Source organism: Hymenobacter cellulosilyticus (assembly GCF_022919215.1).
Taxonomy (GTDB): domain Bacteria; phylum Bacteroidota; class Bacteroidia; order Cytophagales; family Hymenobacteraceae; genus Hymenobacter; species Hymenobacter cellulosilyticus.
In genome coordinates this window covers 3,765,158-4,218,635 of sequence record NZ_CP095046.1, presented here as the reverse complement: position 1 = coordinate 4,218,635, position 453,478 = coordinate 3,765,158, and the positions used below count along the sequence as shown (strand labels likewise).

Here is a 453,478-nt window from a genome sequence, read left to right as displayed (position 1 = left end):
TCAACCCCGAAACGCTCGAAATTGAGCTGGGAGAAGGGGCTGAAGTGCTGGGCGTGGGCACGAGTGACGAGGAGCCTGCTGGCCCGGTGGCCCTGAATAAGTCGGCCGTGGACAGCCTGGCCCGGACCAATGAGGAGTTGCGCCGGATTGAGGCGGAACTGAAAGGACTGGAGCAGGAAAAGGCGTTTTTGCTGGCCAACCAGACCCTATCAGCGGGCACCCAGGCCAACTGGAGTGCTGAAGTGATGCGCGGGGCCACGCTGATGCGCACCCGCCTGGTGGCTATGCAGCTGGAAACAACCCGCCTGCAAACCCGGCAAACCGAGCTTCAGGCCCAGGCCAACGTGCTGCGGCCCCGGGCCGCCGCTACCGGCGCCGACAACCGGATGGTGGTGCTGGTGCGGGCCACCCGCGCCCTGACCGTACCGCTGACGGTGCGCTACTACGTGTCGAGCCGCGGCCCGTGGTGGCCCAAGCTGGATATCCGCGCCGACGCGGCCGGGCGGGAGCTACAGTTTATTACCCACGGGCTGCTGCGCAACCAGTCGGGCCTGCCCTGGGAGCGGGTGCGGGTGGTGCTGATGCGCCACAACCTGGGCGAGGACGTGTCGCGCCCGGACCTGGCGCCCTGGGAGCTGGACTTTCGGGGCGGTGACCATATTGGGGAGGGGCGCATCGACCAGTTTGTGGTGAAAGGCACGGCCAAGGGCAAGCCGGTGGAAGTAACCCAGGGCACCCGCTACGAGGTACCCGAGGTGATGAGCCTGGCCGTGGGTGGCCGGCGGGAGCTGACGCTGCCGCCCGTGCGCCTGGGGGCCCGGCCCGAGTACCTGGCCATTCCGCGGCTGTCGGAGCACGTGTTTTTGCAGGCCAAGGTAGCCGGCTGGCAGGGGCTACAGCTGCCCGAAGAAGCCCAGGTATACCACCAGGGCGCGTACGTGGGCGACACCGAACTCAATGAGCGGGCCTATAACGACTCGCTGGAGGTGGCCCTGGGCCATGATGAGCAGCTGGTGGTAGGCCGGGCCAAGCTGGAGGATTTCAGCGGTGACGTGCCCCTGAGCGACAAGCGCCGGGTGCGCCTGAGCTACGAGCTGAACGTGCGCAACAACCACCCGACCACCGTGCGTCTGCGCCTGCTGGATCAGATCCCGATTTCGGAGGAAAAGGAAATTGTGGTGAAGGTGATTGACACCAGCGGGGCCCAGCTGGAGGAACGCAGCGGCAAGCTCACCTGGGTGCTGACTCTGGCCCCGGGCGCCAGTCAGCGGCTGCGCTTCAGCTTCCAGGTTGACTATCCCAAAGACAAAAAGGTGGAAATCATCAAGCACGAAACCCGGGTTTCCTCGCCTAAATTCCGGTAGCGGGGCGGGGGCATGAGGCGGGGCAGGGTACTTTGCGGAGGTCGGGTGGTGTTTTTGGATAGTTCTGCTTAATAGAGTGTGCCAAATGGTACTGTAGCGCTTATATTGCCGACTTCTGACGTTCTGTGCTACTTCTAATTTGTCTTTAATGAAGCTCTACTCTACCTTGACCGGCCTGCTGCTGCTGACGGCCGGGCCCCTATTGGCCCAGCAGGCCCCCGCCAGCCTTCAGGCCCTGGACGACACCTATGGGTACCGGGGTGCCCGTTTTGAGAGTGACACCAGCGCCTTCCGCGACCTGGCCCTAGCCGAAAAAGCAGGACAGACGCGCTACTACCGCCGCAAAACCGAGCCCAAAACCCTTGGCGAGGGGGAAGTGTTCGACGTGACCTACGGCTTTTATCAGGGCAAGCTGAGCGTGATTCTGCTCAAAACCCAGGGGCTGGCCAATAGCCGGGCCATGCTGGCCGCCCTGCAGCAAAAGGCGGGCCCCGGCACCCGCAGCAGTGCCTTTGCCCAGCGCTTTGCCTGGAGCGGCAAGAAGGTGCACATGAGCTACGAGGAAAATGCCATGAGCAACGACGCCGTAGTGGTGCTGACGTGCAAAAAGCTGAAGGAAAAGGAGATGAAGCAGGTCCTGAAGTCCCAGCCGACTACCCGGACGGCCCCCATCGGAAGCTAATGTATGCTGCGTATGATGCCAAAAAGCCCGGCTGGCCGGGCTTTTTGCGTATCTGAAGCGTAGTTGCTTGCTGCGGGGCTGGCTATACCAGACCTTCCAGTGGATTTTTGCCGTCCAGGGTTCCTTGGCCGCCCAGCACCTGAAAGCGGGCAAACAGCTCCTCGCCGTACCACTTTTCCTGGCGGGTACGCTGAATTACGCCCTTGTGTGCTGCCCCGCGGTAAGCATATTGCTGCATGCTGACCGCCGATTCCCACACGCTGAAAGTGGCCTGGCGCACAATCGGGATTTCACCCAGGCCAATGGCGGCCCGCACCCCTTGCGCCTGGGCAAAGGCGGCGCTGGTAGCGGGCACGGCCCGCCAGAATTGCGGAGCTTTCCAGAGCTTGATGGAAGCCCGGGTAAGCACGGCAACCGGCCCGTCGGCCGGGGCAGGAGTAGTGTGATAGTCGAAAGGGTTCTGGCCGTCCCAGAGGCCGTGGGCTTTCAGCGGGGCGAGCTGCACGGTCCAGGTTTCGGTGCTATGCTGCTGGTAGCTGAGCCACAGCGGGTGCGTGGCAAAGAATGTTTCGGCGGCAGCCATGGTTTCCCAGACAGCCATCAGGGCGTAGCGCTGAAAGTTGGGCTTCAAGCCAAAATCGTAGCCGCTGCCTAGCATCTTAAAGAAGCGCAGACCAGCTACGCGCTGCAGCTGCCGGGGCGCGGTGCCCATTTGAGCCAGGCCCCAGCGGGTGGTGCCGGGTTGCAGCGTGAAAATGGTGAGGGTGGTAAGCAAGGGCAGTAGCAGAGAAGCGGCCGAAAAAAGTCTTGCCGGGGGAGGGCTGACAAAACAACAAAAAAGGGCCGGAATTGCTTCCGGCCCTTTGCTTTGGTGGCGCAGGCGCCTAGAGGTTTACCTTGGTATGCTCGTCGCCGGTGGGCTGGTACCGCTCACCGGTAGCCACGGCTTTGGCGTAGCCAAAGGCGCGTACCAGCACGTTGCTGGGCTGGTCCCAGTATTCGCCGCGGCTGATATCCACGCGCAGCAGGGAGATATTCGGGTCGTCGGAGCCCTTGGGGAACCAGGCGCGCAGGCCTTCGCTCCACAGATCCTTGATTTTCTGCCGGTCGTTGACCACGGTGGCCGTGCCGGAAATGGACACGTACAGGTTCTGGTCGGGCTTGGAGTAGCCCAGGTTTACGTGGCGCTCCTGCTGTACTTCGTCAATCTTGGCGGAATCTCCTTCGGTGAAAAACCACAGGGTGCCGTCGGCCTCGGGCTCGTGGGTGTACATCGGGCGGCTGTGCAGCTCCCCGCTGGGTTCCACGGTGGTCATCATGGCTATTTTAATGTCTTTGATGCGCTCCACGAGCTTCGTGACATCGTGGCTAACGGCTACTTGCTCGGCCATAGTATCTAGGGTTTTGGTAGTGTAAGGGTGTGCAAGGAAGTACGGCCGGGGCGGGGGAAGGTTCTACGGTCGGGCTTTGCAAAAGCTCTTGCCGCAGTTTTCCAGTACTTTGCCCTCCATGAATTTTCTTGCTCACCTGCTGCTTTCCGGCTCACCCGCCACTACACGCGACTACGAAGACCTGGTCATCGGCAACTTTGCCGCCGAGGCCGTGCGGGGCCGGGCGCAGGTGCAGGCTTATCCTGCCACGGTGCAGCGTGGCATTCACCTGCACCGCTTCATCGACTCCTTTACCGATACGCACCCCGTGGTGCGGCGCACCACCGCCCGCCTGCGTGAAGCCGGCCTAGGCAAGTGGGCCGGCGTCGTGGCCGACGTTGGCTACGACCACCTGCTGGCCCGCGACTTTTCTGACTTTCATCCTGCCGAGCCCTTGCCCGCCTTTGCCCAGCGCCTCTACGCCTTGCTGCAGGCTCGCCGGGCGGAGCTGCCTGAACGTTTGCAGCACATGTTCCAGTATATGCGCCGCGACGATTGGCTGACGGGATATGCCCAGCCGGAAGGGCTAGAGCGGGCCTTATACGGACTGAGCCGCCGGGTGCCCAGCGGGGCGGTGCTGGCTACGGGGCGGCAGCGTTTCTGCAGGAAGAGGAGGCCTATGAGGCAGACTTTCGGGAGTTCTGGCCCGAGTTGCGGGCCGGAGTGGAGGCGACCAGGTAAACTGAGGTGTATATTCGATGCTCTTGTTTACATTTACCCCTCAGTATTCAACCCTAGCTATTCATGAAACATACACTACTGCTGGCGCCATTAGTAGCGCTGAGCTTTACGGCGTGCACAAAAGAATCAGAGAAGGTGGAGGTCACAGCGGAGCAGCAAATCCTGGGCTCCTGGGAAAATTCCCTGGTTAAGAGAAGCTTTTACAAGCCGGATAACACCCAGATCTGCACGAGTGAAATTCCAACCAAGGACATCTTTGTGGTCACGAAGGATTCGGTAAAGATTCTCTACGAAGGAGGCGGTACGTATAGTCGGCCTTACACCATTAAGCGGGCCCAGGGGAAAACCTATATTCAGCTCCTATACCCCGGGAATGTAGTGGACGAGCACGAGCTAATTTCTGTCAATTCCACAACCATGGAGTGGGCAAAGGCTGGCACAGGAGCCGGGTCGTACTATTGCGGCCCCGCCGATGTTTATCCAAGCAGAAATGTCCTTTCCCTACACTTTACCAAGAAGTAAAACCACTATTAGCGTTTGGCAAGCCGTATTCCATTAGGCAGCTACCAAAAAAACGGGGCCCGAAGGCCCCGTTTTCAGTATCAGTAGTAGCGGCAAGAGCCTAGTGGTGGTGACCACCTTCGCCATGCACGTGGCCGTGGGCCAGCTCTTCCTGAGTGGCGTCGCGCACGGCGGCTACTTTACCATCGAAGTGCATGACCATGCCGGCCAGGGGTGGTTGAAGTCCATCTTCACGGTGTCGGCACCGATTTCGACGATTTTGCCCTGCATGTGGTTGCCCTGGTTGTCGGACATTGGCAGGAAGTTGCCTTCCTGGAGCATTTCCTCGTCAATCTTGCCGTCGATTTCAAAAACATTCTTGGGGATGTCCACTACGGCCTGCTGGTCGTAGTCGCCGTAGGCCTGCTCGGGAGTCAGGGAGAAGTTGAAGGAGTCGCCGGCGCTTTTGCCGCTGAGCTGGCTTTCAAACTCCTCGGGCAGGCCGCTCTGGCCAAATAGGAACACCATCGGGGCCTCGGCCTCAGCCGATTCTACCAGTACTTTCTCTTGGTTTTCGTCGGTTACGCTCAGGTCGTAGGTGATGGTAACGACTTTATTAGGGCTGATCTGGGCCATAATCGGGGTGGATTCGATATCCGGGTTGGGTGAAAAAACAGTTTAGGGCGGCTAGTTACGGAAATGGCCGGTAAAAAGCGGCTCAGAATTCTATAGATACTGTAACCCCCAGACCAGGGTTATACGCCAAACGGGTTTGATGGTCTGTTTCGGCGGGGGCCCTGCCTACCGCCTTCGCCGAAACCCGTTTGGTGGCGCAGCTCCGAATTACCCTTGGGGACGCACCCGCTGGGCGTAGAAATTAGCCGCCGAGCTTACAGATAGTACTCGAGGTTTTCCCGGGTGATGATGTCGAGCGGCAGGTACCGGAGCCGCAGCACCTCTTTCTTGAAGATCAGCAGGTCGGCCAGTGCATAAATGCCCCGGTAGCCCTGCTTCTTGGGATTTTGATTGATCAGAAAGTCAATGACGCCCTCGTTGAGAAAGTGAATGTTTTTCTCCAGCAGATCATAACCTACCAGGCGAATGTCCTCCCGGCGGTAAGCCTGCAGGTAGGGCGCAATTTCGTACGCCTTGGAGGTACTCACAAAAATTCCCTTGAGCTGGGTTTGCTCCTCGTCTAGCAGCCGGTTGAGCAGGCGGGCAAACGACGGATCGGCAGGGTGGGGCAGATCCACACTGAGTACGGTGTGCTGGCTCTTGGGCTGGTCCGGGGCGGCCAGTTCAGGAGTGGTAGCCAGCTGGGCGAAGTAGTCGCGGAAGCCGCGCTCCTTCTGGGTAATGTGGGCCGAGTTGGCAATATCCTCGGCAATGTGGGCAATAAGGAACGTGCCGGGCTGGGTTTGCCCAATGTGCACCAGCTTGCCCGCCAGGAAGCCGCTCTGGTAGGAATCCTGCCCCACGTAGCTCAGTGGCTGCAACTCGGCGATATACGTGTTAAATAACACGTAAGGAATGCCCTGCTGCTGCCATTGCTCGAAGAAAGCCAGCGACTCCCGGTAGAACAGCGGGGCAATCAGAATACCGTCAGGGGTAGCCCTAGTGGCCGCTTCAGCCTGTTCCCGAAACGACTCTACCTCGGTCAGATTATACGGATACACCACAATGCTCAACCCGTACTGCTTGAGTTCCCGGGCTGCTTTCTCAATGCCGTTCCACGGGGCTTGCCAGTAGGGGTCCAGCGTATGATCGGGCTGCAGGACAGCTAGTTGGTAGGTGCGGTTGGAGCCGAGGGTACGCGCAATCATGTTGGGCTCGTACTCCATTTCCTTCATCATCGACAGTACCTTCTGCCGCACATCCTCTGCCACTCGGCCCCGGTTATGTAACACCCGGTCGACCGTGCCAACCGAGACATTGGCCTTGGCCGCTATATCCTTAATGCGCACCGCGTTTTTCTTCATGGGGTACCCTGCGCTTACTGGTAAAACATGCCAAAGATATCACGAAGGTAACACGTGGGCGACAAGCAGCCGAGGACTCCAATGCTACAGTTGTGAGAAGGAAGAGAGGTATAGGTGCTCGTATTAATGAGCTACGGCAAGATTGGCTTCAGGAACAGCTTTTAGTCAGCTACACAGCTTTACCGGATTTCAGAAGTTGTATAAGGTATCTGTCTTTCTTCCTACTTAAAGCGTGATGCCTGATAAATATAGTATGAATTATATAAAAAGCTGCGTGTGCGCCCACTCATCGGAATAATTATTTGCGTGTGCGCACACATTTATTTGTTAGTTCCCTTGCATTAGTTCATTAGCTTTCTTACGTTTGGCTTAGATGCTACTCTAAGTGCCAGGAAAATCCTATTCGATTTCTGGGCTAAAGGCTATACAGCTTATATTTCCTAGTTAGTCATTACCCGCTCGGCTTACCGACCTGCCGCCTGCTACAGGATGGTTTCATCATGGGATGAGCCACCGGTATCGGCCACCTCTTGCTTCGTCTTAAAATCCCCACTTTTTAAATACGAAAGGCCGCAATGGAAGTCCTCAACTATCCCGAAACCACCTTTGAAAAGCTCCCGGTCACTATTTTTGACAACGTCCAGGAGGGAGCCGTCACCCTGGCCTACGAAATTGCCGAGCTGATTCGCAGCAAGCAACGGAAAGGCGAAATGGTGGTGCTGGGCCTGGCTACCGGCTCGTCGCCCATCAGCGTGTATCGAGAGTTGGTTCGCCTGCATCACGAGGAAGGGCTGAGCTTCCGCAACGTCATCACCTTTAACCTCGACGAGTATTACCCGATGCAGCCCGACGAGCTTCAGAGCTACGTCTACTTCATGCACGAGCACCTGTTTAACCACATCGATATTCTGCCCGAGAATATTCACATCCCGGACGGTACGCTCCCCATCGACAAGGTAAAAGAGTACTGTCAGGCTTACGAGAAGCTCATTGAGGACTGTGGCGGGCTTGATCTGCAGCTATTGGGCATTGGTCGCACCGGCCACATCGGCTTCAACGAGCCCGGTTCGGCCATCACCTCAACGACCCGCCTAGTAAAGCTCGACCCGCTGACTATTACGGACGCGGCCAAAGACTTTATCAAGGAAGAATACGTGCCGCTCCGGGCCCTGACAATGGGCGTGGGCACCATTATGAAGGCTCGCAAAATCATGCTCATGGCCTGGGGCGAGGGCAAAGCTAAAATCCTGCATAAAACGGTAGAGGGCCGGGTTTCGGACGAGGTGCCGGCTTCCTTTCTGCAGCTGCACCCGCGCGTGGCCGTCGTTGTCGACCAGTGGGCTGCCGCCGAGCTGACCCGGGTGAAAACGCCCTGGCTGGTGGGCATGTGCGCCTGGGACGACAACTTAATTCGCCGGGCCGTAATCTGGCTGAGCTTGAAAACCCAGAAACCCATTCTCAAGCTGACCGACGAAGACTATAAAGACGGCAGCCTGAGCGACCTGCTGGTGGAGGCTGGCAATGCTTATAATCTTAACCTGAAGGTGTTTAACGCTATTCAGCGCACCATTACGGGCTGGCCCGGCGGCAAACCGAACTCCAACGACACCCACCGCCCCGAGCGGGCCGAGCCGGCCATCAAACGGTCGTTGATTTTCAGTCCCCATCCCGACGACGACGTTATTTCCATGGGCGGCACCCTGCTGCGCCTCGTCGACCAGGGCCACGATGTGCACGTAGCCTACCAAACCAGCGGCAACATTGCCGTATTTGATGACGACGCCCGCCGCTACGCGGATTTTGCCCTGGATTTCGCCCAAAAAATGAACGTGGGCGCGGCCGATATGCAGCAGAAGCACCACGAAGTAGTTGAATTCTTACGGTATAAAAAGCTGGGCGAGGAAGACAGTCCGCTGGTGCAGGACATCAAGGCGCTGATCCGTAAGGGCGAAGCCGCCGCCGCCTGCCGCTTCTGCGGCGTCAAGGAGCAGAACGTGCACTTCATGAACATGCCGTTCTATGAAACCGGGCAGGTAAAGAAAAAGCCCCTGGGCGAGGCCGACATTCAGGCCGTTGTCGACATTCTGCAGGACATTCAGCCCCACCAGATTTTCGCGGCCGGGGACCTGCGCGACCCGCACGGCACGCACCGGGTATGCTTGGACGCCATTTTTGCCGCCCTGGCCCGCCTCAAAGGCAAGGAGGCCTGGGTGGAGGACTGCAACCTGTGGCTGTACCGGGGCGCCTGGCAGGAGTGGGACGTGGAAGAAATCGAAATGGCCGTGCCCATCAGCCCGGAAGAGCTGTTGCGCAAGCGCAAGGCCATTTTCAAGCACCAGTCGCAGAAAGACAGCGCCGTGTTCCCCGGCAACGACAAGCGCGAGTTCTGGCAACGCTCCGAAGACCGCAACCACACCACGGCCAAGCTTTACGACAAGCTGGGGCTGGCCGAGTACGAAGCTATGGAAGCTTTCGTCCGCCACCGGTTCTAGGGCCGGTTCAGAGAAGTTCCGAAATTCCCACCAAAGGCTGGTAATCAACTTGTTTTGGGCAGCTGCCGCTTTTTTCAGCGGCAGCTGCTGCCACCGCTGTGGTCTTGCTGGTTGCCTGCCCCAAGCCCTTTTCTGCCCTATGAAACAAGCTTCCCGAAGTGTCGTACCGCCGCTGGCTATTATTGGCGCTCTGTTTTTTATTTTCGGGTTTATAACCTGGCTCAACGGAACGCTGATTCCATTTTTAAAGCTGGCCTGTGAACTGACCTATTCGCAGGCGCTGCTGGTGACGTTTGCTTTCTACATTGCCTACGTTTTTCTGGCCATTCCCTCGGCACTTATCCTGCAGAAAACTGGCTTTAAAAACGGAATGGCGCTGGGACTACTGGTTATGGCGGCTGGGGCGCTGCTGTTTGTGCCAGCGGCCCACGCCCGCTCATTTGGGCTGTTTCTGCTCGGGCTGTTTGTGCAGGGCGCGGGCCTGGCTTTGCTCCAAACCGCTTCCAATCCCTACGCTACTATTCTGGGGCCCCTGGAAAGTGCGGCCCAGCGCATCAGCATCATGGGCATCTGCAGTAAAATAGCGGGTGCCCTGAGTCCGGTGCTTATCGGGGCGGTGGTGCTGGAGGGAGCCACGGCGCTGGAAGCCCAGCTGGCTACTAGTTCAGCGGCCGCGAAGGCTACGCTTCTTCAGCAGTTGGCCGACCGGGTTATAAGCCCTTACGTGATTATGGCAGTGGTTTTGGTAGTGTTGGCCGTCCTGATTCGGCTTTCCAGCCTACCCGAAATCGGCCCGCTGCCGGAAGATGCTGCGGAAGCCAGCGAGGAGCCAACCCGCAGCATTTTTCAATTTCCGCACCTGCTGCTGGGCGTGCTGGCCATTTTCTGCTGCGTAGGAGTAGAGGTAATTGCCGGCGACACCATTATCCAGTACGGCCGGGAGCAAGGCATCAGTCTTGATGTGGCTCGTAACTTCACTTCCCTGACTCTGGTAGCCATGCTGGTGGGCTACGTTATTGGTGTGTTGGCCATTCCCCGCTACGTTAATCAGCAGACGGCCTTGAGCATCTGCGCCCTGGTAGGCGTAGGCTGTACCTTAGGAATTGTGTGCACCCACGGCTACGTATCGGTATTGCTGGTAGCCCTGCTGGGGCTGGCCAACTCGCTGCTCTGGCCGGCTATATTTCCGCTTAGCATTCAGCGCCTTGGCGCACTGACCGAGCGGGGCTCCGCATTGTTGATAATGGGTATTGGGGGCGGGGCCATTTTGCCCTACGTCTATGGGTTGCTTAGCGAAAGCATCGGCTTGCAGTATGCGTATGTGTTGCTGATTCCGTGCTACCTCTACATACTGTTTTTTGGCTGGAAGGGCCACGCCTACCAAGTGAGAAGCCAGGCAAAGTACACTGTGCCTGCCGCTGCCAGCGCCCCGGCCAGTTTGGTGCCCGCGCCGCTTGAGAACGGTATCTAGGTTGAGTGGATACAAGAAAAATTATATCAATAATAATCGAATACTTAAATGGAGTAGGGCATAACAACTGCTCTATTATTCGCAGACTTTTTTGGATTTTTGAGAATAGCTTTTCCTGCGTGTGCGGGCACTTTGAATCGAAATTTCTGCGTGTGCGCACACATATTTTCTTAATAGTGCTTGTTTCGTCGCCCAAGGAAATCTAAGTTTGGAGCATAGCCAGTAATACCTATTCAATTAGTCTTGGTTTGTTCTCGGAATCAGGCTATTTGGAATACTGGTGAGAATAAGGTGTCTGGGCTTAGCCTAAAGGTCTGTATCCTACCCCTGCGAATACGGCCGGCTCTTATTGTCTTTCCATTAGGTGGCCGCTTATGCACACGCCCGAGTACCCTGCTCCACGCTCTATTACCTGACTATGAAGTTGTTTGCAGCTTCAGAAGTCGTCGATAATACCGTAGTTCCGGCTGGATAATCCCTGATTAACTCAGCCGCTTTGCCCGTCAGAGCCTGCTCCCGGTACTGCCCCGCAGTACGCCCACCTAGTTGCGCATTCAATACGAATTCTTCTTTCCTGCCTGATTTTCGGGTGGTTTCTAGGCCTGTGTAGCCTGAGAATCCGCTGCGGTCGGGCTTGTGAAGCTGGTTGCCGCGTTTTCTCTCACCAACCCCCACTGAAGGCTATGCGAAAATTTACTTGGCTTACTGTATTGCTGCTCCTGAGCCTGCCGGGCTTAGGATTGGCTCAAACCCTGACGGTGACTGGTAAGGTCACCGACGCGAAAGGCGGCTCCCTGCCGGGCGTCACCGTCATTGTCCGCGGTACCCAGCAGGGCACCAGCACCGATGCCAGCGGGGCGTATTCCATTGCGGCCCCCGATACGGCCGCCCTGGTGTTTTCTTCAATTGGCTTTACTCCGCAAACCATTGCGGTGCGGTCCAGAAGGGTTGTCGATGTGACGCTGAGCGAGAATGCCCAGCAGCTGGGCGAAGTGGTGGTAACGGCCCTGAACGTAGCGCGGGAGCGGAAAACCCTGGGCTATTCCGTCACGGAGGTGAAGGGCGAAACCCTGACTCAGGCACGGGAAACCAACGTGACTAACTCCCTGGTGGGGAAAGTAGCCGGCCTGAACGTAAACTCTACCGCCGGCGGGGCGGGCTCCTCCAGCAACGTTATTATCCGGGGCGTGTCGAGCCTGAACCAAACCAACCAGCCGCTCTACGTCATCAACGGGATACCGGTGGAAAGTCAGCCCAGCGTTGCCAACACCGGCGGGCAGTACGACAACTCCCCCGATCTGGGCGACGCCATTTCCAACATCAACCCCGACGACATTGAAAGCATTTCGGTGCTGAAAGGCGCCGCCGCCGCCGCCCTGTACGGCTACCGCGCCAAGGCCGGCGTAATTCTGATTAACACGAAAAGCGCCAAGAACAACGAGGGAATCGAGTTCAACAGCAACTACGTAACCGAGCGAATTTTCAGCCTCACCGACTGGCAGTACGAGTACGGGCAGGGCGCCAATAACATCAAACCCACTACGGCCGTTGGGGCCGCGCAGGTCGGCAACTCCAGCTGGGGTGGCCGACTCGACGGCTCGCAGGTCATTCAGTTCGACGGTACCGTGCGGCCCTACGTAGCGCAGAAAGACAACCTGCAGAATTTCTACCGCGCAGGCCACAGCTGGACCAACACCCTGGCCTTCAACAAGGCATTCACCGGCGGCTCGGTGCGGCTTTCGGCCAGCAACTTGACCAACAAGGCCGTAGTGCCCAACTCGGGGCTGGGCCGGCAGACTTTCAACTTTGTCGGCACCTTCGACCCGTTTAAGCGCCTGACCATCGACGCGCGGGCCAACTACATTCTGGAGCAGGCCGATAACCGCCCCATTCTTTCCGACGGCGCCGGCAATGCCAACTTCAACGTGACCTTCCTGCCCACCAGCCTGGACGTGCGCACCCTGGAGCCTACGGTAAATGCGGACCGCACCGAGCTGCAGTACAACACCGGCAACCCCTACAACACCAACCCTTACTTTGCCGCCTACAGATTCGTTAACAACACCCGCCGGGAACGACTGCTCTCGTCGGTGAGTGCGCGCTATGCCTTCGAAAATGGACTTTTCCTGCAGGGCCGGGTAGGACGCGACGGCTACACCGACCGGTTTACGAGCGTGACGCCCTCGGGCACGGCCTACCTGCCCACGGGCCGCATTACGGAGCTGACCACCCAGTTTACGGACCTGAACGCGGACGGGCTAATCGGGAAAACGTTTGAAGTAGGCGACGACTTCGCCTTCACGCCCAACCTGGGGGTTAGTTACCGGCGGACCAAGTCGGAGGCTTTCCAGAACATCGGCTCCGACCTGGCCGTGTTTGGGGTGAACACTCTGGGTAACGCTAAGAACAAGTCGGCCCAAAGCTTCTTCAGCGACCAGGAAGTGCAGTCGGCCTACGGCTCGCTGGAGTTTGCCTACCGGGAGCTGCTGTTTTTGACGACCACGCTGCGCCGTGACTGGTTTTCGACCCTGGCCACGCCGGGCAAAGACAACAAGCTTTTCAATACGACTCCCGGTATCAGCGCCTCTTTTGTATTCTCGGAGCTGGTGAAGCCGGACTTCCTGTCGTTCGGCAAGATCCGGGCGGGCTACTCAGAAGTCAGCCAGGCCACGCTGCCGTTCCAGACCCAACTGAGCTACGCCTTCCTGCCCACGTCGCTTAACGGCCTGCCGCTGGGCACCATCAGCCCCGACAACGTGAACATTCCCAACACGGGGCTGCGGCCTTCCCGGGCTCAGGAAATAGAAATCGGCACGGAGCTGGCGTTTGTCAAGAACCGCGTGCGGCTGGACCTGACTTTCTACAAGAAGAATTCGAAGGACGAAATTGTCTTTGCCCCGGCCTCCATCAGCTCGGGCTACCAGGGCGCCGTGCTCAACTCGGGAGAAATGGAAAACAAGGGCGTGGAAATGCTGCTGACCGTGCAGCCCATTCGCACCACGGACTTCATCTGGACTTCCTCCTACAACGCGGCCTACAACAAAAACACGGTGTTGTCGCTGGCCGCCGGGCAGCAGCAGTCGGTGTACGCTACCTCGCGCTCGGGTGTAGGCTTCGTAGGTCAGATTGTGGGTCAACCCTACGGGCAGGTGCTGGCTTACGACTACAAGTACAACGCCGACGGCAGCATTGCCACCACGCCCAACGGGGTGCCGGCCCGCGGCGAGCTGAAGTCCTTTGGTACGGCCTTTCACCCCTGGACCCAGGGCTGGAGCAACGACTTCGTGTATAAGCGCCTGAATCTGGGCGTGCTGATTGATGGCAAGTTTGGGGCAAGATCTTCTCGGCCACCGACTACTACGGCACCCTCTTCGGGTTGCACAAGCGGACCCTGGTGAATCGGGAAGGCACCTTTGGCACCGACAACATTGACGCGGCTACCTACTACAGCACGCTGGCTAATAACGTGTCGAAAGACTTTGTGCAAGATGCCGACTTCATTAAGTTGCGGCAGGTAACGCTGGGGTATTCTTTTCCCAACGGGTTGTTTAACAATCATATCCAGCGCCTGACGGTGAGCCTGGTGGCCCGCAACCTGGCTTTCCTGAAGCGCAACACCGACAACATCGACCCCGAGGGCAACTATAATGCCTTTGCCCAGGGTCTGGAACTCGGGGGGTGCCTCCGGTCCGCACGTTCGGCCTGAACCTGAACGCCAAATTCTAGTGCCTGCCTCCGCAGTTCCTCTCAACGCCCTTCGCCATGAAAAATATTTTTCCTAAGTACCCCGCCGCTCTGCTGGCTGCCCTGCTGCTGGCCAGCGGCTGCACCGATGATTTCGAGGACATCAACACCAACCCGTCGACTTATACCCAATCGACGTTCGATGCCAACTACCTGCTGACTACCTCCCAACTGGCCTACACCGGGAGCTCCGACTTTGCCTACGACACCTGGCGGGCCAACCTGATTTACAGCGCTACCGTCATCCAGGGCCTCTCGACCGTGGTAAGCTACTGGGCCGGCGACAAGTACCTGCTCAATGAGGCCTACACCGCCGCCTACTGGGGCGGCAATACTGTGGGTGCCTACGCCGAGCAGGTGAAGCCCGTAACCGACATGGTGGAATTCACAAGAGGCAAGGCCCAGTACAAAAACCTGCATCAGGTGGGCCGCATCATGCGGGCCCTGATTATGGAGCGCCTCACCGACCTCTACGGCGACGTGCCCTACAACGAAGCGGGCAAGGGCTACTACACGGGCACAATCCGGCCTAAATATGACAAGCAGCAGGACATCTACAACGACCTGCTTAAGGAAGTGGAAGAAGCTACTGCTGCCCTCGACCCCAACGCTGACGTGCCGAGCGGGGACGTATTCTACAAGGGCAACATCGCCCAGTGGCAGCGGCTGGGCAACACCCTGCTGCTGCGTCTGGCCATGCGCCTGACCAAGGTAGACCCGGCCAAGGCGCAGGCCTACGCCACCAAGGTGGTGGGCAAAACCATGCAGAGCAACGCCGACAACGCCTACGTGGTGCACGACGTGGCCGGGGCCCGGGTAACCCAGAACCGCAACAGCCAGGTGCTGCTCGGCGACGGAGGCCAGGAGAATTACTACGTGAAATGGTCCCAAACCTTCATTGATTACCTTAAAGGCAACAACGACCCGCGCCTCTCGAAAATAGCCGTCACCCAGCTCTATCTCACCGACGTGAGCAAAACCCAGAATCCGGGCGCTATTTCGACTCCGGCGGTACAGAAGGGCATGCCCAACGGCAAGGACCTGAGCGGCCGGGCAGCCTTCGATATCTCGGGCGCGGCCAACTACACGACGTTTCCAGCCTATTCCTCGCCCAGCCCCGGGATGATCAAGCGCAACGGACCCACGTTTGTGCTGACCTACGGCGAGTCGGAGCTGCTACTGGCCGAGGCAGCCCAGCGTTGGGGTATCGGCGGCAGCGCCGCCCAGCACTACAACGCCGGCGTGACGGCCGCCATGACCTACCTGAGCCAGTACGACCCAACTATGGCTGTGGCTGAGGCAGAGGCCACTACCTATTTGGCGGCTCACCCCTATAATGCAGCCAACGGGCTGGAGCAAATCAACACCCAATATTGGGCCTTGACCAACACCATGCTGGATTTCTACGAGTCGTGGGCGAACTATCGTCGCAGCGGCTTTCCGGCCCTCACCCCGGTGGTGTATCCCAACAATGCCACCAACGGCCAGATTCCGCGCCGCTTCCCGTACCCCACCTCCGAAATTACCAGCAACCCCGACAATTACCGGGACGCCAGCGCGGCCGTGACTGGCGGCGACAACCTGATTGGTCGGGTATGGTGGGATAAATAAACAGGAGGGGAGAGCCTGCACAAGGCCAGCCGGCAGCTTCTCCGCGGCAACGCGGCAGCTGCCGGTTTGGCCGCCGGGCGACTCGCTATATCCTGCAAATATTCCCTGAGTCCTTACATTGGCGGCGCTAGTCGTTTCACCAACCCATTTTCTTGCGCTCAACCCACCGTTTATGCCCTTTTCTTTCTCTTTTGCTACCCGGCTGGGTGGAATTCTGGCGGTAAGCCTGTTGGCTGCACCGTCAGCCTCGGCTCAATTGACCGAAATTCCGGCGCAGCGTCTGGGGTTGGTGCCGCTGCCGCGCGAGGTGAAAGCCTACACCGCCACGTATGCCCTGCCCCAGAAAGTGAGCATCTACGCCGTGGGCAAAGACGGGGGAATGTGGCCGGTCTGCTGAAAGAAATGCTAACCGGGCTGGGCAAAACCGTCACGCTGACCTCGACCCGGGCGGGCGCCAATATTGCCCTGGTTACGGCTGCCACGCCCAACGCCGAAGGCTACCAGCTCACGGTTGACCAGCAGGGCATCCGGATTACGGCGGCCGGTGGGCCGGGACTGTTTTACGGAGCTCAGACCTTGGTGCAGCTGCTGCCGGCTAAGTCGGCGGCTACGGCTGCGGTGCCCTACGTACGTATCAATGACCAGCCGGCCTTCCGCTGGCGCGGGGCCATGCTCGACGTGAGCCGCCACTTCTTCTCGGTGGACTTCGTCAAGCGCTACATCGATTTGCTGGCCGCCTACAAGCTCAACACCTTCCACTGGCACCTGACCGACGACCAGGGCTGGCGCATCGAAATCAAGAAATACCCCAAGCTCACCCAGGTCAGCGCCTTCCGCAAGGAAACCCTGATTGGGGCCCAGCAGCTGTTCAAAACGCCCGCCGAGTTCAAGTACGACGCTACGCCCTACGGTGGCTTCTACACCCAGGACCAGATTCGCGACGTGGTGGCCTACGCCCAGAAGCGCTACGTGACCATCGTGCCCGAAATCGAAATGCCGGGCCACTCGGTGGCCATTTTGGCTGCGTACCCGGAGCTGGCCTGCAAGCCCGGCACCTACGAAACCTGGACCATGTGGGGCGTAAACGAGGACATCGTGTGCCCCACCGAACCCACGTTCCGCTTTTTCGAGGACGTACTGAGTGAAGTAACGGCCCTATTTCCCGGGCCCTACGTGCACATTGGCGGCGACGAAGCGCCCAAAACCCGGTGGAAGGAAAGCGCCGCCGTGCAGGAAATCATGAAGAAGGAGGGCTACACTGACGTGGAGAAGGTGCAGGGCTGGTTTAACCGCCGGATCGAGAAGTTCCTGGAAAGCAAGGGCAAAAAGCTCATCGGCTGGGACGAAATCCTGGAGGGCGGTATTGCGCCCAGCGCCACGGTGATGAGCTGGCGGGGCGAGAAAGGCGGTATTGAGGCCGCCAAGATGGGCCACGACGTGGTTATGTCGCCCACTACCCACCTGTACATCAACTACGGGCAGAGCAAGAAGCCCCACAGCCCCTTCGAGCCGCTGATGATTGGGGGCTACATTCCGCTCGACGTCATCTACAACTACAACCCGCTGCCGGCCGAACTGACCCCGGAGCAGCAAAAGCACGTGCTCGGGCCCCAGGCCAACATGTGGACTGAGTATATCACCACACCCGCCGCGGCCGAGTACATGCTGTTTCCGCGGCTGCTGGCCGTGTCGGAAGTAGCTTGGCGGCCGGCAGCCGGCAAGACATACACCGAGTTTCTGCCCCGCATGGGCCAGCAGTTTGCCCGCCTCGACGCCAAGAAAGTGTACTACCGGGTGCCCGAGCCCCTGGGCCTCGACAGCGCCAGCGTAGTCCGTCAGAATGGCAAGGCCGTGTTTACGCTTCGATCCCTGGTGCCCGGTGCCCAGATTCGCTACACCCTCGACGGCCACCTGCCCGACGAAACCACCGAACTCTACACCAAACCCCTGGCCGTACCCCTGAACAAGGGCCTCACCGTGCGGGCCGTTACGATTACGCCCAGCGGCCGTAAAAGCCCGCCGGCCGAGCTGCTGGTTAATTAACATTTCCGCTTTTCCCGTCCTTCTTGTTTCCGCAAGAGCACACCACGGCGGTTGCGCCGTTCTTGCCCACAATCTGAGTTCCCGGGCCTTACCCCGCGGCCTACGTTTGCCTAAGCAACTCATTTGGTAGCCATTCTGGTCCCGCCGCGACGGGGTCCCGGCCGGTTGTTGCCCCTCGCCCAACCGGCACTACCCGCCCCGCACTCTTGCGGGGCCGCAAGAACCTAGCGCAACTTCCGCGGCATTCATTGCTGCTGGATTTTTGGATTCCCCATCTAACCCCATTCACAGCTATGAAAACTCTTACGATGCTTCGGCTAGCCGAAGCCCGGCCCCGCCTTGCCCAAAAGGCTGCCCCGGCCAAGCGCCTGCTAGGTCTGCTCGCCCTGCTGCTTTGTCTGTTACCCGGCGTGCTGCAGGCCCAGGTTAGCCCTACTGTGCCCAAGAAGCGTACCGACCACAACAAGCAGATTATCGGCTACCTGACCCAGTGGGGGCCCTGGAAGGACATTCCGGGCCTGATTCCCAAGGGCAGCCTCAACCAGCTGAACGTGGACTACTCCCAGTACACGATTCTGAACTTCTCCTTTTTTGGGGTGGCCGTCGACGGCTCCATTCACAGCGGCGACTACCGCAACCCCAACATTGCCCAGCCCGGCTCGGTGCAGCAGCCGGCCCCGCTCGTCAACTCCGACACCTACAGCAGCTGGGATTTGTATTTGCTGCAGGGCGAGCTGGAGCTGGTGCAGTACATTTCCGACGGCAGCTACGCCTACTCGTTGGGCTACCGCAACGCGGCGGGCGGCTGGACGAACGTGAATACTGGGGCTACGGGCACGTTTCCGCTGGCTATTCGCAAGCAGAATGGCCGGCTCGGCCTCATCGACCTGGCCCATCAGCAGGGCGTGAAGGTCATGGCCTCCATTGGGGCTGGAGCATGAGTAAGCACTTCGGCGACATGGCTGCCGACCCCACTAAGCGGGCCCGCTTCGTGAGCGACTGTCAGAAGCTCATTGCCCTGGGCTTCGACGGCATTGATTTGGACTGGGAATACCCCGGGCAGGAAGGCATGAACTTCGTCGGCCAGGCCCAGGACTACCCCAATTTTGCCGTGCTGGTAGAAGCCATCCGGGCGGCCGTGGGGCCCAATAAGCTGATTACGGCCGCCTTTACGGCCGTGCCGTCGCGCTTCAGCCAGTTCGACTGGGTTCGGCTGAGCCGGTCGATGGACTACTTCAACTTCATGACCTACGACTACAACGGGGGCTGGTCGACCAAGGCCGGGCACAACTCCCCGCTGTTTGACTACCCCGGCGCCGAGGCCGCCAATTTCTCCTTGGATGCCACCACCAAGGGCATCAAGGCGGCCGGCATTCCGCTGAACAAGGTGAATCTGGGCGTGGCTTTCTACGGCCGGGGCGTGGTAACCAGCGGCCCGGCGGCCCTGAACGCGCCCACCGTGAAACGGCCCGAAACCGTGACGCCCGACGGTCAGGTCTCGACCAGCGCCGACTTTACCAACTGGCCCAAGGACGTGTGGGACGGTACGCCCAACTACCAGGCCATTGTGGCCCAGACGGCCAACTGGACCGAATTCTGGGACGATAACGCCAAGGTGCCCTACAAAACCAACGGCACCTACTTCCTGAGCTACGACAACGAACGGTCGGTGGGCCTGAAGGCGCAGTACGTGAAAGACCAGCAGCTGGCCGGCGTCATCGTCTGGTCGGCCAGCGGCGACTGGCTGGATCTGGCCAGTAATACCACGACCTACGGCGGCAAGCTGGTGTTCAGTCCCAATACCAAGGCCCCGCTGGTCAACAAGCTCAACGAAGTATTCGCCTCAGGCACGGCAACCAATACACCGCCGACGGTGAGCCTGACCGGGCCAGCCAACAACGCCAGCTTCGCAGCTCCAGCCAGCATTACCCTAACGGCCACTGCGGCAGATGCCAACGGCACGGTCAGCAAGGTGGAGTTCTACAATGGCTCAACGTTGCTTGGGACAGATACTTCTAGCCCCTATAGCTACAGCTGGACCGGTGTAGCAGCGGGCACCTATTCGCTCACGGCCAGAGCCACGGACAACGCTGGCGCTGTGACGACCTCAGCGGCCGTAACGGTGACCGTCACCGGCAGCACTACTACCAACACGCCGCCCACGGTCAGCCTGACAGGCCCAGCTAGTGGTACTGCCTACACGGCCCCGGCTAGCATTACTATTACGGCTAATGCGGCCGATGCCAATGGCACGGTGAGCAAAGTCGAGTTCTTCCAGGGTACCACCAAGCTGGGCGAAGACCTGACGGCACCCTACAGTTTCAGCTGGACGGGTGTGGCTGCGGGTACCTACTCGATTACGGCCCGGGCTACTGATAATGCCGGAGCTGTGACAACCTCGGCAGCAGTGAGCGTGACGGTGACCGGCAGCTCGACGGGAGGCTGCACGGTAGCGGCGTGGTCGCCGACGGCCGTGTACACGAAGGACATGCAGGCCAGCCGCAACGGCAATGTGTATGTGGCCAAGTGGTGGACGCAGAACGAGGACCCGCTCACGGCCAGCTGCCAGTACTGCCCCTGGCAGCTCGTGGGCCCCTGCGCCAGTGCCCGCACGGCCGCTCCCGCCAGCCTGGCTTCCGAGGCGCTGACGGTTTACCCCAACCCGGTGCTGACTGGCAACAAACTTACCCTGGACCTGGGCCGGCACTACGAACAAGTGGAGCTGGAGCTGACCGGCATCAGCGGGGGCAAGCCCTACAAGGTAGCCGCCAAAAACACGCGTACCGTCGAGCTGGTCTTGCCGGCCCTGCCCAAGGGCGTGCTGGTGCTGCAGGTGCGGGCCGACGGCCAGACTTTCACCAAGCGCCTGCTCAATGAATAGTTCTATGGGGAAGCTCTGCGCGGGCTTCCCTTTTTTTCTTTTCCCAACCAACTCTTTCCTACCACTATGAAAACACGCAAACTATTACCGCCGCACCAGTCTGCCCCGCTGGGGCGTAAAAAGTCGTTGCTGCGGCTGCTGGCCTTCTTTTTCGTGCTGCTGACCTGCGGCTTTGACGCCGCGGCCCAGAGCCGGGTAATCGTGGGCTACTTCCACAACTGGAACAACGCCAGCGCGCCCTACATCCGCCTCCGCGACGTGGATTCGCGCTACAACGTCATTGACATTGCCTTTGCCACGCCCGTGGCCTATGGCGACATGACCATGACCTTCACCCCGACCCAGCAGTCTAAAGCGGAGTTTATTGCCGACATCCGCACCCTGCAAAGCCAGGGGCGCAAGGTGCTGATTTCGATAGGCGGGGCCGATGCCCCCGTGGAGCTCAACACCACCGCCGATAAGGATAAGTTCGTCACCTCGATGAAAGCCATTATCACCGAGTACGGCTTCGACGGGTTCGATATTGACCTGGAAGGCACCTCGGTTATCCTGAACTCCGGCGACACCAACTTCAAAAACTCTACCACGCCCAAGATCAACAACCTGGTGACGGCCGCCCGGGAACTCACCACGTTTTTTCGGGGGCAAGGCAAAGATTTCTGGCTGACTTCGGCCCCGGAGGTGCAGTACGTGCAGGGCGGCTACGGTAACTACGGCACGGCCTTCGGCGGCTACCTGCCCATTCTTTACGGCCTGCGCGACTTGCTCACCTTCGTGCACGTGCAGTACTACAACACTGGTTCTCAGAACGCGCTGGACGATAAAATCTACGGGCAGGGCACGGCCGACTTTATCGTGGCCATGACTGACATGCTGCTCAAGGGCTTTCCGGTAGCCCGCAACGCGGCTAATTTCTTTCCCGCCCTGCGCCAGGATCAGGTAGCCTTCGGCCTGCCCGCCACTGGCAACGGCGCGGCCCCCGCCGGCGGCTATGTAACCCCCGCCGACGTGACCAAGGCCCTGAACTACCTGGTCAAAGGCATAAGCTACGGCGGACAGTACGTGCTCAACACCACTTACCCCAACCTGCGGGGCATCATGACGTGGTCGATAAACTGGGACAAAACCCAGAATTACTCCTTCGTTACCAATGCCTACAACTTCTTCAGTACCCTGAACACCGGCAACAACACGCCGCCGACTGTGAGTTTGACGGGCCCAGCCAACAATGCCACGTTTGCCGCTCCGGCCAGCATTACCCTAACGGCCACTGCGGCAGATGCCAACGGCACGGTCAGCAAGGTGGAGTTCTACAATGGCTCAACGTTGCTCGGGACGGATACTTCCAGCCCTTACAGCTACAGCTGGACGGGCGTAGCCGCGGGTACCTATTCGCTCACGGCCAGAGCCACGGACAATGCCGGGTCAGCCACAACTTCGGCCGTCGTAACGGTGACCGTCACCGGCAGCACCACTACCAATACGCCGCCCACGGTCAGCCTGACAGGCCCAGCTAGTGGTGCTGCCTACACAGCCCCGGCCAGCATTACCATTACGGCTAATGCGGCCGATGCCAATGGCACGGTGAGCAAAGTCGAGTTCTTCCAGGGTACCACCAAGCTGGGCGAAGACCTGACGGCACCCTACAGTTTCAGCTGGACGGGTGTGGCTGCGGGTACCTACTCGATTACGGCCCGGGCTACCGATAATGCCGGGGCTGTGACGACCTCGGCGGCAGTGAGCGTGACGGTGACAGGCGGCTCGACGGGGGGCTGCACGGTAGCGGCCTGGTCAGCGACGGCCGTGTACACGAAGGACATGCAGGCCAGTCGCAACGGCAATGTGTACGTGGCCAAGTGGTGGACCCAGAACGAGGATCCGCTCACGGCCAGCTGCCAGTACTGCCCCTGGCAGCTCGTGGGCCCCTGCGCCAGTGCCCGTACTGCCGCTCCCGCCGATGTAGTATCCGCCCAAACCGCTGAGCTGCGGGTGTATCCAAACCCGGCTCAGGGTTCGGCACTGACGGTGGAGTTGGGCCGTAGCTACGAGCAGGTAACGGTTGTTGTCGTCAGTGACCGGGGCCGCGAGGTCAGCCGGGCTACGTACCAGAACGTGACGAGCCTGCAGTTGCCCGCCACGAAGCTACCCAAAGGCCTGCTCGTGCTACGGATAACGGCCGACGGCAAGACGCTGACCAAGCGGATTATGAATCAGTAAGGCTTTGGATTATCAGTTAATGAAAAGGGCACCCACTGTGGGTGCCCTTTTTAGTTGGGTATTAGTGAAGAGGGAAGGCAACATAACTACGGGTCATTGCGAGGCGCAGCCGTGGCAATCCGTCCTCTGAAATGTGCTGAGCGACCTTAAGTGAAAAGCCCTAACTCCTGAGCAGGTATTAGGGCTTTCTGGTAAAAGGTCATTTCGTACTGCGCAGAGGAAGGATTGCTTCGCTCTGCTCGCAAGGACACGTGGTTTATTACTGCAATTCCCAAGCCGTGCGGTAGGCCCCGATGCTTTCCACGTAGTCCAGGAAGGCTTTGTAGAAGGGGTGGGAGCCGAGCGTCGAGGAGTCGCCGACGATGAGCAGCTTGCGGCGGGCTCGGGTCATGCCCACGTTCATGCGGCGAATGTCCGAGAGAAAGCCGATTTCGCTCTGGGCGTTGCTGCGGGTGAGGCTGATGGCAATAATGTCGCGCTCCTGGCCCTGAAACGAGTCGACGGTGCCGATGCTGAGCATGCGGTGCTCCATGAGGCCCACCAGCTCGTCGTTGTCTTCCACCGCGTCCTTGAGGTAGTTGATCTGGGCGCGGTAGGGGGCAATAACACCGATGGTGAGCAGGTCGTTTTCGTGGTCGGCCGCGTCGTACACCTCTAGCAGTTGGGAAAGGCGCTTGAGCAGTAGGTCGGCCTCTTCGGGGTTGGCAATAGAGCGGCTTTCCTCGATACCCAACTCCTGGAAGCCAAAGCCGGCAGTGTCGAGAAACTCCACCGGCAGGTCGGGGGCAAAGCGCAGGTCGTAGTCGGGCAAGTCGGCGTGGGCCACGCTGGGTGCGGCTTTCAGGCGGCCTTCGTAGAATTGCTCGGAGCTAAACTCCATGATCTGCTCGTGCATGCGGTACTGCACTTCCAGCATGCGGGCCGAGTCGGGCTGGCGCTTGATGCACTTTTCGAACAAGGTTTCCCGCAAGCCTTCCCGGGCGGCCTGCTCACTTTTCACCGTGGGCGGCAGCTGCTGATGGTCGCCGGCCAGCACCACACGGTTGCCCTTGGTTATCGGAATCCAGCAGCCGGGCTCCAGGGCCTGGGCCGCCTCATCGATAAACACGGTTTCGTAGGTCAGGTGGCGAATAGCGCGGTTCGAGGCGCCCACGAGGGTACAGGTAATGACCTGCACTTTGTCGAGCAAGTCCTCGGTGATGTAGCGCTCCAGGTTGTCGGAGTCCTGCAACATCTGGTGGGCCATTTCCTTAAGCAGGCGGCGCTGCTCGCGCTCCTCCCAGCCGAAGTGACGCTTAAACTTGCCGGCCTGCTCGCGGTACTGCTCGGCGGTCTGGCGCATGCTTTTCAGCTCCCCGTAGCTCTTGTGCTCCATAATCTGGGCGTCGAGCGTGTGGTGCAAAAGCAGGTCCGACACGCGCGAGGGGTTGCCCATGCGAATCACGTTGACGCCCCGCTCAGCCAGCTTTTCGGTCAGCAGGTCCACGGCCGTATTCGAGGGCGCGCATACCAGCACCCGCCGCTCGCGCCGGATGGTTTCCAGAATGGCCTGCACCAGCGTGGTAGTTTTGCCGGTGCCGGGCGGGCCGTGAATAATGGCCACGTCCTTGGCCGCCAGCACGTGGCGCACGGCCGCCAGCTGCGACTCATTCAGGGGCGAAGGGTAGTAGAGTGTAGCTTCCGATTCGTCGCGGTAGCGGGCGGGCTTGGCACCCAGCAGCACGTCGCGCAGCTCGGCCAGGCGGCTTTCGTAGGCGCCCATCACCTTGCCCAGGGCGTGCTCCATTTCCCGGTAGCTTACCTCATCAAAGGTCAGGTCCACGCCCAGCTTGCCGTCGTCGACCCAGTCGGGCAGGTCTTCCTTGTTGGTGGCCAGCAGAATTTTATTGCGCTTCACGCTGGTAATCACGCCCGAGAGCGTGGGGCGGTCGGAAGCGGCGCGGCCGGGGATGTTGCCAAACAAAGCCGCGTTTTTGCCGACCTGAAACAGGTGCAGGCCGCCCTGGCCCGCGGGCCGCTCGATTTCCAGCACCAGCTTGCCGCCAAAGCCAATTTCTTCCTGGGTGATTTTAACCGGGTACCAGGTCAGGCCGCGCTTCTGACGCTCGGCAATGGTGGCCTGGGCACTCTTGATTTTAAACTGTTCGAGGTCCTCTTTCTGCTCGAGCTTCATGAGGGCCTGCACCTTACGCAGCTCTTTCTCGATGGCGTAAGGGTCGGTATACGTGGGTTGTTCAGACAAAAGGGTAGTCGTTATGAAGTCCGCTATAACAACGGAAACGGCAAAATGGTGGCCGAAGGTCGGGGAGTTTTTTGAATACCAGCAGTTGAGCCCCTCATCAGTTATAATCGCTATGCTGGTTGTAGACCCGCGCTATTTTGCCATCCGGGCTGAAGACAAATAAATATTTATCCGATTGGTCGAAGGTGGTAAGCACATTCCGGTAGGTTAGCGGCCCCTCATCCAAGTCGCTTATTTCAGCTTGGAGCATGTTGTTATGCAGCCGAGAAAACATAATAATTAGGCAGCCCCTGGTTGCCTGGGAGCCGGGGGTAAGTGTGGCAGCTAGAGATGAGTAAATGGGTTTATGCCAGGCTGCCCTTGATAAAGAGTCAATGAGGCGACTCTCCTGCCGGGTCCGGGCATAGTGCTGAGCGGGGTCCAAGGCCTCAAAAAAAGCTGCTTGATCTGGCGCTACAAGGCTGTCAAACACTATTACGCAGGAGCGTTGCCACTTTTTCAGATCTGGGCTGTCAAGAATGTGGCGGTAGGCTGTCTGGTAAAGTTTGGCTGGTACAGCAGAAGGAGCCTGCGCAAAGCTGGGAGCGGATAGTAGCAAAAGGCAAATAGCTATTCCAAAAGCCTTGTTCACGGCGGTAGACTTTAAAGTTGGGCTCCTGTCGCCCGCAGTAGCTGCGTCAATAAAGCCGCTTCTCTTTGTTCCTGCAGCATCTTAGACTGCCGCAGCTGCTGAAGAAAAGCGGATAGTTAAGGCTGGAGCAACGGCTGAGCAGTGCTTCTCCTAAAACCAGCTCAATCAGTTAGCAGTGTTACTTACACTCTGGCCCCATTCCTGACGCACCGCTTTATTCGTAGTTCAGCACCTTGGTATAATACCGCTTCACCTTGCCGTCGGGGCTAAACAGGAGCAGATAGCGCACGGTTTTAGTTGTCGAGGACAGAACATCCCGCACCCGGGCGCCCCCTTCCGCATTGGTGCTGACCTCCGCCAGTAGCATGTTTTTGCTTAGCCGGGAGAAAAGCACCACGCTGCAGCCTTTGCCGGCACCGGAAGCGGTGGTCAGCTTCGCGGCCAGGGGCGAATACAAGGGCTTGTGCGAGGTGCGCTCATCCACGCGAAACAGGGAATCCAGCAGCTGTACCTGGGGAAAGGTCTGGGGAAAATTCCATTCAGTCCGCAGCGCTTCGTTGAAGGTGACAAGGTCCTGAAAAACCAGGCTGTCGAACACGGCCACGCAGGGCTGGCGAAATTCCTCAAACTCCGGGCTGCGCAGAATATGCTGGTAGGCCGTCTGGTAGAGCTGGGCCGGGGTGGCCGCGGCGGCTGGGGCCGCGGTACGGGTTCGGGCCCGGGGGCGTTTCCGAGCTTGGGCCTCACTTTGAAAAGGTAGGGCCAGCAGTAAGCTAACCCCGAGAATCCAGGCAAAAACTTTCATTGATTTTCGGTGGGCAGCCGGTTGTATTGAGGTGGACTGCCCGGAGCCAAGATAGAGGCTTTCCGCTAAGCATTGCTGCCTTCAAGCACTATTCCATGCCCGAAGAGCTCAGCTTTTGAGGGCCGCGCCGAACCCGGGTCCGTTTGCCAAGTGCCCCGCCGCAGAGCGTACTGACGAAAAACTCGCGGGCAATGACGTGGCTGCGGCCAATGAGCAGGAGCCGATCAGGGGGCGTTGCTGAAATCCGGATCGGCGGCTCGTGCCCGTAAGTTTCTACCCCGTAGTGGGCGCAGATGTCGGCCACGGCCTGGGCCACCGGAATGGGCACACCGCTCAGAATAAGGCCGCCGGTGCGCGGCAGGTCGGTCCGTATGTTGTGAGCGTGCAGCCGCTTCCACCACATGGTGTGGGCCGCCGCGGGGAAGTCGTACCACTCGCCGGCCTGGGTTTGGAGTTCCTGACGGATGGCGGCCAGCAGGGCAGCGGGAGCCGTCAGGTAGTGCCGGGTAGCTCGGGCCAGCAGGGTGGTAAGGGGCCCTTGGGCATTGCCCAGCAGCGGGTGCTCCTGATGGAAAGACACCGCGCCGCAACTCCCGCGTTGCAGCCGGAAGCTGCGTTTGCCACGAAAGTTAATGCGGTGCACTTCGGTATCGGTGACCAGTTCCGGAAAAGTGCTTTGGGAATACCGAAGCCGTCCGAAAGGATACAGCTGGGTGAAGTGCTCCATCATGCCGGGAAGCTAGCAAGTTTCCGGGGCTACTAATTCTTTGCATATTTTTTTATCCGCCGGTTCTGCTGATGGGCGTTGCCAACCCCCGGTTCACAGCGGCGTATGGGTAGGTATTCCCTTCGGGTTCTGCGTTGCGCGGGAGCCGGAGCGGAAACCTTGCTAACCCGTTATTCCTGACCTCACCCAGTCGCAGCCCGCTTGCATAACCGGCTTGGCGGCCACTCATACCTGTTGCTATGGCATTGCACTACAGTCGGCGCGGCACCGGCCGGGCCCTTCTTTTGGTTCACGGTATCGGCGGCAGCTGGCGCTCCTGGAATCCGATTATCGACGCGCTGGTTGCCGAGCACGACGTTATTGCCGTGGACCTGCCCGGGCACGGGGCCTCGGCACCGCTGGCCGGGCCCCACACCATTAGCACCCTGGCCGACGCACTGACCGACTTTCTGACCGAGCACAACCTGCTGGGCATCGACGCGGTAGGTAGCTCCATGGGCGCCCGACTGGTGCTGGAGCTGGCCCGCCGCGGTGGGGTGGTAGGCGCCGTGGTGTCCCTGGACCCCGGCGGGTTTTGGGAAGGCTGGGAGGTGCCGTTTTTCTACCAGTCCGTGGCCGTGTCGCAGAAGCTGGTGGAGGCTCTGCAGCCCGTGATGCCCGCCCTAATGAGCACGGCTGTGGGGCGCACGGCCCTTCTGCCGCAGTTTTCGGCCCGGCCCTGGGCGCTGGATGCCGACCAGGCCCAGGATGAAATGTACACCATGGGCCACACCCCCGTGTTTGGGGAGTTGCTCGAGGCCCTGGCCCACGGCGAGAAGCAAAAGCCCGCTCCGGCGGGCAGCATTACCGCCCCGCTCGTCATTGGCTGGGGGCGGCAGGATCGGGTGTGCGTGCCCCGGCAGGCCCCACGGGCTTTGGCCAAATTTCCCGACGCCGACCTGTACTGGTTCGACAACTGCGGCCACTTTCCGCAGTGGGACCAGCCCGCCGAAACGGCCCGGTTGATTCTGGCGGTGCTGCGGCGGCAGTCGTTCCGCAAAGAAGATATTGCCCGCCGTCCGGCAGAAATTGCTCTGGCTCCCGCTGTATCCAAGACGGCTGTAGCGGTGGCGGGACTGGCCGCAGTGGCCGCCGGCGTGTGGCTGCTGCGCCGTTTGACACTACCTCGTCGCTAGCTTCCTGTCGTGTAGCCAAGGCTGCACAGAGACAATAGTTAACTGTTTGTAGGTGTGTCGATGCTATAGCCGCTTGGTCTGGCTTGACGCTGAGTAGGTTTCGGGTCCGGGCGTGCCTTCACCGCCGAGCTAGGCTGCCTTGCTTGAAAGTGCGCCTTTGGTGCCCTACGTGTTGGTAAGCAACGGGTGGATGCTGCTAACTTAAAAATGTTCCGTTTTCTTCACTGCGCCAACAGCAACAGGGGCGTATTCACCGTTGTTGCACAGGAATTCGAAGCGTAGGTTTCGATCCTGCTTTTTTAGAAAAAAGTAAGGCTGGCCAGCTTGCTTTTCCAGCGTATCACCGACATGTAGGTACGCTCCTATGAAGTAGGGGCATTCTCCCTTGTGGTAAGTAACAGCCTGTTGATTACTTGGGTCAATACCCTTGAGGGCTAAGGTTCGGCCTGCTGAGGTTTTTTCCCGAATAATTATTCTGAGTTGCTTTTGCCGAAGTTCCGCCACGGTTTCCTCGCAGGACAAGGTTGTTCCACAGGAGGCAAGCAGCAGCGTAGCCAAAGAAAAAAAGTTGAAATTTTTACGCGGGAAGGAGTGCCAGGCCATCATTTCACGCGAAAAAGTCGCTGGAGTCGGTTTGGCTGAAGTACTTGTTCAGGCTGCCCAGGTCGACGAAGATGGGTTGAATAACGCGCATAAAGGCCCGTACGGTCTGCTCCGAATCGGCGTAGAGCAGCAGGCGGGCGTCGGTGGAGTAGCCCTCGATGTGCTCCAGCAGCTCGGGGGCTTCTTCCTCCAGAATGGTCAGGATGTGCTCTTCCCAGGACGGGCCGCCGCCGCCGAAACCGTACTTTTCGAACAGGTAGAAATACCCTTCCAGCGCCGGATCCGCTTCCACGTCGGCCATGATGCCGAATTGAGCATCATCCACGCGCATTTCCGGGGGTAGAGCGAATATTGTGAAGGGGAAGGTGGTTTGCATAAGAACGGTGCAGTGGGCGGGGGCAAAGCTACGCTCAAATGCCGGCCTGGGCTTTAAGCCTGTCCCAGCAGCTGCAGGGTTTTAGTGTCGGCGGCGCCCCCGAAAAACTTGTCGAGCACCTGCTGAAAAACGGGGTCGGCACCGGACAGGGCCCCAAACAGCGTCATCGAGGACTTGAGCTTTATGTCGTCGGGACTGCCCATAATGCGGTTGGCATCAGCGCCGGGCAAGCCGAGTAGGGCCTGGCTGATTTCCACCAACCGGGCCCCCAGCACGGGGTGCTGCCGGTAAGCTTCGGCTTCCTGCTGGTCCCGGATGGCGTAAAATTTAGCAGTTTCGCTAAAGCCCAGGCCCTGAATTTGGGGGAAAATGTACCACATCCAGTGGCTGCGCTTACGCCCGGCTTTGATTTCGGCCAGGGCTGTGGCGTAGTCAGACGATTGGGCGGTGATGAAGCGTTGCAGGTCGGAAGATGAAGGCATAGGAAAGCTGGTTAAGAGGCAGGGTTGATACGCAAAACGGGGCGCTTACGCTGCTTACCAGCTCATCACCGTGGCGCCATTTCGCTCGTCGACCTCCCGAATGAAGCGCTGCGGGTGCACCGTGACGGTAATTTCCACCGAGCCCGTGCCCACTTCCAGGGCTAGAATATGACCGCCATAGGCCGCGAAGGTATTGTCGGTGACTACGCCGTGCAGGTGCAGAGCGGGCTTGTTATCCTTCCAGGCGATGCTGCCGGTGAGGCTGGCTAGCTCGGTGTCGCGCAGGGATTTAGGGTCGTAAGTTTTGGTTTGCTTGTTCCAGAAGCCGAAGGTGGGGTGCACAAAGCCCAAGCCAGTAAGGCTGGCGCCGGAAATCTTTTCCCGGGTAGCCAGCTGCTCCAGTTCCTGCAGCACGTTGTCGCCCTGCCGCAAAACCAGCAGAAAGCCCGTTGGCGTCTTAACGTATTTCGGGGTTGACGCGGGTTGGGCACTGGCGCCGTGAACGGTCAGGGCGGCGCCCAGTGCCAAGCTGAGCGTAAGGAAGTAGTTCATTCGTAGGCGGTTGGTGAACACAGGAATAGGAGGTTAGCTACAAGCTCGGCAAAGCAAAACCCGGCCCGAAGCACTGCAGTAGTACTCCGTACGGACCGGGTTGGGACTAAGGTTGGCTGACGCCGCTGGTTTAGCTGCCGAAGTTTTCGAGCTCGGCCATGTCTTCGGCCGAAAGCTGGATGTCGGCGGCCTTTACGTTTTCCTCCAGGTGTTTCACTTTCGAGGTGCCCGGAATCAGCAGAATGTTGGGCGAGCGGTGCAAGAGCCAGTTCAGGGCCACTTGCTGCTTGCTGGCGCCGTACTTGTCGCCAATCTGGGCCAGCTTGCTCAGGGCCTGCTCATTGCCGCCGGCCAGCGGGTACCACGGAATGAAGGCCAGACCGTTTTGCTCGCAGAATTCTAGCTCAGCTTCCCACTTGCGGTTGTCGACACTGTACATGTTCTGCACCGATACCACTTTCACGTACTGCTGGGCCTGCTGAATCTGCTCCACCGTTACTTCCGACAGTCCAATATGCTTGATCAGACCGTCTTCCTGGGCCTTTTGCAGGAACTCCAGGGTTTTCTCGAACGGCACGTTCGGGTCGACGCGGTGCAGCTGGTAGAGGTCAATCTGGTCTAGCTTCAGGCGTTGCAAGCTGCCTTCCAGGGCTTCCTTAAGGTGTTCGGGGCTGGAGTCAATGGGCCACTGGTTGGGACCGGTGCGCAGCAGGCCGCCCTTGGTGCCGATAATCAGGCCCTGGGCGTAGGGGTGCAGAGCCTCGGCAATCAGCTCCTCCGACACGTTGGGGCCGTAGCTGTCGGCCGTATCAATAAAGTTGACGCCCAGCTCCACGGCGCGCTGCAGCACCCGGATAGACTCGTCGTGGTCCTGGGGCGGGCCCCAGATTCCGTCGCCGGTGATGCGCATGGCGCCGTAGCCCATGCGGTTAACGGTCAGGTCGCCACCCAGGGCAAAGGTTTTGGCGGGAGCGGGGTTGGTGCTTTGGTTAGTCATTGGATGTGGTTGTAAAAAGTAGATGCACTACGGCAGACGGATAACCCGCCCAAATACCGTGTCTCAACAACTATCCAAAGCATCAAAAGTCTTGGTTTGCTTTCAGTATTTATAAGTATGATGCTATAAATAAGGTAGATAAAATCATCAGGCGGCAAAGTTTCGGTTGCAGCCGGCGCAGCGGTAGAGCGTGGTACCGGCGTAATACAGGCGCTGCCAGAAGCTACGCTGCTCCAGCGGCTGGGTGTCGGTGCTGCCGCAGCGCGGGCAGCGCAGCACTGCCACGGCGGCACGCTGGGCCTCGAAGCGTGCTACCAGCTCCCGGGCCGCTGCCGCATCGGTTTCCTCAATGAGCAGCTGGTACCAGATTCCGTCGCCGAACGGAAAGGAGGGTGGGCCGCAGGTCTTGACCAGCGCGCTTATTTCGGCTTCCAGCAGTTCGTTATACAGCTGCACCGCCTCCGCGTAGGTCAGGTATTGGGCGGCGGGAACGAGCATGGAGTGTGGTATTTACATTATTTGTCGTCTGTCATCCTGAGCACAGCGAAGGACCTGCCTCCATGTTGTGCCGAGGCTAGTTCAATGCCCGAAACCCTTGTGCTTATGCAGGTACCAAAGGCTTCAGCGCAATGAATGAAGTTTATCACCCAACTGAGGTAGGTCCTTCGCTGTGCTCAGGATGACAGACGAGGATAAAAACGAGTTATTCGGCAAAGTTCCGGCTACCGGCGCGCACCGCGGCGGGCGGGCCGCACCTGCCCGCGCAGCTTGTAGATGTACCACAGCAGCAGGATGCTCAGGGCGGCCAGACCGGCGGCAATCAGCTCCCGGCTTACGCGGGCATCGGCTGCTTCCTGAGCGGCCGCCTGGGCTTCCTGCAGCTTCTTTTCGCGCTGCTTGTCCCGGATCTGCAGGTTCTGAATCTGGTTTTCCAGGTCGTAGAACCGCTCCCGGGTCATCGACTGGTCGCCGCGGGCCACCGTCACCTGGCGCTCGGCCTGGGTTTTCTCGGCTACAATGGTGGCCGTGCGCCGAATCGACGACTCCTTCAGCGCCTTTACGATTTCGGTGTCCTTGCGAATAATACCTTTCAATGCATCCACTACTTCCTGCAGGTCCTTTTTGGAGGGCTTGTCGGCCAGAAACGCATTGCGCTGGGCGCTGGCTTCCTCGTACTGCCGGATCAAAGCCTCGCGCTCCTTAATCAGGGGCGTCAGCGGGTCGGGCTGGGTGGTCGTGGGAGCCGGCGTTTGAGCGTGGGCCGGCAGCATTGCCAGCAACAGCAGGAAGGAGAAAAGGCACTTCATCATGGAGCAAAGTAACGAGGAAGCGCCCGGATGGTTTGCAATGGGGTTACTAGGCGAATATTAGAGAGTGCGCCGACGGGTTTACTACCGGTCATTGCGAGGCGGAGCCGAAGCAATCCGTCCTCTGAGATGTGCTGAGCGACCTGAAGTGAAAAGCAAAAGCCCTTTCCTATTCGCTACGGGAAAGGGCTTTCTGGTAAAAGAGCGGGACTACCTGCGCAGAGGACGGATTGCTTCGGCCTTCGGCCTCGCAATGACACGGGTCGTTGAACGACAACTCACCATTTCACCACCTCACTAGTTCACCTTACTCCGTGAGCATCGGTACGGGCTGGCGTATTTCCTTGGGCTTGTGCTTATAGAAGTACAGGATGAGAATGGGCAGCAAAGTCAACTCGGCCACCACACCAAAGAGCAGGGTCAGACCGATGAGCAGGCCCACGTAGAAGGTGCCGTCGAAAGAGGAGAAAATCAGGGTGCTAAAGCCGCCGACCAGAATCAGGGAGGTCACAATGACGGCTTTGCCAGCCATCAGGTAGGTTTTGCGCACGGCCCGGAACAAGCTGGGTTCCTGCAAGAGAGTCAGCTTAAGCTTGCTGATAAAGTGAATCGTGTCGTCGACAGCAATGCCGAAGGCAATGGTGAAGATGATGCTGGTGCTGACCTTCATGCTCACGCCCGCCAGGCCCATCACGCCGGCCACAATCAGAATCGGGACCAGGTTGGGAATCAGCACCACAATGGTCATGCGCAGGCTGCGGAACAAAGCCAGCACGATGAGCGTGACCATCACAATGTCGATGCTCATGCCCGTAATCATGTTGAGCGTGAGGTTTTCGTTGTTTTTGTCAATCAGGTTGGCCGAGCCCGTGAGCCGGGTGGTCAGGATCTTGGGGTCGGTGTTCTGCCGCAGAAACTGGCGCAACTCCGCATTCAGCGCGTCGGCCCGGATACTGCCCACGTCGGGCATGCGGCCGGTGAGGCGGCCCTCGGAGGCATCGGGCAGCACCAGGGCCCGGAACTCGGGCTTCTTGCGAAACAGCTTCACTTTGCGCACCAGCTGGGTCAGCTCGGCCTCGGAATCGGGCAGGCGGTATTCTTCCAGCAGGCCGCCGTTCAGGGCCTTGCGCACCGACTTAATAATGGTCACGGGCGAGGCCACGAAGTTGAGCCCATAGGTTTTTTGTAAATACTGCTCGATTTCCTCTGTTTCGCGCAGCACCTGCAAATCGTAGATGGTGCGGCCGGGCGCCGGGTCCAGGGCCAGCTCGAAGGGCCGCACCCCGGCGAAGTTCTTCTCAAAAAAGGCGAAATCCAGCTTTACCGGGTCGTTTTTCGACAGGTCGTCGAGCAAGGCCGAGTTGATACGGATGCGCGAAGCCGAAGCCACCGACCCAATCAGAATCAGGGCGCTCAGGCCCACTACCAGCCGGCGGTGGGCCAGTACTGTGCGAAACATCCGGCCCAGCACCCCGTCCCAGCTGTGGCCTTCCGCACGGGGCACCCGCAGCTGGGGCTTGCGCAGGAGTATCAGCATGGCCGGAAGTAGCGTAAAGGACAGAATAAAGGTGAGCAGCACCGCAATGCCGGTAAACAACCCGAAGTTGTAAATCGGCCGGATGGTGCTGGTCATCAGCGTGAAAAAGCCGATGCTGGTTGTCAGGGCCGACAAGCCCGAGCCGAAGCCCGACTCCTTCAAGGCAATCAGCAACGAATCCTTTTTGCTGGCCCCGTAGCCCAGCTCCGTGCTGTAGCGGGTAATGATGTGAATGGTGTCGGACATGCCCACCACGAAGAGCATAATGGGCAGCAGGGCCGTCATCAAATCGATGCTGACCCCGCAGGCACTCATCAGGCCCAGGCCCCAGATAATGGCGCCCAGCACCACCACGAGCGGCAAGACCACGCCCCACCAGGTCCGGAACGTAAACCAGAGCAGCACCGTGACCAGCACCACCGACAAGCTCATAAACACCACCAGCTCCCACTGCAGCCGGTCCACGAACACGGACTGGGCCACCATCTTGCCGGCCAGGTGGTACTGGCTTTCGGCAATGCTCTGGCGGCTGAGCTCGGTGCGCACGGCCGCCAAAAGCGAGTCGCCGGGTGGCTTGCTCAGGTTGGGCGTGGTCTGAAACAGAATGGTCACCGAGCGGGCGTCGCGGGCAATCAGGTTGTCGACCAGGCCCGGGGTGCGGTATATCAGCGTCGAATCCTGGGCCCGGCGGGCGGGTTCTGCGGGGTGGAGGTAGGGCACGTTGAACACGCCAAAGCCTTCCACCACGGGGTTGGTAGCGTTGGTGGGCGAAGTGACGTGCACCACGTGCCGGCGCTGCTGGATAAAGCCCGTCAGCGAATCGACCTTGGTCAGGAACCCGGGCTCGAATACCGAATGGCCCTGGGGCGCCTCCAGGCCCAGCAGCACGTAGTCGTTGTCGTTGCCGAAGCGTGCCGAGTACTTCTCGTAGTAGTCCAGGTCCGGGTCGCCAGCGGGGTAGAAGTCGTTGAAATTATAGTTGAAACGCAGCTGGGCCACGAAATAGATGCTCACGGCCGTCACCAAGGACAGCAGGAGCAGGGTAAGGTAACTGAGTTTGCGAAGCGGCATTCGGGGAGCTAGGGCCACGGCTCCGGGCCGCGGCAAACAAACAAAAAAGCAGCCTCGGGCGGCGTCGAACTTTGCCGCCGCTTTTGTACTTTAGAGGCACCAGGGAGCCAACCACGCCCCGCCGCCTTTTGTTTCCTCACGCTTTCAATATCTACCTTATGAAAAACGTCCTGCTCGCCCTGACCCTGCTCGCCTTTGTTGGCACCGCTTCCGCCCACGAGGGCAAAGACGACAAGAAAGGCAAGAAAAGCGCGAAGTCCTGCTCGATGGCCGAGAAAGGCACCGCCAGCTGCTGCATGAAAAAAGGCGGTAAAACGGCCTCCGTAAAGCCCGCCGAGAATACCCCGGCCGCCGTAACGCCGGTTTCCAAGTCGCTGTAAGCAGCATTGCTTCTTATTGCAAAGAGCCGCCACTATGCAGAAGTGGCGGCTCTTTTTCGTTTGAACTACAAGCTTCCTTTTTGCGCCGCAGCTCATGGCAATCATCGAGGTCGAAACCCGCATTCAGGCGTCGCCTAGGCTCTGCTACACGCTGGCGCTTAGCGTTGATTTGCACTCCATTTCGGCCCAGAAAACCCAGGAGTCAATAGTCGGCGGAATCCGCAGCGGCGTTTTGCAGCTTGGGGACGTCGTCACCTTTCGGGCCCGGCACTTTGGCATCTGGCAAACCCTGACCAGCAAGATAACGGAAGCTGAGTTTCCGGTTTATTTCTGTGATGAAATGCAGCAGGGCGCTTTTAAGTCGATGCGTCATGAGCATCATTTCGTCGCGCAAGGTTCTGGTACGCTTATGCGGGACGTATTTACATTTCAGTCACCGTATGGGCTACTAGGCCGGGCAGTTGATTTTCTTTTGCTGGAAAAGTATCTGCGCGCATTTCTGGTTGAGCGGGGCAGTGTCATCAAGCACTATGCCGAAAGCGGCGCCTGGCAGAAGGTAATCAAACTGAAAGATAGCTAGGAACAGTGCCAGGTAGCAGCTTGGGAGCCACTGACAGAAGTAGTGGGTGTATTACTTATTAAAATCGTCATTATAGCTAATGAGCGTATCTTTGTTTGTATGAAAATATATTCAGCCTTACAAATCGGAGAATACCACACGAACCATTGCGAAGATTACGTATTTGTAGGAGATATCGGCCCTGATAAGGTGTTGTGCGCCGTAATGGATGGCTGCACAATGGCAACGGATAGCTACTTCGTGTCAACATTGGTTGGGAAAATTCTGCGCAAGATTGCCAAAGAGAAGGGGTATCAGGAGTTGTATCAGTCCAGTACAGAAATCAATGTTGATGGGTATCTGAAGTCGGTAGTGGCCAGCTTGTTCATGGAACTGAACATCGTAAAAAATCAGCTCATGCTGGAGCGAAATGAATTGCTAACCACTTTAATTATCATGCTGTTTGACAGAAGTAATCAGAAAGGTATTGTCTTAGTAATTGGCGATGGGTTAGTAAGTATTAATGGCTACATTACCGAATTTGACCAGGATAATAAACCGGATTATTTAGGATTTCATTTGCATGAAAACTTCGACAGTTGGTATGAAAGTCAGTGCCAAAAAATAGAGTTTGATACACTCCAGGATGTTAGTATTGCTACAGATGGAATATTTATGTTTGCGCCAATTAAGAAGGTGGATAATACAGATATAATTGACCCCATCAGCTTCTTACTATCTGATAAGACCAATGTTGAAAATGCAGATATGCTGAGCTTAAAATTGAAAACGCTGGAGCATGTTTACGGCCTGAAACCCACCGATGATTTTGCCATGGTCAGACTCATAGCGTAGAGAACAAGAGTACTACCTAGTAGATTGTCCCACGGAATTCCCGCTTTTTTCCTGCCTCATGAGTGCCCAAACCATTATCGACACATTACAGCTGCTGCCCCACCCGGAAGGCGGCTACTACAAGGAAACATACCGGGCCGCTACCAGCATCACGACCGAAACAGGAGCTTCTCGCAACGTCAGCACGGCCATTCATTACCTGCTGGCCGATGCCGACAAGTCCCATTTCCACCGGATTCAGTCGGATGAGCTGTGGTTTTTCCACCAGGGCCAGGCCCTGGAAATCGTTTTTATTCAGGATAAGCAGCTGGTAACCATTACGCTCGGCAATGCCATTGAGCGGGGTGAAGTACCCCAGGCCATGATTCCGGCTAACGTGTGGTTTGGGGCCCGGGTGAAAGGTGAAGCTGGCTTTGCCCTGGTCAGCTGCACGGTAGCGCCCGGCTTCGACTTCCAGGATTTCGAGCTGGGCCGGCGGGAAGCACTACTACAGGAATATCCGCATCTGCGGGCGGCTATCGAGCAGTTTACGCGCAGTAACTAGGGCTGCTCAAGCGAGCCTGGTAGGTGTAAAGCCGTCCATTAGGGCGGCTTTTTCGTTGTTATCAACTCTGTCATCCTGAGCTCCGCGAAGGACCTTATTACGCTGGAACGAGTCGTTGTGGCAACTGTCGTTTAGCTAGCTCCTTCGCGGGCTCACGATGCCAGAAACGGTTTTTGCTCAAGCACTTTGCTTTGTTTCTCATGCGCACCACCCTCTTGCTTCTGTCCAGCTTGCCTGCCCTGCCCGCCACCTTCGCCCAGCGCGGTGCGCCCCGCCCGCCCGACCCTAAAGTAGCCCAGCAGGTGCTGCAGCTGGAGCGGCGTTGGAACGAGGCCATCGTCAGCCGCGACACGGCCTTTATCAGCGGCCTGCTCGCGCCCGACTTTCTTTACACGGCCTCCGACGGCAGCGTCAACGACAAAAAAACGATGCTGCTGGCTGTCAGCAACCCCAATTCCGTGGTCAATCCGTTTCAGAGCCAGGACGTGCGGGTGCGGCAGTACGGTAAAAACACGGTGCTTCTGACCGGCTGGTTTCTGCAAACCGGCACCTGGCTGGGCCAGCCTTTCGCCTTGCGCCTGCGCTTTACCGACGTGTTCGTCAAGCTCAATGGCCGTTGGCAGGCCGTGTCGGCCCAGGCGGCCGTGCTGCCCGCCGCGCGCAAATCCTGACATGAATCCGGCGGGCTTCGTACTTTCGCGCCATGCAGCAGTACCTCGACCTCGTCCGCCACATTCTCGACCACGGCACCCAGAAAACCGACCGCACCGGCACCGGCACACTCAGCATCTTCGGCCACCAGATGCGCTTCGACCTGCAAAAGGGCTTTCCGCTGGTTACGACCAAGAAGGTGCACCTGAAAAGCATTATCCACGAGCTGCTGTGGTTTTTGCAGGGCGATACGAATATTAAGTATCTGACCGACAACGGCGTAAAGATCTGGGATGAGTGGGCCGATGCGAATGGCGACCTAGGTCCGGTGTACGGCAAGCAGTGGCGCAACTGGCCCCGGCCCGACGGCTCCCACATCGACCAGATTTCGGAAGTCGTGCGCCAGCTTACCACCTCGCCCGATTCGCGCCGCATCCTGGTTTCGGCTTGGAACGTGGCTGAGCTGGACCAGATGCACCTGATGCCCTGTCACGCCTTGTTCCAGTTCTACGTGGCCGACGGCAAGCTCAGCTGCCAGCTCTACCAGCGTTCGGCCGACGTATTTCTGGGCGTGCCCTTCAACATTGCCTCCTACGCTCTGCTTACCCTCATGATGGCCCAGGTAACCGGCCTGCAGCCCGGCGAGTTTATCTGGACCGGCGGCGATACTCACCTGTATTCCAACCACCTGGAGCAGGCCCGCCTGCAGCTTACCCGGGAGCCGCGGCCTTTGCCCCAAATGCGCCTGAACCCGGCAGTGAAAGACATCTTCAGCTTCCGCTACGACGACTTTACGTTGGAGAACTACGACCCGCACCCCGCCATCAAGGCCCCTGTAGCAGTCTAAAATTCACCGGTTATCAGCTACTAGGCGCCCCGGCAACTGTTTTATTGCCGGGGCGCTTATGTGTGCATATGTGGGCATCTGCTACAGGGCTCGTTGACGCAGCAACAATTCTTTACTAAAAGGAGGCGTTGTAATGTGATTTGCATTTATTTGGCATAGATTATACTTCTTGATAAGACGGGCTACTACTGTCTACTTGTTTTATAAGTAATTACGGGAGAATTGTAACCTGCATTCAGTTAGTGCGTTGAATTACCCGGTAGGCCTTATTTGGTAAATTTCTAATGCGAAGGGAATTTTACGGCTGGGCTTACGTTTAAAGAGAGTTCAATTGTATTTATAAAATCCAAAAGGGCGTAGCTTGCGTAAGTATCCGCCAACTTGCCCTCCTTTCTTCCGTGTTCAGTACTCCAGTGTCTTCCCTCGAATCACCCGTGCTTTCCCGCAAGCATCGCGCTTGGATTGCCCTTTATGCCCTGGAGGGGTGTGATGAGCAGGATCGAACCGAAATACTGCGCGTAAATAACGTCACGGAAGCCGACCTGGCGGAGTTTGAGGAAAGCTGGCTGCGGCTACGCTGCGGCAACCTGACGTCGAACCGCTAGAGCGGCCTGGCCATCTTTTCCCAGCCCAGTAACTGTTCCACTACCGGATGCTGCAGCGCAAAACACGTCTGCCCCAGTTGTAGGACCGGCCGAATGGCGGCCACGTTAGCGACGAATACCGCTTCCGCTGCTGCTATATCCTGATTCGTAAACAGGCCCTCTACGTAGGGCAAATGGTGCTGCCTGGCCACGTGTAGTAAGTGCTGGCGGCGTACCCCGGCCACGCAGCCAGTGGCAAGGCTCGGGGTAAACAACGTCTTGTTTCGAACCCAGAAAACGGCCGAGGCGCCGGCTTCGGCCACGTGGCCAGCGGCATCACAGAGAATAATATCGTCCAGGCTGCGCTTTTGCCGCTCGCGGGCCGCCCGCACATAGAGCCAGGCCTGGGGGCCTTTGCAAAAGCTTAAGGGCGAATAATTCGTCTGGGTTTCCCGGGCAAAATCGGCTAGCTGCACAGGGGAGGTGTCTGCGACAAAGGCTTCGGCGGTAGCCAGCCATTCTACTGTGTCGGTAAGAGGCGTGTAGCGGCCCCCGCCGCTGCGCCAGAGCTGCAGGCGCAGGCGGGCCGCGGGCAGGTTGTTGGCCTGAACCAGGCGGGCCAGTGTAGCTTCCAGGGCTGCTGCCGAGGCCAGCGCGGCAGGCAGCATCAGATAGAGCTCCGCGGCGGCCTGCTGCATGCGGGCCACGTGTTCGGTGGCGTAGCGCAGGCGGTTTTCCGCGAAAATCAGGGTCTCGAAGAACCCGTCGCCAAAAGCCAGACCCCGGTTGGGCAGGGGTAGAGCGGCAGTTGGGAGCAAAGCATCATTCAACAGTAGCATACCCCGCAAGGTAGAGGTGAAATTCAACCAACCCGCATAAAAAAAGGACGAACCGGCTGGTTCGTCCTTTTCTGGCAAGTGTAAGGGGGCCGTTTATTGCACCTGAACCCGGCGGGTCACGACGCCTTCGGCATAGACGACGCGCAGCAGATACATGCCGGGTGCCACCTTCTCCAGGGCCAGCGTGGTGGACAGCCCACTCCGCAAGGGCTGCTGCTGCACCGTGCGGCCCACCTGATCCACAAGTTCCAGCGTGTGGGCCTGGGCCGTGGCGGCGGGCAGTATGTGCAGGCTGCCACGGGCGGGTACTGGCCACACCTGCGTCTGCGCGGCTACGGTGCCGGGCGCGGCCACCGCTAGTACGTTGGGTGCTACGATGCGGCCCAAAGCTGGACTGGAGGTACTGCCCAGGGCGGAAAAGGACCCGCCTGCCACAATACCGCCGCCAGCTTGCACCACTAGGGCTTGCACGGCATTGTTGGGAACGGCCGTTGAGCCAAACGAGGCGTCGGCCTGTCCATCCGGCTGCAGGCGGGCCAGGTTAGTAGGCAAGGCCGTGCTTTTGAAGTCCCCGCCGACTAGTATCCGGTTGTTGGGTTGCAGCGCCAGGGTGTAGATGGTGCCCGTGGTGGGAGGTGCCATAAAGCCAGGGTCCAGCGTACCGTTGGCTTGCACCCGAAGGAGGTTGGCGACGGTTACCCCGTTATAGCCCAAAAAAGCGCCACCGACCAGCACCTTGCCATCGGGCTGTAGTTCGAGCCGGTTTAAGCGAATATCACTCAGGCCCACACCCTCGAACTCCCCACCGGCAAAGCTGGCATCTTCAGCGCCAGTAGCCTCCAGCCGCTTCAGAACCCGAAGAGCAGTAGGGCTGCTGCTTACCCGATACGAGCCTGCCACCAGAATTTTTCCATCGGGCTGCAGGGCAAATGTCTGCACACCGGAAAACCGGTTGTTGCCGGTACTAGTGGGCGTAAAGGAATTGTCGGAAGCACCGTTGGCCAGCAGCCGCAGAAGGGGAGTAGCAACTGCGGTACCGTTGCTGGTCATGTAGTTACCGCCGACCAGCACGCGGCCATCAGGCTGCAGCATCAGGCGCGTCAGGCCACTGTATGTAAAGTCAGGCCCCAACCAGCTGTTGTCCGGGGCACCGGTGGCTTGAAAGCGGCGCAGAGCCTGCGTGGTAGCGGCCAGGATGCGGCCGTCGGGCTGCACGGCCAAGTCGACGACGATACCCGACAGACCCGAATTGGCCGTGGCAAAGGTGGCATCCAGGCTGCCGTTGGCAGTGAAGCGGGCCAAGCGCCGCAGGGGCTGCCCGTTGACTTCGGAGAAAAAGCCTCCAGCCAGCACTTTCCCATCGGCTTGCTGCAGCAGGGTGGTAATACTGCCCGGTACCTGCAGTTTGGGCAAAAATGACGGTTCCAGCGCGCCGCTGCTCGAAAGCTGGGCCAGGGCCCGGTCGGCGGTGCCGCTGAAATCCTGAAAATCACCGCCCACCAGCAGCTGGCCGCTGGCCAACAGCGTCAGGGTGCGGGGCTGCTTATCGGGGCCGGCTCCCACCTGGAAGGAAGCGTCGAAAGTGCCGTCCGCATTGAGGCGGCCTACGCCGGGGATGGTGGCTCCCGTTGCGTTCGGGTTGCTGATATAAACGATTTTGCCATCGGCCTGAAGCTGGATGGCGTCCCCGGAAAAGGAGCTGATACTGCCCGGTGGTAGCGCGGTGGGCGTGGCAAAGCTGGGGTCCACGGTGCCATTGGGTAAGAGCCGTACCAGCGGGAAACCCTGGGCCCCGACAAACTCGTCACCAGCTATCAGGACCTTGCCGTCGGGCTGCACGGCCATGTTATACGTCGCGCTGGTAGGGTTCAGGGCCTGGGTAAAGGTAGGATCGTAGGTGCCGTTGGCATTCAGGCGGGCTACGCCGGCGCAGGGCTGCCCGTCGTACGACGAAAAAAGGCCGCCGATTAGGATTTTGCCACTGGGCAGCGCCACTGCCGTCAGCACGTCGCCGAATTCGGCCCCGCTGCCCGGCGTGAACGTGGGGTCGATGGCCCCGCTGGCGGTGAGGCGCACGATGCCGTTGGCGGCCGTGCCGTTGAAATTGTCGAAAAAACCGACCACCAGCACGCGGCCGTCGGGTAGGGGTACCACGTCGTTCACAAAGCCCGGCTCACCCGTGGCAGCAGCGCCTGAGCCTACGTCAAAGGTGGCGTCGGCGGTACCGTCGGCATTGAGGCGCAGCGGCTCGTAGCGGGTGATACCGCCCGCAATGACCGGTTCCCCGGAGAAGGCCGAAGTCAGGAAGATTTTACCGTTGTTGGCCTTCCGGACCCGATAAGTATAAGCCGCAGAGCCCAGATTGCGCTGAAAGTTAGCATCAAGGGTGCCATCCGGGTTGAAGCAGCTCAGGCTTACCGCCGGCGCGTTGTTGGCCCGTAGAAAAGCGCCCGACACGATGCGCTTGCCGTCGGGCTGTTCCAAGGTCGAGTAGACCTCGGCCGGGGCGTACACGCTGGCGGGAGCAAAGCCTGCGTCGGCCTGCTGGGCCAGCGCCGCCGGCCAACAACCTCCAAATAAAATGATGCCAGTGAAAAGGAGTCGGAATTTAATCATAGGGAAAGGGTTAGTGGAAGAACTGAGTAGGGTGATGACAGGAAGTTATACCAGCACGAATTTCTTACCCGGTAGGGCCTTCACCACGCCCCGAAACTCTAGGCCCAGCAGCAGCGTGGCCACTTTATTCACCGGCAACTGGGCTTTCCAGCTCAGGTTGTCCATCTGCTCTTCCTTGCTCACCAGCAGCACTTCCAGCAGCCGACACTCTTCGGGCGTGAAGTCGGCCGGGTCGTAGGTGGGCGTGGGCTTGAACTTGCCGCTCTGGTGCAGGGCCGCGTCCCAGTTGAGCAGTTGTTCCAGGTCGGCCGGCTCGCCGTAGAGGGCAGCTTTGTTGGCTTTAATCAGGTCGTTGCAGCCTTCGGAAGCCGCGCTGCCCAGGTTGCCGGGAATAGCCAGCACGTCCTTGTTGTAGCTCAGGGCAATTTCGGCCGTTATTAGCGCCCCACCTTTGCGGGCCGCTTCCACGACCACCGTGCCATCCGACAAGCCGGCTATAATGCGGTTCCGCGCCGGGAAGTTGTAGCGGTCGGGCTGGGTGCCGAAGGCAAACTCGGTGAGCAGGCCGCCCTGGGTCAGCATTTTCTCGGCTGTTTTGCGGTGGGCCGCCGGGTAGAGCACGTCCAGGCCCGTCGCCATAACGCCCACCGTTTCCAGCCCTTCCTGCAAGGCGGCGCGGTGGGCGGCAATGTCGATGCCGTAGGCCAGACCGCTGATGACCAGCGGACGGTGGTTTACAAAGCCTTTTACCAGCCGTTCGGTTTGCTCCCGGCCGTAGTCGGTGGCCTTGCGCGTGCCCACGATGCCGATGGTTTTGGGCTGGTTCAGGTCGGCCGTGCCCTGGTAGTAGAGCAGCACGGGCGCGTCGGGAATGGTTTTGAGCCGGCTCGGATACCGTTTACTGGTGTAGAACAAGAGCTGCACCCCGTCCTTTTCGGCCTTGCGCAATGCGTCTTCAGCTTTTTTCAGGGCGGTAGTTCGTTCCCCGCCGGTCAGCGTGGCCACCGTCGTCGGGCCCACGCCGGGAATCTTGCGCAGCTTGCCCGGGGGCAGCATCAGCACGTTTTTGGCCGAGCCCCGTAGCTCATCAGCTGCCGCGTCAGCTGCGGCCCGATGCCGGGGAATAACGTTAGAGCGACTTCGTGGAAGAGTAATTCGTCGGTAGAAATGGGCATAGAGGTGTTATAAACTTTAAATACAGTACTTATAAATCATCAAACCAGTACCAGTTAGGCTCGGCCAGGACTTTGCGCACGAAATCTGCGCCGGTTAGCAGTGTACCACAGTCATTGTCAACTATCATCTCCACAGAATTTGCTAGGCTGATAATTGCTTGTTTGGCAAACTCTATTCCGCGGTAGCCAAGGCTGTAGACGTGTTGCGCGGTAGGTAAAGCAGACTTGATAAAGGCAACTTCGTCGTCATCCCAATCAGCCAGATTCTGGCCGTAGTACTCAACGAACAGCTGGTGATGCCCCGAAAACTGCACGACAAACTCACCTGGGTTGCCATACTCGGCAATGGTGGCCGTGGAAAACCGGATTTGCAGAATCGTCCGAAACCGGGATAGTAGGTTACTTTGCCCGGTTACTAATATCAGCGCCTGCATCTACCCCTGCTGGGCCTTGCCAATGGCGTCGAGCTCCTTTTTCATGGTCACCAGGAAGCCGCGCACTTTTTCCAGGCTCTGAATCACGTCAATTTTCTCCTTGAGCTGGGGGCCTTTCTGCTTGAGCATGTCCCGCGCGCCGGGAATGGTGTAGCCGCGCTCCTTGACCAGGTGGTAAATCGTGCGGAAAATATCCACGTCCTGGGGCGTGTAGAGGCGGTTGCCTTTCTTGCTTTTGCGCGGGCGCAGCTCCTCAAACTCGGTTTCCCAAAAGCGAATCAGCGACGGGGCCACGTTGAACTGGGCCGCCACCTCGCCGATGGTGAAATACTGCTTCTCGATGTCGCGCTCTTTGTAGGGCATGGTGGAGTGGTGTCAAACTAAATGGGCGTCATGCTGAGCCTGCCGAAGCATCTCTACCGCTTCGTTGCAACAGCATTTGATTAGTCCTGCGGTAGAGATGCTTCGGCAAGCTCAGCATGACTAACGAAAACCAAAGGCTTTGTCGCAGCAGTTTCGCTTTCCGGCTTAGTCGGCTAACTTTGCCGGAACGGCCTTTCCGCTGGAAAGGCGAAAAGTAACCAAATTCCCGGCTGCCGCCAATTCCACGGGGCGCGGCCGGCTTCGTTCACCGCATCACTCGATTCGCAAAGTTCAGCTTCGCGTTACTCCTTATGTCACTTCCCACCGCCAGCCACGTCCGCCAGCAGTTCCTGGATTTCTTTGCTTCCAAAGGCCACCACATCGTGCCCTCGGCGCCCATCGTGGTGAAGGACGACCCTACGCTGCTGTTCATCAACTCGGGCATGGCTCCGTTCAAGGATTATTTCCTGGGCAACAAGCCCGCGCCCTACAAGCGCATTGCCGACACCCAGAAGTGCCTGCGCGTATCGGGCAAGCACAACGATTTGGAAGAGGTAGGCTACGACACCTACCACCACACCATGTTCGAAATGCTGGGCAACTGGTCGTTTGGCGACTATTTCAAGAAGGACGCCATTGCCTGGGCCTGGGAGCTGCTTACCGAGGTCTATAAGCTGGAAAAGGACCGCCTCTACGTCACCTATTTCGAGGGCGACGAGAAGGACGGTACCGCCGCCGACTCCGAAACCCAGGACTTGTGGCGCCAGTACACCACCGACGACCGGATTCTGCCCGGCAATAAGAAGGACAACTTCTGGGAGATGGGCGACACCGGCCCCTGCGGCCCCTGCACCGAAATCCACATCGACCTGCGCTCCGAAGAGGAGCGGGCCCAGAAGCCCGGCCGCGAGCTGGTGAATGCCGACCACCCGCAGGTCGTGGAAATCTGGAACAACGTGTTCATGGAGTTCCAGCGCCTGGCCGACAAGTCCCTCATCAAGCTGCCCGAGCAGAGCGTCGACACGGGTATGGGCTTCGAGCGTTTGATGATGGCCGTGTCGGGCGTGAAGTCGAACTACGACACCGACGTTTTCCAGCCCCTGATTCAGTTTATTGCCGCCGAGGCCGGGGTGAAATACCACGGCACGGCCCCGGCCACCGTGAACGACCAGCCGGCCACGGAAGAAGAGAAAACCGACATTGCCATTCGGGTGCTGGCCGACCACATCCGCACCATCAGCTTCGCCATTGCCGACGGGCAGCTGCCTTCCAACGTGAAGGCCGGCTACGTGATTCGCCGCATTCTGCGCCGGGCCGTGCGCTACGCCTTTTCGTCGCTGGGCCAAAAGCAGCCCTTCCTCTACAAGCTCGTGCCCGTGCTGGCCGACCAGATGGCCGGCATTTTCCCCGAGCTCAAGCAGCAAACAGCCTTCGTACAGCGCGTAGTGGAAGAGGAAGAAGTAGCCTTCCTCAAAACCCTCGAAAACGGCCTACGCCGTCTTGATACCCTGGAAGAAGCCGCCCGGCAGAACGGCAACCGCATCGACGGCAAAACCGCCTTTGAATTGTCGGATACTTTCGGCTTCCCCTGGACCTCACGGCTTTGATTGCCCGCGAAAAGGGTTTAACCGTGGACGAGGAAGGCTTCCAGAAAGAGCTGGCCCAGCAGAAAAACCGCAGCCGCAACGCCCAGGAAACCGAGCAGAGCGACTGGACGGTGGTGCTGGAGTCGGAAGAGCAGCCCGCTTTCGTGGGCTACGACCTGGAAGAGGCCCCGGCTAAAATCCTGCGCTACCGCAAAATCGACAAGAAGGGCAAAACCGAATACCAGGTGGTGCTCGACCAGACCCCGTTCTACGCCGAGTCGGGCGGACAGATCGGCGACACGGGCTACCTGGAGTCGCCCCTGAGCAAGGTGCGCGTGATTGACACCAAGAAGGAAAATGACCTGATTGTGCACACCGTCCTGGATTTGCCCCAGGACCTGGACGCCGACTTCTCAGCCCGCATCGACCACGCCCGGCGGGAGCTGATTCGCAAAAACCATACGGCTACGCACTTGCTGCAGGCCGCTTTGCGCGAAATTATCGGCAGCCACGTGCAGCAGAAAGGCTCTTTGGTCAACGACAAGCTGCTACGCTTCGACTTCTCGCACTTTACCAAGGTGACCGACGAGCAGTTGCGCGAGATTGAGCGCATGGTCAACGAGCGGATTCGCCAGCAGATTCCGCTGGATGAGCGCCGCAACGTGCCTATTGCCGAGGCCAAAAACCTGGGCGCCATGGCCTTGTTCGGCGAAAAGTACGGCGAGTTCGTGCGCGTCATCACCTTCGATAAGGAGTATTCGGTGGAGCTGTGCGGGGGCACCCACGTGCGCGGCACGGGCGAAATCGGCTTCTTCAAAATCACCTCGGAAAGCGCCGTAGGGGCTGGCGTGCGCCGCATCGAAGCCGTAACTGGCGAAACCGCCGAAGCCTACGTCGACCAGCAGATTGACCTGCTCAATCAGGTACGCGAAGCCCTGGGCAACCCCCAGCACCTGCTGCCGAGCCTGCAGAAGCAGACCGAGGAAATTGCCGCCCTGCGCAAGCAGATCGAGCAGTTTGAGCAGCAAAGCATCAACCAGCAGAAAGACCAGCTGGTGGCCCAGGTGAAGCCGCTGAATGGTGTCAACTTCCTGGCCGCCCAGGTGCAGGTGGGCTCGGCCGACGGCCTCAAAACCCTGGCCTACAACCTGCGCCAGACGGTGGAAAACCTGGTATTGGTGCTCGGCGCCGAAATCGACGGCAAGCCCCAGCTCGCCGTTATGCTCGACGACGAAATTGCCAAAGCGGGTAAGCTCAACGCCTCCAACGTGGTGCGCGAGTTGGCCAAGGAAATCCAGGGCGGCGGCGGCGGACAGCCGTTCTTCGCCACGGCCGGCGGCAAGAATGTAGCTGGTCTGGGTGCGGCCATTGCCAAGGCCGAAGACCTGATCAGCAAGACGCTGGCGTAACGCCGCTGGCGACGGCCGGAACGGGCGGGCCATTAACCAGCCGCTAACACGGATGTAGCTACTTATGATGAAAAGGCCCGGCAGTAGCTGGGCCTTTTTGTTGTGGGCCGCCCCGGCGCTGATTTTAGGAGCTTTGCTGGCAAGAGTTGGTTGTTTGGCAGCCTTGCGGCTGCCTATCTTGCCGGTCCTATAGAACCTTCCCATGATTGAAGTTGACCTCGTTACCAAACACGGTAAAAAAGCCCTCGGAATGGAGCACGGGCATCCCCAAACGTGGCGGCAGCGCCTCCCCGAAATTCTGCTGGAAATAGGCATTATCGTCTTTGCTATTACCCTCTCTATCCAGCTCCACAGCTGGCACGAGCACTCCCTGGAGCGCGAAAAGGAACGTAAGTTTCTGCTGGGGCTGCGCCAGGATTTGGGGCACGACATTAAGGAAATGCAGGGGGACTCTGCCTCGTATGTGGTCCAGCAAAAGGCATTCCGTTACTTTCGGACGCTCACGCCCCAGACCCTGCAGGCCGACAGCCTGAATAAGTATAGCTGGACGTTGCGCAACTCCACGGTGCTCGTGCCCAACGCGTCCCGGTTCGAGGGGCTCAAATCGTCGGGCGACCTGGATGTAATTGAGGATGAGGCGCTGCTCAACAATATTCTCGACCATTACCAGGAGTTGATTCCCAGCCTGGTAAATAGCGGCGACCATTTTTCCGACTACAAAGGCCAAACCATTAGCCGCTACCTCGACGACCACCTGGACCCGGATCAGCGCAATATGGTGACCGTGATGGGAACCGGACCGATGCAGAACTACCTCAGCCACGCCAGCATCATTCCCGACATTGTCAAAGAATACCACCGAGTGATGCAGCACAGCCGTCAGCTTATCCACCAGATTGACGAGCGGCTGGGGAAGCACTAAAAGCCCTAACTCACTGATCAGCCAGGCGTAGGCCCGGGCTCCAGAGCCTCTTATATTTTCGTTACCCCACTCGTATGCGCCTCGTTGCTATTTTACTTACTGCCGGTTTGTTCGCCGGTCTGCCCACCCTTACCCTCCGCGCCCAAACCCTTAACCAAACCTTCAAGGCCAAGGGGGCGCCCAATGACATCAGCTTCGGGGAAGGCGTGCTGTTCCGGCGCGACACGCTGCGGACTAACGGCCCGGCCGGCGTGGTGACCAGCTATTATCCCTCGGGCAAAAAATACCAGGAGCTGCCGCTGGCCAACCTTAAAAAAGGCGAGCTGCAGGGCACCCAAACCCGCTGGTACGAAAGCGGGCAGGTGCAGCTCACGGCTGAGTACGCGGCCGGGCAGCGCCAGGGCCTGCTGCTTACCTATTACCCGGATGGCAGCAAGCGGCGGCGGGAGGAGTTTCAGCAGGGTGTTAGCCGCAAAAGTGAGTGTTACACCGCCACCGGCCAGCCCCAGGCCTGTACCGAATACGTCCTATTTCCGGAGTACCCCGGTGGCCTCAAGACCCTGCTGTCCGATATCGGGCGCCGGGTAAAGTATCCGCGCCAGCAAATCCGCAAGGGCGTGGCGGGCAAGGTGCTCATCAACTTTATTATCGACAAAACCGGCGGGGTCAAGGGCGCTTACGTGCTCAAGGGACTGGCTCCCGTGCTCGATGAGGAAGCCCTGCGCGTGGTCAACAGCCTAAAGGGCTGGACGCCCGGCCGCCTGGACGGGGAGCCGGTCGACGCTTTGTTTACGCTGCCGGTCACGTTTGCTATTCAATAAGGCCTGCTTAGCCACGATAGTGGTGAAGCTTCAATATCCGATACTTTTCGTTTTATGCGCTTCTGGCTTGCCGGCCTTTTACTTTCTGCGCTGCCTTTGGCGGTCCACGCCCAGCGAAAGAACACTCCCTCCGACACGATTTTCTACGATGCCACGGCTGAGCGGCTGCCTTCCCGGGCCGGGGCGGTTCGCTTTATCATCACCTCTGCCCAGCCCACGGGCGGCGGGGTAGTCCAGAAAATCTATGCTGCCAACGGCACGCTGCTGGAGCAGATTCCCTACGTCGATGCCCAGGCCAAAAAGCGCGAAGGGGTGGCCCTGAAAGTGTTCAGCTCCGGAGCCATCCGCAGCCGCCGCACCTACCGCAACGGGCAGCTCGACGGCCAGCTGCAGCTGTTTTACCTCAACGGCAACCTCCAGGAGCTGAGCATCTACCAGCAGGGGCAGGAAAAAAGTAAGCAGTGCTTCGACCTCGATGGCCAGCCTATGACTTGCCCCGTCGACAAGGGCGTGGTGCCCCAGGGTACTGTATACGCCGCCTACAAGGCCGGCCGTCCGGCCCTGACGGCCGAAATCAGCCGCAAAACCCGCTACCCATCCTTGCCCAACGGGGCCGTGCCCCAGCGCGGGCAGGTGGTGGTGGCCTGCATGATCGGCGTGGACGGGCAGCTGCGGGAAAGTCGCATCTACAAGAGCGTGGGCCCGGAATACGACCGGGAAGCCTTGCGAGTCGTCAATGAGCTGCACGGCACCTTTTCGCCCCAGCTGCTGAACGGGGAGCCCACCGAGTCCTTCTTTACCCTGGAAGTCAACTTCCTTCCGCCCGTGCAGCCCAAGCTGTAGCAGGTTCTGGCTCTGGTTGGCCGTTTTGCTCGGGTATGACATTTTCTCCGGCTGGGACTTTCGGCAGCCGCCAGAACCAGTATATTTATAACCGTTTTTACCTTTATTCCCTTCGTGAAGCATACTTTTCTGGTCGTGGGCGCTCTTGGTGCCGCCCTTACCACGCAGGCCCAGCAGGCTCCCACCACAACCACTCTTTTTCATAACTACTGGTCGGAGGTAGTGCCCGAGGAGCAGGCCGCCTACCGGGTGCGTCGCACCGAAACGCCCGGTATCAGTCGCCTCGACAGCGTGTACCGGCTGGTTTCCCCGAATCTGTGGACCGTATACCGCACGGTGTGGCAGCCCAACGGTGATACGCTCACGACCACGACTCGCTGGCGGGGCAATGGAAAGCTGTTTTACGTCAGCAACGAGCTAGGCACCAAACGGCACGGCGAGCAGCTGAGCTACGATGCTGAAGGCCTGCCGCGGGGCCGCAGCCACTACGAGCGCGGCCAGGTACTAAGCGCCGAGTCCCTGACCAAGGCCGGCACCGCGCGCGCCTGCGACGAGGCCGAGTATACCGAGCAGATGCCCGAATACCCGGGCGGGATGGAGGCCATGCTGCGCTACCTGGGGCAGTCTATTCGCTACCCGGCCGCCGCCCTGAAAAAACGCCGGCAGGGCAGAGTATTCCTGGAATTCGTCGTGAATGAGGTCGGGGAAATGCGGGACATCCGGGTGCAGAAGGGCGTGTCGGCCGAGCTGGACGCCGAAGCTCTGCGCGTAGTCCGGGCAATGCCCCGTTGGAAGCCGGGCCTGCAGAACGGTGAGCCCGTACCCGTGCGCTACACCGTGCCCATCACCTTTGCCATCCGCTAATTGCCCACTTTTATTTGTTGCCCTATGCGCATTTCTACCTTGTTGCTGGCCGGAGCTTTTCTAACCGGCATTTCTACTACGACCGTCCGGGCCCAGGCCTACACCGACCCGGGCGCTTATAACAACGCCATTGTGGCCGAGCAGCTGATTATGCAGAAAAAATGTCTGCGCTACATCAGCAAATCGGCCCACAGCGAGAATGAGCGCAAAATCGAGGCCCGCCGCCAGGACGTGGTAGCCCAGAACAAGCTCTCGTTGGCCAAAATATCCCATATGCCCGGCTTTCAGGGCAACACCGAGTTTCGGGACCGGGCCAAGGCAGCCCTGCAGCAGACGCTCAACGTGTACTCCATTGACTACCAGAAGGTGAACACCCTGGCCGCCAGCCGCACCAAGAGTCTGGACGCCATGCAGCGCTATTTCGACGCCCTGGAAGCGGCCGAAAACAAGCTAGAAGTCGCCGGCGACAGTGTGCAGGCCGCCCAGCAGCGCTTTGCCACCCGCTTCAAGATGACCATGAGCGAAGACCGGGAAACGCGCAAGATGAACGACGTGATTCGGCAGGTGTCGGAAGTGAACAGCTACCAGCACAAGGTTTTTCTGGCGTATTTCCGCCTTGAGCGGGCCAACGCCAAGCTCACCGACGGCCTCAATGCCCAGGACGCCAAGGCTTTTGAGGCGGCCCGGCAGCAGATGGAAGTGGAAACCGAAAAAGCGCTGGCCGAGCTGGATGCCGTGCCCGCCTTCCGCGGCAAAGACACCCAGTACCGCGACGCGGCCCGGGACTACGCCAAGTTCTACATCATCTGGACCGGCAACCAGTTCAAGAAGATGACTGAGCTGCTCGAGCAGAAGGACCGCCTGACCAAAACCGACGCCGACGCCTTCAATGGCTACATCACCGCCTTCAACAAGCAGAATCACAAGCTGGTAGAGGCCTATAACAACGCGGGCAACACCTTCCAGGCTGCCTATATTCCGGTATTCAACGACTAGCATAGCTCATAGCCACTCTAGGAGCTACTACAAACCGAGCCGGACGCATCTCCGGCTCGGTTTTTTGCTTTTGTAAAACACCATAAACTACCTTAAAGCGCGTTACCAAGCGCCATATCCTTTCCGCTGCCATGCCTGTTTCGCTACGACTATTCCTGCTCTTCTTGCTGCTGGCAGGGTCGGCGGGGGCGCAAACGCTGGGGACTATAACTATGGTGTACTACGACAGTCAGAACCGGAAGCTAACTTCGCCTGCCGGAGCGTCCTGGGCTGTGGAAACTACGTTTCTGGACAGCGTGCGGGCCGTGGAACGGGTGTATTTTGCCCCGAAAAAGGTGCGGGAGCAGGCTTCCTTTTCCAATATCCGGCTCCGGCAGCGCGATGGGGAAACGGTGGTGTATTACGACGATGGCAGGGTCAAGCGGCGCACACAGTACTCGGCCGGCAAGCTGCCGGAGGAAAGCTTTGAATACTACCCTAGCGGCCGGTTGAAGCGGCATACGCAGTTTGCCGACGGCAAGTACATTCTCCGGAACTGCTTCAACGCGGCGGGCCAGGCCATACACTGCGACACGTTGGCCCGGCAAACGATTTGTCCGCCGGCGGTGGAGTCGCCTGCCCAAAGTACCTATGTTCATTTCCCGCCGAAAGCCCTTAAACTAGGCATTGAAGGGGTAGTCAAGGTCGAGTTCCTGGTGAATCGTTTCGGGGACATCACCAACAGCCGGGTTATCGAGTCGCCTTCCCCGGAATTGAATGGCGAAGCCCTGGCCGCTATCCGCCGCCTGAAAAAATGGCATATTAGCTACGTCGACTGCGAGCCAGTGGAGGTGCTTTATGTTTACCCTATCACTTTTCAGATCAGGTAAGCCCAAAATAACGTGGTGCCTCTACCGGTTGGCGCATAAAAACCGCGGCAGCAAGTAACTTAGCGGCTGCATTGGGGCCAAACCCGCTCCAACGGCTCAATTTGATTGATATGGACGAAGCAATAAAAGCCAAATACCAGCCCGTAATCGGGCTGGAAGTACACGCCCAGCTGCTCACCCAGAGCAAGATGTACTCCTCGGATGAGAATGAATACGGCGCCCTTCCCAACAATAACCTGTCGGTCATTACGCTGGGCCACCCCGGCACCCTGCCCAAGGTAAACCGTACGGCCGTGGAGTATGCCATGAAAATGGGCCTGGCTACCAACTGCCACATCACGCGCGACAACCTGTTTGCGCGCAAAAACTACTTCTACCCCGACCTTCCCAAGGGCTACCAGATTACCCAGGACAAAACCCCGATCTGTACTCAGGGTAACGTCCCGATTCGCCTCGCCGACGGCACGACCAAGAACATCGGCGTGACGCGCATTCACATGGAGGAAGACGCGGGCAAGTCGATGCACCTGGCCGGGGAAGTGGAAACGCTCGTGGACCTTAACCGGGCCGGCGTGCCCCTGATTGAAATCGTGTCGGAGCCCGACATCCGCAACGCCGACGAAGCCTACGCCTACCTGAGCGAAATCAAGAAGCTGGTAGTGTACCTGGGCATCTGCGACGGCAACATGGAGGAAGGCTCCCTGCGCTGCGACGCCAACATTTCGGTGATGCTCAAGGGCGCCGAGAAGTTTGGTACCAAGGTGGAGGTCAAGAATATGAACTCCTTCCGCAACGTGCAGCGGGCCATTGAGTACGAAATTGAGCGGCAGATTGCCGTGCTCGAAGCCGGGGGCACGCTCGACAGCGAAACCCGGGGCTTCGACGCCGCTACCGGCACGACCAGCGGGCAGCGCAGCAAGGAAACCCTGAACGACTACCGCTACTTCCCCGAGCCCGACCTGCCGCCGCTCATCATCAACGACGCCTGGCTGCACGAGGTGCAGGCTTCGCTGCCGGCCTTGCCCCAGCAGCTTTACGCCCGCTTTACCGGTGAGCTGGGCCTGTCGGACTACGACGCCTCGGTGCTTACCGACCAGAAGGAAGTCGCCTTGTTCTTTGATGAACTCTCGCGCCTGACTTCCAACGCCAAGGCCGCCGCCAACTGGGTGCAGGGACCCGTAAAGTCCTTCCTCAATGAGCGCGCCCTGACCATGGCCGACTTCCCGCTGCAGCCCCAGCACTTGGCTGACATCATTCAACTCATTGATGAGAACAAGGTTAGTCACTCGGTAGCAGCCAAGCAGTTATTCCCGTACCTGCTCGACAACCCAACGCAAACGGCCGCTGCCGCCGCCGAGGCCCAGGGCCTGTTGCAGCAGTCGGATGCCGGCGCCCTGGAGGCCATAATTCAGCAGGTGCTGGACGCCAATCCGGGCAAAGTGGAAGAATACCGCGGCGGCAAAAAGTCGCTGACCGGCATGTTCATGGGGAACTCATGAAGCTCACCGGCGGCAAGGCCGACCCCAAATTGGCCAACCAGCTGCTGCGCCAGAAGCTCGACGCGTAAAGCCAAAAGTCTCAGGTGCCAGTGGAGCGCGGCCGGCTACGGCAGTGGTTTTGGCAGGTGGCTGAACCAAACGGGCGGTTGCTTGCTTGTTTTCACAAAAAGCGGAAAGCCGGGGGCTCATCCGCTGGTAGCGTAACTAAGAATGATTCAGAAAATGAAAAGCTTACTTCTGGTAACTACCGTGCTGGGCATGGCCAACGCCTGCAGCAAATCGACGACGCCCACCACGGGCGCAGGCGGCGCCGGCTACCAGATCAACGGGCAGCTGACCAATGCCCCGGCCGGCACCAAGGTGTATTTGGCCGAGCTAGGCGAGACCCAGTTTGTGTCGCGCGACACGGCTTCGGTAGATGAGCAGGGGCGCTTTACGCTCAAGGGCTCGGTGCCGGAAGCGGGCTCTACCAGGTGAAGGTGAATGACGCCAACCAGGTGCTGCTGGCCCTCGACAACCAAAGCAACATCCAGCTTTCGGGCGACGCCAAGAAGCTCACCGAAGGCTACGTGGTGAAGGGCTCCAAAGACTCGGAAAGCCTGCAGCAGCTGGGCCGCGCCATGATACGGTCGAAGCACGATATGGCCATGCTGGAAATGCGCTACAACAACAGCGCCCAGGCTGGTCAGTCGGATTCGATGAAGCTGATTGAGGCCAAGTTCTACGCCGCCCAGGCCCAGAACACGGGCGTACTCAAGCAGCTGATTCGCCAAAACCCGAACTCGGTGGTGTCGGCCTTTGCCGTGGGCAACCTGCTGAACCCCGAGGAGCAGTTCGCCTTCATCGACTCCATTGCCACCCAGCTGAAGAAGACGCTGCCCGACTCGCGCTACACCAAGGCCCTGGCCGTCAAGCTCGACCCGCTGCGGGCTACGGCCGTAGGCTCGGCGGCTCCGGAAATCAGCCTGCCCTCGCCGGATGGCAAACCGGTGGCCTTGTCCTCGTTGCGCGGCAAGTATGTGCTCATCGACTTCTGGGCTTCCTGGTGCGGCCCCTGCCGCAAGGAAAACCCTAACGTGGTGCGGGCTTACAACAAGTTCAAAGGCAAGGGCTTCGAGATTTACAGCGTATCGTTTGACCAGGACCGGGAAAAGTGGCTTAAAGCCATTCAAACCGATGGCCTGGTGTGGACTCACGTGTCGGATCTGCGGGGCTGGGAAAGCGCCGCCGGGCAAACCTACGGCGTGAAAGCCATTCCCCAGTCGGTGCTGCTAGACCCCCAGGGCCGGATTGTCGCCAAAAACCTGCGCGGTGATGCCTTGGAAGCCAAGCTGGCCTCCGTGCTGAAATAGTTGCTGGTTACTAGCTTTTGGCTTCGGCCGGACATAAAAAAAGGCCCGTCATTGACGGGCCTTTTTTATTGGTATGATGAGGTAATATTACGGCTCCGTATTAAGCGGCTAGCTTAGAAACATGCGTTGCATGGCCTGCCAGAGTAGCTTCTTGCGGCTGTTGTCTTCCTCCAGCAGCTCAATTTCGGCGGCCGGTAGGTAAGCCGCGTCACCCACCAGCAGAACCGGCTCGTAGAGCTGGGTGGTGCGAATGGCAACGTCGAGCAGGTTTTTGCCGAAGCCGATAATCTGCTTGGCGGCCAGCTTCTGCCGGATGGTTTTGAGCTCCACGGGCAGGTGCGACTCCACGTTGATAAGCACCACGTCTTCCATGACCAGCCGGATGGCCTTGAGCAGATTGTTCAGAAACACGTTTTTGGGCAGACGCTGGAAGCGCACCGGATCCATGCGCACCAGAATTACCAGCCCGTTGGGGTTACTGCCCAAAGTCGAGTACGGTGTATGGCTCAGCGGCGGAGCCGTGCGGGCAGGCGGGGCCTCAGCCGGCGGCGTAGGACGCGGTGGCAGCGGGGCGCTTGCAGACGGTGGCACGGCAGGTGTTGCTGGAGGCATTGGGGCGCGTTCCGCTGGCGTTTGGGGCAAGTGCAGAGCGCCCAGCGAGGGTAGCTTGCCCGGTAAGGCCGCCGGCGCTACCGGGGCCGCGGGGGCTGACCCAACAGGAGCTACGGCCGGCGGCACGGGCCGAACCGGCGCGGCAACGGGAGTAGGGGCGCCGGAGGAGCAGGCCGCGCGGCGGCACTTACGGGCGCAGTAGGTGGGGCAACTGGCGCCGCAGGAGGTACTACCGGAGGCACCACTGCCGCCGGTGCGGCTACGGCTGCCGGGCGTGGGGCTCGGCGGCTACCGGCGTCGCGGCTGCTTCGGGCTCGGGCACCACGTACAGCGAAACATTCGTGTAGAAGCTCTGAAAGAAGGCCAGGGAAGACTGATCCATACGGGGCGGCGGGTTAGGGAAGTAAGGCTGGCAGCAGGGAGCTGATGAATAGTGGGTTGCGAGTTATGAGCTGTACTAAAATTAAAGAATCAACAGCGACCAACAAGCTCGTTACCGCTACGCCCCAGCAGCCAGCCGTCAACCGCTAGTCCATGTCAAACAGGGCCTTCAACTCGCTGGCTTCCTGAGGCTTCATCCGGCCGCCCAGCACAAGGCGCAGCTGTCGGCGGCGCAGGGCCCCATCGTAGAGGCGAACTTCCTCCTCCGTTTCGGCCACGGCCTCGGGCACGTCAATCGGGCGGCCCGACTGGTCGACGGCTACGAAGGTGAAGAAGGCCTCGTTGGTTTTCATCTTCGTGCCGCTGGGAATGTCCTCGGCCCACACATCGATATGCACTTCCATAGAAGAGTTGAACGACCGGGTTACCTGGGCCTGCAGCGTTACCACATTGCCCAGCGCAATACTGTCGCGGAAGGATACATTGTCGACCGAGGCCGTCACAACGATGCGGTTGGAGTGCTTCTGCGCCGAAATGGCCGCGGCAATGTCCATCAGGTGCATCATGCGGCCTCCCATCAGGTTGTGGAGCGTGTTGGTATCGTTGGGCAGTACCAGCTCGGTCATAATCACGAAGGATTCTTTAACGGGCTTTTGTTTGCGCATCAGAAAGGGCGTTGCTGAAAAATATTGGAAGCCCAAAGATAAGGCCGGCCAGCCGGCATTGCCGAATCAAAGCCGACAATACCTACCTGCGCCCCAGTATTTCGCCCAGCAAAAAGTCCCGGTGTCCGTCGCCCGCGGCACTTAGCGCTTGACAGCCAGCTTGCAACCAAGCCGCTACTTCTGCCAGCCGGCTTGGCCCAGCAGGGGCACAAAGCGAAACTCCTCGAATTCCTCGCGCACAAACTCCTCCGCGCTTTCGCGTACCACCCGCATCATGCGCTGGGAGTTTTCGTCGCCCACCGGAATTACCAGCGCGCCGCCCACCCGCAGCTGGCGCAGCAGCGTGCGCGGAATCGTCGGCGAGCCGGCCGTTACCAAAATCTTGTCGAAGGGCGCGTGCTCGGGCAAACCCACCGAGCCGTCGCCGCAGAACAGGTGAGCCGGCAGCCCAAAGGCGCCCAGGCGGCGGCGGGTGCTTTCAAACAGCACCGCGTTGTATTCGATGCTATACACGCGGGGCGTAAGCTGCAGCAGTACCGCACACTGGTAGCCCGAGCCCGTCCCGATTTCCAGCACCCGGTCGGTGGGCTGCAGGCGGAGCAGCTCGGTTTGGTAAGCTACCGTATAGGGTTGCGAAATGGTCTGGCCCTGGCCGATTGGAAAGGCCTTGTCCTGGTAGGCGTGCTGCTGAAAGGCTTGCTCGAAAAACAAGTGGCGCGGCACCGCGGCCAGGGCCGTCAGTACCCGCTCGTCCCGAATTCCCTTGCGGCGCAGTTCTTCAACCAGGGTACGGCGCAGGCCTCGGTGGCGGTAGGTGTCAGCGTGCATGGATTGTGGGTTGGGCCAATGTCGGGGGTATAGGTTAATGCCCTACCTTTGCGCGGCTCAGTTAGCAGATAAAGGCCCTTTTTAGGCCTGATCTGCGGCGAAATTACGGCATCGTGCCCATATAACCCATTTGTTTGCCGGTCCTGGCCGGTCAGCTTTATTTAATCCCTTGACTCGCACCTTTCAAAAGCTGAAGCTTATTGCTGCCGACTTCCTGGCGGCCCTGCTGGCGTGGATGTGTTTTTTCCTGCTGCGCAAGTACCTGCTCAGTGAAATCAATGCTGGCTACCGCTTCACCGGCGGGGAGTTGTTTACCCTGACGGGCTCGGCCCTGATGATTGCCGCCTTCTGGACGGTGCTCTACACGCTTATCGGCGAGTACCGCGACATCTTCCGCAAGTCGCGGCTGTCGGAGATTATCCGCCTGGGCCGCATTTCGGTGCTGGGGGCCCTGGTTATCTTCTTTGCCCTGCTGCTCGACGACCAGGGCGTGAGTTCTTATCGGCTTTACTACAAGACGATTACAGCCTACTTCCTGCTGCACTTCTTTATTACAGCCATTTTGCGCACCTGGGCCATTACCAGCGTGCAGCACCTGGTGCGGGAAGGCGTCATCTCCTTTAATACCCTGCTGGTGGGCTCCAACGTGCTGGCCCGCGAAACCTACCACGAGCTGGCCCGCACCGGCAAGCACCTGGGCCTAAAGCTGGTGGGTTTTGCCCCCGTGGGCGACACCGTGGACCCCGGCCTGGCCGCCGAGCTGCCCGCCCGCGGCTCCTACACCCGCCTGCCCGCCCTGATTCGGGCCCTCAAGATCGAGCAGATCATCATTGCCATCGAGCCCAGTGAGCACCGCATGATTCAGGAGATTTTGTCCTTGCTGGAAGGCACGCCGGCCCGGGTCAGCATCCTGCCCGACTTGTACCAGATGCTGCTGGGCTCGGTGAAGGTAAACCACCTGTTTGGCACCCCGCTCATCGAAATCAAGCACGACCTGCTGCCGCCCTGGCAGGAGTTTACTAAGCGCGGCCTCGATATTGTGGGCTCAGCGCTGTTTATGCTGCTAGCCTGGCCGGTGTACGCCTTCACGGCCGTAATGGTGCGCCTCTCGTCGCCGGGGCCGATTTTCTACGCCCAGGAGCGAATCGGTATCAACGCCCAGCCCTTCCGCATCTACAAGTTTCGCTCGATGTACGTGGATGCCGAGAAGATGGGCCCGGCCTTGTCGTCGGACCGCGACCCGCGCATCACGCCCTGGGGCCGGTTTATGCGCAAGGTGCGCCTGGATGAACTGCCCCAGTTCTGGAACGTGCTCAAGGGCGACATGAGCCTGGTGGGCCCGCGCCCCGAGCGCCGCTTCTACATCGACCAGATCGTGAAAGTAGCGCCCCACTACCGCCATCTGCACCGCGTGCGGCCGGGCATTACCAGCCTGGGCCAGGTGAAGTACGGCTACGCCGAAACGGTAGACCAGATGGTGGAGCGTCTTAAGTTCGACATTCTCTACATCGAGAACATGAGCCTGGCCATGGACTTTCGCGTGATGCTCTATACCCTGAAAATCATTGTGGAGGGCCGAGGTAAATAAGGTGCTGAGGTGCTTATGTGGTTGATTGTGCTAATGCCAACCTCATGTCATTGCGAGCAACGCGAAGCAATCCGACCTCGGCCAGTGACAAACGCCCCTTTATCAGAAGGCCCATTTCGTTGTTATACCCGTAGGCTTTTCACTTCAGCAAGCTCACTACCTTTCAAAGGACGGATTGCTTCGGCTTACGCCTTGCAATGACACACAAAAGTCATTAGCGCCTTGCCCATCTTCCAACCCATTCGCACATCAGACCATCATGTTCACTGGAATTGTAGAAACACTCGGCACGATTACCGACGTGAAAACCGAGGGCTCAAACCGGCACTTTACTGTGGCTGCACCCTTTGCTCACGAGTTGCAGATTGACCAGAGCGTGGCCCACGACGGCGTGTGCCTGACGGTGGTGGCCGTAGACGCCGTCGCCGGCACCCACGTGGTAACGGCCATCGACGAAACTCTGCAGAAAACCAACCTGGGCAGTTGGGCCCCAGGCCGGCAGGTGAACCTGGAACGCTGCCTCTCGGCCAACGGCCGCTTCGACGGCCACATCGTGCAGGGCCACGTGGATCTGACGGCTACTTGTGAGAGTGTAACCGACCAGAATGGCTCCTGGCTGTACCGCTTCCGCCACGAGCCCGGCCCGAGCCGCGTGACGGTGGAAAAAGGCTCCATCTGCATCAACGGCACCAGCCTGACCTGCTTCGACTCGACCGACGACAGTTTCGCCGTGGCCATCATTCCCTACACCTACGAGCACACCACCTTCCGGCACCTGCGCCCCGGCGACCTGGTGAACCTGGAGTTCGACATCGTGGGCAAGTACGTGGCCAAGCTGCTGGGTAAGTAGCGGGTAAGGTGGCTATGCCAGGAAAATGGTATGGCAGAGGCCGGCGCTGGCTAATTAGCTTGGGGCTGATAGCCGCATTGGTGGGCTGCCATAGTGCCCCCAGCAAAGAAGGTCGGTTTGTAAGCTACCAGGTTGACCTGCGCCGGCAAACCCTGCGCCTGTACTGGAGAGATGACGCCGGCCAGCCCTTGCGCAGTCTGCAGCGGCTGGCCGACTGGCTACGAGGCCGGAAGCAGAACCTGGTATTTGGCATGAATGCGGGTATGTATAAGGCCGGCAACGTGCCCTTGGGCCTCTTTATCCAGGATGCCCGGGTTATTACGCCCCTGGATACCACCGCCGGTAGCGGTAATTTTTATCTGTTGCCCAACGGCGTGTTTTACATTACGGCAACAAATAAGGCCGTAGTGTGCCCAACGGCCGCCTTCCGGTATTCCGAAGCCATTGCCTACGCCACGCAGTCGGGCCCAATGCTGGTAGTGGAGGGCCGCATTCACCCCGCCTTCAAGCCCGGCTCCCCAAACTTGAATATCCGCAATGGCGTGGGCGTGCTGCCGGATGGGCGGGTCCTTTTTGCCATGTCGCGGCAGCCCATCAGTCTCTACGATTTTGCCGAGTACTTCCGGCAGCAGGGCTGCCGCAACGCGCTTTACCTCGACGGCCTGGTATCCCGCACTTATGCGCCAAAAGAGCAGTGGGTGCAAACCGATGGTGACTTTGGGGTGATGATTGGCGTGAGTGAGCCTTTGTAGTCGCGGTGGCTTGTAAATAGGACGGCTTGAGCAGGAGGTAGTTAAGCTCAACGAGAAGCGGTAATTAGCCTAACAAGACCGGCGCAGGTGCGTATAGGGAGTATCTCACCTTTGATTTGTCCTACGCCATGTCGAAACGCGAATTGATAGAACCCACGCCCGGCGACAAGCGCTACGTGCGCCGCAACGAGAAAGGCCAGTTTACCAGCGAAGTGGACCTGAACCGTTCCCTGTCCCAGGATGATAAGCACAACTCCCGCGTCACCAGCCGCCCCGGCCAGGGCGACCGGGGCGACGGCCACACCGGCAACCGCAAGCCCGGCAAGAAATAAGTGCTCCGGCAGTAAAGCAAAAGCCCCTATCAGTTTGTCGCTGGTAGGGGCTTTTGCTTTACTGCCGCCGGTTCGTAACTCTGACTAGTGGGCAGTTGGGCCGTTGGCGGTGAAGAACGTTTGCGCTTCCATCAGGGCCTTGCTGTCCAGCAGAATGTCCCCGGGGCGGGAGCCGTTGCCGAACAGCAGGCCGCCCCAGCTCATGTGCATGTAGTTGGCGCTGAGGCGGAGCGTGTCGGCCAGTGGTTGGGCTTCGGCCCGCTCTCCGCTGCTGACAACAATGGCCCAGAAGGTTTTGCCAGCCATTCGGGCCCGGAAATCCAGGTCCGGCACCCGCATCCAGGCGCTCCAGTAGTCGAGGTACTGCTTGGTGGGCACGGGCATCGTATACCAGTACAGCGGCATCGCCAGCACCAGGTCGGTAGCTTGCAGGGTGGCTTCCAGCAGCACTTGGGCATTGCCCTCCGGAGGAGGGTAGGAATCGCCGTGACGGCGGTCCACAAAGTCGGGGAGAGGATAATCGAGCAGATTCAGCCAGCGCTGCTCGGCACCGGTGGGCAGGTGGTCGGCGGCCAGGCGGGCTAGTTGCTCACTGTTGCCCTGCCGGCGGGTGCTGCCGGGCAGAAACAGGAATTGGCGGTTAGAAAGACTCATAGGCGGGAAGACAGGTGGGCTGCTGGCCACCAGCGGGCCGCGCCCAGCTCATAAAGGCGGAAGCTGGCCCAGGCCGCAAGGCTGCCCAGGGCGGCGCCGGCCAGCACATCGGAAGGGTAGTGGGCGCCCAGGTACATGCGGCTGTACGACACAAGGACGGCCCAGATTAGAATCAGGACTTTGGCCAGCCAGTAGCGGCGGGGCAGGGCCAGAAACAGAAATACCACCAGGGCAAAAGCATTGGCCGCGTGCGACGACATAAAGCCGAACTGCCCGCCGCAGCCGCTGGCCAGGTTGAGCGTGGCCGACAGCTGCGGGTCGTGGCAGGGGCGCAGGCGGGCAAAGTAGGGCTTAAAAAACCGGCTGGAAATGCCGTCGGCCAGAGCTACGCTCAGGCCCAGCATGGGCAGCAGCAAGGTGGCACGCTGCCGGAACATATACGCCAGCACGAGCAGAATCACCAGATACGCTGGAAACCACACGAAACGCTCCGAGAAGAAAATCATCCACGCATCCAGGGCGTTGGAATGATGGTTGTTGGCCGCCAGCAACAGCCAGCGGTCCAGGGCTTGCAGTTGGTCAATCAAAGCGCAGTGGGATTTTCGGCCAGCCACTGAACGTCTTTGCGCAGCCAGGCCTGGGTAGCCGCTTCGGGGGAGCCGGGCTCGGGGCGCTGGTCGTAGTGCCACTCGCAGCGCGGGGGTAGGCTCATCAGAATACTTTCGGTGCGGCCACCGGTTTCGAGGCCAAAGCGGGTACCCCGGTCGAAAGCCAGGTTGAACTCGGCGTAGCGGGCCCGGCGCAGCATGTGCCACTGCACCTGCCGCTCGCCGAAGGGCAGGTCGCGGTTCTGGCGCATGAGCTCGGTGTAGGTGGGGCCAAACACGTTGCCTACGGCCTGGATGAAGGCAAAGAGCTCCTCGCGCGTGCCGTCCTTGCCCACGGTTAGGCGGTCAAAGAAAATGCCGCCCACGCCCCGGGTTTCCTGGCGGTGGGGCAGGAAAAAGTAATCGTCGGCCCACTGCTTAAAGCGGGCGTAGTAGGCGGGGTTGTGGGCGTCGCAGACGGCCCGGAGCTGCTCGTGAAACCAGCGGGCCTGGGCTTCGTCCACATAGATGGGCGTCAAATCGATGCCGCCGCCAAACCAGGCCTCCCCGTTGCCGGCCTCGAAGTAGCGCACGTTCATGTGGGCAATGGGCACCATGGGGCTGCGCGGGTGCTGCACGACCGAAACGCCGGTGGCAAAGTAGTTGGGGTTGGGCATGAGCAGCACCCGGGCGGCCTGCTCACTCATTTCGCCCCACACGGCCGAGAAATTTACGCCGCCTTTCTCCAGTACTTTTCCACCCTGAATCACGCGCGACAAGCCGCCGCCGCCGCTGCCGTGCTGCCAGGTATCGGAAAGAAACGTGGCGCCGCCGTCGGCTTCCTCCAGCTGTTGGCAAAGGCGGAGCTGAAAGTCGCGCAGCCAGGTAGCCACGGAGTCGCGGAAGGTGGAAGCAACCGGCGCAAGGGAAGAAGCGGTAGTCAACATGCGGATAAAAAGCCAGTTCTGAACCCTGTAATCAAGGAGCTGCTCGGGTCAGAAACAGAAAAACCGCCGGGCGGCAGGGTAGGTTGTAAGCCGCAAAGGTAGGGGTTTATGCGCGTTTTGAAGTAGTGAAGCTGGATAAGTGAAGCCTACCGGTAAGATGGCAAAGGGCAGGGCAGGCCGCCGGCCGGCAAAATGCAGCAGTAGCCGTAACAAGAAAGCCCGCCTCCCTGGGGAAGCGGGCTTCGATGCTTGCAGGGAAGTACATGGGGCTAGTTCTGCACCACTACGGTGGTGTTGCCGTTGCCTTGCTGCTGAATGTCGCTCTGGTTGCCGGCTGTGCCTTGTTCCGTGCGGGCATTGTTGCCGTCCCCCACCTGAAGCTGCTGGGCGTAGTTGTTCCCGCCGGCGGCCTGCTGGCTGATAGTGGCCTTATTGCCATAAAAGGCGCTGCCGTCTCCCCCGGTGCGCTGGTCCTGAACAGCCGTATCGCCCGAACCGCTTTGGGTAATAGTAGCGCTCTGAAAAGCATCCTGCTGGGTCTGGGTGGCCCGGTTTTCGTTTCCGCTCTGGGTAATGACCGCGCTTAAGTAGACCCCGCTACTTTGGGTCTGAAGGGCGCTGTTGGCGTTGCCCGTCTGGGTGGTGCGCAGCGTGGAGTAGTCGGTTTGCTGCTGAGTTTGCGTGCTGCTGTTGGCATCACCAATCTGGGTTAGCGTCGCGCTCAGCTGCCCAATTTCCACGAACCTAGGGGTTTGCTGCTGGCTGCCGCTGTTGCCGTTGCCGATCTGAGTGATGGTGGCCTGCGCACCGGTGCCGCTCTGTTGCTGCGTGGCCCTATTCAAATTACCTTCCTGGGTAATAATGCCCTCCTGGGAAGTAAAGCTGGACGTACTCCGCCTTGCATCTTGCTGGCGCTGGGTGGCGCTATTTCCGTTGCCGGCCTGGTAAACGGTAGCGCGAATAGACCCTGTGCCCGTGCCAAGATTGTTCGACTGCTCCTGGGTAGAGGTATTGGCAGCGCCCAGCTGCGTAGCCGTTGCCTCGCTAAAAGAGCTTTGCTGCTGCGTGGCGCGGTTGCCGTTGCCCTGGCTTTGTAGAATCGTGGCCGTAGCATTACGCCCCGACTGATCCTGGGTGGCGTAGTTAAGGCCGCTGAGCTGCTGGATATTGGCACCCAAGCTGAAGCCGCCCTGCCGCTGCCCGGCGAAGTTGCCGTTGCTGCCGGCCTGGGAAGAGCCCTGCAGAATGGAAGCCCCTACGCCGCCCCGGTCGGAGCTCTGATATTGCACGGCCTGCTGGTCGTTGCCCAGCTGGTCTACCTGGGCCAGCTGATTTCGCCCAATCTGGGTTTGAGTAACTTGGTTGTTGTTGCCGCTGGCCGAGCCGCCGTTCACGGCTGCATCATTTTGGCGGGCGGTGGCGTTGTTGCCGCGGCCGGTTTGCGTGACGGTCACTTGGTTGCTGTTGCCAAAGCTGGTCGAGGTTTGGCTGTTATCTTGGGCGTGGGCTGCGCTGCTTACCAAGAGAGCCACAAAAACGAATCGGGTTGATTTCATACGGGAGAATAGTTAAAAGTGAATACTGGTTGAAATGAATAATGCCCTGCAAGAGCCCCGCTACCGCGTTGAACTGAATTTATATTAAAATGATTATAATAAAAATTTAATTAATCATAATAAACCAAATTGCGTTTTAGGCTTACCCTCAGTAAATGCCTGATACTTAACGGGCACTGGTAAGTACTTCCTGGCTAGGAGGCTTTAAAGCCTGGGCTAGGTGTAATTCTGAGGCACAGTAAAGAAATTTTCATTGATGAGCTACCATTCCTCGTCGCGAATGGGTTAAAAAGGGGCGAGAAGCGGAATTGCCGACAGGTCTGGCCGCCCGGAGCTAAACCAGGGTGTTGCTGTCGTTCTGATGCTGTACTTTCGCCCCTGTATTCTTAGCCTCCCATGCCGAATTCAACTGCTCCCACCCTGGAACCCGACTTCACCGCCCAACTTAACGCCACCCAGCCCGACCAGGCCACCTTGCGCCGCGTGTATTCGCTCATGCGCACGGGCGACGAGCTGGCCCGCCTCTACGAAGAAAACAAGGCCGTAACGGCCAAATACGTGCACGCCACGGCCCGGGGCCATGAGGCCATTCAACTGGCCGCCGCCTGCTTTCTGGGTCCTCAGGACTACGTGACACCCTATTACCGCGACGACGCCATGCTGCTGGGCCTGGGCCTGGAGCCCTACGAGCTGATGCTGCAGCTGATGGCCAAGCGCGACGACCCCTTCTCCGGCGGCCGCACCTACTACTCGCACCCCTCGCTGCGCCGGCCGGGCTTTCCCACCATCCCGCACAACAGCTCGGCCACGGGTATGCAGGCCATTCCGGCCACGGGCATGGCCCACGGCATCAAGTACCTGGAAAGCCAGGGCCTGAACCCGGTAACTGCCGACCCGCGCGACTGGTACGAAAGCGGTGCTTCGATTCCGGGCCTCTACAGCCTGCTGCCCGTCGGGGCCCAGCAGGGCGCGCCGGTAGTCGTGTGCTCCATCGGCGACGGGGCCATGACCGAGGGCGAAGTGTCCGAGGCCCTGCAAATGGCCGTGCTGCACCAGTTGCCCATTATTTTCCTGGTGCAAGACAACGATTGGGGCATTTCGGCTACCGGCCGCGAAATGCGCGCCATGGATGCCTACGAATTTGCCGCCGGCTTCAAGGGCTTGCAGCGCCTGCGCGTAAACGGGGCCGACTTCCCCGATTCTTACGCCGGCCTGGCCACGGCTTTCGATTACGTGCGGCGCACCCGGGGCCCGATTCTGGTGCACGCCAAGTGCCCGCTGCTGGGCCACCATACCAGCGGCGTGCGGCGTGAGTGGTATCGCGGCGACAACCTGGCCGAACACACCACCAATGACCCGCTGCCCCGCCTGCATCAGCACCTGCTGGCTCTGGGCCTTGCCGAAGCCGAGCTAGAAGAGCTGGGCCAGCAGGCCCGCGCCCGCGTCGAAGCCGACTACCAGCGCGCCCTGGCTGCCCCAACCCCGACCCGGCCACCTTTGCCGACCACGAGTTTGCCGAGCCCGCCGTAACTCAGGAAACCGGGGAGCGCAGCCCGGCCGGCGCCGACAAAGCCCTGATGGTAGATGCGGCCCTGCACACCGTGGACGACATTCTGCGCGAGTTTCCCGAAGCCCTGTTCTACGGCCAGGACGTGGGTGGGGAGCTGGGCGGTGTGTTCCGGGAAGCGGCTTTGCTGGCCAAAAAGTACGGCGACACCCGCGTGTTCAACACCCCAATTCAGGAGGCCTACATCGTGGGCTCCACCGCCGGTATGAGTGCCGTGGGGGCCAAGGCCATTGTCGAGATTCAATTTGCTGACTACATCTGGCCTAGCCTCAACCAGTTGGTGGAGGAGCTCAGCAAGTCGTGCTACCTCTCCAACGGTAAGTTTCCGGTGCAGAGCCTGATCCGGGTGCCCATCGGCGCCTACGGTGGGGGCGGACCTTACCATTCCGGCTCTATCGAAAGCACGCTGCTGACCATCCGCGGCATCAAGGTGGTGTACCCCAGCAATGCGGCCGACATGAAAGGCCTGCTGCGCGCTGCCTTCCTCGACCCCAACCCGGTGGTGATGCTAGAGCACAAGGGCCTGTACTGGAGTAAGGTGCCCGGCACGGAAGACGCCAAAACGGTGGAGCCGGCCACGGGCTACGCTATTCCGCTGGGGCAGGCCGCCATTGCCCAGCCGGCCGACCCGGAGCAGCTGCGCCAGGGGGCTACCTGCGTGGTGATTACCTACGGCATGGGCGTGCATTGGGCCAAAGCCGCCAGCAAGCAGTTTGCTGGCCAGGTTGAAATTCTGGACCTGCGCACGCTCAACCCCCTCGATTTCGACGCCGTGCAGGCCGCCGTGCGCCGCCACGGCAAAGCCCTGGTGCTGACTGAAGAGCCGCTGATGAACTCTTTTGCCGAGTCGCTGGCGGGCCGCATTCAGCGCACCTGCTTCCAGCAGCTCGACGCGCCGGTGTTTACCGTGGGTGCCGCCAACCTGCCCGCCATTGCCCTGAATGTGGAGCTGGAGCGCCAGATGCTGCCCAGTGCCGAGAAAGTAGCCACGGCCCTGGCCGAACTGCTGGAGTATTAGGACTGTTTGGGTTGCCTGGCAGGTTCTTGCGCGGCAAGGCTTTAATTCGTCCTATGCACAGAAAAGCCCTGACGTTAGCATAACGTCAGGGCTTTTCTGTGCATAGGGATTTCTATATTTCAGAGCACGAACTGCTTCGGCTGTGCCTCTTGGCAAGGACACGAGGACTTGCGCATGAACAGGTTAAAAAGGATAGCCAATACCCAGGTTGAACGGGGTTTGGTTTTGAGAAAGCTCAAAGTTGGGCAACACAAACTTTCTGCCCGGGGCCGTGGGGTCGAAAACCTTAGTGGCTATGTCGAGGCGCAGAATCAGGAAGGTAAAGTCGAAGCGGATGCCAATGCCCGAGCCCACCGCAAACTGCCGGTAGAACCGGTTGAAATGAAAGACCGTTTCGTCGCCGCGGGCTTCTTCCTGCATCGTCCAGACGTTGCCAAAATCGGTGAACACAGCCCCGTTGATGAAGTCGTAAATCGGGAAGCGATACTCCAGGTTGCCCTCAATCAGGACCTCGCCGGGTTGCTCCAGGTAGTAGTCGCGCTCGGTCTTTCCCTCGGAATTCACCCGGTAGGTAGTATAGGAGCCGGTGCCCAGGCGGCGCGGGGTCCAGGCCCGCACGCTGGAGCTGCCGCCGGCAAAGAAATACTTGTCGTAGGGAATCGTGTACTGCCCGTCGGTTTTGGTCAGCGCGTGGGCCACGCCGGTATTGATGCGGTACACGAAAAACGACTTGGGCCCCAGCTTGTGGTAACGACGGTAATCAGCGCTGACTTTGGCAAAGTCGTACACCGATAGGCCGATTTTGTCCTGGTACAGGGAGCGGGTCAGGCCGCCCACCTCGGCAAAAAGCCGCAGGTAGCGCGCATCCCGGGTTTGGGTGAAGTCGTTGGAGTTGTAGAGGGAGGTGAAGTTAAAGCTCGGAATGTAAAGGTTGGTAAAGCTGCGGAATAGCGGGAGCCTTGGGTAACGCGCAGTTGTTCAAGCTCTTTATCGAATTCGGGGTCAGTAGTAGGGGTATAGATAATACTTAAATCGAAAGGCGTGAGAACATACTGGTGAAAAGCAGAGCGCTGCCAGATGTAGTCGTAGGTGGCCTCCAGGTTGGTGCGCGTATACTCTGGCCGCTGCACGTAGGTATAGCTGGCGCTGATACGGGTTTTGGGGTTGTAGCGCGTCAGGAAGCGGTTCGTGTTCCAGGGCACCAGAAACTGCGGGATGATCAGGTTCACGTTGCCGCCGAGCTGGGTGGTGAGGACGCTGCCGTAGGGCGCCACCCGGGCCAGCTGGCCTTCGAAGCCGGAGCGCAGGCCAATTTCCAGCACCTCGGCCCCGCCCAGAATGTTGCGCACCTTGAGCCGGAAGTTGATGAAAGGCCCCGGCAGGCCGGCCACGTAGGTACCGCCGAATTCGGTGGTTTCCTGGTACTTCTTGGTGGGTGAGGCGTTTATCGTGGCAATGAGCTGGCCCTTGTTACTAATACTGTCGCCGTTAGTGGGCCGGATCTTGGTGTAGTTCACGTTGTTGAACCGGAACATATCCAGGTCGCTGAGCTGGCGCTGGGTGAGCAGCGTGTTCTGCAGGCTGTACCGCTCACCGGGACGTACCGTGAGCTTGCGGTCCAGAATCTTGGTGCTGAAGCGGTGCTTAAAGGCCAGGTAGTAGATCGAGTCGCGCACCAAGGTGTCGCGCTTCACCCCAAAGCGCACCGTGCCGGCGTCGGTAATAAAGCGCACCCGTCTGACGGTATACACCTGATGCTGCTCCCCGGGGCCGGGGTTGGCAATGATGGTGCGCAGCCGCACGGTAGTGGGGGCAAAGCTGGTGTCGGCTTCCAGGGTGATGTACTGCTGGCGGAAATCGAAGTAGCCCGCGTTTTTGAGCAGGGTTTCCAGCCGGGCCCGCTCCTGCCCGATGACGGACTCCGTGTAGCGGTCATTCACGCGCAGCAGCGAGGCCGGCTGCCCGGCCAGCACCACCCGGGCCACGGCCGAATCGGCAATGTCGTAATCGAGCTGGGTGTAGTGAAACGGCTGGTTTTCGGTTACGCGGTAGGTTACCGTCACGCGGAGGTTGTGTACCGTGTCGGGCCCTTCGAAGAGGTGGCCCAGCGAAAAGCGTCGGTCGACGACAGTGTCGGTGGCCGTAACCCGGCTGCGGAAAAAGCCCTCTGACTTGAGGAACGTCGCAACCTGCTCGACCGTCCGGGCCGTGAGCGAGGAGTCGTAGACCACCGGGCCTCCCCAGGCGCATGATGGCGTTGCCCTTGTCGAGGGCTAGCTGCAGGCGACGGGTGCGCTTTTCGCGGCGCACCAGCAGTTTGCCCACTTTCACCGAGTCGGGGCGGGCAGCCTGCATGCGCTCATCAAACTCGGTGCGGATGCGCTGGAGCTTGGTTTCCAGCCGGGGCTTGTTGTAAAAGCGGTTTCCCAGCTGGTAGATTGTTAGCTTTGGCAGCGGAAAGCGGCTGTTGGGCTTCTGCTGATACAGCGCCGCAATGCGCTCGGCATCGGCTTCCTTAACGCCTTCCAGCCGGATACGACTCAGCAGCTTCTGGTTAGGAGCCAGCAGCCGCAGCGGCGAGCAGCCCGCCAGCAGCAGTACGCTGGCCAGCACCACGCCGGGTATCCATCCTATAATATGCCGCCCTGGGCGGTTAGCAAAAAGCGAATATGGTTTCAAAAGCAGTAGCGAAATACGTGCACGCGCTGCACCTGAAGAAATACCGGCTCCGCCACCAGGCCTTCCTGGTCGAAGGAGGCAAGAGTGTGGTGGAGCTGTTACGTTCCGGGCTCTTAACGGAGCGGGTGTTCCTGACGGCTGAGTTTGCCGCAAAAATCCCGTCCTTACCCGCGAAGGTACCGGTTGAAATCGTCACGGAGGAAGAATTAACCAAACTCGGTACGCTGGCCAACAATACCACGGCCCTGGCCATTGCCCGGCTGCCGGAAGAATTGCCCCTGGAACCCGCCCCAAACAAGCTGCTACTGGCCCTGGACGAAGTGCGCGACCCGGGCAACCTGGGCACCCTGATTCGGCTGGCCGACTGGTACGGACTGCAGGGCGTGGTGTGCTCCGAGTCCTGCGCCGACCCGTGGGCGCCCAAGACTATTGCCGCTACCATGGGCTCCTTTACCCGCGTGCGGGTGTGGCAACGGGAGCTGCCCGAGTGGCTCGACGCCCTGCCCGCCGACTTGCCCCGCTACGGCGCCCACCTCGAAGGCGACAATGTGCACCGCCTGGACCTGCGCCCTGGTGGGGTGCTGATTATGGGCAGCGAGTCGCACGGGCCGCGGCCCGAGGTGCTGGCCCGCCTCACGCAGCGCCTCTTTATTCCCGGCGCCGGCGGGGCCGAAAGCCTGAACGTAGCAGTATCGGCCGCCATTCTGCTCGACAATTTCCACCGGGCGCTGTAGTACGCCCAGGAGGCAAAATAGTAAACGCAACGGGCCCGGCAGAAGCTTCTGCCGGGCCCGTTGCGTGTGCGCAAGGCGCAGGATTAGTCCAGAAAGGAGATGCCAAAGCTGACGGACTGGGCCTGTGGGCCCCGGTTTTCCTTAAACAGCTCGTTTAAGTTGTACTTCACGAACAGATCCAAGCCGCGCACCCCGATTTTGCCCTGCAGGCCGTACTGGAAGTCTTCCAGGTTGAAGCTGCCCCGGTCTTTGTCTTTGCGGGTGTTGCCCTCGTCTTCGTACTTGATTTTGGTGTGGCTGGCCAGGCGGTAGCCGGCAAAGCCCCCGGCTCCAATCCGGAAAGCGTCACGCCCGGATTTGTCCTTGAAGGTGAGCTTGGCCATTACGGGCAGGTTAATAACGGTAGTAGCCAGCTTGCTTTTTTCCAGGCTCAGGGTGGGCTCCCGCAGGATGGTAGTGCGGGTGTCGGTGGCAAACAGGCGGCGGTTGTTGTCAAACATGTAGTTGTTGAAGGCCAGCTCCGGGCCCAGGGTCAGAAACAGCGGGCTGCGGCGGCCACCCACCCGGATATCGTAGTACCAGTTCAGGCTAATGTAGCGCGAGCCGGTGGGCTTGAGGTCAAACTGCTCCTCGCTCAGGCCCGAGCGGTTCGCCAGGGCATTCAAGCCCAGGTCGATGGCGAAGTTGCTATGCACAGCCCGGTTGGCCCGCTCTTCTCTTCTGGCATTCCGCTCAGCATTGCGCAGCGAGTCGGATTTGTGGTCGTCACTGTCGCCGATGCTGATAGAAACCTCATCGTCGCTGTTCTTGCCGTTCTTGCCTTCCTTCACCGTCACGCTGAACACCTGCCCGAACTTGTAGCCCTTCACGGCCACTTTGGTAGTGGGCTCTTCGTTGCGCACCGTCACCCGGATCTGTTCGGGGGCTTGGGTGCCGGGGCGGTCCTTGGCCGGGTAGAACTCCATGGTCACCGAGCTGTTGCCGGCATTCTTGCTGGCCACTTCAGCCTGCTGAATGTAGCGGTCGAGCAGGGCCATGAGCGTATCGAGGCGGTAGGTGCGCAATTCGCGCAGCTGCTCCTTGTTCTTGGTATACAGGGTCATGGTGGCCTGGTTGGGCAGTTTCACCACGATGGTATCGTCGTTGGCAGGCTTATTAGCGGCTTGGGAGCGGGTAGGGCCCGTCAAAACTGTCAGCAGCAGCAGGGCCAACAGAGCGGAAAAACGTTTCATGACTTATGGAGTTGAGAAATCTTAGAGTTGAATGACTTTGGTGGCCGAGTGATTAAACACGTTGACCTGCACCGTTACCGTTTCCGGGAGCTCCACCTTGGGTAGCTTCACCCGGCCGTCCTTGACGGCGGTTTTGGCTTTGTGAAACAAGTTTTTGAGGTGTGAGTCCGACTCATACGGCTGCGGCGCGTCCGCGGCAGCCAGCGCTACTACCGGAGCTTCCGTGCCGCGGTGCACTTCCACTACGATAGGGCCCGTGGGGCCACTGAGGCGGGGGTAGGTTCTGCCACGGCTACTGCCTGAGCCAGCTGGCGCTCCGGTTGCGTCGGGGTGGCGGGCAGAGCAGGGGCCACAGCCGGGGCGGGTACCGACGCCGGGCGGTGGGCTTTCGTGGACTGAAGACTGGTGTGAGCTACGGCAGCCGGCTCAGCCGACCCGACTGCCGCGCTGCTCACCTTGCGAGTTGTGGGCAGCTCTGGTGTGGTTACCGTGGCCGGAGCCTTGCTGAGGGTGGCAACTTCTGTGGCTGTCTGGCCTACTACACCGCTAGATGAAAACCCGCTGAGGGTAGTTGCCTGGGTGGTAGCAGATTTTTTCTCGAAGTCAGCGGCAGCCGTTTTTGCGGCGGAATTAGCTGAAGAGGCGGGTGTAGTCGTCGTGGCCAGGGTGCCCGTAGCCAGGCCGGTGCCCGACTGGGAAGTGCGCAGCATCCAAGACGCACCGGCCACGATGAGCAGCGCAATCATGGCCACGGCGGCGTAGAGCCACATAGCCGGGCGTTTCTTGGCCGGGGCAATTTCTGCTTCCAGCTGGTCCCAGAGGTAGGCCGGCGGCGTGGGGGCGTGGTGCTGAAGCTGGTCGCGAAACAGCTTATCAATATCTTCCGGTTGCATAGTATTCTTTCGGTGAGGAGGTGGAGGCGCTCAGGCTGGCCGAAGCCAACCGGCGCTGGAGCATGGCGCGGGCCTTGCTCAGCTGCGATTTGGAAGTGCCCTCGGAAATGCCCAGCAGCTCGGCAATTTCGGGGTGAGTATACCCTTCCAGGGCATAAAGGTTGAATACGGTGCGGTAGCCAGCCGGCAAGTCGGCCAGCAGGGCCAGCAGGTCGGCCGCATTCAGGTTGCTTTCGGCCTCGGCGGCCGTGGCCGGCACGTCGGTTACCATATCGTCGATGGCCAGGTGTAAGGGTTCCTTGCGGCGCAGCTGGCCCAGGGCCTCGTTTACCATGATGCGGCGAATCCACCCCTCAAAACTGCCTTCATGCCGGTACTGATCCAGGGCCCGGAACACTTTGGCAAACCCGCCCAGCATAGCTTCCTCGGCGTCTTCGCGCCGGCGCAGATACCGGATGCATACGCCCAGCATCATGCCCGCAAACCGCTCGTAGAGCAGTTTCTGGGCACGGCCACTGCCTTGGCGGCAGGCGGCTATGAGGTCGGCGTCAGTCACGGGAAAAGAAGTAGAATCGAACGATAGAGAGGTGTTTGGCGGGGTAGATACAAAAGCCTGCGGCCCGGTTGCCTGGGGAAGGCAGAAATTTAAAAATATTGTTCGGCTGGGATAATGCGGGCAATTTGTCATTGCCTGGAACGAAGCCTTCCATCCTTTAAAATGTACTGAGCGTCGTCCTTAAGTGAAAAGCCCTTTCCCGTTGTGACGAGAAAGGGCTTTTCGGTAAAAGGTCATTTGGTGCTGCGCAGAGGACGGATTGCCACGGCTGCGCCTCGCAATGACACGGCTTTTGCATCGGCGCTTTCGGCCTATTCACACATTAATAATTGCCGATGCTCAACATCACCAGGGTGCAGGCTTCCTCCGTGCGGATGCCGCGCTCCTGGGCCATGCGCTCCAGCTCCTCGTTTTCCGTGCCGGGATTGAAGATGATGCGCTTGGGCTGCAGATCAAGGATGTAGTCGTACCAGGCGGGCTGGTTTTGCGGGCCTACATACAGCGTTACCGTGTCCACGTCGCCGGCAGTGGGCCGGTCGGTGTGAATGTCGAGGCCGGCGACCTGGCCTTTGCGGATACCGACGGGTACTACTTCGTGGCCGTGCTGCTTGAGCTGGTGCACGGCGCGGTAGGAGTAGCGGGCTGGATTGTCGCTGGCGCCGAGAACAAGGGTCTTTTTCATCTTAGTTGATCGTTTATCGTTTTGGGTTACTGGCTGGCATTCAACGCTAAGGAAGCCAAGCCATAGCCCGCCTTGTAAGCAGGGCTATGGCTTAAACGAAAACCAGCCGCAAAAAACCAAAAACAGCCGCTAAAAACGCGTAACCAACGCCGCTACGGCCTCAGCGCAGCGTTCCCCATCCATGGCCGCCGACACAATGCCGCCGGCAAAGCCCGCGCCTTCGCCGCAGGGAAACAGGCCGGTGGTTTCGGGGTGCTGCAGCGTGGCCGGGTCGCGCGGAATGCGCACCGGAGCCGAAGTCCGGCTTTCCACGCCCACAATCTGGGCCGCGTTGGTGGCGTAGCCGGGAATCTTGCGGCCAAAGTTCTCGAAGCCCTGCCGCAGCCGGGCGGCCAGGCCCTTGCCCAGCACCTGCTCCATGTTCACCGGCACCAGGCCGGGCTGATAGGAAGTTTCGAGCAACTCGGATGAGATTTTGCCTTTCAGGAAGTCGCCCAGGCGCTGGGCCGGGGCCAACTGGGTGTTGCCGGCCAACTGGCAGGCCCGCTGCTCGATTTCCTGCTGCAGCTGCAGGCCGGCCAGGGCTCCGTAGCGCTTCAGGTCCATGTCTTCGAGCTCAATGGCCGTCACGATGCCGGAGTTGGCAAAGCGGGAGTCGCGGCGGCTGGGGCTCATCCCGTTTACGACCACCTCGCCCGGGGCCGTGGCGGCGGGCACAATAAACCCACCGGGGCACATGCAGAATGAAAACACGCCCCGCTGCTTGCCCTGCCACTGGGTTTGGTGGACCAAGGAGTACGAAGCCGCCGGCAAGGGGCCCCGGTCGGCGCGGCGGTACTGGGCCTGGTCGATAAGCTCCTGCTGGTGCTCCACGCGCACGCCCAGGGCAAAGGGCTTGGCCTCGATGCGGACCCCGCGCTTGTGCAGCAGCTCGTAAATATCCCGGGCCGAGTGGCCGGTGGCCAGAATCACGGCGTCGGCTTCCAGGGCCTCGCCGCCGGCCGTTACCACGCCGCGCAGGTGGTTGCCATCCAGAATCAAATCGGTGACGCGGGTGTCGAAGCGTACTTCGCCGCCGGCCTGCCGGATAGACTCGCGCAGGGCGGCCACCACGCCCGGCAACTTGTTGGTGCCGATGTGGGGGTGGGCGTCGACCATGATTTCGGGCGTGGCCCCGTGCTGCACCAGCAGCTTAAGGATGCGCTGAATGTCGCCGCGCTTGGTGGAGCGGGTGTAGAGCTTGCCGTCGGAATACGTACCAGCCCCGCCTTCGCCAAAGCAGTAGTTAGAGTCAGGATTCACCACGTGCTCCTTGTTCAGAGCGGCCAGGTCGCGGCGGCGGGTTCGCACGTCCTTGCCGCGCTCCAACACGATGGGCTTCATGCCCAGCTCAATGGCGCGCAAGGCGGCAAACAAGCCGGCCGGCCCGGCCCCCACGATAATAACGGAGCGGCGGGCCCGGCTCACGTCGGGGTACTGAAACCAGGGACCGAATAAGTCGGTGGGCGGGGCGGTGCGCCAGATGTCGGCCCGCAGGCGCACCAGAGGCTGCCGGCCCCGGGCGTCGATGCTGCGTTTGCGCAGGTGCACGAAGTCGGCCTCGCCAGGCTCCAGGCCCGCAGCGGCCAGCAGGGCGCGGTAGCGCGCATACTCGTCGTAGGCCACTTCCGGGGGAAGCAGGGCCTCAATTTCTAGTTTTTCGGACATAACGGGTGAAAGGTGTTTAGCCTTTAGACCTAAGCAAAAGGTGATTTTTGGACTACAAAGATACGCAAGTGGAGCGGTAGCTCAGGAATGCGGTGGTAAATGGAACGTCAGGTCGAGCCACGCGAGACATCTTGCCTGCTGCTGTATGAATCCTCACTCAATTAGGCCAAGCGAGATGTCTCGCGTGGCTCGATATGACGACTATTATAGGCTACACAAACTTACAGCTGTCTATTCGGCCGTGACGGCCTCGGGCAGGATACGGACCGGGCGCTTGTCGTTGTCGATGGCTACGAAGGTAAACGTACCAGTCACAGCTTTAATTCGCTCCTCGGAATACATTTGCTCCACAAACAGGTCCACGCGCACCTGCAGGCTGGTATTGCCCACGCGCACCACGTTGCCGATGAGCTCCACCAGCGTGCCGCCGGGAATGGGGTGGGTGAAATCGACTTTGTCGCTGGACACGGTTACCATCTTGAGGCGCGAAAAGCGGGTGGCCGTAATGAAGGCCACCTCGTCCATCATGTGGAGCGTGGCGCCGCCGAAGAGCGTGTCGTAGTGGTTGGTGGTGTTGGGAAATACCGCTTTGAAAATACGCGTTTCGGCGCGGGCAATTTTCTCATCGAGCGTGAGCATAGGACTGGGAAAAGAAGGAAAAGAAACGTCCTTCGGCCAACTTCGGGCCACCCGCGCACCAGGAAAAGTCGGGAGAAAAGGCCGGTTCCGGCCGGCAGCCTGGACTCCTAAACGCCCCGCCGCAGCCCGAAACAGACCAGCACCCGACAAGGACCCCATAGCGCGAGGGCAGCCTTATCAACTCGGGCGCAAGGCAGGTCTCCTGACTTATACCGGTTTTCACCGCCCTTCTCAGCCTGGCCCGCGGGCCAGTCCAATGGGCTCTGGTAAGGTGAAAACCAACTTGGTACTTACAGTAGCGCGTCTGTCCGGGATTCGCACCCGGTTCCCTATTAATTCCGGTATTACCCGAAAACCTTGCGGCCGTCTGATTGAAATCAAACCAAGAACAACGCCGGCAAAGGTAGGAGTTTGGTTGTAGCCAACTACCTTGGCGGCGGCCACAGCCCGTTTTTGCCCCGTATTTCCGCCTGAATTCCCGCTTTCTATGTCTGCTTCGCTTCCCGCCGTGCCGCCCGTGCGCAGCATGGCTTCCCGCATCAAATCCATTATCAGCGGCTCCATCGGCAACCTGGTGGAGTGGTACGACTGGTACGTGTACTCGGCTTTCTCCCTGTATTTTGCGCCGGCCTTTTTTCCCAAAGGCAACCTGACGGCCCAGCTGCTCAACTCGGCCGCCGTGTTTGCCGTGGGCTTTCTGATGCGGCCCCTGGGCGGCTGGTTGATGGGGGCCTACGCCGACCGGCACGGCCGCAAAGCTGCCCTGGTGGTGTCGGTGCTGCTTATGTGCGGGGGCTCGTTGCTGATTGCCCTCACGCCGGGCTTTGAGCAGATCGGGGTGGCCGCCCCGGTGCTGCTGGTGCTGGCTCGCTTGCTGCAGGGCCTGAGCGTGGGCGGGGAGTACGGCACATCGGCCACCTACCTGAGCGAAATGGCCGACCAGCGGAACCGGGGCTTTTTCTCCAGCTTCCAGTACGTGACCCTGCTGGGCGGGCAGCTGCTGGCCCTCACGGTGCAGCTGGGTTTGCAGCAGTGGCTTAGTGAGGCCGAAATGTATAGCTGGGGCTGGCGGGTGCCGTTTGTAATCGGGGCGGCGGCGGCCTTGGTGGCATTGTATCTGCGGCGGCACATGGAGGAAACCGACTCGTTCGTGGTGCAAAACCAGCAGGAAACCCCAGAAGCTCACGCCAAGGAGCCCGGCAAATTAGAGCTGCTCCTGCGCTACCCCAAGGAAATTCTAACGGTGGTAGGTCTTACGCTGGGCGGTACTATCGTGTTTTACACCTTTACGACCTACGCCCAGAAATTCCTGGTCAATACGGCCGGCTTCAGCAAGGCCCAGGCTTCCTGGATTTCCTTTGTCACGCTGGGCATTGCCCTGGTGCTGCAGCCTTTGTTCGGGGCCTTGTCGGATAGGGTGGGGCGGCGGCCGGTACTGCTGTTTTTCGGGGTGGGCGCCACGCTCGGCACCGTGCCCCTGATGAGCCTGCTGGGCCGGGCCGACAGTCAGTGGGCAGCCCTGGCGCTGCTGGCCGTGGCCATGCTGATTATGAGCGGCTACACTTCCATCAATGCCGTGGTGAAAGCCGAACTGTTTCCTACTGCCATCCGGGCCCTGGGCGTGGGCCTGCCGTATGCGCTGACCGTGGCCATCTTCGGCGGCTCGGCCGAGTACGTGGCCTTGCAGGCCAAGCAGCTGGGCGTCGAAACGTGGTTTTACTGGTACGTGACCTTCTGTGCGGCCGTGTCCCTGCTGGTGTACTGGCGCATGCCCGACACCCAGCAATCCGGGCATATGACCGAGTGAGTTAGGGGGTGGTGACCGTCTGGCCCGTTTTCAGGTAGTGAACTTGCGTGTTGTCAGTCTGAAACAAGGTGGGGACCAACCGCGGATGTGGCTGGGCACTGTATTGTACATTGAACCCTAAGCAGGGTTGTCGCACCCAGCCGGTTTTGCCAGAGAAGCCGAGTACGTCGCCCTGATTGACGCGCTGCCCCTCGTATACCGCCGCTCCATTCTGCCGAAAGTGCGTGTAGACGGCGTAGGTCCCGTCGTCGTGAAACACAACTATCATATTGGTATCGGGCAGGCGGCCCCGGCCCCCGGATTTGTTAGAGCCCTGGCGGATGTCGGTTACAATTCCGGCCCGGGCCGCACATACAGGGGTATTCTCGGGCAGCCCAAAAATAACCCCACGGCTCCAGGGCTTACCCTGGGTGGAATCTGCGGCTGCGGCTTGCAGAACGATGCTGGTAGTTCCGGTTTGAAAAGGCAACCGATAAACGAAGGTTGTGTCCGGCTTCTTCCCGTTGCAGATGCCGAGCTGCGCATCATACCAATACTTGTACGTGCGGGTCAGATACTGCTCCTGCGGGGTAAAGTGAGCAATGACCCGGGGCTTCTGGGAAGGAAATACCACTATTTTAGCGGGCAGGACTATATCGCTAGTCATGTGTAGCAACTCGGCTTCCAGAAAAATAGTACAGGGCGCAAATCCCCGGTTTATGGCCGTCAGCACGGTCCGGCCATCCTTGTACAGTGCTTCCTCCACTATAACCTGAGGCCCGGATGCCTTCTGGGCCATGCTAGAAAACCCCGAAAGCACTAGGAGGATACAGCTCAATAAGCGGGGTATAGTTATACGGGCGAAGGGCATAATTAACCCGAAGAAACACCCCTCGGTCGAAATAACCTATTGCCTAAGGCGGCAGGCCCGAATAACTACGACGCGCTACCCTGTAGCACCTACCCGAATTAGGTTGGGGAAGTAGTACCTGAGCCGACCGTGCCGTTCATGCCAATTTGCCCCAGACTGGCGTGGGCCTTCGTAGCGTTGTCGAATTTCTCGCTCAGAATGGCGCTGATAGCCTGAGCTACTTCCGGCCCGTTGCGGGCTATGCTGCCGGTGAGCACCTCGTAGTAAAAGGCGGCCAGCGTATCGGCGGGCCAAAGCTGCCCGATATTCTGGTGCAGGGTCTGGAGCTGGGCCAGGGAAGTGTCGATGATTTTGCGGTCGGTGGCGTCCATAGTTCGGGGCAGAGGTGAAAGGCCTTGCTGGTGGGCATACGCGCCCCGGCCGGGTTGGGGTTGCCGCCCGGGTTTCTACGGCCGGGCTTAGCGGCAGTGCTCCTTAAGGATACGCTTGAGCTCTTTTTCGCCCACGGCCGCGTCGCCCCAGCGCAGGGCCTGCCGCAGCGATTCGCAGGCGCTGGGGTCTTCGAGCTTGATCTGGGCAATGGCCAGCATGCGGTAGAACTGTCCTTTATCCACGAATTCGGCCATTTCCAGGCATTTGTTGTAATCGGCTACGGCCTGGGTAAGCTGGCCCTGCTGCTCGTAAGCCAGGCCCCGGGCGGCGTAGGCATCGAGGTAATGGCTGTTGAGGCGGATAGCTTGGCTGTAGGCGGCCACGGCCCGGGCGTATTCCTGCCGGCCGTAGGCCAGTTGGCCCAGGCCCAGGTAAGTCACCGAGTCGGCCGGGTTCAGGGCCAGGGCTTTCTGCAGGTGCTGTCGGGCCCGGGCGCTGTCTTGCAGCGTGGCATACGTGGTGCCCAGCACGCGGTAGGCATTAGCATTCTTGGGGTCGAGGCGCAGCACCTGCTGGTAGGAGGCCAGCACGCCGGCGTGGTCGCCCAGCTTTTCCTGCAAATCAGCCAGGCGCACGTAGTAGGTTAGGGCCCCGCGGCGTTGCGGGTCGCGGCGCTGGGCCAGCTCAAAGTACCGCGCCGCCTCGGCCGGAGTGCCCCGCTTGGTGAGGTAGGCGCTCAGCCCATAGTACACGTTGGCACTGGTCGAGTCGAGCAGCCAGGCCCGGTTGTACTGCTGCAGCGCCTGGGGATACTTCTCCTGGTAAAAGGCAGTCCAGCCCTCGTCGACGTAGGTTTCAGAAGCGGCAGCCCGGGTTTTGTACTGCTGCAGGGCCTGGGCTATAAATTCCTGGTCGGCCTGGCGCTGGGCCGCGGTTTGGGCGCGTCCGGCGTAGCGGGGCCGCTCGGCGCCATCAGCCTGAGCCCAACCATCCGGGGCGGCAGCCAGGCAGGCGAATAGAATCAGCAGTAGTATTTTTGGCATAACACGCGCGTCAATAGGAGGGTAGTACCCCGCCTACTACGTTGCCAAGCCCGGCAGGATGCTTGGTACTTGCTTTTAGGCAGTACGGCCAGCTACTCTGCCGGCGTGGCAAGGAGCGGAGTCGCCCGCGCTCCATGCCGCGGGTGCCCAACTAAAGGCCGCCGCTTGCCCGCGCCCAAGGGTGTTTTAGGGAAAGTAACCAGCCCAGCAGCAAGTCGACTGTTGTTTGAACTCAACCCGTATGAAGTGGCGGATAGCTCGGTCCCAAGGCTGCCGGCCGCCCGATTCTAGAACCGGTTATTTGTCACAGCTGCTCTTCATAGCCCGGCGGATTTCTCTTTCTGCGTCGGGTGTGTAGGCCCATTTCAGGGCTTGGCGCCAAGCTTCACAGGCCCCGCGGGGTCATTGATTTTCGTCTTGGCCTGCCCGATAAGAAAGTAGAACTGGGTTCTGTCGCGGGAGGATACCAGGCTCAGGCAGGTTTGCCAATCGGCAATGGCGGCCGGGTAGTTGCCGGCCTCAGAGTAAGCCAGGGCCCGGTTGGCGTAGGCACTCACGTAGCGCGGATTGATGCTAAGGGCCCGGGTAAAGTCGGCTACGGCCGCCGGGTAACGCTTCTGCCCGTAGCGCACCCAGCCCCGGTTCAGGTAAGCTACCGAGTCCTGCGGGTTCAGGGCCACGGCCCGGCTCAGGTACTGCCCGGCGCGGGCCGTATCCTGCTGCTGCATGGCGAAATAGCCAATACGACCGAGGGCGGAGGCATTGGTGGGGTCCAGAGCCAGAATCTGCTCGTTGGCGGCAATGGCTCCGACGTAGTCGCGGCGCAACGACTGGCCGTAGCCCAAGCTGGCGTAGTACCGCAGCCGGGCCGCATTGCCCGAGTCGTGCCGGCCGGCCAGCTGTTCAAACTGCGCAGCCTCGACTAACTGATTGGTTTGACGCAAATAGGCGCTGAAGCCGAAGTAAACGTCGGCCGCTGTGGAGTCGAGCAGCCAAGCCTGGTTGAAGCGCTTGATGGCCGTAGGAGCGTGGCCCGTAGCCAGGTAGTGCCAGCCGAAATTGACGTGGGCCTGCATGGCAGCCTGGGCACTGCCGTACTGCTGCCGGGCTTCGGCCACAAAACGCGCATCCGCTTCCCGCTGGGCGGCCGTCTTAGTCATGCCCCCGTAGCGTGGCCGCTCATTAATGCCGTTGGGCGCGCGCAGGGCGTCGCTTTGCGCATAGCGGGGGGTAGTGCCGGCAGTTTGCGCTGCTGCCGGGCTATAGCTGAGCAGGCCCCCAGCTAGGATAAATAAGCAACCCTTAACAAGAAATTTCAGCATAAAGTAAGGCCAGGATTAATGGAGCGGCACAGCGGAAAGTTGCGGAAAAAGCCGCACACTATCGCATAAGAGTCCGACCTTCGGTGGAGGCCAAGGTGCGCCGCGGCTGAAGTGCTTTTCGCAGCCTGGCGGCTGAAGCCCACGCCCCAAACCCAACCAAACTCCGCCCCGCCGGTTGCTAGCAACTGGGTGCCGCTCAGGAAATGAGTTGTAAGCTGCATATTGCCCCAATGACCGAACGTATTCCCACCTACGAGCTGCCCGCGTTTGCCGGACCTGGCCAGGCCAATGCCGAGGTGTTTTTCCCCGACTATGCCACGGCCAAGCCCCGGATTCCGCTGCAGCAGCCGTACCGGGGCGACTATTATAAAATCAGCTTGTGCCTGCGGGGGCGGGCCGAGCTTAAGGTGAATCTGGCCCCGTACGCCGTAACGGCGGGCTGCCTGGTACTGGCCACCCCAGACGTTATTAAGGAGTGGGTGTCGGTATCCGAGGACTACGAAACGCTGTCCATCTTTTTTACCAAGGACTTCATTACCACCAACAATGGCAGCACGGGCCGGCTCAGCTTTTTGGTCCAGCCCACAACCTATGTATTTCAGCTTACGGCCCCGGAGGCAGACAACGTGGCCCTGTCGTTTCGCTTTCTGCAGCAGAAGTACAACACCCCGCACGCCCACCGCAGCAACATCCTGAAAAACATCCTGAACGGCTTGCTCTACGAGGTGGGCGCCATTCACGACCGGTCATTGGCCGGCGGACCGCCGGCAGCGAAAAGCAGGGGCCAGGCGCTGGTCGTGGCCTTTAAGGAGCTCGTCCAGATGCACAGCTCCCGGGAGCGGAGCGTCCGGTTTTACGCCGATACGCTGTGCGTTACGCCCAAGCACTTGAGTGAGCTGGTAAAGGAAGCAACGGGCAAAACGGCCGGCGAATGGATAGCCGCTGCCGTGGTTCTGGAAGCCAAAGCTTTACTAGAGGATCAGGCCCGGACGGTGTATCAGGTGGCCGAGTGCCTGCACTTTACCGACCAGTTTGCCTTTAGCCGGTTTTTCAAGAAAACCAGCGGACTTTCGCCCTCGGCCTATCGGCAGGCCGGCTAAGCGCAACTGCCGCCATTTCGCCACAGCTTGCCGCCATCCGGCCATTTGATCCGGCTCCGCTAGCGGGGAATTTTGTCGCAGCAACTTTCGGTAAGCTGCCAGAGGGACCTTAAGCACGGTCCTGGGCAGCCCCGGCAACCCCTGCTGTTCACTAACCAGACGATTCCCATGATACTAGTAACCGGAGCAACGGGCCACCTTGGCACCGCCGTACTGCACACGCTCTTGCAAAGAACGGCCCCCAGCCGCTTGGCCGCCCTGGTGCGCGACGAGCACAAAGCCGCCGACCTGAAAGCGCAGGGCGTCACCATTCACCAGGGTAATTACGACGACCTGGCTTCGTTGGAGCGGGCCATGCAGGGCGTGGAAAAAGTACTGCTCATCTCGGGTGGGGGCGAGGACGAGGCCCTGCAGCAGCACTACAACGTGGTGGATGCCGCCAAAAAGGCTGGCGTGCGGTGCCTGGCCTACACCAGCCGGGCCCTGCGCGACCCCCACACGCTGGTCAACCAGTTGATGGAGCGGCATTTCCAGACTGAAGCCTACATTCAGGCCAGCGGACTGCCCTACGTGCTTTTCCGCAATATTCTCTACATGGACGTGCTGCCGCTGTTTACGGGCCCCCGGGTGCTGGAAACCGGCATACAGCTGCCGGCTGGGGCGGGCCGGGTGGCGTATGCCCTGCGCAGCGAAATGGGGGAGGCTATTGCCAACGTGCTCCTAACCGGCCCGTGCGACAACCGAATCTACCATTTCACCGGCGCTGAGTCGTATTCCTTTACCGACGTGGCTGCGGCTCTAACGGCGGCCTCGGGAATGGACGTAACCTACGCACCGGCGGAATCTGCTGTGTTTGCAGCCCAGATGCAGGAGCGCGGGGTGCCGGAACTGGCTGTTCAGCGCACCCTCGGCTTTCTGACCGACATCAAAAACGGGCAAGAAGCCGACGTAAGCCCCGAGCTGGAAGCAATTCTGGGCCGCAAGCCTACGGGGCTGACCGAGGGCGTGAAAATGCTCTACAACCTGTAGCATACCCAGCAGGCAACCCGAAAAAGCCCGGTACCGCAGTCACGTTAGGCTGCAGTACCGGGCTTTGTTGGTTGCGAATAAAACTAGGAGCTGGCTTCCTCCAGGATGCTTTCCACCCAGTTTTTGCCCCAGTCTTCCAGTTCCTGCGAGGTCCAGAGCTGGGGGTAGAAGATGCGCTTCTGAAACTTGGGAGGCAGGTACTTCTTCCAGTTGGTGCCGCCCGTAGCCGCCAGGGCCGTGGGGTCGCGCTCCAGGTAGCGTACCGCCGACTTAAAGTGCATCAGCGGCCAGTTGATGTTCACGTTGGTGTCGAGCAGCTTGAGCTGACGCAGCAGGCGCGGGTGCTGCCGGTCTTCCTCGGGCAGGCGCTGCACGATGGTCCACACGTTGCGGTCCTGGTACTCGGCTGCGTGCTGGCTGAGCTGCTTGGTGTATTTCTCCTCAAACTGAATCAAGGTCAGGGCTTTGGCACCGGTTTCCTCAACAGTGGCCCCGGCCTTCCAGTAGATGCAGCCCATCAGCTCGTCGTGGGCGGCGGCTTCGCCCAGCAGGCGGCGCTTCTCTTTGTTCAGCAGGTTGTCGAGCGAGGTGGAGGCAATTTCAATCATGCGGTACTGCACGCTCTGAAAGCCCGAGGCGGGCATCAGGGCCATGCGAAACTGCAGAAACTGATTCTTATCCATGCCGTCAACCATCACGTCGAACGAGTCAATCAGGTTCTCGAAGTAGCGGTTGATGCGGCCCAGGCGCAGCACCAGCTCACCCACGGTCGGGGCCGTGAGTTGCCCGATTTGCTCGTACTCGCAGAGGCAGAGCTTGAAATAGAGCTCCGTAATCTGGTGGTACATGATAAAGATCCGCTCGTCGGGAATCTGGGTCAGGGGCCGCTGCAGCGAAAGCAGCGTGTCCAGCTCGATGTAGTCCCAGTAGTTGACGTAGTCGGCGTAGTACAGGCCCTCGAGGTAGCCTGCCAGATCCTGACCGTCGGCGGCGTACTTCTGCTGCAAGCGGCGCAGCTGTTCGAGCACGGCGGGCGAGAATTCGTCCTGTGGCAAAGACATTGGTTGGGGTGGTTGGAAGCGGGAGAAAAGAAGCCGTCTGGGTGGCAACGGCGGCACAAGGAACAAAAAAGCCGCCGAAACTGCCAGTTGCAGGCAACCCTTGGCCCGCGGCAGCCATCTACTGGGGCATCAGCGTTTCGCGCGGGCCAACCCCCTACGTACGCCCGACGATTTTGGTTGGTATCCCGGCCAAATCCCCTACTTTTAGCCCACTTATGGCCGAAAAAAGCAGCATTTTTGATATGATCGGGCCCGTGATGATCGGGCCGAGCAGCTCCCATACGGCGGGCGTGGTCCGGATTGCCAGCGCGGCCATCCGCATCCTGGGCTCCTTGCCCACGCATGCCATTATTACCTTCTACAATTCGTTTGCCCGCACCTACGAGGGCCACGGCTCCGACCGCGCCATCGTGGCCGGCCTGCTGGGCATGGCCACCGACGACAAGCGCATCCGCGAGGCTTTCGAGCACGCCGCGCAGGCGGGCCTGCAGTATACCTTTCAGAGCGTGGGCAACGCCTCCACCATGCACCCCAACACCATCCGGCTGCAGCTGCGAGACGAGCGCACGGGCCACAGCGTGGAGGTTATTGGGCAGAGCCGGGGCGGGGGCGTAATCCGCATCGTGGAAGTCGACGGGTTTCCCTCCGATTTCTCGGCTTCCCTGCACACGCTCATCGTGGATGCCGACGACCGGCCCGGTTCTATTGCCTTCATTGCCTCGGTCATTGCCCACGACGACTGCAACATTGCCACCATGTTCGTGAGCCGGAAGGGCAAGAACGACGCGGCCCGGCAGTTCATCGAAATGGACTCGGGTATCAAGGAAATAACCCTCGAATACCTGCGCCAGCTCAGCTGGGTACACCGAGTAACTTATATTCCTAATATTGAATAATTACTTTTGCTACGCCGGTCTTCGCCAGCGCTCTGCCCTATGAAAACACCTCGTACTCCGTTTCTGTACCAGTTAGCCACGGCGGGCGTCGGAGCGCTGCTGCTCAGTGCCGCTGTTCTGCCAGCCGCCGCCCAAACGACCACGCCGACCCAGCCCCCGGCCGGCTCGGTGCCCGCGGCCGCGCCCAGCGGACCCTACACCCTGCAGCGGGCCATCGACGTAGCCCTGCAAAACAACCTGTCGGTGCGGCAGTCGCAGCTCTCGGCCGAGCTCAGTGAGGCCACCCTGCGCCAGAGCCGCCTGAGTCAGCTGCCCACCGCCAACGCCTCGGCCTCCCAGAGCTGGAACTACGGTACCAACGTGGACCCGCTCACCTTTCAGTTTCAGAACCAGACCACCCGGGCCAACAACTTCTCGGCCACGGCGGGTTTGAACCTGTTCTCGGGCTTTCAGGTGCGCAATACGATTAAGCGCAACCAGCTCGACTACCAGGCCGGCCTAAGTGACATCGAGAAGTCGCGCAATGACATTGCCCTGAACGTGGCCTCGTCGTTTTTGCAGCTGGTGCTGGCCCAGGAGCTGGTGCGGGCCAACGAAGCGCGCGTCAACAGCAGCCAGCAGCAGGTAGCCCGCACGCAAAAGCTGTTGAAAGCGGGCAGCGTGGCCGAAAGCAACCTGCTCGACAGCCAGGCCCAGCTGGCCTCCGATGAGCTCAACGTGATTACGGCCCAAAACCAGGTGGCTTTTTACAAGCTGCAGCTGGCCCAGCTGTTGAATCTGCCCTCCGTCGCCGGCTTTGAGATTGAGGTGCCCAGCCTGCCCGACCCGGACGACGAGGCTCCGCTGGCCTCCAATCCGGAAGGCACCTACCAGACGGCTGTAGGCATGATGCCGGAAATTAAGGCCGCCGACCTGCGGGTAGAAAGCTCGCTGCGCGGGACGGAAATAGCCCGCGGCGCTTATTTCCCGCGCCTTTCCTTCGGGGCCAGCATTTTCTCGGGCTACTCCTCAGCCCGCATCGGGCGCAAGCTCACCGGCGACTCGACCATCGTACCCTCGGGCTTTATTTACCAGCTTACACCCACGGGTCCGCAGGCCGTGCCGGGCGTGTTTGCCGGTATTCTGCAGCCCCGCTTCGAAACCCTGCCCGAAGGCTTCAGCTCCCAGGTAAAAAACAACCTGGGTAAGCAGGTCCAGTTCAACCTTTCCATTCCGATTCTCAACGGCTGGCAGGCCCGCACCAACGTGCAGCGCTCCGTTATTGGGGTGAAGCAGAGTGAGTTGCGCGCCGAGCAAACCCGCCTAGAGCTGCGCCAAAGCATTCAGCAGGCCTACGCCGACGCCATTGCCGCCCAGCGTCGCTATGGCTCCGCCAAGCGCCAAACGGAAGCTTTGAGCGCGGCCTACCGCAACGCGGAAATCCGCTTCAACAACGGCCTGCTCAACGGCACCGACTTCAACATTGCCAAAAACAACCTATATGGGGCCGAGTCGAGCATGATTCAGGCCAAATACGAGTTCATCTTCCGGCGTAAAGTGCTGGATTTCTACGAAGGACGTGCCCTTAGCTTGTAAGTCGATTTTCAGTTAAGAGAAGCCAGTAGCCGGGATATTTAGTCCCGACTACTGGCTTCTTGCTTTTTTTGCCCCAACTTTCCACCGTTTCGCTTCCTCTTACCCTCGATTTGCTTTTTATCGAATATGAAAAACAACCGCTTACTCTACGCTTTATTACTCGTCGTCCTGGTGATGATTGTCGGCTTTGTAGTCGCCAAAAAGAAGGGCTGGGTAGGGCAGCCGGCCGGCACGGAGGTTATGACGGCCAAAGCCGCGCCGCAGACCATTGTGGAGAAAGTCAGTGCCTCGGGCAAGATTCAGCCCGAAACCGAAGTGAAAATCTCTCCCGACGTATCCGGCGAAATCATCGAGCTGTACGTGGCCGAGGGCGACTCGGTGAAGAAGGGCCAGCTGCTGCTGCGCATCCGTCCTGATAACTACCAGGCCAACGTGAACATGCAGTCGGCTACGGTGAACACCCAGCGCGCCAACGTGGGCCAGACCCAGGCCCGCCTGCAGCAGCTCATCGCCTCGGCCAAACAAACCGAGTTGACGTACCGCCGCAACGCCTCGCTTTACAAGCAGAAAGTCATTTCGCAGGCCGACTACGAGGCCAGCAAAGCCGCCTATGATGCTTCTCAGGAGGAAATCAACTCGGCCCGCCAGAGCATCCGGGCGGCCCAGAGCAATGTGGCCAGCGCCCAGGCCGGCCTGGAGGAAGCCCGCAAGAACCTGAACAAAACCACGATTTACGCCCCGGTAAGCGGCACGGTGAGCAAGCTTAACGTGGAGAAAGGCGAGCGGGTAGTGGGTACCACTCAGATGGCCGGTACCGAAATCATGCGCATTGCCAACCTCAACTCGATGGAAGTGCGGGTAAACGTGAATGAAAACGACATTATCAACGTGCACCTCGGCGACTCGGCCGACGTGGAAGTGGACAGCTACGCCAGCAAGGACGAGAAGTTCCGCGGCATCGTGACCAGCATTGCCAACACGGCCAAGGACGCGCTGACGGCCGAGGCCGTAACCGAGTTTGAGGTTCGGATTCGCCTCCTGCCCGACTCGTACCGCCACCTGGTGCGCACCGTGCAAGGCCGCACGGTCGTGCCGTTCCGCCCCGGCATGACGGCTTCGGTCGACGTGATTACCGACCGGAAAAGTAACGTCCTGAGCGTGCCGCTGGCTGCCGTCACGACCCGCTCCGACAGCACCCTAACCGCGGGGGCCAAGCCCGAGGAGAAAGGGGCCGCCATTCCGGTGAGTGCCAAGGCCGGGCCTAAAACGGAAATTCAGGAAGTGGTATTCGTCGTCCGCAATGGCAAATCGGTGCTGACGCCCGTTAAGACCGGTATCAGCGACTTTGCCAACATCGAAATCCGCAGCGGCCTGCAGGCCGGCGACGAGGTGGTAAGCGGGCCGTTCCGGGCCGTGGCCAAAACGCTCAAGGACGGTGCTCAGGTCGTGGTGAAAGACGCCAAGACCATCAACAAAGCGGCCCTGAAGGAGGAGCCCGAGGGCGACAAGTAAGCCGCCGCTAGCGCCAAGGCCTAACAGGCGCAGGCCAAATGCTAATAAACGCGTACTAAATGCTAACAGTCGCGTTTTCGGGTAGTTGAGAGGCCGGAGGCAGTTGCTGCTTCCAGCCTCTCATTTTTTTTGCCTAAACTCGGCTCCCTGACCTCTAAAATTCCCAATCCCCGGTGGATAAAATAGCCATGATTGGCGGCGGCTCCTGGGCCACCGCGCTTACCAAGATTCTGTCGGAAAACGGTGCCCGCGTGGGCTGGTGGATGCGCAGCAAAGACGACGTGCAGCACTTGCTGCGCACCCGGCACAACCCGCGCTACCTGTCCTCGGTGGCCTTCGACCTGAACCGGGTGCTGCCCTCCACCGAACTCAAGGAAACCGTGGAAGAAGCCGACTGGCTCGTGCTGGCCGTGCCCGCGGCCTTCGTGCAAAGCTCCCTGGACAAGCTCGACCGGGACCTGCTCAAAAACAAGCGCGTCATTTCGGCCATCAAGGGCATGGTGCCCAGCAAAAACGTGCTGGTAACCGACTACGTGGCCGAGCGGTTCCGGCTTGCCCACGACCGAATCGGGGTGGTGGCCGGGCCCTGCCACGCCGAGGAAGTGGCCCTGGAAAAGCAGAGCTACCTGACCATTGGCTCGCCCAGCCTGACGTTGGCCGAAGACTTCTGCCACCTGCTGCGCAACCGCTACGTGAAGGCCCACCCCATGGAGGACCTCGACGGCATCGAGTACTTCGCCGTGATGAAAAACATCATTGCCCTGACCTGCGGCATTGCCCACGGCCTAGGCTACGGCGACAATTTTCAGGCGGTGCTAGTGAGCAACGCGGTGCAGGAAATGCGGCGCTTCGTGCACGCCATGAACCCCAGCCGCGCGACCTGTCGGCCTCGGCTTACCTGGGTGATTTGCTGGTAACAGCTTATTCGCAGTTTTCGCGCAACCGCACCTTCGGTAACATGATCGGGCGGGGCTACTCGGTGAAGTCGGCGCAGATGGAGATGAATATGGTGGCCGAGGGCTACTACGCCGTCAAGAGCATACACGAGCTCAACAAGAAGCTCGGCGTACACATGCCCATTACCTCGGCGGCCTACCACGTGCTCTACGAGAAGATTTCCCCGGCCGTGGAGTTAGAGATTCTCAAGGAGAAGTTTAAGTAAGGCGCCTAACTGCTTGCAAATGAAGTAGAACCTATTTCAGAGCCAAGCTGATATCGACTAACTCATGCGGGTTTATCGGAGCTTTCATGATAGCTGTATCATGGAAGTAGCCCTGCAGAACCGAGAGTTTATCAGTGAGCACCTGGCTATGAGGTTTGACAACCGCACCTTCGTACGGATGGTGTTTCAAAGTTAGTTTCGGGATGTCCCGGTTATCGAAATCGAGTTTCAGGACGTAGTCAGCTTCAACTGGTTCCAGGATGAGCGAAATGCGGATACCGGCTTTACCGTACTGCTGGAGGCCGTCTGCCGGTGGCAAAATGAAACGCTATACTGGGCTGAAGACCTTGACTGGCGTTTAGACTCAGACGACAAGAACAACTACCGCTGGATTGCCGCTAAGCAAGGGCGTTGGCGCATCGTAAAATCCGCGCTGGGGCCACACTCAATCTTGTTCCCGCCAATCAATTCGTAGCGACTTTACGTTAGCTACTCCTAAAAACCGAAAACCACCTATGGGCACCTGGGGCTACTACAACTTTGACAACGACGCGGCGGCCGACTTCGCCGAGGATTTTCGCGACAACCACAGCGAGGCCGTACTCTATGAGGCTTTAGCCACCGCCGCTGAGGAGGAGGGCACCTTAGAGGCACCCGAAGCCAGTGAAGCCCTGGCCGCGGCCGAAATTGTAGCCGCCATTTTGGGCAAGCCCGCCCAGGATTTTCCCGTCGACCTGATTCCGGTGATTGTAAAGCTGGACGCGGCCGAAAGTGAAGACCTGCGCGAACTGGCCATTGGCGCCGTGGAGGCCGTGGTGCGCAAGTCGCAGCTGCAGGAGCAGTGGGCCGAAAAGGAGGACTACCAGAACTGGCAGCACCGGCAGCAGGAGTTGCTGGAGCGCCTCAAGTAGCATGCCCTGGCTGGCTCTGGCGCTGCTTACGGCTTTCTGCCTGGCGCTCTACAATTTCTTTATCAAGCTGGCTGCCGACCAAATTCCGGCCGCCGTAGGGGCCGTGGTGCTGCAGCTGGTAGCTGCTGCGCTGGGGGCCGTGTGGCTGCTTCGGCTTAAGCTGCTGGGCCAACCGCTGCCCATTACCGGCAAAGGACTGCTGCTGGCTACCATGGCCGGACTGGGCGTGGGGCTAGCCGAAATCCTGACGTTCGTGGTCTTTAGCCGCGGGGTGCCTTCCTCGGTCGGCACGCCGGTAATTGTGGGCGGTTCGGTGCTGCTTACGGCCGTGCTGGGCCTAGTTGTGCTGCGCGAGGCGCTGTCGTGGTCCCAGGCGCTGGGGCTGGTCAGCATTGTGGTAGGCATAGCCCTGCTGGCCCGCGGGCACTAGCCGGGGCTTACTGGGCCAGTTTCAACGGCTGGCGCTGGCTGAGCACCTGCAGGCTGCGGTGCAGAGCGGCGCACAGATGGCTGTGGTGGCAGGCCAGATACGTGCTCAGCAGCGCGTCTTTGTACACAAAAATCTTCGTGTCCGGGTACCAGGGTTGAGCGTCCAGGGGCGGGCAAAAAACGGTAAGCAGCAGCCGGTAGCCACCGGGAAAGGATAGACTAAGCGCGGCACCGTGGTGCTCCTGATCCTGCCAGCCCTCCACTGCCCGCGGCTGGAAAGTCAGCAGTAGCGGCAAACATTCATTCAGCTGCGTAAGCGTAAGCTCCTGGCACGAGTCTGACAAGGTGCCCACCAGCCCCAGCTGCTTGCTCAACTCGGTCCGTATTTTCTGGCTTAGCCGCTCGTGGCGCTGCGAACTTTTGAACAGTAACAATCTTTTCATACACACGCTTAACCCGGCTCTGGACAAACTACCGCCGCCCAGGAGCAGGTGGCCGTACAAAGTCTGCCCAACGGTAATTCGTTCCCGCTGCCAAAAATATTTAGCGCGGTTGTTGATGGGGCCGCGCTGCCGCCCGCTCACCGGGTGGCTTGCCGGGCCCTACAACAACCGCTCCCAACCTGATTTTGGTTGAGCGAAAAGGCCGGTTCCCATGCTTCTTTCTCCTTGCAGAATATTGGCTAGTCAGGTATAGTAGAGCTGCTAGTGAGGGTGGGAAAAATGCTTTAAATCAAATGTTTATGCTTTCATTGCTTTCCCCGGGTCAAGTGTCGGTAAAGGCGCACCGGCTGGCCGTCAGTACACTGTTTTTTCTGCAGGGCCTGTGCTTTGCCAGCTGGGCGTCCCGCATTCCCAGCATTCAGCAGAAGATGGGCCTGACGGAAGCCGAACTGGGCCTGGTGCTTATCACCTTGCCCGTGGGTCTGATGTTATCCTTGCCTTTGGCCGGGTGGTTGGTCGCTACGCAAGGTAGCCGCAGAATGGCGCTGGTGGGCGCTGTGCTCTACAGCAGTACGCTAGTCAGCATTGGCTGGGCCCAGAATCTGTATCAGCTGGTAGCCTGCTTGTTTCTCTACGGGGTAACCAGCAACCTGACCAATATTGCCGTCAACACGCAGGCCGTGGGCGTGGAAGCCTTATATCAGCGCCCGATTATGGCCGCTTTTCATGGTTTGTGGAGTCTGGCCGGGTTTACCGGGGCGGCCATTGGTAATTTCATGAGTGCGCGGGGCATTGATCCGCTCGGGCACTTTGCCGTTATCTGGGGCGCTATTTTGGTAGGGCTGGTCGGGTGTTGGCCCTACACGTTGCGCGAAGACCGGGGTGGGGAAGCGAATCAGCCCATTTTTGCCCGGCCCGACAAAGCCTTGCTAGGCCTGGGCCTGATTGCCTTCTGCTCCATGATTTGTGAGGGAGCCATGTTCGACTGGAGCGGCATTTACTTTCGCAAGGTAGTGCAGGCCGAACCAGCCTGGGTGGGCGTGGGCTACACGGCTTTTATGAGCACCATGGCCGGGGGCGCTTCGTGGCCGACTGGTTTGCCCACCGCTACGGCGTGCGGGCGGTATTACAAGTCAGTGGGTTGCTCACGGCGGCGGGCCTGCTACTGGCCGTGTTGCTGCCGGCTTTGCCCACGGCGGTGCTGGGTTTTTTACTGGTGGGCTTCGGCGTCTCGTCGGTGGTGCCACTAGTGTATAGCGCGGCGGGCAAGGCTTCTACAATGTCGCCGGGCGTGGCGCTGGCCGCCGTGTCCACGGTTGGGTTCCTGGGCTTTCTGATCGGGCCGCCGCTGATTGGACTGGTTGCCGGAGCTGCGAGCCTGCGGATTTCCTTTTCCATTATTGCCGTCATGGGTCTGTGCATTACCCTGGTTGCTAGTCGGGCTAAAGTATAAGATTTGGTTCTGCCAGTGCCGGCTTGCTCCTTCGTTGGGCAGGCAGGGCCTCTGCTCAACTGGTAAGTAATAGGCCTTCAGTGCAAGAGAGTTAAGTCAGAAATATGGTGCTGCAATCCGGCCGAAAGCGTTTTGGCCAAGCGGAAAGCGTGTGGCTCAAGCTAGCCCTGTCCTTGAAAAGGGATAATCGGTCCGGATTCGTTATAAAACATTCTCACTCTTTTTTGGTATTTTACTACTTCCAATCCATCCCAAAATACCAATGGCACAGAACGAAGAACAGAACCAGAACGGCGCGGCTGGCTCCAATGGCCACGATGTATCCGGCGACGGCACGGGCACGGCTGTCACGGGCGCCGGCACCTCCCACGACTCGCGCACGGCTGACGGGGAGAATGCCCAGACCCTGACTACCCGCCAGGGCCACCCGCTCACCAACAACCAGAACATCCGCACCATCGGCAACCGGGGTGCGGCCACGCTGGAGAACTACGCCTTCATCGAAAAAATCAGCCACTTCGACCGGGAGCGGATTCCGGAGCGGGTGGTGCACGCCCGCGGCGCCGGCGCCCACGGCGTATTCGAAGCCTACGGCACGGTAGGCGGGGAGCCTATTGCCAAGTATACCCGCGCCAAGCTGTTCCAGGAAAAAGGGAAGCAGACGCCGGTGTTCGTGCGCTTCAGCACCGTAGGCCACGGCGGCCACTCGCCCGAAACCCTGCGCGACCCCGCGGCTTCGCCGTGAAGTTCTACACCGAGGACGGCAACTGGGATTTGGTGGGCAATAACCTGAAGGTGTTCTTCATCCGCGACGCCATGAAGTTCCCGGATCTGATTCACTCCCAGAAGCCCGACCCGGTAACCAACCGCCAGAGCGGGGAGCGGATTTTCGACTTTATCTGCAACACCCCGGAGGCCATGCACATGGTGTCCTTCCTGTTTTCGCCCTGGGGCATTCCGGCTAACTACCGGCAGATGCAGGGCTCGGGCGTGAACACCTATAAGTGGGTAAATGCGCAAGGCGACGCCGTGCTGGTGAAATACCACTGGGAGCCGCTGCAGGGCATTAAAAACCTGACGGCCCAGGAAGCGGAGGCCATTCAGGCCAAAAACTTCAACCACGCCACCCAAGACCTGTTCGAGCACATTGCCAAGGGCGAATTCCCCGAGTGGGAACTGTGCGTGCAGATTATGAGCGACGACGAGCACCCTGAGCTGGACTTCGACCCGCTCGACGACACCAAGATCTGGCCCGAAGACCAGTTTCCCTTCCTGCCCGTGGGCAAGATGACGCTGAACCGCAACCCCGAAAACTACTTCGCCGAAGTGGAGCAGTCGGCTTTCGGTACCGGCGTGCTGGTCGACGGCCTCGACTTCTCCGACGACAAGATGCTGCAGGGTCGCACGTTCTCGTATTCGGATACTCAGCGCTACCGCGTGGGTACCAACTACTTGCAGCTGCCCATCAACGCGCCTAAAAAGCACGTGGCTACAAACCAGCGCGACGGTCAGATGGCTTATCATGTCGATTCGGCCCCGAACCAGAATCTGCACATCAACTACGAGCCCAGCTCCCTGAACGGCCTGAAGGAAGCGCCCCGCAGCGCCCCCGACCATATGCCCGAGTACAAGGGCCGCCTGATGAAGCAGACCATTGACCGGCAAAACAACTTCAAGCAGGCTGGCGAGCGGTACCGCCTGCACGAGGATTGGGAGCGCGACGACCTGATCAACAATATGGTGGGGGCCCTGGCCGATGCCGACCGCCGCGTGAGCGACAAAATGGTGGAGCTTTGCACTAACTGCGACCCGGACTGGGGCCGGCGCCTGGCCGAAGGCCTGGAGCAAGCCCGCAACGGCAAAACGGCCGAGGGTGGCAACCAGTACAACGAAGCCCGCGGCTCAGAAGCTGTGGCCCAGGCCGAAGCTACGGCCCACGACGCCAAGCCATATTAGTCAAAGCTAAAAACATTATATTAAAAAAGGCCCCAGGAGCATTCCTGGGGCCTTTTTGTTGTGCCAAGACCATTGACTAGTGAACTGCTTAGTCGCCGTCAGGACTGGTATCGTCCAAGTCCGGCTCGGCCATTTCGGGCATTATTTCGGAGGAATCGGTGGATTGGGTAGGCGTTACGGTAGAATCCTGGATAACGGGCTCCTCGCGCTGGAGTAGGAAATCATCGGTAGAATCTACGGCAGCAGCAGCCGGCGCGGGTTGTGCTTTTGGCTGCTGGTTGCGTTGCCGGGGCACCGTTATTTGGGGCTTTGGCGGGGAAATCAGCTTGCCGGCCAGATGAATAGCACCCCACACGCCCCAGCCCAGACCACCCGCCACGGCGGCCACCACGGCTACGCGGTGCCAGCGCACCTGCCAGTCGGCGACCGGGCGGGGTGGAGCCGACACCCGGCGGGGTAGCCTGGCAGTCGCCGGGGTTACAGGCGCAGCTGCGGATAGAGGAGCAGGAGCCGAAGCAGCCGGGGCAGCAGGAGCGGGGCGGGCTTGTAGTTGCTGCAGGGCTTGACCCAATTGCTCAATGCGGGCATCGAGCTGGCGGTTGCGGGCGGCTAGTTCGGCCTGAGCCTGGCGCACGGCTTCGGCCAGCGCCGCTTTTTCCCGGGTTTCGGCCGCCAGGCGGGCCTGCAGCTCCGCCGATTCGGGCGCAACTGCCGATGCCTGGCGAAGCTGGGCCTGGAGCTGGGCAATGGTTTGTTCTCGGGCTGCTTCGCGGGCCGCGGCGGCGCGGTTTTGTTCCTGCAGCTCGGCCCGCACCTGCTGGCGAATCAGTTCCAGCCGGGCTTTTTCGTCCTGGCTGGCAGCTTGGGAATCGGGTGGTGAGAAGCCGTAGGGCTGGTCGTGGGGCACGTCTTCGGCCCCGAGCCAACGCCACAGCTGCCGCGCCCGGTACTCCCAGAAGCCCATGGGTGCTACCAACTCCGATACCTCTTCCAATACGTCATCTTCCCCCGTTGCCGCTTCCCCGGCCAGGTCCTCAAACCAGCGTACCAGGGTTGTTTCCGGCAGGTCAATGCCGACGCGCGTCAGGTTCCACAGGCGGCGGGGCAGGTGGGCTGCCTGCCGCAACAGGCCGAAGGTGTCGGCCTCGGGCAGCTGCCGCAACTGGGTTTCCACCGCAGGGCCAAATTCCACAGCCGCGCTGAACACGGCCAGACCCGTAATGTCGGGGGGCGCCACGGTAGTCGGCCCCAGGTCGGCGCTTAGCCAGGCTGCCAGCACTCTTTGCTGCTGCTGGAAGGTAGCCAATGGATTTTCCAGCTCTTGCCCGCCCAAATGCCAGGATGACAGCGCTGCCGCATCAATATGCAATTCGCCCTGCCCGGGCATCAACTGCAGGGCGGTGACGCTGCGCGGGCGGATAACGACGGCATCGAAGGCGGCATCGGCCACGGTGAAATTGCCCAACAGCACGGTGGGTACGGGTGGGTCCTCGGCGGCTAAAGCGGCCTGCAGGGCGTCGTAGTGCGCTTGACGGTCGGCATCGGCAAAGGGTGCGAATAGCAGGCTGTGGAGCATAGACAAAGAAAGCGGATTACTTCGGGCCGGCATTTAAACCGTGCTGAAGCCCGGCAGTTGGCCCTTACGCAGCCCCACTGGAGCCAGTTTGCTTTTCAAGTAAGGCCACTCCGTTGAATTAGGCTGCCAAAACGTTTTAGGCTTTTGTGCGGGGCCGGATACGCAAGTATGCCCAGACTATCCTTACTTGCGCCCACTCTCCCGAGTTCTTCCTTTCTCCAACCACTAGCCCGTGAAACGTTCCGCTGTATTTGTACCCGCCCTGGCGGCGGTGTTAACCCTGTTTTCTTCTTTTTCGGCCACGGCGCAAAAGCGCAAAATCAACGTGCAGCAGGAATTTGCCCGGGCCGGGGAGCAGCTTACGCAGTTGCTGAAAACCCACCCTGACCGCACCAAGTTTCCGTACTCCACCCGGCCCGACGGTGCGCTGAAGGACACCAAGTCGGAGTGGTGGACCAGCGGCTTTTTTGGGAGTACGCTCTGGTACATGTACGAGTACACCAAGCAGCCCCAGTGGCAGCAGGCGGCCGACCAGTGGACGGTGGCCATGCAGCAGGAACAGCACAACACCGGTACCCACGACCTGGGCTTTATGTTGTATTGCCCCTTCGGCAACGGCTACCGCCTCACCCAAAACCCTGCTTACAAGCCCGTCTTGCTCACCGGCGCCCAGTCGTTGGCCACCCGTTTCAACCCGCAGGTGGGCCTGATCAAGTCCTGGAACGACTTTGCCGGCTATAAATACCCGGTTATCATCGACAACATGATGAACCTGGAGCTGCTCACCTGGGCTGCCCGCACCAGCGGCGACTCCACCCTGCGCCGCCTGAGCATCACGCACGCCGACAATACCCTGAAAAACCACTTCCGGCCCGACGGCAGCACCTTTCACGTGGTGTGCTACGACGATAAAGGCCAAGTGCTGGCCCGCAAAACGGCCCAGGGCGCGGCCGACAACTCGGCCTGGGCGCGGGGGCAGGCCTGGGCTATTTACGGCTATACCATGCTTTACCGCGAAACCAAGCTGGACCGCTACCGGCAGCAGGCCCGCAAAACCGCCGACTTTTTCCTGAACCATCCCAACCTGCCAGCCGACAAGATTCCGTACTGGGATTTCAACGCGCCCGGCATCCCGAAAGAGGAGCGCGACGCCTCCGCGGCAGCCATTGTGGCCTCGGCCCTGCTTGAATTGCAGCAGTATAGCCCCGCCGCCGATGCTAAGCGCTACCGACAGGCCGCCGAGCAGATGCTGGTGAGCCTGAGCAGCCCCGCCTACCACGCCACCCTGGGCGACAATCAGAACTTCCTGATCAAGCACTGCGTGGCCCACAAGCCCGCCAAGACGGAAGTAGACGCCCCGCTGGTGTACGCCGATTACTACTACCTGGAAGCCCTGCTCCGCTACGACCGGCTAAAGTAAATCGGCTTAAGAGGGCAGGCAACGCGGGCTAAGGTCACGTAATACCTGCCTATAGCAAGATGGCTAGGGGACGCATAGTTTCTCTCTACTTCGAAAGTATTTAAATGATGTGGTCAGGCCGGCCGGGAGTCGTCGCCCGGCCGGCCTGACCACATCATTATGCGGTTTTATATAGGACGTATATTATATATTTTTGAATCATTCGGCGCCGAATAGGGGCGGGGCTTTTTCCGCCTCCCTGATAAGTCTGTTGGAAAATAATGCAGTTCGCCCGCTGGCGACCTGTAGGTGTGGTTGTCATTTTTAATTTCTGGCGTTATGAAAAACATTGCTTTGGCTTTGGTGGGAGTACTATGCTTTATTCAGTCGGCTCTGGGGCAGGCTTCCTGGCACTGGACCCGCAGTATGCAGCGGGTAGCCGTGGCTGCCGTGGCCGCCGATGCTGCAGGCAGCACATATGTAGTAGGCAGTTTTTCCAGCCCGGTCAGCTTTAGCTCCCCCAACTTCAGTGGTCCGCTTACCCTTACGCCCGTAGGTGCCTCCGACGTGTTTCTGGCCCGAGTGGATGCCAATGGCAACCTGGTCTGGGTTCGGCAAGTGGGCGGCAGTGGGGCCTCCGCTTACGGAGCGGGCATCGCCCCCGATGGACAAGGGGGCCTTTTCGTGGTTGGTCGGTTTAGCGGTACGCTTACGGCCAACACGGGCACGGGCAGCCTGATGGGCTCGATGGGGTATAGCTCCGTGCTGGTCATGCGCTGCTCGGCCAGCACTGGCAGCACCTACTGGAGCCGCCGCGTGGGCAATAACGATTCGGCTTCGGGTGCTTTGGCCGTGGCCGCCGGGCCCGGAGCCGTGGGCTACGTAACGGGCTTCGTGGGGGAAACGTCACCTTTGGGTTGTTTGCGGTACAGGGCGGCCGATCGGCCGCCTTTGTAGCCGCCTACAGCTCGGCGGGAGCCGTAAATTGGGTTACGGCCGGAGCCACCAATGCCGTTAACGGGGGCATCTCGTCGGCCTCCGGCTCCTTGGCCAGCAAAGTTGCCGTGGACGGGGCTGGCAACTGCTACGTCACGGGCCGCTTTACCACAGGCCTAAAGCTGGGCGGCTTGCAATTAGCCGATAACGCCCAGTTCAATTCTCATTCGTTTGTGGCCCGGCTGAATCCCAGCACGGGAGCCGCGGCCTGGCTTAAGGGCACCACCGGCACGGTATACGCCGATCAGGCAAACGGCTCGGGCCTGGCCATTTATGGTGGCTACTGCTACGTGGGCGGCACGTTTGGCGGTACCGTAAGCTTCGGCGGAATTTACACCCTCACGGCTGCGTATCCTTCTGCCGGCTACGTAGGCCGCTTTGACGCCGCTACCGGAGCCACGGCCTGGGTACGGCCCATCGGCTCCGCGGCTACTGACGTGCGCGTGGCAGCCAGCTATTCCAACGTGTTGGCTACCATCGGCGTTGACGCCGCTCCCGACTATGCCCGCCTCGTGTCGCATGCTCCCAGCGGAGTATACCAGTGGGCCCTGACGGCCAGTGGGCCAGGCAGCAGCCAGGCCACCGACGTGGCTCAGTATGGCGCGGGCGTCGCGTACTGGACGGGCGCTTGGCAGGGTACGTGCAGCTTTGGTCCCACCACTTTAGCTGCGCCGGCCGGCACTACCTACGCGTATTTGGCCAAGATAAACTTCACGAGCCCCGCCGCCCGGGCCACTACCGACCCGCTCAGCGGCCCTTCGGAGCTGTATCCCAATCCGGGGTCGGGGCACATTCAGTTTCATACTGGCTCGGCAGCTCCCCGTAGCATGAGCGTGTACTCTTCCTCTGGTCAACTCATGCTGCAGCAGCAGGTGCAAGCTGCCGACGTGACGCTGGACGTGCGCAATTGGCCCCAGGGCACGTATTGGGTGCACCTGCAAGGCAGCGGCTCCCCGGAGCGCCACCAGATCTGGGTGCGCTAAGCATGAGCGGCGCAAGCTGGTAAAGAGGCAAAAGCCTTTTACTACTTGTTCGTCAACGAGGCCAGCCCCAGCTTTTCCAATTCTTCCCAGACGCGGTGCACGGGCAGGCCCATCACGTTGAAGTAGGAGCCTTCCAGTTTGGTCACGGCTACCATGCCTATCCAGTCCTGAGCGCCATAGGCTCCGGCTTTGTCCAGGGGCTGGTAGTTGCGCACGTAAAACTCGATTTCGGCGGGGGTGAGGGAGCGGAAATATACCCGGGTTTGGTCAGAGAAAACCACGCGCTGGCCCTGGCCCGTGAGCAGGCACACGCCGGTGTACACGTCGTGGGCGCGGCCCTGCAGGCGGGTGAGCATGGCCCGGGCTTCGGCCTCATCGGCGGGCTTGTTGAGCACGTCGTCGTCGAGGCAGACGATGGTATCAGCCGTGAGTACCACTTCGTCGGGGGCCAGGCCCGCACGGTAGGCGTCGGCTTTGTGGGCGGCCAAGAACTCGGCCACTTCGGCCCGCTTGAGGTGGGCGGGGAAGCTTTCATCCACTTCCTGCAGGCGCACTTCGTAGGGCAGACCCAGGTCGGTGAGCAGCTGCCGGCGCCGCGGCGAGTTAGAAGCCAGGACCAGGCGCAAGGAAAGGGGCGTAGAAGGCATTGTCGTGTTCGTCGTCGCGGATAGAGGAAAACAGAAATCCGCCGATGGTTTTGGGGTAAAAAAAAGTGGATTTCGGCGGCATCACGGCGCCCGAGTGGCATACGCGCTCCACTTCCTCCATAGTCACCTCATTGACGATGAGGGCGGCGCGGGCTTCCTGCCGGTCGACGCGGGCCAGGCACTCGGAAAAGGTGCGCACGTAGGCCACGCCCGGCCAGGTGCGCTGGGCATCAGGCCCCACAATTCCCAAGGCTTTTTCCAGCACGAAGTAGTGTAGCACCGTCAAATCCAGGTTTTTGACTTCGGTCGTAGTGTCCCAGCTAAGCTGAGCATGCACTTCAGGGCGCAGGCGCAGCTTGTAAGCCAGTCCGCCCAGGTAGAGGCCAAAGGCCCACTGTTTGCCGGCAATCCGCTCGGGCAAGTCATAGACGTCGTCCATGGGCAGCAGGGTGAAGTATGGCTCCAGCCGGGCCAGGAACTCGGCGTCGGAAATACCGCCGGGCAGCTCCAGCAGCAAGCGGTGCGTGGGCAGGATGCGCAGGTCGTCGGCCGCCGCGTTGGTCAGATACATCAAATGGAAGTGCCAGGGCTCCCGGCCGGTATTGCCGGGCTCGGCGGCCATACGGGCCTGCCGGTACGCCAGGGAGCCTTCGTAGCGGTGGTGCCCGTCGGCTAAGATTACCTCCCGTAGGCTGAGCACCTGCTGAAACCTCCGGATAATGCGGGCATCCTGAATCACGGCCAGCACGTCGCGCGCGCCCTGGTAGTCTTCCTCAGTCTGGTAGAGCGGGTCGAGCATGGCCTCGTCGAGGTAGCGCTCCAGCTCAAAGTCGTCGTCGCGGTAAAGGCCGTGGGTGGCGCTGCTCTGAAACTGGGTGCGGGCCAGCAGCTCGGCCCGGTCGTTGACGGCAGCGGGTAGGGTGTTTTCGTGGCGCAGCACTACGTTTTCGGCCCAGTCGTAGGCCCGGATGTGGCACATAAAGCCCTTGCGGCAGTACTCGCGGGAGCTGCCCGGCAGGCGGAAATACTGGTAGTAGACGTAGATGCCCGGCACTTCATCCTGGCGCAGCACGCCGGAGTTCTGCCACTGGGTCAGGCGCTCCAGGGCCGCGCCGGCCGGGTCCTCGCCCCGGGGCACCGACAAGTGAATGCTGTTAAGCTCATTGCGGTACAGCGCCTCGCGCTGCTTCTGCGACACGACGTCGAATAAAGGCGAAACGTAGTCGTCGATATGGGCACTCAGCTCGGCGTTGTAGCGCCAGCCGCGCACGGGTTGAATTTCAGCCAAGTGATGAACTGGTGAAGTGGTGAAATAGTGAAGTAGTGAAGTAGTGAAGTAGTGGAGTAGTGGTTCAAACCGCGCATAACAGCGCCGGCGGGACGTCAAACTCACTACTTCACTATTTCACCATTTCACCATCAGGGAGCTAGCCGGCTCCGGGTCCAGGCTTCGCCCTGGCGCTCGTACACGATTCGGTCGTGCAGGCGGCTGGGGCGGCCCTGCCAGAACTCTATCCGGTGGGGCCGCACGATGTAGCCGCCCCAGTGCGGAGGGCGGGGCAGTGGGTCTTCGCCCGTAAAGCGCTGCTCAACTTGCTTTTCCTGGGCTTCAAGCTCTTCCCGGCTCCCGATTTTCTGGCTCTGGGGCGAGGCCCAGGCCCCAATCTGGCTGCTGCGCGGCCGGCTCTGGAAATAGGCGTCCGACAAGGCCTCGGGGGCTTTTTCAACCCGGCCTTCGACCCGCACCTGCCGTTCCAGGCCGGGCCAGAAAAACGTGAGAGCGGCCCAGGGCTGCGCCTGCAAATCCTGGCCCTTGCGGCTGTCGTAGTTGGTGTAAAACAGAAAGCCCGCGTCGTCGGGCAGGCCTTTGAGCAGAACCACCCGCGCCGAGGGCTGGCCCTGGCTGTTCACCGTCGAAACAGTCATGGCCGTGGGCTCGTCGAGGTGGGCTGCCAAGGCTTCATCCAGCCACTGCCGAAACTGGCGCACGGCATCGGGCTGCACCTCAGCCTCCGACAGCGTGCGTTGGGAGTAGGTCTGGCGCAGGTCGGCGAGTTGTTGGTCGGTCATAGGCGTAAGGCCGGCGGAAAGGAAAGCTGCCCTGGGCACCGGCCGGGCGAAGGTCGGAAGTTCAACGGAAAAATGAGCGTACTGCCTGCCAGCGGGCCGGTGGGGCGGCGGCCCGGGACAAAGGCAGCAGGGTTTCTGACAAACTATCGGCTTGCAGGATAGCTTTTTACCGGAAAAAAGTTTCCTTTACACCGCTTCGCCTACCGGAAATCTGTCGGGTTTAGAAACCCGGAGGCGCCGGGAAAGTTACTAGCTAGGGTGCCCGGGCTGCCGAAGCGGCCTGTTGCGGCCGCCAGTTCAGGTTTGTACGACTTCTGGCCGCTGCACGGAACTTGCGCGGGAACAGAAGCCTTTCAAAAAAGCGTCTGTACCCTTCCCGCCTTCGTATTTACGTCTTCTCTCATCCCAAGCACTTCTTCCGATGCCTCGTCCCCGTTCCGGCAGTATGCTCATTTCTCAGCCCTTTCTAGGTGATCCTAACTTCGAGCGGACGGTGGTACTGATGTGCCGCTACTCGGAGGAAGAGGGCTCCTACGGCCTGGTACTCAACCGTCCGTCCAACCTGCTGCTCGGCGACGTGCTGGAGCTGCCCGACGGCGACGCCTCCCCGGCGGCCAAGCTTCCGCTGGGCCTGGGCGGCCCCGTGTATCCCGACACGCTCCACTACCTGCACCGCCGCGCCGACGTGCCCAATGCCATCAGCCTGGGGCAGGACGTGTACTGGGGCGGCGATTTTCAGGTGGTGCTGGGCCTGCTGCTGAGCGGGGAGCTGGCCGCCGACGATATCCGTCTCTACGCGGGCTATTCCGGCTGGACAGCGGGCCAATTGGAGGAGGAAGTCAAGGAAAATGTTTGGATTGTCCACCCCAATGCTGCCGGGAAAGTATTTACTTTGGATAATGATGCCTTCTGGCAAGCCATTTTGCGGGAAAAAGGCGGCCGCTACCGGGTCCTGTCCAACTATCCGCTGGACCCCCGCCTAAATTAGCTTTTGCTTTCTTCGCTGCCGGGCTACCTATTCTTTCCTGAGCCGGGCCTTTCCCTTTGACCTATGTTACCTGAAAACGAAAACACCGCCCCAACCACTCCGACGATGCCTCGGAGTCGCCGATGAGCATCTTGGAGCGCCGTCTGGCGGAAATCCAGGCCAAGCAGAATCCGGCCGATGCTGCCGCTACTCCGCCTGCCCAAGCTGCTGCCGCGCCCACTGAGCCGGTTCCCGCTGCCACTGCACCCGTAGCCTCCACCACGACCAACGAAATCACTGAGCGGCCCGCCCAGGGCACGCCGCCCGTAACCGATACGCCCGGGCTGGCACGGCTGAGCCCACTGCGGCCACTACCGAAGCCACCGCCGATACGGCCGCTGCGCTGCGGGCTGGAGAAGCTTCCGAGTCCCTGACCCGCGCCGCAAGCCACTACGGCCAGGATAATCCCGGCGTGCAGTCGGCCGACGCTGCTCCCGAAACCACCTCTGCCGCACCCGCTTCGCCCGAGGCCACTGCTGCAGAAGCCACCACGCTGACCGATACCGCTCCCGTTACTTCGGAAGCCGACGCCGCCGACAGCACCCAGCCCGAAGCCGTGCGCGAGCCGGTTGTAGCTTTGCAAACCGCCGCCGATATTGAAACGGCCGACGCGCCCGTAGCCGCCCTGCCGACTTCCAATAACGACTCGGCCGCGGAGGCCGCTCAGGCCGCGGAAGCTGCCGACACAGCCCACAGTGCTGGCACGGAGGAAGAGGAAGAGTATGTGCCCGAAATTCCGGTGCCCGACTTTACCACGCTCGACCTGCCCGCCCAGGCGGCCCACCTGCTGACCCTGCTGCGCCGCCCCGATGCCCGCCAGAACCGCAAGCAGATCTTCGACCTGTACCGTCAGTACGAAACTACTGTCAACGCTGACCGCACCGCCGCCCGGCAGCGCTTCACCGAGGGCGGGGGCGAGGCGGATGACTTTGCCTACCACGGCCCGGAAGGCCACGCCGAACTGAGCAGCGCCCTGCAGGAATTCCGCGACAGTCGCGCCAAGGATGCTCGTGCCGAGGATGAGCAGCGGGCCAAAAATCTGGCTCACAAGCAGTACCTGCTCACGCAGCTGCGGCAGCTGGTAGAGTCAGCCGAAACCAAGGACAGCTCCGTGCGCATCAAGGCGTTGCAAAACGACTGGAAAGCCACCGGGGCCGTGCCGCAGAAGGACGCCCAGGAAATCTGGAACAGCTACCACGCCCTGCTCGATATTTATTACAACAACCGCGGCCTATTCTTCGAAATGAAGGAACTGGACCGCCGGCGTAACCTCGAAGCCAAGGAAGCCCTGATTCAACGCGCCGAGGCCTTGGCCAACCAGCCCAGCATCAATAAGGCGCTGCAGGAGTTGCGCCAGTTGCACGAGGAGTGGAAACACATTGGCCCCGTTGCCAACGAGCAGCGCGACGCCATCTGGAACCGCTTCCTGCAGGCTTCCGAGAAGGTACACGACCGGAAGAAGGAGTTCCTCAACGTACGCTCGACCCAGGAGAATGCCAACCTGACTCGTAAAACGGCCTTGCTGGAGCAGATCAAGCCTTTTGCCGAGTTCCAGACTGAGCGGGTAAATGAGTGGCGCGCCAAAACCGACGAGCTGCAAAAGCTTAAGGAGGAGTGGGACACCGCCGGCCTTGTGCCCCGCGACAAAGCCGAGCAGCTCAACAAGCAGTTCTGGTCGGCTTACAAAGGCTTCTTCCAGCGCAAAAACCAGTTCTTCAAGTCGCTCGACGAGGAGAAAAATGCCAACCTACAGCGCAAACTGGATTTGTGCAACCAGGCGGAAGCGGCGCTGCAAAACCCGAACTGGGAGGAAGGTCGCGAAATTGTAATCCGCCTGCAGAAGGAGTGGAAGCTTATCGGCCGGGTGCCGGAAAAACAGTCCGATAAAGTCTGGAACCGCTTCCGTACCGCCTGTGATGCGTTCTTCGAGCGCAAAAACGAGGAAGCCAAGCAACGGGTGCAGCAGGCTCAACAAGTATCGCAGGAGCAGGCCACTCACCTCGACCGGGTAGCCGACGCCGTTACGGCCCTGTCGGTAGATGCTCCGGGCACGCTGGAAGGCTTCCGTCAGCATGTAGAAGAGTGGCGTGCCTTCGACGGAGCTACCAACGGGCCCCGCGGCTCAGCTGAGCGGGCCGAGGAGAAATTCCAGTCGTTGATGGGCAAATATCTCGACCACGTACCCGGCCTGTCCTATGCCGAGCGTGCCGATTTACTGTTTCAGCTGCAGGTAGAGCGTCTCAAGTCCAGCCCCGATTCTCAGCAGGCTCTTTACCGGAAGGAGCAGGGATTGCGCCGCGAAATAAACGAGCTGGAAAATGACATTGCCACGTTACAGACTAACCTTGAGTTCTTTGCGCGTTCCAAGAATGCTAATCAGCTGCGTGAGGAATACCAGGGTCGCATTGATGAAGCTAAAGGCCGAATTGATGGGCTGAAAAAACAATTGAAAATTATTCGCGCATAAGTTTGGGAATTTGGTGTGAAGCGCTAGTTTTGCACCACAATTCGCCTCCTTAGCTCAGCTGGTAGAGCAACTGACTTGTAATCAGTAGGTCGCTGGTTCGATCCCGGCAGGAGGCTCATTGCTCCAAAACCCCTTGTAAATCACGTGTTTACAAGGGGTTTTTTGTTGGTGTGCCCGTCAGTGTGCCCGTTTGGAATAAGAAGTGGCTGTTTAGCCAGGCAAATACCCCATTGCTTGCGTAGTTAGAGCAGCATTAAAATAGAGGAAAATAAAAAGCCCCGACGCGAGTTGGGGCTTTTTTGCTGCAATAGGCTTTGCCCAGTACACATCTCTGTGAAACCTGGGCGGGTCAAATATATTAGGTCGGTTCCGGCCAGACAAACCGGCTACCCAGTTTGAGCAGCTTCGGCCCCAGGTAGCCCAGTGCCATGCCGACCAGCAGCCACTTCCACCACGTACTCGGTGCTGCAGGCGTCACGGTGTTACCTTCCCCTGCAGCTACTCCGTCCGACTTCTTTACCTCGGTAGCGCTAGCGCTGGTACCGGTGGCCATGGTGCCGGGCTTGGTGGCGGTGGCTGCCGTGTTACCATCGCCGGTGATGGTCGTTTGATTTCCGTCGACTCCGCCGGCTTCGACAATCTTGCAAGTGGGCAGTCCGATGGTGAGTAGTCCCAGTACTAGGTAGCGCATTAGTTGAGCCAATTCGCGGTAGCGTAAAATTCCCAGGAGGCCCGCAACAGCACATGCACGCCGGCTCCATCTCGTCCGCCGCCCGTCCCGGTGTTGCCTTCATTGCAGTACCAGCCGCGGTTGCCTCGCTTGCGGGTTGGGGCCACCGTGCGGGCGACATACGCAATGCGGCCCAGGTTGGCGTAGTAGAACCCTACCTGGTGCCCGGGCTGAATGAGATCCACCGAGCCCCGCTTCCCTTTTATATAATAAGTGCGCGAGCTACTCGGCAGAAACCAGTTGTAAGAGCCGGCGGCGCCCTGCGGGTAGGGCAACCAACACTCCCGCTGGCCAGCCGCCTGATACACGCCGCACCACGGGCCGCCCCACGGCCTGCTGCCAGGCTTCGATTTCGGGGCCGTCGTTGTGGCCGGTGGCCTCACGCACTCCCAGCTGTGAAGCGGACCACTGCAGGACGCAGGCGGTTCGTTCGACTACGCGACTAGGCTGGCCCCAAGCCAGCAGAGGGCAAAGAAGAAGAGCAAGCCCAGTTAGAAGATGGTGAAGACGGTGATTTTCCATTGGGGAGAGAGCGTGAAAAGCGGTTTTGAAATCAGTCTTGGCCCACGTGTGCAAGCAGGTGTGGAACAGGCGCATGCCGCCCTACATAAAGGCATAGCCCATCGTGGCCACGGCCAGGGTCAGCATAATTTTACTCAGGGGGCCTCAACCCGAAATTCGCCGCAGCGGGCATAGTCCGCTTCGACACGGCGTGGATGCCGGCAGCGGCCAACAATTCCCACATCGACTACGACAAGCTAGCCTTGTCTATAGACAATCAAAGCCTACCCATCGACTACCAGCAACTAGCCCGCAGCGTGACCCAGGAACTAGGCCCCGTCTTCTACCAAGCCACCAAGGCCCTGCCTACCCCAAATCTCAACCTCTCCGAGCTACGGGAACGACAGAACAAACTAACGCTAAACGGGAACCGCGCCGACCTATGACACTTGCCAACTTGATGAACCAACTGGAGGAAGCGGGCCACCTCACCGTACTCTATAAATCTGGGGTTGTTGGTATTTCCGCCTATGCCAACCGCGACATTTACCTCTGCTGGCAGACCCTACGCGCCTCCATTCGCTACTCCGAAGACAACGCGAGTGCCGTACGCCAAGTGGCCGAGAAAATGGAGGTGCCGGTGCCGACCGTGTACCGAGCTGTGGCTGCTATGGGGAAAGCTGTGCTTTAAAGTACATCTGCTAGCAGTAAGATATGTAGCATGTAGAAAGAAAAAGCCCCGGCCAGATGGCTTGTTCTTACCGAAATCTTCCGAGTAGCCAGGAATTCAGGAAACTCATCTCCAATTGAAGTTTCCTGAACTTTGAAAGGTGAACCAGTTTCTTGAACTCGATCTGGGCTGTAGGTTCACTTTGCCATGCCAGTAGACGTGCATCGACAATAGTTCATGAAAAGGAGGGCTATCTTATCCTTGTGGGGCCCACACTGTTAGATGTTCGCGATCATGTGGCTGGTCGCCTGTGGGGCAATCCGCAGCAGCGTGGGTAGCAGCTTCATGGGTCCCGGCAAGGCCAAGGGTTGCCGCCGGGCCAGGGCTTTGAGCGTGACCGCCGCTACCTGCTCGGTCGTCATTTTCTTCCGCGTTTCGTGAGCGGTGCCGGGGGTGTCGGTGGTGGTCGGCAGCAACTCAAGCACATGCGTGCCCTTGGGCGCCAGCTGCCGGCGCAACCCCTCGGCGAAGCCGTGCAGCCCCGCTTTCACCGCCCCGTAGGTCGGCGCGCGTGGGTGACACCAGGGCAAAGCCGGAAGTGACGAACACGAGGGCCGTCAGGGCCGGCCAGCGCACGAGCACTTCGCTGGTCAACTGGATGGGAGCCGTAAGGTTCAGCGCCACCTCTTGCTCCAGGTCGGCGGCCGGGTCCGTCCCGGTTGTGAAATCTCGTTCGACGAAGCGCCCGGCATTGTTGACCAAGACATCGAGGTGCCCAAACCGCTCCGCTACCCGGTCGAGCAGGCGGGTCCGGTCCGCCGCCTGGGTCACATCGGCCTGGACGGCCAGTGCATCTGGGTAGGTGTGCGAAAAGAGGTCGAGGGCTTCGCGTGACCGGCCACAAACGGCGACGGCCGCCCCCTGCGCCAGAAAGGCTTTCGCTAAGCCAAGACCAATACCCATTGTCCCCCCGTTATAAGAACTACCTGTGTCATGGTGTAAGTGAAATGTATGCGTTAGAAAAAACTTGCTGAAAGCGAACCCGTGGAACAGGCCGAACTCAGCGCTTGCGTAGAGGAGGTAGGGAGCACGCTCCTTGGCCTTATGAGCGGCGCGGGCGTTGAGAAATTCCTGGTCCGTGCCGTTGGCGATGGCCTCTGGAGGCCGGCGTAGGAGACGCGTACCGGGAGCAATCGGAACCCGCAACCGCACGCTGGAGGCGTCCAGGGCTCTTGTGCCCGCACCGCGGCCATCCGGGCCGTCAGCTATCGGTGCCTTTACGGAGGCGACTTAAGGACTGAGGCGTAATGCCGAGATAGGAGGCGATGTAGTGTTGCGGCACCTGCAAGACCAGGTCGGGGTAGCGCTTGACGAACTCCTCGTATTTTTGCCGGGCCGTGCTACTTCCGTCAGTAGCTTGCTCAGGATGAAGAGCTTGGGAACTTCTACCAGGAGTTGCTGCCAGATGCGCTTGTCCAGCAGCTCGCACGCCGTCAGGGCCTGGATGCCTACCTGGGTGGGCCGGTGGCTGTGAAGGCTTTCCAGATCCAGGATGAACTGGTGGGGCCGAATGAAGCACCGGGTCGCCTCTTCCTCGGGCATCCGACCCACGAGGTAAAGTCGGCAGACTCCGGCGCTGACGAAGCCCAAACGGTTGGGGTAGTCGCCGGGGGCAAAGAAATGCTCGCCCGCCCGCAGTGACTGTGCCACAAACGGGTCGGTCACCTGGGCAATTTCCTCGGCGTTCAACACGCCGCCGAACTCGAAAGCCTTGCGTAGATTTTCCATGGACCTACTTAGGCGGCTACACAGCCAGTTTTCACGCGGTAGAGGGCGATATGCGCCTCTAGAGAATCGCAGTTGCCAATCAGGAATGCCTTGCCTTTCATCATCGTAGAGTTACGCTGCAAAGATCGAGACGCGCCCGTAGTACCCGCGTTACCAATTGGTAAGAAATACCATGCCTATCGAAAAAAGCCCCTGGTGCTTAGCAGCAACAGCATGGCCTGTGCCAGACTGCTCGGTAACTCGTTTCCCAAAGACCCTGACGCACGACTTTTTGACCAGCGCTGAAGGCCAACGGCGTGGTGCTTGTTCGTCACATGCGACGTGTAACCCACCCTGTAACCCAAGGCTAGAAGTGGCTCTTGTCGTGACGGAGCCCCAAAGTTACGCTCAGCTGGGCGTAAGGACCGCAACGCTGTTTTTAGCGTGTCATTCGCCGCCGACAAAAAGGAATAGCGACCGAAGCAGTTGACGCGATGGTACTAGACAGCGCTACTCTTCGTCCACATCGTAGCCCCTAAGCTGGGTTAACAGTTTTTCCTCGGTTGTTTTACACTTCCCCATTTAGCGGTTCACGTTCACTTATACGCTCGAAATAGCGATTACCGGTATTCTATTTTCTCGATAGCCTTGAGTACCGCTTCTCTGTTTTTAGCCGCTTTGATGAATTGAGGCAACCGCTCCACCATGGTGTTATGGCCAGCGATGTTCCTTTCGCGCAATTGCGAGGCAACGTAGCGCTTGATGTCGTTCAGATGGGACCGGTTATAGGCCCATAACAGCTGGCCTTTGACGGCTGCCCGCAACCACAACGGAAGGTTGAAAATCGGGTCTACCCCCGGGCCGGACCCTTGGTACGTCAGCCGGTAAGCTTCGTTTCGCGGCTGGTAAGTGCGCGTGACGTGGCAGTGGGGGCACGCAACGGCCAGCGTTTCCACCTTCTGCTTCGACCGGGGAATCACCTTAGCGACTTTCTTGCCGCAGGTGTCGCAATTCCTGTGGATGGACACGCGGTACGCCACCGCCTCTGCGGTCCTTTCGGTGTGGGCACAGTGGGAACACGCCAACGTGCTGTTGGCAAGATACCGAAAGTCACTAGCCATTACATCGGCCGTAATCAAGGCGGCGTGTGCACACTTCGGGCACTCGACCAGCATCTCGGCCCAGTACGACTGTTTCCAGGTGGGGGCACCGGTGAAGCGGTGGGCAGTTTCTTCCATAGCTCCAAGGTAAGAGCGTTCACGAAAACGGTGGTTTATATTAACGGCCTATAGCCGCGTCTTGGCAATGTCGGTGGTCAGGCCGCGCTGCTGGGTGCGCACCTTGTCCATTTCCGCCTTCAACTGTTCGCTGGAAAGTCTGACTTCAAATAAGAGCTTTTCGGTAGTATCCTGGGTCATACGGCAACCTACCACATGAAAAAAGCCACGGCAAACGCCGTGGCTCCATTCCGTCGCGCAACAGGGGTAAAACGTCGCGCAGTTTCTTAACAAGCCAATTGGTGGGCCAATTGCACAGCAGGCCTAATCACTTTTCCTCGTTAATGCTTGATCTGGATTCGTTGCGTATGGGTTTTACCCTCAATAACTAGGCGCAACTGATACAGTCCATTCGGGACGTTTTCCACATTGAACTGCTCAGCAGTCAATGAGTGCTGTTCAACAACTACTCTTCCTTGGCTATTGAGGATTCGTACTTGTGTAGTACCGGCTGGTAGCATAAGTATGTCCGTTGTGGGGTTGGGGAAGGCAAGAACCTTCTGTGCATCGTCCCCTTTCGCTTTTGCGGCCCGGGTAGATTCACCCCTGAACCGGGTTCATCTGTCAATGAGAATGTTTTAATCAATGTCGATCTATCGCATCCTACTGCCGTTACAATGACGCGATACCGATTAGGACCAGCATTAGGCATAGGCCCAATCAGATGAAGATGAAACGTGGTGAAACCCTGCAACTCCGAAGGCAGTCCGTAGGTGGTGGGGCCATTATACACGTTATAGGCTAGTGTACCTCCGCCTATGACATTATAAGGAGGATCAGGTTCGGTAATTGTTACCTCAAAGTAATCGGTGCTATATCCGTTAGGGACCCTTACATCATATGTCTGAACTGCACCTGGGTCCCGGGGAAGCGGCAACAGATTAAAGTCTGGAGGAGGCGGAGGTGTACAGGGTACCAGGGTTAGCGAAACATCATCAATGGCATAATAAAATGATCCGCCTGTGCCGCTGAGATTGGGATCATAGGAAGAAAGGCCTGCTTCGCTATACCCAATGGAGATTGAAGCGCTGGACGCTTGGGCAATAAAGGTACCTGTTACCAAGGTCCAGGTTGGCGTGTCGCCAATAGGCTCTGACTCAATAATTACATCGGGAGTTGGAGATATATCCTGTTTTTGAGTAGTGCGGTTATAGACATACCGAAGAGGCTCGGTGGAATAATTGACAGCTAACAGCAGCTTTTCGGCGAGTTGACCACCTGGCTGCCGGTGAGCGTAGAAACTCGCGCGGTACCTTTGATTTACTTGAAGGTTTGTCACCCGCTGTGTAATAAATTGATCAAAGCTATAACTGCCGGGTTCCCGTAAGATGGCCGCGCACCCATTTCCAGTGCGAGGTAAAAACTTGCCATAGGCTGGGCTTCCTTGTGGATTAACGATGGGAGCAGATGCTGGTGAATTATACAAAAAATCAGCTGTAGTGTAAGGTCCCCACGAGGACCATGCTGCTAAGTCATCATAGGCGGCATCATAAGCTCCTGCGACCTTAGTGTTAGGTGCCCTGACAATATTGTGACTTCCTCTTGGAATTTGATTATAGGCTTCAAAGCCGCCGTTCACTATTTGGGCTTGTCCTTGTTGCGGAATACTGACGCAAAAGATTGTAGCGGAGAGCAGAGTGGTAAAATATTTTTTCATTGAAAATGGGCTTAATAAATGAAAAGACAAGGCGCAAATATGTGCACCTCGTTATTATATAGAAAGGACAATATTACTCTATAAGTGACATGAAAGACAGCGGCTTTGCCAGTGATTAGGGTGTTCACCTTAAAACATCAGCCGTAGCAACTCCACGGGCGTCGAGGCTTGGCCTTCTTCTCAGTTGTCGATTCTATTGCAGTAGAAATAGCTGCCTTCCGTTTCCAGCTACACGGGCACGAGCTGGTTAAAGTCCATCACCTGCTGGGCGCTCAGACGCACAGCGGGCTTTAGGATGAGGGGCCTCGCATACACAGCGCGCAGGTGAGCGTAGTAAGCCGGCAACAGGTCCGTGGCGAAGGCGAAGCTCAAGCCGGCAAACGTGCTGACCCGGGGGCTGATGTTAGCCCGAGCGGTACCGTCCGTTACGGTCACGGTACGGACCTGCTCGTGTATCACCAGCCGCGGTACCGGGCTCTGCTTATCGTACTGCGGCTCCACCGAGGCCGCGCCCAGCCGTAGCTTATACACGGGCAGCAACAGCAGCCCGCTAGTGCCGACTGCGGTAGCGGCCCAGGGCAGCGTAAGCGCTTCCTGGCTACGCTCCAGGGTGGTATCGGGGCATAGCAGGAAGTCATCCCCCAGGCCCTGGGCGGAATCCGGGTTGGCGCTGTCCTCTTTGTAGCGGTAATCATTGCGCTGCACCACGCCGGGCAAATGAAACAGCCGGATAGTGGGCTCACTGGCATCGAGGCGAGGCTGCCAGTCGGGCGCCATGGCTAGGCTGGCAGCCAGCGCGGGGCCAGTGGGCGTAAACGACACGACCCGGGTATAGGGGTCGGTCTGCTGCGTCAGACCAAACAGGCCCACCACGCCCTTCACAAAGTCCTTCAGCGGCCAATTCAGAAGCAGGTCCTGCAGTCGTAGGCGGCCGGTGGGCGGTAAGTCAGGCAGGATTTCCACCGAAAAGCTGTCGAGCGGCAGCGTGTTGCCGTCTTTATCGACGAAGATGCGCCCGGTGAAGGCTTCGGAGCCCCATTTTAGGAAGAAGCCCTAGGACTCGCCCGGGCTGAGCTTAATGCGTACTTCCAGCTCTTCGCCCTTCTGGATCAGGTAGCGGCTCAAGTTCACTGAAGGCGAGAGCCGAGTGGGCGTCTGGCTGGTTTTTTTACTCTCCAGCAGCGTGCCACCCGTGAGCTCGCGGGAGCCGATGTAGAAAAACAGCTGGGCCCGGCCCGAGCCGTAGGGAGAATCAATGGTGACTACCGTAGAAGCAGCCGCGTTGATGTAGCACACGAACGGGGCTTTCCAGCGGAAGGTAACCGTGCTGTGAACGCCGGGCAGGGTCGGGGCTAAGTAGCCATAGCGGGCCCCGGTGTAGTCGTAGGGCATCGTCAGTACGCTTTCTTCGCGCCCATCGTAGGCGTTGGCGAATACCTGATGCTTCTCGTCCGTGTTGTCGATGCCGGCCACGAGCTTCGTGGCCGTACGCACTTCCTCCCCATAGCCCGGCGGCGTGGCCGTAGGCATGAGCAGATGATCAAACAGCGTGGGCAGCGGGCCGGCCCAGCGGTAGCCGGACTCGGAGAAGATTTGCTCCCAGATGGAGCGGACGTACACACTGGGCAGCAGCTCGTCATTGTGCAGGTGCACGGTGTTGCCGTCCAGGGGACCGCCCTTGCCCCGGTCGTAGAGGTCGTACACGTAGGTCTGCTCCCAGCTTGTGTGGGCAGCCCCGGCTACAGCATTGGTGTGGGTCCAGTCGTGTTCGGTAGCAGCCGGGAAAGCTAATTCCCGCAACGTCTTGCCCTCAATAGCGGCGTAGAATGATTTGTTGCCGCCCACTACCTGCGCTTCGAAGCCTTCGCCGGCTTGGTGCTGCTCGATGATGGCTACGGCATTGGGCAGCACTTCCAGGCCCTGGGTTTCCAGGGTGCAGGGCAGTTCGGTATAAGGCATGTCCGACAGGCTGATACCTTCCTGGGCCTGCTCCAGCGCCGCCCGCACCTCGGGCGTGTCGGCCAGGGTAAGCGTGCTGGAATAGTCGGCCTGAACTGAGTTGGGCTTAAGCAGGTCGTTGGCCTGCACGGTGAGGCCTACCCGTTGACCATCGACCAGGGGCAGGCGTTGGCCATCCTGTAACACGAGGGAAGTAGCCATCAGATGCGCGTGAGCGGGTTACGGGTAGCCACATCCACCTCCACATCGAAGGTGGTGCGGTTATCGGATGACGTGCGCCCGGGCTGGGCGGCCGTCACCAGCACGGGCGTCAGCCGGCCGTAGAGGTCCTGAATGTAGACCTGTGGGCTGATGAGCAGTGTGGTGAGCGTGGCGTGCTGGGCCGGCGTCAGGTTGCCAGCGCGCAGCAACTGCTTATCCATGGCGCCGCGGCGGAGCAGCTGGGCCGGGCCCTGCTCGGGCCGGAACACGGTACCTGCCGCCACGTCGGTGGTGTCGTCGACATCTCCATCGAAAAGCCAGGCTGGCCAGTCGTTGAGTGGGGAAATCCAGCGCAGGTACACGCCGTGCCCGGGGCAGCAGGGGCGTAGCTGCAGGGTGAAGCTCTGTGTGAGATTATTGGCCATGCACGAAGCTCACCAGGCCAGCCAGCAATACAAAACCCCACCCGCCCGAAACGTCACGCAGGTGGGGTAAAACGTCGCCGGGTTTGCGCAGCCTACCAAAACCCACTGTTTTCTTTGCCTGGCGTTGCAAGTCATAAGCGGGTAGACTCTACTTTTCCTTATTTTTTGGAGTCATTACGCCTGAAAAACATCGATTCTTTGAGGGTTGAGCATCTGCTAAATCCCGAAATTAATGCTAGTATTTACCTAGCCAAAACGCTCTCTGTGACTCTGGAGCAAAAAGCGGGTAAGCTTTCGTACATAGATGCCCTGCGGGGCTGGGCCATTCTGGGGGCAGTGGTGGTGCACGCGCTTGACTATGGGACCGGGGCGCAGCAGCTGAGTCCGCTGGTGGTTTCGTTTTGCCAATCGGGGGCCCGGGGAGTGCAACTCTTCTTTATTATCATCACGTTCACGCTGTTTTTGAGCATGACCAACCGGCAACGGCAGGAGAAACGACCCACGCTCAACTTCTTTATCCGCCGCTTTTTCCGCATTGCCCCTCTCTTTTACCTGGGGATTCTGTTTTATGTGCTTACCTACAGTCGGGCCTGGGCTTCGTTGCCTAAAGTGCTGGTGACCCTGCTCTTCATCAATGGCGCCCATCCCAACACCATTAACAGCTTGGTGCCGGGGGCTAGTCTATCACCATCGAAATGACCTTCTACGCCGTGGCGCCCTGGCTCTTTCGCCGGATTAAAGATCTGGATACGGCGGTCTGGTTTACCCTCCTCAGCCTGTTGGCGAGTATTCTCCTGGGCTATGTATTTCGCCGATACCCGCTCATAAACACCGCGAGCAAAGCGGGGGCGAGGACTTAGGATGATTGGCTCTTTGGCTATTTCCCGAATCAGCTCCCCGTTTTTGCCCTCGGCATGATTTTCTTCTTTATCCCTCAGGCCAAGAGGATTTTACTTCGGCCCGGTACGCTGCTGATTAGTGGCCTCATCTTGCTGGCTGGACTGGCCGGAGTGCTGGCCAGCAGTGGCGATGCCCACCGTCGGCAGTGGCTCATGCTTGGCAATGATATCCATGCGCCGGTACACTGGCTGTTTAGCGTTGGCTTCGTGCTAGTAACGCTGGCGCTCCAGCAGCGTCCGTACGCCTTTTTTGTGAATCCGCTTACGATTTTCCTGGGCCGAATAAGCTTCAGCGTATACCTGGCTCACTTTGCCATCTTCACCTTGCTACATAGGGTGGGGTGCTTACGCTTATTCCGGTAACCGGGCCCGGCTCAGCACTGGCTAGCCTAGTGGCGCGCATATTCGTGGGCTTATTCCTCAGTGCTGAAGTAGCCTATCTATTGTTTTGCTTCATTGAGATGCCCTTTCAGCAAGTGGGCAAAGCGTTAATTGACCGGGTGGAGCAACGCGCCTAATCTAATTGGTTACCCACCCGCCCGAAACGTCGCGCAGGTGGGGTAAAACGTCGCGCAGTTTGCCAAAATCGCAAAATGCCTCATTTCTCCAAGGCTTGCCGGCTCCGTTCTTCTCATGCACATGGATGGCAACGTGGCAGTAGAATAGTCTTCTTATACGATATGCAGGTTGTCACAAATAGCCAAATACTGTCCTTGGCACAAAGCCATTAATACCTCACCTTCGATATACTAGAAAATTAATATAAACATGTTTTAATTCTAACCCGCATGAGAAAGCTTCTTACTTCCTGTATAGCCGTGGCATCGGTCTGTATAGCTGTTTGCCATCCCGCACAAGCCCAGATTCAAAATGGAGATTTTGAAACTCGAAATCACGACCCTCGTGGAGCAGGTAATATAAAAGGGGCCCGGACTTCTGTCTATGATGACCTGCCTAGCTGGTCTGGAATATCTGAAAACTATCTGGGGCCAGACTATCTAGCTAGCCCGGCTATAGTATCTAGGATGGACCCTCGTCTAACTCCCCCTTATGGATGGTTTAATCCCCGAAACAACAGTAATGGTTGTGTCGGTATTACAAAAGAGCCCTACTCATCGGCAGGTTATCAGTTTATTACCCAGCAAGTGACACTTAAAAGCGGTTATACGTACCGCGCAAAGTTCTATGTTCTTCGGCGTCCTGGAGCTATTTATCAGGAAAAGCTGACGTTATATGTAACGGAGGGAGGAAAGCCGAACTATACATGGGTCCCCTCACTTCAGACCCATCGCCTTTCCCCAACGCCCTATGCAAAGGTGGTGTCGGATCCTATTGTTGATAATCAGAACTGGACAGAGGTGTCAGGGACATTCGTAGCCCATGGCAACACTCCTGGCGCTGCCGTTACCGCATCCATTACGATTGGATTTGATGAAACACAAGTTCCCCCACAGCCCGGTCTTTATTCAGAAGGCAATGGGACTTATTACATCATTGACGACGTAGAAGTTAGCGAGTGTCTTACTTGCTGCCCCTCGGCAAGCGGTAGCTATACGACCCTGGATGTCGAATCTGAATATGGTTCCCAGGTGCCCAGTCCAACGGGTGAGGACAATTACTGCTTTTCCCAGCGCCTGACCTTCTCAGCACCGTTGGGGCCACAGACAGCAACCTACCAATGGGTTGTAAATGGGTATAATGTCCAGAACGGAAACGAAGTCCAGGGCTACACGGTGAATGGCAATTCAATGTCCTTTATTCCCACGACTACTTCTCCAGGTATTTCCCGGTACGTAACCGTCACGTGCATCACCAACTACGGCCCTTCCTGTTCAGCGAGCCAAAGCTCTAAAAGCTTTTTTGTGTCTAGTCAGAATGAGGAAGGAACCCCTTGTACGCAGTACAGGGCAGAACCAGTCCAGTCGACGTTTGCCTATCCAAATCCTGCGGGAGACTACCTTACATTCCCAGAAAATACCACAGGTATTACCATAAAAGATCAGGAAGGGAAAACAGTAGGGATAAAAAAATCCCTGCTAGCTAACGGCAGACTTGATACACGACTATTGCCTGAAGGGCTCTATCAGTTGCGGATGGTTGTCAGTGGTAAAGTGGTTAGTCAGCGCATTCAGATTAAACATTGAAGAAGCTCACTAAGAATAGAAAAGCCCCGTGCTCATTTGGCCGGGGCTTTTTCCTTCTCTCCCCCTGGAACCTCTGCGCTGGTTTTGCTAGCTTGTTAGGATAAAAGTGCAAAAGGGGGAACGCGTCGCGCAGTTTGCACAACTCACCTAAGATCTGCCCGAAGCGAACCAGACTCATCGTCTAGTAGCTATATTGTGCAATATGTCAGTGTGTTTTTACGGAAGCAATCAAACAAGCAGGGCTGCTTTAGAAACAAATTCACCCAGTACCTATCACATAGCTGCCCGCTTTTGTCAATTGAATTCTCAGTTATTTACTCTACATACGCCCGGACTCACAATTGCAGGAGGGTCTTCTTAGTAGCCGTATTCTATATCCTGCGAGCAATGAAGAAGGATTTCGACAAGAATGAGCCGGGAGATTTCTATGGTTACACCCAGGATTAAATCGATGCGCTGCTTTCTGGCAAAAACAGAGAGCATGACGCCAATCGAGAAAAATTCCCGACTCACGTCGGGAATTTTTCCACTAGAGGTCAGGCTACAGGTAGTTCTAGGAGTAGAGCGTAATGGGTCCCACCACAACCGAATTGCCAGCGGCGGCCAGGGAGCAGTCAAAGAAGAGCATGTCGCCCATGTTCTGGCCGGTGTACGTGGCCCCGCCCTGGATTCCATTCTTATAGAAACGCACCGAATCGTTATTGGCCCCGGCCTCCCCAAGATTACTTCGACCTTGAGAATATCCCCCATCGCCGGGCTCAAGTACGCGCCGCCGTTGGGCTTAAAAATGCTGGCGTTTCCATCCGTCACGAACAGAGCCGCCCGTAGCTCACTATAGCCCGGACCCGTGCTGATATTGTTCACACCGGCTACGTAGGAGCCTTCCTCGTTCCCACCGTAGGGCCAGCTAACCGAGCAGACGCTGCCCACCAGGCGGCCCATTTTGCTGAGGCTGGTTGCGGAATCAATGTAGGCGTCGCCGCGTTGGCCATTGGCATAAATCCGGTTAGCCTGAATGGAGGCTTGCGGCGCGGTGATGTTTTCAAAGGTGGTTTCCATGTAGGGCTGCCCATTCACCGGCCCGGAACTACCAAATGCGGCATTGTAAGCCGGTGCGGAGGCTAAGTTCCAGCCCCGTTCACGACGACGGAAGCCAATCACCCCGGCCGCGTTGTTGCCGTTGGGCTGGTTCAATACGTTGGTCGTAGCGTTAACCCAACTGGTGCCACCGTCTACGGTTGCCTCAAAGTTTCCAATCGGTTCTCCTTGCTGGTTGAGCAGCAATTACCGGTCTGCGATTACCGTCGATACCAGTGGCGTAGCCAGCGGGCCTACAGGCTGATTGGATGCCAGGATAATGGCCTCGGAGAAGATAAAGGCTAACAGCGTCTGCTCGGCCGCGTTGCCGTGCAGGTCATCCGGATACAGGGCTTGGTTCTGTACCCCTTCATAGGTGCCGATCAGGCGGTTTTTAGACAGCGGAATAACATCAACAGCCCCAATGGCCGCTTTGCCTGCATCCGATAGGAGGAAGTTGTTCACCACCACGCGGTTTTGCTCATTGCTGAGTGACACTTGGTAGCTGGCGTCGGCAGGTGATGCATAGGCCGGGGCCACGGTAGCCACGATAAAGCGGCCGTTATCTCCATTCACCAACTGTCCGTAGCTGATGAAGTCGTTGATGATATCTTGGGAGTCTCGGGGCGTATTCGGATCGAAGCGAGCCCTGCTAATGTCGTTTACCCCGGCGTAGAGGAACAGCATCCAGTACTGCTCGGCAATGTTGTTGCGCACATTGGCGAGCAGTACTGAAATAGCATGGTTTGCCCAGCCCCCACGATTGGGTCGAGCATATCCTCCGATCCGGAAACGTTCGCCCAGGAGGCAGCTGGAATGCCGGGAACGAGCGCCTTGGCCTTTTCAACCCATCGGTCGGATACGTTCGACAGGTTAAAGCCTGCGGTCTTGCTGTCTCCTTCCGCAAACAACTGCACCGTGGAGCCGATGTAGGCCGGCAACGTGGTCGTAAATACCTGCCTGCTGGTCACGGCTCCGCTACTGGTTACATACTCAACCCCATAGCCAGGGAGCGAGGCTCGGGGCCAGGTGAAGGTTGCCTGTGTGCCTTGGACATTGACTGTGATAGCTGAACCAGGCACCTCCATGTGCCCAGACCACAAGCGCACGGCGTTGGCAAGATTGGTCCCTATGATTGTCACCGGTGTACCAGCTGGACATGTCGTAGGGCTAATACTGGTGATAGTAGGCGCAGTACTACCCACTACCTTCGCCGCAATAGCCGGGCTGTTGGCTGGCATTGCGGTTGCCCGCTACGTAAGCTTTCACCCGGGCCTTCCACTCGCCGGCCGCGTGGGCATTGTCGTCGATGGAGAGTCCGGCGGTATATTGCTGGTAGGCGCCCACACCTTGAGCGTATTCTAACTCCGACGCACCCAGCGCGTGGCTCCAGCTCAGCACCCGCGTATTCCCATCAAACGAAACCGTAGGCGCTGCTGGCGTGGTGCTGCCCACCGGGGCAGCCGTAACCGTCACGCTGGCCGTGGTGCTCAGGCCCGCGCCATCGGTTGCCTTGGCTGAGAGTGTCAGGCTGCCCGTGGTTGTGGGCGTATAGCTCAGCGAGTAGGTGGTGCCGTTTTTCACGCCCATACCCAGGCTCGTAGCCCCGTTGAGGAATTTCACTGACGTTACCGACACGTCATCGGCCGCCGTGGCTACCAGCTGCAGGGCCTGGTTGATGGTCACCGAGGCTCCAGCGGCAGGCGCGATAAAGCTCACCGTCGGGGCCTGGTTGGCTGGCGGCGTCACCACGGTACCGGTACCACCGCCGACGGGCACGCCTATGGCCCGCTACTTGCCCTTTACTTTCTTGAAATGGGTAACCGTCTTCTCAACGGGGCTGACATAAATCTACACGTCCTTGTCAATGCCCTCGGCATCATCGGGCGGATAGGTTTTTAGGAATACCTCATTGGATCCTTGCCATCTACGCCATCGGTGTAGTCGACGCCCTTGACCGGCGTTTTACCCTCGGCCCCGCGGAGGTTGCCGCGCAGGACCCAGACCCCGGCCACCTTCTAGTATTCGTCCCAGGTGACCGTATTGCGGTAGAGGTCGGTATCCTTGCCCAGCGTATTGGGTGGGGCCACGGCCCCGTAGTGCAGCTTCGAGGCCGAGGAGGCCTGCAGCCGGGTCAGGTCAAAGGTCAAATCCGACTGCCGTTGCAGCAGCGCAGCCAGGGTGGGACCCGACACGTTGACCCCGGGCTTGAGCGTGTTGCCGAGGTCCAGGCGGAGCAGGGTGAGTTCGGTCTGGATCTGGGCACTGGTTTTCACCAGCGTAGGGGATGGAGTGGAGGCAGCCATTTAGTTGAAGTCGTTATCGGAAACGTCAGGAGTTGTGCGCCGTGGGCGAAGTGGCAGCCGGGAATGGCTTGTTCAGCGCAGGCGTGGAGGGTGGGGATGAGATACCGCATCGGTTTGATATCTTGCGGCATGTCACTACTCATGCGCCTGGGTTTCGTACTGCTCGTTATTCTGCTGCTGCTGGCCGGTATCTCCTTTTGGTTGAAGGGGAGCGTTACTCTAGAGAGCATTTCAGCGGTGGGATTAGTCCTCTTATGGATCGGGTGGCCGTTGTTGGCGCTTCTTCTCCTAATTGGTACAGGGTGGCTGATCATGCGTGCCTTAAGCAGAAGAGCCCGAGAGCACTAGCCAAGCGCTGCTGTTGCCGCTCCTGCTGCAGGTGCACCTGGTGGCGGTAGTGGGCTTTGTGGTTTTCCAGCTCAATCATGGTCATGGCCTCGGCCCAGCTCAGACAGTAGAAGTAGTTCCAGCGCGTCTTGTCACCCCGGCCAGCGCATCCACGAAGGCCAGCGTATCCCACTCCAGCGAGAAGGCTCCGATGTTGGCAGCCCGCTCGGCGGGGCTGAGGGGAATGTGCTTGAGCCGGCCGGCGTGGGCGCGGCGGATGCGGTCGAACTCGGCAAAAAAAATCCGTAAGCGGCAAGGCCTCCCGCAGCGGCACACTCTGGCAGAGCAGTTCTACCTCGGCTACCTGGTCCGTGTCGTAGCCGGTACCGTGGTAGGTAGGCTGCAGGATGGTGGCCAGCACCCGCAGGCGCAGGGCAGGCACGTCAGCACCCAGCTCCTGGATGGCGGCCCCGATGTCGGAGGCTTGGCCAAAGCTCAAATCTTCCAGCGTGTCGAGTACCGGTACCTCCACTTCACCCAGCACCAGCTCGGTGGGCGGGCCCAGTTGTCGCGCTCGGGGATTAGCTCGGAAAGGAACAGTACCTGGTGCAAGGCAGCACCCAGTTCATTTGGGCTCATGGTGAGCAACTCGACGGGCGGGCAGCCCAGCAGCACGGCTAAGCAATTCTGGAGCTTGGCATCCGGACCCAGGGCAGCCAGGGCAGCGGCCTGGCTGAGGGTAACAGCGCCCCACTCGGTGGGTAAGGTGTGTCGTGCGAGCATAAGACTAGCGGCGGCGGGTGGTGCCGAAGGATTGATAGTGCGTGATGGGTGTGTTGACCTTGTGCTGTAGGCTGTAGGAGTAAGTGCCGTAGCGGCCCGCGTCGATGGCGTCGTCGTTGACCTTGACCGGCTCGTCAAGCACCTGGCCGTTGCGCAGGGTTTTCCATTTGTAGGCCCGCAGTTCTTTGATCAGATCCACGCTGTCGGCCGTGACTAGCAGCGGCTTGCTCTTCACGTCGTCGATGCCGGCCTTGACGGCTTTGTCGGCTTCGGTGATGGCAAAGCAGGCCCGGCCGATGTCCTCGATGATTTCGGGGCGGGCGTGGTCGGCGTAGATGACCTCGCGCTTGTTGGGAATAAGCTCCTTGAGCCGGTCGATCAGCTCGGGCGTAGTCAGGTGCGACTGGTAGAGGCGTTGCTGCCAGTAGCGGGCCGTGGGCGTCTCGCTGACCTCAACCAGGGAAGTGGGGTGGTTGTAGCCGAAGTCCAGCCCGTAGCGCCGGTGGGCCGCCGTGGTGGGCAACGAGGGACACTGCTGCCAGTGGGGGAAGATGGTCGTACCGGCCACGCCCCGTTCGCCCAGGCCGTAGATGCGCCAGTAGTTAGGGTCGGCGGCTTCCAGGAGCTTGATCTCCTGCAGGATACTATCGGGCAGGAACGGGTTGTCGAGGTAGGTGCTCTGGATGAAGACGCAGTCCGGGCGGGTGAGCACCTCGTCGTAGATCCAGTGAAACTCCTCGCTGGGGTTGAAGTCCAGGAACAGCACCCGCTCGGCACGGAAGATCAGCTGGCGCCAGTCCTCTAGGCGCAATTCGTTGGCTTTGTTGGCCAGCAGGTAGTGGCGCTTGCGGCCGCGCACCTTCTGGGCGTCGTCGATGCTAAAGTACTCGATCTGGCTGCCATTGGGGAAGGTGTAGAGGTGGTCGGTCTTGTTGTGGCTGTCCAGCACCGAGAGAAGCCCCAGCTTCGTGAGCTGCTCTTCCAGGTCGCGTAGCACCGTAGCTTTGAGCGAGGGCAGGGTTCCGCGCACGATGCTGAACATGATGCCCGTTTCGAGCAGGCACAGGTAGATGGCCAGCTGTACCAGGCTCACGGTTTTGCTGGAGCGAGTCCCGCCTTGGTTAACCACGATGCGCACGCCGGGCGTCTGGCAGGCGTCCAGGTTGCGGCTAAAGACGCTCGTGTGGCGGATGTCGAGGATGCCGTCGCTCATGGCTGGCCCTCCCGCTTTACTTCCGTCAGGCGGATGGTACGAATGTCAATGGGCCCGCCGCCCTCGCCCGTGTGCTCCTTGCGGCTGAGCTTGGGGCGCACGTACTCCTGTAACTGCAAAAAGGCCTCTACCCGCTTGGCTGGGGTCAGGCTGTCGATGTCGGCCAGCAGGGTCTCGTTGAGCTTGCAGAGCACGTCCTCGATCCGCGCGGTAATGGCGGTCGTGAATTTGTTTTTGGCGCCTTTCTTACGGCCGCCCTGTCCGGGTTTGAAGGAAGTGGGTGATTTCGGCATTGCCTTAGAAGGCCCTACTTTAGGGCACCCTGCAAGCTTCAACTACCTGGGTATACTACAAAGCACCCTTGCTCCGAAACGTCGCGGAGTAGGGGTAAAACGTCGCGCAGTTTGCGAACAAAGCAAAAAAGACGTCCTTGGTCACCTGTTAGCTAGTGCTGAATGGATATTTGCCTAATCCACCGTTATCTTCGCTTATGAGCGAACCGCTGCTTCTTTGGAGTGATGCCTACTTTTTCGGAGGACTTGCTCAGTTCTTTCTTATCGCTATGCTTGTTGTCGGGGGCTTGGCACTGCTCCACTTGATTACCAAGCCAAAACCGAAAGTAGAACCAGGTCAGCCACCGATAGCTGGTAAGCCAAGCGGTTGTACTGTAGTTATTCTAGTTGTAGTAGCACTATTATTCGTCCTATTTATGCTGGCTAAATGCGCTGCAACTCCCTATTATCTACGGTAATACTTTGATCTGTATAAGTAGCCTTGCGTTAAGTCGAGCCTCCGGAGAATAGTTGCTCAAACCACCGTTTTTGTGAACGCTGATTGTATTGAATATTGGGGCTTGAATGCACGAAGCTGGCTAATCCGAGTATTGAACCACTTATAAACGTCCATTGCGCAATGCCTTACCTTAGTGCCTCTGGGGCCGGCGCGTTTACTTTTACTTCATGCCTCGAAAAGTCATTACACGCCTGCTGCTTGTACTCGGTATCTCGTTGAGCCTTCTTGCGCCTGTTCAAGCCCAATACACCATTCACGATAGCCAACTCAGAGCAATAGGCTACTGGCTAGTCAAGGCCTTACTTTATGCCTTCGCAGCCCCCTTGTTTTTAAGTGCGCTGACGTACTGGTCCTTGCAGGCCATATACCCTTACCATACGGCCAAGGCAACCCTGGGTCTTTGGCTGTCTTGGGGATGTGGTGGGTGGTTTCGTGGTGGTGGGTTTCGGTCGTTGCGCATGACTTCACCACAAGCACAGTCTTCTGGTGCCTACTTGTTATTATGACCATCGGGGCTTCCGCAGCTGGATACTTCGCCCGTCGTAAGCCAACCCCTGATGAAGGTTAGCATGGGCCCCATCTTTGGGATAGGGAGCGATAAGTCAATCCCACTACCAAGCCCTATCCAGATGGTGTCTAGGTTAAATCACCGTTTTCCTGAACACTACCCACACCTTGCTACTTTGTAAGTTTAACGTGGGTAGCCTCCGCTGCTCTTTCCTCACGCGCATGTATCCTTTCCTTCCAGCCCTGTGCGGTTGCTGCATGGCCTTCGTCTGCGGGTCTTTGCCTGCCAGGTGCCAATCCGTTCGAAAACTGTCCGACCTGCAGAATGTGTCGTCGGCCATGGGCTTCGGTTACGAGCAGCGCCTAGAGGCCCAGCTGCCCTATCAACAAGCCCTGCTTCCACTGAAGCCCAGCTATCTTTCCAGCTACTGGATTGAGTGGAGCGAGTCCTACTCGTCGGTTACCGGAGATGCCCGGAAAGAGGGCGCTCGCCTTGGGTACGAGGGGTTGCTGAAAGAGTTTACCGTAATGCACTACCTGAACCACCTCCAGCGCTCCTGGTTTGACTGTCATGACCAGGTAGCCCCGACGACCCGTTTCGAAGGCAAAGGCTTGCCCATTGGGGCTACCCATTTGTATACTGGGAAATGTTTTACCACGCAGGGCCCCAGTCAACCGGATAGCGTAGTCCTCTACAAGAATTTCGACCCGTTGCGCGTAGTGGAAGGGTACCCCCCGCCCCAACCAGCGGCGGCCTGCTTCTTTTACGTGCTGGACATCCGGCCAGGATTTATCGGCGACACGTTGGCGAGCTACCGTCTGGAGCAAGCACAAGCGGGCGGCACTTATCACTTGGTGTTCCAGGTACGGGACGAGCAAAAGCACCATCGAACACAGGTCGCGCTAATCCCGCGCCGTTGGCGCGGTCAGGTTCGCACCGTCCAATGGTGGGACTACGACCCGACCGGTCGGCGGCTGACGTCGGCTCGCCAACCCGAGGGCTTTGGCAGCGGCTTCGGCAGCCGATGGACGCGCACGTACGGGGCCGGGCAGGACTACGTGGAAGTGCTGGAAGAAACGGAGTTACTCGACGAGCATGGAGGAGGAACAAAAACAGACACCTGGTATGAGCGACGCCATACGTGTTCCTACGGCCGCGTCCATGACCAGTACACCGTACACCTTCCCAATAGCTATAGCATGTTCGAGCCTGGGGAAACCGTCACTATGACCATAGTCACGGATTTTCGATAAAGCACTCGTTTAGATTTTGGACCGTTTGAGCGAACCATTAAAGTGTCGTGAAGCAGCTTCTTAGAAGTCGGTATTCAACATGACAATCACCCACCATAAGTCAATTGCCAGAAAGACCGCCCCTATGACTCGGGCTGGGGAGCGACCAAAGACCACTAGAAAGCCACCACTGAACAGCAACAAGACTGGACTCGCTAAAATCATGAAGATGGTCCAATCACCCTCCGCCCAGGGAAGAGTCCAATGGAAATACATACGGTTTGCTGCCAGTAGCAACGGGTATAGAGCCACCAAGCCAGTTGCCCCAGCCATCACCGCTAAAATATCTAGAACAGTGTCGTAACCTTCCATCCTGTGCCGCATAACCCTAATAACGCTCGTTTTTCTGAACCACCGTTTGGCTGAACCTAGGCTGGTGAGGTCCCACTTGTGTTGGCAAAGATGTCTCCGTCGTGATTGCAGCTTATTAGCCAACCCTGCTGTTCCGGCAAAATCCAGATGTCAAGGCCCACTTCGCCGTTCAGCTCTATCTGCTCATCCAACCAAGTTTTTAACGGCTGACCAAGGGTCTGGTAGGCCCGATTTAAGTATATATGGGCGGGGGGTTCATAAAGCAAAAAATACGTGGCGTCAAGCTGCAAAAGAGTGTCGAAAACTTCTGCTGTGACTGGCTGCCACGTTTGCGCCGTTTTGCTCTCTTTCCACCGAGCGTGCGCTTGTTCGAGCAAGTTTTCCGTGAAAGTTGTCGATAAGCGTGGTTCGGGAAAAATGTCTCGTCGCATAGCTTTACTAAAGGCTTTTGTAGGATTAGACGCACAAAATACCCTCCTTTTCCTGAACGGCTGCCTATGCACGTCTACAGGCATGGCAAAGTAGTCCTACGCTCCAGATTGAGTTCAAGAAACTGGTTCACCTTTCAAATTTCAGGAAACCCAAATGTGCGATGAGTTTCGTGAACTCCTCCCTTACTGCTCGACGTGGCGCAGCATCCGGCGCAGCTGCACGGGACTTACCCCCAGCTCCCGGGCGGTTTCCCGGCGGGCCTTGTCCTGGGTCCAGGTCGGATGCACCTGCAGCAGCTCACTGATGCGCCGGCTGGCCTTCATGCAGTCGCCAATGGGGTAGGCCTTGGGCTTGGGCGGTTCGGGCGGTAGGCTGATGTAGTCCAGGATGCGGCGCTCTTTGGGGTCGAGCTGGGCCAGCACTTGGCGTAGGAGTTCGGCGGGCTGCTGCCAGGGCTGGGCGGGAGCCTGCGCAGTGATGGGGAAGAAAATGGGCGTGGTGCGAACGGTGGTTGCCATGGGTTTCAGGGCGGGTTAGGATGCGAGAGGAAGCGCTATCTTAGGCGCTATGAAAAAGCTATTCTTCCTTCTGAGCTGCCTGCTGGTGCTGGGCAGCGCGCCAGCGTGGGCGCAGACGAGTGAGCCAGATATTGTGGTGGTGCGTACCTCTGAGCAGATGGGCTCGAGCCGAATTGTAGTAACCCGCGGAAAAGGCAAAAGCACGGCTGTGGAGTTACCGAATGGCTACAGTGAGAAGAGTATGATTGCTACCTCTGAGAAGTATTTTGAACTAGTCAGTGGTCTGTATCGCGAAGGGTATGTGCTTCAGAGTACCATGAGTAACCAAGAGCACTATACCACGCTGCTCTTCGTCAAGCCCACGAAGCCATAAGCCAATCAGTAGGGATGGAAACCGTGTTGCTGGAGCAGCAGCTCCAGGGCCCGCCACCGCTCGGGGCCCATGCTGTTGATTTTGCAGTTCATCAACCCGGGCTCTGTCTTGGATTCGGCCGCCGGCCCGGGCCGACGAGTTCCAGCCCGATGCCTCCGGCCGCTGTGCGCTTTTGGAAGAGTTCTGCACCTGGTGCGTGGAGCATGCCCGCCTGCTCCAATCCAAAGAAGCCCGGGGCATTTACAACAACTCCATTGGCACCTACCTCAAGCACTTGCGCAAGCTGCTCAAGTTCGCCGACCTTAAGTTCGACTGGGTCGAGGACGACTTTAGCCAGGACGTGGACCGCGAAGCCCTGACCTACGCCGAAGTAATGCAGATCTGCCGCCACGAGCCGTTGGAGCTTAAGGAGGGCAGCACCAATTACCTGTCCCGGCGGGTAGTTCGGGACTTGTTCGTCTTCAACTGCCTCATGGGCCCGCGCTACGGCAACCTGGCTACGCTCAAGCCCAGCGACGTAGTGCTGGAAACCATGACCAACCCCGACACGGGCGAAAGCTGGCAGCAGCCCATCATCGAGTACGTGCAGTGCAAGAACCGCCGGCAGCTGCGCAAGATCCGCGTGGCCTTGGATCCGGTAGCCTACGAAATCTGGCAGCGCTACGAGGGCAAACTTAGCATGCCGGCCAACGTGACGATGAATGCGCAGATCAAAACCCTGTGCCGGGCTGCGGGCCTGAAGCGCACCGTGACCCACGTGCGCGGCAGCGGGGCCGAGCGTATCGAGACGGCTATCCCACTCTGGCAGGCGGTGAGCTGCCACACGGCCCGCTACACCTTCGTCACGCTGCAGTATGAGGGCAGCACCGGCATCGTCTTTATCCAGGACAGCGTCGGCCACGCCAGTTTGACGACGACCCGCAAATACCTCAAAACCCGGTTGAAGGAACGGCTGGCCTCAACGCTCAACGCCTTCGATAAATTGCGCGAGTGGGATGCGCAAAAGGCACAGGAATAAGCACTGTGCCCCTCGACTGTGCCTCTTTGCCGGAACGTCGGTACCGGTACCTGCGCGAACAGTGGGAGGGAAGGAGCTAAAAAGAAGCTAACATGCAAGAAATGAGCGGATAGCGGAAATAAGCAGTAAAACCCAGCTTTCGGCTGGGGGGCACAGTAACAAAAAACCATTGTAAATGCCTGATTTACAATGGTTTTTTGTTACTGTGCCCGTCAGTGTGTCTCTGTCAAGTATTGTAAGTCTTGTTCAGGACGGAAACGGCCCTGGCAACTTCGGGCGCCAGGGCCGTTTTATTATTATAATAGGCGTCCGGTGTACACCTCTGCGAAATCCGAGTCGGGCAAATACAGTCAGCTCAGGCAAAGTTGAGAGTGCTCCACAGCAAGCTTTAAGATGGCATAGCCAAATGTGCTGCCAGCTCAGCCGCGTAGCGCAGAGAGCTTTGTGGAGGGCGGCGCAGGTAAAGACCGAGTAACGCCGTCGATAACCAGTACGCGGACCTGTATTGGTAATAGGCACTGGCAAGAGGCTACCATGCAGTATGGCAACTAAGGGCGAATTGCGCCTTTTCTGAATCAATAGTGCTAGAGCCTTAACCTGTGCCGAGGCTTTTTCTTTCCAGCCCTAACAACCGCATTACGGCTTTACTGGCTTAGCTTAAGCGTTAGCAAGAGCAGCTTGTTTTGGGGTTACAGATAAGCCATAGTTAGCAAAACGTTGCGCAGAAGGGGTAAGGCGTCGGGCAGTTTATGGTGTCCACAAAAAGCCCCGGCCATATGGACCAGGGCTTTCGGTATTCGAATATCGTAAAGAGAGCTTACTAACGGCTGTATTTCTATTTCTCGAGTAAGATGGGCTCGGCCACCGTGACTGGCTCGGAAGAAAAGGCTACAGGTTCCGAAAGGGCGTCTCCGTCAGGGTCACGCAGTTGCCAGCCGAGTCCATTTCCTTCTGGTAGCGGTAAGAGGTCACGCTGCTGATCGGGCAGTAAGCTTAGCTGTGAGGGCGACAGCGCCCGTTGGCGCTCCAGTTCAAACTGGAGTTGGACCTTGTACAACTGCGGTTCCCGTAGGGGGCTCTCGGGGGCGTAGGCATGCAGAACCTGGTCGCGGCGCGTCAGCAGTCGCTCTTGGGCCGCCCGTAGCCGCAGGTACTCAGCCTCGTTAAGGTGGGCCACCAGGATTAGCGGATGCGTGATTAAGGTAGCTTCAAAAGCGAATTGCAGATAGCTAGGAGGGACCTGACCGTGTAAATAGGTGGTCTGGCCGTACACGGGCATACAGAGGCTGCCCAGCAGGAACAGCAGGGGAAGAAAGCGTTGCATTAGGTAGTAGTGAGGTGTGTAGTCGAGATGCAATGCGTTATGCATTTGCACTCAGATTAGAATTTATTGTGCTTGCTTAACAGCTGAGCTACGGGAAAACGTTTCGTCAGAGACTAATTATTCTAGGTGAGAGGATTAGGTAACACCTTTGCTCCGGGAGCATCAACCATAGCTTATATTCCTTTCGCTAGGTCTGCTTCAGTTATAAGCTTCCGCTTTAGGGCCCTGATCAGTCACAAATGCGTATATTAATACATTAATATACTGTTATGTATTCTATAACTGCCTGAGGTTAACAACGATTTTGGTTTCAACCGGGGAAGAGTACTGTGTAAACCGTGCAAAGTGGCAGTCACGGGTAGAGCGACTATGACCTTGAGCAGCCTGTGGGGAAGCAGGACCTTGCGCTCAGTTTCACTCTAACCCTTTTCTTTATATGCGCTTTTCTATTCCATCTTCCGCTCCCAAATGGCTACTTGCCGCAGCTGCAGGTACAGTTGGCCTCTTTAACGCTACCACTTCTGTGGGACAGTCTTACGTGGAGCATTATCCCACGAGTTTACAGTACATGTCGTTGGGTAATGGCGCCAACTATGGCGCCAACCTGTGGTGGTCGTCCTATATCGGCTTCAACCTGCGGCATGAAGGCACTACCTGGAAAACCAACGGCGACGGTGGCAGCAACGGCGGTTCGGGCGTAGTTGGCGGTATCAATGGCTCCTTATTATTCGTTACGGTATCCGGTTCTACTGGTGGAGCAGCGCAGACCGTTCAGGATGCGGATATGCTCAGCCGCGTGAGAATGCAAATCACCTACAACGGTAACGTCCAAATCGGTACTACCCTGCCCACCACGCATCCCGATGCCAAGCTAAGTGTTGACGGCAAGGTCGTGGCGAAGTCCGTGTATGTGACTTCCCAGAGCTGGGCCGACTTCGTCTTCGCCCCGACCTATAAGCCGATGTCTCTGTCGGCATTGGAAGCCTACCTGCAGCGCAACAAGCACCTGCCCGCCATTCCTGCTGCCAGTGAGGTAGAAACTAAGGGCTACAACGTCGGGGAAATGGACGCTAAGCTGCTGCAGTCCATCGAGGAGCTGACGCTGCACGTCATTGAGCTCAATAAGCAGAATCAGAAGTTGCAGGCGCGCACGGCCGAGCTGGAAAAAGCCCTGGCAAAGGCCGGCAAGTAATTCTATACGGTCATGCACAAGTATTTTCTCCCGGTAGCCCGGCTGCTCAGCAGCCCGCACCGTCATTACCTCTCGCTGTTGCTGCTGCTGGCAGTGCTGGGAATGGGCCACAGCGCCAGCGCCGCCGTTACATTGAGTGACTTCAAGATTGACGGGAGCACGACTGCTAAGCTCTATATGACGAACAGTAACAGTCGAAAATGCATCTTCACTCTTAAATTTACACAAGGAAATAATGAAGGAGGTTACCCCAATTCCGTCCGCATCTACAAAACTGATTGGGCTAATCATTCAGATGAAGAAATCACGGGTACTAGCATTAGTAAAGTATCAGACTGGACGTATAGTGGAAGCTCAAGGTCCTGTATTGTCACAGGAGAAGTAACCGTTTCCACCTTTACCTTCCTGTATGGTGATGGCCATAAAGCATTGAAAGCCGTATTGCCGGCTTCCGGTTCGATTGCGCGGGCAGAAAGTGGCAAAGTGACTTTTTCTATGGTCTACAATCCAAGCAATCCGCCCGCTATTACGCTGACCAACTTTACGATAGATAATCGGACGAGCATCAATATCAACAGTTCTTCCAAACTGGTAACCTGTCGTATAACCCTCTCGAAAGATCCCGGCTACACGGACGAGTTTGAGGTCCGTATACGTGGTAACAATTCTGGGCCTATAATCGCCAGTCCATCCACGAATAGCTACAACTGGACTTGGAACACGGCCGGCACACTGCGTGAGTATTCTTTCACGCATTCCTTCTATATCAGCACGGCAGATGTACCCCCTGCCACCACGGGGTTGGTTGTACATGCAGTGTCACCGAATAATTATTTGCTCGGGGCCAGCACGAACACAGTGTTCTTGGTTCGGGTCGCCGACCCAATTCCCTGCATAAGCGACGCTTATTTACAAAATGTGAACTCGTTCTCGGGAACGAAGTCCTCGGGGCTACTTTGTACGTCGGCCGGGCCGTCACCTCGACTATGGCTTATGGCGACGTCATTGTACGGGCCGGTTCCACAGCTGCCTTAACAGCCCGGGGCGACGTTGTTTTTAGTGACGGCTTCAGCGCAGAAGCAGGGGCAACGCTCAGCGCGTATCAGGATGCCGGCGTGTGCTCTTCGGCCGCGCCGCAGGAGGATCCGGACCAGGCCGAACCTGAAGTAGCTTATCAGGAAGCACCTCTGGACCCGGCTTCTGGCAAACAGGCAAAAGTAGCCTCAACGCCTGCAGTAGCCCAGGAAAAGGTAGAAATCTATCCTAATCCGGTGCTGCAGCAGATGCACCTTGTCCTGCCCGAGGCGGGCAGTGCTTACGAGGTAAAAATCTACAACAGCTTCGGCTCGGAGGTCAAGCATCTTACACTCCAGCCCGGACAAACCGAAGTAGATGTTCGGATGCTGCAGCCAGGTATTTACTACCTGCATAGCAAGTCAGAGAAGGGCGTCGGAACTACCCGCTTCCGGGTAGAGCGGTAGTTTATCTGAACTTAGCCCATAGAAAAAGCTTCGATCTGTTAGGTCGGGGCTTTTTTTATGGGCTAGCTTTTACTGTTTTCTTTGTCTGACCTGACTAGATCAATTTGCATAATTTTCGGCCAGTATGTAGCGGATGGCAACCTCCCCCGTGCCCTTCCCGTTGAGCTTGATGTGTGCCCCGAGGAATGTGCCTCCGCACGACCACATGATTACGCTGCTCAAGTTGCCTACCTACTTGATACAATACCGGGCCGAACAGGATATCCTGCTTCTGCGCTGGCATATAGAAGCTAACCTGCTTCAGGTACAGGCCGCGTACGAGGTTCTGCTCCAAACGGCCAAAGACCATAACTGTGCTCGTTGGTTGTTAGATCTGCGCTGCCGGGAAAGTGCCGACCAGGAAATTCTGGCCTGGACCAGCATGGTTTTTTACCCTTTAGCGGCCAAGCGTATGCAGCCCCGGCATTTGCAGTTGGTCCTTCTGACCTCGCCAAGACCACAGGCTTTCGTGCAGAATGGGGAACAGGAGTTGTACATGAGCTATTTGCTCTCGGCGCACCGTCCTTATACGTTTCGCCATTTTGAAAAAGAGCATGATGCCGAGCGGTGGCTGCAGCGTACTTTTAAATCTGGCTAGGATTACGCTATAGCGCCTGTAAACCGGCGTGGGCTTACTAAACATCCCGCGCGTGGCCTCCACTGCCTGTAGGCTCTATCAGAAACGTTAGAGACATCTATACTAAGATTCGGGAAAAGCAGTTTGGGCACAGTCGCTTAGGCAATGCTAACAAAGATTCTTTTCGTTAAAAAAGGACGGAGTTTGCCTGAATAGCTAAAAGCTTTTTTCAGCATGACTTTATTATGCCAGCAAAAGCGGGGAACTAAGCTATATACTTATGCAATTAGTATTGCCCTTCCCAACCATGTGCCGTTGTTGTGGAGATATTATAACTACTTTTCAAGAGGTGATTTCCATGCTAGCAGTCATGGCTTGAGCATCTGTATTTCTGACTAGTATTAAGCCCGGCAAGGAGTTAGTGTTTTAAAATATGCGCGCTATTGGATAACGGACCAAACGCCTTATAGATAGATTGCCCGCTAGTTGTTAACTCTACCGGTTCTTTTCTTTCACTTCGATTAGGTGTTCTACGAAGAAGGCGGAAGCAGGTGCAGCTCTGGGTAAAATCCCTTACCGGAGCTCAACGTTGAGCACGGTAGTTTCGGTTGGAGGATAGGGGGAGGACTGTTGTAATAATTGCCCTGTTGAAAGGAGTAGCTGGACATCAGCTAAGAACATAGCATTCAGGCTGGGGAAACATAAACTGGCTAAAGTGAGTCAATAAAATTGGGACCAGAGAATTTAACAGTTTTCGCATAGGTGATTTATTTGTACTTCCGGTCAGTGCATTAGTAAAATAAACGAACCGACTCTCCGACTTAAAAAGCTGGTTCGTGCAGATTGTAGGTCAATGAGCAAGGCCGTCCCGGTAGTGCTGCAGCTAAGACTCCTGCCGGGTTAAAGAGAAAAGGCCCACCTACTATGGGTTAAACTGCCTATTGGTACTGAAAATGAATTTATAATGAGCCCTCAGGAAGCCTGACCCGTGCGGGACTTCTTGAGCGTTATACTTTAAAAGCTCTTTCGGGGCAACCAAATAAGACTATCCCAGCAGTGTGCCGAGCCTTAAGGCGGCGTTCGGAGCAAGCGTTAGATGCTACAATTTATTCGGCCAAATTAGCTTCGGGTGCTCTGATTGAGGAAACGCCATAAAGAAAAGAGTACACAGCTTATGTATATAGAAGTAGGCAACTAAAAAGATTTATTTAAATAATTGAAAACGAAAATGAATATGTTACGTTTGCGGCAGAGTCAATCACCACTTGGCTCTTCCTTTTCATCCACTCTAAATAAACTTCACCATGGCCCTAGATTTCAGCCAATTCGAAGAGGTGCTCAAAGTTGCGAAAAGCAGCGAGGTCGTAAAAAAAGATTTGCGTAAAGCACTCCGGGGTGTTTCCGCTGCGATTAATGCGCTAAATCAGGCCGTTACCGATATGGAAACTGTGCTGGCCGATGATTATCAGCCTGCTCCCAAAGTACGCAAGCCTCGTACCACTAACCCGAATGGGGCCAAGCGGGGTCGTAAGCCTAAGGCTGCCGCCGCCGAGTAACCTGCGGCCTGGAAAATAAAACATCCAGTATCTGCACAAAAAAGGAGCCTGCGAGTAGGCTCCTTTTTTGTGATCAGCGGACCGAGAACAGGCGCTTGTTTAAAGCGCAAGCTGATACCTAATTGTAGGATGGAGCATTGTTCTGCTTCATAGAGTGATAAAAGCGGGAAACCTGCTCTGGTAGTACGCGTGTAAATTGTTTTTAATTCTAGCGGGGTGTACCTGATACTGTATCAAGCATAGGCCCTGCTAATTAGCGTAAGTATTTCTGGCAACTCGTGCGGCGCAGATAGATGCGGTTCAGTCTTCGTCAACTATGGCGGAATACCTGCCCACCGGCTTGCGCCTGACTACGCCTGGGCAGGGCGGTAGTTTGCGAATGAACTGCTACTTTTCCGCCATAGTATAGCTTTGCAAGCAGACGAATACGCAAGAACAACGTGGTTTGGACGGAAGAGCAGGTGCGGGCCTTGGTACCGGATGCGGGTACTCTGAAACGGGGGCTGGAGCTGGCCCGCCCAGCCCCGTGGCATAATTTGGGACAAACGCCCACGGCCGTATGGGGGGAGTGCGCCGGCAGCGGCGCCCGGCCTTATCAGACGGCCGTTAATTTAACGGAACCAGCTTTCAAATGCTCGTGCCCGAGTCGGGTGTTTCCCTGCAAGCACGGCGCGGGTTTGCTGCTGCTCGCGGCCCGGGAGCCCCAGCGGTTTGGGGACCTATCCGAGCCCGAGTGGCTAACCGAATGGCTGAGCAAGCGGCAAACTCGGCAAACCCCGGCCACAGCCCAAAGCGTGGCCCCACCGGCCGCCGAAACCGACAACGCCGCCCGGCAGAAACGGGAAAGTCAGCGGATGGAGCGGATGCAGCATGGGGTGCAGGAGCTGGACCGGTGGCTGACGGATATAGTCAGCCAGGGCCTGGCCCAGCTCGACCGCGCCCCAGCCACCTTCTGGGAGCAGCAGGCCGCCCGCCTCGTTGATGCGCAGCTGCCCGGCCTGGCAGCCATCGTACGGGAACTTGCTAGCCTGCGCTACTCGGGAGGGCTGCAGTGGCCCGAGCGTATGCTCGGGCGCCTTGGGGAGCTGTACCTGCTGACCCAGTCCTTTGGCCGACTTGACCAACTGCCAGCTGGGCGCCGCGCCGACGTGCTGCAGCTCGTTGGGGTAAATGTAAAAAAGGAAGACGTACTCGGCCGCCAGCCCGCCGTGACCGATACCTGGCTCGTGGTGGGCCTGGTGACGACCGAGGAAGAGCGTTTGCTGGTGCGCCGCGCTTGGCTGTGGGGCATCAGCACCGGCCGCTATGCCCTCGTGCTGGAGTTTTCCTTCGGCGGGCAGGCCTTTGCTACTCCGCTGCTGGCTTTTGGTACGTACCGCGGCGGGCTGGCCTTTTATCCCGGCACGCTGCCGCTGCGCGCGGCTCCCGCGGCCGACTGGGAATACCAGGGCCTGCGCACCGACGTGTTGCCGGCTGGCCTGGCGCCCGCCGAGCTGCTCGACGCCTACGCCCACGCACTGGGACAGCAGCCCTGGCTGCGCGAATGGCCCGCTACGGTGGCTGGCGTGGTGCCCGTGCTACTGCCCGACGGTGGCCTGCAACTGCTGCACCCGGCCAGCGGGCAAGCCCTGCCTTTGCACCCCGACAGTGAGCTGGGTTGGGGCCTGTTGGCCGCCAGCGGCGGGTATCCCATTACCGTATTTGGCGAATGGACCGGCCAGGCCTTGCTGCCCATCAGTTTTACCAGCGCTGCGGCGCCCGTATCAGCCAACCTATGAATATTTCCTCCGACTGGCAACAACTGCTGCGCGTGGCCCTGCTGGGCACCCGGCAAAGCGGGGAAGCAGTGCCCACACCACCCGGTGAGCTTCCGGCAGCGGCCTCGCGCGAGGCCCAGGTGTTGTTGACCGCCGGCGCGTTGTCCCTCGTACGCAAGGCGGGTGTGGTGCCGCTGGCGGCCACGCCGCCGGCCCCGGCCGGCCCCGAAGCGTGGCCGCCGCTGGGACCGGCCGGGGCGCACTGTCTGCAGCAGATGCTGGACAACCGGCGCTTCAGCTTTTTTGCCGGCCGCTACTTGCCGCAGGTGGTGGCCCGGCAGCGGCGCATTCCGCATTACTTGCTGCCAGCCGTGTTTGAGCACGACATGCTGCGCATCGACCTGAAGGGGGCTGGGGCGGCGGCCGGAGCCCGGGGACAGTGGCTGGCCGCCCTCAACCCGGCCTGGCAGGGTATTCTGGCTCCCGAATTTGCTGATCCGGACCCGGCCGATTGGGAAACGGCCAACCGGCACCGACGGCAGCACCTGGTGCGCTGGCTGCACCGCACCCAGCCCGAGCAGCTGCGCCAGCTTCTGGCCGCGGCCCTACCTACCGAAGCGGCTGCCGAGCAGGCAGCCCTGCTGCACGAGCTGCGCTGGACGGTGTCGGCGGCCGATGTGCCGCTGCTGGAGCCCTACCTTCGCTCGGGCAGTAAAGAAGTGCGGCAGACCGTCGCGGCCCTGCTGGCTCGGATGCCCGACTCACCCTTGCTTTCCCGCCTCTGGGACCTGGCCGCCCCGCTGCTCACGCTGGCTCCCACCGCCACCGGTGGGCTGCAGGTGCACCTGCCCGAGCCCGAGGCCTGGCACAAAGACTGGCAACTGGCTGGTATCGAGGCTAAGGACAAGCGCTTCGAGGGCGGTGAACGGTCGGGGTGGCTGGGGCAGATGCTGGCTTTGCTGCCGCCCGGCCGCTGGTCGGCGCACTGGCAGCAAACCCCGGCCGAGCTGCTGCGCCGGGCTGCCGACAGCGAATGGGCTAAGCTGCTGCGCACGGCCTGGACGCAGGCGGCACACCTGCATCGGGACGTGGCCTGGGCTCAGGCTCTGCTGACGGAGCACGCCGGGCAGGCATTTCTGACGCCCAAGCAGGCCAAAGAACTGCTGAGCGTGCTGCCACTAGCCCAGAAAAACGACTTTTTGCGCGAACTGCTGCCGCCGCGCCGCGCCATTACGCCGGCCGCCCTGCAAACCCTGCAGCTGGCCGCCTGGAAGTATTGGCCGCGGGAGCTCACCGAGGCCGTGTTGGAGCTGGTAGGGGCTGCGCATACTACTCCCGGCCTGCCGGGGCAACCACCTTGGCCCCAGCTGCAGCAGATGCTGTACAACCTGCAGGCCTACGCCGACGAGGCCGACTTCGACTGCTGCGCCGCGCGGCTCACCCCGCTTACGGAAGTGTACGGCCCGCTCAACGCTGGTATTCAGGATACCCTGGCAGCGCTGGACTTTCGCCGGCAGCTGACTTTGTCGCTGGACGAGCCGCCCGGCTCCGACGAGCCGTAACCTCAGCCTTTTCTAGCTTCTGCCTTCAACTTCCCCGTCTATGTCTGCTACCCCCGCTCCTGATATTCTGCGCCCCCATGCCGAGGTGCAATACGCCGAAGAACTGGCTGCCCTGGTGGCCGCCGACGACCGGCCCAAGCCACCCAACTGGAAACTCTCGCCCTGGGCCGTGGTGACCTACCTGCTGGGCGGCACCCTAGACAACGGCTTCGAGATTGAGCCCAAGTACATCGGGCAGCGGCGGCTAATGGAAATTGCCGTAGCGACCCTGGCCACCGACCGCGCCCTGCTCTTGCTGGGCGTGCCTGGCACGGCCAAAAGCTGGGTGAGTGAGCACCTGACGGCGGCCATCAGCGGCCATTCCAACCTGCTGATTCAGGGCACGGCCGGCACGTCGGAAGACGCCATTCGCTACTCCTGGAACTACGCCCGCCTTATTGCCGAAGGTCCTTCGGTGGCAGCCCTGGTACCTTCGCCCTTGCTCAAGGGCATGCAGGAGGGAAGTCTGGTGCGCATTGAGGAGCTGACCCGCATTCCGGCCGACGTGCAGGATACGCTCATCACGGTGCTGTCGGAGAAAGTGCTGCCGGTGCCCGAGCTGGCCACGGAGGTGCAGGCCACGCGGGGCTTCAACGTCATTGCCACCGCCAACGACCGGGACAAGGGCGTCAATGAGCTCAGCAGTGCCCTGCGCCGCCGCTTTAACACCGTCGTGTTGCCGCTGCCGACCTCGGTGGAGGAGGAAGTGCAAATAGTGCAGAGCCGGGTGGAGAAAACCGGCCGGGCCCTGCAGCTGCCGCCCACCACGGCCGGCCTGGAGCAGATCAGCCGCCTGGTGACCATCTTCCGGGAGCTGCGCTCGGGTGTAACCCAGAATGGCAAAACCAAGCTTAAAAGCCCCAGCGGCACGCTCAGCACCGGCGAGGCCATTTCAGTGCTCAACAGTGGCCTGGCCCTGGCCGCCTACTTCGGCGACGGCAGCCTACAAGCCGCCGACCTGGCCGCCGGCCTCACCGGCGCCGTGGTTAAGGACCCCGTGCAGGACCGCGTGGTGTGGCTCGAATACCTGGAGACCGTGGTCAAGGAGCGCGACGGGTGGAAGGATTTGTACCGCGCCTGCCGGGAAGTGGTGGAGTAGACAGTAGTCAATGAGATATTACTTACTATTTGGGTTGCTGCTGCTAAACGTAAGCGTGCTGGGGCAGTCGCGCAAAAACCCGGCGCGGCGCCCCCGCCGACTGATGGTGGCTACAAAGACTTGGTGGTACTGGACAGCACTATATGGGCCCTGGGCGTAAATGGCGTCCTCAGTTCGTTTACTTCCCAGGGTGAGAAGCGACCGGTGAGCATCGGCCTAAAGGAGCCCGTGACCAGTATTCACCGGGCTGGTCAGCAAGGTTTTGTAGCCGTTTGCGGGCAGGTGGTGTATTGGCTCAGCAGCCGCAGTAACCGGGCTGCCTTGCTAGGAAAATTGCCGGCTAAAACAGCTTTTCTGGCCCTTGATGGCCAGCACCGACTCTGGGCCGCTACTGAAACCGGATTACTCAACGTGACTACTAAGCAGCGCTTTGACCCGGTAGCTAGTCTGAATCCTTATTACAAATGGGACCATCAGCCTTCTGTCGCGCTGCTCGATGCGGCAGATAAGCTGTGGATAGGCTTCGACAGGGGCGAGTGGGGTGGTAATCTTCACGTGTTCGATACTAAGCAACAGACGTTTGTTGCCGTTGCTTTTCGCGACACGCTAGCCTGCTTACCCTTAGCCAACTCCTTTTGCTTGGTAGGGGCTCAGCTATACGTGGCCGGGGGAGTAGCAGGTAGTAGCTGCATCACTCGTTTCGAAAACCTGCAGGCCAAGCACGTATTTCACAGCAATTACAAAGAAAACTACCGGATTATAAGCTACGGTGGTACTCCCCGGGGCGAAGACATCCGGGCAATAGCCTACAGCCTTGCCGAGCAGTGCTTGTACTATTATTCCGACCAGGGAATATTCCGAGCCAAATCTGCTACTGAGCTTGCCAAGGCCGAGACGTGGCAGCTGGTGTGCGCTCCGGATGTATTTTCGAACCATGCTTTTCCCAGCACCGGGAGTGAAATGGGGTTTACTGCCGACAATAAATTGGTGCTTCTTGTCCAAAGCAGCGCCATTGGCATCTGGGACGGACAAGTTCTTCGCCTTATACCCTAATCATAACGGCCCACAGGGCCACAGAATTTCTGTATGCCCTTTCCCGCGCTACTTGCCCGCCTCGATACCCTGCTCCAGCAGCGCCGCCCGCGTATTACGCCACCCTGAACCCACCCGCTACGGCGGCGGAACTAGCAGCTTTTGAGGCTGAATTTAAGCTGACGCTGCCCGAGGAGCTGCGGCTCTGGCTTGGCTGGCACAACGGGCAGCAAGGTTTCGAAAGCTTCGTGGAAAACAACTGCCTGCAGTCGTTGGGCAGCGCGGCCGAAACCATGCGCATCAACCGGCAATTGCTGGAAGCCGGGGAATTTGAGCTGGCCAACTGGTGGCAGCCCGGCTGGGTGCCGATTCTGGAAAACGGCGGGGGCGACCATGTCTGCGTGGATCTGCAGGGCTCCTTTACCGGCCGCGCGGGGCAGTTGCTCGAGCATTGGCACGACTGGGAGCCCCGCAATGTGTTGTTTCCCAACCTGACGAGTTGGCTGCAGGCCGTGGTGCAGACCTACGAGGAAGCGGGCGAAAACGGGACGGAGCTGACGGATGAGGACCTGGTGGCTACGGAATTGAAATATCCGGCCGGCTTTCCACAGGAATTTGCGGCCGGCAGCTAGCCACTTCGCCTGCTTTAGCGGACGGCCAGCGCTGGTTGGGTGGTATCCTGCCAGGGCGGATGATGCCCGCTGCTGCCGGTTCCATGTGGCAAGCGGACCTGCCAAACCCTGGCGGGGTTCGGTCAGCTGTTTGGTGAGTTGAAACCTGAATACTATAAAAAAAGCCCGGCCTCCAAGGAAGCCGGGCTTTTTGCTGTTGGGGCGGAGCAGGGGCTACTCCACCAGTACTTTCTTGGTTGCCACCTCCCGGTTGGTTTTGATTTGCAGCGTGTACAGGCCGGGGGCTAAGCTGCTTACGTCCACCTGAGTTTCGGTGCCCGAGGCCACAAGGGGCACCGTGCGGGCAAGCACCTGCTGGCCCAGGGTGTTGAGCAGCGTAAGCTCGGCCGTGCGCTGCCCGGCAATGGCGGGCAGGGCCAGGGTAAAGCTGCGGTGCGCGGGGTTGGGGTACACGCTCAGCGTACCGGCCCCAATGGCATCCTTGCGGCCCAAAACTGCTCCCAGCGTGACGTCAACCGACAGGCGCGTGCTGGAGCCCGTGGTGTTGATATCAGTCCAGCTGCCGGCGCCGGCCAGGCGGTACAGAAAAGTGCCGCTGCGCAGGGGCGTTTCCAGCTGGTAGCTAATTGCGAGGCTGTTGGCGGTTGTATTGCTCAGGCCCACGAAGAAAGTGCCTTCCACGGGTATTTCCGGAATAGGAACGACATCGGCGCCCCCGTTAGCCGGGCGGGGCAGGGCTGGCGTGGCGTAGATGACCGTGCCGGGCATACCGCCCGGTGCGTCGGCCGCGAAAAGCAGCAATTGGTAGCTGGCACCGCTGCTGCTGGCGCCGTAGAAATTGGTGGTGACACTGCGTATGGTAGCTGGCTTACTGGTTTCGTGGCGCACGGCAATGGTCGTGTTGGCAGCTCGTACGCCGGCTCCGTCAACAAAGCTGTTGCCCACGTTGTAGCTCAGCGTAGAGGCCGAAACGACTTGCGTCACGGTCCGGGAGTTGTTGCTTGCCAGTCCATCGGCAGGCACCGTCACGGTGAGCTGGTTGGTGCCCGACGTAGCCGTCACCGGGTAGGCCGTGAAGGTCACGGTGGCGGAAGAACCCACGGCCAGGTTCGCAATGGACTTGGTGTCGGTGAAAGTAGTAGCCCCGCTCACGGCCAGCGTCACTGGCACGTTGGTAAGGGCTGCTGAGCCGGTATTACGCACGACGGCCTGCACTGGCACGGGCGAACCATAGGAAGAAGCAATAGTGCCTAGTGAGTAGAGCGCCTGCACCGCGGCATCGGTGGGGGCAGGGTGGTTACGCAGATGCTGAGGTTGCCATCCACTACATCCAGGGCATAGTAGGGGTAGTAGCGCACTTTGTAGGTTGTGCCGGGGTGAGGGAGTACAGCGTCAGGCTTTCGGTGTTGTCGGCCGACGCATCCGAACAGGCTACGCTGGTAAGCGAGCCGCAAGCGCCGCTCAGTACTTCGAGCACGCCGTCGAAATCACCAGTGACTGTGATTACGTGCGAGGTGCCCGTAGCGGTGAAGCTGTACCATACGTCGGGCGCGGTAACCGTGAGCGTGCCGTTGCAGGTGGCCGGCGCCAGGCTTTGGGTAGCCCCAGAATCTTGCCATCGGTGGGCAAGCACGCTGCGCCGGGCGCGCCGGGCGTCAGGGTTACGGCAGTTGCGCATTCGTCGTTGGTGGGCGGGGTGATAAAGGTTTGGCTGATAACCGGAGTGGTACCACCGGCCGAGCACAGGGGCTGTAAGGTCACCAGGTACTCGGTGTTGGGCAGCAGGTTGATCAGCGGCACCGGGGCGGTAGTGGCCGTTACGGTTGTGGTCGAGCTGCTGTTCATGGCCGGGTAGTAAGTAACCTGGTAGCTCGTGTTGCCGGCCCCGGGGGCAAAGCGCAAGCTGGCCGAGGTAGCCGTGATATTGCCCACTGATACGGCCGTTGGGGGAATGCACACGATGACCGGGGTGCTGGTTACGCAAATCGTGAAGGGGCCGACCTCGTCGCTGGAGTCGTAGCCAGCTACCGACACGTAATATGTGGTGCCGGGCGTCAGGCCAGTCAGGTTTAATGGAACCGAAGCCGTATTGCTGGCCCCGCCCGAGGCGCAGCTTACTTCCGTAAACGGGCCGGCGGCCCCGGCGGCGCTGGAAAACACGCGGATGTAGCCGGCGGCGTTGCCCGTAACCCGGATGGTAGCGGCCGTGCTGCCCGTGCCGCTGGCGGCCGTCGTAAACGTGTACCACACGTCCCGCGGCGCCGTGGCAATGCCGCAGGCCGTATTCGGATTCGCGCCGTTGGTATAGCCGTTGGGCCGGGTAGTGGCGGTGTTGGCGTTGGTGCCGGTCGTGGGGGTGCAGGTGGCCGTCAGGGGCAGCGCAATGGCGCCGGTGGGGTCGTCGTTGGCCGGCGGCGGCGTGGGTAGCGTCACGCAGATGCCGAACTGCCCCGTGGGTGTGCTGGTGTAGCCAAACACCCGCGCATACACGGTGCTGCCCACCGTCAGGCCCCGGGCCGTAACGCTGGAAAACCGGTCGGGGCCGCCTACCGCGTCGTCATTGCAGGCCACGGGCGTGAGGCCGCCGCAGGTTCCGGTGTAGAGCTCAATGATGGAGTCGGTGAATGGGCTGCCGCCAACCTGACTGGTCGTCACGGTCAGGCCGCCGCCGGCGGGTACTACGATGCTGTACCACACGTCGCTGAGGGCCGTATTGGCGCAGTTCAGGGGCGCTCCGGTGCTGGCCGTAGCGCCCACGTTGCTGACCGTAGTAGGTGTGCAGGTGGCACTGGGAGTAAGGGCCAGAGCGCCGCTGCAATTGTCGTTGACCGGAACCGCTGCCCGCGCCACGGCGCAGATGCCAAAACTGCCCGTCGGGCTACCGGCAAAGCTGTATACCCGCGCATAAATGGTGCTGCCCACGGCCAGGTTAGCAACCGTTGAACTGGAGAAGCCGTCGGGGCCGGCGTCATCGCTGCAGGCCAGGGCGGTGAGGCTGCCGCAGCTACCCGAGTACAGTTCGAGAATGGAATCGACAAAGGGGCTGCCGTTTACTTGGCTGGTTGTCACGATGACCCCGCCGCTGGCCGGCACCACAATGCTGTACCACACGTCGTTGGTAACGGTGCCGCCGCACGAGGAAGCCGGAACGCCCGTGCTGGCCGTGGCTCCCAGGTTGGTCGTCGTGGTGGGCGTGCAGGTGGCCGTGATGGGTAGGGCAATGGCTCCCGCGCAGTTGTCGTTGGCCGGCGCCTGGGCCCAGGCCGCCGGGGCCAGCAGCAGGGCCGTAGCCAGGGCAGCCAGCCGGGCCCGAACCTTGTCAGGTAACCACGAGACGGAGGCGTAGATTTTTGTGCTCATACAGACGGAAAAGGGTGAATGGAGAAGGTGAAACAGGTAAGCGAATGGAATAATGGCACAGGGCCAGGGGTGGCAGGGAATGAGCGCGGTATAGTATTAAAGTATATATATCAATCTATGTGTATAGCCAAGAAGTCTCCTGCTGGCTTGCACGGGAGCTGCCTGAGCAGAAGCTATTGGCAGGCTTGAGAACTGCCCCAGATTAAGGCAGAAAACTTCGGCTGGGATGCGGCCAGTCGGCCCGCTAGTAACAGCAGGGGCTGGGGCTAAGAAGAATAGTGAGCAGCCTGGCGGGCGGGGTAGGGCCAGGACAAGAACGCAGAGCGGGCAGAGTTGCCAGGTAACTTGGCGCCGGGGTCAGCCCGGCTAATCAGGCGGTTCCGCTGCTGTTGTGGCCAGAAGCAGGTAGCTGCTGGCAGTAGACAAACTAGCGGAGCATTTGCAATAGCCCAAAATTGGCGCAGAAAACCGCCGGCTACATAACAACAAACAAACAGATGATTATAATAATCAAACCGTCAATATTTTAACTAACAAGGATTAGTATAAAATCCGACTTCAGTCCGGGAGACAGGGACCAAACGAGCAGGCACTAAACAGGCGGTACACATCAGCTCCGGTAAGCCAGGGGATTGACACCGGTCTGCTTTTTGAAAAACGTGTTGAAATAGGTCGGGTACTGAAAGCCGAGGCAGTAGGCAATTTCGGCCACGTTGTGGCGGGTATTGCTCAAGAGCAGAATGGCTTCGCTAATCAGCTTTTCGGTAATGTGCTGGCTTGTGGTTTTGCCCGTAGCCGTGCGCACCGCCCGGTTCAGGTGGTTCACGTGCACCGCCAGCTCCTGGGCGTAGTCACTGGGGGTTTTCAGCTTCAGCGAATACAGGGACGAATCGACGGGAAACTGGCTGGCCAGCAGCTCCAGAAATAGAGCTGCCAGTCGGGCCGCCGCGCTGTTGTCGCTGTTCAATGCCTCGCCGCGGGGCGGGGCGCCGGTTTCGGGGCAGCGGGCGGCTCGGGGGCGGGAGCCACCGGCGGCGGGGTGGTTTGAAACCGGTGGTAGGCTATTTCCAGCGTCACAAGCACGTCCTGGGGCCGAAACGGCTTGACCAGGTAGCCCTGGGGCCGGGTGGCCTTGGCCTCTTCGATAAGGGAGGCATTGGCAAAGGCGGAGATGAAGACAAAGGGAATGTTGAGCCCGTCCAGATGCCGGGCCAGGTCAAGGCCGGTTTGCTCGCCCTGCAGGTAGATGTCGAGCAGCACAATATCCGGCCGTTCGTGCTGCATCAGGCTCAGGGCTTCGGCCACGGAAAAGGCCTGGCCGCACACCCGGTAGCGGGCCTGTTCCAGAATCATCTGCAGCTCGTGGGCCACCAGAAACTCGTCTTCTACCACCAGCACGCTGGCAGTCGGTATTACGGAAGTAAGCATGGCAAGTAGCGGTTTCAGGTGAGGGCCAAAGACGATTTGGGTTGTTTGACGGGCGTGAACTGCAGGCTGATGAGCACGCCGCCTGTGTGTTGCAGCTGCAGCCGCCCACCGATTTGCCGGCTCAGGCCCCGAATCATGTGCAGGCCCAGGGTCGAGGTCTTGTGCGGGTCGAAGCCGGCGGGCATGCCGATGCCGGTGTCCTGTATGGTCAGCACGCATTCCCCGTCCTGCAGCTGCAGGCTGATAGCCACCGTGCCGGGCTGCCGGGCTGGGTAAGCGTATTTCAGGGCGTTGGTCAGGGCCTCGTTCAGAATCAGCCCCACGGGTACGGCCAGGGATGCATCTAGGCGCACGGGCGCCACGGCCAGTTCCAGCCGCACCGAATCCTGGCGGTTGAAGGAATGCACCAGGTGGCGGGCCAGCTCGGGAATGTACACGTGCATGGCCACCAACGACGGGCCCGCCGACTGGTAGAGGTTCTGGTGAATCAGGCCCATGGTGTGCACCCGGTTCTGGCTTTCGCGCACGGCCGTCAGCGCGGCCGGGTCCTGCAAATACACGGCCTGGGAAGAAAGCAGGCTGCTGATAATCTGCAGGTTGTTTTTGACGCGGTGGTGAATTTCCTTCAGCATCCACTCCTTTTCTTCCAGCAGGGTGTCCTTGTCACGCAGCAGGCCTTCCTTATCGCGCAGCACCTGCTCCAGAAACGCGTTTTTACCGTTAATTTCAGCCTGCTTAGCTTCCAGCAGCCGGTTACTGCGCTGCTTGAGCCGGTAGCGGTTGTACACGGCCCCGCTGAGCAGCAGCAGCAGCAAGGTGCCGCCCAGCCCCGCGTTGCGCTGAAACTCCTTCTGCTGAATGCTGACCTGTTGCACTCGGTTTTGCTTGGTGAGCAGGGCAATGTTCTGCTCTTTTTCCTTGGTGGCGTACTGAATCTGCAAGCTGGCAATCTGCAGGCTTTTCTTCTCGTTGAAAATCGAGTCGTGCAAGGCCTTATAGCGCTGGTAATGGGCCAGTGCCTGCTGGTAGCGGTGCTGGGCCGAATCGACCTTGAAAAGCAGCAGGTGCAGGTTCCCGTCGCGGCGCAACGAGCCGCCCTGCTTATTCAGCGTCAGGGCCTGGTTGAGGTAGCGCCGGGCTTTGTGGTACTGCCGGACTTTCACGTAGTAACTCCCGATTTTCTGGTAGGCCAGAAACCGGTACCGGTAGTTTTCCCACATTCCTTCATCCAGGGCCAGAATCCGCAGGTAATACCGCTCGGCCAAATCGTAGCGCCTGAGGGCCATGTAGCACTCGGCCAGGGCCATGGCCGCTTCCAGCTCGGACCGGGCCGTCACAGGCGGGTACTGGCGCAGTATGCCGGAATAAAACGACAGAGCCTGCTGGGGCTGGCCTTGGGCCAGGCGCGTGAAGGCAACGTGGCGGGCGGCATTGAGCACCAGATCCGGCTTGTGCTCCTGTTGGGCATTGCGCAGCGCTAGTTCGAAGTAGGCGGCCGCCTCGGGTAGCTGGTTTATTTCCTGATGGGCAGTGCCGAGCCGGATGTAAAACAGGGACAGAGCCGTTGTGTCGTGGCTGCGCCGGGCCGCTTCCACGGTAGCCAGGCCGTAGCGGATAGCTTCCTTATGATTGCCCATGCTGCAGTTGACCGAAGCCAGCAAGTCGTAGGTGTACTGCAGCCGGGGTGCCCGATGGCGCGGTACAGGGCCAGCACCTGCAGCAGCTCCCGCAGGGCCAGTGCGTAGTGACCCTGGTTATAATGCACGTCGGCTATGATCTTGAGCAGGTAGGCTTCCTTTTCCCGGTTGCCCAGCTTGTGGTAGAGGCGCAGAGCTTGCTCGTAGCACCTGATTCGGCCCGCCAAATCGTGGTTGGGGCCGGTGTAGGCCTCGGCGGCGTAGTACCAGCCCTCGGCCTCCAGTTGCCCGTAACCGCTACGCCTGCTCAGGTTGATGGCCGACGACACCAGGCGTTGCGCTTCCGCGGGCTGACCGGAATCAAATAGCAGGTAGCTCATGATATAGCGGCTGCGGATTTGTCCGGGCTTGAAACCCAGGGCCGTGCTCAAAGCCTGCGCCCGTTGGCTGTAGGCGAAGGCGCTGTCCTTGTGCGCGGGGCCGGCCAGCCCGTTATAGTGGTGCAGATGGTACTCACTCAGGCGCAGGAGCTGCCGTACCTGACTGGTATCCGGTGGACTGGTGCGCACCAGGGCCCGGAGCCGAACAAAAGCCGCCGGGCGCAAAACCGGGAAGATGGGCTCGGCCCGCACACCACTGCCTATGCTTAGGAGAAGTACAAAAGCTGCCAGTAAGCCTCGTTGCATACGGAATCAGGTAAAAGGCTGCCTGCCAGGTAGCTGGCTCCGCCATTCTGTTGGGCATAAACTCGGTTCCGGCCCTGCTGCCGTAGGGCACTAACTCCGCTATGGCAAGGGTGGCGGGAAGCCATAGGCGAAGCTGAATATACAATAGTTGCCATAAAGGCGCACTACGCCCGCTGTAATCACGCTGGGAAACGCCGCCAGACCCGGGTAGGCCAGCAAGCAGGTGCTCAGCTTTTTGACCAACTTCTTCGGAGTTATTCTGGCCCGCAACCAGCCCCTCGGAGCACCCACGGCCCTGGCCGCGCGGAAGAATAATTCTAAGCGCTACTGCTTACCTTCCGCCTTCGGAGCCGGAAGCTGGTCGTTCGGCAACGAACCTGGTTTCGCCCCTTTTATGCTGTGCTTGCTGCTATGCCGCGGCACTAACGCACCCGTTTCATCCTGGAAATCCCGGATTCTCTCGTCTGCTTTGCCCCGGCCGCGGGAAACATTGCCCCGGGAGAGAAAAGCTGTACTGGGCAGGTCGGGTAACGGGGCAGTGGGGTGAGGTGTGCAATAAGCTGCCAGTGTGCATCTAGTAGCTGTACCCTATTCCTTCACTATTTCCACTCCTGTTATGAACCTCAACTATTTGGTTCGATTTCTTACCGTGTGCCTGAGCTTGGCGCTGGTCTACCAGGCGTCCGCGGGTTTGCCTGCTGCTTACACTGGCCCTGCCGCTACGGGCTACCGGGATTTCATCACGGTAGGCAAGCAGGTCTGGGCCCTAACCAATTCTGGGGCCATTCGCATCCTTATCCCTGGGCAGGCCAAGCAGGCGGAAAGCAAGCGGACCTTGATGGCCGATGCCTTTTGCAAGGATTCCCGCAACAACGTCATTATCCTGCGGGGCACCAAGGTGACGGTGCTGCCCAACGGGGAAGAAGCCGGAAGCCGCGAACAGGAAATCAAGCCGGCTGCCGCCCACGCGGCCCTCGCCATTCTCAGTGACAGCCACGGCAATCTGTTTACCATTACACCCAGGGGTATTGCCGCAGCCGCCACCGGCAAGCTCTATTTCCCGGAGAAGTCGCCTAATAAACAGGTTCAGCTGAAGGCCTCGTGGGGTACGCCCTCCGCCCACTTCATCGATAGCGCCGACCGGATCTGGGTCGGCTTTGGGTATGGCGAATGGGGTGGCAACCTTTTTATCTTCGATACGCAACAGAAGGTTTTTCTTACCCCTGACCTGGGCGAATTCCGAATCGAACTGAACCCGGTTAAGTCATTTTTCGAGGGTCAATCAACGGTTTACCTAACCTGCGGCCTGCACCATTTTCTGACTCATGGCTGCGTCATAGCCTTTTCCGACCTAAAGGCGCGTCCTCTTTTGAACAGTGAATCAGCGCGGGACTCTGCTGACGGAAAATTCTTTGTCAAACCCGGCGAGTATATCGGGCCCGGGGCGTTCAATGCCTCCTCACAGTCGGTGTACTTTTACTCGCAGAATGGCATCTTTCGCGGCGACACCAGGGCCGATTTGTCGACGCTGGCTAAGTGGGAGAATATGGTACGGCCTAAGCTCGACTGGAAAAATGGCCAGCGCGATGCGGTGGGCTCTCCGATGAACGTGTTGAAAATGGCTTTTACCGAGGATAATAACCTGGTTTTTCTTTCTCAGAACAACGGAATTGGCGTGTTTGACGGCAGTTCGCTACGAATGATTGAGTAACAAAAGTATGCCTACTGACCTCCACCTTTTCGGTATTCGCCACCACGGTCCGGGCAGTGCCGCCAGCCTGCTCAAAGCCCTGGACGAGTACCGGCCCGACATTGTGCTGCTGGAGTGCCCTGCCGACGCCGAAAAGGTGCTGGCCCTGGCCGCGACGCCCGCGTTGCTGCCCCCGGTAGCTTTGCTCGTCTACAACCCCAAGCAGCACCAGCAGGCCTCGTTCCTGCCCTTCGCCGCGTTTTCGCCCGAGTGGCAGGCCGCCCGCTGGTGCCGGGAGCACGCGGCTCACCTGCGCTGCTTCGATTTGCCTATGAGCCTGCGCTTTGCCCTGCCCGAGGCCATGGAGCAGGAGCTTACTGCCGAAAGTGAGTCGGCCGGAGCGGAGGCGGCCGGTTCGCAGGAAACTCCTGGCACTGGCCTGCCCCTGGAAGACACTCCCTTGCGCCTGGACCCCATTGCCCATCTGGCCCGCCTCGACGGCTACCTCGACGGCGAACGGTGGTGGGAGGCCCGCATTGAGCACAGCGCCGGCCACGCCGACGCCTTCGAGGTGGTGCTGGAAATGATGACGGCCCTGCGCGAGGAGCTGGCCCAGCCCGAGTCGGAAGAAACCCTGCTGCGCGAGGCCTACATGCGCGAAACCCTGCGCGCCACGCTCAAGCAGGGCTACCAGCGCGTGGCCGTGGTGTGCGGGGCCTGGCACGCCCCGGTACTCCGCGCCGACAACCTGCCCGCTTACGCCAAAGCCGATAAAGCCCGTCTCAAAGGCCTGAAAAAAGTGGCTACCCAGGCCACCTGGGTACCCTGGACCTACGAGCGGCTGGCCCGGCAGTCGGGCTACGGGGCGGGAGTACTCTCACCGGCCTGGTACGAGCTGCTCTTTGCCCAGCCCCACGAGCAGGTGGTAACGCACTGGATGGTGCGGGCGGCCCACGTGCTGCGCAGCCAGCAAATCGATGCTTCCTCGGCCCACGCCATTGAGGGCGTGCGGTTGGCCGAAGCCCTGGCCGCCGTGCGCGGCCTGGCGCTGCCCGGCATTGAGGAGCTGGAAGAGGCGGCCGTAAGCATCTTCGGGGGCGGCTACGCCGAGGCCCTGAATCTGGTGCACGAGCAGCTGGTAATCGGCGAAAAGCTGGGAGAGGTGCCCGAGGAACTGCCCGCTTCGCCTTTGCAACAGGATTTAGCCCAGCAGCAGAAAACCTGGCGCCTCAAGCCCGAAGCGGCCCGCAAACCCCTGGCCCTGGACCTGCGCAAAGACCTGGATTTGGGCCGGAGCCATCTGCTGCACCGCCTCGAGCTGCTGGGCATCCGCTGGGGCCGGCCCCAGCAGGTGAGCGGCAAAAGCGGCACGTTTCACGAAGTGTGGGAAGTGCAATGGAAGCCCGAAATGGTGCTGCAGCTGCTTGAAGCCGGCCGCTGGGGCAACACCGTGCTGGAAGCGGCCAGCGGCGCGGCCCGGCACCGAGCGGCCCAGGCCAGCCACCTGGGCCAGATCAGCGAGCTGCTGGAAGCGGCCCTGCGCGCCGATATTGGTCCGGCCCTGCCGACCTTAGTGGCCCGCCTCGAAACGCTCAGCGCCGACACCCGCGACGTGGTGCATCTACTTGTGGCCCTGCCGCCGCTGGTGGGCGTGCTGCGCTACGGCAACGTGCGGCGCACCGAAACCGCCCAAGTGGCCCAGGTTGTGCAGCACCTAGTGCCCCGCCTCTGCATTTCCCTGCCCCGGGCCACCACCGGCCTCGACGCGGATGCTGCCGCCGGCCTACTGGAGCAAGTGGAGGCGGCCCACCAGGCCGTTCGGCTGCTACCCGACCCCGCCGCCCAGGCCGACTGGTACGCCACGCTGCACACCATTGGGCGGCAACCCGCCAGCAACGGCCTGCTGGCCGGGGCTGCCACCCGCCTGCTCTTCGACGGGCAGCAGCTCGGGCCAGAAGACGCCGCCACGCTGCTGGGCCTGGCCTTAGCGCCGACCCAGGCCACGGAGTACGCCACGGCCTGGATTGAGGGTTTTTTGCGGGTAGTGGCTTGCTGCTGATTCACCACCGCCCCCTGTTCGACCTGCTCGACGACTGGCTCTCGGGCCTCGACGAAACCGTGTTTCAGGAAGTAGTGCCGCTGCTGCGCCGCTCCTTTGCCGATTTCACCCAGCCCGAGCGGCAGCAGGTGCTGGCGTTGGCCGGGGGCACGGCAGCTCGCCCAACGGAAACAGTAGCCGACATTGACCTGGAGCGGGGACTGCACAGCCTGGCCGGGTTGCGGGAGCTGCTGGGTATGGTCGGCTGAGGCAAGGCAAGCACTAGGCTCGAAAAAGAGGCGGCCCGCTACTGGCTGGGCGTTTTATATGCTACCTTCCGGGCTCCGCTCTTTCTTCCTTGCTACATGAAAAGTAGACTTTCCCGGCTGACCAACGCCTTGCTGGCAGCCGTTGTAATCGGCGGCTGCGCCGGCCCGGCTGCCCAGCGCTACGACCTGGTCATTGCCCACGCCAACGTGGTGGACGTGGAAACGGGCCGGGTGCGAGCCGACCAGACGGTGGGCATCCGGGAGGGGCGTATTGCCTACCTGAGAAAGTCCGGCTCGGCCCTGGCGGCGGCCCAAACCGTGGACGCCCGGGGCCGCTACCTGATTCCGGGCCTGTGGGACATGCACGTGCACTTTCGCGGCGGCGACTCCCTGGCCACGGCCAACCGCAACCTGCTCCCACTCTACCTGGCCCACGGCATCACCACCGTGCGCGACGCGGGCGGCGACCTGGCCCCGCACATTTTCCGCTGGCGCGAGCAAATGGCCGCCGGGCAGCTGGCCGGCCCCCGCATCTTCACTTCCGGCCCCAAGCTCGACGGGCCCAAGGCGTTCTGGGCCGGCTCCCTGGAAATTGAAACGCCCCAGCAGATAAACCGCGCCCTGGACTCCTTGCAAAAGCTGCGCGTCGACTACGTCAAGCTCTACGAAAGCACCATTTCGCGGGAGGCTTTCCTGGGCGCTATTGCCGCCGCCGAAAAGCGCGGAATGACCACCACGGGCCACATGCCCTACACCGTAACCCTGCGCGAAGCCGCCGAGCAGGGCCTCGACGCCACCGAGCACCTGTACTATTTGCTGAAAGCCTGCTCCAACCGGGAAGACAGCCTCACGGCCGCCGTGCAGGCCAGCCTGCGCACCAGTAAGCCCCTGGGCCTATTTGCCGTGCTGCCCGCCGTGTACCGCACCTACGACCCGGCCGTGGCCGCCCAAACTTTTCGGATGCTCAAACAGCACCGCACGGCCGTGGTGCCCACGCTCTACATCCAGAAGCTGCTCACCGAGCTGCCCACCACCGACCATGCCCGGGACACGATGCTGGCCTACATTGCCCCCGGCATCGAGCGCACCTATAGCCGCCGCCTGGCCAGCGCCCGGGCCCAAAGCCCCGCTACCCGGGCCTTCAACCAGCAGCTCGGTGTTCGGTTTACCAGCTTTATTCCGCAGCTGCAGACTGCCGGCGTAACCTTGCTGGCCGGCTCCGACAGCGGGGCTTCCAACTCTTACGTCTATCCGGGCGTGTCGCTGCTGGGGGAGCTGGAGCTGCTCGTAGCAGCCGGCCTGACGCCAACCCAGGCCCTGCAAGCGGCGACCATCAACGGGGCCCGGTTTCTGAAAGCCGACCAACGCTCCGGCACCATTGCCGTGGGTAAGGAGGCGGATGTGGTACTGCTCGACCGAAATCCGCTGGAAAATATTCGGCATCTGCACCAGATTCACGCCGTCGTTTCCCGCGGCAAGCTGTACCCAGCCCCGGAACTGCGCCGCCTGGTGCAAGCCGTTAAGAACCGTTAAAACCACCTGCCATGCCCGTTCGTGAGATTCTGCAGCTCGGCCACCCGGTGCTGCGCCAAGCAGCCCAGCCCGTAGCCGACCCTACTGACCCCGCCGTAGCCGCCCTCGTCACTGACCTGAGCGACACGGTGGCCCACTGGCGCGAAACTACCGGCTACGGCCGCGCCATTGCCGCCCCGCAGATCGGGGTGCTGCAGCGCGTGATTCTGCTGCGCCTGCCGGGCCGGCCAGTGTGGCCGCTCATCAACCCCAGTATCATCGACCACAGCTCCGAGACAATGGAAGTCTGGGACGCCTGCCTCTCGTTTCTGTCCATCTTTATGCGCGTCACCCGCTACCCCTGGATTCGGGTGCGCTACCAGGATTTGCAGGGCAGCTGGCACGAAACCCACGCCGGGGCGGAAGACGATTTGGCCGAGCTGCTGCAACACGAAATCGACCACCTCGACGGCATCCTGGCCCTGGACCGCCTCACCGACGTTAAAAGCATTTGCTCCCGGCAGGAGTTTGAGCGGCAATTTAAGACGGATAGTCCTTACGGTCGGTAGCTAGTCCATGAGCCCGTCGCCTGTGCACCGCGCATTACAGAGTCAGCTTCTCGGCCCGGAACAAGTCGTCGGCCGCCTGCTGAATCTTGGCTTGCAGCTTGGGATTGTAGCCGGGGTGGGCGGCCAGAAACGCGCGCACGGTGCGGGCCGCCGTGGGCGCCTGGTAGCTGCTGAGCGTGGCCTGCAGCCAGGAGTAGGGAAAGAAAATGTCGCCGGTCTGCTGAATTTCTTCCAGCAAGGCCAGGCTCTCGGGCAGGTATTGCTCTGACTCCGCCACCCGCAGCGGGTGGTGCAGATAGGCCAAGGCCGAAACCACCCAGGCTTCCTTTTCGCGGTTTTTCTCCTTGCGCAGGCCGGCAAAAAAGGCGTCCCGCGTGGCTTTGTCCGAAGCCAGGGCCGGCCGCATAAACTCCAGGCGCTGCCGCCGGTCCGGGTTGCTGATGCGGGCCAATTGCTGGGGTAAAATGGGACTGGGGCCGGATAGTCGCGCACGGCCAGGGCCAGGGCCAGGCTAGTGTAGTCGTCCTCGGTGAGCTTCACGCCGGCTGGGGCTTGCTGCGCCTGCCAGATCTGGTAGAGGCGGCTTTGGGCCTCCTGGGTAAGGGCTACCGACTGATACGTTTTGAAAAGCAGCTTCTTGGCGTTAGCCGCCGGGTTGTGCTGCAGGGCCTGCCACAGTTCTTTTTCCAGAACCGGCGCCAGGACCCGGCGGTCGGCGGGCTTGAGCAGCTTCCAGTAAATATCCGTCAGCTGACCGGTGAGCAACTTGAGGTTGAGCTCTTCCTTTTCTTTGGGCAACGTTTGGCGGTACACCTCCAGTAGCTGCCGGGGCGCGATGCTGCGGCCGTTGAGCATGTTTTCGTAGAGGTTCACGTAGGCCGCCGCCCGGGCTACGGGGCTCGGTAGCTGGCTTAGGCCGGTTGTCAGCTGCTTGCCGATGGGGAAAACCCCGTAGCCCAGGCCCGTCGAGTTGAACAGGATAAAGGCCGGGGCCACTTTGCCTGCCGGCTGGGGCACCACCACCTGGCGCTGGTTCATGTTAACCGTCACCTCCTTGGTACGGCCATCGGGATACACGAACAGCACCTCGAAGAGTTGGGGCCACAGCCGGTCCGAGCCGTCCTCGGCCTGCTGGGTGATTACCACGTCGGCGTCTAGGCCGTCTTTGGTTATGAGCTGGTAGTCGAACACGGGCCGGCCGGGCTGATTGACCCACACCTGGTTCCAGGCCTGCAAATCGGCCGGGGTGCGGGCGTCCAGGATGCGGATCAAATCAGGCCAGGTGGCGTTGCCGAAGGCGTAGGTTTTCAGGTACTCGCGCAGCCCGTCCCGGAAGGCGGTTTCGCCCATGAGGCGCTCCAGCTGCCGCATCATAATGGGTGCCTTGTGGTAGATAATGTTGCCGTAGAGCGAGCCGGCATCTTTCAGGTTGGTCAGGTCCTGCCGGATGGGGTTGGCCCCGGCAGTGCGGTCCACGCCGTAGGCAGCCGGGTAGTGGTCCACCACGAATTTGAGGTCGTAATTGGAGCCCGGCACGGCCACCTGGGTGATTTTGTCGGCCATGAAGTTAGCAAACACCTCCTTCATCCACACGTCGTTAAACCACTGCATGGTCACCAAATCCCCGAACCACATGTGGGCCGTTTCGTGGGCAATGAGGTTGGAGCGGGCCAGCAGCTGGTCCTGGGTGGCACCTTCGTTCAGAAACAGGGTGCTGGCTTTGTAATCAATGGCGCCCACGTGCTCCATGCCCCCGTACTGGAAGTCGGGCAGGGCCACAAAGTCGAACTTGCGGAAGGGGTAGGGCAAGCCGGTGTAAGCCTCCAGAAACGTCAGCGCGTCGGCGTGAATCCGGAAAATCGGGTTCAGGCTCAGGCGCAGCTTGGCTTGGTCGGTTTCGCGGTGCAGAAGCTCCATCGGCCGGCCGTTTAGGGTTTTTGTCACCGGAGTGAACTTGCCCGCCGCAATTGAGAACAAGTAGGTGCTAATCGTGTCGGAAGGGGCGAAGAAGTGCGTATTCCAGCCCGGTACCCGCCCGTCGAGGGTGCGTCGGGTGGAATCCAGTGGGGCGTTGGCTAAAGCTTGCCAACCAGTTGGCACATTCAGGGTGAGCTTGAACGTAACCTTCAGATCGGGCTGGTCGAACACCGGAAACACCGTGCGGGCCCGGTCGGGCACGAGCAGGGTGTAGAGAAACTCGTCGTTGCGGTTCAGGCTCTGGTTGCCGGCAATGAAGTCAATTCGAACTTCATTCAGACCCGCTTTCAGGCTGGCTGCCGGCAGTACCAGGTGTTCCGCCCGAAAGTCAATTGCCGCCGCTTTGTCATTCACCGTCAGGCTTTTAAGGTGGTCGGCCTGCTCCTTGAAGTCGAGTTGCACGGGCTGGCTGGCATCGGCGAGGTGGAAGCGGATGGTTTCGGCGGCCCTGATGGGCTCGGCTTTTTCCCACGGTATATCCAGAAAGATGTCGTAGACCAGGCGCGAAATGCGTCGGGCCCGATCCTGCGCCAGCTCCAGACTCACGCCCGGCACCACGGCTACCGGCGTTGGCGGGCCGCAGGAATGGAGGCCGTAGGGGTTTTGGCGCAGCTCAGCAGCGCGGCCAACAGCAAAAAGCCGACCCGGGGCGCATTGTTGCTATATTTCATGCTCAATTCAGGGTACAGTCGGGGCAAAAGCCGAAAGTACCGCAAACCCGCCAAAGCCGCCGCATCCGGTTTGCTCGGCCCGGCGGCATTTTCCCGGTTCCTCTATGAGCAACGCTGCCCGCTGGAAGCTCGTGCTGGGCTCCTCCGCCGACGCCGACAACGACATCCCGCTTTCCCCCGACTACGGCCGCATGGACCAGGTCCTCACCGCCCTCTACGACGATGAGCAAGCCGAGCGCAAGGCGGGCCTGGGCGGCTCGGCCCCAAAGTCAGCCGCTGGCTGGGCGACATCCGCAGCTACTTTCCCTCGTCGGTAGTAGCCGTGATGCAGAAAGACGCCATGGAACGCCTGGGTTTGCAACAGATGCTGCTGGAGCCCGAGGTATTGCGCACCGTGCAGCCCGACGTGCACCTGGTGGGCTTGCTCATGTCGCTGGGGCGGGTGATGCCGGCTAAGGTAAAGCACACGGCTCGGGAAGTAGTGCAGCGCGTAGTGCAGGATTTGGAGCAGCGCCTGGCCAACCCCCTGCGGCAGGCCGTGCAGGGCGCCCTGAGCCGGGCCGTGCGCAACCCGCGCCCCCGCTACGCGGAAATCAACTGGGCGGCCACCATCCGGGCCAACCTCAAGCACTACCAGCCGGCCTACAAAACCGTGATTCCCGAAAAGCTGGTGGGCTACGGCCGGCGGGGGCAGGCCCTGAAGGAAATCGTGCTCTGCGTGGACCAGAGCGGCTCCATGGCCGCTTCGGTGGTGTACGCGGGCGTGTTTGGGGCGGTGCTGGCCTCGCTCAAGGCGGTGAAAACTCACATGGTCGTCTTCGATACCAGCGTGGCCGACCTTACCCAGGATTTGCATGACCCAGTGGACTTGCTCTTTGGCGTACAGCTCGGCGGCGGCACCGATATCAACCGCGCCCTGACCTACTGCCAGCAGCTGATTACCCGTCCCGCCGATACCATTCTGGTGCTCATCAGCGACTTGTACGAGGGCGGCAACGAGGCCGAGATGCTCAAGCGGGCCGCCGCCCTCAAGGCTGCGGGAGTCACGCTGGTGGCTTTATTGGCGCTCAGCGACGAAGGCTCCCCGGGCTTCGACCGGCGCATGGCCGAACAACTGGCTGCTCTCGGGGTTCCTTCCTTTGCCTGCACGCCCGACCGGTTTCCGGCCCTGATGGCCGCCGCCATTCAGGGCCGGGACCTGGGCACGTTTGCCCCGTAGGCCTCGGCTTACGGCTAATCCCGTTCGGGTTTCTGCCGTATGCTGAAGAACTCAACTATAACCCCGTATCCGTACTCTGATGGAATTTTCCTCTTCCCGCCCCGAAGATTTGCTGTTTGATGCCGCCCGCCGCGGCGACGTGACCCAGCTGCAGCAGCTGCTCACCCAGGTTGATGTCAACACGCAGAATGGCAAAGGCTTCACCCCGCTGATTGTGGCCGCCTACGACGAGCACCTGGAAGCTACCCGCGTGCTGCTCGAAGCCGGCGCCGACCCCAACGTGCAGGACGTGAGCGGCAACACGGCCCTGATGGGCGTTTGCTTCAAGGGCTACCCCGAAATTGCCCGCCTGCTCCTGCAGCACGGGGCCCAGCTCGATCTGCAGAACGGCAACGGCGGCACAGCCCTGATGTTTGCCACCTTGTTTGGCCGCAACCAGCTCGTAAAGCTCGTGCTCGAAGCCGGAGCCGATACCAGCATCCGCGACGTGCGCGGTCTGACGGCCCTGGACCTAGCCGTGCAGCAGGGTAATGAGGAAGCCTTCCAATTGCTGCAAGCTCAGCAGGCCTAACCTGCTTGGCCCGACTTTCTGATCCACTAAGCAAAAAAGCCCGACCAGTTGGTCGGGCTTTTTCATGCGTTGTCTATGCCGCGTTGCTAAGCCGCTCGCGGGTGAGAATGGCCTGGATGGCCGGGGACTTCTGCACTTCCGGGGAGTAGGGCAACTGGGCAATCTGCTGGATGGTCAGCTCCCCATCGATGTAGCGCTGCAGCTCATAGAGCAGCTCCGGCCGGGGCCAGTACCGCCCATGGAGGCCACCGCAATACCCCACTCGGCATGCCGCTGGCGCTTGAGGCGGGCAGCAGCTTCCGCTTCGGGTAAGTCGGCGGGAAAAGGTTTAAAATAGGTAGTTTCCATCGGCTTGCGCGGTTGGTTCTGCCTGTATATACGGCCCAGGTAGAGAAGAGTAGCGGAAAAATAGAATTTACGGCGGCTCGGTCCTGGTGGTAACAGAATAGTTAAACTATTCAGGCGTAGAATGTTGACTATCGAAGAGTGTTCCGGAAAAGATGCAAAAAGAAGTCAAGCTCAACTAAACAATGCTTTCATTATTCCCATAACTTTGTATCCTGCTTATTTTTAGATAGGTTAGACCAAAGAAAAAACACCTAACTGCTGTTCCCGAAGGCTTGTACAGCTGCCCGTGAATAGCCCTGCTGCTACCTGATTATGTCTGCTTCATGCCCCGCCGAGCCCCGTCTGCTGACCTGCGCTATTCTGGATGACGAAGAAATCAACCGTCTGACCCTGGAGCACTACGTAGCCATGAGCGGCCTGCTGCACCTGGAAGCTTCCCTGTCGGGCAGCGTGGAAGGCTTGAATTTCTTCAGTGACGGCCGCCGCGTCGACGTGCTGTTTCTGGACGTGGAAATGCCCGACCTCAATGGCCTGGATATGCTGCGCCTGCTGCCCGAGCCCCCACAGGTGGTGCTCACCACGGCCCACGAAACCTTTGCCTGGGAAGCCTTCGAGCTGCGCGTGGCCGATTACCTGGTCAAGCCCTTCGACTACGAGCGTTTTCTGCAGGCCGTGGAGCGCGTCCGCGGGCTTGTCCTGGCCGAACGCAAGGAGGTTGTTACCGTCACCTCCAGCCAGCCTTTGGTATAGTAGCCTTCAACTCGACCCGATGCAGCCCAGAAACAGCGGCCCGCAACCTTCTCAGGTTGCGGGCCGCTGTTTTGTCGGGAAACCATTACGCGGGATTCGGGGCGTGTTGGACACGTAGTGCTGCAGCTGCCACAACAACAAGGGCAGCAGCTCCAAGAGCTGCTTGGCCGCGGCTTCCCGGGCCGCGGGCGTAGCAGTGGCGTCTTCGAGCGTGGCAATAAACGGGTGCAGTTCCTGGGCCATGAGCAGCTTCAGGGAAGGCTTGATGCGGTGGGCCAGGCCGGCGGCCCGAGACCAGTCGGCGGCGGCGGCCGCGTCCTGCAGCTGGCTGACTACCTGTGGGGTGTGCGTCAGGAACGACTCCAGGATGCGCAGCACAAAGGCCGGATTGCCCCGGGCCGTACGCTCAAGGTCCGTTAGGGCAAACAAGGGGCGGGTGGGCCGGGCATCCGCGCGGTGCAGGGCCAGAATCTTGCGCACCAGCTCGGCCGCGTCGAAGGGCTTGGCCAGGCAGTCGTTCATGCCCGCCGCCAGGTACTTTTCATTGTCGGACAGAAAAGCATTGGCCGTCAGGGCAATAATGGGCGTGCGGGCCCGCACCACGTCGGGGTGCTGGCGGATGCGGGCCGTAGCTTCCAGGCCGTTCATGCCCGGCATCTGAATATCCATCAGAATCACATCGTACACGTTGCGCTCAAACAAGGCCAAGCCCGAAGCCCCGTCGGCGGCCGTTTCCACCACCGCCTCGTAGCTTTCCAGCACCAGCTGGGCCAGCTGCCGGTTCACGTCGTGGTCTTCCACCAGCAGCACCCGCAGCCCGCGTACGCCTTCCACGGCCGCGGCCAGGTCTTCCTCGATTCGGGTTTGCTGCAAGGTCTGGATTTCCTCGCCCGAGGCCTTGGCAAACGTCAGCGTAAAGCCGAAAGACGTGCCCTGGCCCGGCTCACTGCACATGAGCAGGTGGCCGCCAAGCTGCTCTACTAGGCTGCTGCTGATGCTCAAACCCAGGCCCGAGCCGCCAAAGCGGCGACTGGTGTCGGCATAGGCCTGGGTGAAGGTCGAGAAAATGCTTTCTTGCTTGTCGAGCGCCACGCCCAGCCCGGTATCGGTTACCAGGAAGTTTACCGTTAGGGTAGCGGGCGTATCGGCCAGCACCTTGCCCGTGAGCGTGATGCCGCCCTGCTCGGTAAACTTCAGGCTGTTGCTGAGTAGGTTGAGCAGCACCTGGCTTAGACGCTGCGGGTCGCTGAGTACCACCGGCTGGGGCGCGTCCACGGCCTCAATGGTGAAATGCAGCCCTTTGCCCGTAGCCTGGAAGCCGATGGTTTGGCCCACCGCCTGCAGGGTCTGGTTCAGGTCGAAGGGAATACGCTCCATCTCGAGCTTGCCCGAGGTGATTTTGGCCACGTCCAGGATGTCGTTGAGCAAACCCAGCAGGTGAGTGCCCGAGTTGCGGATAATGGCCACGTATTCCTGCTGCTGCTCGCTCAAGGGCGTGCGGGTGAGTAGGCCGGCCATACCCAATACCCCGTTCATGGGCGTGCGAATCTCGTGGCTCATGTTGGCCAGGAAGTTTTCCCGGGCCCGGGCTGCCGCCTCGGCCTCGCGCTTGGCCCGCTTCAGCTCCGTGATGTCGGTGCACACGGTCAGAACCTCGACCACGCCGTGGGGCCGCTGCAGGGGGCGCTTCACTACCTGTAGCTGCAGGACCTCGCCGCTGGCCAGGGTAAAGGGCATTTCTCCCGAAATTTCGTCGCCCGTGGCCAGTACCACCCGGTTCCACTCCGCTAGCTGCCGCAGTTCTTCGGCTTCGGGAGTGTCGTCGGTTTCGCGGGTCTGCAAGTGGTTGCTGCGGGTCAGGATGTCGGCAAAGCTGACGTTGCTGAACAGCGGGTGCCCGTACTCATTGCTGACGTAGAGCAGGTTGGGTGAGGTATCCACCACCTGGCGAATAAACTCCTGCTGCTCCTGCAGGCGCTGCTCGGCCAGGTAGCGTTCCGTAATATCCAGGCCGTAGGCCACAATCAGGCGGACGGCGCCGTCGGGGCCGAACACGGGCTGCATCAGCCGCAGCATATGGCGCGGACCCTGGGGCGTCTGAATGGTTTCCTCCTGGGTTACGTGGCGCCGCTCGCCAATAACCTGGTCGAACATCTGCTTGCGCTGCAGAGCCAGCTCAATGGGCCGCTGCCGGTAGGCGCAGTATTCGAAGTGGTCCTTGCCAATAATCCAGGCCCGCACCTCCGGATTCTTGATACCCACGGGGTTGACGAACAGGTAGCGGTGCTGGGGGTCGAATACGCCGATGTCGGCGGGCAGCTCGTTGAGAATCGTTTCGTAGAACTCGCGCTGCTCGGCCAGCTGCTGCTCAGCCAAGCGCCGCTCGGTCACGTCCACGCCGTAGGCCACCACCATGCGCAGGCTGCCATCGGGGTTGAAAACCGGGTGAAACCGGCGCAGCACATAGTTGGTGCTGTTTTGCTCTTCCACCGTTTCCTCCCAGTGCACGTCGTGCCGGGTAGTCACGGCTTGCTCAAACTGGTGCTGGCGCTGCTCGGCCAGGGCCCGGGGCCGCTGCCGGTAGGCCGTCACCTCGAAGTTGTCCCGGCCAATCATCCACTGCCGCAGGGATTCGCTGCTCGCCACGTTGGGGTTGACAAACAGGTAGCGGTGCTGGGCGTCGAAAACGGAAACGCCCACGGGCAGCTCCTTGAGGATGGCCTCGTAAAATTCACGCTGCTCGGCCAGCTGCTGCTCGGCCGCACGCCGGGCCGTGATATCGACCAGGTAAAGCGTGGCATACTGCTCCTGGGGCACGGGCGCTACCTGCAGCAGGTAGTGGCAGGTGCCCACCGTTATTTCACCCTGCTGCGGGCCCGCCGTGCTGAGCGCCGCCGTAACCAGGCTCAGCAAATGAGGGCGCAGGGCGGGTCATTCTCCAGGGCCTCTACTAGCCCGGCCGCGGTGGGGTTGGCGTAGATAAGCTCCCCGGCAGCCGTGAGGCGCACCACGGGGTTGGGGTTTTGCTCGGCAATCAGCGAGACGGTGCGCAGCTGGGCCTCGCGCTGGTAGCGCTCAGTCACGTCGCGGTAGCACACCAGGCGCCCGGCCATCACGTTGTCGAGCACCAGATAGTCGCGCTCCAGAACCCGGCCGTCGGCCAGTTCCAACTCTTCATTCAGCACCGACTCGCCCCGCTGCCGGATGGCTCCGGCCCGGCTCAGGTAGCCCTCGGGTTTTGAAAGTTGTGCTGAATCAGGGACGCTACGGCCATGCCCGTGGTATGGTACAAGTCGCCGGGCACTTCACTCAGACCAAAGAGCTCACAGTAGCGCTGGTTGACCAGCTCTACCCGGCCATGGTCGTCGACCAGCATAAAGCCCAGGCGCATGTTTTGCACTACGGCGGCCAGCTGAGTCCGGGCGCGGTGAGCCGTAGCCTGGCTTTCGGCCAGCTGCCGCTCCAGCTCGGCCACGCGGGCTTCGGCCACCCGGCGGCGGCTTCGTTCCTGTTCCAGTTCGGCGGTAAGCGGGTCGGGAGGGGCAGAAAAGGCGGACATAGGACGGCGGATGCGGGAAAGAAAGGCGCAATAAAAGGTAAAGATACAAGGTCAAAAATACTGGGGCCAACTTCAGTGTTTAGGCCGGGGCAGCGGCAGCTTCTGGCAAGAATAAAAGTTATTGAGGTTGCTCAAAGACAATATTTTAGCGCTAAAGCAGTTTAAGCTTTACACCAACCTTTTCTGTGATGAATAAAGTGCTGCTGCTGATTGGCGTTGTGTTGTTTTTGTTGACCGGGCAGGCCGAGGCCGCCCGGCCCAGCGCCTATGCCCGGGCCAAGGCCCGGGGCCGCGTGTACGTGCACCGGCCCAACTACAAGCTCTACCGTGGGGCCAAGCGCCACCGCGCCAAGCGCACGTTCCACTTGCCGAAGCTCACGCGCAAGGCCGGTGGTGCCCGGAGCCGCTTCTAGTCACCGGCCCGGGGTGGCCCCACCGGCTTCCCCGGGCCCGGTTTCTGCCTTCACACCTTGTTTTAATGCTGCCTTAGCTCTTCCATTCTTTGCGCCAAAAACGACCTGCCACTTTGCCTTACAAGTCGGGCTGCTTCGGGTCGGGCTGCCCGACAGGGCAAGGCTACCAGAGTAAATTTCTGCCTCTCAGCTTATGAGCCCCGAACTGCAGAGTGCGGGCTTTTGGCTGCAAGGCTGCTGGGTGCCCCCGTTCGAGGTGGGCAGCGGGCAGCTGCTGCGGGTGTACATACCCAATTTTGGCCCCGACCCCACCTTGTATCTGGGGCGTGACTGGGCCTTGACTCTGGCGGCCGCGCTTAATAACCCCGGCCGGCTGCCCATTTCCAAGCCCGCCAGGCAGGTGCCTTACGCGGCCAACTTTCGCCGGGCCGGACTCTGGGAATTGCTTCGACCTCTGACAACCGAACAATACCTGATTAAAACTTTAGGGCTCAGTCCAGCCCAGGCTCGTTCTATTTTAGGTGAAGTAAACCTGCCGGCCACCCAGCTCATGAAAAACCTGGCGCTGGTCTGGCAAAAGATCCTGACTATCAAAGGTCTGTTTGCCACTCATTCCGGCATCTTCTTCGATTACTACGAAGTGGGAGCAGCCCCACAGATTACCCTGCTAGAGGAGGCTATAGACCAGGAAATGCGGCGAGGAAAGTGGGCCGTCGGCTTTGATAACCTGCAGTATATGGAGGCTCACGAGCCGTTCGACTCCATTCGTCGGCTGCAGATTACGGCCGGGACGGCTTCGTAGCTGGCTGCCCTGGGTGGTTTCCAATGTGGACCTGATGTCGTAAGTTGCCCGTCAGCCGCGGCTGCGCGGCGGCTTTGTGCCTGTTTCTAGCTGCTTCACTATGTCCTTTCCCTCTTTCTTTCCGCTTCGCCACGCTCTGCCCGCGGCCCTGCTGGCCCTGGCGCTGACCAATTGCCAGACCCGCCCGGCGGCCACCTCCATGCTGCCTTCCTCCACGGCCGGCTCCCAGCCCCCGGCCGAAACGGGAGCTACTGCCGCGGCCGCGCCATCGGCCATTTCGGCCGCCACCATCGGGCAATATTTGCAGGCTGTGTCCTCGAATGAGATGCAGGGCCGCAAGCCGTTTACGGTCGGGGAGGAGCGCATTACGGCCTACCTGGCCCAGGAGTTCAAGAAGCTGGGTTTGCAGCCCGGCCCCGAAGGGAGCTATTTCCAGCCGGTGCCCATGGTGGAAATCACCGGCACACCGTCCGAAACGATGACTGTGAAGGGCAAGGGCACCAACCTGAGCTTCCGCTACAAAACCGACTTTGTGGCTTTCACCCAACAGGAGAAGGAAAAAGTGGCCGTTACTAACTCTCCGCTGGTCTTTGCCGGTCACGGCGTGGTAGCGCCCGAGTACGGCTGGGACGACTACGCCGGCCTCGATGTGAAAGGTAAAACCGTGGTGGTGCTAGTCAATGACCCCGGTAACGCGGGCAACGACACGACCCTGTTCAAGGGCCAGGCCATGACTTACTACGGCCGCTGGACCTACAAATACGAGGAAGCCGCCCGCCACGGGGCCGCCGGTATTCTCATCGTGCACGACACGAAGCCGGCCGCCTACCCCTGGAGCGTGGTGCTGAGCGGGGCCACCAGCCCCAAGCTGCGCGCCCAAACCGCCAACAAAGGAGCCGACAAATGCGCCCTGGAAGGCTGGCTCACCCTGGACGCGGCCAAGAAACTTTTCACGGCCGCTGGCCAGAACTACGACCAGCTCTACGCCGCCGCCAACAAGAAAGGCTTCAAGCTCCGGGCTCTGGGCAATCTGAGCTTATCGGTAAGCATCCAGAACAAGCTGCGCCGCCAGACCAGCAAGAACGTGCTGGCCGTGCTGCCCGGCACCAGTCGGGCCCAGGAATACATTGTGTATTCGGCTCACTGGGACCATTTTGGGGTGGGCAAGGCCATTGCCGGCGACTCTATCTACAACGGGGCCGTGGACGACGGCACCGGGTTGGCAGCCTTGCTCAGCATTGCTCAGGCCTTCCAGCAGGCTCCCGAGAAGCCCCAGCGCAGCATCGTGTTTCTGGCCGTGACGGGTGAAGAGCAGGGCCTGCTGGGCTCGGCCTACTACGCCCAGCATCCGCCGTATCCGCTGAATAAAACTGTGGCCGATCTGAACATGGATATGCTTTGGCCCTACGGTGAAATGAAGGACCTTACCGTCATCGGCTATGGGCAGTCGGAGCTGGAAGACTACGCCCGGGCCGCGGCCCAGGAGCAGGGTCGCTACGTATTGCCCGATCAGACGCCCGAAACCGGCATGTTCTACCGCTCTGACCACTTCAACTTTGCCCACGTGGGCGTGCCCTCGCTCTACGCCAGCGGTGGTTTCGAAAGTCGTAGCGGCGGCAAGGAGGCCATTGCCAAGCAGCGCCAGAACTACACCACCAACATGTACCACAAGCCCGCCGACCAGTTTGACCCCAGCTGGGACCTTTCGGGCATCGCCCAGGATGCCCAGCTCTACTTCCGCGTGGGCCAGCGCCTGGCCGGGGAAGCTACGTTTCCCAAGTGGCGGGCTGGTTCGGAGTTCAAGGGCGCCCGGGATAAGAGCATGGGCGGCAAGTAGTGAAACATGTACTAATTGCGCTGTTTCTGAGTTGGGCTTGCCTGGCCATAGCGCAGCGTAGGCCGGCTCGTCTGCCACAGAAAGTGACGCTTCTGCGCATCGACGCGCGGGCCTATTTAGGAACCGAGATGCACTACACCGTCACGGCCGATTCCCTGCACGTAGTAGACCGGTCGTGGTATCAGGACGATACCACATCGACAAGAACGTACGCAAGAAAGCTAACGGCAAAAGAACGGGACTGGCTCCTTGCTTCTTTTGACCAGCTATACTTATCGTCCATTCAGGATAAGTACGAACCTGCCAGTATCAGCAGTTTGCATGAGCTCAGTTATCATGTTGTGCTATACAAAGGAAAGTTCTTGCGAGTGACGGATATCTACAAGCAGTGGGTCAAATTCTTTGACACCTTCGTGCAGCGTTTCAATAGGCTGGTGCCGACGCCTTACCAGATTTATTATACGGCTGAGTATTTCGAATAGGAAGAGAAGTTGTCGGCTAGTCCTTACAACGCAGGTACGCGCCTTTCTCTAATCTTTGTAGTCGGTACCGCCGCGCTTTTCCTCCGGGAAGGGCGCGGCGGTTTGCGTATAGGGCAGCCTCTACTTGGCAAGCTAGCCTGCCTCTTGAATTTGACTTTCCTGCGCTGCTGCCCCTGAGTAATCTGCTTAATACTACTTGCTAAGTATTCTCCTGACAACGTTCCCGGCAACGTTTGCATTGATTTATAGGGTATTCGCGGATTTAGTGTGGTTGTAAAGGCGTACGTTGATGGAATATTTTACATGTAGTTGGATTTGAGTAGGATACCACGGCGCTGCGTTCCGGCCGGACAGCCCAAGGGAATTTCTATCCAAGGTCAATCCGTGTGAAATGCCTATTGCCCCGCCCTGAGTACCCGCCATGACCGTGGCGGGCTTCCACCAACCACCAAAATTCCCCATGAAAACCAACACTCTCCTGGCGTCCGCGCTACTATCCTTTTCCGGGCTGCTAGCTGGCTGCGACACGAGCAGCCCTACTCCGGCCGCTCCCGCTGCCCCAGTCTCCTCCTCAGCCGATGTAGAAGCTACCTGCACGGCGCAAGGCTGGGCCTCGCAAAACGGCGGCACCAACGGCGGCGGTACTGCTACGCCCACCATCGTTACGACCTACGACCAACTCAAAGCCGCCATTACCAACTCGGCCGTGAAGGTGGTGCAGGTCAATGGCACGATTATCATTCCCTCGGGCGGAAGGATTTCCTTTCAGGACCAGACCAACAAAACCCTCTTCGGCTCGGCCGGGGCCAAGCTCGTCTCGGCTGACCAGACCCAGGCCGGCTCGGGCATTATCTACGTCAAGCGCTGCTCCAACATCGTGATTCGCAACCTGGTCTTTGAAGGGCCCGGAGCCTACGACGTCGACGGCTGGGACAATGCCACCATCGACGCCTGCACCCGCGTCTGGATTGACCACTGCGAGTTCCGCGACGGGGTCGACGGCAACCTCGACTTTAAGAACACGGCCGACCTTATTACCGTGTCCTGGACCAAGTTTGCCTACCTGAAAGCCCCACGTCCCGACGGCCCCGGCGGCTCCGACGATCACCGCTTCTCCAACCTGGTAGGCTCTTCCGATACCTCTACCGGCGACCGGGGCAAGCTCAGCATCACCTTTGCCCGCTGCTGGTGGGCCCAGGGCTGCGTGGCCCGTATGCCCCGCGTGCGGTTCGGCAAGGTGCACGTCGTCAACAACCTGTTTGGCAGCTCGGTGAGCACCTCGGGCGTAATGGCCGGCCTGGAAGCCAACCTGCTGATTCAAAACAACGTGTTTGAGAACATGAACCGCCCCATCGACCTAATGGCCAACAACGCCACGGCCGTGCAGGCCACCGGCAACATCTTCACTAACACGACCGGCAACACCGCCGGCAACGGAAAAACGGCCTTCACGCCGCCCTACACCGTGTCGGTACTTAGCGCTTCGAGCGTGAAAGCAACGGTAACCGCTTCGACTGGAGCCGGGGCTACCGTAGGTGGCAACACCTGCGCCAGCAGCGGCATCTAAAAGCCGCGCCGACGGCAGATTTGGCGCCGGCTTCTTTGTGAGTGTACTACCCTCGGGCCGCCCGCGACTAGCTTCGCCGGCGGCCTGAGTTGTTGTAGGCCCTCGGAGGCAAGTGGTATGAGTCAGGCTTGGTAACGGCAGCGCTTTTCGACACTTTGCGGTCAGTGCCTGCACGGCGCCTTTCTATTCACTGCTGCTATTACGTAATGAGATTGTTAGTGCATCTACGAACAAGCCTGCTGCTTCTGCTGCCCTTGCCTGGGCTGGCGGCCAAGCCCGTCGACTACCTGGAAAAGTGCTGGCAGCAGCAGGGGCAGCCCCTGCAAGGCCGGTACGCGGCCTTTTCCTACCAGGAGCAAACCCAGGAGCTGGGGCACAGTCAATACCCCTGGCAAACTACGCCCTATACCAAGAAGGGAACCGCCTGGCTGAGCGGGCAGCGCTATGTGCGCCAGGATACCCTGACCCAGGGCTCGAAAACGTACTACTCCCAGACGCAGGTCGGGCCGGGGAGGTGCTGTTCGTCGATTACGGGGAGAAAACCCTGGCTGCGGCCACGCCCGAACTGCTGGCCGCGCAGCTGGTAAGCTCGGCCCGCTACTCCCCGGTGCTGCTGCTGGGCTACCTGCGTGAGCACCCAACCCCAGCCGACGCCACTGCCCCCGCTGGTTTGACCGCCTACCGCACCCAACTGCCTAATGCTCAGGTGACGGTCTTTATTCGCCGGGCCGATAAGCTGGTGGAACGCGTGCAGGTGCTCAGCCACGACGAGCTGTTTGGCGACGTGCAAACCACTTTTTCCTACCAGGACTACACCAGCCAGGGCAAGCTGCGCTACGCCGGCACGGTGGCCGTAACCAAGATTAACGGCAAGGTGCACGACGCGGTAAAGGTGCAGGCGGTGCGTATAGTGGAGGCCGCCCCGACGCTGCTGACCCAGCCGGCCGGGTATCAGGTAGCGGCTGCGAAGCCGGTGGTTCCGGTGAGCACGGTGGAGCATTTCCGGCCCAATATCCACTTGCTCAACCTGCAGCACACCGACGACCGGGTGCTTCTGGTGGAGTTTCGGGACTTTCTGGTGGTGGCCGAAGCGCCCCTGAGCAGCCAGAACGGCGAGTATATCATCCAGCAAGCCCGTTTGCTGGCCCCTACCAAGCCCATTCGCTACTTCGTCTTTGGGCACTATCATCCGCATTACCTGGGCGGACTGCGGGCCTTCGTGGCGCAGGGCGCTACCATCCTGGGCGGACCGGGCACCGGGGCCTACGCCCGCTACCTGGCCGAGGCCCCGCACACCCTACGGCCCGACAGCCTGCAGCGTCACCCGCGCCCCTTGCAGCTGGAAGAAGTAACGACCAGCAAAACCATTACCGACGGACAGTTCAGCATGCAGATTCACTGTATCGGCGGCGAATCGGCCCACACCAACGATTACCTGATCTACTACTTTCCCACCGAGAAGCTGCTCTTCGAGGACGACCTGGTGTGGATCAAGCGGGAGGGTGGCAGCCGCAAGCCCAGCGCCCGGCAGGCAGGTTTATACCAGGCCGTAAAGGCCCGAAAGCTCGACGTGCAGACTGTGGTGCAGTCCTGGCCCGTGGCCGACTACGAGGTTAAAACCATCATTCCCTTCGCCGAGCTGGAGCAGGCCATGCAGGTAAAGTAAGGGAAGCAGGAGCCGTGAGTAACTATCTAAGAACGAGAAAATAATATCAGGCAGCAATACGTTTATTGGCCGTGCTGCCTACTGCCCACCAAGAGCGGACATATTGCCAGCCAGTAGCTACCGGCCATTTACGTGCTATGACCCACCTGCTCTCTGTGCCTGCGACCCTGGTGATTCTGCTGACGGGTAGTTGCCTGCGCCAGGCCCCCGATACCGGCCCAGGGCCCGGCAACAACACCCAGCCAGCCGTAAGCACACAAGCGTCGGATACGTGCCATCAGGCCCGAACCGCAGCAGCGACGGATTTCCGGAAGGGAACCTACGAACTGCATTCCCGGGAGTTTTTGCCCCTAGAAAACGCCTACCTGGACGTGCTGGCCGCTGACTACCAGGTGCAGTGGCGCTTTGTGGAAACCGATGAGCCCGGCAGCTACTTTGGCTGCTACGACGACCACCTCTTAGCGCTTCTGGAATCGAAATACGGTCCGGACTTTCTGAAGGCTGCCCGAAGCAAAGCCGACAGCCTGGATCAGACGGGGAAGTGGAACCGGGATGCCTCGTTTCGGCAGGGGTTTGAAGCTCAGCAGGCGTTTCTTTATGGCCATATCGACTGGAAAAAAGCCCCGGAGCGGACCGGCAAGGCTTCCCGGGTGTATGTAAGCTTTACTGTAGACACCCTGGGCCGGATTAGAAATCCTGTCATTACCAAAGGCCTCGACCCGGCCCACGACCAGGAAGCCTTGCGGGTTGTAGGCCTGATGCCGGACTGGAACCCGACCTATCGGCAAGGAAAGCCCAAAAGCTTCGGCTGGACGCTCCCCATTCTTTTCACCCGGGCCATGCGCCTTCGGTACGCCCGGTAGCAGTTCTATGCAGCGCACCCCCGTTGCCTATCGGGTTAGGGATAGAAGCAAGCCAGAAAAAGACAGCAGAAATTCGGAGAAAAGATGTCCGACCCGCTAACCGCCAAGCCGAAACAGAGTATCCGCCTCTGTTTACTTCATTGCAGCCTGGGCAACTTGGATAAACCCGATCCAGAAAGCCATTGCTGTTCTATGCTATTTGATATCAGGTACTGGATATCGGATTTCGGGAAGGTGATATCGAGTTAGGAATGCCTGCAATCAGATAGCGAGGATAGGCTTTCGGATAGCAGGAATTAGCTATAGAATTCTGGTTTTAGGTTGTTTGCTGTCAGGTGGTTACCATAAAGAATTTAAGGGCAGTAGTAGTGAAAAAAATAGTGGGGACTTGCTATATTGTTGGGGTTGGCCGATAGTCGGCCGCTATCTTATCTTTCCCTCTCTTTTCTTCATTATTATGGCGTACAAAGCGCGCGAATCCGATTCTATTATCAAAGCCCAGAGCCGCCTGAACGGGCTACGGGCCATTGACCCCAGCGGCAAGCTGGATTTGGGCAACGGCCACACTATTGCGGCCTACGAAGCCGAAGTGGCAACGGCCCAGGCCACGCTTACGAAGTACAATGAGGCCCTGAAAATGCTGGCCGGCCTCAAAAACTCGGTGGATGAAGCTGAGAAAAAGCTGGATGCCCTTTCCTCGGCTATGCTAACGGCCGTGGGCCTGCGCTACACCAAGGACAGCACCGAATATGAGCAAGTAGGGGGAGTGCGCACCAGCGACCGGCAAAAGCCCGGCCGCAAAGTCGGCGTAAGACCGGCGAATGCACCGGTGTAAAGCAGCCTTGCGCACAGGTGGCAGCCGCGTTCTTCCGTCGTGTTGGACGCGGCTGTTTTATGCCTGAGCTTCTCTACCTTGCAGGGATGAAAACACTTTATACAACCGTACTGCTGCTATTTCTTACGGGCGCTGCTTTCGGCCAGGAGGCGGCGTCAGACAAACTTGTCGAATTAGGGAAAGCCTACAAAAACTACATGTTTCAGGGCGAGCCGCCCAAGGGCTTTGTCCAGAAACTGACGGCGGCGCCGGCTGGTCCGCTACAGGCCACTTCGAACTTTATTGGGCAGACAATCAGCAAGGATAACGAGCTGCTGGAGAAAGAGTATCTGACTATTCCCGATGAGCAGACGCTAAAGAATATTTACGCCGTCTGCCAAATCAATTATAACCTGCGCAAGGAAAACGCCCCGGAGCATCGCAAGCTACTGGACAGCCTGCGCACGGCCCCCACCTCACGCTATGAGCTGATTGACAACTACTACAATATGCTGTTCAACGCCGTGGGCAATAAAAACAGGCCGTTCAACCTGTCCAAAATCGATATCCAGCTCAATGAGTACGGCCTAAAGGATGATACCGAAAAGGGCATCCTGTTTTTGAAGTGCATGGACCAGTGCGGGACCCATATCTGGGGCTATATGAATATCGTGAAGCCGGCCAATACCCGGGAAGCGTATTCCTATATCAAGCGGTTTCCCAAGATTAACGGCAGCCGGTACTTTCAGTACACCGACCTGTATTTCCCGGACTTCCAGATGGTTATTGTCAAGGACAAGGGGCTGCAGAGCTACAAGTCGTATTACCTGAACAAGTACTATGACCTGCTGCTGTCCCACCTGGTCTGCCTGTATGAGGAAGGAGCCAAGGAATCCGACCGAAATGACCTGTTGCTCTCGTCAGCGTTGAAGGAGCGGGCGTTGTACAAGTACTCCAAAAACCAGGCAGCGTTGGAAAAGCTGTTTCAGGAGAAAAAGCAGTAAGTAACTTTTACCTGGCAGCCCTGCCACCCGAAGCAGCCGCGCTCTTCTAAGAAAGGGCGCGGCTGCTTCGTGTTGGGCCAGGCCGCAGGCTAGGGTCAGAAGCCGGCACACGGCGGGTTGGGGCGCGGGAAGCAAATGGCGGCGCTGCTGACGTTCTGCTTCTGGCTGTTTAGAACAGTCGGCTACGGGATAATCTTCTCCGTTTTCAGGTGCTCAAACTGGTTGCGGAAGGAAGTGAAGCTGTCGAGGTGCATGGCCTGAAAACCCGTGCGGCGCAGCTTGTTCACGTCGAAGAAGGCGTCGGCTTTCACGTTGAAGATAAAGTCGCCGAAGGGCCACTGGGCCAGCTCCTCCAGGGTGTGGGGCTTCAGGCCGTGGCGCTGCACCAGCTGCTGCCAGAGCTCGGCCTTGTCGGCCATGTACTCGTGCAGGGGAAGGTGATGGGCTCGGCGTATTCCACCCCGAAGTACTCGGCAAACCGGGGCCAGAGCTGGCTCCAGCGGAAAATGTCGCCGTTGGTCACGTTGTAGATTTGCCCGTGGCACTCCTCGTGGGTGGCTACCCACTCCATGGCCTGGGCCAGCAGCGTAGCGTCGGTTACGTTTACCAGCACGTGGTAGGCCTGCAGGCTGCCGGGAAAGCGAAAAGGCACGCGCAGCTCCTTGCACAGGGTAGCGTACACGGCAATCAGGTTGGCCAGGTTCATGGGGTTGCCCACGGCAAAGCCCACTACCACGTCGGGGCGCACGGCCGTCCAGTTCCAGGCTTTCCCTGCCGACTGCTCCCGCAGAAAATCTTCCTGGCTGTAGTAGAAATTGGGCGGGAAGTGACGCGGGTCGGTTTCCAGGGCGGGCGTTTTGTAGCGGCCCAGGTGGGCCCCGTACGCCTTGCCGCCCTGAATGAAAGTTAGGTGGCGGAAGCCCGGCGCTACCTCTTCCAGGCCCGTAACCAGGTTGCGCAGCAGCGTCAGGTTCACCTGTGTTTGAGCTGCCAGGGTTTTGCCCTCGATATAGGCGGCGTAGATGACGTGGGTCACCGCGCGCAGCGTCTCGGCCTGGGCCGCCACGGCCTGCGGGTCCAGCAAATCGAGCTGCACGTAGCGGGCCTCGGTTTCGTAGTCAAGTGGGGAAGCGGAGGTAACCAGCACCTGCCAGTTGCCGGTGGCGAGTAAGTACTGCACAGCATTGCGGCCGATGATGCCGTTGCCGCCAACAACCAGAATTGTGTTCGTAGGCATAAAGTAGTAAGTCAGAATAGAAAGAGAAGAAACAGCGTTGTGGCGGCTACAGGTAGTAGCCCATCCATTGGTAGCGGGCTTAGGCCGCCGAGGGGTGTAGGGCCTGCCGCAGGGAGGTGGCCATCAACTCCCAGGCCTGCTGGGCGGCAGCTTTGGGTCCCAGCAGGGTAAAGCCGTGGTCGGTGCCGGCAAATTCCTGGTGCGTGACCGCTACGCCCTGGGCTTGCAGCTTGCGGGCATACTCGCGGCCTTCGTCGCGCAGCAGGTCGTACTCGGCCGTGAGAATGAGGGCCGGGGCCAGGCCGCTCAGATCGGGCGCCAGCAAGGGCGAGGCCAGCGGGTGGAGGCGGTCGGCGGGGCAGGGCACGTACATATGCTTGAAAAACGAGGCCAGCTCCACCGACAGCACCTGGTTTTTGCGGGGCACGACGTGCTTTTCCTCGGTGCGGTCGGCCAGGTTGAGCGAGGGGTAGTCCAGCACCTGCAAAGCCAGGGCAAACTCCTGCCGCTCTTTTACCAGCAAGGCCACCGCCGCTGTGATGCTGCCGCCCGCACTGCGGCCCCCGATGGCCAGACGGTCGGCATCGTAGCCCAGGGTGGTGGCCTGCTCGTGCACCCACTTCAGCACCTCGTAGCTTTGGTAGACCGGGGCGGGAAACGGGTGCTCGGGCGCCAGGGTGTAGTCCACGTTCACCACCAGACATTGGGCGTGCTGGGCAAAATAACGGCACAGCCGGTCGTCCTGCAGCGGATAGCCCAGCACGAAGCCGCCCCGTGCAGGTTCACGTACACCGCCAGCGGCGCGGAAGAGGTAGTCTGGGGCCAGTAAAACGTAACCCGGGCCGGACCGTGCGCGGTTGGTACCACGTGCTGCTCAATGGCGCGCACGGGCAGCTTAGGCAGGCCCAGGCGCCGGGCCGTAGCGCCGCCGAACCGTTGCAGCAGCTGGCGCAGCACGGCCAGCCGCACCCGCCCCGCGGGCGTTATGGCGGCGCAATTATCAGCCTGGATGGTATAGGGCTTGCTGCGCCAGGCCCAGGTGAGTACGCCGGCGGCCACTACGGGCGTCAGTAAAAGGGCTGCGGTTGTCTTTTGCATAAGGATAAGTAGCAAGATGTAAGGCAAAATGGCCATCTGCTCAGCAGTAGGGCCATTTTGTAGGTACAGTTCAAGCCGCTTTCATACGCAAGGGAGCCGAAAAAGAAGTTGTTGGCAGGGGTTCTTTTCTGCCTGAGGAGAATTTGTGGTAACGGGTAGAGGAGGTAAAAGCTTAGCCAACGGTTCTAGCTCAGGGCTTTCCGAAGCCCGGCCGCCCACCCTGATACGACCACCCGTAAAGCGCCAACCTGCTAGCATTTCCGCCTGCCGGCCTGCTTACCAAGCCAGACTGCGGGCATTTTCTCGGGGCTCAATGCACGCTCGTCACCCGAAACTCTACCCGGCGGTTTAGCTTGCGGGTAGCTTCGCGGGCGTTGCTGGCCCGGGGCTCAGCGCCGCCTAGTCCAATGCCGGTGATGCGCGGGGCGCCGACGCCGTGCTCGACCAGGTAGGATTTAACCGCTGCCACGCGCTCCTGGCTGAGCACCACGTTTTTCTGCGGGTCGCCCTGGTTGTCGGTATGGCCCCGCAGCTCAATGGTCATCGTCGGGTTTTTGCTGAGCAGCGCGACAAGCTGGTCGAGGGCGGGAAAGGAGGTGGGTAGCAGCACGGCTTGGCCCTGGGTAAACTGTACATTGTCGAGGGGCAGCGTGGAGCCCACGGCCAGGGGGTAGAGCAGCACGTCCTGCACGTAGGGGCCGGCCTGGGGCGTATAAGTGCTGTCGAGGGCCAGGTAGCCCGGCAATTGAATGTGAGCCGCATACGCCTGGCCCGGCTCGACGCTAACGGTAAAGGCTCCTGCCGCTGTAAGCGGCACCTCCAAGGCCGTACCGCTTCGCGCAGGCCCCAGGCGCAGCTGGGCCTGGGGCAGGGGCTGAAACGTGATGCCGTTGAGCACTCGACCCCGCCAGGTAGCTACCGGCGGCGCGGCTGGTGCCGCAGCGGCTATGGCGGCGGGCTTGGCAGTGGCGTTTCCAAAGAGGTTGCAGCCGGCCAGGTCGGTGTAGGTGCCGCGCCGCACCATTCTTACCTGTCGGCGGGACAGGTCTACCTGGTACAGGGCTTTGGGTCCGGCCAGGTAGAGGCGGCGGTTGCCGGCCTCGTCTTTTTGCAGTAGCAGGTCGCTGTAGCCGCCGCGCTTGGGTAGGCCCTGGAGCGGAATAGGCTCGGGAGCGGGCTGCAGGGTTTGCAAATTCACGCTCAGCAGGCTGCCATCGGTGCTGTAGACCTGAAACAGTGTGTGGGCATCGTCGAGGCAGAAGTTGCCGTGGGAGCCGGCTCCGGCAAACCCGATCTGGGGATAGTACGCGGCCTTGCGCATGGGGTCTTCGTCCCATACCACGGTCACGGAGCCGCTGCCCGGGTTTATCCGAACCAGCTTGGCCGCGTCGGCGGTGCTGAAGTAGAGGTTGCCCTGCTCATCGGTGGCCCCTGAAATCCAGACGGTTTCGGGACCCTGGGCCGGCAGCTGCCAGGTCGTGTACTCGCCCTGGCGGGTAGCAGGGTTGTAACGGTACACGTACTCGGGCGCGTCGGTGGGGCCTTGGTGACCGAGTACAGGCAGTTGTCGAAGCCCTTGGCCAGCGCGTAAGACTGGAAAGGCAGGGCGTTGCGGTGAATCTTGGGTGCCGCGCTCAGGTCGTCGGAGGCAAACTCGTGAATCGTGCGGCAGTCGTCTTCCCACAAGTCGTTGCGGCGGCGCAGGGCGGCAATGCCGTACATCTTCTCGTCGCAATGCGTGGCCGTGGCGGGTGCGGCAGCCGGGCTCGGCGCCGTCGTAAAGGCGAAGGATTCCACCAGCTGCTCGGCCTCGGCCAGATAGCGGCCGTCCTGGTCGAGGGCCTTGTACTGCAAGTCAAACTCGGTGCCGTTGCGCCACAGCCGGCGGCCCAGCACCCGGGTACGGTCGGCGGAGCTCAGGTTGGGGCGAAGGTGTAATGGTAACGCACCTCGGTATAGTCGGCGCCCTCGTGCTGGTCGAGGCGCAGCACCTGGGCCCGGGAAAGGCGCTGAATGCGGCGCCACACCGAATCCTGCCGGCCCAGCAGTCCCGAAGTGGGCCCAGCCGGACGCATGGTAAGCGTGACCAGGGGCTGCTGCCGGCCCGGGCCAGCGTAAAAGGTAACCTGGGTGCGGTCTTCGGTGCGCTGCCGCTGCCAGGCCGCCGGGTAGCCGAGCCGGAAGTGGGCTCGGGCATCGGTATACAGCTGTTGGGGCGCCCGGGGGCCTCCTGCGCAGATAGCCTCAGCCAGCATACAGTCAGTACCAGCGTCAGCAAAAACTTCATAGGCAGGAAAACGGAAATCGGCGGAAACGAAAGGAAACCACAAAAGTAAGCAAGCTTGCCGTACTTTGCCCGCTGCTCTCCGGCTATAATCCTCTTCTGTAGCGGTTACTATTGATTTTTTACGCGGGTAGTCCCGGATTATTGCAATGTATTGTTGAGCCTGGGCGCTACGCAAGCCTGAGCAAAAGCGGCGGCCGGCCTCCGCGCCGGAGTCGCCTGCACCGCGGCCGACGGTACTGCGCCGGGTGCCCGCCCGGGCTACTGAGCATGTTGCCCCGCTCACGCGGTGGGTACGAAGCCGCAGGCCCAGGAGTCGCCCGGCCCACTTACAGGTCAGGATTTTACCCGGGCCAACGGGTGGCACCGCTAGCTGCGAAGAGTAGGCCACCCGTTTTTCTTCCCGGCTCATTCCGGGCCCGCGGCAGCTTTTTCCTATGTTTGGTGGCCCATCCGCTCTTTCCATGTACGCGCCGTACTCGCCCAAAATCCTTTTCGCGTCAGGTGCCATTTTTATGCTGGCCAACTGTGAGCCCCGAACGCCGGCCGCGGCCGGAGAGGCCCGGCTGGCCCAGCCCGAGGCGGTACCAGCCGCCGATTCAGCGCCCTTACCCGCGCCCAGGCCCCTGGTGGCGGTTCGGGAAGTGCCGTTGACGGAGGGCTTTAGCTTGCGCTTAAAGGGTGGAAAGCAGGTTGATGGGTTTTGCGTGTACGAGGCGCTGCAAATCCGTAAGGACGGCCGACTGCTGTGGACCGATACGGCCGATGAGTACGAGTTCAACGAGCCGTTTTACCCCCTTCTGCTTCCGAATACGGCCCGCCGCTACGACCTGCTGGTGGAAGTGAACCGGCGGCCGGGCATGAGTCACGGCCGGGTGTTCCGAATCCGGGACGGCAAAGTGGCGGGCCGGGAAGACGTGCCGGTGTTCGTGGCCCCGGCCGGCAACCAGGACCAGGACCCGGCCCTGGAATACGCCGGCTACTGGAGCTTTTTCGAAACCTGGGACGAGCAGCAGCAGCCCCTGACCAGCTACAACCCGCTGGTCTTCTACGAACAAACCAGCCGTGGCCTGCAGCTCGACTCCGCCCTGACCCGGCAGGTAAACCAGCGCATTTACGGGCAGTACCACGGGTTTCGGTTTCGCCAAGACCTGCCCCAGCCCGTGAGCATCGTGGGCCGGCTCGATGATGAAGTGGCCCGGGTCAAGCGCCGGGCGGGCCGGTAATGATCTGACGTTTGCGGGCCCAAGCAGTAGCGTTGGCGGCCAGTTTTAGCAGATTGGACAAAGGCGGAATTGCCCTGAGTTGGCCAGACCAATATTCGGAAATAGCAAAATGCATCTGAGCAAGGCGACGCACCTTGGTGAAACTACGGAAGGCCCTGTCGTCTTGACCAGGGGCCGGCACGGAGTGCAAAAGGGCCTGTCGTTTTGCCCGGAAGTCTTTGCGCAGTTTTGAAAAGGCGTGTTGCTAAGGCAGAGCCAGAACCGTAACCTGGTTAGCCGCAGGGCTTCAGATGCACCGAGCGCAGGGCCTGCTTGGCTTCGCGCCAGTCGGGCATAAACTGGTCCATCAGGCCCCAGAAGCGGGCGTTGTGCAGGCGCTCGTGCAAGTGCACCAACTCGTGTACCACCACGTATTCGAGGCAGTGAACGGGTTGCTTAATTAGCTCCAGATTCAGCCAGATGCGCCGGGCCCGGATGCTGCAGGTGCCCCAGCGGGTGCGCATCAGCTTAATGCCCCACTCGTTTGCCCGGGCACCTACTACCGGCTCCCAGCGCGCGGCCAGGGCGGGCAGCTGCTCCTTCAGGCGGGCCCGGTACCAGGCGTGCAGGACTTTTTCGCGCTGCTTGGGCTGGCTGTTAGCCGGGGCAAACAGGTCCAGAAAGCCTTCTTCCTGCAAAAGCACTTTGGCAGGGCCCATAGCCTCGTGCACCCGCAGCTGGTAAGTCCGGCCCTGGTAGAAGTGGGTTTCTCCCGTCACGTATTCCAGGGCCACGGGCTGCTCGCGGGCGGCAAACTGCTCCTGGTGCTTGCGAATCCAGGCGCGGCGAGTGGTCACAAAGGCGTGAATGGTGGTATCGGCCGTGCGCAGCGGGGCCGCCACCCTCACCCGCCCGTCAGGGGCGTACACGGTCAGGCGCAGGCTGCGGATATTCTTGCGGACGACTTCAATGCGCAGGTCGTCGATGAGCAGGTGGGGCATGCAGAAAAAGTGGGCTACGGAACAGAATTCGGCCAATTCAGAAACAAGGCGCGTATTCCCAGAAGTAAAAGTACGGCGGCAAACCCAGCCCGCGAAACTGCCGGGCCCGGTTTGCCGCCGTACGTATTATGCATTATTTTCTATGCTTACTGCACCCGCACCTGCTTGCTGGCGCTGCGGCCAAAGCGGGTGGGAAAGTACATCAGCTCGGCTTTGGCCGGGTTCAGAGTGTAGCGGCCCCGGTAGCGGGGCTGCAGGGCAATGCGGAACGTATGCACCCCGATAGGCAGCCAGTCGATGAAGATGCCGGTTTGGTGGCGCAGGTACTCGCGGTGCACCTCAAAGGAGTTGCCGGCCGTGTTGTCGCCATAGGAGCAGCCGGCCGGAATGGGCACTTCCAACAGCACGTAGCGGGCCTCGGCCTGCACGTTCACCGTGACGACCAACTCGGCGGGCTGCCCGGCCCGCAAACGCACTTGGTGCCCGGTTTGGCCCGCTAGCTCGGTTTTCACCGTGAACGGGGCGGCCGTGGCCGCGGGCTTCGGGTTCCAGCGCGTCTGGTAGGCCGTGGCGTACACCGGCAGCAGGCCGGTTTTGCGCAGGGTCAGTGGGGCGGCGGTAGCAGGCAAAGTCAGCTGCTGGGGAAAGGCGCTGATTTGCTGGGTGCTGGCCCCACTAAGCTGCACCTTGGCTTGAGTGGCGGGCCCGCCGGCGGCCAGCAGGTCGGGGCCGATGGTTTCCAGAATCTGGGCCGCTTCGTAGGTGCTGTTCCAGTAATCGGTGCGGCGTAATGCCAGCAGGTAGAGCCGGATGCGGGTCAGATCCGGCTCGTGGCCGCCCTGGGCCCGCAGCAGCCGGTATGCCAGCAGCGTCGAGCCCACGCTGCTGCGCAGCAAATAGCGGTAGTAGGAGCCCGGGCGCAGGGTGTCGGCGTAGAACACCCCGCCCAGCTGAGTGCTCAGGCGGTAGCGCCGCAGCGAGTCGAGCTGGTAGGGCAGCTGCAGCTGCTGGCGCAGCTCGGTCAGGGCCAGGTAGCGGTCCAGGGGCTGGCGGCCCTTATAGGAGCGTTCCAGGCGGGCCACGTAGGTGCGGTAGTCGGTGGTGGTGCCCAGCTGGTGCAGCACGCGCAGCAGCCGGATCAGGTCGTCGTCCGACTGGTAGTACCAGGTGCGCCGCAGCAGCTCGGGCGCGGGCTTGCCGGCCAGGTGGTGGTCCAGTTCCTGCAGCAAATACTGCTGGAGCTTTTCCCGGTCCAGGCGCACCTTGTAGCCCGCTTTTTCGGCGGCCAGCAAGGCTTCCAGCACGTGCGTCGTGGCCCAGGGACTAACCTCGGAGCTGGCCCAGGTGCCCCACAGCAGATTTTCGGGCGCGCGGCGGCCAGCCAGGAGTTTACGAATCAGAAAATTAATGCTCCGGTCACCTTTAAATGGCTCCTGGCGCACGGCCCGGATCTGCTTTTCCAGCAGCAGAGCCTTGAGCTTGGAGGCGGCCTGCTCGTTGCACAGGTAGGCGTACTGCTGCAGGTGCTGGATTTCGGACAACAGCACCGGCAGCGCGTCACTTTCCAGGCGCACCGTCACGGGGCCCAGCTGCGGGTCGAAGGGCAGGGTCAGGGTTGTGTCGGCGGCCGAGAGGATGGCGAAGGTGCCCACGTTTTCGCGGGTGCCGGCCCGCAGCACCGGAATCTGGCGCTGCTCCCCGTCGGCGTAGCCAGTGGCCTGCTGCAAGCTGTAGCTCACCAGCACCGAATCCTGGCCGGCGGGGGCCGTCAGGCTGAGCGTATCCAGAATCGAGCTGCTCACTACGTGGGTTTGGCTTGGTGCCGCCACCCCAGCCACGCTGAAGCGGGTGCTGACCTGAGCCGTGTCGGGCATATAGTTCAGGGTTTTGCCCAGCACCTGGGTTTGGTCGCCCTCGATAAGGAAGCGCGGTACGGCCAGCTCGGCCAGCAGGGCCTTGAAGGAGCGCAGCAGGCTGGTAGCCGAGCCGATGCGGCCGTGGTCGTCGGAGCCCAGCACGAAGGTGTCCCAGCCGGTCACGTCGTCGGGCAGGGTCACGGTGGTGCTGGCCCGGCCCTGGGCGTCGGTTACCAGCGTGGGCTGCCACCAGGCGTAGTCCCGGAAGTTGCGGCGCATGGCCAGGCGCGGGTCGCGGCCGGCCGGGTCGTTGCCGGCGCGGCTGGCTTTGGAGGTGATAAGCAGCACGCCATTGGCGGCCCGCGCCCCGTAGATGGCCGCGGCGGCTTCGCCTTTCAGCACATTGATGGTGGCAATGTCCTCGGGACTTACGTCCTCCAGGCGGCCGTTAAAGGGCAGGCCGTCGAGAATAATCAAGGGCTGGGTTCCGGCTGGCAGGGACGCCACGCCCGGATGACAACGTTTACCGGCTCGCCTGGCCCGGCAGAACCCCGCGAAGCGGCCCCGCGAATTTGCACCCCGGCTACTTTACCGGCCAATTGGTTGGACGTAATGGTGGTCACGGAGGAGGTCAGGTTTTGGCGGGTTTGGGTGCCGTAGCCCGTTACAATCACTTCCGAAAGCTGCTTGGTATCTGCATTCATGCCCACATTGATTTCGCTTTGGTCAGTGTATCGCTGCTCCTGGACATAACCAATGGAGCTAAAGACCAAGATATTCCCCTGGGTTGGAATCTGAATGGTATAGGTGCCGTCCGAGTTGGTTGAAACGCCCACATCCGTGCCCTGCACCAGCACCGTTACGCCGGGCAGGCCTTCCCCCGATTCACGGTCCGTAACCTGCCCGCTGATAGTGCGCCAGCCCGGCTGGGGGCGTCCGTACTGGGTGATGGTGATGCTGCGCTGGGCTTTTTGCAGCTCGGCGGCCGAGGTTATCAGGCTGGAATCAATGACCACGTAGCCGGGCAGCAGGCCGTTGATCCGGCGCAGTAAGGCCATACCGGGCTGCCGGTCGGGGTGGCGCAGCTGGAAGTACGTCGTACCGTCGGGCCGGATAACCACCTCGTCGGCCGGGCGCAGGCTGGTGCTGTCGGCGAGCAGCACGGCCAGGCGGTAGCGGCCAGCGGGCAGGGCGTGCACCAGGCTCAGGGAAGGCTGCAGGCGCCGAAACTTCGGGTTGCCGGGCTGGGTCAGCAGCAGGTACGTTACGGCCGGAAACCGGTAGCCGGGCGCGGCATCGGCCGGGCGCGGGGCAGGCGTACTTCCAGCCGGCCCTGCCCGACGGGCGTCAGCAGCGGCGTCCGAAAGTTATAGGTTGGGCGGCGCGGGGCCGGGGTCCAGGAGGTGGGCGCCGGCATGTAGCGGGCCTGAAACGCGGCTTCGGTCAGGGCGAAGTCGCTCAAAGGCAGCGCGGCGGAAAAGCCGGCACTGTTCAGGTTATGAAACAGAGTAGCCTGCTTGGCGTCCAGACTAGTCATCTTCACCAAGCCCGGCGCGAAGTCGTAGCGGTAGAGCGGCTCAAACAGAAACCGGCGCCGCAGCCCGTCGGAGCGGCGCAGCAGCACGGAGTCGGGCCGGAAGGGGCCGCTGAGGGAATAGTGGCCGACGGAGCTATAGGAGGGAGTCCGCAGAGGCCGCAGCACGTTGCCCTGGCGCAGGCTGCCGAAGCTGTAGTAGCTGTTGTCGATGACGACCAACGAGCGGGTCAGGACCAACTTTTCGGCCTCGCTCAGCAGCGGGCCGCGCTTTTCCACGGTCATTTCCGCGCAGGGCTGGTTGACGTCGATGCTGAGCGTGAGCTTGTGCAGGTGGCGCAGGTACACGTTCTGCAGGGTCACCAGGCGAGTGGCGGTCCGGATGCTGAGCGTGTGCCCGCCCGGCTCGGCTACCAGGGAGTAAGGGTCCTGCTGGTTGACCTGGTGCACGTACACCGGCACGCCGTCGAGGTACACGGCAATGGGCGGCTGCACCCGGCCCGAATCGACCACGAAGGGCGCCAGCTGGGTCAGGCCGCCGGGGGCGGGCTGGTATTCGTAGAACGCGCCCGAGGCGGGGTAGAGAAACTCGTAGAACCGCAGCGAGTCGAGGCCCAACTGGTGGCGCCACTGTTGCCAGGCCAACTGTTGCCGGCCGGCGGCGGCCCGGGAGTTTTCAAACGTGGTGCCCAGGGCAAACCGCCGTTTGGAAACCCGCCCCACCACCGGGGGCTCGAAGCTGGGCAGCTCCTCCACGGGCCGCGACTGGCCAAACTTGCTGGTGTAGGCGTAGGCCGTCAGGTCGGCGTTGGGCACGGGCCGGCCGCCCCCGTCGGTAACGGTGAAGTTGAGCTGGATTTTCTGCCCCGGATAGGCCACTTCGGGCTGTTCGGTGCGCACCACGAGTTGGCGCTGCGGCAGGGGCACGGAGTACTCGGCCGTGCGCAGCTCCTCGCCCCAGAGGTAGTGCAATGACACCGCCCAAGTTTCGGTGCCGGGAGCTGCCGCGCGCAGCTCCAGAGCTGGCCCGTAGCCGCGCTTCACCAGAGTGTTGCCGCGGTACACGTAGTACCAGAAGCTCAGCCGGCGCGGGTTGTCGACGCTGAGCACCACCGAGTCGCGGGTCCGGTCGGAGCGCAGGGCCAGGCCGCCGTTGGTTTCGTTCAGGCCCAGCAGAGCCGAGCGGTGGTCGGCGTCGGTCAGCTCGTAGGACTTGGCCCGCGGGTCGACGGGCAGGGTGAGAGGCAGCGTAACCGGGCCCGCAAACAGGGCGGCGTGACCCAGCTCCCGGCCGTTGGTAATACGCAGCCGGCCCGCGTGCTTCACCGATTTGCCCAGCTGCTGAAACGTCAGGCGCACCGAGTCGCCGACCAGCTCCACTTGCAGCTTGCCCGGGTCGAGGCGGTAGGGCACCACCAGGCTTTCCGTGCGCCGCTCGTTGTCGGAGTTCAGAATTGTGGCCCGCACGGCGTAGTCAAATTCGGCGGCGGGAAAGGTGGTCGTGGGCAGGTTCAGGCGGGTTTCGCCGGTGGCATCCAGGGCCTGGCTGCGGGTCCAGAGCGTATCGGGCAGAAACTGCTGGCGCTGAGGAAAGGGCCCGAGCGTGGAGCGAGGCGTCACACTGACCTGCACCCGGGCATCGAGCAGGTTGAGCTCGTTGGAGTCGGTGCCGCGCAGAAACAGGGCCTGGGGCTGGCCGCGGCGGTGTTCTTTTTCGGCCGGGCGCAGGGTGTAGCGGGTGCTTTTAAGCTCGTAGTCTTCCAGCTGGAAATGGCCACTGGCCAGGGTGCGGCCCCGGGGATCGGCCAAGCGGAAGCCCACCCGCGTATCGGCCCGCAACCCCAGCGTATCGGTCAGGGGCAGGGCGTACTCGTAGGAGCCGGGCCGCACAGGTTGCAGCACGGTTAGCTTCTTTTCGGGTTGCCCGTAGCCTCCGCCCATCCAGAGAGTGAGCGGCTGCCGGCCGGGCCGGCCCGAGGGGCGGCGCAGCAGGCGCACCTTTAGGCGCAAGGTGTCGGCCGTGGGCCGGTATTTGGGCTTGCTCAGGGCTACGTAGCTGCTCCAGCGGTTGCGCTGCCGCTGCCGCCGCCAACTTTGCCGCTCGTCGCGCACGTCCGGGTTAACCGTGGAGCGCAGCAGGCCCACCAGACCCGTCGAAACGTAGGAAGCGTGCTTCAGGTCCCGCCCCAGGTTCCAGACGGGCTTGGTAAGGTAGCCCAGCGGAAAGCCAAACGAGAGGCGGCGGGCGGTCCACAGCATTTTGTGGGTCAAGGGCTGCCGCTGCCAATAGTCCCGGGTTGAGCTTGTCTGCTTTTCCACCACGTGAAAGGTGGTGCGCCCGGCCTGGGTGACGGCCACCAGCCCGCTGCGCCCGGCCTTGGCCAGGCGGTAGGAGCGGGTGGCCGCGTCGAAGGGCACGGGGCGGCGGGCCAGCAGCACGCGGGCATCGTCGAGGAGGCGGCCCAGGGAGTCGCGCACCACCAGGGTCAGGTCCACTTGGTTGTCGACCACCACGACTTCCCGGTCGCTGACGCTGCGCAGCCAGTACACCAGCTGCGGCCCTTCGGTGTAAGCCACCAGGTAGTAGCCCAGGGGCAACGGGCGGGCCGGGCGCAGCGAGTCGGTGGGAAAAGAGTCGACGGGCTGGGTGAAAAATTCGGGCCGGGCTGCCGACAGGCCGTGCTGGTAGAGGTGGCGGGTCTGCTCGTCGGTCAGCCGAAACACCTTGGTCAGGTAGCTGCGCTGCCGAGCCGCGGCCAGACGCTGCTGGGCCTGAGCAGAAATAGTCAGCAGTAGATAAAGCGCGAAAAGTAGCAAACGAGGCATAGGCGGATGGAATAAGAAGCGGGGTATACTGGCTTGATGCAGGAGGTTGCTCTGATTCCACACGGCGCGCTGTAAAATTCCGGGCAGTCTGGATATAACAGGGGAGTTGCGTGCTGTTTCGGGTGCTAAGCCGCAAACCAAGCGCAACACCGGGCAAATCCCGGCTGCTTACCTTCGCGCCGTCGGTAGTGGCACAAAAGCCCCTTGCCGTCGACTCGTTTCCCCTTTAGCCAACTTTTTCTATGACCGACGGCACCCTGCTGCTCATCGACGACGAAGGCCCCCTGCGCCAGGCCATTGCCCGCATGCTGGAGCTGGAAGGCTACACCGTGTTGCAGGCCCAGGACGCCCGGCGCGGCCTGGAAACTCTGCAGCATCACGCCGACGAGGTGTTGGTCGTTCTCTCCGACGTGAAGCTGCCCGACGCCTTCGGCCTCGATTTGCTGCCCCGCTACCAGGCCAAGGCCCCGCTGGCCGAAGTCATTCTGCTCACCGCCTTCGGTACCATTGCCGACGGGGTGCAGGCCATGAAGCAGGGCGCCTTCGACTACCTGACCAAGGGTGATTCCGACGACCAATTGGTTGTCGTGGTAGACCGGGCTGTGACCAAGGCCCGGCTGCAGCGGCGGGTGGCCGAGCTGGAAAAGAAAGTCGGGGCCCAGTACAGCTTCGAGAGTATGATTGGTAACGCCCCGGCCCTGGAGCAAGCCAAGCGCACGGCCCGGCAGGTGGCCCTCACCGACGCGACGGTGCTGCTGGAAGGCCCCACGGGCGCGGGCAAGGAGCTGTTTGCCCAGGCCATTCACTATGGTAGCCCGCGCCGAAGCAAGCCCTTCGTGGCCCTGAACTGCTCGGCCTTCCCAAGGATTTGCTGGAAAGTGAGTTGTTTGGCTACAAGAAGGGCGCCTTTACCGGGGCCCAAACCGATAAGAAAGGCCTGCTGGAAGAAGCCTCGGGCGGCACGCTGTTCCTAGACGAAATCGGGGAGCTCGACGTAATGCTACAGGCCAAGCTGCTGCGGGTGCTCGAAACCCAGGAATTCACCAAAATCGGGGATACCCGGCCGACCCGGGTCAACGTGCGCGTGGTGGCCGCTACCAACCGCAACCTGCGCCAGGAAGCCGAGCAGGGCCATTTCCGGGCCGACTTATACTACCGTCTGTCGGTGGTGGTAGTGGCCGTGCCCCCGCTCAGTGCCCGCCGCGGTGACGTGCCCCTGCTGACCCGGTTTTTCCTGCAGCACTTTGCCGCCAAGCTGCGCCGCCGGCCCCTGGAAATCACCCCCGAAGCCCTGCTGGCCCTGGAAAACTACCCGTGGCCGGGCAACGTGCGGGAGCTCAAAAACGTGCTGGAGCGGGCCTCCATCCTGACCCCGCCCGACCAGCCCCTGACCGTCGACGACCTGCCCGTGGAGCTGCAGCTGGCCGCTTTGAACAGCGCCGGCCCCGACGCGCCCCCACTGGATGAGCGCAACCTGCGCAGCGCCGAAAAGCAGCACATTCAGCGCGTGCTGCTGGAAGAGCACGGCAACAAAACCGAAACTGCCCGGGTGCTCGGCATTGCCCTGACCACGCTCTACCGCAAAATCCAGGACTACGGCCTCTAGCTGACGCCTCAATCTAACATGTACCCGACGACCCCGCCCCTCCGGCGGGGTCGTCGGCGTTTCGGGCCCTAGTGTTTTGCGAAACACCCTAGCGAAACGCTAGGGTCGGCTCCAGTTCATGGAGGGCTGAAAGAGCGGGAATAAAAATTATTGGCGCTGACCAGTAGTGATTTACATAAAAGATGAGCAGGAGAGAGGCGCTTAGGGGCCGGGCTTGCTAGGAGAGAAGCGCACCGCAAGTGCTTCACCTTTTTACCCGCTTTTATGACTGCTCTGATGATTCCCTTGCTTACGGGCGCCGGCCTGGCTGGCTTCTGGCTTTTCTACAAGTCCGTGGACTTTTTCGACCACATCTAAGCCAGCCCCGAAGATGATGTATGCCCTGTTTCTGCTGTCCCTGGCCACGTTTGGCTACCTGAGCTACGTGCTGCTGCGCCCGGAAAAATTCTAACCAATGAACCACGAACTTCTCAGCATCCTCGTCATTTTCTGCGCGACGCTGCTGCTGGCCCTGCCCTGGGCCGCTACCTGGCCACCATCTACCGCGGCGACCAGAGCTGGAGCGACTTCCTGGCCCCGCTGGAACGCCTGATTTACCGTCTCGGCGGCATTGACCCCGGCAAGGGTATGCGCTGGCAGCAGCATTTGGTGGCTTTGCTCACCATCAATCTGGCCTGGTTTTTCTGGGCCATGCTGATTCTCTGCACCCAGGGCAGTTTGCCGCTCAACCCCGACCACAACCCCAGCATGTCGCCCGATCTGGCCTTTAACACGGCCATTTCCTTTCTGGTCAACTGCAACCTGCAGCACTACTTGGGCGAGTCGGGGGCCACGTATTTCTCCCAGCTTTTCGTCATTACCTTCCTGCAGTTCGTGACGGCCGCTACCGGCATGGCCGCCTGCGTGGTGGTCTTCAATGCCCTCAAAGAAGGCACGACCGAGAAGCTGGGCAACTTTTACCAGTACTTCGTCAAGAGCATTACCCGGGTGCTGCTGCCCATCGGGCTGGTCGTGGCCCTGCTGCTCGTGTTTCAGGGCACGCCCATGAGCTGGGCCGGCAAGGCCAGTATCGTGACTGTGCAGGGCGACTCGGTGCAGGTGAGCCGGGGCCCGGCCGCGGCCATGATTGCCATCAAGGAGCTGGGCACCAACGGGGGCGGCTTCTTCGGGGCTAACTCGGCCCACCCGCTCGAAAACCCGACTTTCCTCAGCAATGCCGTCGAGAACATTGCCCTGGTACTGGTTCCGCTAGCCCTGGTCTTTGCCCTGGGCCACTACCTGCGGCGGCCCCGGCTTTCCTACATGGTGTTTGGGGTGATGACCCTGGGCTTTCTGCTGCTGCTGGCCCCCACGGTGTATTATGAAATGCACGGCAACCCCGCCATTACAGAGCTGGGCGCCGACCAGCGCCTGGGCGCCATGGAAGGCAAGGAAGTGCGTTTCGGCGCGGCGGCCTCGGCCTACTGGGGCATCACCAACACCGTAATCAGCTGCGGCTCGGTCAATTCCATGCACGATTCGCACATGCCGCTTTCGGGCATGGCCGAGCTGCTGGGCATGATGACCAATGCCTTTTACGGGGGCGTGGGCGTGGGTTTTCTCAACTTCTTCGTCTTCGTCATCATTGCCGTCTTCATTTCGGGCCTGATGGTGGGCCGCACCCCGGAGCTGCTGGGCAAGAAAATCGAGGCCCGGGAAATGAAAATCGCCGTGCTCGTGGCCCTGCTCCACCCACTGCTGATTCTGGCCGGCACGGCTATGTCGGCCCACCTCTACGCCAATAACCCGACCGAATACGCCGGCTGGCTGGCCAACCCTGGCTACCACGGCTTCTCGGAAATGCTCTATGAATTCACCTCCTCGGCCGCCAACAACGGCTCGGGCTTCGAGGGCCTGGGCGACAATACGCCGTGGTGGAACATCAGCACGGGCCTGGTCATGCTGCTGGCCCGCTACCTGCCCATCATCGGTCCGGTGGCCATTGCCGGGCTGCTGGCCCGCAAGAAGTTCATCCCCGAAAGCGCCGGCACCCTGCGCGTTGATACGGCCACCTTTGGCATCATGGTCTTCTTCGTGATTTGGATTATTGCCGCCCTGGCCTTTTTCCCGGCCCTAGCCCTGGGCCCCCTGGCCGAGCATTTTGCCCTCTACTAGAACGTCAACTCCCCTCCTTAGATAAGGAGGGGTGCCCGCAGGGCGGGGTGGTTGACCACGCCTGAACGACGACACCAAGCCTTACAATTCTGCGCCAACGGCGCGGCCGATAGACCACCCCGGCCTTCGGCTACCCCTCCTTGAAAAAAGGAAGGAACCTCCTTAATACTCACTAGAAGATGCCTTCTCAATCCCAATCTTTGTTTCAACCCGCGCTGGTGGGGCAGGCCGTGAAGCAGGCCTTCGTCAAGCTCGACCCTCGCATCATGTTCCGAAACCCGGTCATGTTTACCGTGGAAATCGGCACGGTGGTGATGCTCTTTGTCACGCTGGGGCTGCTGTTCCGGCCCGACGCGGCCCAGGGCAGCTTCGGCTACAACTTCACCGTGTTCGTGGTGCTGTTTCTGACCTTGCTCTTCGCCAACTTCGCCGAGGCCATTGCCGAAGCCCGCGGCAAGGCCCAGGCCGATTCCCTGCGCAAAACTCGCCAGGATACGCCCGCCCGCCGCCGCACTGCTGAAGGCAGCTTCGCGGAAGTCAGCTCGGCCCAGCTCCAGAAAGGCGACGTCTTCGTGGTCGAGGCCGGCGAAATCATTGCCACCGACGGCGAAATCATCGAGGGCCTGGCTACCATCGACGAGTCGGCCATCACGGGCGAATCGGCCCCGGTTATCCGCGAAGCTGGCGGCGACAAATCCAGCGTCACGGGTGGCACCAAGGTCTTGTCAGACCGCATCGTGGTGCAGGTGAGCACGGCCCCCGGCGAGTCGTTTCTGGACAAAATGATAGCCCTGGTGGAAGGCGCTTCGCGGCAGAAAACGCCCAACGAAATTGCCCTGACCATCCTGCTGGCCGGCTTTACCCTGGTCTTCGTGATTGTGTGCGTCACGCTGGCTCCCTTCGCGGCCTACGCCAAAACGCCCATTGCCATTGCCGCCTTTATTGCCCTGTTCGTCTGCCTGATTCCGACCACCATCGGCGGGCTGCTCTCGGCCATCGGCATAGCCGGCATGGACCGCGCCCTGCGGGCCAACATCATTACCAAGAGCGGCAAGGCCGTGGAAACCGCCGGCGACATCGACGTACTCCTGCTCGACAAAACCGGGACCATCACCATCGGCAACCGCAAAGCCACCCACTTCTGGCCCGCGCCCGGCGTGCCCATCACCCAGTTTATTGAGGCCGCCACGCTCAGCTCCCTCACCGACGAAACCCCCGAGGGCAAGAGCATCGTGGAGCTGGCCCGGGATAATAAAGTAAGTCCCGAGCAGCTGCAGGCCCGCTTGCAGGGCGCCGAGCTTATCAAGTTCACGGCCGAAACCCGCAGCAGCGGCGTAACCCTCTCGGACGGCACCCGTCTGCGCAAGGGCGCCGCCGACGCCATCCGGCAGCTGGCCGAGAAAACCGGCAATGCGTACCCCGCCGAAGTAGCCGAGCGGGTGAAAATGGTAGCCAGCAATGGCGGCACCCCGCTGGTGCTCAGTCACAACGACCGGGTGCTGGGCGTGGTTGAGCTGCAGGACATCATCAAGCCCGGCATTCAGGAGCGGTTTGCCCGCCTGCGCAACATGGGCATCAAGACGGTGATGGTGACGGGCGACAATCCGCTGACGGCCAAGTTTATTGCCGAAAAAGCCGGCGTCGACGACTTCATTGCCGAGGCCAAGCCCGAGGACAAGATGCACTACATCCGCCGCGAGCAGGAGCAAGGCAAGCTCGTAGCCATGATGGGCGACGGCACCAACGACGCCCCGGCCCTGGCCCAGGCCGACGTAGGAGTAGCCATGAACTCGGGCACCCAGGCCGCCAAGGAAGCCGGCAACATGGTGGACCTCGACAACGACCCGACCAAGCTCATCGAGGTGGTCGAAATCGGCAAGCAGCTGCTCATGACCCGGGGCACGCTCACCACCTTCAGCATTGCCAATGACGTGGCCAAGTACTTCGCCATCGTGCCGGCCCTGTTCATGGTGGGCATTCCGGCTCTGGGCGCTTTGAACATCATGGGGCTGAAGTCGCCGCAGTCGGCTATTCTCTCGGCCGTCATTTTCAACGCCCTCATCATCCCGGCCCTAGTGCCGCTGGCCCTGAAGGGCGTGGCCTACCAGCCCGTGGGCGCCTCGGCGCTGCTGCGCCGCAACCTGCTCATCTACGGCCTGGGCGGGGTGCTGGTGCCCTTCGTGGGCATCAAGGTCATTGATCTGCTAGTCGGCCTTTTCCTGTAAGCCGAACGCTCCAATCCGAACGTCCTACCTGATCGGACGTCCGCGAAGCAGCGCAGAGTTGAAGCACCTCTACCGCTTCGTTGCAGCCAAAAAGAACGTCATGTCGAGCTCCGCGAGACATCTCGCGTGCAATGCTAATCAGACTTAGCAATGCGGTAGAGCTGCTTCGATTCTGCTCAGCATAACGGCCCTTTCCTTCTAACCGAATGCCAACGTCAGCACGCGAGATGCTTCGACTGCGCCTCTGCATGACCAACGATTTCTAATAGAAACCAACCATGAAAAATCAACTCATTCCCGCTTTGCGCCTCACGCTGGTGATGCTGGTGCTGTGCTGCGGCTTGTATCCGGTCCTGGTGTGGGCCGCCGCCCAGGTGGCACCCGGCCGCGGCGAAGGCGTGCAAATTACCCACCAAGGCCGGGTCGTGGGCTTTACCAACGTGGGCCAGAAGTTTGACCGGCCCGAGTACTTCACCAGCCGCCCCTCGGCCGTGGACTACAACGCCAGCGGCTCGGCCGGTTCCAACAAGGGCCCGTCGAACCCCGAGTACCTGGCCGAAGTCCACACCCGGGTGGAAGCGTTTTTGACCCAGAACCCGACGGTGAAACGGGGAGACGTGCCCGCCGAGCTGGTGACGGCCAGCGGCTCGGGCCTCGACCCCCACCTCTCGCCCGAGGGCGCTTACGCCCAGGCCGAGCGGGTGGCCCGGCTGCGCCGCTTGCCCACGGAGCGCGTCCGGGCGCTGGTAGCGGCCCACGTGGAGGAGCCCATCTTCGCCTTTTTCGGACCGGCCAAAGTCAATCTGCTAGCCTTGAACCTGGCCCTGGACGAGCTGGCCCCGCTGCCGCAACGCTAACGGGCAGCTCATTCCTTCTTTCCCCTTTTTCATTCACCCGGGCGGGGCCGAATTCTTGGCAACCTGCACCACTCCCTTTGCCCCATGGGCGACTCTATAATGAAACACTTTCTGTCCTTGGGCCTGCTGCTCACCGCTACCGGCGCCGCGCTGGCCCAGGCTCCCTCGGCGGCCGATACGGTGGCTGCCAAATCAACGGCTACCGCCAATCCGCTGACCTTTTACGGCTTTGTAGATGGCTATTACGGCTTTGACTTTAAGCACCCGGCCACCAATGCCCGCCCGGGCTTTCTGTACTCGCACAACCGCCAAAACGACTTTACCGTGAACCAGGGTCTGGTGGGCCTGCGCTACGACGACGGGCGGGTGCGCGGGGCCGTGGGCTTACACGCGGGCAGCTACGTGGCGGCCAATTACGCGGCTGAGGACCCCGTGTTCCGGCACATCTACGAGGCTTACGCCGGTTTCCGGCCGTTCCAGAAAGCCTGGCTGGATGTGGGCATCTTCGGCTCCCACATCGGCTTTGAGTCGGCTATCAGTGAGGACAACTGGACCCTGACCCGCTCCTTGATGGCCGAAAACTCGCCCTACTACGAAGCCGGGGCCCGCTTTATTTACGAAGTTGCCCCCCAACTCACCCTGACCGGCCTGGTGCTCAACGGCTGGCAGAACATCCGCGAAACCAACCAGGGCAAGGCCCTGGGCACCCAGATTCAGTGGAAGCCAACGGATAAAATCCTCATCAACTCCAGCACCTTCCTGGGCAACGAGCAGCCCCAGGATTCGCTCCGCCGGCGCTACTTCCACGACTTCTACGTCACCTACGCGGCCACCGAGCGGTTTTCCCTGGCGGCGGTATTCGACGTGGGCAAGCAGCAAAGCGCCGGCCGTAGCGGCTACGACACCTGGCACACAGCCGCCGCTTTTGTGAAGCTCAAGCTGTCCGACAAGCTTTCCGGTACGTTGCGCGGCGAGTATTACTACGCCCAGCGCGGGGTCGTTATCAGCAGCCTACAGCCGGCCCGCACCGACGCGGATTTCCGGGCGGCCGGTGGCTCTTTGAACCTGGATTACGCCCCGGCCGCCAACGTGCTGTTTCGGGTGGAAGGCCGCTACCTGCAGGCCAAAGACGCCATTTTTCAGCAGCGCGACGCCCAGACGGCCGACGGCTACGGCAACCTGACGACCAGCGTGGCGCTGTCGTTTTAACCCGTTTTTCCTGCTTCCGCCATGCGTTCATCCTCCGAGCAAGCCCGGCGCGACCAGTCGGCCGAGCGGTTTCTGCGCCTGGTGCAGGGCAAGCGGCGCGGTACGCTCAAGGTGTACCTGGGCCTGGCCGCCGGCGTGGGCAAAACCTACCGCATGCTCCAGGAAGCCCTCGACTTGCACCAGCACGGCGTGGATGTGCTCCTGGGCTACATCGAAACCCACGGCCGGGCCGGCACTGTGGCTCAACTGCCGAGCCTGCCGCTGCTGCCCCGTAAGCAGCTCTTTTACAAGGGGCGGGCCCTGGAGGAAATGGACCTGGACGGCATTGTGCAACGCCGCCCCCAGGTGGTAGTCGTGGATGAGCTGGCCCATTCCAACGTGCCCGGCTCCCGCCATGATAAGCGCTGGCAGGACGTGGAGTTTTTGGTGGCCCAGGGCATTTCGGTCATTACGGCCGTCAACGTCCAGCACCTGGAAAGCCTGCACGACCAGGTCCTCAAAATTACCGGCACCGACGTCACGGAGCGGATTCCGGACCAGCTCCTCAAGCAGGCCGACGAGGTGGTGAACGTGGATTTGACGGTGGGGGAGCTGCGCACCCGCCTGCAGGAAGGCAAGATCTACGACCCGGCCAAGGTGCCCACGGCGCTGCTCAACTTCTTTCAGGCCGAAAACCTGCTTCAGCTGCGCCGCCTGGCCGTGCGCGAAGTGGCCCAGTTGCTGAGTCGGCAAGTAGAAACCGACGCCGGCGGTACGCTGGCCGTGGCCCCCAGCGCCGCAACGACGACCGGCTGCTGGCCTGCATCAACGCCAACGACCAAGCCGCCAAGGAAATCATCCGCAAAACCTCCCGCCTGGCCGACCAGTTTTCGGCCGCCGCCTGGTACGTGCTCTACGTGCAAACCACTTCGGAAGCCGCCGACCGGATCAACCTGGTCACCCAGCGCCGCCTGCTGGGCAACCTGCAGCTGGCTACCGAGCTGGGCGCCCAGATTCTGCGCGTCAAGTCCGACGACATCGTGGGCGCCATCCGGCAAGTGGCGGCCGAGAAAAACGCCACGCTGCTGGTCTGTGGCATCACCCGGAAAAAAAGCCTGTGGGAGCAACTCAGCCGCCGCGGCGTAACTCAGGATCTGCTGCGCGCCGTAGCCCGCGCTGGTCAGGACTTGGACGTATATCTGGTCACGTATTAGCCTACGGTTTAAAGAGCCAAAACACACCGTCGTGTCAAGCATCGTCAGCAGTACCTAAATTGACTCTGCTAGATCCAGAACGTCATTCCGAGCCCCGCGAGGAATCTCGCGTGCTGACGTTGTTGAGGAAAGAACCTTCTGCTTCACTAAGGCGCAAGTCGGCTCAAGCATCTCCGTCGCTTCTTTGCCAGAGCCATTGAGTACCATTGCACGCGAGATTCCTCGCGGGGCTCGGAATGACGTTCCGGGCCCATTCCTTTTGTCGAGTCAGCACACCTTCCGCCTTCCGGCGCTTCGCGAATGAATTTAAAAACCAAAATCAACCTGGGATTTCTGGCCATGCTGCTGCTGCTGCTCAGCATCGGCGGCTACGGCTACTACTCCCTGCGGCAGCTCGACCGTAACTCCCGGGACGTACTCACGGCCAACCTCTACTCGGTCACCCTGGGCCAGCAGATGCTGCGCAGTCTGGATGAACTGGCCCGCCAGCCCCTGACCGATACGGTAGCCACGGCCCGCTTTGCCGCCGCGTTAAGCAAAGAAGCCGGCAACATTACCGAGGCCGGGGAGCAGGAGGTAGTTGAGGAGCTAGGGCAGCGCCTGCGGGTGCTTCAGCAGCTGCAAAGCGCCGCGCCGGCTCCCGCGGCCTTGGTAGCCGCTCCACCGGCCGTGGCCGAGCTGCGCCGTCTGACCTACCAGATGGTGGAAGTCAACACCGCCGCCCTGACCCGCAAAACCGCCCAGGCCAACCGCCGCGCCGACGAGGCCAACCGCAACCTGCTCGTCTTCCTGACCCTGGCTACGCTGCTGGCCCTGGGCTTGGTGGGCAGCGTGCCCGAAGCCGCCGTGCAGCCCCTGCGCCGCCTCACGGCTGCTTTGAACCACGCCACCGAGCGCGACTTTTCGGCCAGCATCCCCAGGAAAGCACCGACGAATTTGGGCAGGTGGCCCGGGCCTTCAACCGCATGCTGAGCCAGTTGCGCGAGTACCGCACTTCCACGGCCGCCGAGCTAATCACCGAGCGTAACCGGGCGGCCAGCATCGTCAACACCCTGGACGAGGGCCTGCTGCTGCTCGACGAGCACCGCCGTATTCTACTGGCCAACCCCGTGATGTGCGAGCTGCTGGGGCTGCCCCCGGAGCAAGTAGTGGGGCAGCCCGCGCCGGTGCTGCGCCTGCACAATGACTTGCTCCAAACCATGCTCAGCCCGCTCGACGCGCCCAACCGCGCGGCCGCCGTGGCCGAAGCCCCACTGTTGCACATCAGTCAGCGCGGGGAGGAAGCCTTTTACCGCCTGGCGGTGCAGGATTTGGTGTCGTTCAACGAGGCCACCGAGAAGACCGAGTTTGTGGGCCAGATCCTGACCCTGCGCAACGTCTCAGATTTTAAGAGGCTGGATCAGGTCAAGTCCAACTTCCTGGCTACCGTCTCGCACGAGCTCAAAACTCCGCTTTCCAGTATGAACATCAACCTGCGCCTATTGCTCGACGAGCGGCTGCCGGCCGAGGAGCGCCTGCGCATTACCGGCGACGTGCGCCAGGAAACCCAGCGTTTGCAGCGCATGGTGACCGAGCTGCTCGACGTGTCCCGCCTCGACGCTGGCGCCGGAGTTGAGCTTGACCTGCGCCCCACCAGCCTCGCCGACGTGGTGGGCTACGCCACGGCCACCGTGCAGGCCCAACTCACCGACAAGCAGCTCCGCCTGGATGTACGACTGCCCGAAGACCTGCCCGCTGTGCGTGCCGACGTGGAAAAAACCACCTGGGTGCTCATCAACCTGCTGGCCAACGCCACCCGCTACTCCCCACCCGGAGCCTCCCTGATAGTGCGGGCTGCCCCGGCCGGTAGCCTGGTGCAGGTCAGCGTGCAGGACCATGGTCCCGGCATCGCAGCCGCTAACCACGAGCGTATATTTCAGCGCTTCGCCCAGATTCCCGATAAAACCGGCTACCGCGGCGGCTCGGGGCTAGGCCTGAGTATCAGCCGGGAGTTTATTACCTCCCAGGGTGGGCGTCTGTGGGTCGAGAGTGAACTAGGCATGGGCAGCACGTTTCTTTTTACCCTACCAGCCGTCAGTTAATGCCTTCTTATTAACCGAGCATAAAAAAAGAGCCAGGTAGTACCCAACTCTTTTTTATGAGATTAAACAAAAGGGTATACCCAAATGAATATGGACAAGCGTAGTTCTATTGAGTTGGTCCGGCATCAACCTTGGCCTCTAGCGTAGCCTGAACAGCCGTCGGTACCCGCGACATAATATCGTAGCCGGTGGCCTTTTCGATGGCGTCTACTGTGGTGCGGTAAGTGCCCCAAGTGGTGCTTACCGTGTTTTCATTCGGGGTGTCAACCGCAATGACCCGGGTGCTGCTACTTACGCGGCTCACGTCGTCGTTGCCCTGGGGCAGCACTACAATTACCTTCCAGATACGCTGGGGACTGTCACCCGGCCATTGTCGAGGGTTTCCCTGTAGTTAATGGAACCCGTGCCACCTTTTCCGTAATTACCCATAAGGATATACAGCTCGTTGCCCTGATCAACCAGCGTGCGGCAGTAGCCCTCCAGATTGTTCCAGGTCTGCTGGTTGTTCCGGGGCGCCTGCGGAATCATGTTGGTCATCAGAAACGTGGCCGAGTTATCAGCTACCGTTTTGGTCCGGTCGGCCGAAGGGCAGTTATGGCCCCGGTCGAATCCCGAGCCGGAGTAGCTGCTGGTTTGCACCTGGTACCAGCCAGCGGGTAGGGTCGCGTCGGGGCGGAAATCATCTTGCCGGGGAGCGGTACCTAGCCACTCGGGGCTCAGGTGCCAGCTTACCCAATTGGGAATACCCCGGTCGCGGTGGTAGGACAGGGCGTACTGAGTTTTCAGCAGCAGGTAGTTGGTGGGCTGATTGACGTCGGTGACGGCCCCGCTGGGGTTGCCCAGCGTGATGTGCTCGGGCAGCGGCACTTCGGGAACGACGGGTGCTACTTCTTCCGATTCTTTAGAACAGGCACTCGCGAGCAAGCCCAGCGCCAGCACGGCGGCGGTTGAGAGTCTAGGGGTATTCATGCAAGCAATAGGAGGTGAGGATGGAGCAGGAGGACAAATAACGTGAGTTCGCCGCAATACCTGCCCGCTGGGCTTGGCTGAGCTACCCGATAAGGGGCCCGAATCAGCCTCCCCGCTGGAAAGCAGGCCGTGCTAAGGCCCGTATTATCTTATTGTATCCACGCCCCGGGTCGGGGTGGCAGCGCCTGACTAAAGCGTTTCGGGAGTAGTTGAAGCGCGCTGTTTTGGGAATAACCCCTTTCATTTTGGTAGGGTTTGGAGCTTGCTTAGAAGTTTCTATTGCCTTATTGTTATTTTTAACTATTGAAAATCAGTATGTTATAAAAGGACTGGAGAAGTTTGCCGGGCGGCGGCACTGGTATTGGCAACAGGGCCATATCACCAATCACCTGAGCCGCCCCCATGGACCTTTTCGACAACCTCGCCAAAGCTGCCAAAGACTTCTTCGTCGAAGGCGACGACCCCAGTGCCCCCGGTAAGGCCGGCAAAGTCCCGCCCCGCCCGCTGCCAGCATCCGTTCCGCAGCAGCTCCCAATAGCGCCCGGCCCCGGCTCCTTTGCCCTGAGCCAGCCTTCCGTAACCCAGCCCGAGCAGCGCCACCTCGACCATATTGCCTCACTGCTGGCCGGGGATGGGAAGGACTTTGTGGCCTACACGAAGATGGTAAAGAGCATGGCCGCCAGCGGGCTGGCTGGCCCAGTACTCTACCAGACGGCCTTCCACGCCTTTGCCGCCGTCACTGGCCTCGACTCGGCCACCTTGCTCACGTCGGGAGAGCAGCTGGAGCAGAAGCTGGTGGCCGACCGCAACAAGGTGCTGGAGCGTCACCAGGAAAAGATGGGGGAGCTCAAGATTGCCAATGCCCAGCCCAGCACCATCGTGCAGCTCACTGGGCAGGAGCAACGCTTGCAAGCCGAGTTGGCTGAGCTGACCCAGCAGTTGGAAGCCAAAAGTCAGCAGCTCCAGGCTACGCAGCAGCAATTGGTAGCCGAGCGCCAGAAGGCTCAGGCCTCCCTGGCCTCCTACGAGCTGGCCAACGCCAGTGCCGCCGCCGACCTGAAAGCCCACCGCCAAGCAGCCCAATCCTTCCTCTTGGCAGGACCGGTGAAATAGAACCGCTGCGCCTCCTGCCAGCTACAGAATCAGGCTTGTCACAACCTAACTTATTACTCATATGAATACATTGATTTCCAGCGGTAATCAAACGGATTTACCCAAATGGCAAAAACCTGAAAAGGCCGCCGGCTGGGTCTTCCTAGCCGCTGCGGCTGGGGCGGCCCTCTACTTCTGGGGAGCCATTGTGCCCTTCCTCGTCGAAATCGTCTTCGACACTGTCAAGCTCGGTATCGGGCTTGGGGCGCTGTTCGTGCTTTTTCTTATCGTGACCAGCAAGCGGATTAAGGCCGGGCTCTGGTACGCCGGGCAGCGCATCTTCCGCACGGCGGCCGGCATCTTCGTCGAGACGGACCCCATCGGCATCATGCAGGACTACATCCGCAACACCGAGAAGGAAGCCCAGAACATGGAGTCAGAAGTGGGCCACATCGAAGGCGCCCACGAGCTGGTAAAGCGCAAGATGGACTCCAATAAGCAGCAGCTCCAGGAGTACCTGCGCCTGGCCGACTCGGCCGCCCGCAAGGGCGAGAAGGACTTCGCCGAATCGTACGCTTCGCGGGCGGCCCAGCTGGAAGACTACAACTCCCGCCTGCAGCCCATGCTGACCACCACGGCCAACGTGACGCTGGTAATGCGCCAGATTCTGAAGGCGGCCCTGCGCCAGATCGACAACTCCAAGTTCAAGGTCAACCTGCTCAAGGACGAGTACGAGCTGGTAAAGCGCACTTCTTCCGGCATGCGGGCCGCCATGAACATCCTGCGCGGCGACCCCGACAAGAAGTACTTCTTCGACATGGCCACCGACCGGGTGGCCCAGGACATGGCTCAGCAACTGGGTCAGATCAAGCAGGCCATGCGTTACTCGCAGGAATTCGTGAAGGAAATGGACATCCAGAACGGGGTGATGAGCGAGAAAGGCCAGCGCCTGCTGGAGAAATACCAGAAGGGCGACTTCAACACCCTGCTCAACGAGCAGCAGCCCAGCCCACTCAATCCCGCGGCCACCGCTAAAGCTACCAACGATGCCTATTCTAGTCTGCTTGATTAACCTGCTGCTCGTCCTTGGTCTGAGCTGCCTGCTGGGCTAGCCTGACTCTTCCCACCTGCCAAACACCATTCTTTCGCCGCCCTGCAAAACGGGCGGCACTCCACCTCTTTGCCTTTTCATTCCTCATGACAACTCGCGGTAAAATCGTCATCGGCGCCCTGATTGTGGCGCTGCTCTACTTCGGCATCAACAAGCTTATCGGCAGCGGCCTGCTGTTTAAAAAGGCGGCTACCGAGTCGGTGCTGCTCAATTCCATTGAACTGCCCACTCAGACGGCCGGCTCGCGCACCAACATTGCCGTGCCGCTGGCCCCGCTGCCGGGCAGCACGCCCACCGAGAAAGGCGCCCCGGTTACCTGGGAAGTAATGGCCTGGAACTCGCAGATGGCCGGCATGCTGGCCAACGGCGGCCCCCGCACCACGGAGGGCTCCAGCATGGCCGCCAACGGCCTCAACCTGCAGATCGTGCGCCAGGACGATGTGGCCAAAATGCAGGCCGACCTGGTGAAAAACGCCCTGGACATGCAGCAGAACCCCGAAACGCCCGGCTTGATTGTGAGCATCATGGGCGACGGGCTGCCGGCCTTCTCGGCGGTGCAGAGCCAGCTGGAAAAAGCCGGTACTGGCCTGCAGATTCTGCCCTACAGCTGCGGGAAAAGCTTCGGCGAAGACAAGCTGATGGGCCCCAAAGAGTGGCTCGACAACCCCAAACTGGCCCTGGGCAAAACCATTGCCTGCTACCTGCGCGACGGCGACCAAAACATTGCCCTGAAATGGTGCGCCGACAACGGCCTGAAAGTCAACCCCGACGAAACTACCTACGACCCCGAGGCGGTGAACTTCATGGCCGCCCCCGACTTTCTGGCCGCCGCCGAAAAGTATATCACCGGCAAGCCCGAGCAGCGCACCAAGGTGGTGAAAGGCAAGGACACCGGCGTCAAAGTGGACGTGCCCGCCGACGCCGTAGCCACCTGGACGCCCGGCGACGTGAACATTGCCAAGCAGAAAGGCGGCCTGGTGAACATCGTTTCGACCAAGGACTACTCCAACCAGATGCCCAACATCATGGTTACCACCAAGCGCTGGTACGACGCCCACCCCAAGGAAGTGGAAGGCATCATGACGGCCCTGGCCGTGGCCGGCGACCAGGTAAAATCTCACCCCGAGGCCCTGAGCCGTGCTGCCGATATTTCGGCCGACGTGTACGGCGACAAGGACAAGCCCGGCGCCTACTGGCTGCGCTATTATAAAGGAGTAAGTGAAGCCGACCGCACCGGGGAGGTTGTGGAGCTAGGTGGGAGCAAGGCCTTCAACTTCGCCGACAACCTGGCCTTGTTCGGTCTGGAGGAAGGCGGCACCAACGTCTACGCCTCGGTGTACAAAACCTTCGGCGACGTGCAAAGCAAGCTGTATCCTAAGGAGCTGCCCAGCTACGTGCCCCTGGACCAGATGCTGGACCTGACGTTGCTCAAAAAGCTGCAAAGCCAGTACAAGGGCAAGGCCATTGCCCCGGCCGACAAGCAGCAGTTTGCCGCCGATGATGAAATCCGCCGCAGCGTGAGCAAGCGGGCCTGGAACATCGAGTTTGAAACCGGCAAGAGCACCTTCACGCCGGCAGCCGAGCGGGATTTGAATCAGCTCTTCGATGACCTCGTTGTGGCCGGCCGCTTGAAAGTAGCCGTGCACGGCCACACCGACAATCAGGGCGACCCGCAGAAAAACCAGCAGCTCAGCGAAGACCGGGCCCTGGCTGTGCAGCAGTGGCTGAGCCGCAAAAGCTCCAGCGCCTTCCCCGAGGGCCGGGTCCAGATCTACGCCCACGGCGCTACCGAGCCCCTGGCCAGCAACACCGCCGCGGACGGCCGTGCCAAAAACCGCCGGGTGGAAATCGTGCTGGGGAATTAAGTGGTGAACTAGTGAGGTGGTGAAATGGTGAGTTGTCGTTTCAGCTGCGCTAATGGCGCGACACATACTGCCAGAACAGCAAACTCACCATTTCACAAGTTCACCACCTCACCTTTCTGCTCCATCGTTCGTGTTTTATCCTAGCCCACTTATCCAATGTATCCTATTCTAATGCATAGCGAAGAAGAAGTCCCGCCCGGAGCGGGGCTTCTTCGGGCTGTGAAGTACCACGAGCATCACCCTTCCAAGTGAGTTTCGCGCCCCGCGCTTCTCCAGCGCATACTACGCTGTCAGAACGACAAACTCACCATTTCACCATCTCACCATCTCACCGCATGAAAGAGCTATTTGCCCCCAATGCCCAGCCCAGCCGCCCGGTGTTTGCCACCATGGTCGGGGCCCAGCTACTGGTGCTGGTGCTGCTCTGGGTGTTTTACCCGCTGCAGCTGTTCCCGAGCCTGGGCCAGGTGCTGCGGGCCCTGCAGGATTTGATTACCAGCCAAGGGCTGATTCAGGAGCTCTGGGCCAGCATGACCACGGCCCTGCAGGCCCTGGCCATCGGCACGGTGCTGGCCCTGGTTATCTCGTACCTGACGGCCCTGCCGTTTTTCCGGCCCATTGCCTACGCGGCCACCAAGATGCGCTACCTCACGCTCACCGGCCTCACGTTTTTCATGGCGCTTATGCTGAGCTCGGGCCACCAGGTCAAGCTTTCGGTGCTGGTGTTTGCCACCACCGTGTACCTGGTGACGGGCATGACCAGCGTGATTCTGACCACCACCCAGGAGGAAATGGACCACGCCCGGACCCTGGGCCTGGGCGAGTGGCGCAGCTTTTGGGAAGTGGTGGTGCTGGGCAAGCTGGACCTGATGCTGGAAGTCGTGCGCCAGAATTTCGCCATCATCTGGACCATGATTACCCTCGTGGAAACCCTCTACCAGTCGGAAGGCGGCATTGGGCTGCTGCTTTACAAGCAAAACCGCTACCTCCACCTCGACGGGGTGCTGGCCATTCAGTTAGTTATTCTGGCTACCGGGGCCGCGCAGGACTACGTATTCGGGCTCCTGCGCCGGGTGTTTTTTCCCCACTCGGCCCTGGCAGCGGCCAGCTAGCCAAGTGTGGTAATTTTTCCGAAGTATGAAAAAAATACTACACCAGCTTCTCTTCAAAGTGTGGTAAATTTTTAATACTCCGGAAAAATTACCACAAGCACAGTGCATTCACCACTCAGTCACCATTTCACTCATTCACCGCCCATGACTCCTTATTTTCATAAAGAACCGGTGCTGACCCTGGAGGGCGTATCGATGAGCTACAACGGCGAAGTGGTGCTGCGCGACATCAGCGCCCAGGTGCTGAACGTGGTGCGGCCCAACATGACCCAGGGTCAGGTGGTCGGCTTCTACGGCCGCTCGGGCATCGGCAAATCGGTGCTCTGCCGCATCATTGCCGGCCTTACGCCCCCGGCCACGGGCGCGGTGCGGGTCGGGGAGGAGCAGCACCCCGTACAGGCCGGCGACGTGGGCCTGGTGCAGCAGCGCTACCCCTTGTTCAACCACCGCACCCTCGCGGATAACCTGCTGCTGGCCGCCGCCCGCAAGCACGAGCCCGAGGCCGCCCGGCGCGAAGTGCAGGCCTACCTGGAGCGGTTTCGGCTGGAGCAGCACGGCAAGAAATTCCCCGCCCAGCTCTCGGGCGGGCAGCGGCAGCGGGCTGCCATTGCCCAGCAGCTCTTGTGCTCCGACCACCTCATCCTGCTCGACGAGCCATTTTCGGGCCTCGACGTGGCCATGATTGACGAGGTGAAAAAGATCATTCTCGAAGTCACCACGATGGATGAGCTCAACACGGTCGTCATCGTTTCGCACGACATTGCCACCACCACGGCCCTGTCGGATACGCTCTGGCTGATGGGCTACGAGCGGGACGCGGCCGGCCAGCTCCTGCCCGGGGCCACCATCAGCAAAGACCACCAGTACGATTTGGCCGGCATGGGCTTGGCCTGGCACCCCAACGTGGAGGCCGAGCCCGAGTTCAACCGCTTCGTGGAGCATCTCAAAGATGAAATCCGGCGGTAGGGACCGTAGCTAGTCCGTGCGTAACTTTACTAGTATGAATACTTCTGTTCCGGTGCGCGTCTACCAATCCGGCATCAGCCCGGGGCTGGTGCTGTTTTTAATGGTGGTGCTGGGCGGTGCGGCCCTGCCCATGGCTTTGCAGCAGACGTGGCCCGCGCTGTTGTCGGTTTTGGCTGCGGCCGGGTTTATAGCCCACGTTCTGATGACGACCCGCTATACCATTACCGGCGACTCGCTGCACATCAAAAGCGGGGTGTTGTATTCCACCACGCTGCCTATTAGCTCTATTCGCCGAGTTGCCGAAACCCACAACCTGCTTTCCTCGCCGGCGGCTTCCTTCGACCGCCTCGAAATTGCCTACAACCGCTACGACAGCGTGGTGATTTCGCCCCGGGAAAAGGCCGCCTTCATTGCCCACCTGCGGACTTTGAACCCGGCTATTGAGGTAGTGTATCAGGCAAAATAGCCGGCCGCCTGGCCCGCGGTAAAGCAAAGTTCGGCCTTCCGGCTACTTTTGGCTTCCTGTATCTTCTTTTCCCCTTCTGCGCCCTTCATGCCCACCGGTACCCTGCTCATTATCGACGACGAAACCCGCCTGCGCCAGCTGCTGAGCCGGGTCCTGGAGCTGGAAGGCTACACCGTGCTGCAAGCCGCTGATGCCCGCCGGGGTCTGGAAACCCTGCAGCAGCACGCCGACGAAGTGCTGGTCGTCCTCTCCGACGTGAAGCTGCCCGATGCTCACGGCGTGGAGCTGATTCCCAAGCTGCGGGCCCGCTGCCCGGAGGCCGAAATCGTGCTCATGACGGCCTTTGGCACAATTCCCGACGGGGTGCAGGCCATGAAGCAGGGCGCTTTCGACTACCTGACCAAGGGCGACTCCGACGACCAGCTGGTGGTTATTGTGGAGCGGGCCGCCGACAAGGCCCGCCTGCAGCGCCGGGTAGCCGAGCTGGAGCGCCGGGTGCAGCAGCAGCACAGCTTCGAGACGATGATTGGCGAGTCCCAGGCGCTGCGGGCGGCCCAAAACCTGGCCCGGCAGGTAGCCGTCACCGACTCCACGGTGCTGCTGGAAGGGCCTACGGGGGCCGGCAAGGAGCTGTTTGCCCAGGCTATTCACCAGGCCAGTCCGCGCCGCAGCAAGCCCTTTGTGGCCGTCAATTGTTCGGCTTTCCCCAAAGATTTGCTGGAAAGTGAGCTGTTTGGCTACAAGAAAGGGGCCTTCACCGGGGCTCTTACTGACAAAAAAGGCTTGCTGGAAGAAGCCAACGGCGGGACCTTGTTTCTGGACGAAATCGGGGAGCTGGAGCTGGGCGTGCAGGCCAAATTTCTGCGGGTGCTCGAAACCCAGACCTTCACCAAGCTGGGCGCGACGACGCCCACGGCCGTGCAGGTGCGCATTGTGGCCGCTACCAACCGCAACCTCAAGCTCGAAGCCCAGGAAAGCCGCTTCCGGCCCGATCTGTACTACCGCCTTTCGGTCTTCACCATCGACGTGCCGCCCTGAAAGCCCGGCCCGCCGACGTGCCGGTGCTGGCCCAGTACTTTCTGCAGTACTTCGCCGCCCGCCTTAAAAAGCGTTTGCCGGGCCTGGATGCCGAGTGTTTGCGCCTGCTGCAGGCCTACGACTGGCCGGGCAATGTGCGGGAACTCAAGAACGTGCTGGAGCGGGCCGCCATTCTCACGCCCGACAACGAGCTGGTAGCGGCCGGCCTGCTGCCCACCGAGTTTTACACCCTGCCCGACGCCATCCGGGCTACCGACGACCCCCACGACCGGAGCCTGCGGGCCGTGGAAGCCCGCCACATTCGCGAAGTGCTGGCCGAGGTGGACGGCAACAAAACCGAGGCTGCCCGCCAGCTTGGCATCGGCCTGACCACGCTCTACCGCAAGCTGCAGGAATACGGCCTCTCCTTCTGATTTTCCTTTTTTAGACCTTCTTAACGCCCTGCCCGCCGGCCTTTGCGCGGTGCAGCCGGCTGCTTACACCCATGAAATTCGCCTCTCTTTTCGTTGCCGCCCTGTTGCTATCCTCTACCGTGCGGGCTCAGACCCTGGCTGTTCCTGACTCTGTCGAGGCAGTGGAAACGCCCACGCTGCTGCCCGCGGGGCTGCGCGTGTACGGCTTTGCCGACGCCTATTATGGCTACGATTTTACCGGCAAATCCCAGCAGCGGCCCGGATTTTTGTATTCTCACAACCGGGCCAACGAGTTTGCCCTGAACAACGCCGTGCTGGGCGTACGTTACGAAGAGGCCCGGGTGCGCGGCGCTTTTGCCCTGCACACGGGCACCTACGTGGAGGCCAATTACGCCAATGAACCCCCGGTGCTGCGCAACATCTACGAGGCCTACGCCGGCTTCCGGCCCACGGCCAAAAGCTGGCTGGACCTGGGTGTCTTCAGCTCCCACATCGGCTTCGAGTCGGCCATCAGCAAGGACAACTGGACGCTGACCCGCTCGTTGATGGCCGAAAACTCGCCTTATTACGAAACCGGGGCCCGCTTTACTTATGAATTTAGCCCCAAGCTCACGGCCACGGCCCTGGTGCTCAATGGCTGGCAGCAGATCCGGGACGTGAACCGGGCCAAAAGCCTCGGGACACAGCTGCAGTGGAAGCCTACTGACAAGCTGCTGCTCAATTCGAGTACCTACTACGGCAACGACCAGCGCCCGGGGACAGCCGGCGCCGGCGCTTTTTTCACGATTTTTACGTTACCTACGCTGCCACTGAAAAGTTCTCCGTAGCGGCCGTGTTCGACCTGGGAACTCAGCAAACCGAGGAAAAGCCGAAGAACGACAACTGGTTTACCGGGGCTCTGCTGGCCCGCTACACGTTCAGCCCGACCTGGGCCCTTGCCGGTCGCCTGGAAGCATATTCCGCCCGCGACGGGGTTATTATTCAAACAATCCGGCCCACGCCGTCTAATTCCAATACCCAGCTGAAAGGAGCTTCCCTGAACGTAGATTACGCCCCGACTTCCCACCTTACGGCCCGTCTGGAAGGACGAATTTTGCACAGCAGCCTGGAGCTGTTCGACAACGGCGGCCGCCTGCCGGGCCACACCTACGGCAACGTGACGAGTAGTATTGCCCTGAGCTTTTAATGCTCACCCGTTATGACCCTAAAAAACCGAATCCGGCTGAGCGTGCTTACCATGCTGCTGCTGCTGCTGATTGTGGGCGTCTACAGCTACAGCGTGCTCCATGGCCTGGACCGCCGGGCCCAGCACGTGCGTCGGGCCAATCTGCACTCAGTGGAGCTGGGCCGGCAGATGCTCTGGGCCCTGAGTGGGCTGAGTCAGCAGCCGGAGCGCCCCACGGCTTTGGCCGAGTTTCGCCGGGCCCTGACCCGAGAAGGAGCCAACATCACCGAGCCGGGCGAGGCGGAACTGGTCGACAGCCTGACCCAGAACCTGGCCGACTACCAACGACTGCTCGACAACCAGGCCCCGCTGGCGCAGCGGCAGGCCGAGTTGCTGCAGCTCCAGGCCCAAACCAACCGGCTGCTGACGATGAACCTTTCGGCCTCCGGGCAGCAGGGCGAGGAAGCAGCCCGGGCGGTGCGGGCCGCCAAAACCACGCTGCTGCTGATTCTGGTGCTGAGTTCCGTGCTCGGGGCCAGTTTGGTGCTGCGGCTGCCGCGCATCGTGGTGCGCCCGTTGCGGCGGCTCAGCGCCGATATTGAATCGGCCACCGACCCCAGCGCCGGTGCCCGGGTGCCCATTGACCGGCAGGATGAGGTCGGCCACGTGGCCCAGGCCTTCAACCGGGTGCTGGGCCAGATGCAGGACTTGCGCACCGCTAGCCGGGCCGAGCTGCTAATGCAGCGCAACCGCATGGAAAGCATCGTGCAGGGCCTCGACGAAGGCCTGCTGCTCATCGACCAGAACCGCCGCATTATCCTGGTCAATCCCGTGGCCAGTGAGCTGCTGTGCCAGCCGGCTGAGGCGCTTATCGGGCAGCTGGCCGCCGATGTGGCCCAACACAACGAGTTTTTGCAGAAGCTGCTCACGGCCGAAGCTAACACGCCCCCGCGCGACTCGCCTGAGCCCCCGGAGTACACCGTTACCCGCCACGGCGAGGAAGCCTACTACCGGCTCTCGGTCAACCCGATTCTGTCGTACAACGAGCTGACCAGCCAAACCGAGTTTGTGGGCCATATTCTGTCGTTGCGCAACATCTCTGACTTCAAGAAGCTCGATCAGGTCAAGTCCAACTTCCTGGCTACCGTCTCGCACGAGCTCAAAACCCCGCTGGCCAGCATCAATCTTAGCCTGAAGCTGCTCCAGGACGAGCGTACCGACACGGCCGAGCGCCAGCGCATTGCCGGCGGCATCCGCCTCGAAACCCAGCGCCTGCTGCGCATGGTGGGCGAGCTTATCGACGTAAGCCGGCTCGACGCAGGCGTGGGCATCAAGCTCAACCCCGAGCCCGTGGCCCTGGCCCTGGTCATGGATTACGCCGACGACACCATCATGGCCCAGCTCGAAGACAAGCAGCTCGAGCTCCACTACGAGCTGCCCGAGGATCTGCCCGCCGTGCGCGCCGACCTGGAAAAAACCACCTGGGTGGTCATCAACCTCATGGCCAATGCCATTCGCTACTCGCCCCGGGGGAGCAGATTCACATCAGCGCCGAGCAGCGTGGCCCCTTGGTGCAGGTAAGCGTGCGGGACTGCGGCCCGGGCATTCCGGCCGAGTACCACGAGCGTATTTTCCAGCGCTTTGCCCACATTCCTAATAAAGACGGTGTGAAGGGTGGGTCGGGCCTGGGGCTGAGCATCAGCCGGGAGTTCATTACCTCCCAGGGCGGGGAGCTCTGGGTGGAGAGCCAGCCCGGCTGCGGCACCATTTTTCATTTCACCCTGCCAGTAATGCCGTAGCCTAATAAGCTGGACGCTGTATTTAAACAGCATAAAAAAGACCCTGTAACGTGCCGTTACAGGGTCTTTTTTATGTAGCGCCTCAGCTGAAGTACCCTCACCAATCTTACGGTGCTTGTTGCTTAGCCACCATGCTCACCTTACCCGCCAAAGCCGCCCGGGTCGCCCTTGGGCTGGTGGTCGATGGTGCTGGCGGGCTTGTGGCTGCCCAGAAACCAGGTAAAGCCCAGGTAGCCTACCCGCGTTTCGTACTTGGTTTGTACGTCGGCGGTGAGCCCGGCGGCGCCCAGCTGGGTGTACTGGCGGCGGGTATTGAACACGTCACTGACGCGCAGGGTAAGAGCGGCCCGGTCGTGGAGCAGGCGCTGGCGCAGGGCCACATCCACCCCGTACACGGCCAGCAGGCGGCCCTGGGGTACTACAAGCGGAGCCCGGTAATTGCCGCTGAGCTGCACGGTCAGCGTTTTGGCAGGACTGAAGGTGTTGAGCACGTAGGCCGTGCCGGTAAAGTTAGCGCGGGTGCCGGCGCCGGCGTAGCTGGTCACCTGGTTGCGGTAGAAGGAGCCGTTGGCCAGAAGTTTCCACCACGAAGTCAGGGGCCGGGTCAGGGAGAGTTCCAGCCCGTAGCTGGCCGTGCGGCCCAGGTTGGCGTAGCTGGTGCGGGCAATGAAATCGGGCTGGCCGCTGCGGCGGGTGGCCAGCGTATCCACCGTGCGCAGGCTTTGAATGGCCTGGTTGGCAAAGCGCCCGAAGAGTGTCGTGCTCAGCGTCGTCGACTGCCAATTCACCTGGTGGCCTAGCTCAGCCACGTGCACGTACTCGGGGCGCAGGTCGGGGTTGCCCACCACGTAGTTGCGCGCGTCGGAGTAGATGGGCAAGGCCACGATTTGCAGAAAATTGGGCCGGTTCAACCGGCGCGAGTAGCTGAACTGCAGGCGCTGGTCGCCGACGGGCAAAGTGCGGGCCACAGTAGCGGAGGGAAACAAATTGAAAATGCGCTGCCGAGCCGAGCCGCTGGGCTCTACCTGCGCCTGCAGGCCAGTAAACTCCGCCCGCAAGCCCGCCTGGTAGTCCCAGGGGCCGGTTTTCTGCTGGTAGGTGCCGTAGGCCTGGGGCAGGAGCTGCCGGTAGTGGTAGCGGTACGAGTCGGCTGCCTGGCGAATGAATTCGGCCTCTGCCGTCGGCTGCACCGAGTAGTCGGCCGTGCCGGAGCTCACCAGCAGGTCGGTTTTGAGGCCCGCGCCCCAGCGCCGCTTTTCTCCCAGCGGATGCACGTAGTCTACCTGGGCCGAGGGCATGTGGATGGTCACGTCCAGAAACTGCTGGCGGGCCTGCCGGGCGTAGCTGGCCGGCCCTTCCACTACCCGCTGCTCGGTGGTCACGGTGCCGCCATCCAGGGTGTAGGTGGCACTGGCCGTCAGTTCCCGGCCGGGCTGGGCGGTCCAGGTGCGGCGGTAGTTGCCGGAAACGCGGGCGGTGTAAAGGTCGTCGGTTTCCAGGTTCTGGTTTTGCAGCGTAATCGGCGGGTCGGTGCCCCGGCTGAGGCGGGTGGTGAAGTCGCTGGTCTGGCGCAGATCGTTCTTGAATAGCTCGGTGGTCAGGCCCAGGCTCTGCTCGGGGCCAAGGCGTAGTCGAAACCCAGGCGGAGCGCCTCGTTGGCCTGGTGGCGGGCGGTGCGGCCGGTCTGGTCGGTGCCGGTGGTGCGGCCCTCGGCCGTGGCCACTTGCTGTAGGGCCGAGCTGCCGCGAAACTCATTGTTGAGCCCATTGGCGCTGCCATACCAGTTCAATTTTCCCGCCCGGCGGCCCAGGTTGAGTGCGGCGCTGTACTTGTCGCGGCTGCCCACGGTGACCAGCGCCTCCCCATTCCAGCCATCGGGGAGCTGCTTTTTCTGGACCAGGTTGATGATGCCCCCGCGCCCTGGGCTGAGTAACGGGCCCCCGGGTTAGTAATAACCTCAATGGTTTCGAGGCGGCTGGCGGGCAGCTGGTCGAGGCGCAGGTTGCTGGGCGCGGGCTTGCCGTCGAGGTAGAGCGTCACGCCCGGATTGCCCCGAAGGCTGAGTTGCCCGTTCTCGTCGACGGCCACGGACGGCACTTTCTGCAGCACATCGGCCGCCGTCCCGCCCGCGCTGCTCAAGTCCTTGCTTACGTTGATGACCTTTTTATCCAGGTCATCGACGAGCGCTGCTTTTTCGCCCTGCACCACCACGTTGCCGAGCGCTACGGCCAGCGGGGCCACTTGCCACTCGCCCAGGCGGACCACCGGAACTGCTGCGCTCAGCGTGGCGAGCCGGCGGCCAGGACGGTAGCCCAGCGCTTCGGCCCGCACCACGTAACGCCCCAGTGGAACGGCAGCCAGCGTAAAGCTGCCGTTTTCCGCGGTTTGAGTAGTGCTGATCAGGGTTGAATCCGGTAGCCGCAGCAGCAGCACGTTGGCGTAAGGCAGCGGTTGGCGGGTGCTGCCGTCGAGCAGCGTGCCCGACACTGTTCCCAGGCCTTGGGCGGCCAGCGTACCGGGCCGAAAACCAGCCGTTACTAGTACCAGCAGCAGCCATACGGCCGGTGCGCACGTAGGAAGCTGCGGTAGCCGCTGACCTCTATATTTGTTAGTCAGATGCGTAAATGGTTGGCTAATAAGCTTATTTGTAATGCAAGTTACCATGTTATGCATAGTAGACAGTGCTGAGTAAACTGACTGATTCATAAAGGTTTGGGAGTTATGTTGACCGAAACTGAAAGACACGGGGCAGTACTACACTGCTTGGACGCTTACTAAGACAAGCGAAGAAGCAGAATAGGCGGGGAGGAGTGGCGCCGAATTACTTGGCTTGGCAGCGCAGGAAAAGGTAGTAGGCCAAAAGGCCCAGGCCCGTGCTGAAGAGCAGAATGACGAGGGAATGCAGACCTAAAGGCAGGTACCGGGTGCAGAGCCAGAGCCCGGCGCCGCTGCTCAGCAGCAGAGCTACCCACTTCACCACCTTGTTTTGCTCATCCTGAGCGCCAGGCAGCAAGCGCTCCACAATGCTTTCCGAAACGGCGGCCGTCACAATCTGCCGTTTGAGCAGGTAATTCAGCACCACTTTGATGGCGGCCAGCACGAAGCTGCAGAGTAGATAAAATCCGAACACGGGCAAAAACACCCGCCGGGCCAGTTCCAGGGAGTTGGCGTCCAGAGCCGGCAGGGCGGGGCTTTGGGCCGAAGCTCCCAAGGCAGTCAGGCAAAAAAGCAGGAGCAGCAAAAAACCTTTCATAAGTCGGGCCAGAGGGGTATACCGCATGAGACCGGCCAGTGCCGTTCGTGTTGCAAAAAAATTATGAAAAAGTTAGCTGGCTCATTTGCCGGCGGTGCCGGGCCAGCATGGTCAGGGCTTGCCCGGCGGCCAGCAGGCCCGCTCCGGCCACTAGCACGGCGCCAAGCTCGGTAGAAGAACTGCGGAAAGCCTGCACCAGCGCCCCGCCAAACACAGCCAGAAACACGATTACTACGACCGCCACGAGGAAGGCTACCAGGCTGAGCGCCCAGGGAAAAGCGGGGCGGCGAGGTTGGGCTTGGGGTAGCTGCGCCAGAACGCTGGCCGTCAGATCGAAGGCAAACGAGGGCGGCGGCAGTTGGGCGGCCGCCTTAAACAGGTGCTCATAAGTAGCCACCCGGCCCTGGCACAGGGGGCAGCTACGCAGGTGACTGGCCTGGGCGGGGGCAGTAAAACCCCGGATTCGGCGGCTTCTTGCAGGTCGTGCTCGGAAAGATGGGTGCTCGTCATAAATCGTCGCGTTGGTAGCGGGCCAGTAAGTGTTGCTTGAGCTGTTTGCGTGCCCGGAAGAGGTAGTTCTTCACGGTGCCGTCGGGCAGGGAGGTTATCTGGGCAATTTCCTCGTAGCTCAACTCTTGCTGATGGTACAGAGAAATCAGGGTGCGGTAGAGTGGGGGCAACTGCTCGATGGCCGCGCCCAGAATGCCGGCCAAGTCGTGGTCGAACAGGGCCGTTTCGGGGTCGGAATCTGGACCCGCCGCGGGCGGGGCAGGGGCCGGCGTCCTTCCTCCGAAGCGGCATCCGGTGCCAACTCGGCCGGGTCTACCAGTACCAGATGCTTCTTTTCCAGGTAGTGCAGGCAGGTATTGTAGGTAATCTGCCCAATCCAGGTCGAGAGCTTGGCCTGAAACTTAAACCCGGCCAGATTCTTATATGCCTTCAGGTAGACTTCCTGCGCGATATCCGGCCGGTCGGCCGGGTGCCGGATCATTTTGAAAACCATTTGCGTGACCAGCCCTTCCGTGCGCTGCACGATTTGCCCAAAAGCCGCAGTATTGCCGCCCAGCACCTGAGTTACAAGTTGCTGGTCGGTACTCGGGGAGGTGGGCGGGTTGCTCATCGAGGCATCAGACCGGTCAGCTGGAAAGATGTTGCAAGGGCCGGTTACATTTTTCCTGCCAGCTGACCGGTTCCCTTAAAACGACACCTGGTATTGGGCCACTACGGCGCTGCGGCGGCGGTCCACTACGTTTTCCCCGCGGCTGTTGGTAATGTAAAAGGGCCGGTTTTGGTAGCTGAGCGTGAGCTTGGAGGTGTGGCCGGCCAGCAGCCAGTTTATCCCGCGTCGTAGTAGTGCACATCGTCGCTGAGGCGCTTGTAGTGGCTGTACTGGTAGCTGGCGTAGGGCATAAAGGTGGTAGAGCCTACCAGGTTGTCGCGCAGTTTGTAGCCGAGCTGGGTGTAGAACACGTTGCCGGTGCCGTACTGCGGAAACTGGTTGCCAAATTCGCCCAGCAAAGCGTTGTTGGTATAAGTCGGTGTAGTAGGTCGGGTGCCGGTGGCCGGGTTCATCGGGCCGTTGGTGCGCAAATAGCCCGGGCCGTAGTCCAGGTGCATGCCCACAGCGTAAAAGTGCACGCTGGGCGCGCCCTTGGCTGTATCCACGGGGGCGTCGTAGTACACGTCCACGGCATATTGCTTCATGGCCTGGGTGAGCGTGTCGCGGCCGTTGTCGGCCAAATACCACATGGCCTTGGGCTGCACGATGGCGCCGGCACCCACGTTGAGCACGTTCTTTTTACCCAGGTAAGTGCCCGTGTTGTAGGCCGTCAGGTTGCTTTCCTGGTCCCGGAACTGCCACATCAGGTAAGCCTGGTACTGGGGCTGGCCCGGGCGGCGTGAGAAGTTGGCGTTGCGCGTGAGGGCCGCGGCGCCGGCCGAGCCCCGGGTAATGTCGAGCGGGTCGGAAATGGCTACGCGGTAGTCGAGCTTGCTGAGCTTGCCCTTGGCGTAGATGCTGAGCTTGCGGCCGAACTGGTCGTTGACGTCGTTGGTCGTCTCAGCCACCAGCGGCAAATCAATGCCCATGATGCTGCCCGTGGCCGAGGCCGTAAAGCGCGACAAGCCGTTCCAGGCCCCAGGCCGGTGCCCAAGGACAGCTTGTTTTTCACCACCGCGTATTCGCCCACCGCGTCGTGCAGGAAGAAGCCCGCCTTGCGCTCCGAGAGGTAGCTGTAGTTATTGATGCCAATCTGGGAGTAGATAAACACCCGGTCGGTGAGCTGCCCGAAAAACTGCATGCGGAAGCGCCGGATGCCGATGTCGTAGGTTTCGGGCTTATTGAAGCCGTTGACCTGGGTGCCGGGGTTGCTTTGGTTGTAGCGGGCCCAGACCTGATTAAGCAACGTGAACTTGATGTAATGACTCCCGTCAGGGTTCAGGGTTAACTTGCCATCCTTGAAGCTTTGGGCCTGCGTGTGCAGGGCACCGGCTAGCAACGCGGGTAAAAGTACCCCGCTGCGCCACCGTAATTGTATCATGCGTACTGGTTAAGAAAATAAGAGAAAGGGCAAAGGTAGGTCCGGGCCGCCGCCCAAAGTCAATCGGGTTGCTGCTGCCACAGTTTTACGTGGATTCCCGTCGTAAAAGGCCGGTGCACTCGGCTGCATTTTGCCGGCAGCAGCTCACCCGGCCATAACAAAACAGGGCGCCTCCGGTGGGAAGCGCCCTGTTGTAAGCGGGTTGGATTGAAAAAGTTATGCCCGGTTGAAAAAGAGCCGCGGCGGCTAGTTCAGCCACACCGTGTGCAGCAGTTCAAAGCGGTGGGGGCGTAGGCATTATAATAGGGAGCTTCGGCCTGAAAACCCAGCACGTGCACCAGGGGCATGCCTTCCAGGTGCGACTCTACCACGCGTACGGGGTACAGCTGGCCTTCCTCCGGCCAGTCGCCCACGTGGTTGAAGGGGCGGTTACCGGCGTCGATGCAGCGGGCATAGTCCACGAAAGGCGCGTGAGCAGTAGCTTCGGCCAGGGTCAGGTTAGCAACTTCGTGAGGCATAGGACGAAAAGTAGGAACCGAAACCGGTTCGATGGGGAAATAGCGGCCGGGCCAAGTAGGGAAAAGCACCCTGCAAATCAGCCGCCGGCCGCAATTAAGTAACGATTTTGCGGGGGTTCGGATTCCGAAGTTAAAAAAATACTTGAGTTTACTACCGCCGCCGGCCAAAAAGTATTCACCCTTTCCTCGTACACCCTGCCATTCTGTTGCGGAAGTAAATTCCTCCCTTTTGACCACCTTTGCCTCTTCACTATGGAAAAAAACGAGCTTACCCGCCTCAGCAAATTCCTAAGCCTGCACCTGCGGCACCAGCCCAGGACCTGGGTATTACCCTGGCCGAAGGCGGCTGGGTGGGCGTGGAGGATTTGCTGGCCGGCTGCGCCCGGCGCGGCGTGCCCATCACCCCGGCCCAACTGCAGGAAGTAGTAACCGGCAACGACAAGCAGCGCTTCGCCTTCGACGAATCCGGTACCCGCATCCGGGCCCAGCAGGGCCACAGCGTGCCGGTTGACTTGCAGCTGCCGCCCGCCACCCCGCCCGCCGTGCTCTTTCATGGTACCGTAGCCGCCGCCCTGCCGGCTATTTACCGGGAAGGCCTGCAGAAGCTCAAGCGCCACCACGTGCACCTTTCCCCGACGAGGTCACGGCCCGCCGGGTGGGGCAGCGCCGGGGCCAGCCCCTGATTCTGGCCGTGGATGCCGCCGCCATGCAGCAGGCCGGGTTCACCTTTTACGAGTCGGGCAATGGCGTCTGGCTCGTGGATCAGGTGCCGCCCCAGTATTTGCGGGAATTATAACACCCGCCTATTTAACGCCCAGGTCGGGTTTTAGCCGGCTGTCGAAGGGGTGGGGCTCCAGGGCCACGACGCGCAGCTGCTGATGGTCGGGGTGAAGCGGGTTGAGCAGGTAGTTCCACTCGGTGGGCGCGTGGGCCGAGGGCACCTGCATGATCCAGAACTCGCCTTCCTCCATCCAGGCCCGGGTCAGCTGGGCCAGCTCCAGCGGGTAGGGCATTTCCTGCCAGTTGGCCGGCAACTGGTCTACCGTTACCTGCTTAAAAGGTGTCTGGTCGGGGACTTCCAGGGTCAGGGCAAAGTAATTGCGCGGCAACGAGGGCGAATTGGCCAGTACTTCCAGCTTGGCCAGGGACAAATGCTCGGAGGTGTAGAGAATCTGGACGCCCTTCTCGTGCCAGCGGCCCGAGTAGTACAGGCCGCCCTGGCCGGTGGTGTCTTTGATGTAGGGGTGTTTGCCAAGCCGGTAGAGGCGCATGCGGAAACAAGTTCAGAACGAAAAAAGCAGGAGGGAGGCTGCTCCCAACCCGGGCCGGGCGTGCTACTGACCAATAACTAGTAGCCCGTATGCTTACGAGTAGATGCCGTGCTCAATCCGGCCCAGGATTTCGCGCACCTGCTCTCGGCCGATGGCTGAAGACAGCAGTTCCTTGGGCCGCACGCCGCCCAGGGCCGGGTTAGCCGTTTCGAGCCAGTGGTGAAAGTCGTCCTGGTCTTCAAATACGTCGAGGCCCTTGGCTAGCACGGCCGAGAGCTGAATGGTTTTCTCGGCCTCGTCCAGGGTCAGGGCCCGCTTGGCCTGCTCCCGCCGGGCCAGCGTGCTTTCCGATACGCCCAGCACCACGCTGATTTCCTTGTTGGAAAAGCCCAGGCGCTGCTGTAGGGCCCGCAAGGCCTGCACCGACAAGCCCTTCAAGGCCACGGCCAGCAGGTCCAGCTCATTATGCACCAGTTGCGGAATGACGGCGCCACCGCCCATCAGATCAACCATGGTGGCTACGGGAGTTTTACGCATGACAGTCATTTGCTTGTTATTTAGTCGTCATTTGACGGCAATATACGCAATAACTTTCCCAACGGCCTAAAAATTCAACCGGGCCGGTAAGCTGGGCTGAACGTGCTAATTTGCCGGCTCAATTCTCTTGTCCAACTCGCCTGCCATGTCGTTGCCCGCGTCTTTCCCCGTCAGTACCGCCACGGCCGAGCACTACACCTGGGTAGCGGCTGCGACGGCTGGCACCTGGTGAAAACCGCCACGCTGAGCATTATCCAGGAGCGCATGCCCGCGGGTACCAGCGAGGTAAGCCACTATCATCAGCGGGCCCATCAGTTCTTTTTCGTGCTGGCCGGCACCGCAACCCTGGTAGTAAACGGCGTCACGCATCATCTGCAAGCCCAGCAGGGCCTGGAAGTACCGCCGCTCACGCCTCACCAGCTGCGCAACGAGTCGGCCGCCGACCTTGTGTTTACCGTTACTTCCCAGCCGCCCAGCCACGGCGACCGAATCCTTGTCTGACCACTCTCATTCTATGGTAACTACTGCGCTCAGCTCCGAACAAATCATTACGCAAACCGCCGACTTCGTCCGCGACAAATTCCTGGGTGAAGGCTCGGGCCACGACTGGGAGCACATCCGCCGGGTGTGGCACACTAGCCGGGCGCTGGCGGCCACCGTGCCCGCCGCCGACCAGCTCGTGACCGAGCTTGGGGCCTTGCTGCACGACGTGGCCGACTGGAAATTCCACAACGGCGACGAGGAGGCCGGCCCCCGCGCCGCCCGCGCCTGGCTTACCGGCCTGCAGGTCGACGAAACCGTTATTCGGCGGGTAGAAACTATCATCCGCGAAATCTCCTTCAAAGGTCTGGGCGTACCCACGCCCATGAGCACGCCGGAGGGCGAAGTAGTGCAGGATGCCGACCGGCTCGACGCCATCGGGGCTATCGGGGTGGCCCGGGCTTTTGCCTACGGCGGGCACAAGGGCCGGCCCCTGCACGACCCGAGCGTAGCGCCCATCGTGCACGAGTCCTTCGAGAGCTATAAGAAGAACACGGCGCCCACGCTAAACCACTTCTACGAGAAGCTGCTCCACCTGCACGAGCGGCTGCACACGCCCGCCGCCCGCCGCATTGCCCAGGAGCGGCACCAGTTTCTGGAAACCTTCCTGGCGCAGTTTCTGCGCGAATGGGAAGGAGAGGACCTGCTGGCGTTGAACACCCCGGCCTAACGTCTACCTTTGCTGCCATGAACTTTCGCCTGCTTACTCTGCGGTTTCTCGTGCCGCTTTTGCTGCTGCTTAGCACCGCTTCCTGCCGTACCTGCCCCATGGCTTCCTGCCACACGCGCAAGGTGCATTTCCATAATGGCAACAAATACCGGGGCCAGCCGCTGTGGAAAAAACAGAACCCGGCGGTGGGCGAAAAAATCAAGACCCACAATCCCAAGTCCGGTACGCATAAGGCCGACCGAAGCAAGCCAAAAGAGTAGGCTGGATTAGGCAAAACGGGCCTTTTTTCGTATCTTGCGGGCTTCTCGCAGTACTCATTCACTGGTGCCGAAAGCTCCTCTTTTCCGGGGCCTAGGCCGACTTAGATTTCCCTATGGCGGAAGGCGAAAAGATCATTCCGATTAACATTGAAGACGAGATGCGTGGCGCCTACATCGATTACTCGATGTCGGTCATCATCTCCCGGGCCCTGCCCGACGTGCGCGACGGCCTGAAGCCCGTGCACCGCCGCGTGCTCTACGGTATGTCGGAGCTGGGCGTATCCTACAACAAAGCCTATAAAAAGAGTGCCCGTATCGTGGGCGAAGTGCTGGGTAAGTACCACCCGCACGGCGACTCCTCGGTCTACGACACGATGGTGCGCATGGCCCAGGACTGGAGCCTACGCTACCCGCTGGTGGATGGCCAGGGCAACTTTGGCTCCATCGACGGCGACTCGCCGGCGGCCATGCGTTACACGGAAGCGCGCCTCAAGCGCCTGTCCGACGAAATGCTGGGCGACCTGGACAAGGACACCGTTGATTTCCAGCCCAACTTCGACGACTCCCTGGAAGAGCCCAGCGTGATGCCCTCGAAGTTCCCGAACCTGCTGATGAACGGCACGACGGGTATTGCCGTGGGTATGGCCACCAACATGGCCCCCCACAACCTGACCGAAGTCGTGGGCGGCATTATTGCCTACCTCGATAACACCGAGATTACCATCCCTGAGCTGATGGAGCACGTTACCGCTCCCGACTTCCCGACGGGTGGTACCATCTACGGTTACGAGGGCGTAAAGCAGGCTTTCGAAACCGGCCGGGGCCGCATCGTCATGCGCGCCAAGGCTCACTACGAAACCCTGCCCAGCGGTAAGGAGCAGATCGTCATCACCGAAATTCCCTACATGGTGAATAAGGCCTCGATGATCGAGAAGACGGCAGCTCTGATCAACGAGAAGAAGATCGAAGGCATCAGCGACCTGCGCGACGAGTCCGACCGCGACGGCATGCGCATTGTCTACGATCTGAAGCGCGACGCCATGCCCAACGTGGTGCTCAACCAGCTTTACCGCTATACTCAGCTGCAGTCCTCGTTCGGCGTCAACAACGTGTGCCTGGTGAAAGGCCGCCCAATGACGCTCAACCTTAAGGAGCTGATTCACTACTTCGTCGAGCACCGTGCCGACGTAGTAGTGCGCCGGACCCGCTACGAGTTGGCCGAAGCCCAGAAGCGGGCCCACATCCTGGAAGGTCTGCTCATTGCCCTCGACCACCTCGATGAGGTAATTGCCCTGATCCGGGGTTCGCGCGACGGCGACGTGGCCCGGGCTCAGCTCATCGAGCGTTTTGCCCTGAGCGAAATTCAGGCCCGCGCCATTCTGGATATGCGTCTGCAGCGCCTCACCGGCCTGGAGCGCGACAAGATCGTGGCCGAATACGAGGATTTGATGCGTCTGATTGACCACCTCAAGGCCGTATTGGCCTCGGATGTGCTGCAGCGCCAGATCATCAAGGACGAGCTGATCGATATTCGGGAGCGGTACGGCGACAAGCGTCGTACGGCCATTGAGTACGCCGGCGGCGACTTCTCGATGGAGGACATGATTGCCGACGAGAGCATGGTGATTACCATCTCCCGCGAAGGCTACATCAAGCGCACTGCCCTCGACGAATACCGTACCCAGGGCCGTGGTGGCGTGGGTGCCCGGGGCGCGGCTTCCAAGCAGGATGACTTTACCGAGCACCTGTTTGTGGCGACCACCCACGAGTACCTGCTGTTCTTCACCGAGCTGGGCCGGGTGTTCTGGCTCAAGGTGTACGAAGTACCGGAAGGAGGGAAGAACGCCAAAGGCCGGCCGATTCAGAACCTCATCGAGATTCCTCGCGAGGACTCGGTGCGCTCCGTGCTGAACGTACGCGGCCTGCGCGACCCGGACTACCTGGAGAATACCTTCCTGATGTTCTGCACCGAGCAGGGCACCGTGAAGAAAACTCCGCTGGAAGCCTACTCGCGGCCTCGTACCGCCGGTATCAACGCCATTACCATCAACGACGGCGACCGGCTGCTCGACGTGCAGCTCACCACCGGCAGCAGCGAGATTGTCGTGGCCTTGCGTTCGGGTCGGGCGGTGCGCTTCCCCGAGGAGAAAGTTCGCTCCATGGGCCGCAACGCCGCCGGGGTACGTGGTATCAGCCTGGCCGATGAAAACGACCGGGTAGTAGGCATGGTCTGCATTTCGGACCCGACTTCGCAGGAATTGCTCGTGGTTTCGGAAAACGGCTTCGGCAAGCGCAGCTCTCTGGACGAGTACCGCGTCACGAACCGGGGCGGCAAGGGCGTTCGGGCCATGAAAATCACGGATAAAACAGGGGCGCTAGTGGCCATCAAGGATGTGCAGGACTCGGATGATCTGATGATTATCAATAAGTCAGGTATCACTATCCGGCTGCGAATGAGCGACTTGCGGACCATCGGTCGCGCCACGCAGGGCGTGCGGCTGTTGAAAATCAGTGCCGGCGACGAAATTTCATCGGTAGCTAAAGTGGCTTCCGATGATAAGGAAGCAGAGGTGCTCAATGGTGAAGCCGGTGAAAACGGGACGCCAGATGGGGCAGGGGAAGTAGCTCTGGATTCCACCCTGGCTACCGACGACGTAACGGCTCTTACCGACCCGGATACGCTGAGCGCCAACTAAGATTCCAAAAGGCTTGAGTACTTTCGGGCACGGTATTCGTTTTGAATAGCCGACCTGATAGTATTCAAGCCTTTTTTCTTACCCCGCCGGGAAGCTGAACCAAGTGTTCAGGCCGGTGGTTTCTTTCCTAATTCCTTCCACTCATCCACCATTATTCTTCGGCAAAAACCATGAAGAAGATTTTTCTGACGCTTGTAGCCGCAGCGGCGCTGCACACGGCTTCGGCGCAAAACTCGGCCGTAACCAACGCTATTCTAAACCAGCGCAGCGGCTTGCTCGATAAGGCGCAGGCCGATATTGACAAGGCCATTGTGAACGAGAAAACTTCGGGCAAAGCTAAAACCTGGTACACCCGGGGTGAAATCTACGAGCAGCTCACCGCCAACCCGATTTTCGGCAAAAACCTGAAGCCCGGCGAAGGCACCAAGGTAGCCTTTGAATCATACACGAAAGCCGTGGAGCTCGACGGCAAAACCGGCGAATTCGGCAAGCTGGCCGTCGCCAAGCTCGATAACCTGTATGGCCTGGCACTAAATGCTGGCGTAGAGGGCTACAATGCTAAAAACTACGACGCAGCCCTGGAATCGTACCGGATGGCCCAGCAGATCCGTCCGCAGGATACGACGGCTTTCCTGTACGCAGCCTACGCAGCCGAGGCCAAGCAGGATTTTGCCACGGCCAAAGACACCTACGGCAAGCTGCTGGCGATGAATTATAAGTCGCCCGCCGTGTACGGCCGGATGCTGCAAATTGCTCGGCAGGAGAAAAACGATGCGGAAGCCCAAAAGATAGTTCAGCAGGCGCTGGCTGCGTACCCGAACAACAAGGCGTTCATGCTCGAAGAACTGAACATGTACCTGAGCTCGGGCCGGGGTGCCGAAGCTATTGGCAAAGTAGAGAAAGCCATTGCCGCGGATCCAACCAACGGCAACCTGTACGCAGTACTGGGTTCACTTTACGATCAGAGCAAGCAATCGGAGAAAGCATCTGCCGCGTATAAGAAGGCGGTAGAAGTTGATCCCAACAACTTCGATGCGCAGTTCAACCTGGGCGTGTACAACTACAACAAAGCGGCTGATCTGTTTACAAAAGCCAGCAAGATGGATCTGGCCACGTACCAGAAGTCGGGCAAGAAGTTTGAAGCCGACGGAAAGAAGTACTTCCAGGATTCGTTGCCTTACTTCGAGAAGGCGCTGCAGTTGCAGCCTAACGACCGGGCCGTAATCACTTCGCTGCAGAAAGTATATGTGCGACTGGGTCGGACGGCTGATGCAGAGAAAATGAACACCCGTCTGGAATCCTTGAAGAAGTAAGGATAGCAGGGGATAAAAATACACCCGGCAGTAGGCCGGGTGTATTTTTGAAAACTCTACTTAACATAATATAAATTATAAGACAAAGATGGTTTTTGTTTTGGGAGGCTTATATTGGGTAGTTTCCTTTTAACTTAAGTAACGCAGTTGTAGCATAGAAGCAATGTGGAGCAGTCAGTATCATTCAGAATAAACGGCCAGTGCTGGGTACGGCACGCTGGGTTCAGAGCGCGCTCTATAACTAGCTAGCTGCGCGTTTGTATCATGGCCCAGACTTCTACGCCGCATCTGTTGGACTGACAAGCTAACCTTGCAAGTTTACTGGAGCCCCAGCGCCCAGATCTGAATTTACATGCTTGCAGTTAAGGCTAAATAGACGGTGAGCCTAGGTACAGGTTTAATAGTAGGTCCGTCAAGAAAAATTACTGGGCTGATTGCGCTGTTCTACGTCAGAACGAGACCCGACGTGACGGTTATGACGCTTTCCTCCGAAGCTGCGGGTGCTTATGTTACGGCTACTAGTTAGTTCAAGCCACCAGGGTTAGCGGCTAAAACTAGAATATCTGAGCTTGGCGTGCCTTCGCCTGTTACAGTTATGTGTTCTGTTCTCAAATCTTGGAGTTTGATAGAATCGCTGGCCTCCGAACCTATCAATAGAATCCGCGGTAAGCTTCTCTCCTGCTGTTTTCTCGGCTTTATAAGTCATCTTATTATTTGAGTTGCTCTAGGGCCATCCCTAACTTTAAATATCACCAGAGGTCTCATTAAGGCCCAAGAACCAAGATGTAGCTCCCCTATCGTCCCTGTCCGCCCCTTACATATGAGTGGTATTTTTATACTGTTATACTTAAGTTGTATATCTTATTGATGAGGAAATGATAGTAATAATAGAAGTTTAGCTTTATAAAGTAATAAATAGTATAAAAAAGTAATAATTTTATATACTATTTTATACTATGTACTACTTTTAAATACTCGCATTCTTTATACTTGTATATTCTTACCACACAACTCACTCTCTTTTATGCCCAAGACTATTGACTACCCACGCACTAGTTACATGAGTGCTTGGGAAATTGCTGAAGTAGTAGATGACACGGGAGGTAAATGTGCCATCGAAACATGTGCCCGTAAGCTCAATAGAAAGGTTAGTGGCTCTTTCAAAGCTATTATTGGCTCAGCCGTTAAGTTTGGTCTGGTCACCAGTAAGCGGGAATTGCTGACCACTACAAATCTGTTTAGGCGCATTAAGCACGCCTATGATAAACAGGAGGAAAAAGTGTTTCATCGGGAAGCATTCCTGCATCCCCCTCTGTTTACCCAGATCTGCCGGAAATTTCGCAACCGTGAGCTGCCGGTACACATGTTTGACGTGATGCTGATCCGCGAGTTTGGCGTCGAGGAAATCAATGCCCAGGTGGTGGCCAAGGCGTTCGTGGATGGAGCCCGCATGGTTGGCGTAATGGATGAGCGCAACGTGGTAGCGGATATAGACCAACTGGCCGCCCAGCAAACGCCACGACGGGAGCTAGCCAGTACTGAGCTGCCCCAAAATCTATTCCGGGCCCCTACTACTGCTAGCCCATCAGCTGAAGCACCTGCTTCTACAGTTTCGGCGAATAGTATTAAGCCTACAGGGACCTTTGTACCACCCCCAGCCCCGGCACGTACTCAGGATGCCGTATCCAGTTTGTTTGGGCTCGACACGGAGGATATGGACGAGGAACAGCATCCAACAGACTCTTCCTATCCAACGGAAGCATACGCGGGGCCGCAGGCAGTATTTACACCGAACCTACCAACAACTACTGCGGCAGCAGAGGCACCCGCAGTAGCTGAGACGCCCCAACCAGGGCGTGAAGCGGAACGCTCACCGGCAGTAACGGGGACTACGGCTGGTTCTAATTCCTCAATTGGGGAACAGAAGGTTACTTTATCCGCATCAACGGCCCTGGAATAGACACTCAGCTAAACATTCAGGACGTCGATGACCTGCAAATTGTAAGCATACTGCTGGAGAAAGTACGAAAGCAGTTAGGACGCTGATACATTGGCGGGCTCTGCTCCTGCTACTCGTAAACGGCAAAATCAACTCTGTTTAATTTTTATGTTAACTAGAGTATTGGAGAAACTTGACTCCAACAACAGCCTGCATGCCCCGCATTATATATCAAGCGGCTATTAAACCTACTAGTTCAACCGGAACACTCACTCCGGCTGGACTAGTAGGACAGGGGAGTCTTAGGCGGCCTGCTGCTCCCGCCGCAGCAACAGAATATTGCGGGCGTAGACCACCGTACCGAATGCATTCCCTAAGAGGAGTACATAATCAAGGCGGAGCACGGCGTAGCCAAGGATGAGCAGGGAGCCCGCCAGGCTGACCACCCAAAAACCCAACGGCAGCACCGACGTCCCTTGCCGCTCGGAATACAGCCACTGGTACACAAACCGCAGCAGGAACACGGTCTGCCCTACTGCTCCCAGCACCAACCACCCCCGGGAATATCCGGGTGCAGGAGCTTGGCCAGACTAAGATGATACGTACCGCTGAGCAACCAGACGAGCAAGGCCAAAGGGAAGCCATACGCTGCCCCCCGAAACCAGCGGCTTAGTTGCAGCCACTCCCCAGCAGCTGCAGGTTGCGGATGTAAATACCGTAGCTCAACAGCTGCGCGCCGACAATAACCGGGTCGTGGCGCAGCAAGCCGTAGAGAATCATCAGAAACGAGGACAGCAGACTTACTTTCCAGAAAAGCGTGGGCACCAGCACCCGGCGGGCCCGCTCACTCTGCACCCACTGCAGCACAATACGGCTGGAAAACAACAGCTGCGACACCAGGCCAATAACCAGCGCCAGGGTTTGCGTACTCATACGAGCGCCCGATTACTGAGCATCAGCCGGGCGGGATTCGGCCCGCAAGGCCTCCCCGATTTCGTAGTTCTTCCAGCGGCTGCGGATCCAGCGGAACCCAAAGGTGTCGACCAGGGGCTTCCACGCCCGGTTCCAGAGCGTATACTTGGCCGTGCCGGCAAAGCGCGGGAAATGCTGCACGGGCAGCTGCTTGACCCTGCCCCCTGCAGCTGCACCAAGGCGCCCAGGAAGCGGTGCATACCGTGAAAAAGCGGCAGCCGACGGGCGTACTCTATCTTGAGAATCTTCAAGGGGCAGCCCGTATCCTGGATGCCGTCGTTAATCAAGGTCCGGCGCACGGTGTTGGCCAGCTTCGAAGAGAGCTTCTTGACCATAGTATCCTGCCGCTTGGCCCGGATACCGTTGACCATATCATACTCGGGAAAAAACTCGAGAAACTTCAGAAAGTCGAGCGGGGTGGTTTGAATATCGGAATCGATATACCCCACCAGGGTACTGCGGCAGTGGTCGATGCCGGCCTTGATGGCCGTGCTCAGGCCCTGGTTATGGGCCAGGGAAATAAACTCGTAGCGCCGGTCGTCCCCACAGATGCTGCGCAAGAGTTCCAAAGAGCCATCCGTGCTGCCATCGTTAATGAAAAGAACGGTCGTAGGCAGGGGGGTTTGGACCAGAAACTTGTTCATCTCCACCACAAATTGCAGCAGGCTTTCTTCCTCATTGAAGACGGGAACCAGCACGGTCAAGGTTTGGGCAGACAGGTAGGCAGCGGGAGTCTCAGACATAAGCAAGCAGCAAGGAGGCACAAAGTAGCAACAAAAAACCGCCGTGGGGTTACTTCCCCACGGCGGCTACCGGTTAATCAGCGGATTGGTCCAGCTCCCTGACGCTAGAACTACTCCCGGCGGGTGCCGGCCGAAATGGTGGAGTGCCGCTGGCGCAGCACAGCCACCACGTCTTCCAGGCTCAACCCGGAGGCGGTGAGCAGCACCAGCAGGTGGTAGAGCAGATCGGCGGCTTCGCCGCTGAGCCCGGCGCGGTTGCCGGCTACGGCATCGATGACGGTTTCGACGGCCTCCTCTCCCACTTTCTGGGCTATTTTGGACATGCCCTTGGCAAAAAGCGACGCGGTATAGGACTTCGGGTCTTCCTCGGGATGCTGGTAGCGGCGCTGCACCAGGCGCTCCAGCTCGGCCAGAAACCCGACCGGCGCCGTGGGCAGGGCCGTCTGCTCGGGCTGCTCGAAGCAGCTAACGGTACCCCGGTGGCAGGTGGGCCCGTCGGGAATAGCCCGGATCAGCACCGCGTCCTGGTCGCAGTCGGGATGCAGGCTCACCACGCGCAGGAAGTTGCCCGAGGTTTCGCCCTTGGTCCAGAGGCGGTTTTTGGAGCGGGAGAAAAACGTGACCCGGCTTTCGGTACGGGTCTTTTCCCAGGCTTCCTCATTCACATAGCCCAGCATGAGCACCTGCCCGGTAGCAGAGTCCTGCACTACGGCGGGAATAAGCCCGTCGGGCATTTTCTTAAAGTCGAGTTCCATTCGTTGACGGCGTTGAGGTCGTGGTAAGTAAATAGCAGCCGACGAGGCCGCAGGCAAGGCGAGGCTTCACTCCTCTCGGATTACAGCCGCATGGGAATGCCTTCGGCCTGCAGATGCTCCTTGAGCTCCCGGATGCCGATTTCCCCGAAGTGAAAAATGCTGGCGGCCAGCCCGGCGTGGGCGTGGGCCTGCTGAAATACCTGCGTGAAGTGCTCCATGCTCCCGGCCCCGCCCGAAGCCACTACCGGTACCGACACGGCCCGGGCTACGGCCCCGGTGATGTCCAGGGCAAAGCCATCCTTGGTGCCGTCGTTGCTCATGGAAGTCAGCAGCAGCTCGCCGGCGCCTCGGTCGGCAGCTTCCCGGCACCAGGCTACGGCATCCCGCTCGGTGTTATGAGTACCGGCCCGGGTGTAGATCTGCCAGCCGGCCTCCGCAGTATAGCGGGCATCGGCGGCCACCACGATGCACTGGCTGCCGAAGCGGCGGGCCAGCTCATCAATCAGCTCAGGGCGGTGCAGGGCCGCCGAGTTGATGCTGACTTTATCGGCTCCGTTGAGCAGCAAAGCCTCTACATCGGCCACCGTGCCGATACCGCCCCCCACAGTGAAGGGTATATCCAGCTCCCGGGCCACGTCGCGCACCAAATGAATAAGGGTGGCCCGTTTCTGGTTCGTGGCTGTAATGTCGAGAAACACCAGCTCATCAGCCCCTCCAGGGCGTAGCGGGCCGCCAGGGCCACCGGGTCGCCGGCGTCGCGCAGGCCCTCGAAGCGGACTCCCTTAACGGTACGGCCGTCCTTGACGTCGAGACAGGGAATAATTCGTTTGGTCAGCATAGGATGGGCTAAAGAAACTTCTGCAGCTGCTGCAGGGTGATGGTGCCTTCGTATATGGCTTTGCCGATAATGGCCCCGTGCATGCCCACCTCGGCCAACACTTCCACGTCGGCCATCGTGGTAACGCCCCCACTGGCCACCAGCCGGGCCGTGGGCAGCTGGGCTCGCAGTGTGCGGTAAGTAGCCACCGAAGGTCCCTGCAGCTTGCCGTCCTTGCTGACGTCGGTACACACGAAGGTCGTGGCCCCGTCGGCAAGGTAGCCCCCGATAAACTCGGCCACCGTCCGCTCCGACTGCTCGGCCCAGGCATTGATGGAAATATGGTTGTCCCGAAAGTCAGCCCCCAGCAGAATCCGGTCGGCGCCAAACTCCTGCAGCCACTGCCGCACCGTAGCAGGCTCGCGCACGGCAATGCTGCCGGCGGTAATCTGGGCGGCCCCGGCCGCGAAGGCCTGGCGCACGGCCTCTTCACTCTGCAGGCCGCCCCCAAAGTCGATGACCAGGCTGGTGTGGCGGGCAATGCGCTCCAGCACGGGCAGATTGACCGGCTGCCGGGCCCGGGCCCCATCCAGATCCACCAGGTGCAGACGCTTGACGCCGGCCGCTTCAAAGCGCTGAGCCACGGCCAAGGGGTCGGCATCGTAGGTGGTCTGCTGGGCAAAGTCGCCTTCGGTCAGACGCACGCACTGGCCACCAATCAGGTCAATTGCGGGTATTATCTCCATGAGTTAAAGCTTGAGAAAGTTTTCGAGGATGCGCGTACCCACCGGCCCGCTTTTCTCGGTGTGGAACTGCACCGCGTAGAAGTTGTGGTGCTGCACGGCGGCACTAAAGGGCGTGGGATACGTGGCCTCGGCAATGGTGTAGTCGCCCACGGGAGCGTAGTAGCTGTGCACGAAATAAACGAAGTCCTGCTCCCGCAGCCCGTCGAACAAAGGGCTGCGCAGCCGCTGCAGATTGTTCCAGCCCATGTGGGGCACCTTGTACTCGGGCGCGGCCGGGAAGCGCTTTACCTCATAGGGCAGAATCCCCAGCATGGTGGCATCGTTCTCCTCGCTATGGGTGCCCAGCAGCTGCATGCCCAGACAGATCCCCAAAAAGGGCTGCGTGAGCGTGGGCAGAACCTGATCGAGGCCCTGGGCCCGGAGCTCCCGCATGGCGGAGGCCGCTTCGCCTTCTCCGGGAAACAGGATCTTATCAGCGTTCCGGATCTGCTCGGGGTCGGCCGTGAGCGTGGCCCGCACCCCCAGGCGCTCCAGGGCAAAGAGCACGGACTGCACGTTGCCACCCTTGTAATCTATTACCGCTATTTCCATTTGAGTATGTCCATTTGTTTACTCATTTGTGAATACTGAGAGGCTGCCTGCCTTTCACTCAGATTCCTCTCCCTCTGAACTTAAACATATAATAACAAGGCAGAGAATCCACCCTTATCCAAATGTTAAAACATTTGGATAAGGACTTTACAGCACCCCTTTCGTGCTGGGAATTTCCATTTTGCTTGCGTCCCGCACCAGCGCCATCTTAATGGACTTGGCAACAGCCTTGAAGATGGCTTCAATTTTATGGTGCTCGTTTTGGCCCTCACATTTAATGTTGAGGTTGCAGCGGGCCGCGTCAGAAAAGCTTTTGAAGAAATGGTAGAACATTTCGCAGGGCATGTCCCCTACCCGCTCCCGCTTAAACTCGGCGTCCCATACTATCCAGGGCCGGCCCGAAAAGTCGATGGCGGCCTGGGCTAGCACGTCGTCCATGGGAAGCAGGAAACCATAGCGGGCCAGGCCGCGCTTGTCGCCCAGGGCCTGGTGGAAGGCTTCGCCCAGGGCAATGGCCGTGTCTTCAATGGTGTGGTGCTCGTCAATGTGCAGGTCGCCCTGCACCTGGATTTTCATGTCCACGCCCGAGTGCTTGCTGAGCTGGTCGAGCATGTGGTCGAAAAAGCCTAGGCCCGTGTGCATGTCGGGGCGGCCGGCTCCATCGAGGTTGAGCTCGATGCGAATCTTGGTTTCGTTTGTGTCGCGCTGCACCACGGCCGTGCGAGCCGGCAAACGCAGAAACTGGTAGATGGCCTCCCAGCTGGTCGTTGACAAGGCGGCGCGCTCGTCGGCTTCCTGCCGAATCAGGATGGACTGGCAGCCCAGGTTCTGGGCCAGCTCCACGTCGGTAAGCCGGTCACCGATAACAAAGGAGTGTTGAAGGTCATAGGCCCCGGGCGCCAGGTACTGCTGCAGCATGCCGATACCGGGCTTGCGGGTGGGCAGGTTGTCGTGGGGAAAGCTCCGGTCGATATGCTCGCGCACGAACTCCACTCCTTCCGAGCGCAGCACGTCGAGCATCATGGTGTGAGCGGGCCAGAACGTTTCCTCGGGAAAGCTTGCCGTACCCAGTCCGTCCTGGTTGCTGACCAGCACCAACTCGAAGTCGAGCTCCCGGGCAATGCGCGCGAGGCCGGTGATGGCGCCCGGTACAAACTGAAATTTTTCCCGGGTGAGGGCGTCGACCTGAAAATCCGTTGGGGGCTCAATCAGGATGGTACCGTCGCGGTCAATGAAAAGAACTTTCTTCATGGTATAAAATCGGAAGCCTGTGCTTGGCGGAGAAGTGCGTGAAAAGAAGGTTTAGGTTGGGTTGGCCGTTAGGCTTCGGCCAGTAAGGTTTGGAGCAGGCTAGTATATTCTTCACCCAGGGGCAACTCGGTATTTAGAACAAGCTGCCGGCGACTAGTTTCGACCGACTGCTGGCTAACGGGGTTGAACCCCGGCTTTTTATACTCCTGCCAGTACAAGCCCACGCCGCGCTTTTGCCAGCTCGGCAACTCGTTAAAGTTAATACCCGCGCTGAACAGCAAGTCGTGCTTGGCGGCCAGGCGCAGCCCCTTAACCTGGGCCGTGGCTTCGGCTACGGAACGCCCCTGCTTGCGCAGCAGCCAGTAGCAATGCGCGTTCAGGGAATTGCGGCCGGCATCTTCCTGGCGCCAACGGAAATAATCGAGGACGTCCGACAGGCGGGGCAGCTGGGAAATACGGCAGTCGAATATCCCGGGACTGCCCAGGGCCAGGGAAAAAGCCGCGGAGGCTTCCCCGGCCAGCAGGGAGGTGTACTTGCGCAGCTTGCGGCCGAAGGAATTTTCCTCGGGGTGGAGCAGCAAAGAAATTTCGTCGCTCTGGGTGTAGCCGTACACCATCCGGAAGCCCGAAGTCAGCAGCTGCCGGGTTGTATGGGTCATCAGGTCCCGCATCTGCTCATCGAAGGGTGCTTCAAAGGCATGTACTTCCTTGGTCAGCCGGGTAAAGCCGCGGCCGTCGAGGCGGGCCACCAGGTAGAGCCCGGGCAGGGCGCAATGGTCGTGGGCCGTTTCGAAAACGCGCAGGCGGGCGTCGAGCTCATCAAACTTCATCTTGCCAGGGGCTAATATCGAACGTATGGTTAACTGCCGGCCGCACGAAGTACAGCGCGTCGAAGCCCTCGGCGTAGCGGGGCAGCTCCAGCCGGTTGCGGGTAGCCCGCAGTCCAACCTCGGGCACCTGCCGCTCGGCGGGGCGCTGCTGATTGCGTACCAGAGCCTCCGTTATCGGAGCCTGAAAGAAGTACCCCGTAATGGAGAAACCCGCTTGCCGGGCCGGCTCGATGTAGCGGGCCCGCTCGGCCCGGGTTGGGTTGGTATTGTCGATGACGCACCGCATCTGCGTTTCCAGGCACAGCTGCAGCAGCCGCTGCTCCCGGTTCCGGGTCCGCAGCAAATCCAGGCTAATGCGGACGTGGGAATGGAAGAAGTGCTGCTGGTAAAAGGTGGATTTACCCGTGGCCTGAATTCCGCAGAAAACGATGAGCTGCATGGCGACTTACTCAGACGGCGGAATAATCCCGCAGAGCGGCTACCAGCTGCTCATTCTCGGCCGGGGTGCCCACCGTCAGGCGGAGCGTGCCGGCGCAGCCGGGCTGGGTCGTGCGGTTGCGGACCACAACGCCCTTGCCCAACAGGTAGTCGTACACGGCCGTGGCATCCGGGCGGAAGCGGACCAGCAGGAAGTTAGCATCCGAGGGAAAAACCTGCTCGACGATACCAATACCCGGTAGTTGCTGCTGCAGCCACTTCTGGCCAGCCAGTAAGTCCTGGCGCATCTGCTCAAAGTGGGGCGCATCGGCCAGAGCCGCCAGGGCGTGCTGCTGGGTGGCTTCCGACACGTTATAGGGCGGCTTGATCTTGTTGAGGTAGCCAATAATGGCGGGCGAGGCAAAGGCCATACCCAGGCGCAAGCCGGCCAGGCCCCAGGCCTTGGAGAAGGTTTGCAGCACCACCAGGTTGGGAAACTCCGCCAGGCGGGTCGTCCAGCTCGGGGCGGCGGCAAAGTCGGCGTAGGCTTCGTCTACGACCACCAGCCCGCGGAAGCCGCGCAGCACTTGCTCCACGGCTTCGGCGTGCAACAGGTTGCCCGTCGGGTTGTTGGGGGAGCAGACGAAAACCAGCTTGGCGTCGGAGGCAATAATTTGCGCTACCGCGTCGGCCGACAGTTGGAAGTCGGCCGTGAGGGGCACCCGCTCCAAGCGCACGTCGTTGAGGTTGGCTGCCACTTCGTACATGCCGTAGGTGGGCGGCAGAATCAGTATCCGGTCCAGGCCCGGCGTGCAGGTCAGGCGCACCAGCAAGTCGATGGCCTCGTCGGAGCCGTTGCCCAGGAATATTTGGGCGGGCTCCACTCTTTTGAGCTTGGCCAGCTCGGATTTCACGGCCCGCTGCTGGGGGTCGGGGTAACGGTTGAACAGCTCGGGGCCGGCGCTGCCCAGGCTGTTTTCGTTGGCATCGAGCATCACGCGGGCTTCGCCCTGAAATTCGTCGCGGGCCGAGGAGTACGGCTGCATGGCCCGGATATTGGGCCGGATAAGGGTTTCGAGCTCAAACATGAACCGCAGAGTTGGCGGCCGGAACCCGCTTTACAGGGGTTCCGGCCGGAATGAGAAATAACTTAGGCTTCGGTGCTTAGGCTTTCCAAGCGCAGGGACACGGCCCGGGCGTGGGCACGCAGGCCCTCGGCTTCGGCCATGGTTTCGACCACCGGCCCCACGTTGTGCAGTCCTTCGGCGGTGATGCGCTGGAAGGTGATTTTCTTCAAGAAAGAATCCAGGGACACCCCGCTGTAGTTGCGGGCGTAGCCGCCGGTGGGCAGGGTGTGGTTGGTACCCGAGGCATAGTCGCCGGCGGCTTCGGGCGTCAGGTGGCCCAAAAACACCGAGCCGGCGCTGGTTACGCCTTCGGCGTATTCCTCGGCGTTGCGCACGGCCAGAATCAGGTGCTCGGGGGCATATTGGTTCGAGAAGAACAGCATTTCCTCGGGCGTGCGCAGCAGCACGGCCCGGCTTTCGCGCAAGGCCAGGGCGGCTACTTCCCGGCGGGGCAGCTCGGCCAGCTGCCGCTCTACCTGCTCGGTGACCAGGGGCAGCAGCTCCAGCGAATCCGTCAGCAAGACCACCTGGGAATCGGGGCCGTGCTCGGCTTGGCTAAGCAGGTCGGCCGCCACGAAGGCGGGGTTGGCCGTTTTGTCGGCAATAACCAGCACTTCCGAGGGGCCGGCGGGCAAGTCAATAGCCACGCCGCGCTGGGCGGCCAGCTGCTTGGCAGCCGTTACGTAGCGGTTGCCGGGCCCGAAGATTTTATCCACGGCCGGGACGCTTTCCGTGCCGCCGGCCAGGGCGGCCACGGCCTGGGCCCCGCCGGCTTTAATAATCGTACTGATGCCCAGCAGCTGGGCGGCAAACAGAATCACCGGATTCACCGAGCCGTCTTTCTGGGGCGGCGTACACAGCACCACCTCCGGGCAGCCGGCCAGGCGGGCCGGTACGCCCAGCATCAGCAGGGTGCTAAACAGCGGCGCCGTGCCCCCGGGAATATACAGGCCCACGCGCTGCACCGGCACCGACTTGCGCCAGCAGGTCACGCCCGGCATGGTTTCCACCCGCACTACTTCTTCGCGCTGGGTCAGGTGAAACTTCCACAGGTTGGCGTGGGCCTGGCGAATGGCGGTTTGCAGTTCAGCGGGCACCTGAGCTACGGCGGCCGTAGCTTCCTCGGGCGACACCCGCAAATCGGTGAGCGTGGCTCCGTCCAGCTCCTGGGCGTAGTGGCGCAGGGCCTCATCCCCGCGCTGGCGCACGTCGTCGAAAATCTGGCGGACCCGCTCCTCTACCTGACGGGCTTCACCCGCGGCCGGTCGCTGCTGCAGGGCGGCCCATTCCTCCTGACCGGGATAGTGAAATACTTGCATGATGCTAATGTGCTAGTGTGCTAGTGTGCTAATGTGGCAGAATGTGCTAATGCTTTAAGGAATGTGCTCAAGTGGAAATGTGCTCAGGTGCTCATGCTTGCTTCGTTCGACGAACCATTAACACATTCCCCACCTTCGCACATCAGCACATTACCTAGGCAATCATCTTTTCGATGGGCAGCACCAGGATGCCTTCGGCACCGACGGCCTTGAGCTGCCCGGTGATGTGCCAGAAGTCGTCCTCATTCACCACCGACTGCACCGACACCCAGCCTTCTTCGGCCAGGGGCGTCACCGTAGGCGACTTGATGCCCGGCAGCAGGGCCTTTACCGCGTCCAGGGAGGCGACGGGGGCATTGAGCAGAATGTACTTGTTGCGTCGGGCCCGGCGCACCGACTGCATCCGGAACTGCAACTGCTCCAGCAATTCCTGCTTTTCGGCCGTCAGCTGCTGGTTGGCAATAAGCACGGCTTCGGAGCGAAACACGGTTTCTACTTCGCGCAGGCCATTGCCCAGCAGCGTGGAGCCCGAAGAAACAATGTCGCAGATGGCGTCGGCCAGGCCGATGCTGGGGGCAATTTCCACCGAGCCGCTAATCGTGTGCAGGTTGGCCTGCACGCCTTCGCCGGCCAGGTAGCGGCCCAGAATCTGGGGATACGAGGTAGCAATGTTCTTACCCTGCAGGTCGGCCACCGAGTTGTAAGCTTCCGAGCGCAGAATGGCTAGCGAGAGGCGGCACTTGCTGAAACCCAGCTTTTCTACTTCCAGATCGGGGAAACCGGCTTCGACCAGCACGTTCTGGCCCACAATGCCCAGGTCGGCCACGCCGTCCTGCACGTAGCCGGGAATGTCGTCGTCGCGCAGAAATAGAATTTCCAGGGGAAAGTTAGTGGCTTCGGTCTTGAGCTTATAGGAGCTGCTGAGGAAGGAAATACCGCACTCACGAATGAGGTTGAGCGAATCCTCGCTCAGGCGGCCCGATTTCTGAATGGCCAGACGAATCATAGGGAATTGGATTGGGAAGAAAACTGACGAGACCAGGCCGGCCCCAAGAGCCGAAGGTGCGCCAATACGCGAAGTGATACGAAGAGAAGGGAAAAACGCCGGCGGCTCGTAGGGAAACGGCAATAGCGGGCGGGGCGGCCTTTTCGGGGCGGCCAGGCACTTGAGAATACAAAGTGCCCCACGGGGTCAATATGCTTGTATAGTTCCTCTCTTAAGAGGAATGGTGCCCGTGCAGATGATGATGCGCCGCGCGCAGCCAGCCAGTAGCCTGACCCGAGTGGGCGGCCTGGGAGCTGAGGGTGCACAGGAAAAGCGCGGCGAAGGGCATAAAGGCGAATTGCTGGGCAAAAGTACACGCGGCCGGGTCGAAACAAAATTATTCAAGCAAAAAATATTCGGAACCCTGACCTTTGTGGTTTCCTACCTGAGCCAACCGCGTTTTTGGCATCATTGTTTCGGACTCGTTGGTTCACTGCTGTTGCCCCCTGCGCTCCCACCTATTGCTGCTTATGATTTCTCGCTCTTCATTGCTTTGCTTTACCCGTCGCCTGGGCCTGGTACTGGCCCTGGCCGGAACTGCTTCTGCGGCTCAGGCCCAGCTGGCCGATTCCACTGTGCTGACGGCACCCACCCCGGAGAAACTGCCCAAGGCGCCCGAGCTGCCCTTGCCCCAGGCCAGCCCCGCGCTCAGGTACTGCAAACCATTGGCCTGAGCGACGTGACGGTCGACTACCACACGCCCGCCGTGCGGGGCCGGGCCGTTTGGGGTCAACTAGTGCCGTATGGGCAAGTATGGCGGGCCGGGGCCAATGAAAACACAATTATCACCTTCTCCGACCCGGTTATGCTCAACGGGCAGGCCGTGCCGGCGGGAAAGTATTCTTTCTACGTGCTGCCCAAAGCCGACCAGGACTGGGAGTTGATTCTCAACCGCGTTATCAACCACTGGGGCACCGAGGGCTACGACCCACGCGCCGACCAGATCCGCCTGCCAGCCGTGCCCGAGTCGGGGCCCATGCACGAAAACCTAGTATACTGGTTTTCGGAGGTGAAGCCCGGCAGTGGCCGCCTGAACCTGTCCTGGGAAAAGCGCACGGTGAGTATGCTCATCGAAACGGATGTCCACACCAAGGTTGTAGCGGGCATTCAGAAAGTGCTGGCGGCGAATCCCGAGAACTGGCAGCTGCTGGCCCAGGCCGCCGACTACTTAGTGCAAAATAACATTCAGGCAGAACTGGCCCTGCAGTACATCAACGAGTCGCTGCGCCTGAAGGAAGCCTACACCAACACCTGGATCAAGGCCCGGCTCCTGGCCTCCAAGCAGGACTACGGCACGGCCATCGTCTACGGCCGGCGGGCCCTGAAGCTCGGGGAAAAGGAAGACCCAGACTTTAAACAGCGGCAACCCACCATGCGCATCACCCTGACCGAGTGGCAGAGCAAGGCCTATTAGGGGTAAGAGCTTAGAGACTAGAACTCAGAACTGAGACACGTTAAACCAGAAAGGCCCGTCAGATTCAATCTGACGGGCCTTTCTGGTTCATAATAGCTCAAATTGAGCAATATGCTGGTCTGCGTTCTGTGCTCTAAAACCGGGCAATAACGCGCAGGTTCACCACGCGCTGCGAGAGGTAGTTGGGCACGGCGTAGGTACGGCCGCTCACGTCCTGCACGTAGCTGTAGCCGGCCACGTTATTAGCCGCTAGCACGTTGAGCACCTCCAGGCCCAGCCATAAGCTTTCCAGCTGGCCGGGCGGCGGGTTTCCCCGGTATTATTGAGCGACAAAACCTTAGAGAAGCCCAGATCGACGCGCTTATAAGAGCGGGTGAGCTTGGTCGTGCCCCGCTCCTCGGGCAGGGCCGGCGGGCTAAAGGGCAGGCCGCTGCCAAACACGAAGTTCACGTAGCCCTTCACCGACGGATTGCCCGGCAGCTGATCCTGGAAGAAGATACCGAAGTTCAGGCGCTGGTCGGAAGGCCGGCGGATGTAGCCCTGCGCCGTGCGGCTAATCGTGTCGCCCTGGGCGTTAAGCTGGGTCAGGGAGTCGCCCACAATATTTTCGCGGGTGGTCAGCACACCCATGCTAAACCAGGATTCTACCCCTTTCACGAACTCCCCGCTGATACGCGTATCCAGGCCGGCGGCGTAAGCCGTAGCGTTGTTCTTGGCAAAGTAGCGTAGCCGCACGTTGTCCAGGTCGTAGGGAATCACGTCGGTTAGGTACTTATAGTAGAGCTCCCCGGTAAACACGAAGGGCCGGTCCCACTGGCGGAAGCGCAGCTCGTTGCCGGCAATAAAATGCAGGGAGCGTTGGGCCCGCAGCTCCGGATTCAGGGTGGCCGTCTGCACCATTACCGACTGAGGCGTGGCCTGGGTGCCGCGGGTCTGGTCGCGCAGCTCCCGGTAAAACGGAGGCTGGTAATACAAACCGGTAGCAAACTTGAACGACAGATTCGGGTGGCGTCGGCTGATCATCGAGTACTGCACGCGCGGGCTCACGGTCAGCTGCTGGTTTACCGACCAATAGTTGGCCCGCACCCCGTAGGTGAGCGTGCGCAGGGTATCAAACTCGATGGTGTGCTGGGCATAGCCCTGGGTGCGGGTGCTGCTCAGGTCCAGATTCGACACCAAACGGGTACGGCGGTAGTCGGGCACGAAGTCGGCCGAGTCCACGAAGCTGTACTCGTTGAGCTGGTCCTCGATTTTCTCCCGGCCCACCTTGACGCCCCAGCGCACGGTGTGCTGGCTGCCGGGCGTCCAGCGGCCCCGGGCTTCGAGCGTGGCCACGCGGGCCAGCAGGTTATTGCGGGAATGGTCGAAGCGGGAGCCCACGTCGCGCTGGCGCACGGGCTTATTGTAGTCGTCCGAGTTGGGGTCACGGTTGATTTCGGCAAAGCTGTAGGCCGCTTCCACGTCGCGGTACTCAAACTCCCGGGACAGCATGGCCCCGGCCAGCAGTTCGCCCTGCAGGTTGCTGGTAAAGTTGTGGCGCAGGTTGAGTCCGCCCTGGTAGGTATCGTACTGCATCCGCTCCCGGCCATCGTAGGCAATGAACAGGCGGGTCAGCTGATTGGTAGCCGTACTGAAGGTAGCCTGACCCGATTCGGGGTTGAAGCGAAAATCATTGTGGGCAAACGTGGTCAGCAGGCCCAGGCTGGTTCGGTCGGGGTTGTCCTTGGGTCCTAATGCGGCGTTGATGTAGGCCTGTCCGTCGTAGAACGTGGGATTGTAGCCGCCCTGCTGCTGCTTCAGGGAACGAAGCACGTAGGTGGCATTCTTGTAGCGAATCCCAGCCAGGTAGCTGATGCGCTTGTTGGGCGAAGTGGCTTCCACGTGCACGGTACCGCCCACCAGGCTGCCCGTAGCCGAACCGGCAAACTTCTGGGGCTTCTTGTACTCGATGCTAAGCACGGAGGAAAGCCGGTCGCCGAACTTGGGCTGCCAGCCGCCGGAGGAAAACTCGATGCGGTCCACCAGGTCGGGGTTCACGAAGCTCAGGCCTTCCTGCTGGGCCGAGGTCACCAGAAACGGGCGGTATACCTCAATGCCGTTGACGTACACCAGGTTTTCGTCGTAGTTGCCGCCGCGCACGGTGTACGTGCTCGTTAGCTCATTATTGGCCACCACCCCGGGCAGCGTGGTCAGGATCTTGTTGAAGTCGCCAAAGGCCGAGGGCAGCTCCTTGACCGAGCGGGGGTCAATGCGAATCACGCTGACCTGCTCACTGGTATTGGCCTCGTCGTTGCGGGCCCGCACGGTCACGTTCTTTAGGGCCCGCGGGTCCAGGGTCAGCGTGATGGTCAGGTCCCGGGTATCGGCGAGGTTGAGCACGAGGCGCTGGGCCTGGTACCCCAGGCGGCGGGCCACCAGCGTGGGCGGCTTGCCGCTCAGGGGCCGTACCACGTTCAAGGCAAAGCGCCCTTTGTCGTCGGTGTTGGTGCCGCCGGGCTGGCCTTCCACCCCGATGCTGACTTGTTCGAGCCCCGCCCCGCTGGCATCCAGCACGGTGCCAGTAATCAGCACCCGCGCCCCGACTGCGCCCAGGCGGCCGGAGTCAGCAGGAGCAGCAGCAAAAAGCTCAGCAGAAGTATCCGCAGCGGAAGGCGGGGATAGTACGGGTGCGGCATTAGTGAGACGACTGCGCTTGCTGACTTACCTGGGCATTGAGCTGCTGGCGCATCTCGGCCAGCGTGGCTACTGGGTCGGGGGAGTTAAACACAAAGCTGCCGGCCACCAACACATCGGCTCCGGCTTCTACCAGAGCCGCAGCGTTGTCCAGGCTGACACCGCCGTCAATCTCAATCAGGGCGCTGGAGTTATAGTCCACGATGAGTTCTTTCAACGCCGCTACTTTGCGCAGAGTATTGGGAATAAAGGACTGCCCACCGAAGCCCGGATTCACCGACATAATGCAGACCAGGTCCAGATCAGCAATAATGTCTTCGAGCAAGGCTACCGGGGTATGGGGTTCAGGGCCACGCCGGCCCGGCAGCCCAGGGCCTTGATCTGCTCGACCACGCGGTGCAGGTGCGGGCAGGCCTCGTAGTGCACGGTGATGTTGGCGGCGCCCGCGTCGCGGAAGGCAGCCAGGTAGTGCTGGGGCTCCTCAATCATCAGGTGCACGTCCAGGGGCTGCTGGGCGTGGCGGTGAATGGCCTGCAGCACCGGAATACCAAAGGAGATATTCGGCACAAAGCGGCCATCCATGACGTCGCAGTGCAGCCAGTCGGCCGCGCTGCCGGCCAGCCGCTGCGTTTCGGATTGAAGATTAGCAAAGTCGGCTGCCAGTAGTGAAGGAGCCAGCAGCGGCACGATACGACGAGTAGGATTCATAGTGCGAAGGTAACGGTTTGGGGGCAGGTTTTGGTATACTGGACAGGCAGGAAAGGGCGACTTTTCTGCTTTGCGGGGCTTAACGGCCCGTGACCAGGGCCCAAAATAAAGAACCGTGGCCCGACTGCAGGGCAGTCAAACCACGGTTCGCACGGGTACTTTTTAGGGCAGCTCAACTGGCCCGGCGGGCGGGCTAGCGGTTATTTTTCTGCCTTCTTCCAGGCCTGCCAATCCAGGTGCCCATCCTCGCGCTTGCGCAAAAACACGGTCTGGTCGTCTTTCTGGGTTTTACCGAAGGTCACGTCGCCCCGGCAGTCGAGGCACTTAACGGAAGTGTACTTGAACTTGTCCTGGGCCACACGCGACGACAAATCGAGGTTGTCGGAGCCGCAGAGGCCGCAGGCCAGCACGTCGGGAAAACTCAGCCGGTCATATTCGGATACGACTTCGTGGAAGTTGGTACCCTGAACGGTGAAGTGAAACTGGCGGCGCCCGATGCGCTTGGTTATCATTAACTGTAGCATGCAGAAGAAATTTTTAAAGACGTAATGCAGGTAGAAAGATACTAACTTTTTTAACATTACTCAACTAACCACCCAAGAAAGCCAGAGAAAATGGCGTAAAAAAGGCTCCCAAAGTAAGCTTAGGAGCCTTTTAAAGAAAATACTAAATAAATTAGTAGTTACATTTTTACGAAGCGCACCGTTTGCTGGCCTTTGCTGCTAGTCAGGGTACACTGATACACGCCTTTGCTTAGCGGACCGGCCTTGAGCGCAACTTGCGGGCAGCCGTAGCCGGCAGTTTCCGCTCGGCCACTAGGGCTCCGCGGGTATCGGTGATACGCACGGTCAGGGGCTGGTTCTGAAAGTCGGGCGTGAGCTGCACGTACAGCTCATCCGACTGGCTGGGATTGGGAAACACCACGAGCCTGTTCTGGCTGGCATCGGGGTTGCCGGCAGCCAGCGGCTCGTTGGGCCGGGCCAGGTTGTAGGCCACCACGAAGTTGGGAATGCCGTAGCCCACGCGGGTATCGGGGCCGTGGCCTGGGAGCCGGAACGCTGCAGGAAGCTGATAACCTGCTGGGCCGTCAGGTTGCGGTTGGCCTGCCAGAAGCCGGCCACCATACCCGCCGTAATCGGGCAGGCAAAAGAGGTTCCGTTGCCGCGGGTAGCCAGGCCCGAAGGCGTCAGAATAGCCGACTGCACGCCCTGGGCCGCCACGTTGGGTTTCACCCGGCCATCGGCAGTGGGCCCGAAGGAGCTGAAGCCAGCGGGCTGCCGCGAGGCATCTACGGCGCCGACCGTCAGAATGGAGTCGGCATCGGCCGGGCCGTGATGTAGCGCCAGCCGTTGGCCCCCTCGTTGCCGGCGCTGTTTACGACGAGTATGCCCACGCGGGCGGCGGCGGCGGCGGCGCGCGTCGAAATGGCCCGTCGCCCGTTCATATCGGCGTAAGTGTAGCCCGTGGAAGGCAAGTCGAAGGTGTTGTAGCCCAGAGAAGAGCTGATGATGTCCACGCCCACCGAGTCGGCGTACTCGGCCGCAATCAGCCAGTTCATTTCCTCCACGGGGTGCTCGGAGGAAACATCCTCGGTAATGCACAGGTGGTAGGTAGCCTTGGGAGCCGTGCCGATAAAGAAGCCGGACTGGTTGGCGGCCATGGTGGACAGGCAGTTGGTGCCATGGTCGTTGCGCTGAAACACGTCCCCGCTCTTATCCACGAAGTTGAACGTGCTGGCCAGCCGCCGCTCCTGAAACAAGGGCGCAAAGGCCGGAATCTGGTTGACGCCAGGAAAGCCGGCATCGAAAACGGCAATCTGTAGGCCTTCCCCGCGGAAGTTGGCGTTGTGCATGGTCACGGCTCCAATCATCTGGGCCTGCTCATAGGCGCTGCCATAGTCGGCGGGGCTGGCCCCGGGACGCTGGGGCGGGGGCACTACCTCGGGCTGGGGGCCACGCTTGCGCAGGCCAGCCTGATTGCGGTTGAGCGTAACCACGCTGCGCACAAAGGGCAGGGCCTGCACAGCGGCCAGCGTCGTAGAATCGCAGGCAACGACGGCGGCGTTAAACCAGCGGGAGGTGTACCAGAGCTGGGTTCCGGGCAGGGCCTTGAGCTGCGCCACGTAGCCCGGACTTACGGGCAGGTCGCGGGGCTGCACGCTGATATTCTGGCGGGTGCGCCGCTCCAGGGACCGGGCCGAGAGAAAAGCCTGGGGCTGGGTGGTGCTAAACGGCGTATTGGCTTTGTCGCGAAAGTAAATCAGGTGTTTGCGCACCGTGCCGGTCGTCTGAACCGGGCGGGCAGCCGGTTGCGGATCCGTAGAACCGGCCAGACCGGGAAGCGTGCTCAGGCCCAGGCCCGCGAGCAGCAGAAGAGTAGAAAAGCGCATTGGGAAGGAAGATATGGCGTGCGGGAAGATACGTAAAACCCAGATTGAAAGCAGACTCGGCGCCGCCGGCCCAACCGGAAACAAAAAGGCGACAGGTGAAATACACCTGTCGCCGGAAATGCGTTGCAGTCTGACCGTTTTTTGCCCTGCTGCAGCCTACAGCTTACCTTCTTCAATCAACACTTCTATCCGGGCCTGCCCCGGTAGATGCGAGTATTGGTGCGGAAGCATTTATCGTCCTGATCGGCGCAGTAGGTGAAGCGTCGCCGGGCCCGAAATACCGGGCCCACGCCCTTGGCATACACCTGCTCATAGGTTGTGCGGAATACCGCGTTGTTAGCACCGTTACGGTTGTCTTCAGCCAGGGCCGTAGTGAGGGTTTGCTCGTAGCTAAAGGTTTTGCCGCCGGACCTGGCCTGGAAGGGTTCACCCACCGTTTGATAGTACCGGTTTTCCGCCACTACGCTATCCAGGGAATTGAAGGCGTTCATATTCCAGAACCGGTCTTTGCGCACGGGAAACACCAGCTCCACGGTGCGCCGGTTGTTGCGGGTAAGTACCACCGTTTCCCGAACCGGGGTCAGCACCATCACGCTGTCGTCGCGCCAGGTATCGGTGGGCAGCACCCGCCGGGCCCGCACCACCCGGTAGGCAGGCTGCCCGGTAGCGTCGGTAATCTGGGCGGTTATCGTTTCCCGAAACTGAAAGCTGCTAATCGTGGGCCGATAATTCGCCCAGAGCGTGTCCAGCACGGCATAAGTGCGGTAGCGGCCCACTTCCAGGGGAAAATAATCTGTTTCCGGCTCCGGCCGGGGCACCGAATCATGCTGGCAACCGGCCACGGCAAGAAGGGCCGCTACGGGCGCCAGGCAGGTCAGGAATTTACGCAACGAATACCCTTGGATCATACAGTAGCAGTGGAGAAGGTGCGTTCGGGCACTTCGGCAATGGTGTGGCGCTCAATCCAGCCGCCGCCCAGCACGTCGTTGCCGTCATAGAAAACGGCAGCCTGCCCGGGCGTAATAGCATGGACTGCTTCCTCGAAATATACGCGGATTTTGTCGCCGACCTGCTCCAGGAACGCCGGGGAACCGTTGTGGTTGTAGCGGATCTTGGTGACGGACGGTACCAGCCCGCGGCCTTCCAGAGACGCAAACTTGCCCATGTTGAGTTTACCCACGTAGGTGGTGGTGCTGGCCAGCTCGTCGAAATTGCCCAGCACGACCTGGTTGGTTTCGGGCCGGATTTCGGTGACGTAGGCCGGAAAGCCCAGGGCAATGCCCAAGCCCTTACGCTGCCCAATGGTGTAGAAAGGGTAGCCCTCGTGGTGACCCAGCACGGTCCCGTCGCGCATGATAAACTCACCGCCGGCCACGCGCTCCTCTAATCCTTCTACCCGGCGCCGCAAAAAGCCGCGGTAGTCGTTGTCGGGAATAAAGCAGATTTCGTAGCTCTCGGGCTTGTTGACCAGCTCAGTAAAGCCGCGACGACGGGCCTCCTCGTAGATTTCGGTTTTGCGCATGCCGCCCAGTGGAAACAACGTACGCGCCAGGCTTTCCTGCGATACACCCCAGAGAGCGTACGACTGATCCTTGTTTTCGTCGAGGCCCTTGCTGACCACGTACCGGCCGTTTTCGTGACGCACGTTGGCGTAGTGGCCGGTGGCAATAAACTGGCAGCCGAGCTGGTCGGCCCGGCGCAGCAGGGCATCCCACTTGATGTGGGTATTGCAGAGCACGCAGGGGTTGGGCGTGCGCCCGGCCAGGTATTCCTCCGTGAAGTTGTCGATAACGAAGTCGCCGAATTCGTCGCGGATGTCGATGATATAGTGCGGAAAGCCGAGCTCTACGGCAATCTGGCGGGCGTCGTTGATGGAATCCAGGGAGCAGCAGCCGGTTTCCTTCTTGCTACCACCGGCCGACGCGTAATCCCACGTCTTCATGGTCATGCCCACCACTTCGTAGCCCTGCTCGTGCAAGAGCACGGCCGCTACTGAGCTATCAATGCCGCCGCTCATGGCGACCAGCACTCGTCCTTTCGTCCCTGAAGTATTCATAATCTGCAAAAGCAACTTGACCCGCTGAAAGTTTCCGGGCCCCAACGTGCAAAGGTAACAAGTCCGGGGCGGCTTACCACGGCAGGTAGCACAAACCTAACCCTGGAGTGCTTGCTGCCAGGTAATTGCCATCTGGGAAGCCGCATTTATCAGGCTGGTTTCCCTAATGAATTGCCGGGTTTGCCGACCGGTGGTTGCGGCCCTATGAGTTTTTATCCCGAATATTACCGCGGCATCTTACTTTTTTACTGTTTCACCCCTGCCCCATGCCTCTGATTACCTCCGTGCTCGTGCGCGGTATCAATAACTTGTCGGACGCCCGTTACTGCGCCGGAATGGGTGCCGATTTTCTCACCTTTCGCCTCGACCCGGCGTTGCCGGGCCATCTGGAGCCGGCTCTGGTGCAGGAGCTGAGCGGCTGGGTGGCCGGCGTGCAACTCATCGGCGAGTTTGATTCGCTGTCAATTCCCGAAATTAACGCCCTGGCTACCCGCTGCGGGCTGCACTACGTGCTGATGCACCGGCGCCGCACTCCCGAGGAGCTGGCCCAGCTGGTGGTGCCCGCGCTGAAGCTTATCAAATGGATTCCTGACATGCTGGTGGAAGACGTCGAGAAGCGTTTTCGTGACCAGCAGGCTCACGTGGCCGGGTTTGTGCTGGCCGATGCCCCGCACGAAACCCTGTCTGCCATGCAGCGGGCCCAGCTCACCCAGCAGGCCCGGACTTATAAAGTATGGCTGGGCACCGGCTTTGCGCCCGCCAGCCTGAACGTCCGGCAGCTGGTGGAAGAAGTGCAGCCCACGGGCATCGTGCTGGAAGGCGGGCAGGAAATCAAGCCCGGTTTGCGCGACTTCACCGAGCTGGAAGCCGTGTTTGAGCAACTAGAGGAAGAATAGTCTCGTCGGTTCAGCCGCGGCCCGAACCGAAGCCGCCCGTAGTAGCACCCATGATTCATCCTGCTGAGCCTGGCTTGGCAGGATGAGTCTTTTTAGCTCCGCAGCGTTACCTGAGCTTAAGCCATTACGGTCAGCAGGTCGAACACCGGCTCGCCCAGCCGTGTTTCGCCATCGAAGTGAATGTGGGCGGCAGCCAGGTTTCGGGGCAGGCTTTTGGTAAATAACCGCCAGGCCACGGCCCCGTCGATGGTAACTGAGGCGGCCAGCGGACCCGCGTAGTTCTGACTCAGCTCCCAGCCTTCCGCCCCGCGCCGCAGATACCACGTGTCGTGGGCGGGACCGGTGATGGTAAAGCCCACGACCTGCCCGGCTTCGGCCGCTACGCCCCGGTAGTGGTGGGGCAAGGCCCGCAGGCAGGTAGCCAGAAACGGATGGTAGAGCTCCCGGCTCAGCAGCGGCTGCTCCTGCCCCACCGCCTGCCGGATCTGCTGCTGGTGGTGCCACTTCTCGGTGTAGTCGCGGGCCACGTGAAACCAGTTGGCCGACTCCGTCTCGCCGGCCCAGCCCACGGAAAACGTGGCCGGCGCCTCAGGGTCCAGGCTGGCCAGGTAGCGGTTGTACTCTGGTCCGGATATTTCCAGCAGCCACCGAATCACGCCCGGACTCAGGCGCTGCCCGGCCCGCACCCAGTCGGCGTTGAGCTGGTTGAGAAATTCCACGATTTCCCCGTAGGAAAACCCGGCGGGCTGCTGGCCAAAGTAGCCGTCGCGCAGCATGGACAAGGCCCGCAGGTTGCCGTCGAGCAGGTGCAGAGCCACGTCGCGCACCCGCCACTGCGGCGCCAGCGTAGGCTGCTCCCACTGTGCCGGCGTTAGCGAAGCCAGCACTCCCAGCAAGAGCTGATCGAGAACCGGAAACAAATGAGCCGTGGCAAGCGGCGGCAACGGGTGTAGCATGGTAGCACAGCGTTAGCTCAGGCGAAACTGCAGGTACTTTATCGGAATACCCTCGACCCGGAAGCGCTTCTCGTAGTGTGTCTGAATATCCTCGGCGTGGGGCAGCAGCTCCGCCGTGGCGTACAGGTCCTTGGTGTGAGCCAGCACGGTGGCCCCGGGCCGCTGCTGCACCGTTTCCAGAGAATAGTCGAACAGGGGCTCGTCGTCGGTTTTGAGGTGAACCAGGCCCCCGGGCTGCAGAATCTGCTGGTAGCGGTCTAAGAAGCGCGGGGCGGTGAGGCGGCGCTTGGCGTCGCCCAGGCGGGGGCGCGGGTCGGGAAACGTAATCCAGATTTCACTGAGCTCCCCGGGGCCGAAATGGTCGAGCAGATCCAGGGCCCGCATGCGCACGAAGCCTACGTTGGTAAGGCCTAGCGTTTCGGCTTTGGTGGAGCCAATCCAAATTCGGTCCCCCTTGATGTCGAGGCCCAGAAAATTACGTTCCGGGTAGCGGGCGGCCAGGCCCACGGTGTAGTCGCCCTTGCCGCAGCCCACTTCGAGCGTAATGGGGTTGTCGTTCTTGAAAAACTCCGTTTTCCAGCGGCCCACCAGTTGCTGGTAGGTGGCTTTACCCGGCTCTACAATATCGGCCCGCCCGGCGTTGTCCGAGAAGCGCTTTAGTTTAATTCGACCCATTCTGGTTGGTTACTCATCAATACAGTTCTTCAATTTCAGCCACCACAAACGTGCTGCCGCCGATAAAGACGACATCGTCGGGAGCAGCGGCGGCCCGGGCGGCGGCCACGGCCGCAGGCACGGGACCGTATACCTGGCCGTGCAGCCCCAAAGCCGCCGCCCGCTGGGCCAGCTCGGTAGCCGGCAACGCCCGCGGGATGTTGGCCTGGCAAAAGTAATAGGTTGCCGTCGTTGGCAGCAGGGCCAGCATGGTGGCTACGTCCTTATCGTTGACGGTGCCGAGCACCAGGTGCAGCTGCCGGTAAGGCAGGCGGGCCAGTTGGGCGGTGATAAAACGAATACCGGCCTCGTTGTGGCCCGTGTCGCAGATCACCAGCGGCTGGCGGCCCAGAATCGTCCAGCGGCCCCGGAAGCCGGTCAGGCGGCGCACGTCGCGCAGGCCTTCCCGTACGGCAGTTTCGGAAATGGTAAAGCCCTGGTGCCGCAACTCGTCGAGCACAGTCAGCACGCCGGGCACGTTCAGGCGCTGGTAGTCGCCCACCAGCCCCACTTCCAGGGTCTGGCCCTCCGTCGTATGCTGGTTGGTGATGGTCAGCAGCTGGGTTTCGGCATCCGGCGCGGGCGTCTCGGCCAGAGCCGGATAGTAGAGCTGGTCGGCAAAAAGCAACGGGGCACCTACCTCTCGGGCTTTGTCGGTAAATACGGCCTGCACTTCGGGCTGGGTCTGGCTAACAACCACCGGCACCCCGGACTTGATAATGCCGGCTTTTTCGGCGGCAATGAGCGGCAGCGTGTTGCCCAGCAGGTTCTGATGGTCAAAGCTGATGTTGGTAATCAACGACACCAGCGGGGTGATGATATTGGTCGAATCCAGGCGGCCGCCCAGGCCCACCTCTACTACAGCAATATCGACCTGCTGCTCGGCAAAGTACGAATAAGCCAGGGCCACGCACATTTCGAAAAACGAGGGCTGCACCTGCTCAAACAACGGCCGCCACTGCTGCACCCAGCGCACGAGGTAATCGGGGTCCAGGTCCTGCCCGTTGAGCTTGATTCGCTCTGTGAATTCGCGCAGGTGGGGCGAGGTGTACAAGCCCACTTTGTAGCCGGCGGCCTGCAGGGTGGCCGCCAGCAGGTTGGAGCTACTGCCCTTGCCATTGGTACCGGCTACGTGCACGGCCCGAAACTGCCGCTCGGGTGGCCCATGGCCTCCGCCAGGGCCAGGGTATTGCCCAGGCCCGCCTTAAAGCCCGCTGCCCCACGCGCTGAAACATGGGCAACTGGTCGTAGAGGTAGGCAAGAGTTTCGGCGTAAGTCATCGGCAAAAGCAGGTAAGCAGGGCACAAAGGTAGCAGACTCCCCTACTGAAAACCGACTCTTATAAAAACAAGAAAGCGCTGCTCCGGTCCGGGGCAGCGCTTTCTTGGGTAAGGGTGAAAACTTTATTTCACGGCTACGCGGAAGGTAATGAACCCTGTGGCGCCGCCTTCGGCCGAGCTGGTACGGCGAAACTCAGCATTTTCCAGGGCGTCGCGGAACAATCGCTCCTGGGCCGCCGACACGTTACCCGACACCTTGCTGATGGATTCGACCTCTCCGTCCGAGTTGATCCTGATTTTAAACCGGACGAAGCCAGGGTTATTGTCGATGGGGGAAGCGTTGGGCGTTTTTACGAAGGCCCAACCCGACATTTCCAGGCCGCCCGAGCCCGGGCTCAGGCCGCTGCCGCCGCTGCCGGGCTGCCCGTACAGGGCCTTGGCATCGAGGGAGCCGTTGGGGTTGCCTTGGTCGCCCACCGAGCCGGGCTTGTCGCCGTTGTTGTTGCCGGTAGGCGCGTTGCTGGTGCCATTCTCCCCATTGCTCCCGCCGTTGGCGCTGCCCTTGGGCGTGTAGAGCGTGCGGGGCTTTTCCACGGGCTTGGGCACTTCCTTCACTTCCTCCTTACGGGGGCAGGCTTCTCGACCGGGGCAGCTTTACCGGGCTTTCCTCGGCTTCGCTGGTCACGATTTTGTCCTCGGAAGCTTCCTGGGGTACGGGCTCGGCGGCCTGCTGCACCGGGCGGGGCTCCGGGTCGGGCGAAGAAGCCGGCGGACGGCTGTCTTCCCGGTTCGGCGACTCGTTGGCCAGGGCCTTGGTTTGCACATCGCCCGAGCCGGCCTCGTCAATGCCATAGTTGAGTTCGACTCCGTCGCCGCCCAACCCCAGCAGCGGCGGGTCAGGACCTTTGAAAACGGTGAAGACGAACAGGGCTAACAGCAGCGCGTGGACGACCACCGTGCCGATAATTGCCTCGCGGCGGTGCTGTTCGCGGTATTCTACGGCCATGGCTTCAACTGGTAGAAACGCGTTACGGCGCGAAAGAAGCCGCGCCGTAAGCAAGTACTTATACGTTATTACTTCTTAAACGAGGCCGGCGCAAAGTCTGTTCCCGTCGGCGGCCCGGTAGCTGGTCTACGCCTTCCCGCCCGACTGCTGGGCCTGGGTAGCCATGACCATCTTCACCTTCAGGCGGTTGCCGATTTCGAGAATATCGACCAGCTTCTGCACGTTCAGGGACGAATCGACGCGCAGCACTACGGTGGGTGCTTCCAGGCCGGCAATACGCTGCTGCAGGGCGGTTTCCAGGGTGGCAGCCGTTACGGGCTGCCGGTCCAGGAAGTACTGCCCGGCCGCGTCCACCGAGATATTGATGGTTTCCTTCATGACAGCCTTGCCCGAGCGAGCATTGGGCAGCATGAGCTTGATTACGTTGGGGTTGACCATGGTGCTCACGATCAGGAAGAACAGCATCAGAAAGAACATGATGTCGTTCATCGAAGACGTCTCGACGTGCGAGGAAAGCTTACGGCGCCGGCTGAGGTCCATGCGGAGAGATGATGAAATGGTGAACTTGTGAAATGGTGAGTTTGATGTTCTGGTGGCGCAAACTGCGCAGAGCTGCGCAACGATAACGACAACTCACTATTTCACCATCTCACCAGTTCACCTTTAGTTGTCCTGAAGGATATCCATGAATTCAATAGCCGAGTTCTCCATGCGGAAAATCAGGCGCTCAACCATGATGCTGAGCCAGTGGTAGCCAACGTGGGCAATGATACCCACGATAAGGCCGGCGGCCGAAGTCACCATCTTGGTGTACAGACCACCCGAAATCTGGGCAATGCCAAAGTCGCCGGTGGTAGAAATGGCGTAGAAAATCTTGATTACCCCGATAATGGTGCCCACGAAGCCGAGCATGGGCGCAATACCGGCGATAATGCCCAGAATGCTGATGTTCTTCTCGAGGCGGGCAATTTCAATCTTGCCCACGTTCTCGACGCTGCTTTCGATGTCTTTCAGCGGCAAACCAATGCGGCGGATACCTTTCTCCACCATGCGGGCCAGCGGCGAGGGGTTCTGGGCGCAGAGCATTTTGGCGCCCTGCAAGTCGCCCTTTACCATCAGCCCGCGAATGCCGGCCATAAACGAATCCGGATTAACGGCCGCCCGGCGGATGGTCAGGTAGCGCTCAATGATGATGTAGATGGAAACAAACGAGAGCAGAAAGAGCGGGACCATGATCCAGCCCCCCTTTAGAATCAGGTCAATCAGGGAAAGGTCACCGGCGGCGGCGGCATCAGCGGCCTGATTGGCGGCCGTAGCGGCGGTGTCGGTGGCAACGGTAGCGGCGGTGGTAACCTGCAGCAGAAAAGAGGTCATGCTAGTAATTGAGAACCCAGAGTGAAGAGCCTAAGTGCTTGCGCAGCACCGGCAGTTGTTTTTGTGCTTCGGCCTTATTGGCGTAATCCACGGCCGAGAGGCGGAACTTGCGGCTACCCGGGGCCGGGAATACGATACGGGCGTTGCGGTGGCCGTGGTTGACCAGAGCCATGCGGCCTTTCTCGGCGTGGGCCAAGGTGGTGTAAGCCCCAACAATCACGTAGGAACGGCCCGTGCGGCTTTTAATGGTAGTACCAGTCGTGGCGGGCTTGGCGGCGGCTGGCTTGGCTACCGACACAGCCGCGGCGGGCTTGGTTGCAGCCCTGGCCTTTACCACGGGCTTTGCGGCTACCGGCGCCGGCTTGCTAACCACTGCTGCCGGCGCCGTAGCGGCGGGCGCGGCCGAAGCAGTAGCCGGCGCCGAATCGTCCCAATCGTGGGCGGCCAGGGCGGCTTGCTGACGGGCAACGGGCGGAGCAGCTTCTTCGGCCGGAGCTGCCGGCTGAGCGGCCGTCTGCTCTTCGCCGGAGGTTAACTTCCAGCTCTCGGGCAAATAGCCGACAGCATCGGCAATCTGGTAGTTAATCGAAAGAATGAGGCCGGCAATAACCAGCGTAGCAGCAATTCGGAACGTTTTCATCGCGCGGCGGGAACGACTTACGGCAAGGATTGGAGCAGACTGTTGCCGGTCGCGGGCCAGCAGGGCATCGGTTGCCCGGATAGGCCGGGAAATGAGCTCGGGCAGGCCGTAGCTGGCCGTGAGCAAGTTCTGGTTGCCGGTGTACTCAAACTCAAGGCCCCGGCCGGCGGATTGGCGGAAAACGCCCACCCCGGGCAGTTCAGTGCGTTGGCTGGCGTCGAGCTCGGCCTGCAGGCGGGCCACGGCGTCGCGCACTAACAGGCGGGCCTGGGCGGTGCTTAGGTTGAGGGAGCGGCTCAGGGCATCCACCAGCAACCCGTCGTTGCGGGTCAGCGACTGGTTAAAGGCCACGCGCTTGGCCGGTGGGGCCAGCGTGTGGCGCACGGGATGCACCTGGGCCGGGGCATAGTCGGCAATCAGGCCCCCAAAATCGGGGATGATAACGCAGTCGTGGTCGCGCAGCAGGGTGCGGATATGGTCGGAGAGCTGCATCAGCGGCAAAGGTTACGTGGCATGAGTCCGGGGCGGCAGCGGCTGGTATGCAAAAGACCTCCGGACCGTAGACCACGCTTCCGGCGGAAACGTGGCGGGCGACCTGGAGGCCTTGGCAGTACTAGCTGATCGGCGACTCGGGCATCAACTCAATTATGTTCAAAAATCATACGTTACGCCCGCCAATACGTTGAATCCTTTCACCGGATAGTTCAGGAAACGCTCGTATTTACGGCCCAGCAAATTATTGCCTAGAGCAAATATGGACAGATTTTCCATAATACGGTAATCACCGCGCAAGTTCAGGTCGACGACCGTGTCGGTGGGCCGCACTACTTCGCCTAGTTGCCGACCATTGACAAGGCGGCGCACGTAGCTTGATCCGTAGCTGGAGCTGTAGGTATATAACTCAGCTCCCAGCAGCAGCTTATCATACATGTTGTAGGTACCGAACAGCGTCGACTGGAAGGCCGGGCGGTGGAAGGCTTCGGCCAGGGAGTGGGTCTTGTAGCCGTTGTAATCGGCCTTGAAACCAATGCGCACCTGCTCGGCCGCATTGTAGAGCATTTCGCCGTGCACGTTGATCAGCTGGGTCGACTTGTTGTCGTAGACCAAATCGAACTTGGTGGAGTCGCGGCGGCTGTTGTTGTAGAAGTACAGGTTCCGGTCGTTGGCCAACGTCACCTTGGCACTCACCGACAAGGCCCGGGCCGGCGTGGCATTAAAGCCGAAAAACACCGTTGGTCCGCGGTGGGTATCGGCCACGCGCTGGTTGGGCGCCAGCCAGGGGTTTTCAGTCGTTAGGTCGTACATCGTCACGCGCTGCAGGGCCCCGCCCAGGCCGGCAAAGACCACGAACTTGTCTTCCGAAACGGTGTAGCCCACCCGGACGGACGGGTAGACATTGAACTGCTGGGCCCGGCGGATGGTGTCGCCGGTGTAGCCCAGCGTGGCCCCGATGGACAAGGCCAGACGGTCCAGGGTCAGTTCGTAGGCTGGCGTTACCTGCAAAAAGGGCCGGCTTGTTTTGAGCGAGTCCTTGTAGGAAATCAGGGAGATGTCGCCGTTGACGGCTACCCGGCTTTTCTCGCTCAGCGTGTAGGCCGAGCGCAGGGCCACGTTAAAGTTGCTTTCCGAAGCCTTGAAGTTGTCGGCCCAGTAGTTGAATCCCAAGCCCAGGTCGTACTGGAATGGCGCCTCGGTACTCTGGTTGCGCATGTAGACCTTGGCGGCGGCCCGCTTGAAGACCTGCTTGAGGCTGTCGGCATTGGGGGGCAGACGGCGGGTTTCACGGTTGTAGCCGTAGAAGTTGTACCGCTCCCGCCCCAGATCCAGCTTGGCGCCCAGGGTTACTGGGCCGTTGTAGGTTTCGCCGCTCAGGCCCAGACGGGTTTGGCTGGAGCCCGAGTTTTTTTTGTCGACCGGACCCGTGGAGGAGGAAATATGGCTGAAGTCGAGGCCGTAGGAAGCGGTTTCGCTGCGGGTGTTGTGCAGGTAGGCCTTGCCGTAGAGCGTGCCGTAGTTGCCGATGGCGCCCTTAAGGTAGTTGCCGGTTTGGGGAGCCAACTCCTCCTGCTGAATAGACAACACCCGAACGGAGGGGTTGAGGCGATCGGCGGGCAGGCGGAAGTCGGGGTACGTGTAGGTAACCGGGGCGGCTTGCTTGGCCGGCGGGTCAATCTTAATTTTCTCGAAGTTGCGGGTGGCTTCGGGCAATTGGTTGACCCGCTCCTTTACAATCTCGATTTCGGCGTCTTCAATCTTGCCGCCCGTCTTGCTGGTCTTCTGGGCCTGCGCCAGAATGGGCGCAGCAGCCAGCAGAACCGCCAGGGGCAGCATTTTAGGGGAGCGAAGGGTCATATCGTGGGGTCTGGGAATGGGCCAAACAGTGGCCGGCCGCATTCCTGGTTGACTTTCTGGATTAAGTGCGAAACGGGCGGCTTAGCGTTCGGTGCCGGCCCCAGGCGCAGCCGTCGTGTCGGCGGGGGGTGTGCCAGTGGGCTGCAGCGAGCTACGCGCCGGGGTCTTGCCCTTGGGAGCCGGGGTTTTGGCCGGCGGCGTGGCAGTTCCGGTTTTGCCCGTGGGCGTTTTGGTGGTCTGCGTTTTGGCCGGTGGCGTCTTGCCGCCGCCCGTCGTGCCGCCGCTGCCCGCTTCCGTCGATAAGGCCGCCAGGCGCTGCTTGGCGCCCTCGATGACTTCGGCCACCGGGAATTTATTCTCGATGATGGAGTTCAGCGTAGCCTTGGCCTGGAAGGTTTCCCCCTGGGCCGTGTAGATGTCGGCAATTAGCAGAAAGCCCCGGCCCTGCCACAGCTCGTAGTTTGAGGAGTTGGTTTTGTAGGCCGCGTCCAGGGCCTCGGGGTATTTTTTCTGCTGGAACAGCACGTCGGCCAGCAGGTACTGGGCCTCGGCCCCGGTTTCGTCCGTAGCGGCGGCGGCCGTGGTCAGCTCTGGAATGGCCAGGTCAAAATTGGCCGTCTTGTAGCTGGCTTTGCCCAGGTACAGATTGGCCGTGTTGGTGGCATTGAGCGAGGCCCCGGCCACGCTGCGCAGCTCCTCGGCCACGCGGCGGGTACTGGGGTAGTCGGCCGTTTCAAAGTAGCTCTTCATCAGCCCGATGCCGGCGTTGGCCACTTCGCGCTTGTTCTGCGACACTTCCCGCAGGCGGGTGTAGTACTTAATGGCCTCCGGGTAGTTCTTGGCTTCAAACTCCAGGTCGGCTACCCGGCCCACGGCCCGGTTCACGAATTCGCTCTTGCCCTCGGTTACCACGGCGCGCATCCGGGCCAGGGCTTCGTTTTTTTTGCCGGTTTTCAGGTAGGAATCGGCCAGGAAGAAGCGGCCGTCGGCGGCCAGGGCGTTGTTGGGATACTGCTTCAGGTAAGATTCCAGGCGGGTAATAGCCTGGGGGTACTTCTCGGCCAGGTACAAGGATTTAGCGGCCTCAAACTCGACGCTTTCGGTGGCCTTGCTTTCCGGATTCTGCTGCTTGAACTGCGCCAGGTACTGGTCAAACTCCTCCGTTTTACCCACGGCCGACAAACTTTCCTGCATGCTGTAGATAGCGCTGCTGGCGGCCTTGGTCCGCGGATGCTGGTCGAGCACCTGCTTGAAGTCGGCAATGGCCTTGTCGTGCTGGCCCAGGTTGGCGTAAGCCACCCCGCGCTTCTGCAGGGCCTGCGGAATCAGCTGGCTGTTGGGCCGGTTGACGATCAGCTTAGTGAAGCCATCCACGGCGGGCTGGAAGTCGCCGGCTTCGAAATCGAATTGGGCCTGCTGGTACACCGCATCGTCGGCGTAGCGCGAGGAGGGCGAGGTTTTGAGCAGGGTGCTCAGGGTTTTGGTGGCTTCGTCGCGGCGGCCCATCAGTCCCAGGGTCACGCTTTTCTGGTAGTAGGCGTAGTCCTTGTCGGCCGCGTTGGCGGCAATAACCTTTTCGTAGAGCTCCAGGGCCTGGGCGTAGTTTTTCCCCACGTAGTAGGTATCAGCCACGCGCAGGGTCACGTCGTAGTAGTTCGGGTCGGTGGGCTTGGCAATCGGGTCGTTCAGATAGGCTTGAAACTGGGTGCGGGCCCGGTCGTACTGCTGGGTGTTGTAGTAGGCATAGCCCAGGCCGTAGCGGGCTTTCTGGTCGAAGTCGGTGTCGGCGGCAGCTCCGTCGCGGGCGGTGCGGGCGGCGGCGGTATAGGCCGTAATGGCCTCCGGATACTTCTGCCCCACGCTGTAGATTTCGCCTTTGAGCACCTGGGCCGCCGCCCGCAGGGCATCGTCCTGCGGGTACTTCAGCGACTTGTCGACCAGCGGCAGGGCCTGGGTGTACTGGTTGTTGTTGTAGTAAGTAGCAGCCTGCAGATAGGTCACGCGCTGGTAGGTGGCGTTGAGCTTGTTGCTGCGGTCGTCAAGGCCTTCGAGGTAGTTGATGGCCTGGGCAAAGTCGCTGGAGTTGAGGAAACTCTCGCTCAGGATGTCGTCGGCCGCGGCAGCGTTCTTGGAGCGCGGAAACCGCTTATTAAAATCCTTCAGGGCCGTAATCACCTCCTGGGTGTTGCCCAGCTCGTAGTTGATCTGGGCGTACTTGATGGTGGCGTTTTCGGTAATGGTCTTGTCGAAGGTGGTCTTGCGGGCCGCGTCAAACGAGTTGAGAGCCTGCTGCTTCTGGTTGGTCTTCAGGTAGCTCAGGCCCATGTGGTAGGCCGCGTTCTGGCCCAGGGAGTCGCGCTGGGCGGCCACGCCCTTCAGGCTGCCGATGGCGCCCTTGTAGTCGCCCATCTTGAAGTTGGAGTAGCCGATTTTGTACTGCACCTTGGGCTCGATCTTCTTGCGGCCGGCGGCGTACTTGTCGAAATACTCGGCGGCCTGCTTGTAGTCCTGCTTCTGGTAGAAGGCGTCGCCCACGAGCAGCTGAATTTCGTCGGCGCTCTGCGGGGGCGGCGTCTGGGCCAGGGCCTTGGTGCCGTAGTCAATCAAGCCGTCGAAGTTGCCTTCCTTGTAGTAGATCTGGCTCATGATGGCTGGCACCACGAGGCGGTAGGCATCATTTTGCTCGGCCACGCCCAGGTCCTGGCGGGCAGCGGCGTAGTCGCCGCCGCGGAAGGCCAGGTAGCCCGCGTAGTACGAGCTGGCGTAGCGGTACTCGTGGTTGCCCTGCTTGTTGCGGTCAAACAAGAGCTTGGCCTTGTCGAACTCCTTTTGCGAAAAGTAGCTGTAGGCCAGCTTAAACTCCGATTCGGCCCGCTGCTCAGTGCTCAGGTTGTCGGCCCCCACGCGCTGCAGGTAGTCGATGGCCCGGGCGTAGTCCTTCTTGTCGAAGTAGAGCTTACCCAGCTCGAAGAAGGCCTGGGCGGCTTTGGGGTGGGCCGGGTTATTGGCGGCAAAGGCCAGCACCTGCCCTTCGGCGTCGGGGTGAAACAGGTAGAGGCCCGAAATGGCCCGATAGTACTCCGCGTCGGTGGTCCGGTCGCGCAGCTCACCAGTGCGGCGCTGGGTCTGGTCAAGGTAGCGCTGGAAGGCCTGCTGGGCGGCGCCGAACTTGCCGCGGTCAAAGAGCTCGAGGCCTTCCTGAAAGTGTCGTTCGTCGGAGGCAAAAACCTGCGTTTGCTGGGCCGAAGCGGCCACGGGAGCCGCGGCGCTGAGGGAAGCGGCCAGCGCAATCCGGGGAAATATCTTCATTAACGGGGCGTTACGGGAAAAAGGGCGCTGCCGGCCCGGTACTGGTCAAAAGTAGCGAAAAAAGGCAATGGGTTGCGCAGTTTCGGCCTTTTAGACTCTGGTAACGCCGCAACGGGCCGGTTTGGTGTACGTAAGGCTCGGTCCTACCTTGCGGCTTTCACTTTTCTTTCTTACTAGTCCCGCACGACCGTAGCAGCAGTTGCTCTCCTTCGCCAGCGAAGCCATTCGGACAGGTAGACGATTCATTAGCGACCATGAAAATCAGCGACCATGCTTTCAGAATTATCCTCATCGTGCTTTCCAGCCTCGTGCTAGTTGTGACGATGAAAAAGTGTACCCAAGAACATAATATTGAATATGGCGGGGTATATGAAAGAGCCTATATTATAGATAGCTGGCGTGAGGGCAAAGAGGTAAACCTAAAATTTTCCTATACCCATCATGGCAAAAAACATATAGAAGAGATTAGCACTTCAAACATTAAAAATCAGGTAAAGAAGGGGGACAGCATCTACGTCAAACTTATTGACGGATTTCCCGAGCAGGGACTACTCCTTTACAAAACGAAGGAGAAAACGTTATGGCAGTGATCTATGCCATTCTCTGCTTGGCCTACTCTAGAACCAAGGATGGTGCTACCGCCGGAAGTACACGCTGAACGTGGACCCCACTCCTACCTGGCTTTCGACTTCAATGCGCCCCCGGCATTTTCCACGATTTTTTTGACCATGTAGAGGCCGATGCCGGAGCCTTCGACGTGGTCGTGCAGGCGCTGAAACATAGCAAACAGCTTGCGGCCGTCGTGGTCCAGGTTCAGGCCCAGGCCGTTGTCCTGCACCCGCAGCACGGCGTAGTCGGCCTCCACCCGGCAGCTCACCAGCACGTGGGCCGGCCGGTCGGGGCTGCGGTACTTTAGGGCGTTGCTGAGCAGGTTATAAAGTACGCTGCGCAGATTTTTCTCCGAAAAGGAAATCGTGGGGCAGGTACCCACGGCAATGCTTATGGTGGCGCCGGCCGCCTCAATCAGGGGCATCAGATCCAGGCGCACCTCGTGGGCCAGCCGGTCCAGATCCACGGTGGCGGCCGTGGCCCCGTGCTCTTTCTGCAGCTTGGTCACCTCGGTCAGGTGCTCGATGGTGCGCTTGAAGCGGTCCACCGAGTCCTGCATCATCTTCATAATCAAGGAAACCTCATCGGCCCCGACGCCCGTTTGGGCGGGCAGCTCCAGCAGCAGGGCCTGTAGCAGGCCCTCAATGTTGCTGATGGGGGCCTTCAAATCGTGGGAGGCGGTGTAGATGAAGTTGTCCAGATCCACGTTGGCCCGGGTCAGCTGCTCGTTGTTGACCTGTAGCTCCCGCTGGGCCTGGTCGATGCGCTCCAGGGCCAGCTTGTGCTCGTGAATGTCGGTAAAGGTGCCAATCCATTGCACAATATCGCCCTGCTCGTCGCGCGAGGGCAAGGCCCGGCCCAGCATCCAGCGGTACTCGCCGGCCTGGTTGCGGAAGCGGTACTCTATTTCGAAGGCTTCCCCGGTGCGCAGACACTCGGCCCAGCGGGCGTTGCTGGCCGCGGCATCGTCGGGGAAAATATACTCCTGCCACTGGTTGCCCAGCTCCACCCGGTTGCCGGGCCCGGTGAAGTCAAACCAGCGGTGGTTGAGGTAGGTCGTCACGCCGTGGGCGTCGGTGGTCCAGGCAATCTGCGGAATGCCCTCCAGCATCCGGCTGGCCTCGGCCGCCACCCGCTCGATGGCCTGGCGGGCCTGCTGCTGCCGGGTCAGCTCCTCGTTTTTGCGGGCAATCACGGCATTCTGCTCGATTACCCGGGCCTGAATCACCCGGATTTTCTCCTGGGCCGACAAGTCGGTGGTAATGACGGCCAGCACTGGGGTTTCGTGAAACGACAGCACGTTCATCGACAGCGACAGGGGCCGCAAGGAGCCGTCCTGGCTGCGCAGCGGCAGTTCGCCCTTGCCCTTGCCCTCGGCCCAGCTTTTCTGGAGCAGCGCCTGCCAGTAGCCCTGAAAATCCAGGGGAATAAAGGTGTTGAACTCGCCGCCGATAACCTCTTCCAGGGCCCGGCCCAGCCAGCCGGCCAGGCAGGCGTTGCCGTAGAGAATGGTGCCATCCTCGCTGAGCAGCATGGCCCCTTCGTTCATCTGCTCAATCAGGGTACGGTAGCCGTGGTCGGCGCCTTCCAGGGTGAAAATGCGGGGGCCCTCGGCGCCCTGAATAGCCAGGGCATCGACGGCACCGGTGCGCACGGCCTCAATCAGCTCTTCGGCTTCTTCGAGGCGGTAGCGCAGCTCCTCATTCTCGCGGGCCAGCTCGGCCGCGCTTTTTCCCGGTAGCTCACGCATCACCCGCGCCCGAGTTCTCTAACGGAGAAATAATCCCCAGCGCCTTGAGCACGCGCGGCCGGTCCGACAGGTCGCCCACGAGGCGGCGCACCAGGCCCGGGCTGCGCTTAATCAGCGTAGGAGCCCCAATGAGCTGCTCGCGCTGCGCCAGCTCAGGCTGCTGGTAGATGTCCACGATGAGCAGCTCGTAGCGGCCCTTCAGGTACTGTTCGCAGATGTCCTTGATGTTGCGCACGGCCCGGGTCGAGTTGGGCGTGGCCCCCGTAATGTAGAGGTGAAGCACATATTCGGCGCCGGCCGGTTCCGACCGTTCTTCTGCTTCCATCTAGTGCTGGCTTTTGCTGCCCAGGGGCGGATATCCAGTCCCACCAGCACGCGTTCCTCGTTCGACAAGTCGCCGATAATCTTGCGGATAGGCTCGGGCACCTTGCGCACCAGCGTCGGGATGGCCAGAATCTGGTCGCCCTCGGCTAGCTGCGGGTCCTTGAGCAGGTCGATTACTTCAATGGCGTAGCGGCCTTTCAAATACTGCTCACAGTATTTTTTCAGGTTGGCCAGGGCCAGTATCGATTTGGGAGTTTGACCGGCCACGTACAGGCGCAGCTCCCAGTATTCCTCGTCCATGGCAGATGCCGGATTGGCGGTGGTGGTATCCATCATGGCCTTATGACTGTTGGGGTTGAGAACCCTCCTGGAAGGGGATAGTCTCCGAGAACTGGGCCTTGCCGTGGGCCAGGGCCTGCTGCCGGGCCAATTCCTCACTGTTGATCTGGCGCAGCTCCTCCTCTACCGACTCAAACTCGGTGCGCAGGTTGCCAATGGTGGCCTCGAGCACGCGGCGGCGGCGCTCCAATTCGCGGTCCTTGCGCTCGGCCTCCTGCTGGGCAGCCATCAGCTGGGCCTGCTCCTGCAGCTGCTGGGTCAGGCGGCCGGCCCCGGTCACGATGCCCGAGGGGCCGATGACCACGTCGAGCAGTTGAATGCCTTTGCCCGTTACCAGAAACTCGCGCACCTTGTTGGAGTGGCTCATCCCGCGCGACTTCAGGATGCTGATGCCCCGGTTTCTTTCGCCCACGCCTTCCAGGTCGCGCACGCTGATCCAGGTGTCGACCAGGGATGAAACGCCTTCCTCGGTCATTTCCTGCTGGATGTTGCGGCCGCTGACCAGAGACGTAAACAGGGCCGTAATGTTGTTGACTTTCAAAAAGTCAATCAGGCGAATGAGCATGCTTTTCACCTCACTCAGGTTGCCGACCGATATCAGGTTGCTGATCGGGTCGATAACGACCGCCGTGGGCTTGAAGTCCTTGATAACCTTGTGAATGCTCACCAAATGCCGCTCCAGGCCGTTGAGCGTGGGCCGGGTGGCCTCAATCCGGAGCCGGCCATTGGCCACGTACGGCGCCAGATTAATGCTGACGGACTGCATGTTGCGCACCAGCTGCTGGGGCGACTCCTCGAAGGCCAGAAACAGGCAGCGGCCCTCGTTGCGGCAAATTTCGGCGGCAAACGTGGCGGCCAGAGTAGTTTTGGCCGTGCCGGCCGTGCCCGTAATCAGCACGCTGCTGCCCTGGTAGAAGCCGCGGCGGCCGAACATCTCATCCAGGGCCGGAATGCCCGAAGACACAATGTGGTCCGATACTTCGTGGTTGAGCTGCAGGGAGGTAACGGGCAATACCGAAATGCCTTCCTCGGTAATCAGGTAGGGGTATTCGTTGGTGCCGTGGGTGCTGCCGCGGTACTTCACAATGCGCAGGCGGCGGGTGGTAATCTGGTCAATGACGCGGTTGTCGAGCAGAATCACGCAGTCCGACACGTACTCCTCCAACCCCTGGCGGGTGAGCGTGCCCTCGCCCCGCTCGGCAGTAATGATAGTCGTTACGCCCTTATCCTTAAGCCAGCGAAACAGGCGGCGGATTTCGGAGCGCAGCACGCCCTGGTTGGGAAAGCCCGAAAACAGAGCCTCAATGGTGTCGAGCACCACGCGCTTGGCCCCGATGGAGTCGATGGCGTGGCCCAGGCGGATAAAGAGGCCTTCCAGATCGTACTCGCCGGTTTCCTCAATTTCGGATCGGTCGACGTGCACCTGGTCGAGGCGCAGCTTTTTCTCGGCCTGCAGCCGGGGCAAATCGAAGCCCAGGGAGGTAACGTTGGCGGCCAGCTCGGCCGCCGATTCTTCAAAGGTCATCAGCACCCCGGGCTCGTTGTAGTCCTGAATGCCGCGCACCAGGAACTCAATGCCCATCAGGGTTTTGCCGCAGCCGGCACTACCACAAATAAGCGTGGGGCGCCCCAGGGGCAGGCCTCCCTCCGTTATTTCATCCAGGCCGTCGATACCCGAAGGGGCTTTGGGCAGCTTGGGCAATTCAGAGGCCTGGGAGGAAGGAGAAGTGAGATTATCTAACATGCATGGAGTATTTCAGCATAAGAAATGCTTGGCCCAAGGTACGGCTTTCTGCCGTCTGAGTGGGTTCGGAGTAGCCCGAAAACCCTACCGATGAGCTTTACAGGCCGTTTATGGCGCCTCGTATTAAGCTCAACGTATAAAATCAATTTAAGATAACCTATAGCCTGCCAACTCCTTACCCCACCCGGCCTGCATCATTAGGCAACTTAGCCGCCCGTCACGGCGCTCAGCGGCACGGGGTGTAAAATCAGAAACACCAGCTCCCGCAGAATCTCCCCGTCGCTCATCGAGCCGCTTTCCACGCCCTTGCTCTGCAAATCGGCCCGGCGCAGCAGGTGGATAATGTCGCGGGTGCGGCCGAAGTCGTACACGCGCAGGGCCTGGCTGTATTCTTTCTGGGCGAAGCTGTTCATGATGCCCAGCTTCTTAAAGTCGGCGTCACTGGGGTTGCCGCGCTGGTGCAGCACCAGCAGCTTGGTAAAGAAGCCGAAGAGCAGGGTCAGGTTCGGAATCAGCGGGTTGGCCTTGGGGTTGGCCTCGAAGTAGCCCAGGATGCGGTTGGCCTTAAGCACGTCGCGCTGCACCAGGGCCTTCTGCAGCTCAAAGATGTTGTAGTCCTTGCTGATGCCCACCATGCGCTGCACCAGCTCCTCGTCGATGCCCTGGTTGGGCTTCACGTTGAGTAGCAGCTTGTCGATTTCGTTGGTCAGCCGGCCCAGCTCGGTGCCGATGTACTCGGCCAGCATAGCCGTGGCCTGCCCGGTTATCTGCTGCTTTTTGCCGCGCACGTAGCTCGTAATCCAGGCCGGCACCTGGTTGTCGTAGATTTTCTTGCTGGTCATTACCACCGCCTTTTCGGAAAGCAGCTTGCCCAGCTTCTTACGAGCATCCAGGGTTTTGTGCTTGTAGCAAAACACGAGCACGGTAGTGCTGAGCGGGTTTTTCAGGTAGGCTTCCAGAAACGGAAACGTCTTGTCCGATTCCAGATCGGCCACGGCCTGGGCTTCCTTCACAATCACAACCGAGCGTTCGGCCATCATCGGAAAGCGCCGGGCCTGGCCCAGAATGGTGGCCACGTCGGTATCCTTGCCGTAGAGCACCACCTGGTTGAAGCCCCGGTCGTGCTCGGGCAGCACGTATTTTTCCAGGATATCGGCAATATGGTCCACGTAGTAGGGCTCCTCCCCTTGCAGGAAGTACACGGGCGCGTATTGCCGCTGGCGCAGCTGCTGCAGAATTTCGTCGGCCGAAAGGTTGGGCACAGGCGGGGAGATAGTGAAATGGTGAAAGGGTGAGTTGCCGGGGAGGTGGCCACTCTTTTTCTGCGCGCAAATGTACCACCGTACTTTTACCTTTGCAGCCTTACGTATGGTGAGCCGGGCTGCTGCCTGACCCTATTGGCCCGAAAAACTCACCAATTCACCATTTCACTATTTCACCCTTGGACTTACTTGAAGAGCTCCGCTGGCGCGGGATGTTTCACGACATGATGCCCGGCACCGATGAGCATTTGCGCCAGAACGCGCCCATCACCGGTTACATCGGCTTCGACCCCACGGCCTCGTCTTTGCACATCGGCAACCTGGCTACCATCATGCTGCTGGTACACCTGCAGCGCGCCGGCCACCGCCCCCTGGCCCTGGTAGGCGGCGCCACTGGCATGATTGGCGACCCTAGCGGCAAGTCGGCCGAGCGCAACCTGCTCGACGAAGAGGCCCTGCGCCGCAATCAGGCCGGAATTCAGGCCCAACTGGAGAAGTTCCTGGTATTCGACGACTCGCCCACCGGCGCCAAAGTGGTCAACAACTACGACTGGTTTAAGGACTTCGGCTTCCTGGGCTTCCTGCGCGAAGTGGGCAAGCACCTGACGGTAAACTACATGATGGCTAAGGACTCGGTGAAGCGCCGCATCAGCGGCAACGAGGACTCCGGCGCCGAGGGCCTGAGCTACACCGAGTTCAGCTACCAGCTGCTGCAGGGCTACGACTTCTTCCACCTCTACAAAGAGCTGGGTACGACCCTGCAAATGGGCGCCAGTGACCAGTGGGGCAACATTACCACCGGCACCGAGCTGATCCGGCGCATGAGCGGCGGCGAGGGCAAAGCCTACGCCCTAACCGGCCAGCTCATTACCAAGGCCGACGGCACCAAGTACGGCAAGAGCGAAACTGGCACCGTGTGGCTCGATCCGACGATGACCTCGCCTTACCAGTTCTACCAGTTCTTCCTGCGGGCTGAAGACGTAGATGCCCCCGCCTGATTCGGGTGTTTACGCTGCTGACGGAAGAAGAAATTAAGGCCATTGAGGCCGAGCACGCCCAAAACCCCGGCCTGAAAACCCTGCAGAAGGCTTTGGCCAAGGACGTAACCATCCGGGTGCACTCGGAGGCGGCCTACGAAGCGGCTGTAGCCGCCTCCGAAGTATTGTTCGGCAAGGGCGGGGACCTCTCGACCCTGAGCGAGCAAACCCTGCGTGATGCCTTTGCCGGCTTGCCCCATCTACAGGTTCCCCGCACGGCCACTGCCGACCTGAACGTAGCCGTGCTGCTCAGCGACGCTACCGATAAGCAGATTCTGTCCTCGCGGGGCGAAGTCCGCAAGCTGGTGCAGTCCAATGGCCTAAGCGTGAACGGCACCAAGTTGACCTCACCCGAAACACTGGTGGCCGACTTAGCTTTGCTGCACGAGAAATACCTGGTGGTAAAAAAAGGTAAGAAGGAATACTTCCTCGTGGAATTGGTATAACCCGTTCCCTCCGGTTCAGCCCTTAAGCAAAAAGGCCCCGCCAGCATGGCGGGGCCTTTTTGTTGACTCATCAACCAGCAACAAGAGCTGGCAAACTGGTCAAACGCAGAACTACTTCTTCTTGGCAGGAGCAGCTTTCTTAGCGGCGGCCGGAGCAGCAGCTTTCTTGGCGGGAGCAGCCTTGGCAGCACCAGCAGCAGCACCAGCGTCACCAGCGGCGCTGTTCTTGGCGTTCTGCACTTCCGTGCGGATGGTCTGGGCCAGGTTCTTCAGCTCCTGCATACCCTTGCGCACCCGGGTACCGGCGGCCGAGTTCTGCTTGTCGTAGAACTTCTCGAAGTCCGATTCCAGGGAGAGTACGAGGTCTTTCAGTTGGCTATAATTGCTCATGGGAAAAAGGTTGATTGGTGTGGGTTTGATGTTATTGAACGGCCCTAATATACTGGGATTTCAAATACAAGCAATAGTTGTAATTTTTTTTCAAAATGGCCCTAGCAGCTAATGAAGCTAGGTTTTGTCGAAATCAAACCCCGTTTCCAGAATATAATACTTATTGAATATCATAGGAATAATGCAAAAAACAAGGGGCGCTTTCCCGTAGAAAAGCGCCCCTTGTCAGGCAGTTTTGAAAACTGGCCTAGCTGGCCGGAACGGCCTCTGTTTTGGAATAAAGGCCCTTATCGAGCTTCTCGGCCACTACTTCGAATGCCTTGATGGTCATATCCACGTCGCTCAGGGAGTGAGCCGCCGTGGGAATCAGGCGAAGCATGATTACGCCCTTCGGAACCACCGGATAGACCACGATTGAGCAGAAAATACCGTGATTCTCACGCAGATCGAAGGTTATTTGCGTGGCATCGGGAATTTGGCCGTTCAGGAATACCGGCGTTACGGGCGAGGTGGTGGTGCCGATATTGAAGCCTTTTTCGCGCAAGCCGCTCTGCAGGGCCCGTACTACGGTCCACAGGTTGTCTTTCAGCTCGGGCCGGGTGCGCAGCAGCTCCAGACGCTTAATGGCGCCCACTACGAGCGGCATAGGCAGGGATTTGGCGAAAATCTGGCTGCGCATGTTGTAGCGCAAATATTCAATTACGCTTTCCGGCCCGGCCACGAAGGCACCGATGCTGGCCATGCTCTTGGCGAAGGTCGAAAAATAAAGGTCAATACCGTCCTGTACGCCCTGTTCTTCGCCCGTTCCGGCGCCCGTAGCGCCCATGGTGCCGAAGCCGTGGGCATCATCGACGAACAAACGGAACTCGTATTTCTCCTTCATGGCCACCACGCCGCGCAGGTTGCCCTGGTTGCCCGACATGCCGAATACGCCCTCAGTGATGACCAGAATACCACCGCCGGTTTCGTCGGTGATGCGCTTGGCGCGCTCCAACTGTTTCTCCAGGCTCTCCATGTCGTTGTGCACGTACACGAAGCGCTTGCCCGCGTGCAGGCGCACCCCGTCAATGATGCAGGCGTGCGACTCGGCATCATACACAATCACGTCGTGGCGGCCCACCATGGCGTCGATAATGGACACCACGCCCTGGTAGCCGAAGTTTAGCAGCATGCAGTCGGGCTTCTGCACGAAGTCGGCCAGCTCACTTTCCAGCTGCTCATGCAGGTTGGAGTTGCCCGACATCATGCGCGCGCCCATGGGCAGAGCCATGCCGTACTGGGCAGCGGCATCAGCGTCGGCCTTGCGTACTTCGGGGTGGTTGGCCAGGCCCAGATAATTATTCAGACTCCAGGTAAGAACCTCTTTGCCGCGAAAAATCATACGGGGCTCGATTTCGCCTTCCAGCTTGGGGAAGGTAAAATAGCCGTGGGCGTAGTGCGAATGGCTGCCCAGTGGGCCGCGGTTCGCGGCAATCTTTTCGAAAAGATCCACGAGGGAAAGGGTTAAATGTGAAAAGGAAACAGATGGGTGGCTGGGGGTTCAACCATCCGATAAAGTACAAAGTTATGGCAATCTGCAAAAGTAGCCCCTGCGCGCGAGGCTTCCAACTCCACGAAAAATAGCCTGCCCGTTTTACGGACTAGGCAGAATGGCGTTTCTTTGGGCAGGAATTGATTTTGACGCTCTTTCCCAGAACATCACCAACAGAACGTCATTTCGAGCTTCGCGAGGAATCTCGCGTGCAGTGGTAATAATACAGCATTACCAACGACCGCACGCGAAATACCTCTTCTCTGCCTGAAGCGCAGAATGTTCGACATGACGTTCTTCTACTTCTTCACTACGCCTTTCTCTCCACTCCCACCGCATGAAAGAAATCAAGAAGCTGCTAGTCGCCAACCGCGGCGAAATTGCCCTGCGCGTACTGCGCTCCGCCAAGGAAATGGGTTTGCAGACCGTGGCCATCTACAGTGAGGCCGACCGCAATGCCCTGCACGTGCGCTACGCCGACGAGGCCGTGTGCGTGGGCGGGCCGCAGTCGTCGGAAAGCTACCTGCGCGGCGACGTTATTCTGGATGTGTGCCGCCGCTTGGGCGTCGACGCCATTCACCCCGGCTACGGCTTCTTGTCGGAAAACGCGGAGTTTGCCCGCATGGTCACCGAGGCCGGGCTGATTTTCGTGGGCCCCTCGCCCGAGGCCATGAACATCATGGGCGACAAGCTCTCGGCCAAGCAGGCCGTCAAAGCCTACGACATTCCGCTGGTGCCCGGCACCGACGAGGCCATCAGCGACGTGGAAGAAGCCAAGCGCATTGCCTCCGAAGTGGGCTTCCCCATTCTGATTAAGGCTTCGGCCGGCGGCGGCGGCAAGGGCATGCGCATCGTGAATAACTCCGAGGAGTTTGAGGAGCAGATGCAGCTGGCTATTAATGAGGCCACCTCGGCCTTTGGCGACGGCTCGGTGTTCATTGAGAAGTTCGTGACCGGCCCGCGCCACATTGAAATCCAGGTCCTGGGCGACGAGCACGGCAACATCGTGCACCTCTTTGAGCGCGAGTGCTCCATTCAGCGCCGCCACCAGAAAGTCATTGAAGAGGCACCTTCCTCGGTGCTCACGCCCGAGCTGCGGGCCGAAATGGGCCGCTGCGCCGTCGATGTGGCCCGGGCCTGCAACTACACCGGGGCCGGCACCGTGGAGTTTCTGCTGGATGATAAGCGCAACTTCTACTTCCTGGAGATGAACACCCGCCTGCAGGTAGAACACCCCGTTACCGAGCAGATAACCGGCCTTGATTTGGTGAAAGAGCAGATCCGCGTGGCCCAGGGCCTGCCCCTGCCCTTCACCCAGGAGGATCTGACCATTACCGGCCACGCCCTGGAGCTGCGCGTGTACGCGGAAGACCCGCAAAACAACTTCCTGCCCGACATCGGGACGCTCACAACCTACGTGCGCCCCCAGGGCCCGGGCGTGCGCGTCGACGACGGCTTCGAGCAAGGCATGGACATCCCGATTTACTACGACCCGATGATTGCTAAGCTCGTCACCTTCGGTAAGGACCGCACCGAGGCCATCGAGCGGATGCTGCGCGCCATCGACGAGTACCAGATTACCGGCATCCAGACCACCTTGCCCTTTGGCAGCTACGTGCTGCGGCACCCGGCCTTCGTCAGCGGCAACTTCGACACGAACTTCGTGCGCGACCATTTCACGGCCGCCGACCTCGACGCCAAGCCCGACGAAACTACCGCCAAGCTCGCCGCCGTACTCACAGCCATGCTGATAACAGAAAAGAAAGCTCCGGCTGCGGCCAGTGATGCTCCGGCTACGGCAAGTGGCTCCGGCTGGAAGCGGAACCGGTTGGGCGTGCGGTAGGGCGCTTGTTTCCTTGTTAGATTTGAAAGCCCGGCCGATTGGTCGGGCTTTTTTCTTGGCCGTCAACCTTCTCTTTGCTTTCTCTTTTGTGTGGTATGCTTTTAGCCTTTTCGGCATTATAGCTTCTCTTGGTCTATATGCCTGTGATGCCAGTATTCATTCAGATACTATATCACAGATACAATCAACAGACCTAGTGCGGCTTAATTAGTTACCACCGCTGATAAAACCACGAAGGCTATCTTTTCTTCTAAGCAGAATACACTAAGAAGAAAGACATCAAGCCAGTAGCTACTGCTGTTGCCGCAGGGGCACTGCCTGCACCTAGAACCTTCCACTGGCGAGAGTTCAGACCAAGCTTTAACGCGCAACCAGCCCTACTGTGGAAGCTGTAGCTCCACCGTCGAAACAGAACGGTTCCAGCTTTTTTACGTTACCAGAGCCCACATACTTTTTGTATCTATACATTCCCATTCGGTACTAAGTGCTTCTATGTCCCTTTCCCCTGCTGCCGAAGACGCGCTATCCGATGAAGCTTTAGCAGCTCACCTGTTTCCCAGCGGCGGCGAAATGGGAGCCCGCATCCGGGCCCTGGATTGGTCGGCTACCCAGCTCGGGGCGATACGCACCTGGCCGCAAAGCCTGCGCTCAGCCGTCAACATTATGCTGGGCTCCCGCTTTCCCATGATGGTGCACTGGGGCCCGGAGCTGATTCACTTCTACAACGATGGGTACGCTACCATCATGCAAAGCAAGCACCCCGGCGCGCTGGGTCAGCCTGCCGAGCCCTGGTGGCGGGAGATGTGGCCGTTTCTGCTTTCCATCTTCGAGCCCGTGCTTGCGGGGCAAACCACGTTTTTCGAGAACAAGCTGGTGCTGCCCAACCGCCGGGGCTTCGTGGAGGAGGCCTACTTCACCTTCTCCCACAGCCCGATTTACGACGAGGCCGGCACGGTTGGGGGCATCTTCGTAACGACGCTGGAAACCACTACCGCGGTGCTGCAGCAGCGCCGCCTGGCGCTGCTGCAGCACCTGACGGCCCAAACGGCCCTGTCGGCTTTGCCCGCCGAAGTCGCCCAGCACATCATTGCAGCACTGGCCACCAACGCGGCCGACATTCCCTTTGCCCTGCTCTATACCCACGAGCCGAACGCCCCGCAGGCTCAACTGCGCGCCTGGTTCGGCTTGCCGGCCGGCGAGCCGGCCGCCCCGGCTACGCTGCCTACGGCTCCGGCCGGACCACCGCCCGGGGCTGGCCGCTGGCCGAGGCAATTCAATCGGGCACGCCGCTGCTGGTAGAAAGCCTGGCGGAGCGGTTTAACTCCTGGCCCATCGGCTCGTGGCCGGAGCCGCCCACACAGGCCCTGCTCCTTCCCCTACAAGTCGGCCCCAGTACGGGCACGGTGAACATCCTAATCGTGGGCCTGAGTGCGCGCCGGCCGCTGGACGAAGCCTACCTTACCTTTTTCGACCTGGTGGCCGACTACGCGGGCCGGGCGCTGGCGCGGGCCACCGCCACGCACGAGGCCCAACGCCTCAACCAGGCCCTGCGCGAGGCCAATACCTCGCTGGACTCCTTCGTACACATTGTGGCGCACGACTTAAAAGCGCCGGCCACGAATCTGCGGAGCCTGCTGGACGTGTACCGGGAAGAAGCACCCGGCCCCACCAAAGACCACGTCCTGACGCTGCTGGATCAGGAAATAGAGCGGCTTACCGGCACGGTGCAGGGCCTGCTGCAGGTAGTGCACGCCCAGCACGGGGCGGCAGCTCCCGCTACGGAAGTGGTGGCTTTTGCCGATGTATTCGCCACGGTGCAGGCTGAAGTAGCCGAGCTGCTGCACCAGCAACAGGGCCGGCTCACGGCCGACTTTCACGCGGCGCCCCGCACGCTCTACCCGCGCATCTACCTGGAAAGCATCGTGAAAAACCTGGTGCACAACGCCCTCAAGTACCGGGCCGTCGACCGGGCGCCGGTGATTCAGGTGCACACCCGTAGGCAGGGCACGGAAGTGGTGCTCACGGTGGCCGACAACGGGCGCGGCATCGACCTGCCCCGGGACCGGGCCCGCCTGTTTCAGCCCTTCACCCGTTTGACGGCCGAGGGTGAAGGCGCGGGACTGGGCCTGCACATGATTCAAACCATTATCCAGCAGCGCGGCGGCACGCTGGACGTTAGCAGTACGCCTAACGTCGGCACGACCTTCACCGTGACCCTGCCCGAAGCGGGCCCAGCTTAAGTTAATGCCCCACAGCCGGCCCCGGGTGGTTGTGATGTTCGAAATCAATAAGCATGGGGTGCTACCCTTTCCACTAGTGCATTATAGAAACAGCCGCCCCGATACGCTCGGGCGGCTGTTTCTGTTCAGAGCAGCAAGGTTAGCTCCCGGGCTTAGTTGAGCAGCAGCTTTTCCGTTTTCAGGGTTTGGTTGCTGAGAATGGTGGCCACGTAGAGGCCCTTGGCCAGATGACCCACGTCGAGCGTGTTGACTCCGCCCGGCAGGCGCATCTGCAGCACGGTTCTGCCCTGCAGGTCCCGAATCCATACCTCGGCCGGGGCGCCGCTGTTTTCCAGCGTGAGCTTGTCATGGGCCGGGTTGGGATACAGCTTCAGGCTGCGGGCGGGCCCGGCGGCAGCGGCGGCCAGCAAGGGTGAACAGGGCTGGCTGAACACAGTATCGAGGTAGCTCAGGCGGTTTCTGAGCCAGCCGTCGGTATACACCAGGTCCGAGCTGCTGAAGCCGAAGCCGGGCCAGGTGGTACTTTCCCGCTCGTACACGTTGTTGGCGACAAGGTAGGCGTGGTTCGCGGCAAACTTGCCCATAATGCGCTCCTGGGTTAGGGTGCCGGCGCGCAGCTCGGCCCAGCGCTTGCGCAGCGTGGCCCGGAAGCCCGTCGGCGAGCAATCCTGCAGCAGCCGGTCGTAGAGACCGTTAGAGAGGATGTCGTCGGTGGTGTTGCTGGTCTGGCCCAGCCAGTTGGTGCCAAAGACCCCATCCAGGTCCCAGGGCACGTAGTAATACGGCTCCCCGGTTTTGTACTTGGCGATGTAGATATTTTTGCCCGTGTTGTCCGTGGCCCGGGTCAGGTTCAGAAAGATGTAGTAATCGACGGCGTTGTTGAGCTCGAACCACTTGCGGTAATCCCGGTAGAAGATTTCGTCGGAGCTGTTCTTGACGAAGTCTACCAAGTTGTAGAGGTTGGTCCAGTTAATTTCCTCCTCGGGGTGCTTGTATTCAAAGCCACCCCAAGTTTCGCTGGTATTATCGAAAGGCGGCAGGCTGGTAAACGTTACGGCCCCACCCCAGTCGCTGCCCTTGTAGAGCTCTCCTTTGATGCCGTTGCTGTACTTTTTCAGCTTCAGCTGCTTGCGGTCGATCCGTTCGCTGAGGGCGTACACGCCCCGGTACTCCTCGTTGAGGAAAAGCTCGACGTAGGTTATGGCAATGCCGTTTTTGGCCTCCGGCTCGGCCGTCTTGTAATACACCTGGTGCATATCCTGCCACACCTCGTTGGCTACTTTGCTGCGCAGGCGCAGGGGCTCATTGTACATGGCCTGCAGGTTCCACTTGTTGTCGGTGCGCATCCGTAGCAGGCTTACATCCCGGCTTACGGCCCCGGTGGTATCGTCCCAGAAGCTTAGCTCGAACGACTTTTTCGGATAGGTCTGGGAATAGGCGCCCCGAATTTCCACGCCGATATTGGACTCAGTATACGTGCCGTTGGTTTCGGACAGGGAAAACTGCGCGTACACGCTGGGAGTGTCCACGATTTGCTTTTTCGTGGAGATATGCACTACCGGCAGCGTGGTAAAGTACACGGAATAGGTGGCGCCGGCCCGGCTGACCTGGTACGAGCCGGTGGTTTGGAGCTGGGTCTGGGCCTGGGCAAAGCTATACACCTCATCGAGCAGCAGATGACTAGTGGCGCTACGGCGGCCCACATTCATATCTGCTACGTTCTTATTGACGACTATCAGACTTTTGGCCTTATCAATATGATAATAGGTAGGCGCAATGGTGAGGGTATCCCCGCAGAAGCTTGCAGCGCAGGCAGGCAAAGTGCCAGGAATAACCCGGGTAAAGGTAAACGCATGGTGTGTTTGTAAACTGTTGGCAAAAGGGCAATAAGACGGAATAACGAGCAAAAAGAACCCCTGCAGGTACTAAGGCAGGGGATGCAACCTGGTTTGGGGTACGCCTGGACTGGCGGGCGAGGCACCGAGCTCTACGGCAAAAAGAAAGCAGGCCAGCACGGCGCGGGCAAGGTGAGGCCGGCAACGCGGCCCATAAGCTAAGGGAGGTACTACAAGCGAATAAATTCTACTACTAAATAGCCTGCTTGCGCAAGCCCCTGCTGACAAAGGGGCTGCGATTTACGCACAAACTGCCGACGAACCTCGTCCAGGTATCGTATTATTCAATAATTCGTATTGTTACTATACTAAATCCTACCCGCTTTTTGCATTATGGCTTGACAGTCCGGTCCAGCTTGCCGCTTATAGATGGGCAAATAGACAGTCCTGACCCAGACTACTGGCCGGAACGGTGCTTAGTATAATTTCGGGAGCCCTGGGCAATCCGCCCGGGGCCGCAGCATAGAACAGCCGCCCCGGTATGCCCGGGGCGGCTGTTGTGCTTGTCGGAATGCGCTACTCTGACTGGGCTCCGGTCCGCTTAGAGGCAGTCACACTCCTTGGAGCGGTACTCGCGCAGGGCTTCCAGTTCGCGCGCTACCTGCCGCTGCCACTGCTGCTGGGCTCCGGGAGCAGGCCGTGGTTGGTTTGCTCGTCGTAGAGGTCGTCCAGGGCCCGCCGGTCGGCCAGGAGGCAGCGGATTTCGGCTTTGAGCAAAGCCAGGTGCATTTCCGAGCGCAACAGAGCCTGGGGCTGATTGATTTTATCGACCTGGTAGCTGGCGTGCACCTTGCGGATCCGGCGCGCAATCAGCTCGGCAATGTCGAAGTGCAGCTGCTCATGGGCCAGCAGCCGGTCCGGGTTGCGGACCACGCTGGTCCAGTTGCCCACGGTCTGGCCCTGGTCAAACCACGACTTATCCTTGATAAAGCGCACCGTAACCTCGAACACCACCCGGCGCTCGGCCGTGGTGAAAGACGACACCCGAACTTCGGAAAAAGAAGACGCTACATATGGTTCCTCACTAGTTTCCTGCATGCCCACGGGAGCCGTAAAGTCCCGCTGCTTGAGGCGCACATGCTCCTGCCAGCAGATACTGTTCAGCGGGGTTTGCCCCAGCACGGGCCCCGCGGCCAAACCAAGCCAAAGTCCAAGCGCGCTTTTAACGAGGGAGCTGTGCAGCAGGTGCCCTATAGGGCCAAGAGAAACCGGAATCCGCATGGGGCTTTACAGAAAAGGGAATACATCCGCGCCAACGGGCCGCTATCCGCCCGACGGTTAGCGGCCCAACACGCGGACGGGCCCGTTTCGTTCGGCTGTCCCGCCTATTCGGATAATACTATTCCCCGGCACTAGCCCCACCGCCGCTCTGAGCGTGGCAAAGCGCCGAAGGGCTAGTGTTTTCCGGCTTCTAAAGCGGCCCGTTTACCCCTGACTGGCGAAGCGTAACCTGGCCTCCGACAAAGCCGGCCCTAAACTGTAAACCACGCGTTAAGAAGGTTGAATTTTCGGGCAGACGTTTGATCTGGATTATCCACTCCAGCAGCGCCGGTAGAACCTGGTTTTCCATGGCCAGCTTAACTGCCTTGGCCTCCTGAGCCGGCACCGAGCCGATGACCAGGTAAAACCGGTCGTACTCTACCCGGGCATTGGGCAGCCAATAATCACAATTCACGACGTTGTAGCCGACCAGCGGATCAGGTTTGGCCGGCGAAAAGACCAGGTGCACATTACAGTCGATGCCGCGGGCAAGCAGGGCATTCTGAAACACCGAGCTTTTCATGGCATACCCCGTCCCCTTGGGGCTCGGGGGCTTTTGAACAGTGAACCGCATACGGCAAGAATATAAGCCAGAAAGGTAGCTGAATCTACCCAGGACCAAACCCTGCCCTAGCTCCCGGCGTGCCCTACTCCGTGCGCAGGCTTTTGACGGGATTAGCGCGGGCCACGCTCACAGTCTGGGACACGATGGTAACCAGGGCAATCAGCACGGCGGCCAGGCCGGCCAGCGGAAACACCCACCAGGGCATAGCAATGCGGTAGGCAAAGTCCTGCAGCCAGCGGTGCATCAGATACCAGGACAGCGGCAGGGCCAGCAGGGCCGCCACGCCCACGAGCTTGAGAAAGTCGCCGGACAAGAGCACGACAATGGCTGAGGTGCTGGCTCCGAGCACCTTGCGGATGCCGATTTCCTTGACCCGCTGGGTGATGGCAAAGGCCGAGAGGCCAAACAAGCCCAGGCAGGCAATGAAAATGGCAATGCCGGCAAAAAGAGCAAACAGGGTGCTTTGGCGCTGCTCCGCCTGGTAAAGCCGGTTGTAGCTTTCATCCAGAAACGTATAGCCGAAGGGCTGCTCTGGCAGAAACTGCTTCCAGGTGCTTTCCAGGTGGGACAGCGCGGCGGGAACGTTGGCCCCGGCAATCTTCACCGTGAGCAGGTTGTAGGAAGACCGCGACGTGACTGTGCTCAGAAACATGACCAGGGGTACGATGGGCTGGTGCAGGGACTCGAAGTGGAAATCCTCGACCACACCCACTACCCGGCCCATCACCCCGCCGTAGCGAAAGGCCTGCCCTACGGCCGCAGCCGGCGAGGACCAGCCGACCATGCGCACGGCGCTGGCGTTGAGAATAAAGCCGGTGGTATCGGTTGGGAAGGCGGGTGAAAAGTTGCGCCCCGCTGCCAGCTTGATGCCGTACGTAGGCAAAAACTGGTCGTCGATGCTCACAAACTTGATGCTGGCCGCGGTGGGCCGCAGCGAGTCGCCGATGACGGCGGCCGCGTCGCTGGCGTCGAGCAGGCGGCCGGTGGGAATACGCGAGGAGCGGCCTGCGTTCAGCACGCTGGGCTGCTGTTGCAGAGCCTGGCGGAAGGCCTCGTACTGGGGCGTCAGCGCGGGCGGATAGGTCATGGTCAGTAGTTGCTCGCGGTTGTAGCCCAGGGGCGTCTGCTGCAGATAGCGCACCTGCAGCATCACGATGGCCGTGCCTACTAGCAGCCCGATGGATACCACGAACTGCACCACCACCAGGGCCCGGCGAAAGGTAAGCCCGCCGCTGTTTTTCAGAAAGCCCTTCAGGATTTGCTGGGGCTGAAACGAGGACATGTACAGGGCCGGATACAACCCCGACAGCACGCCCACTACCAGTGGCAAGGCCAGCAGGGCGGCCAGCACCGGGCCGCGCAGCAGCAGCTCCGGGTGGAGCGCGGTGCCCGCCAGCCGGCTTAGCCAGGGCAAGGCCAGCAGGGCGCAGCCCACGGCCAGCACCGTGGCCAGGACCGTTATCAGCACCGACTCGCCCAGAAACTGCAGAATAATCTCGGAGCGCCGGGCCCCGATGACCTTGCGCACACCCACTTCCTTGGCCCGCAGCGCAGCCCGGGCCGTGGACAGGTTCATGTAGTTGATGCAGGCAATGAGCAGCACGAACAGGGCAATGATGCTGAAGATGTAGACCCGGGTAATGTCGCCGTTGGCTTCGAGCTCGTCGGCGCGGTGGGATGTCAGGTGCACGTCGGTCAGGCGCTGCAGCTGCAGGCTGGTCATCTTGGAAGGCTGCACGAAGTCGGTGGCCCGCTTGGGCTGGGGCATATGCCGGTCGAGAAAGGCCGGAAACTGAGCTTCGAGCTGAGCCGCGTCGTAGCCGGCGGGCAGCTGCAGGTAGGTATGAAAGGAATTGCTGCTCCAACTCGTGCGCATGGCCTCTTCGCCGTAAAGCAAGGGGTCTTTCAGCGTAGGATACGAAATGAGCATGGCCGGGTGCAGGTGGGAATTTTCGGGCAGGCCCTGGTACACCCCGGTTACCTTGCAGAGCAGGTTGCCATCGAGCTTAACCTCCTTGTTGAGCGGGTCGGCGGTGCCAAAGTACTTGCGGGCCGTACGCTGCTCCAGCATTATCGTACGGGGCTCCTGCAAAGCCGTGCGGGCGTCGCCGCTGAGCACGCGCACCCCAAACAAATCCAGGAAGCTGCCGTCGGCAAAGGCCAGGCTGTCCTGGGTCAGGATTTTATCCTCGTAGCGGGTCACCATCGAGCCGCCGGAGAGAATGATGGCCATTTTCTCAATCTGGGGGAAGTCGGACTGGAGCAGGGGTCCAATCACCGGGGCCACCGCGCTGAGCTCCAGGGTTGTGGCCCCGCTGGGGTCGTAAAAATTGCGGGTAACGCGGTAGATGCGCGAGGCCGTAGGCGGGGTCCGGTCGTAGCTGGTTTCGTGCAGGATGTAGGCCAGAATCAGCAGGCAGCAGGTCAGGCCCATGGTCAGCCCGAAAAGGTTGATGGCCGAAATCAGCTTGTGCTTGAGCAGATTGCGCAGCGTGACGGTGATGTAATGACGGAGCATAACCGAAGGGAATAAAGGACTAGGTCAGGATGGTTTCGGTGACGGTCTGCCCGTCGAGCATGCGCACGATGCGGTGACTGTAGCGGGCGTCGTGTTCGGAGTGAGTTACCATCACGATGGTCGTGCCCTGCTCGTTGAGCTCAGAAAGCAGGTCCATCACCTCGTTGCCGTTGCTGGAATCGAGGTTGCCGGTGGGCTCGTCGGCCAGAATCAGGCGAGGCCGGTTCACCACGGCCCGGGCCACGGCCACGCGCTGCTGCTGCCCGCCCGAGAGCTGCTGGGGGTAGTGGTGGCGCCGGTGCATGATGCGCATCTTGTCGAGCACCTCCTCCACCCGCTTTTTCCGCTCGGCGGCCGGCACACCGGTATACACCAGGGGCAGCTCCACGTTTTCGTACACGGTCAGCTCGTCAATCAGGTTGAAGCTCTGAAAGACGAAGCCGATGGCGTGCTTGCGCAGCTCGGCCCGGCGCCGCTCCGTGAAGCCCACGGTTTCGGTATTGTCGAAGATGAAGCTGCCCGAATTGGGGTCGTCGAGCAGCCCCAGGATATTGAGCAGGGTGCTTTTGCCGCATCCCGAAGGCCCCATTACGGCCACAAACTCGCCCTCGCGCACCTCCAGGTTCAGGGCGTGCAGCACCACGGTTTCCACTTCTTCGGTGCGGTAGGTTTTCTCCAGGTTGGTAATCTTAATCATCGGAATCGGGGCTGGTAAGGGTGAGACGAAGAAAGGTGGAAAGTTGAAAGCGAAAAAAGGCAGAACACGCGAAGCCACCCCCGCGCCCGGCTTGGGGCCACTCACTCACCACAGCAGTGGCCCAAAGCGGGCCGGCCGCGGCTTCGACGCGTTCTGCGCAAGCGGAATAGGCCGGAGCTAAGGCCGAAGCACCAGTTCCTGCATGGTGCCGAAGTTGTCGTAGCCGGAGGTGATGACCTGCTCGCCGGGATGCAAGCCGCTAAGCACCTCGTAGTAATCGGGATTCTGGCGGCCCAGGCGCACCTCGGCCCGGTAGGCCGCGCGGCCATCGGCCGTGAGCTTATACACCCAGTTGCCGCCGGTTTGCTGGTAGAAGCCGCCCTTGGCCAGCAGCACGGCCTGGGTTTCGTCGCCCAGGGTCAGGCGCACCTGCAGGGTCTGGCCGCGGCGGATGGCCTGGGGCACGGCGCCCACAAAGCTCATATCTACCTGAAACCGGCCGCCGGTAACCTGGGTGTAGACCTTGCGAATCTGGAGCGGGTAGCGGCGGCCGGCCACAGTGCACTCGCCCAGCAGGCCCGGCACGATGCGCGAAATGTAGTGCTCGTCGATGTCGGCCCGCACCTTGTAGCCGCTCACCGCGTCGAGCTGGCCCAGGCGCTGCCCTTGTTGATGCTCTGCCCAATTTCGGCGTCGAGCGAAGTCAGCTGCCCGTCGATAGGGGCCCGCACCACCAGGTCGCCTACTTTGCGGCGCATTAAATCCAGGGCGTTCTGCATGCGGGTGTAGGAGCGGGCGGCCTGGCCCTGCTCCTGCCGCGTGGCTGAGGAATCCTGACCCAGAATGTGGCGGCTCAGGCCCAGGCGGCGCTGCTGGTAGCGGTAGGCCTGTTCAGCCTGCTTGAACTCCTGCTGGGCAATGACTTTCTGCTCGTAGAGGTTTTTGTTGAGCCGATACACCCGCTCGGCCTCGTGGTAGGCGTTGTCGGCGTCGGCCAGCTGGTTGAGGCGGGCGTTGGTATTCTGCTGGGCCGCGTTGCGCGAAATCTGCATTTGAGTGAGCAGGTTGAGCACCGCCGTTTCCTGGTTGACCAGGCTCAGCTCCAAATCGGCATTGGAAAGGCGCAGCACCGGCTGGCCCTTTTTCATCAAGGCCCCGTCTTCCACAAACTTCTCCTCTACCCGCCCACCTTCCAGCGCATCAAGGAAAATACTGGTCTCGGGCAGTACCACCCCGCTCACGGGAATAAACTCCTGAAAGCTGCCGCGCCGCACCACGCTAATCGTCAGTCGGGTCGGGTCGACGGTGAGTTGACTGGGCCCGGCGCCGAAATAATACACTGCCCGGCCAGCAGTAGCGCCAGCAGGGTGCCGCCGAGCAAAAGCAGTTTGCGGGTTGTCCATTTCGGAGGGGTAATAGCGCGGTCCACGGCAGCAGAAGTTTTTTGGTGGGTGGCCGGAAAAAGTTTGGGCCACATCTGCTCAAGTGGCTGCCATCGGCGTGCCGAAACAGCAAATGCATTATTTTCAATACCTTATCCATTAGGCGTTTCCGCGCAGTGTTCGGTTTTGATACACTCCCTGTGCGGTACCGATACAGTCCTGCAGCGGCAGTCAGGCTTACCGGCCAACCGGCGGCTGGGCGGGCTTGGGCCCGGGCTGTTTTTGCCGCCAAAAATTACCGTGCTTTGCCAATAACCAGGCTTCGCCCCAGCCCCGACGGGGCTTTCCCCACGGCCAACTGCCTGACAACCTTCCTGCTGCCATGAACCTCCGCTCCTGCTCCGTGCTGGTCCTCGACGACGACCCCGACATTCTGACGGCGGTACGCCTGCTGCTGCGGCCCCAGGTGCGCGAGGTCGTGGTGGAGCGCCGCCCCGAGGCCCTGCCCACCCTGCTGGCTTCCCGCCGCTTTGACGTGATTCTGCTCGACATGAACTACCACAGCGCCGTGAACACCGGCAATGAGGGCTTTTTCTGGCTGCGCCGCATTCAGGAATTGGGCTCAAAGGCGGCCGTCATCATGATAACGGCCTATGGCGACATCGAGCTGGCCGTGCGCGCCCTCAAGGAAGGGGCTACTGACTTCGTGGTCAAGCCCTGGCACAACGATAAGCTGCTCACGACCATCACCGAGGCCCTGCGCCCGCCGGGTGAGGCCGTGGCTTCCCCAACACTGCCGCGGGCTCAACCCCAACGCTGCTGGGCACTTCGGCAGCCATGCAGCAGATCTTCCGCACCATCGAGAAAGTAGCCCCAACCGATGCCAACGTGCTGGTGCTGGGCGAAAATGGCACCGGTAAAGATCTGGTGGCCCAGGCCGTGCACCAGGCTTCCCGGCGGGCCTCGAAGCCTCTGGTAAAAGTCGATGCCGGAGCCCTGACCGAGTCGCTGTTCGAGAGTGAGCTGTTTGGCCACAAGAAAGGCGCCTTTACCGACGCCCGGGAGGACCGCGCCGGCCGCTTCGAAGCCGCGCACGGCGGCACGCTCTTCCTCGATGAAATCGGCAACCTGGGGCTAGGCCAGCAAGCCAAGCTGCTCACGGCCCTGCAGAATCGGCAAATCACTCGTCTGGGCTCCAATCAGCCCATTGCCGTCGACATTCGGTTGATCTGCGCCACCAACGTTCCTCTAGCCGAGCTGGCCGACGAGCGGCGCTTCCGCAAGGACTTGCTCTACCGCATCAATACCGTGGAGCTGCTGGTGCCCCCGCTACGCAGCCGCCCGGCTGATATTTCGGTGCTGGCCCGACACTACGCGGCTCAGTACGCGGCCAAGTACCAGCGGCCCGAGCCCACACTCAGCGCGGCGGCCCTGCGCAAGCTGGAGCAGTACGCCTTTCCCGGCAACGTGCGGGAGCTGCAGTACACCATCGAGCGGGCCGTCATCATGGCCGAAACGCCCGTGCTCCAACCCGAGGATCTGCTGTTCTCGCAGTTGGAATCTCCTTCCCAAGCCGCCGAGTCGCTCGACAATCTAACCCTGAGCACGGTGGAGCGCAACGCCATCCTGCATGTTATTGAAAAGCACGGCGGCAACATTACCCGGGCCGCGCAGGAATTAGGCATTACCCGAACGGCCCTCTACCGGCGCCTCAATAAGCATGCACTCTAGGGTTCTACTGCGCCTGGTTTCCACTGTGCTGGTCCTGTTTGGCGCCCTGTGCGCGGCGGCTTGGGCGCTGGTACAGGGCCACGGAGCCTGGGCGCTGCTGCCGCTGCCCGTGGTGCTCTGGGCCCTGCGCGACCTGTACCAGGGCCAGGTTGCGGTGCTCAACGAGCTTGAGGAATTCGCGGCGGCTATCCGCTACCGGGACTTTTCCGGGCAGTACCGCCGGCCGGGCAGGGCCGAGTTGGTAGCGCCCTTCGCCCATTTCCAGGCTATCAACGACGCGTTTCGGACCATTAGCAAGGAAAAGGAAACGCAGTACCAGCATTTGCAAAACGTGCTGGAGCTGATTCAAACTGGCATTTTGTCCTACGAGCCGGCTACCGGCGCCGTGTGGTGGCTCAACGGCGCACTCAAGGAACTGCTGCGCCTGCCCCAGCTGAAAAACATCCGGGGCCTAGCCCGCCGCTACCCTGAACTGGCGGCCCAGCTTACCGCACTGCGTCCCGGCCCGGCGCAGGTAACCACCGTGACGGTAGGCCCCGACGCAGTGCGGCTGCTGCTGGCAGCTAGCGTTTTTCAAGCCGAGGGCAAGCTCTACAAGCTCGTGGCGCTGCAGAACATCGGCGGGGCGCTGGATGAAACCGAGGCCGACGCCTGGCAGAAGCTGCTGCGTGTGCTCACCCACGAAATCATGAACTCGGTGGCTCCAATTGCCTCCCTGGCCGATACGCTTGAGCAACGCCTGCAAGCCACCGAGGCCGAGCTGCCCGACGCTGAGCTGCGCGAGGATCTGGAGTTGGGCATTGCTACCATCAAGCGCCGCAGCGACGGGCTCTTGCAGTTTGCCACCACTTACCGCAGCCTAAGCAAGATTGCCACGCCCAACCGCCAGCCCCTGCCGGTTTACGAGCTTTTCGAAGCCGTGCACCAGCTGCTGCAACCCAAGCTGCGGGCCGAAAATATCACCCTGGAAATCGTGCTGCCCGACCTGCAGCTTAGCATTTCAGCCGACCGGGTGCTGCTCGAGCAGGTGCTGATTAATCTGGTCCTGAACGCCATTGATGCCGTAGCGGGGCAGCCCAGCCCCTGCATTACGCTCTCCGCCACCACTACGGCCGGCTCCACTGTACTTAGTGTGAGTGATAATGGCTGGGGCATGAGTACCGAGGTAGTGGACAATATTTTTGTACCCTTCTTCACCACCAAAAAGAATGGCAGCGGCATTGGCCTGAGTTTGTGCCGGCAGATTATGCTCCTCCACCAAGGCAGCATCCAGGTACGCTCCACGCCGGAGGTCGGCACCGTGATTCTGCTGACCTTATAATCTTAGGCCTTAGGCCCTGCGTAGCTTCAGAATTAGCAATTCAATCATAAGAGTATAGGGGCAACGGTTTTGAATCTGAATTATTTCCAACCTAAACAGGCTTCTTCATAATCCCAAGATTTAGTAGCTGATCCGTTTTTTAGAAGCTGTTTGATTGGGCTGTAGTCTGTAGAAGCCGGAATGTCTAAGGCAAAAAGCTCAGAGTCATAATAACGATACGCATTAGCGCCAAGGCACTGCAGTGCGTTAATAGTATTTTCTATTAGATTTTTATCAAAAAACACGATTCGCACAACGCTATGTCCTGATTTTACAATGATGTCATCGAAGTAGTGCACACCATCTTCGTTCTCAACCGTGACAATGTCATGTAAAGCCAAATGTTTAGCAAAAAAAGGAATTGACACCAATTTATACCCTTCATCTACTTCAACAGTGTCTACCATCTCAACCTTATACTCTTTATCTATTTCTTCTAAATAAACCAACGCCACATTATGCATATGATAATTTGCTTGCTCGCTAATCACGCCTTGCTTTATTAAGGCAGACTATCCTCTTACAGGTTCTGTAATTCTAAATCAGTGTGGTAATGTCGCGCACGCCTACGGGCCGCTGCCGGGTGAAGCCTTCCCCGAACTCGACGCCGATGATGTGGCCAAACTCCCGGGCCCGGGCCTCCATGAACTGGCTGAAGACCGGCGTGGAAAGATAAGTTACCGGCTCCTGGCTGTTGGGGTCGAAAAACTGGGTTTTGTAAGCCTGAATAGAAGCCCACTTGCCAGGCCAAAACTCAGAAATGTCGACTACGAAGTCGGGGGCAATTTGCCGGTCCTGGATGTAGTGGTACACGGTGCGGGGGCGCCAGGGCTGCTGGGGCTGCCCGTCGGCATCCAGAGTTTCAATCATGCGTAGTCCGCTCAGAAAGCAGGCTTCCGAGGCTAGGCTGGCCCCGCGGCCGTGGTCGGGGTGCCGGTCGTGAATGGCATTGCAGAGCACCACGTCGGGCTGGTAGCGGCGCAAAGCGGCAATCAGGGGCAGCTGATGTTCCCGGTCGTTGCGGAAGAAACCATCGGGCAGGCCCAGGTTTTCGCGCACGCTCAGGCCTAGTATTCGGCTAGCGGCTTCGGCTTCAGCGGCCCGCGTGGCGGGCGTACCGCGGGTACCCAGTTCCCCACGGGTGAAGTCTACAATACCAATTTTCTTGCCCATAGCTGCCGCCGCCAGCAAGGTGCCGGCAGCCGACATTTCCACGTCATCAGGGTGGGCGCCAAAGGCCAGAATATCGAGTTTCATAGGGGAGCTGAACTTGGTAATTACTACAAAAAAGTCATCCTGAGTTCCGCCAAGGCCCTAGCCATACTAGCACAAGTCGTGGCTACGCTTGTCGAGCTGACGTGGTAAGGTCCTTGGCGGAGCTCAGGATGATAGGGACTTAAAAAGCATCTTTACTATTCGCTACTTAATCCGCAGTGTCTTGCCGGGGCGCAGCGTCTTGACATTGCCATTCAGGCGCCGTAGCTGGGCCTGCGACACGCCATACTTCTGAGCCACCTCCGACAGCGTATCACCACTCCGGATGCGGTGCGTGACCACGCGGCGGGCGGCGGAAGCAGCCGAGGCGCTGCGTTGCTTGGCGGCCGCTTTAGCCTTCAGGGCCTTGCTGTAGTAGTCGAACAGGGCCGAAGTAATCTGGAAGTTATCCTTGAGGAGCTTGTAGTCGGGGAAGTCGTACATGCGCTCCGGGTCGATGGGGTTGCCCTCGTAGCGCACTTCAAAGTGCAGGTGGGAGCCAGTACTGCGCCCGGTGCTGCCACCGCGCCCGATGAGCTGCCCGGCTTTGACGAAAGTTCCGGGTGCTACTAGAGCCTTGCTCAAATGGCCGTAGAGGGTTTCCACCCCGTTGTAATGCCGCACCAGCAGGTAGTTGCCGTAGCCGCCGCCGTCCCATTTCGAAATCCGCACCACCCCATCAAAAGCCGCCCGCACCGAGTCACCGGTGTTCAGGTCCAGATCTACGCCGTAGTGCCAGCGGTAGCCGCGAAACCCAAAGTCCGAGGTCAGGGGCGTGGTGCTCAGGGGCATTTTGGCAAAACGCTGCTTTTCTGGTTCGATGAGCCGTAGGTTTAGGGTATCCCGGATTCGGCGGCCATCCACCCGGTAAGGGTTGATGTTGCGCGTATCCCAGATAGCATAATAGCCGGCCACCTTAATCCAGGAGCTGTCGATCAGCACTTCCTCCGACATCTCCACGATCTGCTGCTCGCCCTCGTTGAGCGTAGTAGTGTCCTCACTCACGATGGAGAGCTTTTTGGCAGGATTGAAAAATATCGACTTGGCCTCGTCCGAGTTGTCGTCGGGCAGGTCCTTGGTTTCAATCAGAATAGTGGTATCGGGCCGTACATAGCGGATTTTGGGCGACTTGATGCGGAAGAAGTCTTTTCGCTTGCCCGCCGAGCCGGCCTTGGCCTTGGGCTCGGGTACTTTCCGGCGTTGAGCCAGCACCTGCTCCGGGACCGCCAATAGCAGCATCAAGAGCAGAAACGGCCCGAGCCAGTATTTCACAAATTTCAACAAGAGCAAAAAGTGAGATATGGTGAAATAGTGAAATGGTGAGGTGGTGAGATGGTGAGTTCTTCGTTCGGCTTGCGCGAAAGTGCGCCACTTGAACAACAACTCACTATTTCACCACTTCACCATTTCACCACTAATGAACTCCCAGCGCGGCCAAGTAGCGTTCGGCGTCGAGGGCAGCCATGCAGCCCGAGCCGGCGGCCGTCACGGCCTGCCGGTAGGTGTAGTCCTGCACGTCGCCGCAGGCAAACACACCGTCCACGTTGGTTTTGGCCGAACCGGGAATCGTTTTGAGGTAGCCCTGCTCGTCGTGGTGCAGGAAGGGCTGGAAAATCTTGGAGTTGGGCTCGTGGCCGATTGCTACGAAAAAGCCTTCAACGGCCAACTCGCGCGATTCGTGCGTGAGCAGGTTTTTTACCCGCACACCTTCCACGGCAAACTGCCCCAGGATTTCGTCGGTAGCCGTGTCAAACAACACCTCAATCTTGGGGTTGTCGAGTACGCGCTTCTGCATGATTTTCGAGGCGCGCATCTCCCCTTTCCGCACCAGCATGTACACCTTGTTGCAGAGGTTGGCCAGGTAGGTAGCTTCCTCAGCGGCCGTGTCGCCGGCGCCTACGATGGCCACATCCTTACCGCGGTAGAAAAACCCGTCGCACACGGCGCAGGCCGATACGCCCGAGCCGTTCAGCCGCGCCTCCGACTCCAGCCCCAGCCATTTGGCCGAAGCTCCGGTGGCAATAATCACGGCATCGGCCGTAATTTCCTTATTCTCGTCAATCGTCACCCGGTGCGGGTGGCCCGAAAAGTCCACGGCCGTAGCCAAGCCGTAGCGGATATCGGTGCCGAAGCGGGCGGCCTGCTTCTTAAGGTCCTCCATCATTTCCGGACCCATGATGCCGTCGGGGTAACCGGGGAAGTTTTCTACGTCGTTGGTAATCGTCAATTGGCCGCCGGGCTGCAAACCCTGGTACATAACAGGTGCCATATTGGCCCGGGCAGCATAAATAGCGGCCGTATAGCCCGCGGGCCCCGAACCGATAATCAGACACTTCACGTGTTCCGTGGTATTCTCCATGAGAGTAGGTATGGCAATTTGAACTGCAAAAGTAAGCTTCCCCCAGCTTTCAACCGCTGGGTGCCAACATTGGTTAACCCTAGCCGAAACTGAGCCATAACTTCGGCTATGCCGAAACGGCAGAGTGGTTAGAGCCAACCTATAGCGGGGCCGTAGAGTCACGCCAGGCAAGGACATGACCGTTTCAGGACCCGACTGGACTTTTCCGCTACCGAAGACTAACCCACAAAGAAAAACCCCAACGTTCTGCTGGGGTTTTTCTCGGTGGATAAGTAGAAAACTTATCCCAGGTAGGGCTTCAGGGCCTTGCTGCGCGAAGTGTGGCGCAGGCGGCGAATGGCTTTTTCCTTGATTTGACGAACCCGCTCACGGGTCAGGTTGAACTTCTCGCCGATTTCTTCCAGCGTAAGGGAATGCTCGCCGTTGAGGCCGAAATACAGCGTAATAACGTCGGCTTCGCGCTTGGTGAGCGTGCTCAGGGCGCGCTGCACTTCCTTGCGGAGCGAGTCGTTCATCAGGCCGGTGTCGGGCGACTCCTCGTCTTCGTTTTCCAGCACGTCCAGCAAACGGTTCTCTTCGCCTTGCACGAAGGGAGCATCTACCGACACGTGACGGCCCGAAATCTTGAGCGTATCCACTACTTCAGAAGTCGTAAGCTCCAGCACTTCGGCAATTTCTTCGGGCGAGGGCTCCCGCTCAAACTTCTGCTCCAGCTCGGAAAACGACTTGGAAATCTTATTCAGCGAACCTACGCGGTTCAGGGGCAGACGCACAATACGGGACTGCTCGGCCAAGGCCTGCAGAATCGACTGGCGAATCCACCATACGGCGTAAGAAATGAATTTAAAGCCCCGGGTCTCATCGAAACGCTTGGCGGCTTTAATCAAACCTAGGTTACCCTCGTTGATCAAATCGCCCAGCGACAAGCCCTGGTTCTGGTATTGTTTGGCCACCGACACCACGAAGCGAAGGTTGGCTTTCGTCAGCTTTTCCAGCGCTTGCTGGTCGCCTTCTCGTATGCGTTGCGCCAGCGTTACCTCCTCGTCGGGGGTTAGCAAATCCACCTTACCAATCTCCTGGAGGTATTTATCCAGCGACTGGCTTTCGCGGTTGGTGATTTGCTTGCTGATCTTTAGCTGTCTCATTGCGGGCGCGGAAGTAGAGTATTTCTGAAAATGTTAAACATCGTGTCCCTTTTACGGGTACCGGCTGATTGTGACCAACATGCCGGTACCCGCGAAAGTTCTACAGCAGGTAAATGGTTAGGCTTGCGCTTCGCCGTTGCTGCTGGCAGCACGCTCGGGCTTGGGCAGTAGCACCTTGCGCGAGAGACGGTATTTACCCGTTTTTTTGTCGATGTCCAACAGCTTCACGTCGATTTCCTGCCCTACCTCAAGCACGCCTTCCAGCGTGGCCAGCCGCTCGTGCGACACCTCGGAAATGTGCAACAGACCGTCTTTGCCCGGCATGATCTCCACGAAGGCGCCGTAGGGCTGAATGCTGCGCACCTTGCCTTTGTAGGTCTCGCCCACCTCGGGCGTCGCGGCAATGGCGCGGATGCGGCTGATAGCAGCTTCCATGTCTTCCTGGTTGGAAGCATAGATGCTCACATGGCCTTTCTCGTCCTTCTCCTCGATGATAACCGTGGCGTTGGTATCCTTCTGAATCTGCTGGATGACTTTGCCACCGGGTCCGATTACGGCACCGATGTATTCTTTGTCGATCAGCATCTTGTGCGAACGGGGCGTATGCGGCTTCAACTCGGCCGCGGGCTGGCTGATGGTCTTAGCCATTTCGCGCAGGATGTGCAGACGGCCTTCACGGGCCTGGTGCAAGGCAGCCGTCATGATTTCAGCGCTCAAGCCCTGGATTTTGATGTCCATCTGGCAAGCTACGATACCCTTCTCGGTGCCGGTTACTTTGAAGTCCATGTCACCGAGGTGGTCCTCATCGCCCAGGATGTCGGACAGCACAGCGTATTCGCCGGTTTCCTTGTCCTGCACAAGACCCATGGCAATGCCCGAAACGGCCGCGCGCACCGGAATACCAGCGTCCATCAAAGCCATCGAGCCGGCGCACACCGTAGCCATCGACGAGGAGCCGTTTGACTCCAGAATGTCCGACACGATGCGCACAGTGTAGGGGTTCTCGTCGTCCGAAGGCATCACCTTCTTCAACGAGCGCAGAGCCAGGTTGCCATGGCCGATTTCGCGGCGGCCAGGGCCACGGTTAGGCTTCACTTCACCGGTCGAGAAGGCCGGGAAGTTGTAATGCAGCATGAATTTGCTGTAGCCCGAGGTCATGGCCGTGTCGATGATTTGCTCATCGAGCTTGGTGCCGAGGGCTACCGTGGTCAGCGACTGGGTTTCGCCGCGGGTAAACAAAGCCGAGCCGTGAGCGCCGGGCAGGTAGTTTACTTCGCTCCAGATGGGGCGGATTTCCGTGAGCTGACGACCATCGAGGCGAGTGCGCTCTTTGATCATCATGTCGCGGATAGCCTTTTTCTCAGCAGAGGAATAGTAGCGGCCGAACATCTTCATATCCAGCTCGGGCTGCTCTTCCAGCAGTTTCTCGGTCAGCGACTTTTTGATGGCGCCGAAGCCTTCCTTACGGCCGGCTTTGCTGGTGTTACCCGATTTGGCTACTTGGTAGGCCTGCTCATACACCCCTTCCAGGATGCGCTTTTTCAGGTCGTCGTTTTCTTCGTACTTGGGGTACTCGCGCTTGGTGTGGGATTTCTCCACTTCAGCGGCCAGCTCCAGCTGCACGCGCACCTGTTCCTTGATGGCTTCGTGGGCAAAGGCAATGGCTTCCACCATTTCTTCCTCGCTCACTTCGTTCATCTCGCCTTCCACCATGGCAACCGAGTCGGCAGTAGCACCTACAATCAGGTCAATGTCGGCGCGGGCAATGTCGGCGGTCAGGGGGTTGATTTGCAGCTTGCCGTCGATACGGGCCACGCGAACCTCCGAGATGGGGCCAGCGAAAGGAATATCCGAAATCGAGAGGGCGGCCGAAGCGGCCAGGGCGGCCAGGGCATCGGGCTGCACGGTCTTATCGGCCGAAATCAGGGTAATCATCACTTGCACCTCGTAGTGATAGTCCTTAGGGAACATTGGGCGCAGGATGCGGTCAACGATGCGGCAGACCAGAATCTCGTAATCCGACAGGCGGCCTTCACGGCGCTGAAACGAACCCGGGATGTTGCCGGCGCCGCCGAACTTTTCTTGATAATCAACCGACAGGGCAGGAAATCCACGTCGCCGCGGGCGCTGGGCTGCGACACGACGGTAGCCAGCAGCATGGCGTCGCCGAGGCGCACGACTACGGCACCATCCGCGAATTTGGCCAGCTTGCCGGTTTCGATGGAAATCTGCCGACCATCGGGCAGGGTAACGCTCTTGGTAATAGCGGTGTAATTGGGCATCTTCTCAGTTTGCTTGAAAAAGCGACAGCGGGCGAGCAGCCTGGAAAAACCAGGGCCGGCGTTGGGCCTGGTTTTGCTCTGGGTATTCGGAATCGAAAGGGCAACAACCTACTGGCACCGATTCGTTACCAGTCAGGCCAAAAAAAGAGCAGGGAACCTTCGTAAAAAGGCTCCCTGCTCCAGGCGGGCGAGGTTACTTGCGGATACCCAGCTCTTTAATAATTGCGCGGTAGCGGTTGATTTCGCGGTGCTGCAGGTAGTCCAACAGACGGCGACGCTTACCAACGAGCTTCAACAGACCCAGGCGGGTCGAGAAGTCTTTCTTGTTCACCTTCAGGTGCTCAGTCAGGTGGTTGATGCGGTGCGAAAACAGGGCAATTTGCGATTCGGCCGAACCGGTGTCGGTTGCGGTCTTCGTCAGGCTATTCTTCGCGAAAATTTCCTGCTTTAATTCGGTAGTGAGTTTCATCGGCAGATAGGTTTCCCCGTCTTGGATTAAGTATGAAAGAAAAACACCCCGCACCTCGGGGTGGCCGCAAAGGTACTGGTTTTTGCGTGTTTTTGGTAATTAGTTTTTGGTTTTCGGCTTAGCCCGTCTTATTCCAGCCAAAAACCTGCACCCAATGACTAAAAACCGGCCTTATACTGCCTTCTTATAGCCGCGGAAGCGCAGCTTCATTTTGCGGAACAGGCGGCCTACAATATCGGTTTCGAGCAGGCCGGAGTCGCGGCGGGCCTGGTTGAGAAAGAACAAGCCGACGGGCAGCAGCAGCACAGTGGCCATCCATACCCCCGAGGCTACGGGCATCACGCCTTCCCGCGCATACTTCTCGCCGATGATAGACAGCACGTAGTAGACAATGAAGAAGACGATGGAAATCAGCACGGGCACGCCCAGGCCGCCTTTTTTGATGATGGCGCCGAGCGGAGCTCCAATCAGGAACATCAGCAGCACGGCCACCGACTGGGTGTACTTCTTGTAGATTTCAATGCGGAAGTTGCCGGCTTCCTTGGCCAGATTACTCATGTGCTCGGAAGTGCTGCCTACGTAGGTACGCAGGTTGCGCACCCGGTTTTCGGCCTGGTCCAGCAGGTTAGCATTGACCACGGGCAGTTTGGTGGTGGGTACCTGCCAGTGCTGAACCCGCTGCCGCAGGGTTTGCCCGGTAGTATCCAGGCGGACATATACGTAGTAAGGATTCAGCTGGCGCGGAAACATCTTCCGCTCAACCACCAGCTTGTTGTGCAGCGAATCGGTGAAGTGCTGCAGCTGGGGAATATTCTTCATCATCTTGTTTTCCGAGAACAGCTTCTTGTCCGTCAGATTCAGATTAAACGAAGACAGGGAAAACGTAATCAGGTTACGGTCGAAGCCCTGGCGGATAAAGCTGGCTCCTGCCCGGTCCCGGGAGTCGGGCTGCTCCACGTAGGTGCGGCCGTGAAAAAGCTCCAAGCTTAGGTAGCCGCCCCCAAAGCGGGTAAACATGCGGCCTGAATCGGCCAGGATAACGGTGGAGTTGCCGCGCCCGTTGGTGTGGTCGTAGATCATGACGCCCTTGAGCCGGTCGCCGTTCTCGCCTTCCTTCTTATTGACCTTGATGGTATAGCCCGGCAAGCCGTTGTAAAACACGCCTTCCTTGATGTCGAGGGCCAGTTTCTGCTGCCGCACGTCCCAAAGCAGGCTGAACGTTTCCAGGTTGGCGCTGGGCACAATGCGGTTGTTAAACCAGAAAGCCAGTCCGGCCAAGACCACGCTTAGAATCATTACGGGCCGCAGGATGCGTAGCAGGGAGATACCGGAGCTCTTGATAGCCGTCAGTTCGTGATGCTCGCCTAGGTTGCCGTAGGTCATCAGAGACGACAGGAGCACGGCCAGCGGCAGGGCCGTAGGAATGGTAATCACGCTGAACATCAGGATCAGCTTGGTAATTACCTGCCAGCCCAGGTCTTTCCCGATCAAGTCGTCCATGTACTTGAGCAGGGTAACCATGAGCAGGATGAACTGCACCACGGCAAAAGTGAGCAGGAAAGGGCCGGCAAAGGCCCGCAGAATTAGTTTATCGAGTTTTTTCATGACAGGCACTCTCCTGCCCGCCCACTCTGTGTGGGCGCCGCCGGGGAGCAAAAGACCAACGAAGATACGGGCCGTTTTGCTCTTGCTCCCCAAGTTTATTTTTCGGGCTCAGCCCCCAACCAGTTCACGCAGCTTCAGAATCAGGCTTTCCCACATCTCCTGCAACTCGATATCGTCGGTTTCCTCCGAGTAGTCCATCACGCGCAGGTACACTTCCTGGGTTAGTTGCGACTCTTCCAGACTAAAGTCCAGGTAGTTGGCATCCGGCGTGTGGCGCTTGTTGTGGTCGAGAAACACGTAGCGCACCGAGCGGTTGGTGCGGTGGGAGGTCATCTCGGCGAAATGCGACTGGTTGTCCCAGATAAAGTTGTACCGGTGGTCTTCGTCGATGCGCACATCCTGGCAAAACCACTGCGACAGGCCCGAGGCGGAAGCCAGGTACGGGTACAGAATCTTGGGTGAGGCGTTGACAGGTAGTTCGACCGTGAAACGGTGCTTGGAGCGGGTAGCGGAAAGCGGCATAAGCAAAACAAAATGGGAGAGAATGAGTGAAGCGCAAGTAGGTGACTTCAATGGGTTGAGCCAATATACACGGCTTTTTTTTCACACAATGCTTGCGTTGGTCGAAATCTTGTTATTACCTTTGCACCACCAAACAGGGCGGGGTAGCTCAGTTGGTTAGAGCACAGGATTCATAACCCTGAGGTCACGAGTTCAACTCTCGTCCCCGCTACACAGTGAAAACCGCCTAGGATTTCGATTCTAGGCGGTTTTTTTATGCCCACTGTTCGGGCCCCTATCAGCCTTTGCTTTTTTGCCCGAAACCTGCTTTCCGCTCTGGGAATCCCCTTTTCAAGCAGGAAATGTTTTTGCCATGCGCAAGCTCGTCGGCATACCAGCGCATGGCGAATAACTCAGCTCAACCATCTATTAATTAATTACTTAATAATCAGATACTGGACACATCTGCCGTAACCAAGGTTGCCCTCCGGAGTATGTAGGGCCAAGTTGCAGGTGGTAGCAAAAAGTAAGAAAAGCGTGACTAGCCTGCTCCTTGCCCCGGCTGCTCTGGCCATTCCTTGGCCGGACTGCAGCCAGACGACTGCTTTATCTACTAGGGCATAATTTTATGGCTAGCGAAACACACCCTCTAACTTCGGAGCCAAACGCTCCGGTTTCCTACTGGCTAACCCGCTTTGTCATTCTGCGCCTGCTGGGCCTGCTTTATGCCGTGGCATTTCTGGTGGCTATCAACCAGATTCGGCCCCTGCTGGGAGAAGACGGGCTGTTGCCGGTGGATAGTTACCTGCAGCAGGTAAGCCAGGTGCTAGGCGGGACAGGGAGCGGCTTTCGGCGGCTGCCGTCTGTATTCTGGTTTGGGCACTCCGACGCGGTGCTGCTCGGGGCGGCCTGGGTGGGGTTTGGGCTGTCCTGCCTCGTGGTAGCTGGCTTTGCCAACGGGCTGCTCATGGCGGTGCTCTGGGCGCTATATCTGTCTTTTGTGAACGTGGGTCAGGAATGGTACGGCTACGGTTGGGAGATACAGCTTACCGAAACCGGGTTCCTGGCCATCTTTCTGTGTCCGTTGCTCGACTGGCGCCCGTTTCCGCGCTACGCCCCGCCCCTGCCCATTCTTGTGCTGTTTCGCTGGCTGGTGGTGCGCGTAATGCTAGGAGCCGGCCTGATTAAAGTACGGGGCGACGAGGTATGGCGCAACAGCACGGCGTTGTACTACCACTTCGAAACCCAGCCGATTCCCGGCCCGCTAAGCCGGTGGTTTCACTTTTTGCCGCGCCCGATGCTACAAGCAGGCGTATGGTTCAACTGGTTGGCCGAACTGGCGGCGCCCCTATTTGCCTTCGGGCCCCGCCTGGCCCGGCACCTGGCCGGTGTGGTGATGGTAGTGTTTCAGTTCAGCATTATCATTAGCGGCAACCTCTCCTTTCTGAACTGGCTGACGATAGTCCCAGCGCTGGCTTGCTTCGATGACGGCTTCTGGGCCCGATTGCTGCCCCAGGCCCTGGTGCGACGGGCGCAGGCTGCCGCCGCGGTGGCCGAAGAGTCTCATCCTATGCGCACCACCGCCTGGGTGGTTACCGCCGTTATTACCCTACTCAGCATTCAGCCGGCGCTGAATATGGTGTCGCCCGGGCAGATTATGAACACTTCTTTCGACCCGCTAAACTTGGTCAATACCTATGGGGCCTTCGGCACGGTGGGAAAGGAACGGCTGAATGTAGTATTCGAAGGCACCCTGGATGAGAATCCCACCGACAGCGCCCACTGGCAGCCTTATCCCTACAAAGGCCTGCCCGTGGCCCTAGATCAGCAGCCGCCCCAGATAGCACCTTATCAGCTGCGGCTAGACTGGCAGATGTGGTTTGCTGCAATGGCTTCGCCTGAGCAATATCCCTGGACGCTTCATCTGGTGGCTAAGCTGCTGCGCAACGACCCGAATGCACTCAGTTTGTTCGCTGGTAACCCGTTTCCCACTCAGCCCCCGCGCTACGTGCGGGCAGTGCGCTACCGGTACCGGTTTGCCCCTCCCAGCAACGCGCAAGGGCTATGGTGGACCCGGGAGCGAGTTGACCTTTGGCTACCGCCATTGTCGGCCCAGGACCCCCGCCTGCTAAATTTCCTGCGCAGTGCAGGCTGGACTCATTAACCAAATTGTAGGCTAACGTAAAGCTATTTAGTACCAAGCCCCTACTGCACCCGCTCAAACTCCAGTACCCATACCCATTCATTACGGGACCAGGCAGAAGGATAAATAGCATCAATCAAAGTACGAAAGGCTTGACGAGCAGTGCCGCTTCGTATAGCAGCAAAGCCTTCGGCCAGTGCTTCGGCTTCGGTAATGCTTTGCAGCCGCTCGGCCCGGACGGCACTAATTTTAAGCACTATCTCGGGCGCTTCCAGCACGTGCAGCAAGTCGCCGGGCTGGCCGTGAGGGCACATGACCAGCTCTATGCCCCCGGAGGCAGTTGGCCCACAGAGCTGAAACTGAGCTACTGAGTTTTCCATAGCCAGGAACTGATAGTTGTCGGGCGCATGGTTCAGAGGTAAGCCGGATGCTAAGCGGCGGCGCGTAACGGTTTTTCGGTTGGCACGCAAGGCTTCCAGCATAACCGCGTTGAAGGAGATTGTTCGGGCAATGGAGGTGCACATGGACATGAGACTAATAGGGAGGAAGATACTGCACCCGGGGCGGACAAATAAAAAAGGCCCGTAGCGACACGCTACGAGCCTTGCTCAACTATCCGGGTGACTTAGCTAAAAACTGCCAGCAAGCCGCGGTTGGGGTTACCAGGGCCTTTATAACGCTTATAGTTGGGCCGGTGAATGTAGCGACCCGAATGAGTCTTGTCCTTGGGAGCACGCTTGAAAAGAGGCAAAGCCTCCACCGAAGCAGAAGATGCAGTGGCCGACGAGACAGGCAATAGTACGCCCGCCAAAAGCCAGAAAATAAGAAGTAGAGTTTTGTACATAATAAGTTTGTTTGCGGGTCAGATTATAAACAAATATATCTTTCAAGAACCAACATATCAATACTTTATAGCACATAATTGTATTATTTAAAGCTTTAATAAATTAAGTGCAATTTATAATTATATAAGTTTTTCGTGTTTAAATATACCTCTTGTTTTTCGCTGCTGATTTAGAGGTCAGAAAGAATGACTTCGCGCCGAAAGCTAGTTATTTCAGTAGTTGCTGCTTTCTTTATCCAACTTAAATTCCTTTCGTTTCCATGATTAGCTCCTATCCTTTAGCGGCCCCTATTCCGCAACTTTCCACTCCCCGTTTGTTGTTGCGGGAACACCGCTTCGCAGATCTTACTGCCTTTACCGCCATTTTTCAAAAGCCTGACTTTTATGCCTTCCTTGGGGCCAGGCCCTGCCCGAAGAAGATGTCTGGACCAAGGTGCTTCGGAATAATGGGCACTGGTCGCTGCTAGGCTTTGGCTATTGGGCCGTGGAGGAAGTAGCTACCGGCAGCTACATTGGGTCAGTAGGCTTCGCTGATTGGCGCCGGAACATGGAGCCTTCCCTCAAAGGAGAGCCGGAAATAGGTTGGGTGCTCGATCCGGCCATGCACGGTCGAGGCTATGCTACCGAAGCCGTGGCCGCCGCTCTTGCCTGGGGGCAGGAGCACTTCACCTGTTGCCGCACTGTATGCATCATTGACCCAGCTAACACGCCTTCGCTACGAGTGGCGGCCAAGCACGGCTACCATGCCGTTGCCGAAACAATTTATAAGGATAAGCCCATCATCGTACTGGCCCGCCCGCAGTAAGTGTTTAACTCCGACATTCTTTGAAGCAAACAAAAAGCCCTCAACCATTGCTGGTTGAGGGCTTTTGCTAAGTGCTTTATCTGGCGAGCCAGACTGGGTACTTATTTAATCTTGTCCACAATGCCTTTGAAAGCAGCGGGGTGGTTGAGGGCGAGGTCGGCCAGAACCTTGCGGTTCAACTCGATGCCAGCCTTCTTCAGGCCACCCATCAACTGCGAATACGACAGACCATGCTCGCGGGCGCCAGCGTTGATACGCTGAATCCAGAGGGCGCGGAACTCGCGCTTCTTGGTTTTCCGGTCACGGTACGCGTAGAGAAGACCTTTCTCAACGGCGTTCTTGGCTACGGTCCATACGTTCTTGCGACGGCCGAAATAGCCTTTCGCCAGACGCATTACTTTCTTACGGCGGTGGCGCGAGGCCACGTGGTTTACACTTCTTGGCATAACCTACTCTTTTTTGGCGGCCGGTGACTATACAAGTGAAGTCTTCGAGACCGGACGCCGGGTTGAAAATGGGGTGATTGGTTTTAAGCTTTTGTTTCTGGCTACCACCCGGTTAAAGGGTCATATCCAAAAACGAGTAACTAAAAACAAATCAAATAACCAGCATGTCCTTCACGCGGTTCATGTCCGCGGAGCTAACCAGGGTCACGTGCGTCAGATTACGCTTCTGCTTGGTCGACTTCTTGGTCAGGATGTGGCTTTTGAAGGCGTGCTTCCGCTTCACCTTGCCCGAGCCGGTGAGCGTGAAACGCTTCTTAGCACCGGATTTCGTCTTTACTTTCGGCATTGTGGTATGAATTGAGAAAAAGAAAAAGCGGATTGAGGCCAGAGCCTATTCCTGAGCTTCCTTGGGCTGGGGCGCTTCTTTGGGAGCAGGAGCTCCGTCTTTCGCGGCCGGAGCAGCAGGCTTGGGCTTTGCAACCGTGGGCGCTACTTTGGGAGCCAGGTACAGGAACATGCGCTTGCCTTCGAGCTTAGGCAGCTGCTCTACTTTGGCGAGTTCTTCCAAAGCCTGAGCAAACTTGAGCAGCAGGATTTCGCCACGCTCTTTAAACACAATGGAACGACCCACGAAGTGAACGTACGCCTTGATTTTGGCGCCTTCCTTCAGGAATTCCTGGGCGTGCTTGAGCTTGAATGCGAAGTCGTGGTCGTCGGTGTTGGGTCCGAAACGAATTTCCTTCAAAACTACTTTCGTAGCCTTGGCCTTCATTTCGCGGGTGCGCTTCTTCTGCTCGTACTTAAATTTCGAGTAGTCAATAACGCGACACACCGGGGGAACAGCCGTGGGCGAAATCTCGACCAGGTCGAGGTTTTGCTCCTGGGCCATCCGACGGGCCTGCTCAATTGAATAAATGCCTTGCTCGACGTTTTCGCCGACCAGGCGTACTTCCCGAGCCGTAATCTTCTGGTTGATTTTGAACGGCTCCTCGACCTGAGCGCGGGGGATGTAGCGGCGATTGGGGGTTGCTATGAGTTGGTCCTCCTTCTGAAAGGTGAGCTAATTAACTTTTGAGCTGGTTGAACCATACAATGCCTGAGCTTGGTGGGTTCAATCAGCGGGCGAATATCCGGCTTTTTTTCCAAACCCTCAAAAATGGCTATATAATTTACTGAATGAATGTAAGCGAAACAGGCTGAAGAAGAGATTACCGGCTGGTATGACCCAGGGCTGATGCGTTAACCAGTAGGCTGGTACAGCCACTATAAAAAAGCCCGGTCATCATGAAAGAAGACCGGGCTTTATTTAGCCAGAGGCTCAGACTGCCTTACTTAAATAAGGTATTCTAGGCCTTGCTGGAGTAGCAAAGTGTTGGCACCTTACACGGCAGTCATTTCGGCTACCTGCTCCTGGAAGCTGCGAATAAAGGAATCCAGGGGCACGCTGCCGATGTCGCCTTCGCCGTGCTTACGCACCGAGACGATACCGTTTTCCTGCTCCTTCTCCCCTACAATCAGCATGTAGGGCACCTTGGAGATTTCGGCATCCCGGATTTTGCGGCCAATTTTCTCGTCGCGGGCGTCCAGGGAGCCACGCAGATCAGCCTGTACCAGCTTGTCGTATACCTGCTGGGCGTAGTCCTGGTACTTCTCCGAAATCGGCAGGACGGCAAACTGCTCGGGCGAGAGCCACAGGGGGAAGTTGCCGGCACAGTGCTCGATAAGTACGGCCACGAAACGCTCCAGCGAGCCAAATGGCGCGCGGTGCAGCATCACGGGGCGCTGCCGGGAGTTGTCGGGGCTACGTACTCCAGCTCGAACCGCTCAGGCAGGTTGTAATCCACCTGAATGGTGCCGAGCTGCCACTTGCGGCCCAGGGCGTCGCGCACCATAAAGTCGAGCTTGGGACCGTAGAAGGCAGCTTCGCCCAGCTCGGTTACCGTAGGCAGACCTTTCTCGGCGGCGGCTTCCTGAATGGCGGTTTCGGCCAGGTGCCAGTTCTCGTCGGTGCCGATGTACTTAGCCTTGTTCTCGGGGTCGCGCAGGGAAATCTGCGCCGTATAGTCTTCGAAGCCCAGCGAACGGAACACGTAGAGCACCAGGTCGATAACCTTGATAAACTCTTCCTTTACTTGATCCGGCCGGCAGAAGATGTGGGCATCGTCCTGGGTAAAGCCGCGCACCCGCGTGAGACCGTGCAGCTCACCGCTTTGCTCGTAGCGATACACCGTGCCAAACTCGGCCAGGCGAATCGGCAGGTCGCGGTACGAGCGGGGCTTGGTCTTGTAAATCTCGCAGTGGTGGGGGCAGTTCATCGGCTTGAGGAAGAACTCCTCGCCGGGGTTGGGCGTCTTGATGGGCTGGAATGAGTCGGCACCATACTTCTCGTAGTGGCCACTGGTCACGTAGAGCTCCTTCGAGCCGATGTGGGGCGTCACCACGGGCAGGTAACCCGACTTGATCTGGGCCTTGCGCATGAACTGCTCGAGCCGCTCGCGCAGGGCAGTGCCTTTGGGCAGCCACAGCGGCAGGCCGGCACCAACTTTCTCGGAGAAGGCAAATAGCTCCAGCTCCTTGCCCAGCTTGCGGTGGTCCCGGCGCTTGGCTTCCTCCAGCTTCTCGAGGTACTCGGTGAGCTCCTTGGCTTTGGGGAAGGTGATGCCGTAGATGCGGGTAAGCTGCTTGTTCTTCTCGTCGCCGCGCCAGTAGGCACCGGCCACGTTGAGCAGCTTCACAGCCTTGATGGGCGAGGTGTCGGGAATGTGGGGGCCGCGGCAGAGGTCGGTGAAGTCACCCTGCTGGTAGAAGGTGATGCTGCCATCTTCGAGGCGCTCCAGCAAGTCGAGCTTGTAGGGGTCGTTCTTCTCGGTGAAGTAGGCAATGGCGTCGGCCTTGCTCACCTCGCGACGCTCGTAGCGGCTTTTGTTCTTGGCCAGCTCGAGCATCTTCTTCTCGATTTCGGGGAAGTTATCCGTCGAAATCGTGCGGCCTTCACCCAGGTCGATGTCGTAGTAGAAGCCGTTTTCGATGCTGGGGCCGATACCGAGCTTTACGCCGGGATACAGTGCCTCGAGGGCTTCGGCCAGCAAGTGAGCCGAGGAGTGCCAGAACGTGGACTTGCCGTCGGTGTCGTTCCAGGTCAGGATTTCGAGCTTGGCACTGTGGTCGATGGGGCGGTTCAGGTCGCGAACCTCCCCGTTTAGGCGGATGGCCAAGGCGTTGCGGGCCAGCCCTTCGCTGATGCTGGCGGCCACATCGTAGCCCGTTGCGCCGGCCTCAAACTGGCGGACCGAGCCGTCGGGAAGCGTGATGTCAATCATGAGTGGAAAATAAAGTAGCTATACAAACAGCGTTAGCCCGCAAGTTAGCAGCTTGAAATTACTTACACGGGGCGACTTCATACAGCAGCGCCTAAAGCCGGATTTCAAGGGCACTTGAGTTCTTTCTTATTCACAAAAGATGCTCAACTTCCCTTTCTCCGGCCTTGTGGCTGATTGCCAGTAGCCTCCGCATAAAAGTCTCCTGCTGGCGACAATGGCGGAGCTGGTTTCGGGGTAAAGATAAGACCCTATCTATCCGAACATATGGCTGCGCCTAATTTCTACCTGCGTGAGGTCCTAAAGCGGTTCCTCATTCTAGGGACAACTTCCGCTGTTTACCAGCTGGTGGTTGTGCGTTGCAGGCACAACCGGGCACCACTACCAGGGCCACAAAAAAGCCCCGACCATTTATTTGGCCGGGGCTTTATGCTTCTGTTACGGAGTATTATCGTTTGATCTGTATGCGCTGACTTTGTGCTTTACCCTGCAGAACATAGCGCAGCTGATAGAGTCCCGCGGGCAACGTACGAATATCCAAACTACCCGACCTTGAACGCGGCTTCAGGGTCATAGCGTGCCCTTGGTTATCGAGCAGCGTTACTTGTTCGGCTTCTGTGGGCAGGTTCAATTGATCAGCAGCTGGGTTCGGGTACACGACGGCCGCAGTCCGAGCCGAGCATCCACCAGTACCCGCCGGATAATACTTTGATCGTTGCGCCGAAATAGCGCAGCCATTGACGGCTTCAACACTTACCGTATAATCCGGGTGACAACTTCCATCCTGCGGAATAAGAATATCCAAGCTTCTGCTATGTACGTTACCATTGGCAAACGAGTCGTCGACCTGGTAACCATCCAGATACCAGTTGTAGGATGTAGCACCTGGAACCGCAGCAACGGACACGCGAATACGCCCAATGTGGGGGTCTAAATAGCCGCTAATCGAGCCAGGCGTAGCGGGAGCAGTGCTCAAACAGCCCAGATCGGTGAGTTGTACATCATCAACGGCAAAGTAATCCCCATTCCCTACGGAGTATAGAGAAGGATCCAGGCTTGCGAACTCCCGGGCAAAGCCGATAGTAATGCTCGAATTGGCCTTGGCCACAAATGTACCCGATACTAGAGTCCAGTTTAGATGGTCCGCAATCGGGGTTGACACGATGGTGGCATACGGCGCCGAGGTAAGCTGGTATTGATACGAAGGGGCAAGGGCTTGGTAAGACTGCGTGGATCCTTGAGAAACGTATAGGGCGAGCTTTTCGGCATATTGTCCGCCAGGACGACGAAGCGCGTAGAAACTCGCCTGGTAGGTATGACCTTCCTGAAGGGTGACGGGCTGCGTAATAAACTCATCATAGCTGTAGGAATAAGGCTCACGGACCAAAGCAACGCATCCATTTCCACTATGGGTTGAAAAAGGTCCATAGAAAGGGGTACCAAGTGGGTCTACCTGGGGAACTGCCGCAGGAGTTGCCAGATAATCCGGGGCGCCCTGTGGTGCCAGGCCCTGCCAGGAGGGCAGATCATTGTATCGGGAGTAACTTGCCCCTGAACATTGTTGACTCCTTGGGGCGGATTATTCCGGCTTTCAAAGTTGCCATTTGTTACCTGCCCTACTGCGGGTTGTACCAGGCCCAACCCTAGCAGGAATGAGGCAAGGCAATGCGTAAAAATCTGTTTCATGGCTGATTAGAATAAAGGTGAATACAGCGCAAGAATACAGGCTCACCAGGGGGTTGAACAAGGACAAAAGACCACCATATGTGACAGACTGGGTTAATATGCCTCGGCGGACTTAAAAACTGATTCAGGTGAATACCGTTGCCATGGCGGCCAGACAGCGCCGCAGTGGTAGGCACTTGCCTGTAAACTGTGGCGTTGACTAAAAGCAAAAGAAGTTGCCCTTTACGCCTTTTCACAGGGCACCGTAGAGCGCAAAGTTTAGTGCGATTTGCGGAGGCCCTGTCGGGCGAGGATTACTGCTCACCTAAGGCCAGTAGGCGGCCTGCTAAGCCACTCATTGCCCCATTAGGCGCAGAGCATTGAAGCAGAAAAGTAGAATGAGGCTATGCAGCCGGTTTACTCCGTTATGGTCGGCTTGAAGCGCTGAACTAGGGGCGCAATCGGCTCGACGGGCCGGCGGCGGTAAAGGGAATCAGCGCGGAGCTGTCGGGCTTTTTCACCAGCTTTCCAGACTTTAAAGGTCCAGTGACGGTTGCCGGGGTTTTCTACTACCAACTGTCGGTATTGCGCCAGGGCGTCGGCGGTGCGGCCCACGCTTTCAAAGCTTTCAGCCAGCATCTGCCGAGCGTCGGGCAGGCGGGGTGCCCGGCGCACGGCTCGTTGCAGGTGAGGAATGGCCGTGGCATAGCGGCGCAGCTTGAAGGCAGCAAGGGCTAGGCGGTAGTCGGCGCGGTAGAGCGTGGTATCGAGCTGAATGGCACGGGCGTAGCAGCGCAGGGCGCTGTCGGGCTGGTTTTGCAGCTCAAACTGCCGGCCGTGGTCGTACCACAACAAACCATACGTAGGGGCCAGCTTCAGTCCGCGCCGGGTATACACCACAGCCTCTGTAGGAAGGCGGTAGGCATTCGACAAGAAAGCCAACTGGTGCAGGGTTTCGGGCTGGCGCGGGTCACGGGCAGTGCTGGCGCGCAGATACTGCAGAGCCTGCACGGTATCGGTCAGGGCCAGGTAAGCCACGCCTTTGTAAAACAGGGCCCCAGCGTGGTCGGGTTCCTGCTGCAGGGTACGGTCAAGCTGGTCGATGGCGTCCTGGTAATGGCGGGAAGCCAGCTGGGTTTCGCCCACGAGCAGATTGAGCTCGGGTGAGGAAAAGCCGCGGCGGGAAGCTTCCTGGGCGGCGGCCAGGGTTGCGGTCAGGCGATTCTGGGCGCGCAGGGCCCGGGCTTTGGTAAAATAGAACTCGCCGTCGTCGTCGTCGAGGTCAATGGCCCGATTGATATCCTCCAGCGCGGCCGTTACCTGACCTGCATCAAGCCGGAAAGCAGCCCGGCGGGCATAGAGCGAAGCCTTGCGGGGCTGGCGGGCAATGGCTCCTTCCAGCTCCTGAGCCTGAACCTGGGGGCCACTTTGGACGGTAGCCAGGTTCACCATGGTTTCAGAACGGCTAGCCGGGGCACTTTCGCAGGCGCTCAGCAGCATCGCGCTGGAAGCTACTCCCAGAAAGAGACGAAGGAAACGCACGGCAGGCAAGGAAAAATACGGCACTGGGGCAAAGATACTCGGTAGCGGCTTGTGGCCGGCGGCTACAGCGTCTTTTTGACCTTTTGGTGGAGCTGCTTGAGCATTTTGCGGTTGAGCTGGATGAGCATAGCCCGGCAGCGGCGACTTATTTCCAGCTCTTCACTAGTAACGGGCACAATCTGGGCGGCCTCCTGCAGCACGTTGCTGGCCCGGGTGCGCTGCCCGCGGTTGAGATGCACGCGGGCCAGATCGTAGCAGAACTGAATCTTCTTGGGCTCCAGCTCGTGGGCTTTTACCAGGGCCTCAATAGCCTGGGGCGTGCTGGCGCTGCCGGGCATACCGCCCAGAAAAAACTGACTGTAGGCGCGCTCCAACGGGTTGTAGTGGTCGACGCGGTAGTGCCAGCGGCCCAGCAGCTGCCAGGCATCGGCCCACTTGGGCGCTTGTTCCACAGCTTTGAATACGTAGGGCTTCATTTCCTTATAAGCCACCAGCCGGCCGCGGGCACTGAGCAGTGTAGCCTGGTTGACTAAAGCCAGGGCCTCGGCGTAGTTAGACTCCGCTCCTTCCGGCTTCACCACCAGCGAGCGGGTAGAATACAGCCGGGCCGCGGAAAAATAGGCGGCTTTCCGGGTTTCATCGGTGTAGCGGTTGCCGATGTGCACGCTCAGCACGGCCGCCTGCCAAAGCGCCTCGTAGTTGCCGGGCGCCTGCTTGAGCACCTGCTCGTACTTAGCCAGGGCTTCCGACTCCTTGTACTGCTTCTGCAACTCCTTGCCCTCGGCCAGCAGCCGACTGATATCAGTAGCGCTAGGCTGACTATAAGCCCTGCTCCCGCTCGAGAGCACCATTCCGGCCGCCAGGAGCAGGATCAGCAACGACTTGGTAGCACAGCAAACCGGGTGAGCGGGCATTGAAAAAGAGGAAACGAGCAACGGCAGCCCGGGCATAGGGCTGCCGAATTTGGTCTGGTTTTGCAAGAACACAAAAAAGGCCCCAGCTTCTCAACCAGGGCGCTTTTTATTTAAAATAAGCCGAGTTGGGCTTTGGGCCGCCGCAGAATGGCCTGAGCCCGTTCCACGTCCTCATGGGTGACGTCAACCGGCCCCGACATTTCGGGCAGCGGGCCGCTCTCCTCCCCTGCTCCGGAAGCCGGACGCGGAATCGTAGCCGGACCTTTCTTCTTGGCGACCTGCCGGCGCTCGGGCTCGGGGCCTTCGTCGGTGAGCAAGGCCACGGTGTGAATCTTGAAGTAGTTGAGCTTGTTGCCCATGGCCTTCCAGCCTTTCACGTCGATAAACTCGTGGAGGTGGAGCTTCTCGGTTTCCTTGTCGGCCTTTTTGTCGCGCTGCAGCTTGATTTCCACCTGGGGCTCGCCAAAGCAAGTGGCGCAGAGCAGCTTGGAGCCTTTGGTTTCGGAAATGAAGACGAAGCGCTTCTCCAGCGTGCTGGTTTCAATCTTGAAGCGCTTGATGTAGTGCGTCTTGGTTTCGCCCTCGGCATACACGGCGCTGAGCACAGTGTCGGGCTCCAGCTTGCGCAGCAGCACGATGTTGGGCACGTCGAAGTGGTGGGCCGGATCAGGCGACTTCAGCTCGTAGGAACCGTCCTTGTAGACGACCAGCACCGTGTTGTCGGTGTCGAAGGTGCCCAGGTAGCGGCCGTGGCCGGCGGTATTGAGGCGGCCCACCACGCTGTCGAAGAAGACCTCCCGGCCGCCCAGGGTGGAGTCGCCGAGGCTTTTCTGGGTGATTTTCTTGATGGGCTGCTTGGTCACGATGTTGCCCATCGAGCCCTTGCCCTTGATGGCCAGCTCGGCAAAGTCAAAGTCGAACTGCTTGACGCGGGCCGGGGCCTTGTCGGAGAGCTGAATGCTGACGATTTCCGACTCCGAGTTGGGGTTAGCCGTCAGATACAGCGTCTTCGAGCCTTTGGTGGCTTTGGTCAGGTCGTAGGTTTTGTCGCGGGTGATGCCCGTGACCAGGAAGCGCTTGGCGAAGCTGATGCCCGAGGCGCCGTCCAGGTAAATCATGTTGTAGACCAGCCGGTCGTCGTTCTTGTTGTAGACGCCCACGTGCAGGATGTCCTTGCCCACGAAGGTTTTCTCGGCAATCTTGACGACCATGAACGTACCGTCGCGCTTGATGGCAATGATATCGTCCAGGTCGGAGCAGTCGCATACAAATTCGTCCTTCTTGAGGCCGTAGCCCACGAAGCCATCCTGCCGGTTGACGTAGAGCTTCTGGTTGGCCACGGCTACTTTTTGGGCCGTTACCACGTCGAAGGTGCGCAGCTGGGTTTTCCGCTCCCGGCCAACGCCGTACTTCTTGAGCAGACCGTCGAAGTAGGCAATGGCGTAGCGGGTGAGGTTGGCCAGGTTGTCGGCTACTTCGGCCAGCTCGGTTTCCAGCTTCTGGATGTACTCATCGGCCTTAAAGCCGTCAAATTTCGAGATACGCTTGATGCGGATTTCGGTCAGGCGGGTCAGGTCATCCTCCGTGATGGGGCGGCGCAGCACGATGCGCTGGTCGTCGGCCTTGGCCTTAGAGCCTTGCACGCGCACAAACTTGCTGAGGCCCTTCTCGATGGTATCAAGAATGTCCTGCCAGGTTTCGCACTCCTCGATTTTGCGGTAGATGCGGTTTTCGATGAAAATCTTCTCCAGCGAAGCCGAATGCCACTTTTCCTGGAGCTCGTCCTGCCGAATTTCCAGCTCCCGCTCCAGCAGGCGCACCGTTTTCTGGGTGCTCAGGCGCAACATGTCTTCCACGCCCACAAACCGCGGCTTCTCCTCGATAATCACGCAGGTGTTGGGCGAGATGGAGATTTCGCAGTCGGTGAAGGCGTACAGGGCGTCCATGGTAAGGTCCGGCGACACGCCCGTGGGCAGGTGTACCTGGATTTCCACCTCGGCGGCCGTGTTATCGACCACCTTCTTGATCTTGATTTTATTGGCCTCTGAGGCCTTCACGATGCTTTCCATCAGCGCCGTGGTGGTGGTGCCGTAGGGAATGTCGCGAATAACGAGCATGGTCTTGTCGACCTTCTCGATGGTGGCGCGCAGGCGAATTTTGGCCCCGCGCAAACCGCCGTTGTAGTTGGTTACGTCGCAGAGGCCGCCGGTCGGGAAGTCCGGAAATAGCTGGATTTCCCGGCCCCGCAGCACGTCGATGCTGGCCTTGCACAACTCGCGGAAGTTGTGGGGCATAATCTTGGTGCTCAGGCCCACAGCAATGCCTTCCACGCCCTGGGCCAGCAGCAAGGGAAACTTCACCGGCAGCGTGGTGGGCTCGCGCTTGCGGCCGTCGTAGCTCATCTGCCACTCGGTGATGTCGGGGTTAAAGACGACGTCGAGGGCAAACTTCGAGAGGCGGGCTTCGATGTAACGCGGGGCGGCCGCGCCGTCGCCGGTGCGGATGTCGCCCCAGTTGCCCTGGGTTTCAATCAGCAGGTCCTTCTGGCCCAGGTTGACCATGGCATCCCCAATACTGGCATCGCCGTGGGGATGGTACTGCATGGTCTGGCCGATGACGTTGGCGACTTTGTTGAAGCGGCCGTCGTCCATTTCCTTCATGGCGTGCAGAATGCGGCGCTGCACGGGCTTGAGGCCATCCTCAATGGCGGGCACGGCCCGCTCCAGAATCACGTAGGAGGCGTAGTCCAGAAACCAGTTCTGGTACATGCCGGCCACGGTAGCCACGTCGTGAATGGTTTCACCGGGGGCAAACTTGGGCTCCTCCTCGGTTTCCTCCGTTACGGGCGTGGGCTCGATAATCGCCTCCACGTCCTGCGACGACTCGGCCAGCAGCAGCTCGCCGGTTTCACTGACTACAAACTCGGGGGCTTCCTCGCCGCCGGGGGCAGCCGGCTCATCCTGGGGCGTGGCGGACCCAAACTCAAAGGAGTCGCCGGCCCCAAACAGGTTGGGCTGCTCTTCGGAATTGGGGTCTTGGGGTTCTTCTCTTCTGACACGGTAGGGTGTGGCGTTTGCCACGATTAATGTTCTTGTACCTCTCTCCCGGCCTTGGAAACCGGAAGGCTTTTCACTTAACAAACCCGGCCTCCTAAAAGGTGCGGGCAAAAAACAGGAGAATTAACTCATGGAGCCAGGGTAAAAGCTACAAAGAAAACAGAAGCATCCCGAGCAGCTAGCCAAGAACCCCAGGATACCAAAAGTACCGCTAGCTGCGCAGAACGCAATATTTCTAATGCAGAGCCTGGGCATAAAGTTCCTAATTATATTAGCCACGAGCAAGTCCAGAAGCAAGTTTCAACCAGACTAATCTACTTTTTATTTGCTCCGCAGGGGTTTTCACAAGCACAACAATACTAATCAAGTTAGTCCCGCTGCCTTACCGCTCCCCGTATACTGCTAAACTTCTCCCGGCCGGCGCTTTCTTCAGGAGCCTGAAAAGACCCGACATGTCCAGAAATTTCAGAACCTTGAGTTCCTATGCCCGCTGGTTGTCACTCTTGTGGGCGCCTCAGACCCTACTTCTGCCACTTTAGCTGCCTTAGCCCCATGCTCGACTTAGTAATTACTGCCCGCCAGGCTGCCATCAGCGCCGGCTTAGATGTGAAGCGGATTCTACCGTTTCGGGAGCGGCGCATGGTCGGCCCGTTCGTGTTTATGGACCACGCTGGCCCGGTGAGCGTGCCGGCTGCCCAGCTGCAAAGCCTCGACGTGCTGCCCCACCCTCATATCGGCCTGAGCACGGTAAGCTACCTGTTTGGCGGCCAAGTGATGCACCGCGACAGTCTGGGCGTGGAGCAGATCATCCGGCCAGGCGAGGTCAACTGGATGACGGCCGGCAGCGGCATTGCCCATTCCGAGCGGTTTGAGGACCCAGCTACCCTGGCTGGCGGACAGTTGGAAATGATTCAAACCTGGGTGGCCCTGCCCGAAGCCGACGAGGAAACCGCCCCCACGTTTACCAACTACCAGCCCCACGAGCTGCCCATCTTCACCGAGCCCGGCGTGTGGATGCGCCTGATTGCGGGCAACGCCTACGGCCTGCGCAACGACGTGCGCACCCACTCGCCTCTGTTTTACCTGCACGTAGTATTGCAGCCCGGCACCCGCTTTGGCCTGCCCCAGGGCTATGCCGAAAGCGGGGCCTACGTGGCCAAAGGACAGATAGAGGTAGCCGGCCACTTCTACTCGGCCGGGCAGCTCCTGGTGTTCACGCCGGGCCAGGACCCAGTTATCATTGCCCGCGAAGCCACCACGCTCATGCTCCTAGGTGGCGAGCAACTGGGCCCGCGCTTTATTTGGTGGAACTTCGTGTCCTCGCGCAAGGAGCGCATTGAGCAGGCCAAGGCCGACTGGGCCGCCGGCCGCATTGCCCTGCCCCCACCGACAACCACGAGTTTGTGCCCCTGCCCCAGGATAAGTCGCGGCCGGCCTCCTCGGCATCAGCCGCGCCCGAGCCGCTGTCGTAAGCACTGTGGTTTCGTTTCCAAAAGGGCCGAGCACTTAAGCCGCCAGCACTTGTCGGGGCCAACTTACCGGCTGTCTTGCGGATGATGTTACCCGGTTACGAGACAGACGACTTGCTTACTCAGGTTGGGCTGAAAAGCAAACCGGCCGCCTTCAGTTTCCTGAAAGCGGCCGGTGAACAGCGGTTATTAGGCCCCGGCACTCATTGCAAGGGGCTTCCCTGGCCTAGCCAAGCCCAAAGAAGAACGTAGGCCGGCTCTCGGGCGAGGTCTGGGCCTTGAGGTGGCGGCTGGTCAGGAGCAGGCCCAGCAACATCAGCAGCAGGAGCCAACCCGCTGCCCGCTGCCGCCAGGGTGAGGTATTCGTACTGTCGGAGTGGCGAGAGTCTCCCGAGCCGTAAGTAGGTAGTGTTGATGCCATAGGTGTGAGGGTAGAAAAAGAGCGAAGCCCCGCACTGGGCGGGACGTACTACAAAGAACGAAGCGGAGGATATACGGCGGTATCGCATAAAGATGTCATTCACTTCGGACGAACCTCAACGATTTGGCGTTGAACCCCACCTTTTCCGACGACGAATCTTACTCCTGTCGTCTCACGCCGGGCAGACGCCGGGCATGGTTCAGTAGCTCAGGACTACTCCTACAGCTGAAGCACTCCGCACAACCAACCACCCCACTCAGTGGCGCTGGAGCTTCCAGGGCTGCTGAATGGGGTGGCGGTGCTAGCTGGGGCCCGGACAGGACTCCTGGCCGGGCCCGTACCGGTAGTTACTCTGGCAGTGACTACTAAGGCAACTGATCGATAACGCTTTGGAGCGAGGCCCCCAGGCCGCCGATTATCACACCCGTGGGGCCACCGCCCGCACCCGCGAGGCCACCGACCAGGTCCGACAGGCCTACTTTCCACCAGTTAATCTTAGCAGCCGTAGTAGTACCGCCAGTGGCCGTCGTGTTTTTGATAATCCAGGGCGACTTACCACCCAGCTGAACCTGGGCATACCAGTACTGAGCGCTGTGCTTGCCCACCGACAGACCTTGCAGTAGGGCGATTTGGCTCTCGGGCTCCAGCGACTTGTCGGACTCTACGGCGCGCTCAATCTCGGTGAGCTTGGCAACGGCCTCATCGGCATTGGCCGACTGGGCCGACAGGGCGGCGCGCATCTGCTCGAAATACTTCAGTTCCTGGAACTGGCCGTGTTTCTGGTAATAGGCACTCAAGGCCTCCTCGGGGCTTTGCTGTAGATGATTTCGGCCACCCGGGGGTCGCTCAGGATCTTAGCCGATTCCTCGCGGTTGTAGCCGATGGTTTCGCCGAAGACAATCGTCTGGGGCTCTATTTCGCCAATCTTGTTCTTGAAATCGGCGCGCTCCAGGTAAAAGTCGAGGCCGGCGTTGTGCTGCTCACCTACATAGTCGTAGGCAGAGGAATTGTGCGTAGCCTTGGCAGTTTTGGGAGCAACCTCCTGGTTTTCTTTGCTGCACGAGATGGTCAGCAAAGCCAGGGCAACAAAGGCAAAGAAGAAGGAAAATAGCTTTTTCATGACAGTAATGAATAAAGGTGTAACGCCTCCTCCACTTACCAAGGGCTATCGGAGGGCTTATAACTCCCTGTGACAGTCAGTGTCGCTATGCGCGCCGGGCATCGTCCGGGGCCGGTGAGGTCCTTACGACTGTCCCGCCCGGGTGTGGCCCTCCTCCCGACCCAAGCTAGCATTGGGGTGAGGCGGGGGGCCCGGGGGCGGGGCCGAAAAGACTGCTGGCCCGGATAACGCAAGCGGGAATGAAACAACCGCTGCCGAAATAAAGAGTCCGGCAGCAGGGCCACCGGGGATAGAATAATTTGATGGTGGAAAGATAGTCGTCGTCTTTACCTTCTCTAATTTTAGTACACCAACACCCCTATTCACGGTACTAATCAGGCGTTTAGCATTTTATCCGCTTGTAGCCAAGCCCTTTTTTCTTCGGCCCACCAGCCACCCGGCAGCCGATGCAGCCCGCGTGTTTTCCGGGGCTGCTACCGAGGGCGAGGCAGCCCCAGGTTCAGTACCTGACTCACGAACTCAACCAGCATCTGGTAGGGCCTACTACCTGGGCCCGTTCGCTCCAGCTCCCGCTCCGCTTCCCTCCTGGCTCATTTCAGACGCCTCCCAAGCCCTACCCCTTCCTTTTGCGGCCAGACAATTGCTTGCGCTAACGTGTAAAAGGCACGCGGTAAGGTGTCGAAAGTTCGTGCCTTCGTGCAAACTGATGTGAGTAAGCACCAGGACTACGTGATTTATGACGCGCCGCCCGCAGCGGGCTCCGCTACGCCACCCATCAAGCCTGCACCCCAGGCCTGACGCGCACCTCCTGCCGGTGCACCCAGCAACAAAACCGCCCCACCCAGCTTCGGCCAGATGGGGCGGTCTTGTGCGTTGAAAGGTTGGAAAGAGGCCGCTTAGTTAACGATTAGGCGCGTGGTTTGGGTACCGCTGCGCACCAAATACACGCCGGCCCGCAGGGTAGCGGGCAACTGCAGCCGGGCCGTACCGGTGGCATCGGCGGCAGTGGTAAGCACCGGGCGGCCCAGCACGTCGACGACCTGGACGGGGGCGCCGGGCCGGGCGCCGGCCAGAGTAGCGGTCTGCTGGGTGGGGTTGGGGTAGAGCGCCAGCGGGGCCAGGGTAGTAGATGCAGTAGTGGAAAGCGGGCCGGCCCCTGGAAGGTAGGAAGCCACGTAATTAGCGCCTACATCACCTGCTTTGGTAAAGCTGCCCCCTATGTACAGGACGCCACCACTCATTGCCAGCTCATTGACCGAGTAGCTTGACGTTTGATTGTATGCTCCCATACCCGTACCTACACTACTCCAACTGGTGCCGTCCCACTTGGCTATCCGGCTAGCCGCTACTCCGCCAATCTGGGCGAAGGTGCCCCCTACATATAGCGTGTTACCGTTCACGGCGAGGCTGTAGATACCTTGGCTGGGCGCCCCGATTACCGAACCAGTGCCTAAGCTACTCCAGCGGGTACCATCCCACTGCGCAATAGAGTTGACCGTCACGCCATCCATCACAGAGAAACTTCCACTTGCATACAGCTTATTACCGCTGAGCGCCAATGCCTGTACAGTACTCGAATTGGTGCCCGCGCCCATGCTGCTCCAGTTCGTACCATCCCAGCGGGCAATAGAATTGGCGATAACGCCACCGATGGACGTGAAACCGCCGCCCACGTACAGCGTGCTCCCACTGGGCAACAGCACATGGACGGTTTCAAGCTGTCCGTAGTTTACGCCCGAGCCCAGGCCGCTCCAGCGGCTTCCGTCCCACTGGGCAATACTTCTGGCCGCCACTCCACCTGCTGAGTAAAAGCGGCCGCCGGCGTACAGGGTATTACCTATCACGGCCAGAGCCAACACCGTATTGGTTGACAACTGATCTATTCCCGCGCCCAGATTGCTCCAGCGCGTACCATCCCACTTGGCGACGTAGTTGGCCGGTACCGAGCCGGCCATAAAGAAAACCCCGCCCGCGTATAGGTCGGAGCCGTTCAGGGCTAGCGCATTGACGACGCCGAACGACCCAAATGTTCCATTACTTCTGACGCCATTGGCAGCCCCCGTGCCCAGGGCGCTCCAGGTGGAGCCATCCCACTTGGCAATGTTATTGGCGGGCACTCCCCCAGCGGCCGTAAAACTACCCCCTACATAGACTGTGTTGCCACTGATGGCAAAAGCGTGGACGCTCCCATTGGTCCCATTCGGCGCGCCCGCACCCAAGCTGCCCCAATTCGTACCGTCCCACTGAGCAACATTGCTGGCCGCACTTCCACCGGCCGTTGAGGAGGCGCCCCCGCATAGAGTATATTACCACTCACGAACAGGGCACTCACTCCGTTTCCGGTGCTTGCTCCGGTTGAAGTGCCCGTTCCGACACTATTCCAGGCAGTGCCGTTCCATTGAGCTATATTATCGGCTCGTACTCCTGCTACCGAGCTAAACAGCCCCCTACGTAGAGGGTGGTACCGTTGAGGGCCAATGACCAGACTTCCCCGCCGGACCCATCAGCTTCAGCCGTGCCTACCCTGCTCCAGGCGCTACCGTCCCACCGGGCCAAACCTGGCGAAGGCTGGGCACCAGCAGTTGTGAAGTTACCGCCTACGTAGAGAGTGTTGTTATGCATGAGCAGGGCATCAACGGATAAATCGACGCCATTGGCAGCCCCGGCACCCAGGCTGCTCCAGCCGGCACCATCCCACTGGGCCACGGAGTTGGCGGCAATTCCCCCCGCAGTAGCGAAAAAACCACCGACGTATAACCGGTTGCCATTGGTGGCAAAGGCATGTACTCTGCCACTGGCTCCAGTAGCACTAGTAATACCCGTACCCAGGCTACTCCACGCAGTGCCATCCCACCGAGCTACGCTAGGGGCTGCCACGCCGCCAGCCTGGGTAAAGTCGCCGCCTACATATACGTTGTTACCAATTACCGCCAGCGCCGATACGTCGCCGCCCGTCACGCCGTAGGCAGTGCTGGTACCCAAGCGGCTCCACGAGGTGCCGTCCCATTTGGCTATCCGCCTGACGGCTATTCCGCCGGCCGTGGAGAAAGAGCCTCCTACATAAAGGTCAGTACCTTGTAAGGCCAAGGCGTTAACGGTATTGGTTACGCCCGTACCCAGGGCGCTCCACGTGGTGCCGTTCCACTGGGCGATGTTGTTCACGGCAACCCCACCTGCAGAGCTTATTTGCCCAGCAACGTACACGATGCTGCCGCTGACTGCTATGGCCGTTACGACGCCAGTGACTCCATTTTGCTGCCCTACCGGCCCGCCGCCCAGCCCGTTCCACTCCGAAGCCCCGGGGCGCAGTACAGGCTGGCCTCCGGCACCGGTGCTGAGTTCGTACCCTTTGGCATCAAAGGAGCCTTGCACACCGTCGCGCAGGGTACCGTCTGCATTCAGGACCGTACTAATGGAAGGAGCCTGGGCCCAACCCCACCGGGGCCCGGTCAGCAGTAGGGCCGCCAGTAAGAACAGATAAACGAAGGGGCGAACCACACGGGCGCGGCGCCCGGCTGCCAGAGAGTAAGTGTGTTGCATAGAACAGAAAATGAAACCAGTCGATGAGAACCGCGGGACTACTTTCTGACTAGGAAAGCGGGCCGAAATAAAAAGCGGCAGAAAGCCCAGCGTAAAGGTATGCCGGAGAAGTGGTCTGAATAACTCAATAATAAAAAGCAAAACCGCCCCGCGCCGGGCGGCACGGGGGCGGTTGGATTACCAGCGCAAGGCAGCGGTTATGCAAAGGCCAGGTCTTCCTCGGCTACTTCGCTTACAGGCAGCACGTCGGAGGTCACCAGGTCTTTTTCCAGACGCAGGTTGTCGATGATAAATTCCTGGCGGGCGGGGGTGTTTTTGCCCATGTAGTAAGTCAGCACCTGCTGAATCGAGCGGTCAGACTGCAGAATGACGGGCTCAAGCTTGATATTGTCGCCGATGAACTTACCGAACTCGTCGGGGCTGATTTCGCCCAGGCCCTTGAAGCGGGTGATTTCGGGGTTGCGGCCCAGCTTGCGCATGGCCTCCTGCTTTTCCTGCTCGTTGTAGCAGTAGATGGTGGTCTTCTTGTTGCGCACCCGGAACAGCGGGGTTTCCAGGATAAACACGTGGCCATTGCGTACTAGGTCGGGGAAAAACTGCAGGAAGAAGGTCAGCAGCAGCAGGCGAATGTGCATGCCGTCCACGTCGGCGTCGGTGGCGATGACGACGCGGTTGTAGCGCAGATTTTCGATGCCTTCCTCAATATTGAGAGCGTGCTGGAGCAGGTTGAGCTCCTCGTTCTCGTACACGATTTTCTTCTTGAGGCCGAAGCAGTTCAGGGGTTTGCCGCGCAAGCTGAATACGGCTTCCGTCTCCACGTTGCGGCTCTTGGTGATGGAGCCCGAGGCCGAGTCGCCCTCGGTGATGAAGAGCGTGGTCAGGGCCTCGGCTTCCTGCTTGCCCTCGCCGAGGTGGAAGCGGCAGTCGCGTAGCTTGCGGTTGTGCAGGTTGGCTTTCTTGGCACGCTGGTTGGCCAGCTTTTTTACGCCGGCCATGTCCTTGCGCTCCCGCTCACTCTGCTCGATGCGCTTTTTGAGGGCTTCGGCCGCCGCGGGGTTCTTGTGCAGGTAGTTGTCGAGGTGCTCCTTTACAAAGTCCAGGATAAAGCCGCGCACCGTGGGTCCGTCCTCGCCCATGTTAATGGAGCCCAGCTTGGTCTTGGTCTGGGACTCAAACACGGGCTCCTGCACGCGCACCGAAATAGCGGCCACGATGCTGGCCCGAATGTCGGCCGCGTCGTACTCCTTCTTGTAGTGCTCCCGCACGGTCTTGACCACGGCCTCGCGGAAGGCTGCCAGGTGCGTACCGCCCTGGGTGGTATACTGCCCGTTGACAAAGGAGTAGTACTCCTCGCCGTAGTCGTTGCCGTGGGTCATGGCCAGCTCAATGTCGGGGGCTTTGAGGTGGATGATGGGGTAACGCAGGCTTTCGGCGTCGGCCTTGCGGGAAAGCAGGTCGAGCAGGCCGTTTTCGGAGTAGTACTTCTGCCCGTTGAAGTTGATGGTCAGCCCCGCGTTGAGGTAGACGTAGTTCCAGATCTGGTTTTCGAGGTACTCCGGGATGAAGCGGTAGTTCTTGAAAATCGTGTCGTCGGGCTGGAACACCATCAGCGTGCCGTTACGCTGGCTGGTTTTCACCGGCTTAGGGTCCTGCTTGAGCACGCCGCGCTCAAACTCGGCCGATTTGAGCTGGCCCTCGCGCACGCTCTGCACCAGAAAGTAATTGCTCAGGGCGTTAACCGCTTTGGTACCGACCCCGTTTAAGCCCACAGACTTTTGGAAGACTTTCGAGTCGTATTTGCCGCCCGTATTGATTTTACTGACCACATCCACCACCTTGCCCAGCGGAATGCCGCGCCCGTAGTCGCGCACCTGCACCCGGCTGTCGGAAATCTTGATGTCGATGGTGCGGCCGTGGCCCATTACGTGCTCGTCGATGGAGTTATCAATAACTTCCTTGACCAACACATAAATGCCGTCGTCGTAAGCAGAACCGTCGCCGAGCTTACCGATGTACATGCCGGGGCGCAGCCGGATATGCTCGCGCCAGTCCAGGGAGCGGATACTGTCCTCGGTGTAGCCGTGGTCGGGAATCGCAGCCAGGGGTAGTTCTTCGTCAGCCATTGTACTTTTCGCAAATCAAATTTGAGGTAAAATAACGCAGAAAATTGAGGTTTTCCGCGCTTTGTTTTCGCTACTCAAGTTAGCAAAATCGTTTCTTCCAACCTAAAAACCGGCGGGAAGGTTCACGCAAAAATAAGCCATTCCCCGCACATACTCCCTTTTTCACTTCTCCCGCCCCTCCAACCACATTAGCACTATGCTCCCTCCTGCTACCCAACATAACTTGCCTCCGTCGGGTCATAAACCCCAACCCGAGGTCAAGCAGCGCCCGATTGTGCAGTTCACCTTTGTGCTGCTGGCCGGCGTGCTGCTGGTATACTCGCTCAAAGTTCTGGACGACGTCCTGCTGCCCTTAGCCTTTGCGGCCGTATTTACCTTGCTGCTGCTGCCTATCTGCCGGTGGCTGGAGTCCAAGGGCCTGGGCCGCGTCTGGGCCATTATCCTGTGCCTGCTGCTGCTCGTCGTCATTTTTGCGGGCATCATCATGGCATTTGGCTCCCAGCTGGCGCAGTTCAAGGACGAGATTCCGAAGCTGCAAACCAAAACCGTGGACTTTTTTAACCAGGCCCAGGAATGGGCCCACCAGCGCTTTGGCTACAAGCCGATGAGCATAGAAGAAGTAAAGGAATCGACGGTGAAGGCCCTGAAAAAGTCGGGCGGCACCTACCTGGGCACCACGCTGAACACGACCACCTCGGCCTTAAGCAACCTGGCCCAGGTGCTGATTTACATCTTCTGCTTGCTGCTTTACCGGGACCACCTGCGCCAGTTTATGTTCCGCTTCGTGACCCCGACAAGCGCACCAACGTGCTGCACACCGTCGACAACATTCAGACCGTGGTGCAGGCCTACATTTCAGGCTTGCTCAAGGTTATTGTCATCGTGGCCGTGCTCAATGGCATTGGCTTGGTGGCGCTGGGTGTCAAATTTGCCATCTTCTTCGCCATTTTCGCCTCGGTGCTGGCCGTCATTCCCTACATCGGCATTATGATTGGGGCCACTCTGCCGGCGTTGATTACCCTGGTCGAAACCGGCTCCCCGTTGCAGGCCCTGGGCGTAATTGGCGTGTTCGTGTTCGTGCAGTTTCTGGAAGGCAACTTCATTACGCCCATGATTACCGGCTCCCAGGTGAGCATCAACCCGCTGGCTGCCATCCTGGCCCTGATCCTGGGCAACGAGCTGTGGGGCACGCCGGGCATGATTCTGAGCATCCCGATTATGGCCGTTATCAAAGTGGTGCTCGATGCCAGCAAAGTAACCGAGCCCTGGGGCTTCCTGCTCGGCGACACGGCCGAGGGCGAGGATTCCACCAAGCCCGGCAACGAGAAGGAGTTAACCTGGTGGCAGCGGGTAATGGGCCGCAAAGCCAAGGAAGCCAGCTAATCTAGTCCTGCTGCTTCCCTACTGATTTTGCCCTTGCCAACTCTACCTGGCAAGGGCTTTTTCGTGGCCAAGTTTCTGCTTGTGAAATCCCTAAACTAAATTTTATAAGCTCAACCGGGTAACCCTACTGTAGCGTTAGGGGTATAAAAGCTCAGTCAGCGGCACTCCGCTGGCGTTCTGAACTCTTATTTCCACCTAAAAACTTTTCTTGTCTTATGGCAACTATCACCTCGGAAACCGCCCGCGCTTATAACGACCTCGTAGAAATCAACAAGACGGCCGCCAAAGGCTATCAGGAAGCCGCCGAAGGCGTCAGCAGCCCCGATCTGAAGTCGAAGTTCAGTGAGCTCAGCCAGCAGCGCTCCCAGTTCGTGTCGCAGCTGACCCAGCAGGCCCAGCAAATCGGCATCAACCCACAGGACGGCAACACCATTGAAGGCGTAGTGGCCGATGCCGCCGCCGCCGTACACCGTGGCTGGATCAACATTAAGTCGGCTATCACGGGCCAGGACGACTCAGCCATCCTGGGCGAGTGCGAAACCGGCGACGCTACGGCCCTGGCCGCCTACGAAACGGCGCTTAAGTCGCAGGAAATTCCTGCCCAGGCCCGCACTATTATCGAGCAGCAGCACAGCGAAATCCTGTCGGCCAAAAACTGGGTAACCCAGCAGAAAGGCCAGCGCTAGGCTTTTGTCCAGCACCTATTTTATAAAAAGCCCGGCCATCTGGTCGGGCTTTTTTGTGTTTGCCGGGTTTTGGCAGCGGCAAACTTCCCGGCTTGCAACCTTCGCGTGTACTATCTTTGTTAGTAATCGTGTTAGTATCTTCTCCTACCAGAATCCGCGCCGCTTTTGTACGCCATCATTGACCTTGAAACTACCGGCGGACAGCCCACGCAGGACCGCATCACGGAAGTAGCCATCTTTATTCACGACGGCGACAAAGTCGTTGATCAGTACAGCACGCTCGTTAATCCGGGTCGGCCCATTCCCTTCTTTATTACCCAGCTTACCGGCATTACCGACGACATGGTGCGCGACGCGCCCAAGTTTCACGAGGTAGCCCGCAAGATTGTGGAGCTGACCGAAGGCTGCGTATTTGTGGCCCACAACGTGCGCTTCGACTACTCCTTTATGAAAAAGGAGTTTGCCGACCTGGGCTACAACTACTCGCGCAAAACCCTGTGCACGGTGCGCCTGAGCCGCTCCCTGATTCCGGGGCAGCCGAGCTACAGCCTGGGTAAGCTCTGCCAGAACATCGGGATTCCGCTGGAAGGCCGGCACCGGGCCGCCGGCGACGCGGCCGCCACGGCTATTCTGTTTGACCGGCTGCTTAAAATAAGCCAGCAGGACGAGGCCCTGCGCAACCCCACCGTATCGGCGGCCGATACCCTGGCCTCGGTAGACGCGCTGGCCCCGGCAGGCCGACCAAAGAAGACGGCTGCGGCGCCGGCGGCCACTGCCGCGGGCGTGACGACCAAGCAGCCCAGTCCCAAGCGCGTGGCAGCGGTGCAGGAAGCCATTCGCACGGCTTTGCTGCCGCCCAATATTACGCCCGAGAAAGTAGCCTCTCTGCCCCAGGAAGCGGGTGTATACTACTTTCACAACGAGCAGGGCGAGGTTATCTACGTTGGCAAGAGCATCAACATCTACAAGCGGATTCAGCAGCACTTCGCCGTCGATTATAAGTCGCGCAAGTCGCTGGAGTTCAAGAACAGCATCTCCGACATTACCTGGGAGTTGACCGGCTCGGAACTAGTGGCCTTACTGTATGAGTCGTCGGAAATCAAGCGGATGAAGCCGCTTTATAACCGGCAGCAGCGCCGCTCGGTATTCCCGGCGGGCATCTTTTTGCGTACCGACGAGAATGGATACAAGCGCCTCTACTACGGCCGCGCCGATGACCACGCCGAGTCGCACCCACTCATTGCCCTAGGCAATCAGTACAAGGCGAAAGGGTTCCTCTTTCACAAGGTGGCCAAGTTCAACCTGTGCCAGAAGCTCTGCGACTTATACAAAACCAACGGCTCCTGCTTCGACTACCAGGTGCACCGCTGCAAGGGGGCCTGCCTGGGCCTAGAGCCCGCCGAGGAGTACAATAAGCGCGTGGAGGAGGCCATTGAGAGCTTTACTTATGAACACGGCTCCTTCGTGATTATTGGGCGGGGCCGGCGCGAGGACGAGAAAACTGTGGTAGTGGTGGAGCACGGCCGTTACCTGGGCTTTGGCTACGTGGACGCGGAGTTTTCGGCCCGTAAGCTCAACGACTTCAAAGAGGTTATTACCCGATATAACGACAACAAGGATGTGCAGCAGATCATCCGGCAATACTTGCGCACCAAGCACAAAGACAAAGTCAAGGTATTTAAGTAGCCTAACGTTTTAGCAATTGCAGGGCCTGCTTCCTTCGGAGGTGGGCCTTGTTAGTATAGCAGTTGGATCTTTTACTGTCGAGCCTGGGTTATGATAGGAGTATACCTATATTCATTGACCCAGAGGGTTTTCCCGCTCCTTTCGTCCAGTAAGCTGTTTCTGCTATGCAAACATTGTTTACCGCCCCTTTTCTGCAAATCCACCACGACGGATTTGCCCATGCGCTGGAGCTGGAATGGCTGGACTTTGCCAATAGTGCCGAGCTACGGCAGGGAATGAATACCGGGCTGACGCTGGCCCAGCAGTACCACGTGCGGGCCTGGATTGGCAACCTCAAGCACATGCGCGTGATTCGTCCGCTCGACCAGGAATGGCTGAACGCCGATTGGTTTCCGCGGTTTGCCCAGCTCGACATCCTGCACATGGCCGTGGTCGAGTCGGACGACGTGCTGAACCGGCAGGGCGTAACGCGGGTGATGCACAAGGCCAACGGGCTGGCCCCACTGAGTACGGCGTACTTTCATACCATAGAAGAGGCCCGGTTTTGGGTCCGGACATCGGCCTACGCCTTGCAGCCCTAAGCCCCTGGCCTCCCCGCAGTTGCGGGCCGTACTCCTGTTAGGAAGGCTTTTTTCCGACTGATAATAAACGAATCAACACGTAATAAAACTCGTCCGGTACGGCCGAGCCGCCGCCATTACCCGTATTATAGAACTCCGCTCTGAGTGCCCCGCCCCATTACAGCTATTGCCACTATCCGTCTTACTTATCCTGCTTTAGCTTCTTTTCTATGGCTGATCTGCTGTATCCTGCCAACGCGTCCTTGTATTACCATAATGAGTTGGCCACCGTGGTGGAACATGCCCACGGCTACGCCCGCATCGACTGGAACCCGGTCCCGATTACCAGTGCTTCCCTACGAGCCGTGTACGAACAAGTGCTGGCCCTCTTGCTCAGTAGAAGGCTCTGTAAGGTTCTGACTGACCACCAGATGATGCCGCCTCTACTGCCCACCGAACAGCAATGGCTGGTGGAAACCTGGGCTCCGCGCGCTATTCAGGAGGCTGGCTACCGGTATTGTGCCATTGTGCAGGCCTATGATGTGCTCAATCAGCAAAGTACCCGGCAGATTGTGCAGCGGCTAACTGAGAAGCCGCTTACCGTGCGCTACTTTGAAGACGACCAGGCGGCCGAAGACTGGCTTTGCGACACCGATACCCCCTGCCACTCGGGAGGACAGGTTGCTTAGCCTGAAGTTAGAATAAGCGGTGGCGCAGCAACCATCCCGCCGCGTCGAACTCAGTGGCAGCGGGAATATAAGGCTCCACCTTCACCGGTTTGGCAACCTGCAGCGTGTTTCCGTCGCCACTGTCGTACACCATCACCGAAGTAGGCGTCTTGGCGGCATTTGTGGGTGTTGTGAGTTTAACCAGATCCTGACCAGCTCCGTCGTAAATACCGAGGGCAAAGCGGTGGTCGGGCAAACCGCGCAACTCAAACACGTCGTTGCCGCCGAGCCCAAATACCTTGATGGAACGCGTCTGCCGGTAGTCGAAGGTGCGCTGCCCAACTAGGCTGTCGGGCCGGCCGGCGCGCAGGCTGTAGTGGCTCACGCGTAACAGGCCAGGGCCGGTGGGCTCCAGCACAAAATGCTCGGGCGCGTCGGTCCCGGGAATCTCCACATCCTGGGCCAGCAGCTCGTAAAAACGGCTGGCTACGGCCTTGAGCTGGTCGCGGCGGCCCTGCAGGTTTTCGGTGAACTCGCCGCCGGCTTCGGCATATACTGCTTTAGGCCACAGAGCCAGCGCATCGTGAATAACCTGGTTGGAGAGGCTGCGCTGCAGGGAGTCGGCTACTTGCTGAAAGTCCTGGGCGGTGAGGTAGACCAGCAACGACTTATCCATGGGCCGGGCGGCGCGGTTGAGTCCTTCCACGTCGGCCAAGCGGATTTTTTGGTGGAAGCTTTGGTAGTTGGACTTCACCCAGCCAATGATGTGGGTAAAAAAGCCGTCGTCGAACTTGAAAAAGGCGTGGTCCCGGTCACGCGGGATGGGCCGGTACACGGTAGAGCCGCCAGCGGCCGGGAAGCTGGCCCAGCGCCACTGGTCTTCGCGCCGGCTCCAGTCGCCCAGCCACATATCAAACAGGCGGGCCCGCAGATACCAGCGCGCGTCAATCCGGTGCTGATTGTTGGTCACCAGATTGGTAAACACCTTGCGGGAGCTTTCCACCTTGGCCGAGCGGCCGAAGCTACTTACGGCCCGCTGGTCGCCCTCGGGGCGTTCCTCAAACAGGTATAGCGCATTGGCAAAGCTCTGGCGAAAATCGCCCAGGGCGGGGTCGTCGGCAATATAGACCAGGCGCGGGTTGGTGTGATACACGCCGGCGGCGGCGGCCAGCGGGGCCACAATGTAGGCGCCGTAGGGGTTGATAACGCTGGTCTGGTCTTTCATTAGCCGCCCGATGGGCCCGTCGCGCAGGCCCTCGGGCAGGGCTTTGGTGGCATCCTTATCCACAGACCGCAGCACGTACTGCACCCCGCTTTGATCAACGAGGCGCAGGTTTTTGGTTTGGAAGCTACCGCCTTCCTGCACCGGGATAAGCCCGCCGGGCACGGCCGTGCGCAGGTTGAATACCGGTACCTCCACGGGCGTGGCCCATAGCTTGCGGTAGTGCTTGCCCCAGAAAAACCGGTGGATGGGTCCGCGCAGATACTGGGTGCCCGCGGCTACCTGCACCGTGGAATCGGGCCGGATGACGGGTGGTAAGCCCCCGGGGGCTGCCGGGGCCGAACAGGAATCCAGGAGCAGCACACTCAGTAGCGCGCTGCTCAGCAGGGCCGGGCTGCACACATTATGGAGTAAAGACACGGGCGCGGAGAAAAGCGAAAAATTGATGGGCGGAAGCCAATCCTGCCCTTATAGCGCAAAGCAGCCGGTAGCGGTTGTGCTTAGTTACTGTCCACCTTTGCCCGAAACCTGCGTTGAAGGACTCAAGCTCTGCCTTTTCTTCGCCTCAATGACCTATCGTTACCTTTGGCTGCTGCCCGTGTTGTACTGCACATCCTGCGTGCGGCAGAATTTTTTTCAAGCCGATGCCCGCATGCCTGCCACCACTACCCCAGTCCTGACCGACACTGTGCGGGTCACCGTCGGGCGGCACTACCAACGGGGCGCCGTGCACAAGCTGTTCTGGGGCAAGCATTACCGCCATATCTGGGCCACACCTGTCACGCTTCCCGTGCTGGACATGCGCACAACCGTGGCCGGGGGCTTGCAGGCGGGCAAGATGGGCGGTGGCTTTCAGAGCACCAGCATCACCCTCAACGGCGCCAAGGGCCGGCAGTATGCCCTGCGCACTCTGGACAAGGACCCGTACAAAACCCTGCCCAAGGTGATGCGCAAGTCGTTTGCGCTCAACATCGTGCGGGATGCCACTTCGGCTGCCAACCCGTACGCGGCCTTTGTGGTGTCGCCGCTGGCCGAAGCGGCGGGCGTGCTGCACACCAATCCCCGCCCCTTCTACGTGCGGCCCGATGAAACCAACCTGGGCCCTTCCTCCAACCTGTTTCAAGGCAAAGTGGTGATGCTGGAAGAAAAGTACGAAGGCCCGGAAAATCTGACGCCCGCCTTTGGCGCCGCCCGCGACCTGGAAGACAGCGACAATATGCTGGAGGCCCGCTACGCCGACCCGACTCACCAGATTGACCAGCTCGCCTTTGCTCGGGCCCGGCTCCTGGACCTGTGGCTGGGCGACTGGGACCGGCACGAGGGACAGTGGCAGTGGGCTGTGTATGAGCGCAACGGGCGCACCTTGTACCGGGCCGTACCCAAAGACCGGGACCAGGTATTCTACCGGTTTAGCGACGGTCTGGTGCCGTGGCTGGCCAGCCGCCGCTGGGCCGTACGCAAGTTTCGCACCTTTAAGCCCAAGTATGAGGACATCGGCGGCCTGATGAAGAATGCCCGCTTTATTGATGAGCGAGCCTTGTCGGAAGTAAGCCGGGCGCAGTTTCAGGCCCTGGCCCACGACCTGCAGCTGCGCCTCAACGACAGCGTAGTGGCCCGGGCGTTGCGGCGGTTTCCGGCCCCGGTGTATGCCCAGGAAGGAGCCCGCACGGCCGAGGCGCTACGAGCCCGGCGTACCAACCTGCCCAAGGCGGCCGACACGTTCTACCGGGAGCTGGCCCGCCTGGTCACTGTGGCCGGCACCGACCAGGCCGAACACTTTGTAGTGGAGCGGCAGTCGGACACGGCCACGGTGGTGAGTGTGTACCGCATCCTGGACAAAGGCGAAAAGTCTGCTGGCGACACGCTGCTGTACCGGCGCAGCTTCCACCCCGCCGAAACCAAGCGCATCGTGCTGCACGGCCTGCGGGGCAAGGACGTGTTCGAAATCCGGGGAGAAGTGAAGCGCAGCATCCGCGTAGACGTGTATGGCGGGCCTAACGAGGACGCCATTATCAATACTTCCCGGGTGCAGCGCGGGGGCAAGTGGACCTATTATTACGACACCAAGCGGGGCAACACCATTGAGCGGGGCCACGACTTCAAAGACAAAACCAGCGCCGGCGTGCAGATGCACGCCTACGACCGGGAAGGATATTAACCGAAACTTACCAGATACATGCAAAAGGGCCACTGAGTTATTCAGCGGCCCTTTTTGATAATTGAGGCTGAAGAGACTCAGCTGCCTTTATCCACTTCCTGCAGCATGTCGAGCACCATGTGTTCGGTGGGCGTGAGCAGGTCATTTTCGGCGGGGTCGGCGTCGTGGCGGCGCAGGTAGTCGATGAGCTTATCGGAGTGAAACAGCTCCACCACCTGGGGATGAATGTAGTACTTGCTGCACACGGTGGGCGTGTTTCCTAGGCCGGCGGCCACGTCTTTCACGGCCCGTTTCAGTACCTTGTCCTTGGGCAGTTCGGGCTCCTGATGCAACACGGTTTCGAGGCACTCGACCATTTTCACGGTGCCGCCCCAGGTGCGGAAGTCTTTGGCCGATAAGGGCAGGCCCGTAACCTGCTGCAGATACTCATTCACGTCGCCCGATTCCAGCTCGGCCCGGTGCCCGTCGGGGGCGTAGTACTGAAACAGGTGCTGCCCGGGTATTTCCTTGCACTTCTGCACCAGGCGGGCCAGCTTCCGGTCGTGCAGGCTTACGTCGTGGGGCACACCTTTTTTGCCTACGAAGGTGAAGTGCACCTCGTCGCCGGCCACTTCCACGTGCCGGTCGCGCAGGGTGGTCAGGCCGTAGCTCTTGTTTTTCTTGGCGTACTCCTTGTTGCCGACCCGAATAAAGGACTGATCCATGAGCGTCAGCACCAGGGCAATTACCTTCTCCCGGTCCAGCTTGGGGCGCTTTAAATCGTGCTGAATCCGCTGGCGCAGCTCAGGCAGCTTTTCCCCAAAAGCCCGCAGGCGGCTGAATTTGGTAAGGCTGCGGGCCTGGTCCCAGGCTGGGTGGTAGATGTACTGCTTACGGCCCTTGGCGTCGCGCCCGGTTACCTGCAGGTGGGCATTAGCCGAAGGCGCAATCCAGATGTCCGTCCAGGCCGGCGGAATTACGAAGCTGTTAATGCGGCTGAGCGTTTTCTCGTCGGTAATTTTCTCGCCTTTGGCATCGACGTACGAAAAGGTACCCGTGCGGCCGGCTTTGCGGGTTAGGCCGGCTTTGGTGTCGGGCAAATACCGCAGACCGGCCAGCTCGGCCTGCCGGGCAGGGTCTTTATACAAATCGTGGGCTTCTTGCAGGGGCGGCAGGTGCTTTTTCTTGACCTTGGGGCGGGGCGCGGCAGTGGAGGGCATACAGGCAAAGAATTCGCCGCGGGCCGAAGTTGGCGCGGCAGGTTTAGCTGTCTACGCAGAAAAGCCCGGAAGGTAAGCCCGACACTATGGCCCTTTAGCCCGGGTTACGGTCAGTGCCAGCTACTACCCGGCCAAGTCCAGTTATCGGCCAGATTATTTTTCACCCCGCCGAAACTGCTGCCTTTTGCCCGACGCCAGCGTGGTTAAACAGCCGAAAATCAGTACTCAACTTCAATTGGAAGCTGTTGCCTTTCGTTAAAAAAGCGGATTTAAGTAACGGAAGCCGGTTTTGGGGCGTATCGGGCGAGAGACTTTTGGCACCGTTTTTTCTTCTGCCCGGCCATAACCGCATCTTCTACTCCTTATTTAATACCTTTCTCATGCATCGTTCATTCCTCAAGTCCTGGCTCCTGGCTGGCGTACTAGCCGCTTCTTTCGGGGCCGCCTCCTGCTCAAAAGACGGTGACGGCGTGGTGCTATTTTCCGTCAAGGACGATATTGCGCTTGGCGACTCAGTAGCTCAACAAACTGATGAGCTCATGCGCACTAAACCCGCCGAGTACGGCCGCCTGCTGGACCGTGCCAGCAACAAGGATGCTTATGCTGCCCTTGACAACGTGGTAAACGAAGTGCTTAACAACGGCAAGCTCACGTATCGGGACCAGTTTAAATGGGACGTAAAAATTGTGCAGAAGGACGATAAAAATGCCTTTGCCACGCCCGGCGGGCACATTTACGTCTACACCGGCCTTATTAAGTACCTCGACCGGGAGTCGCAGCTGGCCGGTGTGCTGGGCCATGAAATTGCCCACGCCGACCGGCGTCACACCTCCAAGCAGCTCCAGACCCAGTACGGCATCGATTTTCTGCTGAGCCTGGTACTGGGCAATAACCCTAACCAGCTGGCGCAGATAGCGGCCGGCCTGGGCCAGCTTAAGTTTAGCCGCGACGCGGAAAGCGAAGCGGATCAGTACTCGGTTATCTATCTACAGGGCACCAAATACACCTGCGACGGCGCGGCCGGCTTCTTCATTAAGGCCAAGAACGAAGGCAACACCAACCCGCCCGCCTTCCTGAGCACTCACCCCGATCCGGATAACCGGATTGAAGCTATTCAGAACAAGGCCAAAGAGCTGGGCTGCGTGAAATCGACCGAGTCGGACACGAACTTGGCCACACTCAAGCGCGTGCTGCCCTAAACGGCTCTGCTGCACGGCTTTCAAGGCCCGCCCGGAATCCGGGCGGGCTTTTTTTATGGAGGAGAATAGCTCGTGCGGGCAACTTGCCCGGGGCCTGCCTGCGTATGGCTTTGCGAATTGCTTGCTTTCTTTGCCCGTACCTATGGCTCCTCTACTCAACAAACTCGGCGACTGGGCCGAAAAAGCCGACGACCTGATTCTGCGGGCCCGCACCCGCCTAGGTCTGCTCGATCCGCTTCAGATTGTCCCCTACCGCAGCTACGGCACGCCTACCCGGCTCTACATAAAAGGCCGCCTGCTCACCGACAAGGGTATTGGGGAGCCCGACCCCAACGATTCACGCTGGAGCAATCTGCTGAACATGTACCGGCGGTTTGAAAGCAACGAGATTTCCGGGGCCCAGCTTCTGGTACGCCCCGCCGATCAGTCCGAGCACCTGGTTGTGACCGACGACGAAGGATATTTCTCCCTGAACCTGGAGCCCCAGACCCTACCCGAGCCCATCGATTTTATGTGGTACCCGGTGGATGTGCTGCTCCAGTCGGTGCCCCAGCCCCTGACGCTACCCGTCGGGCTCCGCTCCCAGGCTCCAGTCCTGATTCCGCCAGCCGACGCCGAGTATGGCATCATCAGCGACCTGGACGACACGGTTATTCAAACCTCGGCCACGGATATTCTGCGCATGGCCCGCACAGTGCTGCTGCGCAATGCCCGCTCCCGCCTGCCTTTTAAAGGGGTAGCCGAGTTTTATAGGGCCCTGCAGCTGGGGCGCAACGGCAAGCGCAACAACCCGTTCTTCTACGTCAGCAGCAGCCCCTGGAACCTGTACGACTTGCTGGAAGACTTTCTCAACCTGAACCAGATTCCGCCCGGTCCCTTGCTGCTGCGCGACTTTGCCATGGTCCGGAAGGCGGCTAAGGACCCTTCGGAACACCACGGACATAAGCTGCGCGAAATCGACAACATCCTGCTTACCTACCCCACGTTGCCCTTCGTGCTCATCGGCGACAGCGGGCAGGAAGACGCCAATATTTACCGCGAAGTGGTGCGGCGCCACCCGGGCCGGATCCTGGCCATCTACATCCGCGACGTGCTCCGCCCCGACCGGGCCACCCTGGTCGAAAAGGTCTCCGAAGAGCTGCGTGGCGACAAAGTAGAAATGCTGCTGGTGCAGGACACGGTGCAGGCGGCCGAGCACGCGGCCAAAAATGGCCTGATCTTTACCGAGGCCATTCCAGCCGTGGTTGAGGAAAAGCAAAAAGACGAAACCACCCCCGAAGACCCCGGTGAGGCGCAAGAGCAAGGCGCTTAGTTTTTAATGTACTAACACCCGCCTGTCATGGCGAGCGAAGCACAGCCATCCGTCCTCTGCCAGTGACAAGTGACCTTTTACCAGAAAGCCCTTTATCGGTAGTTCGATAAAGGGCTTTTCACATAAGAGGGCTGAGCACGTTTCAGAGGACGGATGGCTTCGTCATTCTTCCTCGCAATGACGGGTTTCCTCCACTGGGTAGATCAGCTGGAGTGGTCGGCTACGATGACCCACTGACCGTTGATGCGGCGAAAAATGAGCAGATAGTGGCCCGTCAGGTCGCCAGCGGCGGGGCGGGCCAGGTGCCAGCGTCCCACTACCTGAGCAACGTCCGAACCCAGCGGCGTAATACGCAGGTTGGAAAACCGGAGCTGGCCCATCGTGGCCGCATCAGGATAGGTGCGACGGTAGTTGTCAAGAGTGGGCTGCCAGCCGTATGTCAGGCCGCTCTTGCCAATGAATACGAGGGAGTCAGACTGCCAGTAGCCCTGCATAAAGGTCGTCACGTCGCCGCGGTTCCAGGCGGCGGTTTGGGCAGCCAGCACCTGCTGAATGGTGCTGCGAATCTGCTCCGGCCGCTCCGACTGGGAGCAGGAAGTAGTCAGTGTAGCGCCGAGCGCCAGGAGGATGAGTAGCTTTTTCATGGGCCGACAGAGCGGGTTTAACTGATTATTCTTCCACTAACTCCCGCACGTAATTGATGCCACCCAGGCGGCGCATGTTGCGCATCACCCGGCGCTGCTTAGCCCGGGCCGCGGGGCCCGGGTTGCTGGCCCGAAACCGCAGCGGATTGGGCAGCACACCCGCCAGCAAGGCTGCCTCGGCCGGCGTTACCCGACTGGCCGGCTTATGAAAGTACCGTTGCGAAGCGGCTTCAACCCCGAAGGTACAGTCGCCCATTTCGGCTACGCTCAGATACATTTCCATGATGCGGCGCTTGTCCCAGAGCAGCTCGATGAGCATGGTGAAATAGGCTTCGGCAGCCTTGCGTACGTAGCTGCGGCCGTGCCAGAGAAACACGTTTTTAGCTACCTGCTGCGAAATCGTGCTGCCGCCCACCAGCTTCTTGCCGTCTTGCATGTTGGTCTTTACCGCGTTTTGCAGGGCGTTGAAGTCGAAGCCATGGTGCTTGAGAAACAGTTGGTCTTCAGCCGCTATCAACGCCAGCGGTACATGGGGCGACACCTCGTCGAGGCCCTTGAAGTCGTAGCTGATGCGGCGCCCGTCTTCCCGAATTCCGTAGTAGCCCTTGCCCACCGGGGCGTGGGCCCGGCGCTCCAGCATCAGCCAGGTGGCCGGCGGCGACACCCAGCGGTACACCAGCACCCAGGCAATGGAAGTCAGGAATAAAGCGGCCACTACCTGCAAGCCGATCCGCCAGGCCTGGCGCCAATACTGTGAATAATTCGCCACTCGTTGCGGGTTGTGCTAAATCCTTTTCGTGGACCTAAAGTAGGTCCTGCGGGCAAAAATAGCGGAATTGTGGCCGCACCGCCGTACCCGCCGGGCAATTCGCCGTACTTTTTATCGGTTTGTCTGTTCTCTCTGTATGCCCCGTCTCCTAGCCCTGTTTCCCTTAAACCTGGTCGTCTTCCCCGGCGAAAAACTCAACCTGCACATCTTCGAGCCCCGCTACCGCCAGTTGGTGCGCGACTGTGTGGAAACCGGCCTCACGTTCGGCATTCCGCCCTACCTCAACGATGGGGTGAGCGAGTTGGGCACCGAAATGCAGCTGGTTGGTATCGACAAGCAGTATGAGAACGGAGAAATGGACATTCGCACCAAAGCGGTGGGCGTGTTCCGCATCCGGGAGTTTTTCCGCCAGGCCCCCGGTAAGCTTTACGCCGCCGGCACCATTGAGGAGGTAGCCGACGACCCCGACCAGGATGCCGACCTGAAAGGACGCATTACGGAGTACGTGCAGCAGCTTTACACGGCCCTGGGACTGCGCAAGCTCTTCGTGGACCTGCCTCCCACCTACCGCATTTACGACGTGGCCCATAACCTGGGCCTGACCACGGAGCAGGAATACCAGCTGCTGGCTACCACCAGTGAATTGGAGCGGCAGGAAATTGTGCTGGAGCATCTGGAAACCATTCTGCCCGTGATTATGGAAACCGAACGGCTCAAGGACCGGGCCCGGCTCAATGGACACTTCAAGAACCTGACGCCGCCCAACTTTTAAGCTCCTCCACAGGGCGCTGGGCCACCAGCTTCCTGATTATTCACCGTTTCTGACTCTGCTCCCGCTTGGTGACCTTCGCCCAACTTGTGTATTTCGCCCTGGCTCTGGTAGTGGGGCTGGCCCTGTGGCTGCTGTACCGCTACGCCCTGGAACGGCGCTACCGGCGGCAGCCCTACGTGGCCCCGGCCGAGGCGGGTTGGGCCATTCAGACTCCGGAAGCCGGCCGCCTGCGCTACCGCATTGCTTTAGTCGGGGACCTGGGTGCGGTGGCTACCGATGGGCAGGACCCGGTGCTCAACCTGCTGCAGCACTGGCTTAGGGAGGCGGGTGCGGCAAGCAGCGTGGTTCTTCTCGGCGACAATGTGTACCCAACGGGCATTCCGGCGCCAACTCATCCGGGCCGGGCTGCCGCCGAAAAGCGGCTGGATACGCAGCTCGACGCCTTTCAGCAGTACGCCGGCCGGGTAATTTTTCTTAGCGGCAACCACGACTGGAACAAGGGCCGCCCCGATGGTTACCAGTACGTTCTGAGGCAGGAAGCCTACGTGCTGGAACACCTTCCTACTGCGCATTACCTGCCCCCGCAAGGCTGTCCGGGCCCGGTCACGGTGCAGCTGGCCGAGGGCCTGCTACTGGTGGTGCTCAATACGCAGTGGTGGGTGCAGAACGGGCCCCGCCCGCTGGGGCCGGAGTACGGCTGCACGGTGAGCAACTCCAAAGAGCCCTTTGCCCAGCTCCAGGAAATTCTGGAACACAACCGCCACCAGCAGATAGTAGTGGCGGGGCATCATCCGCTTTATTCCAACGCCATGCACGGGGGCAAATTTACCACCAAGCAGCACTTGTTTCCGCTGACGGCGGCTCATAAGAAAGCCTACGTACCGCTACCAGTTATTGGCTCCCTGTTTCCGGTTTACCGCAAGCTGATTGGGGCCGCCGAAGATATGTCCCACCCCCGCTACCGCAAGATGCGCCGCCGCCTGCTGCGGGTATTACACCAGTTTCCCAACATCATTTATGCCGCCGGCCACGACCACAACTTGCAGTACTTCCACTACCGGCAGGGGCATTATCTGGTCAGCGGGTCGGGCAGCAAAACGGCCTTCGTACAGCCCGGCGGCAAGTCAACCTTTACCCACGAGCACAAAGGCTTTTTTGCCCTGGAGTTTTACCACGGCGGCGAAGTCTGGCTGCGCACCTACGAGCCCGCCTCTACTGCCGATACTCCTGTGGGAGCGGAAGTATTCCGCAAAAAGCTGGTAGCCGCATCGGCTGCCACTACGTCGTCAGCGGCAACAGCATCCGCAGGCTCCGGGGCTCAATCGTGACCTGCAGGGGCAACTGAGCCTGCTGGGGCTCCCCATCTACCTGCACCAGGGCCTCCTCATGGCCGGGCACTTCTATAGTAGCGTGGCGGCAGCGCAGGCGCTTGGTGTAGACGGACTCGTCGAAGGCATCGGTGTAGAGCTGATAGAGAATTCCCAGCGCGGCGGTGCCCGGAAACGGCTCAATCAGGCAGATTTCAAATTCCCCGTCGTCGACCCGGCTATCTGGGTTAATAACCACATTGCTGCCGAACGTATTAGCATTGGCCACCGTGACCATAAACGCGGCGCCCTCATAGGTTTCCCGGTCAGTAGTGATGCGGTATACAGCCGGCTCATAGCCCAGGTATTCCTGCATGGCAATGCGCACGTAGGCACCCGGCCCGCGGGTGTCGCCGCTGCAGAAACGCTCCACTACCAGGGCATTAAAGCCCAGATCCGCTAAATGGGCGCAGAAAGTGTCCCCCACCCGCAGCGTGTCGATGGCGCGCACTTGGTGGTCCCAGATTAGGCGCAAGGCCTCCTGCTGGTCCTGCGGAATCCCCAGATCCTTGGATAAGCCATTACCCGAGCCCAGGGGAAGTATGCCCAGCGGCAGCTTGGTACCGGCTAAGACGGAGGCAACCAGGCTCACGGTACCGTCGCCGCCAGCCGCAAATACCGCGTCGTAGGACTGCTGACTGATATACTGCTTGAGCTTGGCAAAATCATCGTTGCCGGAGGTATGAAAAAAGGCAGCACTGCGGCCGCGTTCCGCGCAAAAGGTCGAGATGGTGTCTTCCAGTTCCGTCTTATCAATGTCGCCCGAAATAGGATTCAGAACGAACAGGAGGCGCAAAAGAATGGGTGGGGAAGTCATAGCAGGGCGGATTCTAAATCGGGGTAGTGCTTGTAAGTACGGCATTAAACGCGCTGTGGCCGAGCTTACGCCCGGCCACAGTTCAAGTTTCAATAAAGTAAGCCATCAGAATTACGGCTTCAGGCCGGCGGGCAGCCCCTGCGGAAACTCCGTGGCAATAGCCTTCTGAATCTCCCCGATGCGGTTGCCGGGGTTGGGGTGGGTGCTCATAAACTCCGGCGTGCGGCTGCCGCCCCCGGTTTGCTCCAGAATCTGCATTACTTGGACCATGGCTTCGGGGTTATAGCCGGCCTGGGCAGTGAAATCTACTGCCAGACGGTCCGACTCCAGCTCGTCTTCGCGCCCAAAGCGCATGGTCACCAGCTTGGCAACCATGGCCGTAGCGGCGGCGGCAGCGGCCGTGCTGGGCCGGTCCGGGTCGTAGACGGCAATGGCGGCGGCCCCGGTCAGGCCCTGGGTCAGGTTGGATTTAGCTACCTGCTCAGCCGAGTGGCGGCCTACTACGTGGCCGATTTCGTGGGCCAGTACGCCGGCCACTTGTCCTTCCGTCCGCAGGTTCTTGAGCAAACCCGCCGTGATGAAGATCTGGCCGCCGGGCAGGGCAAAGGCATTAATCGTATTTTCGTCGGCCAGCAGGTGAAACTGAAACTTGTAGGGCGTCTGGCTGGCCTTGGTGCTACGCACGAGAAGCTGCCCGATTTCCTCGACCCGGGCAGCGGCCTGCCGGTCGGGATGCAGGCCGCCGTACTGCTGGGCCATTTCGGGAGCAGCCTGCAGGCCCAGGGCAATTTCCTGCTCGGCCGTCATATCGACGTGCTGCACCTCCCCGGTTACTTCGTTGGTGGAGCGCTTGCAGTAATAGGTTACAAATGAGAAGCCTGCAATTATCAGGGCAATTATGTAGCGGAGTCCTCCTCTCATGGCAGTAGGGTAAGTTGGTAGTGGGCGGATGAAAAATCAGCCCCGAGGAGCTGTTTCGCTTGTAACGCGAAGCTGGTAGCAGGGTTGTGCTGGTCCTATATACCCAAAATGCAGTTATCTGCGTATCAGGCCAAGACCCGCTCCTTCCCGGGTATTTTTTTCCCTTTCCGCTTCTTAACTGCTCCTTTCATATGAATCAAAAACGCACCTTCGGCGCCATTCTGACTATTCTAGGTATACTCGGCATCATTGCGGGAGCTCTGGGCTTTCTGCAGATCGGAGGGCTGGGCCTGAGCAAGATGAACTCCCTGGTACCGTTTGCCGTGGGCCTGATCTTCTTCTTTGCCGGCATTAATCTGGTAAAAGCCACCGGTGACCGGGCCTAAAAACCCGCACCACAACCCTGTAAACGCAGAAAAACCCAGCCAATCCGGCTGGGTTTTTCTATGAACGAACAACAGACAACTAGAACAACAATTTAAAGCTTGGCAATGCCCTGGGTGCGGGCAAAGGCAGTAAGGGCAGGGTCCAGCTGCAAAAACGAGGACGTATAATTCACCGTGGCCGGGGCGTGGGCATAAATCACCGAGCCGCCTTTGATGGCCCGGATAATGCTGCTGGCCTGGGCCGTGGGCAGCGCCGGGCAGCCCTGGCTACGGCCCAGCCGGCCGTGCTGCCGCACGAAATCCTCGCACACGTACTCGGCCCCGTGCACCACTACGGCCCGGCTGGCGGCATTGCTGTTGTAGCGGGGCTCCAGGCCCTGCAGCTTCAGCGAGAGGCCGTGCTTGCCAGTGTAAGTGTTGCCCGTCACGTAAAAGCCGATGCTGCTTTGCTCCGACCCGTTCTTGTTGGAAAAGGCCTTGGCAAACTCTTCGCCGGTGTTTTTGCCGTGGGCCACCAGGGTGTGAAACAGCACCCGCTGCTTTTTCAGGTCAATAACCCACAGGCGCTTCAGGCGGCTAGAGCGGCTAAAGTCGATAACGGTGAGCAAAGGCTTGGCCGTGGAAGCCAGGCCCCGCTGCTGCAGGTTATAGTATCCAATCAGGGCCTGCCGGAAAACGCTCAGGGACAGGCCACTTTGGGTCAGCCCACTCTGGGTGTACGTCAGGAGCATGTGCTGCTCGAAGGCGGCGGTGTAGAAGGCCTTCCGGGCCGCGGCGTTGGCCGAAGCCGCCGCATGTTGAGTGCTCCGGGGATTGTCGGTCGCGGTAGCCGGCGCGGCAAAAGCAAGAAACGAAAGTGCGGTCAGCAATAAGCCTGCAAAGGCAGTCCGTGGGTTGGGCATGGGCTGGAATCGGCCTAAAATGACGGTAAAAGAAGAATGCCGGGAGCGTGGCTATACAAATCTAGTACTTTTGCGCTACGCATGCTTCTTGGCGTGTCTAACGACTCTTTCCTACCACCGGTTCCCGGTTGTTCCCCGCTTATGCATATTCGTCCGAAACTGCTTTTCGTGCTTGGAATGGTGCTACTCAGCGGCTGTGGCCACGCCTTAACTGAGCTGCCCGGCTTCGATGCTGAGGTGTGGCGCCACGACCCCTACGCCTGCCAAAACCGGCGTCAGGCTCAGTTGCCTGCCCTGCAGCAGCACCGGGAGCTGCTCTACGGTACCCGCGCCGATGATATTGATGCTCTCTTTGGCCGCCCCGATGAGGAAGAGCTCAGTGAACAAACCGAAAAGCTATACTTCTACTACCTGGAGCCCGGCACCCAGTGTGAGCCCACCCACCAACGCTCCGCGGCCAACAAGCTGGTGCTCCGCTTTGGCCCTCTGGGCACCGTCACGGAAGTTCTCTACGAACGAGCCCCCACGCGTCATTAGCTTGTCCTAAAGATCTAATAAAAAAGGCGGCTCTCCCACTTGGGAAAGCCGCCTTTTTACTTGTAACAGATTTGTAAGCTTAGCCGATTCCACCCTCATTATTAGCGGGCTGGGCCGGCACCGTTTCCTGCTGCTGTTGCTGATTGTGGAACATACTCAGCTGGGAAGGCGTCAAGATGCGGCTGCACTCAATCTCGTACTGGGCCTCAAGCTCGGCAATCTTGGCAGACTGCTGGCCGGGGTCGGCCTTGTACTGCCACTGAATCTCGTCGAGGCGGGCCAGCTTGATGCGGTTGGCTTCGCGCAGCCGGATGTACTGGGCCTCGTTCAGGTGCAATTGGTTGCACATCTGCCGGGTCAGGTCGGCTACCCGGGCTTCGGAGATCTGCTCGGAGCCGGGCATTTCGGCGTGCTTATCTTTCTTCTGGGCACTGGCTGCCGTGGCCAGGCTCAAAAACAGGGTCAATGTGAGCAATAGGGATTTCATAGGAGCGGTAGTAAAAAGCGTACAAGTTGCGATTCGACTAAATGAGGCATGAAAGCATGTAGAGAACCCTCTAACCGTTTCACGCGCTATATATTGTCCAAATATATATTCATTTTGTCAAAATCTCAACCGCATTATCAACATAGTTTTTAACTGTCTAGGTTCCGCCGAAAATCATTTTCACCATAAAAAAAGGCCGATTCCATAGACTGGAATCGGCCTTTTCTAGAATAGTCCAGGCTGCTTACTCAATGCCTTCAATTGGCTTGTGGTCAGGGCTCTTGAAGTACTGCATTGCCACCAGCGAAATGATGACGCCCGACATCACGCTCTGCAGCAGAATGGCCAGGAAGGCAATCGTCACCGACAAGTCGAAGCCGAACAGGTCGCGAGCCCGGAGCTGATCCATGATGCTGGGGTTGATAACTGTGTAGATAACGAAGAACAGACCAAATATCACCGAGGCGACGATGGACGTAATAATGCCCGTACCAAAGCCCTGCAGGTAGGGCATCTTGTCGTTGCGGACGCGCTTAAAGTGCGCAATGGCCATGCAGATACCAATGGCCAGAACTACGCCATTAAGGAAACTGAATTCTACCCGCTCGGTCAGGTGCAGCATAGAGGCCAGCAGAAAATATACAATCATACCGGCAGCCGTGAACAGGCCGTACCGGATTCCATTTTTTTCGGGGGTGATGTTTACGCTATTCATAATACGAAGGGAAAAAAGAGTATGATGAAGACAATGCTTGCTTCGGAACTGCAACCCGGTGGGGACTGTTGAGGAAATCCGCGTGCAGCACTATCCAAGGCAGTTGGGTTTTATATACTTGGTTCTGAGCAAGGATGTTGTGTCATAATTTATTTTTTACCCCTTAGGCATGGCTTCAGGGCAGTATTTTAGGCCATGCTCTTCCCCTTAAGGCCTTCTTCAGACGTGCCGTGCTCACGAGTAGCAGCCAGGAAGGTGTCCGAAATATTATGCCCCACGCATTTTGTCTATTTTTGCCCTTCGATTGACTTATTTGCCGGCTTCTGCGGCGGGCTTATTCCAGGTTTCCTCGCTTTTTTCCTCATATGATCAGTACTTCCAACGTTAGCCTGCGCTACGGTAAGCGCATCCTTTTCGAAGACGTAACCATTAAATTCATGCCCGGCAACGTGTATGGCCTCATTGGGGCTAACGGAGCCGGCAAGTCCACCTTCCTCAAGATCCTCTCGGGAGAAATTGAGCCCAACACCGGCTCGGTGGACATGCCCGCTGGTGCCCGCCTGTCGGTGCTGCGCCAGGACCAATTTGCCTACGACCAATATCCGGTGCTTCAGACCGTGATTATGGGTCATACCAAGCTGTGGAAGGTGATGGAGGAAAAGGATGCCCTCTACGCCAAGCCCGATTTCTCGGACGCCGACGGGGAGCGGGCTGCTCAGCTCGAAGGCGACTTTGCCGACCTCGAAGGCTGGAACGCCGACTACGAGGCGGCCGAGCTGCTCTCGGGCCTGGGTATTGGCGAAGACAAGCACAACACGCTCATGGGTGACCTGGGCGGCTCCGACAAAGTGCGGGTGCTGCTGGCCCAGGCCCTGTTTGGCAACCCCGACGTGCTGCTGCTCGACGAACCAACCAACGGCCTCGACGCCGAGACCGTGCTGTGGCTGGAGAACTTCCTCGACTCGTTCCAGAACACGGTTATCGTGGTCAGCCACGACCGGCACTTCCTGGACGCGGTGTGTAACTACATGGCCGACCTGGACTTCTCCAAAATCACGATGTACCCCGGCAACTACTCCTTCTGGTACGAATCGAGCCAGCTCGTGCTCAAGCAGCGCCAGGAGGTGAACAAAAAGACCGAGGACAAGCGCAAGGAACTCGAGGAGTTCGTGCGGCGCTTCTCGGCCAACGCCTCGAAGTCGAAGCAGGCCACCTCGCGCCAGAAGCTGCTGCAAAAGCTGACCCTGGACGAAATCAAGCCTTCCTCGCGCAAGTACCCCTACATTGCCTTTAAGCCCGAGCGCGAAGCCGGCAACCAGCTGCTCACCGTCGAGAACCTGAGCAAGGCCGTGGATGGCCAGCCAGTGTTCCGCAACGTGTCTTTCTCGCTTGATAAGAAAGATAAGGTGGCCATCATCAGCCGCGACGACCGGGCCGCGTCCCTCCTCTTCGACATCCTGTTCGAGCAGATCAAGGCCGACTCCGGCGACTTCAAGTGGGGCACCACGATTACCCCTTCATACTTCCCGCGCGAAAACGCCGAATTTTTCGACACCGACCTGAACCTGGTGGATTGGCTGCGGCAGTACTCGACCGAGAAAGACGAAAGCTTTATTCGCGGCTTTCTGGGCCGCATGCTATTCTCGGGCGAAGAGTCGCAGAAGAAGTCGAACGTGCTGAGCGGGGGCGAGAAAGTGCGCTGCATGCTCTCCAAGATGATGATGGAATCCGGCAACGTGCTCGTACTCGACGACCCGACGAACCACCTCGACCTGGAAAGCATCACGGCCCTCAATAACTCCCTGCGCGACTACGCCGGCACCCTGCTGTTCTACTCCCACGACTTGCAGTTCATTGAAACCGTGGCTAACCGCATCATCGAACTTACGCCCGACGGAATTATTGACCGCCGCATGACGTACGAGGAGTACCTGGCCGATGACCAAATCAAAGCGTTGCGGCAGCGCAAATACCAACTTGTCTCTTAATCTCGTTAGCATCCTGCTATGAAACGAATTCTGATTACGCTGGCCCTGGTTGGGGCCGGAATGGCGGCGGCTCCGGCTGCCCTGGCTCAAACGGATACTACTCGCACCACGCAAAAGCCCCAGCTGAACACGGCCCCTCCCGGCAGTGCGCCGCGCCCGGCGCAGCCCACGCAGCGCCCGGCCGTGCCAGTACCGGCGCCCCCACCCGTGGACGAGCCCCTGCCGGCCCAGCGTAATCCGAATTCGCCCTCGGGTCTGGAGTTTCCCAAGGGCAGCCGCGCCTCGGAGCAGCCCAAGCCGCTGAAAAAGTACTTTCTCTACACCAACGTGGGCCTGGGCTACAGCAGCTACGCCGGGCAAGGCCAGTTCAACGTGAGCTTGGCCCCGGCTATCGGCTACCGGGTAAATGAGAAGTTCTCTATCGGGCCCGGGGTGAGCTACTCCTATAATAGCCTGAGCTACTCGGAGGATTACCGCAACTATATGCGCACCTTAGCCCAGGTGGAATATCCCAAGCGGGTACTATCCAATAACGTAGGCGTGAAGGTGTTTGCCCAGTATATGGTGGTCGGCAGCTTCTTTGCTCACCTGGAGTACGAAGTAACCCGCACCATGCTCAAGGCCGAGTACGACACGCAAACCTCTCAGCTGAACCGCACGCTCAATACCCCGCTGGCGGGTGCGGGCTACCGCAGCATGCTCGGCGACCGGATGGCCGCCGACATTGTAGTACTCTACAACTTCAACGACGGTATCGACTCCCAGGGCTTCCGCACTTCGCCCTACGGGCAGCCCGAGATTCGCTTCAACTTCCTGTACAACCTGAGCAAGTAACCAGCTGCTTGCTTTGCGGGCACAAAAAGAGCGGGCTCCCACTTGGTGGGAGCCCGCTCTTTGTTTTTTCAGACTAAAGGGCAATGACCGTAGTTACACTACGCGGCCACCGCGGATCACGCGCAGCAGGATGGCGATGATGGCAATAACTAGCAGCACGTGAATCAGGCTGTTGTTGTGAATTCCTTCACCTAGTACGCCGAAGAAGCCCAGGGCCCAAATGATGATCAGAATTACGGCGATGATATACAGCAGATTTCCCATGGTGGTTGGTGGTTGGAATGGAAGGTGAAAGAAGAAAACAAATCCTTTTCTCAGCAGTTGTTAGTGGTTGGAAGTTGCTGGTAAGGGGATTTGCGGATTTGTACGCGGGCCTTGGCAAAAGGATATATCGTAATAAAAAAATTTAATTAATTCTAGTCCGGTTGAGCTCAAAACTTGCCCTAGCGAGCTAAAAACCGGCTTTTTCGGTCTTCTATATTTTTATCCCTTCGGCTTAGGCTTTCCTTTGACTGGATTGGCCTGCCCAGGATTTCAGCTTAGCTTTGCGCCACCTTTCCCGGTTCTTGTGCCGGAAGCAGTCCGCATTTTTCTCCCCACCCTTCTTTTCTGCTCTACATGATGAATGTCGCCGTTATTGGCTCGGGTACGATGGGCAATGGTATTGCCCACGTATTTGCCCAGCATGGTTTTTCCGTCTCGCTCATTGATATCAACCAGCCGGCCCTGGACAAAGCCCTGGGCACCATCGGCAAAAACCTGGACCGGCAGGTAGCCAAAGGCGGCCTCTCAGAAGACGACAAAGTGGCGACCCTTGGCCGCATTACCACCTTTACCAGCATTGCCGACGGCGTGCAAAACGTAGAGCTGGTGGTGGAAGCCGCTACCGAAAACGTGGAGCTCAAGCTGCAAATCTTCCGCGACCTGGACCAGCACGCCCCCGAAGGCGCCATTCTGGCCTCTAATACGTCCTCGATTTCCATTACCAAGATTGCAGCCGTGACCAAGCGCGCCGACAAGGTTATTGGCATGCACTTCATGAACCCGGTGCCGGTTATGAAGCTGGTAGAGGTTATCCGTGGTTATGCTACTTCCGATGAGGTGACCACGCGCATCATGGATATTTCGCGGCAGCTGGGCAAAACCCCGACCGAGGTAAACGACTACCCCGGCTTCGTAGCCAACCGCATTCTGATGCCGATGATCAACGAGGCCATCATTACCCTGTTTGAGGGCGTGGCCGGTGTGGAGGAAATCGACACGGTGATGAAGCTGGGCATGGCCCACCCCATGGGCCCGCTGCAGCTGGCCGACTTTATCGGCCTGGACGTGTGCCTGGCCATTCTGCGGGTGCTGCACGAAGGCTTGGGCAACCCCAAATACGCTCCCTGCCCCCTGCTGGTGAACATGGTAATGGCCGGCCGCCTGGGCGTGAAGTCGGGTGAGGGGTTCTACTCCTGGGGCCACGGCACCAAAGACCTCATCGTAGCCGACCGGTTCAAGAAGTAAAGCATAGGGCACGGTAGCCCTGAATCATTCTTCGCTGCAAAAGCCCTTCCCGAATTGTCGCGAAGGGCTTTTGCAATTGGTTTAAGCCGTCAGCACAAGTCCCAGCTTGCTTTCTGAGGGCACGTAGGGCCTCGGAACAAGTCCCGACGGGATTTTACATTTCATGCAGCATCCCGGGACTTGTGCCGAGCGCCTTTTGCAACTACAAAAATGCATCGGACTTGTCCCGGGGCACTTCAAGTAGTTCGAAAGCCTGCCAGCACAAGTCCCGGAGCACTATACCACTTCCAAAAATGCGGCGGGACTTGTGCCAGTATACTGCCGAGGGCTACTGTCGCGCAGCACACTCAACAGGCCTGTACAGCTCAGCTTGAAACCTTCAGGGCCTGAATTCGCTTATACAGTATTCGGTATTTGATTTGGACTTTAGAAATAGAATAATGGAACAGGCCACATTTGGCGGCGGGTGCTTCTGGTGCACCGAAGCCGTTTTTCAGAACTTGAACGGGGTGCAGAAAGTGGTGTCGGGCTACACCGGCGGGCGCATTGCCAACCCTACCTACAAGGAAGTCTGCAGCGGCCTGACCGGGCACAACGAGGTAATTCAGATTACCTACGACCCGCAGGTAATCAGCTTTGAGGAACTGCTGGAAGTGTTCTGGAAAACCCACGACCCGACGACGCTCAACCGCCAGGGCAACGACGTGGGCACGCAGTACCGCTCGGGAATTTATTTTCACAACGAGCAGCAGCAGCACCTGGCCGAGAAGTACAAGCAGAAGCTCACCGAAGCCAATGCTTTCGACCAGCCGATTACCACCGAAATTGTGCCCCTCAAGGAGTTCTATCCCGCTGAGGCTTACCACCAGAACTACTACAACCTGAACGGCAACCAACCCTACTGCCAGTTCGTGGTTAAGAGCAAAGTCGACAAGGTGAAAGCCGTGTTTGGCGACAAACTCAAAAAGTCGGTAGCGTAGCGCTTCGCGCAAGCTCAACATAACAAAAGCACGGCCCGGGCCGTGCTTTTGTTGTTTTCACCCTTTACATCTGCCTACAATGCCTGCTTCTCCCACCAAACGCAAATACGTACTCGTCATTCACGGCGGTGCCGTCAACACCGACCCTCGACTATCCCCCGGAAAAAGAGGAAAAGCTCAAGCAGGGCCTCAAACAAGCCTTGATGGCCGGTTCCGAAATCCTGGCCCGGGCGGGGCTGCCCTCGACGCGGTGGAAGCCGCCGTGAAAAGCCTGGAAGACAACGAGCTGTTCAACGCCGGGCGCGGGGCATGTTCAACATCAACGGGGAAGTCGAAACCGAATCCTCTATCATGGACGGTAGCACGCTGCGCGGCGGCGCCGTGAGCGGCCTGAAGCAGGTGAAGAACCCGGTCAGCCTAGCTCGCATGGTGATGGAGAAGTGCAAGCACTCCTTCCTCACGGCCGAGGGCGCCCAGGAATTTGCCCTGGCCCAGGGCCTGCCCCTGCAGGACCCCAACTACTTTAAAACCGACGCTCAGCGAGAGGAGTGGATGAGTATTCTACAGGGAGCCGAGGCCGAAAGCGCCAACAAGCACGACACCGTGGGGGCCGTGGCCCTCGACCAGAACGGCAACCTGGCCATGGCTACCTCCACCGGCGGTATCGAGGGCAAGCTGCGTGGCCGCGTGGGCGACAGCTGCATCTTCGGCGGCGGCGGCTACGCCAACAACGAAGTCTGCGCCGTCTCGACCACCGGCGACGGGGAAATCATCATGCTGGCCGGCGTGGCCCACGAGGTGTACGCCCTGCGCAAGTACAAGAAGATGCCCATCGACAAGGCCGCCCGCGAAGCCGTGGAAATGTACGCCGACAAGCTCGCCGGCGACCGGGGCATCATCGCCGTCGACCCGGATGGCAATTTCACCATCGAGTCGAACACAAACGTGATGCGCTGCGCCTACCAGACCGATGCGGAAGAGCCGTTTGTGGCGGTTTGGAAAGAGGAAGTGGACAAGCAGCTGAAGTAGCCGCTGGGCCCTCAAGCCGGAAGACCAGTCCAACAAAAAAGCCCGCTAATTAGCGGGCTTTTTTGTTGGACTGGATTCGCTTACCAAAGAGCTGGTTAAGCTGCGCAAGGTCTTTTCTAAGCCACCCGTCAACCATGGGGGTGACTTTAACTACTATTTCCAGACCGTCTGCCAACGCCCAGTACTCGTGCTTCACTCCTTTTACAGTAGTATGCCCGAAGCCGCTGGTTAGATGGCTCAATTCAAACGCCTGGGGGCTGCGAAGCCAGCGGCTCACAACTACCGTTCCGGTAGCAGAATCAATGCTGATGCCGGTCAAGGGTGGTTTCAGCAGGGAGTGCACTAACAGAAATGCATTCATCAGGCAAGGCACTACCAGTAACACTGGCACCGACCATTTCGGATCTTCTTTATTCAGCCACTTTCCTATGCCCAGGCAAACGATGATAAACAAGTTTATCTGTAGATAGGACTTGACAATCAGCCGGGGCCGGTATCGGAATGTAGTTGCAGTTGCGTGCTTCACCGCCGGCTTAAACCGATACGCCGAAGTCGCGCAGGGCGTCGTTCAATGAGGTCTTCAAATCGGTGCTGGGCTTGCGCTGACCGATAATCAGGGCGCAGGGTACCTGGTACTCGCCGGCGGGGAATTTCTTGGTGATGGAGCCGGGAATAACGACCGAGCGGGCCGGCACGAAGCCTTTGTACTCCACAGGCTCAGCACCCGTCACGTCGATAATCTTGGTGCTGCCGGTGATGGTCACGCCGGCCCCGATTACGGCTTCCTTGCCCACGTGGCAGCCTTCCACCAGGATGCTGCGCGAGCCAATGAAGGCGCCGTCCTCGATGATAACCGGAGCAGCCTGCACGGGCTCCAGCACGCCGCCAATGCCTACGCCCCCGCTCAAGTGCACGCCAGCGCCAATCTGGGCGCAGGACCCCACTGTGGCCCAGGTATCGACCATGGTACCCTCACCTACCCAGGCGCCGATGTTGACGTAGCTCGGCATCAGGATAACGCCCGAAGCCAAAAATGCGCCGTAGCGGGCCGTAGCCGGGGCACTACCCGCACACCCTGGCTGGCGTAGTCGGTTTTGAGGCGCATTTTGTCGCGGTACTCAAAGGGCTTCAGCTCAATGGTTTCCATCTGCTGAATGGGGAAATACAGGATAACGGCCTTCTTCACCCAGTCATTTACCTGCCACTGCCCGTCGGCAGTGGGCTCGGCCACGCGCAGGCGGCCCTTGTCGAGCTCCTCGATGACGGCGTGAATGGCGTCGGTGGTGGCAGATTGCTGAAGGAGGCTGCGGTCGGCCCAGGCAGCTTCTATGGTAGCTTGCAGGTTGGTCATGCGAAGGAAATGCAAAAATGAGTTGCAAAACTAGCATCAAAATGGTCGGGGTTGGTACAGGACTCTGGTAAAACTACCGCCATCCTCTCCGAGCCCGAAACAGCGCCCGGCAGCCTCAATCTTTACAGGCTGGATAATTCTAGTTGATCCAGACTATGGCAACTATCAACTCAAAGCTGCCACGTGGGAGTTCGGCAATGATGAGTGGCTACAAACCAATCAACTGCTTCTGGTAGGCGAAAGACCGAAGTTTTTGGCAGAAGTGGCATCTTTGGCCTACCAATGCAGCCCACCACGTTTCTTCTGGCTTCCGTTCTAAAACCCCTGGACGACACGCGCATGTACGGCAAGTATGGCCGCACACTCGTGGGGCGGGCCGCCGAAACGCACACGGTGCACATTGCCGGCCGCTGGGCCCCTACTCCTGCCAATGCTCCGGCTGGGCTGCAGTTTCACTCGCTGCTGCGCGGCAGCCGGCTAAGCTGGCAACGGCTGGCCGCCCAGCTCCGCTACTGGCGCCTGCTAGGCCGCCTGCAGCCCGACGTGGTGGTGGTACACGCTCCGGAACTGTTGCCGCTCACGCTGCTTTGGCAGCGGCTGCGCCCCGGGCAGCGGCAGTTTCTCTACGACGTGCGGGAAAACTACGCCCTGAATATTCGTACCCAGCAGGTTTACCCCAGTTGGCTGCGAGACTGGCTGGCCGCCCTGGTGCGCCGGCTCGAAACGGCCGCGGCGTCTCGGGCGGCGGGCATTATACTGGCCGAACGCAGCTACGCCGACGAGCTGCCTTTTGCCACGCAGCCGCGCACGGTGGTGCTGGAAAACAAGTTTGAGCCCCAACCCGGGCAAGCAATTCCCACCCAGGCCCGGCTTCTTCCTCAACCAGGGCAAGAGCTCCGGCTGTTGTATTCGGGTACGATTTCCGAGCTCAACGGAGTGTTCGAGGCCATCGAATTTACCCAGCGCCTGCGGCAGCTCTGGCCCGCGGCCCACCTCACAATTATCGGGTTTTGTCAGCGCCCCGAGCAGCTACAGCAGCTGCGCCAGGTCATTGCGGGCGCGGCCGGTGCCGTTACCCTAATCGGGGGCGACACGCTGGTGCCGCACGCGCAGATTGTGGCCGAAATCGGGCGCAGCCACCTGGGCCTGCTGCCCTACCGACGCCACGAAAGCACCTGGCGCTGCGTGCCCACCAAGCTCTTCGAGTATCTGGCCAACGGCCTGCCCGTGCTGATTCCGGACAATCCGTACTGGACGGAAGTCGTGGCCCGGCACCAGGCAGGAGTGGTAGTAGATTTTACGGAAACGAATCTACCCACCCGCGTTGTTGAGGCCCTCACAACGTCTTCTTTCTACCCGCACGGCCTTCCTGCCGAGGCCTTTTGGCAGGCCGAAGCGACAAAATTATGGCGGCTGCTGGATACTATCCGGTAACTGTCGACCTTTGCCGGCCGTTACGGGAAATGAGAGGCGGTTTTTACTATCTTCGCCTCCTTTTTTTCTGCTCCGTTTCCCCTGAGTATTCCCACTTCCCTGATATGAGCACACTGCGTCAATCCGAAATTGCCGGCGTCGGCCACTACGTTCCTTCCCGCGTCGTCACCAATGCCGACATCACCGAACTCATGGAAACCACCGACGAGTGGATTCAGGAGCGCACCGGCATCCGGGAGCGGCGCTGGTTTGAAGAAGGCAAAGACACCACTGCCAACATGGGCGCCAACGCGGCCCGTAAGGCCCTGGAAATGGCCGGCCTGCAGCCCGACGACGTGCAGATGATTGTGTTTGCCACCCTCTCGCCCGACTATTTCTTCCCGGGCTCGGGCGTGCTGCTGCAGCGCGAACTAGGCATTAAGGACCCCATTCCAGCCTTCGATGTGCGCAACCAGTGTTCGGGCTTCGTGTATGCGCTAAGCATGGCCGACCAGTTTGTGAAAACCGGCATGTACGACACCGTGCTGGTGGTAGGCTCCGAAATTCACTCCTCGGGCCTCGATATCAGTACCCGCGGCCGGGCCGTGTCGGTTATTTTCGGGGATGGCGCCGGCGCCGTGGTGCTGCGCCCCAGCACCCGCGAAGGTCACGGCATTCTGAGCACTCATCTGCACTCCCAGGGTGAGCACGCCGAGGAGCTGATTGTGAAAGAGCCCGGCTCGAACCGCAACAACCGGGTGCAGTACGTGGTGGAGAATGAGCTGGACATGTACCCCTACATGAACGGTCAGAACGTGTTCAAGCACGCCGTGGTCCGCTTCCCGCAGGTAATTAAGGAAGCTCTGGATCAGAACGGCATGCAGCCCGCCGACATCGACATGCTGATTCCCCACCAGGCCAACCTGCGCATCACCCAGTTTGTGCAGCAGAAAATGGGTCTGTCGGACGACAAGATTTACAGCAACATTCAGCGCTACGGCAACACCACGGCGGCTTCGGTGCCCATTGCTTTGAGCGAAGCCGTAGCCGAGGGCAAAATCAAGCGCGGCGACCTGGTATGCTTGGCCGCCTTTGGCTCGGGCTTCACCTGGGCTTCGGCGCTGATTAAGTGGTAGGCTGAGTTCTACTAGCGCAACCAACAAAAAAGGCGGAGCCACTACTGGCTCCGCCTTTTTTGTTGACTATCCCATCCCGCCAGTTTACAGGCTGGCAATATCGATGACGAACCGGTAGCGCACGTCGCCTTTCAGCATCCGCTCATACGCCGCGTTGATGTCCTTGATGTCGATTAGCTCAACATCCGAGACGATGTTGTGCTCGGCGCAGAAGTCCAGCATTTCCTGGGTTTCGGCTATGCCCCAATGGTAGAACCGGCCACGCTTTTGCGGCCCGGAATCAGGGAAAAGGCCGGTACTTCCAGCGGCTTGGAAGGTGCTCCTACCAGGATGTGCGTGCCGTTGGTTTTGAGCAGGGTCAGGTACAGACTCACGTCATGGTCGGCCGCTACCGTGTCGAGGATGAAGTCGAAGCTGCCTTTTACCGCGTTAAGTTGGGCCTCGTCGGAAGTTACCACGAAGTTGTGGGCGCCCAGGGCTTTGGCATCCTGCTCCTTGGCCGGCGAGGTGCTCAGCACAGTTACTTCCGCGCCAAAGGCCACACCGAATTTTACGCCCATGTGGCCCAGGCCACCCAGGCCCACTACGGCCAGCTTGTGGCCTTTGCCCACTTTCCAGTAGCGCAGGGGCGAATACGTGGTGATGCCGGCGCAGAGCAGCGGAGCCACGGCCGCCAGGTCGAGCTTATCCGATACGCTTACTACAAACTCCTCGCGCACGACGATGGTGTTGGAATAGCCACCGTAGGTGGGCTGCCCGTCGCGGCCGAGGTTGTTGTAGGTCTGGGTGTTGCCCTCCAGGCAGTACTGTTCCTCACCGTCCCGGCAGTTTTCGCACACCTGGCAGGAGTCCACCATGCAGCCCACCCCGGCCAGGTCGTCTACCTTAAATTTCTTGACATGGTCGCCAACCTTGGTGATGCGGCCCACGATTTCGTGGCCGGGTACCATGGGGAAGATGCCCGGAAACCACTCGTTTCGGATTTGGTGCAAGTCACTGTGGCACACGCCGCAGAACAGAATTTCGATTTGCACGTCGTGCGCTCCTACTTCCCGGCGCTCAAAGTCCCAGGGGGCCAGGTCAGTTGTCGGGCTTTGCGCCGCGTAGGCTTTAGCTTGAATCATAAGGGGGTTTGGTTTGGTTGGTTTTGGATTAGGTTGGAAATGATGGGCGCAAAAGACGGCCCGATTCTACTACGCTCGATAAGAGCCAAACGACTTAGTATGTTTCCAAAGAGCCCGACAAACCGGCGACAGTGCCAAGCCGGAGAGCTATTGCGAAGGTAAGCCATTGGACTTTCCCGTTATTAGCGGGGTACGCTGCCAGCCTAATGGCCCAACTTGCAGCCAGAATCCCTAATTTTGGGCTCTAACTCCAGCCCGCTTTGCCCAGCTACACCGAGGAAAACTACTTAAAGGCCATTTTCAAGCTGGCCGAAGCCGAGCCCGGTTCGGAAGTCAGCACCAACCGCATTGCCGAGGTGCTGCAAACCCGGGCCGCTTCCGTGACGGATATGCTACGCCGCCTGGGCGAGAAGGGCCTGCTCAACTATACGCGCTACCGGGGCGTCTCGCTCACGCCCGAAGGGCGCCGCCTGGCCCTGCTTACCATTCGCAAGCACCGCCTCTGGGAAGTGTTTCTGGTCCAAAAGCTGGGCTTCAACTGGGACGAGGTGCACGAGGTGGCCGAGGAAATGGAGCATATCCAGTCCCCGCTGCTGGTGCGCCGCCTCGACGAATTTCTGGGCTTTCCCCAAACCGACCCCCACGGCGACCCTATCCCGACGGAGGAAGGCGCCATCCTGCAGCCCCAGAACCGGCTGGTAGCCGACTTGCAGCCCGGTGATTCCGGGACGGTAGTAGCCGTTAAAAACACCTCCGCTCCCTTCCTGCAATACCTGGATAAGGTCGGGCTGTGCCTTGGGGCCCACATTGAAGTACTGGACAAAGTAAGTTTCGACAACTCACTAGAAATCAAAGTTAACAAACAGAAAATCACTTTGATTTCAGCTGAGGTTAGCCGCAACTTATTCGTGACTGGCTAGAGCGGGTTAGGCTTTCCGGCGCTTGATTCATTCGTCAAGGCCACGAATAGCGGCAGCCAAGTTGCGTACCTTTGCGGCTTCACTTTTGGCTTTCTGTTCCCCGTGGCACTTCCGCTTCCTCCCGCGCTTTCCGATACCATCGTTGCCCTTTCCACCCCGCCCGGTGCCGGCGCCATTGCCATGCTGCGCCTGTCGGGGCCCGAAGCCATAGCCATGGCCGACGCCGTATTTGCCGGCAAGCAGCTGCAGAATCAGCCCAGCCACACCCTGCACTTCGGCACCATCCGCGACGGGGGCCGGATTCTGGACGAAGTCGTCGTGTCGCTCTTTAGAGGTCCCAACTCCTACACCCGCGAAGACGTGGTCGAAATCAGCTGCCACGGCTCCGACTACATTGTGGAGCAGATTCTGACCTTGCTTACCAGGCGCGGGGCCCGCCTGGCCGAAGCCGGGGAGTTTACCAAGCGCGCCTTTCTGCACGGCGCCTTCGACCTGGCCCAGGCCGAAGCCGTTGCGGACCTGATTGCGGCCGACTCGGCCTTGTCACACCAGGTGGCCCTGCAGCAGATGCGGGGCGGCTTCAGCCAAGAGCTACGCGACCTGCGCGGTCGGCTGGTGCAGTTTGCCGCCTTGCTGGAGCTGGAGCTGGACTTTGGCGAAGAAGACGTGGAGTTTGCCGACCGCACGGGCCTGGTCAAGCTGCTCAACGAGGTGCAAACCCTGGTCCGCCGCCTGCTCCGCTCCTTCGAGCTGGGCAATGTCATTAAGAACGGCGTCACCACCGTTATTGCTGGCCGCCCTAATGCCGGCAAGTCGACCTTGCTCAACGCTTTGCTCAACGAGGAGCGCGCCATTGTGTCGGCCGTGGCCGGTACCACCCGTGACCTGATTGAGGACGAGGTCAGCATTGAGGGAATCCGCTTCCGCTTCGTGGATACGGCGGGCCTGCGCGATACGGCAGACGTAGTAGAATCCATCGGCGTGGAGCGCACCAAAAAGCGCGTCACCCAGGCGGCTTTGTTGATTTATCTGTTTGATATTACAACCACAACCCCGCAGGAGCTTGAAGCTGAAATTGAAGCCTTGAACCCGGGCCGGACCATTCCGGTCCTGGCTGTGGGCAACAAGCTTGACGTAGCGTCCGACCCCGAAATCGAAGCTTTCCGGAACCAGCCCGACGTGCTGCTCATTGCCGCCGCCCGCGGCGACGGGCTCGACGAGCTGCGCGAGGCGCTGCTGCAAAAAGTGCGCGGTGAAGGCCTGGACCGGACCGGCCAAAGCACTATTGTAACCAACCTGCGCCACGCCCGCAGCCTGGAGCAAACCAATCAGGCCCTGGATGCGGTGCTGCTCGGCATTGAGGCCGGCACCGGCACCGAGTTGCTGGCTGCCGACCTGCGCCAAGCCCTGGCCGCCCTGGGCGAAATCACCGGCGAAATTTCCTCCGACGACCTGCTGACCAGCATTTTCACCCAGTTCTGCATCGGAAAGTAAAGCCGGGCTCAGCGGTGCTGCTCGTAACGGTTGTCCGGAATGGCTTGCCGCAACGTTTCCAACTCGGCCGGGGTGAGCGGTTGTCGTTGGCCCGCCCGTATGGCTTCATGCAGCTGCTGGTCGGTACGAATTCCCAGTACGGCCGAGGCAATGACGGGCTGTTCCAATACCAAGCCCACGGCCACCTGCGCTGTGGAACCTACCCGCTCAGCTACTTGCTGCACGGCCTGGGCGGCGCGCTGTACTTCTTCGGCCGAATAGCTCAGATAAGCCTTGGCGGGTTTGCCGGCCAACAGCCCCTGGGCGTAGCTGCCCCGGGCCAGCACGCTGATTTGGTGCTCCCCGAGCAGGTTCAGGCTGGCTTCCTCGGGGCGCCTATCGAGCAGGTTATACTGCATCATTACGCTGGCAATATTGGACTTGCGCACGTACTCCCGAATGACGTTGGGGCGAATCGAGGAAATGCCGTACTCCCGGATTTTACCTTGCTCTCTCAGCAGTTCAAAAGCCTCAATGGTTTCATCTATGGGGTCTTCAAGGGTGCCGCCATGCAGTTGGTAGAGGTCCAGATAATCGGTTTGCAGGCGGCGCAGGCTGTGCTCCACGGCCTGCAGAATATAAGCTTTGGAAGGGTTCCAGTCCCAGCCGCTGCCGTCGGGGCGCCATTGGTTGCCTACTTTGCTGGCCAGAATTACTTCCTGCCGCCGGCCCCGGAAAGCTTTACCCACGGTGACTTCATTTTCGCCCTTATCGTAGAGGTCGGCAGTGTCGAAGAGGGTAATGCCTGCGTCGAGGGCTTGGTGCAGCAGGGCCGCGTTGGCCGTGTGGCCGGCGCCCAGCGACATACAGCCGAAGCTGATTTCACTGACCTGAATCGGGGATTTACCCAACTGATTGTATTTCATGCCGTATAGTTTTACAGCCCGGTTACCGGGTACGCTTTGAGAAAGAATTCTGCCATTTCGGTGAGTATCCTACCGCTTAGGTGGGTTTTGGGTTAGGTCCTGGGCTTTTTGCCTGCAAAACCGGCCCCTTACCCCGGTTAACAAGTAACTTTTCCGGAATAGTAGAATCTAACCCTTCTAGGGCGTAATTTGCGCGGCGGCCCGCACTGAGCCGTCTTGTATCCAAACAACACCCTGGGGCAAGCTGTAGTTATAGTGTTCCTCTCCCGCACTTTCCGGCTCACCGGTTTAATCTTTAGTTTCGCCCCGCAACCACCTCTCTAACCCAGTCCTATGGCAGAGTCTGCTGAACTGATCCTCGACGGGAAGTCCTACTCCTTCCCCGTCACCGAGGGCACCGAACACGAAAAGGCAATTGATATTGCCAAGCTGCGTGACCAGACCGGTTACATCACTATCGATTCGGGCTACAAAAACACGGGAGCTACCAAGAGCGCCATTACGTTCCTCGACGGCGAGGAAGGCATTCTGCGCTACCGCGGCTATCCGATTGAGCAACTGGCCGAGCAGTCCAGCTTTCTGGAAGTTGCCTACCTGCTGATTTACGGCACGCTGCCTACCCAGGCCGAGCTCGACAACTTCAGCCACCAGATCACCAAGCACACCCTCGTGCACGAAGACGTGCGCAAGATTTTCGACGGCTTCCCTTCTGCCGCTCACCCCATGGCCATCCTGAGCAGCCTGATCTGCTCGCTGACTGCCTTCTACCCCGAAAGCGTGTCGCCGGATCTGAGCAAGGAAGAAATTGACCTGAACGTAATCCGTCTCATGGCCAAGATTTCGACCATTGCTGCCTGGACCTACAAGAACAACATGGGTCACCCGCTGAACTATCCGCGCAACGACCTCGACTACTGCTCGAACTTCCTGTACATGATGTTCAGCTTCCCCACGGAGAAGTATGAAATCGACTCGCGCATTGTGTCGGCCCTCAACAAGCTGCTCATCCTGCACGCCGACCATGAGCAGAACTGCTCTACCTCGACCGTGCGCCTGGTGGGCTCGGCCAACGCTTCGCTGTACGGCTCGGTTTCGGCCGGTATCAATGCCCTGTGGGGCCCGCTGCACGGCGGTGCCAACCAGGAAGTACTGGAGATGCTGCAGGCTATTCAGAAGGACGGCGGCGACACGAGCAAGTTCATTGCCAAGGCCAAGGACAAGAATGACCCCTTCCGCCTGATGGGCTTCGGGCACCGCGTCTACAAGAACTTCGACCCCCGCGCCAAAATCATCAAGAAAGCTGCCGACGACGTGCTGTCCGCCCTGGGCATCAACGACCCGCTGCTGAAGATTGCGCAGGAGTTGGAGCAGGCTGCTCTTACCGATGAGTATTTCATTGAGCGTAAGCTGTATCCGAACGTTGACTTCTACTCCGGCATCATCTATCGGGCCATCGGCATCCCGACCGAGATGTTCACGGTAATGTTTGCCCTGGGCCGTCTGCCCGGCTGGATTGCCCAGTGGAAAGAGATGCGCGAAAACAAAGAGCCTATCGGCCGTCCCCGCCAGGTGTACACCGGCGAGTTGGAGCGCGACTACGTAGGCATCGAGCAGCGCTCGTAGTTTCCTAAGGTCATAACGAAAGAGGACCCGCCTTACAGCGGGTCCTCTTTTTTGTAAACGGCTATATCAACGGATAAGCCCGGATAGGCGAACTGCTAGCGGCCGTTGAAGGCCGTTGCGCTTAGTTTTGAGTTTGTGTAGGCAGCCATTTGCCGGGGCCACAGGATAGCAGCCAAATCCCACTCGTAGCGCATCTGTACCTGGGCCAGCTGCTCATCTAGAGCCGGGGTGCCCCCATAGCGGGCTTTTAACTCAGCTACTTCGCTCAGCATACGCAGATTGAGCTGCTTCACTTTCAAATACTGCCCTTCATCCAGCTTGGTAGTTTCGGACATGCGGCGGGTCAGCGTGGCAGCCCGGCTTTTCAGGGCCTCATCCCCATTGCTGGCCTGCATGGTTAGCGGAGCCATAAACCCTGTCAGCAGCAGGGCAATTACGTAAAACTTTTTCATAACGGTGAGCATTGGTTGAGTTGGTGGGTTTGTGTGCAGAATTTCGGCTAAGCCCTTGTAGATCAAAGAACTGAAGAGCTTTAAATGACATATTGAATATACAACAGATATTAAATAAAAGCAATAAAATATAAATATTTTCTAGCGTTGGCCTACTCGCCATTATAGCAATAGGGCTTGACCGGCTCTCTGCTACCTGCAAGCCAGTGCGAAGCATAGGTAAGAGCAAAGCCTGCATTCCGCAGGCTTTGCTCTTTGTTACCCAAGCGCTATTTGGCGGCTCCCAGGGCGGTCATGCCGGAGCGCGACTGCTGGTAGACGGCATACTGCGTAGGGCGCAGCAGCGAAGCCAGTTCAGCTTCGTAGCGCGTCTGGGCAGTGGCTAGGTGCTGGTCTAGGATAGCAGGATCAGCAGCAAAACGGGTTTTGAGGTCGTCTACCTCCGTGAGCATGCGCAGGTTAAGCTGCTTTACTTTCAGGTACTGCCCTTCGTCCAGTTTGGCTTGCTGGGCCAGATTGCGCGTTAGTGTGGTTGCCCGGGCCTGAATGGCGGCAGTGCCGTCCGGATCATTGGCGGCCGAGGCAGCGGTTTGAACACTCAACGCCAGTAGCGCGAAAAAATGGGCCTTTTTCATAACAGGGGAAGATGAGGATTGAAGTGTGATTGATAAGACGATGGTAGTCTCTAAAAGCCTGTTTCAAGCAAGGGTATGAAGCTTACACCTTCCTGAACTCAGTTCTTCTGGAGAACGACCAAACATAAACCTAAATATTTAATAATACAATGATTTTTTATAACTATTATAATTAATCAGTTTTGCAAAAAGCCTACACAAGCCTGATAATCAGACTTGTGATATTCATACTAAAAAGATAAACTCCAATAAAAAAACCTGGCTTTGGGGGCCAGGTTTAAGAGTAAGAGGTAGTATCGAACGTTATAGAATCTTCAGCTCGATCCGTCGGTTCTGCTGCCGGTGCGCATCCGAGTCGTTGGCTACCAACGGTTTAGTTTCCCCGTAGCCTTTGTAGCGCAGGCGGGTTGCCTTTACTCCGTGCTCCACCAGATAATTGTAAACCGAGCGGGCCCTGTTCTGCGACAAGGTGATATTGTCCGCGTCGGCTCCCACGTCGTCGGTGTGGCCCGAAACTTCCACCTGCACGTCCTGGTACTGGCGCATGAACTGAATCAGACGGTTTAGCTCGGTGCGGGAAGTAGGCTTAAGCTCAAACTCATTCGTGTCGAAAAACAGGTTGTTGAGCACAATACTACGGCCGGCCCGCACGGGCTCCAGGTAGATATCCAGGGTCAGCGGGTCGAAGGCGCGTTTATCGGAGTAGTCGAAGCTCAAACTCTTCATCAGGTACTTATCGGCTACGGCGTACATGGCGTACTGCCGGCCTTCGTTGAGTACTACTGTATAGTCGCCGTTTTCCGAGTCAGAAGTTACGTATTGGGTCAGTTCATCGGTGAGCAGGTCGTAGAGCTGCACATCGGCCTGAATGGGCTTCTTGGTAATGGCATCGAATACCCGGCCCTGGGTGTAAGTGCTGGTTTCTCGGGCCTTCACCGGCTGGGGCACTTCGAAGGCAAAGAGCTCTACCGGCCGGTCACGCTCGGCTTTCATGCCTACTTCCGGGGCGCGGGAACGGGAACAGAAGCCGCGGCGGTTGTCGGAGCTGATAAACAGCGAGGCCTCGTTTTCGAAGGTATTGAGCGGATAGCCCAGGTTTTGCGGGTCGCTCCACTTGTTGCCGGTTTGCAACTCACAGCGGTACACATCTAGTCCGCCCATGCCTACCAGGCCATCGGTGACGTAGTAGAGCGTGGTGCCGCTGGCGTGAATGAACGGGGCCATATCCTTGCCCGGCGTGTTGACGGGCTCCCCTAGGTTCTTGGCCACGCTCCAGGAGCCGTTTTCCTGCAGCGTGGTCATGTACAAGTCCTCTTGGCCCTTTCCGCCCCGCCGGGTGGAGGTAAAGTACAGGGTGCGTCCGTCGGCCGAGAGCGTGGGTTGGGAGTCCCACTCCACCGAATTCACGTTGCGGCCCAGGTTCTGGGGCTTGCTCCAGGTGTTGCCGGTCCGGCGCGAGATGTACAGGTCGCAGTTGCCCACGGCGTTGGGCCGGTCGCAGGAAGCAAAAACCAGGGTTTTACCGTCCCCGGAAATCGTGCCCGCGCCTTCGTTGTAGCTGGTATTGATGGCAGCCGAAATCGGGACGGGGTTGCTCAAGGAGCCATCCTTGTTCTGCTTGGCAATAAAGAGGTCCTCATTGCTTTGCACCGTAGCCCGGGCCGTATACAGCAGAAAGCGGTTGTCGGCCGTCAGCGCCGGGAAATACTGGTAGCGGAACGTGTTCATGGGCTCCGGCAGGCGGGTAGGCTCTATCCCGACGGGGTTGGCCATGGCCTTGACGGCATACTCGCAGTTGAGCAGCTGCCGCTGGGCCCGAAACACAAACCGCTGCCCTTTGGGGGCCGTCTTGACGAAACGCTTGTAGTTGTCGCCGGCCGTGGCATAGTCGCCGAAGCTCATGGCCAGGTCGGCAAGGGTGTAGTAGTCCAGGGAGCGGGCCGGGTCCAGCGGAATCTTGCTAAGTCCGTCGCGGTAGGCTTCGTAAGCCCCACGGTTTTCGCCCATGGCCTTGAGCAAGGAGCCTTTCATGATGTAAGGCTCGCCCAGCGAAGGAAACTTCTGATTAAGCGTAGTCAGAGTTTCAATGGCCTTGTCGAACTGCCGGTCCTTGGCCTGAGCCTGCGCTTTATCGTACAGGTTTTTGGCTTTGGTGTTGGAGCTCGACAGTTTATTCTGCCCCACTGCCGCTGAAGGCAGTAAGAAACTCAGACCAAATAGCAGCAAAAGGGGAATTGGTAGCAAACGGCGCATAGGGCAGGAAGCTACGGAATATCGAGGTATTTATGCGTCTGCAAGGACACCTGCCAACGCGGATTCTCTTTTACATAATCCACTATCAGCGGCATCATTTGGCTGGCCTTGCTCCACTCGGGCTGTAAGTACAGCCGGGTATGCTCGCCCACCAGTGCCGCGTGCTGCTCAGCCCACTGAAAGTCGCTTTTGTTGAAAATGATAATCTTCAGCTCGTGGGCCTGCTGCAACACTGACGGCAGCGGGGCCTTGAACTTCTTGGGCGAGACGCAAATCCAATCCCACTGGCCCGTCAGCGGATAAGCCCCGGAGGTTTCAATCCAGTTTTGGCAGCCTGCCGCGTGCAGGGCCGCAGTCAGTTGGGTTAAATCGTGCATCAGGGGCTCCCCGCCGGTGATAACCACGTTGCGGCCGGCATTGGCCGTGGCAGCCGTTACCATATCCGCAATAGCCACGCGCGGGTGGGCATCGGCATCCCACGACTCTTTCACGTCGCACCACACGCAGCCTACGTCGCAGCCGCCCAGGCGCAGAAAGTACGCGGCGCGGCCGGTGTTGTAGCCTTCGCCCTGAATCGTGTAAAACTGCTCCATCAGGGGCAGCGCGGCCACCGCCGGCTCTGCGGCCAGGGGCGCCGACGTAAGTGGAAGTACGTGCAGCAAAACGAGAATAAAAACAGGTAAGTCCGGCTACGGGTTAACAGAGCAAAACGCCGCAGCGCTCCGCCTCTAAACCGTAACCGGACCTCAAAAGTACGATAACCGCCTGTATTTGGAAAGATTGGCGGCTTATTTCCTGCCCCTTAGCGCGGGTAAACCTCTCCTTTGGCAGCCCGCAGCGTGTTAAGCAGCAGCATGGCAATAGTCATGGGGCCCACGCCTCCGGGAACGGGGGTGATGTAGCTGGCTTTGGGCGCTACCTCGTCGAAGTTAACATCTCCACGCAGGGCCCAACCAGCCTTCTTGGTCGAATCTTCCACGCGGGTAGTGCCCACGTCGATAACCACGGCCCCAGGCTGTACCATATCGGCCGTGACAAAGCCGGGCCGGCCCAGCGCCGCCACCACAATATCAGCGGTGCGGGTGATGTCGGCCAGGTTCTTAGTGCGGGAATGGCATAAAGTAACCGTGCAGTTACCAGGCTCCAAGTTTTTGGCTAACAGAATGCTAACCGGTGTCCCCACAATGTTGCTACGGCCAATTACCACGCAGTGCTTGCCGTCCGTGACCAGCTCGTAGCGGCGCAGCAGCTCCACAATGCCCGAGGGCGTAGCGGGCAGCAGGGCCGGCAAGCCGGCCACCATCCGGCCGATGTTCATGGGATGAAAGCCGTCGACGTCCTTTTCCGGCCGAATGGCTTCAATGACCTTGTTAGGGTCGATTTGTTTGGGCAGGGGCAGCTGCACAATGAAGCCGTCGATGTTTTCATCCTGGTTCAGTTCCGCCACTTTGGCCAGCAGTTCGGCCTCGGTGATGTCGTCTTCGTAGCGCAGCAAGGTGCTTTCGAAGCCAACCCGCTCGCAGGCCAGCACTTTGTTGCGCACGTAGGTTTCGGAGCCGCCATCGTGGCCAACCAGGATGGCAGCCAGGTGAGGTACTTTCAGGCCGTCGGCTTTGCGCTGGGCTACTTCGGCGGCAATTTCCACTTTAATGTCTTCGGCAGTCTGCTTGCCGTCGATAAGGCGGTAGGTGGCGGGGGCTTCAGGAGCAGTGGTCATGCTTGGTCGGGTTGGTTATACTAATCCTTGATCGGGGTTCGGGGTCGAGGGGTGGGTTTCTTCGTGGCGGGCAATGGCGGCGGCGCCTTCGGTCAGGATAGCCTGCTCCATCTGGGGCCAGTCATCCCTCCACCGAAACTTGCGTTCTTGTCCGCGGCGAATTTTTTCCAACTGCGCTTCGCTCGTACAGTTCTTGGTGAGGCTAGTAGACATCTATTAGGGGGTAATCATACGACGCCTTTGCAAGAATTGTATGAGGTGAAAAATGAAGTACAGGTACGCGCAAAAAAAACGCGGCTCGGGGGCCGCGTTTCTGTAATCAATCCAATTTGAGGACGGCCAAAAAGGCTTCCTGGGGTATTTCGACGGAACCGACTGAGCGCATCCGTTTCTTGCCTTCCTTCTGCTTTTCGAGCAGCTTGCGCTTACGGCTGATATCACCGCCGTAGCACTTGGCAATTACGTTTTTACGCAAGGCCTTTACCGTTTCACGGGCAATGATTTTCTGCCCAATGGAGGCCTGAATGGCAATGTCGAACATCTGACGGGGCAGCAGCTCACGCAGCTTCTCGCAGATGCGCTTGCCCCACTCGTAGGACTTGGAGCGGTGCACGATGGCCGACAAAGCATCCACTTTCTCGCCGTTGAGCATGATGTCGAGCTTGACCATGTCCGACTCGCGGAAGCCGATCAGCTCGTAGTCGAGCGAGGCATAGCCGCGGCTGATGGTCTTGAGCTTGTCGAAGAAGTCGAACACGATTTCGGACAGGGGCAGCTCGAAGTTCATTTCCACCCGGTCGGAGGTCAGGTAGCTCTGGCCCTTGATGATGCCGCGCTTCTCCATGCACAGGGTAATAATGGCCCCTACATAGTCGGCCGCCGTGATGATCTGGGCTTTGATGTAGGGCTCCTCAATGTGCTTAATCAGGTTCGGCTCCGGCATTTCGGAGGGCGCGTTGATGGTCAGCAGCTGGTCTTTGGTACCGGTGGCGTGAAACTGCACGCTGGGCACGGTGGTAATGACCGTCATGTTGAACTCACGCTCCAGGCGCTCCTGCACGATTTCCATGTGGAGCATGCCCAAGAAGCCGCAGCGGAAGCCGAAGCCCAGGGCCGCCGAAGTTTCGGGCTCCCACACCAGGGAAGCGTCGTTGAGCTGCAGCTTTTCCATGGAGGAGCGCAGCTCTTCGTACTCAGTGGTATCGACGGGGTAGATACCGGCGAATACCATGGGCTTCACATCTTCGAAGCCGACAATGGCTTCCTGCGTGGGACGGGCTACGTGGGTGATGGTGTCGCCGACTTTTACTTCCCGGGCTTCTTTGATACCCGAAATGAGGTAGCCTACGTTGCCGGCCGCAATTTCCTGGCGGGGCTCCTGGTTCAGGCCCAGAATACCAATTTCGTCAGCGCCGTATTCTTTGCCGGTGGCCATAAAGCGGAGCTTGTCGCCCTTGCGCATGGTGCCGTTTTTGATGCGGAACAACACCTCAATACCGCGGTAAGAGTTGAAGACCGAATCAAAAATCAGGGCCTGCAGCGGGGCTTCCGGGTCGCCTTTCGGGGCCGGGATACGGTCGCAGATGGCGTTCAGAATGTCCTCGATGCCGATGCCCGACTTGCCCGAGGCCGGAATAATCTCGTCCCGGTCGCAGCCGATCAAGTCCACGATTTCGTCGGAAACTTCCTCCGGCATGGCGTGGGGCAGATCGATTTTGTTGAGCACCGGAATGATGGTCAGATCGGAGCCGATGGCCAGGTAAAGATTGGAAATTGTCTGAGCCTCAATGCCCTGCGAGGAGTCCACAATCAGCAAAGCGCCCTCACAGGCGGCAATGGAGCGGGATACTTCGTAGCTGAAGTCGACGTGGCCGGGGTATCAATCAGGTTAAGCGTATACATCTCCCCTTTATAGGGGTACTGCATCTGAATGGCGTGGCTCTTGATGGTGATGCCGCGCTCCCGCTCCAGATCCATGTTATCGAGCAGCTGGGCCTGCATGTCGCGCTTCGACACGGTGCTGGTGAATTCCAGGAGCCGGTCGGCCAACGTGCTTTTGCCGTGGTCGATGTGGGCAATGATGCAGAAATTGCGAATGTTCTTCACTAGTGGCGTATTTTCAAAGACAAAGGTAGGCAAAACCGCCCGCAAATGCTATTCGGGAGCCGCCGAGGCCTGCTGGAACTCAACTTTAGAGTTAGTACTTTTAGTGCGAATTAGTTTGTTTTTAGTTGTCCCATTATGTCTGTTCCGGTTCTGGCTGTCAATTACAGTCCATCCACTAAAATCAAGATTACGGCGCTTAACAGCACCATTATCTACGTACTGACTTACATGCTGGCCCAGGGCCTGTACCAACTTGCCACCGTGCTAATGGCCCTGCGCCTGAGCATTCCGGGCGTGTGGTACGTGAGCAGTATTAAGTTTACCATTGCCGACCCAGAGTGGTGGCGCTCGGGGGTACTGGCCGTCTACGGCATCGGGCCGGCAGTGTGCACGGTAGCGGGCGTGGTGGCCGCGCTCTGGTTCTGGAACCGGGCCCGCCTGAAGCGGGGCACGCTGAAGCTGGCGCTGTTCTGGTTTACCCTGCACTGCTGCAACCTGGTGCTGGGCGCCCTGGTAGCCGATACATTCGAGGAAAACTGGGCCTGGTACATTCCCAGCTGGCTCTTTATGGCCGGCAACGGCATCAACATTACCCTGGCCGTCATTGCCGGCATCATGCAGGTCGTTTTTGGCTACTTCGCGGCCATTGGCTTTCTGCAGAGCCACGACTCTATTACCCTGATGCGCTACGAAAACCGCCGGCAGCTCATTCTCATGTGCCTGGTACTGCCCTGGGTGGGCGGCTGCCTGTTTCTGGCCCTGCTCAAGCTCACCGTACTCAGCGACAATGAGCTCTGGCACTTTCTGGCCATGGGTTTGCTGATTGTGCCCATTGCCATTAAGAGTGCCCAGGACCTGTTCGAGTTTACGGTGCCGGAGCCCCGAAAAACCCGCCTGGCCACCGACCTGCTGCTGCTCACCGGCGGGCTGTGCCTGGGCTGGTGGCTGGTACTTCGCGCCGGACTTTCTTTTTAGCGCCCCCACTCAACCTTCTGCCCGGGCCGGGGTTATTCAGACTCAACCAACCTACCCCCGATGAGCATTCTTCTCGAACAAGCCCAAAGCGCCGTGCGCGCCGCCCAGCAAAAAGCCCTGGAAATGGGCGTTAAAATGAACATTGCCGTGGTGGATGCCGGGGCCAATCTGACGGCCTTTGCCCGCATGGATGGGGCCTGGCTCGGCTCCCTGGACATCTCCATCAAAAAGGCCAAGACGGCCCGCTTCTTCGACATGCCCACGGGTGAGTTGGGCAAGATTTCCCAGCCCGGCGGCCCGCTCTTCAACATTGAGCACTCCAATGGCGGCCTGATTACCTTCCCCGGCGGCATCCCGATTACCGACAGCAACGGCCAGGTGATTGGCGCCATTGGCGTATCGGGCAGCACCGTGGAAGATGACCACGCCGTAGCCCAGGCCGGCGTAGCCGCCGTGCGCGACGTGCGCTAGGCTTGCGGCAAAGCACTTCTTTACAACAGCCGGACTTCCGCCAGGAGGTCCGGTTGTTTTGCTTTTTGGCGCCAACCCCGCCTCAACCCCGGACCGCTGGGCGCGTATGGCTGGGTATGTTCCGGGCGCCGCACGGGCGCCTCTCTCCTCCCATAACACCACACTACTTCCCATGAGCGTTAAACTAAATCCCGCCGCCGTCACCTACGCCAAGCAGCTGATTCAGGACGGTAAAATCAAGAACGATGAAGGCCACTGGGGCGAACATAACCCCGACTCCAGCGCCGAAAACAAGTTTCTGGACAAGCACGAAATGGACGAGTACGCCCAGTGGCACCTGGGCCAGGACGCCAGCCACGGCGAAGACACCAAGGGCCGCTACAAGTTTCCCTTCGGCGACTTCAAGACCGTGCACCGCGACGGGCTCATTGCCGCCAAGGAACGGGCCGCCCAGCAAGGCTACTCCGACATTGAAAAGGCCGCCGACGAGCTGCTGCAGGCCTTGGAGAAAAAGGCGGCCAAGTAGCCGCGCTTACCGCTAAAACTACCTACCGCAGCCCCGGCCCGCCAAGCGCCGGGGCTGCTGGCTTTTACCCCTATATCACCATCGTGGGAAGGCGCAGTATCGGTAGCCCAGGCAACCATTTACCCGGCGGGCGGCATCTCCTGCCAAACCCTTCTTATCTGGTTGTATGCCTGCTGCCCACTTTCGTTTGCTCCTGAGCCTGGGAGCCCTGCTTTCTTCCCTCAGCGGCTTGGCCCAAACTGAGTCCCTGGGCCACGTCGCCAGCCGCAGCGGTAGCCCCGTTCCCTATGCCTCGGTGGGCGTGAAGGGCAAGGCCGTGGGCACTGTGGCCGACGAGCAGGGCCAATTCCGCCTTTCTACCCTCGACCGGGCCCTGCCTACCGATACGGTTGTGGTGTCGTGCGTTGGCTACCAGCCCCAGGCCCTGCCGCTTAGCCAGCTGCGCCAGCGCCCCAGCCTGTCCCTGGCGCCGGCCGCCACCGCCCTGCGGGAAGTGGTGGTGCGCAGCAAACAAGGCAAACAAACCATTCTGGGCCACAATGGCTGGAGCCGGTTTACGGCCCTGAACTTCTACACCACCCGCGACACAGTGCCCCACGACCGGCTCGGGCGCGAAGTGGGCGTGCTTATGCCCGTGAAGCACCGCAGCCAGCTGGAAAGCTTTCATCTGTACGTGGCCAGCAACCAGTTTTCCTCCGTCACGCTGCGCCTGAACCTCTACGCGGTGCAGAACGGCATTCCGCAGGGCTCCTTGCTACAGCAGGACGTTATTTTCGAGGTGAAGAACCTGAAGCGCGGCTGGCATGAGGTCGACCTTCGCCCCTACGCCATTGAGCTGGCCGGCCACCAGCAGATTGCCGCCTCGGTGCAGTGGCTCGGCAGCCAAACCGTCGACGGAAACCACCGCTACTTCGGCATCTCCACCGACCTGAGCCCGTTTCACACCACCATCCTGCGCGACAAAAGCCAGGAAAGCTGGGAGCGAATCAAGACCAATACCAGCCTCTACTTCACGGCCTGGGCCAGCCCGGAGTAAGCCTTTTGCCGCAGAGCCAAGCCGGCCAGCAGAGTTTGTAGCCGAACAGCAATACAACCCGCTCGGAAAGCCGTAGATTTATAATCCGGCCGGGGCACATTTAGCGCGCCCGGGGCCGGAAGTACTTCTTCGCTCTTCGCGCTTATTCCCGCCCTGAATGCTGCCTCGCCTGCTGGCTAGCCTGTTGCTGTTGCTTCTCGCTTCCCTCCCCACCCGGGCCCAAACCGTCAACGTAACGGGTCAGGTCCTCAATGCCACAACCCAGGAGCCCGTGCCCTTCGCCATTCTGGGCGTGCGGGGCAAGGCCATTGGCACCGCCGCCGACGAGCAGGGCCGCTACCTGTTGCGCCTCCCTCCCGACCTGCGCGACACCCTGATTGTATCCTGCGTGGGCTTCGAGCCCCGCCTGATTCCCCCGGCCCAGGTAATTGCCGGGCAGCGGGTGTTTCAACTCACACCCCAGGCCCAGGTGCTCAAGGGCGTAACCGTGGAGCGCCGTAAGGTGAAGCCCGGCAAGCTGGGCCGCTCCGCCGAGAAGGCCGACGTGCGCTGGATGGGCGGCAGCTCGGGCAAAACCACCGTCGATGATGAATGGGGCTGGGAAATCGGGGCCCTGCTCAACCCCGAGCGCCGCTCCTACCTCGAAGAGCTCCACGTCTATTTCACCGACAACAAGTACGAGCTGCTGCGCTTTCGCCTGAACCTCTACACCGTGAAAGACAACCGCCCCGATAAGCTCCTGAGCACCCAGGACGTGCAGCTTATCTGCCCGCCCACCCGCCAGGGCTGGCTTAAGCTGGATTTGCGCCCCTACGACATCATCCTCGACGCCCAGCCCGTGGCGGCCACCCTGCAGTGGCTGCAAAGCGAAAAGAAAGACCCCGAAGACAAGTACTTCTCCATCCCCGTCATCCGCCAGAAGCAGCCCGGCATGTTTGAGCGCGAAAACGGCCACGCTGCCTGGACCATCCACAACTTGCTCCCCAGCCTCTACTTCACGGTGTTAACCGAGCAGAAGTAGCGGGCAGACCTGCATCCTGTATAATACGTCGGCTGTCATCCTGAGCCCAGCGAAGGACCTTCCTCACCTACCCCCTACGGCCACTACCAACGCCGCCAGACTTCACCATTGAGCCCTAGGACGCCTCTGCTCAACCCCGTGACACCCTCATTAAAGCTCTTGTCAGGCTCGGTGAACCTTATGTCACCTCCGTTGAGGTTCATGTCACCTTATTTCAACCTCCTGCCACCTCTTCCAGGGTTCATGTCAGCTCCGTTGAAGCCGTTGTCACCCTCGTTGAAGTCCATGCCACCGGGTGCAACCCTCTTGTCAAGTCCGTTAAAGTCCATGTCACCCCGCCATCAGCTCCTTGCCACCTCGGCCGCAGCCGATGATACCTGGGCAACGAACCAAACTCTTCTGCTCCTAGCTAATCCACTTCCGGCTCGTAGAAGAATGTATTTCGGGTGGCTACCGAATAATATCCCAAACCTGAGTAGCCAATAAACCAACTGTCGTCGTCTTTAAAGGGAGCATCATTCCAGATATGCAGCGAAGAGCCGTTGGCGAAACCAACTGTTAAGTCGCCCCATTCCGTTAAAACGGCACTGGTAACCAGAACCCCTTCCAGCTTCTTCAAAGCAGGCGCTAAGCTGCTATCGGCATCTTCCTGCCAAGTGCAGAGAATACGCCCGGTTCAACGATTCGCCAGGCGCAGTAAACCATCAAGGAGAATTCACTTTGGGGAACATCTGATTGTAGCGCGGGCTTAAATTCCATCGTAAATATGGAGCCCGCACCGGACCCAGCCTTGCTGCGCCAAGCCTGCTGCCCAGGTAATTCCTGGATGACTTGGTGAAACTCAAAAAAGGAAGCACTGCGTTTACTGGGCTCAGACATTACGTAATGAATACGAAGGTTTAGACTCTGAAATGTAGTACAACCCGACGTGAAAAGCCCCCGCTCCCACCGCCGGGGCTTAGCATGTATTCAACTAGGCTGTTTACTACCGACATTGCGCCCAGCTGGGGCTGCCCCGGTTAGAATACCCGTTCATAGAAACCGTCGTGAGAAAGCAACAGGAGAAATACTGGACCCTATTATCCGCCGCTACGGCCCTGGGTTTACCGCCGCGAGATTGTGCAAACGCAAAGGATATGTTCGATTATGCCGAATGGGAAGTCGGATTCGATATCATCGTGGTGCAGCTCTACGAGTTTGATATCAAGATTACCGAGCACTTTTTTCAGCAGGTGGAAGCTCTAGCTACTGGAATGAATCTACCACCGAAGAGCTACAATTTTCTAAAAAAGCTTATTCAACCTTCCTGACGTACGTAAGTCACAAAAAGCCCTAGCTCCCACCGCCGGGGCTTTTTTCGTACCTTCGCCTACCCAAATTCCACCCCATTCCCCCGCGCTATGTCAGTAGCTCCCGCAGCTCCCTATAAGCCGAAAAACCACATCCGCATCGTCACCGCCGCCGCCCTCTTCGACGGCCACGACGCGGCCATCAACATCATGCGCCGCATCATTCAGAGCAGCGGCGCCGAAGTCATCCACCTGGGCCACAACCGCTCGGTGCAGGAAATCGTGGACTGCGCCATCCAGGAAGATGCCCAGGCCATTGCCATCACCTCCTACCAGGGCGGCCACAACGAGTACTTCAAGTACATGCACGACCTGCTCAAGGAGCGCGGCGCGGGCCATATCCGCCTCTTCGGCGGCGGCGGCGGCGTGATTCTGCCCACCGAAATCGAGGACCTGCACGCCTACGGCATCGAACAAATCTACTCCCCCGACGCCGGCCGCGCCATGGGCCTGCAGGGCATGATCAACGATTTGCTCCAGCGCTGCGACTTCCCCACCGGCCAGAATCTGAATGGCGAAGTAACCCACGTAAAAGAGAAAGACGCCCGCAGCATCGGCCGCCTGATTTCGGCCGCCGAAAACTTCCCCGACGAGTTTGCCCGGGTGAAAGACCAGCTGATTGCCGATTTCCAAAAAGCCGAAGGCGGCTCCGACCAGCGCCTCGACTCTTCCGTGACCAAAACCCCGATTCTGGGCATCACCGGCACCGGCGGCGCCGGTAAGTCGAGCCTGGTGGATGAGCTGGTGCGCCGCTTCCTGATGGACTTCCCCGAGAAGACCATTGCCATCATCTCCGTGGACCCCTCGAAGCGCAAAACCGGCGGCGCTCTGCTCGGCGACCGGATCCGGATGAACTCCATCAACTCGCCCCGGGTCTACATGCGCAGCCTGGCTACCCGCCAGAGCAACCTGGCCCTGAGCAAGTACGTGCAGGACGCCGTCGACGTGGTACGGGCCGCCGAGTTCGACCTGATCATCCTCGAAACCTCCGGCATCGGGCAATCCGACACCGAAATCATCGAGCACTCCGATGCTAGCCTCTACGTGATGACGCCCGAGTACGGGGCCGCCACCCAGCTGGAGAAAATCGACATGCTCGACTTCGCCGACGTCATTGCCCTCAACAAGTTCGACAAGCGCGGCGCCCTCGACGCCCTGCGCGACGTGCGCAAGCAGTACCAGCGCAACCACGGCTACTGGGACCAGCCCCTGGACGAGATGCCCGTGTTCGGCACCATCGCCTCGCAATTCAACGACCCGGGCATGAACCGCCTCTACCGGGCCATCCTGAGCATGATTGAGACCAAAACGGGCGTGCCGTTTGCGTCCCAATTGGCGACCACCAAGGAAGACTCCGAGAAAATCTATATCATTCCGCCGCACCGCACGCGGTATTTGTCTGAAATCGCCGAAACCAACCGCCAATATGACCAGTGGGTTCTCAAACAAGCTGACACCGCTCAGCAGCTCTACGGAATCAAGCAAGCCATCGGAGCCGTCCAAAGTGTCGGAAACGCCGCTGCAGGACCTGGCAGCGGGAACGGCGGCCACGAATCCGAATCCGGAAGCCTCGTGGCCGGCCTGGAGAGGACCTTCGAGGAGGTCAAACTCCGGCTGGACGGGCAGAACTGGAAACTCCTGGAAACCTGGCCGCAAAAAGTAGCCGCCTACAAGGCCCCGGAGTTCGTCTTCAAGGTGCGCGACAAGGAAATCCGCATCCAGACCCACACCACCAGCCTCTCCAACCAGCAGATTCCCAAAGTCAGCCTGCCGCGCTACACGGCCTGGGGTGATTTGCTGCGCTGGCAGCTCCAGGAAAACGTGCCCGGCGAGTTTCCCTACACCGCCGGCGTGTTTCCCTTCAAGCGCGAAGGCGAAGACCCGACCCGCATGTTTGCCGGCGAAGGCGGCCCCGAGCGCACCAACCGCCGCTTCCACTACGTGAGCATGGGCTTGCCCGCCAAGCGCCTCTCCACAGCCTTCGACTCGGTGACGCTCTACGGCGAGGACCCCGACCTGCGGCCCGACATCTACGGCAAAATCGGCAACGCCGGCGTGAGTATCGCCTGCCTCGATGACGCCAAGAAGCTTTACTCGGGCTTCAACCTGGCCAACCCCAGCACCTCGGTGTCGATGACCATCAACGGCCCCGCCGCCCAGCTGGCCGCCTTCTTCATGAACGCCGCCATCGACCAGCAGTGTGAGCTCTATATTAAAGAGCAGGGCCTGGAAGCCGAAGTCGAAGCCAAGATAAACCAGATCTACGCCGACAAAGGCCTGGAGCGCCCCCGCTACCAGGGCGAGCTACCCCAGGGCAACGACGGCCTGGGCCTGATGCTGCTCGGCGTCACCGGCGACCAGGTGCTGCCCGCCGACGTGTACGAAACCATCAAGAAACGCACCCTCAGCCAGGTGCGCGGCACCGTGCAGGCCGACATCCTGAAGGAAGACCAGGCCCAGAACACCTGCATCTTCTCCACCGAGTTTGCCCTGCGCCTGATGGGCGACGTGCAGGAGTACTTTATCAAGGAGAAGGTCCGCAACTTCTACTCGGTGTCCATTTCGGGCTACCACATTGCCGAAGCTGGTGCCAACCCCCTCACCCAGCTGGCCCTGACCCTCTCCAACGGCTTCACCTTCGTGGAGTACTACGTGAGCCGGGGCATGAGCGTGAACGACTTCGCGCCCAACCTCTCGTTCTTCTTCTCCAACGGTATTGACCCTGAGTACGCCGTCATTGGCCGCGTGGCGCGCCGCATCTGGGCCAAGGCCATGAAGCTCAAGTACGGCGCCGACGCCCGGAGCCAGATGCTCAAGTACCATATCCAGACCAGCGGCCGGAGCCTGCACGCCCAGGAAATCGACTTCAACGATATCCGCACCACCCTGCAGGCCCTCTACGCCATCTACGACAACTGCAACTCGCTGCACACCAACGCCTACGACGAGGCCATCACCACGCCCACCGAGGAATCGGTGCGCCGGGCCATGGCCATTCAGCTCATCATCAACCGGGAGCTGGGCCTGGCCAAAAACGAAAACCCGCTCCAGGGTTCCTTTATCATCGAGGAGCTCACCGATCTGGTGGAAGAGGCCGTGCTCATGGAGTTTGACCGCATCACCGAGCGGGGCGGCGTGCTGGGCGCCATGGAAACCATGTACCAGCGCGGCAAGATTCAGGAGGAAAGCATGCACTACGAGATGCTCAAGCACACGGGCGAGTATCCCATCATCGGCGTGAATACCTTCCTCTCCTCCAAAGGCTCGCCCACGGTGGTACCCGCCGAGGTTATCCGGGCCACCGAGGAGGAAAAGCAGTACCAGATTGAGATGCTGCAAAACCTGCACACCCGCAACGCCGACCAGACCGAAGCCCGCCTTAAGCAACTGCAGCAAGTCGCCATTGCTAACGGCAACCTCTTCGCCGAGCTTATGGAAACGGTGAAATACTGCTCCCTGGGGCAGATTACGAATGCGCTGTTCGAGGTTGGCGGGCAGTACCGCCGGAATATGTAATTTCTCTGTCGGACTAAGTTCAAAAGGGCGCTACCTTGCTGAGGTAGCGCCCTTTTTGATGAATTCATTATGAAACCTTACCGCCTACTATTCATGGCTCTGCTATTCTCCGCCTGTTCATCACCTTCCCCTTCGACTACACCAATTACCAAAGAAGCCGCCTTGGTAAGAATAACGGAGCAGTTGGCAGCATTATCGCCAGTTCTAAAGCAAACCTTAGAACATTCCCCTGTTCGCCGCTTTCATTACGTTGATAAATCCGAAGTAAGCGAAGCAAAGCCTTTGGAGGAAGCAGCCCTGACGTTAAGCGAATCGCCTGATCTATTAAACACATTAACGGAAACAACTCTCATTGCTGTTAGCACTGGTTCAACGCCGGATAAGGCTATTCGAATAGATCAACTAAAAGCATTACTGCAAACCCATCCAAACCTAGACTTGGGGTGGCTATGGCTATCCAGCCTACAACAAGACTATACCCAAGCCGAGGCATCCTTATCGAAAGCCATTGCCTTAAATGGCCAAGTCGGCTATTATTATCGCCGACGCGCACTTCTCTATTCGCTCTTAAAAAATTACTCCGCAGCCGAGCGTGATTCCCAGCAGGCATTGAAGCTATACCACGACCGCACTAAAGTGTATAGCGAGTTAGCCGATACCTACGCCATGATGGAGGATGACCAACGCTTTGCGGAAACAAGTGACTTACGCCTGGCTGAGTTGCAGAGCCAGTTGGCCCGGATTGAGAAAACAAATCAACGTGACTGGATGCAGCAGGACAGCATACGCAGGCTGCGCGAGGAAATTGGCTATGGCCACTTGTCCAAAGCAATGCACTTTATCGAAAGGCGCAATCAGCCAGCTATTGGCTGTGTTGACTTGGCTAAAGCTGCGACCTATGGCGTCGAAGAAGCCACAGCTTTGCAGAAGCGGTATTGCCGGTAATACTTATTCTATACCGGCACAAGCCTAAGCACACTAGTAGTACACTTCACTATTCCTCATGCTGCTAAAAATTATAGACCGAGTTCTAGCGCCGCTCACTGCCCTATTTTACTTATCTCTACTACTATTATTACCAGCTGATGCCGTCGACTTCCTGGGTGACCCGGATGCCTATATTGCCCCTAACCACTTGGACACGACCCAGCCCCACTGGAAGTGGCAGTACCTCCAAGGCAGCTGCATTGCCTTCATCTTGGCCGGGCTCGGACTAGGCTTGCTCCTCGCCTCATTCTTGCGCCGAGACAGTCAGTGGCTGCTCGCTTCCCGCCGAACACTCTCGGTGCTCACCATAAGCGTCGTATGCCTAGCCTACTATCAGTGGGCCCTCACGGGTTTTGACCATTAGCTCTATTCCGTACTAGCCCATGGTCAACTTCGCCCTGCTCCTAAACTTTCTTATTTACTCACTTCCCTTTCTGCTTATAATCAGATCGGCCTTCCTACTAAGCAAAGCGAAGAATACCCGTGCGAAACGCCGGGGCTTAATTCAACTCCTGATACTGGTACCCCTGGTTATCTGGCTCGGAGTACGAATGCACCAAACTCAGCGGGAGGCCGACCTAAGCCAGGTGGGCCTGTATTACCTGACCGCCTACCCCCAGTGCCGCCCCTGCACCCTAGAGCTTAAAGAAAATAACCGCTTCGTAATACGGGACAGCACCTCGGTCAAAGAAACCGGCCCCTGGCGCTACGAGAGCGGCCAGGACTACTGGATTACCTACCTCAACACCTCTGACCAGCTCGGCAGTGGCAAGTATGCTTACTCCGGGTATCGGCTTACCCGAAAGCGGTAGTCAGTTTGATGCTACTTACCGAAGGATGTATGTCAAAAAGGGTATTATTTTGCTCAACATCCTGCACAACCGCCACGCCGCCCAGACCGAAACCCGCCTCAAGCAGATTCAGCAAGTCGCTATCCAGAACGACAACCTCTTCGCCGAGCTGATGGAAACCGTGAAGTACTGCTCCTTGGGGCAGATTACGAATGCGCTGTTCGAAGTCGGTGGACAGTACCGCGGGAATATGTGACTCATCTTCTCACTAACCTAAAGAGGGCGCTACCTTGTCAGAGTAGCGCCCTCTTTAGGTTACCATTAAATATTTAATCCAAGTCAACTATTTCATCAAAATCATTAGAAATGCCTCTAGGTAAAGACTGATTCGCTAAGACATTGTGCAGATAGGCATGAAGCCATCTATTGCGAATATAAGTAAGTAGCAAGACTAAGAAGAATGCCTTCCCAATAAAACATATTGTAAATACCAATGACTTGAATACGACATTGCTACCAAATTCGGTTGCATAAAAAACTCCATACATAGGCTGAGCTAATATATACAACGGAAGAACAAAAACAACACCATAATAATAAAACCTCTTAATAAAGCTTTGCTTAATCAACGGCTTGTCTGATTTAAAGAAATATTCCATGGATGTTAACCTACCAAACAACAAACTCATTGCAAAGCCATTATAAACACCACACAACAGCCTAAATATATGTGATGAATATTTAAGATTCAATCCTGGGATACCATTGAATATAACCCATATATATGCAATGAAATAAAAAGAAAGCAAAAGCACTGTACCATGATAGCTTATTACAGGATGATTTTCTTCATCAAGGGTTGTATCATATAATACTTTGAAACATATATAAACAAACGCAGCGCTAATCATATTAAAAAAATTCTCAAAGAATTCTATTACTATAAAATAAATAGCTCCCCTTGAACTTGAGTCAAATAAATCTTCAATAGAATCAGCATTACTTAAAACACTCTCAACGTTTGCCCATAAATCTTTATAGTCTTTAATAATTTGTATAAGATAAAAGAACGATAGAAATATTATAAAAAAGCCAATCGAGAAACAAATTTGGGAAACCAAAGTGTTAACTCTCTCAATGTTAAAATCAACTTTACTTTTAGAAATATGAAGTATCTCTGCCAACTTTTCTCTTTCCAACTCAGATCGGCATATGAATTTCTCAGGTTGTATTTTCAGATAGAAATACACTAATATTAAAAGATTTACGATATCAATAGCTATCAATATACCAACATCATTAAATCCTGTTTTATATGTTTTTACAACCTGAGTTACGATTGTAGCAAGAGTAGAAACTACACTAGTTATAAGCACTAATTTCTCATTGAAATTCTTCAACCACCCTTTTGCAGCTTGCTGTTCCATCACCGGTTGCATGAATATTATGATGATCGTAAATTCAATCATTAAATACTGGACATTTGATCTTTAACAAATCAGTGCCAACACTGAATTTTATCATTACTATACTGTAAGTAAGTCGTCATATAGGCGCATGCCAATTACCTAGACAGTAAACATCGCCTGTAACGGCCGCATGATAGCCATCATTAATATTCCTCAAAAACGCAAAAAACGGCCCCTTTTCTCGAGTAGGCCGTTTTTGCGTTTTCCTGGATACCGCTTACATCCTTCCCATTTTTTACTCCGCTCCGCTCGCTCTATTTATATCCACATTTTTATATATTTAGTAATATTCAATCTTTACCTACCTGTCCCATGCATCTCCCATCCGTCTCCCTCGTTCTTCTCACCCTCGTTCTGGGCCCGGCCGGCGAGGCACAGGCCCAGCAAGCTACCCCGGCCACCATTACCCAACTCGAGCAGCAGGAGCGCCAGGCCGTGCTCCGCGGCGACACCACCGCCCTCAAGAAGCTCTGGGCCCCGGAATTCGTAGTCAACAACCCCGACAACCAAATCGTGACCCGCCCCCAAATACTGGGCTTTCTGCGCAGCGGCAAAATCGACTACACTACCTTCGAGCGGGTCATCGAGAAAATTACTATCACCGGCGACGTGGCCGTAGCTATGGGCCGAGAAATCGTGACCCCCGAAAAGAAAACCACCCACGCGGGCAAAACCGTCACCCGCCGCTACACCGACGTCTGGGTGCGTCAAGGCGGTGCCTGGCGCCTCACCGCCCGCCAGGCCACCAACATAGTCGTGCAGTAGACTGCCGGCCCCAAATTCCGTTTCCTTCTTTTCGGTACGTGAAGCACCGTGCGAAAAGGCCTTTCGGGCTGTTTCAATCGGCCAGCAGCCCCGTTCGGCGAAAAGCCCCGCCCCAAAGCCCGGCAATTGCCTAGCTTTACCCCATGCGCACTGCTACCCCCTGGTGGAAAAATGCCCTGCTAGCCCTGCTAGTGGCCTTCACCGCCTGCTCTTCCCCCGACCAGCCCACCAGCGCCCCCGTTAAAGACCCCAGCACCGGCGAAGTCTACACCCCGCGCCGCGTCGTGGTGGCCGACTCCCTCATCCGGGGCCGCCTGCTCGACCGTCACGATTCCGTGCTGGTCGACACCCGCCTGCACTACCTGCTCAAGCTTCCCCGCCGCGCCCTCGATACCCTGGCCCTGGGCGAGCTGCTGGGCTGGGACTCCACCACCGTGCGCCGCCGCATCCAGGAGGCCCTGCCGTATCCCGGTGCCTACGGCCTCGCCGTGCAGCTGCGCCTGACCAAGAAAGAAGCCGAGCGCATTCGCCGCGACAGCAGCGCCACCGTGCCCCAGCTCACCCTTACCGAACGCTACAGCCGCACCTACACCACCCCCGCCGGGGCCGCCGTGCTGGGCTACCGCAGCATCGAGGCCCAGGCATTCTTCCGCCAGGCCAAGCGCTACCGCCGCGGCCGGTTTTACCGCCTGCGCAACGGCGGCGTCGAGGCCTACTACAACGGCCTGCTCACCGGCCGCCACGGCTACCTCCACCCCTTGCTCGATGCCAAGGGGCAGCAGCACGGCACCTGGGCCAAGGACACCACCTTCCAGCAGGGCCAGGACCTGCACCTGACCATCGACACCAAGCTGCAGGCCTACGCCGAGAAGCTGCTCGGCAACCGCCGCGGCTACCTCGTGGCCCTCGACCCGCGCACCGGCGAAATCCTGGCCTACGTCTCGGCTCCCGTGTACCCGGCCGCCACCCTCACCGCGCCCGACCAGGCCGGCATCCGCGCCGAGCTTTTGGAGCACGAGGATATGCCCCTGCTCAACCGCCCCGCCATGCTGGCCAACCCACCCGGCTCGGTCTTTAAGCTCGTGAATGCCGCCATTGCCCTGCAGATGAACGCCATTACGCCCGGCTCGGCCTTCCGCTGCGACCAGTCGCTGGTCAGCTGCGTGCACCACCACAAGCCCGCCACCAGCCTCACTAAGGGCCTCAAGTACAGCTGCAACCCCTACTTCTACCAGGTCATGCAGAGCCTCATCGACTGCGTGCCCGACTCCCTGGCCCAGGACACTGTCGGAGCCCGGCATGCCAACCTGGCCCAGTGGCGGCGCTACGCCCGCTCCTTCGGCCTCGACTCAGTCCTGGGCGTCGATTTGCCCCGCGAGGCGCCCGGCTTTCTGCCCACCCCGGCCTACTACGACAAGGCCCGCCGCACCCGGGGCTGGACCTACCGCTCCATCTACTCGCTCAGCATCGGCCAGGGCGAAATCAATCTGACGGGCCTGCAAATGGCGAATATGGCCGCCATCATTGCCAACCGGGGCTGGTACTACCCGCCCCACCTGGTGCGCGGTATTGGCGAAAATGGCCCTCTACCCCGCTTCACCAAGAAGCGCCACACCCTTATCGACAGCGCCAACTTCGCGGCCCTCATTCCGGGCATGGTGGCCGTCATGCAGCGCGGCGGCACCGCCGATGCCTCCAGCCTGGCCGACGTGGGCATTACCGTGGCCGGCAAAACCGGCACCGTAGAAAACGACGAGGGCGACGACCACGCGGCCTTCGTCGGCTTTGCCCCGGCCGACAATCCCAAGATTGCCGTGGCCGTCTACCTCGAAAACGCCGGCTTCGGGGCTACCGCCGCCGCGCCCTGCGCCGTGATGGTCATGGAAAAGCACCTGCGCGGCCACATTGCCCCCAAACGTAAGCGTTGGGAAAAGCGCATTCAGAGCCGGGCTCGCCACGGCTACTAGCCCCGCCAGGCTGCTGGGGCCTTAAACTTCGGCTCAGGAATGCCGGTTAAGCAGGCGCTGACTTTTGCGGGCTTCTTTCGGTTGCCCGTGCGATATTTGCGCCCCCGACCCTCCTACACCTTTCTTTCAGACTCCACTCCTTTTTCTAATGGATACTACGCTGCGCCGTGGCGACGGCAGTGTTTTTCTGACGTTGAAGTTCAATCAGGCCGACAACTGGATTCATGCTCACTGGTATGGCCGCCAAACGCTGAGCTCCGTTATGCAGGGTGGTCTGACTCACCTGGACCTGATCCGGCAGCAGCCCTGCCCCAAGCTGCTTAACGACCACCGCGACCTGGTAGGCACCTTCGTGGAAGCCAACGACTGGATTCAGCAGGTCTGGACCCCGCTTATCATCTCGGCCGGGCTGCGCTCCATCGGGCAGGTCGTTTCGCCCGATGTGTTCGGCCAATACTCCATCGAGGACCTGAAGCACCGCATCGGCGACCAGCTCGACCTCTACCTGTTCGACAGCCTGGAAGCGGCCCAGACCTGGCTGCGGGCCCAGTAGCCAGCTGCCGCTGCTGCCAGCAGCTCCCGCAGAAGCGAAACCGGGTAAGGTTGAAACGTCTATCTTCCGGCTTCAGTCCCGGAACCTATGCCCGCCCCAACGGTGACCGTCAAAAAAGCCTGGACCAGAATTGTCCTGGCCGTAGGGCTTTGCTGCCTTTTCTATTCGCTGATGCCCTTTATCCGGAGTGCTGACGTTTCACTACTCCTGTTTCTACTGTTTATCGTGGCCGGTCTGGTCACCGCCGCTTTGCTGGTGCGGGCCATTCCCGCAAGCATTGTCGCGAAAGTGCCGCCTACCCTGCTGCAGCTCGGCGCTCTGGCCACGGCCCTCAGCGCGGCGGTGCTCCTGCACCTGTATCACCAAGGGTCTTTTTATGGCCGGGAAATCCTGAGCGCCCGGTTCAAGGATGACTTTAGCTACCTGGATCTGCAGCTCTTCGAGAATGGCCGCTACATCATGACCTCCACCTACATTGTCGGCGAGGATACCTACTCGGGCACCTACCAGAAAACGGACACCACCATTACCTTCGAGCATTTCCCCGTCATCCACAACGACTTTATTTCCCAGACAGTCCGGCTAAAAGGCAACCGCATCTACTTCCGCCCCGATTACCGCGACTCTTCCTATTATCATTTTACCATCGAACATCAGTAAATTCTTACGGCAAGTCCCCTATGCGAAGTAGTACCCTAGCCCTTGTAGCGGCCTTGTGCAGCCTGACTTTTGCCTGTCAACGGGCGCAGTATGCGCTGCTGCCCCGCACTAGCTCCTACCACGGCCCGGCCCCCGCCCGGCGGGAGCAGCCCCTTCCCCCGCCGGCACCTGCCGCCGCTACTGCGCTTGCCGAGCTACCAGCAGCGCGCCCGGCACAGGCAGCCCCGGCAGTAAACCACCGGCCAGCAGCCTCCCCGGTGGCACGGGCGCCGCGGCCGGCCCGGCAGGTAGTAGCCCGTACCCTTGCGCCCCTGCGGCATCTGGCATCGCGGCGGCCGGTACACCGGGAAACCGCCGCTACTTCCCAGGATGGCTCCGCTAAATACATTGCCTTCATTGTGCTAGGGATTATTATGGCCGTTGTGGGAGCCGTCATGTCGCTGCTGAGCTTTTTTACCGTTATTCTATCAGGGTCTGGGTCGGTTGCTTTGCTGCTCGGGGGAGTTCTGCTCTTTTTTGGCGGCATGGCCCTGGCCGTCCATGGCTTCCGCAAGATCTAGAGTGAGCAACGCCTGCCTTTCCCGGAGTGCGGTGGAGTCGGGCTTTGCGGAAAAAGCCCTAAGCTTACCCGCTCAAACCAATCATTCTATGCAGCATTCCTACCGAGTATCGAGCGTAAATCAATTCCTGGCGGCCCTGCTGCTAGCCGTACCGCTTAGCGCCTGCGGTAGCCTGTTCGGCAAGGAAATAGCCCGCCTGCCTGTCAACACCATCAGCACGCCGGGGCAGGAAGTCGTGAAGGAAGCCGCGCTCCAGCTGCAAAAAGGCGACGAGGTGGCCTTGTGGTCGGATATGGACCTGGCCTACGAAGGCGAGGCGCCGGTGCGCTTTCAGGTGCAGGTGCTGCAAAACGGCCAGCCCTACCAGCAGCTGGAGCTGGACCCCACCGAGAAAAATGTGACAGTAGGCGAAGTTAAGACCTCCGTCAACGGCAAAACCAACTGGAGCTTTTCGGGTAAGAACGGTTCCCTCACAATTCCGGCCACGGGCACTTACACCTTCAAGGCCCGCCTGGTAGCGGCCCCTAACCCCACGCTGAAAATCACCAAGGCCGAGCTGGTGCTGAAAAAGTAAGCGACAACTTGACCCAAAGCAGTATTGCCGTCTTTGCCGGCTGCAGCCGTAGCCCCGCTACCCAACCCGTATGGATAAGCCCACGCAGTTTCAGGATTTCAACTTCAAGCTCGCCGTCATTCAGGTGCTGATGTACGAGCAGGAGCTGCTGCAGCCCGCTTTCAGCCTGCGTGCCTTTGCCAAAACCTACCAAGGCCGCCGCATCGACATTGAGAAAGACGGCTACGATATTATTCCCGAAGTCCGGGACTACTTCCTGGCCCTGGAGATTCCCGCAGCTTTGTTGACGCAGGTCGAGGAAATCTACCAGGACGGGGGCGACGATATTTACCATCATCTTTACCCGTTCTGGGACGGGGAAGACGAGACGTTCACCATTACCTCTACCGCCGACCTGGCTCTGCTGCCCAACCTGCGCAAGATGACGCTGTTCTATGATGACCGGGAAGAAATGATAGCGCAGTTCCAGGCCCAGGGCATTGAAACCGATTATTGCTAAGACACCAACCGGATGCCCTACAAGATTTTATTTCCGCTCCTGTTCGTCATGGGGCTGTATTTTCTGATCAGAAGCATTGGCCGGACCATTGCCCTCTACAGCCAAAACCAAATCGAAGTCGACGCTACTCAGGCCTCGTTTCAGCTAACGCTGCCCAAAGCCGGGGAGTATGAAATTGCAACCAAGCGCAATCAGTTCGACGGTCTGGCGCCCCAGCAGGTTGCCTTCACGCTACGGGAGAAAAGCTCCGGCCAGCTTCTCCCGGTGCGCAACCTGCTGAACCTGATGAACTTCAAGCGGGTGAATATGAGCGGGGAGCGAATCACGGCCATTGCCGAGTTTACGGCTCCCGCCGCCACCGAGGTGGAGCTGCAGAACCCGGAGATTGAGAAGTTTCAGGCCAAGGACCGGCTGATAATTATGCCCAAAACGGGCGGACAAGGCATCCTGCTGATTTTCGCCATGCTGCTCTCCGGCATTGCCACCATCGGCGGACTGATTGCCAGCTGCATTTTCCTAAGCCGCTAGTAGCCAAAAAGTACGCTACGTCGTGCTGTGCCCCGAACTTACTTTTATTAGCTAGCCCTATGCTCACTGAAACGCTCCGTCAACTGTTTGGGCGCGACCTGAACCGCCTGCACCAGGAAATTACGCAGTACCAGGATGAAGCCTGCATCTGGCACACGGAAAAGGCCATTACCAACTCGGCCGGCAACCTATGCCTGCATCTGGTCGGCAACCTGCGAACTTATATCGGGCCGAGTTGGGAGGCGTGGCCTACGTCCGCCAACGGGAATTAGAATTCTCCCGCAAGCACGTGCCCCGGACCGAGCTGCTGACAATGGTAGAGGAAACGGCCCGCATTGTGGATGAAACCTTACGAGCATTGCCCACTGAAAAGCTGGCCGAGGAGTACCCGCTGCTGGTGTTCGAAGCGCCTACTTCCACGGAGTACCTGCTGGTGCATCTGACCACGCACCTGACGTATCATTTGGGGCAAGTCAACTACCACCGGCGGCTGCTGGATGCCCGATAAATGCTTCGGCTGCAACCAAACCAGCCGTGGGCCGCGTCTTAGAGGCAGCAGCATTGGATTCTGTGTCTAAACCACCTTTATTTCGCGGCATGAAACACAGCTTTTGGTACGGCATTGTGGGCCTGCTACTGGCGGGCCCGGTTCATGGCCAGTCCCTGGCGGGCGTCTGGCAGGGCGTGGAAACCGATACGCGGGAGGCGGGTACGGCCTGGCCAGCCGTGCTCCGCATTCAAAAAGGCAAGGGCACCGGCCTGTTTGGGGTGCTGTATCAGGAGGTGAGCGGGCAGCCCGGCACTTCGGTCACGTTCCAGGTGCAGGGTACGCCCACGGCGGGCGGCCTGCGCGTAGAGCACGGGCGCAAGCTCAACGAAACCGGCGGCTCGCCTTTCACTTACTGGTGCGACGGGGCCATCACCTTTACCTACGACCCCGCCCAGGAAAAGCTCACCGGCAAGGCCACCTACCGCCCCGTGGGCGACTGCGACGTGGGCAGCTTCACGTTTTACCGGGTTAAGCTCAAGTCGGCGGCAACGGTAGCGGCCGGAACCGAAACGACGATTCGCGTCACGGGCCGCAACGTGCTCTGGTACGCCGATGCCGAGCTGAAACAGCCCGTAACGACCGGCAACACGTACCGCACCAAGCTGAGCAAAACCACCACGTTCTACCTGGCCCAGGGCTATTATTCGACCAAGCAAAGCCCGGTAGTGCCCATCACCATTCGGGTAACGGGCAGCGCGCCAGTGCCCAAACCGGCTCCGCCCGTGGCGGCGCTGCCCACTCCCGCTCCCACACTGCCGGCTCCGGATACTACAAAGCCCGCTTTGGCTGCCGCTCCTCCGGCGGTGGTTGCTCCGGCCCCCGTAGTCTTGCCCACGGTGCTGTTTAAGCTCGGAACCGCCGAGCTGCTGGCCGATGGAATTCCGGTCCTTACGCAGCTAGCCACCGAGCTAAAGGCCCGACCCGCGCTGCGAATACGAATTGCCGGCCACACGGATAAAATCGGGGAGCCCGAGAAAAACCAGGCGCTGTCGGAGCAGCGGGCCGAAGCGGTAAAGGCTTTTCTGGTGAAAGCCGGCATTGCGGCGGAACGAATCAGCACCATTGGGTACGGCGACACCCGCCCGCTGTACCCCTCGCCCGATGCCCGCAACCGTCGGGTGGAAGTAGTGCAGATGGAGTAAGCGCAGGCGTCATACGAGGCAGTTCTGCCTTCAGACCAGCTTTTCAAGCCAGTTCAGGCTCCGGCAGCGCATGGCCAGGATTTTCCCGATGCCTACCCTGCTTTACGCTTAGAACAACGCCTGTCCCCACTCACCCAGAGGCTTGCACATAATATAGTAACATAAATAAGTGCTATTATTTAGTAGGCAGGTGGCCTTTGGAAAGGAGAATCACTTTACCTTGAAAACAAATCAACTCTGACACCTATTTCAAACATTTATGCTTCCATTTACCCTACCCGCTTGCAGGCCGCTCCAAAATAGCCGGTCCGGAGTTTCTGCCATTCTCCTTGTGCTGGGGCTGGCTGCTATTCCGGAACGCCTGTACGCCCAGCAGCTGGGCTGGACTGAGGCCGCCTCTATTGCTAGTGGGAACACCGAATATGGTTATTCCTCCCAATCCGTGACTGATACCAACGGGGATGTTCTGATGGCCGGCACCTTCCAAGGCAGTATCACCCTGGGCAATTTGCCGGCCCTAAGGGCCCGCTCGTTCCGGGATATATACGTGGCGAAGATGGATGGCCGAACCCGGCAGTGGCTCTGGGCAGTCCGGGCTGGCGGCAACGGCGCAGGCTCGGAACCCTACATTCCCGAGGTACGGATTCGCCTCGACCCGGCCGGAAATGCCATTATTGCCGGCTATTACCAATATTCGGCTACGTTTGGCAACCTTCCTACTCTCTACACAGGCTATTATAATGGGACTGGACATTCATTTGTGGCGAAAGTTGACGGGAATACGGGTACCTGGCTCTGGGCCACCGGTGCTACTACTGCCACCAGCAACAGCAATGCGCCGAGCAGCCTGGCCGTAGACCAGGCGGGTAACGCCGTCATCAGCGGCTACTTCGGTCAAACGGTTAAGTTTGGCAATTTGCCGGCCATTACAGCCACCGGACCCAACCAGACGAATATTTACGTGGCCAGCGTATCTGGTAGTACCGGCCAGTGGCAGTGGGTAAAGCAACTTTCGGCAACCGAAATGGCAGCCAGTGGAGTAGCAATGGATGGGGCTGGCAATGTGGTCTTAGTCGGGTCTTATGGGGGAACTCTTACCCTGGGCAACTTGCCACCGCTGCCCAGCGGTGGCTCCCGTACCCTGTACGTAGCCAAATTAGCTCCTGCCACCGGGCAGTGGCTTTGGGCCACTCGGGCCGCGGGCAGCAATGCGGCCAGCAGTTCGGGCTCCGCCAGCAGTACGTGGTTTACACCTGCCGGCGACGTGCTTGTAACCGGAAAGGTGCAGAATGGCTCCTTCCAGTTTGGCAGCTTGCCAGCGGTGGCTTCAGGAAAAACATACCTGGCCAAGCTGGACGGGGCTTCCGGAACCTGGCAATGGCTCCACGAAACACCAGCCAGCACTACTTATAACGTAGTTACTTTCAACCCTTCGGGCGAGCTACTAACAGCTGGCTCCTTTTCTTCTACCGTAAGTTTTGGGCAAGGGCTAAGCCTGAGCAGCGCGGGCGGCCAAGACATATTTGTATCCAAGCTAAACACGGCCACCGGCCAGGCAGTATGGGCCGCCCGGGCCGGCGGCCCTAGTTTGGAAGAGCCAACCGGCGCCACCATTTCTGGCGACGGGAGTGCCCTGCTGCTAACCGGAAACTTTGAGAACCAGACGGAATTTGGTGCCCTGCCACCTCTTACCGGCAGCAAGTCAACTTTCCTGGCCCGCCTTAATTTCGCCGGGGTTGTCGCAGCTACTGGCTCCGGGCAGGCGAATTTACCGGTGTCCATTTACCCAAACCCAGCCCACGACCAGGTCACCATTCAGCTGCCGGCCGGCTCCGCTGCTGCTCAGCTGACCATCACCAATGGCCTGGGCCAGGCGGTACTGAAGCAGACGAGTGTACCAGCGCCTTCCGGTAGTGTGGTGCGCGTTGCAACGGGTGATTTGGCTCCCGGCGTCTACTACCTCCGGATAACGGCCGGCAAGGCTGTTACCACTCAGAAGCTGGTCATTCAGTAGGGTTGCCGGCAAGACCAGCCGCTTACTTTCTAAAAAGGCCGCTTCCTTCGAAGCGGCCTTTTTAGTACCCAGACTACTCACCCAAGCAACTCCCGTCCCGTCGTAGGCGCTACTGCAAAATCGGCTCATTCTTCGCCCGGTATTCTAACCGCAGCACCAAGTGGCCATTCAGCTACTATGCTATATGCGGCCAGATGTGGTTATTGCGAATAAATAGTCTGTTGCCTAACCTTAGGCTGCCTTGTTACCCTTTTGCTCCAGTTCCCCGCTACCAATGAAAACTCCGCTTCTTTTACTGCCCGCCCTGCTTGGTCTGGGCGCCGTAGCCCCCAGCCAGGCCCAGACCACCAGCGTGTGGAACAACAAGCAGTGCGCCGTGGTGCTAACCTACGACGACGCCATCGACGGGAACCTGGACATCGTGGTGCCGGCCCTGGACTCAGTGAAGCTGCGCGGCACGTTTTACCTGATCGGCTCCTCGCCGGTGGTGGCCAAGCGCCTGCCCGAGTGGCGCCGCGCCGCCCAACGGGGCCACGAGCTCGGCAACCACGCCCTGATGCACCCCTGCGACGGGAGCCTGCCCGGCCGCGACTTCGTGACGCCCGACAACGACCTGAGCAAATATACCCTGTACCGGGCCGTGAGTGAGGTGCGCGCCAACAACACGCTGCTCAATGCTATTGACGGCAAAACGGCCCGCACTTTCGCCTACCCCTGCGGCGACCTGACCGTCGGCGGGGTGAAGTTCTACGACCAGCTTCAAAACGACTTCGTGGGAGCCCGGGGCGTAACCTCAGGGCTGCAGACGCCCGCCCAGATTGACTTGACCAACATCGACGCCTACATGATTAACGGGCAGTCGGGCGACTACCTGGTAGATTTGGTCAAGCAGGCCCAGAAGTCGCACACGCTGCTGGTGTTTCTGTTTCACGGCGTGGGCGGCGGCCACGGGCTAAACGTGGATTTGAAAGCCCACCGCCAATTGCTGCGCTACCTCAAAGCGCAGGAAAAGAACATCTGGGTGGCGCCCATGGTGGATGTAGCCGCCAAAGTAAAGGCCAGTCAGCAAACCGCGGCCGGTAAACGCTAGGCTCATGGTACGTTCTTGGCTCCCCTTCTGTGGCGTTATATTATTAAGCCTAGCTGTGAGCAGTCCGGCCCAGGCCCAGCGCCGCTTTCAGCTGAATACTGGCTCAAACCTCTACTCGGCCGAGCTGACGGTGGCCGCCTGCGCCGACGGGCAATGCCAGGGCCGGGGCACCGTGCGGCTGTTCAGCAAGCAAACCAAGCAGCTGGTGCAGACCTTTACGTCGGAGGATCTGAATTTCTTTCTCGATAACGACAGCCATACCCAGCCCACTGTCAACGTCGTGGAGCTCTACGGGGAGCAAAGCCCGCTGATTTTTGCCGACTTCAACTTCGACGGCACCCAGGACCTGGCCATCCGCAACGGCAACCGCAGCAGCTACGGCGGTCCGTCGTACGACGTGTACGTGTACGCCAGCCGCCCCCGCAAATTCGTGCCCAGCGCCGAGCTGACGGCCCTGGCCACCGACAACCTGGGTATGTTTCAGTTGGATACCAAGCGCAAACGCATCATCACGTTCGAGAAAAGCGGCTGCTGCTGGCACCTGACCACCGAGTACGCCGTGGTGCCGGGTCAGGGCCTGGTGGAAACCAAAACCGTGGAAGAAGACGCCACCGGCGAAGGCGAGCAGGTCGTCGTTACGACCAAGCAGAAAGTGCAGGGCCGCTGGCAAACCAGCGTGCGGCGCTTTCCTATCAAGGAGTATTACAAGGACTAGCGGCCGGCGGGTTGGGCCTGCTTCATTTTATCTATATAGATTTGTCTCTATTAAAGCTTCGGCTCGGGCTACTGTTCCGGCCGGAGCACCCTACTCCTTTCCCTCTAACCCCTTCCTTTCCCTATGCGCACCCGTTCCTTGCAGGCCGCCCTGCTGCCCGCTACCGTAGTGCTGGCCACCAGCTTCACCCCCGCGGCCGAAAACTTTACCCAGGGCGTAATTACCACCCGCGTGTCGCTGCCGGGCAACCCCTACGACAAGATGCTCAGCCAGATTGACCCGACCAAGGGCGACCTGAAGGGCCAGATGGAGCGGCTGGCCGCCAGCCTAACGCCGGCCGAGCAGCAGCAGTTTCAGACCGAAGCCGCCAAGCTGAGCCCGGCCATGAGCCTGGGCGCCCTTATGCTGCCCCGCAAAGGCACCCTCTACTGCCGCGGCGCTCAGGCCCGGGCCACTACTGACGCGCTGACCTATCACCTGGAAAACTTTTTTGACAGCGCCAAGAATACCGGCCTGCTGCTGCTCAAGGCCCAGGACAAGCCCGACCAGGTAGCCTACACCTACAATGCGGCTTCCGTGAAGCGCACTTGGCAGAGCATCGTCGTGACGGAGGTAGACTACACCGTAAAGCCCACCACCGAAACGGCCCTGGTAGCCGGCCTGCCCAGCCAGAAAACAACCTACACGCTTAAAAGCCAGGCTGCGGCAACCGAGCCCGGCGCCACTGACCAGAAGCCCGCCGCCCTGGACGTGTGGACCTCGGCCCAGGTTCCGGCGGCGCTGAATTTTGCCCACCCCGTCTACGTCAAGGAAAAGCTGGGCATCACCAAGCTGGTCGTGTATTTCGATAAGGAACGCAAACAGCGCATGGTCTACGAGTTTGCCAGCGTGCAGCGCAAGCCCGTTACCGACCAGGACCTGAACATCAAAACCACCGGCCCGGTACTCGACTACGCCAAGGATGAAATGCAGATTGCCGGCAAGTCGCTGGGCATCATGCTGGGCGGCATGGGCGGAAAGAGCAGCCCCAGCCCGGGCGACGAGTAGTTAGGCCATAATTCCAGGGCAGGCTTGCGGCTCCAAACAACTTCTCCGGTATGTCTTTCCTCAACGTTAAAACGCTGGCAAGCCTGCTGCTGGGTCTCTGGCTCACCCTGGACTGTGCAGCACAACAAACGAAGCCGCGTTTTAGAGTGCTGGCTTTTTACACGGCCAAAAACGACCAGGCCCACATCAGCTACGTGCAGGAGGCCAACAAGTGGTTTCCCAAAATGGCGGCCCAGCACGGCTTTGCCTACGACTCCACCTCGAATTGGGACAACCTGAACGCCGCATTTCTGGCTAAGTACCAGGTCGTGCTGTTTCTGGATACCCGGCCGGAGGCTCCGGCCCAGCGCGCCGCGTTTCAGCAGTACATGGAGCAGGGCGGAGCTTGGCTGGGGTTCCACTTTGCTGGCTTTGCCCTTACGCCCTCCACCTACGCCCAGGACTGGAATTGGTACCACGAGCAGTTTCTGGGCACGGGGCAGTACGCGGGCAATACCTGGCGGCCCACGGCGGCTGTGCTGCGCGTAGCTAACACCAAGCACCCCACGACCCGCAAGTTGCCCCCAACCTTCACTTCCGCCCCCAACGAGTGGTACAAGTGGACCAATGACCTGCGGACTAACCCGGCTATTGACATCCTGCTGGCTGTTGATTCCACCAGCTTTCCACTGGGTACCGGCCCCAAGGCCCACGAAATCTGGCGCAGCGGCTACTACCCCGTAGCCTGGACCAACCGTCGCTACCGCATGGTGTACGTCAATATGGGCCACAACGACATCGACTACGAGCACGGCACCAACCAGCAACTGTCGTCCACGTTCAGCCAGGCGCCGCAAAACCAGTTTATCCTCAACACCTTGCTCTGGCTGGGCAAAGACGGTAAGTACCGGCAGGCTCCGCACTAAGGTTCAGCGAGAGGCAACAAAATAGTTATGCTTGCATAACACTTTTCATCCGCCTACGTATTATCTTTGCACCCAACAAGCTGAATTGCTTCAACATACCTTCTACTGACATGAAAAAGACCACTGCCTTGTCGTCGCTGCTGTTTCTGGGCGGCCTTGGGTCCCTGGGCTACCTGACGGCTCAACTCAAAGACCTCAACCTGCATTTTGACCTGCGCGGCGAAGATCAGTGCTATTACTGCTAAGCTCCGCAGCTAGCCGATTGTAACGGAAAGCTCCGCCCTGGCGGGGCTTTTTTGTTTTCCGGCCGGAAATAATCCGCCTGTCAGAATCAAGGGGTTAGAAGGACATAAATAAAAAAACCACATCCATTCCGGCCTGTTTTCGGTACTTCACAGTTCAGCAGCCCGTGCGGGGCGGCTGGCATTGTTTCACCCACCGACTTTTTCCAGGCTGAGCCCACCACGTTCCGCCAGCCCGGAAGCGCGTACAACCCACTGGTTTATGAACTTAAACAGCCTCCAGGAGCAAATCAGCTACATCATCGGGCGCGATTTGGCCCGCAACTTTGCCCAGCAGGGTCTGCAGCTCGACATCGACGTGCTGGCCGCCAGCCTCAAGGAAGGCCTAGCCGGTGAGCCCAGCCGCCTAAGCCAGGAACAGATGCGCAGCGCCATGGAGCAGCTGCAGGCCCAGATGGGCGGCCCCGAAGAAGATGACACCCAAGATTCCCAAGATATGAGCAACAACAAACAAGCCGGTGAAGACTTCCTGGCCGAAAACAAGAACAAGCCCGGCGTAACCACCCTGCCCAGCGGCCTGCAGTACGAAGTGTTGACGGAAGGCAGCGGCCAGAAGCCCGGCCCCCGCAGCTCGGTAACCACCCACTACCATGGTACCCTCATCAATGGCACCGTGTTCGACAGCAGCTACCAGCGCGGTCAGCCCGCTACGTTTGGCGTCAACCAGGTTATTGCCGGCTGGACAGAAGCCCTGCAGCTGATGCCCGAAGGTTCGAAGTGGCGCCTCTACATCCCCTCCGACATGGCCTACGGCAAGCGGGGCGCCGGCCGCGACATCGGCCCCGACTCGGCTCTGATTTTCGACGTGGAGTTGATCAAAGTAAACAACTGAAGCCCTGCTTCGGCCTCTAGTACCGCTAGTGCCACCCAGCCGCCAAGCTGGGTGCGCACTAGCACAGCCGAAGTAAAGCATTCCGTTGCCCCGGCAACCATGCCCGCCCCCGAAATACCCGAGTTACCCGTAGAGCCCCAGTCGGCTCCGGAACCACTTGCCTCACCCCCACAAGGTCCTACGGCGTCATCGCCTCAGCCCGAGCCGGCCCTGCTGCCCACGTTGCGCAGTGAAAATGGCCGCCTGGAGCTTACCGCCGACAGCCTAACCATCGAGGGGCAGCGCTATTCGTTGCTGGAGCTGGAAGGTGTGGAAGTGCAGCCCGTACGCTGGCTGCTGTGGTTTATGCTGGGCGGCCTGGTCCTGGCCGGTTTCACCCTGGCTTTTCTGCAAAACTGGCTGCGCACCATGCCCGCTATGTTCGGTATGGCACTGGGCGCGCTGATACTGGCCTACGGCAACCGCGGAGCCAACCGCCTGCGCCTGTTTCGCCTGGGCCGCGAGGCCGCTTACTTCTCTTTTTCCGGCGCTTCTGAGCAGTGGCTAAAGCTGGCTGCCGAAGCCAACCGCCGCATCCGGCAGCGCCACGACGAAGCCGCCGCCGCCGCGGCCGCAGTTTTGCAGGCCGAGCTGGATGCCAGCCAGCCTGCTCCCGACCCCGCCGATTCCCCTATCCCATCCTGAATAGCTCTTCTGGCCTTGGCTAGGCCACATTTATCTTCATCATCGGTTTAGGAGGTTTGCCCTACCTTTGCCCTCTTTTATTTAACGGCAAGCTTCTCTTTTTCCCTTATCATGGACGCCAAACATCGGCACACCGCCATTTCCACTGCTGGCTTACTCATTGCCCTCGGGATTATCTACGGTGACATTGGAACTTCGCCGCTCTACGTAATGAAAGCCATTGTGCCCGAGCTGATCGACCCGGGCCTGGTGCTGGGCGGCATCTCCTGCGTACTCTGGACGCTCACGCTGCAAACCACCATCAAGTATGTGCTGCTCACGCTGAACGCGGACAACAACGGGGAAGGCGGTATTTTCTCACTTTACGCCCTAGTGCGCCGCCGGGCTACCTGGCTTACAGTACCAGCCATTATCGGCGGGGCGGCCCTGCTGGCCGACGGCGTCATCACGCCCCCGATTTCGGTTTCCTCGGCTATTGAAGGACTTAAGCAGGTTTACCCGCACCTCAGCCAGGACGTAATTGTCTACATCGTTATTGCCATCATTGCGGCGCTGTTTTTTCTGCAAAGCTTTGGCACCCAGATTGTCGGCAAGGCCTTCGGACCCATTATGTTCCTGTGGTTCAGCATGCTGGGCGTGCTAGGCGTAAGTTGGATTGCCCAAAACCCCACCATTCTGAAAGCGGTAAACCCCTACTACGCCTACAAGCTGCTAGTGGAATATCCGGGCGGCTTCTGGCTGCTGGGAGCCGTGTTCTTGTGCACCACCGGGGCCGAGGCTCTGTACTCCGACCTGGGCCACTGCGGTAAAGGCAACATTCGCATCAGCTGGGTTTTCGTAAAAACCTGTCTGGTACTCAACTACTTCGGACAGGGCGCCTGGCTGCTCAGTCACCAGGGCCAGCAACTGGCGGGCCGCAACCCGTTCTATGAGCTCATGCCCGACTGGTTTCTGCTCATCGGCATCGGCATTGCTACCATTGCCGCCATCATTGCCTCCCAGGCGTTGATTACGGGCTCCTTTACGCTAGTAGCCGAGGCTATTCGCCTCAACATGTGGCCCAAGGTGAAGCTCAACTACCCTACTGACGTGAAGGGCCAGCTCTATGTGCCCAGCATGAACCGCCTGCTGCTGCTGGGCTGCATCGGGGTGGTGCTGTACTTCCGCGAGTCGTCCAACATGGAAGCCGCGTATGGCCTGGCCATTACCCTGACCATGCTCATGACTACGCTGCTGCTTACGGTGTGGCTGCGCTCCAAGCGGGTCCCGCTGGTAATTGTGGTCGTGTTTGCGGCCATCTACGGCGGGATTGAGGGCTCTTTCCTGGTAGCCAATCTGATTAAGTTTCCCCACGGCGGCTGGGTTTCCCTGGCCATCGGCTCCACGCTTATCGGGGTGATGTACGTCTGGCTGCGGGCCTACTACATCAAGCGCCGCCTGACGGAATTCGTCAAGATTGACCCCTACATGGACGCCCTCAAGGAGCTTAGCAACGACGAGTCGGTACCGAAATACGCTACCCACCTGGTGTTCATGACCTCGGCTGAGCGGGCCTCCGAAATCGAGAGCAAGATCATCTACTCCATCTTCCAGAAGCGCCCCAAGCGGGCGGATATCTACTGGTTTGTGCACGTAGATACCACCGACGAGCCCTACACCATGGAATATAAAGTGGTGGAGCTGGCCCCGACGACGCGTTCCGCATCACCTTCCGCCTGGGCTTCCGGGTAGAGCAGCGCATCAACCTCTACTTCCGCAAGGTGGTGGAAGACCTGGTACGCAACCGCGAAGTGGATATTACTTCCCGCTACGAGTCCCTGAGCAAGCAGCACGTGACCGGCGACTTCCGCTTCGTGGTGCTGGAGAAGTTCCTCTCGGTGGAAAACGACTTCCCGGTGGTCGAAAAGCTGGTCATGCAGGCGTACTTCTATATCAAGCAGTTTATTGCCTCGGAAGACAAGTACTTCGGCCTCGACACCTCTTCGGTGAAAGTGGAGAAAGTGCCGCTGGTGATTACGCCCGTGCGCGACGTGGCCCTGAAACGGGTAATGTAAGAATACTTGCCAGCCGTCGAAAGAATTGGTCAAAACAAAAAAGCCCCGCTTGTGCAAAGCAGGGCTTTTTTGTTTTCACGGGGTGTGGGCTACGAGCCGGGAGCCAAAAAAGTTATGCTAGCAGCATATTGTATTTGACCTATGTTTTGCGTCCATTCGCTTAGTGCTCTGTTCTTTCCAACCCAAACACCCACAACGTTATGCGTACCACTACCCTACCTGCGGCCCTGCTCGGGCTGCTTCTTGCGGGCTGCCAGCAGCAGGCCGATGAGCAAGTGCTGCCCCAGCCCGCCGAAAACCCCAAAGAGGCGCTCAGCAGCCAGCAGCTCGACGAGCAGATCATCAAGAAGCTCAACCAAACCGGCATCTTCGACTGGAACCAGGCCACGCCCCATTTCGTGTGGAGCGCCCTTACCCGCTCCGACTTTGTGCTGTCGGTAGGCTACCACCCGGCCGGCTGCAACACAGCCATTCCCGAAAACGCCGCTACGGACCCCGCCTGGCAAAAAGCTCGGGAGCAGGTTTTGGCCCTGATTCTGGCCGAGGAGCGCAAAGCCCGCCCTGAGTTGACCCTGAATGACCTGATTGCCTACCAGGAAAACGTGTTGCCCGTGCTCGACGTGACCGTGCGGGAGCTGAGTACCATTCAGCGGCTGCGGGCCTCCAAGCTGGTGCGCTACGCCGAGCCCATGGGCTACGAGCCCAACCGGCCAACTACCACGGCTAATAAAGGCGCGGCCGTGCTCAGCAGCAGCGGCTGTGGCAGCAACACGGCCACCGCCGGCCTCGTGGCCGGCTCCGACTACACCACGCTCAGCAACGGCAGCAAGTCCAGCTGGAACCAGGCCGACCAGTACCACGGCATCCGGGCCAGCTGGAGCCAGAGCACCGGGCGAGGCGTCAAGATTGTCATTATCGACTCGGGCAGCTCCGACGCCCAGGAAAACCTGGGTTCGGCCTTCAACCAGGGCCTGAGCTCGGGCCGTACCATCGAGCGGCTGGTTACGCTGCCCCGTAACTCCATCTTCGGCATTCCCTACGGCGACGCCGAAACGCCCAACGACGGCTGCGGGCACGGCACCAGCATGGCGGGAGCTGCCGCCGCGCCCCGGGGTACCGACGGCGCCTCGGTGGGCGTGGCTTATAATGCCAACCTGGTAACCATCCGGGCGGCCGAGGACGTGTTTATTGACGGCAGCCGGGAAGTAAAAGGTGTGTCGGATGCCTATATTCTGGCGGGCAACCGCGCCGACGTGCGCATCATCAGCATGAGCATGGGCCGCCTGACTTCATCCTCGCAGATGACTGACGCTATCCGCTACGCCTACGGCCAGGGCAAGCTCATTTTCTGCGCCGCCGGCACTTCTTTCGACTGGAGCGCCGGCTGGGTGGGCGTCATCTACCCGGCTTCCCTGCCCGAGGCTGTGGCCGTTACCGGTCTGAAGGAGGACCTGACTTCGCGCTGCGACGAGTGCCACACCGGGGCCGACGTGGAGTTCAGCGTGGTGATGCAGCGCAACAGCAACGACCGGCGGGCCCTGACCCTGGCCATGAGCGGCGACGCGCCCAGCACCGTAGGCGGCTCCTCGGTGGCTACGGCCAGCATGGCGGGTATGGCGGCCGTGGTTTGGTCGCGTTACCCTTCCGAAACCCGTGCCCAGATTATGAGCCGCCTGGTGGCCAACAGCAGCAACCGCAACGCCCGCAGCAGCAGTTTCGGCTGGGGCCGCGTGAATGTGGGCGCCGCCGTGGGTGGACTACCGCTGTAGCCCAGCTTGGTTATTGAACACAAAAAGGCCGCGGAGAGAGTCTCCGCGGCCTTTTTGTGTTTGCTGGCGTACGGGCTTATTTAGTGCGTAGCCATTTGTTAAACACCGTTTGCTGGGCGGCCGAGGGGCTGGGCAGCTTCTCAATCCGGTAGCGCTGGGTGGCATTGGCTACCAGCGGCAGGCTGAGCTCCTTGATTTGTCCGTCCCGGTTCACGAGCAACGTAATAGTGGCCCCAGCGGGGGCGCCGACCAGCAACTTGTTGGGGTCGTCGGTAATGCGGTTGCCGTTGATGGCCAGGATTTCGTCGGCCACGCTCAGGCCACCCTGCCAGGCGCTGCCGTTGCGCACCACGCTGGTCACCGTGAATTTGCCACCGGCGGTGCTAACGTTGGCACCCAGCGAAGCATCCGCCGATACGGGCGTGGTGGTCAGGGTCAGGCCGGCGTAGCCTAGGGCCGTGTTGTAGGGCAGGGTTTCAGTGCCGTACACGTTCTTGCGGAAGAAGTCGTCGAAGCGGCGGCCGGCGACTTTGGCCACGGCATCCTGGTACTCGTCGTCGGTAAAGCCCCGGCCCAATTTCTTGTAGTACTGGTCGTAGAGGTAGCGCATCACGTCATCAAGGCTTTTCTGGCCCTTGGTTTCGTTGATGATCATCAGATCCAGCACGGCCCCGATGACCTCGCCTTTGTCGTAGTAGCTGATGCCCGTGTTCTGCGAGTTTTCGTTGGGCCGGTAATACTTGATCCAGGCGTCGAAGCTCGACTCGGCAGCGGCCTGCTGCTTGTTGCCAGGGGTATTCTCTACCCGGCCAATGCCGTTGCTCAGGTCGGCCAAGTAGCCCTCAGGCGTTACAAAGCCGGCGCGCTGCACAATCAGGTTGCTGAAGTATTCGGTGCCGCCTTCACTCACCCACAGCATGCGGGTGTAGTTTTCGGCGTCGTAGTTGAACGGCCCCAGGGCCACGGGGCGGATGCGCTTCACATTCCAGAGGTGGAAATACTCGTGGGCTACCAGTCCCAGAAAGCCTTTCCAGCCCGCTTCCGAACTGTAGGCGTTGCGCGAAACCGACAGCGTGGTCGAAAACAGGTGCTCCAGGCCACCGGTGCCCCGGTCAATGTTGTGGATGATGAACACGTAACGGTCCAGCGGGTTCTGGCCCACCACCCGGTGCGCTTCCTCGCAGGTGCGCTTCATATCGGAGAGCAGGCGGGCCTCGTCGTACTGAGGGTTGCCAAACATGGCAATGGTGTGGGGCGTGCCGTTGGCCTCAAAGCTCAGCACCTTGTGCGTCCCGATTTCGATGGGCGAATCAGCCAATTCATCGTAGTTGGCCGAGCGGAACGTGAAAGCTCCGCCAGCAGGCTTCAGGCTAGTCGTTACCTGGGTCCAGCCCTGGGCCGGCTGTACCGTGAGCGTGCTGGGCAACTGCTGTCCTTCGGCCGGGTACATAAACACGCTGGTGCCGTTCAGGTAGCCGTGGGCCGCGTCGATAAAGCTGGTGCGCACGCTCAGCTCGAAAGCATACACGCGGTAGTGCACCGTAAAGTCCTTGGCCTTGGGGTGGTATACCCGCCAGGTGTTCTTGCTGATTTTCTCGGTACGTAGGGCTTCCGAGCCGGCTTTGGCTTCGAAGCCTTCCACGTTTTTGGCAAATTCGCGTACTAAGTACGAACCCGGCGCCCACACGGGCATCTTCACATCCGTGTACGGCTTGCTGAAGCCGCCCAGGGCCATGTCGACCTCGAAATAGTGCGTCTGCGGGGCTGGCATCGAGAGGGTGTAGCGCAGCGTGGAAGCTGCCTGAGCCGGGGCAAACTGGCTCAGCAGCAGGACCGCCGCTACGGCCAGTAGCCGGCGGAAATAAGAATGCATCATGCGGAAAATGGGAGTGAGTAAGGAAAGGAACTACAGGCAACAGGCGCCACCTCCCCGACACGAAAAAACGCCCGGGGTTGCAAGATAGCGCCGAAACCAAACCCTACCGTCGCCTTGCTGGGTTAGGCCACTGTAAAAACGGCAGGAACCCGCACCCGAGCTCCACCGTTAGGGCAGTGCGGCACCCGGACTACTTCCTAGTGCCTTCGTTACTGATCCTATGCGTTACGTCTGGCTTGCCTTTCTTACCCTGGCCGCCGCAATACTGGCCTTCTTCGGCTGGCAGCGCGTGCACACGTCGCCTGGCCGCACCCTGGCCGTAGTAGGCCCCAGCGTGCCCGCTCGGGCTGTTTCAGATACCATGCCCGCGGTTGCTCCAGTGGCCGGGGAGCTGCCCGGCGCCGACCGTCTCATCGACTTTGCCATGCAGCAGCTGGGCTCGCCCTACACGTATGCAGGCACCACGCCCACCGGCGGCTTCGACTGTTCGGGCTTTCTGATGTACGTTTATAATCACGTGGGCATAGCCGTGCCCCACTCCACGGCCCTGCTCATCGATGCCGGACGGGCAGTACCCCGGGAGCAGGCCCGGCGCGGCGACATGGTTATTTTCACCGGCACAGCCAAAACCTCGACAACGCCCGGACACGCGGGCATCATCATCTCCGACCCAGGAGAGCCGCTGCGGTTTATTCATTCGTCGTCGGCCCGCCGGGAGTCGGGCGTGAAAATTAGCCAGGTAGAAGGCACCGATTACGAGCGGCGCTTCATGGGTATCCGCCGGGTGCTGGACGGGGCCGTACCTGCTTCCAAGCCAGACAAGGCTGGGGCAAGCCCGGTAGCTCCGGTTGCCACTCTCAAGCCTAAAACGCCCCAGGTAGCCACTAAGCTGGTGGTAGCGCCTCCGAAAGTGCACCGCCAGCCCCTACGCCGCTCCAAAGCCAAGACCGTAGTAAAGTCGGCTGCTTCAACGCCATCGAAGCTGAAAGTCAAGGCCAAGTCCGGGGCCGCGCGCAAGCCTGCACCCAAGGCCCCTGTTAAAAAAACGAGCACAAAAAAGCCGGTAGCTCCCAAGAAGAACTAACGGCGCAGGCTCGCTCACCAAACCACCAGAAAAAACGATACCCGGCCGCCTATGCAGAACCTCACAGAGAGGCTGCTGGGCGAACCGGGTATCTAATCCTTCAAATCTTACCAAGCGACGAGTCTGGGGTACAGCCCCGTCATCCTTTGAGTAAGACCTTGCCAGAATGCGGGAACCCGCCCTGAAGGGCTAACAAAGGTTCCGCGCGAAAGCTGTTGTTAAGCGCGTTCGGCGGTGAAGCGAACTACATTCGACAGGCTTGGCAGGATTTGTTTGGGACTACTAGACATTTTGTACCTCCTTTCTTTAGATCCGACATCCCCATCGGCGCTACTCAGCACCTTAGAGCTGCTTGGATGGGGTCGTAGCACTCACTACTGGCAGTTAAAGTAAATAGAGGTCGGGATGGTTCAAAACAGAATGCGCTTTTTTTAGCCGGCTTGCGAAGCTTTTTAGCCATACTACTGAGCATCAGGAGCTTTTTTTCGGGAATAATTTGCTTGCGGCGGCTATTTTTTGGGCTTTCTATCCTTGGCCTCAAAGTTGCAATCAGCCGGCTCAGCGGATAAACTCTTACGCATGCCGCGTATTTCAGAGTTTTCTTCTATCTTTTTCGCGTCAATATCCCACTCACCCTCATTTCCCATGAAAAAAACCCTGTTCCTGTGCCTGTCCCTATTGCTGAGCTTTACGGGCATTGCGTCGGCCCAAAAACTCTCTCCCCTCGGTATCTGGACCAACGAGGAAAAGAAGGCCACGTTTGAAATCTATCAGCAAGGCGACAAGCTCTACGGCAAAATCGTGTCCTTGACTGTGCCCAACGACCCGGCTACCGGCAAGCCTAAGCTCGACACCCAGAACCCCGAGCCCAAGCTGCGCAACCGCCCCCGCCTGGGCCTGGTCTTCATGAAAGACTTCAAAAAGGACAGCGAGAATAAGTGGGACGACGGAACCATCTACAACCCGGAAGATGGCAAAACCTACTCCTGCTACATGAAAGTGCTTAATGCCAACACCATGGAAGTAAAAGGCTATATCGGCTTCTCGCTGATTGGCAAATCCCAGACCTGGACCCGGGTGAAATAACCCACGGCCGGTTCTAAAAAAGTCAAGCGACGCTCCTTTCGGGGCGTCGCTTTTTTTCTGCTACCTTCCAGCCGGAAACCTTCCCCGGCCAACCGGGGTTTAGGCGGTCCACTCCCTCTCGCCTTGAAAACCTTTCTCCTAAGTCTGCTTTTCTGCCTGGTTTGCTCGTGGGAAGCAGCCGCTCAAGCCACCGTACCGCTCGGCATCTGGGCCGACGACACGGGCGAATCTCACATTGAAATCTACCGTTGCGGCGAATTGTTGTGCGGCAAACTGGTGTGGCTAAAGGAGCCTCAGGAAACCACCACTGGGCGGCCCAAGTTGGATGCGCGCAACCCGGACCCGGAAAAGCGCGCCACCCCGCTGCAGAATATGCCGGTGCTACAAGGCCTGCGCTATAATTCCAGTTCCGACCGTTGGGAAGACGGGCAAATTTATGACCCGACCAACGGGCACACCTATTCTTGCTACCTAAGCCTGGCCGGCAAGGACAAACTGGAGGTAAAAGGCTACATCGGCTTCTCGCTGATTGGCCGCTCCCACTACTGGATGCGGGTAAAGTAGCCCCGTCCGCTGCTAAAATACTTCCTCGATACGGTAGGGCTTGCCGCGGAAGCTGAAGGTTTCACCCACGCGGCTCTCGGCCATGGCCTGGTAGAGTGGGGAAAATGCGGAAATAGCGAAGTAAGGTTCTCCCTCTACCTTGATTTCGCCCAGACTCACGGAGATATAGAAGCGCTGGGAATCGGTAACTACGACGTTGCCTACCCCGGGCTGGTCTTTGGGCGGCCGGGCCTCCGGCACGCGCTGCAAAGCCTGCAGGCCGGTCAGGGCCTCATCGAGCTGGCGGGCAAACAGGTCGCGCTGGATCTGGCAGGCCTCCCGAAACGATTCAAACTTGTCTTCCGTCGCGCCCTGGCTTTCCTTGGCGCTTTCCTGCACATCGAGCATGGCCTGGCGGGCGTTATCGGCCTTGAGCTGCTGCACGCGGCGGCACTCCGAGAGCAATTGTTTTTTAAGAGCGGTACGTTGTTTGGTAGTCATAAAAAGTAGCGGCAACGGTAGTATAGAAAGTCAAAGACCCGGATTTGGCGGCCGGGGCTGCCTGTCTTCCAAAAACTATTTGGGGGCCCTAGTGTTTTAAGACCAAAATCCCCTCTCCCTTGCTTTCCTTTTTCAAGAAGATATTCTCCGGCCGAAGTGCGGCAGGGCCTACCAACTGGCAGCCCCTTACCCGTACCGCGGCCCAGTTGCGGGCCCATGAGCAATGGGTGGCCCAGCAGGTGTATCTCAACTGGATGGGGCCTTTTTTCAAAGCCTACCATTTCCAAAAAACCGGCGTGTGCGCCAAGCAGCTGCGGGTACAGCTTATTCGGGATGAAGCCCGGCAAGGCGCGCTGTTTTTCTACGACCCCAGCATTGGGCCCGGCAACTTTCGTCACCTCTTCGACTTTATCCGGGACCAGGTCATGCGCCTGGGCTACAACGCGGCCGTGTCGGACAAGCGCTTCGTGAAACACGAGCGGTACGCTGAGTGCATTGAAAAGCACTTTCTCAAGCCCCAGCCCAACGACTGCACCGCCACCGGCCGCTGCAACCAACGCTTTGGCAACGTGACGGTGGATTTGGTCAGCATCAACGGGCAGCCAGGTTTTATCCGGTTTTTTGCCAACCCCTACCAGGACACCATTTTCACGCCTGCTGCCCCATTCGATGCGTTGATGGATACACTGTTCAACCTGCCGCCAGCTCCGCCCCAGGTCCAGAAGCTCATCAAGCAATACTATAAGTAACTAAACCAGGCGAATACCCCAACAAAAAGCCCCGCCGGATGTCCAGCGGGGCTTTTTGTTGGAAGCAAGGTCCAAATCTACTCACGCACGAAGCGGGCCAGGGAAACTTCGCCCTCCGGCGTGGTTACCTGCAGGTAGTAGATGCCCGGGGCTAGGGCGGCCGTGTTGAGCGTAGTCTGAGCCGCTCCTACTGTCTGACGCAGTACTACCCGCCCGGTCATGTCCGATACTACGGCTTGGGCCGTGCGCATCGTAAGGCTGCCTAGTTGCAGCACTTCCCGGCACGGATTCGGGTACACGGCCAGGGGCAGCACCGTGGCGGCTGCTTTGGTAGACAAGGCATTGTCGCGGCTGACGAAGCCGTTGCCGTTGAGCAGCCACTGGTCGGGGTCGACCTGAATGCTGGTAACGGTAGCGGCTACGGGCACGGTAAAGGAGGTTTCCGTTTGGCTCTGACGCAGGCGCACGGTCTGGCTGGTGCCGTTGCTGTAGTTGATCTTGTAATCAATCTGGGTATCGAAGAAGGGCGTCACGGTTGGCACCGACACGGTTTCGGTAGCTTTCAGGTAGAGCGAACTGCCCACCTGGTTCCACCGCACGTTGAAAGTTGGGTAGCCTTCGCCGCGGTACCACTGGCGGAAAAATGTATCCAGGGACACGCCGGCTTCGGCCTCGAAGATGCGCTGTAAGTCGGTCGTGCGGGCGGTGCTGCCCGCGAAGCGCGACTGGTAGGTGCGCAGGGCCCGGAAGAACTTCACGTCATCGTTGAGCACGTAGCGCAGCATGTGTACCACGGCTGCACCTTTCTTGTAGCTGAGCCGGTAGCTGAAGATGCGGTTCACGTTGGTAGTATCGGGCACGTACACGCTGCCGCCGGCACTTTGCATGGCTGTAGTGTGGGCATTGTCCATCCAGCTGCGGGCTTGGGCAGCCGTCGAAAAGGCATTGAGTGAAAGGTATTCCCCGTAGGAAGCAAAGCTCTCATTGAGCCAGATATCCTGCCAGGAAGCACAGGTCACGTTGTCGCCGAACCACTGGTGAAACAACTCATGGGCCGTGAGCGTGAAGTTGAACCCGTCCTGGGTGGTCATGGTCTGATGTTCCATGCCACCGCCAATGGGAGCCATGGAATGGCCGTACTTTTCTTTGGCAAACGGGTAGAGCCCTACCAGATTGGAGAAGTTTTCAATAAAGCCCGGGGTGCGGTCAATCTCGGTGCGGTAATCGTTGAGCGCAGTCGTGCTGTAGACGTAGTTGACGATGGGAATGCGGGGGCCGCCGACGGGGTTGGCGTAGTTCACGTACTCCACATAAGGCGCTACAGCCACCGAAATCAGGTAGTAGGCAATCGGGGAGCGGGACTTCCACTCGTAGCGGCTCTTATTGTTGGGCCGGGCCGAAACGCGCTCCAAAACCCCATTGGAGCCCACTTTATTAAGGCTGGATGTGGTAACCCATACGTCGGAGGAGTCGGCTTTGTCGGTGAGCACCTGTTTGCAGGGCCACCACTCGTAGGCGTTGAAGGGCTCACTCAGGCTCCAGGTAACGGGGGTGCCATAGTCCGGGTCCACATCCGTATCGAGGGCGTTGCCGATGGCGGCCGAGTTGCCGTTGGGCGCCGTACCGCGGTAGTAGATGTAGGCGTTGAACAGGGAATTAGCCGGTATGGCCTGGGCCAGACGCACGGTTACGTCGCCAAGGGCTCGGCGGGTACCCACCACCTTTTTGCCCTCGACCACCACTGAGTCAATCGTGAAGGTCGGATATAGCTCAAAAGCCAGGGAATCGAGGCTCTGCCCCCCGTTGCGGGCCTGCATCCGGACTGAGCCGCCGACGTTGCGCGAGTTGTTTTCCAGGGAAATGTCGAGCTTATAATACTTGACATCATAACGCTCCATCTTCCGGCGGTGAGTCACGGTGGTGGCGGGCTGGCGCAGGGCCGCACGCTGGTGGGTCAGGGCGCAGCTGCGCGCGGCCGTGCCGTCGAGGTCGGCCGGCCGAGGCCGGTAGCTGGGAATCTGGGCCTGAGCGGCTCCGGCCAGCAGACCGCTGGCTAGTAAGGAGTAAAGAATACGGCGCATGCAGAACTAGAAAAATGGATGCCATCCGGGCGACTAACGCGGCCCCGGAAATAAGTGCAGCTAAGATACGTACCGCGCCGCAAACTCCGGGCGAAACGCTGGGGCCGAGGCCGCAGGTTTTGTATCTTTCGACAGCACTTAGCCCCGTCGTCTATGCCACGTTTTCTACTCCGCTTTTTCCCCGTCCTGCTCCTGCTGGCGCTGGCTGCTTTTCCGGGCCGCGCTACGCATATCGTGGGCGGTGAGCTGGACTTGCAATACCAGTCGGGCAGCACCTACCGCATCAACCTGAACCTGTATTTCGACGCCGTGTACGGCAACCCCGGGGCCCTGGACAGTGACCTGTCGGTGGGCATCTTCGAGAAGGGTACCGACCGGCGCATGCAGAACCTGAACTTGCCGCTGGTGGCCAATACGTCGGTGGTATACTCGGATATTGCTTGTACCCTGCCCATCCTGTCTACCCGCCGCATTCAGTACAGCAGCCTGATTACGCTGCCCGCCGACAAGTACACCAACCCTACGGGCTACTACGCGGCCGTGGAGCGGTGCTGCCGCAACAACAGTATCCGCAACATCCGCAACCCCGGCGACGCCGGCCAGACCTACTACCTCGAGTTTCCGGCCGTGGTGCGCAACGGGCAGCCGTTTATCAACTCGACGCCCCGCATTTTTCCGCCCCTGAGCGACTATGCCTGCCGCGGCGAGCTGTTCTACTACGACTTCGGCGGCCAGGACGTAGATGGCGACTCGCTGGTTTATGAGCTTTCGACGCCCCTAAACGGACACTCCAATACTACCCTGCCCAAGCCCGTCCAGGCCGAGCCCCAGCCTTACAGCCCTATCCAGTGGATACCGGGCCTGCACGTGCTCAACCAGATTCCCGGCACCCCGGCCCTGTCGGTAAACCGCTTCAGCGGGCGGCTGGAAGTGCGGCCCAGCAACCTCGGCCTGCACGTATTCGGCATCAAGTGCTCGGAATACCGCAAAGGAGTAAAGATCAGCGAGGTGCGCCGCGACTTCCAGCTCCAGGTTATCGACTGTCCGCGCAATATCAAGCCCAAGGTAAACGTGTACATGCCCGGCACCAACCGGCCCTACCAGCCCGAAAAGGATGTGCTGCAGATGGCACCCGGCAACCGGTGCTTCAAGCTGCGCTTCACCGACCCCGATCCTACTTCCCGGCTTACGTTGTCGATGCGCCCGGTAAACTTCACGACCCCGCTGCCCACCTTTTCCCTGTCGCAGGGCATGGTGCGGACGGCCGGCGCCCCGGACACCCTGATTTCGGAGATGTGCTTTTCCAAGTGCCTCGATACGAAAGGCAAGGTGTATCTGCTCGACGTTATTGTGGCCGATAACGGCTGCAGTCTGCCCAAACGCGACACGGTGCGGGTGGCCTTCACCAGCGTACCCGACCCGAACAGTCCGCCCGTGGTGACGACGACAGCCGGCCCCACGCTGCCGCTGAACGTGCGCATCGGCGACCTGGTGACCTTCCAGGTACTGGGCCAGGACCCTGATTCCGATAACGTAGCGCTGGAAATGACCGGCAAGGGCTTTACGCCGGGCAGCGTGGGGGCCACCATGGTGCAAAATTCGACAGGGCCCCAGGTCCGCGGCACGTTCTCCTGGCGCGTGCCCTGCCCGCCTACCGACAAGTTTCTCTACGAATTTGAATTTACGGCCGCTGCCACCCCTTGCGACGAGCGTCAGGTGTCGGCCCCGGTCGTGGTACCCATCCAGATCAACTACGCCAATACGCCTCCTATCCTGACGGCTTCCGATGCGGCCCCAGTCATCCGCCACCGCATGGGGGAACCCTACACGCTCACGCTCGAAGGCTTGGATGCCGATAACGACGCGCTGGTACTCTCGGCCACGGCCAATGGCATAGACCTGGCCGAAGCCGGCATGCGCTTTACCGCCCGCAACGGCCCTGGTAAGGCCACTGCCACCTTCGAGTGGGACCCAAGCTGCACCGTGGCCCAGCGCGAAATAACGGAAGTGACTTTCCTGCTGCAGGAATCGACCTGCCGGCCCGTACCGGTAACCCAGAAGATGCGTTTTGAGGTAGTGCGCCCCCAGGCGCCCAACTTCATGCCGGCCAACATTTTTACGCCCAACAACGACCAGCTCAACGACTTCTTCGAGCTCCCTACCCTGCCCCCCGACTTCTGCGACTCCCGCCTGGCCAACATCAAAATATTCAGCCGCTGGGGCAACCTGGTGTACCAGACCACCAACCGCACCTTTAAGTGGGACGGGGGCGGCTTGCCGGCCGGGGTCTACTTCCTGCTGATTGAGTACACCGACAAGAGCTTTAAGGGCACCGTAACCATTGCGCCGTAGCAGCCAGGACGGCTTTGATCATCATAAAAAAGCCCCGGTGCGAATCACGCACCGGGGCTTTTTTATGAATCAATACAATCAGCAGCAGTACTGCCGCAGCACAAGGGCCGCAAGCTTTACTACAGCTCCTCTACAGCCTAATACAGGAACAGAAAAACGCCGAACAAGGCCACCCAGAGAGCATCTATGAAGTGCCAGTAGATATTAAGCATCCGTAGCTGCCGGTGGCGGTACGGGTCCCGGATAAATACCAACGAGCGGACTGCATCCCGGGAGGCGTGCATGGTGCGTAGCATCAGGGCCAGCAGAAACAGCATGCCGCCCAGCAGGTGAGCCACGTGCAACGCCGAAATCAGATAGATGTAGGTGCCACTAGCCCCCCGTTAAAGAAAATGCCTTGGGTGCTTAGCTCCCGCCAGCCCAGAATCTGGAGGCCGGCAAAGATACTACCCAGCAGCAGCGTGGCGCCCAGGCAGCGCGTGAGGGTGCGCATATCGTCGGAGCGGTAGATGCGCTGGGCCTGGCTGAGCGTGTAGCTGCTCACGAGCAGAACAATGGTACTCAGGGAGAAATAGCGCGGCAAGGGGTGCACGCCGGTGGGTGCGCCGTTCAGGTGACGGGTCTGGATGTAGGCTGCCACCAGAATGACGAACATCACGGAAATGCCGACCATCGCCAGGTACAGGAGCATGAGCAGCGGCGGCACCCGCTCGATACGGGTAAAGGCGGAAGGTGGCCGGCCAGCACCTACTTTGTCTTTGCGTTCTTTGTCGGAATTCATCATCGGGTCAGGAGGGAGCAGAGTACGTTTTGCAAACCAATCCACGAGCCATAAGTTCCGTACTCGACCTCACCAACGGCGCTAGTGGCTATTTAGCAAGATACGCAAAATACTATTCCTTGGCCGGCCTTATTTCGGGTTAATCGGGGCGAAAAAACGAGCCGATTTTTCCCAGCACGGCGTTGAGCGTAATCTTGGGCGTGCGGCTGGCCCCGAAGGTGACGTAGGTTTTGCCAGCCACCCGCAAATCCAGGATCAGACCCAGCTGCCGGGCCAGGTCGTTGAGCTGCTGCAAGGGGTCGGGGCCGTTGCTGGCGGGCTTGGGCTTTTTGGGGCCCGGCGGCTTGGGTGGCCCGCTGGTGAGCTTGTCGAGCACGCGCTGGCTGGGCAGGTTCACAATCAGATACGAACCCGAGCCGGCAATCTGGATATCGTCCCCGTCCATGCTCACGACCAGGCGCGCCTCGATGTCGAGGCCGCTAGCCAAGGGGCTCCGACTTGGCCGATGGCAACTGGGGAGCTGCGGGGTTTTCGCCGCGGGTGCGGATGCGCAGGGAGCCGTTCAGGCGCCAGGTAGCGGCCGGCCCCGCGGGGTTTTGGGGGTTGGGCACCTGCAGCTCCATCTGGTCGAAGGCCAGGTTCAGCTCGACGCCGCCGGAAAGCTTGGACAGCAGCGAAGCGGCCGTATCGGCCCAGCTGCCGGATGATTGGGAAGAATCAGCCATGGGAAGGAAAGGAAAAAGGTAAATGAAAGGGAAATGCTACCGGGCAAACGTACCCGGGCCGCGCAAGTTACAGGCCCGGGCGCTACGGTACTAGCCCAACCGGGCCGGCACCAAGCTTGGCAGGCCGTTTGCCCTAGCTGGCGCAAATCTAAATAAAGAAGCCTGCGTATGTTGCCCAGGCTCCGCTTCTACTGTTCACCTTCTCCCGCCATGTCTGCTTTTCCCGCCTTTCGCTTCTTCCTGCCCCTGCTGCTGACCCAGTTGCCGCTCTCGCCGCTCTGGGCCCAGGTAGCCCGCCCCGCCCCCGATACGGCCACCCGCCCCGTCGCGTCGGCTACGGCCCCGGAAGTAGCGCTGGCCGCCACCGGCCTCGACTGCCACCACCCCTTCGGCCTCACCGACAACAACGAGCGGGTGTACCGCCTGACCACGGCCAATGGCAAGCCCGACGGGGAAGTGCGCATGCGGGTGGTGAGCCTGAGCTCGGAGATGAACAAGAAGAAAACCGTTGAAACCCACAAAGTGCTGCTCAAGAGCGGCCACTACGACCCTAAAAACCGCCTGCTCAACATGCAGGACCTTACCATTTCCTGCCGGCAGGACACAAGCTTCGTGGATGGAATGAGCGAGTTTAAGCCCGAAAGCATCCGCTCCTTCCGGGACCGGAAATTTGCCTACACCCCGGTGGCCCTGGGCTGGCCTCACCAGCCCTCAGTAGGCTCCGAGCTGCCCGCCGGCGGCAGCCAGGTAGAAGTCAGCAGCTCGGTGGTGGATATTGCCCGGGTCAGCAGCATGGTGCGCAAGCGCAAGGTGGTCAGCGGCCCGGCCCCGGTGCAAACCCCGGCCGGCACCTTTTCCTGCTACAAGGTGGAATCTGAGCACGAGGATGCCACCCAGGCCCGGAAGGACATCGTGATGCGCACTACGTATAAAGTGGTCGACTACTACTCTCCTACCATGGGCATCGTCAAAACTGAGGTGTACGACAAGAAAGGCAAGCTAAGTCAGACCCGCACCCTGGCCGTCGTCAACAGTGGGCAGGGGCAGTAGACTTCCGGGAAAACTGCTAGTTTAGGGGCCGAATCTTCGGCCCCTTTTTTTGTCTTTGCCCCATGACTTTCAAGCACCTTGCTCTAGCCGCCGGCCTGCTTTCCCTGGCATCCTGCCAATCCTCGCCCGCAACCTCGGAAACTACCGCTGAAGCCCCGGCTCAGCAAACGGGCACTACGGCCATCACCGGCAAAACCTACGGCGCAGCTATTAGCGCCGACGGAGCCCGGCCCATGAGTGAGCTGCGCCAGGTGCTCGGCGAGCAGGATTCGGCCCAGGTGAAGCTGGTGGGCACCGCCGCCGAGGTGTGTCAGGCGAAAGGCTGCTGGCTCACCGTAACCACCGCCGAGGGCAAGGCCATGCGGGTGCGCTTCAAGGATTACGCATTCTTCGTGCCCAAAGACATCAGCGGCAAAACCGTGGTTATCAACGGCTGGGCCCACCGCGAAGTAGTGCCCGTCGAGGATTTGCAGCACTACGCCAAGGACGCGGGTAAGTCGGCGAAGGAAGTAGCCGCCATTAGCCAGCCCGAGGAGCAGCTCAATTTCGAGGCCGACGGCGTGCTGGTGCAGCAGTAACCCGGCGCTACAGGTTGCACACCTGGTTTCAAGGCGGCCCCTGCGGGCCGCCTTTTCTGTTGTCGCTCAGTTACTAGGGCTTGACACGCGGTTATTACTCATTGTCAGCTGGGCAGCAGCCGTTGTCACCTGGTCACGAGTCATTGACACCAAGTCACGGTGCAATGACACCCGGTCACAAGCTATTGTCACTCGGTTACAGGCTATTGTCACTTGGTCACGGCGCAATGTCACCTCGTTACAGCGCCTTGCCACCTAGTCACAAGCTATTGCCACCTCGGCAGACGCCCTTGCCAGCTCGTCGGCATGCGTTGCTACTTTCGCCCTTCCCACGTAAACTTCCACCCAGACTGCGTACACTCCCCGAACCCGGTTACTTTTGCCCCATGCCCGATACTACCGCCATCCAGGAGAAAATCACGGCCCTCACCCAGCGGCTGCACTACCTCAACCACCAATACTACCAGCAGGACACCTCCGAAGTCACCGACCAGGAGTTTGACCAGATGCTGGCTGAGCTGCAACAGCTGGAAAAGCAATACCCCGAGCTGGCTCTGCCCAACTCCCCCACCCAGCGCGTGGGCGGCACCATCACTAAGCAGTTCCCGACGGCCCCGCATAAGTACCCCATGCTCAGCCTGGGCAACACCTACTCCGAAGCCGATCTGCGCGACTTCGACGAGCGGGTGCGCCGGGGCCTGGAAGGTGCCGAATTCACCTACGTCTGCGAAATGAAGTTCGACGGGGTGGCCATGAGCCTGACCTACGAAAACGGCCAGCTCACCCAGGGCGTGACGCGCGGCGACGGCACCCGCGGCGACGTGGTCACGAGCAACGTGCGCACCATCAAGAACCTGCCTCTGCACCTACGGGCAGAAGGCCCGGCCCAGCCCGCCGAATTTGAGGTGCGCGGGGAGATTTTCATGCCCCTGCCCGTTTTCGACGACCTCAACAAGGAGCGCGAGCAAAATGGCGAGGCCCTGCTGGCCAACCCCCGCAACGCGGCCAGCGGCACCCTGAAGCTCCAGGACTCGGCCCTGGTAGCGGCCCGCCGCCTGCGCTTTTTTGCCTATAGCTTCCTGAGCCCGGTGCGCGGCGTATTTCCTACCCACAGCGCCTCGCTGGAAGCCCTCAAAGCCTGGGGCCTGCCCGTGTCCGACACCTGGCGCAAATGCCACAGCATCGAGGAAGTTCTCGACTTCATCCACCACTGGGAGAAAAAGCGCTTCGAACTGCCCGTGGCCACCGACGGCATCGTGATTAAGGTCGATGACTTCCAGCAGCAGGAAGCCCTGGGTTTCACGTCCAAGAGTCCGCGCTGGGCCATTGCCTACAAGTACCCCGCCGAGGCCGCCCGCACCCGCCTCAACAGCATTCAGTACCAGGTGGGCCGCACTGGGGCCGTTACGCCCGTAGCCATGCTCACGCCCGTGCCCCTGGCCGGCACCGTCGTCAAGCGCGCCTCGGTGCACAATGCCAACCAGATTGCCGCCCTCGACTTGCGCCTGGGCGACATGGTCTTCGTGGAGAAAGGCGGGGAAATCATTCCCAAAATTACCGGCGTCGACCTGACCCAGCGCCCCGAAGGCAGCCAACCCATTCAGTACCCAACTGAGTGCCCGGCTTGCGGTACCCCGCTGATCCGGCCCGAGGGCGAGGCCCACTTCCGCTGCCCCAACGACACGGGCTGCGCGCCCCAGCTCAAGGCCAAGCTGGAGCACTACGTTTCGCGCAAGGCCCTGAACATCGACGGGCTGGGCGCCGAAACCGTGGCCCGCTTCTTCGACCTGGGCCTGGTGCGCACCCCGGCCGACATCTACGACCTTTCCGTTGAGAAGCTCACCGGCCTGGAGCGCCTGGGTGAAAAATCCATCCAGAACCTGATGAACGGCATTGAAGCCAGTAAGCAAGTGCCCTTCGACCGGGTCTTGTTTGGGCTGGGTATCCGCTACGTGGGCGAAACCGTGGCCGAAAAGCTGGCCGCCCACTACCGCAGCATGGACGCCATAATGCTGGCCGCCGCGCCCGAGCTGGGTGCCGTGCCCGAAGTAGGCGGCGTCATTGCCGAGTCGTTGGCTGCCTGGGCCCACAACGAGGCCAACCGCCAGCTAATTGAGCGGCTGCGCACGGCCGGCGTGGAGCTGGCCCTGACCGGGGAAGCCCCCAGGCCGTCAGTGACCGGCTGGCGGGCCTGACCTTTGTGCTGTCGGGGTGTTTGAGCAGCACAGCCGCGAGGAGCTGCAGCAGCTCATCGTGCAGAACGGGGGCAAGATTACGGGCTCCATCAGCAAGAAGCTCAGCTACCTGGTGGCCGGCGACAAAATGGGCCCGGCCAAGCGCGAAAAGGCGACGGAGCTTAAAGTGCCCATCATTTCCGAAACCGATTTGCTGGCCATGATTCCAACTGAGACCCAGACTGCGGATGAGGATGAAGTTTTGGCCCCGCAAAACCTCGATTCCAGCGCGGAAACGGCCTCTACTGAGACTTTTTCGGCACCCACGGGCACTGCAAACGATTTAGGTAAGTAAGCTTCCTTATTTTAGCGGCTGAAACCACTGTTCCGGTGGTATTTGGCACCAACCGTGAGCCGGACCGCGCCTTGCTGCAAGCCGGTCTATTCCCACCCCGGCTCACGGTTGTTCGGCCCCTGCCCGCACGATTTGCGTCCGCCGCCGGTTGGCTAGTTTGACTCTTCTCCCTGCCTCTCTTGCGTATGCTTCGCTTTCTATTTTCGGCGGCCGTGTTCAGCGTGCTGCTCAGTGCTCCTTCGGCCTTTGCCCAGGTTCCGTCTGCTGCCGCAACCCAGCCAGCCCAGACGGTGCCCAGTCGCCCCATCACGCCCCGGCCGAAGCGCAGAAGCTGCTGAAGAAGCGGAATGTGGTGGTGCTGGACGTGCGCACGCCCGAGGAATTCAGTACCGGCCACCTACGTGGGGCCCAAAATCTGAACTTCCGGGACCCCAACTTCCCTTCCCTGCTGGCCGGCCTGGACACGACCAAAACCTACGTGCTCTACTGCGCTTCCGGCAACCGCAGCGGCAAAGCTTCGGTTCTGATGCAGGAGAAAGGCTTCCGCAAGCTGGTCAACGCCGGCGCTTATAAGGATTTGAAAGCGGCTGGCGTGAAGACAGAGTAATTAACACCGTCCTTGTCAGACTGTAAGTCGCCTGCTCTTGCGCGTAGCACGGAGCCACGCGTCCTCTGCGTAGTGCGACTCGTTCTTTTACTAGAAAGCCCTTTATCGAACCACCGATAAAGGGCTTTTTATTTAAGGAGCCTCAGTACAATTCGGAGGACGGCTGGCTCCGTGCTGCTCGCAAGGAAACGGGTGTATATACCACTGGGGCTACGCAAAGAGCCCGGAGAAAGTCAGGAGGATGAGTATCCTATGGTATAGAAAGCAGATATTTTTAGCTTGCCTCATCTCAGTTAAAGCCCTGCTTTCATGCTATCTAGCACTCGTTGGCTCTCGCCCAAGTTGTTGATTTTGCTGCTCCTGCTGGGCAGCTTCCTGCTAGCTCAAGCCCGGGTGACGCAGCCGGCTCCCGCGCCGGCCGACCTGGCCCTGGTGGGTGCGAAAATCTACCCGGACCCGGAGGCCACCCCCATCCTGGATGGCGTAGTGCTGCTACGGCAGGGTAAAATTACGGCTGTGGGAACGGCCCAGCAGGTGCGCATTCCGGCCAGTACCCCCGTCATTGATTGCCGCGGAATGATCATGACGGCCGGGTTCTGGAATTGCCACGTCCATTTTATAGAGCCCAAGTGGCTGGGTGCCGACACCATTGCCGCGCCGCGCCTCAGCCGGCAGTTGCAGCAGATGCTGACCCGCTACGGCTTCACCTACGCCTTCGATCTGGCCACGCTGGATCTACGAAATCTGCTGCGGCTGCGGGCGCGCATCGCCACGGGGCTAGTGCCCGGCCCCACTATCTTCTCCACCGGTGAGCCCTTCACGCCGCCGGCCGGAAACCCGGCCTATATCGAGCCGCTCAAGCTGGCGGAAGCAGGCTCGCCCGAGCAGGCTGCCCAGCACGTGCAAAGCCAGCTCACCGCCGGCGCCGATGCCATCAAAATGTGGTCGGCCTCGCCTACCGGCCGGGAAGTAGTACCCATGCCCCTGGCTATTATGCGGGCCGCCGTAGCGGTGGCCCATGCTCAGCAGAAACCCGTCTTTGCCCACCCCACCAACTTGCTGGGCGTTTCACTCGCGGCCCAGGGCGGGGTCGATATCCTGACCCACGTGGCCCCGGACGACCGCCGGGTGTGGGACGCCCAAACCGTGCAGGCCATGCGCGCGGCCAACCTGGCCCTGATTCCGACCCTAAAGCTCTTTAAGTGGGAACTGGAGCAGGCCGGAATCCCGCCCGATAAGAACATCTTATTGCAGGTAGGTCAGCAGCAACTGCATGTGTTTGCCCAGGCCGGCGGGGAAATTCTTTTTGGTACCGACGTCGGCTACATGCGGGATTACTCGCCCGCCGATGAGTACCTGCTCATGAGCCAAGCCGGCCTGAGCTTCTCCCAGATTTTGGCCTCGCTAACCACCGCGCCCGCCCGGCGCTTTGGCCGGGCCGCCCAGACGGGCAAAGTGGCCAAAGGCATGAGTGCTGACCTGGTCATCCTGCGCCGCGACCCGGCCACGGACGTACGCGCCTTCGCCGATGTAGCCTACACGCTGCACCAGGGCAAGCTGCTCTACAGCCAAGCAAAAAAGGAGTAGAACCGTCCGCCTTGCAGGCGCACCAAGCTCATTTTCGTTGTCATTGCGAGGCGCAGCCGAAGCAATCCGTCCTCTGAAATGTACTAAGCTACCGTAAGTGATAAGCCCTTTCCTGTGGCTAACGGGAAAGGGCTTTCTGGGTAAAGGAAGTATCGTACTGCACAGAGGACGGATTGCTTCGCTCTGCTCGCAATGACAGTTAGAAGCTCTGTACGATGCTGTTGTGCAGGGTGCGGGGCTTCCAGTAGCCGCTGGCAATGATGCGGCGGATGGTGAACAGCGGGTCGTTTTGGTCGCGCTTCTCGGCCAGCACGAAGGCGGCTACCATACCGCGCTGTTTGAGCTGCGGAATGGCCTCGGGGTTCCACAGGCCGAAGGGGTAGGCGAAATACTTAATGTCCTTCCCGGTGATTTCCTCCAGGGTTTTGGTGGGCTTCTCGATCTGAGTCACCCAGTCCTCGCCCTGGTACTTCTTTACGTTGTGGTGGTCCCAGGTGTGGGAGCCAATGACGTTGCCCTCGTCCGAGAGCTGCTTTACCTGCGCCTTGCTCATGTAGTTGGGCCGGCCCAGGCTCACGGTCATGATGAAATACACGGCCTTGTAGCCGTACTTATCGAGTGTGGGCTTGGCCACCGTGAACTGGTCAAGGTCCGTGTCGTCGAAGGTGAGCATGATGGGCTTGCTCGGCAGCTTGGCGCCCGTTGTCAAGTAAGCGTAGAGTTGATCAGGCAGAATGGTGTGGTAGCCCGAGTCGGCCAGCATCTTGATCTGGTCCTTGAACTGCTGCACCGGAACGATGTAGTCCTTAGCACCTTTCGAGTCCTTGGCGCGCCAGTCGCGAATCTGGTGGTAGCACAGAATCGGCACCTGGGGGCGGGCGGTGATGGTCGCCGCGTCGGCAATTTTATTGGCCGGAATGCTGCTCGGGTCGGGAGCCGGGGTGGCGTTGGCTTCCTCGGTAGCGGTGGCCGTGGTGCCCGACATAGCCGCGGCGGTGGCGGCCGAATCAGTGGCTACGGTTTCGGCCGTGGGGCTGCCGCCTTCGGAGGCGGTGGCGGGCTTGGTGTCGCAGGCGGTGAGAAATGAGCTGGCTGCCAGGGCTGCGGCGGCCGCGAAAAGCGGGGTACGGAACAAATTCATGCGGACAATTGCGGCGGCAGACAGCCAGACCAGGTACTTTTGGGAGAAAATGCCGGAAGCCGACCCTGACCAAGCGCGTTGTATCTTCGCCACGGAGCTTCCAAGTCACAAAACAACAGCTAATTCCCCGCATGGACAAACTTCGCGGCACGGGCGTTGCGCTCATCACGCCCTTCACCCCGCCCCCGACCACGCCGTCGACTACCCCGCCCTGCGTCGCCTGCTCGATTTCAATATTGAAGGTGGCGTGGAATACCTCGTCATAAACGGCACCACGGCCGAGTCGCCCACAACGACGGCCGAGGAGAAAGCCGAGATTCTACGCGTCGTAAAAGAGCATGTGGCCGGCCGCGTGCCGCTCGTGTACGGCATCGGCGGCAATGACACGGCCGGCCTCGAAATCCTGCTGCGCACCACCGACCTAACCGGCATCACGGCCATTCTCTCGGCCAGCCCGGCCTACAACAAACCCAGTCAGCAGGGCATCATCCAGCACTACCTGCGCCTGGCCGATCTGAGCCCGCTGCCCATCATCCTCTACAACGTGCCCGGCCGCACCAGCTCCAATCTGACGGCCGAAACCACCTTGCGCCTGGCCCAGCATCCCAACATTATCGGTATCAAGGAAGCCAGCGGCAACCTGGAACAGTGCATGGTCATTGCCGCCCGCAAGCCCGAGGCCTTTATGCTCATCAGCGGCGACGATATGCTGACCACGCCCATGATTTCGTTCGGGGCCGAGGGCGTTATCAGCGTGCTGGGCAATGCCTACCCCAAGCGCATGAGCGACATGACCCGCCTGGCCCTGCAGGGCGATTATGCGGCGGCTACCAAGCTGCTATTTGAGCTGCTGCCCCTGAACCCGCTGATGTACGAGGAAGCTAACCCCGTGGGCATCAAAGCCGTGCTCGAAGCGCTGGGCCTATGCTCCCCGGCCGCCCGCCTGCCCCTGCTCGAAGCCACCGAAGGCTTGAAGCAGCGGATTCAGAAGCTGCTGTGAGCGAAGTTCTAGTTGACTTTGGAATCCCAGCTTGCTTGCTGGGATTCTACTTACCCATGCTTGGCTTGACCAAGCTTCAATTGCTTCAGCACAAGCCCCAGTTACTCAAGTGGATTCACCTGGGTGGCTGGGGCTTGTCCCTGCTGCTGCTGGCAATATTTGTTACGTGGGGGGTGTCGTTGCGGGGCCAGTGGCTTGATGTGCTGCCCTTTGCCCTGTCCTGGATAGCGGCGGGCAGCTACTTTCTGCTTTGCCGCAGTCAAATGGGCTGGATAAGCAAACTGTATTTCGGAGGTTGGTTTTTCTACCCGGCCGCCATAATAGTTGCTTTTATACTAGACCGAATTTTCTTTTTTCTGGTTGCCCTTCCTATTATGGCTTTTGTACCGGCGAATGAATTGTACTCTGGTCCGGACTGCACCTTACGTGACGCACTGAGTATCATGGGGCCTCGGCGGGTAGCCCTGCTTACGCCCGTGGGCATGCTGCTAGAAAAGCAGCGTGGTCTCATCAGAGCAGAGGAAGCTCCTACCGAAGGAACCCACTCTATCTTAGACAAGATAGTTACCGCTAAGCCTTTGCCGGCCGACCAGCCGGCAGACACCACGGATGTACTTATTGGCACTGGCACAGGCCAGTACGTTGTAAGATTTACCCACTGAGCTACCAGCCACTAGCCAGCACATCAGCCACATGCATGGTTTTGATAGGCTTTTTCTCCCGGCGGATGTAAGCGTCCAGGTGCATTAGGCAGCTGGTGTCGGTGCTGATGAGGTAGTCGGCGCCGGTGGCCAGGGCGTGCTCTACTTTCTGCTCGGCCATGGCCACGGATATGGCCTCAAACTTCACGGCGAAGGTACCCCGAAGCCGCAGCAGGTTTCGGTTTCGGCCATTTCCAGGCGCTCTAGGCCCTGCACGGCGTCGAGCAGCTGGCGCGGGGCCTCCCGGATGCCGCACTCCCGCAGGGCCGAGCAGGAGTCGTGGTAGGTGTACTTACCGGGCAGCTGGGCTCCCTTGACGGAAGACACGCCCAGCACGTCCACGATAAACTCGGTCATCTCGAAGATGCGGCGCTGCACGCTGTGGTACTGCCCCTGCTCGGGCGTATTCTCGAAGAGCTCGGCGTAGGTATTGCGCACCATGCCCACGCAGGAAGCCGACGGACTCACGATGTAGCGGCCCGTGTCGGAGGGAAAGTCGCGCAGAAACTTGGTAGCTACCGAGCAGCTTTCGGCCTTGTAGCCCGCGTTGTAGGCGGGTTGGCCGCAGCAGGTCTGGTTGCTGTTGTAGTGCACCTCGCAGCCCAGCTTTTCCAGCACTTTCACCATGTTCATGGCCGTGTCGGGAAACAGCTGATCTACAAAGCAGGGAATGAACAGGTCGACGGCAGTTGGCATGGCGTGTGGTTAGGTAAGTGTAGGCGGCCGAAATCAAGCATCAGGTTTGTGCTCACAATTTATATATCCGAGTAATCCTCAATCAATTCCCAGACGGTCAAATTCGGAAAATCCTTGGAGTGCGGCCTTTTGAAGACTTTCGGCCCAAAACGGTATTGCAGGTAGAGTATTACGTAATCTTCCCTGCCAAATTCTATTCTGTACTCCGTTTCATCTGACTCTACACGGTATTCCGTTTCCGGCTCTAAGTCCAGGTGAATGCAGGCAAGCTCTATCCACAAAGCCAGTTTCCGGGCTTGCCGGTTATAGAACGTAATACCGATTGTTGGCTTCATACTACGACCATAGAGTCAGGGCTGCACCGGAACCTGGTCTTAGAAATGAAACACCGAGCCGGCTGCCTGCCAGGCCTGGGTCAGGCCTTTGGGGTCGAGGCCGGTTTCCTCCCCGACTTCAGAGAAGTAGGCCACCAGATTCTCCGTGGGCATGTTGCCAGTAAGCTGGTCGGCGGCCATGGGGCAGCCCCCGATGCCGCCCAGGGCCCCGTCGAAGCGACGGCAGCCGGCCGAGTAGGCCGCATGCACCTTCTCGCGCCAGGTAGTGGGCGTGGTGTGCAGGTGGGCCCCAAACTCGATGCGGGGAAAGGCCGGAATCAACTGGCGAAACAGGGGCTCGATGGTGTCCGGGTTCGAGGCGCCGATGGTATCTGAGAGGGCCACCACGCGCACGTCCATGTCGGCCAGGGTTTGGGTAAACTCGGCTACGGTTTCGGGGCTCCACGGGTCGCCGTAGGGGTTGCCGAAGCCCATGGACAGGTAGGTCACCAGCGTTTTGCCCGACTTCTGGCACAGCTCCTGCATGGCGTTTAGCTCACTCAGGGCCTCGGGAATGGTCTTGTTGGTGTTGCGCAGCTGAAAGGTTTCGGACACCGACAGCGGGAAGCCGATGTACTGAATTTCGGGAAAGGCGGCGGCCGTTTCGGCCCCGCGCAGGTTGGCCACAATGGCCAGCAGCTTGGTGCGGGTCTGGCTTAGATCGAGCCCGGCCAGAACTTCGGCCGTGTCGCGCAGCTGCGGAATGGCCTTGGGCGAGACAAAGGAGCCGAAATCGAGCGTATCAAAACCCACGCGCAGCAGGGCGTTGAGGTAGCTGATTTTGGTGGCAGTGGGAATAAACTCGGTCAGGCCCTGCATGGCGTCGCGGGGGCATTCGATGAGCTTCATAGGGCAGAAAGGTTGGGTGGAAAGGCAAAGTAAACCGTTTTTACGCGCTTTAGGCCGGGGCCGCTCCGCGTAGACTGTTCTGCAGCGCGGCCCGGCCCCGGTGGGAATCCGGCCGGCGCGTTTTGCTACCCAGCAGCTTGTACAGAAAATCCTGCGAGGCCAAAACAAGGCCGGATTGCCCGTTGCGGATATCCTGTAGAACCAGCTCAGGACCAAATTGGCCAGTACGGATTCCCTACCCGCTCAAATCGACACCCAATTGGCTCCTACGGATATCCGTAAGAGTCAAAACAGAAGCAAGTTGGCCCTTACGGATATCCGTAAGAGGCAATTAAGAACAAAGTTGGCTCCTGCGGACATCCGTAAGGGCCAAAATGAAAGCAAGTTGGCCGTTGCGGATGTCCGCAGGAGGCAATTTTATTCCAAATGGGCGTCAGCGGGAATCCGCCGCGCGGTTAGCGGTAAGTAGCCGGGCGTATTTCCAGCCGGGAGGCCCAGCGAACCACTCGGCCGGAAATGGGGTTTAGAAGAGTCTATCAACCCCGCTCGATGTCCGCTATCCGCCTGTCGCTCCGCTTTCTATTTATCGTTCTGCTTACCACCGCCTGTAGCCAGCAGCAAACCCTGCAGGGCTTGTTCCAGAAAAGCACGCCCCACGAAGCCTACGCCCGCCGCCTGCGCCAGGCCGACCTAGACGAAACGGCCCTGGGCCGCGACTGGCTGGCCGCTGCCGACCGTGCCCTGCGCGACTCCCTGGTCGTGACCCTGCCCTTCCAGGAAACCGGCCTGTTTCGGGCTGACCGGGCCATGGCGGCCTCCTACCGCTACGCGGTGCGGGCCGGGGAGCGAATCAACATCAGCCTCACGCTGGCTCCCGGCACCGATGCCCACGTGTTCCTGGACGCCTACGAGCTCAGCCCCAACCACCTGCCTAGCCCCGTAGCCTCAGCCGATACCACGGCCTTGTCGTTCAGCTACGACGCCCCGACGACCAGCAACACCTGCTGCGCGTGCAGCCCGAGCTGCTGCGGGCGGGCCGCTACACCCTGCGCATTCAGCGGGCCCCTTCTCTGGGCTTTCCGGTGAAGGGCAAGAACGATGTGGCCGTGGGCAGCTTCTGGGGCGCCGACCGGGATAAAGGCGCCCGCCGCCACGAGGGCATCGACATCTTTGCCAAGCGCGGCACGCCCGCGGTAGCCGTCGTGTCGGGTATGATAACACGCACCGGCGTGACCAAGCTCGGGGGCAACGTGGTGTGGCTGGCCGATGCCCAGCACGGGCAGCACATCTACTACGCCCACCTCGACAAGCAACTCGTGCAGCCCGGGCAGCTGGTGAAGGCCGGCGACACGCTGGGCCTGGTCGGGAATACCGGCAATGCCCGCACCACCCAGCCCCACCTGCACTTCGGCGTGTACCGGGCCGGCCGCGGGGCCGTCGACCCCTTTCCCTTCGTGCGCCACGCCGATGCCCTGCCGCCCGCCCCGCGCACCAAGCCCGAGCGCCTGGGCCAGTGGGTACGAGTCAGCCAGAAAACCACCAGCCTGCGGCGCAGTCCCGCTGCCAAGGGCAGCACCGTAGTAGCCATGAACCGGAATACGCCCCTGCTGGTGCTCGGCAGCCAGGCCAACTGGTACCGCGTTGAGCAGCCCGATGGCCGCATCGGCTACGTAGCGGCCGAGGCCGTGGTGCCCGCCGCCACGCCTGCCCTGCGCCGGGAGGCTCTGGCCGCCACCTCCGATTTGTATGCCTATCCCACGGCCGCCGCTGCTCCCCTCGACACATTACCGGCCCAGAGCCAAGTGGCCGTGCTGGGCGAGTTCCGGGGCTTCCGGCTGGTGCGCAGCACTACGGGCGCCATTGGCTGGCTGAGCAAACCGGCCGTGAAGCAAGGCTAAAAAAGTACAACTTCACGCAACCCTCATGTAGGCGGCCCCATCTTCCGCCTAGGTGATTGGATTTAGACATGGCGCGGCTCCTTGGTTGGGGGCCGCGCCATTCTTCTTTAATGCTTATAGAGGCCCATAGAAGCAATACAATCATTGCGTAGCTAGGCAACAGCTCCCGCTCTATAGCCCTATGCACAGCTTCATATCATACTATTCATTCATCTGATATACATATGCTTATTACAAGTTACAGCCTTGCGTAATTAATGCCACTAAAACAGTTAGCACAGCCAAAAGCGAGGGAAGCCCGCTTAGTCACCATAGCCAATTTATTTTGGGAAACGCCCATAAAAAAGCCCGCTGCACATGCAGCGGGGCTTCCCACAAAGAGGCTGAATAAGGCTGGCTTACTCGGCAATAATCACAGCTTTCTGCAGTTTCTTGGCGTAGGCAATGCGGCGCTCTTTGCCACCAACCGTTACGTAGTCGAAGCCGACAGCCTTGGTATCCTCCTTCACCGCCGACCAGCTCTGCGGATCAATTTCGGCGGGCTGGGCAGCCGTTTTGGGCACGGCGGGCTGGGTGAAACGGTCTTCCCGGAAGAAGTTGTTCATGCCCTTGAGAATGGCAATTTCCTTGTCGCGCACGGTGGCGGCCTGCGGGTCTTCGAGTTCCCGCTCATCGAGCAGGGCACTGGCCGGCATTACTTCCTTGCGCAAGGTGTCGCCGGTGCTGCTCAGGATGATAAACTTGGCCTGGGCATTCAGAATTTTAGGACCCTGCAGCTGCAGGATAAAGTTGTCCTTGGTTTTGGTATTGGAGAAGTAGTGCGAGGCCCGCACCGTGTTCAGCACAGTACGGCTATTAACGCGGCCGGTATTGGTGGGGGGGTGTATACCTTATCCGCATTCTGCGATGTTCCAACCTCCCGCTCCGTGTTGATACACGAGGTCATTTGCAGCAAGAGAGCTGCACAGGCAGCGGGGAGAACGAGTTTTTTCATTTTGGGGCAATCAACCATCATCAAATCAGTTCGGCAAAATACAAAACGTCCCGAACAGCCTTGCTACCTAAAGAGGAAATCAGCGGCAATAATGCGGCAAAGCAGGGTTGTTGGGTGCATGTACCACAAAAACGGGCCCAAGGTTGCCTTTTTACGCCCGGGTATTTTACAAATTACAACCAGCCCAGCTCCAGTCCAATAACCCAACGGGGCAGCTCCGGATATTGGGCTTGCCTGGAAGCCGTAAACACGTCGGAAAGACGGTAGCGGGCCGTCAGGGCGTAGCGGCTGGAGCCCAGCCGTAGACCCGTGCCATAGGTCCAGCGGCGCAGGTAATCTAGGCCGTGCTCGGTCACGTCCACCCGCTTGGCGCCATTGGCGGGCCGGTCCTCGAAGCGGTGAGTAGTACTGATTACCCAGCCGCCCCAGCCCCCACATCCACGTAGCGCCCGATGACGTTGCCGCGCCGGCCGTAGTTAAACCGCACAAAGCCTTCCAGTTGGGCCTGGGGCAAGGCCAGATACTCGCGGTGGTGCTGCGCCGGGCTGGGTACAACTTTTTGCGCATTCTGAGCCAGGTAATAGGCGGTGCGGGCATAGCGTAGGTCGAAGCCCAGGGCCAGGGCCTGGGTTACCCGAAACTTGTTGCGCAGGCCCAGTACCAGCTCTGCTGAGTTGCCGTAGCGCAGTTCAGCCCCGACCCGCTCACTGGGGCCCGCTACCAGCCCGTAGCCCACGTAGAAATGGTTGTAGTACGCCCGGTTGGGCCCGAAAACACTGGCGACAGTATCCTCGGCCAGGCTTTGGCGCAGCAAAACGCGCTGGGCCTGCCCCGACCGGCCCAGCCCAGCAGTAGCCCAGCCAGCAGCAACGCGCGGTAGTTCTTCATTGCACGGAATAGCTTTGGGTGATGCCCCGGTAGCACACGCGCACCGTGTCGCCGGGCTGCAGGGTGCGCAGCGGAATCTGCAGCACAGCCCGCTGACTAACTTCCCGCACTTCGTAGGTGCGCAACACCCCGCGGGGGCCGGCCACGTGCCAGTAGAGGTAGCCGGGCCGGACCAGGGGCATCAATGGCGGGCTGGAATCAGGCTTTGGCGTCGATTTATTCAGGGCCGGGGCCAGCTCCTCCCGGCCCACGGCGGGCACGTTGGCCTTTTTGGTAACGCTGCTCACGGTCGTCGCCGAATCAGAGTACAGGGGCAGCACCTGGGCCGGAATAACGGCGGCCTCCGGCCGGATCAGCACGGCCAGCACGGAATCCTGCCGGATAAAGTCGACGCTCTGGCGCGGCCCCGAGGGTGGTAAGGGGCGCAGAAAAGCCGCAGCCCGGGGCAATCCATAGCCGTGGGCGTAGTCGAAGTACGGGTAGAGGTCGGCGCACTGCTGGAGCTGCTCGAAAAGCTGCATCACGGTCAGGTTGCGGTTTTGCTGCCAGGCACAGGCCGCAAAGCCCGCCATCAGGGGACTGGAAAAGGAGGTGCCCTGGGTGCGCACGTAGCCACCGGGCGCGGCGGCCAGCACCGTTCCGAAGGCAATGACGTTGGGCTTTATGCGGCGGGCGGCGCTGGGGCCGTAGCTGCTGAAGTCGATGTGCAGGTAGGTGTCGGGGTCAAGACCGCCCACGGTCAGCACCGAGTCGGCATCGGCGGGCGTGCCGATGGAGTGCCAGTCGGGGTCTTCCCCATCGTTGCCGGCCGCATTCACCACTAGGATTCCCTTGCGCACGGCCAGCTCGGCGGCCCGGACCACCAGACTGGTGCGCCCGTTCATCTGCTCGGGAAAATACCGGCGGTCGGTGTAGCCCAGGGAGGAGTTGATGATGTCGGCCCCGTTGCGGTCGGCCCACTCGGCGGCGGCCAGCCAGGCTTCTTCCTCGGCGTAGATTTCCCGGTTGAGCCGCTCGGTGCGGGCCAGCAGAAACTCGGCCTGCGGAGCCAAGCCCAAGGGCGTACCATCGGGCAGCTGACCGGCAATGCAGGATAATACCTCGGTGCCATGAGTGCCGCTGACGTACACGTCAGGCCGGTTTCGGACAAAGTCGTGGGTGGCTACTACGCGCTTTTCGCTGAGCAGCCGCTGAAAGGCCGGATGCTGGGCCGCCCCTTGGAAACCCACGTCAAAAATGGCGATGCGCAGCCCCTGTCCGCTCAGGCCGGCCTGTTGAAACGCGGCCCCGCCCAGGCTGGCCGTCTGGCGGCGGGCCAGTTGCCGGTCGTCGGCTGTAATGGTCATGGTGCCCCGCTCGGCCGTTCCGGATTGGGAAGCCACGGCCAGCGGCTGCGCATCCCAGCTTTCCACGCTGAGCACGCCGGGTAGCTGGCGCAGGCGGGCAGCTTGCTGGGGCGTGGCCCGGCACGCCACGGCATTAAACCAACGGCTGACCAGCGTGACAGAGTCAGCCAGGGCGGTAATCTGGCGCACAAAGTCGGGCCGGACGGGGAAGTCGGTGCTGTCGGCCGCGGGCAGGTGCTGGCGGCGGCGTCGGTCCTGGGCCGCGGGGCTGAAATACGTGGCCGGGTCGAATTGTACACCAGCCTTATGGCGCAGGCGCACCCAGTAGCGGGCTACGGGTGCCGCCGGAGGGCTAGTTGGGGGCTTACTGAAGCGGCCGTGCCGGGCAGGCTACCCAGCACCAGAGCAGCCCCGGCCAGAAGTTTGCCCCAGCGGGCAGCATACCAAGGAGAAGCCGAAAACACAGCAGAATGCGGAACAAAGGGGAAATAAGAGAGGGAAGGTACGAGGCCAGCTCGAAAACTCGGTTCCTGGAGCCAAAATACCGTTTGCTAGAACCCTATCAGCAAGCCTTACAAGGCCAGTAACGCAGGAACTCCGCTTCGGACCCGACTGGCTCCTACCAATCCGGTCAGCAATAAGCTCAACAACCGCGGGCCCGCCCGAACCGTTTGAAGCAGGACTTCGATTGTTTATTTAAGCCCTATTGCCATGAACCGTTCCTTTTTCCGCCCTACCCTTGCCTTGTTGCTCAGCACCAGCCTACTGGCCCTGGGCACGGGCTGCGTATCCCAGAAGAAATTTACCGCCCTGCAAAGCCAATACGACGAGCTGACCAAGTCGCGGGAGCAGCTGCAGGCCCAGAAAACGGCCCTGGAGCAAGACAAAGCCCGCAGCGAGGACGCATTGCGCTCCAGCCTGCTCAACAAGAATCAGCAGGTAAACCAACTCAACGACAACCTCAGCGGGGCCCAGGCGGCCAACTCCCAGCTCTCGGCCGACCTACGCTCCAAAGAGCAGCGCATTGCCGAGATGCAGCGCATCCTGGACCAGAAAGACGCCGCCGTGAAGTCCTTGCGCAAGAAAGTGGGTGATGCCCTGCTGGGGTTCAACGCCAACGACCTGCAGGTAAACGTGCGCAACGGTAAGGTGTACGTGTCCTTGTCGGAGCAGCTCTTGTTCAAGTCCGGGTCGACCAAGGTGGACCCCAAAGGCCAGGAGGCCCTCAAAAAGCTGGCTACGGCCCTGCAGGGCAATCAGGACGTGAACGTGCTGGTGGAAGGCCACACCGACAACGTGCCCATTACCAAAGGTACCCAGGGTATGAAGGACAACTGGGATTTGAGCGTGTTGCGGGCCACGGAAATCACCCGGATTCTGACCGAATCGGGCCTGAATCCGGCCCAGGTGACGCCTTCCGGCCGCTCCCAGTACATTCCGGTGGCTGCCAATACCACCCCGGCCGAAAAAGCCCTGAACCGCCGCACCGAAATCATCCTGACGCCCAAGCTCGACGAGCTGTTCCAGATTCTGGAAGCCAACTAAGCCCAAGTTTGTGTGCTTTTCACACGAATTGATCCTCAACACCACACCGCCGTTGCAGCCCGGGCCGCAACGGCGGTTTCTTTTTAAGTCGACAATGAAAATTCCGCCACGTTTTGCCACCGCTGCCCGTCGTGGCGAAACAGCACGAAGCTGCGAACCTCGAACGTCGCCTCGTAGTGACGACCGGCAAAGTCGGCCTTCAGCTCCGGCACGGCCGTGGTGGGCAAGTCGCGGGTGGCCAGGGTCATGTGGGGCGTAAAGGGGCGGTTTTCGCGGGGTACTTGGGGAAGATGCTCGGCGCACCAGGCCGTCAGGGCGGCGTGAAATGCCTGCACCGCCTCGGGCTGGGCCACTTGCACAAACAAGGTGCGGTTGCCAAACCAGCGGAAGTCCCGCAAGCCCACCGAGAAGCCGTGCTGGGTGCGGGCAAACTCGGCCAGGCTGGCCTGAAACTCCGCCTCAAATGAATCGGGCTGCCGCAGGGGCGGCACCAGGGTGATGTGCGGGGGCAGGCGCACGGCATTGCGGCTGCCCGTGCGCTGGTGAACTTCCTGCTTCAAAGCCCACACGTCCGAGAAAACCGGCTCGGCGGGTAGTAGCGCGACAAGAAACATGTTGTTAAGGGGAGGAATGTGAGTTGAATGTGCGAGATGAGGTTCTGTCATTGCGAGGCTGAAGGCCGAAGCAATCCGTCCTCTGCGAAGGTAGTTCCGCTCTTTACCCACAAAGCTCCTTCTTGGTTTTTGCCCCTTGGGCTATCTTCCGAAGAGGAAAGCCCTGCTTTGAAAGCTTTTCGGCCGACTTCCGAAGCCCACACGAGAAGTTCCGAAGGTTTCCGTTGGGGTTGAAAGAACAAGCCCCGACGCCGGGCGGGCATCGGGGCTTGTCACGAAAGAAAGCTCAGTACATTTTAGAGGACGGATTGCTTCGCGCTGCTCGCAATGACAGAACGAAAACTCACCATTTCACCACCTCACCACCTCACCTACAGGCCATACTTGCTGAGCAGGTAAATCAGGCTGGCCATGCTGGCGCCGCCCAGTTCCAATTCGCGGCGGTTGACCTTGTCGAAGGTATCGGCGGCAGTGTGGTGGATGTCGAAGTAGCGCTGGTCGTCGCAGTCGTAGCCGATAAGGGCTTTAACCTGGTCCTTCAGGGGCTCAATGTCGGTGCCCGAGTGGCCGGCATTGAATTCGGTGCTGCCGTAGGGCCGGAACAGGGGCTGCCACTGCTGAATCTTCTTGACAGTGGCCGCGGGGGCCTCAATGTTGAAGCCCCGGGGCGTGAAACCGCCGCCGTCCGACTCCATGGCCGCCAGGTGCTTCTCCCCTCCTGCCTTGGCCAGCTCGGCGTACTTGGTGCCGCCGCGCACGCCGTTTTCTTCGTTCATAAATAATACGGCCCGCACGGTGCGCTCGGGCTTGAGGCCGGCGGCTTTGAGCAGGCGCAGCGCTTCAATGCTTTGCACGCAGCCCGTCCCGTCGTCGTGGGCACCCTGGGCCAGGTCCCAGGAGTCGAGGTGGCCGCCGACGACGATAATCTCGTTGGGAAACTTCGTGCCTTTGATTTCGCCCACCACATTGTAGCTTTTCACATCGGGCAGGGTCTGGCAGCTCATTTCCAGCTCGAAAGTCAGGCCCGGGTCGGCTTTGAGCAGCTGGCTGAGGCGGTCGGCGCCTTCGGTGCTCAGGGCGGCGGCAGGAATCTTGGTCACCTTCTCGTCGTAGCGCATGGTGCCGGTGTGCGGGAAGTCGTCCTGGGCCAGGCTCAAGGAACGAACCAAGGCCCCCACGGCTCCGCGCTTGGCGGCCTCAATGGCCCCGTTGCGGCGCTGGTCGCCGGCATCACCGTAGGCCTGCCCGGTCTGGATGAAGGTCGGGTTCATGGGCCGGTTGAAGAGCACGAACCGGCCTTTCACCTTGTCGTCGGGCAGGGCGGCCAGCTCGGCCCAGCTTTTCACCTCCACCACCTGGGCTTTGAGCTTGCCGTTGGTGCCCACGGAGCCCCCAGGGCGCAGACGTTCATTTCCACGCCCTTGCCCTTCTCGGGCTTGATTTCGGCCTTTTCCTTGGCTCCGCGCACCCAGTGCGGCACCATTACTTCCTGCAGGTACACCCGGTCGAGGCCCAGCTTTTCCATGGTGGTCTTACCCCACTGCACGGCCTGCTCGGCCTGGGGCGAGCCGCTGAGGCGGCCGCCAATCTGCCCGGTGAGGTAGCGCAGGTTTTCGTAGCTCTGCCCTCGCAATAGGGCCTCATCGTAGATTTTGCGCAGACTCACCGAGTCGGCTTTATTAACGGCGGCGGTTTGGGCCTGACTGGTAAGAGCCATAAAACCAAGACCCGAGAGCAGCAACCCACGGCGAAGGAAGGAGCGCATAGTAGAAGACATTCAGCAGATGAAAACAGGTAAATCAGCCCTAATAGCCCCTGTGCAGGGCCCTCGGCACCGGGCTAAGGTAACAGGAAAGGCGGACGGGCTGCTTTCGGCGGGCTACTTTTTTGGCAGCAGGCCCCGCTCCCGCAGCACCGGCGCCAGCGGTCCTTTGCGCCGAATCAGGGGCAAAAGCTCCTCGTAGGTTAGCACCACTTCCAGAAACCGGTCCGCTTGGGCGTTGCGGGGCTTGGCCAAAGAAGGAGCATCCCGGTCGTCGTAGGTAAACACCAGGCCCGCCGGCGTGAGCACGAAGCCCCCGGTGGGTAGCCGCGGCGTGGGGCCGCCCAGCTGCCCGTAGCCCGGCGCGGCGGCCAGCGCCCGTTGCAGCCCCTGCCGGAACAGCTTGAGCAGCCGGTTTTTGTAGTCAGAGACCAGCAGCTCCGGGAGGCGCAGGCGCTGGCCGGTCCGCAGGTCGAAGGTAGCGCCGTCGTACCACTCGTGGGGCTCGTAGTAGGGCCCCTGCTGAAAGCTGGACACCCGCATCACCGAAAACAGGTTGTTGCCATTATAGACTACATCGGTGAAGCCGTGGAACTGGTAGCGGTTGTACTGCTGCTGGCGGCGGGCCAGCAGGGTATCCAGGTGCAACGGCATCAGCTCGGGGCAAAGGGCGCGGCCAAAGCCCGGCGCAGGCGCTGTTCGGCCACCGGGTTTTTGGGCAAGCTGACCCGCACGTAGAGCTGGTGAAAAAAGGCCGAGTCCAGCGGAATGTAGCTCGTGTCGCGCCGAACCGTGTAGCGCCACATTTCCCAGAGGTCCTGCTCGTAGTGGGCCGCGCCTACATAGGTTTCGCGCAACACAAACGGGTACTGGTGGCGGCCGTCGGCATTTTCCCAGGTGCCTTTGAGCTGAGCCGCCGCCTTTGTGGGTAGGCGCAGGCGGCCGGTCAGGTCCCCGGCCGGAGTTTCGCAGAGGTGCAGGGTGCGGGAACCCGGGCCAGCCTCGAGGCGCACCTCCAGCCACCGCCCCGACCGGTCGTAGTAAAAGCCGCCCGTGTAGCTGTTGGCTGCCGAGTCCAGCTCTACGGTTACAGGCTGCTTGCCAATAGTGCCCCGCAGGCGGCGCGGACCCGGATACCGCTCGTGGAAGAGCAGATTGGGGCGCGCGGCACTATCCAGGGGGCCGATAAGGCTATATTTTCGGGCTAGTGTATCGGCCACCTCCGGAGCTACTGCCGGCACCGCGGGGGCCTTGCGGGTGGTGTCCACAGATTGGGGAACAACCTGAGCTACCGCCCAAAAACGGCTACTGAGCAGCCCGAGCAGCAACAGCAGGCGCACCCGACTCATTTGGCTGCGGGCGGCACGGCGGCAGCCCCGTACTGCTGGAGTGTGGCCGTGGCCGTGCCCGTAGCGGGCAGCTTCACTTCCAGCAGGTAGCCAAACTCATTGTCGGCCACGGTGGGCACGGGCCGGGTAGCGCCCAGGGCTTCGGCCGTTTCCAGAATCGTGTTGGAATGCCCCACGACCAGCACCTTCTTGCCCGCAAATTCAGCGCGAATCCGCTCTACCAGGGCGCTCATCTGCCGGGCATCGTACACCTGAGGCGTGAGGCCAAGCTTCTGAGCCAACGGGGCGGCCGTGGTACGGGTCCGGATGGTGTTGGTAGTAAAAATGGCCGCAATAGGCTCCTTGCCCAGCTTTTCGCGCAGCGCCCGGGCCCGCTCTTCCCCGGCCGGCGTCAGCACCGGGTCGGCCAGGCCGGGCGTGGGGTCCTTTTCGGCGTGGCGCACGATGTAGACGGTGGTGGCACCGTCGTTGGCCGCCGCGGGCCGGGAAGCCGCACAGCCCAGCAAACCCAGCCACAGCACCAAAAGCAGCCCGCTCAGGGCCAGAAACCGGTTTTTACCAGTACGTAACGAAGCGAATTTCATGGGGCAGAGCGGGTTATTTCAAGGTCAGAATCTGCTGCAGCTCGGCGGCCGACACGGTCAGCAAACCCACCTTGGGCAGGCGCCCGGTGAGGACGCGCCAATTGGGCTCCTGCCGGAAAATGGGCCCCAGCAAGGCCAGCGCGGCCGGCAACTGCTGCTTGTTGGCCAGGGTAATGGCGTGCCAGTACTGCATTTCCAGGTTGGAGGGAAACATCTTTTCGGCCGCCTGATATTCCTCAATGGCCTTGGGCATGTCGTTTTTCTCCACGGCCAGGTCGCCGGCATTCATGTGCTCGTAGGCGCGGGTAAGGCGCAGCAGGCGGGCCAACTCGGGCAGCGGGGCGGCATTGTCCTCCACCCGCAGGTCGATGAGCCGGTCGTCCCAGGGCGCGGCCGTGGCTTTGCCGCGTACCACCAGCAGGGCCGCCGACTGCCGCCCCGAATGTCGCCGCCCGCGGCCTCCGCCGCTTCCAGCGCCGACAGCACCCGCTCGGCAAAGGGCAGCTTAGCGTTTTTCTCGTAGGCCTGGGCCATGGCGGGCCACACTTTGTCATTGAGCATCATGTTGGCCTGCACCGAAAACTGGCTGCCCTTAACGTGCCCGGCCATGTCTACGCACTTCTTGCCGGTGTGCGTGGCCACGTTGCCCTTCGCGTCGAGAATGGCGACCTGGCGCACGTCGCGACCTTCGTCGGTAGCCAACAGCTCGTCGAGGGCCTGCTGGGCGGTTTTGCCGCTTTTCAACAACGCCAGTCCACGAGTGCCAAACGACTTGTTGGTAAACGACTGCGTGGCTACCACGCCTACCCCGGCTTCGCCCCACGACACGGCCGTGCCCACCGAAAACCAGTGGCTTTGCACGGCCACGGCCATGTCGCCGGTAGCGGGGTCACGGGCCACGATGGAGTAGGTATGTGCCAGTGGGTCAGTAGCGGTATACACCTGCGCCGTGGCGGTCTGGTTCAGGCCTAGCGCCAGCAGCGCAGCCACGAAAAAGCGGGATTTCAGCAGCATCAGAAAAGAATAGCAGAGTGAATTGGGTGGGAAGATAAAGCACAAACGCGGTTAGCTCCGCCAGGCTGCTTGCCAAAGCTGCCCTAAGGCATTGCACAGCCGTCATGGCTCGTTGGGCGGTCTGTACAAAAGCCGAGCCCCGGAACGCTGTTCCGGGGCTCGGCTTTTTTGTAGTAGCAATTCTTACTTCTTGGCGGCTTTCTTAGCGGCGGGCGTAGATTTTGCCAGCTGGGCGGGCTGCGGGGAGGTGGCCTTTTTCGTGGCCACTTTGGCCTTGGGCTCGGCCCCGTCTAGGCTTAGCTGCCACTGCTCGTTCATCTGAGTCAGGCCGTGTAGAGCGGTCAAATCGAACTGGCAGGGCACGATAGAAATGTAGTTCTGGCTCAGGGCGTACTCGTCGGTGTCCTCGCCCTGGTCCTCGTTCACGAAGTTGCCAATCAGCCAGTAGTAGGGGCGCTTGTGGGGGTCGAGGCGCACATCGAATTCCTCGGCCCACTTGGCCCGGGCCTGGCGGCAGAGCTTGGCCCCGGCAATGGGCTGTTCCTGCTTTTTGGGAAAATTCACGTTCAGAGCCGTACCCACCGGAATGCCGTTTTCCAGGGCTTGGCGGGTAATATGCTCCACCCACTCTTCGGTGTGCGAGAAGTCGGCCTGGTGGCCGTAGTCGCAGAGCGAGAAGCCGATGGCAGGCAGACCTTCAATGGCCGCTTCAATGGCCGCCGACATGGTACCCGAGTAGAGCACGTTCACCGAGGAGTTGGAGCCGTGGTTGATGCCCGACACCACCAGATCGGGCTGCCGGTCCTTGAGCACCATGTGCTTGGCCAGCTTCACGCAGTCGGCGGGCGTGCCGCTGCACTCGTAGGCCTCAATGCCCGGGAAGATGGTGCTCGGGTCCAGGCGCAGGGAGCTGCCGATGGTAATGGCGTGGCCCATGCCCGACTGCGGGGAGTTAGGCGCCACGACCACCACCTCGCCGAGGCGGCGCATCACGCGCACCAGCATGGCAATACCGGGGGCCGTAATGCCGTCATCGTTGGAAATCAGAATCAGCGGTTTGCGGACTTTAGCACTCACGGGCAGCTTGGTTTAAAGGTCAGAAAGGTTGGGCAAAGGTAGACAAGGCGGCCGGTTGGCCGGTTACGCTTACGTAAAGGCTTGCTTTTCGTCAACGCCCGGCACGTTACGCCCGTATTTCCTGCCAACCATGACCAACCTCCCCTCTTTCTTCGGCGCGGCCCTGCTGCTCACTGCCCTCAGTGCCTGCGACTCGCCCGCGGGCCGCACCCCGGCCGCTTCTTCGGGCTCGGAAGCCCCGTTTGCCGGCGGCTCCGGGGCCACCGACCCGGCCTCCTTGAGCCCCTCGGCCACCCGCCTGCCCGATTCCCTCCACCTGATTAGCCCCAGCCAGGTAGGCCGGCTGCGCCTGAATATGAAGGAGCGGGAATTGCTTGCCGTGGTGCCGGCTGCCCAGCTCACCAAAACCACCTACACCTATAAAGGAGCCTCGTACCCCGCCTACCGCTTGCGCGATGCCCAGCAGCCTACCGCCCCCGAAACCGTGCTGGAGTTTATCCGCAGCGGGTCCGACTCGGTCATGACTTTGCGCCGCATCCGCGTCTACGATCCGCAGTACCGCACGGCCGAGGGCATTGGGGTAGGCTCCCCGTTCGGGGCCGCCCGGCAGGTGTACGGCCTCACCCGGGTGCGCCAGGATGAGGACGACTTCGTGGCCATTTCCGGGCAGATGCGCATAGGCTGGATTCTGGACGAGAATTCGCTGCCGGCCAACCACGGCAGCGACATGAGCACGGCCGACATTCCGCCCGCTACCCGCATCATCGGGGTGCGGGTGCGGTAGCTCGACCGTCGGATTTATGGTATTCCATCATAATTCTTGTACTTTGGCAACGATGGCGGCTTTCCTATATAGCCCATTATCCGCCCGCCCCACCTCCTAGCCTGTCCGCCTTCCCTCTATGGTCTTGTTTGAAAACCGCTACCGCACGCACGATTTGGGCTTGTTACTGCTCCGCATCGGCATTGGGGTGATGTTCACCATTCACGGCTACCCCAAGCTGATGGGCGGCCCGGCAATGTGGACTCAGGTGGGAGGCGTGATGAAAATGGTGGGCCTGGATTTTGCCCCGGCCATGTGGGGTTTGCTGGCCGCCGTAGCCGAGGCCGTGGGCGGGCAGCTGCTAGCCCTGGGGTTGTTTTTCCGGGTGGCCTGCTTTCTGTTGCTCGTCACCATGATTATGGCCACGCTGATGCACGTGCTCAGCGGCGACGGGTTTCAGGCCTACTCCCACGCCCTGGAATCGGCGTTTCTGTTTCTGGGCCTGCTCTTCGCCGGCCCCGGCCGCTTCAGCCTCGACCAGGTTTTGTTCCCGGCCCGCCGCCGCCTGTATTAGGACGCGGGATACATTAGAACGTCATTCCGAGCAGAGCGAGGAATCTTGCGTGGTGACGTTGCCACACTATTCTGTCATCCTGAGCAAAGCGAAGGACCTTATCACACCAGCACGAGTTGTTCAACGGTGATAAGGTCCTTCGCTTTGCTCAGGATGACAGTTCCTATCAGCCCGCACGGGCCCAAACCGGCATTTTAGTTCTAGCTTCGCGGCTCTTTGCTACTTTCGCCTGCATGCTTGCTTTCCTGCTTTCCACGCTCCTGGCCGTTTCGGCCCCCGCCGCCCAGCTCCGGCCGACTGGCGCACGCCCTTTGAAAAAGGCAACGGCAATACCACCACCACCCACGCCGAGTGCATTGCCTACTACCAGCGCCTGGACGCGGCCTACCCCGAAATAACCCTGCGCGAGGCCGGCACCACCGACATTGGCCAGCCCCTGCATGAGGTGGTGGTATCCCTGGACGGCGACGCGGACCCGGCCTCAGTGCGGCAGAAAAACCGACGGGTGGTCTTTATTCAGAACGGCATTCATCCCGGGAGCCCGAGGGCATCGACGCGGCCATGATGCTGGCCCGCGACTACGTGCAGAAAAAGGAGTTGCGTCGACAGCTGGAAAACGTGACGTTGGTCATCATCCCGATTTACAACGTGGATGGCTCCCTGGTGCGCAACTCCACGACCCGGGCTAACCAGAACGGGCCCGAGAGCTACGGTTTCCGCGGCAACGCCCGCAACCTGGACCTCAACCGCGACTATATCAAGCAGGACTCGCGCAACGCCCGCGCCTTTGCCCAGCTGTTTCAGCGCTGGCAGCCCGACGTGTACGTGGACACCCATACTTCCGACGGGGCCGACTACCAGTATACGATGACGCTGATTGCCACCCAGAAGGACAAGCTCCACCCGGTGCTCAGCCAATATCTGACTCAGCGCCTGCTGCCGGCGTTGTACGGGGGCATGAGCAAGCGTAAGTCGCCGATGACGCCCTACGTGGACTTCGAGGGCCGCACGCCCGACGCCCGGGGTCTGCAGGGCTTTCTGGAAACCCCGCGCTATTCCACCGGCTACACCACCCTGTTCAACACCATCGGCTTTGTAACCGAAACTCACATGCTGAAGGCCTACACCCCACGGGTGCGGGCTCAGTACGACTTTCTGGATTTGCTGGTGCGCTCGGTTCACCAGGATGCTGCCGCCCTGGCCGAGGCCCGCGCTACGGCCCAGGAGCAGCTGCGCACCCAGACCCAGTTTCCGCTGGCATGGGCTATTGATACAACGTCGTTCGAGAAAATCAGCTTCCGGGGCTACGAGGGCAAAACCAAGCCCAGCGCCGTAAGCGGGCAGCCCCGGCTCTGGTACGACCGGGCCGCGCCCTACATCCGCCAGATTAATTATTACAATACCTTCCGGCCCACGGTGAGCGTTACGCGGCCCAGGCCTACATCATCCCGCAGGCCTGGGGTGAAGTGCTGGAACGCCTGCGCCTGAGCGGCGTGCAGCTGCAGCGCCTCACCCGCGACACCACGCTGACCACCGAGGTGTACTACATTGCCGATTACAAAACCGGCCAGCGCCCTTATGAAGGGCATTACCTGCACAACAAAGTGGAGCTGCGCACCGAGCAGCAGCCCCTTACCTTCCGCCGCGGCGACTTCGTAGCCACCCTCGACCAGCCCGCGGCCCGCTACCTTATCGAAACCCTGGAGCCACAGGCTACTGACTCGTTTTTTGCCTGGGGGTTTTTCGACGGGATTCTGCAGCAGAAAGAGTACTTCTCCGACTACGTTTTCGAAGATGTGGCCGCTGAGCTGCTTAAGCGGGACCCGGCCCTGCGCCAGCGCCTCGACAATCTGCAAAAGGCCAACCCCGCCTTTGCCGCCAGCGGAGCCGCCCAGCTCGACTTCATGTACCGCCAGTCGCCCAACTACGAGAAGTCCCACCTACGCTACCCCATCGTGCGCTGGCAGGGCGGCAAGCTGCCCGTTGAATAGGTGTTACTTGCTGGGTGTCAGTTGGCAAAAACGGACATCAGCAGAACCTAGCAACTGACACCCAACAATTAACCCCTACAGAATGGCTGTTCTCGAACTCGATACTCTTTCCAAGCGCTACGGCGGCACCACGGCCCTGCGCGGCCTGACGCTGCAGGTGGAGGAAGGCAGTGTGTACGGCTTGCTGGGACCCAACGGCAGCGGCAAAACCACCACGCTCGGCATAGCCCTGGGCGTGCTGCAGGCCGACGGCGGCGCGGTGCGCTGGTTTGGACAACCGCTCTCAACCCAGAGCAAGCGGCGGGTGGGGCCTTGCTCGAAACGCCCAACTTTTTCCCCTACCTCTCGGCCCGTCAAAACCTGCTGCTGGCCGCCGACGTGAAGCGCGCCGACCCGCGCACGGTAGAAGCCGCCCTGGAAATGACCGGCCTCAGCGCCCGGCAGCACGACGCATTTCGGGGCTTTTCGCTGGGCATGAAGCAACGCCTGGCCCTGGCCTCCACCCTGCTCGGCTCCCCGGATGTGCTGGTCCTCGACGAGCCCACCAACGGCCTCGACCCCAGGGCATAGCCGAAGTGCGGGAGCTGATTCAGCGCCTGGCGGCCCAGGGCAAAACCATCATCATTGCCAGCCACCTGCTCGACGAGATTGAAAAAGTGTGTACCCACGTGGCCGTGCTACAGCGCGGGGAACTGCGCACGGCCGGCCCCGTGCGCGACATTCTGGCTTCTTCCGACCGGGTGGTACTGCGCGTGGAAGCTGACCTGGCCCCGGCCTCCTTACTGCACGCCTTGGGTCAGTTGCCCTGGGTGAGCGACGTACGCCCCGAAACCGGCGGGGCCACAGCGCCGTGCTGGCGCCCGGCCGCTCGCCCGCCGACCTGAACCGCGCCCTTTTCGCCAGCGGCGTCGTTTTAGCTGGCCTCGAAGTGCGCCACCGCAGCCTTGAAGCCCAGTTCCTGGAACTTACAAAGTGAGCTAGTGAACCGGTGAAATAGTGAATTGTCGTTTGACTCTCACCATCGGCACTATCAGAACCGCAAACTCACCATTTCACCATCTCACAACTTCACCACTTCAATGATTCGCGCTGAGCTTCGGAAGATTCTGCCCTACCGCACCGTGTGGGTTATTTTGCTGTTGTACGTGCTTCTGCTAGCTGGCTTTGTGTCGGTGGGCGGCAGCGTGACGGTCAACGGGCAGCAAATGGGCGACACGCTCTACGCCTTTCCCGAGCTCTGGAGCCGTCTGGCCTACGTGGCCAGCTACTTCAATCTGCTGCTGGGCATTCTGCTCATCATCCTGATTACCGACGAGTTCCAGTTCCGCACCTTTCGCCAGCAGGTCATTGATGGCAGCTCGGCCGCGGGCCTGGTGCAGGGCAAGCTAGCCGTATCGGGTTTGCTGGCGCTCTACGGCGTGCTGGCAGTGCTGGGCGTGGGCTTGTTTTTCGGCCTTACCCGCTCGGCCGACACCCTGGGGCGGGCCACCGAAACCCTGGGCGCAGTGCTGCTCTACGGCCTGCAGGCGCTGGGGTATTTATCCTTGGCCGGCTTGCTGGGCTTTCTGCTGCGCAAGGCCGGACCGGCTTTTCTGGGCTTTCTGCTCTACGCCTGGGTTGTCGAGCCCCTGCTGCGCTTCGGCACCCCCGACCAGATTGACCGGTTCTTTCCCGTCAAGATTTTCGACAGCCTCACGCCCACGCCCGGCCAGGAATTGCTGGCGACTGTTACGGGCCCGTCCAGCGCCTTGCTGCCCACCCAGGCGGCCCCCCTGGCTCTGGCCTATATTGCGCTTCTCTGGCTGCTGAGCTACCTGCTGCTGCGTCGCCGGGATTTGTAAGCGGACTGCTTAGCAGCAAAAGCAACGGCCTTGACGAATTGTCAAGGCCGTTGCTTTTTATAGTTATCGGCTTACTGCTCGGGTCCTTTTTGCAAGGAGTTGGCGTAGTTTACAATAAAAGCCAGCTCCCGGGAGTCATTGAAGTCGAGCTTATTATCCTTGGCGTACTTTTCAATCTGCCTGGATTGCTGGGGGAAGATGGCCATCAGATCCTTCTTCGGATTACGCAGCGGCCGCACGTTGCCATTGGGCAGGCCCAGATAAAACGCGTCTTTTAGGGTCTTGTAGCGGCTATTCATCACGCCTCCGCCGTAGGGGTTGCCATAGCCCCATACATGGGGCCATTGTTAACAACCCGTTCAATGAGCATCTCCCGGCGCAGCAGGATGTGGGGGCCGCTGCTGAGCTGCTCAAAAAAGCCGGGCGACTTAAAGTCGCTGTAATCATTATTGTGGTTCCAGCGGTAGGTACGAAACACGCGCACCAGGCTGGTGTCGGCCCGCTCGCGCCGCGGCCGGAACGGGGTTCGGTTGTAGTAGGGGCTGCCGGAATAATAGCCCATACGGGTGTCGAAGAAGTCGTCGTAGTAGTCGCGGCGGTCGTCCTTCTGCCCTTTTACGGCGAAACTCTGCACCGCCACGGCCGAGAGTGTATTCACGGTATTGTCGGGCATGATGAGGCGAATCACATCCTCATTGCAGTGCAGCACCAACGGGCCCCGGAGCGTGTCGCCGGAAGTGAGCAGCACGGTACTGCCCGCAAACTGCTGGGTGAAGTTGGCGGCCAGCTGCTGGGCCGTAGCAGCCCCGGTGCTCCCAGGCCCAGCCCCAAAGCGGCAAGGCTTGTCGCAAGTGCGTAACGCAGTGTTTTCATAGCGTAAGAAAGATAACTCAAAATCAGGTTCAACCCTAGGAAGCAGCTGTTTTCGGCGCCGACTCAGTCGCGCAACATGCTGGCCCGGGAGCCGCTATAGCCCTAACTACGAGTGCCAGCTGCGGGTTCACCGCCGCAGCCCGCCTACCCGACCAGCTCCAATGCTTACCAGTCTAAACCTGCTCGTTACTTCTTTCCCACAGCCACCGTCCCGTGGCTCAGGGACGTGACGCCAAACGCCAGACTCTAACGGGCGTACTTCTTAGCAGAGCCCACCTGCGGCCACTTTATGTAAGTTCTTCGGAAGTAAAAGGCCCGTTACTTGGCGGGTGGAATCCAGGCTTTTTGTACCTGAATCTGCTCCGGCATCGTGGAGGCTGAAGAGTAGTACAGGTCGGCGCTGAATTCGCTTACCTGGTACTGCGTAATAGCGTAAGTGTCTTCGTAACGGGTGGCCCGAAACGTGCCTTGGGTTAAGACCACTTGTAGCTGCTCGTGGATAGGAAGGCCGCAAAAGTATTCCTGAGTGATGGACATAACGGTAATCGTTAAGCTAATGCCTATATAGAGTTTAGTACTTGACTCATTTTGCAAGCGAATAGCTGCATGGACTGCGGATAATTCTGCCGTCTGTCTCCTCCCCGGCTGATATAACGGCTGAATACGGCCGAAGCTTACCCACAAAAAAGCCCGTTCTACTTCGCGTAGAACGGGCTTTTGAGGCTTAAGCAGCAGGCGGCTAGCTTACCGATACGGCCGAGTCGGGGTCGGCGTGGGGCTGGCGGTCCTTGGTCAGGATGGTGTGGCCCAGCTTGTCGCGCTTGGTGGTCAGGTAACGCTCGTTGTGGGCGTTGGCGGCAATCTCAATCGGCACGGTGTCCACGATTTCCAGGCCGTAGCCCACCAGGCCGGTGCGCTTGCGGGGGTTGTTGGTGAGCAGGCGCATCTTGCTGATGCCCAGCTCGCGCAGGATCTGAGCGCCTACGCCGTAGTCGCGCTCATCCATACCGAAGCCCAGCTCCAGGTTGGCTTCCACCGTGTCGCGACCCTGCTCCTGGAGCTTGTAGGCCCGCAGCTTGTTGAGCAGGCCAATGCCGCGGCCTTCCTGGTTCATGTACACAATCACGCCCCGACCCTCGGCCTCGATGCGCTCCATGGCGCGGTGCAGCTGGGGCCGCAGTCGCAGCGGCAGGAGCCGAAGATGTCGCCCGTAACGCAGCTGCTGTGCACGCGCACCAGCACGGGCTCGTCGCCGCTGATATCGCCCTTGATCAGGGCCAGGTGCTGGGCGTTGGTGGAGCGCTGGGTGAAGGCCACCAGCTCGAAGTCGCCGTGCTCGGTGGGCAGCTGTACGGCAATTTCGCGGGTGATGAGGCTTTCCTTCTGCAGGCGGTACTTAATCAGGTCCTGTACCGAAATCAGCTTCAAATCCCAACGCTTGGCCACGAGTTCCAAGTCGGGCAGGCGGGCCATTTCACCGTCCTCCTTTAGAATCTCAACCAACACGCCGGCTGGCTCGAAGCCGGCCAGGCGGGACAGATCGATGGCGGCCTCGGTGTGGCCGGCACGCCGCAGCACGCCTTCCTTGCGGGCTTTCAAGGGGAAGATATGCCCGGGCTTGCCCAGTTCTTCGGGCTTGGTGTCGGGGTCAATCAGGGCCAGAATGGTCTTCGAGCGGTCGGAAGCCGAAATGCCGGTGGTCACGCCGTTCTTAAGCAAGTCGATGCTCACGGTAAAGGGCGTGGCGTGCAGGGCCGTGTTGCGGCCCACCATCAGCTCCAGGCCCAGCTCTTCGCAGCGCTGCTCGATGAGCGGGGCGCAGACCAGGCCGCGGCCGTGGGTAGCCATAAAGTTGATGACCTCGGGCGTGGCGCAGCGGGCGGCGCAGATAAAGTCGCCTTCGTTTTCGCGGTCTTCGTCGTCCACTACTATTACCACTTTGCCGGCGCGGATATCGGCAATGGCGTCTTCAATAGAGTCAAGCATGGAATTGGGGGAGCAGGAGAGTAATGCCCCGGCAGCATAACCACCGATGGCGCCGCGAAGTTACGAGGGTTCGGCGGGCTTTTCGGCGTGAGATGGAAATGCGCCGTGTAGCGGGGCTTTAAGTGGATTTCAATTCGTTATCAGGAAAGCCTACTGCTAGCAGTGCGCTAAGCGTAGTCGGCTACTAGGGCTATCTGGTCTAGCTCGGCCCAAACTGCCGGTACATCCACGTTGATTTTCCGAATGGACTGTCGGATTTCCACCATCGATTTGATCCGGTCAATCAGCCAATTGGTGAAGCGGCCGTAGTTGGTGTACTCTAACCCAGGCTCGGTATCAGACTTAATCATGCACAGCTTGACCGGCGGATTATCAGAACCGAGCAGAAAGTAAAAGAAGTTGTAGCCCTGCCATTCGCCAAACACAAAGCCGCCGGGTTCCAGCACAGCTTGGTTTTCAGCCAGCAGGTCGCGGGCGGAGCCCCAATAGTATTCCAGGAAGTCGAGCTGGAAATCCTGGTCCAGCGACTTTAAAGTAGTGCGGCCGCACCACTTCAGAAACAGGCGGTAGGCAAGCGGAAACCGAACCCCGTAGGTATGCTCCTGCGCGGCTATTTCTGCTTCGGAGCAGCCAAGCACTCTGGTAGGCTCCTCCAAGGCAACGGTGCACAGGAATTGGTCGAGGCGAGCGTAGAAGGCCTGCAGGGACATAAGTGCTTATTTGGATTTGACCACCCTCTTACTGCATCGGGTTCAGCCGCAAAACCTGATTCTCCCCTTGCCGGAACTCGCCCTTACTTCCCGAATAAGGCTTCGAGCTTGCCGGTGGCGGCAGCCCAGTTGTAGTGCCGACGCACAAACTCCAAGCCGCGGGCGGCCAGGGCGTCGGCCAAGGCGGGTTCCGAGAGTAGCTGGCTGATGCCAGCGGCCAGCTCGGCGGCCGACTCCCCTACCAGCAAGTCCTGGCTGGGCGCGCCGCGCAGGGCGTTGTTGGCCAGGGGTGTAGTCAGGCAGGGCAGGCGCATGGCCATGGCTTCGAGCAGCTTGTTTTGCAAACCTGTGCCCACCCGCATGGGCGCCACAAATACCCGGGCCGAAGCGTAGGCGTCGCGGATATCGGGCAGCCAGCCGCTGATGACCACGGCCTCGGAAGCCAGGGCCAGCACCCGGGCTACGGGCGTGGTGCCGGCAATCAGCAGGCGGGCCCCGGGGTGCTGCTGCTGCACCAGAGGCAGGATTTCGAGGGCCAGAAACTCGGCCGCGTCCACGTTGGGGTGGTAGCTCATGTTGCCGCAGAACACCAGCTCGTAGTCCTTGGGCCGGGCGTCGTCGGGCTGGAAAAAGTCGGTGTCAATGCCATTGAGCACCACGTGAATCTGCTGGCGACGGGCGTGGTGAATGAGCTGCCGGTCCTGGTCGGAAATGATGGTGTGATGCCCAAACCACTCAAATACTGTGGCTTCGTAGGCGAGCAGGCGGCGGGCTTCAAGGCTGATGACGGGCCGCTGCCAGCCCGGGGCCTGGGTGGCGCGGCGCTGCATGCCGGCCGAAAATACGTCCATATAATCCAGCGTCATGGGCAGCTGGCCGGCGTGGGGACGCAGGTACTCGGCCATCCGGATCAGCTGGCAGTACACGTGCTGGGGCCGGAACTCCTGCAGCAGCGTGTCGAGGCGGCGCTGGGCGGCGGCGTCGTAAAAGTAGCCCACCTGGGCAGGCAGCCCCTTAACCAGGGCCCGGGCCATATTAAGCGCAATGCCAGGCTTGCGCAACTGGTGCACATGCAGGCCGCCCCGGCACAGGGGCCGCACGGCGGCATACGACTCCTCGGGCACAGCTTCATCGGTGAGGGCGAGCAGGCAGATTTCGTGGTGGCGGGCCAGGTAGCGCAGCTGGTGAAAGGCGCGGAGCTTGTCGCCCTTATCAAGCGGGTACGGAAACCGGGACAGCAGAACGAGCAGCTTCATCGAAAGGGCGGAACTTAGGCGCGGGAGGCGGGTTGGACGCGGGTTGAAGCAATGCTGTACAGGTCCACGAAGCCCTCGATGACCCGGCGGTTGTCGTAGAGTCGGGCAATGGTGCGGGCGGCTTCCTGCCCAATGGCCTGTTGATCCAGCTCGCCGGCACAGTAGCGGCGCAGGTACTCAAGCCAGGCCGAGGGCTCGTCGCCGAGCACAATGTCGAAGCCGTTGCGCACAAAAATTCCCTCCGAGCCCAGTCCGGTGCTGATGATGCACTTGCCCAGGGCCATGCCTTCAATAATCTTTATGCGCATGCCGCCGCCCGAGAGCAGGGGCACAATCATCACGTCGTACTGCTGCATAAACTCGGCGGCCGACTCCACAAAGCCGTGGACGATGACGTTCTTCTTCGTCAGGCCCTGCAGGCGAGCGGGCGTGTTCTTGCCGGCAATGTGCAGCTCCAGCTCCGGCAGCAGCTCGTGGGCCTGGGGCCAGACGTGGTCCAGAAACCAGTCGAGGCCTTCCAGATTGGGCAGCCAGTCCAGGGAGCCAATCATGAACAGCGTGCGGGGCTTGGCCCGGATACCCGGATTTACCTGGAAGCGGGTCAGGTCGACACCGGCGGGCACGAACACCACGGGCTCGGCGCAGCCCAGGGCCCGCAGGCGGCGCTGGTCGGGCTCGGTAATGGCAGCCACCGCGTCGAAGCGGGGCAGGAAGTCTTGCTCAAATTTCTTCAGCCCCTTGGCCAGATGCCGCAGGTACAGGCGCTTGAGCGGGTTGGCTTCGCCTTCGGCCAGCATCTGCCAGATGGTGTACTCCACATTATGCGCCCGCAGCACCACCGGTAAGCTGGGCTGCTCGCGCTTGATTACGTCCACGTACCAGGCCACGAAGGTGCCTTCCACCTGCACCACGTCGAACTGTTCGGTGCGCAGGAGCTCCACCAGCCGGGCCTCCACGGCAGGGCTGATAAAGCGCTCCACGTTGTAGGGCACCTGGCCCACGAGCAGGTTTTTCAGGGCCTTCACCGGCGAAAGGCGGGTGTCCACGGGGACCGTCACGAGGCGCACGCCGGCCAAATGGCTCAGCACCGTATCGGGCTGAAAGTGCTTGGGCGTGTTGATGGCCAGTACCGTCACCTGGTGCCCCGCCGCAGCCAGGCCGGCCGCCACGTCGTGCATGGCAATAGCCCCGCCATCATGGGGTGGAAACGGAACGCGCGGACAGAGTTGAAGGATGTGCACTGAAGAAAACGAACGGTAGAAAGCAGCCGGAGCGGTGGGCAAAGCTACGCAGAAGGCTCCGGATGGCTGGTATTGCTGGCCGGGCCAGGCAAAAGAACGTTCTGTCGGGCTGGCTAAGGAAGCCCGCCCATTTCTCTTGTCATAATGAACGCAGCGTAGCGGAGTGAAGGACCTTACTACGTCAGAACGGTTTTTTGTTACGCTTGTCGTTCGTATGCCATACGGTCCTTCGCAAGCTCAGGATGACAGAGTAATTAAAACTGACTTCTACGACATGTGTCCCTTCTACACTCGGAACTGGACGGCCAGGGCCTGGATCTGCTCTTCGGTGCCCAGCACCAGCAGCACGTCGCCGGGGCCGGGCGGGTATCGGCGCCGGGGCTGACGATAAACTCGCCGGTGCTTTGCTTGAGGCCAATGACGTTAGCCCCGGTGCGGGAGCGAATGTCGAGCTCCCGGATGCTGAGGCCCTGGTAGCTGCGCTGAATCTCACGGTAGCTAAGCTCTTCGAGCCGCAGCTTGTTGGGTCCCAGACCGTTCATCATTTCCAGAAAGCGAATTACCTCGGGCCGCATCACCAGATTGGCCATGTGAGAGCCCCCGATTTCGTCGGGCATTACCACCGAGTCGGCCCCGGCCCGCAGCAGCTTGCTTTCCGAGGTTTTGAGGCTGGCGCGGGCAATGATTTTCAAATTGGGATTCAGCTCCCGGGCCGTGAGGGCCACAAAGACGTTGTCGGCATCCTTGGGCAGGGCCGTAATCAGGGCCCGGGCCCGGCGGATGCCGGCGGCCAGCAGAGTTTCGTCGGTGGTGGCGTCGCCGATGACGGTGGCAATGGCCCCGCCCCGGCAGCGTCGGCCTCGCGCACCAAGTCAGGGCTTTGCTCCACAACGACCACCGTGGCCCCGTTGGCACGCAGCTCGTGGTAAGCCTTGCTGCCGTTGCGCCCAAAGCCGCAGACGATGACATGGTCGTGGTAGCCCCGGATTTCCTGATCGGTTTTGAACATCTTGAAAATAGTACGCAGCTCGCCGTCAAAGATATAGGTCGTGAGCACCGACACGAGGTAGGCAATGACCAGCAGGTTAAAGAAAATGTAGACCGACACGAATAGCCGCCCCGGCGCCGAGAGCGGGTGCAGTTCCCCGAAGCCGACCGTCGAGATGGTAATCATCGTCATGTAGAGCGCATCGAGGAAGTTGTAGCCCTCGATGGTCATAAAGCCGAAAATACCCGTTGCAAACCCGCCGACGGTGAGCAGCACGGCTACTAAAAAGCGGCTCAGGTTAGCGCGTTTCCACATTCAGGTTAGTTTTGTCAGTAGTTAATGAACCTCATGTCTCCCGCTAGTCGACATGACGGGTTTACATAGCCCCGCGCGGGATGACGGTGCCGAGCATGTTGCCCAGGTCATCGTCCATCTTCTTGAGCAGCTTGATAGTGTGCAGGGTTTCGAGCAAAGCTAGCTCGTCCATGGGGTGGCGCAGAGCTTCGAGGCGGATGGACAGCTCCCGCTGCACGTTCACCTTGTTGAGGCGCAGAATGGCATTGTCGCAGGCTTGCTGGAGCTGGTCTACTTCCCGGGGCACGTAAATTTGGTGGGTGCTCCAGTTGGGGCTGAGCTCGTACTTCTCCGTGGCCAGGTCACTGACAATCATGCGAATGTCGCTGCGCCCGTGCTGGATAAAGGTGCGCACCTCGGGCCAGCGCCCTTCCTCCATTTCCTGGCGGCAAAGCTGGAGCAAGTCGGCGTAAATTGGGGTCTGAATGGTAGTTTCCTCGAGCTGGCCGAAAATGTACTGGGCCACGGCCATTTCCTCGGTCAGCGGCTGAGCGGCGTAGAGCAGCAGCAGGCGCACCACTTCCCGCTCGCAGGCCTGCAGCACGTCGGGCACGGGCTCTACGTCGGTGTCGGCCTCGGCTGAGCTGCCGCCGGCCGCGGCCAGCTCATCGGGCGTGGCGCCGTACATGGCCATTTCGGCCTCTTCCTCGGGGCTGAGGCCCCGCTGGCGGCCGGCTGTTGGTAATTGCCTGCCGGGGCTGAATATGGGCGGCTACCCGACTGGGGCCGGCTGCCGGCCCCGCTCCCACTGCTGCTTTGATTTCCTTGGCCGCCCTGCCCGCTGCTGGGGCGGCGCGCTGGGAGTCCTTCTTAACGAGCTTGTTGTACTCGGTGATGAGCACCTGCTCGTCGATGGCGAAGGTGGTGCTGGTTTGCTGCAAAAACACCTGCCGCTTGATCGGGTCGGGCACCTTGGCTATGCTCTGGAGCACTTCCCGGATGGCTTCAGCCTTCTTCACTGGGTCGTGGGCCGCCTCCTGCGACACCAAGCGGGTTTTAAAGGAAATAAAGTCCTGGCTGTTCTTGTCCAGGTATTCCTTGAAGCGCTGGTCGCCGACTTTGCGAATGTAGCTGTCCGGGTCGTCGCCGTCGGGAAACAAAACCACGCGCACGTTCAGGGCGCCTTCGAGCAGCATGTCGATGCCGCGCAAGGAGGCCCGAATGCCGGCCGCGTCGCCGTCGTAGAGCACCGTCACGTTGTCGGTGTAGCGCCCGATGAGGCGAATCTGGCTTTCGGTGAGCGACGTGCCCGACGAGGCCACCACGTTCTTGATGCCACCCTGGTGCAAACTCAGCACGTCGAGGTAGCCTTCCACGAGGTAGCACACTTCCTCGGTCCGGATGGCTTGGCGCGCCTGAAACAAGCCGTAGAGCACATCCGACTTGTGGTAAATGTCGGACTCGGGCGAGTTGAGGTACTTGGCCGTCTTGTCGTTGGCCTTGAGCGTGCGGGCCCCGAAGCCGATAACCCGGCCCGAGACGTTGTGAATCGGGAACATGACCCGTCCCGGAACCGGTCATAGCGCCGGTTAGGGTCATCCTCACGCACGATGGTCAGGCCGGTTTTCTCGAGGTACTTGGCCTCGAAGCCTTGTTTCTGGGCCGCTTTGAGTAGGTCGTCCCACTGGTCGAGGGAGTAGCCCAGCTCAAAGGTCTTGATGGTGGTCTGGTTCAGGCCACGCTGCATCAGGTAGCTTAGCCCGATACTCTCGCCTTCTTCGGTTTCGTGGAGCAGCTTCTGGTAGTGGTCCTTGGCCCAGTTGGAAACGATAAACTGGGAGTCCTTCTCGTTCTGGACGAGCTGCTCCTCGGGCGTCTTTTCCTCTTCCTCAATATCAATGGCGTACTTTTTAGCCAGGTACTTGAGGGCTTCCACGTAACTGGTGCCCTCGATGTCCATGATGAACTGCACCACCCCGCCGGCCTTGCCGCAGCCAAAGCACTTGTAAAGGCCCTTGGCCGGGGCTACCGAAAAGCTCGGCGACTTTTCGTGGTGAAACGGGCAGCAGGCCCACATATTCTGACCCTTGCGCTTCAGGGTCACGAAGTCACCCACCACCTCAACGATGTCGGCGTGGTGAATGATCTGGTCAACGGTTTCTTTTGGGATACGAGCCAAGGGTACTTTCTAGCAACAGGTTCAGAGGACGCGGCAACAGCACTACGAAGGTACGAGGTTCGCAGGGCAGAAAGCTAGCTTTCGTTTGGAGTTCCGGACGGGAATCGGCGGCGGCCGGCCAGCCTAAAACAGCGAAAGGCGGCCCCTGCTCGTGCAGAGGCCGCCTTTCTTGGGGTTGTCAGCCGCTGTTTCGCCCAGTTGCGGCTGACGGTTTCTACCGTATCGGGGCCCGTCACTCACAAACGGGCCCGCAAGACGCCCGCGGGGTTGTTGCAGCAACCCGCGGGCGTGGTAGAGCACTGGTTTCGTATTCCCCCATAGCGACAAGCCGGGCCAGAAGGTTACAAAAAATGCAGGCTTACCGGCAAACTCCAACTACCTCAGGGGTGCTTACTTAGCCTTGCGGATATAGATATTGCCCATCAACGACTTCATCATAATCTCGGCCCGCCCCCATTGAGCTTGCCGTAAGTCCAGCTGTCGGTGCTGACGCGGTACACTCCGTTCTGGGCGGTCCGGTTTACTTTGGGCGAAGCCTTTTCCGGTACCAGATCAAAGTCGCTGTAGACCTCACCCTGGTCTGATTTGAGCTTCAAGGACACCTTGGCCGCGGCGGGCAGCGTCACGTCGACCACACCGTTGACAGTGGAAAAAGCCATGGGCGCCCCGGCCGTTACGTTCTTGAAGTAGGCCCTGATGGGCCATTGACGGTGTTGGCTACTGCCGAGCCCGAAACCTGCCGCATAATGACGGCCCCGTTCACGTTGCTGAGCTCTAGCTCCCCACTCACGTTTTCGACCACAATGTCTCCCTCATTCACGGTTTTGAGCTGCAGGGAGAAGCGCTGGGGCACTTTGACAGTCATGTGGATAGGCTGCTGCCAGGAGTTGGTCTTGACGTAGACCTTGTTGTCTTTCTCCTCAATTGTCACGTCAAAGCCCGGGTTGGGGAAATGCGCCGCAAGCCCTTGGTACTTTCCTTGTCGTCCTCGTTTCGGTCGTCCTCGTCTTGGCGGCGGCCGGGGCTGCTGACGTCCACCACGACGTCTTTACCGCCGTAGCCTACCACGCTGATGGAGCCGTTGACCAATTTTACGCTTAGCAGGCCGGGCTTGCCGGGGGCACTCAGCGGTACCACCAGCTGCTCTTTGCTTTGGGCCGCGGCAGTACAGGTGAAGCTTAGCAGTAAAAGCAGAAACACGCCGGCACGCAGCCGGAAAAAGGAGCTTTTCATTAGGGTCGTCGTTTAATGGTCACGTCGCCGTTGAGGGTTTCGAAGCGGAAGTCATTGCCGCCCTTACCCAGCCGCACGGCCGTGCCTTTGGAGAGTTTATACCTGGTGCCGCCGGTGCTGCTTTCCTTGTTCTGCACCACCTGCACCGGCAGGTTTTCCACGTTAGGAAAGTCGGTATACAGCTCGCCGTGCATGCTTTTGAAGCGCACGTCGGCGGCCACGTCGGCCGGATACGTCACCTTGATGTCACCGTTGATAGTGCTATAGCGGCAGCTGCCGGCGGGGCTGCGCGCATAAGTCGCCTCCACGTTGCCATTGATGGTGCCGGCATCGGTGGGGCCCTGCACGTTCTTGAGCGTGACGGGCCCGTTGATGTTGCGGGCCTGCAGCGGGCCGCTGACGTCCTGCACCACAACGGCGCCGTTGTTGATGGTAGAAACGTTCAGACGCATCGGGCTGGGCGCCTTAATAACGTACTCAAACGTGTAGCTGTATTTGATGTCGTCGTGGTTGAAATGACGGCCGTTGCGGCGGGGCCGGGAGTCATAGGGCCCGGCCATGTAGGCTACAATACTGTCGTTGCGCTGCAGAAAGCCCGGTACGGCCTCCTTTTTACCCTGCTCCAAGTCGGCCTCGTTGTCGGCCCGAATAAGGCGGGTTACTTCCACCACTACTTGGTTGCCGCTGGTGCCCTGCACGCTCACCGGCCCGTCGATGTTATACACGGCCAACACGCTGCGGCCTGGGTCGGCGGTGAGGGTGAATTCCCGGCTCACCTGCTCCCGGAATTCGCGTTTCTGGGCTTTTGCTTGGCAGCTAGACAGCAAGACCAGCAGGACTAGCAGGCTGGGGTGAATAGGTAGCTTCATGGGATGATTCAGTGGTTGAGGGCGCGGCAGCGGGCCGGCCGGTGGAAAGGTGTTGGATACTTTCTTTAATCTTGCTTTTGACGGCCTCGTTCAGGTCGGGCTGCTGGAGCAGGCGGCGCAGGGGCTGCACCGAGCGGCGCTCCTGGAGCTGCACCATCACGTCGGCCAGGGCACTCTGCACCAGGGGCGAATCCTGGTTTTTGAGAGCTTGTACCAGGCCCAGGCGCACTTTGGGCTCGTGGGCCAGCTGGGCCAGGGCTTCGAGCGTAGCCAAGCGCACATTCACGTTCTCGTCGTGGTTGAGCGTGCTCAGCAGGGCCTCAATTACCTTGTCGTTGGCCCCGCTCAGCTCCTTGGTGTAGCTCACGGCCCGCAGCCGCTCGGTGGCTGAGGGGTTTTCGATGAGGGAGAGCAGCATCACCTGCCGCATCTGCTCTACCTGGCTGGTCAGGGCCGCCAGCTGCTTCTGGTCGACCGAGGCCGGAGCAACTTTCGGGCTGCTACGGAGCCAATAGCCAGCCGCCAAGCCCACCACCAGCAACCCCAGGCTATACGCCAGGCGCAGGGCCGGACCGGGCACCAGCAGGCCCCGCAGTTTTTCCCAGAAGCCCACCAGCTTGGCTTGCGGGGTCGACTCCATTTCTTCTTTGTAGGAAGCCAGCATCGAGTAAAAAGCCGGGCGCAGGTTTTCGCTCGGTGCGGGCTCGGGCACCGCGCCCAGGGTTTGCCACACCCGGCGCACGGCCTGCAGCTCCTCCTGGCAGTCGGCGCACTGGGCCACATGGGCGTCGAGGCGGTCCTGCTCGGTGGTAGTCAGTTCCAGGTGTAAGTAGTCAAGCAGCTGCTGCTGGGCTTGTTCGCAATTCATGTCCATCCCGTCAGTTTTCAATGCGCAGGTAAATTGTTTTCAGCTCGTTCAGGGCCCGGTGCACCCGCACTTTCACCGCGCCTTCGGTCGTATTCATCACCCGGGCTATTTCCTCGTACTTGAGTTCCTGAAACCGGCTCAAAATCAGCACTTCGCGGTTTTCGGCGCTGAGCCGGCCCAGGGCCCGGTGCAGGGTAGCTACTTCCTGCTCGCGCTGCAGCGCGTCGTCGGCCCGGGTGCCACCCCTATTTTCTCGGCAAAGTCCTGCACGTCGGCGTGGTGGATGCTGTGGCGGTTCTTCTTGACGTGGTCGGCCAGCACGTTGCGGGCCAAGTGGTACATCCAGGTCCGAAACTCCCCTCCCCGGTGTAGGTGTGCCGGTACTTGAGCATGCGGTAAAACACAGTCTGCACCAAATCCTCGCTGGTATCCGCGCGGCCCAGCATATGGTAGAGAAAGGAATACAGCTTGCGGTGGTAGCGCTCAAAGAGCAGACCCATCCGGTCCACGTCCCCGGCCTTGACCCGGAGCATAAGCGCATTGTCTGACAGCGAGTCCAACCGGGAAGAGGTGGTAGGTGGTGGGTTATTTGATGGTGGACACCGCCCTTGGCAAGGAAGGTTACAGCAAAGCAGGAATTATTTTTTGAAACGGCAGCGTGCGAGTTGTTAGAACGTCATGTCGAACGCAGTGAGACATCTCGCGTGCTATGGTAGTGTCATGCTGAGCGAAGTCGAAGCATCTCTACCACAGTGGTAATGCCTGATGCCTGTACAACGAAGCGGCAGAGATACTTCGGCAAGCTCAGTATGACAGTTAGCTTGGCAACGGCAGCACGCGAGATTCCTCGGACTCTGCTTGAAGCGCAGAATGCTCGGAATGACGTTCTTTATTAGTCGCCCTCGCGCCTCCCTTTTTATAAAGCGCGGCTGGTAACTTCCGCCCGCATTTGTGGGTTATCTTTGCAGTCCGCATTCTGCATTTCTGACCTATGGCTATTACCAAAGAAGACGTCCTCAAGGCCCTGAGCTACGTGGAGGAGCCCGACCTGGGCAAAGACCTCGTGACGCTCAACATGATTGAGGACGTGCATATCGACGGCAAGACGGTGTCGTTTTCCGTGATTCTGACCACGCCCGCCTGCCCCCTCAAAGAGCTGATTCACAACGCCTGCGTACGCGCCATCCACACGATGGTCGATAAAGACGCCGATGTGAAAGTGAACCTGACCTCGCGCGTAACTACCGCCCGGGCCGCCAACTCGGCCGTGCTCAGCGGCGTCAAAAACATCATTGCCATTGCCTCTGGTAAGGGTGGCGTGGGCAAAAGCACCGTCACGGCCAACCTGGCCATTGCCCTGGCCCGCACCGGCGCCAAGGTCGGCTTGGTCGATGCGGATATTTCCGGCCCCAGCATGCCCGTTATGTTCGGTGTGGAAGACGCCCGTCCCCACGTATTCCAGGGCCCCGACGGCCGCAACCTGATTCAGCCCATCGAGAAGTTCGGCGTCAAGCTGATCAGCATCGGCTTCCTGGCGCCTTCCGACAGCGCTATCGTATGGCGGGGCCCCATGGCTTCCTCGGCTCTGAAGCAGTTCATCACCGAAGTCGACTGGGGCGAGCTGGACTACCTGCTGCTCGACATGCCCCCGGAACCTCCGACATCCACCTCACGCTGGTGCAGACCGTGCCTGTAACCGGCGCCCTCATCGTGACCACGCCCCAAAAAGTGGCCCTGGCCGATGCCCAGAAGGGTTTGCAGATGTTCCGCCAGCCCCAAATCAACGTACCTGTGCTGGGCATCGTGGAGAATATGGCGTGGTTTACGCCCGCCGAGCTGCCCGATAACCGCTACTACATCTTCGGCGAAGGCGGCGGGAAAGCGTTGGCCGACAAGCACGAAGTGCCGCTGCTGGGCCAACTGCCGCTGGTGCAGAGCATCCGCGAAAACGGCGACTACGGCACGCCGGCCATTACCCAGCCTGGTACGCCAGACGCCATTATGTTTGAGCAGCTGGCCGAGGAATTGGCCCGGCAGGTGTCTATCCGCAACGCGGTGGCGCCCCGTACGCAGGTCGTCGAAATGAAGTCCTAAGCTCAACCGGAACCCCGGCTTTTTCCGGCGTTGGTAACTTTGTAACCCGACCCGGTGTTACTTCAGAGCCAGCCAAAAGCTGTATCTTTACCCGCCTACCCTGTTTTCGGCGTCCGTGCCACTTTGATTTCCATGAATTCTACCGCTGTTCTTGAGCATCCTTTGTTGTCCCGCGTCGAGCAGGCCCTGGACACGATACGCCCGTATCTGGCGGCCGACGGCGGCAACGTGCGCGTGCTAAACATCACCGACGAGCTGGTGCTCCAACTCGAGCTGCTGGGTGCCTGCGGCACCTGCCCCATGTCGCCGATGACGCTCAAAGCTGGCGTGGAGGAATCGGTGAAAAAGGCCGTACCCGAAATCCTGCGGGTAGAAGCCATCAACGGCACGCCCTTCGCCGAGCAGCCCGCCGGCCAGACTGGCCACCCCGTGTCGCCGGCCCCGGTGCCCACGCCGGAGTTTTAGAGTTTGCTTCTTTATTAGAAAGGCCAGCTTCCATTGTGGGAAGCTGGCTTTTTTGTTTGGCAGACCTTTCATTGTATGGATTACAATTTTATAGCTAATTACTACGCATGATATAAAACACTTTGTAGACACAATGCCCACCACACACTGTTATAAAAAACTCACACCAGTTTCACTCCCGGTAGCATATTAACTTTAATCTGTCTTCGCTGATGTCTAATGAGAACTGGCCGACGCTATTTATCAAACCCATTATTTGTTCTACATCCTGTTTATTGCAGCCGCCATCAACAATCCTTGGAAAAGCAAGGAATTCAATTTCTTCGAAAGCTAGCCAACCCCCAAGTGAGTTACAGCCCTCAAAACCATTCTGCCAATAGTCAAATTTGAAGCTAGTATCTCTGTGCAAGTATAATTCGCCTATTCGCTCTTCTTGGACCTTCTTGAATTCAATTCTTAAAATTTTATCAGCATTTTCCACAAGCTTATTGATCAGCCTCACCCATTTTGAGTTTGACATAAGATGCTGTGAAAATTTCACAAGCGCTTTTTTAATTTCTCGATCTACTTGCTCATCATACCTTCTGGCTTTATTAGTTCTCATAGAATTGTCAATAACACTTGATTTTACGGTACGAATCACTCTCTAATTAATATAGAGCATTCTGCTGTTGGTAGGCTTCACGCTACTCTAACTTCCGGAAGGAAGAGTTGTCCGGCTGTTGTCAAAGCACCACCTCAAGGTAGCCACTTTGCCCAAATCCTCCCAACTGCCCCGCCGTTCAGCTCCCTACCCTATCTTTGCCCATCACCCTACGCTCTTCGTTTCCGATGCCCAACCCGAATAACCCCGCCCTGCACTCCTGGATTGATATTGCCCCGACCAGCGACTTTCCCATTCAGAACCTGCCCTTCGGCGTGTTCGAAACTCCGGAGCGCGGTCCGCGGCTGGGCGTGGCCATCGGCGACTACGTGCTGGACTTGTACGCGGTAAGCCAATTCGGCTTTTTCGAAGACCTGGACATTCCTACCCAGCCCAAGGTGTTTCGCCGCCGCTCCCTGAACAGCTTTATCCGCCTGGGCCGCCCGGTGTGGCGGGCCGTGCGCCTGCGCGTTTCGGAGCTGCTACGGCACGACAACGGCGAGCTGCGCGACAACGAGGAAGCCATGCGCACCTGCCTAGTACGGCAGAGCGAGGTGCAGATGCTGCGCCCGGTGAAGCCCCAGAATTACACCGATTTCTATTCCAGCATCGAGCACGCCACCAACGTGGGCATCATGTTCCGGGACCCGGCCAACGCCCTGCTGCCTAACTGGCGCCACATTCCGATTGGCTACCACGGCCGGGCCAGCAGCATCGTGGTCAGCGGCACCGACATCCGCCGGCCCAACGGGCAGCGCAAGGCTCCGGATGCGGCGGCGCCCTCGTTTGGCCCGAGCCAACAGCTGGACTTTGAGCTGGAAGTGGCTTTCGTAGTCGGCAAAAGCACGGAGCTGGGCCACTCTATTCCGCTGCAGCACGCCGAGGAGCATATTTTCGGCCTGGTACTGTTCAACGACTGGAGTGCCCGCGACATTCAGAGCTGGGAATATGTGCCGCTAGGGCCGTTTCTGGGCAAAAGCTTCGGCAGCAGCGTCTCGCCTTGGGTAGTGACCCTCGACGCGCTGGAGCCCTTCCGAACGGCCGGGCCGGTACAGGAACCCGAGCCCCTGCTCTATTTGCGCCAGCTGGACGCTCACAACTTCGATATCAACCTGGAAGTGGGTATTCAACCCGCCGACGCTCCCGAAACGACGGTGTGCCGCTCTAATTTTCGGTACATGTACTGGAGCATGGCCCAGCAGCTCACCCACCAGGCCAGCAACGGCTGCAATCTGCAGGTCGGCGACCTGTACGCCAGCGGCACCATCAGCGGCCACACCCCCGACTCTTTTGGCTCGATGCTGGAGCTGGCCTGGAAAGGCACCAAGCCCCTGCCCCTGACCGACGGCTCGGAGCGCAAGTTCATTCAGGATGGCGACACGGTGACCATCCGCGGCTTTGCCGAAAAAGACGGTATCCGCATCGGCTTCGGGGAAGTGCGCGGCACGGTACTGCCCGCCAACCCACTGTAAGCACAAAGCAAACACCACAAAAAAGGCCCGTTCTTAGCGTAGAGCGGGCCTTTTTTATACGGATGAATTCTGCTCAGAAGCCCCTGCGGGGTCTGGGGCGGGCGTGGTGGGCTCGTCGAGCCGCTCCAGCTCGTGCAGGGCCGTGGCGGGGTCAAAGGAATGGAGCATACCCAGCCATGACTCCTCCAGGCTTTCGGGTTGGGGCTCGGCAGGCGCTTGGGGCGTGGTGGGTTCGTCGGGGTGGGTGGTATGCATGGGGCAGCGGGCTACATTCTGTTCTACGACAATATAGTTGGTTTAATGTTAGTGGTCAGGCGGCGCTAGAGCACCGGCACGGCTTCCCCGCGGTAATAGCAGTTCAAAATGGAGTCCATGGGCTGCCGGGCTGCCGCCACGGCCGCCACCGTGGACTGATACTGGGGGTCGAGCAATGGCAGTAAGGGCTGCTCCACGCGGTTGAAGTGCCGAAAGGCGGCCCGCAGCTTGGCATCCCACTCGGCGTGGAAGTGCAGCAGGTCGTCGGGCAGCACGCGGGTGCGGGTACTGCCGGGTTCCGGCAGGGCCTCAAACGGCTCCCACACGTTGAGGTAGCCGTAGTCGTCGGTGAGTTCTTCCCCGGGGTGAATGTCGCGCACGGCCAGCTCGAAGTTGTACGGGGTCGAGACCAGACTGGAAGCAAACGAGTGGTTGACAAAGCGGGAATTGTCCCAGCACAGCACAAAGTTGCCCTGGGCGTCGCGGTAGCTGTATTTGTTAAGTATGGCCCGGTGAATCTGGTCGAGTCCTTGCACCTGGCCAGGGGTAAATACCTGGTCAAATGCGTCAAAATCCAGCAGATGGTGCCCTTGGGAATAAAGCGGGTAGCCACAACGCCGTACCCAATTTCGGGGCTTATAAACCGTAATTCCGTATGCGGATGAATCATGGGGCTGTGTCCTGTGAGGTTGCGGGTCCGGCCAGTAAGTAGCAATAGTCGTGTAGCGCAAAAACGGCTATCCGGTTATAGCTGAGCTACTTATACAGCGACAGGTATTACCAGGAGGCTGGAGCAATAAAAGGCTTGGCTATTTCCGCATTTGTAGCTAGCAACCCAACGCTTTGCTACGTATTAATCTCAAAAATACCTGGTAACAAATACGTATTTACTAACGGTTGTACTTAAACTTTAAACTCTATAATTCTAGGTCAGTACTATCCATTGTCGACGTTGGCAGCTTCGGGGCAGTACTTACTACCCGGCAGCTCTGATGCTTCGCTCACTCCATCCACCACTAACCAACCAAGATTCCTATGTTAGCAATGGAATATCGGGGCCCCAAAAGGGTCCGTGCCGTGCAGAAACCAATGCCGGAAATCAAGCATCCCAGGATGCCATCGTCCGGGTGCTGCGCACTTGCATCTGCGGCTCCGACTTGCACCTATACAACGGCAACGTGCCCGACACCCGCGTAGGCTCCACTTTTGGCCACGAGTTTATCGGCGAGGTGGTGGAAATCGGCTCGGAAGTCACCAAAGTAAAAACCGGCGACCGGGTTATCGTGCCCTTCAACATTGCCTGCGGCGAATGCCACTTCTGCCGGCAAGGCATGTTTGGCAACTGCCATGAATCCAACACCGAGGCCACGGCCGTCGGTGCTATCTTCGGCTATTCGCACACGGCCGGCGGCTATGATGGCGGCCAGGCGGAATATGCCCGGGTGCCTTACGCCAACGTGGGCCCCACCATCATCCCGAAGGCATGGACCTGGATGATGCCGTATTGCTGACCGACGTAGTACCCACGGGCTACCAGGCCGCTGAAATGGCCGGTATCCAGCCCAACGACACGGTGGTGGTATTCGGAGCTGGTCCGGTCGGCATTATGGCCGCCCGTTGCGCTTGGCTTTTTGGTGCCGGCCGCGTCATCATCATCGACAAGGAAGACTACCGCCTGGAATTTGCCCGCAACTACTCCTACTGCGAGGCCTACAACTTCGAGGAAATCGGTGACCCGGTGGTATTCATCAAGAAAATTACCGACTGGATTGGAGCTGACGTGGTAATTGACGCCGTAGGCGCCGAGGCTGCCGGCAGCGCCATGCAGACCATCACGGGCCGTAAGCTACTGCTGCAGGCCGGCTCGGCTACGGCGGTACACTGGGCTATCAACTCGGTGAAAAAAGGCGGCGTGGTGTCGATTGTAGGCGTATACGGTCCTACCGACAACCTCATTCCGATCGGCAACGTGCTGAACAAGGGCCTTACCATCCGGGCCAACCAGGCCTCCGTGAAGCGCTTACTGCCCCGCCTGATTGAGCACATTCAGAACGGCACGCTCAACCCCAAAGGGCTGATTACGCACCGTATTCCGCTGGCCGAAGTGGCCGACGGCTACCGCATGTTCTCTGC

Annotated in this window: 439 protein-coding genes, 2 tRNA genes, 31 pseudogenes and 1 riboswitch (2 of these 473 cut by a window edge); of the genes and pseudogenes, 226 read left to right on the top strand and 246 right to left on the bottom strand. The window is 59.7% G+C overall.

The window, feature by feature from the left end; translation table 11 throughout:
• Nucleotides 1-1,364, top strand: the 3' portion of a protein-coding gene (locus MUN79_RS20775; protein ID WP_244674494.1) for a DUF4139 domain-containing protein. Its footprint begins 199 nt before the window's first position; 1,364 of the gene's 1,563 nt are visible here — the last part of the coding sequence; the start codon falls outside the window, past its left edge; the stop codon is at nt 1,362-1,364.
• A 148-nt stretch (nt 1,365-1,512) separates the two neighbouring features.
• Complete coding sequence (locus tag MUN79_RS20770) at nt 1,513-2,046, top strand: hypothetical protein (protein WP_244674493.1); 534 nt, start codon at nt 1,513-1,515, stop codon at nt 2,044-2,046.
• Between the two features lie 82 nt (nt 2,047-2,128).
• On the opposite strand, the gene MUN79_RS20765 is transcribed toward MUN79_RS20770, so the two are convergent.
• The gene (locus tag MUN79_RS20765; protein WP_244674492.1) at nt 2,129-2,821 is read right to left on the bottom strand and encodes a spheroidene monooxygenase; all 693 of its coding nucleotides are present in this window, start codon (nt 2,819-2,821) and stop codon (nt 2,129-2,131) included.
• Between the two features lie 109 nt (nt 2,822-2,930).
• The gene (locus MUN79_RS20760; protein ID WP_244674491.1) at nt 2,931-3,437 is read right to left on the bottom strand and encodes a pyridoxamine 5'-phosphate oxidase family protein; all 507 of its coding nucleotides are present in this window, start codon (nt 3,435-3,437) and stop codon (nt 2,931-2,933) included.
• Nucleotides 3,438-3,555: 118 nt separating this feature from the next.
• On the opposite strand from MUN79_RS20760, the gene MUN79_RS20755 reads away from it, so the two are divergent.
• Entirely contained in the window at nt 3,556-4,224 is a 669-nt protein-coding gene (locus MUN79_RS20755; protein WP_244674490.1) for an acyl carrier protein phosphodiesterase, read from the top strand.
• Nucleotides 4,221-4,679: a hypothetical protein gene (locus MUN79_RS20750; RefSeq protein ID WP_244674489.1), complete on the top strand. Its 459-nt coding sequence runs from the start codon at nt 4,221-4,223 to the stop codon at nt 4,677-4,679. Before MUN79_RS20755 ends, MUN79_RS20750 begins: the two co-directional genes overlap by 4 nt.
• 174 nt (nt 4,680-4,853) lie before the next feature.
• Here MUN79_RS20750 and MUN79_RS20745 read toward each other — a convergent pair whose 3' ends face one another.
• Both MUN79_RS20745 and MUN79_RS20740 read right to left on the bottom strand, forming a co-directional pair.
• Nucleotides 4,854-5,294 (bottom strand): FKBP-type peptidyl-prolyl cis-trans isomerase, encoded by a 441-nt coding sequence (locus MUN79_RS20745; protein WP_311136538.1) that lies wholly within the window; start codon nt 5,292-5,294, stop codon nt 4,854-4,856.
• Nucleotides 5,295-5,548: 254 nt separating this feature from the next.
• Nucleotides 5,549-6,637, bottom strand: a complete 1,089-nt coding sequence (locus tag MUN79_RS20740; protein ID WP_244674488.1) for a LacI family DNA-binding transcriptional regulator — start codon at nt 6,635-6,637, stop codon at nt 5,549-5,551.
• A gap of 575 nt (nt 6,638-7,212) precedes the next feature.
• On the opposite strand from MUN79_RS20740, the gene nagB reads away from it, so the two are divergent.
• The 10 genes from nagB (at nt 7,213) to MUN79_RS20690 (ending at nt 23,096) form a co-directional block, all read left to right on the top strand.
• Entirely contained in the window at nt 7,213-9,129 is a 1,917-nt protein-coding gene (nagB, locus tag MUN79_RS20735; RefSeq protein ID WP_244674487.1) for a glucosamine-6-phosphate deaminase, read from the top strand.
• Nucleotides 9,130-9,268: 139 nt separating this feature from the next.
• On the top strand, nt 9,269-10,600 hold the full coding sequence (locus MUN79_RS20730; protein ID WP_244674486.1) for a sugar MFS transporter: 1,332 nt from the start codon (nt 9,269-9,271) through the stop codon (nt 10,598-10,600).
• Nucleotides 10,601-11,283: 683 nt separating this feature from the next.
• Nucleotides 11,284-13,998 (top strand): SusC/RagA family TonB-linked outer membrane protein, encoded by a 2,715-nt coding sequence (locus tag MUN79_RS20725; RefSeq protein ID WP_244674485.1) that lies wholly within the window; start codon nt 11,284-11,286, stop codon nt 13,996-13,998.
• Complete coding sequence (locus MUN79_RS20720) at nt 13,977-14,306, top strand: hypothetical protein (RefSeq protein WP_244674484.1); 330 nt, start codon at nt 13,977-13,979, stop codon at nt 14,304-14,306. Before MUN79_RS20725 ends, MUN79_RS20720 begins: the two co-directional genes overlap by 22 nt.
• A gap of 56 nt (nt 14,307-14,362) precedes the next feature.
• Entirely contained in the window at nt 14,363-15,955 is a 1,593-nt protein-coding gene (locus MUN79_RS20715) for a SusD/RagB family nutrient-binding outer membrane lipoprotein (protein ID WP_244674483.1), read from the top strand.
• Between the two features lie 172 nt (nt 15,956-16,127).
• Nucleotides 16,128-16,352, top strand: coding sequence for a hypothetical protein (locus tag MUN79_RS20710; RefSeq protein WP_244674482.1), 225 nt, complete (start codon nt 16,128-16,130; stop codon nt 16,350-16,352).
• Nucleotides 16,353-16,357: 5 nt separating this feature from the next.
• The gene (locus tag MUN79_RS20705) at nt 16,358-17,998 is read left to right on the top strand and encodes a beta-N-acetylhexosaminidase (RefSeq protein ID WP_244674481.1); all 1,641 of its coding nucleotides are present in this window, start codon (nt 16,358-16,360) and stop codon (nt 17,996-17,998) included.
• A 293-nt stretch (nt 17,999-18,291) separates the two neighbouring features.
• Nucleotides 18,292-18,939 (top strand): hypothetical protein, encoded by a 648-nt coding sequence (locus MUN79_RS20700; protein WP_244674480.1) that lies wholly within the window; start codon nt 18,292-18,294, stop codon nt 18,937-18,939.
• On the top strand, nt 18,936-20,879 hold the full coding sequence (locus MUN79_RS20695) for a glycosyl hydrolase family 18 protein (protein WP_244674479.1): 1,944 nt from the start codon (nt 18,936-18,938) through the stop codon (nt 20,877-20,879). The genes MUN79_RS20700 and MUN79_RS20695 overlap by 4 nt, the downstream gene beginning before the upstream one ends.
• A gap of 66 nt (nt 20,880-20,945) precedes the next feature.
• Nucleotides 20,946-23,096, top strand: a complete 2,151-nt coding sequence (locus MUN79_RS20690) for an Ig-like domain-containing protein (protein ID WP_244674478.1) — start codon at nt 20,946-20,948, stop codon at nt 23,094-23,096.
• Nucleotides 23,097-23,355: 259 nt separating this feature from the next.
• On the opposite strand, the gene MUN79_RS20685 is transcribed toward MUN79_RS20690, so the two are convergent.
• The 4 genes from MUN79_RS20685 to MUN79_RS20670 all read right to left on the bottom strand — a co-directional run bounded on the left by MUN79_RS20685 (nt 23,356) and on the right by MUN79_RS20670 (nt 27,504).
• Entirely contained in the window at nt 23,356-25,338 is a 1,983-nt protein-coding gene (locus tag MUN79_RS20685; RefSeq protein ID WP_244674477.1) for an AAA domain-containing protein, read from the bottom strand.
• Nucleotides 25,339-25,435: 97 nt separating this feature from the next.
• Complete coding sequence (locus MUN79_RS20680) at nt 25,436-25,969, bottom strand: hypothetical protein (protein WP_244674476.1); 534 nt, start codon at nt 25,967-25,969, stop codon at nt 25,436-25,438.
• A gap of 214 nt (nt 25,970-26,183) precedes the next feature.
• Nucleotides 26,184-26,774, bottom strand: a complete 591-nt coding sequence (locus MUN79_RS20675) for a hypothetical protein (RefSeq protein WP_244674475.1) — start codon at nt 26,772-26,774, stop codon at nt 26,184-26,186.
• A gap of 88 nt (nt 26,775-26,862) precedes the next feature.
• Nucleotides 26,863-27,504 (bottom strand): hypothetical protein, encoded by a 642-nt coding sequence (locus tag MUN79_RS20670; protein WP_244674474.1) that lies wholly within the window; start codon nt 27,502-27,504, stop codon nt 26,863-26,865.
• Nucleotides 27,505-27,740: 236 nt separating this feature from the next.
• Here MUN79_RS20670 and MUN79_RS20665 point away from each other — a divergent pair, with 236 nt between their 5' ends.
• On the top strand, nt 27,741-28,676 hold the full coding sequence (locus MUN79_RS20665) for an alpha/beta fold hydrolase (RefSeq protein ID WP_244674473.1): 936 nt from the start codon (nt 27,741-27,743) through the stop codon (nt 28,674-28,676).
• 201 nt (nt 28,677-28,877) lie between these two features.
• Here the strand turns inward: MUN79_RS20665 and MUN79_RS20660 are convergent, their stop codons facing one another.
• The 8 genes from MUN79_RS20660 to MUN79_RS20625 all read right to left on the bottom strand — a co-directional run bounded on the left by MUN79_RS20660 (nt 28,878) and on the right by MUN79_RS20625 (nt 35,601).
• Entirely contained in the window at nt 28,878-29,282 is a 405-nt protein-coding gene (locus tag MUN79_RS20660; protein WP_244674472.1) for a hypothetical protein, read from the bottom strand.
• Between the two features lies 1 nt (nt 29,283).
• On the bottom strand, nt 29,284-29,655 hold the full coding sequence (locus MUN79_RS20655; protein ID WP_244674471.1) for a hypothetical protein: 372 nt from the start codon (nt 29,653-29,655) through the stop codon (nt 29,284-29,286).
• A gap of 53 nt (nt 29,656-29,708) precedes the next feature.
• On the bottom strand, nt 29,709-30,137 hold the full coding sequence (locus tag MUN79_RS20650; RefSeq protein ID WP_244674470.1) for a DUF1810 domain-containing protein: 429 nt from the start codon (nt 30,135-30,137) through the stop codon (nt 29,709-29,711).
• 54 nt (nt 30,138-30,191) lie between these two features.
• The gene (locus MUN79_RS20645) at nt 30,192-30,689 is read right to left on the bottom strand and encodes a PPC domain-containing DNA-binding protein (RefSeq protein WP_244674469.1); all 498 of its coding nucleotides are present in this window, start codon (nt 30,687-30,689) and stop codon (nt 30,192-30,194) included.
• A 130-nt stretch (nt 30,690-30,819) separates the two neighbouring features.
• Nucleotides 30,820-31,686, bottom strand: coding sequence for an aldo/keto reductase (locus MUN79_RS20640; RefSeq protein WP_244674468.1), 867 nt, complete (start codon nt 31,684-31,686; stop codon nt 30,820-30,822).
• Nucleotides 31,687-31,833: 147 nt separating this feature from the next.
• Entirely contained in the window at nt 31,834-32,184 is a 351-nt protein-coding gene (locus MUN79_RS20635; protein ID WP_244674467.1) for a hypothetical protein, read from the bottom strand.
• A gap of 224 nt (nt 32,185-32,408) precedes the next feature.
• Nucleotides 32,409-32,996, bottom strand: a complete 588-nt coding sequence (locus MUN79_RS20630) for a hypothetical protein (RefSeq protein ID WP_244674466.1) — start codon at nt 32,994-32,996, stop codon at nt 32,409-32,411.
• 304 nt (nt 32,997-33,300) lie between these two features.
• Nucleotides 33,301-35,601, bottom strand: a complete 2,301-nt coding sequence (locus MUN79_RS20625; RefSeq protein WP_244674465.1) for an efflux RND transporter permease subunit — start codon at nt 35,599-35,601, stop codon at nt 33,301-33,303.
• A 158-nt stretch (nt 35,602-35,759) separates the two neighbouring features.
• Here MUN79_RS20625 and MUN79_RS20620 point away from each other — a divergent pair, with 158 nt between their 5' ends.
• The 7 genes from MUN79_RS20620 (at nt 35,760) to MUN79_RS20590 (ending at nt 40,042) form a co-directional block, all read left to right on the top strand.
• A complete protein-coding gene (locus MUN79_RS20620; RefSeq protein WP_244674464.1) occupies nt 35,760-35,981 on the top strand; it encodes a hypothetical protein in 222 nt (73 codons plus the stop codon).
• Nucleotides 35,982-36,075: 94 nt separating this feature from the next.
• On the top strand, nt 36,076-36,561 hold the full coding sequence (locus MUN79_RS20615; RefSeq protein ID WP_244674463.1) for an SRPBCC family protein: 486 nt from the start codon (nt 36,076-36,078) through the stop codon (nt 36,559-36,561).
• Between the two features lie 99 nt (nt 36,562-36,660).
• Complete coding sequence (locus tag MUN79_RS20610; RefSeq protein ID WP_244674462.1) at nt 36,661-37,395, top strand: protein phosphatase 2C domain-containing protein; 735 nt, start codon at nt 36,661-36,663, stop codon at nt 37,393-37,395.
• A gap of 58 nt (nt 37,396-37,453) precedes the next feature.
• Complete coding sequence (locus MUN79_RS20605) at nt 37,454-37,939, top strand: cupin domain-containing protein (protein ID WP_244674461.1); 486 nt, start codon at nt 37,454-37,456, stop codon at nt 37,937-37,939.
• Nucleotides 37,940-38,139: 200 nt separating this feature from the next.
• Complete coding sequence (locus MUN79_RS20600) at nt 38,140-38,610, top strand: nuclear transport factor 2 family protein (RefSeq protein WP_244674460.1); 471 nt, start codon at nt 38,140-38,142, stop codon at nt 38,608-38,610.
• 32 nt (nt 38,611-38,642) lie between these two features.
• Nucleotides 38,643-39,437, top strand: a complete 795-nt coding sequence (locus MUN79_RS20595) for a thymidylate synthase (protein ID WP_244674459.1) — start codon at nt 38,643-38,645, stop codon at nt 39,435-39,437.
• Between the two features lie 413 nt (nt 39,438-39,850).
• The gene (locus tag MUN79_RS20590) at nt 39,851-40,042 is read left to right on the top strand and encodes a hypothetical protein (RefSeq protein WP_244674458.1); all 192 of its coding nucleotides are present in this window, start codon (nt 39,851-39,853) and stop codon (nt 40,040-40,042) included.
• On the opposite strand, the gene MUN79_RS20585 is transcribed toward MUN79_RS20590, so the two are convergent.
• The 5 genes from MUN79_RS20585 to MUN79_RS20565 all read right to left on the bottom strand — a co-directional run bounded on the left by MUN79_RS20585 (nt 40,039) and on the right by MUN79_RS20565 (nt 45,448).
• Nucleotides 40,039-40,860, bottom strand: a complete 822-nt coding sequence (locus tag MUN79_RS20585) for an aminotransferase class IV (protein ID WP_244674457.1) — start codon at nt 40,858-40,860, stop codon at nt 40,039-40,041. The genes MUN79_RS20590 and MUN79_RS20585 overlap by 4 nt on opposite strands.
• A gap of 93 nt (nt 40,861-40,953) precedes the next feature.
• Nucleotides 40,954-43,476: a T9SS type A sorting domain-containing protein gene (locus tag MUN79_RS20580; protein WP_244674456.1), complete on the bottom strand. Its 2,523-nt coding sequence runs from the start codon at nt 43,474-43,476 to the stop codon at nt 40,954-40,956.
• A gap of 45 nt (nt 43,477-43,521) precedes the next feature.
• Complete coding sequence (dprA, locus tag MUN79_RS20575; protein ID WP_311136537.1) at nt 43,522-44,532, bottom strand: DNA-processing protein DprA; 1,011 nt, start codon at nt 44,530-44,532, stop codon at nt 43,522-43,524.
• A 148-nt stretch (nt 44,533-44,680) separates the two neighbouring features.
• A complete protein-coding gene (locus MUN79_RS20570) occupies nt 44,681-45,085 on the bottom strand; it encodes a hypothetical protein (protein ID WP_244674455.1) in 405 nt (134 codons plus the stop codon).
• Nucleotides 45,086-45,448 carry a MerR family transcriptional regulator gene (locus MUN79_RS20565; RefSeq protein WP_100336180.1) on the bottom strand — a complete coding sequence of 121 codons (363 nt, stop codon included), beginning with the start codon at nt 45,446-45,448 and terminating at the stop codon, nt 45,086-45,088.
• A gap of 311 nt (nt 45,449-45,759) precedes the next feature.
• On the opposite strand from MUN79_RS20565, the pseudogene alaS reads away from it, so the two are divergent.
• From alaS to MUN79_RS20515, 10 genes and pseudogenes are all read left to right on the top strand, one after another.
• Nucleotides 45,760-48,443 (top strand): annotated as a pseudogene (gene alaS, locus MUN79_RS20560) (alanine--tRNA ligase).
• A 202-nt stretch (nt 48,444-48,645) separates the two neighbouring features.
• Nucleotides 48,646-49,365 (top strand): hypothetical protein, encoded by a 720-nt coding sequence (locus MUN79_RS20555; RefSeq protein ID WP_244674454.1) that lies wholly within the window; start codon nt 48,646-48,648, stop codon nt 49,363-49,365.
• Nucleotides 49,366-49,439: 74 nt separating this feature from the next.
• The gene (locus MUN79_RS20550) at nt 49,440-50,186 is read left to right on the top strand and encodes an energy transducer TonB (protein ID WP_244674453.1); all 747 of its coding nucleotides are present in this window, start codon (nt 49,440-49,442) and stop codon (nt 50,184-50,186) included.
• A 54-nt stretch (nt 50,187-50,240) separates the two neighbouring features.
• Nucleotides 50,241-51,029 carry a TonB family protein gene (locus tag MUN79_RS20545; RefSeq protein WP_244674452.1) on the top strand — a complete coding sequence of 263 codons (789 nt, stop codon included), beginning with the start codon at nt 50,241-50,243 and terminating at the stop codon, nt 51,027-51,029.
• Nucleotides 51,030-51,143: 114 nt separating this feature from the next.
• Complete coding sequence (locus tag MUN79_RS20540; protein WP_244674451.1) at nt 51,144-51,893, top strand: energy transducer TonB; 750 nt, start codon at nt 51,144-51,146, stop codon at nt 51,891-51,893.
• Nucleotides 51,894-51,917: 24 nt separating this feature from the next.
• Entirely contained in the window at nt 51,918-52,889 is a 972-nt protein-coding gene (locus tag MUN79_RS20535; RefSeq protein ID WP_244674450.1) for an LIC11966 family surface protein, read from the top strand.
• Between the two features lie 131 nt (nt 52,890-53,020).
• Nucleotides 53,021-53,758, top strand: coding sequence for an energy transducer TonB (locus MUN79_RS20530; RefSeq protein WP_244674449.1), 738 nt, complete (start codon nt 53,021-53,023; stop codon nt 53,756-53,758).
• Between the two features lie 110 nt (nt 53,759-53,868).
• Nucleotides 53,869-55,325: pseudogene (gatB, locus tag MUN79_RS20525) on the top strand (Asp-tRNA(Asn)/Glu-tRNA(Gln) amidotransferase subunit GatB).
• Between the two features lie 154 nt (nt 55,326-55,479).
• Nucleotides 55,480-55,734 carry a DUF4369 domain-containing protein gene (locus MUN79_RS20520; protein WP_244674448.1) on the top strand — a complete coding sequence of 85 codons (255 nt, stop codon included), beginning with the start codon at nt 55,480-55,482 and terminating at the stop codon, nt 55,732-55,734.
• 2 nt (nt 55,735-55,736) lie between these two features.
• Nucleotides 55,737-56,609 (top strand): TlpA family protein disulfide reductase, encoded by an 873-nt coding sequence (locus tag MUN79_RS20515; RefSeq protein ID WP_244674447.1) that lies wholly within the window; start codon nt 55,737-55,739, stop codon nt 56,607-56,609.
• Between the two features lie 108 nt (nt 56,610-56,717).
• Here the strand turns inward: MUN79_RS20515 and MUN79_RS20510 are convergent, their stop codons facing one another.
• The 4 genes from MUN79_RS20510 to MUN79_RS20500 form a co-directional block, all read right to left on the bottom strand.
• Nucleotides 56,718-57,200, bottom strand: coding sequence for a hypothetical protein (locus MUN79_RS20510; RefSeq protein WP_244678415.1), 483 nt, complete (start codon nt 57,198-57,200; stop codon nt 56,718-56,720).
• Between the two features lie 280 nt (nt 57,201-57,480).
• Nucleotides 57,481-57,603 carry a hypothetical protein gene (locus MUN79_RS30260; RefSeq protein ID WP_262922911.1) on the bottom strand — a complete coding sequence of 41 codons (123 nt, stop codon included), beginning with the start codon at nt 57,601-57,603 and terminating at the stop codon, nt 57,481-57,483.
• A gap of 145 nt (nt 57,604-57,748) precedes the next feature.
• Complete coding sequence (locus MUN79_RS20505) at nt 57,749-58,267, bottom strand: acyl-CoA thioesterase (RefSeq protein WP_244674446.1); 519 nt, start codon at nt 58,265-58,267, stop codon at nt 57,749-57,751.
• Nucleotides 58,268-58,441: 174 nt separating this feature from the next.
• Entirely contained in the window at nt 58,442-59,095 is a 654-nt protein-coding gene (locus MUN79_RS20500; protein ID WP_244674445.1) for a protein-L-isoaspartate(D-aspartate) O-methyltransferase, read from the bottom strand.
• Between the two features lie 169 nt (nt 59,096-59,264).
• Between MUN79_RS20500 and MUN79_RS20495 the strand changes: the two genes are divergently transcribed.
• The 4 genes from MUN79_RS20495 to MUN79_RS20480 all read left to right on the top strand — a co-directional run bounded on the left by MUN79_RS20495 (nt 59,265) and on the right by MUN79_RS20480 (nt 62,617).
• Entirely contained in the window at nt 59,265-60,683 is a 1,419-nt protein-coding gene (locus MUN79_RS20495; protein ID WP_244674444.1) for a sugar transferase, read from the top strand.
• Nucleotides 60,684-60,942: 259 nt separating this feature from the next.
• Nucleotides 60,943-61,533, top strand: coding sequence for a riboflavin synthase (locus tag MUN79_RS20490; RefSeq protein ID WP_244674443.1), 591 nt, complete (start codon nt 60,943-60,945; stop codon nt 61,531-61,533).
• Between the two features lie 59 nt (nt 61,534-61,592).
• A complete protein-coding gene (locus MUN79_RS20485) occupies nt 61,593-62,285 on the top strand; it encodes a phosphodiester glycosidase family protein (protein ID WP_244674442.1) in 693 nt (230 codons plus the stop codon).
• 128 nt (nt 62,286-62,413) lie between these two features.
• Nucleotides 62,414-62,617 carry a hypothetical protein gene (locus MUN79_RS20480; RefSeq protein WP_244674441.1) on the top strand — a complete coding sequence of 68 codons (204 nt, stop codon included), beginning with the start codon at nt 62,414-62,416 and terminating at the stop codon, nt 62,615-62,617.
• Between the two features lie 84 nt (nt 62,618-62,701).
• Here MUN79_RS20480 and MUN79_RS20475 read toward each other — a convergent pair whose 3' ends face one another.
• From MUN79_RS20475 to MUN79_RS20460, 4 genes are all read right to left on the bottom strand, one after another.
• Entirely contained in the window at nt 62,702-63,271 is a 570-nt protein-coding gene (locus MUN79_RS20475) for a flavodoxin family protein (protein WP_244674440.1), read from the bottom strand.
• The gene (locus tag MUN79_RS20470) at nt 63,268-63,858 is read right to left on the bottom strand and encodes a phosphatase PAP2 family protein (protein ID WP_244674439.1); all 591 of its coding nucleotides are present in this window, start codon (nt 63,856-63,858) and stop codon (nt 63,268-63,270) included. Before MUN79_RS20470 ends, MUN79_RS20475 begins: the two co-directional genes overlap by 4 nt.
• Nucleotides 63,855-64,805 carry an oxygen-dependent coproporphyrinogen oxidase gene (hemF, locus tag MUN79_RS20465; RefSeq protein ID WP_244674438.1) on the bottom strand — a complete coding sequence of 317 codons (951 nt, stop codon included), beginning with the start codon at nt 64,803-64,805 and terminating at the stop codon, nt 63,855-63,857. Before hemF ends, MUN79_RS20470 begins: the two co-directional genes overlap by 4 nt.
• Nucleotides 64,806-65,074: 269 nt before the next feature.
• A complete protein-coding gene (locus tag MUN79_RS20460; RefSeq protein WP_244674437.1) occupies nt 65,075-66,361 on the bottom strand; it encodes a hypothetical protein in 1,287 nt (428 codons plus the stop codon).
• A 396-nt stretch (nt 66,362-66,757) separates the two neighbouring features.
• Between MUN79_RS20460 and MUN79_RS31945 the strand changes: the two are divergent.
• Nucleotides 66,758-68,946: pseudogene (locus MUN79_RS31945) on the top strand (alpha-ketoacid dehydrogenase subunit alpha/beta).
• A gap of 183 nt (nt 68,947-69,129) precedes the next feature.
• Here the strand turns inward: MUN79_RS31945 and MUN79_RS20445 are convergent.
• Both MUN79_RS20445 and MUN79_RS20440 read right to left on the bottom strand, forming a co-directional pair.
• Nucleotides 69,130-69,783, bottom strand: coding sequence for a BamA/TamA family outer membrane protein (locus MUN79_RS20445; protein WP_244674434.1), 654 nt, complete (start codon nt 69,781-69,783; stop codon nt 69,130-69,132).
• Nucleotides 69,771-71,177: a BamA/TamA family outer membrane protein gene (locus tag MUN79_RS20440; protein WP_244674433.1), complete on the bottom strand. Its 1,407-nt coding sequence runs from the start codon at nt 71,175-71,177 to the stop codon at nt 69,771-69,773. The genes MUN79_RS20445 and MUN79_RS20440 overlap by 13 nt, the downstream gene beginning before the upstream one ends.
• A gap of 438 nt (nt 71,178-71,615) precedes the next feature.
• On the opposite strand from MUN79_RS20440, the gene MUN79_RS20435 reads away from it, so the two are divergent.
• Entirely contained in the window at nt 71,616-72,359 is a 744-nt protein-coding gene (locus MUN79_RS20435; protein WP_244674432.1) for a TrmH family RNA methyltransferase, read from the top strand.
• Nucleotides 72,360-72,442: 83 nt separating this feature from the next.
• On the opposite strand, the gene MUN79_RS20430 is transcribed toward MUN79_RS20435, so the two are convergent.
• The 7 genes from MUN79_RS20430 to MUN79_RS20400 all read right to left on the bottom strand — a co-directional run bounded on the left by MUN79_RS20430 (nt 72,443) and on the right by MUN79_RS20400 (nt 78,068).
• Entirely contained in the window at nt 72,443-73,591 is a 1,149-nt protein-coding gene (locus tag MUN79_RS20430; protein WP_244674431.1) for an outer membrane beta-barrel protein, read from the bottom strand.
• Nucleotides 73,592-73,612: 21 nt separating this feature from the next.
• A complete protein-coding gene (locus MUN79_RS20425; protein ID WP_244674430.1) occupies nt 73,613-73,828 on the bottom strand; it encodes a hypothetical protein in 216 nt (71 codons plus the stop codon).
• Nucleotides 73,829-73,833: 5 nt separating this feature from the next.
• Nucleotides 73,834-74,484: a hypothetical protein gene (locus MUN79_RS20420; protein WP_244674429.1), complete on the bottom strand. Its 651-nt coding sequence runs from the start codon at nt 74,482-74,484 to the stop codon at nt 73,834-73,836.
• On the bottom strand, nt 74,465-75,040 hold the full coding sequence (locus tag MUN79_RS20415) for an RNA polymerase sigma factor (protein ID WP_244674428.1): 576 nt from the start codon (nt 75,038-75,040) through the stop codon (nt 74,465-74,467). Before MUN79_RS20415 ends, MUN79_RS20420 begins: the two co-directional genes overlap by 20 nt.
• Nucleotides 75,041-75,362: 322 nt before the next feature.
• Nucleotides 75,363-75,722, bottom strand: a complete 360-nt coding sequence (locus tag MUN79_RS20410; protein WP_244674427.1) for a CoA-binding protein — start codon at nt 75,720-75,722, stop codon at nt 75,363-75,365.
• A gap of 129 nt (nt 75,723-75,851) precedes the next feature.
• Nucleotides 75,852-77,429 carry an NAD(P)/FAD-dependent oxidoreductase gene (locus tag MUN79_RS20405; RefSeq protein ID WP_244674426.1) on the bottom strand — a complete coding sequence of 526 codons (1,578 nt, stop codon included), beginning with the start codon at nt 77,427-77,429 and terminating at the stop codon, nt 75,852-75,854.
• 231 nt (nt 77,430-77,660) lie between these two features.
• The gene (locus MUN79_RS20400) at nt 77,661-78,068 is read right to left on the bottom strand and encodes an acyl-CoA thioesterase (protein ID WP_244674425.1); all 408 of its coding nucleotides are present in this window, start codon (nt 78,066-78,068) and stop codon (nt 77,661-77,663) included.
• A 175-nt stretch (nt 78,069-78,243) separates the two neighbouring features.
• A riboswitch (cobalamin riboswitch) is annotated at nt 78,244-78,443 on the bottom strand.
• Between the two features lie 112 nt (nt 78,444-78,555).
• On the opposite strand from MUN79_RS20400, the gene MUN79_RS20395 reads away from it, so the two are divergent.
• On the top strand, nt 78,556-79,875 hold the full coding sequence (locus MUN79_RS20395) for an MFS transporter (protein ID WP_244674424.1): 1,320 nt from the start codon (nt 78,556-78,558) through the stop codon (nt 79,873-79,875).
• 1 nt (nt 79,876) lies between these two features.
• Here MUN79_RS20395 and MUN79_RS20390 read toward each other — a convergent pair whose 3' ends face one another.
• From MUN79_RS20390 to MUN79_RS20375, 4 genes are all read right to left on the bottom strand, one after another.
• Entirely contained in the window at nt 79,877-80,521 is a 645-nt protein-coding gene (locus MUN79_RS20390; protein ID WP_244674423.1) for a M23 family metallopeptidase, read from the bottom strand.
• 302 nt (nt 80,522-80,823) lie between these two features.
• Nucleotides 80,824-81,096: a hypothetical protein gene (locus MUN79_RS20385; RefSeq protein WP_244674422.1), complete on the bottom strand. Its 273-nt coding sequence runs from the start codon at nt 81,094-81,096 to the stop codon at nt 80,824-80,826.
• Between the two features lie 87 nt (nt 81,097-81,183).
• On the bottom strand, nt 81,184-82,140 hold the full coding sequence (locus tag MUN79_RS20380; protein ID WP_244674421.1) for a tetratricopeptide repeat protein: 957 nt from the start codon (nt 82,138-82,140) through the stop codon (nt 81,184-81,186).
• Between the two features lie 365 nt (nt 82,141-82,505).
• A complete protein-coding gene (locus MUN79_RS20375; RefSeq protein WP_244674420.1) occupies nt 82,506-83,462 on the bottom strand; it encodes a tetratricopeptide repeat protein in 957 nt (318 codons plus the stop codon).
• A gap of 230 nt (nt 83,463-83,692) precedes the next feature.
• On the opposite strand from MUN79_RS20375, the gene MUN79_RS20370 reads away from it, so the two are divergent.
• Nucleotides 83,693-84,562 carry a helix-turn-helix domain-containing protein gene (locus MUN79_RS20370; protein WP_244674419.1) on the top strand — a complete coding sequence of 290 codons (870 nt, stop codon included), beginning with the start codon at nt 83,693-83,695 and terminating at the stop codon, nt 84,560-84,562.
• A gap of 168 nt (nt 84,563-84,730) precedes the next feature.
• Nucleotides 84,731-85,591, top strand: coding sequence for an SDR family oxidoreductase (locus tag MUN79_RS20365; protein WP_244674418.1), 861 nt, complete (start codon nt 84,731-84,733; stop codon nt 85,589-85,591).
• Between the two features lie 83 nt (nt 85,592-85,674).
• Here MUN79_RS20365 and MUN79_RS20360 read toward each other — a convergent pair whose 3' ends face one another.
• Entirely contained in the window at nt 85,675-86,652 is a 978-nt protein-coding gene (locus tag MUN79_RS20360; RefSeq protein WP_244674417.1) for a tryptophan 2,3-dioxygenase family protein, read from the bottom strand.
• 215 nt (nt 86,653-86,867) lie between these two features.
• Between MUN79_RS20360 and sdaAB the strand changes: the two genes are divergently transcribed.
• The 4 genes and pseudogenes from sdaAB (at nt 86,868) to MUN79_RS20340 (ending at nt 91,797) form a co-directional block, all read left to right on the top strand.
• Nucleotides 86,868-87,548 carry an L-serine ammonia-lyase, iron-sulfur-dependent subunit beta gene (gene sdaAB, locus MUN79_RS20355; protein WP_244674416.1) on the top strand — a complete coding sequence of 227 codons (681 nt, stop codon included), beginning with the start codon at nt 86,868-86,870 and terminating at the stop codon, nt 87,546-87,548.
• Between the two features lie 39 nt (nt 87,549-87,587).
• Entirely contained in the window at nt 87,588-89,123 is a 1,536-nt protein-coding gene (locus tag MUN79_RS20350; protein WP_244674415.1) for a TolC family protein, read from the top strand.
• A 126-nt stretch (nt 89,124-89,249) separates the two neighbouring features.
• Nucleotides 89,250-90,635 carry an efflux RND transporter periplasmic adaptor subunit gene (locus tag MUN79_RS20345; RefSeq protein WP_244674414.1) on the top strand — a complete coding sequence of 462 codons (1,386 nt, stop codon included), beginning with the start codon at nt 89,250-89,252 and terminating at the stop codon, nt 90,633-90,635.
• A 188-nt stretch (nt 90,636-90,823) separates the two neighbouring features.
• Nucleotides 90,824-91,797, top strand: a pseudogene (locus MUN79_RS20340) (NAD(P)H-dependent glycerol-3-phosphate dehydrogenase).
• 31 nt (nt 91,798-91,828) lie between these two features.
• Here MUN79_RS20340 and MUN79_RS20335 read toward each other — a convergent pair.
• On the bottom strand, nt 91,829-92,116 hold the full coding sequence (locus MUN79_RS20335) for a hypothetical protein (protein ID WP_244674413.1): 288 nt from the start codon (nt 92,114-92,116) through the stop codon (nt 91,829-91,831).
• 196 nt (nt 92,117-92,312) lie between these two features.
• On the opposite strand from MUN79_RS20335, the gene MUN79_RS20330 reads away from it, so the two are divergent.
• Nucleotides 92,313-92,708 (top strand): DUF4259 domain-containing protein, encoded by a 396-nt coding sequence (locus tag MUN79_RS20330; RefSeq protein ID WP_244674412.1) that lies wholly within the window; start codon nt 92,313-92,315, stop codon nt 92,706-92,708.
• A 1-nt stretch (nt 92,709) separates the two neighbouring features.
• Complete coding sequence (locus MUN79_RS20325; RefSeq protein ID WP_244674411.1) at nt 92,710-93,138, top strand: EamA family transporter; 429 nt, start codon at nt 92,710-92,712, stop codon at nt 93,136-93,138.
• A 7-nt stretch (nt 93,139-93,145) separates the two neighbouring features.
• Here the strand turns inward: MUN79_RS20325 and MUN79_RS20320 are convergent, their stop codons facing one another.
• Nucleotides 93,146-93,580, bottom strand: coding sequence for a hypothetical protein (locus tag MUN79_RS20320; RefSeq protein ID WP_244674410.1), 435 nt, complete (start codon nt 93,578-93,580; stop codon nt 93,146-93,148).
• Nucleotides 93,581-93,873: 293 nt separating this feature from the next.
• On the opposite strand from MUN79_RS20320, the pseudogene MUN79_RS20315 reads away from it, so the two are divergent.
• The 4 genes and pseudogenes from MUN79_RS20315 to MUN79_RS31940 form a co-directional block, all read left to right on the top strand.
• Nucleotides 93,874-94,599: pseudogene (locus tag MUN79_RS20315) on the top strand (MFS transporter); the annotation flags it as partial.
• Nucleotides 94,600-94,664: 65 nt separating this feature from the next.
• Entirely contained in the window at nt 94,665-95,033 is a 369-nt protein-coding gene (locus MUN79_RS20310) for an MFS transporter (protein ID WP_375378187.1), read from the top strand.
• 262 nt (nt 95,034-95,295) lie between these two features.
• Nucleotides 95,296-96,554: pseudogene (locus MUN79_RS20305) on the top strand (catalase); the annotation flags it as partial.
• Entirely contained in the window at nt 96,546-96,989 is a 444-nt protein-coding gene (locus tag MUN79_RS31940; RefSeq protein WP_375378265.1) for a catalase-related domain-containing protein, read from the top strand. The pseudogene MUN79_RS20305 and the gene MUN79_RS31940, both read left to right, overlap by 9 nt.
• Nucleotides 96,990-97,077: 88 nt before the next feature.
• On the opposite strand, the gene MUN79_RS20300 is transcribed toward MUN79_RS31940, so the two are convergent.
• Complete coding sequence (locus MUN79_RS20300; protein WP_244674407.1) at nt 97,078-98,565, bottom strand: hypothetical protein; 1,488 nt, start codon at nt 98,563-98,565, stop codon at nt 97,078-97,080.
• A 232-nt stretch (nt 98,566-98,797) separates the two neighbouring features.
• On the opposite strand from MUN79_RS20300, the gene MUN79_RS20295 reads away from it, so the two are divergent.
• The 3 genes from MUN79_RS20295 (at nt 98,798) to MUN79_RS20285 (ending at nt 101,943) form a co-directional block, all read left to right on the top strand.
• Entirely contained in the window at nt 98,798-99,985 is a 1,188-nt protein-coding gene (locus MUN79_RS20295; RefSeq protein ID WP_244674406.1) for a glycoside hydrolase family 88 protein, read from the top strand.
• 318 nt (nt 99,986-100,303) lie between these two features.
• Nucleotides 100,304-100,921 carry an SBBP repeat-containing protein gene (locus MUN79_RS20290; protein WP_244674405.1) on the top strand — a complete coding sequence of 206 codons (618 nt, stop codon included), beginning with the start codon at nt 100,304-100,306 and terminating at the stop codon, nt 100,919-100,921.
• Nucleotides 100,882-101,943, top strand: a complete 1,062-nt coding sequence (locus MUN79_RS20285) for a T9SS type A sorting domain-containing protein (protein WP_244674404.1) — start codon at nt 100,882-100,884, stop codon at nt 101,941-101,943. The genes MUN79_RS20290 and MUN79_RS20285 overlap by 40 nt, the downstream gene beginning before the upstream one ends.
• A gap of 41 nt (nt 101,944-101,984) precedes the next feature.
• Here MUN79_RS20285 and MUN79_RS20280 read toward each other — a convergent pair whose 3' ends face one another.
• From MUN79_RS20280 to pdxH, 3 genes are all read right to left on the bottom strand, one after another.
• A complete protein-coding gene (locus MUN79_RS20280) occupies nt 101,985-102,569 on the bottom strand; it encodes a Maf family nucleotide pyrophosphatase (protein WP_311136536.1) in 585 nt (194 codons plus the stop codon).
• Complete coding sequence (locus MUN79_RS20275; RefSeq protein ID WP_244674402.1) at nt 102,547-103,878, bottom strand: DUF1015 domain-containing protein; 1,332 nt, start codon at nt 103,876-103,878, stop codon at nt 102,547-102,549. Before MUN79_RS20275 ends, MUN79_RS20280 begins: the two co-directional genes overlap by 23 nt.
• 131 nt (nt 103,879-104,009) lie before the next feature.
• The gene (pdxH, locus tag MUN79_RS20270) at nt 104,010-104,660 is read right to left on the bottom strand and encodes a pyridoxamine 5'-phosphate oxidase (RefSeq protein WP_244674401.1); all 651 of its coding nucleotides are present in this window, start codon (nt 104,658-104,660) and stop codon (nt 104,010-104,012) included.
• Between the two features lie 445 nt (nt 104,661-105,105).
• Between pdxH and MUN79_RS20265 the strand changes: the two genes are divergently transcribed.
• The 4 genes from MUN79_RS20265 to MUN79_RS20250 all read left to right on the top strand — a co-directional run bounded on the left by MUN79_RS20265 (nt 105,106) and on the right by MUN79_RS20250 (nt 108,270).
• Nucleotides 105,106-105,648: a YqgE/AlgH family protein gene (locus tag MUN79_RS20265; RefSeq protein WP_244674400.1), complete on the top strand. Its 543-nt coding sequence runs from the start codon at nt 105,106-105,108 to the stop codon at nt 105,646-105,648.
• A 122-nt stretch (nt 105,649-105,770) separates the two neighbouring features.
• Nucleotides 105,771-106,061, top strand: a complete 291-nt coding sequence (locus MUN79_RS20260; RefSeq protein WP_244674399.1) for a hypothetical protein — start codon at nt 105,771-105,773, stop codon at nt 106,059-106,061.
• A gap of 38 nt (nt 106,062-106,099) precedes the next feature.
• Complete coding sequence (locus MUN79_RS20255; RefSeq protein WP_244674398.1) at nt 106,100-108,154, top strand: DUF349 domain-containing protein; 2,055 nt, start codon at nt 106,100-106,102, stop codon at nt 108,152-108,154.
• Between the two features lie 43 nt (nt 108,155-108,197).
• Nucleotides 108,198-108,270: transfer RNA gene (locus MUN79_RS20250), tRNA-Thr, on the top strand.
• A gap of 242 nt (nt 108,271-108,512) precedes the next feature.
• On the opposite strand, the gene MUN79_RS20245 is transcribed toward MUN79_RS20250, so the two are convergent.
• Together MUN79_RS20245 and MUN79_RS20240 are read right to left on the bottom strand one after the other, a co-directional pair.
• Nucleotides 108,513-108,845, bottom strand: a complete 333-nt coding sequence (locus MUN79_RS20245) for a hypothetical protein (RefSeq protein WP_244674397.1) — start codon at nt 108,843-108,845, stop codon at nt 108,513-108,515.
• Nucleotides 108,845-109,069, bottom strand: coding sequence for a hypothetical protein (locus MUN79_RS20240; protein WP_244674396.1), 225 nt, complete (start codon nt 109,067-109,069; stop codon nt 108,845-108,847). The genes MUN79_RS20245 and MUN79_RS20240 overlap by 1 nt, the downstream gene beginning before the upstream one ends.
• Nucleotides 109,070-109,600: 531 nt before the next feature.
• Between MUN79_RS20240 and MUN79_RS20235 the strand changes: the two genes are divergently transcribed.
• Nucleotides 109,601-109,831 carry a hypothetical protein gene (locus MUN79_RS20235; protein ID WP_244674395.1) on the top strand — a complete coding sequence of 77 codons (231 nt, stop codon included), beginning with the start codon at nt 109,601-109,603 and terminating at the stop codon, nt 109,829-109,831.
• On the top strand, nt 109,828-110,076 hold the full coding sequence (locus tag MUN79_RS20230; RefSeq protein ID WP_244674394.1) for a hypothetical protein: 249 nt from the start codon (nt 109,828-109,830) through the stop codon (nt 110,074-110,076). Before MUN79_RS20235 ends, MUN79_RS20230 begins: the two co-directional genes overlap by 4 nt.
• A gap of 257 nt (nt 110,077-110,333) precedes the next feature.
• Here MUN79_RS20230 and MUN79_RS30255 read toward each other — a convergent pair whose 3' ends face one another.
• The 10 genes from MUN79_RS30255 to MUN79_RS20195 all read right to left on the bottom strand — a co-directional run bounded on the left by MUN79_RS30255 (nt 110,334) and on the right by MUN79_RS20195 (nt 117,341).
• Nucleotides 110,334-110,606, bottom strand: coding sequence for an SDR family oxidoreductase (locus MUN79_RS30255; protein WP_375378278.1), 273 nt, complete (start codon nt 110,604-110,606; stop codon nt 110,334-110,336).
• Nucleotides 110,533-111,018 carry an SDR family NAD(P)-dependent oxidoreductase gene (locus tag MUN79_RS31935; RefSeq protein ID WP_375378186.1) on the bottom strand — a complete coding sequence of 162 codons (486 nt, stop codon included), beginning with the start codon at nt 111,016-111,018 and terminating at the stop codon, nt 110,533-110,535. The genes MUN79_RS30255 and MUN79_RS31935 overlap by 74 nt, the downstream gene beginning before the upstream one ends.
• A 327-nt stretch (nt 111,019-111,345) precedes the next feature.
• Nucleotides 111,346-111,843: a Crp/Fnr family transcriptional regulator gene (locus tag MUN79_RS31280; RefSeq protein ID WP_311136535.1), complete on the bottom strand. Its 498-nt coding sequence runs from the start codon at nt 111,841-111,843 to the stop codon at nt 111,346-111,348.
• A 599-nt stretch (nt 111,844-112,442) separates the two neighbouring features.
• Complete coding sequence (locus MUN79_RS20215; protein ID WP_244674393.1) at nt 112,443-113,060, bottom strand: hypothetical protein; 618 nt, start codon at nt 113,058-113,060, stop codon at nt 112,443-112,445.
• A 48-nt stretch (nt 113,061-113,108) separates the two neighbouring features.
• Nucleotides 113,109-113,240: a hypothetical protein gene (locus MUN79_RS30245; protein WP_262922908.1), complete on the bottom strand. Its 132-nt coding sequence runs from the start codon at nt 113,238-113,240 to the stop codon at nt 113,109-113,111.
• Between the two features lie 140 nt (nt 113,241-113,380).
• Complete coding sequence (locus MUN79_RS31930) at nt 113,381-113,560, bottom strand: T9SS type A sorting domain-containing protein (protein ID WP_375378185.1); 180 nt, start codon at nt 113,558-113,560, stop codon at nt 113,381-113,383.
• On the bottom strand, nt 113,506-114,756 hold the full coding sequence (locus MUN79_RS20210) for a hypothetical protein (protein ID WP_244674392.1): 1,251 nt from the start codon (nt 114,754-114,756) through the stop codon (nt 113,506-113,508). Before MUN79_RS20210 ends, MUN79_RS31930 begins: the two co-directional genes overlap by 55 nt.
• Nucleotides 114,757-114,984: 228 nt before the next feature.
• Nucleotides 114,985-115,719, bottom strand: a complete 735-nt coding sequence (locus MUN79_RS20205) for a hypothetical protein (RefSeq protein WP_244674391.1) — start codon at nt 115,717-115,719, stop codon at nt 114,985-114,987.
• 90 nt (nt 115,720-115,809) lie between these two features.
• Complete coding sequence (locus MUN79_RS20200; RefSeq protein WP_244674390.1) at nt 115,810-116,916, bottom strand: hypothetical protein; 1,107 nt, start codon at nt 116,914-116,916, stop codon at nt 115,810-115,812.
• On the bottom strand, nt 116,916-117,341 hold the full coding sequence (locus MUN79_RS20195; protein WP_244674389.1) for a hypothetical protein: 426 nt from the start codon (nt 117,339-117,341) through the stop codon (nt 116,916-116,918). Before MUN79_RS20195 ends, MUN79_RS20200 begins: the two co-directional genes overlap by 1 nt.
• Before the next feature lie 264 nt (nt 117,342-117,605).
• Between MUN79_RS20195 and MUN79_RS20190 the strand changes: the two genes are divergently transcribed.
• The 3 genes from MUN79_RS20190 to MUN79_RS20180 all read left to right on the top strand — a co-directional run bounded on the left by MUN79_RS20190 (nt 117,606) and on the right by MUN79_RS20180 (nt 120,384).
• Nucleotides 117,606-118,040, top strand: coding sequence for an acyltransferase family protein (locus tag MUN79_RS20190; RefSeq protein WP_244674388.1), 435 nt, complete (start codon nt 117,606-117,608; stop codon nt 118,038-118,040).
• 215 nt (nt 118,041-118,255) lie between these two features.
• The gene (locus tag MUN79_RS20185; RefSeq protein WP_244674387.1) at nt 118,256-118,603 is read left to right on the top strand and encodes a hypothetical protein; all 348 of its coding nucleotides are present in this window, start codon (nt 118,256-118,258) and stop codon (nt 118,601-118,603) included.
• A 425-nt stretch (nt 118,604-119,028) separates the two neighbouring features.
• Complete coding sequence (locus MUN79_RS20180; RefSeq protein WP_244674386.1) at nt 119,029-120,384, top strand: T9SS type A sorting domain-containing protein; 1,356 nt, start codon at nt 119,029-119,031, stop codon at nt 120,382-120,384.
• A 357-nt stretch (nt 120,385-120,741) separates the two neighbouring features.
• Here the strand turns inward: MUN79_RS20180 and MUN79_RS20175 are convergent, their stop codons facing one another.
• The 9 genes from MUN79_RS20175 to MUN79_RS20140 all read right to left on the bottom strand — a co-directional run bounded on the left by MUN79_RS20175 (nt 120,742) and on the right by MUN79_RS20140 (nt 126,383).
• Nucleotides 120,742-121,668: a hypothetical protein gene (locus MUN79_RS20175; RefSeq protein ID WP_244674385.1), complete on the bottom strand. Its 927-nt coding sequence runs from the start codon at nt 121,666-121,668 to the stop codon at nt 120,742-120,744.
• Nucleotides 121,669-122,178 carry a hypothetical protein gene (locus tag MUN79_RS20170; RefSeq protein WP_244674384.1) on the bottom strand — a complete coding sequence of 170 codons (510 nt, stop codon included), beginning with the start codon at nt 122,176-122,178 and terminating at the stop codon, nt 121,669-121,671.
• On the bottom strand, nt 122,124-122,702 hold the full coding sequence (locus MUN79_RS31925; protein WP_375378184.1) for an IPT/TIG domain-containing protein: 579 nt from the start codon (nt 122,700-122,702) through the stop codon (nt 122,124-122,126). Before MUN79_RS31925 ends, MUN79_RS20170 begins: the two co-directional genes overlap by 55 nt.
• The gene (locus tag MUN79_RS20165; RefSeq protein ID WP_244674383.1) at nt 122,659-123,240 is read right to left on the bottom strand and encodes an Ig-like domain-containing protein; all 582 of its coding nucleotides are present in this window, start codon (nt 123,238-123,240) and stop codon (nt 122,659-122,661) included. Before MUN79_RS20165 ends, MUN79_RS31925 begins: the two co-directional genes overlap by 44 nt.
• 239 nt (nt 123,241-123,479) lie before the next feature.
• Nucleotides 123,480-123,767 carry a hypothetical protein gene (locus tag MUN79_RS20160; RefSeq protein ID WP_244674382.1) on the bottom strand — a complete coding sequence of 96 codons (288 nt, stop codon included), beginning with the start codon at nt 123,765-123,767 and terminating at the stop codon, nt 123,480-123,482.
• A gap of 310 nt (nt 123,768-124,077) precedes the next feature.
• Nucleotides 124,078-124,638 (bottom strand): hypothetical protein, encoded by a 561-nt coding sequence (locus MUN79_RS20155; RefSeq protein ID WP_244674381.1) that lies wholly within the window; start codon nt 124,636-124,638, stop codon nt 124,078-124,080.
• Nucleotides 124,590-124,877, bottom strand: coding sequence for a hypothetical protein (locus MUN79_RS20150; protein WP_244674380.1), 288 nt, complete (start codon nt 124,875-124,877; stop codon nt 124,590-124,592). Before MUN79_RS20150 ends, MUN79_RS20155 begins: the two co-directional genes overlap by 49 nt.
• Before the next feature lie 4 nt (nt 124,878-124,881).
• Nucleotides 124,882-126,090, bottom strand: a complete 1,209-nt coding sequence (locus tag MUN79_RS20145) for a PBSX family phage terminase large subunit (RefSeq protein WP_244674379.1) — start codon at nt 126,088-126,090, stop codon at nt 124,882-124,884.
• A complete protein-coding gene (locus MUN79_RS20140; protein WP_244674378.1) occupies nt 126,087-126,383 on the bottom strand; it encodes a hypothetical protein in 297 nt (98 codons plus the stop codon). The genes MUN79_RS20145 and MUN79_RS20140 overlap by 4 nt, the downstream gene beginning before the upstream one ends.
• Before the next feature lie 1,228 nt (nt 126,384-127,611).
• Between MUN79_RS20140 and MUN79_RS20135 the strand changes: the two genes are divergently transcribed.
• Entirely contained in the window at nt 127,612-128,643 is a 1,032-nt protein-coding gene (locus MUN79_RS20135; protein ID WP_244674377.1) for a hypothetical protein, read from the top strand.
• A gap of 407 nt (nt 128,644-129,050) precedes the next feature.
• Here MUN79_RS20135 and MUN79_RS20130 read toward each other — a convergent pair whose 3' ends face one another.
• Together MUN79_RS20130 and MUN79_RS20125 are read right to left on the bottom strand one after the other, a co-directional pair.
• Nucleotides 129,051-129,371 (bottom strand): hypothetical protein, encoded by a 321-nt coding sequence (locus MUN79_RS20130; RefSeq protein WP_244674376.1) that lies wholly within the window; start codon nt 129,369-129,371, stop codon nt 129,051-129,053.
• A gap of 237 nt (nt 129,372-129,608) precedes the next feature.
• On the bottom strand, nt 129,609-129,944 hold the full coding sequence (locus tag MUN79_RS20125; protein WP_244674375.1) for a hypothetical protein: 336 nt from the start codon (nt 129,942-129,944) through the stop codon (nt 129,609-129,611).
• Nucleotides 129,945-129,993: 49 nt separating this feature from the next.
• Between MUN79_RS20125 and MUN79_RS20120 the strand changes: the two genes are divergently transcribed.
• Both MUN79_RS20120 and MUN79_RS20115 read left to right on the top strand, forming a co-directional pair.
• A complete protein-coding gene (locus MUN79_RS20120) occupies nt 129,994-130,317 on the top strand; it encodes a hypothetical protein (RefSeq protein WP_244674374.1) in 324 nt (107 codons plus the stop codon).
• Nucleotides 130,318-130,489: 172 nt separating this feature from the next.
• Nucleotides 130,490-131,335, top strand: a complete 846-nt coding sequence (locus tag MUN79_RS20115) for a site-specific integrase (RefSeq protein WP_244674373.1) — start codon at nt 130,490-130,492, stop codon at nt 131,333-131,335.
• Nucleotides 131,336-132,170: 835 nt separating this feature from the next.
• Here the strand turns inward: MUN79_RS20115 and MUN79_RS20110 are convergent.
• Nucleotides 132,171-132,704: a hypothetical protein gene (locus MUN79_RS20110; protein WP_244674372.1), complete on the bottom strand. Its 534-nt coding sequence runs from the start codon at nt 132,702-132,704 to the stop codon at nt 132,171-132,173.
• A gap of 478 nt (nt 132,705-133,182) precedes the next feature.
• Between MUN79_RS20110 and MUN79_RS20105 the strand changes: the two genes are divergently transcribed.
• The 10 genes from MUN79_RS20105 (at nt 133,183) to MUN79_RS20060 (ending at nt 143,625) form a co-directional block, all read left to right on the top strand.
• Nucleotides 133,183-133,851 carry a hypothetical protein gene (locus MUN79_RS20105; RefSeq protein WP_244674371.1) on the top strand — a complete coding sequence of 223 codons (669 nt, stop codon included), beginning with the start codon at nt 133,183-133,185 and terminating at the stop codon, nt 133,849-133,851.
• 12 nt (nt 133,852-133,863) lie between these two features.
• Nucleotides 133,864-134,886, top strand: a complete 1,023-nt coding sequence (locus MUN79_RS20100; protein ID WP_244674370.1) for a hypothetical protein — start codon at nt 133,864-133,866, stop codon at nt 134,884-134,886.
• Nucleotides 134,838-135,332 (top strand): T9SS type A sorting domain-containing protein, encoded by a 495-nt coding sequence (locus tag MUN79_RS20095; protein WP_244674369.1) that lies wholly within the window; start codon nt 134,838-134,840, stop codon nt 135,330-135,332. The genes MUN79_RS20100 and MUN79_RS20095 overlap by 49 nt, the downstream gene beginning before the upstream one ends.
• 205 nt (nt 135,333-135,537) lie before the next feature.
• Nucleotides 135,538-135,969, top strand: coding sequence for a hypothetical protein (locus MUN79_RS20090; RefSeq protein ID WP_244674368.1), 432 nt, complete (start codon nt 135,538-135,540; stop codon nt 135,967-135,969).
• A gap of 1,283 nt (nt 135,970-137,252) precedes the next feature.
• Nucleotides 137,253-137,504: a hypothetical protein gene (locus MUN79_RS20085; protein WP_244674367.1), complete on the top strand. Its 252-nt coding sequence runs from the start codon at nt 137,253-137,255 to the stop codon at nt 137,502-137,504.
• Nucleotides 137,505-138,154: 650 nt separating this feature from the next.
• Entirely contained in the window at nt 138,155-139,282 is a 1,128-nt protein-coding gene (locus MUN79_RS20080) for an SWIM zinc finger family protein (protein ID WP_244674366.1), read from the top strand.
• Nucleotides 139,279-140,823, top strand: coding sequence for a DUF5691 domain-containing protein (locus MUN79_RS20075; protein ID WP_244674365.1), 1,545 nt, complete (start codon nt 139,279-139,281; stop codon nt 140,821-140,823). Before MUN79_RS20080 ends, MUN79_RS20075 begins: the two co-directional genes overlap by 4 nt.
• A gap of 40 nt (nt 140,824-140,863) precedes the next feature.
• Nucleotides 140,864-141,961, top strand: coding sequence for an ATP-binding protein (locus MUN79_RS20070; protein ID WP_244674364.1), 1,098 nt, complete (start codon nt 140,864-140,866; stop codon nt 141,959-141,961).
• A 411-nt stretch (nt 141,962-142,372) separates the two neighbouring features.
• Entirely contained in the window at nt 142,373-143,014 is a 642-nt protein-coding gene (locus tag MUN79_RS20065) for a hypothetical protein (protein WP_244674363.1), read from the top strand.
• Entirely contained in the window at nt 142,945-143,625 is a 681-nt protein-coding gene (locus MUN79_RS20060) for an SMI1/KNR4 family protein (protein WP_311136790.1), read from the top strand. The genes MUN79_RS20065 and MUN79_RS20060 overlap by 70 nt, the downstream gene beginning before the upstream one ends.
• Nucleotides 143,626-143,838: 213 nt before the next feature.
• On the opposite strand, the gene MUN79_RS20055 is transcribed toward MUN79_RS20060, so the two are convergent.
• From MUN79_RS20055 to MUN79_RS20025, 7 genes are all read right to left on the bottom strand, one after another.
• Nucleotides 143,839-144,897, bottom strand: coding sequence for a T9SS type A sorting domain-containing protein (locus MUN79_RS20055; RefSeq protein WP_262922907.1), 1,059 nt, complete (start codon nt 144,895-144,897; stop codon nt 143,839-143,841).
• A gap of 52 nt (nt 144,898-144,949) precedes the next feature.
• Nucleotides 144,950-145,102 carry a hypothetical protein gene (locus tag MUN79_RS20050; RefSeq protein WP_244674361.1) on the bottom strand — a complete coding sequence of 51 codons (153 nt, stop codon included), beginning with the start codon at nt 145,100-145,102 and terminating at the stop codon, nt 144,950-144,952.
• Nucleotides 145,103-145,128: 26 nt separating this feature from the next.
• Nucleotides 145,129-146,985, bottom strand: a complete 1,857-nt coding sequence (locus MUN79_RS20045; protein ID WP_244674360.1) for a fibronectin type III domain-containing protein — start codon at nt 146,983-146,985, stop codon at nt 145,129-145,131.
• A gap of 610 nt (nt 146,986-147,595) precedes the next feature.
• On the bottom strand, nt 147,596-147,952 hold the full coding sequence (locus MUN79_RS20040; protein WP_244674359.1) for a helix-turn-helix domain-containing protein: 357 nt from the start codon (nt 147,950-147,952) through the stop codon (nt 147,596-147,598).
• A complete protein-coding gene (locus MUN79_RS20035; protein ID WP_244674358.1) occupies nt 147,949-148,413 on the bottom strand; it encodes a response regulator in 465 nt (154 codons plus the stop codon). The genes MUN79_RS20040 and MUN79_RS20035 overlap by 4 nt, the downstream gene beginning before the upstream one ends.
• Before the next feature lie 14 nt (nt 148,414-148,427).
• Nucleotides 148,428-150,029, bottom strand: a complete 1,602-nt coding sequence (locus MUN79_RS20030; protein ID WP_244678367.1) for a sensor histidine kinase — start codon at nt 150,027-150,029, stop codon at nt 148,428-148,430.
• On the bottom strand, nt 149,927-150,736 hold the full coding sequence (locus MUN79_RS20025) for a tetratricopeptide repeat protein (protein WP_244674357.1): 810 nt from the start codon (nt 150,734-150,736) through the stop codon (nt 149,927-149,929). The genes MUN79_RS20030 and MUN79_RS20025 overlap by 103 nt, the downstream gene beginning before the upstream one ends.
• An 838-nt stretch (nt 150,737-151,574) precedes the next feature.
• Here MUN79_RS20025 and MUN79_RS20020 point away from each other — a divergent pair.
• The 4 genes and pseudogenes from MUN79_RS20020 to MUN79_RS20000 all read left to right on the top strand — a co-directional run bounded on the left by MUN79_RS20020 (nt 151,575) and on the right by MUN79_RS20000 (nt 156,814).
• A complete protein-coding gene (locus tag MUN79_RS20020) occupies nt 151,575-152,447 on the top strand; it encodes a hypothetical protein (protein ID WP_244674356.1) in 873 nt (290 codons plus the stop codon).
• A 7-nt stretch (nt 152,448-152,454) separates the two neighbouring features.
• Nucleotides 152,455-154,733, top strand: a pseudogene (locus tag MUN79_RS20015) (DUF5682 family protein).
• A gap of 96 nt (nt 154,734-154,829) precedes the next feature.
• Entirely contained in the window at nt 154,830-156,266 is a 1,437-nt protein-coding gene (locus tag MUN79_RS20005; protein ID WP_244674353.1) for an amidohydrolase family protein, read from the top strand.
• Between the two features lie 11 nt (nt 156,267-156,277).
• Nucleotides 156,278-156,814, top strand: coding sequence for a peptide deformylase (locus MUN79_RS20000; RefSeq protein ID WP_244674352.1), 537 nt, complete (start codon nt 156,278-156,280; stop codon nt 156,812-156,814).
• 42 nt (nt 156,815-156,856) lie between these two features.
• On the opposite strand, the gene MUN79_RS19995 is transcribed toward MUN79_RS20000, so the two are convergent.
• The gene (locus MUN79_RS19995) at nt 156,857-159,349 is read right to left on the bottom strand and encodes a M1 family aminopeptidase (RefSeq protein WP_311136534.1); all 2,493 of its coding nucleotides are present in this window, start codon (nt 159,347-159,349) and stop codon (nt 156,857-156,859) included.
• Between the two features lie 217 nt (nt 159,350-159,566).
• Here MUN79_RS19995 and MUN79_RS19990 point away from each other — a divergent pair, with 217 nt between their 5' ends.
• The 3 genes from MUN79_RS19990 (at nt 159,567) to MUN79_RS19980 (ending at nt 161,252) form a co-directional block, all read left to right on the top strand.
• On the top strand, nt 159,567-159,779 hold the full coding sequence (locus MUN79_RS19990) for a hypothetical protein (RefSeq protein ID WP_244674351.1): 213 nt from the start codon (nt 159,567-159,569) through the stop codon (nt 159,777-159,779).
• A gap of 8 nt (nt 159,780-159,787) precedes the next feature.
• Nucleotides 159,788-160,681: a VWA domain-containing protein gene (locus MUN79_RS19985; protein ID WP_244678366.1), complete on the top strand. Its 894-nt coding sequence runs from the start codon at nt 159,788-159,790 to the stop codon at nt 160,679-160,681.
• Between the two features lie 79 nt (nt 160,682-160,760).
• The gene (locus MUN79_RS19980) at nt 160,761-161,252 is read left to right on the top strand and encodes an ankyrin repeat domain-containing protein (protein ID WP_244674350.1); all 492 of its coding nucleotides are present in this window, start codon (nt 160,761-160,763) and stop codon (nt 161,250-161,252) included.
• 73 nt (nt 161,253-161,325) lie between these two features.
• Here the strand turns inward: MUN79_RS19980 and MUN79_RS19975 are convergent, their stop codons facing one another.
• Nucleotides 161,326-161,514 carry a hypothetical protein gene (locus MUN79_RS19975; RefSeq protein ID WP_244674349.1) on the bottom strand — a complete coding sequence of 63 codons (189 nt, stop codon included), beginning with the start codon at nt 161,512-161,514 and terminating at the stop codon, nt 161,326-161,328.
• A 398-nt stretch (nt 161,515-161,912) separates the two neighbouring features.
• Between MUN79_RS19975 and MUN79_RS19970 the strand changes: the two genes are divergently transcribed.
• On the top strand, nt 161,913-162,350 hold the full coding sequence (locus MUN79_RS19970) for a LytR/AlgR family response regulator transcription factor (RefSeq protein WP_244674348.1): 438 nt from the start codon (nt 161,913-161,915) through the stop codon (nt 162,348-162,350).
• A gap of 51 nt (nt 162,351-162,401) precedes the next feature.
• Here MUN79_RS19970 and MUN79_RS19965 read toward each other — a convergent pair whose 3' ends face one another.
• From MUN79_RS19965 to MUN79_RS19955, 3 genes are read right to left on the bottom strand one after another with little or no spacing between them, the layout of a single operon-like run.
• On the bottom strand, nt 162,402-165,263 hold the full coding sequence (locus MUN79_RS19965; protein WP_244674347.1) for a PAS domain-containing hybrid sensor histidine kinase/response regulator: 2,862 nt from the start codon (nt 165,261-165,263) through the stop codon (nt 162,402-162,404).
• Nucleotides 165,257-165,535, bottom strand: coding sequence for a hypothetical protein (locus MUN79_RS19960; RefSeq protein WP_244674346.1), 279 nt, complete (start codon nt 165,533-165,535; stop codon nt 165,257-165,259). The genes MUN79_RS19965 and MUN79_RS19960 overlap by 7 nt, the downstream gene beginning before the upstream one ends.
• Before the next feature lie 35 nt (nt 165,536-165,570).
• Nucleotides 165,571-165,909: a PAS domain-containing protein gene (locus MUN79_RS19955; RefSeq protein WP_244674345.1), complete on the bottom strand. Its 339-nt coding sequence runs from the start codon at nt 165,907-165,909 to the stop codon at nt 165,571-165,573.
• 188 nt (nt 165,910-166,097) lie between these two features.
• Here MUN79_RS19955 and MUN79_RS19950 point away from each other — a divergent pair, with 188 nt between their 5' ends.
• The 10 genes from MUN79_RS19950 to MUN79_RS19905 all read left to right on the top strand — a co-directional run bounded on the left by MUN79_RS19950 (nt 166,098) and on the right by MUN79_RS19905 (nt 175,357).
• On the top strand, nt 166,098-166,322 hold the full coding sequence (locus tag MUN79_RS19950; RefSeq protein WP_244674344.1) for a hypothetical protein: 225 nt from the start codon (nt 166,098-166,100) through the stop codon (nt 166,320-166,322).
• 193 nt (nt 166,323-166,515) lie between these two features.
• Nucleotides 166,516-167,124, top strand: a complete 609-nt coding sequence (locus tag MUN79_RS19945) for a hypothetical protein (protein ID WP_244674343.1) — start codon at nt 166,516-166,518, stop codon at nt 167,122-167,124.
• Nucleotides 167,125-167,224: 100 nt separating this feature from the next.
• On the top strand, nt 167,225-168,961 hold the full coding sequence (locus MUN79_RS19940; protein WP_244674342.1) for a M28 family metallopeptidase: 1,737 nt from the start codon (nt 167,225-167,227) through the stop codon (nt 168,959-168,961).
• Between the two features lie 83 nt (nt 168,962-169,044).
• On the top strand, nt 169,045-169,443 hold the full coding sequence (locus MUN79_RS19935; RefSeq protein WP_244674341.1) for a hypothetical protein: 399 nt from the start codon (nt 169,045-169,047) through the stop codon (nt 169,441-169,443).
• Nucleotides 169,444-169,903: 460 nt separating this feature from the next.
• Complete coding sequence (locus tag MUN79_RS19930; RefSeq protein WP_244674340.1) at nt 169,904-171,010, top strand: pectate lyase family protein; 1,107 nt, start codon at nt 169,904-169,906, stop codon at nt 171,008-171,010.
• 218 nt (nt 171,011-171,228) lie between these two features.
• Nucleotides 171,229-171,597 (top strand): hypothetical protein, encoded by a 369-nt coding sequence (locus MUN79_RS19925; protein ID WP_244674339.1) that lies wholly within the window; start codon nt 171,229-171,231, stop codon nt 171,595-171,597.
• On the top strand, nt 171,525-172,676 hold the full coding sequence (locus MUN79_RS19920) for an MBL fold metallo-hydrolase (protein ID WP_244674338.1): 1,152 nt from the start codon (nt 171,525-171,527) through the stop codon (nt 172,674-172,676). The genes MUN79_RS19925 and MUN79_RS19920 overlap by 73 nt, the downstream gene beginning before the upstream one ends.
• 137 nt (nt 172,677-172,813) lie before the next feature.
• Nucleotides 172,814-173,539, top strand: coding sequence for an energy transducer TonB (locus tag MUN79_RS19915; RefSeq protein ID WP_244674337.1), 726 nt, complete (start codon nt 172,814-172,816; stop codon nt 173,537-173,539).
• Between the two features lie 457 nt (nt 173,540-173,996).
• Nucleotides 173,997-174,374, top strand: coding sequence for a hypothetical protein (locus tag MUN79_RS19910; protein WP_244674336.1), 378 nt, complete (start codon nt 173,997-173,999; stop codon nt 174,372-174,374).
• Between the two features lie 86 nt (nt 174,375-174,460).
• A complete protein-coding gene (locus tag MUN79_RS19905; protein ID WP_244674335.1) occupies nt 174,461-175,357 on the top strand; it encodes a hypothetical protein in 897 nt (298 codons plus the stop codon).
• Nucleotides 175,358-175,539: 182 nt separating this feature from the next.
• Here MUN79_RS19905 and MUN79_RS19900 read toward each other — a convergent pair whose 3' ends face one another.
• From MUN79_RS19900 to MUN79_RS19870, 7 genes are all read right to left on the bottom strand, one after another.
• Complete coding sequence (locus MUN79_RS19900; RefSeq protein ID WP_244674334.1) at nt 175,540-175,776, bottom strand: hypothetical protein; 237 nt, start codon at nt 175,774-175,776, stop codon at nt 175,540-175,542.
• Complete coding sequence (locus MUN79_RS19895) at nt 175,725-176,594, bottom strand: SDR family oxidoreductase (RefSeq protein WP_244674333.1); 870 nt, start codon at nt 176,592-176,594, stop codon at nt 175,725-175,727. The genes MUN79_RS19900 and MUN79_RS19895 overlap by 52 nt, the downstream gene beginning before the upstream one ends.
• A 79-nt stretch (nt 176,595-176,673) precedes the next feature.
• Nucleotides 176,674-177,357 (bottom strand): alpha/beta hydrolase, encoded by a 684-nt coding sequence (locus MUN79_RS19890; protein WP_244674332.1) that lies wholly within the window; start codon nt 177,355-177,357, stop codon nt 176,674-176,676.
• Nucleotides 177,285-177,692, bottom strand: coding sequence for a hypothetical protein (locus MUN79_RS19885; protein ID WP_244674331.1), 408 nt, complete (start codon nt 177,690-177,692; stop codon nt 177,285-177,287). Before MUN79_RS19885 ends, MUN79_RS19890 begins: the two co-directional genes overlap by 73 nt.
• A 310-nt stretch (nt 177,693-178,002) precedes the next feature.
• Complete coding sequence (locus MUN79_RS19880; RefSeq protein ID WP_244678365.1) at nt 178,003-178,716, bottom strand: OmpA family protein; 714 nt, start codon at nt 178,714-178,716, stop codon at nt 178,003-178,005.
• A gap of 341 nt (nt 178,717-179,057) precedes the next feature.
• The gene (locus MUN79_RS19875) at nt 179,058-179,588 is read right to left on the bottom strand and encodes a hypothetical protein (protein WP_244674330.1); all 531 of its coding nucleotides are present in this window, start codon (nt 179,586-179,588) and stop codon (nt 179,058-179,060) included.
• 20 nt (nt 179,589-179,608) lie between these two features.
• Nucleotides 179,609-179,947 carry a hypothetical protein gene (locus MUN79_RS19870; protein ID WP_244674329.1) on the bottom strand — a complete coding sequence of 113 codons (339 nt, stop codon included), beginning with the start codon at nt 179,945-179,947 and terminating at the stop codon, nt 179,609-179,611.
• 493 nt (nt 179,948-180,440) lie between these two features.
• Between MUN79_RS19870 and MUN79_RS19865 the strand changes: the two genes are divergently transcribed.
• The gene (locus MUN79_RS19865) at nt 180,441-181,202 is read left to right on the top strand and encodes a hypothetical protein (protein ID WP_244674328.1); all 762 of its coding nucleotides are present in this window, start codon (nt 180,441-180,443) and stop codon (nt 181,200-181,202) included.
• A gap of 272 nt (nt 181,203-181,474) precedes the next feature.
• Here the strand turns inward: MUN79_RS19865 and MUN79_RS19860 are convergent, their stop codons facing one another.
• From MUN79_RS19860 to MUN79_RS19845, 4 genes are all read right to left on the bottom strand, one after another.
• A complete protein-coding gene (locus MUN79_RS19860) occupies nt 181,475-182,182 on the bottom strand; it encodes a M48 family metallopeptidase (RefSeq protein ID WP_244674327.1) in 708 nt (235 codons plus the stop codon).
• Nucleotides 182,183-182,328: 146 nt separating this feature from the next.
• Complete coding sequence (locus MUN79_RS19855) at nt 182,329-184,515, bottom strand: alpha-2-macroglobulin family protein (protein ID WP_244674326.1); 2,187 nt, start codon at nt 184,513-184,515, stop codon at nt 182,329-182,331.
• Nucleotides 184,512-185,237, bottom strand: a complete 726-nt coding sequence (locus MUN79_RS19850; protein ID WP_244674325.1) for a carboxypeptidase-like regulatory domain-containing protein — start codon at nt 185,235-185,237, stop codon at nt 184,512-184,514. Before MUN79_RS19850 ends, MUN79_RS19855 begins: the two co-directional genes overlap by 4 nt.
• Nucleotides 185,238-185,302: 65 nt before the next feature.
• Nucleotides 185,303-188,398 (bottom strand): hypothetical protein, encoded by a 3,096-nt coding sequence (locus MUN79_RS19845; RefSeq protein WP_244674324.1) that lies wholly within the window; start codon nt 188,396-188,398, stop codon nt 185,303-185,305.
• A 242-nt stretch (nt 188,399-188,640) separates the two neighbouring features.
• Between MUN79_RS19845 and MUN79_RS31275 the strand changes: the two are divergent.
• The 11 genes and pseudogenes from MUN79_RS31275 to MUN79_RS19805 form a co-directional block, all read left to right on the top strand.
• Nucleotides 188,641-189,570, top strand: a pseudogene (locus MUN79_RS31275) (sigma-54-dependent transcriptional regulator); the annotation flags it as partial.
• An 8-nt stretch (nt 189,571-189,578) separates the two neighbouring features.
• On the top strand, nt 189,579-190,004 hold the full coding sequence (locus MUN79_RS31920) for an AAA-type ATPase lid domain-containing protein (RefSeq protein ID WP_375378264.1): 426 nt from the start codon (nt 189,579-189,581) through the stop codon (nt 190,002-190,004).
• A 370-nt stretch (nt 190,005-190,374) separates the two neighbouring features.
• Nucleotides 190,375-190,455 carry a potassium-transporting ATPase subunit F gene (locus MUN79_RS31915; RefSeq protein ID WP_375378263.1) on the top strand — a complete coding sequence of 27 codons (81 nt, stop codon included), beginning with the start codon at nt 190,375-190,377 and terminating at the stop codon, nt 190,453-190,455.
• Between the two features lie 3 nt (nt 190,456-190,458).
• Entirely contained in the window at nt 190,459-190,596 is a 138-nt protein-coding gene (locus tag MUN79_RS31265; RefSeq protein WP_311136531.1) for a hypothetical protein, read from the top strand.
• Complete coding sequence (gene kdpA, locus MUN79_RS19835; RefSeq protein WP_311136789.1) at nt 190,533-192,158, top strand: potassium-transporting ATPase subunit KdpA; 1,626 nt, start codon at nt 190,533-190,535, stop codon at nt 192,156-192,158. The genes MUN79_RS31265 and kdpA overlap by 64 nt, the downstream gene beginning before the upstream one ends.
• Before the next feature lie 179 nt (nt 192,159-192,337).
• Entirely contained in the window at nt 192,338-194,383 is a 2,046-nt protein-coding gene (gene kdpB / locus MUN79_RS19830; RefSeq protein WP_244674323.1) for a potassium-transporting ATPase subunit KdpB, read from the top strand.
• 278 nt (nt 194,384-194,661) lie between these two features.
• Complete coding sequence (gene kdpC / locus MUN79_RS19825) at nt 194,662-195,240, top strand: potassium-transporting ATPase subunit KdpC (RefSeq protein ID WP_244674322.1); 579 nt, start codon at nt 194,662-194,664, stop codon at nt 195,238-195,240.
• 84 nt (nt 195,241-195,324) lie between these two features.
• On the top strand, nt 195,325-196,449 hold the full coding sequence (locus MUN79_RS19820) for a porin (RefSeq protein WP_244674321.1): 1,125 nt from the start codon (nt 195,325-195,327) through the stop codon (nt 196,447-196,449).
• Nucleotides 196,450-196,470: 21 nt separating this feature from the next.
• Nucleotides 196,471-197,574, top strand: a complete 1,104-nt coding sequence (locus tag MUN79_RS19815) for a histidine kinase (RefSeq protein ID WP_244674320.1) — start codon at nt 196,471-196,473, stop codon at nt 197,572-197,574.
• Nucleotides 197,575-197,942: 368 nt separating this feature from the next.
• Nucleotides 197,943-198,614: an MCP four helix bundle domain-containing protein gene (locus MUN79_RS19810; protein WP_244674319.1), complete on the top strand. Its 672-nt coding sequence runs from the start codon at nt 197,943-197,945 to the stop codon at nt 198,612-198,614.
• Entirely contained in the window at nt 198,587-199,723 is a 1,137-nt protein-coding gene (locus MUN79_RS19805; RefSeq protein WP_244674318.1) for a sensor histidine kinase, read from the top strand. The genes MUN79_RS19810 and MUN79_RS19805 overlap by 28 nt, the downstream gene beginning before the upstream one ends.
• Nucleotides 199,724-199,829: 106 nt before the next feature.
• Here the strand turns inward: MUN79_RS19805 and MUN79_RS19800 are convergent.
• A pseudogene (locus MUN79_RS19800) lies at nt 199,830-200,692 on the bottom strand (DNA/RNA non-specific endonuclease).
• Between the two features lie 402 nt (nt 200,693-201,094).
• Here MUN79_RS19800 and MUN79_RS19795 point away from each other — a divergent pair.
• The 12 genes and pseudogenes from MUN79_RS19795 (at nt 201,095) to MUN79_RS19750 (ending at nt 211,719) form a co-directional block, all read left to right on the top strand.
• Entirely contained in the window at nt 201,095-201,805 is a 711-nt protein-coding gene (locus MUN79_RS19795; protein ID WP_244674317.1) for a hypothetical protein, read from the top strand.
• A 61-nt stretch (nt 201,806-201,866) separates the two neighbouring features.
• Nucleotides 201,867-202,856 (top strand): PspA/IM30 family protein, encoded by a 990-nt coding sequence (locus MUN79_RS19790; protein ID WP_244674316.1) that lies wholly within the window; start codon nt 201,867-201,869, stop codon nt 202,854-202,856.
• A gap of 125 nt (nt 202,857-202,981) precedes the next feature.
• Entirely contained in the window at nt 202,982-204,760 is a 1,779-nt protein-coding gene (locus MUN79_RS19785; protein ID WP_244674315.1) for an OmpA family protein, read from the top strand.
• A gap of 335 nt (nt 204,761-205,095) precedes the next feature.
• The gene (locus tag MUN79_RS19780; protein WP_244674314.1) at nt 205,096-205,872 is read left to right on the top strand and encodes an ABC transporter permease; all 777 of its coding nucleotides are present in this window, start codon (nt 205,096-205,098) and stop codon (nt 205,870-205,872) included.
• Between the two features lie 144 nt (nt 205,873-206,016).
• Nucleotides 206,017-206,838: an ATP-binding cassette domain-containing protein gene (locus MUN79_RS19775; RefSeq protein WP_244674313.1), complete on the top strand. Its 822-nt coding sequence runs from the start codon at nt 206,017-206,019 to the stop codon at nt 206,836-206,838.
• 34 nt (nt 206,839-206,872) lie between these two features.
• Nucleotides 206,873-207,304 carry a PH domain-containing protein gene (locus MUN79_RS19770; protein WP_244674312.1) on the top strand — a complete coding sequence of 144 codons (432 nt, stop codon included), beginning with the start codon at nt 206,873-206,875 and terminating at the stop codon, nt 207,302-207,304.
• A gap of 87 nt (nt 207,305-207,391) precedes the next feature.
• Entirely contained in the window at nt 207,392-208,342 is a 951-nt protein-coding gene (locus MUN79_RS19765; protein ID WP_311136530.1) for a sigma-54-dependent transcriptional regulator, read from the top strand.
• Between the two features lie 17 nt (nt 208,343-208,359).
• Entirely contained in the window at nt 208,360-208,755 is a 396-nt protein-coding gene (locus tag MUN79_RS31260; protein WP_311136529.1) for an AAA-type ATPase lid domain-containing protein, read from the top strand.
• Nucleotides 208,756-208,826: 71 nt separating this feature from the next.
• The gene (locus tag MUN79_RS19760; protein WP_375378183.1) at nt 208,827-209,582 is read left to right on the top strand and encodes an outer membrane beta-barrel protein; all 756 of its coding nucleotides are present in this window, start codon (nt 208,827-208,829) and stop codon (nt 209,580-209,582) included.
• Nucleotides 209,579-209,941 (top strand): annotated as a pseudogene (locus MUN79_RS31910) (outer membrane beta-barrel protein); the annotation flags it as partial. The gene MUN79_RS19760 and the pseudogene MUN79_RS31910, both read left to right, overlap by 4 nt.
• Before the next feature lie 12 nt (nt 209,942-209,953).
• The gene (locus tag MUN79_RS19755) at nt 209,954-211,501 is read left to right on the top strand and encodes a sensor histidine kinase (RefSeq protein ID WP_244674311.1); all 1,548 of its coding nucleotides are present in this window, start codon (nt 209,954-209,956) and stop codon (nt 211,499-211,501) included.
• Nucleotides 211,492-211,719 (top strand): sensor histidine kinase, encoded by a 228-nt coding sequence (locus MUN79_RS19750; RefSeq protein ID WP_244678364.1) that lies wholly within the window; start codon nt 211,492-211,494, stop codon nt 211,717-211,719. The genes MUN79_RS19755 and MUN79_RS19750 overlap by 10 nt, the downstream gene beginning before the upstream one ends.
• Nucleotides 211,720-211,859: 140 nt before the next feature.
• Here MUN79_RS19750 and MUN79_RS19745 read toward each other — a convergent pair whose 3' ends face one another.
• The 9 genes from MUN79_RS19745 to MUN79_RS19705 form a co-directional block, all read right to left on the bottom strand.
• Nucleotides 211,860-213,293 carry an outer membrane beta-barrel family protein gene (locus MUN79_RS19745; RefSeq protein ID WP_244678363.1) on the bottom strand — a complete coding sequence of 478 codons (1,434 nt, stop codon included), beginning with the start codon at nt 213,291-213,293 and terminating at the stop codon, nt 211,860-211,862.
• 23 nt (nt 213,294-213,316) lie between these two features.
• The gene (locus MUN79_RS19740) at nt 213,317-213,508 is read right to left on the bottom strand and encodes a hypothetical protein (protein ID WP_244674310.1); all 192 of its coding nucleotides are present in this window, start codon (nt 213,506-213,508) and stop codon (nt 213,317-213,319) included.
• Nucleotides 213,505-214,206, bottom strand: coding sequence for a carboxypeptidase regulatory-like domain-containing protein (locus tag MUN79_RS19735; protein WP_244674309.1), 702 nt, complete (start codon nt 214,204-214,206; stop codon nt 213,505-213,507). The genes MUN79_RS19740 and MUN79_RS19735 overlap by 4 nt, the downstream gene beginning before the upstream one ends.
• 334 nt (nt 214,207-214,540) lie before the next feature.
• Nucleotides 214,541-214,972, bottom strand: coding sequence for a hypothetical protein (locus MUN79_RS19730; protein WP_244674308.1), 432 nt, complete (start codon nt 214,970-214,972; stop codon nt 214,541-214,543).
• Nucleotides 214,973-215,033: 61 nt separating this feature from the next.
• A complete protein-coding gene (locus MUN79_RS19725) occupies nt 215,034-215,369 on the bottom strand; it encodes a hypothetical protein (protein ID WP_244674307.1) in 336 nt (111 codons plus the stop codon).
• Nucleotides 215,370-215,478: 109 nt separating this feature from the next.
• Complete coding sequence (locus MUN79_RS19720; protein ID WP_244674306.1) at nt 215,479-215,685, bottom strand: RNA polymerase sigma factor; 207 nt, start codon at nt 215,683-215,685, stop codon at nt 215,479-215,481.
• A complete protein-coding gene (locus tag MUN79_RS19715; RefSeq protein WP_244674305.1) occupies nt 215,628-216,092 on the bottom strand; it encodes an RNA polymerase sigma factor in 465 nt (154 codons plus the stop codon). Before MUN79_RS19715 ends, MUN79_RS19720 begins: the two co-directional genes overlap by 58 nt.
• Nucleotides 216,093-216,307: 215 nt before the next feature.
• On the bottom strand, nt 216,308-217,096 hold the full coding sequence (locus MUN79_RS19710) for a hypothetical protein (protein ID WP_244674304.1): 789 nt from the start codon (nt 217,094-217,096) through the stop codon (nt 216,308-216,310).
• A 667-nt stretch (nt 217,097-217,763) separates the two neighbouring features.
• Nucleotides 217,764-218,030, bottom strand: coding sequence for a hypothetical protein (locus MUN79_RS19705; RefSeq protein ID WP_244674303.1), 267 nt, complete (start codon nt 218,028-218,030; stop codon nt 217,764-217,766).
• Nucleotides 218,031-218,269: 239 nt separating this feature from the next.
• On the opposite strand from MUN79_RS19705, the gene MUN79_RS19700 reads away from it, so the two are divergent.
• Both MUN79_RS19700 and MUN79_RS19695 read left to right on the top strand, forming a co-directional pair.
• The gene (locus MUN79_RS19700) at nt 218,270-218,713 is read left to right on the top strand and encodes an RNA 2'-phosphotransferase (RefSeq protein ID WP_244674302.1); all 444 of its coding nucleotides are present in this window, start codon (nt 218,270-218,272) and stop codon (nt 218,711-218,713) included.
• On the top strand, nt 218,686-218,826 hold the full coding sequence (locus MUN79_RS19695) for an RNA 2'-phosphotransferase (RefSeq protein ID WP_244674301.1): 141 nt from the start codon (nt 218,686-218,688) through the stop codon (nt 218,824-218,826). Before MUN79_RS19700 ends, MUN79_RS19695 begins: the two co-directional genes overlap by 28 nt.
• Before the next feature lie 7 nt (nt 218,827-218,833).
• On the opposite strand, the gene MUN79_RS19690 is transcribed toward MUN79_RS19695, so the two are convergent.
• Entirely contained in the window at nt 218,834-219,301 is a 468-nt protein-coding gene (locus tag MUN79_RS19690) for an RES family NAD+ phosphorylase (protein WP_244674300.1), read from the bottom strand.
• Between the two features lie 93 nt (nt 219,302-219,394).
• On the bottom strand, nt 219,395-219,838 hold the full coding sequence (locus MUN79_RS19685) for an Xre family toxin-antitoxin system antitoxin (protein ID WP_244674299.1): 444 nt from the start codon (nt 219,836-219,838) through the stop codon (nt 219,395-219,397).
• A gap of 228 nt (nt 219,839-220,066) precedes the next feature.
• On the opposite strand from MUN79_RS19685, the gene MUN79_RS19680 reads away from it, so the two are divergent.
• The 6 genes from MUN79_RS19680 (at nt 220,067) to MUN79_RS19655 (ending at nt 227,277) form a co-directional block, all read left to right on the top strand.
• Nucleotides 220,067-220,339, top strand: a complete 273-nt coding sequence (locus MUN79_RS19680) for a cupin domain-containing protein (RefSeq protein WP_244674298.1) — start codon at nt 220,067-220,069, stop codon at nt 220,337-220,339.
• Nucleotides 220,340-220,352: 13 nt separating this feature from the next.
• On the top strand, nt 220,353-221,048 hold the full coding sequence (locus MUN79_RS19675) for an HD domain-containing protein (protein WP_244674297.1): 696 nt from the start codon (nt 220,353-220,355) through the stop codon (nt 221,046-221,048).
• A gap of 17 nt (nt 221,049-221,065) precedes the next feature.
• Nucleotides 221,066-221,308 carry a hypothetical protein gene (locus MUN79_RS19670; protein ID WP_244674296.1) on the top strand — a complete coding sequence of 81 codons (243 nt, stop codon included), beginning with the start codon at nt 221,066-221,068 and terminating at the stop codon, nt 221,306-221,308.
• Between the two features lie 113 nt (nt 221,309-221,421).
• Nucleotides 221,422-224,004, top strand: a complete 2,583-nt coding sequence (gene gyrA, locus MUN79_RS19665; RefSeq protein ID WP_244674295.1) for a DNA gyrase subunit A — start codon at nt 221,422-221,424, stop codon at nt 224,002-224,004.
• Nucleotides 224,005-224,174: 170 nt separating this feature from the next.
• On the top strand, nt 224,175-225,317 hold the full coding sequence (locus MUN79_RS19660) for a tetratricopeptide repeat protein (RefSeq protein WP_244674294.1): 1,143 nt from the start codon (nt 224,175-224,177) through the stop codon (nt 225,315-225,317).
• Nucleotides 225,318-226,341: 1,024 nt separating this feature from the next.
• Nucleotides 226,342-227,277: a hypothetical protein gene (locus MUN79_RS19655; RefSeq protein WP_244674293.1), complete on the top strand. Its 936-nt coding sequence runs from the start codon at nt 226,342-226,344 to the stop codon at nt 227,275-227,277.
• A gap of 281 nt (nt 227,278-227,558) precedes the next feature.
• Here the strand turns inward: MUN79_RS19655 and MUN79_RS19650 are convergent, their stop codons facing one another.
• The 13 genes and pseudogenes from MUN79_RS19650 to hisG all read right to left on the bottom strand — a co-directional run bounded on the left by MUN79_RS19650 (nt 227,559) and on the right by hisG (nt 237,830).
• Nucleotides 227,559-227,804, bottom strand: a complete 246-nt coding sequence (locus MUN79_RS19650; protein ID WP_244674292.1) for a lipid-A-disaccharide synthase N-terminal domain-containing protein — start codon at nt 227,802-227,804, stop codon at nt 227,559-227,561.
• Nucleotides 227,805-227,925: 121 nt separating this feature from the next.
• Nucleotides 227,926-228,189: a lipid-A-disaccharide synthase N-terminal domain-containing protein gene (locus MUN79_RS19645; RefSeq protein WP_244674291.1), complete on the bottom strand. Its 264-nt coding sequence runs from the start codon at nt 228,187-228,189 to the stop codon at nt 227,926-227,928.
• On the bottom strand, nt 228,186-228,971 hold the full coding sequence (locus MUN79_RS19640; protein ID WP_244674290.1) for a glycosyltransferase: 786 nt from the start codon (nt 228,969-228,971) through the stop codon (nt 228,186-228,188). The genes MUN79_RS19645 and MUN79_RS19640 overlap by 4 nt, the downstream gene beginning before the upstream one ends.
• 110 nt (nt 228,972-229,081) lie before the next feature.
• Complete coding sequence (gene hisIE / locus MUN79_RS19635; RefSeq protein WP_244674289.1) at nt 229,082-229,726, bottom strand: bifunctional phosphoribosyl-AMP cyclohydrolase/phosphoribosyl-ATP diphosphatase HisIE; 645 nt, start codon at nt 229,724-229,726, stop codon at nt 229,082-229,084.
• A gap of 80 nt (nt 229,727-229,806) precedes the next feature.
• Nucleotides 229,807-230,564 (bottom strand): annotated as a pseudogene (gene hisF / locus MUN79_RS19630) (imidazole glycerol phosphate synthase subunit HisF).
• Nucleotides 230,565-230,572: 8 nt separating this feature from the next.
• Entirely contained in the window at nt 230,573-231,289 is a 717-nt protein-coding gene (hisA, locus tag MUN79_RS19625; RefSeq protein WP_244674288.1) for a 1-(5-phosphoribosyl)-5-[(5-phosphoribosylamino)methylideneamino]imidazole-4-carboxamide isomerase, read from the bottom strand.
• Between the two features lie 3 nt (nt 231,290-231,292).
• Nucleotides 231,293-231,880 carry an imidazole glycerol phosphate synthase subunit HisH gene (gene hisH, locus MUN79_RS19620; protein WP_244674287.1) on the bottom strand — a complete coding sequence of 196 codons (588 nt, stop codon included), beginning with the start codon at nt 231,878-231,880 and terminating at the stop codon, nt 231,293-231,295.
• A gap of 147 nt (nt 231,881-232,027) precedes the next feature.
• Nucleotides 232,028-233,131, bottom strand: coding sequence for a bifunctional histidinol-phosphatase/imidazoleglycerol-phosphate dehydratase HisB (hisB, locus tag MUN79_RS19615; RefSeq protein ID WP_244674286.1), 1,104 nt, complete (start codon nt 233,129-233,131; stop codon nt 232,028-232,030).
• A 68-nt stretch (nt 233,132-233,199) separates the two neighbouring features.
• The gene (locus MUN79_RS19610; RefSeq protein WP_244674285.1) at nt 233,200-233,961 is read right to left on the bottom strand and encodes a tRNA(His) guanylyltransferase Thg1 family protein; all 762 of its coding nucleotides are present in this window, start codon (nt 233,959-233,961) and stop codon (nt 233,200-233,202) included.
• Entirely contained in the window at nt 233,951-234,400 is a 450-nt protein-coding gene (locus MUN79_RS19605) for an ATP-binding protein (RefSeq protein WP_244674284.1), read from the bottom strand. Before MUN79_RS19605 ends, MUN79_RS19610 begins: the two co-directional genes overlap by 11 nt.
• A gap of 10 nt (nt 234,401-234,410) precedes the next feature.
• Nucleotides 234,411-235,466 carry a histidinol-phosphate transaminase gene (gene hisC, locus MUN79_RS19600; RefSeq protein WP_244674283.1) on the bottom strand — a complete coding sequence of 352 codons (1,056 nt, stop codon included), beginning with the start codon at nt 235,464-235,466 and terminating at the stop codon, nt 234,411-234,413.
• A 62-nt stretch (nt 235,467-235,528) separates the two neighbouring features.
• Entirely contained in the window at nt 235,529-236,824 is a 1,296-nt protein-coding gene (gene hisD / locus MUN79_RS19595; protein WP_244674282.1) for a histidinol dehydrogenase, read from the bottom strand.
• Nucleotides 236,825-236,978: 154 nt separating this feature from the next.
• Entirely contained in the window at nt 236,979-237,830 is an 852-nt protein-coding gene (gene hisG, locus MUN79_RS19590) for an ATP phosphoribosyltransferase (RefSeq protein ID WP_244674281.1), read from the bottom strand.
• Between the two features lie 509 nt (nt 237,831-238,339).
• Between hisG and MUN79_RS19585 the strand changes: the two genes are divergently transcribed.
• Both MUN79_RS19585 and MUN79_RS19580 read left to right on the top strand, forming a co-directional pair.
• Entirely contained in the window at nt 238,340-238,543 is a 204-nt protein-coding gene (locus MUN79_RS19585) for a hypothetical protein (RefSeq protein ID WP_244674280.1), read from the top strand.
• Nucleotides 238,544-238,548: 5 nt separating this feature from the next.
• Nucleotides 238,549-239,283: a DUF2911 domain-containing protein gene (locus MUN79_RS19580; protein WP_244674279.1), complete on the top strand. Its 735-nt coding sequence runs from the start codon at nt 238,549-238,551 to the stop codon at nt 239,281-239,283.
• Nucleotides 239,284-239,416: 133 nt separating this feature from the next.
• Here the strand turns inward: MUN79_RS19580 and MUN79_RS30240 are convergent, their stop codons facing one another.
• From MUN79_RS30240 to mnmA, 9 genes and pseudogenes are all read right to left on the bottom strand, one after another.
• On the bottom strand, nt 239,417-239,548 hold the full coding sequence (locus MUN79_RS30240; RefSeq protein WP_262922906.1) for a hypothetical protein: 132 nt from the start codon (nt 239,546-239,548) through the stop codon (nt 239,417-239,419).
• Nucleotides 239,533-241,854, bottom strand: a complete 2,322-nt coding sequence (locus tag MUN79_RS19575) for a TonB-dependent receptor (RefSeq protein WP_244674278.1) — start codon at nt 241,852-241,854, stop codon at nt 239,533-239,535. Before MUN79_RS19575 ends, MUN79_RS30240 begins: the two co-directional genes overlap by 16 nt.
• A 103-nt stretch (nt 241,855-241,957) precedes the next feature.
• Nucleotides 241,958-242,664: pseudogene (gene rpe / locus MUN79_RS19570) on the bottom strand (ribulose-phosphate 3-epimerase).
• A 200-nt stretch (nt 242,665-242,864) separates the two neighbouring features.
• Nucleotides 242,865-243,188 carry a hypothetical protein gene (locus MUN79_RS19565; RefSeq protein WP_244674277.1) on the bottom strand — a complete coding sequence of 108 codons (324 nt, stop codon included), beginning with the start codon at nt 243,186-243,188 and terminating at the stop codon, nt 242,865-242,867.
• A 229-nt stretch (nt 243,189-243,417) separates the two neighbouring features.
• Complete coding sequence (locus MUN79_RS19560; protein WP_244674276.1) at nt 243,418-243,687, bottom strand: T9SS type A sorting domain-containing protein; 270 nt, start codon at nt 243,685-243,687, stop codon at nt 243,418-243,420.
• A gap of 89 nt (nt 243,688-243,776) precedes the next feature.
• Nucleotides 243,777-243,971, bottom strand: a pseudogene (locus MUN79_RS31905) (S8 family serine peptidase); the annotation flags it as partial.
• A complete protein-coding gene (locus tag MUN79_RS19555) occupies nt 243,968-245,053 on the bottom strand; it encodes a S8 family serine peptidase (protein ID WP_244674275.1) in 1,086 nt (361 codons plus the stop codon). The pseudogene MUN79_RS31905 and the gene MUN79_RS19555, both read right to left, overlap by 4 nt.
• A gap of 185 nt (nt 245,054-245,238) precedes the next feature.
• Nucleotides 245,239-245,961: a hypothetical protein gene (locus tag MUN79_RS19550; RefSeq protein ID WP_244674274.1), complete on the bottom strand. Its 723-nt coding sequence runs from the start codon at nt 245,959-245,961 to the stop codon at nt 245,239-245,241.
• Nucleotides 245,958-247,109, bottom strand: coding sequence for a tRNA 2-thiouridine(34) synthase MnmA (gene mnmA / locus MUN79_RS19545; protein WP_244674273.1), 1,152 nt, complete (start codon nt 247,107-247,109; stop codon nt 245,958-245,960). The genes MUN79_RS19550 and mnmA overlap by 4 nt, the downstream gene beginning before the upstream one ends.
• Before the next feature lie 266 nt (nt 247,110-247,375).
• On the opposite strand from mnmA, the gene trpF reads away from it, so the two are divergent.
• Complete coding sequence (trpF, locus tag MUN79_RS19540) at nt 247,376-248,005, top strand: phosphoribosylanthranilate isomerase (protein ID WP_244674272.1); 630 nt, start codon at nt 247,376-247,378, stop codon at nt 248,003-248,005.
• A gap of 116 nt (nt 248,006-248,121) precedes the next feature.
• On the opposite strand, the gene MUN79_RS19535 is transcribed toward trpF, so the two are convergent.
• The 10 genes from MUN79_RS19535 to MUN79_RS19490 form a co-directional block, all read right to left on the bottom strand.
• Nucleotides 248,122-248,961 carry a maleylpyruvate isomerase N-terminal domain-containing protein gene (locus MUN79_RS19535; RefSeq protein WP_244674271.1) on the bottom strand — a complete coding sequence of 280 codons (840 nt, stop codon included), beginning with the start codon at nt 248,959-248,961 and terminating at the stop codon, nt 248,122-248,124.
• Nucleotides 248,962-248,973: 12 nt separating this feature from the next.
• Nucleotides 248,974-249,636: a tRNA (guanosine(46)-N7)-methyltransferase TrmB gene (gene trmB / locus MUN79_RS19530; RefSeq protein ID WP_244674270.1), complete on the bottom strand. Its 663-nt coding sequence runs from the start codon at nt 249,634-249,636 to the stop codon at nt 248,974-248,976.
• A 16-nt stretch (nt 249,637-249,652) separates the two neighbouring features.
• The gene (locus MUN79_RS19525; protein ID WP_311136528.1) at nt 249,653-250,813 is read right to left on the bottom strand and encodes a bifunctional folylpolyglutamate synthase/dihydrofolate synthase; all 1,161 of its coding nucleotides are present in this window, start codon (nt 250,811-250,813) and stop codon (nt 249,653-249,655) included.
• Between the two features lie 265 nt (nt 250,814-251,078).
• Nucleotides 251,079-251,570, bottom strand: coding sequence for a hypothetical protein (locus MUN79_RS19520; RefSeq protein ID WP_244674269.1), 492 nt, complete (start codon nt 251,568-251,570; stop codon nt 251,079-251,081).
• 7 nt (nt 251,571-251,577) lie between these two features.
• A complete protein-coding gene (locus tag MUN79_RS19515; protein ID WP_244674268.1) occupies nt 251,578-251,961 on the bottom strand; it encodes a hypothetical protein in 384 nt (127 codons plus the stop codon).
• 126 nt (nt 251,962-252,087) lie between these two features.
• Nucleotides 252,088-252,501: an ExbD/TolR family protein gene (locus tag MUN79_RS19510; protein WP_244674267.1), complete on the bottom strand. Its 414-nt coding sequence runs from the start codon at nt 252,499-252,501 to the stop codon at nt 252,088-252,090.
• A gap of 123 nt (nt 252,502-252,624) precedes the next feature.
• Nucleotides 252,625-253,335, bottom strand: a complete 711-nt coding sequence (locus MUN79_RS19505) for a MotA/TolQ/ExbB proton channel family protein (RefSeq protein WP_244674266.1) — start codon at nt 253,333-253,335, stop codon at nt 252,625-252,627.
• A gap of 1 nt (nt 253,336) precedes the next feature.
• Entirely contained in the window at nt 253,337-254,467 is a 1,131-nt protein-coding gene (locus MUN79_RS19500) for an HU domain-containing protein (protein WP_244674265.1), read from the bottom strand.
• A 159-nt stretch (nt 254,468-254,626) separates the two neighbouring features.
• Nucleotides 254,627-256,327 (bottom strand): TonB-dependent receptor, encoded by a 1,701-nt coding sequence (locus MUN79_RS19495; RefSeq protein WP_244674264.1) that lies wholly within the window; start codon nt 256,325-256,327, stop codon nt 254,627-254,629.
• A gap of 81 nt (nt 256,328-256,408) precedes the next feature.
• The gene (locus tag MUN79_RS19490) at nt 256,409-259,636 is read right to left on the bottom strand and encodes a tetratricopeptide repeat protein (protein WP_244674263.1); all 3,228 of its coding nucleotides are present in this window, start codon (nt 259,634-259,636) and stop codon (nt 256,409-256,411) included.
• A gap of 254 nt (nt 259,637-259,890) precedes the next feature.
• Between MUN79_RS19490 and MUN79_RS19485 the strand changes: the two genes are divergently transcribed.
• Nucleotides 259,891-260,226: a hypothetical protein gene (locus MUN79_RS19485; protein WP_244674262.1), complete on the top strand. Its 336-nt coding sequence runs from the start codon at nt 259,891-259,893 to the stop codon at nt 260,224-260,226.
• Between the two features lie 83 nt (nt 260,227-260,309).
• Here MUN79_RS19485 and MUN79_RS19480 read toward each other — a convergent pair whose 3' ends face one another.
• From MUN79_RS19480 to holA, 5 genes are all read right to left on the bottom strand, one after another.
• Entirely contained in the window at nt 260,310-261,995 is a 1,686-nt protein-coding gene (locus MUN79_RS19480) for a PAS domain S-box protein (protein WP_244674261.1), read from the bottom strand.
• A complete protein-coding gene (locus tag MUN79_RS19475) occupies nt 261,988-262,230 on the bottom strand; it encodes a circadian clock KaiB family protein (RefSeq protein ID WP_244674260.1) in 243 nt (80 codons plus the stop codon). Before MUN79_RS19475 ends, MUN79_RS19480 begins: the two co-directional genes overlap by 8 nt.
• Nucleotides 262,194-262,655: a circadian clock KaiB family protein gene (locus tag MUN79_RS32285; protein ID WP_244674259.1), complete on the bottom strand. Its 462-nt coding sequence runs from the start codon at nt 262,653-262,655 to the stop codon at nt 262,194-262,196. Before MUN79_RS32285 ends, MUN79_RS19475 begins: the two co-directional genes overlap by 37 nt.
• Nucleotides 262,656-262,659: 4 nt before the next feature.
• On the bottom strand, nt 262,660-264,402 hold the full coding sequence (gene kaiC / locus MUN79_RS19465) for a circadian clock protein KaiC (protein ID WP_244674258.1): 1,743 nt from the start codon (nt 264,400-264,402) through the stop codon (nt 262,660-262,662).
• 206 nt (nt 264,403-264,608) lie between these two features.
• Nucleotides 264,609-265,664 carry a DNA polymerase III subunit delta gene (gene holA / locus MUN79_RS19460; protein WP_244674257.1) on the bottom strand — a complete coding sequence of 352 codons (1,056 nt, stop codon included), beginning with the start codon at nt 265,662-265,664 and terminating at the stop codon, nt 264,609-264,611.
• Nucleotides 265,665-265,843: 179 nt separating this feature from the next.
• Here holA and tyrS point away from each other — a divergent pair.
• Nucleotides 265,844-267,147: pseudogene (tyrS, locus tag MUN79_RS19455) on the top strand (tyrosine--tRNA ligase).
• A 219-nt stretch (nt 267,148-267,366) separates the two neighbouring features.
• On the opposite strand, the pseudogene MUN79_RS31255 reads toward tyrS, so the two are convergent.
• Together MUN79_RS31255 and MUN79_RS19445 are read right to left on the bottom strand one after the other, a co-directional pair.
• Nucleotides 267,367-267,537 (bottom strand): annotated as a pseudogene (locus MUN79_RS31255) (BF3379 family histone-like protein); the annotation flags it as partial.
• Nucleotides 267,538-267,784: 247 nt separating this feature from the next.
• The gene (locus tag MUN79_RS19445; protein ID WP_244674255.1) at nt 267,785-269,029 is read right to left on the bottom strand and encodes an aminotransferase class I/II-fold pyridoxal phosphate-dependent enzyme; all 1,245 of its coding nucleotides are present in this window, start codon (nt 269,027-269,029) and stop codon (nt 267,785-267,787) included.
• 376 nt (nt 269,030-269,405) lie between these two features.
• Here MUN79_RS19445 and accC point away from each other — a divergent pair, with 376 nt between their 5' ends.
• From accC to MUN79_RS19430, 3 genes are all read left to right on the top strand, one after another.
• A complete protein-coding gene (gene accC, locus MUN79_RS19440) occupies nt 269,406-270,911 on the top strand; it encodes an acetyl-CoA carboxylase biotin carboxylase subunit (RefSeq protein ID WP_244674254.1) in 1,506 nt (501 codons plus the stop codon).
• A gap of 492 nt (nt 270,912-271,403) precedes the next feature.
• The gene (locus MUN79_RS19435; RefSeq protein WP_244674253.1) at nt 271,404-272,210 is read left to right on the top strand and encodes a hypothetical protein; all 807 of its coding nucleotides are present in this window, start codon (nt 271,404-271,406) and stop codon (nt 272,208-272,210) included.
• A gap of 104 nt (nt 272,211-272,314) precedes the next feature.
• Complete coding sequence (locus MUN79_RS19430; protein WP_244674252.1) at nt 272,315-273,151, top strand: sensor histidine kinase; 837 nt, start codon at nt 272,315-272,317, stop codon at nt 273,149-273,151.
• A gap of 152 nt (nt 273,152-273,303) precedes the next feature.
• Here the strand turns inward: MUN79_RS19430 and MUN79_RS19425 are convergent, their stop codons facing one another.
• The 7 genes from MUN79_RS19425 to MUN79_RS19395 all read right to left on the bottom strand — a co-directional run bounded on the left by MUN79_RS19425 (nt 273,304) and on the right by MUN79_RS19395 (nt 281,489).
• Complete coding sequence (locus MUN79_RS19425) at nt 273,304-274,971, bottom strand: CotH kinase family protein (protein ID WP_244674251.1); 1,668 nt, start codon at nt 274,969-274,971, stop codon at nt 273,304-273,306.
• Between the two features lie 672 nt (nt 274,972-275,643).
• Entirely contained in the window at nt 275,644-276,168 is a 525-nt protein-coding gene (locus MUN79_RS19420) for a hypothetical protein (RefSeq protein ID WP_244674250.1), read from the bottom strand.
• Between the two features lie 289 nt (nt 276,169-276,457).
• Nucleotides 276,458-276,880 (bottom strand): hypothetical protein, encoded by a 423-nt coding sequence (locus MUN79_RS19415; protein WP_244674249.1) that lies wholly within the window; start codon nt 276,878-276,880, stop codon nt 276,458-276,460.
• A gap of 73 nt (nt 276,881-276,953) precedes the next feature.
• Entirely contained in the window at nt 276,954-279,389 is a 2,436-nt protein-coding gene (locus MUN79_RS19410; protein WP_244674248.1) for an ABC transporter permease, read from the bottom strand.
• Between the two features lie 19 nt (nt 279,390-279,408).
• Nucleotides 279,409-280,086: an ABC transporter ATP-binding protein gene (locus MUN79_RS19405; RefSeq protein WP_244674247.1), complete on the bottom strand. Its 678-nt coding sequence runs from the start codon at nt 280,084-280,086 to the stop codon at nt 279,409-279,411.
• Between the two features lie 177 nt (nt 280,087-280,263).
• Complete coding sequence (locus MUN79_RS19400) at nt 280,264-280,725, bottom strand: efflux RND transporter periplasmic adaptor subunit (protein WP_244674246.1); 462 nt, start codon at nt 280,723-280,725, stop codon at nt 280,264-280,266.
• Nucleotides 280,722-281,489, bottom strand: a complete 768-nt coding sequence (locus tag MUN79_RS19395) for an HlyD family secretion protein (RefSeq protein WP_244674245.1) — start codon at nt 281,487-281,489, stop codon at nt 280,722-280,724. Before MUN79_RS19395 ends, MUN79_RS19400 begins: the two co-directional genes overlap by 4 nt.
• 361 nt (nt 281,490-281,850) lie before the next feature.
• On the opposite strand from MUN79_RS19395, the gene MUN79_RS31250 reads away from it, so the two are divergent.
• From MUN79_RS31250 to MUN79_RS19385, 3 genes are read left to right on the top strand one after another with little or no spacing between them, the layout of a single operon-like run.
• A complete protein-coding gene (locus tag MUN79_RS31250; RefSeq protein ID WP_311136527.1) occupies nt 281,851-282,339 on the top strand; it encodes a response regulator in 489 nt (162 codons plus the stop codon).
• Nucleotides 282,306-283,199 (top strand): sigma-54 interaction domain-containing protein, encoded by an 894-nt coding sequence (locus MUN79_RS19390; RefSeq protein WP_311136526.1) that lies wholly within the window; start codon nt 282,306-282,308, stop codon nt 283,197-283,199. The genes MUN79_RS31250 and MUN79_RS19390 overlap by 34 nt, the downstream gene beginning before the upstream one ends.
• Nucleotides 283,189-284,520 carry a sensor histidine kinase gene (locus MUN79_RS19385; RefSeq protein WP_244674244.1) on the top strand — a complete coding sequence of 444 codons (1,332 nt, stop codon included), beginning with the start codon at nt 283,189-283,191 and terminating at the stop codon, nt 284,518-284,520. The genes MUN79_RS19390 and MUN79_RS19385 overlap by 11 nt, the downstream gene beginning before the upstream one ends.
• 80 nt (nt 284,521-284,600) lie before the next feature.
• Here the strand turns inward: MUN79_RS19385 and MUN79_RS19380 are convergent, their stop codons facing one another.
• From MUN79_RS19380 to MUN79_RS19340, 9 genes and pseudogenes are all read right to left on the bottom strand, one after another.
• Nucleotides 284,601-285,050: a DUF4265 domain-containing protein gene (locus MUN79_RS19380; protein WP_244674243.1), complete on the bottom strand. Its 450-nt coding sequence runs from the start codon at nt 285,048-285,050 to the stop codon at nt 284,601-284,603.
• Between the two features lie 46 nt (nt 285,051-285,096).
• Nucleotides 285,097-285,816 carry a bacillithiol biosynthesis deacetylase BshB1 gene (bshB1, locus tag MUN79_RS19375; RefSeq protein ID WP_244674242.1) on the bottom strand — a complete coding sequence of 240 codons (720 nt, stop codon included), beginning with the start codon at nt 285,814-285,816 and terminating at the stop codon, nt 285,097-285,099.
• A 162-nt stretch (nt 285,817-285,978) separates the two neighbouring features.
• Nucleotides 285,979-287,085 carry a M23 family metallopeptidase gene (locus MUN79_RS19370; RefSeq protein ID WP_244674241.1) on the bottom strand — a complete coding sequence of 369 codons (1,107 nt, stop codon included), beginning with the start codon at nt 287,083-287,085 and terminating at the stop codon, nt 285,979-285,981.
• A 142-nt stretch (nt 287,086-287,227) separates the two neighbouring features.
• Nucleotides 287,228-288,172, bottom strand: a complete 945-nt coding sequence (gene trxB / locus MUN79_RS19365) for a thioredoxin-disulfide reductase (RefSeq protein ID WP_244674240.1) — start codon at nt 288,170-288,172, stop codon at nt 287,228-287,230.
• A 281-nt stretch (nt 288,173-288,453) separates the two neighbouring features.
• Nucleotides 288,454-289,317, bottom strand: a complete 864-nt coding sequence (locus tag MUN79_RS19360; protein WP_073111364.1) for a sigma-70 family RNA polymerase sigma factor — start codon at nt 289,315-289,317, stop codon at nt 288,454-288,456.
• A gap of 117 nt (nt 289,318-289,434) precedes the next feature.
• Nucleotides 289,435-291,599 (bottom strand): annotated as a pseudogene (gene pnp, locus MUN79_RS19355) (polyribonucleotide nucleotidyltransferase).
• A 193-nt stretch (nt 291,600-291,792) separates the two neighbouring features.
• Entirely contained in the window at nt 291,793-292,068 is a 276-nt protein-coding gene (gene rpsO, locus MUN79_RS19350; protein WP_226177922.1) for a 30S ribosomal protein S15, read from the bottom strand.
• A gap of 171 nt (nt 292,069-292,239) precedes the next feature.
• Nucleotides 292,240-293,673, bottom strand: coding sequence for an LptF/LptG family permease (locus tag MUN79_RS19345; RefSeq protein WP_244674239.1), 1,434 nt, complete (start codon nt 293,671-293,673; stop codon nt 292,240-292,242).
• A 108-nt stretch (nt 293,674-293,781) separates the two neighbouring features.
• On the bottom strand, nt 293,782-294,195 hold the full coding sequence (locus MUN79_RS19340; protein WP_244674238.1) for an START-like domain-containing protein: 414 nt from the start codon (nt 294,193-294,195) through the stop codon (nt 293,782-293,784).
• A gap of 137 nt (nt 294,196-294,332) precedes the next feature.
• Here MUN79_RS19340 and MUN79_RS19335 point away from each other — a divergent pair.
• Both MUN79_RS19335 and MUN79_RS19330 read left to right on the top strand, forming a co-directional pair.
• Nucleotides 294,333-294,406: transfer RNA gene (locus MUN79_RS19335), tRNA-Met, on the top strand.
• A 396-nt stretch (nt 294,407-294,802) separates the two neighbouring features.
• Nucleotides 294,803-296,338, top strand: coding sequence for a lipase maturation factor family protein (locus MUN79_RS19330; protein WP_244674237.1), 1,536 nt, complete (start codon nt 294,803-294,805; stop codon nt 296,336-296,338).
• 41 nt (nt 296,339-296,379) lie between these two features.
• Here the strand turns inward: MUN79_RS19330 and MUN79_RS19325 are convergent, their stop codons facing one another.
• The gene (locus MUN79_RS19325) at nt 296,380-296,841 is read right to left on the bottom strand and encodes an ASCH domain-containing protein (protein ID WP_244674236.1); all 462 of its coding nucleotides are present in this window, start codon (nt 296,839-296,841) and stop codon (nt 296,380-296,382) included.
• A gap of 726 nt (nt 296,842-297,567) precedes the next feature.
• Between MUN79_RS19325 and MUN79_RS19320 the strand changes: the two genes are divergently transcribed.
• Nucleotides 297,568-297,966 carry a GNAT family N-acetyltransferase gene (locus MUN79_RS19320; RefSeq protein WP_375378262.1) on the top strand — a complete coding sequence of 133 codons (399 nt, stop codon included), beginning with the start codon at nt 297,568-297,570 and terminating at the stop codon, nt 297,964-297,966.
• Between the two features lie 101 nt (nt 297,967-298,067).
• Here the strand turns inward: MUN79_RS19320 and rplT are convergent, their stop codons facing one another.
• From rplT to MUN79_RS19280, 8 genes and pseudogenes are all read right to left on the bottom strand, one after another.
• A complete protein-coding gene (gene rplT, locus MUN79_RS19315; RefSeq protein ID WP_100336011.1) occupies nt 298,068-298,412 on the bottom strand; it encodes a 50S ribosomal protein L20 in 345 nt (114 codons plus the stop codon).
• 151 nt (nt 298,413-298,563) lie between these two features.
• A complete protein-coding gene (rpmI, locus tag MUN79_RS19310) occupies nt 298,564-298,758 on the bottom strand; it encodes a 50S ribosomal protein L35 (protein WP_100336010.1) in 195 nt (64 codons plus the stop codon).
• A 141-nt stretch (nt 298,759-298,899) separates the two neighbouring features.
• Nucleotides 298,900-299,445: pseudogene (infC, locus tag MUN79_RS19305) on the bottom strand (translation initiation factor IF-3); the annotation flags it as partial.
• Between the two features lie 347 nt (nt 299,446-299,792).
• A pseudogene (thrS, locus tag MUN79_RS19300) lies at nt 299,793-301,732 on the bottom strand (threonine--tRNA ligase).
• A gap of 445 nt (nt 301,733-302,177) precedes the next feature.
• Entirely contained in the window at nt 302,178-303,116 is a 939-nt protein-coding gene (locus tag MUN79_RS19295; protein WP_244674234.1) for a T9SS type A sorting domain-containing protein, read from the bottom strand.
• A 695-nt stretch (nt 303,117-303,811) separates the two neighbouring features.
• Nucleotides 303,812-304,936 (bottom strand): tetratricopeptide repeat protein, encoded by a 1,125-nt coding sequence (locus MUN79_RS19290; RefSeq protein WP_244674233.1) that lies wholly within the window; start codon nt 304,934-304,936, stop codon nt 303,812-303,814.
• A 62-nt stretch (nt 304,937-304,998) separates the two neighbouring features.
• Nucleotides 304,999-305,850 (bottom strand): tetratricopeptide repeat protein, encoded by an 852-nt coding sequence (locus MUN79_RS19285; protein WP_244674232.1) that lies wholly within the window; start codon nt 305,848-305,850, stop codon nt 304,999-305,001.
• Nucleotides 305,851-305,960: 110 nt separating this feature from the next.
• Nucleotides 305,961-308,708, bottom strand: a complete 2,748-nt coding sequence (locus tag MUN79_RS19280) for a DNA gyrase/topoisomerase IV subunit A (RefSeq protein WP_375378261.1) — start codon at nt 308,706-308,708, stop codon at nt 305,961-305,963.
• A 750-nt stretch (nt 308,709-309,458) separates the two neighbouring features.
• Between MUN79_RS19280 and MUN79_RS19275 the strand changes: the two are divergent.
• Nucleotides 309,459-310,378: pseudogene (locus MUN79_RS19275) on the top strand (pirin family protein).
• A 223-nt stretch (nt 310,379-310,601) separates the two neighbouring features.
• Here the strand turns inward: MUN79_RS19275 and MUN79_RS19270 are convergent.
• The 3 genes from MUN79_RS19270 to MUN79_RS19260 all read right to left on the bottom strand — a co-directional run bounded on the left by MUN79_RS19270 (nt 310,602) and on the right by MUN79_RS19260 (nt 311,916).
• Nucleotides 310,602-310,796, bottom strand: coding sequence for a hypothetical protein (locus MUN79_RS19270; RefSeq protein ID WP_244674231.1), 195 nt, complete (start codon nt 310,794-310,796; stop codon nt 310,602-310,604).
• 365 nt (nt 310,797-311,161) lie between these two features.
• Complete coding sequence (locus MUN79_RS19265; RefSeq protein ID WP_244674230.1) at nt 311,162-311,593, bottom strand: hypothetical protein; 432 nt, start codon at nt 311,591-311,593, stop codon at nt 311,162-311,164.
• Nucleotides 311,590-311,916 (bottom strand): hypothetical protein, encoded by a 327-nt coding sequence (locus MUN79_RS19260; RefSeq protein ID WP_244674229.1) that lies wholly within the window; start codon nt 311,914-311,916, stop codon nt 311,590-311,592. Before MUN79_RS19260 ends, MUN79_RS19265 begins: the two co-directional genes overlap by 4 nt.
• A 675-nt stretch (nt 311,917-312,591) precedes the next feature.
• Between MUN79_RS19260 and MUN79_RS30235 the strand changes: the two genes are divergently transcribed.
• Nucleotides 312,592-312,714, top strand: a complete 123-nt coding sequence (locus tag MUN79_RS30235) for a hypothetical protein (RefSeq protein WP_262922905.1) — start codon at nt 312,592-312,594, stop codon at nt 312,712-312,714.
• A 98-nt stretch (nt 312,715-312,812) separates the two neighbouring features.
• On the opposite strand, the gene MUN79_RS19255 is transcribed toward MUN79_RS30235, so the two are convergent.
• The 3 genes from MUN79_RS19255 to MUN79_RS19245 all read right to left on the bottom strand — a co-directional run bounded on the left by MUN79_RS19255 (nt 312,813) and on the right by MUN79_RS19245 (nt 317,579).
• Nucleotides 312,813-314,033, bottom strand: coding sequence for a T9SS type A sorting domain-containing protein (locus MUN79_RS19255; RefSeq protein ID WP_244674228.1), 1,221 nt, complete (start codon nt 314,031-314,033; stop codon nt 312,813-312,815).
• 310 nt (nt 314,034-314,343) lie between these two features.
• Entirely contained in the window at nt 314,344-315,456 is a 1,113-nt protein-coding gene (locus tag MUN79_RS19250; RefSeq protein ID WP_244674227.1) for an autotransporter outer membrane beta-barrel domain-containing protein, read from the bottom strand.
• A gap of 197 nt (nt 315,457-315,653) precedes the next feature.
• Nucleotides 315,654-317,579 (bottom strand): DNA topoisomerase IV subunit B, encoded by a 1,926-nt coding sequence (locus MUN79_RS19245; RefSeq protein WP_244674226.1) that lies wholly within the window; start codon nt 317,577-317,579, stop codon nt 315,654-315,656.
• 196 nt (nt 317,580-317,775) lie between these two features.
• On the opposite strand from MUN79_RS19245, the pseudogene MUN79_RS30230 reads away from it, so the two are divergent.
• The 6 genes and pseudogenes from MUN79_RS30230 to MUN79_RS19220 all read left to right on the top strand — a co-directional run.
• Nucleotides 317,776-318,309 (top strand): annotated as a pseudogene (locus MUN79_RS30230) (AI-2E family transporter); the annotation flags it as partial.
• A gap of 77 nt (nt 318,310-318,386) precedes the next feature.
• On the top strand, nt 318,387-318,962 hold the full coding sequence (locus MUN79_RS30225; RefSeq protein WP_262922904.1) for an AI-2E family transporter: 576 nt from the start codon (nt 318,387-318,389) through the stop codon (nt 318,960-318,962).
• 215 nt (nt 318,963-319,177) lie between these two features.
• On the top strand, nt 319,178-319,648 hold the full coding sequence (locus MUN79_RS19235; RefSeq protein ID WP_244674225.1) for a ferritin-like domain-containing protein: 471 nt from the start codon (nt 319,178-319,180) through the stop codon (nt 319,646-319,648).
• Nucleotides 319,649-319,813: 165 nt separating this feature from the next.
• Complete coding sequence (locus tag MUN79_RS19230) at nt 319,814-321,334, top strand: exonuclease domain-containing protein (RefSeq protein WP_244674224.1); 1,521 nt, start codon at nt 319,814-319,816, stop codon at nt 321,332-321,334.
• Between the two features lie 164 nt (nt 321,335-321,498).
• Nucleotides 321,499-321,915 (top strand): hypothetical protein, encoded by a 417-nt coding sequence (locus MUN79_RS19225; protein ID WP_244674223.1) that lies wholly within the window; start codon nt 321,499-321,501, stop codon nt 321,913-321,915.
• A 209-nt stretch (nt 321,916-322,124) separates the two neighbouring features.
• Nucleotides 322,125-322,583 carry a hypothetical protein gene (locus tag MUN79_RS19220; RefSeq protein WP_244674222.1) on the top strand — a complete coding sequence of 153 codons (459 nt, stop codon included), beginning with the start codon at nt 322,125-322,127 and terminating at the stop codon, nt 322,581-322,583.
• Nucleotides 322,584-322,590: 7 nt separating this feature from the next.
• Here the strand turns inward: MUN79_RS19220 and MUN79_RS19215 are convergent, their stop codons facing one another.
• Complete coding sequence (locus MUN79_RS19215) at nt 322,591-324,204, bottom strand: hypothetical protein (protein WP_244674221.1); 1,614 nt, start codon at nt 324,202-324,204, stop codon at nt 322,591-322,593.
• 148 nt (nt 324,205-324,352) lie between these two features.
• Between MUN79_RS19215 and MUN79_RS19210 the strand changes: the two genes are divergently transcribed.
• Nucleotides 324,353-325,942 (top strand): hypothetical protein, encoded by a 1,590-nt coding sequence (locus tag MUN79_RS19210; RefSeq protein ID WP_244674220.1) that lies wholly within the window; start codon nt 324,353-324,355, stop codon nt 325,940-325,942.
• A gap of 77 nt (nt 325,943-326,019) precedes the next feature.
• On the opposite strand, the gene MUN79_RS19205 is transcribed toward MUN79_RS19210, so the two are convergent.
• Complete coding sequence (locus MUN79_RS19205; protein WP_244674219.1) at nt 326,020-327,141, bottom strand: DNA topoisomerase IB; 1,122 nt, start codon at nt 327,139-327,141, stop codon at nt 326,020-326,022.
• A gap of 380 nt (nt 327,142-327,521) precedes the next feature.
• Between MUN79_RS19205 and MUN79_RS19200 the strand changes: the two genes are divergently transcribed.
• Both MUN79_RS19200 and MUN79_RS19195 read left to right on the top strand, forming a co-directional pair.
• A complete protein-coding gene (locus MUN79_RS19200) occupies nt 327,522-328,340 on the top strand; it encodes a M48 family metalloprotease (protein ID WP_244674218.1) in 819 nt (272 codons plus the stop codon).
• Between the two features lie 142 nt (nt 328,341-328,482).
• Nucleotides 328,483-329,652: an App1 family protein phosphatidate phosphatase gene (locus MUN79_RS19195; protein ID WP_244674217.1), complete on the top strand. Its 1,170-nt coding sequence runs from the start codon at nt 328,483-328,485 to the stop codon at nt 329,650-329,652.
• A gap of 203 nt (nt 329,653-329,855) precedes the next feature.
• Here the strand turns inward: MUN79_RS19195 and MUN79_RS19190 are convergent, their stop codons facing one another.
• Nucleotides 329,856-330,296 carry a YybH family protein gene (locus MUN79_RS19190; protein ID WP_244674216.1) on the bottom strand — a complete coding sequence of 147 codons (441 nt, stop codon included), beginning with the start codon at nt 330,294-330,296 and terminating at the stop codon, nt 329,856-329,858.
• Nucleotides 330,297-330,321: 25 nt separating this feature from the next.
• Nucleotides 330,322-331,065 (bottom strand): monofunctional biosynthetic peptidoglycan transglycosylase, encoded by a 744-nt coding sequence (mtgA, locus tag MUN79_RS19185; RefSeq protein WP_244674215.1) that lies wholly within the window; start codon nt 331,063-331,065, stop codon nt 330,322-330,324.
• Between the two features lie 136 nt (nt 331,066-331,201).
• Here mtgA and MUN79_RS19180 point away from each other — a divergent pair, with 136 nt between their 5' ends.
• Together MUN79_RS19180 and MUN79_RS19175 are read left to right on the top strand one after the other, a co-directional pair.
• Complete coding sequence (locus MUN79_RS19180) at nt 331,202-331,837, top strand: LON peptidase substrate-binding domain-containing protein (protein WP_244674214.1); 636 nt, start codon at nt 331,202-331,204, stop codon at nt 331,835-331,837.
• A 68-nt stretch (nt 331,838-331,905) separates the two neighbouring features.
• Nucleotides 331,906-333,165: a metallophosphoesterase gene (locus MUN79_RS19175; protein WP_244674213.1), complete on the top strand. Its 1,260-nt coding sequence runs from the start codon at nt 331,906-331,908 to the stop codon at nt 333,163-333,165.
• On the opposite strand, the gene MUN79_RS19170 is transcribed toward MUN79_RS19175, so the two are convergent.
• Entirely contained in the window at nt 333,116-334,021 is a 906-nt protein-coding gene (locus MUN79_RS19170) for a diacylglycerol/lipid kinase family protein (RefSeq protein WP_244674212.1), read from the bottom strand. The two genes, MUN79_RS19175 and MUN79_RS19170, sit on opposite strands and share 50 nt — an antisense overlap.
• A gap of 111 nt (nt 334,022-334,132) precedes the next feature.
• A complete protein-coding gene (locus tag MUN79_RS19165) occupies nt 334,133-334,942 on the bottom strand; it encodes a M48 family metallopeptidase (RefSeq protein ID WP_244674211.1) in 810 nt (269 codons plus the stop codon).
• Nucleotides 334,943-335,133: 191 nt separating this feature from the next.
• Between MUN79_RS19165 and MUN79_RS19160 the strand changes: the two genes are divergently transcribed.
• Nucleotides 335,134-335,328 (top strand): hypothetical protein, encoded by a 195-nt coding sequence (locus tag MUN79_RS19160; protein WP_100335980.1) that lies wholly within the window; start codon nt 335,134-335,136, stop codon nt 335,326-335,328.
• Between the two features lie 92 nt (nt 335,329-335,420).
• Here MUN79_RS19160 and MUN79_RS19155 read toward each other — a convergent pair whose 3' ends face one another.
• On the bottom strand, nt 335,421-336,197 hold the full coding sequence (locus MUN79_RS19155) for a murein L,D-transpeptidase catalytic domain family protein (RefSeq protein ID WP_244674210.1): 777 nt from the start codon (nt 336,195-336,197) through the stop codon (nt 335,421-335,423).
• Between the two features lie 210 nt (nt 336,198-336,407).
• On the opposite strand from MUN79_RS19155, the gene MUN79_RS19150 reads away from it, so the two are divergent.
• A complete protein-coding gene (locus tag MUN79_RS19150) occupies nt 336,408-336,767 on the top strand; it encodes a hypothetical protein (protein ID WP_244674209.1) in 360 nt (119 codons plus the stop codon).
• A gap of 79 nt (nt 336,768-336,846) precedes the next feature.
• Here MUN79_RS19150 and MUN79_RS19145 read toward each other — a convergent pair whose 3' ends face one another.
• Together MUN79_RS19145 and MUN79_RS19140 are read right to left on the bottom strand one after the other, a co-directional pair.
• Nucleotides 336,847-337,254, bottom strand: coding sequence for a hypothetical protein (locus MUN79_RS19145; RefSeq protein ID WP_244674208.1), 408 nt, complete (start codon nt 337,252-337,254; stop codon nt 336,847-336,849).
• Nucleotides 337,255-337,498: 244 nt separating this feature from the next.
• Nucleotides 337,499-337,969 carry a DUF4199 domain-containing protein gene (locus tag MUN79_RS19140; RefSeq protein ID WP_244674207.1) on the bottom strand — a complete coding sequence of 157 codons (471 nt, stop codon included), beginning with the start codon at nt 337,967-337,969 and terminating at the stop codon, nt 337,499-337,501.
• 365 nt (nt 337,970-338,334) lie between these two features.
• Here MUN79_RS19140 and MUN79_RS19135 point away from each other — a divergent pair, with 365 nt between their 5' ends.
• Nucleotides 338,335-339,957: an ABC-F family ATP-binding cassette domain-containing protein gene (locus MUN79_RS19135; RefSeq protein WP_244674206.1), complete on the top strand. Its 1,623-nt coding sequence runs from the start codon at nt 338,335-338,337 to the stop codon at nt 339,955-339,957.
• Nucleotides 339,958-339,975: 18 nt separating this feature from the next.
• On the top strand, nt 339,976-340,791 hold the full coding sequence (locus MUN79_RS19130; RefSeq protein WP_244674205.1) for a hypothetical protein: 816 nt from the start codon (nt 339,976-339,978) through the stop codon (nt 340,789-340,791).
• Between the two features lie 93 nt (nt 340,792-340,884).
• Here the strand turns inward: MUN79_RS19130 and MUN79_RS19125 are convergent, their stop codons facing one another.
• Nucleotides 340,885-341,055, bottom strand: a complete 171-nt coding sequence (locus MUN79_RS19125) for a lmo0937 family membrane protein (RefSeq protein WP_244674204.1) — start codon at nt 341,053-341,055, stop codon at nt 340,885-340,887.
• A gap of 354 nt (nt 341,056-341,409) precedes the next feature.
• Between MUN79_RS19125 and MUN79_RS19120 the strand changes: the two genes are divergently transcribed.
• From MUN79_RS19120 to MUN79_RS19110, 3 genes and pseudogenes are all read left to right on the top strand, one after another.
• The gene (locus tag MUN79_RS19120; protein ID WP_244674203.1) at nt 341,410-342,300 is read left to right on the top strand and encodes a 3-hydroxyacyl-CoA dehydrogenase family protein; all 891 of its coding nucleotides are present in this window, start codon (nt 341,410-341,412) and stop codon (nt 342,298-342,300) included.
• Nucleotides 342,301-342,740: 440 nt separating this feature from the next.
• Complete coding sequence (msrA, locus tag MUN79_RS19115; protein WP_244674202.1) at nt 342,741-343,280, top strand: peptide-methionine (S)-S-oxide reductase MsrA; 540 nt, start codon at nt 342,741-342,743, stop codon at nt 343,278-343,280.
• Between the two features lie 79 nt (nt 343,281-343,359).
• A pseudogene (locus tag MUN79_RS19110) lies at nt 343,360-344,309 on the top strand (isoaspartyl peptidase/L-asparaginase family protein).
• Between the two features lie 49 nt (nt 344,310-344,358).
• Here MUN79_RS19110 and MUN79_RS19105 read toward each other — a convergent pair.
• Nucleotides 344,359-344,763 (bottom strand): hypothetical protein, encoded by a 405-nt coding sequence (locus MUN79_RS19105; RefSeq protein WP_244674200.1) that lies wholly within the window; start codon nt 344,761-344,763, stop codon nt 344,359-344,361.
• 79 nt (nt 344,764-344,842) lie between these two features.
• A pseudogene (locus MUN79_RS19100) lies at nt 344,843-345,660 on the bottom strand (2,3,4,5-tetrahydropyridine-2,6-dicarboxylate N-succinyltransferase).
• A gap of 282 nt (nt 345,661-345,942) precedes the next feature.
• Between MUN79_RS19100 and MUN79_RS19095 the strand changes: the two are divergent.
• Together MUN79_RS19095 and MUN79_RS19090 are read left to right on the top strand one after the other, a co-directional pair.
• Complete coding sequence (locus MUN79_RS19095; RefSeq protein WP_244674199.1) at nt 345,943-347,094, top strand: glycosyltransferase; 1,152 nt, start codon at nt 345,943-345,945, stop codon at nt 347,092-347,094.
• A 113-nt stretch (nt 347,095-347,207) separates the two neighbouring features.
• The gene (locus MUN79_RS19090; RefSeq protein WP_244678361.1) at nt 347,208-348,209 is read left to right on the top strand and encodes a 3-oxoacyl-ACP synthase III family protein; all 1,002 of its coding nucleotides are present in this window, start codon (nt 347,208-347,210) and stop codon (nt 348,207-348,209) included.
• A gap of 84 nt (nt 348,210-348,293) precedes the next feature.
• On the opposite strand, the pseudogene MUN79_RS19085 reads toward MUN79_RS19090, so the two are convergent.
• Nucleotides 348,294-349,333: pseudogene (locus tag MUN79_RS19085) on the bottom strand (NAD(P)-dependent alcohol dehydrogenase).
• Nucleotides 349,334-349,593: 260 nt separating this feature from the next.
• Here MUN79_RS19085 and MUN79_RS19080 point away from each other — a divergent pair.
• On the top strand, nt 349,594-350,253 hold the full coding sequence (locus tag MUN79_RS19080) for a metal-dependent transcriptional regulator (RefSeq protein ID WP_244674198.1): 660 nt from the start codon (nt 349,594-349,596) through the stop codon (nt 350,251-350,253).
• Between the two features lie 102 nt (nt 350,254-350,355).
• Nucleotides 350,356-351,747 (top strand): tRNA uridine-5-carboxymethylaminomethyl(34) synthesis GTPase MnmE, encoded by a 1,392-nt coding sequence (gene mnmE, locus MUN79_RS19075; RefSeq protein WP_262922903.1) that lies wholly within the window; start codon nt 350,356-350,358, stop codon nt 351,745-351,747.
• An 8-nt stretch (nt 351,748-351,755) separates the two neighbouring features.
• Here the strand turns inward: mnmE and MUN79_RS19070 are convergent, their stop codons facing one another.
• Complete coding sequence (locus tag MUN79_RS19070) at nt 351,756-352,652, bottom strand: aldo/keto reductase (RefSeq protein WP_244674197.1); 897 nt, start codon at nt 352,650-352,652, stop codon at nt 351,756-351,758.
• 333 nt (nt 352,653-352,985) lie between these two features.
• On the opposite strand from MUN79_RS19070, the gene MUN79_RS19065 reads away from it, so the two are divergent.
• A complete protein-coding gene (locus MUN79_RS19065; protein WP_244674196.1) occupies nt 352,986-354,275 on the top strand; it encodes a citrate synthase in 1,290 nt (429 codons plus the stop codon).
• 95 nt (nt 354,276-354,370) lie between these two features.
• Here the strand turns inward: MUN79_RS19065 and MUN79_RS19060 are convergent, their stop codons facing one another.
• The 7 genes and pseudogenes from MUN79_RS19060 to lepA form a co-directional block, all read right to left on the bottom strand.
• Nucleotides 354,371-354,727 (bottom strand): hypothetical protein, encoded by a 357-nt coding sequence (locus MUN79_RS19060; protein ID WP_244674195.1) that lies wholly within the window; start codon nt 354,725-354,727, stop codon nt 354,371-354,373.
• 269 nt (nt 354,728-354,996) lie between these two features.
• Nucleotides 354,997-355,362 (bottom strand): hypothetical protein, encoded by a 366-nt coding sequence (locus MUN79_RS19055; protein WP_244674194.1) that lies wholly within the window; start codon nt 355,360-355,362, stop codon nt 354,997-354,999.
• Nucleotides 355,363-355,665: 303 nt separating this feature from the next.
• On the bottom strand, nt 355,666-357,546 hold the full coding sequence (locus tag MUN79_RS19050; protein WP_244674193.1) for an OmpA family protein: 1,881 nt from the start codon (nt 357,544-357,546) through the stop codon (nt 355,666-355,668).
• Nucleotides 357,547-357,626: 80 nt separating this feature from the next.
• A complete protein-coding gene (locus tag MUN79_RS19045; protein ID WP_375378182.1) occupies nt 357,627-358,277 on the bottom strand; it encodes a 7-carboxy-7-deazaguanine synthase QueE in 651 nt (216 codons plus the stop codon).
• 140 nt (nt 358,278-358,417) lie between these two features.
• Nucleotides 358,418-359,332, bottom strand: a complete 915-nt coding sequence (locus MUN79_RS19040; RefSeq protein WP_244674192.1) for a bifunctional 5,10-methylenetetrahydrofolate dehydrogenase/5,10-methenyltetrahydrofolate cyclohydrolase — start codon at nt 359,330-359,332, stop codon at nt 358,418-358,420.
• A gap of 15 nt (nt 359,333-359,347) precedes the next feature.
• Nucleotides 359,348-359,545, bottom strand: coding sequence for a hypothetical protein (locus tag MUN79_RS19035; RefSeq protein WP_244674191.1), 198 nt, complete (start codon nt 359,543-359,545; stop codon nt 359,348-359,350).
• Between the two features lie 106 nt (nt 359,546-359,651).
• Nucleotides 359,652-361,438: pseudogene (lepA, locus tag MUN79_RS19030) on the bottom strand (translation elongation factor 4).
• Nucleotides 361,439-361,573: 135 nt separating this feature from the next.
• Here lepA and MUN79_RS19025 point away from each other — a divergent pair.
• The 5 genes from MUN79_RS19025 to MUN79_RS19005 all read left to right on the top strand — a co-directional run bounded on the left by MUN79_RS19025 (nt 361,574) and on the right by MUN79_RS19005 (nt 365,467).
• Nucleotides 361,574-362,413: a hypothetical protein gene (locus tag MUN79_RS19025; RefSeq protein ID WP_244674190.1), complete on the top strand. Its 840-nt coding sequence runs from the start codon at nt 361,574-361,576 to the stop codon at nt 362,411-362,413.
• A 60-nt stretch (nt 362,414-362,473) separates the two neighbouring features.
• Entirely contained in the window at nt 362,474-362,884 is a 411-nt protein-coding gene (locus tag MUN79_RS19020) for a GlcG/HbpS family heme-binding protein (protein ID WP_244674189.1), read from the top strand.
• 172 nt (nt 362,885-363,056) lie between these two features.
• Nucleotides 363,057-363,410, top strand: a complete 354-nt coding sequence (locus MUN79_RS19015; RefSeq protein WP_244674188.1) for a hypothetical protein — start codon at nt 363,057-363,059, stop codon at nt 363,408-363,410.
• Between the two features lie 166 nt (nt 363,411-363,576).
• A complete protein-coding gene (locus tag MUN79_RS19010) occupies nt 363,577-364,446 on the top strand; it encodes a carboxypeptidase-like regulatory domain-containing protein (protein ID WP_244674187.1) in 870 nt (289 codons plus the stop codon).
• A gap of 157 nt (nt 364,447-364,603) precedes the next feature.
• On the top strand, nt 364,604-365,467 hold the full coding sequence (locus MUN79_RS19005) for a carboxypeptidase-like regulatory domain-containing protein (RefSeq protein WP_244674186.1): 864 nt from the start codon (nt 364,604-364,606) through the stop codon (nt 365,465-365,467).
• Nucleotides 365,468-365,876: 409 nt separating this feature from the next.
• Here the strand turns inward: MUN79_RS19005 and MUN79_RS19000 are convergent, their stop codons facing one another.
• Complete coding sequence (locus MUN79_RS19000; RefSeq protein WP_244674185.1) at nt 365,877-366,086, bottom strand: hypothetical protein; 210 nt, start codon at nt 366,084-366,086, stop codon at nt 365,877-365,879.
• A gap of 427 nt (nt 366,087-366,513) precedes the next feature.
• Between MUN79_RS19000 and MUN79_RS18995 the strand changes: the two genes are divergently transcribed.
• The 5 genes from MUN79_RS18995 (at nt 366,514) to MUN79_RS18975 (ending at nt 372,366) form a co-directional block, all read left to right on the top strand.
• The gene (locus MUN79_RS18995; protein WP_262922902.1) at nt 366,514-366,777 is read left to right on the top strand and encodes a MafI family immunity protein; all 264 of its coding nucleotides are present in this window, start codon (nt 366,514-366,516) and stop codon (nt 366,775-366,777) included.
• Nucleotides 366,778-366,867: 90 nt separating this feature from the next.
• Entirely contained in the window at nt 366,868-370,332 is a 3,465-nt protein-coding gene (locus MUN79_RS18990) for a methylmalonyl-CoA mutase family protein (RefSeq protein WP_244674183.1), read from the top strand.
• A 93-nt stretch (nt 370,333-370,425) separates the two neighbouring features.
• The gene (locus MUN79_RS18985; RefSeq protein WP_244674182.1) at nt 370,426-371,277 is read left to right on the top strand and encodes a tetratricopeptide repeat protein; all 852 of its coding nucleotides are present in this window, start codon (nt 370,426-370,428) and stop codon (nt 371,275-371,277) included.
• Nucleotides 371,278-371,870: 593 nt separating this feature from the next.
• A complete protein-coding gene (locus MUN79_RS18980) occupies nt 371,871-372,131 on the top strand; it encodes a hypothetical protein (protein ID WP_244674181.1) in 261 nt (86 codons plus the stop codon).
• A 25-nt stretch (nt 372,132-372,156) separates the two neighbouring features.
• Nucleotides 372,157-372,366, top strand: coding sequence for a hypothetical protein (locus tag MUN79_RS18975; protein WP_244674180.1), 210 nt, complete (start codon nt 372,157-372,159; stop codon nt 372,364-372,366).
• A 73-nt stretch (nt 372,367-372,439) separates the two neighbouring features.
• Here MUN79_RS18975 and MUN79_RS18970 read toward each other — a convergent pair whose 3' ends face one another.
• Nucleotides 372,440-373,540, bottom strand: coding sequence for a hypothetical protein (locus MUN79_RS18970; RefSeq protein ID WP_244674179.1), 1,101 nt, complete (start codon nt 373,538-373,540; stop codon nt 372,440-372,442).
• A gap of 351 nt (nt 373,541-373,891) precedes the next feature.
• On the opposite strand from MUN79_RS18970, the gene MUN79_RS18965 reads away from it, so the two are divergent.
• The 21 genes and pseudogenes from MUN79_RS18965 (at nt 373,892) to MUN79_RS18875 (ending at nt 392,789) form a co-directional block, all read left to right on the top strand.
• Nucleotides 373,892-374,344 (top strand): nuclear transport factor 2 family protein, encoded by a 453-nt coding sequence (locus MUN79_RS18965; protein WP_244674178.1) that lies wholly within the window; start codon nt 373,892-373,894, stop codon nt 374,342-374,344.
• 143 nt (nt 374,345-374,487) lie between these two features.
• Nucleotides 374,488-376,311 carry a peptidoglycan D,D-transpeptidase FtsI family protein gene (locus MUN79_RS18960; protein ID WP_244674177.1) on the top strand — a complete coding sequence of 608 codons (1,824 nt, stop codon included), beginning with the start codon at nt 374,488-374,490 and terminating at the stop codon, nt 376,309-376,311.
• Between the two features lie 148 nt (nt 376,312-376,459).
• Nucleotides 376,460-376,864 carry a hypothetical protein gene (locus MUN79_RS18955; protein ID WP_244674176.1) on the top strand — a complete coding sequence of 135 codons (405 nt, stop codon included), beginning with the start codon at nt 376,460-376,462 and terminating at the stop codon, nt 376,862-376,864.
• 87 nt (nt 376,865-376,951) lie between these two features.
• The gene (locus MUN79_RS18950; protein WP_244674175.1) at nt 376,952-377,524 is read left to right on the top strand and encodes a hypothetical protein; all 573 of its coding nucleotides are present in this window, start codon (nt 376,952-376,954) and stop codon (nt 377,522-377,524) included.
• A gap of 20 nt (nt 377,525-377,544) precedes the next feature.
• Entirely contained in the window at nt 377,545-378,084 is a 540-nt protein-coding gene (locus MUN79_RS18945; protein WP_244674174.1) for a hypothetical protein, read from the top strand.
• An 88-nt stretch (nt 378,085-378,172) separates the two neighbouring features.
• Nucleotides 378,173-378,658, top strand: coding sequence for a hypothetical protein (locus MUN79_RS18940; RefSeq protein ID WP_244674173.1), 486 nt, complete (start codon nt 378,173-378,175; stop codon nt 378,656-378,658).
• Between the two features lie 70 nt (nt 378,659-378,728).
• Nucleotides 378,729-379,157: a DUF6892 domain-containing protein gene (locus MUN79_RS18935; protein WP_244674172.1), complete on the top strand. Its 429-nt coding sequence runs from the start codon at nt 378,729-378,731 to the stop codon at nt 379,155-379,157.
• A 12-nt stretch (nt 379,158-379,169) separates the two neighbouring features.
• A complete protein-coding gene (locus tag MUN79_RS18930; RefSeq protein WP_244674171.1) occupies nt 379,170-379,685 on the top strand; it encodes a hypothetical protein in 516 nt (171 codons plus the stop codon).
• Nucleotides 379,686-379,744: 59 nt separating this feature from the next.
• Nucleotides 379,745-379,957 carry a hypothetical protein gene (locus MUN79_RS31245; RefSeq protein ID WP_311136525.1) on the top strand — a complete coding sequence of 71 codons (213 nt, stop codon included), beginning with the start codon at nt 379,745-379,747 and terminating at the stop codon, nt 379,955-379,957.
• Entirely contained in the window at nt 379,930-380,193 is a 264-nt protein-coding gene (locus MUN79_RS31240; protein ID WP_311136524.1) for a DinB family protein, read from the top strand. The genes MUN79_RS31245 and MUN79_RS31240 overlap by 28 nt, the downstream gene beginning before the upstream one ends.
• 89 nt (nt 380,194-380,282) lie before the next feature.
• Entirely contained in the window at nt 380,283-381,377 is a 1,095-nt protein-coding gene (locus tag MUN79_RS18920; RefSeq protein WP_244674170.1) for an OmpA family protein, read from the top strand.
• Between the two features lie 331 nt (nt 381,378-381,708).
• Nucleotides 381,709-383,391: a T9SS type A sorting domain-containing protein gene (locus MUN79_RS18915; RefSeq protein WP_244674169.1), complete on the top strand. Its 1,683-nt coding sequence runs from the start codon at nt 381,709-381,711 to the stop codon at nt 383,389-383,391.
• Between the two features lie 274 nt (nt 383,392-383,665).
• The gene (locus tag MUN79_RS18910; RefSeq protein WP_244674168.1) at nt 383,666-384,481 is read left to right on the top strand and encodes a polysaccharide deacetylase family protein; all 816 of its coding nucleotides are present in this window, start codon (nt 383,666-383,668) and stop codon (nt 384,479-384,481) included.
• A 55-nt stretch (nt 384,482-384,536) separates the two neighbouring features.
• Nucleotides 384,537-385,196 carry an XAC2610-related protein gene (locus MUN79_RS18905; protein WP_244674167.1) on the top strand — a complete coding sequence of 220 codons (660 nt, stop codon included), beginning with the start codon at nt 384,537-384,539 and terminating at the stop codon, nt 385,194-385,196.
• A 123-nt stretch (nt 385,197-385,319) separates the two neighbouring features.
• Complete coding sequence (locus MUN79_RS18900; RefSeq protein WP_244674166.1) at nt 385,320-386,243, top strand: hypothetical protein; 924 nt, start codon at nt 385,320-385,322, stop codon at nt 386,241-386,243.
• Nucleotides 386,244-386,293: 50 nt separating this feature from the next.
• Nucleotides 386,294-387,148 (top strand): ThuA domain-containing protein, encoded by an 855-nt coding sequence (locus tag MUN79_RS18895; RefSeq protein ID WP_244674165.1) that lies wholly within the window; start codon nt 386,294-386,296, stop codon nt 387,146-387,148.
• Nucleotides 387,149-387,258: 110 nt separating this feature from the next.
• Nucleotides 387,259-387,393 carry a hypothetical protein gene (locus MUN79_RS30220; RefSeq protein WP_262922901.1) on the top strand — a complete coding sequence of 45 codons (135 nt, stop codon included), beginning with the start codon at nt 387,259-387,261 and terminating at the stop codon, nt 387,391-387,393.
• A 259-nt stretch (nt 387,394-387,652) separates the two neighbouring features.
• Entirely contained in the window at nt 387,653-388,282 is a 630-nt protein-coding gene (gene bamJ / locus MUN79_RS18890) for a BamJ family beta-barrel-assembly machinery protein (RefSeq protein ID WP_244674164.1), read from the top strand.
• A 99-nt stretch (nt 388,283-388,381) separates the two neighbouring features.
• On the top strand, nt 388,382-388,966 hold the full coding sequence (locus tag MUN79_RS18885; protein ID WP_244674163.1) for a hypothetical protein: 585 nt from the start codon (nt 388,382-388,384) through the stop codon (nt 388,964-388,966).
• A 111-nt stretch (nt 388,967-389,077) separates the two neighbouring features.
• Nucleotides 389,078-391,020: pseudogene (locus MUN79_RS18880) on the top strand (KUP/HAK/KT family potassium transporter).
• Between the two features lie 200 nt (nt 391,021-391,220).
• Nucleotides 391,221-392,789, top strand: coding sequence for a S8 family peptidase (locus tag MUN79_RS18875; protein WP_244674162.1), 1,569 nt, complete (start codon nt 391,221-391,223; stop codon nt 392,787-392,789).
• Between the two features lie 76 nt (nt 392,790-392,865).
• Here MUN79_RS18875 and MUN79_RS18870 read toward each other — a convergent pair whose 3' ends face one another.
• A complete protein-coding gene (locus MUN79_RS18870) occupies nt 392,866-394,665 on the bottom strand; it encodes a M61 family metallopeptidase (protein WP_244674161.1) in 1,800 nt (599 codons plus the stop codon).
• Nucleotides 394,666-394,885: 220 nt separating this feature from the next.
• Here MUN79_RS18870 and MUN79_RS18865 point away from each other — a divergent pair, with 220 nt between their 5' ends.
• The 3 genes from MUN79_RS18865 (at nt 394,886) to MUN79_RS18855 (ending at nt 397,399) form a co-directional block, all read left to right on the top strand.
• Nucleotides 394,886-395,749, top strand: coding sequence for a C40 family peptidase (locus MUN79_RS18865; protein WP_244674160.1), 864 nt, complete (start codon nt 394,886-394,888; stop codon nt 395,747-395,749).
• 645 nt (nt 395,750-396,394) lie between these two features.
• Entirely contained in the window at nt 396,395-396,835 is a 441-nt protein-coding gene (locus MUN79_RS18860) for a DUF2147 domain-containing protein (RefSeq protein WP_244674159.1), read from the top strand.
• A 123-nt stretch (nt 396,836-396,958) separates the two neighbouring features.
• Nucleotides 396,959-397,399 carry a DUF2147 domain-containing protein gene (locus MUN79_RS18855; protein ID WP_244674158.1) on the top strand — a complete coding sequence of 147 codons (441 nt, stop codon included), beginning with the start codon at nt 396,959-396,961 and terminating at the stop codon, nt 397,397-397,399.
• 12 nt (nt 397,400-397,411) lie between these two features.
• Here MUN79_RS18855 and MUN79_RS18850 read toward each other — a convergent pair whose 3' ends face one another.
• Nucleotides 397,412-397,879, bottom strand: a complete 468-nt coding sequence (locus MUN79_RS18850) for a hypothetical protein (RefSeq protein ID WP_244674157.1) — start codon at nt 397,877-397,879, stop codon at nt 397,412-397,414.
• Nucleotides 397,880-397,998: 119 nt separating this feature from the next.
• On the opposite strand from MUN79_RS18850, the gene MUN79_RS18845 reads away from it, so the two are divergent.
• Nucleotides 397,999-398,628 carry a hypothetical protein gene (locus tag MUN79_RS18845; RefSeq protein ID WP_244674156.1) on the top strand — a complete coding sequence of 210 codons (630 nt, stop codon included), beginning with the start codon at nt 397,999-398,001 and terminating at the stop codon, nt 398,626-398,628.
• A 77-nt stretch (nt 398,629-398,705) separates the two neighbouring features.
• On the opposite strand, the gene MUN79_RS18840 is transcribed toward MUN79_RS18845, so the two are convergent.
• Complete coding sequence (locus MUN79_RS18840) at nt 398,706-400,709, bottom strand: M1 family aminopeptidase (protein WP_244674155.1); 2,004 nt, start codon at nt 400,707-400,709, stop codon at nt 398,706-398,708.
• Between the two features lie 153 nt (nt 400,710-400,862).
• Here MUN79_RS18840 and MUN79_RS18835 point away from each other — a divergent pair, with 153 nt between their 5' ends.
• Complete coding sequence (locus tag MUN79_RS18835) at nt 400,863-403,061, top strand: T9SS type B sorting domain-containing protein (protein WP_244674154.1); 2,199 nt, start codon at nt 400,863-400,865, stop codon at nt 403,059-403,061.
• 137 nt (nt 403,062-403,198) lie between these two features.
• Here MUN79_RS18835 and MUN79_RS18830 read toward each other — a convergent pair whose 3' ends face one another.
• The 4 genes from MUN79_RS18830 to MUN79_RS18815 form a co-directional block, all read right to left on the bottom strand.
• Entirely contained in the window at nt 403,199-403,399 is a 201-nt protein-coding gene (locus tag MUN79_RS18830; RefSeq protein ID WP_244674153.1) for a hypothetical protein, read from the bottom strand.
• A gap of 14 nt (nt 403,400-403,413) precedes the next feature.
• Nucleotides 403,414-403,845 carry a hypothetical protein gene (locus MUN79_RS18825; RefSeq protein WP_244674152.1) on the bottom strand — a complete coding sequence of 144 codons (432 nt, stop codon included), beginning with the start codon at nt 403,843-403,845 and terminating at the stop codon, nt 403,414-403,416.
• 136 nt (nt 403,846-403,981) lie between these two features.
• Nucleotides 403,982-404,329 (bottom strand): hypothetical protein, encoded by a 348-nt coding sequence (locus tag MUN79_RS18820; RefSeq protein WP_244674151.1) that lies wholly within the window; start codon nt 404,327-404,329, stop codon nt 403,982-403,984.
• On the bottom strand, nt 404,322-404,567 hold the full coding sequence (locus tag MUN79_RS18815; protein WP_244674150.1) for a hypothetical protein: 246 nt from the start codon (nt 404,565-404,567) through the stop codon (nt 404,322-404,324). The genes MUN79_RS18820 and MUN79_RS18815 overlap by 8 nt, the downstream gene beginning before the upstream one ends.
• Before the next feature lie 210 nt (nt 404,568-404,777).
• On the opposite strand from MUN79_RS18815, the gene MUN79_RS18810 reads away from it, so the two are divergent.
• From MUN79_RS18810 to MUN79_RS18780, 7 genes are all read left to right on the top strand, one after another.
• Nucleotides 404,778-405,617 carry a TapB family protein gene (locus MUN79_RS18810; RefSeq protein ID WP_244674149.1) on the top strand — a complete coding sequence of 280 codons (840 nt, stop codon included), beginning with the start codon at nt 404,778-404,780 and terminating at the stop codon, nt 405,615-405,617.
• 62 nt (nt 405,618-405,679) lie between these two features.
• The gene (locus MUN79_RS18805; protein ID WP_244674148.1) at nt 405,680-406,195 is read left to right on the top strand and encodes a DUF4920 domain-containing protein; all 516 of its coding nucleotides are present in this window, start codon (nt 405,680-405,682) and stop codon (nt 406,193-406,195) included.
• Nucleotides 406,196-406,581: 386 nt separating this feature from the next.
• A complete protein-coding gene (gene ligA, locus MUN79_RS18800; RefSeq protein WP_244674147.1) occupies nt 406,582-408,390 on the top strand; it encodes an NAD-dependent DNA ligase LigA in 1,809 nt (602 codons plus the stop codon).
• A gap of 16 nt (nt 408,391-408,406) precedes the next feature.
• A complete protein-coding gene (locus MUN79_RS18795; protein ID WP_244674146.1) occupies nt 408,407-408,724 on the top strand; it encodes a BRCT domain-containing protein in 318 nt (105 codons plus the stop codon).
• A gap of 185 nt (nt 408,725-408,909) precedes the next feature.
• Nucleotides 408,910-409,062, top strand: coding sequence for a hypothetical protein (locus tag MUN79_RS18790; RefSeq protein ID WP_244674145.1), 153 nt, complete (start codon nt 408,910-408,912; stop codon nt 409,060-409,062).
• Nucleotides 409,063-409,073: 11 nt separating this feature from the next.
• Entirely contained in the window at nt 409,074-409,331 is a 258-nt protein-coding gene (locus tag MUN79_RS18785) for a rhodanese-like domain-containing protein (RefSeq protein ID WP_244674144.1), read from the top strand.
• A gap of 309 nt (nt 409,332-409,640) precedes the next feature.
• Nucleotides 409,641-410,918 (top strand): amidohydrolase family protein, encoded by a 1,278-nt coding sequence (locus tag MUN79_RS18780; protein WP_244674143.1) that lies wholly within the window; start codon nt 409,641-409,643, stop codon nt 410,916-410,918.
• A 199-nt stretch (nt 410,919-411,117) separates the two neighbouring features.
• Here MUN79_RS18780 and MUN79_RS18775 read toward each other — a convergent pair whose 3' ends face one another.
• Entirely contained in the window at nt 411,118-412,059 is a 942-nt protein-coding gene (locus MUN79_RS18775) for a polysaccharide deacetylase family protein (protein WP_244674142.1), read from the bottom strand.
• Between the two features lie 49 nt (nt 412,060-412,108).
• Here MUN79_RS18775 and dapA point away from each other — a divergent pair, with 49 nt between their 5' ends.
• Together dapA and MUN79_RS18765 are read left to right on the top strand one after the other, a co-directional pair.
• Nucleotides 412,109-413,059, top strand: a complete 951-nt coding sequence (gene dapA / locus MUN79_RS18770) for a 4-hydroxy-tetrahydrodipicolinate synthase (protein WP_311136523.1) — start codon at nt 412,109-412,111, stop codon at nt 413,057-413,059.
• Nucleotides 413,060-413,115: 56 nt separating this feature from the next.
• Entirely contained in the window at nt 413,116-413,721 is a 606-nt protein-coding gene (locus MUN79_RS18765) for a hypothetical protein (protein ID WP_244674141.1), read from the top strand.
• Nucleotide 413,722: 1 nt separating this feature from the next.
• Here the strand turns inward: MUN79_RS18765 and MUN79_RS18760 are convergent.
• Together MUN79_RS18760 and MUN79_RS18755 are read right to left on the bottom strand one after the other, a co-directional pair.
• A pseudogene (locus MUN79_RS18760) lies at nt 413,723-414,387 on the bottom strand ((Fe-S)-binding protein).
• Between the two features lie 443 nt (nt 414,388-414,830).
• The gene (locus tag MUN79_RS18755) at nt 414,831-415,679 is read right to left on the bottom strand and encodes a hydroxymethylglutaryl-CoA lyase (RefSeq protein ID WP_244674140.1); all 849 of its coding nucleotides are present in this window, start codon (nt 415,677-415,679) and stop codon (nt 414,831-414,833) included.
• 549 nt (nt 415,680-416,228) lie between these two features.
• On the opposite strand from MUN79_RS18755, the gene MUN79_RS18750 reads away from it, so the two are divergent.
• Nucleotides 416,229-416,765, top strand: a complete 537-nt coding sequence (locus MUN79_RS18750; protein WP_244674139.1) for a hypothetical protein — start codon at nt 416,229-416,231, stop codon at nt 416,763-416,765.
• Nucleotides 416,690-417,577, top strand: a complete 888-nt coding sequence (locus tag MUN79_RS18745; protein ID WP_244674138.1) for a M23 family metallopeptidase — start codon at nt 416,690-416,692, stop codon at nt 417,575-417,577. The genes MUN79_RS18750 and MUN79_RS18745 overlap by 76 nt, the downstream gene beginning before the upstream one ends.
• A 398-nt stretch (nt 417,578-417,975) precedes the next feature.
• On the opposite strand, the gene MUN79_RS18740 is transcribed toward MUN79_RS18745, so the two are convergent.
• The 4 genes from MUN79_RS18740 to MUN79_RS18725 form a co-directional block, all read right to left on the bottom strand.
• The gene (locus MUN79_RS18740; protein WP_244674137.1) at nt 417,976-418,422 is read right to left on the bottom strand and encodes a hypothetical protein; all 447 of its coding nucleotides are present in this window, start codon (nt 418,420-418,422) and stop codon (nt 417,976-417,978) included.
• A gap of 322 nt (nt 418,423-418,744) precedes the next feature.
• The gene (locus MUN79_RS18735) at nt 418,745-418,927 is read right to left on the bottom strand and encodes a hypothetical protein (protein ID WP_244674136.1); all 183 of its coding nucleotides are present in this window, start codon (nt 418,925-418,927) and stop codon (nt 418,745-418,747) included.
• Nucleotides 418,928-418,983: 56 nt separating this feature from the next.
• Nucleotides 418,984-419,385, bottom strand: a complete 402-nt coding sequence (locus MUN79_RS18730) for a hypothetical protein (RefSeq protein WP_244674135.1) — start codon at nt 419,383-419,385, stop codon at nt 418,984-418,986.
• A gap of 70 nt (nt 419,386-419,455) precedes the next feature.
• The gene (locus MUN79_RS18725) at nt 419,456-421,126 is read right to left on the bottom strand and encodes a S8 family serine peptidase (protein ID WP_244674134.1); all 1,671 of its coding nucleotides are present in this window, start codon (nt 421,124-421,126) and stop codon (nt 419,456-419,458) included.
• A 390-nt stretch (nt 421,127-421,516) separates the two neighbouring features.
• On the opposite strand from MUN79_RS18725, the gene MUN79_RS18720 reads away from it, so the two are divergent.
• Entirely contained in the window at nt 421,517-422,350 is an 834-nt protein-coding gene (locus tag MUN79_RS18720; protein ID WP_244674133.1) for an OmpA/MotB family protein, read from the top strand.
• An 83-nt stretch (nt 422,351-422,433) separates the two neighbouring features.
• Here MUN79_RS18720 and MUN79_RS18715 read toward each other — a convergent pair whose 3' ends face one another.
• The 9 genes from MUN79_RS18715 to surE all read right to left on the bottom strand — a co-directional run bounded on the left by MUN79_RS18715 (nt 422,434) and on the right by surE (nt 428,750).
• Entirely contained in the window at nt 422,434-422,964 is a 531-nt protein-coding gene (locus MUN79_RS18715) for a 2'-5' RNA ligase family protein (RefSeq protein WP_244674132.1), read from the bottom strand.
• Between the two features lie 371 nt (nt 422,965-423,335).
• Nucleotides 423,336-424,349 (bottom strand): M20/M25/M40 family metallo-hydrolase, encoded by a 1,014-nt coding sequence (locus MUN79_RS18710; RefSeq protein ID WP_311136522.1) that lies wholly within the window; start codon nt 424,347-424,349, stop codon nt 423,336-423,338.
• Nucleotides 424,307-424,729, bottom strand: coding sequence for a hypothetical protein (locus MUN79_RS31235; protein ID WP_311136521.1), 423 nt, complete (start codon nt 424,727-424,729; stop codon nt 424,307-424,309). Before MUN79_RS31235 ends, MUN79_RS18710 begins: the two co-directional genes overlap by 43 nt.
• 114 nt (nt 424,730-424,843) lie before the next feature.
• Nucleotides 424,844-425,380 carry a hypothetical protein gene (locus tag MUN79_RS18705; RefSeq protein ID WP_244674131.1) on the bottom strand — a complete coding sequence of 179 codons (537 nt, stop codon included), beginning with the start codon at nt 425,378-425,380 and terminating at the stop codon, nt 424,844-424,846.
• Complete coding sequence (locus tag MUN79_RS18700) at nt 425,380-426,075, bottom strand: hypothetical protein (RefSeq protein WP_244674130.1); 696 nt, start codon at nt 426,073-426,075, stop codon at nt 425,380-425,382. Before MUN79_RS18700 ends, MUN79_RS18705 begins: the two co-directional genes overlap by 1 nt.
• Nucleotides 426,072-426,659 carry a phosphoglycerate mutase family protein gene (locus tag MUN79_RS18695; RefSeq protein WP_244674129.1) on the bottom strand — a complete coding sequence of 196 codons (588 nt, stop codon included), beginning with the start codon at nt 426,657-426,659 and terminating at the stop codon, nt 426,072-426,074. The genes MUN79_RS18700 and MUN79_RS18695 overlap by 4 nt, the downstream gene beginning before the upstream one ends.
• Before the next feature lie 13 nt (nt 426,660-426,672).
• Nucleotides 426,673-427,017 (bottom strand): hypothetical protein, encoded by a 345-nt coding sequence (locus MUN79_RS31230; protein WP_311136520.1) that lies wholly within the window; start codon nt 427,015-427,017, stop codon nt 426,673-426,675.
• Nucleotides 426,945-427,673, bottom strand: coding sequence for a DUF1028 domain-containing protein (locus MUN79_RS18690; protein WP_311136519.1), 729 nt, complete (start codon nt 427,671-427,673; stop codon nt 426,945-426,947). The genes MUN79_RS31230 and MUN79_RS18690 overlap by 73 nt, the downstream gene beginning before the upstream one ends.
• 183 nt (nt 427,674-427,856) lie before the next feature.
• Nucleotides 427,857-428,750 (bottom strand): 5'/3'-nucleotidase SurE, encoded by an 894-nt coding sequence (gene surE, locus MUN79_RS18685; RefSeq protein WP_262922898.1) that lies wholly within the window; start codon nt 428,748-428,750, stop codon nt 427,857-427,859.
• 130 nt (nt 428,751-428,880) lie between these two features.
• On the opposite strand from surE, the gene MUN79_RS18680 reads away from it, so the two are divergent.
• The 9 genes and pseudogenes from MUN79_RS18680 (at nt 428,881) to MUN79_RS18640 (ending at nt 433,919) form a co-directional block, all read left to right on the top strand.
• A complete protein-coding gene (locus MUN79_RS18680) occupies nt 428,881-429,534 on the top strand; it encodes a hypothetical protein (RefSeq protein WP_244674128.1) in 654 nt (217 codons plus the stop codon).
• 118 nt (nt 429,535-429,652) lie between these two features.
• Entirely contained in the window at nt 429,653-430,087 is a 435-nt protein-coding gene (locus MUN79_RS18675; RefSeq protein ID WP_244674127.1) for a DoxX family protein, read from the top strand.
• A 233-nt stretch (nt 430,088-430,320) separates the two neighbouring features.
• A complete protein-coding gene (locus tag MUN79_RS18670; protein WP_244674126.1) occupies nt 430,321-430,485 on the top strand; it encodes a hypothetical protein in 165 nt (54 codons plus the stop codon).
• Between the two features lie 163 nt (nt 430,486-430,648).
• Nucleotides 430,649-431,575 carry a M14 family zinc carboxypeptidase gene (locus tag MUN79_RS18665; RefSeq protein WP_244674125.1) on the top strand — a complete coding sequence of 309 codons (927 nt, stop codon included), beginning with the start codon at nt 430,649-430,651 and terminating at the stop codon, nt 431,573-431,575.
• Nucleotides 431,554-432,078, top strand: coding sequence for a hypothetical protein (locus tag MUN79_RS18660; protein ID WP_244674124.1), 525 nt, complete (start codon nt 431,554-431,556; stop codon nt 432,076-432,078). The genes MUN79_RS18665 and MUN79_RS18660 overlap by 22 nt, the downstream gene beginning before the upstream one ends.
• Nucleotides 432,079-432,160: 82 nt before the next feature.
• Nucleotides 432,161-432,567, top strand: a pseudogene (locus tag MUN79_RS18655) (ATP-binding cassette domain-containing protein); the annotation flags it as partial.
• Nucleotides 432,553-432,648 (top strand): ATP-binding cassette domain-containing protein, encoded by a 96-nt coding sequence (locus tag MUN79_RS31895; RefSeq protein ID WP_375378260.1) that lies wholly within the window; start codon nt 432,553-432,555, stop codon nt 432,646-432,648. The pseudogene MUN79_RS18655 and the gene MUN79_RS31895, both read left to right, overlap by 15 nt.
• 5 nt (nt 432,649-432,653) lie before the next feature.
• A complete protein-coding gene (locus MUN79_RS18645; protein ID WP_244674121.1) occupies nt 432,654-432,962 on the top strand; it encodes a hypothetical protein in 309 nt (102 codons plus the stop codon).
• A gap of 195 nt (nt 432,963-433,157) precedes the next feature.
• Nucleotides 433,158-433,919, top strand: a complete 762-nt coding sequence (locus tag MUN79_RS18640; protein WP_244674120.1) for an ABC transporter permease — start codon at nt 433,158-433,160, stop codon at nt 433,917-433,919.
• A 71-nt stretch (nt 433,920-433,990) separates the two neighbouring features.
• Here the strand turns inward: MUN79_RS18640 and MUN79_RS18635 are convergent, their stop codons facing one another.
• From MUN79_RS18635 to MUN79_RS31215, 19 genes and pseudogenes are all read right to left on the bottom strand, one after another.
• Entirely contained in the window at nt 433,991-434,221 is a 231-nt protein-coding gene (locus MUN79_RS18635) for a hypothetical protein (RefSeq protein WP_244674119.1), read from the bottom strand.
• A complete protein-coding gene (locus tag MUN79_RS18630; RefSeq protein ID WP_244674118.1) occupies nt 434,218-434,667 on the bottom strand; it encodes a hypothetical protein in 450 nt (149 codons plus the stop codon). Before MUN79_RS18630 ends, MUN79_RS18635 begins: the two co-directional genes overlap by 4 nt.
• 443 nt (nt 434,668-435,110) lie before the next feature.
• Complete coding sequence (locus tag MUN79_RS18625) at nt 435,111-435,329, bottom strand: hypothetical protein (RefSeq protein ID WP_244674117.1); 219 nt, start codon at nt 435,327-435,329, stop codon at nt 435,111-435,113.
• Nucleotides 435,330-435,531: 202 nt separating this feature from the next.
• A pseudogene (locus MUN79_RS18620) lies at nt 435,532-436,778 on the bottom strand (bifunctional 3,4-dihydroxy-2-butanone-4-phosphate synthase/GTP cyclohydrolase II).
• Between the two features lie 167 nt (nt 436,779-436,945).
• Complete coding sequence (locus MUN79_RS18615) at nt 436,946-437,488, bottom strand: SMI1/KNR4 family protein (RefSeq protein ID WP_244674116.1); 543 nt, start codon at nt 437,486-437,488, stop codon at nt 436,946-436,948.
• 83 nt (nt 437,489-437,571) lie between these two features.
• A complete protein-coding gene (locus MUN79_RS18610) occupies nt 437,572-438,744 on the bottom strand; it encodes a glycosyltransferase (RefSeq protein WP_244674115.1) in 1,173 nt (390 codons plus the stop codon).
• 14 nt (nt 438,745-438,758) lie between these two features.
• Nucleotides 438,759-439,985 (bottom strand): glycosyltransferase family 4 protein, encoded by a 1,227-nt coding sequence (locus MUN79_RS18605; protein ID WP_244674114.1) that lies wholly within the window; start codon nt 439,983-439,985, stop codon nt 438,759-438,761.
• Between the two features lie 254 nt (nt 439,986-440,239).
• Nucleotides 440,240-440,767, bottom strand: coding sequence for a potassium channel family protein (locus tag MUN79_RS30210; RefSeq protein WP_262923072.1), 528 nt, complete (start codon nt 440,765-440,767; stop codon nt 440,240-440,242).
• Nucleotides 440,746-441,288: a potassium channel family protein gene (locus tag MUN79_RS30205; protein ID WP_262922897.1), complete on the bottom strand. Its 543-nt coding sequence runs from the start codon at nt 441,286-441,288 to the stop codon at nt 440,746-440,748. Before MUN79_RS30205 ends, MUN79_RS30210 begins: the two co-directional genes overlap by 22 nt.
• A gap of 61 nt (nt 441,289-441,349) precedes the next feature.
• Nucleotides 441,350-441,955, bottom strand: a complete 606-nt coding sequence (locus MUN79_RS18595) for a hypothetical protein (RefSeq protein WP_244674113.1) — start codon at nt 441,953-441,955, stop codon at nt 441,350-441,352.
• Nucleotides 441,933-442,463, bottom strand: a complete 531-nt coding sequence (locus tag MUN79_RS31225; protein WP_311136788.1) for a hypothetical protein — start codon at nt 442,461-442,463, stop codon at nt 441,933-441,935. Before MUN79_RS31225 ends, MUN79_RS18595 begins: the two co-directional genes overlap by 23 nt.
• A pseudogene (gene dnaG / locus MUN79_RS18590) lies at nt 442,437-443,383 on the bottom strand (DNA primase); the annotation flags it as partial. The pseudogene dnaG and the gene MUN79_RS31225, both read right to left, overlap by 27 nt.
• 497 nt (nt 443,384-443,880) lie before the next feature.
• Nucleotides 443,881-444,105 (bottom strand): DUF4097 family beta strand repeat-containing protein, encoded by a 225-nt coding sequence (locus tag MUN79_RS18585; protein WP_244674112.1) that lies wholly within the window; start codon nt 444,103-444,105, stop codon nt 443,881-443,883.
• A gap of 14 nt (nt 444,106-444,119) precedes the next feature.
• Entirely contained in the window at nt 444,120-444,377 is a 258-nt protein-coding gene (locus tag MUN79_RS18580) for a DUF4097 family beta strand repeat-containing protein (RefSeq protein ID WP_244674111.1), read from the bottom strand.
• Complete coding sequence (locus MUN79_RS18575) at nt 444,374-444,679, bottom strand: hypothetical protein (RefSeq protein ID WP_244674110.1); 306 nt, start codon at nt 444,677-444,679, stop codon at nt 444,374-444,376. The genes MUN79_RS18580 and MUN79_RS18575 overlap by 4 nt, the downstream gene beginning before the upstream one ends.
• Entirely contained in the window at nt 444,679-445,548 is an 870-nt protein-coding gene (locus tag MUN79_RS18570; protein WP_244674109.1) for a DUF4097 family beta strand repeat-containing protein, read from the bottom strand. Before MUN79_RS18570 ends, MUN79_RS18575 begins: the two co-directional genes overlap by 1 nt.
• Nucleotides 445,496-446,416: a zf-HC2 domain-containing protein gene (locus MUN79_RS18565; RefSeq protein WP_244674108.1), complete on the bottom strand. Its 921-nt coding sequence runs from the start codon at nt 446,414-446,416 to the stop codon at nt 445,496-445,498. The genes MUN79_RS18570 and MUN79_RS18565 overlap by 53 nt, the downstream gene beginning before the upstream one ends.
• A 10-nt stretch (nt 446,417-446,426) precedes the next feature.
• Nucleotides 446,427-446,762: an RNA polymerase sigma factor gene (locus tag MUN79_RS31220; RefSeq protein ID WP_311136787.1), complete on the bottom strand. Its 336-nt coding sequence runs from the start codon at nt 446,760-446,762 to the stop codon at nt 446,427-446,429.
• Complete coding sequence (locus MUN79_RS31215; RefSeq protein WP_311136786.1) at nt 446,662-446,916, bottom strand: RNA polymerase sigma factor; 255 nt, start codon at nt 446,914-446,916, stop codon at nt 446,662-446,664. Before MUN79_RS31215 ends, MUN79_RS31220 begins: the two co-directional genes overlap by 101 nt.
• 491 nt (nt 446,917-447,407) lie before the next feature.
• Between MUN79_RS31215 and MUN79_RS18555 the strand changes: the two are divergent.
• Both MUN79_RS18555 and MUN79_RS18550 read left to right on the top strand, forming a co-directional pair.
• Nucleotides 447,408-448,510, top strand: a pseudogene (locus MUN79_RS18555) (Mrp/NBP35 family ATP-binding protein).
• 132 nt (nt 448,511-448,642) lie between these two features.
• Nucleotides 448,643-448,975 (top strand): NifU family protein, encoded by a 333-nt coding sequence (locus MUN79_RS18550; RefSeq protein WP_244674107.1) that lies wholly within the window; start codon nt 448,643-448,645, stop codon nt 448,973-448,975.
• 172 nt (nt 448,976-449,147) lie between these two features.
• Here MUN79_RS18550 and MUN79_RS18545 read toward each other — a convergent pair whose 3' ends face one another.
• Nucleotides 449,148-449,618, bottom strand: coding sequence for a hypothetical protein (locus MUN79_RS18545; RefSeq protein WP_244674106.1), 471 nt, complete (start codon nt 449,616-449,618; stop codon nt 449,148-449,150).
• Nucleotides 449,619-449,806: 188 nt separating this feature from the next.
• On the opposite strand from MUN79_RS18545, the gene fahA reads away from it, so the two are divergent.
• Nucleotides 449,807-451,090 carry a fumarylacetoacetase gene (gene fahA, locus MUN79_RS18540; RefSeq protein WP_244678357.1) on the top strand — a complete coding sequence of 428 codons (1,284 nt, stop codon included), beginning with the start codon at nt 449,807-449,809 and terminating at the stop codon, nt 451,088-451,090.
• A gap of 54 nt (nt 451,091-451,144) precedes the next feature.
• Here the strand turns inward: fahA and MUN79_RS18535 are convergent, their stop codons facing one another.
• Nucleotides 451,145-451,345, bottom strand: coding sequence for a hypothetical protein (locus tag MUN79_RS18535; RefSeq protein WP_244674105.1), 201 nt, complete (start codon nt 451,343-451,345; stop codon nt 451,145-451,147).
• A 65-nt stretch (nt 451,346-451,410) separates the two neighbouring features.
• Complete coding sequence (locus MUN79_RS18530; RefSeq protein WP_244674104.1) at nt 451,411-451,881, bottom strand: SET domain-containing protein-lysine N-methyltransferase; 471 nt, start codon at nt 451,879-451,881, stop codon at nt 451,411-451,413.
• Nucleotides 451,882-452,380: 499 nt separating this feature from the next.
• On the opposite strand from MUN79_RS18530, the pseudogene MUN79_RS18525 reads away from it, so the two are divergent.
• Nucleotides 452,381-453,478: pseudogene (locus MUN79_RS18525) on the top strand (zinc-dependent alcohol dehydrogenase) (it continues 40 nt past the right edge of the window).

Coding starts and splice junctions, on each gene's coding strand:
- MUN79_RS20770 (WP_244674493.1), top strand. CDS start 1,513: ATGAAGCTCTACTCTACCTTGACCGGCCTGCTGCTGCTGACGGCCGGG.
- MUN79_RS20760 (WP_244674491.1), bottom strand. CDS start 3,437: ATGGCCGAGCAAGTAGCCGTTAGCCACGATGTCACGAAGCTCGTGGAG.
- MUN79_RS20755 (WP_244674490.1), top strand. CDS start 3,556: ATGAATTTTCTTGCTCACCTGCTGCTTTCCGGCTCACCCGCCACTACA.
- MUN79_RS20750 (WP_244674489.1), top strand. CDS start 4,221: ATGAAACATACACTACTGCTGGCGCCATTAGTAGCGCTGAGCTTTACG.
- MUN79_RS20745 (WP_311136538.1), bottom strand. CDS start 5,294: ATGGCCCAGATCAGCCCTAATAAAGTCGTTACCATCACCTACGACCTG.
- MUN79_RS20740 (WP_244674488.1), bottom strand. CDS start 6,637: ATGAAGAAAAACGCGGTGCGCATTAAGGATATAGCGGCCAAGGCCAAT.
- nagB (WP_244674487.1), top strand. CDS start 7,213: ATGGAAGTCCTCAACTATCCCGAAACCACCTTTGAAAAGCTCCCGGTC.
- MUN79_RS20730 (WP_244674486.1), top strand. CDS start 9,269: ATGAAACAAGCTTCCCGAAGTGTCGTACCGCCGCTGGCTATTATTGGC.
- MUN79_RS20725 (WP_244674485.1), top strand. CDS start 11,284: ATGCGAAAATTTACTTGGCTTACTGTATTGCTGCTCCTGAGCCTGCCG.
- MUN79_RS20715 (WP_244674483.1), top strand. CDS start 14,363: ATGAAAAATATTTTTCCTAAGTACCCCGCCGCTCTGCTGGCTGCCCTG.
- MUN79_RS20710 (WP_244674482.1), top strand. CDS start 16,128: ATGCCCTTTTCTTTCTCTTTTGCTACCCGGCTGGGTGGAATTCTGGCG.
- MUN79_RS20705 (WP_244674481.1), top strand. CDS start 16,358: ATGCTAACCGGGCTGGGCAAAACCGTCACGCTGACCTCGACCCGGGCG.
- MUN79_RS20700 (WP_244674480.1), top strand. CDS start 18,292: ATGAAAACTCTTACGATGCTTCGGCTAGCCGAAGCCCGGCCCCGCCTT.
- MUN79_RS20695 (WP_244674479.1), top strand. CDS start 18,936: ATGAGTAAGCACTTCGGCGACATGGCTGCCGACCCCACTAAGCGGGCC.
- MUN79_RS20690 (WP_244674478.1), top strand. CDS start 20,946: ATGAAAACACGCAAACTATTACCGCCGCACCAGTCTGCCCCGCTGGGG.
- MUN79_RS20675 (WP_244674475.1), bottom strand. CDS start 26,774: ATGAAAGTTTTTGCCTGGATTCTCGGGGTTAGCTTACTGCTGGCCCTA.
- MUN79_RS20670 (WP_244674474.1), bottom strand. CDS start 27,504: ATGATGGAGCACTTCACCCAGCTGTATCCTTTCGGACGGCTTCGGTAT.
- MUN79_RS20665 (WP_244674473.1), top strand. CDS start 27,741: ATGGCATTGCACTACAGTCGGCGCGGCACCGGCCGGGCCCTTCTTTTG.
- MUN79_RS20660 (WP_244674472.1), bottom strand. CDS start 29,282: ATGATGGCCTGGCACTCCTTCCCGCGTAAAAATTTCAACTTTTTTTCT.
- MUN79_RS20655 (WP_244674471.1), bottom strand. CDS start 29,655: ATGCAAACCACCTTCCCCTTCACAATATTCGCTCTACCCCCGGAAATG.
- MUN79_RS20650 (WP_244674470.1), bottom strand. CDS start 30,137: ATGCCTTCATCTTCCGACCTGCAACGCTTCATCACCGCCCAATCGTCT.
- MUN79_RS20645 (WP_244674469.1), bottom strand. CDS start 30,689: ATGAACTACTTCCTTACGCTCAGCTTGGCACTGGGCGCCGCCCTGACC.
- MUN79_RS20640 (WP_244674468.1), bottom strand. CDS start 31,686: ATGACTAACCAAAGCACCAACCCCGCTCCCGCCAAAACCTTTGCCCTG.
- MUN79_RS20635 (WP_244674467.1), bottom strand. CDS start 32,184: ATGCTCGTTCCCGCCGCCCAATACCTGACCTACGCGGAGGCGGTGCAG.
- MUN79_RS20630 (WP_244674466.1), bottom strand. CDS start 32,996: ATGATGAAGTGCCTTTTCTCCTTCCTGCTGTTGCTGGCAATGCTGCCG.
- MUN79_RS20625 (WP_244674465.1), bottom strand. CDS start 35,601: ATGCCGCTTCGCAAACTCAGTTACCTTACCCTGCTCCTGCTGTCCTTG.
- MUN79_RS20620 (WP_244674464.1), top strand. CDS start 35,760: ATGAAAAACGTCCTGCTCGCCCTGACCCTGCTCGCCTTTGTTGGCACC.
- MUN79_RS20615 (WP_244674463.1), top strand. CDS start 36,076: ATGGCAATCATCGAGGTCGAAACCCGCATTCAGGCGTCGCCTAGGCTC.
- MUN79_RS20610 (WP_244674462.1), top strand. CDS start 36,661: ATGAAAATATATTCAGCCTTACAAATCGGAGAATACCACACGAACCAT.
- MUN79_RS20605 (WP_244674461.1), top strand. CDS start 37,454: ATGAGTGCCCAAACCATTATCGACACATTACAGCTGCTGCCCCACCCG.
- MUN79_RS20600 (WP_244674460.1), top strand. CDS start 38,140: ATGCGCACCACCCTCTTGCTTCTGTCCAGCTTGCCTGCCCTGCCCGCC.
- MUN79_RS20595 (WP_244674459.1), top strand. CDS start 38,643: ATGCAGCAGTACCTCGACCTCGTCCGCCACATTCTCGACCACGGCACC.
- MUN79_RS20585 (WP_244674457.1), bottom strand. CDS start 40,860: ATGCTACTGTTGAATGATGCTTTGCTCCCAACTGCCGCTCTACCCCTG.
- MUN79_RS20580 (WP_244674456.1), bottom strand. CDS start 43,476: ATGATTAAATTCCGACTCCTTTTCACTGGCATCATTTTATTTGGAGGT.
- dprA (WP_311136537.1), bottom strand. CDS start 44,532: ATGCTGCCCCCGGGCAAGCTGCGCAAGATTCCCGGCGTGGGCCCGACG.
- MUN79_RS20570 (WP_244674455.1), bottom strand. CDS start 45,085: ATGCAGGCGCTGATATTAGTAACCGGGCAAAGTAACCTACTATCCCGG.
- MUN79_RS20565 (WP_100336180.1), bottom strand. CDS start 45,448: ATGCCCTACAAAGAGCGCGACATCGAGAAGCAGTATTTCACCATCGGC.
- MUN79_RS20555 (WP_244674454.1), top strand. CDS start 48,646: ATGATTGAAGTTGACCTCGTTACCAAACACGGTAAAAAAGCCCTCGGA.
- MUN79_RS20550 (WP_244674453.1), top strand. CDS start 49,440: ATGCGCCTCGTTGCTATTTTACTTACTGCCGGTTTGTTCGCCGGTCTG.
- MUN79_RS20545 (WP_244674452.1), top strand. CDS start 50,241: ATGCGCTTCTGGCTTGCCGGCCTTTTACTTTCTGCGCTGCCTTTGGCG.
- MUN79_RS20535 (WP_244674450.1), top strand. CDS start 51,918: ATGCGCATTTCTACCTTGTTGCTGGCCGGAGCTTTTCTAACCGGCATT.
- MUN79_RS20530 (WP_244674449.1), top strand. CDS start 53,021: ATGCCTGTTTCGCTACGACTATTCCTGCTCTTCTTGCTGCTGGCAGGG.
- MUN79_RS20520 (WP_244674448.1), top strand. CDS start 55,480: ATGAAAAGCTTACTTCTGGTAACTACCGTGCTGGGCATGGCCAACGCC.
- MUN79_RS30260 (WP_262922911.1), bottom strand. CDS start 57,603: ATGGATCAGTCTTCCCTGGCCTTCTTTCAGAGCTTCTACACGAATGTT.
- MUN79_RS20505 (WP_244674446.1), bottom strand. CDS start 58,267: ATGCGCAAACAAAAGCCCGTTAAAGAATCCTTCGTGATTATGACCGAG.
- MUN79_RS20500 (WP_244674445.1), bottom strand. CDS start 59,095: ATGCACGCTGACACCTACCGCCACCGAGGCCTGCGCCGTACCCTGGTT.
- MUN79_RS20490 (WP_244674443.1), top strand. CDS start 60,943: ATGTTCACTGGAATTGTAGAAACACTCGGCACGATTACCGACGTGAAA.
- MUN79_RS20480 (WP_244674441.1), top strand. CDS start 62,414: ATGTCGAAACGCGAATTGATAGAACCCACGCCCGGCGACAAGCGCTAC.
- MUN79_RS20475 (WP_244674440.1), bottom strand. CDS start 63,271: ATGAGTCTTTCTAACCGCCAATTCCTGTTTCTGCCCGGCAGCACCCGC.
- hemF (WP_244674438.1), bottom strand. CDS start 64,805: ATGTTGACTACCGCTTCTTCCCTTGCGCCGGTTGCTTCCACCTTCCGC.
- MUN79_RS20460 (WP_244674437.1), bottom strand. CDS start 66,361: ATGAAATCAACCCGATTCGTTTTTGTGGCTCTCTTGGTAAGCAGCGCA.
- MUN79_RS20435 (WP_244674432.1), top strand. CDS start 71,616: ATGGTTTCAAAAGCAGTAGCGAAATACGTGCACGCGCTGCACCTGAAG.
- MUN79_RS20430 (WP_244674431.1), bottom strand. CDS start 73,591: ATGAAACGTTTTTCCGCTCTGTTGGCCCTGCTGCTGCTGACAGTTTTG.
- MUN79_RS20420 (WP_244674429.1), bottom strand. CDS start 74,484: ATGCAACCGGAAGATATTGATAAGCTGTTTCGCGACCAGCTTCAGCAC.
- MUN79_RS20410 (WP_244674427.1), bottom strand. CDS start 75,722: ATGAAAAAGACCCTTGTTCTCGGCGCCAGCGACAATCCAGCCCGCTAC.
- MUN79_RS20405 (WP_244674426.1), bottom strand. CDS start 77,429: ATGTCCGAAAAACTAGAAATTGAGGCCCTGCTTCCCCCGGAAGTGGCC.
- MUN79_RS20400 (WP_244674425.1), bottom strand. CDS start 78,068: ATGCTCACGCTCGATGAGAAAATTGCCCGCGCCGAAACGCGTATTTTC.
- MUN79_RS20395 (WP_244674424.1), top strand. CDS start 78,556: ATGTCTGCTTCGCTTCCCGCCGTGCCGCCCGTGCGCAGCATGGCTTCC.
- MUN79_RS20390 (WP_244674423.1), bottom strand. CDS start 80,521: ATGACTAGCGATATAGTCCTGCCCGCTAAAATAGTGGTATTTCCTTCC.
- MUN79_RS20385 (WP_244674422.1), bottom strand. CDS start 81,096: ATGGACGCCACCGACCGCAAAATCATCGACACTTCCCTGGCCCAGCTC.
- MUN79_RS20380 (WP_244674421.1), bottom strand. CDS start 82,140: ATGCCAAAAATACTACTGCTGATTCTATTCGCCTGCCTGGCTGCCGCC.
- MUN79_RS20375 (WP_244674420.1), bottom strand. CDS start 83,462: ATGCTGAAATTTCTTGTTAAGGGTTGCTTATTTATCCTAGCTGGGGGC.
- MUN79_RS20370 (WP_244674419.1), top strand. CDS start 83,693: ATGACCGAACGTATTCCCACCTACGAGCTGCCCGCGTTTGCCGGACCT.
- MUN79_RS20365 (WP_244674418.1), top strand. CDS start 84,731: ATGATACTAGTAACCGGAGCAACGGGCCACCTTGGCACCGCCGTACTG.
- MUN79_RS20360 (WP_244674417.1), bottom strand. CDS start 86,652: ATGTCTTTGCCACAGGACGAATTCTCGCCCGCCGTGCTCGAACAGCTG.
- sdaAB (WP_244674416.1), top strand. CDS start 86,868: ATGGCCGAAAAAAGCAGCATTTTTGATATGATCGGGCCCGTGATGATC.
- MUN79_RS20350 (WP_244674415.1), top strand. CDS start 87,588: ATGAAAACACCTCGTACTCCGTTTCTGTACCAGTTAGCCACGGCGGGC.
- MUN79_RS20345 (WP_244674414.1), top strand. CDS start 89,250: ATGAAAAACAACCGCTTACTCTACGCTTTATTACTCGTCGTCCTGGTG.
- MUN79_RS20330 (WP_244674412.1), top strand. CDS start 92,313: ATGGGCACCTGGGGCTACTACAACTTTGACAACGACGCGGCGGCCGAC.
- MUN79_RS20325 (WP_244674411.1), top strand. CDS start 92,710: ATGCCCTGGCTGGCTCTGGCGCTGCTTACGGCTTTCTGCCTGGCGCTC.
- MUN79_RS20320 (WP_244674410.1), bottom strand. CDS start 93,580: ATGAAAAGATTGTTACTGTTCAAAAGTTCGCAGCGCCACGAGCGGCTA.
- MUN79_RS31940 (WP_375378265.1), top strand. CDS start 96,546: ATGGCTTATCATGTCGATTCGGCCCCGAACCAGAATCTGCACATCAAC.
- MUN79_RS20300 (WP_244674407.1), bottom strand. CDS start 98,565: ATGCTCCACAGCCTGCTATTCGCACCCTTTGCCGATGCCGACCGTCAA.
- MUN79_RS20290 (WP_244674405.1), top strand. CDS start 100,304: ATGAAAAACATTGCTTTGGCTTTGGTGGGAGTACTATGCTTTATTCAG.
- pdxH (WP_244674401.1), bottom strand. CDS start 104,660: ATGACCGACCAACAACTCGCCGACCTGCGCCAGACCTACTCCCAACGC.
- MUN79_RS20265 (WP_244674400.1), top strand. CDS start 105,106: ATGCTCATTTCTCAGCCCTTTCTAGGTGATCCTAACTTCGAGCGGACG.
- MUN79_RS20260 (WP_244674399.1), top strand. CDS start 105,771: ATGAGCATCTTGGAGCGCCGTCTGGCGGAAATCCAGGCCAAGCAGAAT.
- MUN79_RS20245 (WP_244674397.1), bottom strand. CDS start 108,845: ATGCGCTACCTAGTACTGGGACTACTCACCATCGGACTGCCCACTTGC.
- MUN79_RS20235 (WP_244674395.1), top strand. CDS start 109,601: ATGCCGGCAGCGGCCAACAATTCCCACATCGACTACGACAAGCTAGCC.
- MUN79_RS20230 (WP_244674394.1), top strand. CDS start 109,828: ATGACACTTGCCAACTTGATGAACCAACTGGAGGAAGCGGGCCACCTC.
- MUN79_RS31935 (WP_375378186.1), bottom strand. CDS start 111,018: ATGGGTATTGGTCTTGGCTTAGCGAAAGCCTTTCTGGCGCAGGGGGCG.
- MUN79_RS31280 (WP_311136535.1), bottom strand. CDS start 111,843: ATGGAAAATCTACGCAAGGCTTTCGAGTTCGGCGGCGTGTTGAACGCC.
- MUN79_RS20215 (WP_244674393.1), bottom strand. CDS start 113,060: ATGGAAGAAACTGCCCACCGCTTCACCGGTGCCCCCACCTGGAAACAG.
- MUN79_RS30245 (WP_262922908.1), bottom strand. CDS start 113,240: ATGACCCAGGATACTACCGAAAAGCTCTTATTTGAAGTCAGACTTTCC.
- MUN79_RS31930 (WP_375378185.1), bottom strand. CDS start 113,560: ATGCTACCAGCCGGTACTACACAAGTACGAATCCTCAATAGCCAAGGA.
- MUN79_RS20210 (WP_244674392.1), bottom strand. CDS start 114,756: ATGAAAAAATATTTTACCACTCTGCTCTCCGCTACAATCTTTTGCGTC.
- MUN79_RS20200 (WP_244674390.1), bottom strand. CDS start 116,916: ATGGCTACTTCCCTCGTGTTACAGGATGGCCAACGCCTGCCCCTGGTC.
- MUN79_RS20195 (WP_244674389.1), bottom strand. CDS start 117,341: ATGGCCAATAATCTCACACAGAGCTTCACCCTGCAGCTACGCCCCTGC.
- MUN79_RS20185 (WP_244674387.1), top strand. CDS start 118,256: ATGATTTTCTTCTTTATCCCTCAGGCCAAGAGGATTTTACTTCGGCCC.
- MUN79_RS20180 (WP_244674386.1), top strand. CDS start 119,029: ATGAGAAAGCTTCTTACTTCCTGTATAGCCGTGGCATCGGTCTGTATA.
- MUN79_RS31925 (WP_375378184.1), bottom strand. CDS start 122,702: ATGCCAGCCAACAGCCCGGCTATTGCGGCGAAGGTAGTGGGTAGTACT.
- MUN79_RS20160 (WP_244674382.1), bottom strand. CDS start 123,767: ATGGCTGCCTCCACTCCATCCCCTACGCTGGTGAAAACCAGTGCCCAG.
- MUN79_RS20150 (WP_244674380.1), bottom strand. CDS start 124,877: ATGCTCGCACGACACACCTTACCCACCGAGTGGGGCGCTGTTACCCTC.
- MUN79_RS20145 (WP_244674379.1), bottom strand. CDS start 126,090: ATGAGCGACGGCATCCTCGACATCCGCCACACGAGCGTCTTTAGCCGC.
- MUN79_RS20140 (WP_244674378.1), bottom strand. CDS start 126,383: ATGCCGAAATCACCCACTTCCTTCAAACCCGGACAGGGCGGCCGTAAG.
- MUN79_RS20135 (WP_244674377.1), top strand. CDS start 127,612: ATGTATCCTTTCCTTCCAGCCCTGTGCGGTTGCTGCATGGCCTTCGTC.
- MUN79_RS20125 (WP_244674375.1), bottom strand. CDS start 129,944: ATGGCAACCACCGTTCGCACCACGCCCATTTTCTTCCCCATCACTGCG.
- MUN79_RS20120 (WP_244674374.1), top strand. CDS start 129,994: ATGAAAAAGCTATTCTTCCTTCTGAGCTGCCTGCTGGTGCTGGGCAGC.
- MUN79_RS20110 (WP_244674372.1), bottom strand. CDS start 132,704: ATGCATAACGCATTGCATCTCGACTACACACCTCACTACTACCTAATG.
- MUN79_RS20100 (WP_244674370.1), top strand. CDS start 133,864: ATGCACAAGTATTTTCTCCCGGTAGCCCGGCTGCTCAGCAGCCCGCAC.
- MUN79_RS20095 (WP_244674369.1), top strand. CDS start 134,838: ATGGCTTATGGCGACGTCATTGTACGGGCCGGTTCCACAGCTGCCTTA.
- MUN79_RS20090 (WP_244674368.1), top strand. CDS start 135,538: ATGATTACGCTGCTCAAGTTGCCTACCTACTTGATACAATACCGGGCC.
- MUN79_RS20085 (WP_244674367.1), top strand. CDS start 137,253: ATGGCCCTAGATTTCAGCCAATTCGAAGAGGTGCTCAAAGTTGCGAAA.
- MUN79_RS20075 (WP_244674365.1), top strand. CDS start 139,279: ATGAATATTTCCTCCGACTGGCAACAACTGCTGCGCGTGGCCCTGCTG.
- MUN79_RS20070 (WP_244674364.1), top strand. CDS start 140,864: ATGTCTGCTACCCCCGCTCCTGATATTCTGCGCCCCCATGCCGAGGTG.
- MUN79_RS20045 (WP_244674360.1), bottom strand. CDS start 146,985: ATGAGCACAAAAATCTACGCCTCCGTCTCGTGGTTACCTGACAAGGTT.
- MUN79_RS20035 (WP_244674358.1), bottom strand. CDS start 148,413: ATGCTTACTTCCGTAATACCGACTGCCAGCGTGCTGGTGGTAGAAGAC.
- MUN79_RS20025 (WP_244674357.1), bottom strand. CDS start 150,736: ATGCAACGAGGCTTACTGGCAGCTTTTGTACTTCTCCTAAGCATAGGC.
- MUN79_RS20020 (WP_244674356.1), top strand. CDS start 151,575: ATGGCCGATGCCTTTTGCAAGGATTCCCGCAACAACGTCATTATCCTG.
- MUN79_RS20005 (WP_244674353.1), top strand. CDS start 154,830: ATGAAAAGTAGACTTTCCCGGCTGACCAACGCCTTGCTGGCAGCCGTT.
- MUN79_RS20000 (WP_244674352.1), top strand. CDS start 156,278: ATGCCCGTTCGTGAGATTCTGCAGCTCGGCCACCCGGTGCTGCGCCAA.
- MUN79_RS19990 (WP_244674351.1), top strand. CDS start 159,567: ATGAGCAACGCTGCCCGCTGGAAGCTCGTGCTGGGCTCCTCCGCCGAC.
- MUN79_RS19985 (WP_244678366.1), top strand. CDS start 159,788: ATGCAGAAAGACGCCATGGAACGCCTGGGTTTGCAACAGATGCTGCTG.
- MUN79_RS19980 (WP_244674350.1), top strand. CDS start 160,761: ATGGAATTTTCCTCTTCCCGCCCCGAAGATTTGCTGTTTGATGCCGCC.
- MUN79_RS19970 (WP_244674348.1), top strand. CDS start 161,913: ATGTCTGCTTCATGCCCCGCCGAGCCCCGTCTGCTGACCTGCGCTATT.
- MUN79_RS19955 (WP_244674345.1), bottom strand. CDS start 165,909: ATGTCCGCCTTTTCTGCCCCTCCCGACCCGCTTACCGCCGAACTGGAA.
- MUN79_RS19950 (WP_244674344.1), top strand. CDS start 166,098: ATGAATAAAGTGCTGCTGCTGATTGGCGTTGTGTTGTTTTTGTTGACC.
- MUN79_RS19945 (WP_244674343.1), top strand. CDS start 166,516: ATGAGCCCCGAACTGCAGAGTGCGGGCTTTTGGCTGCAAGGCTGCTGG.
- MUN79_RS19940 (WP_244674342.1), top strand. CDS start 167,225: ATGTCCTTTCCCTCTTTCTTTCCGCTTCGCCACGCTCTGCCCGCGGCC.
- MUN79_RS19930 (WP_244674340.1), top strand. CDS start 169,904: ATGAAAACCAACACTCTCCTGGCGTCCGCGCTACTATCCTTTTCCGGG.
- MUN79_RS19915 (WP_244674337.1), top strand. CDS start 172,814: ATGACCCACCTGCTCTCTGTGCCTGCGACCCTGGTGATTCTGCTGACG.
- MUN79_RS19910 (WP_244674336.1), top strand. CDS start 173,997: ATGGCGTACAAAGCGCGCGAATCCGATTCTATTATCAAAGCCCAGAGC.
- MUN79_RS19905 (WP_244674335.1), top strand. CDS start 174,461: ATGAAAACACTTTATACAACCGTACTGCTGCTATTTCTTACGGGCGCT.
- MUN79_RS19900 (WP_244674334.1), bottom strand. CDS start 175,776: ATGGCCGACAAGGCCGAGCTCTGGCAGCAGCTGGTGCAGCGCCACGGC.
- MUN79_RS19895 (WP_244674333.1), bottom strand. CDS start 176,594: ATGCCTACGAACACAATTCTGGTTGTTGGCGGCAACGGCATCATCGGC.
- MUN79_RS19885 (WP_244674331.1), bottom strand. CDS start 177,692: ATGCAAAAGACAACCGCAGCCCTTTTACTGACGCCCGTAGTGGCCGCC.
- MUN79_RS19880 (WP_244678365.1), bottom strand. CDS start 178,716: ATGGTGCGGCGCGGCACCTACACCGACCTGGCCGGCTGCAACCTCTTT.
- MUN79_RS19870 (WP_244674329.1), bottom strand. CDS start 179,947: ATGCTGGCTGAGGCTATCTGCGCAGGAGGCCCCCGGGCGCCCCAACAG.
- MUN79_RS19865 (WP_244674328.1), top strand. CDS start 180,441: ATGTACGCGCCGTACTCGCCCAAAATCCTTTTCGCGTCAGGTGCCATT.
- MUN79_RS19860 (WP_244674327.1), bottom strand. CDS start 182,182: ATGCCCCACCTGCTCATCGACGACCTGCGCATTGAAGTCGTCCGCAAG.
- MUN79_RS19845 (WP_244674324.1), bottom strand. CDS start 188,398: ATGCCTCGTTTGCTACTTTTCGCGCTTTATCTACTGCTGACTATTTCT.
- MUN79_RS31915 (WP_375378263.1), top strand. CDS start 190,375: ATGATGTATGCCCTGTTTCTGCTGTCCCTGGCCACGTTTGGCTACCTG.
- MUN79_RS31265 (WP_311136531.1), top strand. CDS start 190,459: ATGAACCACGAACTTCTCAGCATCCTCGTCATTTTCTGCGCGACGCTG.
- kdpB (WP_244674323.1), top strand. CDS start 192,338: ATGCCTTCTCAATCCCAATCTTTGTTTCAACCCGCGCTGGTGGGGCAG.
- kdpC (WP_244674322.1), top strand. CDS start 194,662: ATGAAAAATCAACTCATTCCCGCTTTGCGCCTCACGCTGGTGATGCTG.
- MUN79_RS19820 (WP_244674321.1), top strand. CDS start 195,325: ATGGGCGACTCTATAATGAAACACTTTCTGTCCTTGGGCCTGCTGCTC.
- MUN79_RS19815 (WP_244674320.1), top strand. CDS start 196,471: ATGCGTTCATCCTCCGAGCAAGCCCGGCGCGACCAGTCGGCCGAGCGG.
- MUN79_RS19810 (WP_244674319.1), top strand. CDS start 197,943: ATGAATTTAAAAACCAAAATCAACCTGGGATTTCTGGCCATGCTGCTG.
- MUN79_RS19795 (WP_244674317.1), top strand. CDS start 201,095: ATGGACCTTTTCGACAACCTCGCCAAAGCTGCCAAAGACTTCTTCGTC.
- MUN79_RS19790 (WP_244674316.1), top strand. CDS start 201,867: ATGAATACATTGATTTCCAGCGGTAATCAAACGGATTTACCCAAATGG.
- MUN79_RS19785 (WP_244674315.1), top strand. CDS start 202,982: ATGACAACTCGCGGTAAAATCGTCATCGGCGCCCTGATTGTGGCGCTG.
- MUN79_RS19780 (WP_244674314.1), top strand. CDS start 205,096: ATGAAAGAGCTATTTGCCCCCAATGCCCAGCCCAGCCGCCCGGTGTTT.
- MUN79_RS19775 (WP_244674313.1), top strand. CDS start 206,017: ATGACTCCTTATTTTCATAAAGAACCGGTGCTGACCCTGGAGGGCGTA.
- MUN79_RS19770 (WP_244674312.1), top strand. CDS start 206,873: ATGAATACTTCTGTTCCGGTGCGCGTCTACCAATCCGGCATCAGCCCG.
- MUN79_RS19765 (WP_311136530.1), top strand. CDS start 207,392: ATGCCCACCGGTACCCTGCTCATTATCGACGACGAAACCCGCCTGCGC.
- MUN79_RS19760 (WP_375378183.1), top strand. CDS start 208,827: ATGAAATTCGCCTCTCTTTTCGTTGCCGCCCTGTTGCTATCCTCTACC.
- MUN79_RS19755 (WP_244674311.1), top strand. CDS start 209,954: ATGACCCTAAAAAACCGAATCCGGCTGAGCGTGCTTACCATGCTGCTG.
- MUN79_RS19730 (WP_244674308.1), bottom strand. CDS start 214,972: ATGAAAGGTTTTTTGCTGCTCCTGCTTTTTTGCCTGACTGCCTTGGGA.
- MUN79_RS19715 (WP_244674305.1), bottom strand. CDS start 216,092: ATGAGCAACCCGCCCACCTCCCCGAGTACCGACCAGCAACTTGTAACT.
- MUN79_RS19705 (WP_244674303.1), bottom strand. CDS start 218,030: ATGCCTCACGAAGTTGCTAACCTGACCCTGGCCGAAGCTACTGCTCAC.
- MUN79_RS19690 (WP_244674300.1), bottom strand. CDS start 219,301: ATGCGCCTCTACCGGCTTGGCAAACACCCCTACATCAAAGACACCACC.
- MUN79_RS19685 (WP_244674299.1), bottom strand. CDS start 219,838: ATGCGTAAAACTCCCGTAGCCACCATGGTTGATCTGATGGGCGGTGGC.
- MUN79_RS19675 (WP_244674297.1), top strand. CDS start 220,353: ATGGTAACTACTGCGCTCAGCTCCGAACAAATCATTACGCAAACCGCC.
- MUN79_RS19670 (WP_244674296.1), top strand. CDS start 221,066: ATGAACTTTCGCCTGCTTACTCTGCGGTTTCTCGTGCCGCTTTTGCTG.
- gyrA (WP_244674295.1), top strand. CDS start 221,422: ATGGCGGAAGGCGAAAAGATCATTCCGATTAACATTGAAGACGAGATG.
- MUN79_RS19660 (WP_244674294.1), top strand. CDS start 224,175: ATGAAGAAGATTTTTCTGACGCTTGTAGCCGCAGCGGCGCTGCACACG.
- MUN79_RS19655 (WP_244674293.1), top strand. CDS start 226,342: ATGCCCAAGACTATTGACTACCCACGCACTAGTTACATGAGTGCTTGG.
- MUN79_RS19645 (WP_244674291.1), bottom strand. CDS start 228,189: ATGAGTACGCAAACCCTGGCGCTGGTTATTGGCCTGGTGTCGCAGCTG.
- MUN79_RS19640 (WP_244674290.1), bottom strand. CDS start 228,971: ATGTCTGAGACTCCCGCTGCCTACCTGTCTGCCCAAACCTTGACCGTG.
- hisIE (WP_244674289.1), bottom strand. CDS start 229,726: ATGGAACTCGACTTTAAGAAAATGCCCGACGGGCTTATTCCCGCCGTA.
- hisA (WP_244674288.1), bottom strand. CDS start 231,289: ATGGAGATAATACCCGCAATTGACCTGATTGGTGGCCAGTGCGTGCGT.
- hisH (WP_244674287.1), bottom strand. CDS start 231,880: ATGGAAATAGCGGTAATAGATTACAAGGGTGGCAACGTGCAGTCCGTG.
- hisB (WP_244674286.1), bottom strand. CDS start 233,131: ATGAAGAAAGTTCTTTTCATTGACCGCGACGGTACCATCCTGATTGAG.
- MUN79_RS19610 (WP_244674285.1), bottom strand. CDS start 233,961: ATGAAGTTTGATGAGCTCGACGCCCGCCTGCGCGTTTTCGAAACGGCC.
- MUN79_RS19605 (WP_244674284.1), bottom strand. CDS start 234,400: ATGCAGCTCATCGTTTTCTGCGGAATTCAGGCCACGGGTAAATCCACC.
- hisC (WP_244674283.1), bottom strand. CDS start 235,466: ATGTTTGAGCTCGAAACCCTTATCCGGCCCAATATCCGGGCCATGCAG.
- hisD (WP_244674282.1), bottom strand. CDS start 236,824: ATGCAAGTATTTCACTATCCCGGTCAGGAGGAATGGGCCGCCCTGCAG.
- hisG (WP_244674281.1), bottom strand. CDS start 237,830: ATGATTCGTCTGGCCATTCAGAAATCGGGCCGCCTGAGCGAGGATTCG.
- MUN79_RS19585 (WP_244674280.1), top strand. CDS start 238,340: ATGATTTCTCGCTCTTCATTGCTTTGCTTTACCCGTCGCCTGGGCCTG.
- MUN79_RS19565 (WP_244674277.1), bottom strand. CDS start 243,188: ATGCTACAGTTAATGATAACCAAGCGCATCGGGCGCCGCCAGTTTCAC.
- MUN79_RS19555 (WP_244674275.1), bottom strand. CDS start 245,053: ATGCGCTTTTCTACTCTTCTGCTGCTCGCGGGCCTGGGCCTGAGCACG.
- MUN79_RS19550 (WP_244674274.1), bottom strand. CDS start 245,961: ATGATCCAAGGGTATTCGTTGCGTAAATTCCTGACCTGCCTGGCGCCC.
- mnmA (WP_244674273.1), bottom strand. CDS start 247,109: ATGAATACTTCAGGGACGAAAGGACGAGTGCTGGTCGCCATGAGCGGC.
- trpF (WP_244674272.1), top strand. CDS start 247,376: ATGCCTCTGATTACCTCCGTGCTCGTGCGCGGTATCAATAACTTGTCG.
- MUN79_RS19535 (WP_244674271.1), bottom strand. CDS start 248,961: ATGCTACACCCGTTGCCGCCGCTTGCCACGGCTCATTTGTTTCCGGTT.
- trmB (WP_244674270.1), bottom strand. CDS start 249,636: ATGGGTCGAATTAAACTAAAGCGCTTCTCGGACAACGCCGGGCGGGCC.
- MUN79_RS19515 (WP_244674268.1), bottom strand. CDS start 251,961: ATGGCCGTAGAATACCGCGAACAGCACCGCCGCGAGGCAATTATCGGC.
- MUN79_RS19510 (WP_244674267.1), bottom strand. CDS start 252,501: ATGGACCTCAGCCGGCGCCGTAAGCTTTCCTCGCACGTCGAGACGTCT.
- MUN79_RS19505 (WP_244674266.1), bottom strand. CDS start 253,335: ATGACCTCTTTTCTGCTGCAGGTTACCACCGCCGCTACCGTTGCCACC.
- MUN79_RS19500 (WP_244674265.1), bottom strand. CDS start 254,467: ATGCAGCTCTCCGACCATATCCGCACCCTGCTGCGCGACCACGACTGC.
- MUN79_RS19495 (WP_244674264.1), bottom strand. CDS start 256,327: ATGACCCTTCGCTCCCCTAAAATGCTGCCCCTGGCGGTTCTGCTGGCT.
- MUN79_RS19490 (WP_244674263.1), bottom strand. CDS start 259,636: ATGAAGATATTTCCCCGGATTGCGCTGGCCGCTTCCCTCAGCGCCGCG.
- MUN79_RS19485 (WP_244674262.1), top strand. CDS start 259,891: ATGAAAATCAGCGACCATGCTTTCAGAATTATCCTCATCGTGCTTTCC.
- MUN79_RS19480 (WP_244674261.1), bottom strand. CDS start 261,995: ATGCGTGAGCTACCGGGAAAAAGCGCGGCCGAGCTGGCCCGCGAGAAT.
- MUN79_RS32285 (WP_244674259.1), bottom strand. CDS start 262,655: ATGATGGATACCACCACCGCCAATCCGGCATCTGCCATGGACGAGGAA.
- kaiC (WP_244674258.1), bottom strand. CDS start 264,402: ATGTTAGATAATCTCACTTCTCCTTCCTCCCAGGCCTCTGAATTGCCC.
- accC (WP_244674254.1), top strand. CDS start 269,406: ATGAAAGAAATCAAGAAGCTGCTAGTCGCCAACCGCGGCGAAATTGCC.
- MUN79_RS19435 (WP_244674253.1), top strand. CDS start 271,404: ATGTCCCTTTCCCCTGCTGCCGAAGACGCGCTATCCGATGAAGCTTTA.
- MUN79_RS19415 (WP_244674249.1), bottom strand. CDS start 276,880: ATGCGGTTCACTGTTCAAAAGCCCCCGAGCCCCAAGGGGACGGGGTAT.
- MUN79_RS19410 (WP_244674248.1), bottom strand. CDS start 279,389: ATGCTCCGTCATTACATCACCGTCACGCTGCGCAATCTGCTCAAGCAC.
- MUN79_RS19405 (WP_244674247.1), bottom strand. CDS start 280,086: ATGATTAAGATTACCAACCTGGAGAAAACCTACCGCACCGAAGAAGTG.
- MUN79_RS19395 (WP_244674245.1), bottom strand. CDS start 281,489: ATGGACAACCCGCAAACTGCTTTTGCTCGGCGGCACCCTGCTGGCGCT.
- MUN79_RS31250 (WP_311136527.1), top strand. CDS start 281,851: ATGAACCTCCGCTCCTGCTCCGTGCTGGTCCTCGACGACGACCCCGAC.
- MUN79_RS19390 (WP_311136526.1), top strand. CDS start 282,306: ATGCAGCAGATCTTCCGCACCATCGAGAAAGTAGCCCCAACCGATGCC.
- MUN79_RS19385 (WP_244674244.1), top strand. CDS start 283,189: ATGCACTCTAGGGTTCTACTGCGCCTGGTTTCCACTGTGCTGGTCCTG.
- bshB1 (WP_244674242.1), bottom strand. CDS start 285,816: ATGAAACTCGATATTCTGGCCTTTGGCGCCCACCCTGATGACGTGGAA.
- trxB (WP_244674240.1), bottom strand. CDS start 288,172: ATGGAGAATACCACGGAACACGTGAAGTGTCTGATTATCGGTTCGGGG.
- MUN79_RS19360 (WP_073111364.1), bottom strand. CDS start 289,317: ATGAGACAGCTAAAGATCAGCAAGCAAATCACCAACCGCGAAAGCCAG.
- rpsO (WP_226177922.1), bottom strand. CDS start 292,068: ATGAAACTCACTACCGAATTAAAGCAGGAAATTTTCGCGAAGAATAGC.
- MUN79_RS19345 (WP_244674239.1), bottom strand. CDS start 293,673: ATGAAAAAACTCGATAAACTAATTCTGCGGGCCTTTGCCGGCCCTTTC.
- MUN79_RS19340 (WP_244674238.1), bottom strand. CDS start 294,195: ATGCCGCTTTCCGCTACCCGCTCCAAGCACCGTTTCACGGTCGAACTA.
- MUN79_RS19330 (WP_244674237.1), top strand. CDS start 294,803: ATGGCTAGCGAAACACACCCTCTAACTTCGGAGCCAAACGCTCCGGTT.
- MUN79_RS19325 (WP_244674236.1), bottom strand. CDS start 296,841: ATGTGCACCTCCATTGCCCGAACAATCTCCTTCAACGCGGTTATGCTG.
- rplT (WP_100336011.1), bottom strand. CDS start 298,412: ATGCCAAGAAGTGTAAACCACGTGGCCTCGCGCCACCGCCGTAAGAAA.
- rpmI (WP_100336010.1), bottom strand. CDS start 298,758: ATGCCGAAAGTAAAGACGAAATCCGGTGCTAAGAAGCGTTTCACGCTC.
- MUN79_RS19285 (WP_244674232.1), bottom strand. CDS start 305,850: ATGCCCGCTCACCCGGTTTGCTGTGCTACCAAGTCGTTGCTGATCCTG.
- MUN79_RS19270 (WP_244674231.1), bottom strand. CDS start 310,796: ATGGCATCAACACTACCTACTTACGGCTCGGGAGACTCTCGCCACTCC.
- MUN79_RS19260 (WP_244674229.1), bottom strand. CDS start 311,916: ATGAAAAAGCTATTTTCCTTCTTCTTTGCCTTTGTTGCCCTGGCTTTG.
- MUN79_RS19250 (WP_244674227.1), bottom strand. CDS start 315,456: ATGCAACACACTTACTCTCTGGCAGCCGGGCGCCGCGCCCGTGTGGTT.
- MUN79_RS19245 (WP_244674226.1), bottom strand. CDS start 317,579: ATGGCTGACGAAGAACTACCCCTGGCTGCGATTCCCGACCACGGCTAC.
- MUN79_RS19235 (WP_244674225.1), top strand. CDS start 319,178: ATGGCAACTATCACCTCGGAAACCGCCCGCGCTTATAACGACCTCGTA.
- MUN79_RS19225 (WP_244674223.1), top strand. CDS start 321,499: ATGCAAACATTGTTTACCGCCCCTTTTCTGCAAATCCACCACGACGGA.
- MUN79_RS19220 (WP_244674222.1), top strand. CDS start 322,125: ATGGCTGATCTGCTGTATCCTGCCAACGCGTCCTTGTATTACCATAAT.
- MUN79_RS19210 (WP_244674220.1), top strand. CDS start 324,353: ATGACCTATCGTTACCTTTGGCTGCTGCCCGTGTTGTACTGCACATCC.
- MUN79_RS19205 (WP_244674219.1), bottom strand. CDS start 327,141: ATGCCCTCCACTGCCGCGCCCCGCCCCAAGGTCAAGAAAAAGCACCTG.
- MUN79_RS19200 (WP_244674218.1), top strand. CDS start 327,522: ATGCATCGTTCATTCCTCAAGTCCTGGCTCCTGGCTGGCGTACTAGCC.
- MUN79_RS19195 (WP_244674217.1), top strand. CDS start 328,483: ATGGCTCCTCTACTCAACAAACTCGGCGACTGGGCCGAAAAAGCCGAC.
- MUN79_RS19190 (WP_244674216.1), bottom strand. CDS start 330,296: ATGAAAAAGCTACTCATCCTCCTGGCGCTCGGCGCTACACTGACTACT.
- MUN79_RS19180 (WP_244674214.1), top strand. CDS start 331,202: ATGCCCCGTCTCCTAGCCCTGTTTCCCTTAAACCTGGTCGTCTTCCCC.
- MUN79_RS19170 (WP_244674212.1), bottom strand. CDS start 334,021: ATGACTTCCCCACCCATTCTTTTGCGCCTCCTGTTCGTTCTGAATCCT.
- MUN79_RS19165 (WP_244674211.1), bottom strand. CDS start 334,942: ATGAGAGGAGGACTCCGCTACATAATTGCCCTGATAATTGCAGGCTTC.
- MUN79_RS19160 (WP_100335980.1), top strand. CDS start 335,134: ATGAATCAAAAACGCACCTTCGGCGCCATTCTGACTATTCTAGGTATA.
- MUN79_RS19150 (WP_244674209.1), top strand. CDS start 336,408: ATGGTGCTACTCAGCGGCTGTGGCCACGCCTTAACTGAGCTGCCCGGC.
- MUN79_RS19145 (WP_244674208.1), bottom strand. CDS start 337,254: ATGAAATCCCTATTGCTCACATTGACCCTGTTTTTGAGCCTGGCCACG.
- MUN79_RS19140 (WP_244674207.1), bottom strand. CDS start 337,969: ATGAATAGCGTAAACATCACCCCCGAAAAAAATGGAATCCGGTACGGC.
- MUN79_RS19135 (WP_244674206.1), top strand. CDS start 338,335: ATGATCAGTACTTCCAACGTTAGCCTGCGCTACGGTAAGCGCATCCTT.
- MUN79_RS19130 (WP_244674205.1), top strand. CDS start 339,976: ATGAAACGAATTCTGATTACGCTGGCCCTGGTTGGGGCCGGAATGGCG.
- MUN79_RS19125 (WP_244674204.1), bottom strand. CDS start 341,055: ATGGGAAATCTGCTGTATATCATCGCCGTAATTCTGATCATCATTTGG.
- MUN79_RS19120 (WP_244674203.1), top strand. CDS start 341,410: ATGATGAATGTCGCCGTTATTGGCTCGGGTACGATGGGCAATGGTATT.
- msrA (WP_244674202.1), top strand. CDS start 342,741: ATGGAACAGGCCACATTTGGCGGCGGGTGCTTCTGGTGCACCGAAGCC.
- MUN79_RS19095 (WP_244674199.1), top strand. CDS start 345,943: ATGCAGCCCACCACGTTTCTTCTGGCTTCCGTTCTAAAACCCCTGGAC.
- MUN79_RS19070 (WP_244674197.1), bottom strand. CDS start 352,652: ATGAAATACAATCAGTTGGGTAAATCCCCGATTCAGGTCAGTGAAATC.
- MUN79_RS19065 (WP_244674196.1), top strand. CDS start 352,986: ATGGCAGAGTCTGCTGAACTGATCCTCGACGGGAAGTCCTACTCCTTC.
- MUN79_RS19060 (WP_244674195.1), bottom strand. CDS start 354,727: ATGAAAAAGTTTTACGTAATTGCCCTGCTGCTGACAGGGTTTATGGCT.
- MUN79_RS19055 (WP_244674194.1), bottom strand. CDS start 355,362: ATGAAAAAGGCCCATTTTTTCGCGCTACTGGCGTTGAGTGTTCAAACC.
- MUN79_RS19040 (WP_244674192.1), bottom strand. CDS start 359,332: ATGACCACTGCTCCTGAAGCCCCCGCCACCTACCGCCTTATCGACGGC.
- MUN79_RS19035 (WP_244674191.1), bottom strand. CDS start 359,545: ATGTCTACTAGCCTCACCAAGAACTGTACGAGCGAAGCGCAGTTGGAA.
- MUN79_RS19025 (WP_244674190.1), top strand. CDS start 361,574: ATGTCTGTTCCGGTTCTGGCTGTCAATTACAGTCCATCCACTAAAATC.
- MUN79_RS19020 (WP_244674189.1), top strand. CDS start 362,474: ATGAGCATTCTTCTCGAACAAGCCCAAAGCGCCGTGCGCGCCGCCCAG.
- MUN79_RS19015 (WP_244674188.1), top strand. CDS start 363,057: ATGAGCGTTAAACTAAATCCCGCCGCCGTCACCTACGCCAAGCAGCTG.
- MUN79_RS19010 (WP_244674187.1), top strand. CDS start 363,577: ATGCCTGCTGCCCACTTTCGTTTGCTCCTGAGCCTGGGAGCCCTGCTT.
- MUN79_RS19005 (WP_244674186.1), top strand. CDS start 364,604: ATGCTGCCTCGCCTGCTGGCTAGCCTGTTGCTGTTGCTTCTCGCTTCC.
- MUN79_RS18990 (WP_244674183.1), top strand. CDS start 366,868: ATGTCAGTAGCTCCCGCAGCTCCCTATAAGCCGAAAAACCACATCCGC.
- MUN79_RS18985 (WP_244674182.1), top strand. CDS start 370,426: ATGGCTCTGCTATTCTCCGCCTGTTCATCACCTTCCCCTTCGACTACA.
- MUN79_RS18980 (WP_244674181.1), top strand. CDS start 371,871: ATGCACCAAACTCAGCGGGAGGCCGACCTAAGCCAGGTGGGCCTGTAT.
- MUN79_RS18975 (WP_244674180.1), top strand. CDS start 372,157: ATGTATGTCAAAAAGGGTATTATTTTGCTCAACATCCTGCACAACCGC.
- MUN79_RS18965 (WP_244674178.1), top strand. CDS start 373,892: ATGCATCTCCCATCCGTCTCCCTCGTTCTTCTCACCCTCGTTCTGGGC.
- MUN79_RS18960 (WP_244674177.1), top strand. CDS start 374,488: ATGCGCACTGCTACCCCCTGGTGGAAAAATGCCCTGCTAGCCCTGCTA.
- MUN79_RS18955 (WP_244674176.1), top strand. CDS start 376,460: ATGGATACTACGCTGCGCCGTGGCGACGGCAGTGTTTTTCTGACGTTG.
- MUN79_RS18950 (WP_244674175.1), top strand. CDS start 376,952: ATGCCCGCCCCAACGGTGACCGTCAAAAAAGCCTGGACCAGAATTGTC.
- MUN79_RS18945 (WP_244674174.1), top strand. CDS start 377,545: ATGCGAAGTAGTACCCTAGCCCTTGTAGCGGCCTTGTGCAGCCTGACT.
- MUN79_RS18940 (WP_244674173.1), top strand. CDS start 378,173: ATGCAGCATTCCTACCGAGTATCGAGCGTAAATCAATTCCTGGCGGCC.
- MUN79_RS18935 (WP_244674172.1), top strand. CDS start 378,729: ATGGATAAGCCCACGCAGTTTCAGGATTTCAACTTCAAGCTCGCCGTC.
- MUN79_RS18930 (WP_244674171.1), top strand. CDS start 379,170: ATGCCCTACAAGATTTTATTTCCGCTCCTGTTCGTCATGGGGCTGTAT.
- MUN79_RS31245 (WP_311136525.1), top strand. CDS start 379,745: ATGCTCACTGAAACGCTCCGTCAACTGTTTGGGCGCGACCTGAACCGC.
- MUN79_RS18920 (WP_244674170.1), top strand. CDS start 380,283: ATGAAACACAGCTTTTGGTACGGCATTGTGGGCCTGCTACTGGCGGGC.
- MUN79_RS18910 (WP_244674168.1), top strand. CDS start 383,666: ATGAAAACTCCGCTTCTTTTACTGCCCGCCCTGCTTGGTCTGGGCGCC.
- MUN79_RS18900 (WP_244674166.1), top strand. CDS start 385,320: ATGCGCACCCGTTCCTTGCAGGCCGCCCTGCTGCCCGCTACCGTAGTG.
- MUN79_RS18895 (WP_244674165.1), top strand. CDS start 386,294: ATGTCTTTCCTCAACGTTAAAACGCTGGCAAGCCTGCTGCTGGGTCTC.
- MUN79_RS30220 (WP_262922901.1), top strand. CDS start 387,259: ATGAAAAAGACCACTGCCTTGTCGTCGCTGCTGTTTCTGGGCGGCCTT.
- bamJ (WP_244674164.1), top strand. CDS start 387,653: ATGAACTTAAACAGCCTCCAGGAGCAAATCAGCTACATCATCGGGCGC.
- MUN79_RS18885 (WP_244674163.1), top strand. CDS start 388,382: ATGCCCGCCCCCGAAATACCCGAGTTACCCGTAGAGCCCCAGTCGGCT.
- MUN79_RS18875 (WP_244674162.1), top strand. CDS start 391,221: ATGCGTACCACTACCCTACCTGCGGCCCTGCTCGGGCTGCTTCTTGCG.
- MUN79_RS18870 (WP_244674161.1), bottom strand. CDS start 394,665: ATGATGCATTCTTATTTCCGCCGGCTACTGGCCGTAGCGGCGGTCCTG.
- MUN79_RS18865 (WP_244674160.1), top strand. CDS start 394,886: ATGCGTTACGTCTGGCTTGCCTTTCTTACCCTGGCCGCCGCAATACTG.
- MUN79_RS18860 (WP_244674159.1), top strand. CDS start 396,395: ATGAAAAAAACCCTGTTCCTGTGCCTGTCCCTATTGCTGAGCTTTACG.
- MUN79_RS18850 (WP_244674157.1), bottom strand. CDS start 397,879: ATGACTACCAAACAACGTACCGCTCTTAAAAAACAATTGCTCTCGGAG.
- MUN79_RS18840 (WP_244674155.1), bottom strand. CDS start 400,709: ATGCGCCGTATTCTTTACTCCTTACTAGCCAGCGGTCTGCTGGCCGGA.
- MUN79_RS18835 (WP_244674154.1), top strand. CDS start 400,863: ATGCCACGTTTTCTACTCCGCTTTTTCCCCGTCCTGCTCCTGCTGGCG.
- MUN79_RS18825 (WP_244674152.1), bottom strand. CDS start 403,845: ATGATGAATTCCGACAAAGAACGCAAAGACAAAGTAGGTGCTGGCCGG.
- MUN79_RS18815 (WP_244674150.1), bottom strand. CDS start 404,567: ATGGCTGATTCTTCCCAATCATCCGGCAGCTGGGCCGATACGGCCGCT.
- MUN79_RS18810 (WP_244674149.1), top strand. CDS start 404,778: ATGTCTGCTTTTCCCGCCTTTCGCTTCTTCCTGCCCCTGCTGCTGACC.
- MUN79_RS18805 (WP_244674148.1), top strand. CDS start 405,680: ATGACTTTCAAGCACCTTGCTCTAGCCGCCGGCCTGCTTTCCCTGGCA.
- ligA (WP_244674147.1), top strand. CDS start 406,582: ATGCCCGATACTACCGCCATCCAGGAGAAAATCACGGCCCTCACCCAG.
- MUN79_RS18790 (WP_244674145.1), top strand. CDS start 408,910: ATGCTTCGCTTTCTATTTTCGGCGGCCGTGTTCAGCGTGCTGCTCAGT.
- MUN79_RS18780 (WP_244674143.1), top strand. CDS start 409,641: ATGCTATCTAGCACTCGTTGGCTCTCGCCCAAGTTGTTGATTTTGCTG.
- MUN79_RS18775 (WP_244674142.1), bottom strand. CDS start 412,059: ATGAATTTGTTCCGTACCCCGCTTTTCGCGGCCGCCGCAGCCCTGGCA.
- dapA (WP_311136523.1), top strand. CDS start 412,109: ATGCCGGAAGCCGACCCTGACCAAGCGCGTTGTATCTTCGCCACGGAG.
- MUN79_RS18765 (WP_244674141.1), top strand. CDS start 413,116: ATGCTTGGCTTGACCAAGCTTCAATTGCTTCAGCACAAGCCCCAGTTA.
- MUN79_RS18755 (WP_244674140.1), bottom strand. CDS start 415,679: ATGAAGCTCATCGAATGCCCCCGCGACGCCATGCAGGGCCTGACCGAG.
- MUN79_RS18750 (WP_244674139.1), top strand. CDS start 416,229: ATGTCCGCTATCCGCCTGTCGCTCCGCTTTCTATTTATCGTTCTGCTT.
- MUN79_RS18720 (WP_244674133.1), top strand. CDS start 421,517: ATGAACCGTTCCTTTTTCCGCCCTACCCTTGCCTTGTTGCTCAGCACC.
- MUN79_RS18715 (WP_244674132.1), bottom strand. CDS start 422,964: ATGTTTCTTGTCGCGCTACTACCCGCCGAGCCGGTTTTCTCGGACGTG.
- MUN79_RS31235 (WP_311136521.1), bottom strand. CDS start 424,729: ATGCGCTCCTTCCTTCGCCGTGGGTTGCTGCTCTCGGGTCTTGGTTTT.
- MUN79_RS18705 (WP_244674131.1), bottom strand. CDS start 425,380: ATGCCGTTGCACCTGGATACCCTGCTGGCCCGCCGCCAGCAGCAGTAC.
- MUN79_RS18700 (WP_244674130.1), bottom strand. CDS start 426,075: ATGAGTCGGGTGCGCCTGCTGTTGCTGCTCGGGCTGCTCAGTAGCCGT.
- MUN79_RS18695 (WP_244674129.1), bottom strand. CDS start 426,659: ATGAAATTCGCTTCGTTACGTACTGGTAAAAACCGGTTTCTGGCCCTG.
- MUN79_RS18690 (WP_311136519.1), bottom strand. CDS start 427,673: ATGCTGCTGAAATCCCGCTTTTTCGTGGCTGCGCTGCTGGCGCTAGGC.
- MUN79_RS18680 (WP_244674128.1), top strand. CDS start 428,881: ATGACCAACCTCCCCTCTTTCTTCGGCGCGGCCCTGCTGCTCACTGCC.
- MUN79_RS18675 (WP_244674127.1), top strand. CDS start 429,653: ATGGTCTTGTTTGAAAACCGCTACCGCACGCACGATTTGGGCTTGTTA.
- MUN79_RS18670 (WP_244674126.1), top strand. CDS start 430,321: ATGCTTGCTTTCCTGCTTTCCACGCTCCTGGCCGTTTCGGCCCCCGCC.
- MUN79_RS18665 (WP_244674125.1), top strand. CDS start 430,649: ATGATGCTGGCCCGCGACTACGTGCAGAAAAAGGAGTTGCGTCGACAG.
- MUN79_RS31895 (WP_375378260.1), top strand. CDS start 432,553: ATGAAGCAACGCCTGGCCCTGGCCTCCACCCTGCTCGGCTCCCCGGAT.
- MUN79_RS18640 (WP_244674120.1), top strand. CDS start 433,158: ATGATTCGCGCTGAGCTTCGGAAGATTCTGCCCTACCGCACCGTGTGG.
- MUN79_RS18625 (WP_244674117.1), bottom strand. CDS start 435,329: ATGTCCATCACTCAGGAATACTTTTGCGGCCTTCCTATCCACGAGCAG.
- MUN79_RS18615 (WP_244674116.1), bottom strand. CDS start 437,488: ATGTCCCTGCAGGCCTTCTACGCTCGCCTCGACCAATTCCTGTGCACC.
- MUN79_RS18610 (WP_244674115.1), bottom strand. CDS start 438,744: ATGAAGCTGCTCGTTCTGCTGTCCCGGTTTCCGTACCCGCTTGATAAG.
- MUN79_RS30205 (WP_262922897.1), bottom strand. CDS start 441,288: ATGTGGAAACGCGCTAACCTGAGCCGCTTTTTAGTAGCCGTGCTGCTC.
- MUN79_RS18595 (WP_244674113.1), bottom strand. CDS start 441,955: ATGTACGGCGCCACGCCCGATGAGCTGGCCGCGGCCGGCGGCAGCTCA.
- MUN79_RS31225 (WP_311136788.1), bottom strand. CDS start 442,463: ATGCTGCTCGAAGGCGCCCTGAACGTGCGCGTGGTTTTGTTTCCCGAC.
- MUN79_RS18585 (WP_244674112.1), bottom strand. CDS start 444,105: ATGGCTTTTTCCACTGTCAACGGTGTGGTCGACGTGACGCTGCCCGCC.
- MUN79_RS18575 (WP_244674110.1), bottom strand. CDS start 444,679: ATGAAAAGCTCCTTTTTCCGGCTGCGTGCCGGCGTGTTTCTGCTTTTA.
- MUN79_RS18570 (WP_244674109.1), bottom strand. CDS start 445,548: ATGAAGCTACCTATTCACCCCAGCCTGCTAGTCCTGCTGGTCTTGCTG.
- MUN79_RS18565 (WP_244674108.1), bottom strand. CDS start 446,416: ATGAATTGCGAACAAGCCCAGCAGCAGCTGCTTGACTACTTACACCTG.
- MUN79_RS31215 (WP_311136786.1), bottom strand. CDS start 446,916: ATGGGTCTGCTCTTTGAGCGCTACCACCGCAAGCTGTATTCCTTTCTC.
- MUN79_RS18550 (WP_244674107.1), top strand. CDS start 448,643: ATGAATTCTACCGCTGTTCTTGAGCATCCTTTGTTGTCCCGCGTCGAG.
- fahA (WP_244678357.1), top strand. CDS start 449,807: ATGCCCAACCCGAATAACCCCGCCCTGCACTCCTGGATTGATATTGCC.
- MUN79_RS18535 (WP_244674105.1), bottom strand. CDS start 451,345: ATGCATACCACCCACCCCGACGAACCCACCACGCCCCAAGCGCCTGCC.